The organism is Vibrio sp. S457-15 (genome assembly GCF_000960545.1).
Taxonomy (GTDB): Bacteria; Pseudomonadota; Gammaproteobacteria; order Enterobacterales; family Vibrionaceae; genus Vibrio; species Vibrio parahaemolyticus.
In genome coordinates this window covers 57,672-420,652 of the sequence record NZ_JYOQ01000114.1, presented here as the reverse complement: position 1 = coordinate 420,652, position 362,981 = coordinate 57,672, and the positions used below count along the sequence as shown (strand labels likewise).

At 44.8% G+C, this 362,981-nt stretch carries 320 protein-coding genes, 6 tRNA genes, 1 riboswitch and 1 other annotated feature (1 of these 328 only partly in view); of the genes, 139 read left to right on the top strand and 187 right to left on the bottom strand.

The genetic code is table 11. The annotated features are described in order from the left end of the window. Nucleotides 1-818 precede the first annotated feature (818 nt). From UF05_RS24550 to UF05_RS10850, 3 genes are all read right to left on the bottom strand, one after another. Nucleotides 819-1,076 carry a hypothetical protein gene (locus UF05_RS24550; RefSeq protein ID WP_082064006.1) on the bottom strand — a complete coding sequence of 86 codons (258 nt, stop codon included), beginning with the start codon at nt 1,074-1,076 and terminating at the stop codon, nt 819-821. A gap of 238 nt (nt 1,077-1,314) precedes the next feature. Beyond that, complete coding sequence (locus tag UF05_RS10855; protein ID WP_017420606.1) at nt 1,315-1,575, bottom strand: hypothetical protein; 261 nt, start codon at nt 1,573-1,575, stop codon at nt 1,315-1,317. Between the two features lie 192 nt (nt 1,576-1,767). Continuing rightward, nucleotides 1,768-2,364: a hypothetical protein gene (locus UF05_RS10850; protein WP_045545782.1), complete on the bottom strand. Its 597-nt coding sequence runs from the start codon at nt 2,362-2,364 to the stop codon at nt 1,768-1,770. A 301-nt stretch (nt 2,365-2,665) separates the two neighbouring features. On the opposite strand from UF05_RS10850, the gene UF05_RS10845 reads away from it, so the two are divergent. Next, a complete protein-coding gene (locus UF05_RS10845) occupies nt 2,666-3,628 on the top strand; it encodes an integron integrase (RefSeq protein ID WP_021448851.1) in 963 nt (320 codons plus the stop codon). A 50-nt stretch (nt 3,629-3,678) separates the two neighbouring features. On the opposite strand, the gene UF05_RS10840 is transcribed toward UF05_RS10845, so the two are convergent. The 8 genes from UF05_RS10840 to UF05_RS10805 form a co-directional block, all read right to left on the bottom strand. Continuing rightward, the gene (locus UF05_RS10840) at nt 3,679-4,152 is read right to left on the bottom strand and encodes a DUF2947 domain-containing protein (protein ID WP_005458833.1); all 474 of its coding nucleotides are present in this window, start codon (nt 4,150-4,152) and stop codon (nt 3,679-3,681) included. A gap of 13 nt (nt 4,153-4,165) precedes the next feature. Then, entirely contained in the window at nt 4,166-4,753 is a 588-nt protein-coding gene (locus tag UF05_RS10835; protein ID WP_020838800.1) for an HD domain-containing protein, read from the bottom strand. 1 nt (nt 4,754) lies between these two features. Continuing rightward, the gene (gene rimJ, locus UF05_RS10830) at nt 4,755-5,339 is read right to left on the bottom strand and encodes a ribosomal protein S5-alanine N-acetyltransferase (protein ID WP_005458831.1); all 585 of its coding nucleotides are present in this window, start codon (nt 5,337-5,339) and stop codon (nt 4,755-4,757) included. A 36-nt stretch (nt 5,340-5,375) separates the two neighbouring features. After that, nucleotides 5,376-6,920 carry a transcriptional regulator TyrR gene (gene tyrR, locus UF05_RS10825; protein ID WP_005494791.1) on the bottom strand — a complete coding sequence of 515 codons (1,545 nt, stop codon included), beginning with the start codon at nt 6,918-6,920 and terminating at the stop codon, nt 5,376-5,378. A gap of 100 nt (nt 6,921-7,020) precedes the next feature. After that, on the bottom strand, nt 7,021-8,061 hold the full coding sequence (locus tag UF05_RS10820) for a YcjF family protein (protein ID WP_045545781.1): 1,041 nt from the start codon (nt 8,059-8,061) through the stop codon (nt 7,021-7,023). Beyond that, nucleotides 8,058-9,434, bottom strand: a complete 1,377-nt coding sequence (locus UF05_RS10815) for a YcjX family protein (RefSeq protein WP_045545780.1) — start codon at nt 9,432-9,434, stop codon at nt 8,058-8,060. Before UF05_RS10815 ends, UF05_RS10820 begins: the two co-directional genes overlap by 4 nt. A gap of 211 nt (nt 9,435-9,645) precedes the next feature. Next, complete coding sequence (locus tag UF05_RS10810) at nt 9,646-9,831, bottom strand: hypothetical protein (protein ID WP_005458825.1); 186 nt, start codon at nt 9,829-9,831, stop codon at nt 9,646-9,648. 173 nt (nt 9,832-10,004) lie between these two features. Then, nucleotides 10,005-11,522 carry a fumarate hydratase gene (locus tag UF05_RS10805; protein WP_005376905.1) on the bottom strand — a complete coding sequence of 506 codons (1,518 nt, stop codon included), beginning with the start codon at nt 11,520-11,522 and terminating at the stop codon, nt 10,005-10,007. A gap of 271 nt (nt 11,523-11,793) precedes the next feature. Between UF05_RS10805 and pabB the strand changes: the two genes are divergently transcribed. Further along, nucleotides 11,794-13,158 carry an aminodeoxychorismate synthase component I gene (pabB, locus tag UF05_RS10800; RefSeq protein WP_025795029.1) on the top strand — a complete coding sequence of 455 codons (1,365 nt, stop codon included), beginning with the start codon at nt 11,794-11,796 and terminating at the stop codon, nt 13,156-13,158. 142 nt (nt 13,159-13,300) lie between these two features. Here the strand turns inward: pabB and UF05_RS10795 are convergent, their stop codons facing one another. Next, nucleotides 13,301-15,001: an ATP-binding protein gene (locus UF05_RS10795; RefSeq protein WP_005458818.1), complete on the bottom strand. Its 1,701-nt coding sequence runs from the start codon at nt 14,999-15,001 to the stop codon at nt 13,301-13,303. 7 nt (nt 15,002-15,008) lie between these two features. Continuing rightward, nucleotides 15,009-15,548, bottom strand: coding sequence for a heme NO-binding domain-containing protein (locus tag UF05_RS10790; RefSeq protein WP_005490721.1), 540 nt, complete (start codon nt 15,546-15,548; stop codon nt 15,009-15,011). Between the two features lie 284 nt (nt 15,549-15,832). Between UF05_RS10790 and UF05_RS10785 the strand changes: the two genes are divergently transcribed. From UF05_RS10785 to UF05_RS10765, 5 genes are all read left to right on the top strand, one after another. After that, nucleotides 15,833-16,432 carry a CoA pyrophosphatase gene (locus UF05_RS10785; RefSeq protein ID WP_045545779.1) on the top strand — a complete coding sequence of 200 codons (600 nt, stop codon included), beginning with the start codon at nt 15,833-15,835 and terminating at the stop codon, nt 16,430-16,432. A 354-nt stretch (nt 16,433-16,786) separates the two neighbouring features. Next, nucleotides 16,787-18,040, top strand: a complete 1,254-nt coding sequence (locus tag UF05_RS10780) for a serine transporter (protein WP_005458812.1) — start codon at nt 16,787-16,789, stop codon at nt 18,038-18,040. Between the two features lie 98 nt (nt 18,041-18,138). Further along, nucleotides 18,139-19,500, top strand: coding sequence for an L-serine ammonia-lyase (locus UF05_RS10775; RefSeq protein WP_005483216.1), 1,362 nt, complete (start codon nt 18,139-18,141; stop codon nt 19,498-19,500). 303 nt (nt 19,501-19,803) lie between these two features. Next, nucleotides 19,804-21,519, top strand: a complete 1,716-nt coding sequence (gene tpdA, locus UF05_RS10770; RefSeq protein ID WP_045545778.1) for a cyclic di-GMP phosphodiesterase TpdA — start codon at nt 19,804-19,806, stop codon at nt 21,517-21,519. A gap of 182 nt (nt 21,520-21,701) precedes the next feature. Continuing rightward, nucleotides 21,702-22,169, top strand: coding sequence for a GNAT family N-acetyltransferase (locus UF05_RS10765; RefSeq protein WP_021447722.1), 468 nt, complete (start codon nt 21,702-21,704; stop codon nt 22,167-22,169). 82 nt (nt 22,170-22,251) lie between these two features. On the opposite strand, the gene queD is transcribed toward UF05_RS10765, so the two are convergent. Then, nucleotides 22,252-22,614: a 6-carboxytetrahydropterin synthase QueD gene (queD, locus tag UF05_RS10760; protein WP_005494779.1), complete on the bottom strand. Its 363-nt coding sequence runs from the start codon at nt 22,612-22,614 to the stop codon at nt 22,252-22,254. 294 nt (nt 22,615-22,908) lie between these two features. On the opposite strand from queD, the gene UF05_RS10755 reads away from it, so the two are divergent. Both UF05_RS10755 and asnS read left to right on the top strand, forming a co-directional pair. Beyond that, the gene (locus UF05_RS10755) at nt 22,909-24,534 is read left to right on the top strand and encodes a methyl-accepting chemotaxis protein (protein ID WP_045545777.1); all 1,626 of its coding nucleotides are present in this window, start codon (nt 22,909-22,911) and stop codon (nt 24,532-24,534) included. 188 nt (nt 24,535-24,722) lie between these two features. After that, complete coding sequence (asnS, locus tag UF05_RS10750; protein ID WP_005458036.1) at nt 24,723-26,123, top strand: asparagine--tRNA ligase; 1,401 nt, start codon at nt 24,723-24,725, stop codon at nt 26,121-26,123. A gap of 91 nt (nt 26,124-26,214) precedes the next feature. Here the strand turns inward: asnS and UF05_RS10745 are convergent, their stop codons facing one another. Beyond that, on the bottom strand, nt 26,215-26,439 hold the full coding sequence (locus tag UF05_RS10745; protein WP_005458038.1) for a hypothetical protein: 225 nt from the start codon (nt 26,437-26,439) through the stop codon (nt 26,215-26,217). A gap of 99 nt (nt 26,440-26,538) precedes the next feature. Then, nucleotides 26,539-27,930, bottom strand: a complete 1,392-nt coding sequence (locus UF05_RS10740; protein WP_045545776.1) for an aminotransferase-like domain-containing protein — start codon at nt 27,928-27,930, stop codon at nt 26,539-26,541. A 178-nt stretch (nt 27,931-28,108) separates the two neighbouring features. On the opposite strand from UF05_RS10740, the gene UF05_RS10735 reads away from it, so the two are divergent. The 3 genes from UF05_RS10735 (at nt 28,109) to UF05_RS10725 (ending at nt 30,401) form a co-directional block, all read left to right on the top strand. Continuing rightward, on the top strand, nt 28,109-28,339 hold the full coding sequence (locus UF05_RS10735; protein WP_005483298.1) for a hypothetical protein: 231 nt from the start codon (nt 28,109-28,111) through the stop codon (nt 28,337-28,339). Between the two features lie 198 nt (nt 28,340-28,537). After that, on the top strand, nt 28,538-28,837 hold the full coding sequence (locus tag UF05_RS10730) for a hypothetical protein (protein ID WP_045545775.1): 300 nt from the start codon (nt 28,538-28,540) through the stop codon (nt 28,835-28,837). 373 nt (nt 28,838-29,210) lie between these two features. Continuing rightward, the gene (locus UF05_RS10725; RefSeq protein WP_025525741.1) at nt 29,211-30,401 is read left to right on the top strand and encodes an amino acid aminotransferase; all 1,191 of its coding nucleotides are present in this window, start codon (nt 29,211-29,213) and stop codon (nt 30,399-30,401) included. Between the two features lie 98 nt (nt 30,402-30,499). Here UF05_RS10725 and UF05_RS10720 read toward each other — a convergent pair whose 3' ends face one another. Next, nucleotides 30,500-31,141, bottom strand: coding sequence for an outer membrane beta-barrel protein (locus tag UF05_RS10720; RefSeq protein WP_005494765.1), 642 nt, complete (start codon nt 31,139-31,141; stop codon nt 30,500-30,502). A gap of 194 nt (nt 31,142-31,335) precedes the next feature. Here UF05_RS10720 and UF05_RS10715 point away from each other — a divergent pair, with 194 nt between their 5' ends. Both UF05_RS10715 and UF05_RS10710 read left to right on the top strand, forming a co-directional pair. Continuing rightward, a complete protein-coding gene (locus UF05_RS10715; protein ID WP_045545774.1) occupies nt 31,336-33,225 on the top strand; it encodes a putative nucleotidyltransferase substrate binding domain-containing protein in 1,890 nt (629 codons plus the stop codon). 8 nt (nt 33,226-33,233) lie between these two features. Next, entirely contained in the window at nt 33,234-33,953 is a 720-nt protein-coding gene (locus UF05_RS10710) for a 3'-5' exonuclease (protein WP_005494764.1), read from the top strand. Between the two features lie 118 nt (nt 33,954-34,071). On the opposite strand, the gene UF05_RS10705 is transcribed toward UF05_RS10710, so the two are convergent. Both UF05_RS10705 and UF05_RS10700 read right to left on the bottom strand, forming a co-directional pair. Next, nucleotides 34,072-35,955 (bottom strand): methyl-accepting chemotaxis protein, encoded by a 1,884-nt coding sequence (locus tag UF05_RS10705; RefSeq protein ID WP_045545773.1) that lies wholly within the window; start codon nt 35,953-35,955, stop codon nt 34,072-34,074. Nucleotides 35,956-36,181: 226 nt separating this feature from the next. Then, on the bottom strand, nt 36,182-37,753 hold the full coding sequence (locus UF05_RS10700; RefSeq protein ID WP_005458059.1) for a BCCT family transporter: 1,572 nt from the start codon (nt 37,751-37,753) through the stop codon (nt 36,182-36,184). A gap of 395 nt (nt 37,754-38,148) precedes the next feature. Between UF05_RS10700 and cosR the strand changes: the two genes are divergently transcribed. Next, nucleotides 38,149-38,625, top strand: a complete 477-nt coding sequence (gene cosR / locus UF05_RS10695) for a MarR family transcriptional regulator CosR (protein WP_005494763.1) — start codon at nt 38,149-38,151, stop codon at nt 38,623-38,625. A 37-nt stretch (nt 38,626-38,662) separates the two neighbouring features. Here the strand turns inward: cosR and UF05_RS10690 are convergent, their stop codons facing one another. The 6 genes from UF05_RS10690 to UF05_RS10665 all read right to left on the bottom strand — a co-directional run bounded on the left by UF05_RS10690 (nt 38,663) and on the right by UF05_RS10665 (nt 44,692). Continuing rightward, complete coding sequence (locus UF05_RS10690; protein ID WP_005458063.1) at nt 38,663-39,301, bottom strand: response regulator; 639 nt, start codon at nt 39,299-39,301, stop codon at nt 38,663-38,665. Next, nucleotides 39,285-40,649: a cache domain-containing protein gene (locus UF05_RS10685; RefSeq protein WP_020840950.1), complete on the bottom strand. Its 1,365-nt coding sequence runs from the start codon at nt 40,647-40,649 to the stop codon at nt 39,285-39,287. The genes UF05_RS10690 and UF05_RS10685 overlap by 17 nt, the downstream gene beginning before the upstream one ends. 114 nt (nt 40,650-40,763) lie before the next feature. After that, nucleotides 40,764-42,050: a TRAP transporter large permease gene (locus UF05_RS10680; RefSeq protein WP_017448441.1), complete on the bottom strand. Its 1,287-nt coding sequence runs from the start codon at nt 42,048-42,050 to the stop codon at nt 40,764-40,766. Between the two features lie 12 nt (nt 42,051-42,062). After that, nucleotides 42,063-42,602 (bottom strand): TRAP transporter small permease subunit, encoded by a 540-nt coding sequence (locus UF05_RS10675; protein WP_017448440.1) that lies wholly within the window; start codon nt 42,600-42,602, stop codon nt 42,063-42,065. A gap of 125 nt (nt 42,603-42,727) precedes the next feature. Next, nucleotides 42,728-43,816, bottom strand: coding sequence for a TRAP transporter substrate-binding protein (locus tag UF05_RS10670; RefSeq protein WP_005494757.1), 1,089 nt, complete (start codon nt 43,814-43,816; stop codon nt 42,728-42,730). Between the two features lie 486 nt (nt 43,817-44,302). Further along, entirely contained in the window at nt 44,303-44,692 is a 390-nt protein-coding gene (locus UF05_RS10665) for a hypothetical protein (protein ID WP_005490722.1), read from the bottom strand. A gap of 270 nt (nt 44,693-44,962) precedes the next feature. Here UF05_RS10665 and UF05_RS10660 point away from each other — a divergent pair, with 270 nt between their 5' ends. Continuing rightward, nucleotides 44,963-45,628 (top strand): DUF2982 domain-containing protein, encoded by a 666-nt coding sequence (locus tag UF05_RS10660; protein WP_005494755.1) that lies wholly within the window; start codon nt 44,963-44,965, stop codon nt 45,626-45,628. A 20-nt stretch (nt 45,629-45,648) separates the two neighbouring features. On the opposite strand, the gene UF05_RS10655 is transcribed toward UF05_RS10660, so the two are convergent. The 15 genes from UF05_RS10655 to nrfB all read right to left on the bottom strand — a co-directional run bounded on the left by UF05_RS10655 (nt 45,649) and on the right by nrfB (nt 60,130). Beyond that, entirely contained in the window at nt 45,649-46,305 is a 657-nt protein-coding gene (locus tag UF05_RS10655) for an MBL fold metallo-hydrolase (RefSeq protein WP_005457830.1), read from the bottom strand. Nucleotides 46,306-46,401: 96 nt separating this feature from the next. After that, the gene (locus UF05_RS10650; protein ID WP_045545772.1) at nt 46,402-46,950 is read right to left on the bottom strand and encodes a DUF882 domain-containing protein; all 549 of its coding nucleotides are present in this window, start codon (nt 46,948-46,950) and stop codon (nt 46,402-46,404) included. Nucleotides 46,951-47,132: 182 nt separating this feature from the next. After that, a complete protein-coding gene (locus UF05_RS10645; RefSeq protein WP_231640437.1) occupies nt 47,133-48,674 on the bottom strand; it encodes a L,D-transpeptidase family protein in 1,542 nt (513 codons plus the stop codon). 152 nt (nt 48,675-48,826) lie between these two features. Further along, nucleotides 48,827-49,909 carry a DUF1513 domain-containing protein gene (locus tag UF05_RS10640; protein WP_045545770.1) on the bottom strand — a complete coding sequence of 361 codons (1,083 nt, stop codon included), beginning with the start codon at nt 49,907-49,909 and terminating at the stop codon, nt 48,827-48,829. Then, nucleotides 49,890-50,927: an imelysin family protein gene (locus UF05_RS10635; RefSeq protein WP_045545769.1), complete on the bottom strand. Its 1,038-nt coding sequence runs from the start codon at nt 50,925-50,927 to the stop codon at nt 49,890-49,892. The genes UF05_RS10640 and UF05_RS10635 overlap by 20 nt, the downstream gene beginning before the upstream one ends. Nucleotides 50,928-50,937: 10 nt before the next feature. Beyond that, nucleotides 50,938-52,320, bottom strand: a complete 1,383-nt coding sequence (locus UF05_RS10630) for a di-heme oxidoreductase family protein (RefSeq protein WP_045545768.1) — start codon at nt 52,318-52,320, stop codon at nt 50,938-50,940. A gap of 84 nt (nt 52,321-52,404) precedes the next feature. Then, nucleotides 52,405-53,667 (bottom strand): imelysin family protein, encoded by a 1,263-nt coding sequence (locus tag UF05_RS10625; protein WP_031818594.1) that lies wholly within the window; start codon nt 53,665-53,667, stop codon nt 52,405-52,407. A 176-nt stretch (nt 53,668-53,843) separates the two neighbouring features. Beyond that, nucleotides 53,844-54,500: a GTP cyclohydrolase II gene (locus UF05_RS10620; protein ID WP_228070142.1), complete on the bottom strand. Its 657-nt coding sequence runs from the start codon at nt 54,498-54,500 to the stop codon at nt 53,844-53,846. Between the two features lie 221 nt (nt 54,501-54,721). Further along, complete coding sequence (locus tag UF05_RS10615; RefSeq protein WP_005483239.1) at nt 54,722-54,898, bottom strand: hypothetical protein; 177 nt, start codon at nt 54,896-54,898, stop codon at nt 54,722-54,724. 148 nt (nt 54,899-55,046) lie between these two features. Then, nucleotides 55,047-55,457 (bottom strand): heme lyase NrfEFG subunit NrfF, encoded by a 411-nt coding sequence (nrfF, locus tag UF05_RS10610; RefSeq protein WP_025631577.1) that lies wholly within the window; start codon nt 55,455-55,457, stop codon nt 55,047-55,049. Beyond that, on the bottom strand, nt 55,444-55,977 hold the full coding sequence (locus tag UF05_RS10605) for a DsbE family thiol:disulfide interchange protein (protein WP_025631576.1): 534 nt from the start codon (nt 55,975-55,977) through the stop codon (nt 55,444-55,446). The genes nrfF and UF05_RS10605 overlap by 14 nt, the downstream gene beginning before the upstream one ends. Then, the gene (locus tag UF05_RS10600) at nt 55,955-57,862 is read right to left on the bottom strand and encodes a heme lyase CcmF/NrfE family subunit (RefSeq protein ID WP_045545767.1); all 1,908 of its coding nucleotides are present in this window, start codon (nt 57,860-57,862) and stop codon (nt 55,955-55,957) included. Before UF05_RS10600 ends, UF05_RS10605 begins: the two co-directional genes overlap by 23 nt. 9 nt (nt 57,863-57,871) lie before the next feature. Next, nucleotides 57,872-58,843: a cytochrome c nitrite reductase subunit NrfD gene (gene nrfD, locus UF05_RS10595; RefSeq protein WP_025631574.1), complete on the bottom strand. Its 972-nt coding sequence runs from the start codon at nt 58,841-58,843 to the stop codon at nt 57,872-57,874. Then, nucleotides 58,840-59,526 (bottom strand): cytochrome c nitrite reductase Fe-S protein, encoded by a 687-nt coding sequence (gene nrfC / locus UF05_RS10590; RefSeq protein WP_045545766.1) that lies wholly within the window; start codon nt 59,524-59,526, stop codon nt 58,840-58,842. Before nrfC ends, nrfD (UF05_RS10595) begins: the two co-directional genes overlap by 4 nt. Before the next feature lies 1 nt (nt 59,527). Continuing rightward, nucleotides 59,528-60,130, bottom strand: a complete 603-nt coding sequence (nrfB, locus tag UF05_RS10585; protein ID WP_045545765.1) for a cytochrome c nitrite reductase pentaheme subunit — start codon at nt 60,128-60,130, stop codon at nt 59,528-59,530. Nucleotides 60,131-60,597: 467 nt separating this feature from the next. Here nrfB and nrfA point away from each other — a divergent pair, with 467 nt between their 5' ends. Next, the gene (nrfA, locus tag UF05_RS10580) at nt 60,598-62,007 is read left to right on the top strand and encodes an ammonia-forming nitrite reductase cytochrome c552 subunit (RefSeq protein WP_374011523.1); all 1,410 of its coding nucleotides are present in this window, start codon (nt 60,598-60,600) and stop codon (nt 62,005-62,007) included. Nucleotides 62,008-62,123: 116 nt separating this feature from the next. Here nrfA and UF05_RS10575 read toward each other — a convergent pair whose 3' ends face one another. The 3 genes from UF05_RS10575 to gyrA form a co-directional block, all read right to left on the bottom strand. Then, entirely contained in the window at nt 62,124-62,675 is a 552-nt protein-coding gene (locus UF05_RS10575; RefSeq protein ID WP_025507708.1) for a hypothetical protein, read from the bottom strand. A 32-nt stretch (nt 62,676-62,707) separates the two neighbouring features. Next, nucleotides 62,708-63,331 carry a TPR domain-containing protein gene (locus tag UF05_RS10570; RefSeq protein ID WP_045545789.1) on the bottom strand — a complete coding sequence of 208 codons (624 nt, stop codon included), beginning with the start codon at nt 63,329-63,331 and terminating at the stop codon, nt 62,708-62,710. Nucleotides 63,332-63,452: 121 nt separating this feature from the next. Continuing rightward, entirely contained in the window at nt 63,453-66,089 is a 2,637-nt protein-coding gene (gyrA, locus tag UF05_RS10565; RefSeq protein WP_005494728.1) for a DNA topoisomerase (ATP-hydrolyzing) subunit A, read from the bottom strand. Between the two features lie 309 nt (nt 66,090-66,398). Between gyrA and ubiG the strand changes: the two genes are divergently transcribed. The 4 genes from ubiG to yfaE all read left to right on the top strand — a co-directional run bounded on the left by ubiG (nt 66,399) and on the right by yfaE (nt 71,383). Beyond that, nucleotides 66,399-67,106, top strand: a complete 708-nt coding sequence (ubiG, locus tag UF05_RS10560; protein ID WP_005483291.1) for a bifunctional 2-polyprenyl-6-hydroxyphenol methylase/3-demethylubiquinol 3-O-methyltransferase UbiG — start codon at nt 66,399-66,401, stop codon at nt 67,104-67,106. A 501-nt stretch (nt 67,107-67,607) separates the two neighbouring features. Further along, a complete protein-coding gene (nrdA, locus tag UF05_RS10555) occupies nt 67,608-69,890 on the top strand; it encodes a class 1a ribonucleoside-diphosphate reductase subunit alpha (RefSeq protein WP_005457837.1) in 2,283 nt (760 codons plus the stop codon). Between the two features lie 81 nt (nt 69,891-69,971). After that, nucleotides 69,972-71,105 carry a class Ia ribonucleoside-diphosphate reductase subunit beta gene (gene nrdB, locus UF05_RS10550; RefSeq protein ID WP_023623868.1) on the top strand — a complete coding sequence of 378 codons (1,134 nt, stop codon included), beginning with the start codon at nt 69,972-69,974 and terminating at the stop codon, nt 71,103-71,105. Beyond that, nucleotides 71,105-71,383: a class I ribonucleotide reductase maintenance protein YfaE gene (gene yfaE, locus UF05_RS10545; RefSeq protein WP_005457859.1), complete on the top strand. Its 279-nt coding sequence runs from the start codon at nt 71,105-71,107 to the stop codon at nt 71,381-71,383. Before nrdB ends, yfaE begins: the two co-directional genes overlap by 1 nt. Before the next feature lie 72 nt (nt 71,384-71,455). On the opposite strand, the gene UF05_RS10540 is transcribed toward yfaE, so the two are convergent. Continuing rightward, nucleotides 71,456-72,688 carry a CinA family nicotinamide mononucleotide deamidase-related protein gene (locus UF05_RS10540; RefSeq protein ID WP_045545763.1) on the bottom strand — a complete coding sequence of 411 codons (1,233 nt, stop codon included), beginning with the start codon at nt 72,686-72,688 and terminating at the stop codon, nt 71,456-71,458. Nucleotides 72,689-72,885: 197 nt separating this feature from the next. Between UF05_RS10540 and UF05_RS10535 the strand changes: the two genes are divergently transcribed. Together UF05_RS10535 and UF05_RS10530 are read left to right on the top strand one after the other, a co-directional pair. After that, a complete protein-coding gene (locus UF05_RS10535; RefSeq protein ID WP_021448933.1) occupies nt 72,886-73,788 on the top strand; it encodes a DUF3943 domain-containing protein in 903 nt (300 codons plus the stop codon). Nucleotides 73,789-74,013: 225 nt separating this feature from the next. Further along, nucleotides 74,014-74,526 (top strand): glycine cleavage system protein R, encoded by a 513-nt coding sequence (locus tag UF05_RS10530; RefSeq protein ID WP_005483182.1) that lies wholly within the window; start codon nt 74,014-74,016, stop codon nt 74,524-74,526. A 77-nt stretch (nt 74,527-74,603) separates the two neighbouring features. Here the strand turns inward: UF05_RS10530 and nspC are convergent, their stop codons facing one another. The 10 genes from nspC to uvrY all read right to left on the bottom strand — a co-directional run bounded on the left by nspC (nt 74,604) and on the right by uvrY (nt 84,726). Then, nucleotides 74,604-75,737 carry a carboxynorspermidine decarboxylase gene (gene nspC / locus UF05_RS10525; protein ID WP_005483192.1) on the bottom strand — a complete coding sequence of 378 codons (1,134 nt, stop codon included), beginning with the start codon at nt 75,735-75,737 and terminating at the stop codon, nt 74,604-74,606. A 199-nt stretch (nt 75,738-75,936) separates the two neighbouring features. Then, entirely contained in the window at nt 75,937-77,187 is a 1,251-nt protein-coding gene (locus tag UF05_RS10520) for a carboxynorspermidine synthase (protein ID WP_025552798.1), read from the bottom strand. A gap of 18 nt (nt 77,188-77,205) precedes the next feature. Next, complete coding sequence (locus UF05_RS10515; RefSeq protein WP_045545762.1) at nt 77,206-80,082, bottom strand: pyridoxal phosphate-dependent class III aminotransferase; 2,877 nt, start codon at nt 80,080-80,082, stop codon at nt 77,206-77,208. A 736-nt stretch (nt 80,083-80,818) separates the two neighbouring features. After that, nucleotides 80,819-80,894 (bottom strand) — tRNA-Gly (locus UF05_RS10510). Nucleotides 80,895-80,904: 10 nt separating this feature from the next. Next, nucleotides 80,905-80,991 (bottom strand) — tRNA-Leu (locus UF05_RS10505). Nucleotides 80,992-81,067: 76 nt separating this feature from the next. Next, nucleotides 81,068-81,143: transfer RNA gene (locus tag UF05_RS10500), tRNA-Gly, on the bottom strand. Between the two features lie 37 nt (nt 81,144-81,180). Continuing rightward, nucleotides 81,181-81,254: transfer RNA gene (locus UF05_RS10495), tRNA-Cys, on the bottom strand. 389 nt (nt 81,255-81,643) lie between these two features. Next, nucleotides 81,644-82,201, bottom strand: a complete 558-nt coding sequence (pgsA, locus tag UF05_RS10490; RefSeq protein ID WP_005494716.1) for a CDP-diacylglycerol--glycerol-3-phosphate 3-phosphatidyltransferase — start codon at nt 82,199-82,201, stop codon at nt 81,644-81,646. 46 nt (nt 82,202-82,247) lie between these two features. Next, nucleotides 82,248-84,080, bottom strand: coding sequence for an excinuclease ABC subunit UvrC (uvrC, locus tag UF05_RS10485; RefSeq protein ID WP_024702982.1), 1,833 nt, complete (start codon nt 84,078-84,080; stop codon nt 82,248-82,250). 1 nt (nt 84,081) lies between these two features. After that, on the bottom strand, nt 84,082-84,726 hold the full coding sequence (uvrY, locus tag UF05_RS10480; RefSeq protein ID WP_005386783.1) for a UvrY/SirA/GacA family response regulator transcription factor: 645 nt from the start codon (nt 84,724-84,726) through the stop codon (nt 84,082-84,084). Between the two features lie 499 nt (nt 84,727-85,225). On the opposite strand from uvrY, the gene UF05_RS10475 reads away from it, so the two are divergent. Further along, on the top strand, nt 85,226-87,589 hold the full coding sequence (locus UF05_RS10475) for a DNA polymerase II (protein WP_045545760.1): 2,364 nt from the start codon (nt 85,226-85,228) through the stop codon (nt 87,587-87,589). Here UF05_RS10475 and UF05_RS10470 read toward each other — a convergent pair. Then, nucleotides 87,586-88,353: a nucleotidyltransferase domain-containing protein gene (locus UF05_RS10470; RefSeq protein ID WP_017448417.1), complete on the bottom strand. Its 768-nt coding sequence runs from the start codon at nt 88,351-88,353 to the stop codon at nt 87,586-87,588. The genes UF05_RS10475 and UF05_RS10470 overlap by 4 nt on opposite strands. A 186-nt stretch (nt 88,354-88,539) precedes the next feature. On the opposite strand from UF05_RS10470, the gene efpL reads away from it, so the two are divergent. Next, nucleotides 88,540-89,106 carry an elongation factor P-like protein EfpL gene (gene efpL, locus UF05_RS10465; RefSeq protein ID WP_005465079.1) on the top strand — a complete coding sequence of 189 codons (567 nt, stop codon included), beginning with the start codon at nt 88,540-88,542 and terminating at the stop codon, nt 89,104-89,106. 2 nt (nt 89,107-89,108) lie between these two features. Beyond that, the gene (locus UF05_RS10460) at nt 89,109-89,429 is read left to right on the top strand and encodes an HI1450 family dsDNA-mimic protein (protein ID WP_045545759.1); all 321 of its coding nucleotides are present in this window, start codon (nt 89,109-89,111) and stop codon (nt 89,427-89,429) included. 150 nt (nt 89,430-89,579) lie between these two features. On the opposite strand, the gene rluB is transcribed toward UF05_RS10460, so the two are convergent. After that, nucleotides 89,580-90,518 (bottom strand): 23S rRNA pseudouridine(2605) synthase RluB, encoded by a 939-nt coding sequence (gene rluB / locus UF05_RS10455; protein ID WP_005465081.1) that lies wholly within the window; start codon nt 90,516-90,518, stop codon nt 89,580-89,582. Nucleotides 90,519-90,862: 344 nt separating this feature from the next. On the opposite strand from rluB, the gene UF05_RS10450 reads away from it, so the two are divergent. Continuing rightward, complete coding sequence (locus tag UF05_RS10450) at nt 90,863-91,573, top strand: calcium-binding protein (RefSeq protein WP_005481620.1); 711 nt, start codon at nt 90,863-90,865, stop codon at nt 91,571-91,573. Nucleotides 91,574-91,662: 89 nt separating this feature from the next. On the opposite strand, the gene UF05_RS10445 is transcribed toward UF05_RS10450, so the two are convergent. Together UF05_RS10445 and rnm are read right to left on the bottom strand one after the other, a co-directional pair. After that, on the bottom strand, nt 91,663-92,283 hold the full coding sequence (locus UF05_RS10445) for an L-threonylcarbamoyladenylate synthase (RefSeq protein ID WP_017448415.1): 621 nt from the start codon (nt 92,281-92,283) through the stop codon (nt 91,663-91,665). A 109-nt stretch (nt 92,284-92,392) separates the two neighbouring features. Beyond that, the gene (gene rnm, locus UF05_RS10440; RefSeq protein ID WP_005465084.1) at nt 92,393-93,250 is read right to left on the bottom strand and encodes an RNase RNM; all 858 of its coding nucleotides are present in this window, start codon (nt 93,248-93,250) and stop codon (nt 92,393-92,395) included. A gap of 95 nt (nt 93,251-93,345) precedes the next feature. On the opposite strand from rnm, the gene UF05_RS10435 reads away from it, so the two are divergent. From UF05_RS10435 to UF05_RS10400, 8 genes are all read left to right on the top strand, one after another. Next, nucleotides 93,346-93,471 carry a trp operon leader peptide gene (locus tag UF05_RS10435; RefSeq protein ID WP_005465085.1) on the top strand — a complete coding sequence of 42 codons (126 nt, stop codon included), beginning with the start codon at nt 93,346-93,348 and terminating at the stop codon, nt 93,469-93,471. Then, nucleotides 93,418-93,521 (top strand) — a sequence feature (Trp leader region). It overlaps the preceding gene by 54 nt. Before the next feature lie 125 nt (nt 93,522-93,646). Then, nucleotides 93,647-95,224 carry an anthranilate synthase component 1 gene (locus UF05_RS10430; RefSeq protein ID WP_021453408.1) on the top strand — a complete coding sequence of 526 codons (1,578 nt, stop codon included), beginning with the start codon at nt 93,647-93,649 and terminating at the stop codon, nt 95,222-95,224. Nucleotides 95,225-95,229: 5 nt separating this feature from the next. After that, complete coding sequence (locus UF05_RS10425; protein ID WP_005465090.1) at nt 95,230-95,820, top strand: aminodeoxychorismate/anthranilate synthase component II; 591 nt, start codon at nt 95,230-95,232, stop codon at nt 95,818-95,820. 19 nt (nt 95,821-95,839) lie between these two features. Then, complete coding sequence (gene trpD / locus UF05_RS10420) at nt 95,840-96,838, top strand: anthranilate phosphoribosyltransferase (protein WP_023585312.1); 999 nt, start codon at nt 95,840-95,842, stop codon at nt 96,836-96,838. A gap of 13 nt (nt 96,839-96,851) precedes the next feature. Then, entirely contained in the window at nt 96,852-98,291 is a 1,440-nt protein-coding gene (gene trpCF, locus UF05_RS10415; protein WP_023585311.1) for a bifunctional indole-3-glycerol-phosphate synthase TrpC/phosphoribosylanthranilate isomerase TrpF, read from the top strand. Nucleotides 98,292-98,331: 40 nt separating this feature from the next. Next, complete coding sequence (gene trpB, locus UF05_RS10410) at nt 98,332-99,522, top strand: tryptophan synthase subunit beta (protein ID WP_005465096.1); 1,191 nt, start codon at nt 98,332-98,334, stop codon at nt 99,520-99,522. After that, on the top strand, nt 99,522-100,328 hold the full coding sequence (gene trpA, locus UF05_RS10405) for a tryptophan synthase subunit alpha (protein ID WP_015296978.1): 807 nt from the start codon (nt 99,522-99,524) through the stop codon (nt 100,326-100,328). The genes trpB and trpA overlap by 1 nt, the downstream gene beginning before the upstream one ends. Before the next feature lie 172 nt (nt 100,329-100,500). Next, a complete protein-coding gene (locus UF05_RS10400) occupies nt 100,501-101,193 on the top strand; it encodes a Crp/Fnr family transcriptional regulator (protein WP_005465100.1) in 693 nt (230 codons plus the stop codon). Nucleotides 101,194-101,311: 118 nt separating this feature from the next. On the opposite strand, the gene UF05_RS10395 is transcribed toward UF05_RS10400, so the two are convergent. Further along, a complete protein-coding gene (locus UF05_RS10395; protein WP_045545758.1) occupies nt 101,312-102,853 on the bottom strand; it encodes a long-chain-fatty-acid--CoA ligase in 1,542 nt (513 codons plus the stop codon). Nucleotides 102,854-103,394: 541 nt separating this feature from the next. Between UF05_RS10395 and UF05_RS10390 the strand changes: the two genes are divergently transcribed. The 8 genes from UF05_RS10390 (at nt 103,395) to UF05_RS10355 (ending at nt 111,020) form a co-directional block, all read left to right on the top strand. Next, nucleotides 103,395-104,654, top strand: coding sequence for a dicarboxylate/amino acid:cation symporter (locus UF05_RS10390; RefSeq protein ID WP_045545757.1), 1,260 nt, complete (start codon nt 103,395-103,397; stop codon nt 104,652-104,654). 155 nt (nt 104,655-104,809) lie between these two features. After that, a complete protein-coding gene (opaM, locus tag UF05_RS10385) occupies nt 104,810-105,991 on the top strand; it encodes an acyl-homoserine-lactone synthase OpaM (protein WP_031857020.1) in 1,182 nt (393 codons plus the stop codon). Further along, nucleotides 105,984-108,536, top strand: a complete 2,553-nt coding sequence (gene luxN, locus UF05_RS10380; RefSeq protein WP_045545756.1) for a quorum-sensing autoinducer 1 sensor kinase/phosphatase LuxN — start codon at nt 105,984-105,986, stop codon at nt 108,534-108,536. Before opaM ends, luxN begins: the two co-directional genes overlap by 8 nt. Nucleotides 108,537-108,631: 95 nt before the next feature. After that, nucleotides 108,632-108,874: a hypothetical protein gene (locus UF05_RS10375; protein WP_005481662.1), complete on the top strand. Its 243-nt coding sequence runs from the start codon at nt 108,632-108,634 to the stop codon at nt 108,872-108,874. A gap of 221 nt (nt 108,875-109,095) precedes the next feature. Beyond that, on the top strand, nt 109,096-109,659 hold the full coding sequence (locus tag UF05_RS10370; protein WP_005481614.1) for a septation protein A: 564 nt from the start codon (nt 109,096-109,098) through the stop codon (nt 109,657-109,659). A 157-nt stretch (nt 109,660-109,816) separates the two neighbouring features. Then, nucleotides 109,817-110,212: an acyl-CoA thioester hydrolase YciA gene (gene yciA, locus UF05_RS10365; RefSeq protein WP_005459205.1), complete on the top strand. Its 396-nt coding sequence runs from the start codon at nt 109,817-109,819 to the stop codon at nt 110,210-110,212. Nucleotides 110,213-110,327: 115 nt separating this feature from the next. Further along, a complete protein-coding gene (locus tag UF05_RS10360) occupies nt 110,328-110,624 on the top strand; it encodes a YciI family protein (protein WP_005481648.1) in 297 nt (98 codons plus the stop codon). A gap of 3 nt (nt 110,625-110,627) precedes the next feature. Further along, entirely contained in the window at nt 110,628-111,020 is a 393-nt protein-coding gene (locus UF05_RS10355; protein ID WP_015296982.1) for a GspS/AspS pilotin family protein, read from the top strand. Between the two features lie 144 nt (nt 111,021-111,164). Here UF05_RS10355 and metE read toward each other — a convergent pair whose 3' ends face one another. Then, nucleotides 111,165-113,447, bottom strand: coding sequence for a 5-methyltetrahydropteroyltriglutamate--homocysteine S-methyltransferase (metE, locus tag UF05_RS10350; protein WP_045545755.1), 2,283 nt, complete (start codon nt 113,445-113,447; stop codon nt 111,165-111,167). A gap of 445 nt (nt 113,448-113,892) precedes the next feature. Between metE and metR the strand changes: the two genes are divergently transcribed. Then, complete coding sequence (gene metR / locus UF05_RS10345) at nt 113,893-114,804, top strand: HTH-type transcriptional regulator MetR (RefSeq protein ID WP_005481610.1); 912 nt, start codon at nt 113,893-113,895, stop codon at nt 114,802-114,804. Nucleotides 114,805-114,824: 20 nt separating this feature from the next. On the opposite strand, the gene UF05_RS10340 is transcribed toward metR, so the two are convergent. From UF05_RS10340 to UF05_RS10330, 3 genes are all read right to left on the bottom strand, one after another. Further along, nucleotides 114,825-115,025, bottom strand: a complete 201-nt coding sequence (locus tag UF05_RS10340; RefSeq protein ID WP_005457961.1) for a DUF4250 domain-containing protein — start codon at nt 115,023-115,025, stop codon at nt 114,825-114,827. Between the two features lie 374 nt (nt 115,026-115,399). Continuing rightward, entirely contained in the window at nt 115,400-116,086 is a 687-nt protein-coding gene (locus UF05_RS10335) for a hypothetical protein (protein WP_021453098.1), read from the bottom strand. Nucleotides 116,087-116,250: 164 nt separating this feature from the next. Further along, nucleotides 116,251-118,707 carry an EAL domain-containing protein gene (locus UF05_RS10330; RefSeq protein ID WP_021453774.1) on the bottom strand — a complete coding sequence of 819 codons (2,457 nt, stop codon included), beginning with the start codon at nt 118,705-118,707 and terminating at the stop codon, nt 116,251-116,253. Between the two features lie 431 nt (nt 118,708-119,138). Here UF05_RS10330 and UF05_RS10325 point away from each other — a divergent pair, with 431 nt between their 5' ends. Beyond that, entirely contained in the window at nt 119,139-121,472 is a 2,334-nt protein-coding gene (locus UF05_RS10325; protein WP_005494690.1) for a YgiQ family radical SAM protein, read from the top strand. A gap of 130 nt (nt 121,473-121,602) precedes the next feature. Here the strand turns inward: UF05_RS10325 and UF05_RS10320 are convergent, their stop codons facing one another. Then, a complete protein-coding gene (locus UF05_RS10320) occupies nt 121,603-123,699 on the bottom strand; it encodes a methyl-accepting chemotaxis protein (RefSeq protein WP_045545754.1) in 2,097 nt (698 codons plus the stop codon). Nucleotides 123,700-124,259: 560 nt separating this feature from the next. On the opposite strand from UF05_RS10320, the gene UF05_RS10315 reads away from it, so the two are divergent. After that, on the top strand, nt 124,260-124,937 hold the full coding sequence (locus tag UF05_RS10315) for a response regulator transcription factor (protein ID WP_005457963.1): 678 nt from the start codon (nt 124,260-124,262) through the stop codon (nt 124,935-124,937). Further along, complete coding sequence (locus tag UF05_RS10310; RefSeq protein WP_045545753.1) at nt 124,934-126,238, top strand: sensor histidine kinase; 1,305 nt, start codon at nt 124,934-124,936, stop codon at nt 126,236-126,238. Before UF05_RS10315 ends, UF05_RS10310 begins: the two co-directional genes overlap by 4 nt. A gap of 80 nt (nt 126,239-126,318) precedes the next feature. On the opposite strand, the gene UF05_RS10305 is transcribed toward UF05_RS10310, so the two are convergent. Continuing rightward, complete coding sequence (locus UF05_RS10305) at nt 126,319-127,557, bottom strand: leucine-rich repeat-containing protein kinase family protein (RefSeq protein WP_045545752.1); 1,239 nt, start codon at nt 127,555-127,557, stop codon at nt 126,319-126,321. Nucleotides 127,558-127,837: 280 nt separating this feature from the next. Here UF05_RS10305 and UF05_RS10300 point away from each other — a divergent pair, with 280 nt between their 5' ends. Further along, on the top strand, nt 127,838-128,734 hold the full coding sequence (locus tag UF05_RS10300; protein ID WP_045545788.1) for a 1-aminocyclopropane-1-carboxylate deaminase/D-cysteine desulfhydrase: 897 nt from the start codon (nt 127,838-127,840) through the stop codon (nt 128,732-128,734). Nucleotides 128,735-128,773: 39 nt separating this feature from the next. On the opposite strand, the gene UF05_RS10295 is transcribed toward UF05_RS10300, so the two are convergent. Next, complete coding sequence (locus UF05_RS10295) at nt 128,774-129,316, bottom strand: hydrolase (RefSeq protein ID WP_005457944.1); 543 nt, start codon at nt 129,314-129,316, stop codon at nt 128,774-128,776. Between the two features lie 150 nt (nt 129,317-129,466). After that, nucleotides 129,467-130,327 carry a LysR family transcriptional regulator gene (locus UF05_RS10290; RefSeq protein ID WP_005494676.1) on the bottom strand — a complete coding sequence of 287 codons (861 nt, stop codon included), beginning with the start codon at nt 130,325-130,327 and terminating at the stop codon, nt 129,467-129,469. A gap of 99 nt (nt 130,328-130,426) precedes the next feature. Between UF05_RS10290 and UF05_RS10285 the strand changes: the two genes are divergently transcribed. After that, the gene (locus UF05_RS10285) at nt 130,427-131,491 is read left to right on the top strand and encodes an HlyD family secretion protein (RefSeq protein WP_005457950.1); all 1,065 of its coding nucleotides are present in this window, start codon (nt 130,427-130,429) and stop codon (nt 131,489-131,491) included. A 9-nt stretch (nt 131,492-131,500) separates the two neighbouring features. After that, the gene (locus tag UF05_RS10280; RefSeq protein WP_045545751.1) at nt 131,501-132,520 is read left to right on the top strand and encodes a DUF2955 domain-containing protein; all 1,020 of its coding nucleotides are present in this window, start codon (nt 131,501-131,503) and stop codon (nt 132,518-132,520) included. Between the two features lie 89 nt (nt 132,521-132,609). Here UF05_RS10280 and UF05_RS10275 read toward each other — a convergent pair whose 3' ends face one another. The 3 genes from UF05_RS10275 to UF05_RS10265 form a co-directional block, all read right to left on the bottom strand. After that, complete coding sequence (locus UF05_RS10275) at nt 132,610-133,638, bottom strand: methionine synthase (RefSeq protein ID WP_023623851.1); 1,029 nt, start codon at nt 133,636-133,638, stop codon at nt 132,610-132,612. Nucleotides 133,639-133,668: 30 nt separating this feature from the next. After that, the gene (locus UF05_RS10270) at nt 133,669-134,643 is read right to left on the bottom strand and encodes a DUF1852 domain-containing protein (protein ID WP_045545750.1); all 975 of its coding nucleotides are present in this window, start codon (nt 134,641-134,643) and stop codon (nt 133,669-133,671) included. A gap of 328 nt (nt 134,644-134,971) precedes the next feature. Then, the gene (locus UF05_RS10265) at nt 134,972-135,886 is read right to left on the bottom strand and encodes a GlxA family transcriptional regulator (protein ID WP_025524090.1); all 915 of its coding nucleotides are present in this window, start codon (nt 135,884-135,886) and stop codon (nt 134,972-134,974) included. A 110-nt stretch (nt 135,887-135,996) separates the two neighbouring features. On the opposite strand from UF05_RS10265, the gene UF05_RS10260 reads away from it, so the two are divergent. Further along, complete coding sequence (locus tag UF05_RS10260; RefSeq protein WP_045545749.1) at nt 135,997-136,521, top strand: cysteine hydrolase family protein; 525 nt, start codon at nt 135,997-135,999, stop codon at nt 136,519-136,521. Between the two features lie 120 nt (nt 136,522-136,641). On the opposite strand, the gene UF05_RS10255 is transcribed toward UF05_RS10260, so the two are convergent. The 9 genes from UF05_RS10255 to UF05_RS10215 all read right to left on the bottom strand — a co-directional run bounded on the left by UF05_RS10255 (nt 136,642) and on the right by UF05_RS10215 (nt 144,918). Next, nucleotides 136,642-137,361 (bottom strand): ABC transporter ATP-binding protein, encoded by a 720-nt coding sequence (locus UF05_RS10255; RefSeq protein ID WP_005457931.1) that lies wholly within the window; start codon nt 137,359-137,361, stop codon nt 136,642-136,644. Between the two features lie 22 nt (nt 137,362-137,383). After that, nucleotides 137,384-138,667, bottom strand: coding sequence for an ABC transporter permease (locus UF05_RS10250; protein ID WP_045545748.1), 1,284 nt, complete (start codon nt 138,665-138,667; stop codon nt 137,384-137,386). A gap of 2 nt (nt 138,668-138,669) precedes the next feature. Then, a complete protein-coding gene (locus tag UF05_RS10245; RefSeq protein WP_045545747.1) occupies nt 138,670-139,884 on the bottom strand; it encodes an ABC transporter permease in 1,215 nt (404 codons plus the stop codon). Further along, nucleotides 139,881-141,152, bottom strand: coding sequence for a TolC family protein (locus UF05_RS10240; protein WP_045545746.1), 1,272 nt, complete (start codon nt 141,150-141,152; stop codon nt 139,881-139,883). Before UF05_RS10240 ends, UF05_RS10245 begins: the two co-directional genes overlap by 4 nt. Then, the gene (locus UF05_RS10235) at nt 141,145-142,278 is read right to left on the bottom strand and encodes an efflux RND transporter periplasmic adaptor subunit (protein ID WP_045545745.1); all 1,134 of its coding nucleotides are present in this window, start codon (nt 142,276-142,278) and stop codon (nt 141,145-141,147) included. The genes UF05_RS10240 and UF05_RS10235 overlap by 8 nt, the downstream gene beginning before the upstream one ends. A 217-nt stretch (nt 142,279-142,495) precedes the next feature. Continuing rightward, entirely contained in the window at nt 142,496-143,056 is a 561-nt protein-coding gene (locus tag UF05_RS10230) for a GNAT family N-acetyltransferase (RefSeq protein WP_082064000.1), read from the bottom strand. A gap of 3 nt (nt 143,057-143,059) precedes the next feature. After that, nucleotides 143,060-143,485: a GNAT family N-acetyltransferase gene (locus tag UF05_RS10225; protein WP_045545744.1), complete on the bottom strand. Its 426-nt coding sequence runs from the start codon at nt 143,483-143,485 to the stop codon at nt 143,060-143,062. 19 nt (nt 143,486-143,504) lie between these two features. Next, a complete protein-coding gene (locus tag UF05_RS10220; RefSeq protein ID WP_045545743.1) occupies nt 143,505-144,260 on the bottom strand; it encodes a class I SAM-dependent methyltransferase in 756 nt (251 codons plus the stop codon). A gap of 25 nt (nt 144,261-144,285) precedes the next feature. Beyond that, on the bottom strand, nt 144,286-144,918 hold the full coding sequence (locus UF05_RS10215) for a class I SAM-dependent DNA methyltransferase (protein WP_023585293.1): 633 nt from the start codon (nt 144,916-144,918) through the stop codon (nt 144,286-144,288). A gap of 392 nt (nt 144,919-145,310) precedes the next feature. Here UF05_RS10215 and UF05_RS10210 point away from each other — a divergent pair, with 392 nt between their 5' ends. Further along, entirely contained in the window at nt 145,311-145,844 is a 534-nt protein-coding gene (locus UF05_RS10210; protein WP_045545742.1) for a hypothetical protein, read from the top strand. 49 nt (nt 145,845-145,893) lie between these two features. Here UF05_RS10210 and UF05_RS10205 read toward each other — a convergent pair whose 3' ends face one another. The 3 genes from UF05_RS10205 to UF05_RS10195 all read right to left on the bottom strand — a co-directional run bounded on the left by UF05_RS10205 (nt 145,894) and on the right by UF05_RS10195 (nt 148,977). Continuing rightward, complete coding sequence (locus tag UF05_RS10205) at nt 145,894-146,409, bottom strand: protein disulfide oxidoreductase (protein ID WP_045545741.1); 516 nt, start codon at nt 146,407-146,409, stop codon at nt 145,894-145,896. After that, entirely contained in the window at nt 146,406-148,517 is a 2,112-nt protein-coding gene (locus UF05_RS10200) for a protein-disulfide reductase DsbD family protein (RefSeq protein ID WP_045545740.1), read from the bottom strand. Before UF05_RS10200 ends, UF05_RS10205 begins: the two co-directional genes overlap by 4 nt. Nucleotides 148,518-148,578: 61 nt before the next feature. Beyond that, the gene (locus UF05_RS10195) at nt 148,579-148,977 is read right to left on the bottom strand and encodes a hypothetical protein (RefSeq protein ID WP_045545739.1); all 399 of its coding nucleotides are present in this window, start codon (nt 148,975-148,977) and stop codon (nt 148,579-148,581) included. Nucleotides 148,978-149,117: 140 nt separating this feature from the next. Here UF05_RS10195 and UF05_RS10190 point away from each other — a divergent pair, with 140 nt between their 5' ends. After that, complete coding sequence (locus UF05_RS10190; RefSeq protein ID WP_023585289.1) at nt 149,118-150,014, top strand: LysR family transcriptional regulator; 897 nt, start codon at nt 149,118-149,120, stop codon at nt 150,012-150,014. Nucleotides 150,015-150,033: 19 nt separating this feature from the next. Here UF05_RS10190 and UF05_RS10185 read toward each other — a convergent pair whose 3' ends face one another. Further along, nucleotides 150,034-150,645, bottom strand: a complete 612-nt coding sequence (locus UF05_RS10185; RefSeq protein ID WP_045545738.1) for a response regulator transcription factor — start codon at nt 150,643-150,645, stop codon at nt 150,034-150,036. Between the two features lie 20 nt (nt 150,646-150,665). Then, nucleotides 150,666-152,501 carry a sensor histidine kinase gene (locus UF05_RS10180; protein WP_045545737.1) on the bottom strand — a complete coding sequence of 612 codons (1,836 nt, stop codon included), beginning with the start codon at nt 152,499-152,501 and terminating at the stop codon, nt 150,666-150,668. 178 nt (nt 152,502-152,679) lie between these two features. Here UF05_RS10180 and dsrO point away from each other — a divergent pair, with 178 nt between their 5' ends. From dsrO to UF05_RS10140, 8 genes are all read left to right on the top strand, one after another. Continuing rightward, complete coding sequence (gene dsrO, locus UF05_RS10175) at nt 152,680-153,447, top strand: sulfate reduction electron transfer complex DsrMKJOP subunit DsrO (protein ID WP_045545736.1); 768 nt, start codon at nt 152,680-152,682, stop codon at nt 153,445-153,447. Then, a complete protein-coding gene (gene nrfD, locus UF05_RS10170) occupies nt 153,444-154,574 on the top strand; it encodes an NrfD/PsrC family molybdoenzyme membrane anchor subunit (RefSeq protein ID WP_045545735.1) in 1,131 nt (376 codons plus the stop codon). Before dsrO ends, nrfD (UF05_RS10170) begins: the two co-directional genes overlap by 4 nt. A 17-nt stretch (nt 154,575-154,591) precedes the next feature. After that, nucleotides 154,592-157,684, top strand: a complete 3,093-nt coding sequence (locus tag UF05_RS10165) for a tetrathionate reductase subunit A (RefSeq protein WP_045545734.1) — start codon at nt 154,592-154,594, stop codon at nt 157,682-157,684. 212 nt (nt 157,685-157,896) lie between these two features. Continuing rightward, complete coding sequence (locus UF05_RS10160; protein WP_374011522.1) at nt 157,897-158,460, top strand: c-type cytochrome; 564 nt, start codon at nt 157,897-157,899, stop codon at nt 158,458-158,460. Nucleotides 158,461-158,468: 8 nt separating this feature from the next. Beyond that, nucleotides 158,469-159,521, top strand: a complete 1,053-nt coding sequence (locus UF05_RS10155) for a c-type cytochrome (protein WP_052697646.1) — start codon at nt 158,469-158,471, stop codon at nt 159,519-159,521. A 313-nt stretch (nt 159,522-159,834) separates the two neighbouring features. Beyond that, nucleotides 159,835-161,166, top strand: a complete 1,332-nt coding sequence (locus UF05_RS10150; RefSeq protein ID WP_017448374.1) for a paraquat-inducible protein A — start codon at nt 159,835-159,837, stop codon at nt 161,164-161,166. Next, nucleotides 161,159-162,805 (top strand): intermembrane transport protein PqiB, encoded by a 1,647-nt coding sequence (pqiB, locus tag UF05_RS10145; RefSeq protein WP_025545886.1) that lies wholly within the window; start codon nt 161,159-161,161, stop codon nt 162,803-162,805. The genes UF05_RS10150 and pqiB overlap by 8 nt, the downstream gene beginning before the upstream one ends. Continuing rightward, nucleotides 162,805-163,383, top strand: a complete 579-nt coding sequence (locus UF05_RS10140; RefSeq protein ID WP_025500311.1) for a PqiC family protein — start codon at nt 162,805-162,807, stop codon at nt 163,381-163,383. Before pqiB ends, UF05_RS10140 begins: the two co-directional genes overlap by 1 nt. 91 nt (nt 163,384-163,474) lie before the next feature. On the opposite strand, the gene UF05_RS10135 is transcribed toward UF05_RS10140, so the two are convergent. From UF05_RS10135 to UF05_RS10120, 4 genes are read right to left on the bottom strand one after another with little or no spacing between them, the layout of a single operon-like run. After that, entirely contained in the window at nt 163,475-165,199 is a 1,725-nt protein-coding gene (locus UF05_RS10135) for an ArnT family glycosyltransferase (protein WP_045545733.1), read from the bottom strand. Then, nucleotides 165,196-165,864 carry a TVP38/TMEM64 family protein gene (locus tag UF05_RS10130; RefSeq protein ID WP_045545732.1) on the bottom strand — a complete coding sequence of 223 codons (669 nt, stop codon included), beginning with the start codon at nt 165,862-165,864 and terminating at the stop codon, nt 165,196-165,198. The genes UF05_RS10135 and UF05_RS10130 overlap by 4 nt, the downstream gene beginning before the upstream one ends. Continuing rightward, nucleotides 165,861-166,610: a glycosyltransferase family 2 protein gene (locus UF05_RS10125; protein ID WP_005457975.1), complete on the bottom strand. Its 750-nt coding sequence runs from the start codon at nt 166,608-166,610 to the stop codon at nt 165,861-165,863. Before UF05_RS10125 ends, UF05_RS10130 begins: the two co-directional genes overlap by 4 nt. Before the next feature lie 53 nt (nt 166,611-166,663). Beyond that, on the bottom strand, nt 166,664-167,668 hold the full coding sequence (locus UF05_RS10120) for an NAD-dependent epimerase (protein WP_017448371.1): 1,005 nt from the start codon (nt 167,666-167,668) through the stop codon (nt 166,664-166,666). A 490-nt stretch (nt 167,669-168,158) separates the two neighbouring features. Here UF05_RS10120 and UF05_RS10115 point away from each other — a divergent pair, with 490 nt between their 5' ends. Then, nucleotides 168,159-168,398, top strand: a complete 240-nt coding sequence (locus UF05_RS10115) for a hypothetical protein (RefSeq protein ID WP_015297020.1) — start codon at nt 168,159-168,161, stop codon at nt 168,396-168,398. A 71-nt stretch (nt 168,399-168,469) separates the two neighbouring features. Here UF05_RS10115 and UF05_RS10110 read toward each other — a convergent pair whose 3' ends face one another. The 8 genes from UF05_RS10110 to sohB all read right to left on the bottom strand — a co-directional run bounded on the left by UF05_RS10110 (nt 168,470) and on the right by sohB (nt 177,529). After that, a complete protein-coding gene (locus UF05_RS10110; RefSeq protein ID WP_015297021.1) occupies nt 168,470-170,308 on the bottom strand; it encodes an extracellular solute-binding protein in 1,839 nt (612 codons plus the stop codon). 434 nt (nt 170,309-170,742) lie between these two features. Next, the gene (pyrF, locus tag UF05_RS10105) at nt 170,743-171,444 is read right to left on the bottom strand and encodes an orotidine-5'-phosphate decarboxylase (RefSeq protein WP_005481650.1); all 702 of its coding nucleotides are present in this window, start codon (nt 171,442-171,444) and stop codon (nt 170,743-170,745) included. A 90-nt stretch (nt 171,445-171,534) separates the two neighbouring features. Next, nucleotides 171,535-172,710 carry a lipopolysaccharide assembly protein LapB gene (gene lapB, locus UF05_RS10100; protein ID WP_005481625.1) on the bottom strand — a complete coding sequence of 392 codons (1,176 nt, stop codon included), beginning with the start codon at nt 172,708-172,710 and terminating at the stop codon, nt 171,535-171,537. An 18-nt stretch (nt 172,711-172,728) separates the two neighbouring features. After that, nucleotides 172,729-173,022: a lipopolysaccharide assembly protein LapA domain-containing protein gene (locus UF05_RS10095; RefSeq protein ID WP_005457987.1), complete on the bottom strand. Its 294-nt coding sequence runs from the start codon at nt 173,020-173,022 to the stop codon at nt 172,729-172,731. 250 nt (nt 173,023-173,272) lie between these two features. Next, nucleotides 173,273-173,554, bottom strand: a complete 282-nt coding sequence (gene ihfB / locus UF05_RS10090) for an integration host factor subunit beta (RefSeq protein WP_005491075.1) — start codon at nt 173,552-173,554, stop codon at nt 173,273-173,275. A gap of 204 nt (nt 173,555-173,758) precedes the next feature. Continuing rightward, nucleotides 173,759-175,429 carry a 30S ribosomal protein S1 gene (rpsA, locus tag UF05_RS10085; protein ID WP_005494602.1) on the bottom strand — a complete coding sequence of 557 codons (1,671 nt, stop codon included), beginning with the start codon at nt 175,427-175,429 and terminating at the stop codon, nt 173,759-173,761. Between the two features lie 110 nt (nt 175,430-175,539). Continuing rightward, nucleotides 175,540-176,220, bottom strand: a complete 681-nt coding sequence (gene cmk, locus UF05_RS10080) for a (d)CMP kinase (protein WP_011106010.1) — start codon at nt 176,218-176,220, stop codon at nt 175,540-175,542. 247 nt (nt 176,221-176,467) lie between these two features. Next, nucleotides 176,468-177,529, bottom strand: coding sequence for a protease SohB (gene sohB, locus UF05_RS10075; RefSeq protein WP_029833088.1), 1,062 nt, complete (start codon nt 177,527-177,529; stop codon nt 176,468-176,470). A 254-nt stretch (nt 177,530-177,783) separates the two neighbouring features. Between sohB and UF05_RS10070 the strand changes: the two genes are divergently transcribed. The 4 genes from UF05_RS10070 (at nt 177,784) to UF05_RS10055 (ending at nt 183,843) form a co-directional block, all read left to right on the top strand. Continuing rightward, entirely contained in the window at nt 177,784-178,530 is a 747-nt protein-coding gene (locus UF05_RS10070) for a YciK family oxidoreductase (RefSeq protein WP_005453938.1), read from the top strand. A 131-nt stretch (nt 178,531-178,661) separates the two neighbouring features. Then, entirely contained in the window at nt 178,662-179,354 is a 693-nt protein-coding gene (imuA, locus tag UF05_RS10065) for a translesion DNA synthesis-associated protein ImuA (RefSeq protein WP_021448897.1), read from the top strand. 4 nt (nt 179,355-179,358) lie between these two features. Continuing rightward, nucleotides 179,359-180,762: a Y-family DNA polymerase gene (locus UF05_RS10060; protein WP_045545731.1), complete on the top strand. Its 1,404-nt coding sequence runs from the start codon at nt 179,359-179,361 to the stop codon at nt 180,760-180,762. 6 nt (nt 180,763-180,768) lie between these two features. Then, nucleotides 180,769-183,843: an error-prone DNA polymerase gene (locus tag UF05_RS10055; protein WP_029838882.1), complete on the top strand. Its 3,075-nt coding sequence runs from the start codon at nt 180,769-180,771 to the stop codon at nt 183,841-183,843. Nucleotides 183,844-183,900: 57 nt separating this feature from the next. Here the strand turns inward: UF05_RS10055 and UF05_RS10050 are convergent, their stop codons facing one another. Together UF05_RS10050 and mlc are read right to left on the bottom strand one after the other, a co-directional pair. Further along, complete coding sequence (locus tag UF05_RS10050; protein ID WP_005494587.1) at nt 183,901-184,854, bottom strand: chemotaxis protein CheV; 954 nt, start codon at nt 184,852-184,854, stop codon at nt 183,901-183,903. Between the two features lie 288 nt (nt 184,855-185,142). Further along, nucleotides 185,143-186,360: a sugar metabolism global transcriptional regulator Mlc gene (gene mlc / locus UF05_RS10045; RefSeq protein ID WP_021453636.1), complete on the bottom strand. Its 1,218-nt coding sequence runs from the start codon at nt 186,358-186,360 to the stop codon at nt 185,143-185,145. A gap of 421 nt (nt 186,361-186,781) precedes the next feature. Here mlc and pyk point away from each other — a divergent pair, with 421 nt between their 5' ends. Then, nucleotides 186,782-188,224, top strand: a complete 1,443-nt coding sequence (gene pyk / locus UF05_RS10040) for a pyruvate kinase (RefSeq protein WP_020841027.1) — start codon at nt 186,782-186,784, stop codon at nt 188,222-188,224. A 68-nt stretch (nt 188,225-188,292) separates the two neighbouring features. Here the strand turns inward: pyk and UF05_RS10035 are convergent, their stop codons facing one another. After that, nucleotides 188,293-189,444 (bottom strand): patatin-like phospholipase family protein, encoded by a 1,152-nt coding sequence (locus UF05_RS10035; RefSeq protein ID WP_005453952.1) that lies wholly within the window; start codon nt 189,442-189,444, stop codon nt 188,293-188,295. A 30-nt stretch (nt 189,445-189,474) separates the two neighbouring features. Further along, nucleotides 189,475-189,567, bottom strand: coding sequence for a cytochrome bd-I oxidase subunit CydH (gene cydH / locus UF05_RS24525; RefSeq protein WP_005494575.1), 93 nt, complete (start codon nt 189,565-189,567; stop codon nt 189,475-189,477). Between the two features lie 127 nt (nt 189,568-189,694). Here cydH and UF05_RS10025 point away from each other — a divergent pair, with 127 nt between their 5' ends. The 3 genes from UF05_RS10025 (at nt 189,695) to UF05_RS25700 (ending at nt 192,321) form a co-directional block, all read left to right on the top strand. After that, nucleotides 189,695-190,285: an outer membrane beta-barrel protein gene (locus tag UF05_RS10025; protein ID WP_045545730.1), complete on the top strand. Its 591-nt coding sequence runs from the start codon at nt 189,695-189,697 to the stop codon at nt 190,283-190,285. A 477-nt stretch (nt 190,286-190,762) separates the two neighbouring features. Next, nucleotides 190,763-192,229, top strand: a complete 1,467-nt coding sequence (locus UF05_RS10020) for a sodium-dependent transporter (RefSeq protein ID WP_045545729.1) — start codon at nt 190,763-190,765, stop codon at nt 192,227-192,229. Continuing rightward, complete coding sequence (locus tag UF05_RS25700) at nt 192,226-192,321, top strand: MetS family NSS transporter small subunit (protein WP_005494570.1); 96 nt, start codon at nt 192,226-192,228, stop codon at nt 192,319-192,321. The genes UF05_RS10020 and UF05_RS25700 overlap by 4 nt, the downstream gene beginning before the upstream one ends. A 66-nt stretch (nt 192,322-192,387) precedes the next feature. Here UF05_RS25700 and UF05_RS10015 read toward each other — a convergent pair whose 3' ends face one another. The 15 genes from UF05_RS10015 to yceD form a co-directional block, all read right to left on the bottom strand. Then, the gene (locus UF05_RS10015) at nt 192,388-192,789 is read right to left on the bottom strand and encodes a hypothetical protein (protein ID WP_031781943.1); all 402 of its coding nucleotides are present in this window, start codon (nt 192,787-192,789) and stop codon (nt 192,388-192,390) included. Between the two features lie 287 nt (nt 192,790-193,076). After that, nucleotides 193,077-194,507, bottom strand: coding sequence for a PTS glucose transporter subunit IIBC (gene ptsG, locus UF05_RS10010; protein WP_005453963.1), 1,431 nt, complete (start codon nt 194,505-194,507; stop codon nt 193,077-193,079). 445 nt (nt 194,508-194,952) lie between these two features. Beyond that, nucleotides 194,953-195,720, bottom strand: a complete 768-nt coding sequence (locus UF05_RS10005; protein WP_021823170.1) for a TatD family hydrolase — start codon at nt 195,718-195,720, stop codon at nt 194,953-194,955. Further along, complete coding sequence (locus UF05_RS10000; protein ID WP_025536892.1) at nt 195,711-196,673, bottom strand: DNA polymerase III subunit delta'; 963 nt, start codon at nt 196,671-196,673, stop codon at nt 195,711-195,713. Before UF05_RS10000 ends, UF05_RS10005 begins: the two co-directional genes overlap by 10 nt. 24 nt (nt 196,674-196,697) lie before the next feature. Continuing rightward, on the bottom strand, nt 196,698-197,330 hold the full coding sequence (gene tmk / locus UF05_RS09995; protein WP_005490472.1) for a dTMP kinase: 633 nt from the start codon (nt 197,328-197,330) through the stop codon (nt 196,698-196,700). Then, entirely contained in the window at nt 197,327-198,343 is a 1,017-nt protein-coding gene (gene mltG, locus UF05_RS09990) for an endolytic transglycosylase MltG (RefSeq protein ID WP_045545728.1), read from the bottom strand. The genes tmk and mltG overlap by 4 nt, the downstream gene beginning before the upstream one ends. After that, entirely contained in the window at nt 198,340-199,158 is an 819-nt protein-coding gene (gene pabC / locus UF05_RS09985; RefSeq protein ID WP_021453551.1) for an aminodeoxychorismate lyase, read from the bottom strand. Before pabC ends, mltG begins: the two co-directional genes overlap by 4 nt. 107 nt (nt 199,159-199,265) lie before the next feature. Further along, a complete protein-coding gene (fabF, locus tag UF05_RS09980; protein ID WP_005482767.1) occupies nt 199,266-200,516 on the bottom strand; it encodes a beta-ketoacyl-ACP synthase II in 1,251 nt (416 codons plus the stop codon). A 93-nt stretch (nt 200,517-200,609) separates the two neighbouring features. Continuing rightward, nucleotides 200,610-200,843, bottom strand: a complete 234-nt coding sequence (gene acpP / locus UF05_RS09975; protein ID WP_004406112.1) for an acyl carrier protein — start codon at nt 200,841-200,843, stop codon at nt 200,610-200,612. Between the two features lie 245 nt (nt 200,844-201,088). After that, entirely contained in the window at nt 201,089-201,823 is a 735-nt protein-coding gene (gene fabG / locus UF05_RS09970; protein WP_005494558.1) for a 3-oxoacyl-ACP reductase FabG, read from the bottom strand. Nucleotides 201,824-201,857: 34 nt separating this feature from the next. Beyond that, on the bottom strand, nt 201,858-202,781 hold the full coding sequence (gene fabD / locus UF05_RS09965; RefSeq protein ID WP_015297035.1) for an ACP S-malonyltransferase: 924 nt from the start codon (nt 202,779-202,781) through the stop codon (nt 201,858-201,860). A gap of 76 nt (nt 202,782-202,857) precedes the next feature. Continuing rightward, a complete protein-coding gene (locus tag UF05_RS09960; RefSeq protein WP_005490641.1) occupies nt 202,858-203,808 on the bottom strand; it encodes a beta-ketoacyl-ACP synthase III in 951 nt (316 codons plus the stop codon). Between the two features lie 5 nt (nt 203,809-203,813). Beyond that, nucleotides 203,814-204,839: a phosphate acyltransferase PlsX gene (plsX, locus tag UF05_RS09955; RefSeq protein ID WP_005490633.1), complete on the bottom strand. Its 1,026-nt coding sequence runs from the start codon at nt 204,837-204,839 to the stop codon at nt 203,814-203,816. A 10-nt stretch (nt 204,840-204,849) separates the two neighbouring features. Then, a complete protein-coding gene (gene rpmF, locus UF05_RS09950) occupies nt 204,850-205,020 on the bottom strand; it encodes a 50S ribosomal protein L32 (protein ID WP_005396978.1) in 171 nt (56 codons plus the stop codon). A 59-nt stretch (nt 205,021-205,079) separates the two neighbouring features. Next, the gene (gene yceD / locus UF05_RS09945; RefSeq protein WP_005461584.1) at nt 205,080-205,604 is read right to left on the bottom strand and encodes a 23S rRNA accumulation protein YceD; all 525 of its coding nucleotides are present in this window, start codon (nt 205,602-205,604) and stop codon (nt 205,080-205,082) included. Between the two features lie 149 nt (nt 205,605-205,753). Between yceD and UF05_RS09940 the strand changes: the two genes are divergently transcribed. Then, on the top strand, nt 205,754-206,335 hold the full coding sequence (locus tag UF05_RS09940; RefSeq protein ID WP_015297036.1) for a Maf family protein: 582 nt from the start codon (nt 205,754-205,756) through the stop codon (nt 206,333-206,335). 151 nt (nt 206,336-206,486) lie between these two features. On the opposite strand, the gene rluC is transcribed toward UF05_RS09940, so the two are convergent. Beyond that, entirely contained in the window at nt 206,487-207,434 is a 948-nt protein-coding gene (gene rluC, locus UF05_RS09935; protein WP_005461586.1) for a 23S rRNA pseudouridine(955/2504/2580) synthase RluC, read from the bottom strand. 639 nt (nt 207,435-208,073) lie between these two features. On the opposite strand from rluC, the gene rne reads away from it, so the two are divergent. Continuing rightward, nucleotides 208,074-211,145, top strand: coding sequence for a ribonuclease E (rne, locus tag UF05_RS09930; protein ID WP_045545727.1), 3,072 nt, complete (start codon nt 208,074-208,076; stop codon nt 211,143-211,145). 327 nt (nt 211,146-211,472) lie between these two features. Further along, the gene (locus UF05_RS09925; protein ID WP_045545726.1) at nt 211,473-213,032 is read left to right on the top strand and encodes a SulP family inorganic anion transporter; all 1,560 of its coding nucleotides are present in this window, start codon (nt 211,473-211,475) and stop codon (nt 213,030-213,032) included. Nucleotides 213,033-213,093: 61 nt separating this feature from the next. Here UF05_RS09925 and UF05_RS09920 read toward each other — a convergent pair whose 3' ends face one another. Further along, entirely contained in the window at nt 213,094-213,543 is a 450-nt protein-coding gene (locus tag UF05_RS09920) for a low molecular weight protein-tyrosine-phosphatase (protein WP_025633273.1), read from the bottom strand. 117 nt (nt 213,544-213,660) lie between these two features. Between UF05_RS09920 and cobO the strand changes: the two genes are divergently transcribed. Continuing rightward, nucleotides 213,661-214,266, top strand: coding sequence for a cob(I)yrinic acid a,c-diamide adenosyltransferase (cobO, locus tag UF05_RS09915; protein WP_005461596.1), 606 nt, complete (start codon nt 213,661-213,663; stop codon nt 214,264-214,266). A 63-nt stretch (nt 214,267-214,329) separates the two neighbouring features. Here cobO and UF05_RS09910 read toward each other — a convergent pair whose 3' ends face one another. From UF05_RS09910 to apbC, 3 genes are all read right to left on the bottom strand, one after another. Continuing rightward, entirely contained in the window at nt 214,330-216,417 is a 2,088-nt protein-coding gene (locus tag UF05_RS09910) for an AsmA family protein (protein WP_045545725.1), read from the bottom strand. A 188-nt stretch (nt 216,418-216,605) separates the two neighbouring features. Then, nucleotides 216,606-217,247, bottom strand: a complete 642-nt coding sequence (gene udk, locus UF05_RS09905; protein WP_005461598.1) for a uridine kinase — start codon at nt 217,245-217,247, stop codon at nt 216,606-216,608. Nucleotides 217,248-217,418: 171 nt separating this feature from the next. Continuing rightward, the gene (apbC, locus tag UF05_RS09900) at nt 217,419-218,495 is read right to left on the bottom strand and encodes an iron-sulfur cluster carrier protein ApbC (RefSeq protein WP_045545724.1); all 1,077 of its coding nucleotides are present in this window, start codon (nt 218,493-218,495) and stop codon (nt 217,419-217,421) included. 162 nt (nt 218,496-218,657) lie between these two features. Here apbC and metG point away from each other — a divergent pair, with 162 nt between their 5' ends. Next, the gene (metG, locus tag UF05_RS09895) at nt 218,658-220,724 is read left to right on the top strand and encodes a methionine--tRNA ligase (protein ID WP_029835280.1); all 2,067 of its coding nucleotides are present in this window, start codon (nt 218,658-218,660) and stop codon (nt 220,722-220,724) included. Nucleotides 220,725-220,936: 212 nt separating this feature from the next. Beyond that, complete coding sequence (locus UF05_RS09890) at nt 220,937-221,743, top strand: hypothetical protein (RefSeq protein WP_045545723.1); 807 nt, start codon at nt 220,937-220,939, stop codon at nt 221,741-221,743. A 115-nt stretch (nt 221,744-221,858) separates the two neighbouring features. Here UF05_RS09890 and fadR read toward each other — a convergent pair whose 3' ends face one another. Continuing rightward, nucleotides 221,859-222,698 (bottom strand): fatty acid metabolism transcriptional regulator FadR, encoded by an 840-nt coding sequence (gene fadR, locus UF05_RS09885; RefSeq protein ID WP_005461531.1) that lies wholly within the window; start codon nt 222,696-222,698, stop codon nt 221,859-221,861. Nucleotides 222,699-223,339: 641 nt separating this feature from the next. Between fadR and nhaB the strand changes: the two genes are divergently transcribed. After that, entirely contained in the window at nt 223,340-224,926 is a 1,587-nt protein-coding gene (nhaB, locus tag UF05_RS09880; RefSeq protein WP_005494537.1) for a Na(+)/H(+) antiporter NhaB, read from the top strand. An 84-nt stretch (nt 224,927-225,010) separates the two neighbouring features. Next, on the top strand, nt 225,011-225,547 hold the full coding sequence (gene dsbB / locus UF05_RS09875) for a disulfide bond formation protein DsbB (protein ID WP_017448352.1): 537 nt from the start codon (nt 225,011-225,013) through the stop codon (nt 225,545-225,547). Between the two features lie 84 nt (nt 225,548-225,631). Here the strand turns inward: dsbB and UF05_RS09870 are convergent, their stop codons facing one another. Further along, nucleotides 225,632-226,240: an SEC-C metal-binding domain-containing protein gene (locus UF05_RS09870; protein WP_029803508.1), complete on the bottom strand. Its 609-nt coding sequence runs from the start codon at nt 226,238-226,240 to the stop codon at nt 225,632-225,634. Between the two features lie 149 nt (nt 226,241-226,389). Here UF05_RS09870 and dusC point away from each other — a divergent pair, with 149 nt between their 5' ends. After that, nucleotides 226,390-227,358 carry a tRNA dihydrouridine(16) synthase DusC gene (dusC, locus tag UF05_RS09865; RefSeq protein ID WP_005461533.1) on the top strand — a complete coding sequence of 323 codons (969 nt, stop codon included), beginning with the start codon at nt 226,390-226,392 and terminating at the stop codon, nt 227,356-227,358. Nucleotides 227,359-227,471: 113 nt separating this feature from the next. On the opposite strand, the gene UF05_RS09860 is transcribed toward dusC, so the two are convergent. From UF05_RS09860 to yfbV, 6 genes are all read right to left on the bottom strand, one after another. Beyond that, nucleotides 227,472-228,932, bottom strand: coding sequence for a sensor domain-containing diguanylate cyclase (locus tag UF05_RS09860; protein ID WP_020841040.1), 1,461 nt, complete (start codon nt 228,930-228,932; stop codon nt 227,472-227,474). A 108-nt stretch (nt 228,933-229,040) separates the two neighbouring features. Beyond that, entirely contained in the window at nt 229,041-230,867 is a 1,827-nt protein-coding gene (gene malZ, locus UF05_RS09855) for a maltodextrin glucosidase (protein WP_045545722.1), read from the bottom strand. A 174-nt stretch (nt 230,868-231,041) separates the two neighbouring features. Beyond that, nucleotides 231,042-231,836, bottom strand: a complete 795-nt coding sequence (locus UF05_RS09850) for an ABC transporter ATP-binding protein (protein ID WP_005482418.1) — start codon at nt 231,834-231,836, stop codon at nt 231,042-231,044. Continuing rightward, nucleotides 231,833-232,768: an ABC transporter permease gene (locus UF05_RS09845; protein ID WP_005461508.1), complete on the bottom strand. Its 936-nt coding sequence runs from the start codon at nt 232,766-232,768 to the stop codon at nt 231,833-231,835. The genes UF05_RS09850 and UF05_RS09845 overlap by 4 nt, the downstream gene beginning before the upstream one ends. A 189-nt stretch (nt 232,769-232,957) precedes the next feature. After that, on the bottom strand, nt 232,958-233,923 hold the full coding sequence (locus tag UF05_RS09840; protein ID WP_015297048.1) for an ABC transporter substrate-binding protein: 966 nt from the start codon (nt 233,921-233,923) through the stop codon (nt 232,958-232,960). Between the two features lie 367 nt (nt 233,924-234,290). Continuing rightward, the gene (yfbV, locus tag UF05_RS09835; RefSeq protein WP_005461479.1) at nt 234,291-234,743 is read right to left on the bottom strand and encodes a terminus macrodomain insulation protein YfbV; all 453 of its coding nucleotides are present in this window, start codon (nt 234,741-234,743) and stop codon (nt 234,291-234,293) included. A 345-nt stretch (nt 234,744-235,088) separates the two neighbouring features. Here yfbV and UF05_RS09830 point away from each other — a divergent pair, with 345 nt between their 5' ends. Next, complete coding sequence (locus UF05_RS09830; RefSeq protein ID WP_005461478.1) at nt 235,089-236,285, top strand: acetate kinase; 1,197 nt, start codon at nt 235,089-235,091, stop codon at nt 236,283-236,285. A 135-nt stretch (nt 236,286-236,420) separates the two neighbouring features. Then, nucleotides 236,421-238,565: a phosphate acetyltransferase gene (pta, locus tag UF05_RS09825; RefSeq protein ID WP_005461502.1), complete on the top strand. Its 2,145-nt coding sequence runs from the start codon at nt 236,421-236,423 to the stop codon at nt 238,563-238,565. A 90-nt stretch (nt 238,566-238,655) separates the two neighbouring features. On the opposite strand, the gene UF05_RS09820 is transcribed toward pta, so the two are convergent. After that, nucleotides 238,656-239,930 (bottom strand): MgtC/SapB family protein, encoded by a 1,275-nt coding sequence (locus UF05_RS09820; protein WP_020838701.1) that lies wholly within the window; start codon nt 239,928-239,930, stop codon nt 238,656-238,658. A gap of 285 nt (nt 239,931-240,215) precedes the next feature. On the opposite strand from UF05_RS09820, the gene UF05_RS09815 reads away from it, so the two are divergent. Next, nucleotides 240,216-240,638, top strand: a complete 423-nt coding sequence (locus UF05_RS09815) for a DUF7282 domain-containing protein (protein ID WP_024700307.1) — start codon at nt 240,216-240,218, stop codon at nt 240,636-240,638. Nucleotides 240,639-240,752: 114 nt separating this feature from the next. On the opposite strand, the gene UF05_RS09810 is transcribed toward UF05_RS09815, so the two are convergent. The 11 genes from UF05_RS09810 to moaA form a co-directional block, all read right to left on the bottom strand. Then, on the bottom strand, nt 240,753-241,700 hold the full coding sequence (locus tag UF05_RS09810; protein ID WP_029829328.1) for a glutathione S-transferase family protein: 948 nt from the start codon (nt 241,698-241,700) through the stop codon (nt 240,753-240,755). A gap of 212 nt (nt 241,701-241,912) precedes the next feature. Then, nucleotides 241,913-242,905 carry a murein tripeptide/oligopeptide ABC transporter ATP binding protein OppF gene (oppF, locus tag UF05_RS09805; RefSeq protein WP_017447834.1) on the bottom strand — a complete coding sequence of 331 codons (993 nt, stop codon included), beginning with the start codon at nt 242,903-242,905 and terminating at the stop codon, nt 241,913-241,915. Next, nucleotides 242,902-243,873: an ABC transporter ATP-binding protein gene (locus UF05_RS09800; RefSeq protein ID WP_005482402.1), complete on the bottom strand. Its 972-nt coding sequence runs from the start codon at nt 243,871-243,873 to the stop codon at nt 242,902-242,904. The genes oppF and UF05_RS09800 overlap by 4 nt, the downstream gene beginning before the upstream one ends. Nucleotides 243,874-243,900: 27 nt before the next feature. Then, entirely contained in the window at nt 243,901-244,803 is a 903-nt protein-coding gene (oppC, locus tag UF05_RS09795) for an oligopeptide ABC transporter permease OppC (RefSeq protein WP_005482423.1), read from the bottom strand. 15 nt (nt 244,804-244,818) lie between these two features. Continuing rightward, on the bottom strand, nt 244,819-245,739 hold the full coding sequence (oppB, locus tag UF05_RS09790) for an oligopeptide ABC transporter permease OppB (RefSeq protein ID WP_005461536.1): 921 nt from the start codon (nt 245,737-245,739) through the stop codon (nt 244,819-244,821). A 132-nt stretch (nt 245,740-245,871) separates the two neighbouring features. Next, nucleotides 245,872-247,545, bottom strand: coding sequence for an ABC transporter substrate-binding protein (locus tag UF05_RS09785; protein WP_005461499.1), 1,674 nt, complete (start codon nt 247,543-247,545; stop codon nt 245,872-245,874). Between the two features lie 561 nt (nt 247,546-248,106). After that, nucleotides 248,107-248,562, bottom strand: coding sequence for a molybdopterin synthase catalytic subunit MoaE (gene moaE, locus UF05_RS09780; protein ID WP_045545721.1), 456 nt, complete (start codon nt 248,560-248,562; stop codon nt 248,107-248,109). A gap of 1 nt (nt 248,563) precedes the next feature. Further along, a complete protein-coding gene (gene moaD, locus UF05_RS09775) occupies nt 248,564-248,821 on the bottom strand; it encodes a molybdopterin synthase sulfur carrier subunit (RefSeq protein WP_021484877.1) in 258 nt (85 codons plus the stop codon). Beyond that, nucleotides 248,818-249,297, bottom strand: a complete 480-nt coding sequence (gene moaC, locus UF05_RS09770; RefSeq protein WP_005461493.1) for a cyclic pyranopterin monophosphate synthase MoaC — start codon at nt 249,295-249,297, stop codon at nt 248,818-248,820. Before moaC ends, moaD begins: the two co-directional genes overlap by 4 nt. 26 nt (nt 249,298-249,323) lie before the next feature. Next, nucleotides 249,324-249,836, bottom strand: coding sequence for a molybdenum cofactor biosynthesis protein B (moaB, locus tag UF05_RS09765; RefSeq protein WP_005461494.1), 513 nt, complete (start codon nt 249,834-249,836; stop codon nt 249,324-249,326). A gap of 101 nt (nt 249,837-249,937) precedes the next feature. Continuing rightward, nucleotides 249,938-250,927 carry a GTP 3',8-cyclase MoaA gene (gene moaA / locus UF05_RS09760; RefSeq protein ID WP_005461510.1) on the bottom strand — a complete coding sequence of 330 codons (990 nt, stop codon included), beginning with the start codon at nt 250,925-250,927 and terminating at the stop codon, nt 249,938-249,940. After that, nucleotides 250,916-251,049, bottom strand: a riboswitch (molybdenum cofactor riboswitch). Its footprint overlaps the gene before it by 12 nt. 173 nt (nt 251,050-251,222) lie before the next feature. Here moaA and UF05_RS09755 point away from each other — a divergent pair. Then, entirely contained in the window at nt 251,223-252,116 is an 894-nt protein-coding gene (locus tag UF05_RS09755) for a YvcK family protein (RefSeq protein ID WP_005494500.1), read from the top strand. A 76-nt stretch (nt 252,117-252,192) separates the two neighbouring features. On the opposite strand, the gene luxU is transcribed toward UF05_RS09755, so the two are convergent. The 3 genes from luxU to uvrB all read right to left on the bottom strand — a co-directional run bounded on the left by luxU (nt 252,193) and on the right by uvrB (nt 256,257). Continuing rightward, complete coding sequence (gene luxU, locus UF05_RS09750; RefSeq protein WP_005494498.1) at nt 252,193-252,531, bottom strand: quorum-sensing phosphorelay protein LuxU; 339 nt, start codon at nt 252,529-252,531, stop codon at nt 252,193-252,195. 2 nt (nt 252,532-252,533) lie between these two features. Continuing rightward, entirely contained in the window at nt 252,534-253,937 is a 1,404-nt protein-coding gene (gene luxO / locus UF05_RS09745) for a quorum-sensing sigma-54 dependent transcriptional regulator LuxO (RefSeq protein WP_045545720.1), read from the bottom strand. A 289-nt stretch (nt 253,938-254,226) separates the two neighbouring features. Next, nucleotides 254,227-256,257 (bottom strand): excinuclease ABC subunit UvrB, encoded by a 2,031-nt coding sequence (uvrB, locus tag UF05_RS09740; RefSeq protein WP_005494496.1) that lies wholly within the window; start codon nt 256,255-256,257, stop codon nt 254,227-254,229. Nucleotides 256,258-256,844: 587 nt separating this feature from the next. Between uvrB and UF05_RS09735 the strand changes: the two genes are divergently transcribed. From UF05_RS09735 to UF05_RS09690, 10 genes are all read left to right on the top strand, one after another. Continuing rightward, nucleotides 256,845-256,920 (top strand) — tRNA-Asn (locus UF05_RS09735). Nucleotides 256,921-257,247: 327 nt separating this feature from the next. Then, entirely contained in the window at nt 257,248-257,826 is a 579-nt protein-coding gene (gene rsxA, locus UF05_RS09730; protein WP_005380762.1) for an electron transport complex subunit RsxA, read from the top strand. A gap of 3 nt (nt 257,827-257,829) precedes the next feature. Further along, nucleotides 257,830-258,426 (top strand): electron transport complex subunit RsxB, encoded by a 597-nt coding sequence (gene rsxB, locus UF05_RS09725; protein WP_005480813.1) that lies wholly within the window; start codon nt 257,830-257,832, stop codon nt 258,424-258,426. An 8-nt stretch (nt 258,427-258,434) separates the two neighbouring features. Next, complete coding sequence (gene rsxC / locus UF05_RS09720) at nt 258,435-261,053, top strand: electron transport complex subunit RsxC (protein ID WP_045545719.1); 2,619 nt, start codon at nt 258,435-258,437, stop codon at nt 261,051-261,053. Continuing rightward, nucleotides 261,053-262,099 carry an electron transport complex subunit RsxD gene (gene rsxD / locus UF05_RS09715; protein ID WP_020841053.1) on the top strand — a complete coding sequence of 349 codons (1,047 nt, stop codon included), beginning with the start codon at nt 261,053-261,055 and terminating at the stop codon, nt 262,097-262,099. The genes rsxC and rsxD overlap by 1 nt, the downstream gene beginning before the upstream one ends. A gap of 7 nt (nt 262,100-262,106) precedes the next feature. Next, entirely contained in the window at nt 262,107-262,742 is a 636-nt protein-coding gene (rsxG, locus tag UF05_RS09710; RefSeq protein WP_005494487.1) for an electron transport complex subunit RsxG, read from the top strand. Next, nucleotides 262,739-263,431, top strand: a complete 693-nt coding sequence (locus UF05_RS09705; protein ID WP_005480817.1) for an electron transport complex subunit E — start codon at nt 262,739-262,741, stop codon at nt 263,429-263,431. The genes rsxG and UF05_RS09705 overlap by 4 nt, the downstream gene beginning before the upstream one ends. Nucleotides 263,432-263,510: 79 nt before the next feature. Next, nucleotides 263,511-264,152: an endonuclease III gene (gene nth, locus UF05_RS09700; RefSeq protein ID WP_005480814.1), complete on the top strand. Its 642-nt coding sequence runs from the start codon at nt 263,511-263,513 to the stop codon at nt 264,150-264,152. Between the two features lie 32 nt (nt 264,153-264,184). Next, nucleotides 264,185-264,601 carry a lactoylglutathione lyase gene (gene gloA / locus UF05_RS09695; RefSeq protein WP_005480812.1) on the top strand — a complete coding sequence of 139 codons (417 nt, stop codon included), beginning with the start codon at nt 264,185-264,187 and terminating at the stop codon, nt 264,599-264,601. A 143-nt stretch (nt 264,602-264,744) separates the two neighbouring features. After that, complete coding sequence (locus UF05_RS09690) at nt 264,745-265,179, top strand: DUF2753 domain-containing protein (RefSeq protein ID WP_005490627.1); 435 nt, start codon at nt 264,745-264,747, stop codon at nt 265,177-265,179. 211 nt (nt 265,180-265,390) lie between these two features. Here the strand turns inward: UF05_RS09690 and motY are convergent, their stop codons facing one another. After that, nucleotides 265,391-266,272, bottom strand: a complete 882-nt coding sequence (motY, locus tag UF05_RS09685) for a flagellar protein MotY (RefSeq protein WP_005494483.1) — start codon at nt 266,270-266,272, stop codon at nt 265,391-265,393. A 348-nt stretch (nt 266,273-266,620) separates the two neighbouring features. On the opposite strand from motY, the gene rnt reads away from it, so the two are divergent. After that, on the top strand, nt 266,621-267,265 hold the full coding sequence (rnt, locus tag UF05_RS09680) for a ribonuclease T (protein WP_005490636.1): 645 nt from the start codon (nt 266,621-266,623) through the stop codon (nt 267,263-267,265). Between the two features lie 28 nt (nt 267,266-267,293). Then, entirely contained in the window at nt 267,294-268,619 is a 1,326-nt protein-coding gene (locus UF05_RS09675; protein ID WP_005490613.1) for a Na+/H+ antiporter family protein, read from the top strand. Between the two features lie 93 nt (nt 268,620-268,712). Here UF05_RS09675 and UF05_RS09670 read toward each other — a convergent pair whose 3' ends face one another. Further along, nucleotides 268,713-269,342, bottom strand: coding sequence for a DsbA family protein (locus UF05_RS09670; RefSeq protein WP_005494474.1), 630 nt, complete (start codon nt 269,340-269,342; stop codon nt 268,713-268,715). 75 nt (nt 269,343-269,417) lie between these two features. Further along, nucleotides 269,418-269,753 carry a Grx4 family monothiol glutaredoxin gene (locus tag UF05_RS09665; protein WP_005494473.1) on the bottom strand — a complete coding sequence of 112 codons (336 nt, stop codon included), beginning with the start codon at nt 269,751-269,753 and terminating at the stop codon, nt 269,418-269,420. A 317-nt stretch (nt 269,754-270,070) separates the two neighbouring features. On the opposite strand from UF05_RS09665, the gene sodB reads away from it, so the two are divergent. From sodB to UF05_RS09650, 3 genes are all read left to right on the top strand, one after another. Next, nucleotides 270,071-270,655 carry a superoxide dismutase [Fe] gene (sodB, locus tag UF05_RS09660; RefSeq protein ID WP_005485383.1) on the top strand — a complete coding sequence of 195 codons (585 nt, stop codon included), beginning with the start codon at nt 270,071-270,073 and terminating at the stop codon, nt 270,653-270,655. A 154-nt stretch (nt 270,656-270,809) separates the two neighbouring features. Continuing rightward, nucleotides 270,810-271,313: a VC2046/SO_2500 family protein gene (locus UF05_RS09655; RefSeq protein WP_005494471.1), complete on the top strand. Its 504-nt coding sequence runs from the start codon at nt 270,810-270,812 to the stop codon at nt 271,311-271,313. A gap of 134 nt (nt 271,314-271,447) precedes the next feature. Then, entirely contained in the window at nt 271,448-272,191 is a 744-nt protein-coding gene (locus tag UF05_RS09650; protein WP_025501844.1) for an SDR family oxidoreductase, read from the top strand. A gap of 149 nt (nt 272,192-272,340) precedes the next feature. Here the strand turns inward: UF05_RS09650 and adhE are convergent, their stop codons facing one another. Continuing rightward, a complete protein-coding gene (gene adhE / locus UF05_RS09645; RefSeq protein ID WP_005461748.1) occupies nt 272,341-275,043 on the bottom strand; it encodes a bifunctional acetaldehyde-CoA/alcohol dehydrogenase in 2,703 nt (900 codons plus the stop codon). Nucleotides 275,044-275,846: 803 nt separating this feature from the next. On the opposite strand from adhE, the gene UF05_RS09640 reads away from it, so the two are divergent. Both UF05_RS09640 and UF05_RS09635 read left to right on the top strand, forming a co-directional pair. Next, nucleotides 275,847-276,485, top strand: a complete 639-nt coding sequence (locus UF05_RS09640) for a YchE family NAAT transporter (protein WP_005461786.1) — start codon at nt 275,847-275,849, stop codon at nt 276,483-276,485. A 35-nt stretch (nt 276,486-276,520) separates the two neighbouring features. Then, the gene (locus UF05_RS09635) at nt 276,521-277,378 is read left to right on the top strand and encodes an ion transporter (protein ID WP_005461750.1); all 858 of its coding nucleotides are present in this window, start codon (nt 276,521-276,523) and stop codon (nt 277,376-277,378) included. 61 nt (nt 277,379-277,439) lie between these two features. Here UF05_RS09635 and asd read toward each other — a convergent pair whose 3' ends face one another. After that, entirely contained in the window at nt 277,440-278,555 is a 1,116-nt protein-coding gene (asd, locus tag UF05_RS09630; protein WP_005479551.1) for an aspartate-semialdehyde dehydrogenase, read from the bottom strand. Between the two features lie 434 nt (nt 278,556-278,989). Here asd and nhaC point away from each other — a divergent pair, with 434 nt between their 5' ends. Next, complete coding sequence (gene nhaC / locus UF05_RS09625) at nt 278,990-280,423, top strand: Na+/H+ antiporter NhaC (protein WP_005494466.1); 1,434 nt, start codon at nt 278,990-278,992, stop codon at nt 280,421-280,423. 87 nt (nt 280,424-280,510) lie between these two features. Here nhaC and UF05_RS09620 read toward each other — a convergent pair whose 3' ends face one another. The 3 genes from UF05_RS09620 to yejK form a co-directional block, all read right to left on the bottom strand. Then, a complete protein-coding gene (locus UF05_RS09620; RefSeq protein ID WP_045545718.1) occupies nt 280,511-281,674 on the bottom strand; it encodes a hypothetical protein in 1,164 nt (387 codons plus the stop codon). Nucleotides 281,675-281,782: 108 nt separating this feature from the next. Then, nucleotides 281,783-282,973, bottom strand: coding sequence for an Hpt domain-containing protein (locus tag UF05_RS09615; protein WP_374011516.1), 1,191 nt, complete (start codon nt 282,971-282,973; stop codon nt 281,783-281,785). Between the two features lie 207 nt (nt 282,974-283,180). Beyond that, nucleotides 283,181-284,179, bottom strand: coding sequence for a nucleoid-associated protein YejK (gene yejK, locus UF05_RS09610; protein WP_020841077.1), 999 nt, complete (start codon nt 284,177-284,179; stop codon nt 283,181-283,183). Nucleotides 284,180-284,264: 85 nt separating this feature from the next. On the opposite strand from yejK, the gene UF05_RS09605 reads away from it, so the two are divergent. The 9 genes from UF05_RS09605 to dcm all read left to right on the top strand — a co-directional run bounded on the left by UF05_RS09605 (nt 284,265) and on the right by dcm (nt 292,680). Continuing rightward, nucleotides 284,265-284,492: a YejL family protein gene (locus UF05_RS09605; RefSeq protein ID WP_005461743.1), complete on the top strand. Its 228-nt coding sequence runs from the start codon at nt 284,265-284,267 to the stop codon at nt 284,490-284,492. A gap of 23 nt (nt 284,493-284,515) precedes the next feature. Further along, nucleotides 284,516-286,324 carry a DUF3413 domain-containing protein gene (locus UF05_RS09600; protein ID WP_005461736.1) on the top strand — a complete coding sequence of 603 codons (1,809 nt, stop codon included), beginning with the start codon at nt 284,516-284,518 and terminating at the stop codon, nt 286,322-286,324. Nucleotides 286,325-286,477: 153 nt separating this feature from the next. After that, nucleotides 286,478-286,568: transfer RNA gene (locus tag UF05_RS09595), tRNA-Ser, on the top strand. A 79-nt stretch (nt 286,569-286,647) separates the two neighbouring features. Next, complete coding sequence (locus UF05_RS09590; RefSeq protein ID WP_045545716.1) at nt 286,648-287,985, top strand: tyrosine-type recombinase/integrase; 1,338 nt, start codon at nt 286,648-286,650, stop codon at nt 287,983-287,985. Then, nucleotides 287,978-288,361, top strand: a complete 384-nt coding sequence (locus tag UF05_RS09585) for a hypothetical protein (RefSeq protein ID WP_045545715.1) — start codon at nt 287,978-287,980, stop codon at nt 288,359-288,361. Before UF05_RS09590 ends, UF05_RS09585 begins: the two co-directional genes overlap by 8 nt. Before the next feature lie 9 nt (nt 288,362-288,370). Next, the gene (locus UF05_RS09580) at nt 288,371-288,559 is read left to right on the top strand and encodes a hypothetical protein (RefSeq protein WP_045545714.1); all 189 of its coding nucleotides are present in this window, start codon (nt 288,371-288,373) and stop codon (nt 288,557-288,559) included. Between the two features lie 261 nt (nt 288,560-288,820). Continuing rightward, the gene (locus tag UF05_RS09575; protein WP_045545713.1) at nt 288,821-289,225 is read left to right on the top strand and encodes a DUF6088 family protein; all 405 of its coding nucleotides are present in this window, start codon (nt 288,821-288,823) and stop codon (nt 289,223-289,225) included. Between the two features lie 273 nt (nt 289,226-289,498). After that, nucleotides 289,499-290,947, top strand: coding sequence for an MvaI/BcnI family restriction endonuclease (locus tag UF05_RS09570; protein ID WP_045545712.1), 1,449 nt, complete (start codon nt 289,499-289,501; stop codon nt 290,945-290,947). Between the two features lie 74 nt (nt 290,948-291,021). Next, a complete protein-coding gene (gene dcm, locus UF05_RS09565) occupies nt 291,022-292,680 on the top strand; it encodes a DNA (cytosine-5-)-methyltransferase (RefSeq protein WP_048852462.1) in 1,659 nt (552 codons plus the stop codon). A gap of 302 nt (nt 292,681-292,982) precedes the next feature. Here dcm and UF05_RS09560 read toward each other — a convergent pair whose 3' ends face one another. Both UF05_RS09560 and UF05_RS09555 read right to left on the bottom strand, forming a co-directional pair. Continuing rightward, complete coding sequence (locus UF05_RS09560) at nt 292,983-293,276, bottom strand: hypothetical protein (protein ID WP_045545711.1); 294 nt, start codon at nt 293,274-293,276, stop codon at nt 292,983-292,985. A gap of 171 nt (nt 293,277-293,447) precedes the next feature. Further along, entirely contained in the window at nt 293,448-294,068 is a 621-nt protein-coding gene (locus UF05_RS09555; RefSeq protein WP_000417695.1) for a hypothetical protein, read from the bottom strand. A 224-nt stretch (nt 294,069-294,292) separates the two neighbouring features. Between UF05_RS09555 and UF05_RS09550 the strand changes: the two genes are divergently transcribed. From UF05_RS09550 to drt3b, 7 genes are all read left to right on the top strand, one after another. Continuing rightward, on the top strand, nt 294,293-294,532 hold the full coding sequence (locus tag UF05_RS09550) for a helix-turn-helix domain-containing protein (protein WP_001084862.1): 240 nt from the start codon (nt 294,293-294,295) through the stop codon (nt 294,530-294,532). A 308-nt stretch (nt 294,533-294,840) separates the two neighbouring features. Further along, a complete protein-coding gene (locus UF05_RS09545) occupies nt 294,841-295,920 on the top strand; it encodes a tyrosine-type recombinase/integrase (protein WP_045545710.1) in 1,080 nt (359 codons plus the stop codon). Between the two features lie 86 nt (nt 295,921-296,006). Next, nucleotides 296,007-297,533, top strand: coding sequence for a hypothetical protein (locus UF05_RS09540; RefSeq protein ID WP_045545709.1), 1,527 nt, complete (start codon nt 296,007-296,009; stop codon nt 297,531-297,533). 62 nt (nt 297,534-297,595) lie between these two features. Continuing rightward, nucleotides 297,596-298,597, top strand: coding sequence for a hypothetical protein (locus UF05_RS09535; protein ID WP_045545708.1), 1,002 nt, complete (start codon nt 297,596-297,598; stop codon nt 298,595-298,597). 46 nt (nt 298,598-298,643) lie between these two features. After that, nucleotides 298,644-299,171: a type IV toxin-antitoxin system AbiEi family antitoxin gene (abiEi, locus tag UF05_RS09530; protein ID WP_045545707.1), complete on the top strand. Its 528-nt coding sequence runs from the start codon at nt 298,644-298,646 to the stop codon at nt 299,169-299,171. A gap of 120 nt (nt 299,172-299,291) precedes the next feature. Then, entirely contained in the window at nt 299,292-300,524 is a 1,233-nt protein-coding gene (gene drt3a / locus UF05_RS09525; protein ID WP_048852460.1) for an antiviral reverse transcriptase Drt3a, read from the top strand. After that, a complete protein-coding gene (gene drt3b, locus UF05_RS09520; protein WP_045545706.1) occupies nt 300,525-302,555 on the top strand; it encodes an antiviral reverse transcriptase Drt3b in 2,031 nt (676 codons plus the stop codon). A 574-nt stretch (nt 302,556-303,129) separates the two neighbouring features. Here the strand turns inward: drt3b and UF05_RS09515 are convergent. Together UF05_RS09515 and UF05_RS09510 are read right to left on the bottom strand one after the other, a co-directional pair. Further along, entirely contained in the window at nt 303,130-303,384 is a 255-nt protein-coding gene (locus tag UF05_RS09515; RefSeq protein ID WP_045545705.1) for a helix-turn-helix domain-containing protein, read from the bottom strand. A 492-nt stretch (nt 303,385-303,876) separates the two neighbouring features. Further along, nucleotides 303,877-304,785 carry a histone deacetylase family protein gene (locus UF05_RS09510; RefSeq protein ID WP_031849988.1) on the bottom strand — a complete coding sequence of 303 codons (909 nt, stop codon included), beginning with the start codon at nt 304,783-304,785 and terminating at the stop codon, nt 303,877-303,879. A gap of 269 nt (nt 304,786-305,054) precedes the next feature. Between UF05_RS09510 and UF05_RS09505 the strand changes: the two genes are divergently transcribed. Then, nucleotides 305,055-305,744, top strand: a complete 690-nt coding sequence (locus UF05_RS09505; RefSeq protein ID WP_029830203.1) for an SDR family oxidoreductase — start codon at nt 305,055-305,057, stop codon at nt 305,742-305,744. Nucleotides 305,745-305,865: 121 nt separating this feature from the next. Next, the gene (locus tag UF05_RS09500; RefSeq protein ID WP_005461782.1) at nt 305,866-306,072 is read left to right on the top strand and encodes a hypothetical protein; all 207 of its coding nucleotides are present in this window, start codon (nt 305,866-305,868) and stop codon (nt 306,070-306,072) included. A 50-nt stretch (nt 306,073-306,122) separates the two neighbouring features. On the opposite strand, the gene UF05_RS09495 is transcribed toward UF05_RS09500, so the two are convergent. From UF05_RS09495 to UF05_RS09485, 3 genes are all read right to left on the bottom strand, one after another. Next, the gene (locus tag UF05_RS09495; RefSeq protein WP_045545704.1) at nt 306,123-308,087 is read right to left on the bottom strand and encodes a DNA topoisomerase III; all 1,965 of its coding nucleotides are present in this window, start codon (nt 308,085-308,087) and stop codon (nt 306,123-306,125) included. 105 nt (nt 308,088-308,192) lie between these two features. Beyond that, entirely contained in the window at nt 308,193-308,741 is a 549-nt protein-coding gene (locus UF05_RS09490; RefSeq protein WP_005461733.1) for an NAD(P)H nitroreductase, read from the bottom strand. Nucleotides 308,742-308,920: 179 nt separating this feature from the next. After that, nucleotides 308,921-310,933 carry an NADPH-dependent 2,4-dienoyl-CoA reductase gene (locus UF05_RS09485; RefSeq protein WP_025575706.1) on the bottom strand — a complete coding sequence of 671 codons (2,013 nt, stop codon included), beginning with the start codon at nt 310,931-310,933 and terminating at the stop codon, nt 308,921-308,923. Between the two features lie 225 nt (nt 310,934-311,158). On the opposite strand from UF05_RS09485, the gene sppA reads away from it, so the two are divergent. Continuing rightward, nucleotides 311,159-313,009, top strand: a complete 1,851-nt coding sequence (gene sppA, locus UF05_RS09480; RefSeq protein ID WP_025552793.1) for a signal peptide peptidase SppA — start codon at nt 311,159-311,161, stop codon at nt 313,007-313,009. A 164-nt stretch (nt 313,010-313,173) separates the two neighbouring features. Beyond that, nucleotides 313,174-314,187: an asparaginase gene (gene ansA / locus UF05_RS09475; RefSeq protein WP_005479567.1), complete on the top strand. Its 1,014-nt coding sequence runs from the start codon at nt 313,174-313,176 to the stop codon at nt 314,185-314,187. An 86-nt stretch (nt 314,188-314,273) separates the two neighbouring features. On the opposite strand, the gene UF05_RS09470 is transcribed toward ansA, so the two are convergent. Beyond that, the gene (locus UF05_RS09470; RefSeq protein ID WP_017447818.1) at nt 314,274-314,558 is read right to left on the bottom strand and encodes a YeaC family protein; all 285 of its coding nucleotides are present in this window, start codon (nt 314,556-314,558) and stop codon (nt 314,274-314,276) included. Between the two features lie 101 nt (nt 314,559-314,659). On the opposite strand from UF05_RS09470, the gene UF05_RS09465 reads away from it, so the two are divergent. Then, nucleotides 314,660-315,481, top strand: coding sequence for a DUF2989 domain-containing protein (locus UF05_RS09465; RefSeq protein ID WP_025516132.1), 822 nt, complete (start codon nt 314,660-314,662; stop codon nt 315,479-315,481). A 106-nt stretch (nt 315,482-315,587) separates the two neighbouring features. Here UF05_RS09465 and msrB read toward each other — a convergent pair whose 3' ends face one another. Further along, nucleotides 315,588-316,031 carry a peptide-methionine (R)-S-oxide reductase MsrB gene (gene msrB, locus UF05_RS09460; protein ID WP_079858808.1) on the bottom strand — a complete coding sequence of 148 codons (444 nt, stop codon included), beginning with the start codon at nt 316,029-316,031 and terminating at the stop codon, nt 315,588-315,590. 303 nt (nt 316,032-316,334) lie between these two features. Between msrB and gap the strand changes: the two genes are divergently transcribed. The 10 genes from gap (at nt 316,335) to UF05_RS09410 (ending at nt 326,489) form a co-directional block, all read left to right on the top strand. Beyond that, the gene (gap, locus tag UF05_RS09455; RefSeq protein WP_005479552.1) at nt 316,335-317,330 is read left to right on the top strand and encodes a type I glyceraldehyde-3-phosphate dehydrogenase; all 996 of its coding nucleotides are present in this window, start codon (nt 316,335-316,337) and stop codon (nt 317,328-317,330) included. Nucleotides 317,331-317,487: 157 nt separating this feature from the next. Further along, nucleotides 317,488-318,372 carry a D-hexose-6-phosphate mutarotase gene (locus UF05_RS09450; protein ID WP_045545703.1) on the top strand — a complete coding sequence of 295 codons (885 nt, stop codon included), beginning with the start codon at nt 317,488-317,490 and terminating at the stop codon, nt 318,370-318,372. Between the two features lie 194 nt (nt 318,373-318,566). Beyond that, the gene (locus UF05_RS09445; RefSeq protein ID WP_020838684.1) at nt 318,567-320,603 is read left to right on the top strand and encodes a methyl-accepting chemotaxis protein; all 2,037 of its coding nucleotides are present in this window, start codon (nt 318,567-318,569) and stop codon (nt 320,601-320,603) included. A 147-nt stretch (nt 320,604-320,750) separates the two neighbouring features. After that, a complete protein-coding gene (gene rlmA / locus UF05_RS09440; protein WP_045545702.1) occupies nt 320,751-321,587 on the top strand; it encodes a 23S rRNA (guanine(745)-N(1))-methyltransferase in 837 nt (278 codons plus the stop codon). An 87-nt stretch (nt 321,588-321,674) separates the two neighbouring features. Then, a complete protein-coding gene (locus tag UF05_RS09435; protein WP_045545701.1) occupies nt 321,675-322,622 on the top strand; it encodes a ChaN family lipoprotein in 948 nt (315 codons plus the stop codon). 242 nt (nt 322,623-322,864) lie between these two features. After that, complete coding sequence (locus UF05_RS09430) at nt 322,865-323,224, top strand: hypothetical protein (protein WP_017447812.1); 360 nt, start codon at nt 322,865-322,867, stop codon at nt 323,222-323,224. 386 nt (nt 323,225-323,610) lie between these two features. Further along, nucleotides 323,611-325,188 (top strand): alkaline phosphatase, encoded by a 1,578-nt coding sequence (locus tag UF05_RS09425; protein WP_025541071.1) that lies wholly within the window; start codon nt 323,611-323,613, stop codon nt 325,186-325,188. A gap of 136 nt (nt 325,189-325,324) precedes the next feature. Next, entirely contained in the window at nt 325,325-325,624 is a 300-nt protein-coding gene (locus UF05_RS09420; protein ID WP_025631270.1) for a ribbon-helix-helix domain-containing protein, read from the top strand. Nucleotides 325,625-325,776: 152 nt separating this feature from the next. Continuing rightward, nucleotides 325,777-326,172: a VOC family protein gene (locus tag UF05_RS09415; protein ID WP_045545700.1), complete on the top strand. Its 396-nt coding sequence runs from the start codon at nt 325,777-325,779 to the stop codon at nt 326,170-326,172. Between the two features lie 32 nt (nt 326,173-326,204). After that, entirely contained in the window at nt 326,205-326,489 is a 285-nt protein-coding gene (locus tag UF05_RS09410) for a putative quinol monooxygenase (protein WP_015297084.1), read from the top strand. Nucleotides 326,490-326,559: 70 nt separating this feature from the next. Here the strand turns inward: UF05_RS09410 and UF05_RS09405 are convergent, their stop codons facing one another. Beyond that, nucleotides 326,560-328,239, bottom strand: a complete 1,680-nt coding sequence (locus UF05_RS09405) for a mechanosensitive ion channel family protein (protein WP_005479510.1) — start codon at nt 328,237-328,239, stop codon at nt 326,560-326,562. A 238-nt stretch (nt 328,240-328,477) separates the two neighbouring features. After that, a complete protein-coding gene (locus UF05_RS09400) occupies nt 328,478-328,918 on the bottom strand; it encodes a YcgN family cysteine cluster protein (RefSeq protein ID WP_005460092.1) in 441 nt (146 codons plus the stop codon). A gap of 187 nt (nt 328,919-329,105) precedes the next feature. Between UF05_RS09400 and UF05_RS09395 the strand changes: the two genes are divergently transcribed. After that, a complete protein-coding gene (locus UF05_RS09395) occupies nt 329,106-329,354 on the top strand; it encodes a GlsB/YeaQ/YmgE family stress response membrane protein (protein ID WP_005397239.1) in 249 nt (82 codons plus the stop codon). 127 nt (nt 329,355-329,481) lie between these two features. Continuing rightward, on the top strand, nt 329,482-329,730 hold the full coding sequence (locus UF05_RS09390) for a YkgJ family cysteine cluster protein (RefSeq protein ID WP_005460076.1): 249 nt from the start codon (nt 329,482-329,484) through the stop codon (nt 329,728-329,730). 6 nt (nt 329,731-329,736) lie between these two features. Here the strand turns inward: UF05_RS09390 and UF05_RS09385 are convergent, their stop codons facing one another. The 3 genes from UF05_RS09385 to UF05_RS09375 are packed head-to-tail and all read right to left on the bottom strand — an operon-like array spanning nt 329,737 to nt 332,098. Further along, the gene (locus UF05_RS09385; RefSeq protein ID WP_005397228.1) at nt 329,737-330,396 is read right to left on the bottom strand and encodes a helix-turn-helix transcriptional regulator; all 660 of its coding nucleotides are present in this window, start codon (nt 330,394-330,396) and stop codon (nt 329,737-329,739) included. Between the two features lie 28 nt (nt 330,397-330,424). Further along, on the bottom strand, nt 330,425-331,702 hold the full coding sequence (locus tag UF05_RS09380; protein WP_025499567.1) for an L-cysteine desulfidase family protein: 1,278 nt from the start codon (nt 331,700-331,702) through the stop codon (nt 330,425-330,427). Nucleotides 331,703-331,717: 15 nt separating this feature from the next. Further along, complete coding sequence (locus UF05_RS09375; protein ID WP_005479566.1) at nt 331,718-332,098, bottom strand: RidA family protein; 381 nt, start codon at nt 332,096-332,098, stop codon at nt 331,718-331,720. A 317-nt stretch (nt 332,099-332,415) separates the two neighbouring features. Between UF05_RS09375 and UF05_RS09370 the strand changes: the two genes are divergently transcribed. After that, complete coding sequence (locus UF05_RS09370; protein ID WP_005494432.1) at nt 332,416-333,675, top strand: amino acid permease; 1,260 nt, start codon at nt 332,416-332,418, stop codon at nt 333,673-333,675. Nucleotides 333,676-333,881: 206 nt separating this feature from the next. Then, the gene (gene aqpZ / locus UF05_RS09365; protein WP_005460095.1) at nt 333,882-334,580 is read left to right on the top strand and encodes an aquaporin Z; all 699 of its coding nucleotides are present in this window, start codon (nt 333,882-333,884) and stop codon (nt 334,578-334,580) included. Between the two features lie 51 nt (nt 334,581-334,631). Here aqpZ and recR read toward each other — a convergent pair whose 3' ends face one another. The 7 genes from recR to UF05_RS09330 form a co-directional block, all read right to left on the bottom strand. Continuing rightward, entirely contained in the window at nt 334,632-335,231 is a 600-nt protein-coding gene (recR, locus tag UF05_RS09360) for a recombination mediator RecR (protein WP_005460088.1), read from the bottom strand. Nucleotides 335,232-335,260: 29 nt separating this feature from the next. Beyond that, nucleotides 335,261-335,590 carry a YbaB/EbfC family nucleoid-associated protein gene (locus UF05_RS09355; RefSeq protein WP_005460082.1) on the bottom strand — a complete coding sequence of 110 codons (330 nt, stop codon included), beginning with the start codon at nt 335,588-335,590 and terminating at the stop codon, nt 335,261-335,263. 82 nt (nt 335,591-335,672) lie between these two features. Further along, a complete protein-coding gene (gene dnaX / locus UF05_RS09350; protein WP_025631268.1) occupies nt 335,673-337,808 on the bottom strand; it encodes a DNA polymerase III subunit gamma/tau in 2,136 nt (711 codons plus the stop codon). An 8-nt stretch (nt 337,809-337,816) separates the two neighbouring features. Next, a complete protein-coding gene (apt, locus tag UF05_RS09345) occupies nt 337,817-338,362 on the bottom strand; it encodes an adenine phosphoribosyltransferase (RefSeq protein ID WP_005460112.1) in 546 nt (181 codons plus the stop codon). Between the two features lie 165 nt (nt 338,363-338,527). Further along, the gene (locus UF05_RS09340; protein WP_025631267.1) at nt 338,528-338,932 is read right to left on the bottom strand and encodes a YbaN family protein; all 405 of its coding nucleotides are present in this window, start codon (nt 338,930-338,932) and stop codon (nt 338,528-338,530) included. A 15-nt stretch (nt 338,933-338,947) separates the two neighbouring features. Further along, nucleotides 338,948-339,079, bottom strand: a complete 132-nt coding sequence (locus UF05_RS26655; protein WP_005380608.1) for a hypothetical protein — start codon at nt 339,077-339,079, stop codon at nt 338,948-338,950. A gap of 242 nt (nt 339,080-339,321) precedes the next feature. Next, on the bottom strand, nt 339,322-340,428 hold the full coding sequence (locus UF05_RS09330) for a response regulator (protein WP_005494426.1): 1,107 nt from the start codon (nt 340,426-340,428) through the stop codon (nt 339,322-339,324). 272 nt (nt 340,429-340,700) lie between these two features. On the opposite strand from UF05_RS09330, the gene UF05_RS09325 reads away from it, so the two are divergent. Continuing rightward, a complete protein-coding gene (locus UF05_RS09325; RefSeq protein ID WP_005460107.1) occupies nt 340,701-341,576 on the top strand; it encodes a LysR family transcriptional regulator in 876 nt (291 codons plus the stop codon). 67 nt (nt 341,577-341,643) lie between these two features. Here the strand turns inward: UF05_RS09325 and purF are convergent, their stop codons facing one another. The 10 genes from purF to fabB form a co-directional block, all read right to left on the bottom strand. Next, nucleotides 341,644-343,158, bottom strand: a complete 1,515-nt coding sequence (gene purF / locus UF05_RS09320) for an amidophosphoribosyltransferase (RefSeq protein ID WP_005484378.1) — start codon at nt 343,156-343,158, stop codon at nt 341,644-341,646. Nucleotides 343,159-343,194: 36 nt separating this feature from the next. Next, complete coding sequence (locus tag UF05_RS09315; protein ID WP_031854266.1) at nt 343,195-343,686, bottom strand: CvpA family protein; 492 nt, start codon at nt 343,684-343,686, stop codon at nt 343,195-343,197. 61 nt (nt 343,687-343,747) lie between these two features. After that, the gene (locus tag UF05_RS09310; protein ID WP_015297091.1) at nt 343,748-344,356 is read right to left on the bottom strand and encodes an SPOR domain-containing protein; all 609 of its coding nucleotides are present in this window, start codon (nt 344,354-344,356) and stop codon (nt 343,748-343,750) included. Nucleotides 344,357-344,370: 14 nt separating this feature from the next. Further along, nucleotides 344,371-345,633 (bottom strand): bifunctional tetrahydrofolate synthase/dihydrofolate synthase, encoded by a 1,263-nt coding sequence (gene folC, locus UF05_RS09305; RefSeq protein ID WP_045545699.1) that lies wholly within the window; start codon nt 345,631-345,633, stop codon nt 344,371-344,373. A gap of 45 nt (nt 345,634-345,678) precedes the next feature. Then, entirely contained in the window at nt 345,679-346,605 is a 927-nt protein-coding gene (accD, locus tag UF05_RS09300) for an acetyl-CoA carboxylase, carboxyltransferase subunit beta (protein WP_005460141.1), read from the bottom strand. A gap of 184 nt (nt 346,606-346,789) precedes the next feature. After that, nucleotides 346,790-347,584 (bottom strand): tRNA pseudouridine(38-40) synthase TruA, encoded by a 795-nt coding sequence (gene truA / locus UF05_RS09295; RefSeq protein ID WP_005479529.1) that lies wholly within the window; start codon nt 347,582-347,584, stop codon nt 346,790-346,792. A gap of 89 nt (nt 347,585-347,673) precedes the next feature. Then, nucleotides 347,674-351,954 carry a FimV/HubP family polar landmark protein gene (locus UF05_RS09290; protein ID WP_045545698.1) on the bottom strand — a complete coding sequence of 1,427 codons (4,281 nt, stop codon included), beginning with the start codon at nt 351,952-351,954 and terminating at the stop codon, nt 347,674-347,676. 198 nt (nt 351,955-352,152) lie between these two features. Continuing rightward, on the bottom strand, nt 352,153-353,166 hold the full coding sequence (locus UF05_RS09285) for an aspartate-semialdehyde dehydrogenase (protein WP_045545697.1): 1,014 nt from the start codon (nt 353,164-353,166) through the stop codon (nt 352,153-352,155). Then, a complete protein-coding gene (locus UF05_RS09280) occupies nt 353,163-354,296 on the bottom strand; it encodes a 4-phosphoerythronate dehydrogenase (protein ID WP_031816638.1) in 1,134 nt (377 codons plus the stop codon). Before UF05_RS09280 ends, UF05_RS09285 begins: the two co-directional genes overlap by 4 nt. Nucleotides 354,297-354,694: 398 nt before the next feature. Further along, nucleotides 354,695-355,906, bottom strand: coding sequence for a beta-ketoacyl-ACP synthase I (gene fabB, locus UF05_RS09275; RefSeq protein WP_005460738.1), 1,212 nt, complete (start codon nt 355,904-355,906; stop codon nt 354,695-354,697). A gap of 128 nt (nt 355,907-356,034) precedes the next feature. Between fabB and mnmC the strand changes: the two genes are divergently transcribed. Next, the gene (gene mnmC / locus UF05_RS09270; RefSeq protein ID WP_045545696.1) at nt 356,035-358,053 is read left to right on the top strand and encodes a bifunctional tRNA (5-methylaminomethyl-2-thiouridine)(34)-methyltransferase MnmD/FAD-dependent 5-carboxymethylaminomethyl-2-thiouridine(34) oxidoreductase MnmC; all 2,019 of its coding nucleotides are present in this window, start codon (nt 356,035-356,037) and stop codon (nt 358,051-358,053) included. A 103-nt stretch (nt 358,054-358,156) separates the two neighbouring features. On the opposite strand, the gene UF05_RS09265 is transcribed toward mnmC, so the two are convergent. The 3 genes from UF05_RS09265 to UF05_RS09255 all read right to left on the bottom strand — a co-directional run bounded on the left by UF05_RS09265 (nt 358,157) and on the right by UF05_RS09255 (nt 359,781). Continuing rightward, nucleotides 358,157-358,681 carry an NADPH-dependent FMN reductase gene (locus UF05_RS09265; protein WP_020841138.1) on the bottom strand — a complete coding sequence of 175 codons (525 nt, stop codon included), beginning with the start codon at nt 358,679-358,681 and terminating at the stop codon, nt 358,157-358,159. A gap of 281 nt (nt 358,682-358,962) precedes the next feature. Continuing rightward, nucleotides 358,963-359,226, bottom strand: coding sequence for a YfcL family protein (locus UF05_RS09260; protein ID WP_005479532.1), 264 nt, complete (start codon nt 359,224-359,226; stop codon nt 358,963-358,965). 24 nt (nt 359,227-359,250) lie between these two features. After that, nucleotides 359,251-359,781 carry an elongation factor P hydroxylase gene (locus UF05_RS09255; RefSeq protein WP_005457675.1) on the bottom strand — a complete coding sequence of 177 codons (531 nt, stop codon included), beginning with the start codon at nt 359,779-359,781 and terminating at the stop codon, nt 359,251-359,253. Between the two features lie 332 nt (nt 359,782-360,113). On the opposite strand from UF05_RS09255, the gene UF05_RS09250 reads away from it, so the two are divergent. Then, nucleotides 360,114-360,737 carry a trimeric intracellular cation channel family protein gene (locus UF05_RS09250; protein ID WP_005457667.1) on the top strand — a complete coding sequence of 208 codons (624 nt, stop codon included), beginning with the start codon at nt 360,114-360,116 and terminating at the stop codon, nt 360,735-360,737. A gap of 76 nt (nt 360,738-360,813) precedes the next feature. On the opposite strand, the gene aroC is transcribed toward UF05_RS09250, so the two are convergent. Together aroC and prmB are read right to left on the bottom strand one after the other, a co-directional pair. Beyond that, a complete protein-coding gene (aroC, locus tag UF05_RS09245) occupies nt 360,814-361,899 on the bottom strand; it encodes a chorismate synthase (RefSeq protein WP_025442149.1) in 1,086 nt (361 codons plus the stop codon). Between the two features lie 176 nt (nt 361,900-362,075). Next, nucleotides 362,076-362,981 carry the 3' portion of a 50S ribosomal protein L3 N(5)-glutamine methyltransferase gene (prmB, locus tag UF05_RS09240; protein WP_031778542.1) on the bottom strand. 27 nt of this gene lie beyond the right edge of the window, so only the last 906 of its 933 coding nucleotides appear in the window; its start codon lies beyond the right edge, outside the window; the stop codon is at nt 362,076-362,078.

The window sequence follows — 362,981 nt, the reverse complement described above, 5'->3', positions numbered from 1 at the left end:
CAAACACTCCGCATATAGTGCCACCGGAAAGAACGTGAAAGGCACTAACTGAAAGGTGTAAATGCGAGCACCAAAACAGATAAACACCAAAACTAATGACCTTTGATGTCAAACCCGTACTAACGCCCAATTAAGGTGTGAAGCACGCTACCACGATACTCAATTTGAACACCGTAATCACTGAAACTAATTCAAACCGAAAATGCCAAGCGTGCTGAATCACTCTTAAATTGTTTGTTATGTTTTACCACAAACGCATGATTTATTTGAGAAAGAACTGCAATTTATAACTAGTTTTCTGAACTAAAACACAACGCAAGAGCCAACTTGACCACCAAATGCGACCAGCCCAAAACAAGTATGAACACTTCCCTGCCCAATGAGGCAACCCGACAAAACGCCAACAAGCGCCCTATCTTTCCAATCACAGCGCAGAACAATGGCAAATTGCCGAGACTACTGCCAAGGCAGGATGTGACTTGGCAATGAACCTCAAAGCGCCTTTAAGCCACAGAAACTTGAATCTAGCCGACTCGACCTAACAATGAAGCAACCCGCGAACTTTGGCATGTTTTACGGGCTGAGAAATTCACGAATTTAGAGCGATAGTGCCGATTTGCTGAGTCTACTCGGAACAATCTGCATGAGGGACAAAGAACAGCTAAAAGGACTTTTAAACCACTGAATTTATAGTGAAACATAACGCCGCATTAAGGGGTGAACAACGCCACCACCTAACCTAAACCATTGTGCCGTAAACACTTAAGCTAATTCAAACCAAAACTGCCAAGCGTTGTGAATCCCTCTTGAATGCTTTGTTAGTTGCCAAACCTAAAGCTTTGATTTGAAGTCGATTGCCGTTTTGCCAACACTAGTTTTATGTGCTTTGAAAAACTCAAATCAGGCGCAGTATTAAAGCGCCTGTCACTGAAACCACTTGGAACACGCAACGCCGTAGAAAACGAACTGACAACACCAAAAAGACCTTTTGGAGAAACAGTGCCACAAAGCTGACTTTCAACAAGTAAATCGGCTTCTGAAACGGCAAACCAAACTAGGAAAAGATCGAAGCTCAATTTCCGCGAACCAAGATCCCGAAGTTCGAAGTGCAGAATCAAGCAAAGCACACGAACGATTAGACCTAAACACTCTGTTTTAGCTGCGATTTTCTCGTTGGCAACTAACGCCGCATTAAGGTGTGAGCAACGCCACCACGAAACTAAAACATACCACCTTAAACACAAAACCCAACGATTAGCACCAAAACTGCCAAGCGTTGGGAATCACTCTTAAATGCTTTGTTATGTTGTTGATTTAACGCAAATGCTCGTCAACTTGTGAATGTAAAGCTCCAAAGTCTTCCAACGACATTTCTTTAGACATACAAACTTCGTAAAGACCAGGTTTAACTCGAGATAAAACTAAGTCTTTCCATTTTTTATTGAAGTAGGTAGATACCGTACTTTCTTTCCAGCCAGCTGCTTCGGCTACTTGTTGAAGCTTTATTTGGTTTCCTTCATTTTCACGAAAAAACGAATAAGCGGCGCGAACGTTGTGGTAGTTTTCTGTTGGCATTTGCTAGATCCTCTTTGCAACTAAAGCATTACTTATATATGGGATCTTTGTTCAAAAACCAACCACTCCAATGAAATTAATTGCACTTGAACAACATAACGCTGCATTAAGGTGTGAGCAGCGCTTGGCTATACTTGAGCGAAGCGAAACTGCCAAGCGTTGCGAATCACTCTTAAATGCTTTGTTAGCCCACTAAGCGATTTCCCACTCATTACGAGCTAAGTTCCAGCGATACACTTGGGCAAGAACATACTCCTTACAGCCATTGAAGGTATATGAGTATGAAACTTCTAACGATACCTCATTACCTTGACCTGCTACTTGCAGCAAATTTAGCCCCAAGTTGTTTAGTTCTTGGATTGGATCAAATGTACGCTGGCGTTGATCATAGCCAATCATTGTCATGTTCGCTCTAAACAGCTCACTTAAACTATAAGTTCGATTTGCAGCTAAGACTTTGATATCAATTGTAAGATCGTTAAACCTATTTTGAGTAACATTGCGATACTCAAGAGTAGACATTGGCTGAGCCTGCGGAGTAAAACCATTGTGCATTAGTGCGAGTAGATGTGGACGCTGCGCTTCGACATATGCATTGCTTGTAGCGATGTAAGTAAATACTACAAAGGCAGCTGAAACTAGTGCGCCCAATGTTGCAACAATAGCTATATAAGCTGAAATTTTATCTTTCTGCGAAAGCACGTCACTTGAAGCACCTTGAACGTATAAGCCTCCCCAAACAGCTAATCCAATTAAAATGACAGAGATGATGATCGGATATCTTTTCATAGTTAAACATTTGAAGTTAAGGAAAAAGCATTTTAACTATACCAATTATATTGCGCAATCTGACTGTATTCCTGTATGTGGGCTAACGCTTTCTATACTGCAAATAGCGGCTTTTCTCGCACGCTACCGCATTCTTTCCTGACAAAAGAAAAACAAATCCTAGCACTTACCTTCATGAAACAAATAGAAAAGTAGTATGAATATGTGTGTTTGAACACGCAATTAGACGGCAAAAAGCATGATAACTAGGCCAGTATTGATAAATTACAACACCTGTATAAATAAACAGCATTATGATATTATGAAAAGTCAGTTTCTGATAAGTGTAAAAGAGCATATGCTTACTCGCCATTATGCCAACAAAACTATCGAGAGTTACCTATTCTGGATAAAGCGCTTTATCGTATTCCACCAGCTTGCTCATCCATCGAAGTTATCTGAAGACGACGTTATTCGATTTCTCAGCCACCTCGCTATCGATGAAAAAGTTGCAGTCAAAACTCAAGCATTGGCGCTGAATGCTATTTCGTTTTTATATCGAGACTTTTTTAAAACCCCGCTTTCACTGGATATGAGGTTCCAAAAATCACTGACGGAAAAGAAGCTCCCTGTTGTTTTGACTCGCGATGAAGTCCGCAGGTTTGTGCAACATATCGATCCGAGATATAAGCTTCACATCCAACTCCTATACGGTTCTGGGCTTCGAATTATGGAGTGCCTTAGACTAAGAATCCAAGACATAGATTATGACTATGGTGCAGTGAGAGTCTGGCAAGGGAAAGGTGGAAAAAACCGTACGGTCACATTGGCGAAAGAGCTCCATGAGCCGCTAAAATCGCAGATGAACTTAGCAAGAAACTACTACTTCAAGGACCGGCATGTACCCGGATACGCAGGTGTTTACATCTCTGAAGGTTTACGCCGTAAATATCCGAATGCAGAATTAGATTTCAATTGGCACTTTTTGTTTCCGTCTAACAAGTTAAGTGTCGACAAAGAGACAGGGCAACTGCGAAGACATCATATAAATGAAAGCGCAATTCAAAGAGCGGTAAAGCGCTCCGCGCTCGATGCAAGCATAGAAAAAACGGTTACCTGTCACACGTTAAGACATAGCTTTGCAACGCATTTATTGGAATCTGGTGCCGATATTAGAACAGTGCAAGAGCAGCTTGGCCACACCGATGTAAAGACCACGCAAATATATACCCACGTGATTGAGAGAGGTGCAGGCGGAGTCCTAAGCCCTTTATCAAGTCTTTAAAAAAACAAAAGCCACCTGGTTGGTGGCTAGTATCATAAGCTGGTGATGAGTTAGTGACGCTCACCAAGTTTGACCATTCCTTTTGAGTCAAACCACAATGCTTGCGAGCGGCGACGACCAATAAGAATTGGACCATCATCATAGAACAAAAAGTTCTTCCAATGCTTTTTAAAAATCGACCATTTTGTTTCTATGACATTGTACTTTTCGTAACAGAAATACACGGTCACATCATCTTGCCAATCGATATGTGCATCAACTTCTTGTGGCATTTCAGGCTCATCCGATTCCCATGCAGCCATCCAATCTACAGATTCTAACCAATTTGATTCACTCATAGGCCAATCTTGTGAGCTTAGGCGGTCCATATCAGGGCTTTGCGCGCTAATGTTCTCTTTCCAAAATTGCGCAGAACGAGCTTGGCTCATCGGCTTGATAAATGCCAAATCTTCTTCTGGCACTGGCATCGACTGATGCGTAAAAATCCATTTTCTTTGGTATTCATCCAAAGGCAAATAAGACATTCAGTCTCCTTTATTACGATTTCAGCCAACCTTTCTCTGTGGCTTCTTCAATCAACTCTTTCGCTTTGTCCCACAAGGTAACAGAGCCAAATTCAATTCGTTTATTAATGGTAAGCGCCTGTTCACGCGTTACACTATTCTCTTTCCAACTTTGACCATTGTTATGGTAGTTCAAGAGCATGGGTATTAAACGATCAAGCGCTTTTGCATATTTTGCATCATCACTCTGCGCGGCTTCAAATTCTTGCCAAAGCGCTAATAATTCTTGCCCTTGATCTGTAGGTAGCATACCAAATAAGCGTTCAGCGGCTTTTATTTCTTTTTCTGCTTGCTCTTTTGAAGCGGCAGTATCATAAACAAACGTGTCGCCTGCGTCGATCTCAACAACGTCATGTATCAATAGCATTTTCATCACTCGACAGATATCGACTGGTGCATTTGCGTGCTCTTCCATTAATACTGCCATCAATGCGACGTGCCAACTGTGCTCACCGCTGTTTTCAAGACGACCTTCGGCGCTTTTCACCCGAGTACGACGCAATACGCTTTTGAGCTTATCAAGCTCAATGAGCAATGCTAACTGCTTTTCTAATCGATCCATATTAGCGCCCTTCTTGCTGCCAATGAGGGTTAGTTAATGATGTCAGCACATGATCTTGCCATTCACCATTGATCAAAAGGTAATCTTTTGCGTAACCTTCTTTGCTAAACCCGACAAACTCTAGCACGGCTTCACTGCGTTTGTTATGAGGCATATAGCCGGCTTGGATACGATGCATTTTTTGCACGTTAAACATGTAGTCGCATGCCATTTTTAACCCACGACGCATATAGCCGTGACCTTGTGCCTCTTCCGCCAAGGAATAGCCAACGTTACAGCTATAAAATGGAAAACGACTCATACTGCTGAAAGAAATCGTTCCTAGCATGCGCCCTGTATCAACATGAATTAGCAAGCAATAGTAGCCAAGCCCCATGCGATGGAGCTCGTTCAACTTAATCAGTTTTTGGAGCCAACCATTAACAGAGAAAAACGCCTCTTCTCGCTTTGGTTCAAATGGCTTCAAATAATCGCGATTAGATTGAAAATACGCCGCGATCATATCGGCATCACCGATTTCAGCGGTTCGTAGAAGCAAGTCGCCGTCCAACTTGTGAACGGCGATTGATGAACTATGATCTTCCATTACAAACGACAACTTCCATTTTCTTGATTACCCGCGTTAATTCTTACGAATCCCATAGTCACGTAACTTATTCGCAATAGACGTATGCGATACGTTCAAACGCTTCGCTAACTTACGACTTGACGGGAACGACTGGTACAAACGCTCCAACACCTGGGATTCATAATCACGCATGATCTCGTCCAAAGAACCATCAATATTAAGCGTTGCACTGCCCCCGCCAACTGACTGCGGCTGTGGCAAATTAAAATGTTCGGCTTTCAGTAGGTGACCATCCATTTCTGTTAGCGCTCGCAACACCATATTATCTAGCTGACGCATGTTACCCGGCCATTGGTAGCTGGCCAGAGCATCAACCAGACCGTCATCCAGCTCCGGCTTATCGATACCCAGCTGCTGCGCGTGTTTTGTCACGAACAAATCCAGCAAAGGTGCCACATCATTCGAGCGCTTACGCAGTGGAGGAATGCTTAGCGTGAGTACATTGAGGCGATAATACAAATCTTCACGGAACATACCCGCTTCAGAAAGCTCAGCAAGGTTATGTTTTGTCGAAGCAATAATGCGAACATCTACATGCATTTCATCTTCTGCACCAACACGACGGAAGTTACCATCTTGTAGAAAACGAAGAAGTTTGATTTGCAGATGCGCACTCATCTCACCAATTTCATCAAGAAATACCGTACCGCCATTTGCCTGTTCAAAAATACCTTTGTGGCCTTGTTCGTGATTGAATGAACCCGGCGCATGGCCAAACAGCTCGGTTTCTGCAACGTCATCTGGCATGGATGCACAGCTCAACACAAGGAATGGTTTACTCGCACGGCTTGAACGACTATGACAGGCTTTTGCGAGCATTTCTTTGCCAGTACCTGTTTCACCTTCGATTAGTAGCGGTTGATCCAGAACAGAAAGCTTCTTAGCCTGATTAATCAAGGCTTTATGTCGGTTTGATATTCCTACGAAGTGCTCAAAACCCAATGGATTATGCAACGGTAGTCTTTCTTCGATTTGCGTGCCGTGCTGGCTTGTTCGAATCGTCATCAAAGTGCTTGCAAGCGTAGAATTCTGCGCTTCGTCTCTGATATAGACAGGCATGAGCTCTAAGATGTAATCCAACCCATCAATGACTAGGTTTTCACGAGTACGAGCGTTCACTCCTTCAGACCAACGAGAGAAACGGACGCTTGGTAATAACGCACCAATCTGAGTGCCAATGACTTCTTGTTTATGCAGGCCGAGTAGCGACAAAGCAGACATGTTCGCCATATCGACAGCACCTTTGAGGTCGATTGCAAAAACCGGGTCCGGCAAATTATCAACCAACGAAAGCAGCTCAGTGTTGTGGCGCTCCATTGGCATAAATTGGATTTTACGTACGTCTTTAACCCCCGGAATACGGCGGATTTCAGCCATCAACTCACTAAAAGTATCAAAATCAATATCTGGGCAATTTAAATAGATGATGCCACTGATATCGATTTCAATACCACGTAAGTCGATGCTTTTAGACGCTAAAATATCGAGCAGTTCTCGGGTAAGACCGAGTCTATCTTCACATAAGACTTCAAGACGCACTGAAAATATCCCAATTCACAACTGTCAGGAAAAGTTGACAGTAGTTTCTATCAAGCTTGTATTGGCGTCAAGCAATCCTATCGGTCAAAGGTGATATTCGTTATGGTTTCATCGTGATTGATGCAACTTTCGCCACCACGGCCTGGCGGATAGTCCCGAGTTTGACTTGGCGATCAGGATACCAAGGAAGCGGACGCAGTAAGGCCATCGCTTTCAATCCTAAACGCGCAGTAAGAATCCCCACGCCGAGTCCCTGCCCTGCACGTGCAGAAACTTTGCCAGCAAGATCCATCGACATCAAATCCATACCGGCGTCAATGGCTAACTCACTTGCGCCTGCCGCTGCCATATTGACGAATACCGCTCTCAATAGCTTGATGCGCGAAGCATAACCTAATTCAACGCCATACACTTTGGATAAGTTATCGATCATTTTGAAGTTTCGCCACGCCACCAGCAACATATCAGCGGCGGCGAGTGGACTTACCGCAACTAGCGCAGCAGACTCAGTCGCGTGCTGAGAAACCACTTTTGTAGCGAGCTTGTCTTGTTGACTAACGACCATAGAATCGTACATATCAAGGATTTCCGCATCACTGTGTGCTGGGTTAATGCTGTTCTGCCAGCGATCAAAGCCTGGGTTCTCTGCTAATACACCACTCTGTTCCGCCACCTTTTCGCAAAACACCTTGCCTTTACCCACACTGTCACTGTGAACGAGCAGTTCGGCTTCTTCTTGAATGCTGAAATGATTTCTTAATTTACGTAGTTTCCAGAGTTCTTTACCGATGGCACCTAGCCCCAATGATGCCACAGCAGTAATGAACCCCGCCCAACCGAATGCTAGCCAGTCAGCCGTTTGCACCGCAGTGACAACTGAGTCCACAGCCTGCCACCCGACCAATCCGGCAAAAGTAGCAAACACGCCGGTTGCGAGCCATTTTCTGCCTGGCCGAGGACGAATCACATGTTCAAGTTGCAGTTCTTGTTCGGTTTCAATTCGATCTTCTTCTATCTTTACTGGTATAAAAGTTTCTTTTTCACTGAATGTCTTTTGCGCCGTTAACTCTGGTGAATCCGATTGCTGCTCTTTCTCTAGTGCTTTTTCAGAGAAAATTTGTTTCTGCTTCAATTCGCTCATTTCAATTTGTCTCCTAGCAGATAATCCAGTGCTTTATCTAGACGTATGTGTTTCATCGGTTCATCACTTGCTGACGGCATAGGACGGAAGGAAGTAAAGTCGAAACCACTGTTTTGCCAATAGGCGGCATTGGGTAGCTTCTTCGGCACCTCTCCTGGGAACATCGTCATTTCCTCACCGTTTAAGGTCGTCCCTTGTAACGCAGAAATGGTTTTGTCGCCTGAGGTAATAAACCCTGAAGTGGTCGCTTGGATGGAAGCAATGCTCATACAACTCATTTCAATGTTCTCATAAGCAGCGGTTTGCCATGCTGGGTGCACCATTTGCTGTAATAGAGAGACAAGATGCGGATGCTGATCTGGTGTCACGTGATCGGCCTTGGTGGCGGCAAATAGCACTTTGTCTATTTTTGGCGAGAACAAACGACGCAAAAAGCTACTGCGACCATAACGAAAGCTGTGCATGATCTGCTCAAGAGCCTGACGCATATCATAAAACGCCTCGTCGCCAGCATTAAGTGGCTGTAAACAATCCACCAGCACAATTTGACGGTCAAATGTTGCAAAATGGTGCTTATAAAACGCTTTCACGACTTTTTGCTGATATTCATGAAAACGCGCTTCTAACATGGCTAAGTTACTGCCTTTAGGCGCTTTGCTTTCCGATTCAAATCGACAAGGAAAGAACTGCAACACTGGTGCACCAGCAAGCTCTCCTGGTAACACAAATCGTCCTGGCTGAACCCAGTGCAGCCCAGCATCTTTACAAGCATGGAGATAATCCGTGTAAGCGTGAGCCACTTTCTCTAGCTGTTTTTCATCTGCATCCGCATTGAGCTCGATCTGTTCGAGCTCAACAAGCCATGCTTGAGCTAACTCGTTGCGTTTGCCTTTCAGGGCGTCAAACTGCGTTTGAGACCAACTCGAAAAGTCCATATCTAGCAAAGGCAAGTCCAATAACCATTCACCCGGATAGTCAATGATGTCGACATTGAGAACCGCAGTTTTACTGAGCAGCTTCTTGGTCGTTTTCTTTGGCTTGTATTTTAAAGCTAGGCGAATTTCGCTCACATCACGCGTTGGCACGGGCCATTGTGGTGGGTTCGCATGAATCTGGCTCATCGCCTCGTCGTAAGCAAAGCGAGGCACCATCATATTGGTTTGAGGTTCACGCTTTGCACCAATAAGGCGTTTGTCTCTCGCGGCGGTCAATAAAGGTAGATTGTCGTGAGTGGCGGTGTGAAGCAACTGATTAACCAAAGACGTGATAAAGGCCGTTTTACCCGCTCGGGATAACCCAGTTACCGCAATTCTTACATTAGAATCCATACCACGGCTGATAAAGTCGTTCACTTCTTGCTTTATTCTTTTCATAGTTTTTATTTATCTCACCAGTTTTTATACCCAACGCTTCCATAGAAGTAACTTGAGTATCACGAGTCTAAGTTTACCAACCTTAATCAAAGATGAACAAAATCTGCAATCTAGTGCTGACCTCGATAAGTGTAAAATATTGCTGCCTATAAACGGAAAAGCCTCTGAATCACTTCAGAGGCTTATATATTCGAACTAGAGGCTTAATGTTCTAATCTTCTTCAATCAGCTTGTAGATAACAAAGAGTGCGATTTCAAGAACAAACCAAAGCACACAAGTGATGGTGACGTATTTCTCATCAAAAATACTGATACCGTGAAGAATCAAGTCGTAGCCAACAAAGCCACCAACCACTACAGCAAGAATAATTTGTAGAATCTGAATAAAACGAGGCATGCCGTCTCCTAATTATTGTTCGCATAACGTTTGATTGCTATACCCTAAGGTTTATATCTACATTATATAGACAAAAAGTGCAGTTTTCGCTGCACTTTTGTCAAATGTTTGCTAGGTAAATCAGCACCTTGTCACATTCTCTCTACTGAGACAATGTAAGATTACCGTTTACCTTACGCTTCCATCTCTTGAATTTTTACTTTCCAAGTGTCAGGACCGATTTGGTGCGCGTTAACGCCATTTGAGTCTACAGCCACTGTTACTGGCATATCTTCAACTTCAAATTCGTAAATCGCTTCCATACCTAAATCTTCAAATGCGACAACGCGAGCTTTCTTGATCGCTTTCGCTACCAAGTACGCAGCGCCACCGACAGCCATTAGGTAAACCGCTTTGTGATTCTTAATAGATTCAACCGTTGCAGGGCCACGCTCAGCTTTACCGATCATGCCCATGATGCCGGTTTTTTCTAACATCATATCGGTGAATTTATCCATACGCGTTGATGTTGTTGGGCCAGCAGGACCAACGACCTCATCACCAACTGCATCGACAGGACCTACGTAGTAAATGAACTTACCGTTTAGATCTACGCCTTCAGGTAGACCTTCACCGTTATCTAGCATGCCTTGAATACGTTTATGCGCCGCATCACGACCAGTCAGAATTTTACCTGATAGAAGAACGGTTTCGCCTGTCTTCCACTCTTGTACTTCTTCTTTAGTGATCGTGTCTAAGTTTACGCGACGCGTATTTTCGCCCGCTTCCCAAGTAATGTCTGGCCAATCTTCTAGTTTAGGTGGCGTTAGCTCTGCTGGGCCGCTGCCATCAAGCGTGAAGTGTACGTGACGAGTCGCCGCACAGTTCGGGATCAAACAAACAGGCTTAGAAGCCGCGTGCGTTGGCGCAGTTTTGATCTTAACGTCGACAACAGTCGTCAAACCGCCAAGGCCTTGCGCGCCGATACCAAGTTTGTTCACGCGATTGAAGATATCAAGACGAAGCTCTTCTTCTGCGTTTTGTGGACCACGGTCGATAAGCTCTTGAATATCGATGTGTTCCATTAGAGATTCTTTTGCCAATACCGCTGCTTTTTCAGCCGTACCGCCAATACCAATGCCAAGCATGCCTGGTGGACACCAGCCCGCGCCCATTGTTGGTAGCGTTTTCTCTACCCACTCAGCAATATCGTCAGATGGGTTTAGCATCACCATCTTAGTTTTGTTTTCACTACCGCCGCCCTTCGCTGCGATCTGAATTTCAACTTTATCGCCCGGTACCATGTTGATGTGTACGACAGCAGGCGTGTTGTCTTTGGTATTAATACGTTTACCGGCAGGATCCATAAGTACTGACGCACGCAACGGGTTATCTGGGTTCGTATACGCTTGTCGAACACCTTCATCTACCATCTGCTGAACCGTCATATCGGTTGAGTCCCATTGCACGCCCATACCGATGTTGACGAAACACGTCACGATGCCAGTATCCTGACAAATTGGTCGGTGACCTTCTGCTGACATTCGGGAGTTAATTAGGATCTGAGCAATCGCGTCTTTCGCGGCTTGACTCTCTTCGCGGTGATAGGCTTTTTCAAGAGCTTGAACAAAGTCTAGCGGGTGGTAGTAAGAAATATACTGTAGCGCATCAGCGACACTGCTGATTACATCCTGCTTGCGTATTACCGTCATTACATGCCTCGTTATAGTTATGCTTCCATTATTGGCTTGGCTTCAATCGTGTTTGTTGAGCTTATTGCTCTTTTGAGCTTCGTTTTTTTATAAACAATTGTCGAACGGCTGATATCGACACACGAAACGCTGAAGTCGCCTACTTGTAAACCATCTCAAAACCCTATGAATAGAGGGAGTTTGGCTATACAGAGGAATATGATACTCTTGCTGCCCATGACATGCCATGCAGTGAACGATCTCTTTGTCACAAATTACACAAATGAACAACATGGACAATCAATTCATTGATTTTAAAGCGCTGGAATACGCACCAGAGTTTGCTCTTCACCTCTTTTCTCGCATTCAACACCAGCCTTGGGCGATGTTGCTGCGTTCTGCATCAGAAACGCATATCGATAGTCGCTTTGATGTGTTGGTTGCCAACCCAATTGCAACGTTAGAAACCATTGCCGACAGCACACAAGTTGAAACGCCATCGAATGCCTATTCAACTCAAGATGACCCATTCACGCTGCTTCATCAGTTGCAAGAACAGTGGCTTCCTCACGTTGAGTTAAATAAAGAATTGGATTTGCCTTTTGTCGGCGGAGCGCTCGGTTACTTCAGTTACGATTTAGGTCGACGCGTAGAAACAATGCCAGAACAGGCCGAAAAGGATCTCAACACGCCTGATATGGCGGTAGGTCTGTATGAATGGGCCGTCGTTGTTGACCACAAGCTTAAAAAAGCATGCTTAGTCGGTCAGAATATCGAGCAAGCTTGGCAATGGTTAGACAAACAAGAAGCGGAGCAAAGTGTAGACTTCGCTCTGTCCGGCGATTGGCAGTCAAACATGACGAAAGAGAGCTACGCCACTCGCTTTGACAAGGTGCAAGAATACTTGTTGAGCGGTGACTGCTATCAGATCAATTTGGCGCAACGCTTTAACGCACCGTATCAAGGCAGCGAGTGGCAAGCGTATCTGAAATTGGAGTCCGCGAACCAAGCGCCATTCTCAGCGTTTATCCGTATGCCTGAGTCTTCGATTTTGAGTATCTCTCCAGAGCGATTTTTAGAACTCAAAGATCGCGTCATTGAAACGAAACCAATCAAAGGTACTCGCCCACGCAGCGAAGATCCAAGGCAAGATACCGCTAATGCCCATGACTTGCAGACAGCGGAAAAAGATCAGGCAGAAAACCTGATGATTGTCGATTTGCTGCGTAATGACATTGGTCGAGTTGCATCACCGGGTAGCGTTCACGTGCCAAAGCTGTTTGATATTGAAAGCTTCCCTGCCGTGCATCATTTGGTGAGCACCATTCGTGCTAATTTGGACGAGCAATATTCTCCTGCAGATTTGCTACGAGCGTGCTTCCCGGGCGGTTCAATTACCGGCGCACCTAAAGTTCGCGCAATGCAGATCATTGAAGAGTTAGAGCCACATCGACGCAGCGCGTATTGCGGCAGTATTGGCTACATTTCTCGCCATGGTCGTATGGATACCAGCATCACCATCCGTACTCTCGTCGCGGAAAATCACAAACTGTACGCTTGGGCTGGCGGCGGCGTCGTTGCAGATAGCGATTGTGCCTCTGAATATCAAGAAACATTGGATAAGCTTTCAAAGATTTTGCCAGCGCTGCAATCGTAGGTTTCGACAGATGACAACGTCTCTTGAATCCTGCTGACGAAAACAAGTCAAAACGTCTCCAGTACGGAGGCGTTTTTGTGAGCGTTGTTTGTATGCCCTTTAGCCGTTAGCCGTTAAGCATCCGTTTTTTAAGAGGCAGCGTCTACTGCTCGAGCCACTTACACATAATCTGTTCAATATCGGTTGCGGTGTACGGCTTAGTGAGGATATCGTCCATGCCTGAATCAATGCACTTTTGACGTTCTTCAATCGTTGTGCCTGCTGTTAAGGCGATGATTGGACGGTCGAAGCCTTTTTGTCGCAAGTGAGCCGTTGCTTCGTAACCATCCATTTCCGGCATTCGACAATCCATAAATATCAATTCGTAATCTTTGTTTTTAACCGCTTCTAGCGCTTCCAAACCATTGGCTTTTAAATCAGGAGTAATGTCGAGCTTTTTCAGCATCTGCGTCACAATGACTTGGTTCATTCGGATATCATCCACCACCAATATCGAGCGCCCAGCTAAGTCGCTTCGTTCGACAACAGCCAACTCACCCGACGCTGCACCTTGAGCTTGCCCCTCTTTTAAAGGGATGGAAACTTTAAAGGTTGTACCTTTGCGCTCTTCACTTTCGAAACTGATCTCACCTTGCATTAAATCCACGAGGTTCTTACAAATCGCTAAGCCCAAACCTGAGCCTTCAAAACTGCGTTTTGCCGAGCGGTCAACTTGTACAAAAGGGTCAAACAACGAACTTTGCGCCGCTAACGGTATCCCAATTCCGGTATCTTCCACCTCAAAAAACGCAGTGCCGTTTACCCACTCGACTCGCAAGACCACGCCGCCCAAATGGGTAAATTTGATCGCGTTCCCAATCAGATTGACTAAGATTTGGGTGATTCGTTCTAAATCGCCAATCAGAAACTCCGGAATGCCTAACTTCTTGTCGATAGAAAAATGAATGCGCTTCTCTGCCGCTTTCGCCGCAAATACGCCCGTAATGGCTTTTTCGAGATCATCCCACGCAAAAACCTTGTCGATAATTTCCATCATGCCAGCATTCATCTTGCTGAAATCGAGCAAGTCGTTGATGATGACGCGAAGTAAATCGCCCGACTGAATCAAATTACCGAGATATTGCCGTTGATCTTCTCCCAACTGAGTTTTGCTTAACAGCTCTGCGCTGCCGAGTACGCCATTAAGTGGCGTTCTTAACTCGTGGTTAATCATCGCGACAAACTCTTTCGTCGCTTTTTCTGACTCTTCCGCTCGCTTTCTTAGCTCGACTTCACGTTCAAGGCTGAGGTGACGGCTGATCACGCCGTGAACCAAATCAGAAACCAGCTCCATTTGTTTGGAGATAAAAGCTTGCTCAATTTGTTCCAGCGACACAGAAAATATCAATTCGCCAACGACTCGCTCATCAATGATGATGGGTAAATGTAGCGCCTCATTCTGCCAATTGGGTGTTCGAGCGATAGGTTTGTCACTTTTTAGATCCAAATGCCCGAAATGATGACGACGCAAAGAAGTGAGTTGGACAGGATCAAGGTATAAATACGAAGCGGTAATGACGGAATTGGACGTCAGTTGCTCAAGAAAACTGGCAATCATTGTCTCGTCGAAAGTGCTGGAAAGGAATGTCCGTCCAAACCGAATAAGCGTGGCATCAATTTTTTCTTCAAACTCAAACTTGCGCAGATCGCTTTCCGATCGAAGTTCTAGCTTCTTTAACGCGACACTCAATTTTTGCGTCGATTCGTAGAGCTCATAACTTTTTTGCTCTAAAAGCAGTTCTGCCGCCTTTCTTGAGGCGATTTCTCGTTTGAGTTTCCTTTCTAATGAGGAGTTACCCGTCATACTCTTCTTATTGTGCCTCCAGCCAAAATCGAACTTGGCTTCCGTCTTCGGTTTGGTTTTGATGCATAATATGAATGACCTGTCCAAAGTGCGCAGCACAGCCTTTGAGCAACCCTAAACAAACATGCGCCATACACCTTGCACTGTGGTAGTCGAACACCAGTTCTGACTGTGTTTCGCTGATAAAATCGAACTTAGGCGGATTGGCGTCTGGGTAAAGTTTTTTAACTTCTACATGAATAAAGCTTTCTACATGTCGAACAAATTGAAAGGTATTGTCGCACTGCTGCAAGCTTGCATGACTGGGAATGGAGCGTAGCAGGTTCAAAAATACGCTTTCACCAAACACTTCTTGTAACTGCTCTGGGGGAATATCAGAAACTTTGCTGAGATTGACGATCAGTTTGACTAAGTCTCGGTGATCATAACTGCCGACAGAGGTATATACCCCTTCGTCATCGGAAAGTTCGAGCACTTGGTCAAGCACTTCAAGTCCAAATTTGCTTTCCACTAACTCCATGAACTCGGTAAAGATTATCCCTTTCATTGGCAAACACCAACCTCATTGCAACGCCTTAAAAATAAGAATGGTGTATAACCCTATAAGTTTCAAATCAATATGCTTCGGCAGAGTGAGACACAAAGCACAAAGCAAAAGGTTGCCTAGATGTGAAGCGATTTTCCTTTAACATTTGAGCTTCCTGTTTTATCAACAATGAGGCGGAGCGCACTCACCACTCATTTTCTCACTCAAGCACGCTCGATTCCGGAGTTTAGGGTTATTATCTTGGGTGTATAATAATGAGTAAGCACGAAAATTAGGGGTTCGATTTGGTTATCGACAAAACAAAATTGCTGCAAAACTTTCAATTTCATCTTCCGACGGGTTATCACAAGGAGTCTCTTGCCCGCCTGAATTTTATGAAAGGTAAACCGCTTCGAGACGCCGCTGTGCTGATTGGTTTTGTAGATAGACCTGAAGGCCTACAAGTGATTTTGACCAAGCGAGCCGAACATCTTCGGCATCATCCAGGGCAAATCAGCTTTCCTGGCGGTAAGTTTGAACCCGAAGATATCCATCTGGTGAATACGGCGCTTCGTGAGACTCATGAAGAGGTCGGTATAGAAGATAAACACATTCATGTGTTCGGTCAGTTGCCAAAACTGCCAACGATTAGTCAATTTAATGTGACGCCATTTTTGGCCTTTATTTCTCCGGATTATAAAACGCATATTGACCCAAATGAGGTCGAGTCGGTTTTTGAGGTACCAGCCAACCATATTTTGAACCCAAATAAGCTCTACAGCAGTAAGTTTGAGTTAAAAAGAAGCAGTCATCGTGTATTTGCTATCCCATATCGTCAACATTTCATCTGGGGCATGACGGCACAGATCATTGAGTCGATGCAAAAGCACATCATTTCCGGCTAAATCTCTCCTCTTTCATTCGATAATGATCATACGACCAATGCGATCATTATGTGCATCAATATTAATAAAACGTTACTTCATAAACATTCATTCACATTAGATTAATTTGCCATTTTCACCGCAAACGCTTGCGGTGAAATAAATTTATACAAATCGCCCTATTGATAAGTTTTTCTAATTTTACTCATTAGCAATAATCACGAGTAGCACATCATTTTCGTGATAAAAAGCAGGTTTTTGACATATCATTCAATAAGCACGAGCAATACATGATTTAGATCTAATTTTCCTAGTGTAAAATCTTGCAAAATTGCCCGCGACTTATTTCCTGTTCCCAAAATGAGTAACTCAAAAATGAATACAACTACTTCTGCGGTTTCTACCGCACAATCGTCTAGTAAGTTTACTTACAAAGACTTCACCTGGTGTCTGTCTCTGTTCGGCACGGCAGTAGGTGCAGGTGTACTTTTCCTTCCTATTAAAGCTGGTGCGGGTGGTTTTTGGCCATTAGTAATCCTAGCTCTAATCGCGGCACCAATGACTTGGTTCGCACACAAATCTCTAGCTCGCTTCGTTCTTTCAGCTAAGAACCCAGAAGCAGACATCACTGACACAGTAGAAGAACACTTCGGTAAAACTGGCGCAAACCTTATTACGTTCGCATACTTCTTCGCTATTTACCCAATCGTACTTATCTACGGTGTTGGTATCACAAACACGGTTGACTCTTTCCTAGTTAACCAAATGGGCATGGAATCGATTCCTCGCTGGCTACTTTCTGGTGCGCTTATCGCAGCAATGACAGCAGGCGTAGTATTCGGTAAAGAACTGATGCTGAAAGCAACTTCAGCAATGGTTTACCCTCTAGTGTTCATCCTATTGGCGTTGTCTTTCTACCTAATCCCTGAGTGGAACACGTCTATGATTGAAGTGGCTCCAGACTGGGCTGCAATGCCAACTATCGTTTGGTTAGCAATTCCTATCATCGTATTCTCATTCAACCACAGCCCAATCATTTCTCAGTTCTCTAAAGAGCAACGCATGCAATACGGCGACGAAGCTTACAAGAAAACAGACATGATCACTGGCGGTGCAGCGATGATGCTAATGGGCTTTGTTATGTTCTTCGTATTCTCTGTAGTACTTTCTCTATCTCCAGAGCAACTAGCATCTGCGAAAGAACAAAACATCTCTGTACTTTCTTACCTAGCGAACATCCACGAATCTCCACTGATCTCATACATGGGTCCATTGGTTGCATTCGCGGCGATCACTTCTAGCTACTTCGGTCACTTCCTAGGTGCACACGAAGGTCTAGTAGGTCTAATCAAATCTCGCTCACAATCTCCAGTAAGCAAGATCGAAAAAGGCTCTCTACTGTTCATCGTTATCACTACTTGGATTGTGGCTATCGTTAACCCAAGCATCCTAGGCATGATCGAAACAATGGGCGCGCCAATGATTGCGGCAATCCTATTCTTGATGCCTGTATTCGCGATGCAAAAAGTTCCAGCAATGGCGAAGTACAAAACTTCAGCACCTGTGCAAATTTTCACAGCAATCTGTGGTCTTGCAGCAATTACTTCTGTAATCTACGGCGCTCTTTAATCATCCCTGTTTTTTAACAGAATGATTAATCCAAAAATATAACGATAAAATTAAGCCTCCCAACTCCCCTTGGGAGGCTTTCTTCTGAGGTAATCGATATGATTAGTGTTTTTGATATCTATAAAATCGGTGTTGGTCCTTCAAGCTCACACACTGTAGGCCCAATGAAAGCGGGTAAAGAGTTTATTGATGATCTTCGTGCAATGGGAAAACTGCGCGACATCACTAAAATCACCGTTGACGTTTATGGATCACTATCACTGACAGGGAAAGGTCACCACACAGATATTGCTATCATCATGGGTCTTGCGGGCAACTCCCCTGAGAAAGTTGATATCGATTCTATTCCGGGCTTCATCGCTCGCGTAGAAGAAACTGAGCGCCTTCCTGTTGGCATGCACTGTCATACAGTATCGTTCCCACGTGAAGGTGGAATGAACTTCCACAAAACGAACCTTGAGCTGCACGAAAACGGCATGCAAATCCACGCTTGGATTGATGACGAAAAAGTGTACTCAAAAACTTACTACTCTATCGGTGGTGGCTTCATCGTTGATGAAGAGAACTTCGGTAAAGAAGCTGAGAACCCAATCAAGGTTCCTTACGAATTCACAACAGCTGAAGAGCTGGTTAACCAGTGTAAAGAAAGCGGTCTTTCTATCAGCGCGCTAGTAATGAAGAACGAACAAGCACTTCACTCAGACGAAGAAACTCGTACTTACTTCGCGAACATCTGGCGCACGATGCGCGAATGTATGGATCGCGGTATGAACGAAGAAGGCATTCTGCCTGGTCCACTACGTGTACCTCGTCGTGCTGCAGCACTTCGTCAGCAACTGCTTACTTCTGAGAAAACAACAAACGACCCAATGTCTGTTGTTGACTGGGTAAACATGTTCGCTTTCGCAGTAAACGAAGAGAATGCAGCCGGTGGCCGTGTTGTTACCGCACCGACTAACGGCGCTTGTGGCATCATCCCAGCAGTATTGGCTTATTACGACAAGTTCATCCAAACTGTGACTGAAAAAGATTACATCCGTTACTTTGCCGCTTCTGGTGCAATCGGTGGTCTTTACAAGCGCAACGCATCAATCTCTGGTGCAGAAGTTGGCTGTCAGGGTGAAGTTGGTGTGGCATGTTCTATGGCGGCGGCTGGTCTTGCAGAGCTTATGGGTGGTAGCCCAGAGCAAGTATGTATGGCTGCAGAAATCGCGATGGAGCATAACCTAGGTCTAACTTGTGATCCAGTTGCAGGTCAGGTTCAAGTTCCATGTATCGAGCGTAACGGTATCGCAGCTGTAAAAGCGATCAACTCCACTCGTATGGCACTACGTCGTTCTTCTGCTCCTACTGTATCTCTAGATAAAGTTATCGAAACAATGCTAGAGACTGGTAAAGACATGAACGCGAAATACCGCGAAACTTCTCAAGGCGGTCTAGCGATCAAAGTGATTTGCTAATCGTCTCGTTATAAAAAACATATCGATAAGCCCGAGTGAATACTCGGGCTTTTTTTATCTAAAATACGATGAGGTACGCACATGCAGACGCATTTGAAGCATCACCCGTCATTGCCTTATTCCTGCCGATATTTCTGTTTGTCCCGGCTAAAAACCAGTCAGAGCCTACTCTCGCTGTAGCTCATAAAAAAAACTAAAACTGTTACTATATCCAAATGTTTAGGATATCCCCGTACAAAATCACACCCTTCACTTCTCATTATTGATAACGTAGCCAAAATTTAAATTGGAGCTTATCAACACATGATTAGGTTTGAACTTGGAAACCAAATCTGCGTTTGCTTGTCCGAAAACGACATTTCTTTAGAGATCAACAACACACTCCACCACGCCATCCCTGTTAGTTCAAATGAGTATGCCATTCTTTCAACTATTGCTACTTACGGCAGTTTAAATGCGCCGATCAGTCAGCGCGTTATTGAGAGAAAAATCACTCAACACTACAAGATGGCTTTGCCAGAAAATGGATTTAAAAACGCGGTGGCAGCATTGAGAAAGAAGTTTCGCAAGCTCACGGAAGATCACGTTTCTCCCACGAGAAACATCATAGAAAACGTTCACAGGACGGGATATTTCATCCCTTTTACCATGCTACATACTCATCAAAGCGGCATCTATCAACAGAAGAGAATCAACCAACACACGAAAAACAGCGTCAGAAAAGCCCTTCGTATTTGCTTGCGGAATAAAAGGATATACACCGACATCGCTTGGGTGCTGCTGGTTACTACAGCTATCTTTTTCTCGGTCTGCTATTACGCCATCAACAGCATTGTGAAACACAACTATTTAGATAGCGCATTGGACATTGCCGACAGCCTGTCTCAGATGAGTTGCTATGCTGATGAAGACCAACTAAAAGGGTTGTTTGATAACGTAAAGCTCGTTGAATCCAGCATGATGTTGGATCGCTTTAATATTCGCTGCTTGGTCACGCCAGAGGCGGTGGTTCCCGTCAGCCAAAAAGCGTTCAACGAGTGGAGCGATAACAGCAATTACACGACTCAATCCTTCGACATCAACAACGCCACCATTTTAGTTCGTGTGAAAAACATCAACTTACAGAATAACGTGGAGAGCCACATCTCGCGCTTTTTCCTTTCAGGGATGAAGCTTTACACCAACACAGGTACATCGTTCGAAATTGGTAATACCAACGGGCGATACTTTCACTATCAAATTAAAGATACAGGCTATAAAGAGGTGTATTACATCTCAGGACCTTTTAAGAGCATCATTTTGTTGAGCCTGTTCTTTTTAGTGATACTAAGGCATCGGTCGCTACAAGCGTTCATCACGTATCTGTTTGCTATTCGAGAATTTCATATCAAGCTCGAACCGATCTACAACACCTCAACGCAGCAAAATATTCACTACGAAGCTCTTTCTCGATTCAAAGTGAAGAATACCCAAAGGTTCATCGAAACACTCATCAGCAATGGACTGCTTTTGATCCACACGATCTTGGTGATCCGAGCAATTTACGCCAAACAGCCGACTTTGTTGGTGCCCATCAGCATCAATGTGTGCCCTTCTCTTCTACGAGGCAGAAACTTCTCGACTCTTTATCAAGAACTCGCGAGCAGAGACTGCCGTTTACTGACCATCGAAATCACGGAGAACGCGTCCATGTACTACACCTCCGAGATCTACGACAACGTCGCGAAACTAAAATTACTGAACTGCAAAATCAGCATTGATGACTTTGGTACCGGCAACAACAACGTGTCACTTATCAGCAAAATCAATCCAGATTATTTGAAAATAGATCGGGAGTTTGTGATTGGTTTAAAGTCGGACGATAAGAAAGTGGAAACGCTGCGTCAGTTGATTGCGATGGGAAACACTTACCGCTGCACAGTCATCGTCGAAGGCGTCGAAACCGCAGATAGTGCTCACTTACTCACAACGTTAGGAGCCTACATTCATCAAGGTTACTTCTATCCTCTGCATTTCTAGCTTTTCTTAATGCCGCGAGTTACTTAAACTAGCTGATACCCAAATGACTTCATAATGTATTCGCGCTAAGTGTGCGAAGTGATTTGGGTATCACTAGCGTCTATAACTGGATGAAAGTTAAAGACGTTCGTACATTTTTGTTAGGTGGTGAGACCATCCACCACCCACTCGTGATTGAAACCATGATTGCTATTAAACCAACCAAACTGAAAGATTTTTCGAGTTTGATGCAATTGGACGTGCAGGAAGAGCAAATAGGATTTGCCAAGCCGTTTGAACAGGCTTACCAAAAGCGAAACAAGTCAGAAGTATTTTTTACTATTTATTCGGACTACCTAACCGTTGGCTACCTGATCATTGATAAAGGGTTTGCTCAGCATGCTCCTTTTGCAATGCGGCATGAGTTGGGCCTTAATTATTTGATGATTGATCGCCGCTTTCAACGCCAAGGTATTGGTGCAGAGGCGCTGAAAAAACTGTTTGTGTACGCATATACCATCGACCCAGAGAGCACCTCGCTCTGCGTGACGGTACCAAATAGCCATCAAGGTGCACTCGACTTTTTCTTGGCTTGTGGCTTTACCAACACAGAAAAAGCCATTTATGGCGAGCAAGAAAAAGAGTGGTTGATGCGCCACCCGCTTGGTTAAACGCTCAATAACCAAACGCTAAATAAAACAAAGGCAAGCGATAGGCTTGCCTTTGTTATTGAACATGGGATTACTACGAAGGTTATTCACCCTTGTAGATACAACCTGCTGTACAAGTTTCTTTGATCTCTACTTTGCTTAGTAGCGGTAGGTTTGGTTTTAGTTGTTGCCAAATCCATTTTGCTAACACTTCGCTGGTCGGGTTTTCCAGACCTTCGATGTCGTTTAGGTAGTAGTGGTCTAAGCGATTGTAAATTGGTTTAAATGCAGCTTTTATCTCTGCAAAATCCACAACCCAACCTGTATGCGGATCAACTTCACCTTCTACATAAAGACGAACAAGGAAAGAGTGTCCGTGCAAACGACCACACTTGTGACCTTCTGGTACGTGTGGCAAATGGTGTGCCGCTTCGAACATAAACTCTTTGTACAATTCTGTTTTCATCTTGATTCTCAGGCTTTAAAAAAGACAGGCAATACTAAGGAATTCGCTGCCAAGAGACAAGCGTTACCCCATGCAAGCGTAGCAAAAACTGCCGCTTATTCCTGACCTCTTTGCCATCACGTACACCAAAGCGTCGCATTTTTGTCATGCGCCAAACATTTGATTACACAGTACTCACATCACAATTACATATCCCCAACATGTGTAGGGTCACAATCATTCATTTCGCTCATCGCGCAACCTATGCGAGAAGACTAATATTGTGCAGTTCGTTCCAATTACACTTATAAAAATATGCGCTCAACTATTACCTTTAAGCTCCTGCTCGCGTTAATTGTCGTTTTTAGCTGTGTTCTCGCCGCGTCGACGGCATACCAACACTATCAACAAAAAACGCTGATAAATGATGTTCTTAGTGAACAACTGCACGACAAAGCCAGCAACTACTTCGATAGTCTGAACATGATGATGCTCACTGGCACCATGTCTCAAAAGGAAACGCTGCGACAAAAAGCACTCGCTCAAGAAGGTATTGAGCAAGTTCGAGTGCTACGTGCCGATGCCGTTACAAAACTGTACGGTGCAGGGCAAGCCAATCAGCAACCTATTGATGAGATTGATCAGCGTGCACTAGCGGGCGAGCTAGTGATAGAACCAATTACTGCGGACTGGGGCAAAGGCATTGTTGTGGCGCTGCCAATGAAATCGAACCAAAACTATCGCGGCACCAATTGTGTTTCTTGCCATGTCGCACCAGAGGGTGAAGTATTGGGTGCTATTCGCTTGGAATACAACATGAACCACGTGAGTTCGATGATCAATAAACAAGCGATGTACGCGATGGGCATCATGTCTGCCATTGCGTTGGTTGGTTTTCTCATCACCATGGGCTTGATTCGTAAGATCATCGTGCGACCAATTCAAAAAACCTCGCACTTTATGTCGAACGTTAGTGCCAGCAAAGATCTCTCCCAGAGACTTGTCCATAAACAAAATGACGAAGTTGGCCAACTTTCCCAATCTATTAATTCCTTTATGGATACCGTTTCGGAAAGTCTTGAGCGCGTGCAAGACACCTCCCATTCGTTAGCAGGGTCTGCAGGTCGTCTCACCGACGTTGCTCAATCCACTGATGAAGCAGCAAACAATCAGCAATTAGAAACCAATGAAGTGCAAAACAACATTATTGATATGTTGCAGCAGCAAGTCGTGGTTGAAGAGGCAACAATCAACGCAACGACGTTGGTAAACCACACCGTTGACGTAGCCGCAAACAGCGCCAGCCAAGCGCACAATGTCAGCGAAGACATCAAAAGCTTAGTCAGCAACATTGAACAAGTGCGTGAGAAGATTACGTCTCTAAATCAGAGAACCGAAGAAGTTTCCTCAATACTCGGGGTGATCAAAGGCATCGCCGAACAAACTAACCTACTCGCTCTAAACGCAGCAATCGAAGCGGCACGTGCCGGAGAGCAAGGTCGTGGCTTTGCAGTCGTTGCCGATGAAGTGAGAAACCTGGCCTCACGTACCGCCGAAGCCACCAGCAACATTGAAAGCATCATTTCCCAATTTCAGCAAGGCAGCGAAGAGTCTCTGTCGTCAGTCGATCATGTTTGTCAATTTGCTCATCAACGCTCACTGGATGTCGAAGCGCTGTCTGAAACCATGCACAATGTCGTAGATGAGATGCATCAAGTGCTGAAACACGCAGAAAACATCCAACTGCAAACTCAAACCACCTCGGATGTCAGCAAGCACATTCAATCGAAAATCGACGTGATTACTTTGCACGCGAACGACACGTCTCAATCTGCCTCTCATACACGGGATATCAGTGTCGATTTGGAAGAACTTTCTGAGCGTTTAGAGCAATTACTTAACCAATTCACCCTTTCTGAGCAACAAAGGGCGAATAAATAGGAAATTTCTCGCGTCCAAATTGAATATAAAGGTTGAAGCTGACGAATTGACGGGTAATATGTCCCATTGAATCTGTAAAATTCTATCCAACTCAATGCTTCGCTTGTTTTTTAAACAAAAATGTTTTGAGACAAGCACTTTGATAAGCGTTGCGTTGAATTTTTACCTCAATGGAGAATATTTAAAACATGACTTACGCGCCTGTATCAGACGTACTAAGCGGTAAGCTAGCAGTAGACAGTGAAGTAACTGTTCGCGGCTGGATCCGTTCACGTCGTGATTCCAAAGCTGGAATCTCTTTCCTTGCCATATATGACGGCTCTTGTTTCGACCCGATTCAGGCCGTGGTCCCTAATAATCTTAATAATTACGACAATGAAGTGCTTAAGCTAACGACTGGCTGCTCTGTTGAAGTAACTGGTAAGATTGTTGAGTCTCCTGCGCAAGGTCAGGACTTCGAACTGGCTGCAACTGACGTTAAAGTTGTAGGTTGGGTTGAAGATGCTGAAACTTACCCAATGGCAAAAACTCGTCACTCTATCGAGTACCTACGTGAAGTTGCGCACCTACGTCCGCGCACTAACGTAATCGGTGCGGTAGCACGTGTACGTAACTGCCTATCTCAAGCAATTCACCGTTTCTACCACGAGCAAGGCTACTTTTGGGTATCTGCGCCACTAATCACGGCTTCTGATGCAGAAGGTGCTGGTGAAATGTTCCGCGTTTCTACGCTAGACATGGAAAACCTACCTCGCACAGACGCAGGCAAAGTGGACTACAACGAAGACTTCTTCGGTAAAGAAACGTTCCTAACCGTATCTGGTCAGCTAAACGCGGAAGCTTACGCTTGTGCACTAAGCAAGGTTTACACTTTCGGTCCTACTTTCCGTGCTGAAAACTCAAACACAAGCCGCCACCTAGCAGAATTCTGGATGGTTGAGCCTGAAGTTGCGTTCGCAGAACTAGACGATGTAGCGAAACTGGCTGAAGACATGCTTAAGTACGTGTTCAAAGCAGTACTTGAAGAGCGTCGCGATGACCTTGAGTTCTTCGCTCAGCGTATCGACAAGCAAGCGATCACTCGTCTAGAGCAATTCGTTTCTTCTGACTTTGCACAAGTTGACTACACTGACGCGATCCAAATCCTTCTGGATTCTGGTCGCGAGTTCGAATTCCCAGTTGAATGGGGTATCGATATGTCTTCTGAGCACGAGCGTTTCCTAGCTGAAGAGCACTTTAAAGCGCCAGTAATCGTGAAAAACTACCCGAAAGACATCAAAGCGTTCTACATGCGTATGAACGACGATGGCAAGACTGTAGCTGCGATGGACGTTCTAGCACCTGGCATCGGTGAAATCATCGGTGGTTCTCAGCGTGAAGAGCGTCTAGACGTTCTAGATGCACGTATGCGTGAAATGGGCATCGACCCTGAACACATGAGCTGGTACCGTGACCTACGTCGCTACGGCACAGTGCCACACGCTGGCTTTGGTCTAGGCTTTGAGCGTCTAGTCTCTTACGTAACAGGCATGGGCAACGTTCGTGACGTGATCCCATTCCCACGTACACCTCGCTCTGCGAACTTCTAATCACTTTTTAGTGACTCAGAATTAGAAAGACCTCCCAAGTGGAGGTCTTTTATTTTGTACGAATAATTTTCTCGCAATCTGCGTGTACAATTTAGCTGTTGCTTTCGTCTTCAGCCTTATCTGCTCGCGCGGCGTATTTCACTCCAACAACACACAAACCAAACATGACGAATGGAATCACGGCGGCGGTGTATTCCGTCCAAACCATATGAGAAAAAGACTTCGCCAATATCAGGTGCGCAAACACCAACAAAAATGCGCTAAAGATAGCAACACCCATTAGCCTAAGTTCATGCTTTACCAACTGCTTTTTCATTATTGCTCCTAACCTAAAATGGTTGTCTGTTAATGATTGAAACACAGCTTCGGATTCGTTCACTGATACAGTTTGAGTAAAAAATAGGTAAACAGTTGGCTAGTGAAGTAATTCTCCGATCTTCTTCACGGCTTCTTCTAGTTCATCGTTGCAGGGTAACGAAGTATTAAGCCTTAGGTAGTTCTCATAATCTGGGCCGACAGAAAACAACTTACCGAATGCAACGGTGATGTTGTCTTCCAATAACTTCTGATAAATCGCTTTTCCGCATTTTGATTCCGGCAGTTCAACCCATAAAAAATAGCCGCCTTCTGGCTGTGTGTAATGAATCGATTTAGGAAAGTACTTATCGATCAGTTCAATGAACTTGGATTGTCGCTGCTCAAGATTCTTTCGAAGTTTTCTAAGGTGATTATCATAGCTGTCATTTTGCAAATAATGCGCGATACCTTGTTGGATAGGCGCACTACCTGACAAAGTCGAGATAAGTTGCAGTTTTTGCAGATGCTCATTAAAGCGCTTGTTGACCACCCACCCCAGCCGATAACCCGGGCAAAGACTTTTTGAAAATGATCCGCAATGCAACACGCGATCTTGGGTATCAAAAGTTTTAAGCGAACTTGGTTTCTTGTTAGAAAAATAGAGCTCTGAATACACATCGTCTTCAATCAAATACACATCGTGTTTATCAGCAAGCTCGACGATGCGCTGCTTCTGCTCATCACTTAATGACGTTCCGGTTGGGTTGTGAAAGTTCGTCATCAACCAACACGCGCGAATATCATGGTCAGTAAAAGCCGCTTCAATTTGTTGCAAAGAGTGCCCGATACGCTGGTCTACTAAGATTTCTATCGCCTTTAAGCCCAAACGTTCTATCGCTTGAAGCGCTCCGTAAAATGTTGGCGATTCAACCACGATAGTATCTCCCGGTTGTGTCACGGCCTGAAGGCTCAAATTCAACGCTTCTAACGCCCCTGAAGTAATGACAATGTCATCATGGGTTAACACCATGCCTTGTTGAATGTAACGTTGAGCAATCAAACGACGCAATGATTCAGAGCCTGGCGGTAAGTTATCCAATAACGTCTCTGGCCCCATCTTCCTACCAGAGCTGGCCAGATTTCGGTTCAGCGCATCCAATGGAAACAACGTAGGATCAGGAAAGGCAGAGCCGAACTTCATCGCATCCGGTGACGCTTGATTTTTGAGATAGTCGTAAAGCTCATCATTGATGTTAGAGCGATAAACAGAGGTCGCAGGAGGACTCGGTTCCAAACGGTCCAGCTCTGCGGTAACAAAGTAGCCAGACTGAGGTTTTGCCGCGACCCAGCCTTGCGCTTCGAGCAGCTGATAAGCTTGCAACACCGTTCCGGCACTGACGGAATGATTTCGGCTGGTAACACGCACTGACGGCAGCTTTTCTCCTGCTCTCCATGTGTTTTGCTGAATCTGCGTTTTGAACAGTTCAGCCAGTTGGCGGTATCGGTTCATGTTTCCCTCATTTATCACGACCGAGCGAACCTTAGCATACTTCGCGCCCGTATTCTGATAACGCGACTATCAATCTCGAAACGTAATTAATCAATCTTAGTGATATCAATTCGCGATACGAAGTGAGAATTTATGTTCCATACTTTCAAAGGTATGACTTTTATTTCGGGAGAAAATGATGAAAGTATTTACTATGGATGACCTCTCATACCGAGGTGCTCATAAAGGCGTACACAGTTGGGATCACCCAGCCAGCACAACGCCTTACTACTGGCACCCTGACTGGTTACATATTGCAGAAGACGCGCTAGGTGTGCACAAAACAGCGGATCTAGTCGTTCCAGAAGGTGAAACACCAACAGAAGAGCACGCAAAAGAGGCGATTGTTAAGCACATTAATGGTGAATAGCCAGAAGCGAACCTTCTGTTATGCAAGGTTGCGAGCCTTTTGGAACAAAACATGTCTGAATGAGAACTGTGCATCATCGTGAGCAATCTATCGACAGGATAAATAGATTACTATCACATTAATTTTCATGCCATCTGTTACATTTAGAGGCTAATGGTGATGCACACCTCAACTCATAGACTATGAGAGACGATTATAATGACGAAATACCACGAGAATGACATCAAATATAAAGGCGAGACCAATGGCGTACATACGTGGAGTGTGCCATCAGGACAGCCTTACTACTGGCATCCAGATTGGCTACACGTTGCCGAAGATGCGACAGGGTCACACCCAAAAGAAAAACTAGATGTTCAAGCTGGTGACACCCCAACGCAAAAGCATGCGCTTAAAGCAATCCTAAAACACATGAACGATTGGGCGACAGATAAGTTGTCTTCAAATCCTGACATCGAAACCAATGCGGTAGAGTCAGAAATTGAGCTAAAGAAATAGACCTCAACGTTCGATGTAAATTGAATATGCAAGCGCCCCTCGCCGTAGGGGCGTTTCTTTTCCTTCCCTACTTTTTCCTTCGCAACAGGCTCTGCTTACCTCGCAGGATTCACGTTTTAAACCGCCTAAAATCGCTCCTCAGTAGCCATCAGATTCATGAATTGTTCGATTGAATAAATTAGCACCGAATTGCTACAAAACTCCCCTTTACATCCGGATTTAACCAAGGTTTTCATAGCAAAAGCATCGGTTATGTTAGCATCCTGTTTCAAATCGAAATTTTTTTACGTTTTCTTATCAGTAAGTGTTGTAACGAATATTGCTGAAAGGTATAAATACGAGCAGACCCCTTCGATTAACATGGATGAAGATTATGTTTGAAAAAGTAGTTGCCGCTCCGGCCGACCCTATCCTTGGCCTTACTGAAGAATTTAAAAAAGATCCTCGCGCTGAAAAGATTAACCTTGGCGTTGGTATTTACAAAAACGAACAAGGCGAAACACCTGTTCTTGCTACCGTAAAGAAAGCCGAAGCAGCACTGATTGAAACGGAAAAAACCAAATCATACCTAACCATCGAAGGGACTGCTGAGTACGGTCTGGCGGTACAAAAACTACTTTTCGGTGCAGACGCTGAAATCGTAGCGGAAAAACGCGCGAAAACAGCTCAAGCGCCTGGTGGTACAGGTGCATTACGCGTGGCGGGTGAATTCATCAAACGCCAACTTGGTGACGTAAAAATCTGGATCAGCAACCCAACTTGGGCAAACCACAACGGCGTGTTTACCGCTGCAGGTCTAGAAACGGCTCAATACACTTACTACAACGCAGAAACTAAAGACAAAGACTTCGATGCAATGCTAAACGATCTTCAAGCTGCATCTGAAGGTGACATCGTTCTTCTACACGGCTGCTGCCACAACCCAACCGGCATCGATCCAACTGCTGAAGAATGGGAAACACTAGCGAAGCTGATTGCTGAGAAGAAACTGCTTCCTCTGTTCGACTTTGCATACCAAGGCTTTGCCAAGGGTGTAGAAGAAGACGCAGCTGGCCTACGTACTTTCGCGAAATACAACAAAGAAATTCTCGTTGCGAGCTCGTTCTCGAAAAACTTCGGCCTATACAATGAACGTGTAGGCGCATTCACGCTTGTAGCTGAATCTGAAGAAGTGGCAACAACAGCATTCTCTCAAGTAAAAGCGATCATCCGCTCTATCTACTCTAACCCACCAGCTCACGGTAGTGCTGTTGTTACTCATATTCTAAACAACGAAGAACTGCGTGCTGAATGGGAAGCGGAAGTACAAGAAATGCGTGACCGTATTCAAGAGATGCGCGAGCTGTTCGTAGCAACTCTGAAAGAAGAAGGTGTGGATGCAGATTTCAGCTTTATCGAACGTCAAAACGGCATGTTCTCGTTCTCTGGTCTATCTAAAGAGCAAGTTAATCGTCTGAAAGATGAGTTCGCAATTTACATCGTTGGTTCTGGCCGTATCAGCGTAGCTGGTATGACAAAATCAAACATGGGCCCGCTATGTAAAGGTATCGCAGCGGTTCTATAATCTGTCGGAAATAGACGAAATAAACGAAAGGTCAGCGTATGCTGACCTTTTTTGTTGTTCTTAAATCTGTTGATTACGGTTGATGTTACTAAATGGGATTAAAATACGAACTTCAAACTTAAGCCGACTTCGTTGATGTAATCCGAACTTTCACCACTGTAATCTGTATCACGGTATTGGTAATACAAGCCCGTGCCAATCACATCATGCCATTGGTAATTGAAGCCGATTCTGTACTTGTTCTCGTCAACCACATCACTTCGGTTGGCCTGAATCTGTGCTGACACCATCCATTGTTCATTCAAAAGATAGTTTGCACCAATGGTCACCGCTTGAAGAAACTCGGTGTCAGAAGAAATGGTGCTATCCGTTTTTTCATCCGTCGCTTTCGCTTTCAGCGCACCAAGCCCATAAGTACCATAAACGTCCAGTTGGTCGTTAATTCCATAACGATAACCACCACCAAACAACAATCGATCCACACGTAGTGTTAGATCGTCAGGATGGAAAAACTGCGCTGAGTAATCAACATTAAGCAACCAATTATCGGTGATGAGATAATTGCCACCCAATCCCAGCGTGGTCGCATTCGAGTTGTCTAGCCAATCTTTATTGGTCGTACCCGACCCCACATCCAAATAAATGTGCTCATACCCAAATTTTGCAGCTTGTTCCGCTTCCGAAGCGATACTAATTGCGGGCAAAACTACAAGAGGCACAAGCAATAACTGTCTCACCATCTTACTTCCTTTCATGAGAGTCACCTAAAAACTTAACTACAATTGGCAATTTCCATATTAGCCGAATTAACAAAACCTTGTCGCGGGAGATGTCCGAATCTTATGACTCAGCACGAAAAAGCGTGATCCAATAAGATTCTGTCTTAAAACTGCGTTAAGATTACTTTATTATTTGCGAAACAAAAGGCACCCGAATGGATGCAGAACTTCTCGAGATATATAACTTTCTCGCCAAGTACCCCCCTTTCAACGAACTTCCAGAAGAAACTCTGACCAAAGTGACAGAAAGCGTTGAAATCTCTTACTACCGACAAGATACCCCAATCATTCACTTCGGTGACCATATTCAAGATCTCTTCGTGGTAAGAAGTGGCGTGGTGGAAGTTTATCGCCGCAAGGGTGAGCTTTATAACCGTCTCGATGAAGGCGACTTATTCGGTCAAATGGGGCTGCTTACCAACAACAAAGTTCGTTTCCCGGTAAAAGCTATTGAAGACACCCTACTCTACTGCATTCCGGTCGAGGTGTTTCAAGAGATCTACGACAACTTCGACTCTTTCGCCGATTTTGTTGAAGTAGAAAACAGCGCCCGCTTGCGCCAAACCATTTCAGAAAACAAAGACGCAAACGACTTAACCACCTCTAAAGTCAAGACCCTACTTACTGGCGATGCCCCGACCATAAACCGCGGCCAAACAATCCAACAAGCAGCGCAGTTAATGGCTCAGGACAACATTTCATCACTCTTGATTGTCGACCCCGATTTTGTCCTTGACGAAGATGACCCGCAATCGCCCGTTTTAGGCATCATTACTGACCGAGATTTATGTACTCGAGTGCTTGCGGAAGGCTTGTCTCCTCAAGATGATGTTTCAACAGTCATGACGACGGAAGTGATCTCTCTCGACCATAATGCTTACATCTATGAAGCCATGCTAACGATGTTACGCTACAACGTGCATCATCTGCCGGTGGTCAAAAATCAACTACCGATAGGCATCATCGAAACTACCGATATTGTTCGTTATGAATCGCAAAACTCACTGCTTCTCGTAAGCAGCATTTTTCAGCAGCAAAGCATCGAAGATTTAGCAACAGTCGCAGAAGAAGTCAAAAGCAGCTTCGTACGTCTGGTTAACGAAGACGCCAATTCACACATGGTTGGCAGCGCGATGTCAGTAATTGGCCGAAGTTTCAAACAGCGTTTGTTGGAGTTGGCAGAAGAAGAACTCGGTGCGCCTCCGATTCCTTATTGCTTCCTCGCATTAGGTTCAATGGGACGCGACGAACAGTTGCTGGTTACCGACCAAGACAACGCCATTATTCTGGACGAATCCTATCAAGAAGAGAAACATGGCAAGTATTTTGACGATCTCGCCAAGTTTGTCAGTGACGGCCTTGACGCTTGTGGTTACAAATATTGTACCGGTGACATCATGGCCACAAACCCGATGTGGCGAATGACTCGCTCCGAATGGGAAGAATGTTTCGCTGACTGGATTGACGATCCCAACCCGAAAGCGTTACTAAATGCATCAATATTTTTCGATTTAGGTGGCGTGTATGGCCGCTTAAAATGGGCAGAACAGCTCACCAGCTTCATTGTGCGTCGAGCGCGTAAAAATAATCGCTTCTTAGCATGTTTGGCTCGAAATGCGCTAAACCGCACGCCGCCATTAGGCTTCTTCAAAGATTTTGTGATGGAAAAAGACGGCCAGCACAAAAACTCGATCAACCTAAAGCGTCGCGGCACCGCGCCGCTGGTTGATCTGATTCGTGTACATGCCTTGGCAGTTGGCTCTCGTGCACAAAACTCGTTTGAACGTCTCGACGACATTATTGACGCAGGCATCTTGCCAAAAGGTCGAGCACAGGATTTAAAAGACGCGTTAGAGTTCATCTCTATGGTACGAATTCGACATCAAGCAACCGATGTTGAGCTCGGAATAGAGCCAGATAACAACATCGAACCAGAAAATCTCTCCGATTTTGAACGCCGTAATTTGAAAGATGCCTTCCAAATTCTCAGCAATGGGCAGAACTTCCTTAAGTTCCGTTATCAAGCAAATAAGAGCTTTAAGTGAGGTTTGGCATGATCAAAAAGCTATTTCAAAAGCCTGCGATTCAATGGCCAACCAAGTTTCAGCAAAAGTTGGAGCTCGTCAGTGATGAAAATCTTGTCGCCTTTTACGGCAGCGAATTACCAGCGCCCAATACCCCCATTTCAGAGGTTGAATTTGTCGCGTTGGATTTCGAAACGACGGGGCTCAATCCCGAAAAACACGACATTATTACTATCGGTTTAGTACCTTTCAATCTAAGACGTATTTTTCTGCGCGATGCTCGACATTGGAAAGTAAGGCCTCAGAAAAAGTTGGATGAAGATTCCGTCATCATCCACGGTATCACTCACAGTGAATTGATTGATGCGCCAGATCTGAGCGATATTTTGGGTGAGTTGCTGCCTTGCTTAAGCGGCAAAATCATCGTTGTGCATTATCGTCGAATCGAGAGAGAATTCTTGGATCAAGCGCTGAAAGCGCGTATAGGGGAAGGGATTGAATTTCCCGTGTTAGACACGCTACAAATCGAAGAGAACATCCAAAAGAGAAGCGCTGGCGGCATTTGGAATCGCCTGAAAGGAAAGAGACCAGAGTCTCTACGTTTGGCGCAGTCTCGACGCCGCTATGGGTTACCAGACTACTCTCCGCATCACGCGTTAACTGATGCGATTGCTACTGCCGAGTTGCTTCAGGCGCAGATGGCGCATCACTACAATGATGACCAACCAATCAGTGATTTTTGGTTGTAGATAGATTTTTGGTTGTAGATAGATTTTTGTTGTAGCTATTTACCAACAATCATTCACCGAAAAACATGCATTAAAAAGGAGCCTATCGGCTCCTTTTGTTTTTTCGTCAAACTGAGAATTACAGTTTAAAACGTTTGATCTCTTGCTCAAGCTCGTGAGACAGCTCAGATAGGTGCGCTGCTTGCTCCGCTGCTGAGTGAGCTTCTACAGAAAGCTCGTTCGATACGTCGCGGATGCCTTCTGTGTTACGAGTGATTTCTGTTGTTACAGATGCTTGCTCTTCCGCCGCAGACGCAATTTGCGTTGCCATGTCGCTGATGCGCTCTACCGCACTGTGAATTTGCGTCAGGCTCGCTGCTGCAGAATTCGCGTCATCCACACTGGTATCAGCCAAACGACGACCATCTCCCATGATATCAACCGCTTTCTTGGTTGTACCTTGAAGCATTTCGATCGTTTCTTGGATTTCTTTGGTCGATGCGTGAGTACGTTGGCTCAATACGCGAACTTCGTCAGCAACGACCGCAAAACCACGACCTTGATCGCCTGCACGCGCCGCTTCGATCGCTGCGTTCAGTGCCAACAAGTTAGTTTGCTCTGCAATATCTTGAATCGTCGATAGAATCGTGTTGATGCTATTACCGTGCGCTTCAAGTTCTTGGATAACATTTGTCGCGACTTGAACTTCTTGCGCCAGATTCTGGATAGAGCCTTGCGTTTGATTCACTTGGCTAGAACCGTGAGCACATGCTTGCACCGCTTCTTCAGAGCTATGCGCTGTGCTGTCTGCGTTACCCGCAATCTCTTGCGTTGCTGCTGCCATTTCATTAACCGCAGTCGCAACCATGTTGATTTCGTCTTGCTGGTAAGAAATACGCTGGCTACGTTCTTCTGCTTGTTGTGCCGTTGTACGTGCTTGCTCAGAAAGTGAGGCAGAAACTTGGCTTAGCTTGGTAACCATCGTGTGCATGTTACCCACAAAGCGGTTGAAGTTTTCAGCCAGTTTGCCTACTTCATCGTCACTGCGAGGTTCTAGACGTTGAGTAAGGTCGCCCTCACCAGATGCAATTTCTTCCAACGCATCAGACACGCGGCCTAGGTCACGGAACAAGAAGCCAACCAACCAATATACCGCAAGAATCACAACGATGGTGATCATCACAGCGGTGATCAACAGGTCACGAAGCAGTACTGCATGGCCTGCTTCTTCTGTTGCGCGATCCATTTCAATCGCGAACATCCAATGCGTGCCAGGTACTTTCTTGAAGTAGTAAAGCTTCTCTTGGCCTTTCAGCATCGTGCTTTCAATCTTGCCTTCTGCTGCCGCACGCTCAATAGCCTCTTCTGAAAAGTCTTTTAGAAAACTGGTGATAGGCTTAAGCGTTAGGCTTTTATCTGGGTGAGCAAGGAACGTACCTTCGTTCATATCAATCAGCATTGCGTGCGCATTTTCACCCGCATCAAGATTGATTACGTCATCGATCAGCTGATCGATAAGTACGTCAGCACCCACTACACCGATAAACTTGCCGTTTTTCATTACTGGTTCAGCAATGGTCACTAGCAATGCGTTAGTGATAGCGTCTTGGTATGCTTCTGTGATGATCTGCTTACCTGCTGCATTAGCATCTTTATACCAAGGGCGAGTACGCGGATCGTAGTCAGCACGGTTACGCTCTGGGTGAGAACGGTACATATCGCCGTTTGGAGTACCCAAGAAGATGTCGTCAAAGCCACCAGCTTTGCGTGCTTGCTGTAGGAAAGGAACAACGTCTTGCTCTGTCGAGTAGTCGTTGAATGCGCTTGCAATATCCTTACGGATATTAACCCAGTCCGAAATACCTTCTGACGCTGTGGTACTTAGACTTTGTGCTCGTGAATAGACACCTGAACGAGTCTGATCAAATAATTGACCAGCCGACAACCAAGTAAGTGCTGTTGCCATCACAACAACAGCAGAAAGGCTTGCGCCTATTAGCTTTTGTTTTAATGATATTTTCATAATTATAATTGAGTTGGGAGAACAGTTAAGGTGGGTGAATATTACACACTTTTTCACGACTATTCACTAATTTTTAAAAAACAAAATAGCGTATTAACTCTTTGTAAAATATGGACTTTTACGTGTCATTTTTTTGTCTAGCGTCAGAAAAACCGCACAAAAAAAGCCAGCAGGGTGCTGGCTTCTTAATTACTTGTTATTTAAGCAAATTTATAAAATTAATGGATTATTGACGCTCTGTCTTCATCCCCATCAATAAACTTACACACATTGCTAGCAATATAAAGGTAAATGGCAGTGCTGTAGAAATGGCGCCCGCTTGTAACGCTTGTACCGCTTCTGAGCCACCAATCCAAAGCAATGCAACCGCAATCGCACCTTCCATAAATGCCCAGAAAACACGTTGCAATACAGGCGCATCGACTTTACCACCCGCCGTAATGCTGTCGATAACTAGCGAGCCAGAGTCTGAAGAGGTGATAAAGAATACCAATACCAGAACCACAGCAATGATCGACAATATGTTGCCAAATGGCAGCACATCAAACATTTGGAACATCGCCAGTGATACATCGGTCAGACCGTTTGCGCCTAACTCGCCTACTTTGTTGACGACTTGATCAATCGCCAGACCGCCAAACACCGACATCCAAACCACGGTGACTACCGTCGGAACAATCAGTACCGCTGTGATGAACTCACGTACTGTACGGCCACGTGAAACGCGAGCGATGAACATACCAACGAATGGTGACCAAGAGATCCACCAAGCCCAGTAGAATACCGTCCAGCCTTGGAACCAAGCTTCGTCGGTACGACCAAACGGGTTACTCAATGGAATGATGTTTTCTACGTACGCCATTAACGTTGTTGGGATCGAGCCTAAACTCGCCGCCCAGCCAATCAAACCAACAAGGATAAGCAGCAAAAACGCTACAACCATGTTGATGTTACTGATCACTTTTACGCCGCCGTCGATACCGCGAACAACAGAAACCACTGCGAGCAGAGTAACCACAGTGATAACGACAATTTGCAAACCTAAACCAGGTTCAACACCAAATACATGGTGAATACCACTTGCTGCCTGCTGAGCACCCAAACCAAGTGATGTCGCTAGACCAAATAGCGTGGCAAGTACTGCAAGAATATCAACGATATGGCCAGCCCAGCCCCAAGCGCGATCGCCCAATAATGGGTAAAAGATCGAACGCATTGATAGAGGCAACCCTTTGTTGTAGGTGAAAAATGCAAGTGAAAGTGCCACAACGCCGTAAATTGCCCAAGGGTGAAGACCCCAGTGGAACATCGTCGCGCCTAGCGCCAAACGTGCGGCTTCTGGTGAGTTTGCTTCTACGCCGAGTGGCGTTTCGTACCAACCAGTGAAGTAAGCCACTGGTTCTGCCACACTCCAGAACATCAAACCAATACCCATACCGGCTGCGAACAACATCGCGAGCCAAGACATGAATGAATAATCAGCGACGGCATCTTTACCGCCTAAGCGTATTTTCCCAAGCGGCGACACAATCAACGCTAAGCAGAAAATAACGAAAATGTTACCAGCGATAATAAACAGCCAGTCGAATGAACCAATGATCTTCCACTTAAGCCCATCCAATGCCGTCTTCGCGGTATGAGCATCTAGAACTAATGCTGCGACAAGAAACAGTGCAATAAAGCCTGCACTAATACCAAAAACTGGGTTATGAACGTCAAAGCCCCACTTTTGAACGTTGTCTTGACCTACCGTATAGTCGGTACTGTCAATACTGTACTTATCTATACCCTTTGTCATCGTTCCTCTCTATTTTTATATTATTTTTTCCGTACCAAACAAAAAATCGTTCGAACACGATACGTTTTACATTCCGTGAAAGCGGAAGATCCTATCATTTGAGGCGTTTTTGTCTATCTTTTGCTGTTAAAAAATCCAATAACTTACTTTTCAGTCGGTAATTTGCATTACAAAAAGCGCAAATCTCCACACCATTAATTAGACCACAAACAATTATTGCTATAATAATTTTAGGTCTTTCTGTTTCAGTTGCACGAGCGAATAAAAAGAAATCGCCAAAGACGAATAAATAGTTGCAAAATGTCGACCTAAATTTTGACTGCAGCCCTTTAAATAACAGCGCATTTGAGTTAGTGTCGCGTCGTTACATGTTCCCTACAGACTGGATGAAAAAATTGGAAAAGTACGAAGAAGTATTGGTCTCGATTCGTCAGATCATCCGCGCTATTGATTTACATTCTAAAAAGCTGAGCAAAGAGTCGGGATTGACCGCTCCGCAATTGATTTTGATGCGTGCTATCAATGAGTTAGATAACGTGACTATCAAGCAGTTGTCTAACCACACCAATATGAGTCAAGCAACTGCGACCACGATTTTGGACAGATTAGAACGCAATCAACTCGTTGAGCGTCGTCGTAGCGTTGAAGATAAACGTAAGGTACATGCGGTACTTACCGAGAAGGGCGAAGAAGCTCTGAGACAGGCGCCAACTCCGCTGCAAGAACACTTCATCAATCGATTCCAAAAATTGGAAGAGTGGGAACAAACATTGCTGCTTTCTTCTGTCCAGCGCATCTCCACCATGATGAACGCAGAAGACATCGATGTAGCGCCTCTTCTAGAAATCGGCAGCATCACCAAACCAGAATAATCACCTCTTTAAGTGCTCGTATTAAACGGGCACTTTTTTATTCCGTCAGCCCCGTTTCAAATGCGTATTTGGCTAATTCCGCTGTCGAATGCAGATCTAATTTATGTTTGATGTTGTGACGATGCGTTTCTACTGTTCGATAGCTGATATTGAGTAACGTCGCTATTTTCTTACTGCTATTGCCTTGTGCCACCAACCTCAAGACCGCCTCTTCTCGTCGACTAAGCGGGTTGGGTTTGTGATGGGCAGGTTTGATTTCTTGCGTAAAGAGTGTCTGAGTTACGGACTCGCAAAAATAGGTTGAACCTTGGTTCACGGTTTTGATGGCTTGCACCATTTTCTCGGCTGAAATTTCCTTGAGCATGTACCCCACCGCCCCTGCCTGCATCACTTTCATGATGTATTCGCGGTTATCATGCATCGTAAGCATGAGAATTTTACTCTCTGGTAATTCCTCTTTAATCACACCCGTTGCTTCGATGCCATTCATGATTGGCATGCTGATGTCCATAAGCACAACATCCGGACGCAAATGCTTAACGACCTCAATCGCTTCCAAGCCGTTGCTTGCCGTGCCAATCACATCAATGTCCGGCTCCAGCTCTAAACGCGCGATAAATCCATCTAACACCACTTGGTGATCATCGACGATCACCACACTAATCGGTTTGTCCATAAACTAATTCATCCAAATTCAAAAGCACGGTAATTTCCGTGCCTAAACCAAGCTCACTCATGAGTTCGAACTCGCCACCAATAAACTCCACACGTTCTTGCATGTTGCGCAAACCAATCCCTTGGCGATGCACAGCTTGGTTGACGACAAACCCTACGCCATCGTCTCTAATGAGTAATTGCAGCATATTGCCCATTTTTTGCAAAATAACCGTCACTTTTTTCGCTTTTGCATGCTTTTCAATGTTATTTAGCGACTCTTGCGCAACTCGGTACAGTGTTGTTGCGACTTCGGAGGTCAGCTTGTGCTGTTGAGTGTCAAAATGGCTGTCGATATCAATTTCAGAGTGTGAATGAAAATCTTGCAACAATGTCGTCAACGCAGCTTCCAAACCAATATCATCCAATGCGCTTGGGCGAAGTTGATGGGAAATGTGCCGCACTTCATTAATTGCGGTCACCAAAGAACGTTGTGATTTGTCGAGATGCGACTTGAGCTTTTCATCTTGCAATCGATGGCTCATTAAATCCAAATGACATTTACTCGATACCAGAAGCTGATTGATCCCATCGTGCAGTTCGCGCGCTAAATGTTTCTTCTCATCTTCTTGAAACATCACCGTTTTGTGAGCAAGTTCTTTGAGGTTTTTATCGGCAAGTCGATGCTCATGTAAATTGATGGCTAAAGTCAGCACAATGATCACCGCCACAGTGACCACCAAAATCACCACCACAGAAAAAAACGTGGTCTCGATGTTTTTGTTCACCGCAGCACGCATGTTCGCGACTTCTTGGCTGACATCTTCAATGTAAAGACCAGTGCCAATCATCCACTCCCATTTATCCAACCATGCGGCGTAACTGAGCTTGGGTACAATGTCGCCAGTCGAGGGTTTCTGCCACAAGTATTGGTGAAAGCCGCCTCCGGATTGCGCTTGGTAAAGCAACGCTTCTATAAGCCTGTCGCCATTTTCGTCTTCTAGGTGAAGTAAGTTCTCCCCAACCAATTCAGGAAGAACGGGATGTACGAGGTTAGTGCCGTGTTTATCGTAAGCAAAGAAGTACCCATCAGAGCCGTAAGTTAGGCGATTGAGAATGGCCTTCACTCGAGCTTTAGCGACACGCTCTTCAATCGTCGAATCGTTGTAAATGTGGGAAATGGCATCAAATGCGACATCAACGGTATCTTTGAGCGCCGCTTCTTTGGATTGAATGAGGTTTTGATGGAAGATCTCCACCTCTCGTTGACCCAATGTTTTGGCCTGATAAATGGAAATCCAACTGATGCTTGCCGACACTAAAACCACCGGAATCAGTGTCAGTAAAATTAACTTGGCTTTGAGAGGCATCCTTCCCTCCATGAAACGCTGCCCAAAGGGTCAATATGCCCCAAGAGCAGCTTAACAACTTGTCTCAAAAGGTGAAGACTCTCAGCTCACAAAATCTCTTTTATTCCTTACTCATTAACCCATGCCGTAGAAACTTGGGAAAAACAGTAAGGAGGCAAGGACGAGAATTTGAATCGCAATGAATGGCATCACGCCACGATAAATATCCCGTGTAGTCACGCCTGCAGGCGCAACCCCTTTCAAATAGAACAAGCTGAAGCCAAATGGCGGTGTTAAGAAGGAGGTTTGTAAGTTCATCGCGATGAGAATAGCAAACCATGTCATGTTGATGCCGAGTAGCTCAGCAACCGGTGCGATAATAGGAACGATGATGAAACAGATTTCAACGAAATCGATAAAGAAGCCCAGAATCAAAATCACAATCATCGTAATGATCAAGAAGCCCCATTTCTCACCCGGGATCTGCAACATCCATTCTTCGACCAGATAGTCACCACCTGTATACGTAAACGCCATCGAGAACGCCGTCGCACCCAGCAAAATCGCGAACACCATCGCGGTCACTTTAACCGTCTCTTTCGACGCATCGTAGACCATTGACCAACTAAATTGCTTGTACAGTACGGCGAGAACAATCGCCCCAGCCCCGCCCAATGCTGCCGATTCCGTTGGCGTTGCAACACCGGCAAAGATGGAGCCCAACACAACAATGATCAACGCCAATGGTGGTAATACAGCTTTCAGCGCCTTGATCACTTCTTCCCTGCGGCTGAGTGACTCATCACGTTCAATCGGCTGCGCAGCTTCAGGGTTAAGCTTGGCGTAAATAAGGATGTAAATAACGTATGCACCCACTAGCGCGATACCTGGCCACACGGCCGCTTGGAACAAATCTCCCACTGGCACGCCAAGCACATCGCCGAGCAAAATGAGTACGATGGAAGGAGGAATAATTTGCCCCAACGTACCTGAAGCACAAATGGTTCCGCACGCGAGGCCTTTGTCATAGTTGTATTTGAGCATCACAGGCAGCGAGATCAACCCCATGGCCACCACAGATGCTCCCACTACGCCAGTCGATGCCGCAAGTAGCGCGCCCACCAGCACCGTCGAAATTGCGATGCCGCCACGGACGCCACCAAACAGACGCCCCATCGATTCCAGCAGCTGCTCTGCTAGCTTCGTTTTTTGTAGCACGAGCCCCATGAAAACAAACAGCGGTACAGCCATCAGCACCGTGTTTTCCATGATGGATTGAATTCGATATGGCATGAAGGCAAACATGTCCATGCCCTCTGCCCAAACACCAAAAATAAGAGCAATACCGCCGAATGTGAACGCGACGGGAAACCCGAGCAGTAACGCAAAGAGCGCCACAAAAAACATCACTATACCGATCATAATGACTTCCTTTTACGACTTACCGTTGTTACCGGCATAGATAAGATGAGGGTTAACGATTTTATTGACTGAGTGCAGCAGCAAACCAACGCCACTCACCGCCATAAATAAGAAAGAAACCGGGATCATGCCTTTGATTATCCATCGATACGGCAAACCACCTGGGTCACCAGACGTCTCGCCCAAGGCATAACTCTCTTTCGCGAAATCAATACCAAACCATGCGACCAGCAAACAAAAAGGAAAGAGGAAAAACAGGGTGCCGATGATGTCGATGATGGATTGCGCTTTATATGACAGTCGCTCATAAAAAATGTCGACTCGAACGTGACCGCCGGATTTGATGGCATAAGGCACGCCAAGCAAAAAGACAGCAGAGAATAAGTGCCACTCCATTTCTTGAAACGCGATAGACACGTCGTTAAACACGTAACGCATCACAACGTCATACACCACGTTCAACAACAACAAAATGAAGAGGATGCTGGATAACCACCCCAGAAAATCACCAAAGCGGTTGAAGATTCGCTCAATATAGATAAGGCTTCTCATTCCGAACTCCATGGAACGTGTGGGTTGGCTCCGCAGTATCTACGGAGCGTTTTTATGATTTTTATTTGAAATTTTTCTTGGGCTTCCTCGTCGGCCAAATCATACGATTTGGCCAGACCGAGTTTTTATTGCGCTTGGCTATTCAAGTACGCTCGGTGCGAGATGTTCGACCATGGACGAACTTGCTTAATGTAGTTCGCTTGAGATTCTTGAATCTCTTTTGCCAACGCATCTTCCTCAGCATGCTGTTTAAGCAGCTTGTCATTGGCAGCACGCAGCGCGTCCATCACCTCAGGTGGGAAATCTTTTACTTCCACATTTGGGTACTCAGACTGAATAGATGCCCAGTTTTTGCCGCTTTCATGCTTCGATTGCGTGTACATGTCGTACGCAGCGGTTTTCATCGCGACTTGGAGAATTGCTTTCAGATCATCCGGTAGACGCTCCCAAGTTCGCTTATTGACGAGGAACTGAAGCTCAGTCGCAGGCTCATGCCAACCTGTGTAGTAGTAAGGCGCAATTTTGTGAAAGCCCATACGCAAGTCCAAAGACGGACCTACCCACTCCAACGCATCGATAGTACGACGCTCAAGTGAGGTATAAAGCTCACCCGGTGCAATGTTGGTTGGCTTCGCGCCTAATTCTGCCAAGATTTCACCCGCAAAACCCGGAATACGCATCTTCAACCCTTGCAGGTCATCGACCGACTTAATTTCTTTTTGGAACCAGCCGCCCATCTGAACATCGGTGTTACCACCAGGGAAAGACATCAAGTTGTGCGGAGAGTAAACCTTTTCCATCAACTCCATTCCGCCACCGTAGTAGAACCATGCGTATTGTTCTGTCGGCAACATTCCGAAAGGCATAGAAGTGAAGTAAAGCGTGTTTGGCACTTTGCCTTTCCAGTAATAAGACGCAGAGTGTCCCATGTCGTATTGGCCGGATTTCACCATGTCAAATACGCCAAATGGTGCTTTGTGTTTGTTCGCAGAGTCGATACGAATTTGTAGACGACCATTTGACATTTCCTCTGCCATTTTCGCCATATTTTTCGTCGTGTCGCCAAAGATTGGGAAGTTAGGCCCCCACGTTTCAGCCAGCTTGAGGCGATATACTTTTTCAGCAGCATTTGCAGAAGTTGCCACGAATGTCATCGCTGCCACTACGGCAGTCATTTTGAGCACTCGTTTCAAAGATTTTTGGATAAGACTCATCGTTCACGTCCTTTGTCACCAAGGTTATTGTTGTCATCCATTTCATGCGGATTTGAAGTACAACAAGCTGACCAGCACCATTCTCATGTCAAAACATGAGCCGACTAGCGACGCTTGAAGTAACTTGGGTATAAAGATGTAACAATGTTGTCCAATTCGAAATGGGCGTGAACACGCAAGTTATCTTAGTATCAATAACCTAATTAGCCCTTAGTATTACGTATTTATACGTAGGAGATTAGATGGTGGTAATGTTATAACGCCTTAAATCATTAAGTTATGAATCAGGCATGAAAGGCATTATTTAGAAAGCTACTTACGTATTAACTTGCCAAAAAATTTACACAGTATTTAAAAAAATGTGACAAACGCCATTTTTGTATCGCTAAAATACACGCTTGTTTAGAAAGGAAAGTAAGAAATTAGGGCAAAAAAATACCCCGGCGATCACCGAGGTATTGCATAAAAACAGAAAAATAGCGGTAATTAAACTGCTTTGTAGATAACTTTGTTACCTGCCAACTGCTCTTTTTGAACTAGGTTTTCTTCAAGAAGCTTCTTCAGTGCGCCAGTAGCCCATGATGCTGCTTTAGCGTCTTCTTGACCCGCTGCTAAACCGATGCCTTTAGGGTTGATACCTTCAGCATTCGCTACAACGATGTCTAGTACTTGTTGTTGCTTAGGAGTAAGTGCAACATCAACAGTTTTCGCTGCAGCTACTTTCTTCTCAGCTACTGCTTTCTCCACAACAGGTTTTACTGCTGCTTTTTCCGCAACAGGCTTTGCTGTTTTTGGTGCTGCAGCTAGGTTTGCTACTGTCGCTTTAATGCGTTTTTGCAGTTTCATCTGCACTTTACGCTTATGAGCAAGTCTCATTGAATATTTCTCCAGTTCACTGCATCTCAGCAGGGATGAAAATTTGAAGCGCGTTTTATACCAAAATTTACAATCGATTTGTAGGTTTTAGCGGCGAAACGCTACGAAAAATGCGCTCAAAGCTTAGAACGTCTACTATTTAAACAGATCATTTGTGAACGGATTTATTGAATACTGGGTATAAAAACAGAGGTTTCGTTTTGATTAAAAGCATCAAGCTGCATATCAAGAAATCTCGATTTTATTTAGAGTATTCATTGAGGTATGAGCATGGAAACGCTGCATCTAACAAATTCACACTTCAAGTCTGATTCGCCAATCAACAGATTGATTTTGTTGCTGGTAGCGCTCATTACACTATTTCTTGTCGTGATTTCTCCTGGTTGGAAACAAGCAATGCTTTCCGTCATTTTGATGGCAATCATCGTCGGTTTCGCCGTCCTGATGATTAAGAAAAGCCAAGTCACTTTCACACTGACCGCCTCGCACTTTCAGCAACACCTGTTTAAAGGCGGTTGGGTTGTCCGTTGGCGAAATATTGAGTCCATTGGTATATGTAGTTATCAACAAGACGGTTGGCATCAACCGCTCCCGTGGATAGGCATCCGCTTGAAGCACTATTCCCCTTACCTTGATGCAATTTGTCCGCGTATCGCGACGGAGATTTTACTTAGCCAACGCGCTTTGTTGTATTTGGGCGCAAGGCAGAACCATTGTGAAGAGAAATTTGAAGATATGGTGCTCGACCCACAACCGTACACTAGCAAAGCGGGAAAACAATACGACGGTTTGCAAGCCATGCTGGCGAATAGAATGAAGTATCAAAGAAAATTTTACGGCTATGATGTGTTTATTTCTGCCAGTGATTTAGACAGGGAAGCCGACGAATTTGTAGGGCTGACTCGGCGATACTTAGCGGCCGCCGAGCCAGAATAGTAACGAGTACAGACAAGGCGCTAGTATAGTGGCATCTCGTCAGCAACAAACGGGTTGGTTTTGCGCTCGTGACCGAAGGTAGATTGAGGACCATGACCCGGTACAAATGTAACATCGTTACCTAGAGGCCAAAGTTTCTCTTTAATTGAACTAATCAACGTATTGAAGTCGCCTTGAGGGAAGTCAGTACGACCAATGCTACCGTTAAACAGGACATCACCAACAAACGCTAAACGGGCTTCTTCACTATAAAGTACTACGTGACCTGGTGTATGACCCGGCGTATGGATAACGTTCAGCTTTTGATTACCAAAAGTGACAACGTCACCCTCATTCAACCATTGATTCGGCTCAAATGCCTCAGTTAGAGGGAAACCGAACATTTTGCTTTGCCCTTCCAAACCTTGTAGCCAGAAGTTATCCGCTTTGTGCGGCCCAACGATTTCTGTTCCGCCTAACAGCGCTGATAATGGCTCAGTACCGCCAACGTGATCTAAGTGACCATGGGTCAATACCAATTTCACCACATCAACACCCAGCTCTTTGATGAGCATTGCAAGCTGTTTTTCGTCACCGCCAGGATCAACAACGATGCCTTTCATCGTTTCGTCACACCACACGATAGAACAGTTTTGAGAAAAAGAAGTCACTGGGACAACTTGGTATTTCAGAGCCATAGATAACCTATTATCGAATAAATTTGCGTGAAAACTGCCGCAACTATGACACTAACCCTAGGCGACTTCAAGACTTACGCCAGCCCTAAAATAGGCTTACCAACTGCGCACTGCACCCGTATCAATGTGGACAAAGTTACTGCCCGGATAGTATCCAACACCACCAGCCTTCAAACTGATTGCCGCATCGCGTACCGTAGACAGCTTTACACCATCGAGACGAAAATCAATTGCCTTCCCTTCCATGTGTAGACTCTTCTTAGCAACACCAGTAGAACCGCTGCGCAGGGACGCATTGGTCACAGGAGAACGGTAGCCAGAAATCACGATAACTTCGGATTCAGTACCGATGAGCTTTTGAATTTGGCTGATTTGATCGAACAGACGTTTATCCATTGGATGCACTTCATTACGGCGATGATCACGGCAGAACTCATTCAAACGCTGCAATTCTTTGCCGACGTAGCGATTGCCATCGAAGTAGCACGTCTCGAGAAGCTCACCCGTATTCAAGTTATTCATGGCTAACTCGCGTGGTTCATCCGGAAGTGAAGCCCATGAAAGTGTAGGCATTGCAGACGCCAGTACGACACCACCAGCGGTCATTTTAAGGAAATCACGGCGAGAAAAATTACGACTTACCATAAACAAAAACACTGCTCAATTACTAAACAAAGAAAGCGGACGATACCGAAACCAATTTATCTCGTCAAATGCATAAATTGGTCCGGAATATCGAAGTCGCGCTGAATTTTTTGTTTACTTATTGAACAGAAAACGATTTTTTAGAATTGTAAATTTTCTTAAATTTACGAGCCATGGCAGGCTTAGCCTTGATGGTCGTATTTGTAGATGTCATCTCGGTAATACAGCGTACCTTCTTCCAACCAAGCTGTTTGGTAGATGATGTGTACCGGAATACGCTCCCCTAGTGGCACCGAAGTCGTTGATGAACGAGCGCTTTCCCGCTTTTTCTCTAAACGCTCTTCCAAACCTTGAGTTTTGAACAGAAGCTCTGCAAGTTGATCGGCGTTTTCTACTCGAACACAACCCGAGCTAAACGCCCTTCTATCTTGTTGGAACAAGTTTTTACTTGGAGTGTCGTGTAGATATATGGCTTGTGGGTTCGGCATGTTGAACTTGTACAAACCCAACGCATTGTGCGAACCAGAAGCCTGACGCATGCGGTACGGGAAGGTTCTTGGATTAACTGTTGCCCAGTTGATCGTGGTTGGATCGATGATTTCGCGCGAGGTCCAAGAACGGATGATTTGAATGTTATGTTCCATTAAATACATCGGATTGCGTTTCACTTTTGGAATAATGTCTTTCACCATGATTTTCCAAGGCACATTCCAAGTAGGATTTAAAATCACCGAATCTAGCGTTCCAGTCATGATTGGGGTTTTTCTTGAAGCTCGACCAACCACAACTTTTGATTCAAACAGTGGCTGACCATCATGCCAGTACGTAACTTCATAACCCGGCACGTTCACAAACACGACATTGTCTCGTTCTTTCGCCCAAATACGAGAACGCTCAGCATTCAATGCCAGCAAGTGCAAACGTTGTTGAGGAGAGAAGTTGATCCAACGAATGGTGTTCGGACCAATTACGCCATCTTGGTTCAAGCCATGAATACGCTGGAACTCTTTCACCGCCAGCTCCAAATTTTCATCGTATTGCGGTATTTCTGAATCGATGTAACTGACATCCACTCCGACGATCGCCATGCGTTCGACAAGGGTTGATTTGTTTTCTATCGGATCACCGACGCGCAACAGACCTTTTTGCTCATAGAAAGGATATTGATATTGCGAGAATTCAGAAAGCGAAGCAAATACCGTATTAAATGAGGCATCCATTTGCAAAGGCGAGCGCAAGCTGGCTAAAAACTGAGCCAACTTCCCTACCGTGATCTCATTGCTCAGTACCGATAGCGTATCCACACTAGGCGCAGGAAAGCTCACATGGGCTTTATTTGCAAACAACCAGTTAACGCCTTCTTGAGGAACCTGCTCAAGATAGCTGAGGTACATAAGGAGGGAATCGGTCATCACCAAATCGAAGTCAAGGTTGTCTCCTTTCCATCTTACTTGGTTAATACGATGCAATTGGTTGTCAAACTCTTTGGAGACGTCAGCAAGCGCGACCAGCTTCATCTGAAAAATGAACTGTTCAACATCGCTCTCATTTTCCCAATTCAAACGGTAATTCGTACTTTGATAAAGTTGATCAATCACCGTTGGATAATGGATCATTTTTTCGACAGACAACTGCTCTACGGCCCCTTCTTGCTCCGTTTGGGCAGAAGCATCGAGAGAAACCACGGTAGAAAAGCTGCAAAACGGCACCATAAGTGCCGTCATTATTAAAACCCTAGCAAACACTGAAACGATCCTTGCGCTACTTGCCATAAAAAAAGTATGGCAAATATCTCACAGCTTGCAGGTTTAAAATTAAGAATCTGGTGACGAAATCGACAACAAATCTCTCAATAAGAGATCATTTATTGAACTTTTTAAATAATTCGTGACCAATGATTGTCCCATTGAACACCGCTTGCGTATGCGTTTTTGAATTGCGAAGGTCTTTGTTCAACGACTTTTCCCGCTCCAGAACTGACGCGAAACTCATCGCCGTAAATCACCACACCAGACGCATCTGGCAGTGCATTCAGCTCCACCAGCTTGCCCGTTTCTTTAGACCAAATGCCATAACAACTGCCCGGAGGTGATGTTGCTAAAATCCAATCATTGGTTGCAGCAATACTGGCTATATAGTGATTAAAGCGTGCCCATTCTTCAGGTTCTGCTTGCAGTGTTTGCATCTCTCCTCCACGCGTATGCATGGCGAGCAAAGCAGGATATTCGTCAGGTTCTCCGCGATATTGCTGGCCGCACAACACCGTTTCTGAACCATCATGCGCAAGATGACGAATGCTCAGCTTATGATCCGACAACGCAACTTGATCAAGCAACTCGCCGTTTTGCGAAAGGTAGCTCAAGCTTGGCGTCATGCTGTCCAAATTCAAAGGCTCACGGCCATTAGTATGCACTCCACCCACACCAATCGCTAACGTGCCATCGGGCATCATGATCACTTCATGAGGCCCAATGCCGAATCCCGATAACTCAGCGATTTTTCGGTATTGGTTTTGAACATCGTAAACACCGATGATACCTCGGCTAGTGCCTCTTTCGCCTTCCGTAGCGAAGAGATAAAGACCATCGTGAGAATAAACGCCGTGGCCGTAAAAATGGCGCTCCGATTTTGCCAGTTCCAACTTGAGCATTTGTTCTGTTCGATAGTCGAACACCATAAAGAAAGTGCCAGGACGTCGACCAAAAACAACTGCGTGACCATGCTGATTGGTCGCCACGCCATGTCCACGTTCAGGGATAGGTAACGTCGAAATAGGCATACCATGTTCATCAGCCACCACGGCAGCAAACTTATCTCGCCCGACAATGGAACAGCCAATCAATGCGGGCTCTCGCTTTGTTGTCGCCGCACAACCAAACGGCAACACGGGAGTTGCCGCTCCAAATAGTGCCGCTTTTAGAAGTGTTCGGCGGGTTTGATCAGTCACCATCGGTTGCATTAAACCCTATAACGACACCAAGCTCGATAGCCACCTCTTCATGGATGAGGTATTTAAGTTGTTCTAGCTTGTTGTATTGCGCGAGAACCAAACGATATCCGTCCACACTTTGTAGTGCAGAGAACAGGCTTTTATCTTCAGGCCAAGTCTCTAGAGCCATGTCAAACTGATACGCGACGCGATCCGCCAATTGCGTTTTACCTTGCGCCCTTAACAGCGCATCTAAACCTTTACCGCTCGCAAAATACAACTGATGCAAGCTTTCTAGGTTAGCTTTTAAGTTAGAGAGCGAGGTTTCTGAGCGCCAAGACTCCGAGAAGTAAGGACGAGGATGCCCTATCTTGGCTAGCGGACGGCTGAGCTTTTTCATGCTGTATTCTAGCTGGTTTGAAAGCAGCGAAATGTACTCCGATTCCCACTCTGTCTTTTGCAAAGACTTCCACGGGTTTTGAGCCCAAGAATTAGCGATGATCTGTGCTTTATCGTGCAAGTTTTCGGCAATCGCAACACCTGAGGCACATACATTGCTATTGGTGTTAAGCGTGGATGCATCATCATAAAGTAACCATTCCAACGCCCCCAAACCTTGCACAGTCACGCTTTGTGTCGAGATCTCTTCCACTGTCCAAACTTTATCGGCTTTAGTCAGCGCCGACATTTTACGCCCGGTGGTATTTTTTTTATCGGGCCAGAATTGTACGTTCCAGCTTTGCTCCAGCGCGGTCGCTGGGCCACGCTCTTGTCCTTGAAGCGCCATCCAAGCCAGCATGGTTCTGTGCCACTGTTGTTGTACTGGTTCCGCGTCATTTTTCGGCGCCGAACAAAAATCAGCAAAGCTCTGCTCTAACTGCGAAGCTTGGTTTAAAAATGACTGTGCAGCATGAAACTCCACTTCGTAAACAGCTTGAGAAATATGGCTAGTTTGCTCTGGTTGTTCATCCGATGAGCTCGTTGTCGATTGGCAACCAACTAAGCTTAGCGTTGCAACAACAGCGCCCATTAATGTTGTTTTCTTCATGGTTGCATCCTTACAGAGAGTTCAGAAACGCAATCAATGCGTCACGTTCTTTTTGGTTAAGCGATAGCACGTTTTGTTTCGCTTGTTCCGCTTCACCACCATGCCAAAGCACCGCTTCCATCAAGTTACGAGCTCGACCATCATGTAAGAAATACGTGTGACCGTTCACTTCTTCTGTGTAACCAATCCCCCAAAGTGGTGGCGTACGCCATTCACGGCCATTGGCAAGATATTCAGGTCGATGATCAGCAAGGCCCTCTCCCATGTCATGCAACAGCAGATCGGTATACGGGTGGATAAGTTGCTCTGACAGCGCAGGCCGGTCTGCTCGTTTTGTCGTTTTTACACTGGTTTTATGGCAGCTTTCGCACCCCGAAGCAGCAAAGATCTTTTGGCCCAGCTGAACATCAGGATCATTCACATTTCGACGAATCGGCACGGCTAAGTGTTGGCTGTAAAACTCTACGAAGTCGAGTATGTTTTGGCTTACTTCTGGCTTGCCGCCATTTGGCAACTCCTCACAAAGGGATTGCTTCGCCGTGCAGTTTTCATTCGGGAACAAGTGACTTGTTAGACCAACATCACCATTAAACGCGGCCGCATTTTGCTGCATCAACGTTGGTTGTCCTGCTTTCCATCCAAAACGGCCAATCGAAAAGTCTCCTTTTTCGATGTCCCAAACTTTATTCACCTTGCCTGAGATGCCATCGCTATCACGGTCATTTTCGTCTGCCCACTTAAGCAACGTTTCATCAGGAATACTTTCTAGCAAACCTAAACCAATCATAGGTGGCGCGACACGAGCGGAAAACTGCGTATCAGGGTGCATGTCCCCATAACCTAAATCGGTAATTTTCAGCGTAGGCTTTCTCAACGTCACTTTTTTGCCATCTTTAAACTCAACGGGAACGTCCGTATAAGTAATAGCAATTTTGCCCTCCGGTGTTTGGTCTTGCAGAGCAAAATCTTGCAGTTGCCCACCATACGTAGGCTCCGGAATACCGCCATCCATGATGTAAGCTTTCTTCTGCTCTAGCGTCATCGCCGGGATACTCAAACGCACCAACATAGACACAGCATGAATGTCGTCTTTTTCAGGAGGATGCCCACGGCCATCTTTTATGTGGCAATTCTGACAACCATTGGTGTTGAAAAGCGGGCCAAGGCCGTCTCTTGCATCTGTAGTCGCTGGCGCTTGCACCCATGGGTTACGGAAAAAACTATTGCCCACACTAAAATCAAGTCGCTTACTCATTGGCAAGTTCGTCGCGGGTAATGAATAGGCATTAGCACCGTCTTTTTTGACACTGGTGTTGCCACCAGACTTAACATCGTAAGCCATGGCAGAAGTCGAAAGGATCGCGGCAAAGGCGGAAAGTAGGTATGGCTTCATATCACTGCTCTTATATGAATGGATAACAACGAGCTCTAACGGCAAAAGGGCTCACGATGAGCCCTTGTTTATTATTATGTGTTCTTAAAACTCGTGGTCTGCGGTGTCTGGGCTTAGGCTATCGATGCCGACAATACCCGCTGCGCGCTCAATAGCACCGGTTTGTGCAACCAACGCCATGATGGTGTCGTTAACCAGTGCGTTGCCTTGAGCATTACCCGCGGCAATAAGTTGGTCGAAATGCTGATTGTGTTTTTCAGCAGAAGTCACCAACTCGCCAACTTGACTGCGTGTTACGTCAAATTGCTTCTGGATTTCTTCAGCGGCTTTCTTATCTTCCTGAGCAACTAGGTTTGCGATACTTGGACCAGTAAGAACCGTGCCATCTTGGCGGCTGTATGTACCCGTATAAACGTTGTAGATACCTTGCTCGTTGTAGTAATGCGAGTTGTGCGTGTTATCCGAGAAGCAATCGTGCTCGTCTTCCGTAGAGTTCGCTTCTAGCGCAACTTTCATACGCTCACCAGCTAACTCACCCAAAGACAAAGAGCCCATACCAAACAGCATTTTACGTAAACCATTCTCTGCTGAACCTGTTAGTAGCTCTTGACGGTAGTTGCCTTTTTCATCAGCAGACCACTGTTTTTCCATCCATTCAAGATCTTGAACCAGTAGATCGGCCGCGGCTTTTAAGTACTCACCGCGACGATCGCAGTGACCATTTGTACAACCAGAACCAACAACAAAGTCCGTGTAAGCACGCTTACCTGCACCTGCATTGGTGCCGTTCAGATCTTGTCCCCATAGAAGGAATTCGATCGCGTGATAGCCCGTTGCTACGTTTGCTTCTGAGCCACCTACTTCGTTCAAGCTAGCAAGTAATTCAGGAGTAATTTTTGCAACGTCAAGCTTAGACGGGCCGATCGTTAGGCTTGTGTTGGCAATGATATTTGCCGCTGCACCTTCGTTACCAAGCTCATATTGGTAGTCAGCAGCTACATAATCGATAAGACCTTCGTCAAGTGGCCAGGCATTAAGTTGACCTTCCCAATCGTCGACTACTGCGTTGCCAAAACGGAAAACTTCAGACTGTTGGTATGGCACGCGGGACTCTAGCCAAGCTTGCTTAACGTCTTCAAGCTTTGCCTCAGATGGTGCTTTTAAAAATTCATCGATTTTCACTTCCAACGTTTTTGCCGTCGTCAGTGAGTCAGCAAATACGGCATGAGCCACATCTGCATAATGTTCAACAACTTGTTGTTTTGTTACTTGAGCAGCAACGGTAGTACCACTGGCAATGAGGAGTGAAGCAGCAATAGATTGGACTAATACTGTTTTTGCATTCATCTGAAGCATCCTTGTTGAGCAATTTATTTGTTATATTCGTAGTGCTAATTATTCTTATTTGCACTTTTAGTCACGAGATAATACAAATTTACAATTTATTTGCAACTCCAGATACAAAAAAAGCCTCATCACTGTGAGGCTTTTAACATTCATAATTGACAGTTTTCTCTTTAGGATTAAACCTTTAGGTTATGTTTGCCGTGAGAAACTTTCGCTCTAAGATAGTTTTCATTACCATCTTTAATGTGCGCCGAAGTGTTGACAACTTCGGCAATCTCAATTCCGTATTCCGCTAATTCACGGATTTTCTTAGGGTTATTGGTCACAAGACGAATTTTCTTGATACCTAACGCTTCTAACATTTGTGCCGCTTCGGTGAAGTCTCTTAAATCATCATCAAAGCCTAAATGGTTGTTTGCTTCGTAAGTGTTCATCCCCTGGCTTTGCAGACGATACGCATCAATCTTGTTGTACAAACCGATACCACGGCCCTCTTGGCGAAGGTAAAGGATCACGCCGCCAGATTCGCCCATACGTTGGATCGTTTCTTCTAACTGCTCACCGCAGTCACAGCGAGATGAGTGGAAAACATCGCCAGTCAGACACTCGGAATGCATACGCACTAGCGGCGTGTCTTGCGTTTGATCCGCTTGTTTAAAAATAACTGCCACATGCTCTTTATCTGTCTTAAGGCCACGGAAAGACAGGATCTCAGCATCGATATTACTTTTAGCCCCGACTTTAAAATCTACTCTGGCACGTACTTCCGCCATATCTATACTCACTCGATTTATTGCTTGATGCGCTTGATGCGTTTTTGTTATTGCATTCATGGGATTCACTTATTGCTCTTCAACTATGGGGATTGATACCGCATTTTTCAATGTTGAGATCACAATTGGGTTGATCTTATCCCCTTCCGCAAACAAAGACGATCACTTATCTTGCTGCGCTGATGAATTGTTATAGTATAACAATTTTATAAAACTACAATAAAAAACCCCAGACAAATTTTTGCCTGGGGTTGGTAAAGGTTAGAGCATGAAAAGGAATCTTAATGAGTTTGGCTACGTTTCCAAACCGCTAATTCTATCCATACCGCTTCGAGTTCTTGAATTTCTTCGTCTGTTAGGACGGCGAGAGTTGAAGTCACTTGTGGCAGCTTCGGTGTTTGAAACGCACGAATCTGCGAATAAAAGTCCTTCTTTAACTGCAATATAACTGAATCCACTGCGTACACCTACTGTTGTTCTTTTATTACTTCTCCAGCTCAAATTTTATCGTTAGCTTTATACTGGAGGCTTCATAAATTCCAAAAAATGATAACACTCTGCTTGTTATATGCACAATTTATTTTCCATACTGGAATAATGGTCACATTAATTTCGCTTGATTAGTCGGATCGAAAATAGAGCAAAAAAGATCAAAAATATAATAGGAAAGATCCACAATAGCGCAGTTGAATAATTAAATGGAGGTTGATACAGAACAATATTTCCATATCGTTCAACCAAATAATCTTTTACCTGCTGATCAGAGCTACCTTCATTGACCATGGTATAGACCTTTAACCGAAGATCTTTAGCCGCTGGCGCATTGGACTCAATCAAATTCTGGTTTTGGCATTGTGGGCAGCGCAATGTCTTAGCGAGCGACGTTGCTCGTTGTTGCACTTCTACAGATTGAAATTCAAAAAGATCAACGTTCTGCTTAATTTCAGTCCCATTGCTCACAGGAGAATATAATGCAAGTGCAAAAACGGTAATAAATATATATTTAAATAGCGCCATTAAAATACCTAGAAAATATTGAGTTCCATTTGTCGATCGTGATTGCTCCCCGATATTTGATCAAAACCTTGCCACTTTGATCAATAAGATAAGTTTCTGGTGTACCTATAACTCCCAGGTCAACCGCTAATTCGCCATTTGGGTCACTAATCACGTCTTGATAAGGATTGTTTTTAGAGCTCAAGTAGTTTTGAGCAGCAGAGTTACTATCTCGATAATTCAAACCAATGATCGGCACTCCCGCATCCGCTATCTGCAAAAGTGTTTCATGTTCTTTCTTACAGATCCCACACCATGACGCCCACACATTCAGCAACTTATAGCTATTGTCTTGAAACAACACCTGAGTGACCTCTTTTCCAGAGATAACCGATACAGCGCTGAAATTTGGAACCATTAGCGGGCTTTCCTTTGCTTGCTCAACGTGGGAGCGGTCAGATAACGCCGCAACGACCACGACCGCAAAGACGGCAACAGCAATAAATAACCCGAATAGTTTAGGCATAGTTTTCGGTGACATTCACGGCCCTCTTTCTTTTGCGATACACAGACGTCAGTGCGCCAAACACCGCTATTAAACCGCCTGACCATATCCACCAAATCCCCGCCCGGTACTGAACTTTTATTGCATAAGCGTTTGTGCCAACTTTATCCCCCAACGTCAGATAATAGTCTCCGTGCCATAAACTCAGAATCGCGGGCTCAGTCATGTTCATTACTCGCACAGGATAATGGCGTTTTTCAGGTTGTAATGCATAGCGAGTCTGATCATCAAAGCGCAAAATGATCCTTGCTTGTTCTGCGGTGTAATTTGGCCCTATTACCCAATCCATACCTTGAAAATCGATACCAATGTTTGCTCTTTGATGTGAAACACCAGGCTCTACTCGCAAGTTGTATTGGTACGAGTATTCACTGTTGAAGACAGCTCCCACAACGGCTAAAGAAAAACCGACGTGTGCTAATACCATCTTGATTAGTGGCCCTTTATTTTCGGTATTCAGCCATAACATAATGTGCGTAGCAATAACCCAAGCTGCTAAAAATACACTCATGATTGCCCCAATACGCACGGTATCAACCGACAAGATAAAGACGGCTACGACACCTAAAGCGATAGTACTTGCGAAGGCGAATTGCCCTTTCCAGTTCGCGCACACTCCTTTTGTCCACCGCAAAATTGGCGTCATGGCTAACGCCAACAAAGCGAAAATACTAAGAGGAAATATCAAGCTATTAAAATACGGTGCACCAACAGAGATGTTTCCCAACCCTAGCAATTGATAAATCATCGGGTAGAACGTACCTAAAAAGACGATCGCCGTGGATATGACCAAAAGTCCAATGGACACACACACCATATAAGAACGACTAATCAAGGAACGTAATCTAAATGGTTTGATGGCATCTCCACGCATAATCAGTACGCCAAACGTCATCAATACTAACGCACTAAGCACAGCAAGCAGGGCTAAACCTTTGGTAGGATCCACAGCAAAAGCATGCACCGATGTCAATACGCCAGAACGTACGATAAATGTCCCGAGAATGCTTAAACTAAAGGTCGCAAACGCCAACGCGTATGTGCTCCACAACGCTCCCTGATTTTTCTTTGCTAATACTCCGCTGTGCAGGAGTGCAGTGCCGGTTAACCACGGCAATAAAGAGGCATTTTCTACTGGGTCCCAAAACCACCAACCTCCCCAGCCAAGTTCATTGTATGCCCACCAAGAGCCGACGAGGATACCAACAGTCAGGGTTCCCCAGGCAAAATACGCGGCCTTTCGCGTACAGCGGTACCATTCATTGACAGGCCGTTTGCTTAATAACGCCGCAAGTGCAAACGCCAAAATGGCGGAATAACCAACGTAACCCAAATATAAAAGTGGCGGATGAATGATCAATCCAATGTCCTGCAGCATTGGATTCAAATCACGTCCTTCTACTGCGAATGTTTTTGCGAACTCAAAAGGGTTAGACGTTGTTAACGTAAACCAAGCAAAAACGGCAATCAGGACATTCATAATGCCAAGGCAATCTGCGGTGTAGCATTGGTTAATCGGAGAACTAAGAGCAATGTATGATGCCCATAAACTGAGCGTCACGACCCAAAACAGCATGGAGCCTTGGTGTCCACCCCATGCCGCTGCAACCTTGTAAGCGGTTGGCAATTGGCTGTTGGAATGAGTGACCACATATTCAAGAGCAAAATTGTCTTGGATAAAACAGACAATCAGCAGTAATAGACAAACTACAGAGGCCAAACTGATGAGATGTGAGGTCGCAAGTTGGTGTTCTAACATAATGGGCTTAGCCGCTGCACGGCGATACCAATGCAGTACAGCGGTACAACTCGCCCCCATTGCGACGAAAATCAGTAAGAAGAACCCTAGTTCAGCCTCCATTGTTCCTCCTTAAACAACGGTCATTTGACCAGCATAGAGTATGAATGTACGCAGCATCAGCACGCCGACCAAACTCAATGTCGTCACGACAAAGACGTAACTACCTTTATGGCGAACTTCAGAAGGCATTAACCAGTTCAATGTTAGCGGCATCAACATACCAATCAACACAACACCAACCCAGAACCACTGCGCCCAAAAGCCGTTGGATATTGCATTCCAAGCTGCGACTTCGTTTTGTCCCCCGCTGAAAATCAGGCCAGTAAAGAACGTTACTAAAACGAACAACTCGAATAATACAACCGGACGTTCAAAGCCATGCACCCATGAAACACTAGGGCTGGATGTCGGCTCTTTAAACACTAAGATTCCGAACATCAAACATGCCGCTGCGCCTGAAGAAAGGCTTGAGAATAGGAACAAAATCGGCAACACCGGATTGTTGAGCATCGGGTAGGTTTTAAGTGCCGATAGTAGGAAGCCAGTATATGCCGCCAGAACTATCGCCAAGAACCCCAAGAACAACTCGATGACATTACTCACCTTTCCAGCCTTGATCAAAAAGCCATCCACAAAGTCGAGTAACCCGCTCGGTAATTTGCCTTCACAAAAGCTGATGATTTGATGGCGAAAGATCACGCCAATCCAAACAAACAACACAACCATGTAGACTTGAAACAAGACAACACCCATCGACATCACCGACGTCGGGTTGTAGTAAATCATGATTTTCCAAAACTGGAGTGGCTTAGTTAAATGGAAAATCAAAATCACCAAACCGGAAATGATGCCAAATGGCGCGAGCCAAGCCATCGCTTTCATAATGCCATTGTTCGCCGGATCACCCTCAATGACTTTGCGTTTAAGATAGATAGAAATCATCACTGCGCCAGCAGACATCCCAGCTAAGAATAGGTAAATCGCGATGATCCAATCCCAAACTAATGAATCAAAGTGGAAAGCACTTTCAAAACCGTTCATGATGACACCTCCCCTTTGTTATGCGGAATTTTAAACAGCTTAGGTTGCGTTCCTAAATGTGACTTATCGCGATACACAAGATGGTTATCAATGACTTTGCTGACCTCGCTATGTGGATCATTCAAATCACCAAATATCAACGCGTTTGTCGGGCAAGATTCCACGCAAGCTGGCTGCTTACCTTGTACTAGTTTGGTATCACGGCAGAAGTTACATTTGTCTGCAGAATGGTCAACAGGGTTGAAAAAGCGCACTTGATAAGGACAAGCCGCCAAACAATAGCCACAGCCGACGCATCGCTCTTTGTGCACATCAACTATCCCCGTAGCTTCATCCTTGTACGCAGCACCCGTAGGGCAAACATACACACATGGTGGATTATCACAGTGCTGACAAGATTCACGCGTAAACTGGTACTCAACATCAGGAAATTCTCCAATGGGTTCACTGCGATGAATTTTTAGGCGGGTCACCCCTTCTGGCACTTTATTCACTTCGCGGCATGCTTCAGTACACGCAGTACATCCTATACACGCATTTTCATCATGCACCATGCCAAAACGTTTGGTTTGCTCGCTATCACTGGCATAAAGAGAAGCACTAACAACAGAGGTGCCAGCAACGCCAGTGGTCAAAATCAATGCGCCGCTACTGGCTAAAAAATTTCGTCTTGAACACTTCATGCTATCTCTCCTCGTCTTTTTCAAGTTCAGGTTCAGCAGCAAACTGAGAGTGGCAATCGACACATTGCTTGATGAGCTGTTTTCTGTCGTAAGAAAGCGCTTTCGTTTTGGCAGCGTGAACATCGTGACAATTTGAACAGGTCAAATTTTTAGCATGGACATCATGCGTCCAATTACTTTCTCTCAACTGAGTTGGAGCGTGGCAATCTACACACTGGCTATTCGCTTTGAGAATGGTGCTTGGATCAAGAAAAACCTTGTCATGCACTGCTTTTGATTGCGCAGCAGCAAACTTGATCACATCAGGAGCCCCTTCACGGTGATCAGGCCCGATATTGCTGTGACAGTTTGTGCAGTTAAGTGTTTTACCTTGGCTAAGCAGCGCTTCTGGCTCATGCGACAAATTCAGAGTTTCTTTGGCATCCTTATGACATTGAAGACATTTGTAGTCTCGGTCACGAATCAGCTCAACTTGATGGCGAGTGTTTTGTGCACCCTCAACAGGCTCTGATGAAATCGCATGGGCGGAGATAGAAAAACCATAGATGGCAAAGGCGAAGAGAAATTTCAGCATTGTCACTATGGTCAATTTTATATTGCCCATATTTTCTTTCCTTAGCTCTAAAATAATTGATAACTGTTCTCAACTATTTAATGGAGCGACAATTAATTTCTTCTGAAGATATTTTTATATCTTCAAATGACATCAATTCTTATTTTGGAAAGCCACAACGCTAAACCTATATTCATAATACCCCTATTATTCCTAAGAGGTAGAAGGTACTGTTCAAAAAGCGAACTTAATCACCTTATTTATAAAATGGTTATACCTCTAACCTACTGTCAATAAAAGGGATTAAATTCTACCACTTTAGAGGTATATGAAATTAAACATGATTAAGATCACTAGTGTAAATTGATCTAAAGCAAGACTCATCCCGCTCACTATTTCATCTCTTTATTTACACAATAATATTATTTGTAGATCTCCGATTCTTATTTGGAATAGCTTCTCACAACGCTGCTAATAAAAACGAATATGGAGATAACACCGTGAGCATAAAACACTGGATGAGCGCACCTATCGCGGTTGCGACCTTATTCGCTAGCCAATTATTGTTGGCCGGCTCTGTGTTGGCGGCAGAAAACAACGATCGACTTGATCCTCGTAATGACGCCTTCGAACAAAAACATCCTGACCAATATCATTCTTGGAAGGCAACATCAGAAAGTAAACATATTGAAGACGCTCTAAGTGAAGACCCAAATATGGTGATTCTTTGGGCTGGCTACGGATTTGCTAAAGATTACAACAAGGCTCGAGGTCACTTTTATGCGCTCGACGATGTAAGGCAAACCTTAAGGACAGGCGCACCAGCAGATGAAAACTCCGGGCCAATGCCAATGGCGTGTTGGAGTTGTAAAAGTCCTGATGTCGCTCGCGTGATAGAAGAGCGTGGCGAGGATGGCTACTTCTCTGGTAAATGGGCACGTCTAGGCTCAGAAATCGTCAATCCTATCGGATGTTCTGATTGTCACGACACTCGCTCAGAAAAATTCAACCAAGGCGAGCCAGAACTAGCACTAACCAGACCTTATGTTGAGCGAGCATTCGATGTAATTGGAAAAAACTTTGATGATCAGTCGCGCCTTGATAAACAAGCGTCTGTGTGTGCTCAGTGCCATGTCGAATACTACTTTACAGGACCAACGAAAGCGGTGAAGTTCCCTTGGGATATGGGTACGACTGTCGGTGACATGGAGAAGTATTACGATGCGTTGGACTTTAAAGATTGGACTCACGCCGTTTCTAAAGCACCGATGCTAAAAGCACAGCACCCTGGCTTCGAGACTTGGCGTGAAGGGATTCACGGCAAAAACAAAGTGGTTTGCGTCGACTGCCATATGCCGAAGGTGACAAAAGAAGATGGTACCGTTTATACCGATCATAAAGTAGGCAATCCTTTCGACCGCTTCGAAGACACATGTGCGCAGTGCCATACTCAAACCAAAGAGCAGCTACGTAACATCGTGTCTTCACGTAAAGCGCAGGTGTTGAACATGAAATTAACCGCCGAGAAGCAAATTGTCGCGGCGCATTTTGAAGCTGGAGAAGCATGGAAAGCAGGAGCAACGGAAGAAGAAATGAAGCCGATTCTCCAAGATATTCGCCATGCGCAATGGCGTTGGGATTATGCGATCGCCTCTCACGGTGTTCACATGCACGCACCAGAAGTGGCGCTGGAAGTTCTCGGTACCGCAGTTGATCGCGCCGCCGATGCTCGTACTAAATTGGTACGCTTACTGGCAACAAAAGGCATTACTAAACCTGTTCAAATTCCAGATATCTCGACCAAAGCAAAAGCCCAAGAAGCTTTAGGAATGGATATGGAAAAAATGAACGCGGATAAAAAGCACTTCTTAGACACCGTTGTGCCAGATTGGGATAAAGCAGCGGCCGAACGAGAAGCAACCTATTAGTCAAATCGAAAATAGGATTCAACACCTATGATGCAACAACAAAGGGCGCGTTCTGCGCCCTTTGTTTTCATCAGTTCATTCTAGTCGAGGTACATCATCAAAATGCAAGTAAACCATTAACGTCGACGAATTCTTGGCACCGGTTGGATGTTTGGTCGAGTCTGAGGTCTCTGAATATTTGGCTTGGTAATCGGACGCGGCACGTTATGCGCGGGTAATGGCTGTGTCTTCAATGTTGATTCTGGCAACGTCGTTTGTTTTGGTAACGTTTTTGTTTCTACACGTTGGGGACGCTCGTGCCATTTTGCTTGAATCGCTTGTTTTTGTTCATCCGGCAACGTTTGCCAGTGGTTATCCAGTTGTCGCTTCATGTTATCGAAGTTGGCGTTCATATCGCCATCTTTCCAATCTTCAACTTTGTCTTTGATTGACTGTTGTTGATCGTCGTCGAGACCATTCCACCATGCCTCGAGCTTTTCTCGATGGTCATGTCCGTTATCACAGCAACCCGGATAATAGTAAATCCAATAGTCATCGTGACCATACCACCAAGGGTCGTAATACCCACTCGAATAATAGACAGATGAAGAACCAGTTGAAGGAGACGAGCATCCCACCAGCACTGTACCGCACAACAATACCAACAAACCCGCTTCTAGCTTCTTCATGCCGACTCTCCTCTTTACTCTACATTGTATGCTTACATCAGCTTTTTCGCTTTGTTGATGGACTCGATGATCGTCACTCTGTCTAAATTAGGGTCATTGGAATCTAGGAGTAGCACCCAAGTATCGATGGCTTCTTGAAAGCGGAAAGAAATGAAGTGATCGTTCGCTATCAACGACAATGCGGCTTCATTATAAGGTTCAAGTTGCAACGCCTGTTCTAATAGTAAACTGACTTCATCAGTCATCGCTTGTTTATGCAGGTAGTATAATGTTGTCGCCTTAGCGGCAAGTTGCGTCGCGGTTACGTTGTCAGTGAGTTGGAGTGTGTAGTCGAAACAAATCAACGCGGCATCAAATTCTCCCACCAGCAGATAACCTTGACCTAACTGAAACCAAAGCTCATCGTTATTCGGCTCTTGTTTTAACTGTTGCTGTATTTCATCCATGATGTCTCGCGAGGTCATCATTCGAGCTATCTCCGCTTGGATAGGTTTCGGTGGGGTTTGCTTCAACAACAAGTAGCCAGCGCTAGTGAGTGCTAACACCATCAAACAAAAGCCAAACCACTGCGTAGGCTTAACTTTAGAAGCGCTAAGTGACAAAACGACGATAAAAAGCCCCATCAAAGTGATGGCAATGAAGAACCATAAAGACATAGCGATACCCGTGAGTAAACATAAGTTTAGTGTACTGGTTTGGTTGAAAGATTGCGTTGATGAAGATACAAAAAAGCCGAGCATCTTGCTCGGCTTTCATATTTAGCGATGAAGGAGAAGATTACTCTTCTTTGCCCTCTTCCGCGTCGTCTGCTGCTGGCGCTTCAGGAGCTTGCTGTTCTGCATTCGCTTCTGTTGTTTCTGCTTCTTCGCCTTCTGGCAATTCCACTTCTTCAACTTCATCGATACGTTGTAGACCAACAACTGACTCATCTTCTGCTGTACGGATCAGCGTTACACCTTGAGTGTTACGGCCTACTTGGCTAACTTCTGCTACACGTGTACGAACCAGAGTACCAGCGTCGGTGATCATCATCATCTCGTCGCCTTCTTCTACTTGCACTGCGCCAACTACTGGGCCATTACGCTCAGAAACCTTGATAGACACAACGCCCTGAGTTGCACGACCTTTCGTTGGGTATTCAGCCAGTTCGGTACGTTTACCGTAACCGTTTTGAGTAACCGTTAGGATGTCGCCTTCGTTAGACGGAACGATTAGTGAAACCACTTGGTCGTCGTCAGCCAGCTTCATACCACGGACACCTGCCGCTGTACGACCCATTGCACGTACTTTGTCCTCGCTAAAGCGAACAACTTTACCTGCTTTAGAGAACAACATGATGTCGCTTGAACCCGTTGTGATATCAACGCCGATTAGAGAATCGTCATCACGTAGGTTCACCGCAATTAGACCGTTTGAACGTACGTTCGCAAACTGGTCTAGAGAAGTCTTCTTAACGGTACCGTCGCCAGTTGCCATGAAGATGAACTTGTCTGCTGAGAACTCATCGACAGGAAGAATTGCAGTAATACGCTCGCCATCTTCTAGTGGAAGGATGTTCACGATCGGTTTACCACGTGCAGTACGGCTCGCCAATGGCAATTGGTAAACTTTCAGACGGTAAGTCTTACCGCGAGTAGAGAAACATAGAATGTTGTCGTGGGTATTCGCCACTAGAAGACGTTCAATGTAGTCTTCATCTTTCATTCGAGTTGCACTCTTACCTTTACCACCACGGCGCTGTGCTTCGTAGTCGCTTAGAATTTGGTACTTAACGTAACCTTCGTGAGATAGAGTTACGACTACGTCTTCACGAGCAATCAGCTCTTCCATGTCGATGTCATGGCTAGCTGCTGTGATTTCAGTACGGCGTGCATCAGCAAATCCGTCACGAACTGCTTCTAGTTCTTCACGGATCACTTCCATCAAACGCTCAGTGCTTGCAAGAATGTGCATTAACTCAGCGATTTCTTCTAGAAGCTCTTTGTATTCAGCAAGAATCTTCTCGTGTTCTAGACCGGTCAATTTATGTAGACGCAGATCTAGAATTGCTTGCGCTTGTTGTTCAGTCAGGAAGTATTGGCCGTCGCGGATACCGTATTGAGGCTCTAGCCATTCTGGGCGAGCCGCATCAGTACCAGCACGCTCAAGCATTGCTGCTACGTTACCTAGATCCCAACCACGAGCAATAAGACCAGCTTTTGCTTCAGCAGGAGTCGGCGCTTTACGAATTAGGTCGATGATTTCATCGATGTTCGCTAGAGCAAGTGCAAGACCTTCAAGAATGTGCGCACGCTCACGAGCTTTACGCAATTCGAAGATAGTACGGCGAGTCACGACTTCACGACGGTGATCCACAAAGCACTTCAACATATCTTTCAGGTTGAATAGCTGTGGCTGACCATTGTTCAACGCAACCATGTTGATACCGAAAGTCGTTTGTAGCTGAGTTTGAGCGTAAAGGTTGTTAAGAACCACTTCGCCTACTGCATCACGCTTACATTCAATAACGATACGCATACCATCTTTGTCAGATTCGTCACGTAGCGCACTGATGCCTTCAACTTTCTTATCTTTAACAAGTTCAGCAATCTTCTCGATCAGACGAGCTTTGTTCACTTGGTAAGGAATTTCGGTAACGATGATGGTTTCTTTACCGTTTTTCTCTGTTTCGATTTCCGCTTTTGAACGCATGTAGATCTTACCGCGACCTGTTTTGTACGCGTCTACAATGCCTTTACGACCGCTGATAAGCGCCGCAGTTGGGAAATCTGGACCAGGGATGTAATCCATTAGTTCATCAATAGTGATTTCTTCATTATTGATGTATGCAAGACAGCCATCGATCACTTCGCCAAGGTTATGTGGCGGGATGTTGGTTGCCATACCTACCGCGATACCAGAAGCACCGTTTACCAATAGGTTTGGAATTTTGGTTGGAAGAACCGCTGGAATCTGTTCTGTACCATCATAGTTAGGTACGTAGTCTACGGTTTCTTTGTCTAGGTCAGCCAAAAGTTCGTGGGCAATTTTTGCCATACGTACTTCGGTGTAACGCATTGCCGCAGCAGAGTCGCCATCGATTGAGCCAAAGTTACCTTGACCATCGACCAGCATGTAACGAAGTGAGAACGGCTGAGCCATACGTACGATTGTGTCGTACACAGCACTATCACCGTGTGGGTGATATTTACCGATTACGTCGCCGACAACACGGGCTGATTTTTTATATGGTTTGTTCCAATCGTTGCCTAGTACGTTCATCGCGAATAAAACGCGGCGGTGTACTGGTTTTAGGCCATCACGCACATCTGGAAGAGCACGACCCACGATAACTGACATCGCGTAGTCTAGGTATGAACCTCTAAGCTCATCTTCAATGTTTACGGGCGTGATCTCTTTAGCTAAATCGCTCATAGAGCCATTATCCCTCTATTTTCTGATCGTAATTACGATACGTGTAAGGTGCAAAAATATAACACACAATTCATCACTGGGGCATCACTTTCCCGCTCGTTTTATCAGGTTGTGAGCTTCGTTATGAGTTAAATGAAGAGAAATTGCACATTCATCCCATATCTTTCTGAAAACTGACTATATTTCCACCAACTGTCGCCAAAAAAGTCTCCTGTAACGATTGTGAGAAAAGAAGCAGTTTAAACGTATCGTACCATTAGAGTATAATCTCGCCTTCCAAAGGACTATTAGCGAAGCAAAATAACTATCATGACTAAAGCACAAAACGTCGACCCTAGTGAAATTAAGAAATTCGAAGAGATGGCTTCTCGTTGGTGGGATTTAGAAGGCGAGTTCAAACCTCTTCATCAAATTAATCCGCTTCGCTTGAACTATGTCCTAGAAAAAGCCGATGGCCTTTTCGGCAAGAAAGTTCTCGATGTTGGTTGTGGCGGCGGCATCTTAGCAGAAAGCATGGCAAAGGAAGGCGCCACCGTGACTGGTCTAGATATGGGTAAAGAGCCACTAGAAGTTGCTCGCCTACATGCATTGGAGACAGGGACTAAGCTGACCTACATCCAAAGCACCATCGAAGACCACGCTGCGGAAAATGCGGGGACTTACGATGTTGTGACCTGCATGGAAATGCTAGAACACGTGCCTGACCCACTCTCTGTAATTCGCTCATGTGCCGCGTTGGTTAAGCCTGGAGGACATGTGTTCTTCTCGACGTTAAACCGCAACATCAAGTCGTACTTGTTTGCGATTGTAGGCGCAGAAAAACTATTGAAGATTGTGCCAGAAGGCACGCACGATCATGAAAAGTTCATCAAACCTGCTGAAATGATGAAGATGATCGACCAAACAGATTTGACTGAAATGGGCATCACAGGCCTTCATTACAACCCGCTAAATGACAGCTATAAGCTAGGTCGTAATGTAGATGTAAACTACATCGTCCACACTAAAAAATACTGAACGGCGTTACATTAAAAACGCCTTCTTGTGATTGACATTTCAGTCATAAAATGAATCAAAAGCGGTAGCACAAAGTTGCCGCTTTTTTTGTCTTTTTATGTATGAAATTCGTGCTCTAGATTCCATTTTAACCAACCCATTTTTCGCAAATAAAAACAGGCAAAGATCAAGGAATTTTTTTTTGAGGGCGGTTATTTATAAACCGATCTTCAAAGCTTAGTTTTCCCCATTCAAGTCAGCCCTTTTCTCATCGGTTAGTGTTCACTTACTGAATTTTTTTATTTTATTACTTATCCACAAGTCATCCCAAATCTGTACCTTGATAAATCAGTGCAATAGCACTATCTTGTAACCCGCAAACAAATGAACCCCTATATGTTGTGTTTAAGCTACAATATATAGATAGACTTTGATCACAAAGCCGCCGCAAGCTTTACAAACTTTGCACATAAACAAACAAAAATACGGCTTTTATCAGTTTTCTTAGGGAAATAAAGCAGAATGAACCAACAACTTACCGTCACTAAGCGTGATGGCCGTAAAGAAAGTATTGATCTGGATAAAATCCATCGCGTTATCACTTGGGCTGCAGAAGGTCTAAATAACGTTTCAGTCTCTCAAGTAGAACTTCGCGCTCACATCCAGTTTTACGACGGTATCACAACGACAGATATCCACGAGACTATCATCAAGTCAGCGGCAGACCTGATCTCTGAAGAGACCCCGGATTACCAATACCTAGCTGCTCGCCTAGCGGTATTCCACCTACGTAAAAAAGCGTACGGCCAATATGAGCCGCCAACGCTGTTTGATCACGTGTCTCGTCTTGTAGATATGGGTAAGTACGACCAACATATCCTTGAAGACTACTCAAAAGCTGAACTGGACGAACTAGATTCTTACATCGACCACAAACGCGACCTTAACTTCTCTTATGCTGCGGTAAAACAGCTTGAAGGTAAGTACTTCGTGCAAAACCGTGTGTCTGGCGAGATCTACGAAAGTGCTCAGTTCCTTTACATTCTAGTGTCGGCTTGCCTGTTCGCTAACTACCCGAAAGAAACACGTCTTGACTACATCAAGCGTTTCTACGATGCGACGTCAACATTTAAAATCTCTCTACCTACACCAATTATGTCTGGTGTACGTACCCCTACTCGTCAGTTCAGCTCATGCGTACTGATTGAGTGTGGTGACAGCCTAGATTCTATCAACGCAACTGCAAGTTCTATTGTTCGTTACGTATCTCAACGTGCTGGTATCGGTATCAACGCGGGTCGCATTCGTGCGCTAGGTTCTGAGATCCGTGGCGGTGAAGCGTTCCACACAGGTTGTATCCCGTTCTACAAGTACTTCCAAACAGCCGTAAAATGTTGTTCTCAAGGTGGTGTACGTGGTGGTGCAGCAACGGTGTTCTACCCAATGTGGCACGGCGAAGCACGTTCACTAATGGTGCTTAAAAACAACCGTGGTGTTGAAGAGAACCGCGTTCGTCACATGGATTACGGCGTACAGCTAAATAAACTGATGTACCAGCGTCTGGTTGAGGGTGGCAACATCACTCTATTCTCACCTTCAGACGTACCGGGTCTATACGACGCATTCTTCGAGAACCAAGAAGAATTTGAACGTCTATACGTGAAATACGAGAACGATCCTTCAGTTAAGAAGGAAACGGTAAAAGCCATCGAAATGTTCTCGCTACTCATGCAAGAGCGTGCATCAACAGGTCGTATCTACATTCAGAACGTAGACCACTGCAACACTCACAGCCCATTCGACTCTGAAGTTGCACCAGTTCGTCAGTCTAACCTATGTCTGGAAATCGCACTTCCAACTAAACCACTGACTAACGTTGAAGATGATTCAGGTGAGATTGCACTATGTACGCTTTCCGCGTTCAACCTTGGCGCAATCAAATCTCTAGATGATTTCGAAGAGCTTTCTGATCTGGTTGTTCGCGCTCTAGACGCACTACTGGATTACCAAGATTACCCACTACCAGCGGCGTACAAGTCAACAATGAACCGTCGTACGCTAGGTGTTGGTGTTATCAACTTCGCTTACTACCTAGCGAAGCACGGAGTGAAATACTCTGATGGCAGCGCAAATGGCCTGACTCACCGCACGTTTGAAGCAATGCAATACTACTTGCTAAAAGCATCAGTAGCGCTAGCAAAAGAACAAGGCAAGTGTCCTTCGTTCCACGAAACAAACTACGCGAAAGGCTTACTTCCAATCGACACTTACAAGAAAGATATCGACCTAATTTGTGATGAAGAGCTGCACTACGATTGGGACAGCTTACGTCAAGAAATCATGGAACACGGTCTTCGTAACTCAACACTGACAGCGCTAATGCCTTCTGAGACCTCTTCTCAGATCTCGAACGCAACAAACGGTATTGAGCCACCACGCGGTTACGTATCTGTAAAAGCATCGAAAGATGGTATCTTGAAGCAAGTTGTTCCTGAGTTCACAGAACTGAAAAACAACTACGAACTGCTTTGGAATATCGGTTCTAACGACGGTTACCTTCACCTTGTTGGCATCATGCAGAAATTCGTTGACCAAGCGATCTCTGCAAACACAAACTACGACCCATCGCGTTACGAGACGGGCAAGGTTCCAATGAAGAAACTTCTTCAAGACCTACTTACAGCGTATAAGTTTGGTGTTAAGACGCTTTACTACCATAACACTCGTGATGGTGCGAAAGACGACCAGAAAGACGCGGTTCAACCACAAGATGACGATTGTGCAGGCGGCGGTTGTAAGATTTAATCTTCCCTACCCTAACAATCCGCAGTAACAGAATATCGAACACCTCCCCTTATGGGGAGGTCTAAAAGGAATTGAGGCATTATGGCTTACAGTACTTTTAACCAGAACAAAAATGACCAACTGAAAGAACCTATGTTCCTTGGTCAATCAGTAAACGTTGCTCGTTACGACCAACAAAAATTCGAAATTTTCGAAAAGCTTATCGAAAAGCAACTGTCTTTCTTCTGGCGTCCAGAAGAAGTTGACGTATCTAGCGATCGTATCGATTACAACAAACTGCCAGACCACGAGAAGCACATCTTCATCTCTAACTTGAAGTACCAAACGCTTCTAGACTCAATCCAAGGTCGTAGCCCAAACGTGGCACTACTTCCACTTGTTTCTCTTCCTGAGCTAGAAACATGGATTGAAACTTGGTCTTTCTCTGAAACGATTCACTCTCGTTCATACACACACATCATCCGTAACATCGTGAATGATCCAAGTGTGGTATTCGATGACATCGTTGAAAACGAGCACATCCTTAAGCGTGCGAAAGACATCGCACACTACTACGATGACCTGATCCAAGCGACAAATGACTACCACCGTTACGGTGAAGGTGAGCACGTTTTGAACGGCGAAACGGTTAAAGTGAGCCTGTACGATCTTAAGAAGAAACTGTACATCTGTCTGATGTCTGTAAACGCGCTAGAAGCAATCCGTTTCTACGTAAGTTTCGCGTGTTCATTCGCTTTCGCAGAGCGTGAGCTAATGGAAGGTAACGCGAAAATCATCAAGCTGATCGCTCGTGATGAAGCGCTTCACTTGAATGGCACGCAGCACATGATCAACCTGCTTCGTAACGGTCAAGATGACTTCTCATTCATGCAAATCGCAGAAGAAGCAAAACAAGACTGTTTTGACCTATTCAAAGAAGCGGCAGAGCAAGAGAAGGAATGGGCAGAGTACTTGTTCAAAGACGGTTCAATGATCGGATTGAACAAAGACATCCTGAGCCAATACGTTGAGTACATCACCAACATCCGTATGCAAGCGGTAGGCCTACCAGCAGCGTACCCAGAAGCAACAACCAACCCAATCCCATGGATTAACGCTTGGTTGTCTTCAGATAACGTTCAAGTAGCGCCTCAAGAAGCGGAAATTTCGTCTTACCTAGTCGGTCAGATTGACAACGAAGTTCGCGCAGACGACTTTGAAGGGTTTGAGCTGTAATGCCAACCATCAAAATCAACAAACTTGTTAGCATTGAATCCAACCCATCCAATACCATTTTGGAGACCATGGAACAGGCGGGGTTACTTCCAGAATACAACTGTCGCGACGGTCACTGCGGTGCTTGTCGTTGTAAGTTGGAATCTGGTGAAGTGGAGTATGTTGGTTTTGCCATGGCTTACACGCAAGGTGATGAGATTCTCCCTTGTATCTGTAAAGCCAAATCAAGCGTTTCGCTGACTGGTGTGAACTACGCGATGAAAGAAAAGCGCGCATAGTTCCAGACGAAGAAACACGAAAAAGCCAAGGCGATCGCCTTGGCTTTTTGTTATCTGTAGATGGTGAATAGCCTAAAGTGCGCTGTTAGGAATATGCATCTCTTTCACTTTCTCTAAAAACGCATAGTGGGCAAACATAGGTTTTCGCTCTAAGTAACGGCGTAATAAATCCAGCGCTGCGGTGCTGATCACTTTCACTTGGTCGTCACGCTGATACTTTTTCGCTAACTTATAAGACGCGCCCCATTCACCTGATGGTGTAGACAAGGCGACAGAAAATACCCCACCTTCAACTTGTCCGGTCACTAATGCTAAATCGGTAGCGCACTTTTCGCGAGTCGCTCCCGCTAACGCAAATGTCGCAGCCAATGGATCGCCCTCATGGTTTACAGTTTGGTTACGCCCTGCCAGCACCCAACCGTGGCCCAATTGCTTTTCTACATTTTCATCACTGTTTAACCAGTAGGTTAAATATCCGGCACTGCTTTTTTCAGACACAGAAAGTGTGAGATCTTTATCCGCCAGCAGTTGTCCTACATGCTCAACCATCGGAAGGTCGATGCTAACCGTATTGCTTTCGAGGTGCTTGTTGATCAACTGCATCAGCTTCAAACGTTGTTCAAGCTGATCTGCCGGGCCAAACAGCTTCACTTCAATAAAAGGCAGATAAGAGCGATACCCAAGCTCATAGCCTTGTGGCAGTTTTAGCTGATCCAACTTATCCGAGATCCCAGATTCAGAAAGACCAAAAGTGTAGATTCGACTACAGCATGAACCTTTTACATCAGGAAATACTCTTCGAAGATCAGGCAAAATTTGTGTTTCTGCCATCAATTTGAATTCGCTTGGTACACCAGGAGTAAAATAAAAAATCGCGTCATTGATCAGCATTTTAAAGCCACATGCCGTGCCAATAGGATTGTCTAAAATTTGTGCGATTTCAGGTAGCATGGCTTGTTTTAAATTGCTATCAGGCATAGGAATGCCACGCCGAGCATACATGCTCTCCAGCTGCTCTAGCCATTCTTTAAACAATACCAGTTTGCACTCAGCCGCTTTCGCTGCCGCTGCGGCGCTCATGTCGTCGGTCGTTGGCCCCAATCCACCGTTAACAATGACTACGTCATTGTTGAAGCTCAGCATTAAAAACTCTTCGATTAAGCTCGACTGCTTGTCTCCCACAGTGGATCGTTTGGTTAAACCAAACCCATGCTGATAAAACAAACTCGACAGCCACGCCGCGTTAGTATCAACAATATCTCCGTGAAGCACTTCCTCACCAGTACTTAGCATTGCAATTTTCACAACTGACTCCTGAACATAAGCACAATTCTATTTCTATACGGAGCACTTATATCGTTTTCTTTTTATCAGACTAATCGCTTAGTCAATTTGTTGGGATTAAATTAAGGTCAAGTATTTAAATGGGTTTTCTTTTAAGGGATAATTGTGAGCCCGATCATCAAACCATTAACTCGGAGACCTTTGTGTCAAAATCATCCATGTTCAAGAAGACTCTCGCAGGACTCTTACTGACGACGTCGGCCGTTGCTAACGCAAGCCAGTACGATATGAGCCGCCACTCAGAGTTTTCTTACACGCCTGATTGTATGTCAGGTTACTGCGAAACAACCAATCTGTACACCTTCGAATCTCAAAATCGCAGTCTTGCTTTTGAACAGAATAACGATGATTCTTTAAATCTTGACGCAGGCCTTCAGCCTAGACACCTTATCGTTCCTCAAGATAAGGACTGGGATTACCTAATGGGCCAGACGTACACCATCCTTGGCCTGAGTGTGGCTACTGTTGGTTTGATGACGTTTCTTCCTGAAAGCATTACTAAGTGGGACGAAGAAGACCGCGACATGAGCAAGCTGGGTAGCAAATGGAAAGATAACGTTTCTGATGGCCCGGTATGGGACCGTGACGAACACTTCCTAAACTACATCATGCACCCATACTTTGGCGGTGTTTACTACACAGCGGCAAGACATGCAGGTTACAACGAATTTGAATCATTCTTGTACTCTGCCACCATGTCTACTTTCTTCTGGGAATACGGTGTTGAAGCGTTTGCAGAAGTCCCTTCTTGGCAGGACATCTTTATCACGCCATTCTTTGGTGCGGTCGTGGGTGAAATGATGCTAACAGCAGAGCAAGACATCGTAGCAAATGGCGGCGAAGTGTTAGGTTCAGAAACTGCAGGCGACGTTTCTCTCTTCTTCCTAAACCCTGTTGGTCATATCCACCACTGGGTGACTGACGCATGGGGCGGCAGCGCTGAATTGAAATTCAACTCCTCACCTTGGTTCGGCAATCAAGATGTTGCGAAGTTTGCCATGGACGCAGGTGCAAGCTACGACAGTCAGTTTTACGGCGTAGAGCTGAAAGTAACGTTCTAAGCCAACCATATTGAACGACATTAATGAAGAGCAGCCAAACGGCTGCTCTTTTTTGTATCTAGTGCACTGTTTTGATTATTTGCTTCGCGAATTAGTGTGAAAAATTGACTTCTATCAAACATAACCCCTTCCTAGGACCTACACTGAAGAAAAGGACTTATTCCAATAACTTAAGCGATGCGTTCCACCGCACTGCGTCCAAACCTTATTCCAGGAGGGGACATCATGAACACTGTGTTTATCGTTAACTTTGTCGGTCAAGCATCACCGGCGACTATCAAACAACTGGCTGCTGTTACTCATGAAAACGGAGGCAAATGGTTAATCAGTAAAGTAAACTTTATTGAAGACCAAGTCGCTGGGGTGATAAAAGTTGAGTTACCTGAAGAAAACGCGGACACGGTGAAAGAAGCGTTTTCAGCCTGCCAGACTCTAGTAGTTAAATTTGTGGATTCAGAGCCTCACTCACACAAAGAAGATACCATTTTCCAACTTCGTCTCGATTCCAATGACCGTGCAGGTATCGTCAATGAAATCACTCACGTTCTGGATGCACAAGGTATCTCTATTTTAGATATGGATTGCCAACGCGTATTTATTGCCGGGGGTGGCGGTGTGAGTTCTAGCTTGTTCAGCGCCAAAATGGCTATCAAGCTGCCAAGCGAATTGGAAATCGAAGATGTGGCGAACGAGTTAGAAGCGCTCAGCGAAGACACCAGAGTGATAATTGAAAGCTAGTCGATTTAGCCTTTTATTCATAGAAAAAGAGCAGCTATAAATAGCTGCTCTTTGTCATTGTAAGCATGAGAAAAACATTACTTCACAGACCACTGTGACAGTGAGCGTTTGAAGTCTGAGTAGTCAAACTCATTCAGTTTTTGAATCTCGCCGCTTGAACGCTCACAGTAAACAGAAGGCATACGTAGACCATTGAACCAGTTTAGTTTCACCATCGTGTAACCAGCGCTGTCTAGAATGTGCAGACGTTGACCAATCTCTAGTGGCTGATCAAAATTCGCCACACAGAACTGATCACCGGCAAGACATGAACACGAACCAATCACGTACTCGTGCTCGCCGTTGTCAGATGCCTCTAGAATGGAAGCTGGTTCATTGTAAATCAGCGTATCAAGACGGTGTGCTTCAGTTGCAGAGTCAACAATTGCTGTCTTCTTCACGTTCTCAACGATATCGACCACAGTAACCACTAAGTCTGTCGTCTTAGTGATGATGGCTTCACCCGGCTCTAGGTACATTTGCACGCCGTGCTTCTCAGAGAATGCTTTTAACGCTAGACCTAGCTTCTCAATATCGTAACCCGGCCACGTGAAGAATACGCCGCCACCCATGCTCACCCAATCCAGCTTGTTTAGGTATTCGCCAAACTGCTCTGAAATCGCATCTAATAGGCCGATAAACGCGTCCACATCTTTGTTTTCACAATTCATATGGAACATCACGCCATCAATACCTTCAAATACTTCAGGTTTGATGTGATCAGCTTGTACACCTAAGCGAGAGAATTTGCGCGCAGGGTTTGCGAGGTCTTGACCCGCGTAGCTCACGCCCGGATTTAAACGTAAACCAATCGACGCTTTGCCTTCAACAATGTGGCGGTAAGCTGCAAGTTGAGATTGCGAGTTGAAAATCATTTTGTCACAGATGTCTGCGACTTCACGTACGTCATCTTCGCTGTAACCCACACTGTAGGCGTGCGTTTCGCCACCAAACGTTTCGTATCCAAGTTTTACTTCGAATGGGCCGGAGCTGGTTGTGCCGTCTAAGTAAGGCTTGATGATGTCAAACACACCCCAAGTAGAGAAACACTTCAGTGCTAGCACAAGCTTTACACCTGAGATTTCTTTTAGCTGTTTTGCTTTCTCTAGGTTCGCAATCAGCTTGTCTTCATTGATCATGAAGTACGGAGTTTTTAGTTCATTGTGTTGCATGTTAATACCTTGAGTGCTTTCGCCTGAACGAAGCCACTATAAAATCGAACAAAGCCGACGCTGTTGCATCGGCTTAGATTTTAATTATTTAACTTTGTTTGTAATTCGCCAAAATTTGTCTCTGTAGCGAGGAGAACGCGTGGAGTTTACGAATGTAAATGAGCACGTTCGACAAAGCCACAGAGGCAAATAACAAGAATTACTTCAAAGCGTGGATAACTGGTAGGCCTTGAGCCGGTTCCAACTCCTGAACATGCCAATCTAGACCGATTTCTGGCATTGTTTCTAGGAACGGATCTGGGTCTAGCTGCTCCATGTTGAACACGCCTTTGTCAGCCCACTTGCCACGGAAGAATTGAAGTGCGGCAGTGATCGCTGGTACACCTGTTGTGTAAGAGATCGCTTGATGCTCGACATCTTCGTATGCCACTTCGTGGTCAGCGTTGTTGTAGATGAATACGCTACGCTCTTTGCCGTCTTTCTTACCTTGAACCCAAGTACCGATACACGTTAAACCTTTGTAACCCGGCGCTAGAGACGTTGGATCTGGTAGTAGTGCTTTCAATACATGAAGAGGCTGTACTACTGTGCCATCGTGCAGCGTTAGCGGATCTGGACTTAGTAGGCCGATGTCGCGCATTACGTTGAAGTAATTAAGGTAACGATCACCGAAGCCCATCCAGAACTCAATACGTTTCGCAGGGATGAACTCTTTCATTGAACGCACTTCGTCGTGCGCCATTGAGTACACTTTGTGCGAGCCACAGTTCGGGAATTCGAACTCAAGCATACGTGAGTGACAAGGTACTTGCTTCCACTCGCCATTTTCCCAGTAGAAAGAGTCACCTTGGATCTCTAACATATTGGTTTCTGGGTCAAAGTTCGTTGCAAACTTCTTACCGTGATCACCCGCGTTTACATCCATCACGTCGATTGTGTCGATCTCGTCGAACAGATGTTTTACTGCGTATGCTGCAAACACAGAAACTACGCCAGGATCGAAACCAGCGCCTAAGATGCCAGTGATGCCCGCTTCTTCGAACTTCTCACGGTAGCCCCATTGCCAATCGTAAGCTTCAGGGACTTGTTGACCTTCTGAACATAGGTCAACCGCGACTGATGTATCTAGGTATGAAACTTTTGCTCGGTAACACGCTTCCATGATTGGCATGTTTACCCAAGGAGGACCCGCGTTGATGACTAGGTCCGGCTTCACTTCTTCAATCAAAGCAACAAGAGAATCTACGTCGTCAGCATTTACTGCACGAGCTTCTAGTTTCTTAGTTGAATCTTTCAGATTGTTTTTCTTCTGAATCGATTCGATGATTTTCTCACACTTACCTACGGTACGTGATGCGATTGTGATATCACCCAGAACGTCGTTGTTTTGTGCTGCTTTGTGTGCAACTACCCAGCCAACGCCGCCTGCACCAATCTGTAGAATTGCCATAGTTTTCCGTTACCTTTGTTAAACTAGCTCAACTGCTAGCATATTGATTTTAGAGAGCAAAGATTCAAAGTCCGCAGTCGTTAGACACGGGTTCAAAATCGTAAATTTAAGCGCGGTTTTACCGTCGACAATGGTTTCACCCAATACCGCGATACCGCGAGTCAACGCTTCTAAACGTAGCGCTTTGTTCAGTTCATCAAGATCTGCTGTTTCGTGTGTTGCACGGAACAATACCGTCGACAATGAAGGCTCAGCTAGTAGTTCAAACTGATCGTTTGTACGGATCATGTCAGCCACTTCAAGCGTTTGAGCGAGTAGATGATCGTACATGTCACCCAGTGCCTTCGGACCCACGTTTTGCATGGTCATAAAGACTTTCAATGCATCGAAACGTTTGGTTGTCGCGATAGATTTATCGACCAAGTTTGGTAGCTCATCGTGCTCACGATTCAAGTAATCTGCGTGATGAAGCAAGAACTTAAAGTTCGACTTGTCGTTCACCAAAAGTGCGCCACAGCTGATTGTTTGGTAGAACAATTTGTGGAAATCGACACTGATAGAGTGAGCGCGCTCAACGCCTTTCAGACGAGACTTATGACTGCTAAGGATCAGCGCACCACCGTAAGCACCATCCACATGCATCCACATGTCGTGCTTGACTGCCATGTCGGCGATGAAGTCTAGGTCATCAATTGCACCGTGATCCGTCGTACCCGCAGTACCAACAATCGCAAATGGAATTAACCCTTCAGCTTTCGCTTGCGCAATCACTTCATCTAGCTTCGTGATATCCATGGTGCCATCAGCGTTTGCATCCACAGTCATCACCGCTTTCTCACCAAGCCCCATCCAAGATGCAGACTTTTGAACTGTGAAGTGTGATTTCTTAGAACATACAATGCGAAGTTTGTCAGCGTAGTCAGGCAGACCTAACTTCTGGATTGAGTGACCACTTAGCTTATCTGCGATCCAATCACGTGCCAGCATCAAACCCATTTGGTTACTTTGCGTGCCACCGCTCGTGAAAATACCATCGGCTTTTTCGCTTAGGTCGTACTTGTCGCATAGCCAGTTCACCACTTTTTGCTCTACGTAAGTTGCAGAAGATGCTTGGTCCCATGAATCCATTGATTGGTTCAGAGCAGCAATCATAGCTTCTGCAGCAATCGCTGGCATCAGCGGTGGAGTGTGTAAATGTGCAATGCAGTCTGGGTGCTGAGTGAAGATAGCGTTCTTTGCCACCAGCTCTGCCGCATCATCGATTACGGATTTAAGTGGCGCATTTTTGTTGTCTAGGTCAACCGCGTTGATCGCATCTTCTAACACTTTAGGATCCATACCTGAGTATGGTGCGCTAACTTGTTCAAACACTGACTTCATTGCAGCAGTTGTGTGGTTCATTACTGATGCAAACTCAGCACTGCCTAGTTCACCGGTATGGATGAAGTGCTTTTTCCACTCTTCTTGTGGTGCAGCTTCAACGTGGCTACCGCCTGAGGCGATGATCGCTTCTTCAAGCACACGTAATGCGAAGTCAATCTGTTCGAATGAAATGATAAGTGGTGGAAGGAAGCGAATAACAGAACCTTCGCGGCCGCCTTTCTCAACCATCAAACCACGCTCAAGCGCAGCACGTTGAATCGCTAGGGTCAACTGACCGTCAGCAAGAGGCTCACCAAACTTGTTAAGCTCGCCGTTAGGATTCTTGATTTCAACGCCTAGCATCAAGCCTTTGCCACGAACTTCAGCAATACAGTTAACACGTTTTTGGATGCTTTCAAGACCAAAACGTAGGTATTGGCCCGCAACGTTCGCATGCTCAACAAGGTTGTCACGTTGGATAATTTCAAGCGCTTTAGCACCTGAAACCATTGCAAGTTGGTTACCACGGAATGTGCCCGTGTGCTCGCCTGGCTTCCACGTATCATGTTGCTTATTGATCACAAGCAGTGACATTGGCAAGCCGCCGCCAATCGCTTTAGAAAGACACAATACATCAGGCACGATACCCGCTTCTTCGAAAGCGAAGTTGTAACCAGATTTACCCACACCACACTGGATTTCATCAAAAATCAGCAGGATACCGTGCTCATCACAAATACGACGTAGTTCGCGCAACCAGAATGCTGGAGCAGGAATTACACCGCCCTCACCTTGAACTGGCTCTACGATGATCGCAGCAGGTTTCATGATACCCGCTTCATCATCGTTCAATAAACGCTCTATATAACGAATGCTTGCTTTCGCACCTTCGTCACCACCAAGACCAAATGGACAGCGTAGGTTGTATGGGAAAGGCATAAAGTGCACATCTGACATTAAGCCAGTACGACGCGCTTTTGTTCCTAAATTACCCATCATGCCCATCGTACCGTTTGTCATACCGTGGTATGCACCACGGAAAGCAAACATGGTATTACGACCTGTCGTTTGTTTCGCTAGCTTGATCGCAGCTTCAACCGCATCAGCACCCGATGGTCCACAGAACTGAATAACACAGTTATCGCCCAGCTCTTGAGGAAGAAAAGACTTCACAGACTTAATAAAGTGAGTTTTAGCAGAAGTGGCAATATCAAGAGTTTGATAAGGCAGACCAGAGTCTAACTGCTCTTTTAACGCTTGGTTAATTTCAGGATGGTTGTAACCCAACGCTAAAGTACCAGCACCAGCTAGACAATCTAGGAAGACTTGACCACGAGTATCTTCTACCAAACAGCCATATGCTTGCTTTATCGCAATCGGTAGACGACGTGGATAAGAACGAACCTCAGATTCATGCTCCGCCTGTTCTAATAGAACTTGATCCGGCGTTAAGTCATACGTTCCCTCAACAAAAGGAACCTGAGAAGAAAAAATGTTTGCGATAGTGTTATCGACTTCAAAGGCAGTGCTCATACTACTTAATCCCTTGAATTGTAATAATTCTCGAACCTGTATTTATTTTCGTTTGAATTTAATTACAGGAGATATAGGTAAACCTCCGCATTTGTCGCTACGTAAAAGACAAATACAGATAGTCAGTCACAACATCGGTGACTTTTATTTGTGCTGGGAATTAATCAAGGTTCCGTAATGCAACCGTTTTGTAAAACAGGACATTTCGGCAGTATGAAGCTGATTAGTGTGTGTTTATTCAAAGGTTTCAATGTTGGGTTTCCCATTAACATGCTGCATTTACAGCATTAGTATCCCGTCTATCGACAAATGGCTTTACCGATACCTACCCTACGTAGTGTCACAATCAGCTTGAATGGTCACTACGCGTATCCCCCAGAGAACTAGCGTCATAAATTACGCTCCGAGATTGCGCGCGAATTTATCACAAAATAAAATCTTCTGGCAACGACTTTTCACAATTCATAAGTTGACAGCGATCACAACAAAACCATTCTTATTCTGATCTCAATAACTTACCTGATAGAGGTGAATTTATCTTGTTCTGTCGATATGCATCTAACAAAGTCATAAATAAAACTGGTTGAATAGTATGGATGTGCATTTAAAAGAACTGGTTTCCCAGATAGCTTAGAATTTGCATTTATTTGTTTGGCGAGAGTCGGACTTACTTTTTGAAGTTGTTGAGAAACAACAAATACGAAAAAGCCCAGCTAAAAAGCTGGGCTTATCAATCTGGAGCGACACACGAGGTTCGAACTCGTGACCTCAACCTTGGCAAGGTTGCGCTCTACCAACTGAGCTAGTGTCGCAGATTTAAGATGGTGCCCCGGGCCGGACTTGAACCGGCACAACGCGAACGTCGAGGGATTTTAAATCCCTTGTGTCTACCAATTCCACCACCAGGGCACACAAATATTCTTTGTGATGCCTTTACAGAAAAGTAAAACACCATCTGATACCGCATAACGCCATATCTATAATTTGGAGCGACACACGAGGTTCGAACTCGTGACCTCAACCTTGGCAAGGTTGCGCTCTACCAACTGAGCTAGTGTCGCATTTATTCTCGAAAGTAATTCACTCTCAAAAGAATAATGGAGGCGCCTCCCGGAGTCGAACCGAGGTCCACGGATTTGCAATCCGCTGCATAGCCACTCTGCCAAGGCGCCTCATTTGTGAAGTAAGCATCGCTTTTTCACCACCCTTTCAAGCCGCGCTCTCTTGGGTACGGGATGCATTCTACGGATTCGAGCGATCGAGTCAACACTATTTTTATTTTTTTAAATCGTTTGGCCAGATTTTGTGCGAAAGACTGTAGATTGATTAGTTTTAATACGAAAACATGACCAATTACACTTGTTTATCTTGAGTTTATGGCTACTCAGCACCCGCTGCTACGGTAGGTTCTCGCCATTTCAAGTAGAGATAATTGGACAATTACAAATCTAACAAACACCGACTGAACAAAAAACAAGATTTAGATCACATTTCTATTTTTAGAAAGTCATTCGAAATGCACAAAAAAAGCAGGCATAGCGACCTGCTTTCTTAATCTCGTTTAGTGATGTTCTTCGTTCAGCAAATCATCTTTTGCTGCTGCAAGATACTGAACCATCGACCAATATGTTAGGAATGTAGCGACGTACAGAGCGGCAAAGCCTAGCCAAACCATCCATTCGTCATAGCGCCAAATCAGAACCCATAATGCAAACATCTGAGAAACTGTTTTTACTTTACCAACCCAGGATACAGCGACACTTGCGCGTTTACCGATTTCAGCCATCCATTCACGCAATGCAGAGATGATAATCTCTCGCGCAATCATGGTTACAGCAGGGATAGTGACCCAAATGGTGTGGTAGTGCTCTGTAATCAAAATCAACGCTGTCGCAACCAGTACTTTATCAGCGACTGGATCGATAAACGCACCAAACCTTGAAGTTTGGCCAAGTTTACGAGCTAGCATGCCATCTAACCAGTCGGTAAAACCTGCAACCCAGAACACCATTGCTGCCGCAAAGGGCGCCCAAGAATAAGGCAGATAGAAAACAACCACGAATACAGGGATTAAGAACAGTCTAAGAAGGGACAGAATGTTCGGGATATTCAAACGCATTTTATTATTCTCTTACACATTGCGTGTTTATGTTGCTGGATTTTCCTTATTGTTTCAATGCTTGGAAAATAATTTCTGCTAAAGAGTGACTAATTCCCGGTACTTTGGCGATTTCTTCAACACTTGCGCGCTTAAGTTCCTGCAATCCACCCATGTATTTCAATAAAGCTTGGCGTCGTTTTGGCCCAACACCTTCAATCCCCTCCAACGCGCTTGTACGTCGAGTTTTACCACGTTTCGCTCTGTGACCCGCAATCGCATGATTATGACTCTCATCGCGAATATGTTGAATCAAATGTAGCGCTGGAGCGTCACTAGGTAAGTTGAACTCTTCGCCATCGACCGTAATTAAGGTTTCAAGGCCAGGTTTACGTGTTACACCTTTGGCAATACCAATCATGATTGGTCGCTTAGGCCAATCTCCCCAATACTGGGCGATGATTTCATGCGCACGATTTAACTGACCTTTACCACCATCAATAAAGATGATGTCTGGGATTTTTTCTACATCCAACTGCTTTGAGTAGCGACGCTCTAACGCCTGCCCCATCGCTGCATAATCATCGCCCCCCGTGATTCCAGTAATGTTATAGCGTCGATATTCTTGCTTTACCGGACCTTCGTTGTTGAAGACCACACATGATGCGATAGTGCTCTCGCCCATCGTATGGGAAATATCAAAACACTCCATCCTCATAATAGACTCCATTCCCAGCGTCTCGCGAAGTGCTTTGAAACGTTGGTTGATCGTCATCTTATGGTTGATTTTTGTCGTGATGGCAGTAAGTGCATTGGTATTAGACAGCTTAAGATATCTCCCTCTCGCACCAGTCGGAGAAGTATGGAAATGAACCTTACGCCCTGCGACTTCACTCAGTGCTTTTTGAATGGATTCGAGATCGTCGGCCAACTCTTGGTTCAGTATTATTCGAGATGGGATTGTTCGCGCCTCATTGTGGCTCAGGTAGTACTGAGTCAAAAAGCTATCGAATACCTCTTGTTGGCTCGTGTTTTGAGGAATCTTAGGGAAATGACTGCGACTGCCTAACACTTTACCCTGACGAATCATCAATATGTGGATGCAAGCAATGCCGTTCTCTTGCGCAAAACCCAGCACATCCATATCGTCCATGCTGTCTTCCGATACATATTGCTGTTCTTGGACTCGTCTTATCGCTTGTATCTGATCACGAAACTTTGCCGCGTCTTCAAACCGAAGTTGCTGACTAGCAACCTCCATTTTCTCTATCAACTGCTTCAGTACTTGCTGATCTTTACCTTGCAGAAATAGACGAACAAAACCCACCAGCTCAGCATACTCTTCATCTGAGATAATCGAGCTAACACACGGGCCAGCGCAGCGACCAATTTGATACATCAAGCAAGGGCGCGTTCGATTGGAGTAAACCGTATCTTCACACTGTCTAACAGGAAATATTTTTTGCAGCAAGTGCAGCGTTTCTCGTACCGCCCCTGAGTCAGGGTAAGGACCAAAATACTCGCCTTTACGCTTCTTGGCCCCACGGTGCATCGACAATCTCGGATGTTTATGACCGCTAATGAATATATAAGGGTACGATTTGTCATCACGCAGAAGCACGTTGTATTTCGGTAAATACTGCTTGATGTAATTGTGTTCGAGAATCAGCGCTTCTGTCTCGGTATGCGTCACCGTGACATCTATTTTGGCAATATTGCTCACCAAAGCGCGTGTTTTTTCACTGTCGACTTTTTTGCGAAAGTAACTAGAAAGGCGTTTTTGAAGATCTTTGGCTTTACCGACGTAAATGACAACAGCATCGGCGTTGTACATGCGGTACACGCCGGGCTGATGAGTTACTGTCTTGAGAAAGGAAGCCGAATCGAAAGGAGGATTCACACTAAAGGGTCTCGGTGTCCAGCATTCCGTGGCGAATCGCTAAGTGTGTTAACTCAACGTCACCATTAATGTCCAGCTTGCTAAACAGTCGATAGCGGTAGCTGTTGACTGTCTTTGGACTTAAGTTAAGTTGCTCAGAAATATCCGTTACTTTCTGACCTTTCGTGATCATAAGCATGATTTGCAGTTCACGTTCGGACAAATCTTTAAATGGGTTTTCAGAGGCAGGTGAGAACTGGCTCAATGCCATTTGCTGCGCTATCTCTGGAGAGATGTAACGCTGCCCACTATTGACCACACGAATTGCATTTACCATTTCATCCGGCCCTGCACCTTTGGTTAAATAACCAGAAGCACCAGCCTGCATCACTTTGGTTGGAAACGGATTTTCCGTATGAACGGTTAGTACGATGATTTTCACATCTGGATTCACGCGAAGAATTTTCTTGGTGGCTTCCAAGCCGCCAATCCCAGGCATGTTCATGTCCATTAAAACGACGTCAGCATGATTACTGCGACACCATTTCACTGCATCTTCACCGCTGTCAGCTTCTCCTGCTACGTTCATTCCACGGACGTCTTCAATAATACGTCGTATCCCTGTGCGAACCAGCTCGTGATCATCTACAAGGAAAACATTAATCAAACTTGTATCTCCACACTTTTTATTGGCTCTGCACCCACATAATTTTACTAAATGTGGATATCAGTATGACTGCCTATATACTAACGTATTTGGCAAAAAATTGCTTTCTATGAATATGTGCTGAAACGCAAACTTTAGCAAGAACTTATTCATAAACCACTCTATTATTTCAGAGCGTGATGTGCAGAGCCGAAATCTAGGAAAAACTAATTAACAACATTACCCCCAACAAATCAAGTATCTATATCCATATAACCTCGATATATGAGAATCACTTAACTTGCAAACGAGAAAACAACTGGCAGATCTGGTGGTTTAATATACAGAGATCGTTAACTAGAAATCCTTTTTTAAGCCATTTGTAATTGCTAAAAACCTCCGATTAAACAAGCCAGAAGTAACTATGCTGAAGTATCTAATTCCATTTTCTATTACTGGTTATTTTTACAGTCCATAATGTTAGAATGGCGACTTGAAAAATTTATAAGGTTTCTCTCTTTTGAACATCCAACAAGGTTTCCTACTTACTCGCCAAGCACGAGACATCAAAGGCCAAACTCAGATAGAGTTGTGGCTCGCGACAGAAGCAGGTCCGACTCAACTATTGATCAATGGTGAGAAACCCGTGTTCTTCATCGCTCAAGAGTACATTGAGCAAACCCAAAACCTGGCGCTATCGAAAAGTATTCAAGTTGAAATTCGAACTCTTGAACTGAAAACGTTCGAGCATACCCCTCTCGCAGCTTGCTATACGAAAGTAACCAAAGAAGCACTCGTATTACAAGATCTGCTCTCACAGCAAGATATCGTGACTTACGAAGGCGATATACGACTCGCTGACCGCTATCTAATGGAGCGCTTTATTAAAGGGAGTGTGGAGTTTACAGGTCATCAGCAATCGCGAAATGGCTTTCATCGTATCCAGAATGCAAAGTGTCGAAGTGGTGACTATGAGCCTAAGTTGCATGTCGTTTCGCTAGACTTGGAGTGTTCAGAAAAAGGCATTCTATACTCCATCGGTTTGGATAGCCCTCATGACTCTCGAGTCATTATGATTGGAGAACCAGAACCAGCTGAAACAAATATTCAATGGGTTCAAAATGAAAAAGCACTACTCGAAGCATTGATTGCTTGGTTTAAGTCGTTCGATCCTGATGTTATTGTTGGTTGGAACGTTATCGACTTCGATTTTCGTCTCCTTCATAAACGTGCGGAATGGCACAACATGAAGTTGATGTTGGGTCGCGCCGATCAGCCAAGCTTCTTTCGTAGCTCATCCCAAAGCCAACAGGGGTTTATCTCAATACCTGGACGTGTAGTACTCGATGGCATCGATACACTAAAAACCGCAACTTATCACTTTCGGTCTTGGTCGTTAGAATCGGTGTCACAAGAACTACTCGGTGAAGGTAAAGAGATCCATAACGTGCATGACCGTATGGACGAAATCAATCGCATGTATCGCTCCGATAAGCCTTCACTTGCCAAATACAACCTGCAAGACTGCGTGCTGGTAAACAAAATCTTCGAGCACACTCATCTCCTCGCGTTTGCTATTGAACGGTCGAGGTTGACGGGAGTTGAGTTGGATCGCGTCGGAGGCTCAGTCGCGGCGTTCACCAATCTTTATTTGCCACAAATTCATCGAGCAGGTTACGTCGCACCCAATTTGCACCCTGAAAACTGGATTGCGAGTCCCGGCGGTTACGTAATGGACTCTATCCCTAGCCTTTATGACTCAGTTTTAGTGCTGGATTTTAAGAGTCTATATCCCTCTATTATTCGCTCTTTCCTGATCGACCCAATGGGTTTGGTCGAAGGTTTATTACTGGACATTGGTAAGGATGACGATCAAGCCGTGCCTGGTTTTCGTGGTGGTCAGTTTCATCGTTCGAAACACTTTTTGCCAGAGATGATCGAAAAGCTTTGGGCGGCACGAGATGTTGCGAAGAAAAACAACGAGAAAGCCTTTTCTCAAGCAATCAAAATCATCATGAACTCGTTTTATGGCGTATTGGGCTCATCGGGATGTCGTTTCTTTGATACTCGATTAGCTTCCAGTATTACCATGCGTGGGCATGAAATCATGAAGCAAACTAAAGTGCTGATTGAAAACAAAGGCTATCAAGTGATTTATGGAGACACAGACTCAACATTTGTCTCTTTGAATGGTTCATACAGCCAAGCGAAAGCGGATGAAGTCGGCAATCACTTGGTTGAATACATAAACTCTTGGTGGCAAGAGCATCTTCGCGCTGAGTACAACCTCACTTCAATGCTTGAAATTGAATATGAAACTCACTACCGCAAGTTTCTGATGCCAACTATTCGTGGCGCGGAAACGGGCTCGAAAAAACGTTATGCGGGTTTAATTGGTGAAGGAGAACAAGAGCGCATTGTATTCAAAGGGCTAGAAAGTGCGCGTACCGACTGGACGCCATTAGCGCAAAAATTCCAAAACACGCTCTATCGAATGGTATTTCACGGCGAAGACCCGAGTGACTATGTGCGTGAAGTAGTAGAAAAAACCAATAATGGGGAGTTTGATGACCAATTGGTTTATCAAAAGCGACTACGCCGAAAGCTGCATGAGTACCAAAAAAACATTCCACCTCAAGTGCGTGCAGCACGTTTAGCCGACGACATTAATGCCAAGCTTGGTCGACCTTTACAGTATCAAAATCGTGGGCGCATAGAGTATTTGATTACCCTAAATGGCCCTGAGCCTCATGAATACCGTAACAGTCCTATCGACTACCAGCACTACATCGACAAGCAGCTAAAGCCTGTTGCAGATGCGATTCTGCCATTTATCGGCACAGACTTTGAAACCCTCTCAGCACCACAGATGGGACTGTTCTAACCAATACGAAACTCAGTCTTTTGGTACTGCTTCACGAGCCAGCCACCGAAAGCATCAATTAGGCCAATGACCGAACGCTTGGGAATTGGCCTTCCAGATAACAATATGCAGAGGCGGTCAATCTCCAGTTTTTTCTCGGGATGATATTGCAAAAACACTTCACCACATTCTATTGGATCATCAAACCAGCGCTTATCGCGATACATCACCAAAGAGTAAGAAGCTCTTAATAACTTTTTAGCGATGACTACCTGCGCACGAACTTGCTCCTCAAGGCTTGTCGCCTGAACAATCTTAGCTCGATACACTGCTAGCCATTCTTCAACATCCATATTCCAGTGCTTAGCAATTTCCCAACTCGGCACATAGTCGCCAAAACAATCAGCCAAGTCATCGCCATGCACACAAACACAGCAGTGCTTGAGCATAAAGCCCCAAGTAAAAATGCTATCAAGATTGGCAACTTCGCTAACAAGTGCCGTTCTTATCGCCACTCCCTTGACTTGCGGGTGATCTTGCTGAGCTCGCCACTTTATAGTATTGAGCAGCGTCGCTCGGTTGTTCTCAAACGTCGACTTTGTCACCACAACTAAATCCAGGTTGGACTTTCCTGCTATTGCCGTTTTTCGCGCAACACTTCCGTACACATAAACGCTGTGAAGATTTTGCCCTAGACCGCCTGTTAGGCACATCAACACTTCTTTGATTAAAGGAGCAAACTCTGGTTGAAAAGGTTGTTTAGGATCGATAACTGGAAGAGACATGGATTAAAAAGCGCGCTCAAAGTTTGTCAGTAAGATTCGCTTATGATCCCCTAGCCCCTATTCGGAATCAACCCTAATCAAACGTTTAATCTTGATTCAACAATCACGATGAATTTTGGTGCCACACAACAAACTTAGCGCTATAATCAGCGAGTTTTGCTTAATAAGTATGAATAGGAATATACAATGCCAAAGGCAAGTGAAATCAAAAAAGGCTTCGCAATCGAGTCTAATGGTAAAACTCTTCTAGTTAAAGACATCGAAGTAACGACTCCTGGCGGTCGTGGCGGCGCTAAAATCTACAAAATGCGTTGTACAGATCTAACAACTGGCGCACGCGTAGACGAGCGTTACAAGTCTGATGACGTTGTAGAAACAGTTGAGATGAACAAACGTGCAGTTGTGTACTCATACGCTGACGGCGATGAGCATATCTTTATGGATAACGAAGACTACTCACAGTACACATTCAAACACAATGAAGTTGAAGACGACATGTTGTTCATCAACGAAGACACGCAAGGTATTCACATTATCCTTGTGGACGGTTCTGCTGTAGGTCTTGAACTGCCTTCTTCTGTTGAACTAGTCATCGAAGAAACTGACCCTTCAATCAAAGGTGCTTCAGCTTCTGCTCGTACTAAACCTGCGCGTTTTGCTTCAGGTCTAGTGGTTCAAGTTCCAGAATACATCGCAACTGGTGACCGTGTAGTTATCAACACTGCTGAACGTAAATACATGAGCCGAGCATAAGCATGTCTGATTTGATTTCTTACGACGACGTTATCGACGCAGCGTACGACATCTTCCTTGAAATGGCTCCAGACAATCTAGAGCCAGCTGATGTCATTCTGTTTACTGCTCAATTTGAAGATCGCGGTGCCGCAGAACTTGTTGAAACTGGTGAAGACTGGGTTGAACATGTGGGCTTTGAGGTCGACAAAGAAGCGTATGCAGAAGTTAGAATCGGCCTAGTAAACGAAGAAAATGACGTACTTGATGACGTATTCGCTCGTATGCTAATCAGCCGAGACCCAGAACATAAGTTCTGCCATATGCTTTGGAAGCGCGACTAACGCTCCTTCTCTTATGAATAAAAACACCAGCCTAGTGCTGGTGTTTTTTTATTTTCAAACATCACCGAAGATAGAAAACTGGCCTTTTTGTGTATAAGAAAAAGGCTTGCCAATTGGCAAGCCTTTCTGATTTTCGTTTTTCGCTCTCGATTAACGATGCTTGTTGCGTGCACCTTGTTCGCCAGCATTTTTCTTTGGCTTACGACGAGCAGGATTGTTGCTGCGACCTTTAGACGTGCTTACACGTTCTTCATGGCGCTTAACCGCGCGGCGGATTTTTTGGCTGCGAGCACGTTCACGCTTACGTGACGTATTATCCTTGCTCAAATCTAGCATGGTTTCTTTCTCTGGGCGAAGTTCTACAAGCTCACGCAGGTAGTTTACTTCTTTCAGATCCAGTTCCATCCAACCGCCACGAGGCAGTTTTTTGTCTAGGAAGATATCACCGTAACGAACACGTTTCAGACGGCTAACGGTACACTCTTGAGATTCCCATAGACGACGAACTTCGCGGTTACGACCTTCGTTGATCACTACGTAGAAAGTGTGGTTCATACCTTCACCACCTGCGTAGACAACGTCTTCAAAGCGAGCTAAACCGTCTTCCAGTTCAACCCCTTTTACTAGATTACGAACTTTTTGTTCGGTTACTTCACCAAACACACGCACTAGGTATTCACGCTCAACTTGGCGACTTGGGTGCATTAGACGGTTTGCTAATTCACCATCAGTAGTGAAAAGTAGCAGACCAGACGTGTTTGCATCCAAACGACCAACAGAGATCCAACGAGAGCCACGAATTTTTGGCAGACGGTCGAAAACCGTGCGACGGCCTTCTGGGTCATGACGAGTACACAGCTCACCCTCAGGCTTGTAGTACGCAAGTACACGACAGATCACTTCTTCTTGAACCTTTGCAGATACAATGTGACCATCGATACGAACTACACTGCTCTCATCTTCCAGTCTTTCACCAAGTTTAGCGACCACACCGTTCACGCTTACGCGTCCGGATTTAATTAACGATTCGATCTCACGACGAGAACCGTGTCCAGCACGTGCTAATACTTTTTGTAACTTTTCGCTCATTTATCTACCTATGTGTCGTCTTCACAGACGTCGAGACCAGAATTGGCCTTCATTGTGCAAGTTACCCATGTAGATGGGATTTTTTCGGTCGGTCATTATACGCGATTCTTGCATTTAATGTAAGTGAAATCCTGCCAATTCTCCGCCCACAATTTACCGTTCAAGACAAATTCTCGGCCCAACTTTTGTCCTACTAAGTATGAGATATTCCCATGCAGAATCGAACTATTATGGGTCGTTCCTATCCTCTTTCAAACGGTCTCAGCTGATAAAATTGTCAGGGTTATAACAACAATAACCCATTTAGCTTGCTGGCTATGGTAATCAGATAAAAGGAATAAAAAATGTCTAAGACAAATCTTGACCTAAATTGGATTTTTGGCACATCCGGAGATGACGATTTAACAGGAACAAAAGGATCTGAAACCACCGACATCTTTTTCGGATTTGGCGGTAACGATAAGTTTGTAGGCTACGGCGGCAATGATTATATTTTTGGCGGCTGGGGAGACGACACTCTGCTAGGCGGTCGTGGCAACGATTTTATTTCTGGCGGTTTTGGGAATGACTTCATCTCAGGCGGTCTAGGTAATGATTCATTGTTCGGTGGATGCGGTGATGATGTTATTTTCGACTATTCAGGCAACAACTTCCTCAGTGGGGGCTGGGGTAACGATACGCTTGTGGTCGGCGATGGCGAGTCAGTGTTGAGCGGGGGCTGTGGTGACGACACATTTGTCTTTACCAACCGTCTGGCGATTGGCGTTCCTGATCAACCGGTATCCTCCAATGACATTGAGATAGAAGCCGATGTTCTCGACTTTAATATCTTCCACGACAAACTGGTCTTTGATTTGGGTAAAGATACAGATGGTGATGGCATTCGCGATACTTTCCTAGATTCAGCGGATGATCTGACCCTTAGCTACAACGAATGTGGTTGGGCAGTATTCTCTAGCGAAGAATACAACGTAGAAGTCACGCTAAATGGCGTTAATTCAGCTTACATAAACTATGCTGAACACCACGGTATCGACATTTTCGAATTCGCATAAGCCATCTTTACTCGGCGTAAACACTGCTCAAGTATAAATAATGAAAAAGGAGGCTGATAGCCTCCTTTTGTTTATGTTGGTATTTCAACTTATTCGAATGGTGATGGATCGCCAGAACCAATTCGAACCACTTCTGGATCACCTTCGCTGAAGTCAATCACTGTAGTAGGTTGCTCACCTAAGTAACCACCATTCAGGATCACATCAACTGCATGTTCAAGTTTGTCGCGGATATCTTCCGGATCAGACTCTGTCACATCGCTACCAGGCAGAATCAATGACGTTGACATCAATGGCTCACCCAGTGCTTCGAGAAGATCCAATGCGATTTGGTTATTTGGCACACGGATACCGATAGTCTTACGTTTCGCATTCATCAAGCGACGAGGAACTTCCTTCGTACCTTTGAAGATGAACGTGTAAGGACCAGGAGTGTTGTTTTTCAGTAGTCGAAATGCTCCGTTGTCCACGCGCGCATACAGAGAAATTTCTGACAAATCGCGACACAACAACGTGAAGTTGTGCTTATCATCTAAGCGACGAATCTGACAAATGCGCTCTAGCGCTTGTTTGTTCTCCAATTGGCAACCAAGTGCATACCCTGAATCTGTCGGGTAAACCACGACACCGCCATTACGAATGATTGCTACTGCTTGATTGATCAAGCGAGCCTGTGGGTTTTCTGGATGAACGTAAAAAAACTGGCTCATTGTAATTCCTCATTATCGAGCCTCTCGGCTCTATATTTTTGTGGAGCTTGAATGCCGTCTTGTTGAGCATTATACCCAAGTCATTCTCGCTGAAACTAACGTCTTGACGTTACTTGGATACATCCAACGAAGGATCGATGCCCCAATCTTTCCAAACGGGTTCAACACCTGCAGGTAACCACAGGTTTCTGCCTAATTCCATCCAAGGAGATGGATAGTGAAAATCGCTGCCTTGAGAGGCTAATAGTTTGTATTGTATAGCATAATCAGCCAAGTTGCGTCTTTCTTGTTGTGCTTGCTGCGGTTGAGCAACTTCCATTGCATCTCCGTTAGCTTCAACAAACGCAGCTAGAAGACGCTTAATCCACTTTGCTGTCAACTGATATCTGCCCGGATGCGCCAATACCGCTTTACCACCAGCGGCATGGATAGCATCGACAGCCTCTTTCATTGAACACCAATTTGGCGGTACATAACCTGGGTTATTGCGAGTGAGATACTTTTTGAACACCATTTGCATGGTTTTCGCATAACCATTATCAACTAACCACTTAGCAAAGTGAGCTCGGGTAATCGGCGCGTCACCAGCCAGTTGCTGAACTTCTTCTAACACCCCTTCACGAGTGGCCTTTTGCAGACGAGAAGCGATCAGCTCAGAACGAGCCACACGATGTTGCTTTTGTTGCTCAATCAATGCCGCTAATGCAGGATTTTCAGGATCAATATTCAAACCAACGATATGGATATCTTTATTCTGCCAAACGGTTGATATTTCAATACCGTTAATGATTTTTATCGGCAAGTCGTTCTCTTCAACGTATTGTTTGGCACGCGCTAAACCGTCAACCGTGTCGTGATCTGTAATCGCCAAAACCTCGATATCAAAACCCAGTGCCCTATCCACTAAATCTTTCGGTTCTAATCGACCATCGGACGCCGTGGTGTGACTATGTAAATCAATTCTCATATTTTTGTCGTTTTAATGCTGTTTTGGGGTTGACTTTTTACTCTCGCACTAGTTAACTAGTACACAAATACAAAGCACGTAATTTAAGGCTCACTATGTTACAAGAATTTAACCAGAACCAAAAAGCGAAAGTTGCTGTTTGTCTTAATAAGACAAACTCAGCAGATCTTGCTTGGTGGCGCACTTGGACAAGTTCTTGGTGGGCTAACGTGTACTTCTAGTTTAGAAAAACAAACGTCATAAAGCCCGCTACTCAAGCGGGCTTTTTATTTTGTCGCCCAACTCACATTCAACTGCCTAAACATTAATCGGATATGACCAACTCTTGATTGGGAGAACGTTTGCTTTATGCGACTATGTACTGCAGGACGATTAAAACAGCTACAAGGAGGTCTTGTGAACAAGGCCATTGAAATTAAGAAACTTGGACAACTGGAAGTATTAAAAGCTTCTGTTCCTTACACTCAAGACCCAACCCGTCTGTTCCATACTATTTGTGAGAACAAAACGGATAGCTTGCTTTTAGAATCGGCTGAAATTGATTCTAAACAGAATCTCAAATCGCTGTTAATCGTCGATTCTGCGGTTCGCATCGTTTGTTATGGACATACCGTCAGCTTTCATGCTCTAACGGAGAACGGCAAAAACCTACTGACGCATTTGAATCAAAACGTACGTGGCGAAGTCGCAAGCCAATTTGACGGCGAAACACTGACTTTAGGATTCATCCAACCATGCGATACGATTGATGAAGATTCTCGTCTACGAGAAGCCTCTTCTTTTGATGCGCTTCGTTTGGTACAGCACAGTTTTGATCTTTCTTCGCAAGACAAACATGCCATTTTCCTTGGTGGCCTATTTGCGTATGACTTGGTGGCGAACTTCGAACCATTAGGAAACGCGGTAGCAACAAACCAGTGTCCGGATTACGTCTTCTATGTTGCGGAAACATTGCTGGTTGTAGATCACCAAACAGAATCCTGCCAACTGCAAGCAACATTGTTCGTTGACGGCTCGCAAAAAGCAGCGCTAGAAAGTCGAATCGAAGATATCCGAGCTCAATGCACATCGCCAAAGCGTCTTCCAGACGCAACGCAAGTGGCCAATATCACAGCTCAACCAAGCGTTTCGGATCAAGATTTCTGTCAAATCGTCCGTGATCTAAAAGAATTCGTGGTAAAAGGCGATATTTTCCAAGTGGTTCCTTCTCGTCGATTCACATTGCCTTGCCCTTCTCCGCTAGCAGCTTACAAAGAGCTAAAGCAAAGCAACCCAAGCCCTTACATGTTCTACATGCAAGATGAGCTGTTCACTTTGTTTGGTGCGTCGCCAGAAAGTGCCTTGAAGTATGAAACCGACACCAACCAAATAGAAATCTACCCAATTGCGGGGACTCGCCGTCGCGGTAAACGTCCAAATGGCGAAATCGACTTTGATTTAGATAGCCGTATTGAACTTGAACTACGTAGCGACAAAAAAGAGAACGCTGAACATATGATGTTGGTAGACCTAGCTCGTAATGATGTAGCGCGCATCTCGCAAGCTGGTACTCGTCATGTTGCCGATCTCCTAAAAGTCGACCGCTATAGCCATGTTATGCACTTGGTGTCCCGCGTGGTTGGCCAGTTGCGCGATGACCTTGATGCTTTGCACGCTTACCAAGCTTGTATGAACATGGGCACGTTAACTGGGGCGCCAAAAATTCGTGCAATGCAACTGATTCGCGATGTTGAAGGTGCTCGTCGTGGCAGCTATGGCGGAGCGGTAGGCTATCTGACCGGAGAAGGCACGCTCGACACTTGTATCGTGATTCGCTCGGCTTACGTGGAAAACGGCATTGCTCAAGTACAAGCAGGTGCAGGCGTGGTATTCGATTCTGACCCTCAAGCGGAAGCCGATGAAACACGCGGAAAAGCTCAAGCGGTTATCTCTGCTATTCAAGCAGCGCATTCTCAACCTGCGAACAAGGAGTAGCAGACATGGCGAACATCGTATTCATCGATAACTTTGACTCGTTCACCTATAACCTTGTGGACCAATTCCGCTCATTAGGTCACTCAGTCAAAATTTATCGTAACCACATTCCGGCAGAAACCATCGAACAAGCAATAAACGAGCTCGAAAACCCCGTCGTTCTGCTATCACCGGGGCCAGGTGCGCCATCAGAAGCAGGTTCGATGCCAGAGCTGATTCAACGAATGAAAGGCAAAGTGCCAATGATTGGTATTTGTCTTGGTCACCAAGCGATTGTTGAAGCGTACGGCGGTACTGTCGCTGGCGCTGGTGAAATCATTCACGGTAAGGTCTCTATGATGGAGCACCAAGACCACGCAATTTATCAAAATCTGCCATCGCCACTTGCAATTGCGCGTTACCACTCTTTAGTGGCGACAAAGGTACCAGACAGCCTGACCATCACTGCCGAAGTCGACAATTTGGTCATGTCTGTTGTGCACGAACAAGATAAAGTTTGCGGATTTCAGTTCCACCCAGAGTCAATAATGACGACTTACGGCGCAACCTTGTTGGGCAACGCGATTGAATGGGCGCTTGAGAAAAATAACGCATAAGGAAATGGGGAGAGAAACTATGGAAGCAATCATCAACAAACTGTACGAACAGCAATCACTGACTCAAGAAGAAAGCCAACAGCTATTCGACATTATTATTCGCGGCGAGCTTGATCCAATTTTAATGGCATCGGCATTAACTGCATTAAAGATCAAAGGCGAAACGCCTGATGAAATTGCCGGTGCAGCAAAAGCCCTACTGGCGAATGCGAACCCGTTCCCTCGCCCTGATTACGACTTTGCAGACATCGTAGGAACAGGGGGCGATGGTCACAATACTATCAATATCTCGACGACGGCCGCCTTTGTTGCCGCAGCGTGTGGCCTAAAGGTCGCGAAACACGGCAACCGCAGCGTATCAAGTAAATCGGGCTCTTCTGACTTACTGGACTCGTTTGGCATCAACCTAGCAATGAGTGCTGAAGACACCCGCAAAGCGGTTGACGACATTGGCGTTGCCTTCTTGTTCGCGCCTCAATATCACGGAGGCGTTCGCCACGCGATGCCTGTGCGCCAAACCATGAAAACGCGCACCATTTTCAACATTCTTGGCCCGTTGATTAACCCTGCACGTCCAAACATCGAACTAATGGGCGTCTACAGTGAAGAACTGGTTCGTCCTATCGCAGAAACCATGCTACAAATGGGTATGAAGCGCGCCGCTGTCGTACATGGTAGCGGATTGGATGAAGTGGCCATTCACGGTACAACAACGGTTGCCGAAATCAAAGATGGCAAGATCACTGAATACACCCTATCGCCAGAAGATTTTGGTCTAGAGTCTCACCCGCTAGAAGCCATTAAAGGCGGCGACCCGGAAGAAAACAAAGCAATAATCACCAACATTCTGACGGGTAAAGGTACAGACGCACAACTAGGCGCAGTCGCGGTTAACGTCGCACTTCTAATGCGTTTATTCGGCCACGAAGATTTAAAAGCCAACACGCAGCAAGCGATCGAGGCTATGAACTCAGGCAAAGCTTACCAATTGGTACAGCAACTTGCCGCGCACGCTTAAGGAACAGATGAAGATGACTGACTTCAACACCCAGCAAGCAAACAACTTATCAGAGCACGTCTCAAAAAAAGAAGCAGAAATGGCGGAAGTGCTTGCCAAAATTGTTCGCGATAAATACCAATGGGTAGCAGAGCGAAAAGCATCACAGCATTTGAGTACTTTTCAGTCGGATCTATTGCCGTCAGATCGCAGTTTTTATGATGCATTGAGTGGCGATAAAACCGTATTCATTACAGAATGCAAAAAGGCATCGCCATCAAAAGGCCTTATCCGCAACGACTTCGATTTGGACTACATCGCGTCGGTTTACAACAACTACGCAGACGCGATCTCGGTTCTGACCGATGAAAAATACTTCCAGGGTAGCTTCGATTTTCTGCCTCAAGTTCGCCGACAAGTGAAACAGCCAGTGTTGTGTAAGGACTTCATGGTCGATACCTACCAAGTTTACCTTGCTCGTCATTATGGCGCGGATGCGGTATTGCTCATGCTTTCGGTACTGAATGACGAAGAGTACAAAGCGTTAGAAGAAGCTGCGCACAGCCTAAACATGGGCATTTTAACGGAAGTCAGCAACGAAGAAGAGCTTCACCGCGCAGTTCAGCTTGGCGCTAAAGTTATCGGTATAAACAACCGCAACTTGCGCGACTTAACAACGGATTTAAACCGAACTAAAGAGCTTGCGCCAACCATTCGTAAGCTTGCACCAAACGCAACGGTTATTTCAGAGTCTGGCATTTACACTCATCAACAAGTTCGTGACTTAGCAGAATATGCAGACGGCTTTTTGATTGGCAGCTCGCTAATGGCGGAAGACAACTTAGAACTTGCGGTTCGTAAAGTAACGCTAGGTGAAAATAAGGTTTGCGGTCTGACTCACCCAGATGATGCGGCAAAAGCGTATCAAGCAGGCGCAGTATTTGGTGGTCTGATTTTCGTTGAGAAATCAAAACGAGCGGTCGATTTTGAAAGTGCTCGCCTAACCATGAGCGGCGCGCCACTTAATTATGTTGGCGTGTTCCAAAATCACGACGTTGATTATGTCGCCTCAATCGTAACGTCTTTGGGTTTAAAAGCCGTGCAGTTACATGGGCAAGAAGATCAAGAGTACGTAAACCAGCTCAAAACAGAACTACCCGTTGGCGTCGAGATTTGGAAAGCCTACGGCGTGGCGGATACAAAGCCATCCTTGCTATCGGACAACATTGACCGTCACCTGCTGGATGCTCAAGTTGGTACTCAAACTGGCGGCACAGGCCACGTGTTCGACTGGTCTTTGATCGGCGATCCAAGTCAAATCATGCTGGCAGGTGGACTGTCGCCTGAAAATGCACAGCAAGCAGCAAAATTAGGCTGCTTGGGATTAGATTTAAACTCTGGAGTAGAAAGCGCACCGGGGAAAAAAGATTCACAGAAGTTGCAAGCCGCATTTCACGCTATTCGCAACTACTAAAGTTATTCGCAGTTATAAAAATACGAGAAGGATTATCAAAATGGCAAAACTGAATGCCTACTTTGGCGAATATGGCGGTCAATACGTTCCGCAAATTCTAGTTCCAGCACTTGAGCAACTAGAGCAAGCGTTTATTGACGCGCAAGAAGATCCAGAATTCCGCAGCGAGTTCATGACGCTCCTTCAAGAGTACGCTGGTCGCCCAACGGCACTGACTCTGACTCGTAACCTAACCAAAGGCACAAAAACAAAATTGTACCTAAAACGTGAAGATCTGCTTCACGGCGGCGCACACAAAACCAACCAAGTACTTGGTCAGGCGCTACTTGCGAAGCGCATGGGTAAACACGAAATCATCGCAGAAACAGGCGCAGGTCAACACGGTGTAGCAACTGCACTTGCGTGTGCACTACTTGGCCTCAAGTGTCGAGTTTACATGGGTGCAAAAGACGTTGAACGTCAAAGCCCGAACGTGTTCCGCATGAAACTGATGGGTGCAGAAGTAATTCCTGTCCATTCAGGCTCAGCAACACTTAAAGATGCTTGTAATGAAGCGCTGCGTGATTGGTCAGGCAGCTACGAAGACGCACACTACCTTCTCGGTACAGCAGCAGGCCCTCACCCATTTCCAACTATTGTGCGTGAGTTCCAACGCATGATTGGTGAAGAGACTAAAAACCAAATTCTGGCGCGTGAAGGTCGCCTACCTGATGCTGTTATCGCCTGTGTGGGTGGTGGCTCAAACGCGATTGGTATGTTTGCAGATTTTATCGAAGAAGAAAGCGTTCGCCTGATTGGCGTGGAGCCAGCAGGTAAAGGCATCGATACGGATCAACACGGTGCGCCACTTAAGCATGGTAAAACAGGTATCTTCTTTGGTATGAAGGCACCATTAATGCAAGATGAGAATGGTCAGGTTGAAGAGTCTTACTCTGTTTCAGCCGGTCTAGACTTCCCTTCAGTTGGTCCACAGCACGCACACCTTAACGCTATCGGTCGCGCTGAATACGACAACGTAACGGATGATGAAGCATTAGAAGCATTCCAAGAACTAGCTCGCAGCGAAGGCATCATTCCTGCACTTGAATCCTCTCATGCTCTGGCACATGCACTGCGCATGGCTCGTGAGAATCCTGAAAAAGAGCAATTACTGGTTGTTAACCTATCTGGTCGTGGTGACAAAGACATCTTCACCGTACACGCCATCTTAGAAGAAAAAGGAGTAATCTAATGAGCCGTTATGAGAAGATGTTTGCACGCCTAAACGAGAAAAACCAAGGCGCATTTGTACCATTCGTGACGGTTTGTGATCCAAACGCCGAGCAATCGTACAAGATCATGGAAACACTGGTTGAATCTGGCGCTGATGCGCTTGAACTTGGTATTCCGTTCTCAGACCCATTGGCGGACGGCCCAACAATTCAAGGTGCCAACATTCGAGCGTTAGATTCGGGTGCAACTCCGGATATCTGTTTTGAGCAAATCGGAAAAATTCGAGCAAAGTACCCAGACCTGCCAATTGGTCTATTGATGTACGCCAATCTTGTATACTCACGCGGTATTGAGAGCTTCTACGAGCGCTGTGCAAAAGCGGGCATCGATTCCGTTCTCATTGCAGACGTTCCGACTAACGAAAGCGCAGAGTTCGTAGCCGCGGCAGAGAAATTTGGAATCCACCCAATCTTTATCGCACCACCAACGGCAAGTGACGAGACGCTAAAACAAGTTTCTGAATTAGGCGGCGGCTACACTTATCTGCTTTCACGCGCGGGTGTGACGGGTGCAGAAACCAAAGCTAACATGCCAGTTGACCATATGCTTGAAAAGCTAAACCAGTTTGATGCACCACCAGCGTTACTAGGTTTCGGCATTTCTGAACCAGCACAAGTAAAACAAGCCATTGAAGCGGGTGCTGCAGGTGCAATTTCGGGTTCAGCAGTCGTAAAAATCATCGAAGCACACGTAGAGCAACCGCAAATCATGCTCGATAAGCTTGGTGAATTTGTCTCAGCAATGAAAGCAGCAACTCAAAAGTAATCGACACCACAAGCTAAACACTGCAAACGCTCATTGATTCTCGTTAATGGGCGTTTTTTTATCAACTTGATTGCAAACCTCGCAATGCTCTCACTTCCAACCGTCTTTTAAAGAAGCGAATCCATAAAGTGATAAAATGCCATTGTTCAAACCTGTTTTGTAAGGTACTGACATGGAAGATATCAAATCGTTGTTGCTGCAATGCCCTGTTTTAGCCGGTTTGCCAGTGGAAGGAATAAACGAAGCAGTACAAATCGTTCGCGCACGACACTTCGACGAGAAGGCACTCATTTGCAGTAAAGGCGCGCAGCACTCTTCATTGATGGTGATCGCCAAAGGATCTGTACGCGTTAACTCGATAAGTTCCAAAGGAAAAGAAGTCACCTTGATGATTTTCGAAGCCGGAGGATGGTTTGGCGACAATGTATTTTCACCCGGCATGCCACGTATTTTCGGAGCAACAGCTCATACCGACGTAACCCTATTAGAGCTACCTGGCGATAAATTTCGGCAGTTGTTAGCCAAATATCCACAAAGCTACCCTGTGATTCTGGATTTGCTCAGCCGCAGATTATGGTCAGCTATTTCCGTTATCGAAGACGACGCCATTCGCGGTATAGAAGAGAGGATCGGCAGACGGTTATTACTTCTGGCAGAATATCAACATAACCGTCCTATAAGTGCCCAGTCTTGTGTAGTGAAAGTGACTCGTGAGCACATCGCCAACATGATGGGGCTAACACGACAAAGTGTTCATAAGGTACTAAAGAAATTGGAAAACTCGAACGTTCTTAGGCTGCAATACGGCAGTATTACCATATTGAATCCACTGAAAATGGAAGCGTATCTCAAACAGTTGGAATAGTTGTAGATGCAAACACGTCTTTGGTCTAACCGGCGTACTCAGCTAAAATGACCACCAACCGATACCATGTAGATCAAACAAAAAGCCAGCGAGAGCTTCGCTGGCTTTGACATCATACTTATGCGACTTCGAGTTCCGATTTTAGCTCTCTCTTTAAGATCTTACCCGTAGCACTCATCGGTAACTGTTCACGAATTTCGACAAACCTTGGGTATTTGAAATTGGCTAACTGCTCTCGCCCCCATAATTGCAGCTCATCGGCTTCGACAAATTGATTCGGTTTTAATACCACATAGGCTTTGATCTCTTCGCCATATTCTTGATGCGGAATACCTATCACAGCCACCATCGCTACCGCAGGGTGCGTCATGAATACTTCTTCAATCTCACGAGGATACACATTGAAGCCACCTCGAATGATCAAGTCTTTCATCCTGTCGACAATAAACAGATTACCCGACTCATCAAATCGCCCGACGTCACCGGTATGGAACCAACCACTTTGCAACACCGATTCCGTCACTTCTGGGCGATCAAGATAACCTTTCATGACGTTGTGCCCGCGCACAATAATTTCGCCTTCCTCACCGACAGGGAGAGCATGACCGTCAAGATCAACGACTTTCACCTCAACACCTTGAATCGGTTGCCCGACAGAGCCCGGTACTCGCTCTTGATCAAGGTGATTAAAACACGCTATCGGACTGGTTTCGGACAAGCCGTAACCTTCTAGAATTGGTACATTGAATCGTGCTTCAAAGGTCTTAAATACTTCTGTCGGTAGTGACGAGCCTCCACTAACGGCTACCCGTAGCGACGAAATATCGCAATTATGTTCAACATGCAGCAAACCAATGTACATCGTAGGGACACCGGCAAAGAGTGTCACTCGATGCTTTTCGATCAGCTCCAACACATGTTTCGGATCAAATCGAGGTACTAAAACCAAAGTTGCACCGCTTTGCACGCTAGCATTGAGATGCACGGTTTGACCGAATGTATGAAACAGTGGCAACGTTACTAGATGAACATCATCAGCCTGACTCGCCATGATGTTCTGAGCCACAAGCGCATTCATTACGATGTTTTGCTGCGTGAGCTCTGCTCCTTTGGGCAGTCCCGTTGTGCCTGATGTATACAAAATCACACAAGTGTCATCCGCATCGCGAGCAACGTAATCCGCCAAAGGTTCGATATCTTCTATAAAAGACGTCAGTGTCGGTAAACCTTGGTACTCTTTTTGAGTGTGATCTTGCGTCATTACGATCATCGTTTCACACGCATCCACCTCTTTAAACGCTTTCATGCCTTCTTTCGCCATTGGCAGTTCGAGCGTTCCTTCAAAACAGAAGTAAAACTTCGCTTTCGAATCTTCTAGGTGGTATTTGATTTCTCTAGATTTGAGCAACACGTTCAGCGGAACGGTAACAGCACCCGCCTTCTGAACCGCAAAGTAAACGAAAGGAAAGAAAGGCAAATTCGGGCACGATAACGCCACTCGGTCTCCCGGTTTGACGCCCGCTTTAATCATCGAAGTCGCGATCTTACCCGCAATCGCGTCAAATTCTGCGTATGTGAATTTTTTATCACCACATATCAAGGCCGTTTTATTCGGTTTACTTGCAGCATTTCTCTGCAAGGCAGCAGCAAGGTTCATCATAATGGCTTACCCTCTAAAACTTTGTCATTTTCATTGTTGTTCGTGAATTCCTTTAAGAGAGTCACGCATCATGGGCGACTAGGAGGCTTGGAAAAGCCACACCGCCTTTTGTTAACATTACATTTACAAGATTTAAAAACGCAAGAATGTAAAAAATTTAACATTCAGATGCCCGCACGAACCAAAATGTGAGCGTGTTAGCTAATTATTGTTATAAATATCAAACCAAAAAACCAAAGCCCTTCCTCAACTCCACCGTTGAACAAGCCATTAACATTAACTTAATTTCAACAAACGTGACTTATCACCCAAGAACACATCGAAATACAGAATCCATACATTAAGCAAATGGCAATCGTTTGCTATCGTGCAAAAAATTAGCACCCGTCAATGAAATATCGATTATTTCATCAATAAGCTTCTGCTGCATATTGCCAATTGTGAACGATAAGTGTAAAAAGCAAGGCGAGATAATTATCCATAAAACAATTACAGGCTGGTGGGTAATTTTAGGATTTTACATTTTATTAGCACAGAGGTTATGGAAGTGTTAAAACAAAAGAGTTTGCTAAACAACATTGGCGTGCAAGTCGTCATTGCAATGATCGTGGGTACTGCCGTTGGTGCTCTAATGGGTCATGATGCGACTGTATTCGCGCCATTAGGTGCTATCTTTATCAACCTAATCAAGATGCTGGTAATCCCATTGGTTGCTGTCGCTTTGATTTCTGGTGCTGCTGGTCTTGGTAACAGCCAGTCTGCGGGTAAAGTTGGCTTGGTAACATTGGGTTACTTCGGTTTAACTTCGGCTCTAGCAGTTGCATTGGCTCTGTTTATGGGTGAAGTATTCCAACCGGGCATGGGCATCGACGTTTCTGGCGTAGAAGGCATGTTCTCGGCAGAGTACGCTTCAAAAGGTGAACTACCTACTTTCTGGGCAACCATCACTGGTATGATCCCAACCAACGTTTTCCAATCACTGAATGAAGCGAACATCCTACAGATCCTAGTATTCTGTATGTTCTTTGGTATTGCGATTTCTAAGCAAGCGAAAGAGCGTCGTGAACCAATCATCAATGGGGTGAACTGCATTGTTGATGCAATGGTTTGGATGATCAATAAAGTGATGATCATTGCACCTATTGGTGTATTTGGTCTGATGGCAGAAGCCGTAGGTACGTTCGGTTTTGGCGCACTCATGGTTGTATTCAAACTGTTCGTTGTTTACGTTGCGGCAATCCTTGTGTTTGGCTTTATCGTATACCCTGCAATGGTGCATGTTTTCACGAAGACATCAGCGAAGAAATTCGTGTCTGCAATGAAAAAACCACAAGCAGTTGCACTATCAACAGCGTCGTCAATGGCGACACTGCCTGTCACTATGGATACGTGTGAAAAAGAACTTGGCGTGAAAAACTCAACTGCGTCATTCGTTCTGCCTCTAGGCGCGACCATCAACATGTCTGGTAATGCGATTTACTACGGCTTGGTGGCTATCTTCTTTGCACAGCTGTTCAACATCGACCTAGGCGTGGGCGCTTACATCGCGATCATCGTGACTTCGACTCTAGGTGCGGTTGGTCAAGCTGGTGTTCCGGGCCCTTCTTTCCTAGTGGTAGCAGTACTACTAGCGGCGGGTATTCCAATTGAAGGTCTGCCTCTACTCTTCGCTCTTGACCGTATCTTCGACATGATTCGTACGGCTCTAAACATTACTGGTGATGCAGCATGTGCGGTCATTGTTGATGCTTTAGTAGAAGAAACTGCCGCTGACGCGGAGTTACAGAAGCAAGAAGCTTAGTTTCCTAACAAATACTTAAAAGCCGCTCAAAAGAGCGGCTTTTTTTTCGATTCTTTGCATTACGTAACCATACAAATAGAAACTAATAGCATAATTTTTCTGAAGTGATATAACGCCCGTACTAACTATAAAAAACGTCAGATCTAGGTTGTATCATGAGTCTTAAGCTGTCTTTGGTTTCGCTTTCCAATACAGATTTGCCTATTGAAACAAAACAACAGGCACTGATCGATATTGTTCTTCGCTTCCTCACACCACAAGAGAGAGCCTCTCTCTTTGAGTCCATCACTCATCAACGAGAAACGAACTTGCTGGCACGCTATCCTGAGTACCAGTCCAAAAGTCTTTCTGTCTTGTTTGAGTTAATGGATTATCGAGATTTGGTTCGACTGCATCCGAACAACCTACATGACGACGTCTATCTACTTGAATTAACCGTAGCAGAGTGCTTCCCTCATTGGTTAGACTTTTGGTGCGCTTGCGAAATCGAAGCCATCAAACAGAAATACTCGCTTGAAAACCGCGAGCCAGCGACTGAACTCTCCTTCGAAGACGCCTCTTACTCAGCAATGCTCATTGATGATATTTCAAAGTCTTCAATGCGCGTTCAACTGCCCAGCTACCCAGTGGCAATGACCTTGAGTGACGCAGTTGCGCTGAGTAATTTGGAGCTCTTCGTTCAAGGAGAAAAGTGGTATGAGATTTTGCCCTTGTTGTCACTTTCTCAGAAAGGTAAGCACTTTATTCTGCTCCAAACTCAGACAACTCCGGTGTTGGTCGCATCAGCGCTAATCCAAGACTGGAACCAACGTAACACTTGGCTAAGTTATGCGCCGCAGTTTAACAGTGAAAAATGGCGATTCTGTCTACCTCTGCACGGCTATCAAGAGCTTAATCGTCTTGATATCTTGGCAAGTGACCTCGTTACAGACTATGGTTCTTTAACAGTGTTTGATCAGGCATTCCAAACACACATAACTAAAACAGAGATGGTATGCGAAGTGCTGCGTCTTACGGTGAGCGGCAGCGTTCAACACAAGCTCTACTTCTTATATCTTGCACAAAAAGAGCTGATGAATGTGCTGTTTCAGTCAGGCTACAAGGTTGGGTTCACCATTATAGAACAAGCGTTCATGTTAAATTTTTATCAATCTATTGATTCTAAAGCCTACTTTCATTCAGGATACTGCGACATTAACGGTGACGGTATTAATACGTACCGGGGTTTCTGGAATTTTGAATCGATGGTAGACACCTTTAAACGCACAGACTTTCGCGATTATAAACGCCGTATTCGAGTAATCAGACAAAATACGCAGGTGAATGAACATGCTTGATATAGGTCTTAGTGGCCTACTCTACCCGAAAGCCATCACACTGTTTGCGACAGTGGCCGTGGTTCTCGTGTGGCTGCTGTACTACTGCTATCGCCTTAAACAAAAGAACGAAGTGATCTTAGGTTCGTACCACGCGCCTTATATCGCCTATTCGACATGCATTATTATTTGGATTAGCAGTAACGCCTACTTCCATACCGATTTGCTACCTCTGCTTGGGTCAGAGGGCGGCATTTTCATGGCGAAATTAGCCAACTTAGCTTCCTTCTTCGCATTTGCTTTTGCTTTCTACTTTTCTTGCCAGCTCGCCGCCGAGCAGAAAAAAGGCAAAGTAAAACTGTGGCAACAAGGCATTTTTGTTGCGCTGACGGTTTATTCTCTGGTCATCAATTTACGCCCGAACCTAACCGTTGAGAATGTGCTGATTGATGGCCCTAGTCAATTTGTGATTGAGTTTGGCCCTCACACTTCTTATTTCTTCATGGGATTGGTGACCTTTGTCGTTATGACACTCACCAACCTCATTAGCATGCGCGCAAACAGCAGTAAGCTCTCTATAGCGAAGAACAATTACATGATCGCAGGGATCTTAGTATTCATGCTGTCTACGGCTGTCATACACCTAGGCATGACCTACTTCCTTGGGGATTTCTCACTAACGTGGCTGCCACCAGCGTTATCCATCAGTGAAATGCTGTTTGTTGGTTACGCGCTGCTTACATCGAGATTCTACAGCGCCAAATACCTTGCTTATCTGACGATCAGTGTGCTTTTTGTGTGCACCATTTTCGTCCTGCCATTAGGTGCGGTATTTATTCCAATGTCTGAAGACAATCAATGGCTCATCTCAATTCCGATTTGCGCCTTGATTGGCATCACCTGGCACTTGGTCTACAAACGCGTTAGCCGAATCGCATCGTTCTTTATATACGGCAATCGACAAACACCAGTTCAGCAGATCTTAGCGTTAGAAGAAGAGTTTAAGCGCTCAATCGACGATGCCGTGCATCAGTTGAGCACATTACTCAACATACCCAATGACAAGCTTCAACTCGTAACCAGTAACTACACCGAAACCTTCTACGAAGATTATTTACACAGCAATGATTCGGTTTTGGTGCTCGACGAACTCTCTGAAAGGCTCGACGAAAAACCGAATTCAAAAGGTTCAATCAAAGCTCTTTATGAACGCATGAGATCGAGTAACACGGCACTTGTTATGCCACTATTTGGCCGCGAAAAGTCGGTTTCACATTTGCTGATTTCTTCACACAAAAGCGATAACAAACTGTTTTCGAACGAAGAGATTTCAGCACTACAAACATTGTTGATCCGCGTACAAAATACGATTGAGTCTGATAGAAAGATTCGTCAAAGCCGCGCGTTGGCCAACTCGATCGCCCATGAAATGCGCAACCCATTGGCGCAAGTTCAGCTTCAATTTGAAGCGCTGAAACAGCACATTGATAGCAATGCATCCGATGACAAGATCAGAAGCGATATCGAAAAAGGCCAAGCAGCAATTCAGCGTGGACGCCAACTCATCGACATCATCTTGCGCGAAGTCAGCGATACTTCTGCTGTGCATGAACCCCTTTCGCTTACCTCGATTCATAAAGCGGTGGATCTTGCGGTGAGTCGATACGGTTTTGAAAACGAACACATCATCGAAAGGGTGAAACTTCCGACTCAAAACGACTTTGTCGCCAAAATCAACGAGACGCTGTTCAACTTTGTCATTTTCAATTTGATTCGCAATGCGATTTACTATTTTGATTCCTATCCCGATAGTCAAATTGAAATCAGAACCCTCGTCGGCCCTTATGAAAACACGCTTGTTTTCCGCGATACAGGGCCTGGGATTGATGACAGCATCGTACACAAAATCTTTGATGACTTTTTCTCATTCCAGAAAAGCGGCGGTAGCGGGCTTGGCTTGGGTTACTGTCAGCGCGTGATGCGTTCTTTTGGTGGTCGAATTGAGTGTAAATCGGTAACTAATGAATTTACCGAGTTTTATCTGCATTTTCCGGTTGTGCCAAATGCACCGAAAGTAGAAACGCTTCGAACGCCAAACTTTTACAACTGGAATCAGAAAGTCAAAACCAAACCAAGTCCAGAACCTGTCGTACAAATCAACAAAGATGCACCAACTGTGCTCATTGTCGATGATAAAGAGGTGCAACGTACTTTGGTTCAAATGTACCTAAATCGACTTGGCGTCAATAGTTTACAAGCCAATAACGGCGCAAATGCGGTGGAACTGTTTCAATTACATCAGGTCGATTTGGTGTTGATGGATGTTCAAATGCCCGTGATGAATGGGTTTGATGCCAGCGAAAAAATCAAGCAGTGCTCTCCAACTACGCCAATCATTGCCCTGTCTGGCGAGTCTGGAGAGAAAGAGCTCGAGATGATTGCTAAGTTGATGGATGGTCGTCTGGAAAAGCCAACCACACTCAACGCATTGCGTGATGTACTGGTGAGATGGCTTCATTTCGATAAAATAAGCGTAACGAACAGTTATCAAATTGCGAATGAATAGTTGGCATTAAAACTGCTTAACTGAAGTACAAACCGAATTATCCAGAGCGTTGAGCTTGCTGTTATGCAGTCAGGAAGCTTGATAAGGAGATGGCTATGTTACTTCACCGACACACATATTACGGCTTGATTCATCACGGAATAAAAGCACTATTGTTAGACAGAATCGGACGCTACACCGAGGAAGAATATCACCAATATTTGAGCCTAATGACAGGCAAATCAACTTGCTTCACCATGACGCATGAAGAGCTAGAAGCCACCGTCGATAACTTGTTGAGAGAAGGCTATTTGGAAGACGTAAAGTCTCTGATTTCTCAATACCAACGTGTGGCGTAGGAAAGAACCGTTTAGCACTCGAGCCATGAGTCAAGCCTACAGAAGCTCACCAAGCTATCTGTACTAACGAGCAAGATTTCGCCTTTTTAGGTGCCTTAAACATATCAATACATTGCCGCTCATTGAGCGGCAATTTTTTATCCAAATCCCTTGAGCTATTCACATTACGCCAGATTCCGCTAGACTGTCAGCAACTCAACAACTCGGTAGTTTTTGGCAACATGAAGCAAATCCTTGATTTTATTCCTCTCATTATCTTCTTCGCTCTATACAAGATGTACGACATCTATGTAGCGACTGGAGCACTCATCGTTGCAACAGCAGTTCAACTTATCGTGACCTACGCTCTGTATAAGAAAGTAGAGAAGATGCAACTGATCACGTTTGTCATCGTCACGATATTCGGCAGCATGACCATTTTCTTCCATGACGACAACTTCATAAAATGGAAAGTCACTATCATTTACGTGGTGCTTGCCGTTGGCTTAACCGCCAGCCACTTAATGGGAAAATCGGTCGTCAAAGGCATGTTGGGTAAAGAGATCACGCTACCTGACGCGATTTGGGCGAAGATAAACTGGGCATGGGTAGGCTTCTTCTCATTTTTTGCAGGCCTAAACATTTACATCGCTTACGAGCTACCTCTGGATGTTTGGGTTAACTTCAAAGTGTTTGGAATGCTGATTGCCACCTTCGCCTACATGATTGCTACTGGTGTCTACATTTACAAGCACATGCCAAAGGAAGAGAAAAATAACTCCTCCGATGTCTCGGTTGATGATTAAAAACTCAATTTTGCTATAATCCGCGCAAATGTATTATTCACAGCGACCTTCGGGTCGCTGTTTTGTTCAACGGACCAATAATTACTGCATTAGTATTCTTATTGGCACACCATATTTGCGCTTTTTTTGAGCGCCCTTGAAGATTTAGGATGTCACTATGAGCCAAGAATTTAACTCTCCGAAAGGCCAGCTTCTGCTTCGTACCCTTGCAATGCCCGCTGATACAAATGCAAACGGCGATATCTTTGGTGGTTGGATAATGTCTCAACTTGACTTGGCGGGTGCGATTCTGGCGAAAGAGATCTGTTCTGGTCGCGTCGTTACCGTTTCTGTTTCAAGCATTACATTTAAAAAACCAGTCAGCGTAGGTGACGTGGTTTGTTGTTACGGCGTGTGTAAGAAAATCGGCCGTACATCTATGAGCGTTGACCTAGAAGTCTGGGTGAAACCAGTGAAAGTCGACGGCATCGAAGATCGTTTCATGGTTTGTGAAGCAACCTTTAACTATGTAGCCATCGACAGTGAAGGCAAACCACGTCCAGTGCAAAGCTAAGTTGTCATAAAATCGAATTGCTAGGAAGAATCTCACATTTTCTATTGTTCACTTGTGAGAGGTTCAAAAAAGACGTTAAATTAACACTTTACCCCACCAATTAAGGAACTATGCTATGTGGTACGTCATCTTTTCTCAGGACGTCGAGAACTCATTGGAAAAGCGTATGGGCGTTCGTCCTCAACATTTAGAACGCTTGCAACAGCTTCAAGATGAAGGTCGTTTACTTACCGCAGGTCCAATGCCAGCGATCGACTCTGATAACCCAGGAGAAGCCGGCTTTACTGGTTCGACAGTCATTGCTGAATTTTCCTCTTTGGAAGATGCCAAAACATGGGCTGACGCCGATCCTTATGTGGCGGCGGGCGTTTACGAAAACGTGATCGTAAAACCGTTCAAAAAAGTGTTTTAAGTTATGAAAAAATTACTGTGTCTCTTCCTCGCCTTTGGTGCATTGGCGGGTTGTTCATCAAACAATGACAACCAACGCCAACTTGAATTAATGGCGTCTAACCGTGCTGGTGTCTTGTCTGCCGGACTGCCGTTGGAATACGGTCCGCTGCAAATCATGCGTGTTTCTTCTAACAAGAACGTGGTAGAAATGATGATGATTTACAACGACGATGCTTTAGGTGCGAAACCATTAAACCAAGTACTGAATACCAGTATTTATACATACTGCAATACGCCGTCGGTAAGAGAGCAAATTGATATGGGTTTGATGTACCGATTGAAAGTGCGTAACTCACGCGGTCAGTTAATTGCTGATGAATTGGTTTCAGAGCAAACCTGTAGCAAAATCAAATAGTCACAGTAATTTGCTTGTCGCTCAAGCCCGACGACAACGAGAGCCGTCGTTAGTGAGCTAGGCGGACATTAAATAAAAGATACAAAAGCGGAGACGATGGTCTCCGCTTTTTTATTGGCCACTTTAAATTGGTGAAGAGCTACCTTATGCAAGCTCTGCGCGAAGCTTCTTCGCAGCAGACACAAGGTTGGCAAGTGCAGCTTCCGTCTCTGCCCAGTTACGTGTTTTCAAACCACAGTCTGGGTTTACCCACAAACGTTGTACCGGAATCTTTTCTGCCGCTTTCTTGATTAAGCCTTCAATCCACTCTTCCGTCGGAATGTTTGGTGAGTGAATGTCATAAACACCTGGGCCGATTTCGTTCGGGTAATTGAACTCTTCAAACGCTTTAAGCAGTTCCATATTCGAGCGTGACGTTTCAATGGTAATCACATCCGCATCGAGCGCTGCAACAGAATCGATGATTTCATTGAACTCGCTGTAACACATGTGAGTGTGAATCTGAGTTTCTGGTTTTGCACTCGCTGCTGAGATCTTAAATGCATTCACCGCCCATTCTAAATACGCTTTGTGGTCGCGCTTTTTCAACGGCAAACCTTCACGAATCGCAGGCTCATCGATTTGAATGATATTGATGCCTGCATCTTGCAAATCAGAAACCTCATCACGCAGTGCTAAAGCCAGTTGTAGCGCGATTTCTTGACGTGTGATGTCTTCACGCGGGAACGTCCAACATAGAATCGTCACTGGGCCAGTTAACATGCCTTTCATCTGCTTGCTGGTTAGCGATTGTGCGTACGTCGACCATTCAACCGTAATCGGCTTTTCACGCTCAATGTCGGCAACCACAATGGCTGGTTTCACACAGCGCGAACCGTAACTCTGTACCCAACCAAACTTCGTCGTTTGGAAGCCCGCCAAATTCTCCGCGAAGTATTCCACCATGTCGTTACGTTCTGCTTCACCATGCACAAGTACATCTAGGTCGAGCGCTTCTTGGCGTTTTACGGCATCCGCAATGTGTCCTTTAAGTGCTTGGATATAGTCGGACTCAGATAACTGACCAGTACGATAAGCACTGCGCTGAACACGGATTTCACCTGTTTGAGGGAAAGAACCGATAGTCGTGGTTGGCAACAAAGGTAAACCCAACACTTCAGCTTGATGCGCAGCACGCTCCGCGTAAGGTGCGCTGCGCTCGGCAAGTGAAGCTGTAATATTGTTTAAACGAGCTTGCACTTGGGGCTTATTCACATGTGTTGCCGTTTTACGTGCTTTGATTGGCTGGCTATAGGTATCACAAGCGAGAATCGCATTTTGATCACCGTCGAGTGCTCGGCCAAGCAAAGCGACTTCTGTCACTTTTTGTTTTGCGAATGCAAACCAGCTTTTCACTTCTTCACTTAGCTCTGTTTCCAGTTCCAGATCAACTGGGCTATGTAATAGAGAACATGAACTCGCCACCCAAAGCTTGTCGCCCAATTTCTCTTTGACTGGCTGTAGACGTTCAAGTTGCGCACTCAAATCCGAGCGCCACACGTTACGGCCATTCACAACTCCGGCAGATAGCACCCAACCTTCTGGTAGTTTGGCAACCACGTCGTCAAGCTGCTGAGGCGCGGCAGACAAATCAACGTGCAAACCGTCCACTGGTAACTCAACAATTTTGTCTAGGGTATCGGTGACAGAATCGAAGTACGTCGTTAGCAGCACTTTCACATCGCTACGAATCACTTGGTATGCCAGCTTGAACGCGTCAGCCCACTGTTTTTCTAGCTCAAGCGACAAAATCGGCTCATCAATCTGAACCCACTCAACACCTTGGCTCGCCAGCTTAGCCAAAATAGCTTGGTAAGCCGTAAGCAATCGTGGCAGTAGCGTCAGGCGATCGAACCCTTCTTCTACCTCTTTACCTAAGTAAAGATAACTAACTGGGCCGAGCAATACCGGCTTCACTTTATGCCCAGCTTGGACTGCTTCGTTGATTTCTTCAAACAGTTGCGGCCAGCTCACTTCAAACGTATCGTCCTTGCTGAATTCAGGTACGATGTAGTGGTAGTTTGTGTTGAACCATTTAGTCATATCCGATGCTGCTGCACCCGCACAACCACAACCCGCTTGAGATTGACCACGACCCACTTTGAATAGCGTATCGAGATTAGGAAAACCACCTGCGTGACGTTTTGGCACGTGACCCAATAGCAACGTCGTCGTCAATACATGATCGTACCAAGCGAAGTCGCCAGCGGTAGTAAAACTTAAACCAGCCTCTGTTTGTGTTTGCCAGTTTTTAGCGCGCAGATCTGCACCGACTTTCTTAAGCTCTGTTTGATCGATGTCACCGCGCCAGTATTTTTCCTGAGCGAATTTTAATTCTCGTTTTTCACCGATGCGTGGGTAACCGAGTATGTGCGTTGTTGTAGCCATGTCCCTATTCCTTTTTCAATCTTGTTCAATTTGTTTAGGTCAGAGCATCTTTCTCTAAATTCACAAGATGTCTGGATGGCTAAACTATCTCTCTCCTCTGTCGTTTGGACAACGTCCATTTATTCAACTTGTTTATTAAAAAAATTCATCATGGGTCGATTTCATTCGCAAATAAATTACAACAATAGACGTCTAGACGTTTACATATCCGTTTTTTGTCGTTAAGTTAGTTATGTCTGTCGCAGTCAATCAATACGTTTTAACAGCAATAAAAAATTGCTTGCGAGTTAAGTGGATTTGTTTGATAAGTGTTTATTCTTAAATCAAAAATTCAAAGTAGCTATTGAGTATTTCAACAAGACAGAGCATTAAGAAACCATATTGAGCCGTTATTGACTGGGATAGGAATTCGTTCACGGCGAACCACAAAGGATGAAAGGGATTCATGATAGAGCTAAAACATTTGCGAACATTAACTTCGCTTCGAGACACTGGCTCGTTAACTGCTACGGCTACTGCCTTGCACTTAACGCAATCCGCTCTTTCTCACCAAATCAAAGATCTCGAATCTCGTATTGGCGGTCAGTTATTTTTACGCAAAACTCGCCCAGTGAAATTTACCTCTGAAGGTGAAATTCTCTTGCGCCTCGCGGAAGATATTTTGCCAAAGCTGGCAAGAGCAGAAAACGAACTGGCAAGTTTGAAAGAGGACGTCAACGGTCGATTACACATGGCGATCGAATGTCACTCATGCTTCCAATGGCTCATGCCTGCTCTAAGGGAATATCAATTGGCGTGGCCAAGCGTCACGTTGGATTTTTCGTCCGGCTTCGGGTTTGAGCCCCTACCCGCATTGTTGGCTGGCGAGTTAGATCTCGTTATCACGTCGGATATTCAACCCCGTTCTGAGGTACATTATGAACCGTTGTTTGACTTCGAAATGCGCCTGATTACTGCAACCAATCATCCATTAGCTGACAAAGAAATTATCGAACCACAAGATCTTGCCGATCAAACTATGCTCTCTTATCCGGTTCAAAAACAAAGATTGGACGTTGTTAAGCACTTCTTGCAGCCGGCCGGCGTCGAGCCTGCCAGATGGAAGCAAGCGGACAATACCTTAATGCTGGTGCAAATGGTTTCGGCAGGGTTGGGCGTTGCGGCGCTGCCAAACTGGGCGATATCCGAGTTTTCTCGTCAGGGGTTAATCACCAGTAAACCATTTGGCAAAGGTTTGTGGCGTCGTCTGTTCGCAGCAACGCGTAACTCTGAAAAAGATAAGCGTTATCTGCAAGCCTTCTTTGCGACGGCGAGACAACAATGCAAAAGCCATCTTGACGGCATCAAGATGGCTTAACAACAAGGAATCGATTAAGACTAGCGTTCGTACGCTTTGAATTGATTGGTGAGTGGGTCGTACTGATAACCAAGCATATCAAGTTTGCCCACCACCGACTCAACATCCATTTCGTAGACCGAAGCCAACTCGTCAAAACTGTCGCACTCTAAGCGTAGTTTTTCGTTGACGATCCCCAACAAAATGATGCTATCCAGATTGCCTACATTGCTTAAATCCATCGCGACACTCCTCTTCGACAACGTATCAAGGTATATACCCAAGTGACTTCAAGATGTAGAGTTCAGAGCGTTGTCACTAATTCAAGTTCAAGGAAAACAACGCTGCGGAATAGCCAGCTATTTCCAAGTTTTTTGACGATGAAATTGCTTTAGTGACACGCTCCCAAAGGGCGAGTTGTCTTGGTTCGCATGCTTTGTTAACAATTTTTGATTTAGAACCACTAGATCTTCAAATTGTTGCCTCGCCTTCAAACCAAGTCATTCTCGCTGAACCAAGCATCTCGAGGTTACTTGGGTATATACATACAGCGTAGACAGGATCTGGAGAATTTAAAGTGAGCTCACTCGAGATCGTGAACTCACTGTCAGACTTGTTAAACAGCCAGAGCAAACAAACCTTGTAGGCTTGTCATGGAAGCAAGAGCAAGCAGCAAAGCAATGCTCAGTTGCACTTTTTCTGGCGCCTTGTGTGTGAAGATATGCCAACACCAAACCACAATGGTAGAGATAAGCAGCGCTAAAGAGATCAAAATCGGCTGCGTTGCGCTCGCAAGCGTAGCTTCATCCAATTGGTACGATGAAAATAAAATCGCAAGCACCAATAGCATGCCAGAAACAATACCCGTTACAGGTAAAATACGGTGGAACGCCTGTAGTCGGCTACGGGCAATCGTAAGCAGCAATTGAGAGAACGACGCACCTAAGAAGAAGATCATCACTGCCATCGCTGCTGAAGCGGGCCAATTCGGCTGTTCAAACACTTGAATGCTCACGTAAGCAAACGCCAAACCATTCGCCAAATGCAGCGCCCACAACGGGCCCTTTTCACGCGTTTTCTTGGTTTGAACTTGAGAGTAGAAATAGAAAATCGCGAACACCACCATAAACGCTTCAATACGAAGTGATGCCACCGCAAGCCAAAGTACCCCTATCGCAGGCAACATTTTGTGGAGACGACCTCGCTGACCCGGACAAATATCGCCCTTGATCAAAAGCAAAGTCAGCAGCGCTTGTGCGCCAAATAACATTGGAGGGAAAGTAACCAGCAATTGTTGAATCATGTTGAATGCAAGCTCAAAAGTCGTTTTGGGGTGGCGATAATAGCAAATCACCTATCGCCAAACCACCTAAACTCTCCGTCTAACTTGCAATCCAAATAGCATCAAACAGGCTTAATGCTCATGCGTTCAATATAAAGCCTGTGCAGCAATACTTGACCTAGCCATTAGCATGAAGCCAGATACTGCAAGGCATCATCTTGAGTGAGTAGCCCACGATATTCTTCTTTGGCGTCGCACAAGATCCAAGGGAAGCCTATACCAGCTTTGATCAAATCTCGAATGGCTGCTACAGGCAAACAGGCGTCAACTTGCTCAAATGCGGTGCTCATCACCTGATTGACTGGCCGTTTCCAAAGTCGATGCTCGCGCTCGGTTTCTAAATCTGTCCCCATCGCTGGCGTCATGTGCAAGTTGACTTGCTCTTTGGTGATCAACCCAACGCAGCGGTTTTCATTGATAACCACCAAAGGTGCACTTGGGCTCAGATTCATGTATTCCACCGCCAAAGACAGCGGTTCACCTGGGTCGAGTCGGCGCACATCGTGATGACATAACGACTGCAGCATCGCATCTTGAGTCGGTTTAACCATCACACCATTAAAAAGTGTGTCATGAGCTTGAGCCGTATCGAGTAGTACGACTGGCAACGCCTGAGAAAAGAGAAAGCCCTGCATGTAATCAACACCAATACCAGCCAACACTTCGAGCTCGCGTTGTGACTCGACACCTTCGGCAACCACCTCGACGTTCAGCTTGTGTGCCAAATCGGTAATGGTTTTGACGATGTTATAACTTGTACTGCCCTCATGAATATTCTTGACGAACTTGCGGTCGATTTTTAGTACATCAAATTGCCCTTCTTCCAAATAAGAAAACGAAGAGTAGCCCGTACCAAAGTCGTCAATCGCAATTTGAATACCCTCTTGGCGAATCTGTTCTAACGCAAACGCGTGTTCTTCATCTTGCTCGAAATACGCGGTTTCTGTTAACTCAATAGTCACCAGTTTTGGGTTTACATCGCTGGCTTTAATCAAATCGAGCGATCGCTGGAGAACTTGCAATGAATCAAGCTTGGTATTCAACGAGCGATTAATGGAAAGTCCGATATTTTCGCCATAGATTTTTTGCAAATGTGGCCACTGCTTCAGCGCGGTTTGGCAAACAACGTCATCCAGCGCAGCGATCAACTCCAGGTCTTCAATGATGGAAATCATCTCTTGCGTGCTGTACTCGCTGTTTTCGTGATAGAAGCGCGCTAATGCCTCGAACTTCACCACATTGCCGGTTCGCGTTTCAATAATTGGCTGAAAATACACATCCACCAGCTCACTTTCAATTTGGGTTTTCAGGAACGTTTCCAAATGCTGACGTTTCACCAACTCGGCGTGAAGTTCACTGTTGTAAAAGTTGAAGTAGCCGTTTTCTCCAGCTTTCGAAGACACCATCGCTTGCGCCGCATGAGCAAGTGCCTGTTTGGGATTGTTGGTGTCATACCCAAGAACAGAAACCCCGGTTTGCCCTTCCACAATCGTAGCGTGCATTTTGTTCCCCATTTCACTTCTCAGCTCAGAAAAGAAGCCTTTCATGGCTATTTGAATCAAGCGCAAGGGGCTCAACCACTGACAATGTGGCGTTTGTAAACAGACCACAAAGACGTCTCGCGATAACTGCCCCGCAATGCTGGTGTAGCGACTACGCATGATAAAGTCCGCAAAACCTAGCTGTTGTTCTAACATGCATTTCTGGGCAAAGTTCGGTCTTAGCGTCATCACGATATTGAGGTCTTTGTGACCACTTTCGTTTGCGAGGTTATCCAATTGAAGTTCGAATTCATCTCTGGTTGGCAAAAATGCCGACCAGTCTTGCACTTGCTCACAACGATTTTTCATCCACAAAAGGGAAGCCGAGATATCCGTTGAAAAACCGAGAAAAAGCACACGCCCTGAATTGAATGTGAGGCGATAGATACACAAATGATGCGCTTGGTTGCTGCCATTGGCTGTGCGGCTAAGAAGATTGCCGCTCCAATACCCTTCTTCATCAATGTGTTTCCAAAGCTGATCGTAAAACGCTTGGCTATGGTGAGAAGTGCTGAAGATGTAGGTTTTTAACCCAACGAGATCGCGATTTTGATACCCCATCTGAAGCTCAAAGGCACGATTGCAACCAAGAATACGCGTGTCTTCATCGGCAACGAGTACGCCGACGTTTGGCAAATCGAAGATGGTTTCAAGAATCTTCGCCAGCTCTTCACACCCAGTGATGGTCAGCTGAGGAATGATTGTGCCTTGAACAATCCGCTCGTTGAGCTTTTCAAAACTCATGGTGACATGAATGAGCTTGGCGTCATTAGGCATTAAGCAGCAAGAAAAATGCCCTTGCCCACCCATAAATTCGACGTCCGCAATGCGTTGACGACAAGCCTCTTGCTGCCCCATCAACATATATTGAAGCAGCTCATCTAAACTGTTAATCGGACGTTTAAAGCCAAAAGCATTGGCCATGCTTGGTTGGTCGCATTCAAACTCACGAGTATAGATGTCATAAGACCATTCCACGACCTGAGTATGATTGGCTGCGTGTTGCACTTGTCCTTGTGCAATCGTTAGTGATTCGCTCATTTCCTAGCCCCCTTATTTTGGTCGGCCTTTTTGCTCTCCATTCAAAACCCAATGTCACAGTCGATGTTTGAGGAACCTTTAGGTTCTCTGTTATGACTCGAAAGTTAACAAGTTAAGCCTTGCGTTTTGAATGTTGCTTCGAGCATGCTCGGCACATGCACTTTTAACTATGCACTAATTTGATTATAGGCGAGTTTCAAATAAGCATTCCATTGCTTATCAAATGTATTAAAATTGCGACAAACAAATCTAAGCAGGCTAATAACCATAAGGCTTCAAAGGGGATATCAGATAAAAAATCGTCGATATAACAATGATATTTCTGCAAACCAAATAAAACTCGCTGAACTGGGCTTGAATAGATGAGTTTGTTATAGATACCTGATCATCAAATCGCTATAATTCGCGCTCCCTGGAACAGAGAGCAAAATATGACCAATAACATCACTCCTATTCATGAGTACAAAAAATACTGGGCAGAGTGTTTTGGTACGGCACCTTTCTTGCCGACCAGTCGCAAAGAAATGGATGCCCTAGGATGGGATAGCTGTGACATTATCATCGTAACCGGTGACGCTTACGTAGATCACCCGAGCTTTGGTATGGCTATCATTGGCCGTCTGCTAGAAGCGCAGGGTTTCCGTGTCGGTATCATTGCTCAACCAGAATGGCAAAACAAAGATGCGTTCATGCAGCTTGGTAAGCCAAATCTGTTCTTCGGGATCACTGCGGGTAACATGGACTCCATGATCAACCGTTACACTGCGGATAAAAAACTTCGTCACGATGACGCGTACACACCAAATAACGAAGGTGGCAAACGCCCAGACCGCGCGACTTTGGTTTACTCTCAGCGTTGTCGTGAAGCTTACAAAGAAGTACCTATTGTTTTAGGTGGTATCGAAGCCAGCCTACGCCGTGTTGCACACTACGATTACTGGTCAGATAAAGTTCGCCGTTCGGTACTATTTGATGCAAAAGCAGACATCCTACTTTTCGGTAACGCAGAACGCGCACTTGTAGAAGTAGCGCATCGCATCGCAAATGGCGAAGACATCAGCACCATGACCAATATTCGTGGTACCGCCGTGAACTTGCCAGCCGCGCCAGAAGGCTACACGGTTATCGATTCTTCTCGCATTGAAAAACCTCGTAAAGAAGCGTTCGTACCAAAGAACCCATACGAAGTAGAAACTCAGTGTGAAACTAAAAAAGATGAGCCAGTTGCACAACCAATCACGATTCGCCCATCACGCCACGATGCTGCGACAACTGCGGTTCGCTTACCTTCGTTTGAAAAACTAAGAAACGATCGCATTCTTTATGCCCACGCAAGTCGTGTATTGCATTTAGAAACGAACCCGTACTCAGGTCGAGCGTTACTTCAAAGCCATGGTGATCGTGAACTTTGGGTAAACCAAGCCCCAATCCCATTGACGACCGAAGAGATGGACTTTGTGTTTGGTTTGCCTTACGCGCGTGTTCCTCATCCTATGTACGGCAAAGCAAAAATTCCAGCGTATGACATGATCAAAACGTCTGTGAACATCATGCGTGGTTGTTTTGGTGGCTGTTCTTTCTGTTCAATTACCGAGCATGAAGGTCGAATCATTCAAAACCGCTCGAAAGAATCGATCATCAATGAGATTGAAGAAATTCGCGACAAAGTTCCGGGCTTTACCGGCACAATTTCCGATCTTGGTGGCCCGACTGCAAACATGTACCGCCTAGGTTGTAAAGATCCAAAAGCAGAAGCGAACTGTCGTCGTCCTTCTTGTGTATTCCCGGGCATCTGTAACAAGCTAAATACAGACCACAAACACACCATCGATCTATACCGCGAAGCGCGTAAAGTTGAAGGCGTGAAGAAAGTGATGGTCGCATCTGGCGTACGTTACGACCTTGCGATTGAATCACCAGAATACGTAAAAGAGCTCGTAACTCACCACGTAGGTGGTTACTTGAAGATTGCACCGGAACATACAGAGAAAGGCCCTCTTGATCTGATGATGAAACCGGGCATGGGCACGTACGATCGCTTTAAAGAAATGTTCGAGAAGTACAGTGCTGAAGCAGGCAAAAAGCAGTACTTAATCCCTTACTTTATCTCTGCGCACCCAGGCACAGAAGACGAAGACATGCTGAACCTTGCTCTGTGGCTGAAGAAAAACAACTTCGAGTGTGACCAAGTACAAAACTTCTACCCATCACCGATGTGTAACGCAACGTCAATGTACTACTCAGAGACTAACCCTCTGAAACGCGTGAAGTACAAACAGCGCGAAGACATTCCAGTCGCGAAAGGAGAACGTCAACGTCGTTTGCATAAAGCACTACTGCGTTACCACGATCCTGCTAACTGGCCATTAATTCGTGAAGCACTGATCAACATGGGCAAGAAGCATTTGATTGGTGACAAACCAACGTGTTTGGTTCCTGCAGAAGATATTGATGCTCAAACTCCAGCGCAACGTCGTAAGTCTGGCCGTCACGGTGCAAACCGCTTTGCAACCAAGCACACCAAAAACCAACCGGGTTTCGGTGGCCACTTGAACAAACGCTCTGAAGGCGGTTCAAAAGATGGTAAACCATCTGGCAACCGTAACGGTTCTGGTAAAGTACAAGGTGGTCAACGCCCTGCTAGCAACGGCCAGCGCCCTAGCGGCAACGGTGCAAACCGCCCAGCAGGTAGCAAGCCGCAAGGCCAAGGTCGTCCACAAGGCCAAGGTAAACCAGCCGGTCAACGTAAGCCAAAACGTCGTTAGTTCATTAGAACTTGAATACTAAAAAGGGCTCCAGAGGTAACTCTGGAGCCCTTTTGTTTTGTTCGATATTTCTCGCCAATCGTTTTGCCGGAAATGAACCGAGTGAGCTGGCTTGAACTCACTCGCTTGATTAAGACAACTTGAACTTACTCAACTCACCGTGAAGATCACTAGCTTTTACTGTCAGCTCGTTACTGATCGCTACAGAAGATGACATGGTATCCATCACTTCCATCGCCGTATCATTAATCACAACCACATTACGGTTGATCTCTTCCGACACCGAACTTTGCTCTTCTGCCGCTGAAGCGATCTGATTATTCATATCATTAATCACTTCAATAGCTTGGTTGATTTCGGCCAACGCCAACTGCGCTGCTTGTGTTTCTTCTTTGGTATCCACCGCTTGCTTCTGGCTTTGCTCCATCAACACGACGATTGATTGCGTTTCTTGCTCCAAACGAGCCAACATTGCACGAATTTCTTCTGTCGAGCCTTGTGTGCGCGTTGCAAGGTTGCGGACTTCATCGGCTACCACAGCAAAACCACGACCCGCTTCACCAGCACGCGCAGCTTCAATCGCAGCGTTTAGAGCCAACAAGTTGGTTTGATCGGCAATGCCACCAATCTCACTCAGAATACCCTGAATAGCCGTGCTTGAAGCCACCAAATTCTGCGTCTGGTGCTGTGCATCATTCACTTGCGAAGCGAGGTTATCCACCGCGCTTGCAGCATTGTCCATACGCGACATGCCATTCGCACTATTGCTTTGAACTTGGCTTGCCGCCGCTGCTGCTTGTACCGCAGAATTTGCCACTTCTTGTGCGGTTGCGCTCATCTCATTAATCGCCGTTGCTAGCGAGTTGACTTCGTTTACTTGAACGTTCAGTTGATCTCTCGAAGCCGCCGCACGAGCTTGGCCTTCACTTGCGTTTTTATCAACTTGGTCTGCCGTCGCCATTACGGTTAAAAGCATTTCCTGAATGCGAGCGAGGAAGGTATTAAACCAGTGCGCCAGTTGGGCGGTTTCGTCCTTACCTTTCACCTCAATGCGGTAAGTTAGGTCGCCCTCGCCTTGTGCTGCGTCTTTAAAACGCTCCACTAAGTTAGTTAACACTTTGCCCAACGAGGTCGCGATCATCGTCATCGCAACAATACCAATCAGAGCCGCAATAATCCCTGCCCACACTCCCTTTTCAAGAGCTTCTGCACTTTGTTCTTCACTCCATCGCTCGTAGTCATCCACGTTCTTTTTAAGGAAGCTACTGGGAACCGACACCATAACGATCCAAGGTGCATCGCTGGTGTCAATTGCAGTAATCGCATACTCATCCCCGCCAAACGTCACAAGGCCTGCGCCTTTTTGTTTCGCAATGGATTGAATACGAGCCCATTGAGACGCCAACTCATGAGAAACTTTCTTGCCCACTTGATCCGCTTGGCTGCTGTTCGCCAGTGTGATGCCTTTCCACGAAGAAATCAGAATACGGCCTTGTCCATCAAACAAGTCGCTCGCGTAATCTTCACTTTGGCTTTGTAACTCGTTCAATGACAAATCAAAACCAAGAGAGCCGATGATCTCGCCACGTAACTTGATTGGTTGGCTAATGGTCGTGATCAGTTCTTGTTTGCCGCGAACCGGATACATGTACGGTTCCATCACGAACGTTTTGCCCGTTTCGAAAGGCATCAAGTGCCAATCGTCTTTACGCTCACCGTTGTTGTTTAATTCAGTATTACTAAAGCTATCCATCGCCACAACATCAAAACTGTTGTGCGAATTTGGCGAAAAGAATGGCGCTAAGTAGCCTTCGCTATTAAAGCCAAGGCTTTTGTCTTGAATCGTTGGCTCAACCCACGATGGCTTTTCCCACACCATGTAACCAGCAAACACAGATTTGTTCTGAGCTTCTAGCGACGCAATAAACTGTTTAACAATAATGTCTGGCGTCGCGGCCGTCTCTGCGCTTAATTCGATAATTGAACGCGCTTGCTTTAGGTTCGCCAACACTGGCTCTAACTGGTTGGAAATATTCAGCCCTTGCTGAATCGCCGTATTGCTCAGGTCGGTCGTGGTGGCTTCGTTCAGTTGAGATTTTACTTTTGTAGTGATTTGTTCATTCACTTGCGTGAACGCATTGGTTGTCATACCCATTGCAATCAATAGAGTGAAGGCCATTGCCCCACCCGCACTGACAGCAATTCGAGTGCGTATACTGTTAAACATGATAGCCTCACAAATTGATTTTTATCTGGCATTAAGCATTGAAAGGATCATGGATTTTAAACAAGTAAAGTTAATGGGAGACTTTCGTTTATGAACAGCTTAAGAACAGAAAATGTAGCTTTATTAATAAAAATAAAATAATGCAGCGTTTCGCTTATGCATGAAACCATTGATTTGATTGAATTATCTCAAAAAAGAGAATCTAAGCGTTTGTATTTAAACGCAATAACCATATCTATAAAATGGTTTTATAAAAAGTAAGAACCTTTCCTATCAAGTGCACTTGTGAAGATTGGCAATTATTAATAATGTGCTCAGTGTCACATAAATAATTCAGTATCTTCATGTTTTATATGGAGTTAACAGAACCAACCAATCTATACCATTTATATTTCAATCAGTATTGATAGATATAAATAAACAGGTACAACTGTATTTAAGTTAGACATTGAAAACCGACACAAAGGTGAGAAAATCATTGTCGACAACTTTTTCACACCTATAGTGAATAATGTTCGTTAAGATCAACATTCGAATTTATCGAGATTGGATAAGAATAAATGAAACGTGTACTTTTGGTAGAAGATAATCGTGAAATAGCGGGAATGTTGTTCGATTATTTTGAATGTGCTGGCATGCAGCTGGATTACGCCGACAACGGTGAGCTAGGCTTAAAACTGGCGATGGATAATGCGTTTGACATCATTTTGCTCGACCTCATGCTGCCGCGCATGGATGGCCTAACACTGTGCAACAAGCTGCGCGATGCGGGTAATAACACTCCGGTGTTGATGCTGACTGCACTTGATAGCCGAGACGACATGCTCAAAGGCTTCCAACACGGCGCCGACGACTACCTCACCAAACCGTTTGATCTCGATATTCTTGAAGCACGCATGACTGCATTGATTAAACGCTACCGCGGTACGGTTGCATCAACCAAACTCCAGTATGGCGAAGTGTCTATCGATCAAAAAACGCATCAAGCCTACCGTCAAGATAAGCTGTTGGCGTTGAATCCAACCACGTACACGATTCTAGAAATGCTGGTCAAAAATGCCCCCGAAGTTGTGACGCGTGAAGAAATCGCATTCCGCCTATGGCAAGAAAATGAGCCAAACAATGATGTTTTGCGCAGCCACATTTATCAACTGCGCGGTCAACTCGATAAACCCTTTGAAGAACATTTATTGAAAACCATCCCTAAAGTCGGCTTCCGCTTGGAGCCGGGTGCATGATTCGCCGCTTATTTAACAACACACAAAGCTTAACTGGACGCCTCGAACTCTTCTTCCTATTGGTGTCGATTGTGATTGGTCTGCTGTGCTTCGCACTTGTTAGTGGCGCGTTGTTGTGGTCGGAAGATCGCGTCGGTGAACGACGTATTATGATCGACAAGAAAGAAGCGATTGAGCACTTTAGGCGTCATCCTGGCGACGGAATGATCAAGCTCGATCTGCTGACAACGGCGTACAACGACATCAATCTAATCCCACCTGTCTACCAGTCTTTTTTGCAAGACAAGCAGTACTTTCTCGGTGAAGTCGGTCAAGAGCCGAACACCAGAATGATTTACATGAGCACTTTTAACCAAAATGGCGAAGAGCACCCTATCATTCTGATTTCACTCATTGATGAAATCGAAATCACCTCAACCGAGTTTGTTTATGTCATCGTAATGGTACTAGCGGTGGTAACGGCGCTTATCCTAATTTTTGGCAGCCTTTTACTGCGCCTATCGCAACGTTTGATTGAGCCAGTCAGCGCACTCAAGGTGCAGCTAGACCAACACCAAGGCGATACATCCCAAAAATTCATCGTGCCTGAAGGTTCGGCTAAAGAGTTCCAAACGTTAGCCTCTCAGCTCAATGAATATCGTAGCCAAATCAATCAGGTGATCAAACGTGAGCAAGCTTTTGCGCGATATGCCAGTCATGAGCTGAGAACGCCACTAACGGTAATGAAAGGCTCGAGCAGCCTGCTAGCCAGAAGCCCAAGCACGCCGTTTCAAGAACGTCAGATTGGCCGTATTCAAGATGCTACTCAGCAGATGTCGACCATGGTTGATGCTTTGTTGGGTTTGGTTCGATATGAACGCAACACCGACGACAGCCCCGTTCGAACCATCTCAGAACAAGAGCTTCACAACATCATTGCTCTTAGCCAAGCGCAAGCCGATGAAAAGTCGTTGGAATTTAATGTACAGATATTGGGTCATCCGCAAACCAAAGCGACCACTGCAGTGCTTAACATTACGTTGAGTAACTTAATTCGCAACGGCATTGCAGCCACGTCAGCGGGAACGATTCATATCACCATGACCGATACCACACTGTCGGTGAGAGATGAAGGCGAAGGCTTCTCTTCCGTGCCAGATGCCGAAGGTCATGGTTTGGGGCTCATGATTGTGGACGACTTATGCCGACGCTATGGCTGGCAATTCACTATTGATACACATTCTGAGGGTGGATGTGAGGCAGTGATTGACCTTTCGTCAGAGCATCATGAGGCTTGCTCAGAGCAACTTCCTCAGCACTAGATTCAATCAAGAGGTATCTCATTTGCTCAGTATCAAAACGGGTAGTTCGATACCTCTTTCTGATTCGATTGAATGAAATCTTATGCCGCAAGCGCAACTAGTCGTTCGAATGCTTGCGATGCCGATTCCGACGCTTCACACACAGAAAACACATCTTCGATAAAGTACTTCAACGCTCTGGATTCAATGGCTCTGATTGCAGCTTGCTGCTCGTCCGATAAATAGCCGTAAATGCTCGCCGCGCCAAAGTCACCGAAGATCATCTTCCCTTGCTCGTTCACCAACGTATTGTGCGCATACAAATCACCATGACACACCTTGTTGTCGTGTAGGTGATTAAATACGTTCACCATCTGCTCAACAATAGAGTTCACTTGCTCGACTGTCAGCGTAAACCCTTGTGGGAACGTATCTCGGGTGCAGGTTTCCAACGTTGGCGGTAAACCCAAGTTGTAGTAACTGTTTGGAATCAGCTCCATCACCAACGCAAGCTCTTTACCGTCATCCACTTGCGCGATGGATTTCACTAAGTTGTTGTGATGTCCAGCTTGCAAACACGCTTCAAGTTCATCATGAGGGTAGCCATCACTGGTGACCTCGCCCTTGAACACTTTTACCGCAACTTCACTCGGGAAGTTGTATTGTGCATCAATCCAGTTAGCATGAGAAATCACGCCACTTGCCCCTTGGCCGAGAACATGGTTAAGCGAGTAACTGTTTGTGGTCACTTTCGGCACACTGTCTAGCGAAGATGGGTGTTTGCAGAATGGATTACCTGCAAAAGCAAACCATGCCAATTTAGGTAGCTTCATCAACACATCCGGAAAGTGCTCTAGCTGATTCGCAGAGAGACGAATCAATTCCAAATTAACTAAGTTTTCCATGCTACTTGGCAGTCGTTTGATGCGATTCCCCGCCAGTGCAAGCTTTCTTAAGCGCGGCCTTTCACCCAGACTGTTTGGTAGCGTTTCAATCTCGTTGTCAGTCAGGATCAGCCAACGCAACTGACTTGGTAGTGAGGCTTCACTCACCACTTTGATCTTGTTGGTTTTAAATCCAACCATCTCAAGGTTTGGCAGCTTGCCCAATACCTCTGGTAAATGGGTGAACTGATTATTGGAAGCAAAAATGATTTTTAGTTTGGTCAGCTGTTCCAGTTCTTGTGGCAAATCTGACAGTACGTTGCCGGATAAATCTAACACTTCAAGCGAGTCTGCAAGCTCTAAAATTTCCATAGGGAACTCAGTTAGCCCTTCCGCCAACTTCAGTTGTTTAAGTCCTACTAATTGTCCTGTTTTTAATTGTTCTAGAGTCTGCAAAACCAAGCCTTCTGATTGAATGGAAATAAGCGACGTAGTGTACGTGGCTTGAGGTAGAAAGGCGACTCATGGGATGGAATACCATGGAATCAAAACAACCAAAGGATAGAAGTGAAACCATTGAAATGGTATTACAGCAGCAGTGAGTGCGAGTCAAAACATCAGGAATAACCGAAATGGTTGTACTGAAACACAGACTTTTTATCTGGGTTTAATGGCGTTACACTACGCGCCCTTTTTAAATGGCAAAGGTGACACGGTTTATTCCGTCAGCATCGACATGAAACTCTTAGAAAGTCCTATCACCCAACATAGCTTTAATGGGCGCAAATTTTTCCTTAAACGTGACGACATGCTCCACTCCCACTTCTCTGGGAACAAAGCACGTAAGTTTATGACGTTAATGGAAGAGCAAAATCCCGACATCACCACGTTAATAAGCTTTGGCTCCGCTCAATCTAATGCCATGTACTCGCTAGCGGCTCTCGCCCAGATTAAAGGTTGGGCATTTGAGTTTTATGTTCATCACATTCCATCTTGGCTAAAAAGCTCCCCCATCGGAAACTATCGCGGCGCTCTCGATTTGGGTATGAAAATCACCGCCATGCAAGACATCGGTAGCGAACTCCACCCTAGTGAATACATCCACCAGGTACGAAGATTAGATGAGTCGACATTGCTGATTCCAGAGGGTGGACGTTCCCACCTCGCTGAAGCTGGCATCAAACAGTTAGCACGAGAAATTCTTGATTGGACGCGATTGAGAGGTAAAGAGCATTTTACCGTCGCCCTGCCATCAGGCACCGGCACGACGGCTTTATATCTTCATAAACATTTAAGCCCACACGGCATAGAAGTGCTAACTTGCCCTTGCGTAGGCAATGCAGATTACTTAACTGAGCAGTTCAACCAGCTTGGTGAAAACAGCCACCCAACCATTTTAACCGTGCGCAACAAACACCATTTTGGCCGCTTGTACGAAGAAGATTACATCACATGGAAAGCACTCTTTGAGCAAACCGACCTCGAATTTGACCTGTTATACGACCCGTATATGTGGCAATGCCTCACCCCTTGGTTGGAAGAGAACACTGATAAAACGGTGATTTACATTCACCAAGGCGGGTTACTTGGCAACGAGTCGATGTTGCCAAGATATCAACGAGAATTTGAATAGCGTGTTCAAATAAAGTTGTTGCTGATTACAATGATTACACTATTTGATGAGCGCCAGAATTTCTTTGAATTCAGGTGCTCGGCAATCTTCGACCATTTCATACAAACACATTTCTAGCCCAGTGAGCACCACACCGTTAGCGGTTAGCTTCGCTAGAGCGAGCGCTTTATTGGCAGCAGTTCGGGAAGATACACAATCCGTGACTAATTCAACGCGATAACCGGACTGGCGCAGAGAAACCGCGGTTTGATAGACGCAAATGTGGGATTCAATACCGCAAACCAACCAGGTATCAACTTTCGCGTTCTCCACCGCGACCTTAAACGTCGCCTCTTTGCAACCATCAAACGTGTACTTGGTAATAGGTAAATGCGTGCTTTCAAGCACTTCACGAATCGGCTCCGCGGTTGGGCCCAACCTTTCTGGATTCTGTTCTAGCCACAGAATAGGCAAATCTAGTGCTTTGGCACCCTTTACCAGTTTCGTGATATTTTCAATCAGTGCGTCGCTTTCATGCATTAATGTAGCGAGTTTGCCCTGAACATCCACCACAATCAGGCCCGTGTTTCCTTTCGATAACATTTCCATCTCCTATCTTGTGCGACCACAAATCATACTCAACAAGTTGAACAACAGTTAATGTATCAGAACCCTTTCATGTTAGAGCAATAAAACCTAGAAAGACGATCTTCGCTCACACATTTGCCCTTAGTTAAGGGTGGTTTGAACTGACTATTTAAATTTCTCTCGAATTAGTTCAATCAAGGCTTTGACTTTATTAGGCAGAAATAAGGCAGAGGGATAAATCAGAGTAAGATGCTGCTTCGGATGCGCAAATTGAGGCAGCACCTCGACCAACAAACCGTCTCTCAGTGCAGGCTTGGAATGAATTTGAGGAATAAACGCGATGCCGTTTCCTGCTATCGCCATCGAGCGCAGCAAGTTGAGGTCGTCCGAGCGCAACGCCACATGCAGATCTGAATCGAGCAAATCGGCATTGTAACGATTAGTTAAAAGGCGATGCTGCTTAAGATCTTCCACCGTTTTTACTGGCGGATGCGATTCTAGATAGGCTTTTGACGCAACAAAGTGACTACGATAAGGCAAAAGACTGAACTGCACATAGCTGTCATCGGTGACTTTGACCACGCTAGGAAGAAGCTGCAAATCAAACGATTGACGCTTGAGATCGACACTCTCTTGATGGTTTTCAATCTCGACCGAAATATCCGGATACCGCGTTGTGTACTCGGTGATGATCGCGTTAAACGCGGCAGAGCTCATCAATGCGGAAGGAATGGCTAAACGCACCTTGCCCGTCAGCTCTTGTTGATATTCATGCATGGCATTTAAACCTTGCTGAATATGGTCAATAGGCTGCCCCACCAACTCAAACAAGCGTTTCCCGTGCTCCGTCAACTCAATGCTGCGTGTTGTGCGGATCAAAAGCTGTACCCCGAGTGATTTCTCTAATTCTTGCAGGCGACGACTCACTTTTGAGCGTTGTAGTTGATTCGCCTCTGCCGCTGCACTTATACCGCCGTGAACCACCGTCTGAGTGAATAGATAAATATCATCAAAACTAACGTTCATTGTCCTACTTTTAGGTCATTTATGTTCGTATTATCATTCTACTGAATTGTGAGTGACTTCTCTATAATCCGCTATCCAATATGTTTAACGGAACTTGTAATGACGGCTGACCAAAAATTCAAACACTGGATGCGAACTTTGATTGTCCTGTTCATCGTACTATTTTTGTACATTATCATTGCTGACCGCCACGCCCCCTTAACGACCGAAGGACGAGTGCAAGGATACGTTGTCCAAGTCGCGCCCGAGGTATCTGGTAAAGTGACCGACGTTCTCATCGAGAATAACCAGTCCGTTCAAAAAGGCGATGTGTTGTTTACGATTGATGATCGTAAATACAAGATAGCGCTTGAACAGGCGGAGCTGTCTCTGCAATCCGCTTATGAAAAAGAAGCAACGCTGTATTCTCAACGCGAAGCCGCTCTTGCCAATATTGCCCGCGCCCAAGCGACATTTGATAATGCGCACCGCGAGTACACCCGCTTACTGACACTATCGAAGCAGAAAGTCATCTCTCAATCGACACTCGATAATGCCTTTGCCCAAAATCAGGTATCACGTGCAGCGCTTAAAGCGGAAAGACAAAACTTAAAAGTCATTGAAGCGCAATTAGGCGATCAAAAAGGTCAAAGCACCGCCGTTCGAATTGCCAAAAACGGCATCGAAAAGGCGCAACTTGATTTGGCAAATACCGCAGTACTCGCTCCCAGTGATGGTGTCGTGACCAACCTGCAACTAGAAGTTGGCACGATGGCAAACACCAACATGCCATTGCTGACATTTGTACCAACAGGATCACTCTGGGTAGCCGCTGATTTTCGTGAAAAGTCCGTCGCGAACGTAGACAAGACTTTCCACGCCTTGGTCACATTTGATGCCAACCCAGGTTCGGTGTACGACTTTGATTTAGCTAGCCGCGATTACGGTGTAGCAGCCGCACAACAAACGCCTAATGGCGCACTAACCAAAGTGGAAGTGAACAACCGCTGGGTACGTGATGCGCAGCGTACACGAGTGAACCTAACCAGCAGCGAAGAGTTACCACCAGCACTGTTTGTCGGCTCTCGCGCTACCATTGTTTTGTACCCAGACAACAGCATTTTCTGGCAGTTGATGGCGCAAGCACAGATTCACCTCGCAAGCTGGTTCCACTTCATTTACTAGGCGGCGACAATGAAAACCTTACGAATTTGGTTCGGCTGCTCTTTAGGGCTCGCGCTAAGCATGGTCTTCGGTTGGTCTTACGGATTTTTTGCCATCATGATGCCGCTGTTTATTTTGGGCAGAATGGACCACTTTAACCTAGCGGCTTTATTGATCGTGTTTTTCTCTGCGGTGTGGACAACCATACAAGCCACATTTTTGCTGGAATACTTGCAGTTTCATCCAACATTAATGACCATTGCCGTCGGAATCATGATGCTGTTCAAGTGCATTGCAATGATGAACCAGAAAACCTATTTGTTTGGTTACATGGGGCTGTTGGTGGGTTCAATTGTGTTGAATTTTGCCAGCTATAACTTCATGGATATTGAAGAGTTCAACGTCAACATGTGGGTGATGGCGTTCAGCAATATTTTTGTTTGCGCATTCGCGTATTGGTTGTTCCCGGAGCCAAAATCCCCCGCCGAGCACATTGAGATGTCGACCCCAGTAAAAAGCGATATTGACTACATCAGCCAAGTTGCTATGGGTTGGGTAGTGGCGATGGCTGCGTTTATCGTATTCCAAGTAGCAGACTTATATGACTCGCTATCCGCACAAGCTTCCATTTTGATCATCCTAACCCCAATGACTTTAGCGGGCTCGCTCGCCATGGCAAAAATTCGCATCATCGGCACCGCACTAGGCTGCATCGCAGGGATGGCTGTTCAGCTGATATTGGGCAGTTGGTATGGGCATGGGCTACTCTTTTGGCTCGCCTTTACCATTGCTATGGGGCCATTCTGCTCGTGGCTCACCAAAGGGCAAATTAAAGCGGCTATCGCGTTTTCTGCCATGTCTGCCCTATCGGTTCCGCTGACGACCTCATTGGTGCCAGAACAAAAAGACGCGTTCTTTTCGATCTTGTACCGTTTCAGCTCGATTTTCGTTGCGGTTCTGCTCACCGCGATGGTGATGTGGGTAGTGCATCACTGGATTCGTGTGATGTTGCTAAAGCATCCTGAAGTTCGACAGCTAGAAATGAACTAGCGCGAAGTTACGACGTCTGTTTTAAGAAAAAACCAAGAACCGAGCTCTTGGTTTTTTTGTTTATCTGAAGGGAAAATATTTTGAATAACTTAAGCGGACAGCTCTCTACGAACAATCTCCGCTCCCGCACTTAGCGCATTGAGCTTAGCGGTTGATACTTCACGAGACAAAGGCGCCATACCACAGTTGGTACATGGGTAAAGCTTGTCGGCATCAACGTATTTCAATGCCTCTCGCAGTGTGTTCGCCACTTCTTCTGCCGTTTCAATTTCGTTGGTTGCAACATCAATCGCACCAACCATCACTTTCTTACCGCGAATCAACTCAAGTAACTCAATAGGCACTCGTGAGTTATGACATTCGAGCGAGATAATATCGATATTCGACTGCTGCAATTTAGGGAATACTTCTTCGTATTGTCGCCATTCAGTGCCTAGCGTTTGCTTCCAATCCGTGTTCGCTTTGATGCCGTAGCCATAGCAGATATGCACCGCCGTTTCACATTTCAGCCCTTCAATCGCACGCTCTAAACATGCAATGCCCCACTCGTTCACATCATCGAAGAACACATTGAACGCAGGCTCATCAAACTGAATGATGTCGACACCTGCAGCTTCAAGCTCTTTCGCTTCTTGATTGAGGATCTTTGCAAATTCCCAAGCCAGCTTTTCACGGCTACCGTAATGATCATCATAAAGCGTGTCGATCATCGTCATAGGGCCTGGCAGCGCCCACTTGATAGGTTGCTTAGTTTGCTGACGCAAGAACTTGGCATCTTCGACAAACACGGGCTTTGTGCGGCTTACTGGGCCAACCACAGTCGGAACACTTGCTTCATAACGGTTGCGAATGGTCACCGTTTTGCGGTTTTCAAAATCTACGCCGCTTAAATGCTCAATAAAGGTCGTCACAAAATGTTGGCGAGTTTGCTCGCCATCACTGACGATATCAACGCCTGCCAGTTCTTGTTCTTGCAAAGCGACACGTAGCGCATCGCGTTTGCCATCAATCAGTTCTTCACCTTGCAGTTTCCACGGTGACCAAAGTTTTTCTGGTTCGGCCAGCCAAGAAGGTTTCGGTAAGCTGCCAGCCGTTGAAGTCGGTAATAGTGTTTTCATCGTCATTCCTTTCTAGGTTCTCGTTGTCGATTACGCGTAGTTTGCAGACCATTGTTCAAGCATAGATTGATAAGGTTTGATGAAATGCTCCTCGGCAAATTTCCCTTGTTCAATCGCCAGTTGGCTGCGCTCTTCTCGGTCGTAAACGATTTGAGTTAGCGAGTGGTCTAGGTTTTTTAGGTTTGGCTGGTAGCAATTACCGGCAACCGCGTTGGCATTGTAAATCTCAGGTCGGTAAATCTTCTGGAATGTCTCCATCGTGCTTATCGTGCTGATAAGCTCTAGGTTTGAATAGTCGTTCAGCAAGTCACCGAAGAAGTAGAATGCCAATGGTGCGACACTGTTTGGTGGCATAAAGTAGCGCACCTGTAAGCCCATCTTTTTGAAGTACTGCTCCGTCAACGAAGATTCGTTCGGCTGATATTCAAAGCCCAAAACAGGATGTTGGTTTTCGGTGCGTCGGTATACCTTGTTGTCCGATACGCTCAGACAAATCACCGGCAGCTTTTTGAAATGCTGTTTGTAAGACTCAGAATTAACGAAAGCTTTGAACAGTTTGCCATGCAAATCACCGAAGTTAGCTGGGATGCTGAAACGGGGCTGGTTTTTGTTGTGGTCCAACAGCAAAACGCTAAAGTCGTAATCACGAACGTATGAAGAGAAGTTGTTACCCACAATACCTTCGATGCGCTCGTTAGTGTTGTGGTCAACAATGTTAGTTTTGAGCACTTCAATCGAAGGGAAGGCTTCGCCACTGCCTTGGATATCCATATCAACAGAGATGATTTCAAGCTCAACTGAGTAGCGGTCACCTTGCGCATTATCCCAATGTGCCAACGCATTAAAACGATTGTCGATCATTCGGAGTGCGTTGCGCAGATTCTCTCGGCGGTAGTTTCCACGAGCCAGATTAGCAAAGTTGGTAGTGATTCGCGTATTGTCTGATGGTTGGTAATTCTCATCAAAACGAATGCTTTTGATAGCAAATGTGAAATCGTTATTCATCGTGAGTTGGTATCCTATTTCCTTAGATAAAGCAGACTTTTCCTAACTCTGTGCATGGGGATATTTTTGTTTTTTGGTTTTCCCAATCGTTAGGTTGCGCGGCGTTCACGACAAACAGTTCGTACTAAAAACGGTGGTCGCAGTGCCTAACACCAGAGCAGTACGTTTTTTATACTTGCTTCACGAGTTGAATAATATTGGTATTGTTTCACATTGAACATGAAAGAAATTCATGACTAGAGAAATGGACCTACGCATACTTCCATTCTTTGCGGTTTCACTTGAAACTCGCAACTTCACCGAGTTGCTCTACATATTCAAACAAGACTCAAGCAAATCGTTTTCTAAACTCTCGCGGAGTTAAACCAATGACGTTTATGAAAACCTTCCTACATGCGCTCGTATCCTCGTAACCAACTTGATGGCTTATAGAATCAAAGGAATGCTGTGTGCTTTCTAACAAATCACATGCGCTCTGAATTCTAAGACGCTGCAAGTATTGATTAGGGTTGTATCCTGTCGCTTTCAAAAATCGTCGTTGCATCGTGCGTTCTGTAAGGTTGGCTTGCTTTGCTAACTGCTTTATGGACAAAGGCTCTGCATAGCGCTGATGCATGATTTGTTGAATGGAAACAATCGCATAATCACCGTGAGAAAACGATGGATGAAACTGTTGGTAGTAGCTCTGCGCTCGCTGAGCGGTATCAATAACCAGCGTTTTTCCAAGCTGACGCACAACACCCGGCGAAGCGTATTTCGCGATCAGCTCAAAGCCAAGGTCTAACCATGACATCATCCCACCCGCCGTTACTATGTCGCCGTGATTGATCAATATCTTATTGCTATCCAGCGCAATGCTAGGAAAGGCTTGGGAGAATGTTTCCGCCAATGCCCAATGGGTTGTGACCTCTCTCGAATCGATCAAGTTGGTTGCGGCAAGAATGAATACTCCGGCACATGCAGAAGATAACACCGCCCCTTGTGAGTAGTGCGCTTTAAGCCATCGAATCAACGCATCATCAGGAGCTAAGTAGTAATTATCAAGTGACGCAGGTGGCAACAAAACAACCGTTAGTCTTTCTGCGGTTAGGTCTGTATGTGGAATTAAAATCGGCTCAAACACAACCTCAATGTTCTGTTCCTTACATATTCTGTTGGCCAGCAAAAACATCTCTTCAAAGCCATAAACTGCCGACTTCAATACTGAGGGATACTCGCAGATTCCAATCGTTATTTTGATCATCTTTAATTTGTCGTTTTTGACTTCTTTTATGTCATTTTAGACTCTAAAAATAATGCAGCAAGTTACTCATAATTTGGCAAGACGTGAACCAAAATCAGCAGGAATTGAACATGAGCAACAGCGCATTACTTGTAATCGATATACAAAACGACTATTTCCCGAATGGCCGATTTCCTTTGTGGAATACCGATACCACTTTGGACAACATTAAGCAGTTGATGGCGAAAGCCATAGCACAAGATATCCCGATATTCCTTGTTCAACATGTATCTTCGGCCCCTAAAGGGAAAGCGCCTTTCTTTGAGGAAGGCAGTGTTGGTGTGGAGATTCATCCCGACGTCATCTCAATATGTCCTGACGCCGAGATAATTCAAAAACAGCACGCTGACAGTTTTTATCAAACGGACCTCGAACAAGCGCTAGAAAGGAACTTCGTAGATGAATTGTTGATCTGTGGAATGATGACGCAAAATTGCGTGACACATACGGCAATTTCAAAAGCAGCGGAAAAATACAACGTTTCCATCATTGAAGATTGTTGTACGACGACCGATCAAATGATTCATAACATTGCTTTAAGTGCGGTATCTATTCGAGTACCTCTATTGGCTTCTTCCGACGTACTTTCAAAATAAACGCCCAACAAAAAATTAACCGGTATCATTCGCCCGTTAGCTCTCATACCAATCGAAATTGGGCAGTTATGGTGTCAGCATCCATAGCTGCCCAAATTCAAATCATCGATCTTATTTAGCTTAGCAGTGAGAAATTGCGTTCTCCTTCCCTATCGGCGCTCTATCCGAAATCACCTTACCATCTTTGATCGTGATGATGCGTTTGGTGCGTTCTGCGAGGGCGTTATCGTGCGTCACGATGATCAATGTTCTGCCTTCAGCGTGAAGTTGATTGAACAAGGCTTCAATCTCTGCGCCGGATTTTGAATCCAATGCACCCGTTGGTTCATCCGCTAAGATGATTTGCGGATCGTTGACCAAGGCTCTTGCAATCGCGACCCTCTGTTTTTGACCGCCAGAAAGCTGGTTTGGTTTGTGGTCTAAACGATCCCCTAACCCGACTTGCTCTAGCAATTTGGCAGCGCGCTGGCGACGTTCTTTGGCTTTGATACCAGAGTAAACCAACGGCAGTGCCACGTTATCAAGCGCCGTCGCGTATTCCAATAAGTTAAAGCTTTGGAAGACAAATCCGATCTTTTGGTTACGAATGCCAGCCAGCTCATTCGCACTTAAACTTGCGACGTTTTGGCCGCCAAGTTGGTACTCGCCATCGGTGGGCTTATCTAAACAGCCGAGCATGTTCATCAACGTTGATTTGCCTGAACCGGACGGGCCAAGAATCGAAAGAAACTCGCCTTGATTAATGGTTAAGTCAACGCCGTCTAACGCGCGAACTTCCGCCTCCCCGCTTGAGTAGTATTTACAGATGTTGGTCAGCTCAACAAGCGGCTTGTTCGACATGTTCTTTCCAGAGTTATTGTTGTTATTCACTTTGTAGCGCCTCCAACGGGCTGACTTTTGCGGCTCGGTTTGCAGGTAACCATGCAGATGCCACACCAATGATCACTAAGGTGAGGATGACAATCGCGACAACGACCCACGACAACTCAGGGACAGGTTTACCCAGTTGGTCATAAAAAGCATTGCCCTCTAAAGGAATGGAACTGATGGCAGACACCAGCGCGTACGTCACGCCTAAGCCAAGCGCGCCCCCCATCATCATTGTCAATAAAGACTGCACTAAATAGTGCATGCGAATAGCCGTTGGGGTTGCACCGACTGCCATGCGCACACCGATATCACGCGTAGATCGCTTTACGGTGGCATACATCACATTGGCAATGCCGACGCCAGCAACAGCTAACGTCACGAAGCCGATAATGCCAAGAAAACTCTGCAAACCTATCAGAAACTGCTGCATACTCTTTTGCTTAAGGAACATATCATCGACTTGGACGACCTGTTCATCACTGACACTTGCCCCGTGCTTACGGGCAATCACTTGCCTTATCGTCTTTGCTAAGGCTTCTCGGTCTACATCCGCTTCTGGCTGCACATTGATGCCACCAATTTCACCGTTGACATGAAATCGCTTCCACGTCGCTAACGGCACAAAGCTGGAATAGTTGATAAGATCCCCCAGTTCTATTTGGGCGCTGTTTTTCTCCAATACGCCCACAACGGTGAACTCCTCATTGCCGATTTTTACCTTTTTCCCCACAGGGTTGACTTGCAATGTGACTGTCGCAAACCAACTAAAGTCCTCATTCGGGTTGAATAAGTCGGCTGCCAGTTCATAACCCAGTACAACGACTTTGCGCGTCTCTTTTTGATCGAGTGGATTTAACCATCGTCCCCCCACCATCGGCACCAAATTGGTCATGGATTGAAACTCGCTCGTGACCGCTAAGGGCTCTTGCCACGAGCTTCTGTCACCAACGGTGATGCGCTCTTTCCACTTCGCAGTTGGCGCAACACTTTTTACATCGGGTAACGCTCGAACGACCTCTGAATCGTCCATTTTTAATGTCAGAAATTTACCTTGGTGAAAAGCACCATGGTCGACGGTGGCCATCCCTCCGGTCAAATAGATCAAGTTGCCGTTACCATTTTGTGCGGTTTTCAATACGCCCTGACGAATACCCTCACCTACCGCCAACATAGCAGCGATACAGAGGGTCGCCCACGCTACAGCCAGAATGGTCAAACCCAATCTCAGCTTTTCTGCGGCCATTTCTTGGAAAATTTGTCTCATCGGTAACAACATGACTAAGCCCTCGCACTCAAAGCAATGACTGGCGTGAGACGCGATGCTCGCCTTGCTGGGAAATACGACGCCATCAATGCCAAGATAAGCGTCACAAGTAAAGACCAAGCAATGGAATCTGGCGTGATCACAGGTAAACCAATCCATTCCGGTAATGCCATGCTGCTTAAGACAGATACCACTGCATACGAAAACATCAGACCTAATGCCGTGCCCACGGCTACCAAAATAAGCCCTTCAAGAATAAACTGACTGAGTATGGATTTTTGAGTCGCCCCGATCGCCAAACGCACACCGATTTCACGCGTGCGCTCCGTGACGGATAAAAACATGATGTTGGCAACGCCAAGCGCACCGACCGCCATGGTCATCGCGCCGCTCGCTCCGAGAAAAATCTGAATGCCACGCAAAATTCCACTGATGACCGCCGCACCTTCACTAAAATCGGGTAATTCGACCGCGTCTTTATCACTTGGGTCAAAATGAAGCTGCTTGGCGAAAAAGTTCACGATATTTTGTCGAAACGACGGTGCATCCATCCCGTCTCTCGGCTTCATCAATACCATCCAAGGTTTCGCATCCCACAAATCGCGGTACGTTGTTTGAGGAATGAAAACCGTGCGGCTATCGCCGAATGAAATGCCAGCGTCCTCACCGACGGTGACACCAATCACCAAAAACGGAATGCCGTCGACTTTGAGCCTATCCCCGATTTGGATTCCGCCCATTTGCGCAATTTGATCGCCTAACACCGCCACGCGAGTGTGGTTGTCCATATCACTTGGTGACAGGTTTCTCGAACCGGATTGCAGCTTGCGTTGTATTAAAGGAAAGTAAGACGTATCAATACCGCTGACCGTACTCGATAAGTTCTGTCCTTTGAGATTGGTGATATTCGCATCCCATTTGGCGTAAACGCTTGACGCCTGTTGCACGAAGCCTGACTGTTTGATCATCTCGACTTTTTCTTGTGGAATATCAATTTGTCGTCTTGAAGCTAACCCTTGCCACGGTTTACTGGTACTCGACGGAAACACCACTTGCACATTGTTGACCATAAATGAAAACGACTGGGTCTGATGGCGATAAAAGCCTTCGCCAAGTGCGATTAACACCACCACAGAGATCACGCCCCAAGCAATCGCGATAATGGCTAGCACGCTCTTCATACGGTGCGCCATCAACGTTTGCCAAGTTTGCTGCAACAGGCTGCTCATGAATGAAAAGCCCGAGAGATCAACGCCATGGTATCGTCATCGAGTTTCCCTGCGGTTTGCAGTAAGCCGATTCTCTTACGCCAATAGCTGTACAAGTTGGTTTGTAGACTGTTTTTAGCCTCAAACAAGCTGTTGTGTGCACTGATAACTTCCGACACTTCAAGCAGACCAGCGTCGTAAAGTTTCTCTTTGCTTTGCAACACTCTGGCGCGCGACTCAACCAGCTCGTTCGCTATTAAAACTTGATTCCAATTGATATCGACCTGCGTAAACTGCTGAATAACTCGTTTCTGAATATCAATTTCCACTCTACGCATATCTTGCTTGGCACTTAAAATGTTCAACGATGCTTCGTCCACTTTCGCTCGCACTGCACCATTGAGGTCAATCGGCAAACTCAAACTAATCCCAGCGTTAAACTCGCCGTTTGAACGATTGTCACCATCGCTGTAGCCCACACTGCCTTTGACGGTTGGGTAGTATCCACCTCTAGCTGAATCTTTCGCGAACTCGCTCGCTTTCACCATCTGCGCCGCCACCAACAGCTCTGGACTGCTGTCTTTAGCCAGCTTTAGCCATTGCTCCTGAGAGTCCACCAGCATCGGCGGCTGAATCAAAGAATCCGTTCGAATTTGGTCGACACTCTCCGGCATTTGATTAATTAACGCCGCAAGCTCTGCTTTTTTCACTTCGAGATCGGCTTTTGCATTGAGGATACTTGCTTGCTCAGAAACTTGATTCGCTCGCATCTCTTCAACATCAACCGACTTCACTTTGCCTGCTCGATAGCGTTTCTCGATGATGTTGAGAAGTTCCTTCCCCTCCTCCAGCTTGGACTGCGCCAATTTGAGGTCGCCCTGTGCGCTTGCCACATCTAGGTAAGCGGTGAGCAACTTCTGCGCAAGCTCGTTATGTGATTGAGATAGCTCTAACTGTGCTTTGAGATAATTGGCATTCGCTTGATCCAGTTCCGACCACAAACTGCTATCCCAAATAGTTTGAGATAAGGTAGCGCCGTAACTGTTGGAATGGCTTGAGGACTCATTCCAATCCGCTGACGCACTGGCGCTTAAACCCGGCAGTAACGCACTGCGGCTACTCTGTACGCCAACCTCGCCAAGCTGGACGCCGATTTTCGCTTTTTCGTAATTTGGATCGTTCTGCTTTGCTTGTTGCCAAGCTTGTTCAATAGAAATTGCGTAGGTCGGCAAACTGAGCGTGGCAGCCAACAATGCAAAGGCGATTGTTGATCGTTGCAGCTTAACCATGCGCCGCTCCCATCATGCTGTTGTCGATAACCTCTTCATCAAGCTCCACGCCGTCAAGCACTTCGACATTGATGCCATCTGACAGACCGAGTTTCACAGGTTGTTTATGAAACCCTTGTTCTGAGCTGTCGGGGATCAGAACATTCGGTGCGTCACCATCAAATTGCAGAGCGCGCTCCGGTAGAGTGAGCACGTTTTCAGACTTCTTCAGAATGATTTGAGCCGTCGATGAAAAACCAGAACGAAGCAACACATCTTGTGGGAGCTTGAGTTCTCCCACTTCAACCTCAAAACCGTTATCAAAACTTTTTGCAGAAGCATTGCCCTCTGGTGAGTTAAGGTTCTCAGATTGAATCGCCACTTTGGTTAGCACACCAGAAATCGCCACATCAGGATAAGGCGCAACCGTCAACATAACGGGCATTCCCGGAGACAACTGCGCAGCATCATGCTCACTGACGCTACCTTTAAAAATCAGACTGTTCATGTCGGCCAATGACATCATTTCAGTCGCGGCTTGGCTTGATTGAGTCGAGATGATCGGCTCTCCGACCTCAACTTTCTGGTTGAGTACCGTGCCATCAATTGGCGCGTAGATCGTCGACGTTAAACGCGCATCACCGATAGACGCTTCACCACTGCGGATGAGTTCGAGATTCTGGCGCTTTTGCAATACGTCCGCTTGCGCAGATTTGACTGCCGAGCGCGCACTTACGTATTCGTCGTAGTTACTTGGAATAATGTCCTGCTTGACCAAGCTTTCTAAGTTGGACAGTTTTTGTTTGGCGGATTCCAGATCGGCTTCGCTACGCATGAGTTCTGCCGATGCATCCGTTAATGCTTGGGGAGTTGGGTTTGGACGCACTTTGATCAGCGGTTGGCCTTGCTTCACCTTTTCACCAACTTTCGCGTAAATTTCACCGACGATACCGTCGATTTGCGACTTGATAGACACAGAGTGTGCAGGGACAATTTTACCAACAGCCACCGCTTGTTTTTCAATCGTGCCTTTTTCCACAATCAATGTAGGCAGTAATTCTGGTTGAGCGGCAGATTGGAGATAGAAATACGTACCACCGCCGAGCAGCGCAATGCTCACAGCGGAGACAAGCCAACGTTTCGTCATTATTTATTCCAACAATTATTGGGTAGTCTAATGACTACTCCTAAAACACAAAGTTGAAGGAATAATATCCTGCTTTAATAGCGGTTTGGTTGTCACAGTTGGTATGGTTTTGTCAGTCGTCTCTGACAATCAAAGACTAAAGAATCATTCAACAAAGACATTGTCTACGATGGTGACTGACAAGCTCTGTAACCGCTTGTTTCAACCGCCACCTATTTTATTCTGAACAATGTGCAAAATGGCGCAGTTCTGTATCCTCCAATCGCATATCCATACAGTCTTGCGCCTCACGTCCTAGAGCAGGAAAAACTGCATGCGCTTTTAAAATGCCTTGGCTGATAAAGCCACATTTCTCCAACACACGGATACTCGCGTGGTTGCCAATATGCGGGGCGGTGCGAATGCGCGGTATACCCAAGCTTTGCAGGTAGACAACGCCAAGTTTGCAGGCTTGGGTTGCATAGCCTTTTCCCCGATAGCGAGCAGAAATACCAAAATGGATTTCACTGCTGTCTTGCTCAGGTATCAGCACCAGACAGCCTATAGGAGTTTGAGAAGTAAGTTCTTCAATGGTGAAGACTAATAGATTGGGAGACTTTTGATCATATTGAGCACGCCATCTTTCGATGGCTTCAAGGGTTTGATTAACATTTTGGTGGGCTTGGCGATTGAGGAAGCGGCATGCTTGCTCATCGCCTAAATAGTTTTCAAATAGAGGAGCAGCGTCTGTTGTTTTGAGGTGTCTGATTGCCACTTGTTGAGATTCAACTCTCATCATGGTTTAGCTCTGATAAACATTCGGTTTCCAGATTTGCATGAAGTTTTCTACTGGAGCAATAGGAGTGAACCCAAACTGTTCGTACAATCCATGAGCATCACGGGTTGCAAGCATCATACGGCGTAAGCCTTGTAGTTCTGGATGAACAAGAATTTCTGAGATCAACCACTTACTGATGCCTTTACCACGGTGTGCCTCCACAACAAACACATCGGCAAGGTACGCAAACGTGGTGCGATCGGTAATTAACCGAGCAAAAGCGACGAGTTGATTTCTGTCATCCAAAACCGCGAAACAGAACGAATGGCGCAATGACTTCTCAAGGCGTTCTCTTGGAATGCCCTTTCCCCAATAACTGTTTGAAATGAACTGGTAGATAACGTCTAAATCCATGTCATCTAACGACGTGGTAATTCGAAACCCTTGCATTGTATCCCTCAACATTGATTTATATTTTCTCAGCCATACAGACAAGCGAGTTGGCATTCGCCTCAAATGCTTGCGCTGACCAAGACTGGTACTTCTCTATGATTCTGAATCCCGCTTGTTCAAGGAAAACGTCTATGTCTTCCAGCGGACGATATTTTAAATCAATGCTGGAATGCTCAATCGTTCCACTTTCAAAATGGCGCTCTTTGTTCAAATACATGATGGACGTTTGCAAGTCATACTCGGCCTTCATACCGAAATAATTCACTTCACCATAGGTTGGAGAAACATAGGTTTGCCACAGCGCCATCTCATGATCCAATTCTAGATTCTCTGGCGTTGGTAACCGCGTATCGAAGACAAATCGCCCACCTTTTTCTAGGTGCTTAGATATTGAGCTCAGTGCGCCTGCCAGCATGTCGTCACTTAAAAAGGCTTGGAATGCATTCCCTGTCATTATGGCTAGGTCAAACTTCTTACCTAACGAAAACTGGGTTGCGTCGAGATGAAGAAAACGTAAGTTACTCCTACTTTTGGCTTTGTCCTTTGCGTGTTTGAGCATCCCTTCAGAAATATCAATGCCAATGGCTTCGTTGAGTTGCTCAGAGACTGGAATCGTGACAATGCCGGAACCACAACAGACATCCAATACACTTCGAGCATTGGTTTCTTCGATTAACCTTGTGATGAAAGCAATATCGTGATGGTAATGCTGCTCGTATTGGGCATCGTATTCAATGCCCGACCCGAACTCGGTTAAATCTTGTGTTTTCAAAAACAGTCCTTGTTTGTTACTTATTTCAGCGGTGTGACTTTTTCAGCTCTAGCATCAAGTATCGACACACATAACCAACACCAGATACGTAACCAATCACATTTTCTAAGGAAACCACTTCCAACCCCGCCTGCTGACAGAGTTGTTCAACTTCACTTTCGGTATATGCCGTATGCACGACCGATCCACTATAAGTATTTCGAGGCAAATCTTGTCCATCCGGATCGTGGTATTGAAAGCTGATAAAACATCGTCCATTCACCGTTAGCTTACGCGAAATGCACTCCAGCAGTTGTTGAGGCTCGGCTAGAAACTCAGTAAAACCAAGTGCGGTGATAAGATCGAAGGTTTGCTCAAACAAAGGGGAAAATGGCTCATCGAGGTTATGAACCGCGACACTTTGATAGAGGTTAGTTTGGCGCGCTTTATCAACCATTTTGGACGAGATGTCTAAGCCATGGATGGTGAGATCTGGATAGTGATTTTTTACGACATGACCGATACTGCCTGTCGCACAGGCTAGGTCGAGAGCCGAGCCTTGCTCGATGGGAAAGGTTTTTAACTTCCCAGAAATCCAACGTGGGCCGACGTAATGGCTGTCATCCACCAACTTTTGATAGCGCTCCGACACATCATCATACATTTTTGCTACGTTCATCGTTTCCTCCTTGATAACCAGAACGATGCTCGAATGTAACACGCAATACGCACCTAAGCACTTATTAAATGGCTAATTTTTTATGAAACGTAACCGGCTGGTTATTCAGCGCTAACCAGTAGAAATAGATGAAATTTTGAAAAGTATTGGCCCGTAATTCCGATGGAATTTTTAAGTGCATAAAGAGAAAATATGTCCTGATAATCTGTCTTAGATTATTCAGCTAATCTTATTTCCATCATTCTATTCGCTGTATATAAAAACAATATTTAAATTAACATAACAAACCTATCACTTATTATTTTTCATTTAAATAATGATTCTTATTTTTAATATCACTCTATAATTAAAGTGCTCAAATTCTCATGTTGTATTAACTTGAGGTTTAATTTATGAAACTAACTCCTTATTTAACCGCTGTTGTTTCGGTCTGCTACGCTTTTGGCGCGTTCGCAGCCGATGATTCAAAAGCACTTTTAGAAGATGCACTGAGTGCAGCGCCACCGACTATTCGCGATAAAGTAACAGTGATGGACTGGAATAATAATGTTCTGCAAGAAGGTTCTAGCCAATACACTTGCTTCCCAACACCACCTCAGTTGGAAGGCATTGCTCCAATGTGTATGGATGGTCCTTGGATGGAATGGGCAGACGCTTGGATGAACAAAAAACCTTTCCAAGCCAAAGCATTAGGCATTTCTTACATGTTAGCGGGTGATGGCGGTGCCAGTAACACCGACCCATTTGCAGAAGGGATGACGGACGATAATCAATGGATTGTGGAAGGACCACACTTGATGATTATTACCCCAGACCAAACGTTGCTGGACTCTCTACCAACCGACCCAAGTTATGGTGGCCCATACGTGATGTGGAAAGGCACGCCATACGCACACATTATGATTCCCGTTGGAGCGAGAAAATAAAAAGAAAAAATCCGATATTCAGTATTTTGAATATCGGATTTTTATTTCGTTATCGAGCCAACCAAATTCTCGCCAATATTCCTATCGGCGTTGTGATGCCTGTCGTAATAGAGGTCACTTCACCATTTCTTAAAATATAAATGGTTGGAGTCACGCTAATTTTCCATTCACGCATAATATCGCTTGAAGGATCGTTTATGTTTTCAAAACGATATTCTTTTGCCCGCATAAACTGCGCCACGCGCTCATTCGGCCCCGATGAGCCAGAAACGCCAACTACGGCATAGTCATCACTCAGCCAGCTCACGCTTGGGCTTACAAATTTACAAGCGGGACACCAAGTCGCCCAAAAGTAAACAACGACAGGTTGTTCATGACTTTGCGCGATTGCATCGAAGTATTCACCATCGCTCAATACTGAGCTCAATGGTGGTGCCTCCTGTTTCGGAATATCTTTGGTGCGATACCAATCCATCGCGATAGAAATAGCGGTGACAATGAGCACCACCTGTACGATTTGAACGAGCCAATATCGGAATGTTCTACGCTGCTTTGTCGAACTCATTGAATGGTTCCCCCACTCGCTTGTTTCACCGCGCTTAAAACAACATCATCAGTCAGAATAACAGGTAACGGGATACCTTGTGGCGCCGCCGGGCCATAGACGATGTTAAACGGCACACCGTAACGCCCATGAGCTCGTAAAAAGTCCGTTACCGAGCCGTCCGGATGTGTCCAATCCCCTTTTAACGTCGCCACATTAGGGCTTTGCAGCAATGAGTAGACAGGATCTTGCCAGATCACGCCGATCTTGTTCGCTTTACACGTGACACACCAATCCGCAGTCACATCCACAAACACCACTCGCCCATTATTGACGTGCTGTTCGATCGCCGAGTTAGAAAGCTTCTGCCATGTTAAGTCCTCAGGAAGCGGTGTCGCCCATTGATTTGCGGTGACACTGCCAAGTAGCAGCCCGCCAGCAATTAAGATAAGCGATGCAGAACCGGATACCATGAGTGCTTTATCGCCATGAACGCGTTTAACGCGAATCATCAGAACAATAAACGCGACTAAACCGACGAGAATGACCCAAAACACTGGTAAGTGATTGGCCATCAAAGACAGTAGCCAAACGCTGGTGGCCAACATCATCACACCAAATACGTCTTTGACCACGTTCATCCACTGACCCGGCTTCGGCAATTTAAGCGCAATGCTTGGGAAAATTGCCACCATAATCCAAGGCAACGCCATCCCCAAAGCTAAGGCGGTGAAAATTGCAAACAGCGTAACCACATCGGCACCCAAAGCAAACGCCACGGCCGTTCCTAGGAAAGGCGCAGAACACGGCGTAGCAAGCAAGGTTGCAAACATCCCTTGCACATAGTGTCCAGCTAACGAGTTGTCGCCTTTCGACGCGAGCCATGTACTGGAGCCAGACGAAAGACGGATTTGAAACAGTCCTAGCATGTTGGCGCCAAACAAACCTGTGACCAGAACCATCAATCCTAAAAACCAAGGACTTTGGAACTGAACGCCCCAACCAATGGCATTACCTGTCAGTTTGAGCGCCAAAATAAAACCAGCAAGAATCCAAAACGACGTTAAGATGCCAAGTGAAGACGCAACAAACTGAGCGCGGATTTGACGACGCTCGATACCTTGAGCGGCAACAATACTACTGAGCTTCATCCCCAAAACCGGAAGAACGCAAGGCATGATGTTGAGAATCAAACCACCGAGCAAAGCGAACAGAAAAATACTCACTAAAGACGTGCTCGGCAGTGGGTCTACTATCGCCTCAGCTATTGCTTGAGTGGTTTCTTCTGCCAACAAGTTGGCGTCTTTGATGGTCACAAACAGCGACTGATCACTTAACTCCACATCGCCTAACCAAGTATCCACCAAATAGCTCGCGGTAACGGTATTTCCCTCTTGATGTATACCTTCAAGCTTGAAGCTATAGTCTCGCGTTGCCTCATCGACACCGTCCACCAACACTTGTGGTTGGTTCCAACCTTGAGTGTTCGTGAGCTTGATTTGCAACTTCGATTGGTTTGCATCCCAACTTGCTTGAGTGACATCAATAAACGGCGATGGCTGGGGCACATTGCTCACCGCTTGGGCGTAACTGAACATCACCTGCTCGTCGATTTTCAGCTCAGATGGCAGGAAGGTCAGTTGAATTTGATAGTCCGTCAACACACAGATGGTGGTGCAGGAAGAGAGCGTGAGTACTGCATCAATCGTGACGGGTTTCGACATATCGTCGATATGCAGCGTCATTGGGAACAAAGTGTCACCTTTGTAACCGAGAGTCTCAATGCCCAATAACTCGAACTTTTGCGGATATGGCCATTGCCAATCAACCTTGCTCAGGTTTTGCGAGTTTTGCCAATCTATCGATGGCGCGACACCACCCTCGCCCGGCGATCGCCAGTAAGTTTTCCAGTCTCCGCTCAACTTAACATCCAAATAACCTGTAAGTGTTTTGGCTTGCGGATCTTGCTGACCAGTCAAAACAAAACGCGTTTGCACAGGCGGATGCTGTGGATTGGTCATCCATCCCGTGTCGGTAGTTTGCGCCGAGAGATTAAGAGAGAACAAACCCAACACCAACGCCATAAAGAATATGGACGCGAGTTGAGTCGCTTTAGTAATGTGATTCATAGTGATTCCTAATTAATAACAAGTGTAGAAAATGGCTGGCGTTTTCGGCCAGAATCACTTGTCATTCTCGGAACACACAAAAGGTAAGATGAATTCGATGTTTGTCGTAGATGGGCTCAGTCCATTGCCTTGCGTTAACAAAGGCACTGCATCGCCAAACTGCGGCTAAAACAATGCCAATGAACAAAACGACAATGAAGGCTTCGAGCTGATGCTGGGTAAACTGAATCAACTTTTCAGACAGTTCACACTTACTCAGCTCTTTGACTTTATCAGCTTTAACAACATGAGCATCATCGCTAGATAAAGCAGAAACCAAGGTTTGGTCATCACTCATCGAGCATGCCGAAACCAAACCAGAATTTTGCATCAGACACACGACGATGACCCAGCCAATCATTGTTAGCAGCCATTTCGCGCGCTTTTGAGGCGTGCCTTGTCGTGAAATCAATAAGCTCATAAAAAGTCAGATAAAGATGGAAACGCAGAAAATAATACGCAAGTTGTCGTAAAGCTCAAGTCGTTCGACCTTGCTTGCCGATATGATTGGTAAATAATTGTGATAACCTTAAACCCATCGCTTTTTGCAACACGCTCATTATGCTCAATAAAGTTAATCTCGCCGACATTCGCTCGTTTGTTTTGATCGCCCAACTTGGCAACTTCACCAAAGCGGCGGAAGCTCTGTCCGTTTCTCGATCTCACGTTTCTCGCCAGATCAGCGGACTTGAAGCGCAAATGGGCGTAACACTACTCAACCGAACCACACGCACGCTGCGTTTGACTCATGCCGGCGAGCGCTTTTATCACGACTGTGAAAAAGCTTTGCGAGACATCGACCAAGCGTTAATTGCCGCCGTCGATGATACTCAAGAGATTCGCGGCGTGATTCGAGTGAACTGTGTGGGTGGCTACATCGGCGAAGACATCATCGCCAAATACGTGTGTGAGTTTATGCAACAGTACCCGAACGTCAGCATTGACTTGGACTTTTCTTCGCCTCGTATTGATTTGATTGAAGATCAGTTTGATGTCGCATTTCGTATGGGGGAATTGGATGATGCAGGGTTTGTCGCGCGCAAGCTGATGACGGTTGACATGGTCACGCTCGCAAGCCCGAGCTATGTGCAGCAATATGGCATGCCAAAACACCCAAAAGAGCTGGCCGAACATCGAACTCTGACTGGTTCGGTTACGCGTTGGAACTATCGTAAAGCAGAGAACCCAAATGACCACGCCGATGTGGTCGTAAAAGGCAACTTGCGCTGTAAAAATGGACGAGCGTTAGTCATGGGCGCGCTGCACGGCAACGGCATTATTCGTGTTCCACTGAGTTACTGTGCAGAAGAAGTGGAGCTAGGCCAACTGATAAAAGTGATGCCAGATTGGGAAATCCCGTCGGTGCCCTTTTCCGCCATATTCCATCGAGATCGCTATCAACCGAAACGACTGCGAACTTTTATCGATTTCATCAAACAGAAGTTTGAAGATTCCTAATCTTACAGCTCAGCTCTCGCTAGATGGGATTCTCCAACTTGCCATAAATATAGGCCAATTCTGCGACGGTTTTGGCTGAGAACTTTTTCAGTAAGCTGGCTCGATGAACTTCCACCGTTCTCATTGCAATGCACAGCTCATCCGCAATTCGAATATTGCGCTTACCAGCAATGATCAAACGTAAGATATCTTTTTCGCGCGGCGTTAGTGATTCATACGCCGCTCTTGCCGCCACCATATCGAGGCTCGCCGCGGACTGCATCTGACCATTTAATATTGCTTGAGCCAGTTCATCGCCTTTGACTGGTTTTTGGAAAAAGTTGACCGCCCCAGCTTGCAACGCATCGACCGCCATCGGTACATCACCATGACCGGTCAGATAAATCACCGCTAATGGGCTGTGCGCCTCATTTAAAAATTGATGAACTTGCTGACCACGAAGGTTAGGCATTCGGCTATCAAGGATCACGCATCCGGCCTGATGAATGTTCACTTCGTCGAGAAAAGATTGCCCATCAGCAAAAGTCGTCACGTTAAAGTCATGCTCCTCCAGCATAAAAGCCAGCGAATCACGTACCGATTCATCATCGTCAACCACATAAACAGGCAGCTGCTTTTCACTGCTGATCATTAACTGCTCCTAAATACCGATTAGTTTTGATAAGGAAACACAAGCTCAACCAAACAGCCGTGCGGCGTGGTTGAAGCAATGAGAAACTCGCCGCCGTGCATTTCCATTACGTCACGACAAATCGCCAGCCCCAGCCCAAGTCCTTCGGCTTTAGAGCTCACAAAAGCTTGGGTCGGATTATCTTGCTGTAACCCAGTGCCGTTATCCAATATGCGAATAGAAAGCTGGTTAGCTTGGTAGTCACAATGCAGGGCAATTTTACCTTGGTAGCCCGACGAGTGGTATTTCTCCTGAAACAAAGCACACGCATCAATGGCGTTGTTGATCACATTAACCAAAACCTGCTGAACGCCCACGGAGTCTGCCAGTAGAGGACGCATCTCTCCTTCAACGCTGGTCACAATGGCGACGTTCTGCTTTTGCATTCGAAAATGAAGCAGCTCAATGGTGTCTGCAATCAAGGCTTGAATATCGCATGGTGTCTTATCAACACTGCGTTTGCGTATCAACGTTCTTAAACGCTGAATGATGGCATCGGCTCGTTCCACTTGCCCCTGTATTTTCTCTAGCACAGGCACAATATCTTCATGCGGACGCTTCTTTGCAAGACGCAGCAACCCACCTTCACTGTAATTACGAATGGCTGCCAGCGGTTGATTTAATTCATGAGCCAGACTGCTGCCAATTTCTCCGACAATCGCCACTCTTTGTGAATGTTCTAACTGCTCGCTTTTCTCTTTCAGCCTTAGCGATGTCAGCTCTAATGCTTGTTTGCTTTTGCTAAAACGATACTCAAGCCAAAAGTGGTACGCGTTCAATACAATCACAAATATGAACAGTGCCCATGCCCATTCTTGATGACTGCGCAACCAGCGCAGCGCCTCACTCCACCAAGGTTGCTGCAATGGATGTAAATCCAACGCCTGATAGAGTTTATCAATGCTCAACAAGCTAACTGGCGATGTCCAGCCTGACGCGCCAGCGGCAATAATGGCGGGGTGCTCTGGCGGCATAGCAAGTAAGACTTGCGCGATTTTTTTCGCCAGAAGAGACGAGCCGCGTTCTGTTTTGGCAAACGACCAGTTTGGATATAACGGCGTAGAAACAGCGCACGAAGAATGTTCATTTGGCTGTTGGTTTAAGACTCGAAAATCACCGTGCTGTAACAGACCTTCATTTTGCATCTGTTCCAGTAGACAAGCAGGCACGACAGCGGCTTCAACATTGCCGTCACGTAATTGGTAGAGATTGGCATCAATTGGGAAACCGAGATAGCGAACATCCGCAAAAAAGTCATTCGGATCGAGTCCCATTTCCACGATTTGATAGCGCAGTGTCAGATAACCACCAAACGCTTTTTCGGACACTGCCGCGACAGGAAATCCAGAAACATCTTTTAATGTTTGGTATGGCGAATTTGCCCGAACCACCAGCGCAGAACCAATACTATAGTTCGAGTTTTGCGGTGCGCGCCCCGTCAATGTTGCCATCCATGACAACGCATATTGTCTGCCCAAGCGCACAGCCTGACCTGGGTTGGTTAAGATGAAGTCCATGGTCTGAAACTTCACCGCCTCCCCCATTTCGTCCAAATTGAGCGGGTGCAGTTCAAAGTACACATCCGAGATTTGCTGGTTGAGCCAATCTATGGTCGGTTGCCATCTCTGCTCGGCATAAAGGTGACCACGTATCGCTAACACGCCCACTTCGACTTTCTGCTTGGCCTCTGGCTGCACTGCCTTTTGCTCCTGCATTCCTTGCAGATATTCTTGTTCAGAAACAGCGCCCTGAGCTAAAGATGCAAAGACAACCAAGCACAGAATCCAAAACTGAAGCAACCGTGGCGTTTTGTTCATGATGAGTCGAATCGTTCCTTCGAAAATAATGAAGCAAGAATAACAGCTACCTTCCGTAAACCACATTTGTTTTAGATCAACTTTGATCTGGGTATGTGGAAATCCACTATATCGACGTCGCAGCGCATTTCTCACAATGGAATCAGTCAGTTCAAATTCAACTAACAGCAGGTGAGTTATGGATTCCACCAAACGTCGCTTTCTTAGCGCCATTACAGCGGGTGCCGCGTTGATCCCCATTGCAGGTATTGGCACCGCAACCGCGGGCAATGTTATTCGCAATAACCAATCCGCCGACCGAAAAGGACAAGTCGGAAAACGTTACGCCATGGTGATCGATTTACGTAAATGCGTCGGCTGCCAAGCGTGCACCGTAGGTTGCAGTATTGAAAACCAAGCGCCAATCGGTCAGTTCCGAACCACAGTGAAACAATACGAAGTCACGCTCGATGACGGTTCCACAACCACACAAGAAGCGAAGGCTTTTATGCTGCCTCGACTTTGTAATCATTGCGATAACCCGCCGTGCGTAGCCGTTTGTCCCGTTCAAGCAACCTTTCAGCGAGAAGATGGCATCGTCATGGTGGATAACAGTCGCTGCGTAGCGTGTGCGTATTGTGTACAAGCCTGCCCTTACGATGCGCGTTTTATCAATGAAGACACCCTCACAGCAGATAAATGTACCTTCTGTACTCACCGTCTAGAACAAGGTCTATTGCCTGCCTGCGTGGAAACTTGCGTGGGCGGCGCTCGCGTGATTGGTGATTTGAATGACCCATCAAGTGAAGTCCGCCGCTTAATTGCGAAGCACCAAGACGACATCAAAGTGCTGAAACCCAATGAAGGTACCAAGCCGCATGTGTTTTACATCGGCATGGATGAACGCTTCACCAGCCACATCGACGGGCAGCCAGCTATTTACGACCCACAAGGAGAGCGCGCATGAACATCACCGAAGTGTTAGTCCAACCTCAAGCAATGGCTTGGCTCCCGTGGGCGGTGCAGTACTTCTTTTACATCGGTTCTGCTTACGCTGCCGCTATTTTGTTCCTAATCGCACTGTTATTTGAGCAACACACCAGTCATCGGTTACGCGCCGCGCTGGTGCTAACGATGGCCATCGGCGCTATCGTAGGCCCGTTGGCGTTAACTGGCGACCTTCACCAGCCGGGACGAGCTTGGCATTTTTACGCGCACATCACGCCGTGGTCATGGATGTCTCTAGGCTCGCTGTTCCTGCCTGTTTTTTCTGCGCTGGCGGTTGCGACAGCATGGCTGTATCTCCGCGAGGATCTGATCAACTTACGTAATCAGCCAGGGAAAGTACTGCCTCTAATTTCAAAGCTGTCACTGGGTAACTGGGCGCTCTCTCGTAGAGCCATGCTTATGGTGTCTGCCATCCCTGTGCTATCAGGCATCACCATTGCAGTCTACACAGGCGCTGAAATTGCAGTCGTTCAATCGCGCCCTTTATGGCACCAACCCGCGTCACCAATTCTTTGGTTTGTCACTGCATTTATGGGCGCTGTCGGATTTTCTCTGCTGATTTGGTTACTGCTGCCTAGCCAATCGAAAACTCTCACTTCTGGTGATAACAATTTACTCAGAAAGTCACTGGTAACGAGCGGCGTTCTGACGCTGATTCTCCTACCCATTTGGGCATCCAACAACTCTACATTTTCGCTCTATTCTAGCGAACAATGGATGCACAACATTGCCTTGCTCACTTTTGTCGTTTTAGGTTGTGTTTTGCTCGCCTTCATCTTCTTGCGCGATACCCAAAAGTCCACATCAGCCAGATTTCGTCACGTCATAGGGCTCGGCTTTGTGTCTGCTGCCGCATTGGCAAGCGCGTGGCTGATTCGCTGGTTCACCATCATGGAAGTACAAACCATCGCCAAGTTCGATGCAGGGCTGTATCCATACCAACTCACTATGGATGGAAATGGCTGGATAGGCATTATCGGCATGCTCGGATTATGGCTTGCTCTGGCACTGCTCGGCTCAGAGCTGGTTCAGCCAAAACAAGATATCGAAGCAAACGCATCATCACTCACCTTAACTGAACGCTAATCAAAGAGGATTTCATTATGGATAACAAACGCCGTCAGTTTTTGAAATCAGGCCTTGTAGTCGGTGGGCTTGGTGCATTTGCTGCAGGTTACGCCACCACAACCAAGCACATGGTAGAAGGTGCGCTGGAAGGCACTGCTGGGCAAAAGACTCGCGATATTCACCACGGCAATTCCCTCGAACCAGAATACGCCGTCAATGACCAAGGTAATCTGATCCCAAATCCAAACCAACGTGTTGCGCCATCGATGTGTTTTGGTTGTTGGTCACTGTGCGGATTGCGTGTACGCATTGATAACCGCAACGACGAGATCTTGCGTATTAGTGGCAACCCATATCACCCACTGTCTCATCAACAACACATTCCTTTCGAAACGCCAGTCAAAGATGCTTATTTGAGTTTGGCAGGAGAAGCGGGCCTTGACGGCCGTTCCACCGCCTGTGCGAGAGGAAACGGGATGCTAGAAATTCGCAACAGTCCGTACCGCATTACTCAGCCGCTGAAACGAGTTGGCAAACGCGGCGAAGGAAAATGGATTCCGATCAGCTACGAGCAATTGATAGAAGAAGTCGTGGAAGGTGGTGATTTATTTGGTGAAGGCCATATTGATGGCTTACGCGACATTCGCGATTTAACAACGCCCGTTGATCCTGAAAACCCAGAATATGGCCCGAAAGCCAACCAATTGTTAATGACCAACGCCGGTAACGAAGGCCGAGACGACATATTCAAACGCTTCGCGTTCAACAGCTATGGTACGCGTAACTTTGGGCATCATGGCTCTTACTGCGGCTATGCATTTCGTGCTGGCAGCGGTGCATTTATGAACGATTTAGATAAGAACGCACACTTAAAGCCAGACTTTGATAATGCGGAATACATCATCTTCATCGGTATGTCGCCAGCTCAAGCTGGCAACCCTTTTAAACGTCAGGCGCGCCAACTCGCCAATGTGCGAACAGAAGGCAGCTTGGAATACACCATCATCACACCAAGTTTGCCGGCGGGTTCATCGAGCTTGGCAGCAGGTGACAATAACCGCTGGATACCAATCAAACCGGGCACCGACTCTGCCCTCGTGCTTGGCATGATCCAATGGATCATCGAAAACCAACGCTACAACAAAACCTTTTTGGCGCAGCCAGGGGCAAACGCGATGAAACGAGCAGGCACCGCGCACTGGTGTAATGCTACACATCTCGTGATAAGCGATGAGCAGCACCCGAGAAACGGCACGTTTTTACGCGCATCGGATCTGAATCTGCCATTCGAGGGCGAAGCGTTGTCTGATTCCGACCCGTACGTCATCGTGGATGACCAAAGCGGCGAATTTGGTGTGCATACCCAGACAGAAGAAGCGGCACTGTTTGTCGATAAAACGGTTTCGCTTGCATCAGGCGAAGTACGAGTAAAATCGTCTCTACAAAGGCTCAAAGAAGAGGCGTTCAAATACAGTCTTGAGTTCTACAGCAAACAATGTGAGATCCCTGTTGAGCAAATCGCAGAACTAGCGAAACGCTTCACCAGCTACGGCACAAAAGCGGTGGTCGATACCCACGGTGGCAACATGCACACCAATGGGTTCTATAACTCGTTTACCATCATGATGCTCAATGCATTGATTGGTAATATCAACATGAAAGGCGGCGCGATGGCCAAAGCGGGTGGCTACCCAACTTCCGCTGCGGGTCCTCGTTACGACTTCACCAAATTTGCGAGTAAGGTCGGCCCGAAAGGCGTCTTTCTATCGCGCAGTAAGTTCCCCTACCACAAAACCAGCGAATACAAGCGTCGCGTTGAGTCAGGAAAATCCCCTTACCCAACTCGCGCACCTTGGTATCCGTTTGCAGCGCCACTGCTGACGGAACACTTGTCTGCGGCTATTGATGGTTATCCATATCGCGTTAAAGCGTGGATCAACCACATGGCGAACCCGATGTATGGTGTACCCGGTTTGAAAACGCTGCTGGAAGACAAGCTTAAAGATCCAAAGCAGCTCGGTTTGATTGTGTCTATTGATGCGTTCATTAACGAAACCACCGCGTTGTCGGATTACATTGTGCCGGACACCGTCACCTACGAAAGCTGGGGCATGGCAACGCCTTGGCACGATGTTCCGGTGAAAACCGTCACCGCTCGTTGGCCGATAGTGGAAGCGCGAACAGAGAAAACCGCCGACGGTCGCTCGATTTGTTTAGAGAACTTCCTGATTGATGTTGCTAAGAAAATGCAGCTGGGCGGTTTTGGTGACAATGCAATTCAAGATGCACAAGGCAACTGGCACGCTCTCCATCGCGCCGAAGATTTCTATTTGCGAGCTGCGGCAAACTTGGCTTATGTGAAAGGTGGCGTGCCTGAAGTTTCGGCAGAAGACATTGCGTGGTCAGGCTTAGAGCGTTTAATGCCAGCGATGCAAAGCACGCTAACAGCGGATGAGATGAAACGAGTGGCGTTTATTTTTGCTCGCGGCGGACGCTTTGAAAATGCAACCGAAGCGTATCAAGGTGAGCAAATGAAGCACAAATGGACACGACCTGTTGCGATATGGAATGAACGTGTCGGCAGCGCAAGAAACACTATGACGGGGGATTTCTACATGGGTTGCCCAACATGGCATCCACAAAAACTGGCCGACGGCACACCAATGGAAGACCGGTTCCCAAGCTCAGAATGGCCTTTCAGCCTGACGAACTTTAAATCCAACATTCACAGTGCGGTATCCAACCTATCGCCAAGGTTGAACTCGATCAAAGGCGTAAACCCAGTGTACATCCATCCAATCGATGCCGAACGCGCGGGCATTAAAACGGGTGATGAGTTTTTTATCGAGACTCCATCTGCAAGCACCAAAGCACTTGCGATGATAGTCAGCGGAATTCGCCCTGGCACACTCGGATTTGAACATGGGTTTGGTCATACCGAGCTAGGACAACGATCGCACTGGATCGGCGATAAACAGCAACCAGTAAAAACTCGCAGCCAAGATGGCGTTAACATTAACGACATCGGATTAATTGACCCAACCCGAGAAGGGAAAGGCGTGTTGTTAGACTGGGTGGTAGGAGCCGCGGCTCGCCAATCATTACCAGCCAAAATCCGCAAAGCTTAGTAGACAACCAAACCTGAAGAGCTGCCATTTAGCGGCTCTTCACATCCTCTAAATATGTGGAAATCCACAATACCTTTAGTTATTGACAAAGCCGACAATACAGCACCCAAGTCACTATCACAGTAGACACTTGGAGATATTAATAACAATTAAAGTGAGTCAGCATGTCAAAAATACTACCTGTGGTGACGGCCTGTTTGCTGGCAACCACAATGGGCGCAAGCGCCTCGTCTATTCCTGAAAAAGCCAGCGTGTGCAGCGGTTGTCACGGCCAAGATGGCATGGGTCAACCAAACATTGCGCCTATGATTGCTGGTCTGAACGCGAATTATCTCAACACCCAAATAGAACTCTTCCTTAGTGGCGAACGACAAAACGTGGTCATGCAAGGCATGGCGAAAGAGCTTAGCAATCCTGCCGTTCGTAAAGAAGTCATGAATTACTTTGCTAATCTTCCAAGCTACGAGTTCACTAACCCAGAGCAACGCGGCGACCAAGCCGACATTCGTAACCCGTATCGTAAATTGATCTTCCAAGGTGATTGGAATAGAAACATTCCAGCTTGCGCGACTTGTCATGGAGCCAGCGGAATGGGCGTCGACAAATTCCCTCGCCTCGCAAGCCAACATGCTGATTACTTAAAAACGCAATTGATGGCATGGAAAAACGGCACTCGCAGTGGTGACCCGCTCAATATGATGGGTACTATCGCGAAAAATCTCACTGACGAAGAGATTGAAAACCTTTCCTACTACTTTGCCTCATTACGTTACTAGGAGCAGACATGAAACGTTTCTATTCTTTGTTCGCATTACCTCTCATCTCTGCTGCTACTTTGGCCAACGAGCCACTGCCGGATCGTCAAACTGAACTGCCCGCGGTAAAAAAAGAGAATCACGGTGAATATTTGCAGCCTCGCGATCTGAGTAAAATTCCAAACACCGCATTTGGTGAGCAAGTAAAACGTGGTTACTCGCTCTTTGTTAACTCGCAACAGATGCGCGGCAAATACGTTGGCAATGAGCAAAACTGTGTGAACTGCCATATGGAAGCAGGACGAAAAGCCAATGCAGCACCGCTGTGGGCGGCGTACATGGCCTACCCGGCTTATCGCAAGAAAAACGATCGCGTAAACAGCTACGCAGACCGTATTCAAGGTTGCTTCGAATACTCCATGAACGGCAAAGCCCCCGCTTACGACTCACCCGAAATTGTTGCCCTCAGCGCTTACGCTTATTGGCTGGCAATGGGTGGATTACTCGATAGTTATGGTATGAACGATGAAGCGGTGCCAGAACTAGACATTAAAGCTCTCCAAGTGGGTGGTAAAGCACAGGACTTCCCTTTGCCAGATGCTATCGCTCAAGCATTACCGGTTAAAGAGCGCGGCAACCTAGCAGGACGTGGCTACCCAAAAATCGCCGCACCGAAGCAAGAACCATCACCAGAGCGAGGGGCTTTAGTCTATGAAAAGAACTGCGAGACTTGTCATCGCGCCGACGGCTCGGGTATCAAAGGCACCGACGGCCATTCATACATTCCTCCGCTTTGGGGCGAATTTGCGTATAACTGGGGCGCAGGTATGCACCGCATTAACACAGCGGCCTATTTTATTTATGAGAACATGCCACTTGGAAAAAGTGTGCAGCTGACTGAGCAAGAAGCTTGGGACGTTGCTGCGTACATCAATAGTCACGAACGCCCACAAGATCCTCGATTTAAAGGCAGCGTCACCGCAAATGCTGAAAAATACCACCAGCACCAAGGTTACTACGGCAAAACACTAAACGGTAAGCAAATAGGTAAAAACGCATTTGCAAGCGGAACGGTTGAGTAGCAACGTTAGAGCTTGCCGTATAGCTACATCCTTATATACATTCCTGCCCTATGCTTGGGCAGGTTCTTTCTCTCCCTCATCCCAAAAATCACCATTTCATTTGCTTCACTCAAACCACTTCTATGCGGTAACGACTTCCCAATTTCAAACCCTAGCAGTAAAATGTTGCATACTTTTCAGCGTCGCTTGGCATGTTTTAGCAACACGCGCACGGCGATTGCAAAAGTAAGAAACTCGTAAACTCCTGAATCAACACAAGCGTGTCTAGTGAAAACAGAGTATTCTTAGGACAAATGAATTCAAAACCTACCCAATGAGTATTCAACCTAATTCACGTCAGTTAATTTCTTGCGAAGAATGTGGCCTTGTCGTCCGCATTCCGGAGATCGAGCAAGGGCAAAAAGCTCAATGCCCTCGATGTTCGCATTCACTTACAAAAATTAACGCCAAGCCTTATCAAAGCGTGATTGCGGTATCGTCTGCGTGTTTGATCATGCTGGTGCTCAGTATCTCTTTCCCATTCATGTCATTCAGCGTGCAAGGGTTGTCGCAAGAGATCACTCTGCTTCACGCAGCCAAAATGCTGGCTGAATTTCAAAACGCCCTTCTTGGTGCGCTTCTGCTCGCGACGGTCGTCGTTTTGCCAGCTATCTATGTGGGTTTGATCCTTTTTCTGCACCTTGAGGCGTTAAAAGTTCGCAACCATCCGCCGTCTAAAAAGCAGCAGCGTATGGCCAAAGTACTTTGCCGAATTCTGTTTCGAGTTGAACCGTGGTTAATGGTCGATGTGTTTTTAATTGGCGTATTGGTGAGCTTAATTAAAATTGCGTCTCTGGCCGACATCGGTATGGGCAGCTCGTTTTGGGCGTTTTGTGTATACACGATATTGGTGGTGAAATGCATTTCGATGGTCGATAAAAGCTGGCTGTGGGGGCACTTTATTCCGGCAATCGAGTTACCAAGCGTCAAAGAAGGTGACACTCACCACAACCACAATCACATCGGTTGCCACACTTGCCACCAACTCAATCCCATCGAGGATAAAAAACATCAGCGCTGTATTCGCTGTTACAGTCGACTTCACGAATACAACCCGAGCGAGAACCTACAAAAAGCGTGGGCATTGTTGTTTGCCTCGGTGATTTTTTATATCCCAGCAAACCTCTACCCTATGATGTATACCGTCAGTCTTGGGCACTCAGAAGGTTCAACCATAATGGAAGGCGTCATCTTGCTGTGGCATTTAGGCTCCTACCCTATCGCCATGGTGATTTTCTTCGCGAGTGTGTTTATCCCGATGGCGAAAATGTTGGCGTTGGCGTGGTTGTATTACAATGCGCAAAAGGCTCAATACCTTCCACCTGAAGAGAGCATTTCGCGCTTAAAGATATACCGATTAACCGAATTCATTGGCCGTTGGTCAATGATCGATATTTTTGTTGTCGCCATTTTGGTTGCACTGGTTCAGTTGCAAAACTTAATGGCAATTTACCCCGGCCCTGCTGCATTATCTTTTGCCGCAGTGGTCATTTTCACCATGCTCTCTGCGATGATTTTTGACTCCCGTTTGTTGTGGCAACTACCACAGAGCGAAGTGCAAGAGCCGATGACTAATAACCTAACTGAGAAAGCCAAATATGAGTGATGAGAACAACGCAACCGCTCAAATAAAACCGCAAAAGCAGATTTCTGCTATTTGGATTGTTCCGATCCTTGCGCTAGCCATGGGAGCGTGGATGCTGTTCCAATACATCAACAGTACTGGCCCACAAATTACTTTACAGCTGCCAACTGCGGATGGGATTGAAGTCGGCAAGACAGAAATCCGCGCACTGAATGTGAAAGTGGGACTGATCACTGAAGTCACACTCAGTGAGAACTACGATCACATCATCGCCAAAGCGCAGATGAATAAAGACGCAGAGCGCATGCTGCGAGATGACACCATGTTTTGGGTGGTGAAGCCGCGCATTGGCCGTGATGGCGTCTCTGGTTTGGAAACCCTTCTCTCCGGTGCTTACATTCAATTGCAACCGGGCAGTTCTGAGGTCGAAAAAGATCATTTCGCAGTTCTGGATGTGCCACCTGTCGCTTCGCCTGACGCAGAAGGTCTGCGCATTGTCTTGACTCACCGTGAAGCAGGTAAGCTTGGTGTGGGTGACCCGGTTATTTATAAAGGTTTTACGGTTGGGCGAGTAGAGAAAACCAGCTTTGACGTAGATACGCGCCGTGCTCTTTACCAACTTTTCATCTTTAAGCCTTACGACAGTTTAGTGCGCACTCGCACCAAATTCTGGCTCAATTCAGGCCTCGATCTACAGTTGAATGCGGAAGGGTTTGAAGTGAAATTTGGCTCGCTTGAAAGCCTTCTTACTGGTGGCGTCACCTTTGATAGCATTCCTGGAATGGAGTCGGGTGAACCACTTACCCAAGATATGACGAACTTCCGCTTGTACGACGATGTAAAACAACTGCGTGAAGGTATGTACGATGATTATATTGAATTCGTTATGCTTTTCGATGAATCAGTGCGAGGACTTAAGCGTAAGGCGCCCGTCGAATATCGTGGATTAAGAATAGGTACCGTAATGCGTGTACCAATGCGCCTTCCGACACCAGAAGAGAACTTTTCTGCTAAAAAAATCCCTGTCTTGGTACGTATCGAGTTAGGTCGCGTTTATGGCGACTTCCAATCTCAATCTTTGCCGATGTTAAAAGAGAAATTGAAAAGTGAGTTTGCAAAAGGTTTACGCGGTACTTTAAAAACGGGCAACTTATTAACAGGCGCACTGTATGTTGACGCTGACTTCTATCCCGATGACGAGCCTTACGTGCCGAGTACGTTTGCTGATTTGGATGTCTTCCCTACAATGCGAGGTGGCTTTGCACAGGTTCAGCGCCAAGTAAATGACTTCTTAAACAAACTCAATAACTTGCCAATGGAAGATACATTAACGTCTCTGAATGCAACGTTGAAAACGTCTGAGCGCACCTTGGCGTCCGCAGAAAAAGTGGCGAATAGCATTGATAAGCTCTTAAGCCAAAAAGACACACAAGAGATCCCTGCAGATATTCGCCAAAGCTTGCAGCAACTGCAAAAAACGCTGGATGGATACGGCCCTAACTCGACAATGTACAGTGAAATGGAATCGACATTGAAAGAGCTAGAAAAGGTGATGACGGAATTCAAACCTGTTTTAAAGCAGCTAAATGAAAAACCAAACTCATTAGTATTTGGAGAAGATGAAGTGAAGGATCCAATTCCTGTTAGAGGGCAACAATAATGAAACGTGTATTTTTATTAGCGACAGCACTTGTAACCGGATTGACAGGATGCAGCAGCGCACCAGAAGCAACGGGGGCGCTGTATCTCCTACCTAAAGCTGAGACAAAAACGTCTAACCAGATGAGCGTTGCAGAACGCCCTTTACTGGTGATTCGTCCGGCTCAACTCGCTAGCTACCTGAATGACAATAGTATTGTGTATCGCACATCAAATACTCAGATTGTTCAAGCCAAACGCCACCAGTGGGCTCAAAGTATTTCTGAGCAAATTACCCAACGTATTGTGGCTGAGCTACGCCAAAAACAAAGCGACTATTGGCCAGTTGAAATGAATAATCTTCTGGATCAAAGTGGAGAATCCAAGCTTCAACTTAGTTTGAACAAGTTTAATGGTAGCTACCAAGGTAATGCAGAGATTGAAGGTGAATGGTTACTCATCGATGCAAGCGGCAACGTCGTTCGCAGCTCGCAAATAAAAATATTGATGCCATTGCAAGATGAAGGCTACGACGCTCTGGTTGATGCACTGTCGGCAGGTTTGAACCAACTAACCGACGATATAGCTGCGCAGCTATAGTAAATAGACATCAGATACGAAAGTCATCAGATAATAGAGGGGAGCATCACGCTCCCCTTTCTTGTTTATGTATGTTTAGCGGCTCAAGAGATTAAGAATATGGCTTGTCGATATGTAGCTCATATCGTTTGATGCTTCTTGGCGGCTGACAGGATTCAAGTGCACTCTCGGCATCAAATAAAATCCAATCTCGGCGGTGGGCTTCCCCTAGTTTTTTCGCTTTGTTGGCATCGAAACATTCCATCTCATTCCCACCTTGGGTCAAGATATACCGATTCGGCTTCTCTTGTAGCCACAACCAAGCATTGCGCTCTTGCTCTTTGTGATCTGACAAATAGCTAAAATGTGTTACCGACACAGGTGAAAACAGCAAAAATTGCTCTTTAAATAGCGTCAGTCCTAACTCACCATCTTTACCAATTGCTTTTTGTGCTTCTGACATGATCTCTTTAGCCGGCGTGCGAACTGGGTTAAGCAATGTATATCCCGCAACGCTATACCAGACCCAAGTCAGCGCAAGAGCCACCCAAAAGGTATATCGAGCCTGTACCGTGCGCGTTTTGAAAAATGCGCCAACCCAAATCGCTGCGGCAACAAGAAAGAATACGACGTAAGGGAATATAGAATCGTACTCGCCTAAATGCTTCGTGACGGATTTAACCTCTAGACCTGCAACAACAGCGGCAGAAAACAAAACTACACCTAAAATCAACACGATAGCTTTAAGTAATTTGTCGGTCCATTTAGGCCAAGCTTGGTTCGTTAACGCATAACCCGCAATAACAGCAAGCATTGGAAGCGCTGGCAATATGTAAACACCTCGCTTACCCGGGCTCAGACTAAAGAAAGCGATAACAAGCACAACCCAAGCGAACAAACTTAATAACGCAGGTGATAATCGTAGTTGTTGCCAACACTTCTTATTGAAAAACACCAAGTACAGCGGGAACCACATAACGGGAATCACACTGACAATAAAGTAATACCATGGCTGAATGTGTCCCCAAGAGTTCGCATAACGCTCACCCGTTTGTTTAAACAAGATGTTGTCTCTGTAAGCAGCAAAATCAGGGTTATGACTGCTCTCTACGATCGAAACCATAGGCACAAACCAACATGCAATGGTCAAAAGCATGAACACTGGGCCCAGTAATAGCTTCCACGAAACCGCATCTTCAAAATGGTGTCTGCCAGAAAAATGCAAAAACAAAACGGGTATCAAAAACAACGCGGGAAGAAATCCAACACCTTTTGTAATAATGCCAAGCCCCATAAACACCCAAGCCAAGCAATACCAAACCCAGTTGGTCTTAATATAGAAGTGTCGCAACAGCCCATACATGGAGATGGTGATCCACGCGGCTACCATCGCATCAATTTGCGCCGCTTTTGCTTGAATAATAAATTGTGGAGCAAGCAATAGTAGAAAGCCCACATTTCGAGCAGTTTTGACATTCCACAGCTTTGCGGAAATATCGTAACAGCACACCAAAGCAATTAGGCTGACAATCGCATTAGGTAACATGAACGTTGCTTTTAGGCTGCCGGTCAACCAATAAAAAGCCGCCATTGACCACATAAATACTGGCGGTTTATCGGGATAGAGCTCTCCCCCTCTGGTAGGAAAAAACCAGTTTCCTGATTGCACCATCTCTCGAGCAACTTCGACAAAGCGTGGTTCATCGGCAGGCCACGGGTCCCGTAACCCTATCCCCGAAAAAATAATGATGAAGGCGAGGAACAACAAAAACCATAGGGTTTGATAATAGTCATCACTTTGCCAAACTTGTCGACACTTGGACGTCACTAAGCTCATACTTCCTCTTCCATATTCAATAATTCGACACGACTTTTAATATGATCTCGATAGAGAAACCCTGTGAGTACCGCGCTAACGATACCAAAGAAAATACTGAGATATATCATTGTATTACTCGATGAATGAATACCAGCGCCCATCAATGCGAAGATGATAATTTGAGGCAAGTATCCCAACAGACTGGCGGAGATAAAGGCAAAGAACGGCACTCGGACACTACCCGATAAAACATTGGTCACGACGTTATTCCCAATCGGAAACAAACGTAGCAAAAGGATTTTGTAAAACGGCTTACGACTCGCAAATGAATTAAAACGCGTCATTTTTTTCGGGAACCGTCGATATAGCCAATTTCCGATGAGAAAGCGCGCGCAGGCGTAGTTAAATGTCGCCCCCAAAACACAAGCAAATAAGGTGATAAGCACGCCTAATTGGACGTGGTATAAATAGCCGAATACCAATGCGATGGCTTGCTTTGGCCCACTCAACGACAAAAACACCACACTGAATGTGAAGATGACTACATGCCCTAAAGCCCCGTTTTTTTGAATGTAGCCAACCAGCCAGTTCTTATCTGTGAGGTGAGATAAAACGGGATTATCGAGCTGATTTGCTAACAAAACCCCAGCAAGTATAAGAAGTGCAAGCTTTAACCATTTCATTGTTTTGCATTTTCATTGGCAATGCTGACAGCTTTGATCATCGGATTTTTCGTGCGCTTTTGTAACCAGATCACACCAAACATATCAACAATCCCTACCCAAGCACGGTTCCATGCATTGTAATTGGAAGTGCCTGCTTCTCTGTCTCGGTGCGCGACTGGGTGAACGACGATTTCCCCGCCCATCGCTTTGATGAGTGCAGGCAAAAACCGATGCATATGATCAAAATACGGCAAGCGCAGATAAGTCGATTTAGGGATGACTTTAAGTCCACAACCAGAATCTGGAACACCATCACCTAGTAATGCATGGCGCACTTTGTTCGCCACCTTCGATTGAAACCTAACCCAAGCGGTATCCAACCTTTTCGCTCGATAACCCGCGATGCAAAAATTCGGATTGCTGACTTTAGCAGCAAGCTCAAGCATCTTAGGCATATCCGACGGATCGTTCTGCCCATCAGCATCGGAGGTAACAATCCACTCGCCTTTTGCATGTTTGACGGCAGTTAACACTGCTGTGCTTTGACCGCAACTATGTTCGTGGCTAACCACTTGCAGGTCACACCCACATTCTTTAGCAGCTTCAAGTGCCTCTTGCACCGTATCATCGGTACTACCGTCGTCCGTAATGACAATTTCGACGTTAGGGTATGCTTCTAAACTGGCATGAATTTCTTTCACTAACTTCCCGATATTTCCTTGTTCATTTTTTGCAGGAATAACGACTGATATACTCGGTAACATAGCTCTAACCTTATGTGAACTCTCGACCTTGAAAGTTCTGAATGACAAATCTTTTACTTGTTATAAAAATTCCGGTACCAAGCGACAAACTCGGCAATACCTTCTTCTACGGAAACTGACGGCCGGTAACCAGTGGCTTGATAGAAAGCTGTTGTATCAGCATAGGTTTGGTATACATCTCCTGGCTGCATCTCTCGATAATTTTTCTTTGCTTCTATTCCGAGTTCATTTTCTATTGCTTTGATAAAATCCATCAAACAAATCGGTGAACCATAACCAATATTGTAAATAGAATAAGGAGCAGAACTATCCGCTGGAGTACTATTTTCAAACTGCCATCGCTGATTAATTCTTGGTATGACATCAGAAATTCTGACTATCCCTTCGACAATGTCATTAATATGGGTAAAGTCCCTCCACATATCGCCATTATTATTAATATCAATAGACTGACCGTTAATTATTTTCTCAGTAAAGATAAAAGGCGCCATATCTGGACGTCCCCAAGAACCATACACAGTAAAAAAACGTAAGCCTGTTGTAGGAAGTTGATAGAGATGAGAATAACTATGCGCCATCAATTCATTAGATTTTTTAGTCGCTGCATATAAAGAAACGGGGTGATCAACATTATCCGATGTAGAGAAAGGCACTTTCTTGTTTAAGCCGTAAACGGAGCTGGAAGATGCATATATGAAATGCTTGATATGGCTTTTACGACAAGCTTCTAAGACGTTTAAAAATCCACTTAAATTCGATTCAGCGTAACAATGTGGGTTTACAAGTGAATATCTAACACCAGCCTGTGCGGCAAGATGGATAACTCTGTCAAACTTTTCTTTCTCAAATAAACGTTCTATTTCATTTTTATTTGATATATCCATATTAAAGAATCGAAATAATGGATTTTTTATAAAACTTAATCTTGCATACTTTAACTCAACATCATAATAGTCATTGATATTATCAATACCTACAACCTCATATCCTAATGAGTTTAGTTTTCTAATAGTTGCACTACCAATAAAACCTGCCGCACCTGTAACTAAGTACTTCATAAATTAACACCATAAGACGCATACAACAAAAATAGTAGTAATTTATTGATATGTAAAGCTAATTAACTAGCGCTACTTCTTGGTTATATTGAATTTAATGATGCTGTGATTTTGATCTAGATTATTATGAAAAACGAAGAAAAACATCAATATTAATAGTGAAGTTAACCAGCAAGAGTATTTTTATTACGTTATTTATATTTCATATTTATTTAATGAAAACTCAATTATTTCCATTCATAATCTACATTTGATAAAGAATAAAAATACTTACTTCGGTTTTACATTAAGCATAATATCGCCATCCAAGCATTAGATGCTTAGACTTTCTGCTAGCTCACCTCTACCTCAAAGCGTTTGATACTGGTACGAACTGCACAAATTGATCTCCATCAGTCTGTGCTCCACAGGTTAGTGATACTCTACCGCCAAATATAAAGCCCACGTCCTATGGCTCAGCAAAGCCTGTAGATAAGGTCATTAAGTAGCAATGTCGATTAATATTTCAGATCTAACGAATGCACTAACTAAAGTCGAAAACGTTCATAAAGTTCAGTTGGAAAATGTCCATCAGTTTTTCAAAACAAATGAAGCGTTATCAATCGAAACATTCAGTCAAATCATCGCCTGTGATTCTATTGATGAACGATTTAAAACGATCGACAAAGCGTTTTCGCCCCTAGGTGATGTAAAAACTTACCTATTAGAGGCGTCTTACTTAGTTAGCTAACGCAGCATAATCCACAAACAAAAAGCCCCACTCATATGGTGGGGCTTTCTTTCTATCTTAGTCAGTAACGATTACAGCTTGTAGCGATCATCAATCACGGTGACTTCTGGGAAGGCTTTACCGCTCTTCATGGCTTTTTCAGTCTCTTTCTTAACGGATTCATCAATCCAGAAGTTACCGATATCCATTGGGTGCAGAACCCATTCCGTTGCTTTAGTCATGCCATCTTTTGGAATTTTAACCCAACGCCAATGTGCTACACGTGAGTAAGGCACCATGTATCCAGGAACAATAATATTTGCTTCTTTTACGTATTCTTGAATCTGGTGCGACAGCTCATAACGTTTATTCTGATCAAACTCTGCATCATACGCTTCGATCAACTTATCGAGTTCTGGGCTACTGTAGTTGGTGTGAGCATTGGTTTGCGGCTTGTTCGCATTGTCAGAGTGCAAGTACTCCCAGTAAGCTGGAATCTCACCAGATCCCATGTTCAGGAATGCCAGCTGGTGCTTCTTCTCTAGAATGTACTTAAACGCAGATGAACCATCGACCAAGTTCAATGTGAACTCTAGACCTGCCAGCTTCGCTTGCTCTTTTAAGTATGCAATACGAGGTGTCCATGAGTTGTAACCGTACGTAATCGCAAAGCTTAAACGTTGGCCTTTGTCGTTTACGCGAATACCATCTGAACCTAAAGTATCAAAACCTGCTTTTTCGAAATGCTTAACCGCAGCATCGACATCAAACTTTGGCGGTGTGTTGTTTGGATCGTCATACTCACCATGACCAAAGCCCAAACCATGTGGCTTACGTGAGTAGTCACCACGCATGATGTTCTCTATCATGCCATCAAAATCTGTTGCAGCCATGATGCCTTTGCGCACTTCAAGATTATCCAACAAAGGCATTGCCGTATTCATCCATACGCCACCAGCGCCTTGTGGTGATTGGTTGAATCCCCAATACTTTTGGATATAACCTTTTTTGTAAACATCAGTGTTCGTTTTATCGTGCCAAAAACTTGGTAGCACCATTTCAAAGTAATCGAGATTGCCTTTTTCGAAGTGCTTCATCGCAATGTCAGGATCGCGAATAACTGTGATACGCACTTTCTCTACGTTATAACGGTTCTTGTAGTAACGATTGTTGTAGCCCCACCAATCTTCACCAACATGCTTAAAGGTAACACTTTTCCCTTTTTTAACCTTATCTAGGTAGTATGGTGCTGCCGTTGGTTCAGCTTTGAAGTTGAATTTACGTACAAAGTTATCCGGCATGCCATCGTTGTTTTCATCCTTCTCACCTTTGAAAAAGTGTTTTGGACGAGGTTGGAAGCCATTGCTTGGCATATTAATCATGACCATCAGAGAATCATGACTCTGTGCAACCGCTAAATTAACACGGATGGTGTAATCATCAATTTTTTCCACGCTAACAATGCTGTTGGTAAAAAAGTCATTGTACCAAGGGTCAATAATGTCTTTTGAGGTGTAGTACTGCATCATGAAGACATAATCATCGGCCGTGATCTTCTCACCATCAGACCATTTTGCGGTGTCATCAAGCTTAAAATAAACCGTTTTATTATCTTCACCAAATGCCCATGACTTAGCCAATTGAGGAATCCACTTACCCGTATTTGGGTGACGTTGAGCCATTTTGGGCGTGCCATCCATCAAATATTGACGCAATCCAGAGTTAGCATCCGGGCCAACACTGCGTAATGTCTGCGGAAAACTTTCGATGTAAGTGCGGTAAGTTCCACCATAAACGGCTTCTTCCGAAGCAAATAACGGCTCATTATTATTTGAAACCCACTCGATATCAGCAGGCAACTCAGCTGCATGCAGTTGAAAACTGACAGCAGTCAGTGCAGCCAAAACTGAAAATGGCATTTTTTTGGTCATATTTCTTCCTTGTTGTGTTTGCGCACTAAGGTCAGTACAAGGAAGACGAGTGTGAAGCTCACGATAGGCTGCGGACACGACAGTACGCAGATAGGAAATAATAGGAGCATAATATGAAAGCGACATCCTGCCGACTTCTATATTGATTTCAAAGAGTTTCACCAGGTCATCCTAGACCTTACAACGCAGTGAATGCATCTTCGACATAGTATTCGTTACCTATTTGTAACGCAAGCCATCTACAGCACATGGTTGCATTTTCGGCTTATCATTATCAATTATGTTATTAAAGTGTGATCGATATAGTGCATTCCCCTGAAGGACTAAGAATAATCCGTAGAACCTTTGTTCTCATCGGGTAATTCGTTGTTCTGAGAAAGAAAAAAGGTGAGGCATCCTAGCCTCACCTTTATCCATTTAATGCTCGAGAGTTATTACTTGCTAGCTAAGCTGTCGTTGATAGATTTCAATACGGCAGCAGGGTCCGTCGCCTGAGTGATCGGACGGCCAATAACAAGGTAGTCAGAACCCGCTTGAATAGCATCAACTGGCGTCATAATACGACGTTGGTCGCCTTGATCAGAACCAGCAGGACGAATTCCTGGAGTGATAAGTTTAAACTCTTTACCTAGCTCATTTTTAAGTAGTGAAGATTCTTGCGCAGAGCACACTACGCCATCGAGACCTGAGTTCTTAGTCAATGTCGCTAGACGAATCACTTGCTCTTGCGGTTCGACATTCAGACCAATACCTGCCAAGTCACTTTGTTCCATGCTAGTCAGTACCGTTACACCAATCAGAAGTGGACGATCTTTACCATATGGCTCAAGAATCTCACGTGATGCTGTCATCATACGCTCACCACCGCTTGCATGAACGTTCACCATCCATACACCTAACTCAGCAGCAGCGCGTACCGCTTTTGAACAGGTGTTCGGGATATCATGAAATTTCAAATCCAGGAATACAGAAAAACCACGTTTGTGGAGTTCACGTACGAAATCAGGACCAAATAGCGTAAACATTTCCTTGCCGACTTTTAGGCGACATGACGCAGGATCAATTCTATCTACAAACGCTAGCGCATCAGCTTGGTTATCATAATCCAGTGCGACAATAACTTTTTGGTCGATCATTTCATCTCCTAATTATTTTTGGTTCTTTTACTTGTTAGACATAAGGTTAAAAAAATGCAGCGGACAGAAACTCTGCCAGCTGCATTAAAACTATTCACCATCCAATCCGCGGATTGGCTTGATCGTCCCCCACCCTTTACAGGAAGGACAATGCCAATAAAGGGAATGAGTAGAGAAGCCACACTTCCTGCATCGGTAGTGAGGTTTTACTTTTAATTGTTCTCCAACCATCGCTTGTAATGTAGATAAACTGTCTTTTGCGCGACCATCTTCAGCCTCTGCAATGTGGTAGTCAATCAGGCGATAAAAGCCCTTCATGGTTGGATTTTTCAGTAGCTGTTTCGTCAGCAATTCTTGGGCAGCGCCGACGCTTTCATGGTGAGCGACTAACTGAGCCAGCATCAACTCCGCTGACACCCCTGCCTTTTTATCAATACAGGCGCGTAAAAACTCGACCAGTTCATCTTCTTGCCCGAGATGGTGATAGCACTCAGCAATTGTCGGCAAAACATCGCTCACAAAGTCTTTGTCTTGCTCCAATACACCAGTTAGATACTTAATGGTTTGTTTGTAGTCTTCTGACTCCAAGTAAATCCGGCCGAGCGAAATACTTGCTCGAACACATTTTGGATCTTCGGAAAGTGCTTTTTTGAAATGCTGGATAGCTTTATTCGAATTGCCGTCAGCTTGGTCTAACATGGCAATTTCACACCAAAAATGCGCAATATTTGTACGCATACGACTACGCTGATTACCCATTTTAGCTAGCTGATTGGCGTAATGAATCGCTTTTTCCCATTCACGCGTTTGCTGGTAAATAGTGACTAATTGTTGGAGCGCCGCCTCTTTGTAATCGGGCTCTTCAACTAATTGTTCGAAGATTTTTTCAGCTCGGTCTAAAAACCCCGACACCATATAGTCTTTCGCTAACTGCTGCAGGGCTAGGTTTTTCTGATCTAGAGTCAAGCCAGAACGAGAAATGAGATTTTGGTGGATACGAATAGCACGGTCGACTTCACCACGAGAACGGAAAAGATTACCCAGCGCTAAGTGGGTATCAATCGTTTCGTTGTCAACTTGGAGCAATTCAATAAAGTGGTCTACGGCTTTATCTGATTGATCAGAGAGCAGTAAGTTCAGACCCGCCATATACTGACGGGAAATTTGATGAGATTGCTTCTGCTTGTCTTGCTGAGCGCTGCGATGCCCCATGTACCAGCCATACGCAGCCGCTATCGGCAACAACAAGAAGAGTAGTTCAAGCATTAAAGTTAAGCCTTATCCTTATGCCTGTTTTTCAATGGCTGGCTTTGCAGTTTTTTCTGCTTCAGCCGGCTCGTACTTTTTCAGTTTCTTTTTAAGACGTCGAACTTGAAGCTGAGTTTTTAGTTGAATGCTAGCGAAGATAACCCAAGCTACAGCAAAACCAACCACAAATACCACGCCCAATAGCGTTGATAAATGGAATTCTCCTTTCGCTAAAAGGTAATTAAAGGTCACAAGTTCTTGGTTTTGTGAGCCTAAAGCCAGTGCAACTAAAAAGAGAACTAAAACAGCAACGATTTTTATAATTTTCATTTTACATCACCCTTCGAGGAGTAAGTAGGTAAGATTATGCAGGAAAATGCTTCTTCAGACTACGTATATTAGCAATAATCTATACCCAAGTAACCTCAAGATGCTGGGTTTGTAGACACACCCTAGAAGTTAAAGTTATTTGGGTATCACAACTTGCGTATGAAATGACCTAATTGAATTTTCGTAAGCGATATTACAAAAAAGCGGCATACACAAAAGTATGCCGCTTTTTTAATCCAATAAGAGTGCGTTAGCCTAGATTCACACGCTCACGAAGCTCTTTACCAGGTTTGAAATGTGGGACGTATTTACCTTCCAATTCCACTTTGTCGCCCGTTTTAGGGTTACGACCGACGCGAGGCTCACGGTAATGAAGAGAAAAACTACCAAAGCCACGGATCTCGATACGATCACCGCTCTCTAGTGTAGAGGCCATGTGCTCTAAAATATCTTTTACAGCATCCTCTACCTCTTTCGCTGATAAATGTGTTTGCTCAGCGCAGAGTCTTTCAATCAGTTCAGACTTAGTCATAGTTGCCCTCTTTGAGTATCTTTATCACTCATTATAGTAAGTAATACTAATTCCAACAAACACTTGCTAACAATTCTAGACAAAATTTACGCAAATTGCGTAATGATGAAATGCCTTTTATTAAGATAGATTACCAGCATTAGTATTACTACTTTGAACATGAAAAAGGAGCCTTGCGGCTCCTTTTTAGCTTAAGCGAGTATATTATTCGCCTTTAGCAGCTTTGAAAGCGTCAGCCATTGCATTACCAAAAGCAGCTTCGTCTTGCTTGTTGATAGATGCCATTGCTTCTTGCTCTTCAGCTTCGTCTTTAGCTTTGATAGATAGGTTGATTACGCGGTTCTTACGGTCTACACCTGTGAACTTAGCTTCAACAACATCACCAGCGCTTAGGATTAGAGAAGCATCTTCTACGCGATCGCGAGATACTTCAGAAGCACGGATGTAACCTTCAACGCCTTCTGCGATTTCAACAGTAGCACCTTTAGCGTCAACTGCAGTTACAGTAGCGTTAACTAGAGTACCTTTCTTGTTGTCAGCAACGTAAGCATTGAATGGGTCGTTTTCCATTTGCTTGATGCCTAGAGAGATACGCTCACGCTCAGCGTCTACTGCTAGAACAACTGCAGAGATCTCGTCGCCTTTCTTGTACTCACGTACAGCTTCTTCGCCAGCAACATTCCAAGAAATGTCAGATAGGTGAACTAGACCGTCGATGCCGCCTTCTAGACCGATGAAGATACCGAAGTCAGTGATTGACTTGATCTTACCAGTAACTTTGTCGCCTTTAGCTTGTGCTTCAGCGAATGACTGCCATGGGTTAGCTTTACACTGTTTCAGACCTAGAGAGATACGACGACGTTCTTCGTCGATTTCAAGAACCATAACCTCAACTTCGTCGCCAACATTAACAACTTTAGAAGGGTGGATGTTCTTGTTAGTCCAATCCATTTCAGAAACGTGTACTAGACCTTCAACGCCTTCTTCGATTTCAACGAAGCAGCCGTAGTCAGTTAGGTTAGTTACGCGACCAGTTAGTTTGTGACCTTCTGGGTAACGCTTAGCGATTGCTACCCATGGATCTTCGCCTAGTTGCTTAAGACCTAGTGATACGCGAGTACGCTCACGATCGAACTTAAGAACTTTAACTTGGATCTCGTCACCAACGTTAACGATTTCAGATGGGTGCTTAACGCGCTTCCAAGCCATATCTGTGATATGTAGAAGACCGTCAACGCCACCTAGGTCAACGAACGCACCGTAGTCAGTAAGGTTCTTAACGATACCTTTAACTTCAGAACCTTCTTGTAGAGTTTCTAGAAGCTCGTCACGCTCAACGCTGTTTTCAGATTCGATAACAGCACGACGTGAAACAACTACGTTGTTACGTTTTTGGTCAAGTTTGATAACTTTGAACTCTAGCTCTTTGTTTTCTAGGTGAGCAGTGTCGCGGATTGGACGTACGTCTACTAGAGAGCCAGGAAGGAAAGCACGGATACCGTTTAGTTCAACAGTGAAACCGCCTTTAACTTTACCGTTGATGATACCAACAACAGTTTCAGCTTCTTCGTAAGCTTTCTCAAGAACGATCCAAGCTTCGTGACGCTTAGCTTTCTCACGAGAAAGTTGAGTTTCACCGAAACCATCTTCAACAGCGTCTAGAGCTACGTCTACTTCAGCGCCAACTTCAACTTCAAGTTCGCCAGCAGCGTTCTTGAACTGTTCAGCAGGGATAGCAGATTCAGACTTAAGACCAGCGTCAACAAGAACGAAACCGTTCTCGATAGCTACTACAGTACCTTTAACGATGCTGCCTTGTTGGAATTCTGTTTCGTTTAGAAACTCTTCAAAGAGTTGAGCAAAAGATTCAGTCATTTATTTAATCTTCAATAAATTAAACGTCCACGGGTATCCTACCTCATGGGGTTATTAAATTCGCCGGTCATCATCCTTGCGACCAACGCTCTTAGCTTAGTCGAGTATCATTACTCAGCTAGCTTCGATTCGATATATTGTAGTGCCTTTTCTACTACTTCGTCGATAGTCATCGACGTAGAATCTAGCACAAGCGCATCCTCTGCAGGGCGTAGTGGCGCCACTGGGCGGTTACGATCTCGGTCGTCACGCTCTTGGATCTCGCTTAAAAGGTCAGCAAATCTAACATCTAACCCTTTATCTTGCAACTGTTTAAGGCGTCGATTTGCACGCTCTTCCGCGCTTGCATCAAGGAAAATTTTTGCTTGAGCACTTGGGAATACAACCGTACCCATATCACGACCATCAGCAACAAGGCCAGGAGCGGCTTCAAACGCACGCTGACGGCGCAATAATGCTTCGCGAACGCGCGGTAATGCAGCCACTTTAGACGCAGCCATACCCGTTTCTTCTTTACGAAGCTCACCTGAGACATCTTCACCTTCTAAGATAACCTTCACTAGGTCACCTTCGGCGATAAATTGGACGTCTAGGTGTGTCGCTAGCGGGACAAGAGCATCTTCAGACTCAGTATCAACACCGTGGTGAATCGCAGCGAGTGCAAGTACACGATAAATTGCGCCAGAGTCTAAGAGTTGGAAACCCAACTTTTTCGCCAGCAACATACATAAAGTGCCTTTACCTGCACCACTAGGTCCATCTACGGTTACAACCGGAGTTTGAGAGGACATGTTCTTCTCCACCTATAGTTTCTTTTTAGCAATTTGCTCGGTTTTCGAGGCGCGTATTATACGGGCAATCGCCTTCTGGAGCGAGGAAAAATGTCGTGTAAAGCATTACACCCAATGCTCACTTGGGTTCATCAGGACACATAAAAATAAGTTCTGGATATTGAGTCGTTTATAGACAAATTAGTTCCAATAAAAATGGCGAGAGCTTTCACTCTCGCCATGTTGAATGACCGAATTATCTCATTGATTAGACAATTGGTTTTTGACCACGCTCTGCAAGTTTAAGCACAACACTGTCAGCGACTTTACTTGCTACACCAGCAAGCTTGTCTGCCAATTTTTTCTTCTGCACGTAATGAACGGCTAACACTGTTTTTTCTTTGCACGCAGCAACAACAAGATCGTCAGAGGTGCTGATTTCATCCACTAGTCCCAACTCTTTAGCTTGACTACCAAACCAGTGCTCACCCGTCGCCACTTTTTCCAATTCTAAACTTGGACGACGCTCACGGATGAAGTCTTTGAACAATACGTGCGTTTCTTCTAGCTCTTGCTTGAATTTATCACGCGCTTTGTCGGTGTTTTCACCAAACATGGTTAGCGTGCGTTTGTATTCACCAGCCGTTAACTGCTCGTACTCGATGTCGTGCTTTTTCAGCAGCTTATTGAAGTTTGGAATTTGTGCGATGACACCAATCGAACCCACAATCGCAAATGGTGCAGAAACAATTTTGTCTGCTACACAAGCCATCATGTAACCGCCACTTGCTGCTACTTTATCAACCGAGATGGTCAGAGGAAGTCCGGCCGCTTTGATGCGATCAAGTTGAGAGGAAGCTAAGCCGTAACCATGAACCATGCCACCACCAGACTCTAGACGAAGTAATACTTCATCGCCTTCACGAGCAACAGCCAAAATGGCAGTGATTTCTTCACGTAGAGACGCGACTTCTTTTGCATCGATGCTACCGTTGAAATCAAGAACAAACAGGTGTGGTTCGCGTTTGCTGTCTAGCGAACCCTCTTTGCTCGCTTGTTTGATTTCTTTCTCGCGAGATTTATTCTTCTCTTTTTCTTCTTTCTTCACTGCTTTGTCACGAGCTTTGATAAAAGCATCGTCATGCAAATAGTGCTCAAGTTGCTCGATAGATTGCTTGTGCTGTTCAGAAAGATTCGTCACTTCGAGTTCGCCTTTTGCAGCGCCCGATTTGCTACCAACCGATTTAACAAGGATGAGAATGACAATAATCGCAGCAACAACTGTCACAATCTTGGCCAAGAATAAGCCGTAATCTAATAAAAATTCCAATGAGAGCTCCTTTATCTCATTCCAGCGAATAGTCGCTATGCTACATCGATAAATCAGAGAGAAGGCAACGTGGTTTGTAACCACTTGTTCTGATTGATAGCATACCTAACGAAAGTTCTGGAATTGGTATAACACATGAATTGGTGTATTGTAACCAACTTGTCACGATTACCAAGATTTTCCATTGAGAAACAGGCGTATTTTAGCGCTAACCCACTACATGGACCCTCTTACAATAATAAGGATTAAATACCGTGAACTACTCCGTTTCAAAAGATGCCCTAGAAGGTAAAGTCATTCTTGTTACTGGTGCTGGTAATGGCATTGGCCGCCAAGCGGCGCTTTCTTACGCCAAGCACGGTGCGACTGTGATTCTATTGGGCCGAAACGTTAAGAATCTTGAATCCATCTACGACGAAATTGAAGCCGCAGGTTACCCACAAGCCGCGATCATCCCTCTCGATTTAAAAGGCGCGACCAAGCAAAACTACATTGATATGGCGGAAACCATTGAAGGTCAATTTGGTCAACTAGATGGTTTATTACACAATGCTGGTGTTCTTAGCGCGTTATGTCCGTTCGAGCAGATCAACGAAGAGGACTTCGATGACATCATGCAGATTAACGTAAAAGCCGAGGTGCTGATGACTCAAGCGCTACTGCCTGTCATGCGTAAATCTGAAGCAGGTCGCATTATCTTTACCTCTTCTACCGTTGGCCATTCTGGCCGTGCTTTTTGGGGTCCATATGCGATATCTAAGTTCGCAGTGGAAGGTATGATGCAAGTATTGGCAGACGAGTTGAGTGACACGCCAATGCGCGTTAACGCAATTAACCCTGGTGCGACTCGAACTCGCATGCGTGAGAAAGCGTACCCTGGTGAAGATGCGAACACGCTGAAAACACCGCTAGACATTATGCCGCTGTATCTGCATTTGATGGATCCTGCAATGACAGACATACACGGCCAGTGTATTGACGCCCAACCTAAGCGTAAGTAATACATTATCACAATCTCACATAATCGATTAAAAAGGCAGCAAACGCTGCCTTTTTTCATTTTCTCACTTACAAAAATCTTGCGTGTTTTCATCATAGAAATATACTGTATGTATATACAGGCATTTTATTTATGCAAGACATCATACAACACTTAAAAAGCCAGCATCTTGTTTGGCAGGCCAATTTAACAAAAGCGGACGACCATCAATTCCTAAGCAGCTCCGGTTTTGCTGAGCTAGACGAATTGCTTGGTGGCGGCTTTCCTTCTCACGGTGTGGTAGAGATGGAATCCGTAGGCAGTATTGGTGAACTGCGTTTACTCGCTCCATATCTAAAAGCGTCTCTTTCGAGAGGGGTAACCGCATTCATTCAACCTCCAGCGTTAATGAATTCGCTTTTTCTACACAATATTGGCTTAGATATAAACCAAGTTTGGGTCGTAAATCCTACACATCATCGAGATGCTTTGTGGGCCGCAGAACAGTGTCTGAAAAGTGGTGTTTGTGCCAACGTATTGCTATGGCAAGACGAACTAGAAATCCACCAAGTAAAACGCTTACAGGTTGCCAGTGAACAAGGCGCTTGTCCGCTTTTTATGCTCAAACCGAGCATGGCAAATCGCTTGTCCCTACCTGTGTCATTGAGCTTAAAGCTGCAAGGTCATGAACAGGGCGTAAATGTGGAGGTATTGAAACGCAAAGGGGGCTGGAACAAAGGCAGTATCAATATCGACTTTCAACATGATTACCCGCAGTTGGTGATGCCAGTGATGACTCATATCCCATCGACTGTGGTGAACTTCCCATTGGCGAATCAAGGATAATCACATGGTTTTGTGGATCTACTTGCACTTCCCTCACCTACAGTTGGATGCGCTGTTTGGCAACAACCAAGAGCACCCGGTCGTCATTGTCGAAAGTCAACGCTGCCGGATTATTCAATACAACGAGACGGCCGAGCAGCAAGGCATTAAGCCAAATATGGGCTTAGGCAGTGCTGCGTCTTTGTGCCATGACTTGCAAGTACATCCTTACCACCCACAAACGGAGTGGAATAAGTTGCAAGAGGTGGCTCAATGGATGTATTTGGTCACTTCTGATGTCGTATTGATGCCAAACCAAGGTATTTTGCTGCGTGCGACGCCAATGCTTAATCTCTATGAAGGATTACAGAACTATTGGAATAAAATCCGAACTCATTTAGATGAACTAAAATTGAGCTTTCAGTTTGGTTGTGGCTTCTCACCTTTTTCCGCTAAATTGATGGCGTTATCTGGTGCGAATGTGCTTAGCGAAGATAAAACTTCTATCCAAAAAGCTTTATTTCCGTTGCCATTAACCCTAACCGATTTATCGCCCTCCAATGTTGAAAAACTCCAACGAGTGGGCGTAACAACGCTGCAAGGGTTACTGGAATTGCCATTGCAAGACATCGCTCGCCGTTTTGATATTGATTTAGTCAACTACGTCGGACGCCTTACTGGTCAGTTCAAACACCCTGTCGACTTTTACCATCCAACCGAGTCGTTCCAAGTGTATTTGGAGTTACTGTTTGAGATCGAAAACGTTCAATGGATTGAAAAACCGTTAGCAAAGCTCCTTCGCCAACTCGAAACCTTTCTAAAATTGCGAGACAAAGTCGCCTTTGAACTTCGCTTAACGCTCCATCAACGCGATAAACACGAGCAGCATCTTCAACTCACCTCTGCTCAAGGCGATTATCTATGCCATCGCTGGCAACAACTGGCGAGTTTGAGCTTAGAGTCGCTCACGCTTAATGGAGCGGTGGTCGGTTTGACACTCAAAGTTGTTCGTCAGGGTGAGCCTTTAAGTGCTGCGCGAGATCTTTTTTCTGGGCCAAAAGGACAGATGAATGCGTTAGAACTGCTCTCTTTACTCCAAGCCAAACTTGGGAAAAGTGCAGTGCTCAAGCCAGATATTGCCTGCGACCCAAGACCGGAGAAAGCCAGCCAATACCGACTAGCCGATGAGCCAGACGTATCAACTCATAACATCCCAGATTTGCTGCGCCCAGCAATGCAACTGCCTATCCCAATAGCTCTGCAAGAACAAGTATCGCTGGTGCATGGACCAGAACGAATCGTATCCGGATGGTGGGATGGCGACGAAATTATGCGCGATTACTACATTGCTCATACCAAACAAGGTCGCTGGTTATGGGTATTTCGCGATCAACATAAACATTGGTTTCTTCATGGCTATTTTTGTTAAGTCGTTATGAGTTACGCAGAATTATTTTGTCAGTCTAATTTCTCTTTCCTCACTGGCGCTTCTCATGCAGAAGAGCTTGTGTTGCAAGCGGCTTTTTATCGCTACCATGCCATCGCGATTACTGACGAGTGCTCGGTCGCTGGCGTGGTCAAAGCCCATGCAACGATTGAACAGCATAAACTTGATATCAAACAGATCGTCGGCAGCATGTTCTGGCTCAACGAAGAGTGCCAAATAGTCCTACTTTGCCCCTGCCGTAAAGCTTATGCTGAGATGTGCCGTATCATCACTAACGCGAGACGACGCAGCGAAAAAGGCAGCTATCAGCTTTCTGAGTGGGATCTGATGTCGATTCGTCACTGCTTAGTATTGTGGCTTCCTACCCATCAAGCGATTGATCATTACTGGGGGCGCTGGCTCAATCAACACCATAACAATCGACTATGGGTTGCGATTCAACGTCACCTTGGTGGCGACGATGATGCCTACACAAATCACTGCGAGAAGCTAGCTCACGAATTGCAACTGCCTATTACAGCTTGTGGCGGCGTACTCATGCACACGGCTGAGCGCCTGCCTTTACAACATATACTCACCGCCATTAAGCATGGTTGCAGTGTTGATAAGCTGGGCTTTGAACGTCTTTCTAATGCTGAACGCGCATTACGATCACTGAATAAGTTGATTCGTATCTACAAACCAGAGTGGCTAGAGGAAAGTAAGTACATCGCGGATTTGTGCAAATTCAAATTGTCTGATCTGAAATACGAATACCCTACAGAACTGATTCCTAATGGCTATACACCAAATTCTTACTTACGAATGTTGGTGGAACAAGGTAAAGAGCGTCGCTTTCCTGAAGGCGTGCCGGAGGACATCAACCAAACCATCGAAAACGAACTGAGGTTGATAGAAGACCTCAAGTACCATTATTACTTTTTAACCATTCATGACATCGTCATGTTTGCTAAACAGCAAGGCATTCTTTATCAAGGCCGAGGATCAGCGGCGAATTCCGTCGTGTGTTACTGCTTAGAAATCACCGCCGTCGATCCAAGACAAATCTCCGTCTTGTTCGAACGATTTATCAGTAAGGAACGCAAAGAGCCACCAGATATCGACGTTGACTTCGAACACGAGCGCCGTGAAGAAGTCATTCAATACATTTATAAAAAATACGGACGTGAACGTGCCGCTCTTGCCGCAACAGTGATCAGTTATCGCTTCAAAAGTGCGGTACGTGAGGTCGGAAAAGCGTTAGGTATTGAAGAGACCCAATTGGATTTTTTCATCAAAAATGTTAACCGCCGAGACCGTAGCCAAGGTTGGCAAGCACAAATTATTGAGCTTGGTTTGCAACCAGAATCGCTAAAAGGTCAGCAGTTTATCCAACTGGTGAATGAGATCATTGGTTTTCCTCGTCATCTTTCTCAGCATGTCGGCGGCTTCGTGATTTCATCTGGTCCATTATATGAATTGGTGCCCGTTGAAAATGCAGCAATGGAAGATCGAACTATCATTCAATGGGATAAGGACGATCTCGAAAGCTTAGAGCTTCTGAAAGTCGATGTATTGGCGCTCGGGATGCTCAATGCTATCCGTAAATGCTTTCAATTAATTGAGAAACACCACCAGCGATCACTTTCAATTGCTGAGATCACTCGCCGACAAGATGATCCTCATGTATATCGCATGCTCCAAAAAGCAGACACCGTTGGCGTTTTTCAAATCGAATCTCGCGCGCAAATGAGCATGCTGCCTCGCTTAAAACCAGCTTGTTATTACGACTTAGTTATTCAAATCGCGATCGTACGCCCAGGGCCGATTCAAGGCGACATGGTTCACCCGTTTTTGAAAAGGCGCAACGGCGAAGAGCCTGTCAGCTATCCATCAGAAGCAGTGAAAAGCGTTTTAGAAAGAACCATGGGCGTGCCTATCTTCCAAGAACAAGTCATCAAACTTGCCATGGTCGCTGCGGGGTTTAGTGGTGGCGAGGCCGATCAACTTCGTCGAGCCATGGCGTCATGGAAAAAGAATGGTGATTTAGCCAAGTTTAAGCCTAAGCTGCTCAATGGCATGCAAGAGCGAGGTTACGACTTAGCATTTGCGGAGCGCATTTTTGAACAAATTTGTGGCTTTGGTGAATACGGATTTCCAGAAAGTCATTCAGCGTCTTTCGCCGTTTTGGCGTATTGCTCGGCATGGCTAAAATACTACTATCCCGCAGAGTTTTATACGGCACTGTTAAACAGCCAGCCAATGGGGTTTTACAGCCCTTCTCAATTGGTGCAAGACGCTCGTCGTCACGGCGTCGAAGTTCTGCCAATCTGTGTCAATCATTCCTATTACCAGCATCATTTGATTCAACGCCCCAATGGCCGACTTGGTGTGCAACTGGGCTTTCGATTGGTTAAAGGCTTTAATGAGGAAAGCGCGACTCGCTTAGTCGAACGACGACCAAAAACGGGCTATCACTCAATACAAGAGGTCAAACAAATCCTGGGAAGTCGTCGTGATATCGAATTATTAGCTTCTGCAAATGCCTTTCAGATCTTATCGGGTAACCGTTATAACGCACGTTGGGCAGCAATGGATTCACTGTCTGATTTGCCTTTGTTTCATCATATCGAAGAGCCAAGCGTTAGCTATCAAGCACAGCCATCTGAATATGAAAGCCTTATTGAAGACTATGCCAGTACAGGTCTTTCGCTGAACCGGCACCCAATTACTCTGCTAGAAGAAGCGGGGATACTTCCTCGCTTTACGCGTATGAAACAATTGGTTGATAAAGAGCATAAATCGCTTGTGACTGTGGCAGGTGTCGTCACCGGAAGGCAGTCCCCAGGCACTGCAGCAGGCGTTACATTTTTCACCTTAGAAGATGACACTGGCAACATTAATGTTGTGGTATGGAGCGCGACGGCAAGAGCGCAAAAGCAAGCTTACCTCACCTCAAAAATATTGATGGTAAAAGGTATTTTGGAAAGAGAGGGAGAAGTCATCCACGTCATTGCGGGTAAATTGATTGACTGTACTCATTACTTATCCAACTTGCAGAGTAAGTCTCGTGACTTCCATTAGAATGAGCAGATACAACAAAGGGAGGTTGCCCTCCCTTTGTTTACATTTATTGATGAGTTAGGCGTTTGTAGAAAGCACCTGACGTAAACGATCTTGTGCTACTTCAACTAACAAATCTGGCTGGAATTTTGAGATAAAACGATCACAGCCTACCTTTTGCACCATCGCCTCGTTAAAGCTACCGCTGAGTGACGTGTTCAACGTGATGAACAACTTCGACATACGAGGATCGCTACGGACTTCGTGAGTCAATTTGTAACCATCCATCTCTGGCATTTCAGCGTCCGTAATCATCATTAACAGCTCTTTTTCAACGTCACGACCTTCATCACACCAACGCTTGAGCACCGTTAATGCCTCTAAACCATCTCGGCACTCGATGATGTTCATACCCAATTGAGAAAGGGTGTCACGTACTTGGTTTCTTGCTGTCGAAGAGTCGTCTACGATAAGAACGTTACGTCCAACCATCGACTGCGATAAGTCGTGATCTAAGATATCTTCTGAGATAGTGACATCATAATGAACGATTTCCGCCAACACTTTCTCAACGTCAATAATCTCAACGATTTGAGAAGTATCACCATCTTTCACTTGGGTGATAGCTGTGAGGTAGTTAGAGCGTCCAGAAGTCGATGGCGGCGGCTGAATTTCAGTCCATGCGGTATTGATGATGTTACGTACCGGACCAACAAGGAAACCCTGCACCGAACGGTTATATTCCGTCACGATCAAGTTTTCTTCTTCCGCTTCTCCACGAAGAGGAGGAAAACCAATCGAACAACGCAAATCAATCACAGGTACGGCTTCACCTCGAAGAGAAGCAACACCACGGATGTTGTAGTGTGAGCCAGGCAGCTTAGTCAACGGCGGAAGCTTTATCACCTCTTTCACTTTGAACACATTAATCGCAAATAACTGACGACTGTTTAACGTGAACAGCAAAAGTTCCAGTCGGTTTTCACCCACTAAGTTCGTACGCTGATCAACCGTATTTAAAACTCCGGACATACTACTACCTAAATTCTGAACGATTATTTTTCACTCTTTATTGGAAACCTTGCTGAGAATACAAGGCGACGTTTTTTAATGAGTATATAGATATCTAAGTAAACTCAATACGTTAGCTTGATACGTTTAACATCATGAGCCAAATTAGATATAAGTGCAAATTACATCAATGACGTGCACATAGCAATGCACTGCTGCTTAGATTCGTCATTTGATGGCTTTTTAAGATCAAAAAAGGGTGCGCTCTTGAGCCACACCCTAAATCAAATTAAAGATAGAAAGAAGTGATTAACCTTCCACCACCTTCATTAACAACTGCCCATCATACAGAGCTTGTTTTATCAGCGCAGCGCCCGGCATCGTCGCTTGTTTATAAAAGCGAGATTCCACCAGCTCAAGATCTTGGTGATAAACAGGCAAGCTTTGTTCTTCAATACAACGGCGAACGGCTGGATAAAGCACCTCTTTCGCTTGGTTAATTACCCCACCAATCAAAATCTTTTCTGGGTTAAACAAGTTGATCACGATAGCAATCGCAGAACCTAAATAGCGTCCCAATTTTTCAATCACATCAACCGCGAGAGGATCGCCATTTGCCGCGGCTTCACAGATACTTTCGATACTCATCTCTTCTTGATCCGCGAGAATAGAAGCTTCACCTTCAGAGATGCGTCTTACCACTTCTTCACGAATCGCTTGCGAGCTGGCAACCGTTTCTAAGCAACCAATGTTGCCACAGTGACATCGCTTCCCGTTGGGATCAATTTGAATATGTCCTAGTTCACCGATATTACCGTGGCGGCCTTGAAGAACTCGCCCATCAAGAATGATACCGGCACCTAAACCATGGTGAATCGAAATAAGAACAGAGTTGTCATTTTCTTGGGAATGACCAAAGAGCTTTTCAGCTAAAGCCCAAGCACGCGTATCGTTGGCAATAAAGACCGGCAAACCCGTCGCTTTGTAAATCTCTGGCCCTAAAGCGAGGTTTTCGACGTTATAGTGAGGCATTTGTAGCACCACGCCCTGCTCAGAGTTTACAAGGCCTGGAAGCGTAATCGCGATGCTAGTAACGCGATCGAGTTGATCGGCATACGTCTGAAAAAAATCGTCAATTTCGTAGAGAAGACGCTCAAGAACATCGTCTTGGTCACGTTCATGAATTTCGATTTTGGTATCGATCAAGACATCGCCACCCAACTCATGCAGAGCAATAGTCAGATAGCCACGACCTAAACGCATCGACAGAAACTGCCAACCTTCGTTGTTAACTTGTAGGCCTACGGCAGGACGACCACGACTTGTCGCCTCTTGTACGGTAGTTTCATGAATCAAGTGTGCTTCGATTAATTCTCGAGTGATTTTGGTGATACTCGCAGGCGCAAGCTCACTTTGCTTCGACAAATCAATTCGAGAAATTGGACCTTTTAGGTCAATAAGTTTATATACACGACCAGCATTGACCTGTTTGATATGATCAATATGGCCCGGTTGAGCCATGTACATCTTGCACTCCGAAATTCTATAACGAGACAATTTTTTTACTTTGCGAAGTAATTGTGAAGTGAATTAATAAATCCCCGTGACAAGCATCACGTATAAACATGTTTGTTTGTGTATTCAATCAAATAACGGGAAATCTACTCCTGTTAAATTGTTTGAAAAATAACTTATTTTATTCTTCAAATTAGGAGAGCAACATAAGCGACCACAGAGCATCCCTACAAAGAGGTTTTCGCTAACTCGTTAGTCCTCTATGTATTATCCGTCTGTTTTAGCGAGTGTCACTCTTCATGCAAACAATCTGTGCATATACTTATACCTAGCTGGCATCGAGCTTAGAAAATACTGACCTCGACAGTGGTTAGATTAAGTAAGAATAAAATTTGAGTTACCTTGTCCTACACCTGCATTCTTCGGAGAATTTATGACTTCCAAATTAAGAAGAACGAAAATTGTCACCACTCTTGGCCCTTCAACTGATAAAGACAATGTACTGGAGGAGATCATTAAAGCTGGTGCGAACGTCGTTCGTATGAACTTTTCTCACGGTACAAGTGAAGACCACATTCAACGCGCTAAAAAAGTACGCGCGATTGCCGCAAGATTAGGGCGTCAGGTTGCCATTCTTGGCGATTTACAGGGACCTAAAATTCGTGTTTCGACCTTTAAAGACGGTAAAATCACACTCAAAGTCGGCGATAAATTCACACTAGATAGCGACTTACCAAAAGGCGAAGGGAACCAAGAATCCGTTGGTTTGGATTACAAAGAACTGCCTCAAGATGTTTCACCGAACGACATTCTACTGCTTGATGATGGCAGAGTTCAATTGCAAGTCACCAGCGTAGAAGGAAATAAAGTCCATACCCGTGTGACCGTTGGTGGTCCATTATCCAACAACAAGGGCATCAACAAAAAAGGCGGTGGCTTATCAGCCGATGCACTCACGGAAAAAGACAAAGCTGACATCATCACAGCCGCAGAAATTAAGGTCGACTATTTGGCCATTTCTTTCCCACGCAATGGCGAGGACATGCACTATGCCAGACGCTTGGCCCGGGATGCCGGCTTAGAAGCAAAACTCGTCGCAAAAGTAGAACGTGCAGAAACCGTCGCCACGAGCGAGTCGATTGACGATATCATCCTAGCTTCTGACGTCGTGATGGTCGCTCGCGGCGATTTAGGCGTTGAGATTGGCGATCCTGAGCTGATCGGTGTTCAGAAAAAACTCATTCGTCGAGCTCGCAGTTTGAACCGCGTTGTCATTACTGCAACTCAAATGATGGAATCGATGATCAATAGCCCAATGCCAACTCGTGCAGAAGTCATGGACGTAGCAAACGCCGTTTTGGATGGCACCGATGCCGTGATGCTGTCGGGAGAGACCGCTGCCGGTCAATATCCGGTAGAGACCGTGAAATCAATGGCGGATGTCTGTATTGGCGCAGAAAAGATGTCTGAAGCAAGTCTATCGACCTACCGTCTCGACCGCACCTTTGAAACAGCAGAAGAGACCATTGCAATGGCAACCATGTACTCAGCGAACCACATGGAAGGCATCAAAGCGATGATTGCATTAACAGAGTCAGGAAGAACTGCTTTGATGATGTCACGCCTAAGCTCTGGTTTGCCGATTTTTGCTTTATCGCGTAACGAATCGACGCTCAACCGCGCAGCGTTATATCGTGGCGTGACGCCAGTGTACTTTGATGCGAAATGCGATGTAGGCTTACCAACTGCTCAAGCCGCAATTTCTAGCCTCAAAGAGCAAGGTTACTTACATGAAGGTGACTTAGTGATCATCACTCAAGGTGACGTGATGGACGTCGTTGGTTCAACCAACTGCATGCGTATTCTGCCAGTCTAACGTAATAGAAATGCTAAGGGCTCCAGTGGAGCCCTTTTTTGTTTATCGCTTAGGTGACTTACGCTAGCTTAAGCGCTTTCTCGACCTTCAAGATCCATATTCAGTTGATCGTATAACTGAACCAGATTAAACCCGGCTTGCAAGCCCAATTGATAATCATGCTCTAACGCTTCTGGTTCACTCAGGAGTGAAGAAGATTTCAAGCCCTCTTTGGGCGCAATTTGCAAAATAAACGTGTCGTCCGGTGGGTTTGATAAAAACGCCTGCGTTAGCTCAAAGGTCTGATAGTGAATCATCAGCATATCGGCCAAGCCAGAATCAAAATTCTCACCAATCAAATGGCTTAATCGATACAAATTATCAGCCCCAAATAACCAACGACCACCGTTGAGAAGCATTTTCCCAGTTAACTTAGACTGGTGCGCAGTATTAATTTTTTGTTGGAAGAAAGACGTCCAGTCAGACTTCCATTGGCTGACTTTTTGTTGCCAAGATTGCTGCACCGAGTTTATGGATTCGCGATACCATTCTACTGGCACGTCTCCGATTTCACTTTGCGCCCTCGCCTCTATCTCAGAGAAGGGTTCTGTGCGAATCACAATAATGTTGCGCGCATTTTGTCGCCACGCTTCTTGAACCGGAATCGAGGCGGAAACACCACCATCCACAAACTTTTGCCCATTTACATCGACAGGGCCATGGTACAACTTAGGAATCGCACAAGTGGCTAGCATGGTGTGGAACCAATCGTCCCCAAGAATCGGCAAATACTGATCGGATAAATTTTCCACGTTCGTAACGGCTGCAAACGCCCCTCTTCCAGCCAAGGTCTTACGCCCTAAATCGAGATCCAGTTTGTAAGGAAAATCTTGGATTCTTTCTAGCGCCCACTCAAGACTCAAGTATTGTTGCTTACGAATGTAGCGGAAAAGATTAAAAAACTCAGGAGAAGTAGTCAGTTCGGTAATGAACGCTTTACCCATGCCATGTTGACGACATAAATACGAGCAAAGGTTTAGAGCACCGGCAGAAGTGCCGTAAAACTCATCGAAAGGATCGAAATTAGAAAGGAGTAGTGCATCCAACACTCCAGCGGTAAAAATCCCTCGCTGCCCTCCTCCTTGTGTGACTAGAGCAGTTTTGCCATGTCTAAAGTGCTCATAAACTTCTATATCGAGCTCTGTATGGCTTTCGGTGATTATACCGCTGTTACGTATCATCGGCTCACGCCAGTTTTCTGATGCTTATTGTTAGGCCGTCGTAATCGCAATAATTCCGAACGACAAAAGCACTGCGAAAACACTGACGACAATGATTAGTGCGGATTTTAGATCGTGTTCCATAAACGCCTCCTTGACCTGTAACAAATTAATAACACCAGTGTGAAACATGTTCAAGATTTGGTTAATTTAGTCGCGCGATTTTGACTAAGCCATCACAATTAGCTTAGTCATAATAAGGAGATAGGACATGAAGAATAAACTCAGTTGGCTAGTTGGGGGCATGTTAATGAGCTGCGCATTGAGCGCACAAGCAAATGTTATCGTAACCCCATTTATTGGCTTTACTGGCGGCGGGCAAGTCGAAGATGAAAACAAAAACACCTATGACATAGACCCTGCCCTCAGTTACGCCTTATCAATAGAAACACCTTTTGAAATGGGAAAAATCGGCCTTTTCTATTCTGCACAACCGACAGAGCTCAAAGAGTTGTCGAACTCCGCCGATATCCATTATTTACAATTCCAAAGCAGTATTTACTATCCCCTCGCTGAAGGTTGGCAAAGCTATGTAGGGTTGGGGGTTGGCGGGTCTTACACCGACGTCGACTGGGCTGATAAAAAATACGGTTTTTCTGCCAGTGCTTTTGCTGGGTTAGAGTACGCATTTTCAAAAAACTTTGCTCTAACGGCACAAGTACGCTGGTTAGGTACGGTCGTAGATAATGACACATCTGGTGCATGTACGTTGCCATCTGATGGTTCAAGCTGCATCATCAAATTCAATACTGATTGGATGAACCAATTTCAGTCAAACGTAGGCTTTAGTTTTCGCTTTTAACTGAGGCAAATTAACCGGAACATTATCTATAGGGTGTGCAAAAGATAGTCGTACGCCCTAAATGATAAAAATAGTCCATAAGACCATTCAAATAGCAATATAGCAGTCATTTATTTCACTAAACCGCCTAACCAACCTTTCAGATCACCTACTTTCTCACTATTTAACAACATTAAAACCACACAAAACACTACTGTTAACATTTAGAATCTATTGCGCTCTGTATTATTAGAAGTTAGTCTGAATAACGAAAACAGATAAATATTTCAGTTTTATCAAACACACATCAACATAATAAGAGTTAATCTCTAACTTCTCTTACGTTAGGCAAAACATAACTCTGCAAATTAATGACAAGTTAGAATTTAGGATCATAAAACTGACGGATAACAGTTGTCCTTTCTTTTAACAATTTAGCAGGGATTGCAGATCAACTGAGAGAGCTTCATTCCTTAGGGAGTCGTATAGGAGTCAGATATGAAGCGAGAACAATGGGGATCCCGTGCAGGATTCATCTTAGCAGCAGTCGGGTCAGCCATCGGATTGGGTAACATTTGGCGTTTCCCATACATGGCTTACGAAAACGGTGGCGGCGCATTTTTTATTCCTTACCTTTTTGCCATGATCACTGCCGGTATCCCATTCATGATCCTTGAGTTCAGTATGGGACAAAAATACCGTGGTTCAGCACCGAAAACACTAGCAAAAATCCATTCGAAGTTTGAATGGCTTGGCTGGTTCCAAGTTGGCGTTGCTGCTGTTATTGCCGTTTACTATGTTGCGGTAATTGGTTGGTCTATCTCTTACTTTGGTATGTCGTTTACTCAAAGTTGGGGAACCGACACTAACGCGTTTTTCTTTAGCGAATACCTAAAGCTAGGTGATAACTCACCAACAAACTTAGGCGGTATTCAATGGAAAATTGTTATAGCGATGACCATTGCTTGGGCTGTCACTTACATTGCCATTGCAAGTGGCGTTAAGTCCGGCATCGAACGCGCATCAAAAATCATGATGCCAATTCTATTCTTGATGGTTCTATTTCTGATCGGTCGCATGGTATTCCTACCAGGTGCACTCGATGGTGTGAACTATATGTTCGAACCCGATTTCAGCAAGATTTGGGACGTAAAAGTGTGGGCTGCCGCGTATGGTCAAATCTTCTTTACCCTAAGTATCGGCTTTGCAATCATGTTGGCCTACTCAAGCTACTTGCCTGAGAAGTCTGACATCACAAACAACGCCTTTATGACCGTACTGATCAACTGTGGTTTCTCTATCCTTGCAGGTATCATGATCTTCTCTGTATTGGGTTACATGGCTCAAGAGCAAGGTAAACCACTAACAGAAGTTGTCTCTGCCGGCGTAGGCCTTGCCTTTGTGACGTTACCTGCGGCAATTAACCTATTGCCAGCGCCTTACATTCTTGGCCCGCTGTTCTTCTTTGCGCTTGTTGTGGCCGGTCTAAGTTCACACATTTCGATTATGGAAGCCGTGACGTCAGCCATTATTGATAAGTTAAAGTGGAGCCGTAAGAAAGCAGCAAATGTGGTAATCGGTACTGGCTTTGTTGTGTCAATGGCATTTGCGACCAACGGTGGCCTACTGCTACTAGACTTAGTCGACCACTTTGCAAACAATGTTGGTATTATGGTTGGTGGCTTGATTGAAATCGTATTGATGGCTTGGTTGCTAAATCGTGTACCAGAAGTACGCGGCTACGTGAATGAGCGTTCTGATTTCTCTATCGGTCAATGGTTTGAGATTTGTTTACGCTTTATCACACCGATCATGCTAGCAATCATCTTGGCAACTAAGCTTTATGCTCTATTTACAGAAGGCTATGGTGGCTACGATCTAACTCTAGGTTGGGCAATAATTGCCGCACTCTTTATCTTTGGCTTACTTATCAACGCAGCAAACCGCAAGGAGGCAGTAAAATGACCGTTAGCGCAATCATTATGATGGTTCTTGGTTTGGGCATCACTTGGGGCGGTGCAGCTATCTGCATTAAACGTGCGATGAACAAACAGTAAGATTGAAATTCCGTCTTAATCAGACACAAAATGCCGGCATCTATGCCGGCATTTTTTATTTGAGAGCTAGAAGCTGTATTTCACACCAACTGCCCCACCCAACTGTAAGTCAGGGCCTTTATAGAAATCGAGCTCAGGATGGATCTGCGCATAAACGTCCCACCCTTTCGATAGGTCCCAGTTCACGCCAAGTGGAACACGAATACCAAATTCGTCATCCCACTCATACCAGCCACCAACCCCGACATACCAAGTGATTGGCATATTCTGGTCAAACGCACCACGCTTCGCGATATAGTCGAACGCCATGCCATCGTTGCCAATGATACCTCGATACTTGTTATCAACTTCCACAACCACGCTCAATTGCTGGTCTACTGCCATACCGACAGACAGATTAGCAGGCTCGTTAGCCGCCATTGCCGAGCTAGAAATAAGACCCACAGCTAAGATAATTTTATTCTTCATACACGTTATCAATTCTTAAAAAACATCGTGCATAATTCAAACATGTTCAATATTTGTTATGTCATCAGTGAGTAAACGGTTTGTACGAAAAAGCCGACAAAAGTAAAGATGAGTTTGAGATCACAAGGTTCAATAAGGTGATCCTAGGTCGTACTTATGAAACCAATAGGTGAAAAATATAGGCAAGAAAGTCAGGTAGGCAAGCAATAGATAATAAGTTATTCAGCAATATACAAAATACAAAAAAGGAGGCCTTAGCCTCCTTTCAAAACAATGAATGTTGGGGATTAACCGTGGTTACGAATCCACTCATCCATTTCAGTTTTTAGGTTGTCAGACTTAGTACCGAAGATAGCCTGAACACCACCTGCAACAACTACAACACCAGCAGCGCCAAGTTGTTTTAGTTTGTCTTGGTCAACCGCAGCAGTATCTGCAACAGCAACACGTAGACGAGTGATACATGCGTCTAGACCAGTGATGTTTGCTTTGCCGCCGAATGCTGCAACAAGCTCACCTGCCATGTCTGAACTAGAAGTCGCCGCAGCTTCTTCAGTTTCATCTTCACGACCAGGAGTTTTTAGGTCAAGAGCTGTGATTACTGCACGGAACACTACGTAGTAGATTACTGCGTAAACTAGACCAACAGCGATCATCAGACCCATCTTCTGAGCGTTACCAGATAGAACTAGGAAGTCGATCAGACCGTGAGAGAAAGATGTACCGTGTACAAAGCCTAGAGTGTTAGCAACGATGTATGCAGAACCAGCTAGTAGAGCGTGGATACCGTATAGAACAGGAGCAACGAATAGGAATGAGAATTCGATTGGCTCAGTAATACCTGTTAGGAATGAAGTCAGAGCAGCTGACGCCATGATACCCATTACTTTCGCGCGGTTTTCAGGTTTAGCACAGTGAGCAATTGCGATTGCTGCAGCTGGTAGACCGAACATCTTGAACATGTAACCACCCGCTAGCTGACCGAAGCCATTACCAGCAGCACGAGATGCTTCATCAGCAACTAGGTAACAAGTTAGAACGCCGTGTTGAGTTTCGCCTGCTGCGTTAACACAAGTACCAGCTTCGAAGAAGAAAGGTACGTTCCAAACGTGGTGTAGACCGAATGGGATTAGTGAACGCTCAACAACACCGTAGATACCGAATGCTAGTTGTGGGTTTTGGTGCGCAGCCCAGTCAGAGAATGCAGAGATTGCACCGCCGATTGGTGGCCAAATTACAGAAAGAATTACACCAAGGATGATCGCTGCAAAACCAGTGATGATTGGCACTGCACGCTTACCTGCAAAGAAGCCAAGGTATTCTGGAAGTTGAATTTTGAAGAAACGGTTGAATGCCCAAGCAGCAACACCACCGACAAGGATACCACCTAGTACACCTGTATCGATTTTTTCAACGCCCATTACGCCAGCCATAACACCTAGTGTTGCTGTCATGATGCCGTAACCAACAATAGCAGCTAGACCAGCTACACCATCGTTGTTTGTGAAGCCTAGTGCAACACCTACAGCGAATAGAAGTGCCATTTGGCCGAATACTGAACCACCAGCTTGTTCCATAAGGTTAGAAACGATCTCTGGAATAAAGCTTAGGTGGGCAGCACCAACACCTAGTAAAATACCTGCAACTGGTAAAACTGATACTGGAAGCATCAGCGCCTTACCAACTTTTTGCAGGTTAGCAAAAAGGTTCTTAAACATGTTTATGCTCCTGATAAATTTATAAGTATTATTTGGGCACTAACGGCACACCCCCGTAGCCTAAAGGTTAGCACCCAATGAAAATGTAACCACAACTGCATTATATTTTCCGGCTCTAAATATATATTGATGACCCTCAAACTTTCCACACAGTTACGAAATTTAGTTTCAAAACAAGTCTTAGATCACACCCAAAAACGGTCAATGAAAAGGTTTGCATTTAACTTATATTACTGTTTTATAAAGATAATATTATTTATATTATTAATTTTAAGGCGTAAATAAAATACAGAACAATGTTATTTTTAGTAACAAAATTACATTTGTGAAATTTGAATGTTATTGAATCAACATTTTTCGTAAACATTAAAATGAAGAGTACATCTGACGTATTTGTAAACAAAAAAAGGAGCTTTCGCTCCTTTTTAATACCGGATGTCATTTTTTATCGCAAAAAAAGATTTCGGAAGTTTTCGGTGGTTTTATGCGCAACCTCAGACAGTGCACATGACTTAAGTTGCGCAATATACGCGGCAACCTCGACAACATAAGCCGGTTGGTTCTCTTTTCCTCGATGAGGAATTGGAGCCAAGTATGGTGAGTCGGTCTCAATCAGCAGTCGCTCTAATGGCAACGCTTTCACCACTTCTTTCAACTCGGTTGCTTGACGAAAAGTCACGATACCTGAAATCGAGATATAAAAACCCAAATCCATAGCAGCTTCGGCAAAGGGAAGATCTTCAGTAAAACAATGAATGACACCACCACATTTCTCCGCGCCACCATTACGTAAAATGTCCAATGTATCTTCACGCGCATTGCGGGTGTGAATAATAAGCGGCTTGTTCAGTTCAACCGCCAACTCAACCTGCTGTTCAAAACGCTCTTTTTGAAGTACCGCTGTTTCTGGTTTGTAATGGTAGTCCAATCCAGTTTCGCCAATAGCAACGACTCTTTCGTGGCTAGCATGGCGACGCAACGTCTCCATGGAAAACGCACTCTCAACATCCAATGGGTGAACACCACAAGAAGCGTACACATTCTCGTAAGGTTCGATCATCTCCAACATATTAGGAAATGAGTCTAACGTAACACCTACAGATAGCAGCTCTTTTACGTTAGCTTGCTTTGCTTTGTTAATAACGTCTTCAATATTGATATGAAGATCATCGTAATTCAATTTGTCTAAATGACAGTGCGAATCTACGAACATAATGCCTCTCGTGATTCAATTAACCAGTTCATTGATAGTAGCTCAAGGTTCAAACCCGGAAAGGTTTGCATTTGCGCTTTGAGCTCCATGAGTTTCTTTGTTGATGCATACAACCCATCGTAATGATGGGGCTTAAATTTCTCGGCACCAGGCAGTATGCCTTCGTCTACAACACCAAACTGCGACTTCTGAGCATCCGTCAATAACAACCATGCCCAATCCAGCGCTTGGTCTGGATTTTTTGCCATTAACGATGCACATTTGGAGACATCAGACGTCGGAGATAACAGTGTTTCAACCAAACAACGTTCGAAAGCCGAATACTCCTCTAGCTCACCATTTTTCAACGACTCAAGCGTTTTTAATGGAGAACCCATATTCAGTTTCAACGCGAAAGCCGGTACTTGAGACAAGCCTTGCTCCCCAATCCACTGCATAGCTTGATCGGTTGAAGGCGGCGTCACAACCCAATGCTGGCATCGGCTACGAATCGTCGGTAGCAATCTTTCTTGATTATGAGTGACCAGCAAAAACAAACATTTTTCGCCCGGTTCTTCCAGCGTTTTTAATAGCGCATTAGAAGCGGATTCATTCATCGCATCGGCTGGCTCAATCACAAACAAACGGTAACCATTCAACTGAGAAGATTCATGAGCTAGACGATTGCAAGCGCGAATTTGGTCAACCGTAATCGCCTTGCCTTCTTTCTCTGGCCTAATCCAGTGCAAATCTGGATGGCTTTGAGATTTCGTCAGTTGACAGCTATGGCAAAAACCGCAAGCTTCACTGCTGTAGTTTTGACAAAGAAGTGCATGACTAAAAAACTCAACAAGCTTTTCTACTGCCAAACCTTTATCACTTTGCAGCAATAAAGCTCCAGGGATTCGATCTGAATCCAACCCAGATTTGAGGTTCTCCCATGCTGGCTTTAACCAAGGAAAATCATTAAACATGCGTAACCTATATTCGCTTTTTACTTACTGGCGAGACAACCATTCGTTCAAGGCGTCTTGAATATCACGAGACACTTCTTCAATCGATTGTTCTGCATTGATCACAACAATTGACGGATCAGCATTAGCGATTTCCAAGTAACGCTCACGAGTGCGCTCAAAGAAGCTGATATCCATCTTTTCAATACGGTCTAGCTCGCCACGACCACGAGCACGCTCAAGACCGATACGAGGGTCGATGTCCATATAAAGTGTAAATGCGGGCTTAAAGTCACCCAACGTGGTGTCACGAAGGTTTTTCATGAGTGACGCATCAATTTGACGGCCACCACCTTGGTAAGCTTGTGATGACAAGTCATGGCGATCGCCAACAACCCATTGTCCGTTTGCAAGCGCTGGCTTAATCACATTCTCAACCAGTTGAACACGCGCGGCGTACAACAGAAGCAACTCTGTCATGTCTTTCAACTCTTCGCCTTCATGCTCTTCCTTGACTAAAGCGCGCATTTTCTCGGCAAGAGGTGTCCCACCAGGTTCACGCGTGTTAACGATGTTTTCGATTCCCGCTTGTTTGAGCGTGTCCAAAACCGTTTTAATCGCGGTGCTTTTCCCTGCGCCTTCAAGGCCCTCTACGACAATAAAGTTTGCTTTCATCATTTATTCTTTCTTAGTTCTCTTAAATAGGCTCGAACAGCACGATTGTGCTCAGCAAGTGATTTCGAGAAAACGTGTCCGCCCGTCCCACTTGCTACAAAATATAAGTAATCACTGCTTTCTGGGTTTAGTGCAGCTTCAATAGAGGCTTCTCCGGCCATTGCAATAGGTGTCGGCGGCAAACCATTAATAACGTAGGTATTGTATGGTGTTGGGGTGCGTAGGTCTTTCTTACGGATGTTACCATCGTAAGCATCCCCCATTCCGTAGATAACGGTCGGATCCGTTTGAAGTCGCATACGTTTATTCAAACGGTTAACAAACACAGAAGCAACACGTTCGCGTTCTGAATCAATCGCCGTTTCTTTTTCGATAATCGAGGCAAGGATCAGCGCTTCATACTTGTCTTTGAGAGGCAGCTTCTCCTGACGAGCGTTCCAGTTCGCATCCAGTATTTTATTTAACTTGGAATGTGCACGCTTTAGCAACTGACTTTCGCTCGCACCAGCGGTGTAGTGGTACGTTTCAGCCAAAAACAAGCCTTCAAGCTTATCACGTTCAATACCAAGCTTCTGTGCCATCTCTTTTTCTGACAGCCCTGAAAGGTCGTGTTGAACATACGGTGCGCTTTGAAGTTGCTCTAACCACTCAGAAAAACGACTACCTTCAACAAACGTGATGGCAAATTGATGTTCTTTGCCTGTATTGAGTAGCTCTAACGCCTCGTAAAGCGATACATTTGGCTCTAGTTGGTAAGTGCCGGCTCGCACTTGAAGAAGCTCTGGGTAAAGATGGGGCATTAAGCGATTGTAATCAGACGCTTTTACGATGTTCTCTTTCACCAAATCGCGCATTACACGATGAAAGCTTGTGCCGTTTTCGACAGTGAACAGTTGAGGTTGCTCAATTAAAATTGGCGAGTTAACGTATTGCTTTGTTTGTGAAACAACGTAAAAAAACCCTGCTGCGCTTATCACAGCGATCAGCACAACAAAAGCCAACAGTTTTTTAATCACGTATTTAAATTCCCTTGCAGTCGTTGAGTCAGTTTTCCTATCGGAAAGACAGTTTTGTGGTTATTGGAGGCTGTAATGCTCGTGACAGGTGCAACACCTAGTAGTGAGTTGCACATCCATACTTCATCCGCAGAAAGCAGTTCCATCAGAGAAAAGTCCCCTACTTCAACTTCGGTATTATTGGCCTCAAAAAATTCAAGCACCTTGCGACGCATCACGCCTGCGACGCCAGACAAATTTAAGCTAGGCGTATAAACCTTGTTATCTTTAACCCAAAAAAGGTTTGCCATTGTAGTTTCAATGACATGATTTTGCACATTTAACGTCACTGCATCGGCAAAGTTAGAGTGATCAATTTCAGCTTTCGCAAGCACTTGTTCTAAGCGATTGTTGTGTTTATGCCCTGCCAGCAAAGGCTGAATTCCGAGACGGGTTTCGCATACCCCCAGATTCACCCCATTTTGTTGCCAGTCGACATAATGGACAGGAAATGCAAAGTTCGAGATGGTCACCATTGGGCCCTCAATGCCCTTAGTGCCATACCCTCTTCCACCGATTCCGCGGCTAATGTGAATTTTGATTCCAGCGTGTTCATCTTTCAGGGTAGCCAAGTGAGCCCACTCGGAAACTATACTCCAGTCAGGTAAAGGAATATGAAGTGTTTTGAGACATGCTTCCAAACGTTCAACATGCGCTTGCCAATACTCTAGCTCGCCGTTTTTAGTCTGGATAGTAGTAAAGCAACCGTCTCCATATTGAAAAGAGCGGTCACCTAATGAAACCTGTGTTTGTGGAACTCCATTTACCCAAAACATTAGAACACCCTTAGGTTACAGACGACAAATAAAAGAAAACGGCTCAATGCTAAGCATCGAGCCGTTAGAATACAAGTTTCGCGGTCTTAAAACCTTATTAGAGATTTTTACTCAGCGAACTTTTTGAAGATCAAAGAACCGTTTGTACCACCAAAGCCAAACGAGTTACAGATTGCGTATTCCATACCTTCAACTTTGCGCGCAGTGTGTGGCACAAGGTCAATGTCTAGACCTTCTTCTGGATCATCAAGGTTAATCGTTGGTGGAACGATTTGGTCAACCAAAGACATAATCGTGATGATAGCTTCAACTGAACCAGCAGCACCCAATAGGTGACCAGTCATTGACTTAGTTGAAGAAACAAGAACTTGTTTTGCGCCTTCTTCACCAAGAGCACGTTTCACACCCTTGATTTCAGCAACGTCGCCAGCAGGAGTAGATGTACCGTGAGCATTCACGTAACCTACTTGAGTACCCGTGATGTTCGCATCACGCATTGCTGCTTCCATTGCTAACGCACCACCTGAACCATCTTCACTTGGTGAAGTCATGTGGTAAGCATCACCAGACATACCAAAGCCAACTAGCTCTGCGTAAATCTTAGCGCCACGTGCTTTCGCATGTTCGTATTCTTCAAGAACCATCACGCCAGCACCATCACCTAGAACGAAGCCGTCACGGCCTTTATCCCATGGGCGAGATGCCTTTTGAGGTTCGTCATTGCGAGTAGAAAGTGCTTTAGCAGCACCGAAGCCAGCCATACCAAGAGGCGTAGAAGCTTTCTCTGCACCACCAGCAACCATCGCGTCTGCATCACCGTATGCAATCATACGAGCAGCGTGGCCAATGTTATGTAGACCTGTAGTACATGCAGTAGAGATCGCGATGTTTGGACCACGAAGACCACGCATGATAGACAGGTTACCCGCAACCATGTTTACGATGGTCGAAGGAACAAAAAATGGGCTAACTTTGCGAGGACCTTTCTCAACCAGTGCTGAGTGACCAGTTTCAATGAGGTCTAGGCCGCCAATACCTGAGCCGATTGCAACACCAACTCGAGGCGCGTTTTCTTCGGTAATTTGTAAGCCAGAGTCATCTAGCGCTTGGATACCCGCTGCAATGCCGTACTGGATGAATAGATCCATTTTACGAGCATCTTTTTTAGACATGTACTCTGTGCAATCGAAATCTTTAACAAGACCTGCAAAACGAGTTGAGAAGTTCGTAGTATCGAAGTGTTCGATATTTACGATACCGCTTTTACCTTCAAGCAGGGCTTTCCAAGATGATTCTACTGTGTTGCCTACCGGTGACAACATACCCATGCCAGTGACAACTACACGACGCTTGGACACGATATAATTCTCCGGGAATTGAATATTTCTATGAGAGGATAGAAGAAGTTAGAAAGAACACAGGCGGTCTAGGAGACCGCCTGGGAGAGATAATTACTGAGCGCTGTTTACGTAGTCGATTGCAGCTTGAACAGTAGTGATCTTCTCAGCTTCTTCATCAGGAATCTCAGTGTCGAATTCCTCTTCTAGAGCCATAACTAGTTCTACAGTGTCTAGAGAATCAGCACCTAGATCATCAACGAAAGAAGCTTCGTTTTTAACTTCTGCTTCGTCTACACCTAGCTGTTCAACAATGATTTTCTTTACGCGTTCTTCGATGTTGCTCATTTTTCTTTTCCTTTACAGATTTCGCCTAATGCGATGATTCCGTAGTTTATTCGAACTATTGAAAGTTGCAAGGGGGTCCTTGCTGGTCAAACCACAAAATTAGCGAATTTAACCGAATTTCAATACATTTTTGACTTAAATCATGCACAAATCTTGCGCATAAGCATGACAAGTTCATGACAGTTAATTGCAACTATAGGCTATTTTTCACAATGTAAAATAGCTAAATTTGCACGAACTGTGCATTAAACCATGTACATGCCACCATTTACATGCAAAGTTTCACCAGTAATGTAAGCGGCTTCAGGTGAAGCTAGGAAAACTACTGCTGATGCAATTTCACGAGGATCACCCAAGCGACCAGCTGGCACGTTCGCCAACGTTGCTGCACGTTGGTCGTCATTTAGCGCCTTAGTCATGTCAGTTTCGATGAAACCAGGAGCAACTGTGTTAACAGTTACGCCACGAGAAGCCACTTCACGAGCCATTGATTTGGTAAAACCAATCACGCCCGCTTTTGCTGCTGCGTAGTTAGTTTGACCCGCATTACCCATAGTACCTACAACAGAACCTACGTTAATGATACGACCCGCGCGTTTTTTCATCATTCCACGCAGAACCGCTTTAGACATGCGGTAAATAGGCGTTAGGTTTGTGTTGATGATGTCGTTCCACTCATCGTCTTTCATGCGCATTAGTAGGTTATCGCGAGTGATACCTGCGTTATTCACTAGAATATCGATCGCACCAAACTCATCGTTAATGGTTTTTAGTGTTGCTTCAATAGACTCAACGTCAGTGACGTTAAGCGCTAAACCTTTACCATTTTCGCCTAGGTATTCGCTGATCGCAGCCGCGCCGCCTTCAGACGTTGCGGTACCAATAACGGTAGCACCGCGTTCAACAAGAAGCTCAGCAATCGCACGACCAATGCCACGGCTTGCGCCAGTCACTAGAGCGATTTTACCTTCTAGATTCATCATGTTGTGTTTTCCTTTTCTTATCGTGAAAGAATTATTTAGCGGCTTCTAACGACGCCACATCGTTAACTGCTGCTGCACTTAGTGTTTTCACGATACGTTTTGTTAGACCTGTCAGAACTTTGCCCGGGCCAAGTTCAAGAAGGTTTTCTACACCTTGTTCACTCATTAGCTGTACGCTTTCAGTCCAACGAACTGGGCTGTATAGCTGACGAACAAGCGCGTCTTTGATTTTTGCAGGGTCAGTTTCAGCTGCCACATCAACGTTATTGATAACTGGAAGTTGTGGTGTGTTGAATTCGATAGACTCTAGCGCTACTGCTAGTTTATCTGCTGCTGGTTTCATTAACGCGCAGTGTGAAGGCACTGACACAGGAAGAGGAAGAGCACGTTTCGCGCCAGCTTCTTTACACAGTGCGCCAGCGCGCTCTACTGCATCTTTACTACCTGCGATAACAACTTGACCAGGAGAATTGAAGTTTACTGGAGAAACGACATCGCCTTGCGCTGCTTCTTCACACGCCTTTGCAATCGCATCATCATCTAGACCGATGATTGCATACATTGCGCCAGTACCCGCAGGAACCGCTTCTTGCATTAGCTTGCCACGTAGTTCAACCAATTTGATTGCTTCTTTAAAGTCAATCACGCCAGCGCACACAAGCGCTGAGTATTCACCGAGACTGTGACCCGCTAGGTTTGCTGGTTGTTCTAGACCAAGCTCTTGCCATACGCGCCAAATAGCGACAGAAGAAGCAAGCAATGCAGGCTGAGTACGGAAAGTTTGGTTTAGATCTTCAGCAGGGCCATTTTGAACAAGCGCCCATAGATCGTAACCTAGTGCGTCAGATGCTTCTGCAAATGTTTGTTTTACTACGTCATATTGTTCGCCTAGATCAGCAAGCATACCTACAGCTTGAGAACCTTGACCTGGAAATACGATAGCAAACTTGCTCATGTTGTTTTCCTTTAAGCAATGTAAAAAGAAATAAGATGCACGTGAGTGCACCTTAAATTTTGAATTCTCGCGAAACTTAGAATTTCACCAGAGCAGAGCCCCATGTGAAACCGCCACCGAAAGCTTCAAGTAGCAACGTTTGTCCACGCTTAATACGGCCATCACGAACCGCTTCATCAAGCGCCGTCGGAACTGTCGCTGCCGACGTGTTACCGTGCCTGTCTAATGTGACAACAACTTGGTCTAGTGACATTGACAGTTTTTTCGCCGTCGCTGAAATAATACGGTAGTTCGCTTGGTGCGGCACTAGCCAGTCTAGCTCAGACTTGTGCATATCGTTTGCTTCAAGCGTATCTTTAACGAGTTTAGACAGTTGAGTTACCGCAACTTTGAATACTTCGTTACCAGCCATATGAAGCCATTTATCAACATCTTTACCACGCTCTGGTACAGGTAGACTTAATAAATCACCAAATTGGCCATCCGCGTAGATATGCGTAGAGATAATGCCAGGCTCTTGGCTTGCACCAACAACAACTGCACCCGCACCGTCACCAAACAAAATGATCGTTGAACGGTCAGTTGGATCACACGTTTTAGATAGTGCATCTGCACCAATCACCAATACGTTTTTACACATACCTGATTTGATATGTTGATCCGCAACAGACAATGCGTACACAAAACCAGAACAAGCAGCGGCTAAGTCGAAAGCCGGACAACCTTTAATGCCAAGCTTTGCCTGCACCTGACACGCAGATGAAGGGAAAGTATGGCTACTGCTCGTGGTAGCAACGATAATTAGGTCGATATCATTTTTATCAATGCCGGCCATATCGATAGCGTTTTCAGCTGCGTAGAATGCCATGTCCGCAACAGTTTCGTCTTCTGCTGCAATTCGACGCTCTTTAATACCAGTACGAGCTACGATCCACTCATCACTTGTATCTACCATTTTCTCTAGGTCTGCGTTAGTACGCACTTGAGATGGCAGGTAGCTGCCAGTACCTAAAATTTTGCTATACATGAAGACTAATAATGCCTCTCGAGTAAAACCGCTTCCAAACGATCGCTAATACGGCTTGGTACTTGTCGTTTGACCTCGTGTACTGCCTCGCCAAGTGCATTGACAATCGCAGATACATCCGCACTTCCATGGCTTTTTATGACAATGCCGCGCAATCCTAGCAAACTTGCGCCGTTATACTGGTCGGGGTTCAGTGTTTTTAGTTCATTAAATAGCCGAGAAAACAACTTTCTAGCAATCCAACCCTTTATCGTCGATGCCATCATGCTGGTTTTTAGTTTTTCGATAAAAAGTTGTGCTGTTCCCTCGCTGGCTTTTAAGCATACGTTGCCAACAAATCCATCACAAACGATGACATCGGCTACGTCATGCAAAATTTGATTACCTTCAATATAACCAACAAAATTGATAGCGTCGGTTTGAGAAAGCATTTCTGCACAGCGTTTAACTAAATCGTTCCCTTTAATTTCTTCTGCACCAATATTAAGTACAGCAACGCGAGGAGGACGACATAGGTGTTCTTCTGCTAATGCACTGCCCATCACGGCAAACTGAAATAGACTGTCTGCGTCACAAGACACATTCGCACCAAGATCTAACATCCAAGTACGTTTGCCACTGATGGTGGGTAAAGCTGAAACTAAAGCAGGCCGCTCTATACCGGGAAGCAACTTGAGGATAAATCGCGACAGCGCCATTAATGCGCCAGTATTGCCGCCACTTACACAAGCATCCGCTTCTTGGTCAGATACCAGATCAATTGCCATACGCATAGAACTGTTTTGGCTATTGCGTAATGCTAAAGACGGTTTTTCTGAGTTCGAGATAACTTTCTCGCTATGAAGAATAGTCAAGCGGGAACTGGTAGAGGTACCGAGTTGAGATAATTGAGATGTGATCAGGCTTTGATCACCTATAAGAATCACTTTTAGCTCTGGGAAATGAGACAGTGCCTGCACGGCGGCAGGCACTGTTACGCGTGGACCGAAATCCCCGCCCATTGCATCAAGTGCAACGGTAATACTTTGCAAAGGTTCAACCTTACTTGTTGATAACCTTTTGACCACGGTAGTAACCTTCAGCAGTTACGTTGTGGCGTAGGTGAGTTTCACCAGAAGTCGCGTCTACAGATAGTGCAGCTGTAGTTAGCGCATCGTGTGAACGACGCATACCGCGCTTAGAACGAGTTTTACGGTTTTTCTGTACGGCCATTGACCCTACTCCTATACTATTGGGTTAAAAACCTAAAGAAGAAGCGGCTACCACACCAGTTACTTTTTCAGATTTTTCAAAACGTCGAATGGATTCGGTTTCTTTTCCTCAATTTCTTCAGGAAGCTCACCAAAAACCATGTTATTTGAATCAACGCTACAATCCGCTTCATCGTGCATCGCAATTTGAGGTAATGCTAAGATGAACTCGTCTTCAACCAGTTGTATAAGGTCTAATTCACCGTACTCATTTAGATCTACCAAATCATAAATTTCTGGTGCTTCCTCTTCCGTCTTCTCACCGTAGTAAGGAGTGTAAAGGAATTCAACTTCACACGCGTGTGTGAATACCTCATTACAACGCTGACACTCTAATTCGACTTCGATGTTAGCTTTACCAGAGATAACAACAAGTCGCTGTTCATCTATCTCAAATGACAATGAGACTTCTGCGTCGCGTTTTACGCCTTCAGTTGCTTCCGCTAAGCGCTTGAAAAGACTAGCTTGGATGATGCCATCGTAATCTAATCGTTTCTGTGCGGACTTTGCTGGATCAACCGTTCGCGGTATTTTTACCTTTTGCATAGGGCGCGAATATTATCTTCCAAATCAAAATTAGTCAAAGAAAAAGGCAAAAAAGTTGTACTTTTTTACGCTTAACATACAGAGCATTAGCCATAATCAATTTTGATCGATTATCCTATTGGAAATGCTTGCGTGAATTGTAATTCAAAATGAAAAATTACCAACTGGTTTTAGCCTCAACCTCCCCTTTTCGTCAACAACTGCTTGAAAAGCTTTCAGTCCCGTTCATTTGTTTATCTCCTGACTGCGATGAAACGCCGTATGAGAGTGAAACTCCTCTGGATCTAGTGCAGCGCTTAGCCGTAAACAAAGCAACCTCTTGCTCTATTAAAAAACCAAGTTTGGTCATCGGCAGCGATCAAGTTTGCGTAATTGATGGAAAAATCGTTGGCAAACCTCTAAATCGTGAAAATGCTATCAATCAATTACTTGCTCAAAGTGGTAAAGCCATCACTTTCTATACCGGACTGGCGGTTTATAACTCGGTGACGAATCTGACTGAAGTTGGCTACGACACTTTTGAAGTGCATTTTAGAAACTTAAACCGTGAACAAATTGAACGTTACGTCGACAGAGAAGAACCGTTTTACTGTGCTGGCAGCTTCAAAAGCGAAGGGATGGGAATTTGTTTGTTCGAAAAGTTAGTCGGCAAAGATCCAAACACTCTCGTTGGCCTGCCTTTGATTGATTTGATTGATATGCTGCAAAAGCAAGGTTTCGAGATCTTGTAAGTTTAATCAACGCCTCTACTCATCATTTCATCATTTCATCATTTCATCATTTCATCATTTCATCATTTCATCATTTCATCATTTGAAACCTAATATATAAGTGGAATGCAAAAAGGGAGCTAAAGCTCCCTTTTTTTTATAGTAAATGCGTTCAGTTTGCCTTTCTTAATCCAACAAGCACTTTCTCTAGTTTGGATTCCATCGGAGCATTAATTTCCATCCATTCATCATTAGACGGATGTTGAAACTTAATGTTCGCGGCATGCAAAAACAAACGGTCCAATCCAAGTTGACCAGTATAGGCATCAAAACGTCTATCTCCGTAACGATCATCCCATGCGATAGGATGTCCGGTGTACTGAGTATGCACACGAATTTGGTGAGTACGCCCCGTAATTGGGCTGGCTTGAATCAACGTCGCTTGCTCAAATTTCTCAAGAATTTTGAAACGCGTTTCCGATGGCTTACCGTTTGGGTTCACTCGTACAATACTGTTCACTTCATTTTTAAGTAGAGGTGCGTTCACAACTTTACAGCTGCTTTTCCATTGCCCCATCACTAAGGCGAAGTAAAACTTCTTCACCGTTTTCTCACGGAACTGCGCTTGCAAATGGCGAAGCGCCGAGCGCTTTTTAGCAACCAGTAAAATACCTGAGGTATCTCTGTCAATACGGTGAACCAATTCGAGGAAGCGTGCCTGTGGACGCAATGCCCTTAATGCTTCAATTGCACCAAACTTCAAGCCACTACCACCATGTACTGCTGTACCAGACGGTTTGTTCAGAATCAGCATATGATCATCTTCATAAATGATCATATGTTCTAGTTCAGCAACCTTATTAAGTTTCGTGCTTGGTGCGACATCCTCTTCCTTTTTCTCAACCGTTACAGGTGGAATTCGGACTAGGTCGCCAGCTTTTAGTTTATATTCGGCTTTGATGCGCTTTTTGTTCACGCGCACTTCACCCTTACGCACGATTCGATAAATCATGCTCTTTGGAATGTCTTTTAATTGGTTACGCAAGAAGTTATCAATGCGTTGACCCGCCATGTCTTCGTCGATATCAACGAACTGGACTTGTGTTCTTATCTCGCTCATGCGCGCTATTGTAAACGTAAATCCGCGTGACTTCACATTATTCTTGCTGCAAAAGAAACACTTGTTGCGAGAATCTGCTCCGAAATACGCCAACCTTTTGTTTAGATTATTAAAACCCTTTCCCTTGTTCGGGTTTTGTTTTCTGTCTTTGGAAGTTTACGTGATTCAATCGCTTATTTAACAGCCAGTTATAAATTGGAAAGTTTGAGTTTAGCGGCAAATTTTCCATCGTTTGCGCTAAAGCAGATTGCTGATATCCACGCGCACTGCTATAGTTCACAGCTGCTAAGGAAGGTTTGGTTATATTTTATTCACTACCAATCATTTGTCCTCAAGCAATGTGAGTAGAAGGTTGAAGCTCAGGTGCTGCATTGGCGTAAGACACATTGGATTCAACACTCTTGCCACCCTACTCCTCGCATATTCACGTTGAGTACCTACCGCCCAAATAGCGGGTTACAAGTCTACGTTTCTAACAGAAACCAAAATAGATTTGTGATGACTGAAGTGCCCCAGAGCATCCCCTTCCAGCCGGGAGGCTGCAAAATATTAGCCATGGGATCAGGCACCGTGAAACAGCGAAAAAAACGTGGCAAGTCGACAAGAAAGATATAAAAGAAAAGACAACGAGAATTTTCAATGAAAAGAATGTTAATTAACGCAACTCAAAAAGAAGAGTTGCGTGTCGCTCTGGTTGATGGCCAGCGACTTTTCGATCTTGATATCGAGAGTCCAGGACATGAATCTAAAAAAGCGAATATCTACAAAGGACGTATCACACGTATCGAACCAAGCTTAGAAGCCGCATTTGTTGATTACGGTGCTGAGCGTCACGGTTTCCTCCCTCTAAAAGAAATTGCCCGCGAATACTTCCCTGAAGGTTATACCTACCAAGGCCGTCCAAGCATTAAAGAAGTGCTGACTGAGGGCCAAGAAGTAATCGTACAAGTAGAAAAAGAAGAACGTGGTAGCAAGGGCGCAGCTCTAACCACGTTTATTTCTCTTGCGGGTAGCTACCTTGTTCTTATGCCAAACAACCCTCGTGCAGGCGGTATTTCTCGCCGTATCGAAGGTGATGAGCGTACTCAACTAAAAGCAGCATTAAGCACTCTAGAACTGCCTCAAGGCATGGGTCTGATTGTTCGTACTGCTGGCGTTGGTAAGAGCGCAGAAGAACTTGAGTGGGACTTGAACGTACTGCTGAACCATTGGAGCGCGATTAAGGGCGCGGCAGACTCTAACCCTGCCCCATTCTTAATCCACCAAGAAAGTAACGTTATCGTTCGTGCAATTCGTGACTATTTGCGTCGTGATATTGGTGAAATTCTTATCGACAGCAACACCATTTATGAACGTGCGAAAGAGCACATTCAATTGGTTCGCCCAGATTTCATCAACCGCGTTAAGAAGTACGAAGGCGAAGTGCCGCTGTTTAGCCACTACCAAATCGAGAGCCAAATTGAATCGGCTTTCCAACGTGAAGTGCGCCTACCATCTGGTGGTTCTATCGTAATCGACCCAACGGAAGCTCTGACGTCTATCGATATCAACTCTGCTCGTGCAACTAAGGGTGGTGATATCGAGGAAACAGCACTTAATACCAACCTAGAAGCAGCAGACGAGATCGCTCGTCAATTGCGTCTACGCGACCTAGGTGGTCTAGTGGTTATCGACTTTATCGATATGACACCAGTACGCCACCAACGTGAAGTAGAAAACCGCCTACGTGAAGCAGTTCGGTTAGACCGTGCTCGCGTACAAATCGGTCGTATCTCACGCTTTGGTCTTCTAGAGATGTCTCGTCAACGATTGAGCCCTTCTCTTGCAGAAGCAAGCCACCACATCTGTCCTCGCTGTAGCGGCACAGGGGTTGTTCGTGACAACGAATCTCTAGCACTTTCTGTTCTTCGTTTGATTGAAGAAGAAGCACTAAAAGACAACACAGCTCAAGTATTGGCTGTAGTACCAGTGCCAATCGCATCTTACCTATTGAACGAAAAACGTCGCTCGGTTAACCATATCGAACGAATTCAAGAAGTGAAAATTACGGTTGTTCCTAACTCAGACATGGAAACACCGCACTTTGAAGTAATTCGCGTACGCGAAGGTGAAGAGTTTGATTTAATTTCTTACCTACTTCCTAAGAAGTTGGAAGCAATGAAAGAAGCAGAAGGTAAAGAACCTTCTGAAACAGACATCAAACCTAAGCGAATCGAAGAGCCAGTTCTTAAGGGCTTTGCAGCGCCAGCTCAAACCGCTCCAGCTCCTGTTTCTAAACCTGCGCCGGTAGCGAAGAAGAAAGAAGTAGAGCAAGAAGCAAAACCTGGCCTATTCAGCCGTTTGTTTAAAGCACTAGGTAGCTTCCTATTTGGTGGTTCTGAAGAAGTAAAAGAAGAACCAAAACAAGAAGAGAAGAAATCAAACCGCGACAACAAGCGCAACAAACGCGATCGCAACGACCGTCGTCGTAGCAACCAACGCGATAACCGCGAAGGTCGTGAAAACCGTGATAACCGTCGTCGCCGTAAGCCTCGTGAAGAGCAAGCAAATGAGCAAAACGAAGCTCAACAGCCTGCAAACAAACAGCAACCAAACCGTAGCCAGAAGCGTAAGCCAAAACCTCAACAAGCTGAAAAAGCTCAAGAGCCGAAAGCAAACGCGAAAGTAGCGGAAAAAGGCTTGCAACTTGCGGCTGAAGCTCGCTCAGAAGTGAAGCCTGAAGAGAATAAAGCGAAAGCAAACGCGAAAACAGAGAAAGTCAAAGAGCGCCGTCAACGTCGCAAACTGAACAAATCTGTTCGTGTTAAAGATCAACTTGCCGATGAGCAAGTAGAAGAAACAGCAGTAAAAGCAATTGAACCTGTTGAGTCTCAAGTAGATCAAGCCGTTGATACAGCAGCAGACGCACAGCAAGACAACAAGCAAGGTGAATCGAAACAACGTCGTAACCGTCGTTCTCCTCGTCACCTACGAGCAAGTGGTCAACGTCGTCGTCGTGGTCGTGATCGTCGTCCTAACCCATTCCGTCTGCGCAAAGGCGGTGTAGCATCTCCTGAGATGGCAATGGGTAAAGTGATGCCACGTTACATTCCAAAACCAGCGCCTAAGAAGGAAGAGCGAGTTCAGGAAGAAGCGGTTGTAGCAATTGCAACTGTACCTGCTATGCAAGGTGGTTTTGCTTGCCCTGAAATGGCAATGGGTAAAGTCATCATCCGTCGTGAGCAACCAGCGGTAGCTGAAGCACCTGTTGTTGAACCTAAAGTTCAAGAAACAGTAGAAGCTAAAGCTGAATCACCGATTGTTGAAGCTGTAGCGCCTGAAAAGGCAGAACCAGTAGCGGTTGATCAAGCTCCTGTTGAGCCGATCGTTGAAGTGGCTGAAGCACCTATTGCGGAAGTAACAACAGACACAGTTGTTGAAGAAGCTCCGGTTCAAGAGCCAGTCGTTGCAGAAACTGTGGAAGAAGCAGCAACAGAAGTTGCCGTTGAAACTCCAGTAGCAGCGCCAGAGATGAAAGCTGAAGTTATCAACGTTGTTGCTAAGCCACGAGCTAGCGCACCAATGACAAAAGCACCTGGTCCTCAAGAACTACGTGAAATCGAAGTAGCCGCAGCGCCGTTTAAAGCTGAACGCTACCAAGCTAAAGGTGCTGGTAGCCAAGTGGCAACAAACCGCGCCTCTGCAGCAATGACAAAGCCAAACTTCAACTAAGTTTGAATACATTGCGATAGCCTGAAAGCTAGAATCAAAAGGCCACCGAAAGGTGGCCTTTTTTGTTTGTTCTCGGTCTAGCGTAATTGGTCATATTAATATCAACGACGGATCACATTTGTGGTTCATTATCCGTATCATTCTTGAACTTAATCACACTTTTCGGTAGCATTCGCCAACTCAAGTTTTCGACACCATTCTACTGCTGCTCTTTTATTACTACGGTTTACACTAAGTACCTTGAATGTATTTTCATCACTTAGTGGTTAATGCAAATACGAATATGTGTCGGGATAAACTCATCTCAACGAGAACTTAAAGACAAACATGTTCGAATTCCCGCAATTTTCTAAGCACTCTATTAAAAATGACGTGCTATCAGGTTTGACGGTTGCCCTGGCACTTGTCCCTGAAGCCGTAGCATTTGCATTCGTTGCTGGTGTAGACCCAATGGTTGGTCTGTACGCAGCATTCATCGTTGGCCTTATCACCTCAATCTTTGGTGGTCGCCCAGGCATGATCTCTGGTGCTACAGGCGCAATGGCTGTAGTAATGGTCTCTCTTGTTGCAAGCCACGGTGTTCAGTACTTATTTGCTGCCATTATGTTGGCCGGTATTCTGCAAATTGCTGCCGGTTTATTTAAATTGGGCAAATTCATTCGAATCGTTCCACACCCTGTAATGATTGGTTTTGTTAACGGCCTAGCGATTGTTATCTTCCTCGCGCAATTAGGACAATTCAAGGCTCCAGACATGAATGGCGTGCTGACTTGGCTTCCACAAGATCAAATGATGTTAATGCTAGGTTTGGTTGCGCTGACCATGGCGATCATCTACTTCTTGCCGAAAATTACAACAGCAGTGCCATCTTCACTTGTTGCTATCGTAACCGTGACTGCACTAGTTGTTGGGTTAGATCTAGAGACACGTACAGTTGTCGACTTCCTACGTTCTATGTCAGGTAATGAAGCCGCTACACTAGCAGGCTCTTTGCCAACCTTCTCTATTCCATCAGTGCCATTTACGCTAGAGACTCTGCAAATCATCTTGCCTTATGCAGTGATCCTTGCGGCCATCGGCCTAATTGAATCTTTGCTAACGCTGACCGTTTTAGACGAAATGACGAATACTCGTGGCCAATCTAACCGTGAATGTATCGGTCAGGGTATGGCAAACATGACATGTTCTGTATTCGGCGCGATGGGTGGTTGTGCAATGATTGGGCAGTCAATGATCAACGTAAACTCCGGTGGCCGTGGCCGTCTGTCTGGCATCGTAGCGGCTGTAGCTCTGCTGATATTCATTTTGTTTGCGTCATCGTTGATTGAAATGATTCCACTAGCAGCCCTAGTTGGTGTGATGTTCATGGTTGTGATTGGCACATTCGAATGGGCAACATTTAAGTTGGCTCGCCGTGTACCAAAGCAAGATTTCTTCGTTATCGTACTAGTAACCGTCGTTACAGTACTGACTGACCTTGCTGTTGCGGTCGCGGTTGGTGTAATCGCTTCAGCGCTGATGTTTGCATGGCAACATGCGAAGCACATTTACGCAGATACTTGCTTGAACGCAGAAGGCTCAAAAGAGTACAAAATTCACGGTCCAATTTTCTTTGGTTCAGCAGCAAACTTCCTCGAGCTGTTTAATGCGCCAGAAGATCCTAAAGATGTGATTGTCGATTTCGCAGACTCTCGCGTCACAGACCACTCGGCAATTGAGGCAATTGAAACGCTAGCAGAGCGCTACGCTTCCATCGGCAAAACGCTTCACCTTCGTCACCTAAGTCCGGATTGTCGCAAACTACTCGACAAAGCTGGCAGTCTAGTCGAAATCAACGTGAAAGAAGACCCTAGCTACAAAGTCGCAACCGACATTTTAGCTGGCTAATCTATGCGTAAAGGGATGAGCAATGCTCATCCCTTTTATTATTTATCTGATATCGTGATAATTACAGCTTCTGCAAAACCGCTACCGACGCCTCTTCGATTAAGTCCAATACCAACTCAAATCCATCATCTCCACCATAGTAAGGATCTGGGATCTCGTCATAACTCGAATTAGAGTGGCTTAAAAATAGCGAGACTTTATGACGATGTTCGGCAGGACAAATATCGAGTAAGTCAGCCAAGTTTGCTTTATCCGCAGCCAGTACCAAATCGAAGTATTCGAAATCTTGCACTGACACTTGGCGTGCTCGCATTCCTTTAAACGAATAGCCACGTTGTTTCCCTGCCGCCATGGCTCTTGAGTCTGGCGTGTTTCCGGTGTGATAGCCAATTGTCCCAGCCGAATCAATGTCGACATCGACACCTAACTCTTCCGCTTTAGATCTCAGAACGGCCTCACCGGTTGGTGAACGGCAAATATTTCCCATACAAACAACGAGTATTCTCTTCATTTTATTCCCTGAATTATCGATGGTTTTTCTTCACGATATGTTGGTCTATCATAGCGAGATAATTCAATGAACCCAAGCTACCGCGGGCAAAGCACGAAACGGACTTAAGGAAGTATTATGTCTATCGAAGAAAATAAAGAAGCACGCCATAAGGCACGCCAACAAAAAGTAAAAGAACAGGTAGACGCAAAAATTGCGGCCGCTCAAGAAGAGAAAGGTCTACTGCTGATCATTACTGGTAATGGTAAAGGTAAATCGACATCGGGCTTTGGCACGATTGCTCGCGCCGTCGGTCACGGCCTTAAGTGTTCAGTGGCTCAATTTATCAAAGGTACTTGGGACAACGGCGAGCGCAACTTGCTAGAAAAATTGGGAGTAGAATTCCAAGTTATGGCGACTGGTTTTACTTGGGAGACGCAGAACAAAACCGCCGATACCGAAGCAGCGCAACTGGTCTGGAAAGAATGTAAGCGTATGCTGCAAGACGACTCTATTGATGTCATCTTATTCGATGAGCTAACTTACATGGTGAGTTACGGTTACATCGATTTGGACGAAGTGGTCGAAGCGTTAAACAATCGCCCAAAAATGCAGTCGGTTGTGATTACTGGTCGTGGTGCACATCGCACACTAATTGAAATGGCCGATACCGTTTCTGAAGTGAAGAATGTAAAGCACGCATTTGAATCTGGCGTAAAAGCGCTGAAAGGCGTCGACTGGTAGAGCTTGCAGCACAATGAAAAAAAGGGTTGGCACAATGCCAACCCTTTCACTTTCAACACGTGGTTAGTTGAAAAGATTCTTCAACAGACCATCGACCGCTTCTTTGGTTTTCTCATCTTTAATTTTGTCCGTTAGCTTCTCTACGCCACGGTCAATTTCTTTCTGAGCTTTCTGTTTAAGAACATCATCGAATACGAGTTTGAATTTAGGGTCCGCCCACTTACCAGACACATTGATTGGAATCGTGATGTCCTTCAGCTCATCGATGTTTTTACCACCTTGGCCTTCTAGCGTACCCACAATTGAAGTACTGATAGTAAAGTCGACCGTCTCATTGATGTAGTTTGCACTGCCTTTACCACGCACACGTAGTAACGGTGATTGAGCATGCAAGTTGTCCGTTGATACCACACCTTTGTTTAGTTTCAACGTCGCGGTCATCGCACTGAAGTCTGTTTTCTTCACTTCGTTGGTACTTTCAACTTTTTGCCCTTTGAATCGCGCGTAGTTTTCACGAATCAATTGAGCAACGTTGATGCCATTTACCGCACCATCAGCAAAGTTAATCGCTACAGTACCAGCAAGGTTCTGTTTGATACCTGTCGGCGTCAAACTGCTACCTTGGACATTCACGTCGATGTTACCCGTACCTTCTAGCTTGTCGTTGTTAGCAACATCAATCAGTAGCGGTTGAACTTTCACACCTTTGATTGATTTTTTCACGCTGTAAGTCGCTGGCGTCTTACGTGCATCTAGTCTTGCTGTTGCTGAAATTGTGCCTTGGTACAACTTCGAGCTAAATGATGTGAGGTCAAACACACCACGATTGACAGTGAAGCTCGCTTTTACCGCTTCCATTTTTGCGTTAGCCGCTTTGAACTTATCGATGGTGATATCACCTTTGACATCCAGCGCTTTCAGTGCTGAAAGATCCGGCTCAACTTCAGGCCCCGCGGATGCACTCTTACCACCAGATGCTGGCTTTTCGCTTGCTGGTGCTTGTGTATCCAAGCCTAAGAATTCATCTAAATCGATATTAGGGCTATGAAGGGCAAAACGTATTTTTGGAATGTCTCCCAATGTCACATCGGCTTTACCATCCAATGCAATCGCGTTTGCGGTTAACTTCTCTAGAATAAAGCTAAGGTGGCTTTTATTTAGGTCAAATGAAAGGTCAGAGACCATATCAACTTTCATTGGTGATTGTGGCAAAGCATCACCTTCAAAGCTTGATTTCAGCGTAAGCTTATTCAACAACACTTTGCTAATCGCTTGGTCAACCGTAAGCTGCCCACCGCCTTGCATGTCCAGCTTCATACCAGCAGCACTGCCTTTAAGCGCGTAGTTAAGATTGTTTACTTTATCGAATTCAAATGTATCTAAGCCAATTTTTGCCGATTCAATAGTGTTGTTTGGATCAGTGTACGTCGCATCAACATCGATGTTCTTCAACGCATAACTGGTAAGACCTTTCGCCAGTTTAAAGTCTGCCTTACCTTCTGCTGTAAACTTCTGGTCATTCATTTCGCCTTTCACACCAAAGTCAGCTGTCGTCCAGCTGTCAAAAGCAAATTCAGAAAGGTTCAACGATACATCATACAGCTTGGTGTAATTGCCGGCTTGCTTGTCTTGAATTTCTAGTGAGCCATTAGAAACCGTAACACCAGCCAGGTTGATACTCCAATCTGAGCCTTCAGACTGCGATTCGCCGCTTTGATCTGGTGCAGTATCATTCGGTTGCTCTGCTTGTTGAGTTTGCGCTTTCGTTAGAGCATCAATGTTCTTGCTGCCGTCTTTCTTCGTTTCAACGTAGAACTCCGCACCATCTAAAGTAATGTTACCGATTTCAAGTTGTTTGCTAAAAAGTGGTGTGACAGAAACATCAACACCGACAGTGTCGACTTTAAAAAGATTTGGCTGACTAAAACCTTGCGGGTTACGCAGTTCGGTTCTTCCCAATTCAAAACCAATTGATGGGAAGAATTGCCAACTGATATCCCCTTCAATCACTAATTCTAACCCTGTTTGTTTCTGAGCTTGCTCAACAATCAGTGGCTTAAATTGGTTTGGATTGACAAAAATAGTTAACGCTAAAATTGCAGCAACAAATACCACAACAGGTATCGCGAGAACTAAGAGCAGTTTCTTCATTTGTTTTTCCTTGCTCGTGTGTTTTTAAAATTATAAGCGCAGACTAGATTTACCGCCGAGAGTTCCACAAAAGCGTGAAAACCATCCGGTTTTGACATGCAACTGACTAATTTAAAAACAAAAAAAGAAGTGGCACCTAAAGTGCCACTTCTTATCATAAAAATAAAGCGATATAGCCGTCTAAAGACTTAAGCTTTCAAAAGTTTTGCAATGTGAGCTTTTAGTACATCGATCGCGATACGGTTCTTACCGCCACGAGGTACGATGATGTCCGCATATTGCTTAGAAGGTTCGATAAACTGCATGAACATCGGACGAACAGTTTGCTGATATTGCTTAAGAACGGATTCCATTGTACGGCCACGCTCTTCAACGTCACGCTTAACACGGCGAAGTAGGCAGATATCCAGAGGCGTATCCATAAATACAGTCGCGTGCATCAGGTCACGAAGACGAGGGTCAGTAAGAAGAAGGATACCTTCTAAAATGATTACCTTTTTAGGGGTCATTGTGGTGGTGTTACTTGTTCTTGTGTGCTCTGTGTAGCTGTACTCAGGCACTTCCACGGCCTCACCACGTACAAGCTTCTCTAGGTGCTCGCACAATAGGTCGTGGTCCAACGCACTCGGGTGATCGTAGTTCGTCTTTACTCGCTCTTCCATGCTTAGGTGGCTTTGGTCGTTGTAGTAGCAATCTTCCGTGATGACACCGATTTGATGATCGCCTACTTTCGCGCGAAGCTCATTGTAAATTGTGCTCGCGATCAGACTTTTTCCAGAAGCAGAAGCGCCAGCAATACCTACGATGACGCATTGATTATTATCAGACATTAGTTTGCACCCGATGATGATTTCTAGTCACATAAAAAGATAAACTGCCTGATTATAGGGAGTTCACCCCGTAGTTACTAGCTGGAATTAGAGTTTAGTCATAAGTTTCTGCCTGCCCAGAGGATTAACCTCCGGGCAAACGTTAAAATGTGCAACTTTCAACCACCAACCTCAGTTTACCATTGTAAAACTGATTGCATCTGGTTTCGCTTTGCCTTGCCAAAACATTGTGCTACACACTCGATCTGCAAGCTGTTTGTAGTAGCCTGAATGCTCACTGTCAGGTCGTCTCGCAACAGTTGGCACACCAGCATCAATGTCTTCTCGCATAGAAATATGCAACGGAATTTGGCCCAATAGCGCTAAGCCAAACTCTTGAGACATTTTCTCCGCGCCACCCATACCAAAGATGTGTTCAGTCGCGCCACATTGGCTACAAATGTGGTAACTCATATTTTCGACCACACCTACTACTGGCACATTGACTTTGTTAAACATTGCTGCACCTTTGCGCGCATCTGCCAACGCTAAATCTTGTGGCGTCGTCACCAAAACCGTGCCGGTAACAGGAATTTGTTGTGACAACGTCAACTGGATATCACCCGTGCCTGGTGGCATGTCTATCACTAGGTAATCCAGCTCTGGCCAATCGGTTTCATTCAATAGCTGAGCTAACGCTTTCGATGCCATAGGGCCACGCCAGATCGCTGCTTCAGATTTATTAACTAAATAGCCAATAGAATGAGTATAGATGCCGTGAGCAAAAATAGGCTCCATCCATTTGCCATCGCGAACTTCTGGTTTCGCATCTTCCTGGCCGAGCATCATCGGAACCGATGGACCGTATATATCGGCATCCAATAGGCCAACCTTCGCTCCCGACTGCGCGATAGCCAAGGCTAAGTTAACGGCTGTTGTGGATTTGCCCACCCCACCCTTTGCAGAGCTCACCGCAATGATATTCTTCACACCTTTCACCGCATTAGAAACCTGCGTTTCTAGTGCTTTTACGCCGAGTTCAATGCGAAACGGAAACGCGGCTACAGCTTTGGATGCTTGCTGTTGTTGAATCCATTCTTGCAATGTGCGCTGAAGCTCATTACTAGCAAATGGCAATGTAATCTTCACCTCACCTTGAGCGGTGATGGTGACAACGCCGTGAATATCGGCCCAGTTTTCCACTAACTGTGGATGTTGAAATTGATTAAACCAATGACAAAAATCTTGTTTTGAAGTGAACTGATGCATAAGTCCTCCTTTTGAGTACCATGCTACCACCGACCCGACATAACCAGAACCCTAAAAAAACTAAGGCATTCCGCGGTTTGACACCTTGGAGTTAGTGAGTTCATGGGGTAGTATTATCCATCAAAATTTTTTTATACCTATCAAGAAAAGCGAATATTAAGTATGGCAAACGATCCAAGACACCTTCCTTCAAGGAAACTGCTGGTAACTTGTGCCCTTCCGTACGCTAACGGTTCGATCCACCTTGGCCATATGCTTGAGCATATCCAAGCGGACATTTGGGTTCGTTACCAACGCCTACGCGGCAACACTGTAAACTTCATCTGTGCTGACGATGCTCACGGCACGCCAATCATGCTTAAAGCGCAACAGATGGGTATTACTCCAGAAGAGATGATTGCCGCTGTTAGCGAAGAGCACCAAAAAGACTTCGCTGGCTTTGATATCAGCTTTGATAACTACCACAGTACGCACTCAGAAGAGAACCGCGAACTGGCATCTCACATTTACCTAGAGCTAAAGAAAAATGGCTTTATCTCTAGCCGTACTATTTCTCAGCTTTTCGACCCTGAAAAAGAGATGTTCCTACCGGATCGTTTCGTAAAAGGTACATGTCCTAAGTGTAAGTCTGAAGATCAGTACGGTGATAACTGTGACAACTGTGGCGAGACTTACAGCCCGACAGAACTGATCAATCCTAAATCTGCAGTTTCTGGTGCGACGCCAGTAATGAAAGATTCTGAGCACTTTTTCTTTGACCTGCCTCAGTTTGAAAGCATGCTAAAAGAGTGGACTCGCTCTGGTTCTCTGCAATCAGAAACCGCGAACAAGATGCAAGAGTGGTTTGAATCTGGTCTGCAACAATGGGATATCTCGCGTGACGCACCTTACTTTGGCTTCGAAATCCCAGGCGAAAAAGACAAGTTCTTCTACGTATGGCTAGATGCACCTATTGGCTACATGGGCTCATTCAAAAACCTATGTAACAAACGTGACGATCTAGACTTCGATGAATACTGGAACAAAGACAGTAAAACTGAACTTTACCACTTCATCGGTAAAGACATCGTGTACTTCCACAGCTTATTCTGGCCTGCAATGCTTGAAGGTTCTGGCTTCCGTAAACCAAACAACGTGTTCGTACACGGCTACGTAACGGTAAACGGCGCGAAAATGTCTAAGTCGAAAGGTACATTCGTGAAAGCAAGCACGTACCTCGATCACCTAGACCCAGAATGTCTACGTTACTACTACGCAGCGAAACTAAACAGCCGTATTGACGATCTAGATCTTAACCTTGAAGACTTCACTCAGCGCGTTAACGCTGACGTAGTCAACAAGATCGTTAACCTAGCATCTCGTAACGCAGGCTTCATCGCTAAACGTTTCGAAGGCAAACTGTCTGACAGCTTCGCTGAACCAGAGCTTTACAACGAATTCGTGGCAGCGGCTGACCGTATCGCAGAGCTTTTTGAAGCTCGCGAATTTGGCCGTGCTATCCGTGAAATCACGGCACTTGCGGACAAAGCAAACCAATACGTTGACGAGAAAGCCCCTTGGGTTGTAGCGAAAGAAGAAGGCAAAGATCAGGAACTACAAGAAATCTGTTCTGTAGGTATCAACCTGTTCCGCGTACTAATGACTTACTTGAAACCAGTAATGCCAGCTCTTGCTGCACGTACTGAAGCATTCCTAAACCAAGAGCTAACTTGGGAAGGCATTGCTCAGCCACTCACTGGCCACGAAATCACTAAGTTCAAAGCGCTATTCAACCGTATCGATCCAAAGAACATCGAAGCGATGATCGAAGCATCGAAAGAAGACGCTGCAGCAGAAATGGCAGCGAAAGAGAAAGCAGAAGCGGCTAAAACAGAAACTGAGCTAAGCAAAGACCCAATCGCGGACGAGATTGAGTTTGATACTTTTGCTCAAGTGGATTTGCGCATCGCTCGCATCATCTCTTGTGAAGAAGTGCCTAAAGCAAACAAATTGCTTAAGTTCCAACTGGACATCGGTGGTGAAACTCGTCAAGTTTTCTCTGGCATCAAATCAGCCTACAAACCTGAAGAGCTAGAAGGCAAGCTAACCGTAATGGTAGCGAACCTAAAACCTCGTAAGATGAAATTCGGTATGTCTGAAGGCATGATCCTAGCGGCAGGCCCTGGTGGTAGCGACCTATGGATTCTTGAGCCACACGAAGGCGCTCAGCCTGGCATGCGTGTAATGTAATTCCCTTACGTTACGCTTGAAATGAGTTCAATCCCCGCCTCTCTCGGCGGGGATTTTTTTGATCAAATTCACATTATTGGGGAGCTTCTGCACCAATAACGCGCAAAACATTTAGGTTTAAATTTTAACCATTTGTTTTTAAAGTAATTTTAATTGGCATCAAAACTGCAAATTCCTTCTTGCTAGGTCCAAACACTAACAAGGAGTTGGTTATGTTTGTTTTGATTTCAACGTTATTATCCGTTGCCATATTAGCCGGCATTTACCACCTTTCCACAAAACGCGAACAGCAACATGCACGAAAGTATCAGTTGCTTACCCTACTTCGCGATGTCGTTAACTTGCTTAGACGTCATCGAGCAATCACACATTACTCCCTTCAATCCCAACAAAACTATGATCGAGAAATAGAAGAGATCCATCATGCTCTCAACAACAAGCTGCACCTTTTGTTGGAAACATCGCGCTTTGAAAATAAACCCATGTATCGTGTGTTACAGATAAAAGTCAGTAAGTTGCTCGAACAATGGCAGGAAAACAGCATCGCGAGAAATCAAATGGCGCACGGGAAGCTGATTCGACATTGTTTGTTTTTAATGGATGAAGTCACTATTGCGTGGCTAGCAGTTGAGCAACGAGATGAGTTGCATGATGAGTACCACATGAATTGGCAAACCATTATCGATAGCCTCGAAACCTTGACTCAACTTCGTATTAGCATTCAAGACTTAAACGAACAAGGAGGAAGCGTTCGAGTAAAGAACTACGCATCTGTAATGACACGTAAACTGAATCAGTTAGCGGTAATAGCACCGCTGACTATCGCAGCGCCGATCTCCGTACGTTCGACACAAGCGTTAAACGACTATGTCGAAGGAAAACACACAGGACTAACAGAAGAAGAACTTTATGGCATCACCTCAGATCTGTCACTGACGATTTTCAATACCTATGATCACGTGCTATCAGATATTGTCGAAACACTGTATTTGCCTTTGCCCAGACTCTCATTAGCCTGAAAGACTCATTTTTCGACATAATTGCATGAGGAACTAGATCAAAAGCCGTAAGTAACGAGCAATAAAAAACCGCAGGCATTGCCTGCGGTTTTTTCTAACTTTGCTCACTCAATGCTTAACTATCATCTTCAGTGAAGTTGGTTGGTAGTTGCTTTTTCATCTCGTTCCAGATTTGAGCACTTTCCATGCCGTAGTGGCGAATTACAACTGGCAATTGTTCACGCTGGCCCGTTTCACAAGTTTCTAGCAGTTGACGGTAGAATCTTAGCGCCAAATCACGTGAGGCCGGGTTAGAGAAGTAGTAACTGCCAACTCGGTCATACAGCTTCTTCAAGCCATTGAAAATCAAACCGTAGATTTGGTTACCAGAGTGGAATGCTAAGCGTTGGAACAACATGTAATCGTAAAAGTTAAATGTTTTCGCGATCAAGATTTCCTGACGCTTTGCTTCATCTTTTTCGTTGTCTTCTTTAACGCTTTGAAGCACCTTATCCGCATACGGAGAAGAGGCAATGAAATCATCCCAAGACGATGCATTCACAAGCGCTTCACAAGACTCAATTACGTTCTTGATTGTACGCTCAGAGTTTTCTTTGTTCGCCTTGAATGCATAACGCATAAAGATAGGGCTGATGTTGGTACGTGCCGCAAGCAAATCTTCTACAATATTTGTTGCATTATCGACGTCTAGCGTCATCAACGTATCCAAGATATGCAGACCAGATGTCTCCATAAATTGGTTAACTTTTGTTGGTTTACCGTGTTGGATAGTCAACCATCCATCACGTGCTAGTCGTTGAAGAACCTCTCGTAAAGTCGTTCGAGTAACACCAATCAGTTCGGACAGCTCGCGCTCAGCAGGTAAAATTGAGCCTGGAGGAAAACGGCCGTTCCAAATGCTCTCGATAATATATTTTTCTGCGAATCCCGCAGGGCTTTTCGCCTTAATGACCATTCTACTTTTTATCCAATATTGATTTCTGAGGGTCGATACTACTCATCATACCACTACTTAACGATTTGAGAAAATTTACGATCAATTATTGAAACGATCCCTCAATATAGAGTTAATACTCTACACGTTCGCTGAATTTAGGATACTTAGTGAAGCAGTTCAAAGCCGTAAAATTTGTATTTTATAAAAAAGAAACCGAACACAAATAGAGAAAAAATAACGACAAGTACGTCACATTTTTATGTTCATAATATGCAAAATAAATTTGTATTCTCTGGTTAATATTCCTTTTTAATTGATCTTTTCTCGTCACTTGGCGTCATTTAAAATCCAAGGGGATTTTTTCAAGCTTTCCATGATATAGTAACGCCGTTTTGATCGCGTTATTACACTTAAAAAGTAGTTTTAGTCGGAAGCATTACGTTTTGTTATTGACTAATAAAAGCCGGAGTGTAGAGTTTGCGATCGAAAGTGAGCGGTGCTTGAGTTCAGGGGAAGTAACTTGGCAAAACTACAATAAAACAAAGGATTGTTGTTTTACTAAGTTATTGTTTTAAAAGACTAGTTAATAAGTCTAACAAACAGATACTTGAGCGCTAATTGTAGTGTCTATTCATAATATTGTTATAAAGAGAATTATCATGCCGATATCGCTCGGAAACGCTTTTATCAAGAATTTCCTTGGTAAAGCGCCTGATTGGTACAAAGTTGCCATTATAGCCTTCCTTATTATTAACCCGATTGTTTTCTTCCTAATAAATCCATTTGTTGCTGGGTGGCTGCTTGTCGCGGAATTTATTTTCACGCTTGCAATGGCTTTAAAATGCTACCCATTACAACCTGGTGGTTTACTTGCAATTGAAGCTATTGCTATTGGCATGACCAGCCCAGCGCAAGTAAAACATGAGTTGGTTGCGAATATAGAAGTATTACTACTTTTAGTATTCATGGTTGCGGGTATCTACTTCATGAAACAGCTTCTGCTGTTCATCTTCACCAAAATCCTGCTTGGTATTCGTTCAAAAACTCTGCTTTCGCTTGCATTCTGTTTCGCAGCCGCGTTTTTGTCAGCATTCTTAGATGCGTTGACAGTAATCGCTGTTGTCATCAGCGTAGCAGTTGGTTTCTACTCGATTTACCACAAAGTTGCTTCAGGTAACCCAATTGGCGATCACGACCATACTCAAGACGACACCATCACAGAACTGACTCGTGATGACCTTGAAAACTATCGTGCATTCCTACGTTCGCTGCTTATGCACGCTGGTGTGGGTACCGCTCTGGGCGGCGTAACAACGATGGTTGGTGAACCTCAAAACCTTATCATTGCAGACCAAGCGGGTTGGTTATTTGGTGAATTCCTAATCCGTATGTCTCCTGTGACGTTACCAGTATTTATCTGTGGCCTTATTACCTGTGCATTGGTTGAGAAGCTAAAAGTATTTGGTTACGGCGCACAACTGCCTGATAACGTACGTAAAATCCTTGTGGACTTTGACCGCGAAGAACGTAAGACACGTACAAACCAAGACGTCGCAAAACTGTGGGTACAAGGTATTATCGCCGTTTGGCTGATTGTCGCGTTAGCGCTTCACTTAGCAGCCGTTGGCCTGATTGGTCTGTCTGTCATTATCCTAGCAACGTCATTTACTGGCGTCATTGAAGAGCACTCAATGGGCAAAGCATTTGAAGAGGCTCTGCCTTTCACAGCCCTACTCGCGGTTTTCTTCTCGATCGTTGCAGTAATCATTGACCAAGAGCTATTCAAACCTGTTATTGACGCCGTCTTAGCCGTTGAAGACAAAGGCACACAGCTTGCCCTCTTCTACGTTGCGAACGGTTTGTTATCGATGGTTTCGGACAACGTATTCGTAGGTACGGTATACATCAACGAAGTAAAATCAGCCCTTATGGAAGGCTTGATCACGCGTGAACAGTTCGACCTGCTAGCAGTTGCAATCAACACTGGTACAAACTTACCTTCTGTTGCAACGCCAAACGGTCAAGCCGCTTTCCTATTCCTACTAACGTCTGCGCTAGCACCGTTAATTCGTCTGTCTTACGGTCGAATGGTAGTGATGGCATTGCCATACACTGTCGTTTTGGCGATTGTAGGTCTGATGGGCATCATGTTCTTCCTAGAGCCAGCAACAGCGTCTTTCTACGATGCGGGCTGGATTGCACCTCATACCGGTGATCTGACTCCAGTTGTGTCTGGCGGACACTAAAATTTGAGTTGATTAGGAAACTTATACACGATAAAAAGCTCTGAGTATTCAGAGCTTTTTTCTATTTCAGACAGGATTGAAACCGTGACTATTTTTTCATCACTTAACCAGTTTTCGAAGGGACGCTTATCGTGGTTGCTTCTTCTTTTGTTCATCATATTTTTTGAAGCCTGCGCACTCTACTTCCAACACGTAATGATGCTTGCCCCGTGCGTAATGTGTATTTATGAGCGTGTGGCAATGATGGGTATTGGCGGTGCAGCTATCATCGGACTTATCGCACCGAACAACGCACTATTCCGCTGGTTAGGGCTTATTGGTTGGGGATTAAGCTCGTACAAAGGATTGATGCTTGCAATGCAGCATGTTGATTACCAGTTCAATCCATCACCATTTGCAACTTGTGATCTTTTTGTCACCTTCCCAAGTTGGGCTCCGTTAAACCAATGGGTTCCTTGGATGTTTGAAGCGTATGGCGATTGTTCAAAAATTGTTTGGCAGTTCTTCGACTTATCGATGCCACAATGGTTGGTAGTTATCTTCGCTGGTAACTTGGTTGCTTTGGCGTTGATCGTGATTGCACAGTTCTTTCCGGTGAAACGTAAGAATCCAATTCGTTAAGGCGTATAAAAATATAGATGAGAAAAAGCCGACCTTAGGGTCGGCTTTTTATTGGGTTCGATTCAGTAACTCGCTTTTATAGTGTTACTTACCACAACATTGCTTGAACTTTTTACCGCTCTCACAAGGGCATGGATCGTTACGCCCCACATTTTTAAATGGGTTTAAGCTTTGAGATTTATTGCCAACCATTAGTTCATCTGCACCCAATGCGACTTCAACTAACATCAAATCAAGTTGATCAACAAGGTCTATTAACGCTGGCGGCGTTTCAATGCCCGCGTCACGCATATGTTGCTGAGTAGACTCTTCATCAATGGCTAGCATCATTGTGGTAAGCAGCGCTTGCAACATACGTTGTAAACCATCATTTAACTCAACCTCTTGCCACTGCTCTTCAATCAAAGGCCAAACCGACATGAAACCTTCAGCAAAATCGGCTAACTGCTCAGGATCTTTTTCAGTTAGCTCTAGAGCTGAATACTCATTACGTAAAATACGGTTATGTTGCTTGTGAATTTGCTCTTCGACCGCTGGCTGAATCGATTTAAAACCTTCACCAAATAACGGCTCAAGCCAGGCCTCTGGCGCCAAAGGTTTTGTGGTTAGGTTTGCGGCAAGTACCGCACCTTCAATAAATAGCGAAGATTCATCAAGTTGAACTTCACCTTTTTCAATCAAAGTGTATTGCATGACATCTGGTTTCCCATGAATTTGGCGGCATTATACTCCAATACAAGTGAGATGCCAGTTGGCACCAGCGCCGAGTCTTTTAATGACAAACTTAGCCGACATCGCTACAATCGCCCTCCTTTTTATCACCAAACTGTATTAGGCAAACTATGCGAGTTGTATTAGGCCCAATGGAAGGCGTTTTAGACCATTTGATGCGCCAAATCCTGACCGAAATAAACGACTATGATCTGTGTGTGACGGAGTTCGTTCGAGTGATCGATCAAGTCCTGCCAGACCATGTCTTTCATCGCTTATGTCCGGAGCTTATGCAAGGCTCTCAGACCACTTCTGGTGTGCCTGTACATGTTCAACTACTAGGCCAAGAGCCTCACTGGATGGCGGAAAACGCAATCCGAGCAGCAGAGCTTGGCGCGCGCGGCATCGACCTAAATTTTGGTTGCCCAGCAAAAATGGTCAACAAAAGCAAAGGAGGTGCGGCGCTATTGCAGCATCCTGAGTTGATTCATAGCGTGGTAAAAGCATGCCGTGACGCAGTGCCTGCGAATATCCCTGTATCCGCAAAAATTCGTCTGGGCTGGGAAAACCCTGAAGACTGTTTTGAAATCGTGGATGCGATTCAATCTGCGGGAGCGAATGAACTGACCGTTCACGCTCGTACTAAGCAAGGCGGTTATAAAGCATCTGAAATCAAGTGGGAATACATCAATAAAATTCGCGAGCGATTCTCCATCCCTTTGATTGCCAATGGTGAAATCTGGAATTTCGAAGATGGTCAACGCTGCATTGAAACCACTGGTGTCGACTCTCTGATGGTGTGCCGTGGCGCGTTCAACATTCCTAACCTAGGTAACATGGTAAAACACAACCACACGCCAATGGTTTGGTCTGATGTGGTCGACCTGCTGATCTACTACTCAAAGTTTGAAATGAAGGGTGATAAAGGTTTGTACTATCCAAACCGCGTGAAGCAATGGTTCGCTTACCTGCGCCAATCTTACCCAGAAGCTAACGAATTATTCCGCGAAATCCGAACATTTAATAAAGCAGCACCGATTGTTGAGCACATCCAGCGCTACCGCGATGAACTCCAATCGCGTCAAAGCCAAGTGGCTTAAGCACTCCAAATGCACGAATTGTGCATGATGGTTGAACGACAAGTACAAAAAAGGGCGATATTATCGCCCTTTTAGCTATTTGTCAGACTGCTTTTTAGCAAGCGCGCCTCGAACTAATAACAAATCTTGTTCTTTCCGGTACTTTTCGCTTCATAGAGCTTCTCATCAGCCGCCTTGAACAGTTCATCAAAGCTTTCCGCTTTGCTTGCAGAGCTAAAGACCACACCACCCGATACGGTAAATCCATTCTTCGTAACTCGTCGTGATCGTTCATCAATCGCTTTTTTGACTCGTTCGAGAATGTGCTTCATCCCTTCAATATCTTCATCGTATATCGCGAGAATAAACTCTTCGCCACCAAAGCGAGATGCGACGTCACTGTGACGAATGTTGTCTCGGATGCACTTCGCGACCAGTTGAATCGCAGAGTCACCTACATCATGGCCGTAAGTGTCATTGATAGTCTTAAAGTTATCGATATCAAACACAGCCAATGCCACGTTCTTCTTCGTCATTTTATTACGCCAAACGGCCTGCATTCCTCTGCGGTTGAGCAACCCTGTCATTGGGTCTCTTGCAGCAAGATCTTTAAAGTAGCGACGTTCGGTGTGCATGTTCACATAAAACAGTACTACGGTACTCAATACGTAAATAAAGACCGCGACCATGATGCTGTACTTTTCAAAGAACGTTAAATTCTTAATCTCGCTCCATAAGTTATATTCGTAATAAATACTGTGATTGGCACTCAAGCGCTCTTTTTCAATGGGCTGAATCCGCACGGCATCTTCAGGAATCGTTTGAAAATTGGAAACTAAGTGCAGCTTCCCGACAAGGTTTTCAGAAGTCGTGAGCAGCGCATCGACATCAAAATCAATCGAGAGCACCCCTTGGTGGACACCTTTTTCGTAAATTGGCACTGTTAAACTGATGATTTGCCCTTCCATGGAATCAAGCGTCGGCCCAGGCCCAGCCAATGTAATGTTGACCTTATCTTGCGCGGTTTTTTGCCAGAATGGCCTCGCCTTTAACGTTGACCAAAGCTCTTTAGTAAAATTCTTAGCGTACTTATCGGGCGACGAAATCACATAACCACGTTTATCGATGTAATGGATACCAACAATGTGGGATTCAATATCATGAAGGAAGGACAAAGAAGGGGCAAAGCCTGCTTTTTGCTCTGCAAGTTTGTTGATTTTCGTCCCTGCCTGACACAAGCTTTTTTCGCCGACGATCATGTAATCAACATCAACCGCTGGCAGGCCATCGCTGTAAACGTTCTCCAATAGCAAAACATCAATCGGCCATATATAGCAGATGTCGCCTTTCACAATAGAGTTATGCTCTTCAGAAAGAGGGTTCGCGAAGTTTGAATAGTTGGTAAAGCTGTAGTCCAGTGCAGTTAAGACTTTGATACCACGAGTTAACGCTCTATCGATACGCGAATATTCAGTATCAATATAACGATTGACTGCATCGTAGTAGTTTTTTGTAGTAACGAGCATTACCACAATGAATAGAACTAAAGGAAAGAAAACAACAAATGAGAGGCTAAATCGCCTTTGGTTAACCATTGAGTACCATTGTTTAAGTGTTCGCCTCTCATATGCATCGGCTTAAAGAGGCTGTTTATAGTTATTAATGAACATATTCACAAATTTTAATAAATATAGAATGCGGTGTCACTTCACTTGCCACAAATTGATACTTAATGCTGCCATATTGACAGAAACATGACCTTCATAATCAATTATTTCACACTTATCTAATAATTGATGCAAGTGTTTCGCATTCAAGCCTAACTGCCACAATGGTAGGTCAATCGTGCTTTCTTGTAGACCAATATTGACTGCAACAATGATCGTCTCTTCACCAAGCTGTCTTGCATAAGCAAATGCCCTTTCGTCACAATAAAGCCATTGCATGCTGCCAGATTGTAGGGCTTTGAACTGTTTACGAATTTCAATCCACTGTTGGTACAGATGGAGCCAAGGAGAACCCTGAACTAAATGCCAAGGGAAACAACGTCTGTTATCTGGGTCAAAGCTTCCCTCAAGACCGACTTCACTACCATAATAAATGCATGGTGCGCCGACATAAGTCATGAGTAAGGCCAACGCGATTTGCATTTTTTTCTCATCCCCATTCACCAAGGTGAGAAAACGCGCCGTGTCATGGCTATCGAGTTGATTGAGTTGTGAGAGCTGATTGGCAAAAGGAACTTTTGCTCTGGCTTCATCCAACCACGCTTTGAACTCAAAACCATCTATATCGATTGGGTCGTACGTGATGTCTTGATGCGCAATAAACGCTCGAACAGGGTGGGCAAAACCGTAGTAGTTCATCGCGCCGTCTTCTTGCTCCCCTTGCAGCCATTGAGTCGCCTCAAAAAAATGCTCACCTAACACATAAGCATTCGGATTAACGGATTTGGTCGCTTGGCGAAATGCTTTCACGTAGTGAGCGTTGTTTTTCGCCCCCTCCCCTTCACCTAGCATATGAATGACATCAAAACGCCAGCCATCCACGGAATATGGCGGCTTCAGCCAATGTTTGATAACCGATGCCTCACCTTGGTAGATATATTCTCTGACTTCGTGATTCTCAAAATTCAATACCGGCAGATTGTCGATTCCTTTCCAGCCAATGTAGTGATTACTCTCCCCATCAAAAAAGTAATAGTCGCGAAAATCGGATTGAGGATTCCCGTATGCGCCTTTACCTTTCTGCTGAATATCAAACCAAGGGTGATGCACAGAAGTATGGTTAAAGACCGCATCCAATACGATCTTCATGTTTTTGCTGCGGATTTTTTCGCACAATGACGCAAAATGCTCGTTGGTGCTGAGCATAGGATCAACCGTGAAATAATCCGTGGTGTCGTACTTATGGTTACTTGGCGAGGAAAAAATCGGATTGAAGTACAGTGCGGTCACACCCAATTGTTCAAGGTATCCAAGCTTTTGCTCAACGCCTTTTAGATCACCACCGAAGAACTCACGTGCCCCAGAGTTTTGGTGATTCCCTACTGGTTCTCCCCACGTTTTAATCACAGCATCAGGATCGTACTCGCAGTACGCTTCACGAATCGCAGACTCACTTTGACTCGCGGCAAAACGATCAGGAAAAATCTGATAGAAAACTTGTTCTTGAACCCACCTTGGCGGTTGATGGTTTACATTCAATTTGAAATGAAATTCTTTGGGCGGAATACGTTTTTGCACGCCACGTGCGTCTAGCCAATATTGCTGACCGTTTCTAACGACTTTAAATACATAGTGGGTGATGTCTCGATCTCTATTCGGCTCGAACGATACTTCCCACAGCAGCAACTCTCCAGCTCTGCCGCATTGCACCATGGCGACAAGGTATTCTTCGTTGTCTGGCTCAATACGCACATAAACAGCATCAAATGTTAACGCTTCTGTTTTTAGACAGGCCTTCACGCGTTTACCATCGAAGGCTAAACCATCAACCGTCTGGCTATGAAAGAGAAATGGCAAAGACATAATAAGCACTCTTTAATAGGTGGATATGCCACTATTTTATTAAAGAATGAGAGACAAAAAATCCTCCTTGGAAATTCGGTGCTTTACCTATTTTCTCCAGGAGGATCACACTTGGTAGGCGTAGTCTTGGCTCTAACTATGTCGAAGAAATGCGTAACGAATCAGACAGGCTATTTAATTGAGCAATAAACTGTCATCCGAAAGTTCTTCGCCTCGAACTTTAGAGAACATGTCTAGTAAATCAGGCACTTGCATATTGGCGCGCTGCTCTCCAGCGACATCCAGAACGATTTCCCCTTGGTGGAGCATGACGGTTCTATCACCACAAGCGAGCGCGTCTTTCATCGAGTGCGTTACCATCATCACCGTCAGATCAAACTCATTGACGATACGCTTGGTTAAATCGATGACAAAAGCCGCCATACGCGGGTCAAGCGCGGCCGTATGTTCATCAAGCAGCAATAACTTACTCTCCGATAACGTCGCCATCACCAGGCTCACGGCTTGTCGTTGTCCACCAGACAACAAACCAATACTGTCACCCAATCGGTCTTCCAAACCTAAACCCAAAATACTGATGCGTTCTTGGAACAACTTGCGACGTTTGGCAGACAGCGCCAGCCCCCAGCCACGTTTTTTACCTCTCATGTACGCTAGAGCCATGTTTTCTTCAATGGTTAGCTCACCACACGTTCCTGCTAACGGGTCCTGAAACACTCGTGCACATTGAGTAGCGCGCTGGGCAACCGTCTGCTTGGTGACGTCTTTGCCATCAATGATCACTTGACCACCAATCATTGGTGTCTCACCCGTCACCGCTCCGAGCAATGTCGATTTACCCGCACCGTTAGACCCGATTACGGTTAGAAATTGGTGCTCTGGTACTTCTAACGATACCCCTTTCAACGCGCGATTTTCCAAAATCGTACCAGGGTTGAACGTCACTTGGATGTTGTTGAGTTCAATCATAACGCCTCCCCAGAACCATTTTTAGATGCCGCTTGTTTCGCAGTCGTTACGCGTTGCTTGGCTTTCATACTTTGCTTGAGCTTAGGTGCAATGAGCGCTACCGCAACCAATACTGCGGTCACGAGATTGAGATCCGAGGCCTGAAGGCCAAACATGCCAGAACTCAACGCAAAAGCGACGGCTAGTCGATACAACACCGAGCCCAAAATAACGGCGCAAACGGCAACCCAAATTTTGCGACCGGGAATGAGTGTTTGGCCCAAAATAACCGCCGCTAAGCCGACCACGATGGTACCAACGCCTGATGTTACGTCAGCAAAACTGTTGGTTTGCGCAAATAGCGCACCAGCGAAGCCAACAAACCCGTTCGACAGCGCCAAACAAAAATAGGTGTAGAACCCTGTGCTTGCGCCTTGCGCAGACACCATTCGGCCATTCACACCCGTCGCTCGAAGGCCCAAGCCGAAATCGCTATTTAGCAATCGCACCACCAAAAAGGCAGAGATGAGAACCAGTACGCCTACGACTAACGGACGAATAAACATCGCATCGCCCATCGATTCAAAAGGAGTGAGAATGGTGTCTTCACCCAAAAGAGCCATATTGGGTTTGCCCATGATACGAATGTTGATAGAAAACGCGGCAATCATAGTGAGGATGGACGCTAAGAGATGCAAAATTCCACAGCGTACAGCGAGAAATGCGGTGACCCAGCCTGTCATGCCACCAGCAATAATCGCCATACCGGTTGCAATCCAAGGGTTGATGCCTGCAACGATAGCTGTCGCAGCAACCGCGGCTCCCATAGGGAAACTACCATCAACACTTAAGTCAGGAAAATCAAGAACACGAAACGTAAGATAGACGCCCAAAGCAACCAAGCCATAAATCAAGCCGATCTCAAGCGCGCCAAAAAAAGCAAATGCAGACATAACTGCTCCTTTCTGCATGTTCAGATCGCTAGCAGCGATCTGACGTTACAACTTTCAACTTAGGTCGAGGTAAAGAGAGCAATCCACTCAGAAAAAACTTGCTCTCATAAACTTACGATTTACGAGCCCATTTTTCATGCTGAGACAAATGGGCCTGAGAGAAAGAGTCCTTACCTCAAGATAAGTGATTTACTGCATGCTAGTCGCACGTTGAACAACAGAACTCGGCAGTTGGATGCCCAACTTAGAAGCGGCGCTCTCATTGATGACCAAATCCGAACCCGTTGCGACTTTTACATCCAACTTTCCTGGCTCTTGACCATCAAGTATGGCTGCTACGTAATCTGCCGTTTGCACACCGACTTGGTAGTAGTCAAAACCAAGGCCAGCAATCGCACCTTTTTCAACATAAGATGTTGCACCGCCAAAGACTGGCTTTTTCGCTTGGTTCGCCGCGACAATCATGCCTTCGATCGCACTCGCTACAGTGTTATCCGTAGGCGCGTAAAGGATGTCTGATTTTGCTGCGATGGCTTGCGTAGCAGATTGAACATCGGCACTTTTCAAAGCAGTGGCTTCCACCACTGTAATGCCTTTCGCCTCTGCACTTTCTTTTAGAAGATTAACCAGCGTCACCGCATTCGCCTCGCCAGGGTTGAAGACGACACCAATGCTTTTGACTTGAGGAAGGATTTCTTGAATGAGCTCCACGTGCTGAGCCACTGGAGACAGGTCTGATAAACCTGTTACGTTTTTGCCCGGCTGCTTCATCGATTTAACCAACTTGGCTCCTACCGGATCAGTCACCGCAGTAAACACAACAGGAATAGTACGAGTCGCAGAAACCAGTGCCTGCGCTGACGGCGTTGCAATACCGACTAGCACGTCTGGGCTCTCTCCCACGTATTGACGCGCAATTTGCACCGCAATTGCAGGGTTACCTTGTGCTGTTTTGTAGTCGAATTCTAGGTTTTTACCCTCTTCATAGCCTTTTGCTTTTAATCCATCTAGCAAACCTTGGCGAGTGGCATCCAAAGCTGGATGCTCAACGATCTGAGAAACCGCAACTGTTGCGGTATTAGCAAATACATGGGTGGAAGAAAGAATAGCAGTAGCGGATAGAACGGCAGTGGCTAATAAACGTTTCGTTTTCATCATAACTCCTTGATGTGTCTTCGTCCTTGTTTCACGAGCTTCAGCAATATGTGGATACTCATGAGATCAAATGTGAGAAGGCGTGATATTGTGTTTGCGTATCTGTGCACTTCTTGTGCATCTTATTTTTATTATTACTACTAAGTCTTAGTAAAGAAAAGAAACATTTAACACTAAGGCAACATTTGTGATCGCAAGATCGCATTCTATTACGCAACAATGTAATGCACTCAAACGTAGCTAGAGGATGGTTGCGGGCTAAAGGCTTAGCCCCACTGCGCATACTGCGCGATGAGGAAATAGACAAAACAAAAAATGGAGTGGCAATTACACACTCCATTTAAAAATTGTTGAACGCTAAAATGAGTTAGAACCAGCGCTCTAGTGAAGACTTATCAAGCTGGCGGAAAGCACGATTCAAAATTATTGCGAGCTCTTTATAACGAGGTCGCGCTTTAACTGGCTCTAAGGCAAAGCCTGTTTCCACGATTTTTTGATGAAGTTCGCGATACCAAGAAGCCAATGATGGCGGTAATTTGGTGTTTGAGCGAGCACCGAGCCACCAGATACCTTGCAAAGGCAAGCTGATAGCAAACAGGGCTACGACGATAGATTGAGGTAACGCGTTGTAATTGTTGAACGCCATTTGAGTGAGAACACTGATAGCAGCGACAGCTGGCATGACTTTAATGCCAAAACGAGTCGCTTTGATAATACGTTGCTCAGGAAATATGGCACCCAGCTCTTTACGAACTGGCCAGATCTCCATGTAACTTTGGCCATCTTTCAGGCTATGGATCAATCCGACTTTATTACTCATACCGCTCTCTCACTAAAAAATAGTTGAACATTTCAACTGAAGGTGCAAAAAATTGATGAAAGTTAATATTCTTTCAAATTTTTTTTGTTATCATTGCCTATTATCGCTATCCTTTGCAGACCCTCAATCTCATTGTTGCTGTTATTTACAATTTAAGCAACTCCGAGATATCTATCTGCACGGATCGCATCATAGTGATGGATGGGTTCATCACTATTTCTTTATATGGAATTAGAACGATTTTTGACCAAGATTAGTACGCAGCATTGCTGGTATCGGCTATTCTTGTGATTAATTTTTCATCCTTTAACTGATTTTGATCAGACGAATAACAGGTAGTCACACATGTCTAAGCTAGTTTTAGTTTTAAACTGCGGTAGTTCTTCTCTTAAATTTGCTGTTGTTGATGCCGAGAACGGCGAAGAGCATCTATCAGGTCTTGCTGAATGTCTTCACCTTCCTGAAGCACGTATCAAGTGGAAACTTGATGGCAAACACGAAGCTCAACTTGGTAACGGTGCAGCACACGAAGAAGCACTAGCGTTCATGGTAGAAACTATTCTTGCTTCTAAGCCAGAGCTTTCTGAGAACCTAGCTGCTATCGGTCACCGTGTAGTACACGGCGGCGAGCAATTCACTCAGTCTGCACTTATCACTGACGACGTACTAAAAGGTATCGAAGACTGTGCAACTCTAGCACCACTTCACAACCCTGCACACATCATCGGTATCAAAGCAGCTCAAAAATCTTTCCCAGCTCTTAAAAACGTTGCTGTGTTCGATACTGCTTTCCACCAAACAATGCCTGAAGAGTCTTACCTATACGCTCTTCCATACAACCTATACAAAGAGCACGGTATCCGTCGTTACGGCATGCACGGTACTTCACACCTATTCATCACTCGTGAAGTTGCAGGCCTACTAAACAAACCAGTTGAAGAAGTAAACATCATCAACTGTCACCTAGGTAACGGTGCTTCTGTATGTGCAGTTAAGAACGGTCAATCTGTAGATACTTCAATGGGTCTAACGCCACTTGAAGGTCTAGTAATGGGTACTCGTTGTGGTGACATCGACCCTGCGATCATCTTCCACCTACACGACACTCTTGGTTACTCAGTTGAGAAAATCAACACAATGCTAACTAAAGAGTCTGGCCTTCAAGGTCTAACTGAAGTGACTTCTGACTGTCGTTTCGTTGAAGACAACTACGGTGAGAAAGAAGAAGCAACTCGTGCAATGGACGTGTTCTGTCACCGTCTAGCTAAGTACGTTGCTGGTTACACAGCAACTCTAGATGGTCGTCTAGACGCAATCACTTTCACTGGCGGCATCGGCGAAAACTCTGCACCTATCCGTGAAATGGTTCTAAACCGTCTAGGTATCTTCGGTATCGAAGTAGACAGCGAAGCTAACCTTAAAGCTCGTTTCGGCGGCGAAGGCGTTATCACTACTGAAAACAGCCGTATCCCTGCAATGGTTATCTCTACTAACGAAGAGTTAGTTATTGCTGAAGACACTGCACGTCTAGCAGGTCTTTAATTGAATTTTCTGGCTAGCCACTTGGCTAGCCAGATTTTCATCCAACGAATTTCTTAGGGGCTCAACTCCTATTCTTCGAGCGTCATGGAATAAGAGTTGAGCTTTTATCCCCCAATAGCTAAAGGTACTCTACGAATGTCTCGTACTATTATGCTTATCCCTGCAAGTGCTGGTGTTGGTCTAACTAGCGTAAGCATGGGTGTTCTTCGCGCAATGGAGCGCAAAGGCGTTAAGGTTTCTTTCTACAAACCAATTTCTCAACCACGTTCTGGTGGTGATCAACCTGACCTGACTTCTACTATCGTTGGCCACAACAGCGATATGAAGATCGGTGAACCTATGGCGATGTCTGTTGCTGAGAGCCTGATCGGTAACGACAACATGGACGAGCTACTAGAAACTGTTGTTGAGCGTTACAACCAAATCAATAAAGATGCGGATGTAACACTTATCGAAGGTCTAGTACCAACTCGTAAGCACCCATTCGCTAACCAAGTGAACGCTGAAATCGCAGCAACACTTGGCGCAGAAATTGTTCTAGTGGCTACTCCAGGCACTGATAACCCAGCTCAACTTAAAGAGCGCATCGAAGTAGCATGTTCTAACTTCGGCGGTACTAAGAACAAAAACATCTCTGGCGTTATCATCAACAAGCTAAACGCACCTGTTGACGAAGCTGGCCGTACTCGCCCTGACCTATCTGAAATCTTTGACGATGCAGACAGCGCGAAGCAAAACGAAATGAAAGTGATGGAAATCTTCAACACTTCTCCAATTCGTGTACTAGGTTGCGTGCCATGGAGCATCGATCTTATTGCTACTCGTGCAATCGACATGGCGAAGCACCTGAAAGCAGATATCATCAACGAAGGTGACATCAACACTCGTCGCATCAAGAGCATCACGTTCTGTGCACGTTCTCTGCCAAACATGATTGAGCACTTCAAACCAGGTTCTCTACTTGTTACTTCTGCAGACCGTCCAGACGTAATCGTTGCAGCTTCTCTAGCGGCAATGAACGGCGTTGATATCGGTGCTGTACTGCTAACTGGCGGTTACGACATCCCACGTGAGATCGAAGGTCTATGTAAGCCAGCATTCGAAACTGGTCTACCTATCTTCAAAGCACAAGGTAACACTTGGCAGACTTCTCTAAACCTACAGAGCTTCAGCATTGAAGTACCTGCAGACGACAAAGAGCGTATCGAGTTCATTAACGAGCACGTTGCTGGTCACATCGACGGTAACTGGATCGAGTCAATGACGGAAGGTACTCAAAAATCTCGTCGTCTAAGCCCACCAGCGTTCCGTTACCAGTTAACTGAACTTGCTCGTAAAGCAGGTAAGCGCATCGTTCTTCCTGAAGGTGATGAGCCACGTACAGTGAAAGCAGCGGCTATCTGTGCAGAGCGCGGCATTGCAGAATGTGTGCTTCTAGGTAACCCAGCAGAAATCAAACGCGTTGCAGCGCAGCAAGGTGTTGAGCTAGGTGCTGGCGTTCAAATCATCGACGCTGATGCTATTCGCGAAAACTACGTTGCTCGTCTAGTTGAGCTACGTGGCGCGAAAGGTATGACTGAAGTTGTAGCTCGTGAGAAACTACAAGATTCAGTATTCCTTGGCACAATGATGCTTGAGAACAACGAAGTTGACGGCCTAGTTTCTGGTGCTGTTCACACTACGGCGAACACTATCGTTCCTCCGTTCCAGATCATCAAGACTGCACCTAACGCGTCTATCGTATCTTCAGTATTCTTCATGCTTCTGCCTGATCAAGTACTGGTATACGGTGACTGTGCAATCAACCCAGATCCAACAGCTGAACAGCTTGCTGAAATCGCTATTCAATCTGCTGACTCTGCAGCAGCATTCGGTATCGAACCACGCGTTGCAATGATCTCTTACTCTACTGGTGAATCTGGTAAGGGTGCAGACGTTGATAAAGTACGTGAAGCAACAAAACTGGCTCAAGAGAAACGTCCTGATCTTATCATCGACGGTCCTCTACAGTACGACGCTGCGATCATGGAAAACGTTGCTGCTTCTAAAGCACCAAACTCTCCAGTTGCAGGTAAAGCGACAGTATTCGTATTCCCAGACCTAAACACTGGTAACACGACTTACAAAGCGGTACAACGTTCAGCAGACCTAGTATCTATCGGTCCAATGCTGCAAGGTATGCGCAAGCCAGTAAACGACTTGTCTCGTGGCGCGCTAGTAGACGATATCGTGTACACCATCGCTCTAACAGCAATCCAAGCAACTCAAGAACAGAAGTAATTCTTTTCTCTGCTTGAATGAATAGTCAAAGCCCTCGATTCGTCGAGGGCTTTTTTGTTGTTCAAGACACACGGTTTAGAAAACAGATACTCAATACAAGACAAAGAACATCAGTGCCCCAACGGCAACACATCCCACCATCACAGGCGCGACCCTAAGCCATAATTTTTTGTCTCCTATCGCGACAACCATACTCATCTTAACAATGGTATTGACCGATGCCGCAATTAAGATACCCAGTGCGGCGGTGGTTACGCTCAATATTTGGATGCTCTGACGACCGAGCGCCAAGGAAATCGCGTCTACATCCGTAATCCCTGAAAGGGCCGATAAAATTAAGACACCTGCATTACCGAACCACTCAGCTAGCGCATGTGACAGCAGCATAATCACCGCCAGCATCATCCCAAAAAACAGCGCCGATTGCAGTGCGAGTGGGTTGCTCTGTTTGTTCGATTGTTCGATCTGTTCCACTTCACTCCGCCGCCATATCCACCAAGCAGGCAAATACAGCGCCGCCATCATGGCCATCACAATCGGCCATAGTAACGAGACAAGTTGAGGATTAATCACAAACAGAATAATCAACAGCCGAGGAAACATGGTGCCGCAACTCAAGAGTATGCCACTAGCAAGCAATGGGCTGATATTGGCTTGCTCCCGAGAAAGATGGGAAAATTGCAGTGTTAACGCCGTCGAAGAACTTAAACCTGCAAAAATGGAGGTGAACAATATGCCACGTTTCGCCCCACCGATTTTGATTGCGAAATAGCCCACAAACGAAATACTGGCAATCAATACGACCATCCACCAAATCTCGTAAGGGTTAAGAGCGTTCCAAGGGCCATAGGATTGATTTGGAAGAAGCGGCAATAACACGATGGAGATAATCAGCAACCGGAGCGCTGCATCTAGCTCGTATTCCTGTAATTTTTGCAACGCTTGGTGAAGTTCTCGTTTGTTGTCGAGCACCACTGCGGTAATCACAGCAGCAGATGCCGCAAGCACCGCTTCTCCCGACACAGCTAAACTGCCCAACACAAACGTCACCAACAAGCTAACCACGCCAGTAATACTGATATCGCGACTCTTCTTCTGCTGCATGACAAACGCGATACACGCCAATATCACCAACGCAATCAAGGCAAAACCAAGCAATAAAGGAGAATAGAGATCCGCAAGAATCGCGACAAGACCACCAAGTAACCCGACAAGAGAGAACGTACGAATACCAGCAACACGACTACCTTCAACACTATTTCGCATCACCCAGCCGCGCTGTGTCCCGATAATCGCACCCAATAGCAAGGCAATAAGCAGATTCCAGATAAGATGCTCGCCAGTCGCAAACTCGTTGATATCCATGCATCACCCCGTTAAAAAGCGGTTGTCATATCATTAGTTTATTTGAATATTGGTAAGAAGCTGTGACGACAAGAAGATAATCTGAAACTGGCCACCGTTCCTGCCTTACCAGCGGGTCTTGTTCTAGCTTTTAACTATCACCAGAGCTCAATAATACGGAGCGATTTTCCCTCTCCCGTTCAATTTATCGGCATTATTTTCATATCATCTGAACTTTCTTACGAGAAACTACGTAACGAAGATGGAATGCAATTACGCAATCTCACACATAAGTAAGGAATACATATGAACAACTCCATCAACAACTCATTCCTAAAGTTTGGTTTAGCTGCATGTCTGTTCAGTTTTTCTGCGTTTAGTTTTTCCTCCCCAAGTATTGAAGGCGCAGATCAAGATATGTCCGCGGGCACGGTAACGGCAAAAATGGCTCATGCTAACGAAAACGGGTGGATGGTTGTACACCGAACAGACGAATCGATGAAGCCAGGCCCCGTGATCGGCTATGCTCCGCTTAAAATGGGACAAAATGAGAACGTGAATGCAATTTTGATGGAACCGGTTGAGTCTGGTGACATGCTGATGCTAATGGTCCACGGAGAAAAAGGTGGAATGAAGACGGGCGTATTTGAGTATTCACTCGGAGCCAAAGAAGATGGTCCAGTAAAAGTTGACGGTAAGTTGGTGATGGACATCGTCCGCGCTAAATAAGACGAGCATATATTTAAAAATTGCCCCTCTAGCTCCCAGTACTTAGCGTGAATAAAAGCCCTTAACAACGCAGTTCGTCGTTAAGGGCTTTTGTATTGGATGAACCGTTACAAACTAACCGATCATTTCTCTTTGGTGAGGAGAACTAAAGTCTAAATCAGGCCCTTTAGGCACCACTTGCGTTGGATTAATCCCTGTGTGACTGAAGTAATAATGGCGCTTAATATGATAGAAATCGGTGGTATCGGCGATACCATCAATCTGATACAACTCTTTCAGATAACCCTGAATATTGACGTAATCGGCAATGCGTTGTTTATTACACTTGAAGTGCCCAACGTACACTGCATCAAAACGCACTAACGTGGTGAACAAACGCCAATCGGCTTCCGTAATTTTATTGCCTGCTAGATAGCGATGGGTCGCCAGATGACCATCAATTTTATCTAAGGCCGAAAACAATGATTCAAAAGCCTCTTCATACGCTTCTTGCGAAGTAGCAAAACCGCAACGGTACACCCCATTATTCACGTTTGGATAAATGTAATCATTCCATTCATTAATCACACCGCGTAGTGGCTCGGGATAATAATCGTCATGATTGCCCGTGAGATCGTTAAATGCGGAGTTAAACATACGAATGATCTCTGACGATTCATTCGACACGATGGTGTTGGTCTTTTTGTCCCACAAAACTGGCACCGTAACACGCCCTGTGTAGTCGGGTTTCGCTTGAGTGTAGATTTGGTGCATACGTGTATGACCAAACAGTGGCTCGGGTAAACCCATTTGCCAACCTTGACTGAGCATATCAGGGCAAACAACCGTCACATCAATGTGTGGCTCTAGACCTTTCAACATACGGAAGATAAGCGTTCGATGTGCCCAAGGGCACGCGAGAGAAACATACAAATGGTAACGGCCAGATTCTGGTTGGAATACCGCCTCTGAATCATTTTTAATCCAGTCACGAAATCCAGCGTCTTCACGAACGAACTTCCCGCCATTCGCTTTTGTGTCATACCACACATCGTGCCATACGCCTTCGACCAACTTACCCATGATTGCTCTCCTATTTCTTATGTCTCCCTTTATATTAGAGATTCATAAGAAACAGAAAATCATCACGCTTAGGACATCTTGTTCAAGAAATTCGAATGAGCATTGCAATTCATGTTCAAAGAAAGTGAGCATAAAAAAAGCGCGACCCTATTAAAAGGAATCGCGCTTAAGCCCGTCACAGGCTGAATTTACTTAACCTAACATTTGGTTGGTTACACGCTCACGTGAATACAAGAGACTGCGTGAATGTCTGTACCTTCAATCGTAGGTTTGGTTTTTGCACACTCTTCTGTCGCTTGAGGGCAACGAGTACGGAACACACAACCTGAAGGAGGATTGATTGGTGATGGCAGATCCCCTTCCAACATTTGGATGGTTTTATTGCGTTCTAACTCTGGGTCTGGGATTGGAACCGCCGACATCAGCGCACGCGTATAAGGGTGCTTAGGGTCTGCAAATAGCGCATCCGCTTCGCCTAACTCTACCGCGTTACCCAAATACATCACGAGAACACGATCAGAGATATGTTTCACCACTGACAAATCGTGCGCAATAAACACCAAAGAAAGTCCTAGCTCTTTTTGCAACTCTTTCAGAAGGTTAACGACTTGAGCCTGAATAGAAACATCCAGTGCCGATACTGGTTCGTCACAGATGATCATCTTAGGCTTAAGAATAAGCGCACGCGCAATACCGATACGCTGACACTGACCGCCTGAGAATTCGTGCGGGTAACGGTTGATTACGTTTGGCAATAGACCAACTTTCGCCATCATCTCTTTAACGCGGTCTTTCACTTCTTGCTTAGACAGTTCTGGGTAGAACGTTTCTAGCGGCTCAGCGATGATGTCGCCAACCGTCATACGCGGGTTAAGAGAAGCCAAAGGATCTTGGAAAATCATCTGGATTTCTTTACGCGTTTCACGGCGCTGTACATCTTTCATTTTGGTGAGGTCTTGGCCCAACCAAACCACTTCGCCATCGGTCGCTTCAACAAGTCCAATGATGGCACGTGCGAAGGTCGATTTACCACAACCCGACTCACCTACTACGCCAAGCGTTTCCCCTTCGTAGAGGCGCACATTTACGCCATCTACCGCTTTTAGGCTGGAAGGTTTTGACCAAGGCCACGCTGATTTTGATGCGATGCTGAAGTGAACTTTCAGATCAGATACATCCAGAATTAACTTTTTATCTGCGCTCATTTGTTCCAAGCCTCCCATTCAGAAAAACATGCACGCTGACGACCATCACCAAATGGCGTCAAGATTGGTGCTTCACGCTTACAGCGGTCCATCACACGATGACAACGCTCTTGGTAAGGGCAGCCCGGTGGTAGACGCAGTAAGTTTGGTGGATTGCCAGGAATGGTTGGCAGAATTTCGCCTTCTGTATCCAGACGAGGGATCGCCTTTAACAGACCTTCCGCATAAGGGTGGCTTGGGTTGTAGAAAATTTCGTTTACGTTGCCGTACTCCATCGTACGACCTGCGTACATCACAAGCACTTTGTCACATGAACCAGCAACAACACCTAGGTCGTGGGTGATCATAATGATTGCCGTGTTGAACTCGGATTTCAGCTCGTTCAACAAGTCCATGATCTGTGCCTGAACGGTTACGTCCAACGCGGTTGTTGGTTCATCAGCAATAAGCAGTTTAGGACGGCACAATAGCGCCATCGCAATCATTACACGCTGACGCATACCGCCTGAAAATTCATGCGGATACATGGTGATACGTTTGCGAGCTTCAGGGATTTTTACCGCTTCAAGCATGCGAACAGATTCTTCAAACGCTTCTGACTTGCCCATGCCTTTATGCAGCATCAACACTTCCATCAGTTGATCGCTCACTTTCATGTATGGGTTTAGCGAGGTCATCGGATCTTGGAAGATCATCGCGATCTGTTCTGCACGAACTTTGTTCAGCTCTTTTTCTGGAAGGTTAAGAATTTCTCGACCTTCAAATTTCGCACTGCCTGAGATCTTGCCGTTTTTCGCCAGTAGACCCATGATTGCGAATACAGTTTGTGATTTACCTGAACCAGATTCACCCACGATACCGAGAGTTTCGCCCTGCTTCAGAGAGAAGTTCAAATCGTTTACTGCGGTTACGATACCATCTTGGGTGGTAAATTCGACACGCAGATCTTTGACATCTAATAAGCTCATCATTGCTTCCTTAATCTTATCTTTTAATTATCTGTCTTTTGGATCCAGCGCGTCGCGCAGGCCGTCACCAACGTAGTTGAAGCAGAATAGAGTCACAACCATGAACGCCGCTGGGAATGCCAACTGCCAAATTGCTACTTCCATTGTCTGTGCACCTTCTTGTAGAAGTGCGCCCCAACTTGTCATTGGTTCCTGAACACCAAGACCAAGGAATGATAGGAATGATTCGGTCAGAATCATGCTCGGAATTAGAAGCGTAGAGTAAACCGCTACAATACCTAATACGTTCGGTACAATATGGCGAGTAATGATCTTCCAATTACTTACACCACAAACATGCGCCGCTTCGATGAACTCTTTACTACGTAGGCTGAGTGTCTGACCACGTACGATACGCGCCATATCCAACCAGGCGATTGCACCAATCGCAACGAAGATAAGAATGATGTTACGGCCGAAGAAGGTAACAAGTACGATAACTAGGAACATGAACGGTACAGCGTACAAGATTTCTAGAATACGCATCATAATGCGGTCAACTTTACCGCCAATGAAGCCAGAAGCCGCACCGTAAAGTGTACCAATCAATACCGCTACGAATGCACCCATCACGCCAACCATTAGCGAGATACGGCCGCCGATTAGAGTACGCACGTACAAATCTCGACCAAGACTGTCGGTACCAAACCAGTGTTCAGAGTTTGGCGCAACGTGCATTGCATACCAGTCAGTATCGTCAAAAGCATAAGGAGCGATCATCGGCAGAACAATTACCGCCAACGTCATTAAAACAAGAATAAATAAGCTCACCATCGCCGCTTTGTTACGCATAAAGCGGATACGAGCATCTTGCCAAAGACTGCGACCTTCAATCTCTAAGTTCTCAGAGAATTTTTCAATCGCTTCTAGGTTTTCTTTTTTCGTCAACATAACCAAACTTCCCTGTTAGTAGCGAATTTTCGGGTCAATCATTGCAAGTAGAATATCTACAATCGCGTTGAATAAGATAAATAGGAAACCAATCAGAATGGTTACACCCATTACTAGCGAGTAGTCACGGTTAAATGCAGCGTTAACGAATAGCTTACCGATGCCCGGCAAACCAAAGATGGTTTCGATAACAACAGAACCCGTGATGATGCCTACGAAAGCAGGACCCATGTAAGAAACAACAGGAAGAAGTGCTGGTTTGAGAGCATGTTTGATGATGATGTAACGGTAACTCAGACCTTTAGCACGAGCGGTGCGGATAAAGTTACTGTTTAGTGTCTCAATCATTGAACCGCGAGTAATACGGGCAAACGTTGCAACGTAAAGTAATGACATACCAATAACCGGCAACACTAAAAACTGCCAGCTACCATCTTGCCAACCACCCGCAGGGAAAATGTGCCAATGTAGAGAGAATAGGTAAATCAGAGCTGGTGCCAATACGAACGACGGCATAACCACACCAAGCATCGCGGTCGACATTATGGTGTAGTCAACCCACGTATTCTGCTTGAGAGCCGCTATCGTCCCGACCGTCACGCCCATGATCAACGTAAAGATGAAGGCGATAAAACCCACTTTCGCTGACACTGGCAGAGCAACGGCGATCAACTCGTTTACGGTGTAATCTAGGTATTTAAACGATGGACCAAAATCACCTTGCAGAACGTTGGTCAAATACGTTGTGTATTGCTCGAATACTGGCTTATCAAGGCCGTATTTCGCTTCAATGTTCGCCATAACTTCTGGCGGTAGTGGACGTTCTGTCGAGAAAGGGTTTCCCGGTGCAAAACGCATAAGAAAGAAAGATACGGTGATCAAAACCAACATTGTTGGGATCGCCTCAAATATCCTTTTTGCGATGAATTTAAGCATAAACTCACTCTTTCAGTCTGTGACAATTTAAATGAAAAAGAATAGTCCGATTTATTTTGGACTGAACATAGGCGCTACATGCAATTTCTCACATGCAGAGCCTAATTTTTATAGTTCTATCTGATTGAAGATTTACTCAGTGATGTAGAGATCTTTAGAGTAGATCTTTTCTTCCGCGTTGTTTGATGGGAAGCCACCCACTTTCGTAGATAGTAGACGTGATTTCACGTACTGGTAGATAGGTGCAATTGGCATATCCTTCGCCATTAGCTTCTCAGCTTCTAGGTAAAGCGCCTGACGCTCTTCGTTTGACGTAGAGCTGAACGCTTTATTCATAATTGCATCATATTCTTTGCTGTCGTAGTGAATACCACCAGTGGTGTTGTTGCTCATCATTAGAGTCAAGAATGACGAAGCTTCGTTGTAGTCACCACACCAACCAGCACGAGCAACTTCGAAGTTACCTGAGTCTTTTGTTGATAGGTATGTTTTCCACTCTTGGTTTTCTAGCGTTACATCTAGACCAAGTGTTTTCTTCCACATAGAGCCTAGAGCAACCGCAATTTTCTTGTGGTTCTCAGACGTGTTGTAAAGAAGGTTAAACTTAAGTGGATTATCTGCGCCGTAGCCTGCTTCTTCCAATAAACGCGCCGCTTCTGCGTTACGCTCTTCTTGCGTCATTTTGCCGTAAGCAGGAATTTCTGGGTTGAAACCTGCTGTGATTTCTGGCGTTAGGAAGTAAGCTGGTTTTTGACCTTGAGCTAAAATCGCATCAGTTACGATGTTACGGTCAATCGCGTAAGAGATAGCTTGACGAACACGTACATCATCAAACGGAGCTTTCTTCGTGTTGAAGATGTAGTAGTAAGTACATAGGTTACCCGTCACAGATACTTCTTGTGGGTGCTCTTTCTTCAGACGCTTGAAGTGCTCTGTTGGCAGTTCGTTCGTGAAGTCGATTTCACCCGCTAGGAAGCGGTTCATTTCTGCAACTTGGTTTTCAATCGGTAGGAAAGTAACTTTCTCTAGTGTGGTGTTTTCGTTGTCCCAGTATTGCTCGTTACGCTTCAATACTAGACGCTCGTTCACAACCCAGTTGTCAACAACATAAGCACCGTTACCAACAAAGTTCTCTGGCTTCGTCCATTGATCGCCGAACTTCTCTACTGTCGCTTGGTGAACAGGCTTCACTGTTGTGTGGCCCATCATCATCACGAAGTAAGGTACAGCTGTATCTAGCTCTACCACTAGAGTGTGGTCATCCACAGCTTTAACACCCAGCTCGCTCTTGTCTTTTTTGCCAGCAACGATGTCTTTCGCATTCTTCATCTTGGTGTATTCCATGTACCAAGCGTATGGAGAAGCCGTTGCAGGGTCGACAGCACGTTGGAAACTGTAAACGAAGTCACCTGCTGTTACAGGATCGCCGTTTGACCATTTCGCGTCTTTGCGTAGGTGGAAAGTGTATGTTTTGTTGTCTTCAGTTTCCCAAGACTCTGCAACACCTGGGATAGTGTTACCGTCTGCGTCTTGGTTTACTAGGCCTTCAAGTAGATCGCGAATCACGTGAGATTCAGGAACACCTTGAGATTTGTGAGGGTCTATTGTCGCAACTTCTGTACCGTTACCACGCACCAATTCTTGAACTGCTGCTAGTTTCGGTTCTGAAGAATCAGTTTTTGCTTCTGGTGCAGGTGCCGGCTGAGCCGCCTGTTTTTCTTCTGGCTTATTGTCGCCACAACCCGCTAGGGCAAGAGAAAGACCAGCACCAATAAATAAAGCGCGCGTGATTTTATTCTTATACATGCGTAAAACTCCAAGTTTTTTCGTTAGCATCCATGACTTCTCTATAAGGGACTGGAACGGTCAGCGTTTTAGATTTTTTTAGTGCACTTTCTGAGCACAAAAGCCTAAAACCTTACAGAGACTGCGGCACACATTAGCAATCATTGAAGTAATTTGCCATAAAAATGTAGCAAAAAAACTAATAATTCTGTAATAACCGCACATATCTAGCAATAAACTCCAATACAAAAGCATTCACTAGTAAAATGAAGACTGTAACTGACATTTAGCAGCCAAAACTTTCGATTACTCTGAATTTAAACTATTTGATAGCATCTTATGCTAGATATTCGCATATCATTTAACATTTGTGACAAACGAAGTCTAACAAATAATCGTTTATATATTGCTCGATATTTTTTATTGTGAACAATATCACCGAGATAAAACACGGGTGTTTTCGAAGATAAGAATCGCAGTATTGAACCGTTTCAATATGGTTGAACAAATAGCGAAATACAAAAAAAGCTAAGTGCGATTAACACTTAGCTTTTTATTCTTTGTCAAAACGAGTAGCTGGTTCTATTTTTCCCAGCGCTGCGCTGCTTGATGATCGGTGTCGCGCGATTCAATCCAACGATCTTCGTTAGTTGTGCGCTCTTTTTTCCAAAACGGTGCTTTGGTTTTCAGGTAGTCCATAATGAACTCGCACGCATCAAATGCCGCGCCGCGGTGCGCACTGGAAACGCCCACAAATACAATTTGGTCGCCGCTGTCCATATCACCCACACGGTGAATCACACGCACGCCAAGCAGTGGCCAGCGAGCTTCCGCTTCATCACAAATATCGCTCAAGCTCTTTTCCGTCATCCCCGGATAATGCTCTAGGTGCAAGCCAATCACGTTGTCACCAAGGTTCATATCTCTGACTTTACCGATAAAGGTCACGACCGCACCAGCAGCAGTACCTTCCGACAAGCGTTGATATTCTTGATTAACAGAAAAGTCTTCAACTTGTACAGAAACACGAGGATCCATCTTAGCCTCCCGTTACTGGTGGAAAAAACGCGACTTCGTCACCCGCTTTTACTTGTGTATCCAGTGGGACGATCGATTGGTTCACTGCAGCAAGCAGCTTGCCTGGCTCAAGCGCCAAATCCCACTTGCCTGCTTTTTCTGCGCCCGCTTCGACAAGATGTGCGCGAACGGCTTCGACCGTATCAAACTGGTCGTCCAAATCAACGCTGTCGATACCCACTAGCTCGCGGGTTTGAGCAAAGAAAAGTACTTTAATCATGATTCCGCCTTGAAATGTCCAGATTTGCCACCCGTCTTCTCTAATAGACGAACTTGACCAATGACCATGTCTTTTTGTACTGCTTTACACATATCGTAAATCGTTAGTGCAGCAACAGAAGCTGCAGTGAGCGCTTCCATTTCGACACCAGTTTTACCCGCAAGTTTACATACAGACTCGATGCGAACTTTGTTTTCTGCTTCGATAGCTTCCAGTTGAACTTCAACTTTAGAAAGTAGTAGCGGATGACAAAGTGGAATCAAATCCCATGTTTTCTTCGCTGCTTGAATACCAGCAATACGAGCCGTTGCGAACACATCACCTTTGTGGTGCTGGCCAGAGACAATAAGTTGCAAGGTTTCTGGAGCCATGTGTACAAATGCTTCAGCGCGAGCTTCACGCACGGTTTCTGCTTTTGCAGACACATCGACCATGTTCGCTTCGCCAGATGCATTAATGTGTGTAAATTGGGTCATTGTTTTTCCTTCGCTTTTAGGAAAGGTTATACAGATAGGTGTGGCATGAAGTTACAAGGGCGATGACTTGCATCCAACTGCTGTTTAATAATTTTTGTCCAGCCTGTACGACACGCACCCGTTGAACCTGGCATTGCGAAGATCACGGTGTGGTTAGCAAAACCTGCAATCGCACGAGACTGAATAGTAGACGTACCGATCTCTTCATACGACACCATACGGAACAACTCACCAAAGCCTTCAACTTCTTTATCAAATAGAGGCTTAAGTGCTTCTGGCGTGCTATCGCGTGAGGTAAAACCTGTACCGCCAGTGATCATGATAGCTTGGACGTTTTCATCGGCAATCCATTGAGAAACGATCGCGCGGATCTTGTACATGTCATCAATAACGATTTGTTTGTCTACTACGTTGTGACCCGCTTCTTGAGCGTGTTCAACAAGGTAACGACCAGAGGTATCGTTTTCTTCAGTACGTGTGTCAGATACCGTTAGAACGGCAATATTTGCAGGTTGAAATTTGCTTTCAGCGTGACCCATTTGTTCACCTATTCTCTAAATTAGCTTTGATACGCTTGGTATCGATTCGGAAAAAGTTAGAGCCAGCTTAGCACCAAGCTCTCTCTAAAAATTGAATAAAGTTAGCCGCCGATAGACGCAAGATGCGGCGTCATACCAGTATTGCCATCGTGTAAGAAGTGGCTTACGGACTTTGTTTGCAGCTGCGATTGGATACGTTCAATCAACTCGTTTTCTTGGTCATCACGCTCCAACAAATCACGCAGTTCCACGCCATGTTCACCAAACAAACAAAGGTGCAGCTTACCCAGCGCAGAAACACGCAGACGGTTACAGCTTTCACAAAAGTCTTTTTCATACGGCATGATAAGACCAATTTCACCTTTGTAATCTGGGTGAACAAACACCTGAGCGGGGCCATCATTGTGCGAACGCACTTTCAGTAACCAGCCGTTCGCAATCAGTTGATTACGAATCGCAACACCAGAAACATGATGCTTTGAAAAGAGGTCATCCATCTCGCCCGTTTGCATTAGCTCAATAAAGCGCAATTGGATTGGACGGTCTTTGATCCAGTTAAGAAATGCGGGTAGCTCGTGATGGTTCAGATCTTTCATCAACACCACATTAACTTTGACCTGCTCATAACCGACTTCGAACGCACGCTCGATACCATTCATGACTTCGGTGAACTTATTTTCACCCGTAATCTGATGGAACATTCGAGGGTCGAGGCTATCTACACTCACGTTGATGTTTGTTAAACCGGCTTCACGCCAGTCTGCAACTTGCTTCGCCATTCTGTAGCCGTTGGTCGTCGTCGCCACCTTTTTGATGCCTGGCGTCGTTGCGACAGAATGAATGATGTCAGTGAAATCTTTGCGCAAGCTTGGCTCACCGCCAGTAATGCGCACTTTTGACGTGCCACAATCAGCAAACGCTTTTACGACCCGTTTGATTTCAGGAAGAGATAAAAAAGACGAGTTTTTGTTGCCCGATGGTTTATAACCATCAGGAAGGCAATAGGTACATTTGAAATTACATACGTCGGTCACAGACAGACGCAAGTAATAAAACTTACGATGAAATTTGTCTTCGAATTGTTGCGCCACGGAACACCTTTCCAAACACGGGAGGCATGGCCATTTCCAATCATGCCCTTGTGACAGTATGTCACTGGCTCAAAATGCTTATCCTCGGACTTAGCATAGTGAGCTCGGAGTTATGGCAACCAGAGGGATAACCCCTGATAGCTTTGCGGTGTAAAATACTTAATATTTGTAATGGAATCCAGACTTGAGTGATAAAAAACTCTCTAGAGACACAAATTACCGCTTAGTGAGTACCGTTAGGACACTCATTAAGTTAAATTGTAGCCGTTTTTTACAACATTATTAGAAGAACGTAATGAATATCTATACGGATAAGAAAGTGGTCGCTGTTGGCGGTGGTCATGGCTTAGGTCGAATGTTAGCCGCTTTAAAAGACTTTGGCAGCAATGCTACGGGCATTGTTGCCACAACCGACAATGGTGGTTCAACTGGGCGTATTCGTCACTGCCAAGGTGGCATCGCTTGGGGAGACACCAGAAACTGCATCAACCAGCTAATCACTGAACCATCTATCAGTTCGATGATGTTCGAATACCGCTTTAAAGGTACGGGAGAGCTAGACGGCCACAACCTTGGCAATTTGATGCTAACAGCATTGGATAACTTGTCGGTTCGACCGCTGGATGCAATCAATCTGATCCGAAACATGCTTAAGGTTGATGTCAATATTCTGCCAATGTCAGAGCACCCTTCGGATTTGTCTGCGCTTTCAGTGAACGGTCAATGGGTCACAGGTGAAACCAATGTGGATGAGATGGAAACCGACTTACGTCGCTTAGATCTTTCACCAGAAGTTCCAGCCACTAAAGAAGCCGTTACTGCTCTGGCAGAAGCCGATGCAATCATTCTTGGCCCAGGCAGTTTCCTCACCAGTATTATGCCGCCACTGTTATTGCCTGAGCTGGGCAAAGCCATTGCAGCAAACCGAAAAGCGAAGGTGATATTCGTTGCTAACCTCAGCCCTGAATACGGCCCAGCAGGTCGAATGTCGATGGCGCAAAAGCTGGAATGGTGTGAACGTGCGTGCCAAGGACGAAGAATCGATGTCGTCCTTGCCGAAGAAACGGACCAGAAAGTGTTGGAACAATGGAACGTCGTTACCGAATCATTAGCCTCAACCAACCGAGATTGGCGTCACGACCGAGATAAGTTGAAAGCAGCGATAGAAAACCAACTACTCACTAAGTAGCCACTTGAGACTGCCAACGTTGATACGACAAAGCCCTTCCAATATGGAAGGGCTTTGTGTTTAAAAAGTAAAGGCTTTATTGAGTCCAAGAGCGATACGCGTCGCGTGTTTCATTCAAGCGTTCAAGCATAGTGTGAACCTCACTACCCTGTTCAACTAACTCACCAGATTTGGCTTTTTTATCGATAGACATCGCTAACTCACACAAACTGTCGGCTCCGAAACTCGCAGCACTGCTTTTTAGCGCATGGCTGATCTCTTTCAAATACACTAAGCGCTCTGAACCTTCTAACTGCGACAAGTTGTCGATGTACGTATCCATCTCACCCAAAAAAATATCGAGCAAAACAGGCACGTTATCACTGCCGATTTCCATCGACAGTTCATCTATTTTTTGTTGATTCAATATCGTCATGCTTACACCTTCTGCCGCTCTTCTTTACCATTCCATGCTTGTAGTTTGCGGTAAATCGTTGACGGACTGACATCAAGATACCCAGCGGCTCTTGGAATATTACCGTCACACGCCTCAATCGCTTGTTCAATCGCCATTTTCTCTGTCATCCATAGCGGCATGATCTCTGAAACAGTCATCGCTTTTGGCTCAATCAGTTTAGATACAGATGGCCTATCTAACGGCTGATTCAGCGGCGGTGGCAACATATCTAACGTAATTTCTTTGCCGTTGTTGAGCACCACGATATTACGCAATACGTTTTGTAGTTGTCGGACGTTACCCGGCCACTCATAACTGTTAAAGCGATCAATCACTTCTTGAGAAAAGCGGACAAAGTTTTTGCCCTCTTCGTGGGACATGTAGCCTAACAGTGAGTACGCAATTTCAATCACATCTTCACCACGTTCGCGAAGAGGCGGAAGATGCAAAGGAATCACGTATAAACGGTAGTATAAGTCTTCGCGGAAACGTCCTTCTTTAACTTCTTTCCAAGGGTCTCGGTTGGTCGCGCAAACGAAACGCACGTCCACACTCTTCATTTTTGAAGAGCCCACTTTCTGGAACGTACCGGTTTGGATGAATCGCAATAATTTGGTTTGTAAGTCCAAATCCATTTCACACAATTCATCGAGGAACAACGTGCCACCATCGGCTAACTCAGCGGCACCTTGACGGTCATTTGCCGCACCAGTAAATGCCCCTTTTACGTGACCAAATAGTTCACTTTCAATTAAGTCTTTAGGTATGGCTGCACAGTTGATGGCAATAAACGGCTTATCACCACGTTTGCTTGCAGCGTGGATGGCTTCTGCGCATACCTCTTTACCCGTACCACTTTCACCAGTAATAAAGATACTCGCTTTACTGCTAGCGGCAGAGTCAATGGTGCGATAGACCTGCTGCATGGTTTGGCTGCTGCCGATAAAACCTTGGTAATTCTGATTACCCGGATTATCTGCTTCATTTTTTAGCTTAGTTGCTTTGCGAATTGCGTTGTTGACCGTAACACGCAGACGGTCTGCTTCACACGGTTTGATCAAAAAGTCTTGAGAGCCATGACGCATCGCTTCTACCGCTGTATCGATAGAGCCATGAGCCGTCATGAAAATGATCGGCACATCTGGATGACTCTTTTTAACGGCGTGCAAAACATCCATCCCCGTCATATCAGGCAGACGAAGATCGAGAAGAATAAGATCTGGAATTCGATGATTGAGACTTTCAATGGCATCTCTACCAGTACCGACAATATTAATGTCGATCCCTAACGGCGTGAGGTACGAGCGGTATAACGCCGCAACCGATGCTGTATCCTCAACCATCAGAAGGTAACGAGATTTTTGGCCTTCAGTTTTTTGTTGCATAACCTAGCTAATATTTTGTTGTGTTTTAAACAATAATCGCATTACGCTTTGCATTTTGCAAATAACATTAGCAAAGTTACGGTTAATGATAATAGAATCAAAAACGATATCAATAGGTTAAAAAGTGGCATAAAGCATGCTGATATATTAGCGACCCCTCGGGTCACCTAGCCAACTGACGTTGTTAGTGAACGATATGTTCACAAAACAAGCCAATAGACCCGACTGCCTATTGGCTTCTTTTTTTGCCTATTCCAAGTATCTCTTTAGAAACAGCTTTTCGTGTTAACTAGCTATTCGCGATGAATTGCGCACGCAGTTTTTCTATTTCATCACGCTTCTCAGCCGCAAGCTCGAATTCCAGATCCTGAGCATGTTGGTACATCGCCGCTTCTAGTCGACTGATTTCCTTCTCCAATTGTTGTGGAGACATCACTTCGTAAGTTTGAGATGGTTCAGCGACTTTAGACAGTGGCACTTGCTTAGTATTGCGTTGACGTTTGGACTTAGTAATGTCGCCCAACTCCATAATATCCTTGATATTACGTTTTAGCGCTTGCGGCGTAATGCCCATTTTCTCGTTGTACGCTTGCTGCTTCTCACGACGACGATTGGTTTCATCCATCGCTTTTTTCATCGATTTTGTAATGCTATCCGCATAGAGAATCGCTTTACCCTCAATGTTTCGCGCAGCACGACCTATCGTCTGAATGAGTGAACGTTCTGAACGCAAGAAACCTTCTTTGTCGGCATCCAAAATTGCCACCAGCGAGACTTCCGGCATATCCAAACCTTCTCGAAGCAAGTTGATACCCACTAAGACATCGAACTCACCTAAGCGCAAGTCTCGAATGATCTCGACGCGCTCTACCGTGTCGATGTCGGAGTGAAGATAACGAACACGAACATCATGCTCATGCAGATATTCCGTTAAATCTTCCGCCATTCGTTTGGTCAGAGTCGTAACAAGAACACGTTCCTCTTTGGCGGCACGAATACGAATTTCAGACAACAGATCATCGACCTGAGTCGCGACTGGTCGAACTTCGAGTATTGGATCCAGCAAACCGGTAGGACGCACGACTTGATCCGCAATTTCACCTGCCGATTTCTCTAGCTCATAATTGCCCGGCGTTGCCGAGACGAAAATAGTTTGCGGAGCAAGAGATTCAAATTCTTCAAATTTTAGAGGACGGTTGTCCAACGCCGATGGTAAGCGGAAACCAAACTCAACCAGAGTTTCTTTACGTGAACGGTCACCTTTATACATCGCACCAATCTGCGGTACAGTCACGTGGGACTCATCGATGATAAGTAAACCATCATGAGGCAAGTAATCGAACAAGGTTGGAGGCGGCTCGCCCTCAGAACGACCACTGAGATAACGTGAGTAGTTTTCGATACCAGAACAGAAACCAAGCTCATTCATCATCTCTATATCAAACTGTGTACGCTGGCTAATGCGCTGCTCTTCTATTAGCTTGTTGTTCTCTAGTAATTGTTTCTTGCGTACTTCGAGCTCTACTTTGATGCTTTCTATCGCTTCGAGAATACGGTCGCGGGGCGTCACGTAGTGCGTTTTCGGGTAAATCGTGTAACGCGGCAAATCTCTTTGTTTCACGACACCCGTCAATGGGTCGAACACACTGATGCAATCCACTTCATCATCAAACATTTCAACACGGACAGCATCTTGGTCAGACTCAGCTGGGAATATGTCGATCACTTCGCCGCGAACACGGAACTGACCGCGTTCAAAAGCGACATCATTACGCGAGTATTGGAGTTCCGCTAGGCGACGAAGCATGTCACGCTGATCGATCACGTCACCACGGCGTAAGTGCAGCATCATCTGTAAATACGACTCGGGATCACCCAAACCATAAATGGCCGAGACAGAAGCGACGATAATGGCATCTTTTCGTTCGAGTAAAGCTTTGGTGGCAGACAAACGCATTTGCTCAATGTGAGCGTTCACTGACGCATCTTTTTCAATAAAGGTGTCAGTTGTAGGCACGTACGCTTCTGGTTGATAATAGTCGTAGTAAGACACAAAATACTCGACCGCATTGTTAGGAAAGAACGATTTCATTTCCCCATACAACTGAGCCGCGAGGGTTTTATTTGGCGCCAGTAAAATTGCAGGACGCTGTGCTTGAGCAATCACATTCGCTAGCGTGAACGTTTTACCAGAACCCGTTACACCTAAAAGCGTCTGATGCGCCAACCCCGCATCTAAGCCTTCTAATAATTGCTTAATCGCGGTTGGCTGGTCACCTGATGGTTGATACTCAGAGACCAGTTCATAAACTTTACTCATACCCTTCCTCAATCTTTACTGCCTTTACTACGTTAGGCTGTGTTACCACTTCTGCGCTGTATATATATACACCTTAGTAAACGAAATCTATGCCTAAATGATTTTTCTCACTCATTGTTAATAATTTTTGTACTTTGTCTATATGGCTATAGCCTTATTCGAGTCGCTCTGATATAGTACTTCGCCCTAGTTGATAAACACTCCTCTAATATCAACTTATAGTTTCCACAACTTTTCCCCAAAACTTCTCTAAAAAGCTCGTTATCCCCAAAAGCTCATCTTTTATCCACTTTGAATATTTTACCCACTCACTCAATAAATCACTGTTTCATTTGCCTATTTTGCGCATAAAACTGACTAAAAATGCACACAAAACAAACCGCGTTGCATATGAGAGATCTTTACTCAGATCTCATCAACACACTTATCCACAATTTTAGTGGATAAGTAACTCTAGCCCTTTACTGGCAAGCACTACAAAAAAGTAAAGCGCTTTAAGTACAATTTTTTCAAAAAAATGTATTTTTTTACTGTTGACACTAGTTTTAGTGCTCGGTAAGATTCGTCCCGCTTTCAAGCAAAGCAATTCCCCCTTAGTTCAGTCGGTAGAACGGCGGACTGTTAATCCGTATGTCGCAAGTTCAAGTCTTGCAGGGGGAGCCAAATTCAAGAAAAAAGCTCAGTTGAAAAACTGAGCTTTTTTCGTTTTTAATCGTCAAAAAATCGGCTTAAAACTTCTATCCACTTGCTAAGTATCAGAGGCCAACCCAATCGTTCGTATGGGCCACTCAGGACTCGCGCACTTTTCGTTAGCTCTCATTCCCCCAACAAATTATTCACCAAACTATTAATTCAGATACAAATTCATCTATCTAACTCACATTGACGGTTATTTTTCAGCCGTGTGTATAAAACCACATCGTTCACTGGTTGTTATTGGTGTCACAAAACACGATAATATTGGGATCGGATTTTAAGAACGTAATAACTATGACCGAATATGTTTTGTTGTTGGTCGGCACTGTGCTGGTGAACAACTTTGTACTGGTGAAGTTTTTGGGCTTGTGTCCATTTATGGGCGTGTCTAAAAAACTGGAAACAGCAATAGGCATGGGGTTAGCAACCACTTTTGTGCTAACCCTCGCATCTGTGTGTGCGTACTTAGTGGAAAGCTATATCTTGCGACCGCTCGGTATCGAGTACTTAAGAACCATGAGCTTTATTTTGGTGATCGCTGTCGTGGTACAGTTCACCGAGATGGTTGTACACAAAACTAGCCCGACCCTTTATCGCTTGCTTGGTATCTTCTTACCACTAATCACGACCAACTGTGCCGTATTGGGTGTTGCACTTCTCAACATCAATGAGAATCATAACTTCATCGAATCTATCATTTATGGTTTTGGTGCAGCCGTCGGTTTTTCACTTGTATTGATCCTTTTTGCTTCTATGCGTGAGCGTATCGCTGCGGCTGACGTGCCTGTTCCATTTAAAGGTGCATCGATTGCAATGATCACAGCGGGTTTAATGTCGCTTGCTTTCATGGGCTTTACAGGTTTGGTGAAGTAAACAATGAGTACGATTTTAATTGCGATCATCGCACTCGCTGTGCTTGCTGCGATTTTTGGTGCCATTCTTGGTTTTGCTTCTATTCGTTTTAAAGTTGAAGCGGATCCTATCGTGGATCAAATCGACGCTATTCTTCCACAAACACAATGTGGCCAATGTGGTTATCCAGGCTGTCGACCATACGCAGAAGCGATTGCGAATGGAGACAACATCAATAAGTGTCCTCCCGGCGGTCAAGCAACCATCGAAAAACTCGCAGACTTAATGGGTGTGGAACCTGAAGAGTCGGCACACGATCTAGACAGCAAAGTACCGACCGTTGCCTTCATTCACGAAGATATGTGTATCGGTTGTACTAAGTGTATTCAAGCTTGTCCTGTTGATGCGATTGTTGGTGGGACAAAAGCCGTTCACACGGTCATCAAAGACGAATGTACAGGCTGCGACTTGTGTGTCGCGCCATGTCCAACCGATTGTATTGAAATGATTCCTGTGGAAACCACCACTGATAGCTGGAAGTGGCAACTTAACGCCATCCCAGTGGTTAACATTACGGATGCTGCCAGCGATGCAGCGAACGTGAAAGATTCAATTAAGTAAGGTTTCGTATGTTGTCTTTGATTGAACAAATTCGTACTGGCTCGCTTTGGGACTTCCCAGGCGGTGTGCATCCGGCAGAAAACAAAAAACAATCCAATAAAGCCGACTTAGTGCGAGCATCCATTCCCGCTGAAATCATTCTTCCGCTGAAACAGCACATTGGTAAAGCGGGTAACTTGTTGGTCTCTGTTGGTGAGCACGTTTTAAAAGGACAAGCTTTAACCCAATCAGAAACTGGGTTTACAGTACCTGTACATGCGCCAACTTCTGGCACTATTACTGCCATCGAGCCTCGAACGGTGGCTCACCCTTCTGGTTTGAGCGAATTGTGCGCCGTCATCACTCCTGACGGCCAAGATACTTGGTGTGAAAAGTCACCTATCGCTGACTACACTCAAGAATCCGCCGATGCACTCATCGACATTATTCGCCTTGCTGGCATTTCAGGGATGGGTGGTGCTGGCTTCCCTACCGCGAAAAAGATCCAATCAGGCATTGCTCGTACAGAAATCCTGATTGTAAATGCAGCAGAATGTGAACCGTACATCACGGCCGATGACAAACTGATGCAGGAGCATGCCGAAGAGCTTATTCAGGGTATCGAAATCGTCGAACATATCCTTAAGCCAAAACTGACGATCATTGGTGTCGAAGATAATAAGCCAGATGCCATTAAAGCGCTGGAAAGCGCCGCTCTGAACAAGGACATTGTTATTCGAGTAATCCCGACGAAATACCCATCGGGTGGTGAAAAGCAGCTGATAAAGATTCTGACCAACAAGGAAGTTCCTAGCGGCTCTATCCCTGCAGATATTGGCATCTTGGTTCAAAACGTCGGTTCTTTATACTCAATTAAGCGCGCTATCATCAATGGCGAGCCAATGATCGAACGTGTCGTTACGTTAACAGGTAAAACCTTTAAACAGCCTCGAAACGTATGGGCGCTCTTGGGTACCCCAGTTCAAGCACTGCTCGACGAATTCGGGTACAAAGCCGATAAAAAACTTCAGCGTTTGATCATGGGCGGACCAATGATGGGCTTTACCCTGCCCCACTCACAGGTTCCTATCACCAAAACGGCGAACTGTATTTTAGCTCCGACTCGTCACGAGATTTCAGCTCATCAATACGAGATGGAATGCATACGTTGTGGTCAATGTGCGGAAGCTTGTCCTGCATCTCTACTGCCACAGCAGCTTCAATGGCATGCTAAGGCCGAAGAATATGACAAGCTAGAAGAACTAAATCTAAAAGATTGTATCGAGTGTGGCGCTTGTGCGTTTGTTTGTCCAAGTGAAATTCCACTGGTGCAATATTACCGCCAAGCAAAAGCAGAAATTCGTACTCGAACTCAAGAAGCAGAAGCCGCAGAGCGTGCGAAACTGCGCTTCGAAGAGAAAAAAGCGCGTATGGAGCGCGAAAAAGCAGAACGTGAGAACCGCTTCAAGAAAGCCGCGGATGACCGTCGAAAAGAGATGAAGTCAACCGGTGGTGATGATGCGATCGCCGCAGCCATTGCTCGTGTTAAAGCACAAAAATCGAACGAAGATAATAAAGCTGAGCCAGCAGTTAAACCTGCTGTCGCGGCTGCCATTGCCAAAGCAAAAGCGAAGCAAGCCGCAGCAGCAAAAGTTGGTGCAATTGAGCCTGACAACTCCGAAATGGCAAAACTGCGTGAAGAGCGCAAGCGTCTTGCTCGTGAACGTAAAGCAGAAAAAGAACAAGGCGAAGCTCCTGCTAGCAATGTAGATAACAAAAAGTCTGCAGTTGCTGCTGCAATCGCACGTGCGAAAGCGAAAAAGGCTCAGCACGAAGAAAGCGCATCTGAAAAGCCTGAAGATAAAAAAGACGCAGTCGCCGCTGCTATTGCTCGCGCAAAAGCACGCAAGGCGCAACAAGAAACTGAATCGCAACCTGTTAAAGAAACTGCTTCTCAAGAGCTAGCCGAAGATCCGAAGAAAGCCGCAGTCGCTGCTGCTATTGCTCGTGCAAAAGCACGCAAGGCGCAACAAGAAACTGAATCTCAACCTGTTGAAGAAACCGCTTCTCAAGAGCCAACCGAAGATCCGAAGAAAGCCGCGGTCGCTGCTGCTATTGCTCGTGCAAAAGCGCGTAAAGCGCAACAAGAGACTGAATCTCAACCTGTTGCAGAAACAGCTTCTCAAGAGCCAACTGAAGATCCGAAGAAAGCCGCAGTTGCAGCCGCTATTGCTCGTGCAAAAGCGCGTAAAGCGCAACAAGAAACTGAATCTCAACCTGTTGAAGAAACAGCTTCTCAAAAGCCAGCCGAAGATCCAAAGAAAGCTGCAGTCGCTGCTGCTATTGCTCGTGCAAAAGCGCGTAAAGCGCGTAAAGCGCAACAAGAGACTGAATCTCAACCTGTTGAAGAAACCGCTTCTCAAAAGCCAGCCGAAGATCCGAAGAAAGCCGCAGTCGCTGCTGCTATTGCTCGTGCAAAAGCTCGTAAAGCGCAACAAGAGACTGAATCTCAACCTGTTGAAGAAACCGCTTCTCAAGAGCCAGCTGAAGATCCGAAGAAAGCCGCGGTCGCTGCTGCTATTGCTCGTGCAAAAGCACGAAAAGCTCAACAAGACGCGAATAAAAATAATACCGAGGAGAGCGAGTAATGTCGTTTTTTATTGCCAGTTCACCGCATGCGCATAGTCGTCGCAGCACGCCTGACTTAATGAAATGGGTAGCCTTATGTGCTATCCCTGGCTTGGCAGCGCAAACTTACTACTTTGGTTGGGGCACATTAATCCAGCTGATTTTTGCTATCGCCGTTGCAGTATCACTTGAAGCACTCGTGATGATCTTTCGTAAACGCTCGCCAATGAGAGCGTTACGAGACAACAGTGCAATTGTCACCGCATGGCTACTCGCCGTTGCCATTCCACCTTGGTCTCCGTGGTGGATCATAGTTATTGGTTTAATTTTTGCGATTGTGATTGCCAAACACCTTTATGGTGGCATTGGACAGAATCTCTTCAACCCAGCAATGGTCGCTTACGTTGTACTTTTGATTTCCTTCCCGGTTCAAATGACCAGTTGGAGTGCACCAACACTGTTGATTCCAGACCATGTGAATTTCGCAGATACCCTCTCTTTGATTTTCACTGGTTTTGATTATGACGGTCTTTCATTGCAACAAGTTCGCGCTGGTGTTGATGGTGTAACAATGGCAACTCCACTGGATGCCTTTAAAACAGGTATTCACACGGGAGCAACCCCTAGTGAAGTGCTTTCACAGCCGATCTTTGGTGGCTTGGCTGGCATCGGCTGGCAGTGGGTGAACATAGCCTATCTGATTGGCGGCTTAGTGATGATCAAAAAACGCATCATTCAGTGGTACATTCCAGCAGGCTTCCTCGCGAGTTTGACTCTGTTTAGCCTTATTTTCAGCGTTATCACGCCGGGAGAGACGGCTTCGCCAATCTTCCATCTGCTGTCAGGCGCAACCATGCTAGGTGCGTTCTTTATTGCGACAGATCCAGTATCGGCATCTACCACAGTAAAAGGCCGCCTTATTTTTGGTGCGCTAATCGGTGCTCTTGTCTTTATTATTCGTAGTTGGGGCGGCTTCCCTGATGGGGTCGCCTTTGCGGTTCTATTAGCCAACATGTGCGTTCCGCTTATCGACTACTACACCAAACCTAGAACTTACGGCCACTGAGGTAAACATGTTAACCGCAATTAGAAAAAATGGTCTGACACTGGCAATCTTTGCTTGCGCCACAACAGGTTTGGTCGCGTTGACTCAGTACTTAACCGAAGATCAAATCAAGCTTCAGGAACAAAAGCAGCTACTTTCAGTGCTTAATCAAGTGATTCCTGAAACGATGCACGACAACGCATTAACTCAATCATGCACGTTGGTGACGTCTCCAGAGCTTGGCACGATGCACGCGATGCCTACCTACATTGCAACCAAAAATGGCGAGCCAACAGCCATCGCCATTGAGTCGATTGCACCAGATGGCTATAACGGTGAAATCAAAGTCATCACAGGTATCGATAATCAAGGTAAGATTTTAGGTACGCGCGTACTTAGCCATCAAGAAACTCCGGGGCTAGGCGATAAAATAGATCTTCGCGTTACCAGTTGGATTCTTGGTTTCACGGGTAAGCAAGTCACCGAAGATAATTGGAATTCTTGGAAAGTTCGTAAAGATGGTGGAGACTTTGATCAGTTTACTGGCGCTACCATTACGCCTCGAGCTGTCGTCAAAGCAGTCAGAAACACCGTAAACTACGTAAATCAATCTCGTGATGAGATTCTCAGCCAGCCACTAAACTGCGCAGGAGACAATCAATGAGCGAAAACAAACAATTGATGAAGAACGGCATGTGGAGCAACAACCCAGCATTGGTTCAGCTGCTCGGTTTATGTCCTCTACTCGCCGTTTCATCGACGATCACCAACGCGCTGGGTCTTGGTATTGCCACATTACTGGTACTAGTGGGGTCTAACGTAACGGTTTCACTGATCCGTAACTATGTTCCTAAAGAGATCCGAATTCCGGTTTTCGTTATGATCATTGCGTCACTCGTAACCTGCGTCCAGCTACTAATGAATGCTTACGCTTACGGATTGTACCTATCACTGGGTATCTTTATCCCGTTGATCGTAACCAACTGTATCATCATCGGTCGCGCCGAAGCTTACGCTTCAAAAAATGATGTGCTTCCTGCCGCATTGGACGGCTTATGGATGGGACTGGGCATGACCAGTGTGCTAGTTGTGTTGGGCTCAATGCGCGAGCTTATCGGCAACGGCACATTGTTTGACGGCGCAGACTTGCTATTGGGTGACTGGGCTGCAGCGCTGCGCATTCAAGTATTCCAATTTGATAGCAGCTTCTTATTAGCACTATTACCACCAGGTGCTTTCATCGGTGTAGGACTTTTGATTGCGTTGAAAAATGTTATCGACAGCTCAATTCAGGCTCGTCAGCCGAAAGAAGAAAAACCGGCCATTGAGCGTGCTCGCGTAACTAACGCATAATATAAGAATTCTAAAATCAAGGCTCTACCACTCGTAGGGCCTTTTTCATAAACCGCAAAGACGGGTTTGGAAGTCAGCAATGAACAAAGAAAAAAGAATAGAAATTCTTGAACGATTAAGAGAAAACAACCCCAATCCTGAAACGGAACTGAACTGGAGCTCTCCATTTGAGTTACTCATCGCTGTGCTACTTTCAGCGCAAGCGACCGATGTCAGTGTCAACAAAGCCACTGACAAACTCTTCCCCGTTGCGAATACGCCACAAAGTATTCTCGATTTGGGTGTCGATGGTTTGAAGGAATACATCAAAACTATTGGCCTGTTTAACTCAAAAGCAGAAAACACCATCAAAACCTGTAAGATCTTATTAGAAAAACATAATGGCGAAGTGCCTGAAGATCGCGACGCTCTTGAAGCTCTTCCAGGAGTCGGACGTAAGACCGCCAATGTCGTGCTCAACACCGCATTTGGTTGGCCAACCATTGCCGTCGATACGCACATTTATCGCGTTTCGAATCGTACTAAGTTTGCGATGGGAAAAACGGTAGATGATGTCGAACAAAAACTATTAAAAGTGGTACCAAAAGAGTTCAAACTCGATGTACACCACTGGTTAATTCTTCATGGTCGCTACACTTGTTTAGCGAGAAAGCCTCGCTGTGGAAGCTGCATTATTGAAGATTTGTGCGAATATAAAGAGAAAGTATACCCAGATAGTTAACGCTATCTGAAAACAGAAGCTAGGAGCTAAAAATGTCAAACGGTCGAATTCTACACACTATGCTTCGCGTAGGTGATCTAGACAAATCAATCAAATTTTATACTGAAGTCATGGGCATGCAGTTGCTTCGTACCAACGAAAACAAAGAGTACGAATACACACTTGCCTTTGTTGGTTACGGTGATGAATCCCAAGGTGCCGTGATTGAACTGACTTACAACTGGGGTAAAACAGAATATGACCTAGGCACAGCATTTGGTCATATTGCAATTGGCGTAGACGACATCTACGCAACATGTGATGCAATCAAAGCTGCAGGCGGTAACGTTACTCGCGAAGCGGGCCCTGTGAAAGGTGGTACAACACACATCGCCTTTGTAAAAGATCCTGATGGTTACATGATTGAGCTTATCCAGAACAAACAAGCTTCTGCGGGTCTAGAAGGCTAGTTCATCTGATTCACTTGCATTGCAAGTCGAACCTCAATTACAGGCAGGTCTGCGATCTGCCTGTCCTTTTGTAAACAAACCACTTTACTTGATAATAATTATCGTTTAGATTCATCCCAAATTCGATACGTGGGACAACGATAATGATCAGTGAATGGGAAAAACACACACTCCTAGCCGATACTGCCCTGCAACTAGATGATCCTGTACGCAGCATTCTTCACTATCAACAAGCTTTAAGCTTAAGTGAAGACATTAGTGAATGCGTGGAAATTGAAGCAGACGAACGCCTTTTGATTTCTGTAATCTCTTGTCACAACCTCGCGCAATTTTGGCGCTGGGCTGGTGATACCGAATACGAACTCAAATATCTTCAGCTGGCATCTGAAAAAGTGCTCACACTTATTCCCCAATGCCCAAACCAGAATTGCGCGAGCTTTATTGACTCCATCGGCTGTTGCACAAAAGCACTTATCGATTTTATGAAGCGTCATCCAAACCCAGCAATTGCGAAACAAGTAGAAAAGATCGATACCGCAACCAATTGCGAAGTGATCGCTAAGTTTCGTTTAAATTAATGAGCAAAGGTCGAAAATAAGCTGACCTCATCACTTGGAAATGACTCAACGAAAGTTATTCGACAGTAAGTAGATACTCACTAACATATACAAAGTAAGACTTGAGCGTTTTCGATGCTCTTACTTAATTTACAAGCTAACAACGTCAATATACAAAAACGCCGGAGATTATTTCTCCGGCGTTTTTTATGTAAGCATGCTTTACTACGGCCTAAACTTGAGTTCGACCTAAAGAGATGACTACACGACGGTTCTTGTCTTTACCAATCGGCGTGCCATTATCAGCAATAGGTCGGCGCTTGCCATAACCTTGCACTTGAATACGATCCTCTGGCAAACCCAGTGATTCAAAGTAAGTACGTAGAGACTCTGCTCGTCGCTCCGATAGGCTCTGGCTTTCGCTCTTACCATCGGTTGAATCAGTGTATGTCGCCACCAGCACGAGGTCGATATCTTGATTGTGACGCACATAATCAGCAATCTGAGCAAGACGCTTTTTAGACGCTTTCGTCAGTTGGTCACCCTGACGTTCGTAATGCAAAATCGTAAACGCAATATCTTCGAAACTATACTTCAACAAATTAGCGATACAGTCACTAAACGCATTGTACTTACTTTGGAATAATACGGATGACAACGCGACTTCAATTCGTTGATCGCGACTTTGCCAATCTTGATAGCTGAATGTTGGGTAACGGCCTTTCTCTAATTCAGATAAAATACCCCAAGCAGTTTGCCCACCGACATACCCATCAAACTGTTTGAAAAACTTCAGATTCGTGATGCGGTCGGCATGCTCACCCGGTCGCCAAGGCGGTGGCATTGAGATCAAGCTAACATTGCGTGTTTCACCCATAGGGCGACGCATCTTAAGTTCAAAATCCAAATTGATTTTTTTACTCGCACGCGACGAAAACACCGCATCACCAAAGCTTGGAATTGGATGCACAAGCTGACATTCCAAAGGGGTATTTACCACCATTTCCCATTGTGATTGCTGCGGAGTAGCGACATAACGCTTGCCCATCACCGCGTAACTGTTTGCGCTAAGCAGTGAAAGCATGACACCACTGGTTATCAGCCATTTATTCATCTAGTACAATCTCTCAAACGGCAGTCTTTTGCCGTTAATTGGAATCATTAAAACTACAACGATTGTCATGCAAAAATCCCGCCAATGCTCTAACTTTCTTAGTGAGACTATCAAAATGAACGATTCTAGCTCTGATTTCTCCCACAAATGCCGCTAAATCGTATCTATTCCCGAGTTAAATATGCACCTGCGTGATACAAAAATCGGTACTTGTGCTCTTTATCTCAAGCGCCGCGCGAGCTTATTGATTAGATGGAAAATAGAATTCCGTTTTTCTCCGAAATTGCGGTTTTTCTCATCGATATAATCTGCAATAATGCAGCCTTCGTCACACAAAAATAAGCCAACATGACAATAGAAAATGAAGCCCTAACCCTGAAAAAGCGTTTTCGTGGTTATTTCCCAGTGGTTGTTGACGTTGAGACCGCTGGTTTCAATGCTCAAACCGATGCACTTTTAGAAATCTGCGCCGTCACCCTTCGTATGGATGAAGAAGGCGTTCTGCATCCAGCCTCCACTATTCATTTTCATATTGAACCTTTTGAAGGCGCGAATTTAGAGAAAGAAGCGCTTGAGTTTAATGGTATTCGTGACCCTTTCAGCCCGTTACGCGGTGCAGTTTCTGAACAAGAAGCATTAAAAGAAATTTATAAGCTGATTCGTAAAGAACAAAAAGCATCTGATTGCTCACGTGCAATAATGGTTGCACATAACGCCGCTTTCGACTTAAGTTTTGTTAATGCAGCAAACGAACGCTGCAAGTTAAAAAGAGTCCCTTTTCATCCCTTTGCTACTTTTGACACCGCCACATTAAGCGGCCTTGCTTATGGTCAAACTGTTCTCGCTAAAGCATGCAAAACGGCAGGGATGGAATTCGACAATCGTGAAGCGCACTCTGCCCTTTACGATACACAAAAAACTGCAGAGTTATTCTGTGGCATCGTGAACAAATGGAAGGCCCTCGGCGGTTGGCCGCTTGTTAACGAAGAATAATAAGTAAACACAACATATTGGGAATAGTATGAATCCTGTCGTTATCTCAGTTTGCGTCATGCTCGTGTTAGCATTGATGCGTGTAAACGTGGTGGTCGCCCTCACGTTTAGTGCCATTGTTGGTGGCCTTGTTGCGGGAATGAGCTTAGGCGATACCGTAGCGGCCTTCGAAAGTGGCTTAGGTGGCGGTGCAACGATTGCACTTAGCTACGCTATGCTTGGCACATTCGCCGTTGCCATTTCTAAATCTGGTATCACTGACCTGCTCGCAAAAAGCGTGATTAAACGCCTAAACGGCAAAGAAAGTGCGGCATCGACTACTGGCCTTAAATACGCTGTATTAGTGGCGTTAGTGCTCGTAACCATGTCTTCTCAGAACGTAATTCCTGTTCATATCGCCTTTATTCCAATTTTGATTCCACCTCTTTTGGGCGTATTTGCGAAGCTTAAACTGGATCGTCGCTTAATTGCGTGTGTGCTGACTTTTGGTCTGATTACACCTTACATGGTGCTTCCTGTTGGTTTTGGCGGCATCTTCTTAAACAACATCTTGCTAAAAAACCTGCATGACAACGGTTTAGAGAACGTTGTCGCAAGCCAAGTACCAACCGCAATGTTGCTTCCTGGCGCGGGTATGATTTTTGGTTTGCTACTGGCCATTTTTGTTAGCTACCGAAAACCTCGTGAGTACAAAGAAACAGAACTGACGGTGGTTCACGAAACCGACCACAGCATTAACAAACAGCACATCCTAGTGGCTGCACTTGGTATTATTGCCGCGCTTGGTGTTCAGCTTTACACCGGCTCAATGATCATCGGTGCTCTTGCTGGTTTTATGGTGTTCACGTTTGGTGGCGTTATCGCTTGGAAGGAAACCCACGACGTATTCACCAAAGGCGTTCACATGATGGCGATGATCGGCTTTATCATGATCGCAGCCGCGGGTTTTGCAGCGGTAATGAAACAAACGGGTGGCGTAGAAACCCTAGTTCAGTCACTATCTACAAGTATTGGTGACAACAAACCGCTTGCAGCGCTACTTATGCTGGTTGTTGGTCTATTGGTAACCATGGGTATTGGTTCTTCATTCTCGACGATTCCAATACTTGCAACCATCTACGTTCCGCTTTCTTTGGCGTTTGGTTTCTCACCAATGGCAACGATCGCATTAGTAGGTACAGCTGCAGCGCTAGGTGATGCTGGCTCTCCTGCATCCGACTCAACATTGGGCCCAACCTCTGGCCTAAATGCTGACGGCCAGCACGAACACATTTGGGAAACGGTTGTTCCAACCTTCATCCACTACAATATCCCACTGATCATCTTCGGTTGGATCGCTGCAATGGTGCTTTAGTATCAAGTTTTCGAACAGAAACGACTGATACCTTTGCTAACAAAAAAACCGCTCGATATGAGCGGTTTTTTAATTCAATCGAAAACGAAGCCACTATTGCGCTGGCATGTTTTCGATAATGCGTTCACGAATCAACTTAAGCGTTGGCTCGGTCGATAGGTAATCCACCTCAATTGGGAAATACGCATCGTTGATTTGCAGCACCAAACTAGGGTAAGAGTTAACACCCAAACTTTTCGCTAAACTCAGTTGGTCTTGGAATACTCCTTCCAATAACGTGCCATCCATATCATTTTTAAACTGCTGCACATTCAAGCCAATCTCTTTCGCTAATTGAAGATGCGTTGCTTCTTCATGAGGCGGCATTGCGCGTAGATAATAGGCGTGCTGAATCGCTTCGAGCATTTGCTCATACGAATCTTGGAATCCCGCGGCGATAACAGCGCGGCATGATTGATACGTACTTCTCACTGGTGTGCACAGTTTCCAGAAATCGTAGTTAAACTTGGTGCCTAGCTGAGTTTCGATTTGCTTCCAAATCCCTTCAAGCTTTTGTTGCATTTCTGGCGGCATTGGCAAATTAGTATCTGGTGCAAGCCCACCCACCACATACTCAAACTGAATCACACCTGGCAGTTGTTGTTTTAGTTTTTCGATGGTTGGTTTGTATCCCCAGCACCAACTGCACATAGGGTCATGTACGTAGTAAAGCTTTATGTTCATTCCACTAACCTAAAAAAGAAAAAGGAGCCAATGCGGCTCCCTCGTATTCTATCGCCAAATGTGAGTATTTACGAATTACTCAGCTTGACCTTCAGCGCGTGCTGCAGCTTCTTTGATTAGAGGCTGAAGTTCACCCTTCTGGAACATTTCCAGAATGATGTCACAACCACCAATTAGCTCACCTTCAACCCATAGTTGTGGGAACGTTGGCCATTGTGCGTATTTTGGTAGCTCAGCGCGGATGTCTGGGTTTTGTAGAATGTCTACGTAAGCGAACTTCTCGCCACATGCCATTAGCGCTTGTGATGCTTGAGAAGAGAAACCACAGCTTGGCAGTTTCGGTGAGCCTTTCATGTACAGCAGGATTGAGTTTTCAGAGATCTGCTGTTTGATTTTGTCGATAGTTTCCATCGCTTCCTCATTCATGGATGTGAACTTGTTTATTTGCCACATTCTACTCAATAACGACAGAATAAAAACCATATAATTGATACGGTTTATACTGAGATGATTTAAAAGCAAAAAGTTTGACCGCTTACTACCACTTCGTTGGTAAGTGGACGAGCATGAACAACACTTAGCATCTCAAAATATTTTCATATCGGGGTTTTAATAAAGTAAAAACTTGCTAAAATACCTAGCAAGTCAGCCGTAAAGGCTACATAGCTATAAAAAAACACTGGAAGCAATCGAAAGGTTAACCTTTCATATCAATGGAGAATCGAGTAATGGCATTTGAACTACCAGCTCTTCCTTACGCGAAAGACGCACTAGAACCACACATCTCAGCAGAGACTCTAGACTACCACCACGGTAAGCACCACAACACTTACGTTGTTAAGCTTAACGGTCTTATCCCTGGTACTGAGTTCGAAGGCAAAACTCTAGAAGAGATCATCAAGACTTCTACTGGTGGCGTATTCAACAACGCAGCGCAAATCTGGAACCACACGTTCTACTGGCACTGTCTTGCTCCAAACGCGGGCGGCGAACCAACTGGCGCAGTTGCAGACGCAATCAACGCAGCATTCGGTTCTTTCGAAGAATTCAAAGCGAAGTTCACTGACGCAGCAATCAACAACTTCGGTTCTTCATGGACTTGGCTAGTTAAGAAAGCTGACGGTTCTCTAGAAATCGTTAACACTTCTAACGCAGCAACGCCACTAACAGAAGAAGGTACTACTCCACTTCTAACTGTTGACCTATGGGAACACGCGTACTACATCGATTACCGCAACGTACGTCCTGATTACATGAACGGCTTCTGGGCTCTTGTAAACTGGGACTTCGTAGCTGAGAACCTAGCGAAGTAATTGACTTCCCCCTAGTTCAATTTAGTCTTATTTTAAAAGCTCGCTGAATCAGCGAGCTTTTTCTTTTCTCGCTTAAAAATACCCATTTAATCTCTTCTTTTTCCTAAAGTTCTTCTTTGATGCGCCGTTATAAAAGCATCTCAAGAGGAACATCATGCAAATTCATACGTTAGACAAAGCAGCAATTATCAACGAAATTCAGTTCGGCAACGGTATCAACCATGCTGTTCACGAAGGTCGTCGTGCCGATTTTTCGCTGATTTTGTCTATGTTCTCCAACGATGTTCGAGATGTCGTACCGGTTGAAGAAATTAAAGAAACGGCCACAAGCGACGAGATTCTTCGTCAACAGTTTGGGCTCTCTCAGCCTCAAGCTTTGCGCTCCGATAGCAGCAGCTACGAGCTCGCCGCATTACAAGCGAAACAATTCCATAATGCGGGTCTGCCATCTGCAAAGTTAAGCCACTACCTAAAACCAGACGCCCTAACCTACTTGCCAGAAGATACGTTCGATCTTCCTGAAGACGTTTATCATAATTTGTCAGGCCACGAGCGCCGCACTTTAGGTGAGCGCAACAAGAGCCTTATCCCTGATGCGGGCCTCTACAATCAGCTAGTGACGGCTCAACGTCAGTATCAGATCCAAGCTCAAGCATAGAGATCAGCTTTTCATCCAACAGCTTGCAGTATCAACACGTCAGAAATGTGACGCCTTACAAATTACCGCACAATAGTCCTTACTCGAAAGCGTTAGTTTGAAGCCTTTCACACTGAGCTCAACGAATTTCAACCATGCTGATAGCACAAACCACTGGTGTATTGTTTTTCACACATGGATACAGTGAAGGTGCTATGGATATTAAAGAATCAATCATTCTCGTCACATCTGCGGGTTCGGTCATCGGAAGAACGTGCTCCAGCCATTTCGCTCATCTCGGAGCGACGTTGATCCTGTGTGACCAAAATTCAAGCGCCCTAAAGGCGAGTTATGATCAGATCCGCGCATTTACCGACAAAGTCTATGCAATGAATGTGTGTAGTGATAACCCCACATCCATAAACCTATTGTTTGATCAGATCGAATCGCAGCTCAGAGCAACGCCAGATGTTATTGTTAATTGTTGGACGAGCTCACCGATGCCAAGCCTAATGGCGCCAGAACCAATGAGTATCTATATCGACCACCTTTCTTCCGCAGCACGTTTTCTCTATACCTACGGGCAAGTCGGCGCAGAACGATTTAGAGCGCGCAATAAAAAAGGCGTGATCGTGAATGTCATTTCGCATGATAACCACGAAGATCTGACTGGTGTTGAAAGCATGGCGGCTTTGGTGTCTGGCTTTACGCACAGCTGGGCAAAAGAGCTCACCCCTTTCAATATCCGCGTCGGCGGCGTGATTCCCTCTGTCAGTCATACACGAGAGGATCTTGACGAAAGGCACTGGGCAGAGATCCAAGACGAACTGGTCCGTAACACAGCGTACATCGTCGCGAATGAATACTTCAGTGGCCGAGTAGTTGCGACCGAAGTGTAAACATACACCATTGCTCTGTGTTTCCCGGCTCCGATGTAAGCAACCTCCGATACCTAAACAAAAAAAGCCCCAGTCATTTGACTGGGGCTTTAACCTTTTCCCGATTAAGGTTTCGTGCTAGCGAAAACCTTACTCAAAGCGACTCTTAATTACGCGTCAGCTTTTTCTTTTTTAGCTTTAGGAGCAGATTTTGCTGCTTCTTGGTCTGCTTTCTTCTTGATTACTGTAGTACCTTCGAAAGTTTCACCTTCAACGAAAGCTTTACCGTAGTAAGAAGCTAGTAGAACGTCTTTTAGCTCGCTAATTAGAGGGTAGCGTGGGTTCGCACCAGTACATTGGTCATCGAACGCTTCAACCGCTAGCTCGTCTAGTTTCGCTACGAAGTCAGCTTCAGCAACACCTGCCGCTTGGATAGACATTGGGATGTCTAGGTTAACTTTTAGTTCATCCAACCATGCTAGTAGACGTTCAATCTTCTGAGCAGTGCGGTCACCAGCTTGGCTTAGGCCTAGGTGGTCTGCAACTTCAGCGTAACGACGACGTGCTTGTGGACGGTCGTATTGAGAGAACGCAGTTTGTTTAGTTGGGTTGTCGTTCGCGTTGTAACGTACCACGTTAGAGATTAGTAGTGCGTTAGCTAGGCCGTGTGGCAAGTGGAACTCTGCACCTAGTTTGTGCGCCATTGAGTGACAAACACCTAGGAATGCGTTCGCAAATGCTACACCAGCGATAGTTGCTGCGTTGTGAACTTTCTCACGAGCGATTGGGTCATTTGCACCATTCGCGTAGCTTGATGGTAGGTATTCTTTTAGCATCTTAAGTGCTTGAAGAGCCTGACCGTCAGAGTATTCGTTCGCAAGAACAGATACGTAAGCTTCTAGAGCGTGAGTTACTGCATCGTAACCACCGAACGCTGTTAGAGACTTAGGCATGTTCATTACTAGGTTCGCATCAACGATAGCCATATTTGGCGTGATTTCGTAGTCAGCTAGTGGGTACTTGGCACCAGTCTTGTCGTCAGTAACAACTGCGAATGGAGTAACTTCTGAACCAGTACCTGAAGTTGTAGTGATACATACAAGCTCAGCTTTTTTACCCATTTTAGGGAACTTGTAGATACGTTTACGGATGTCCATAAAGCGCATTGCTAGTTCTTCAAAGTGAGTTTCTGGGTGCTCGTACATTACCCACATGATTTTCGCTGCATCCATTGGAGAACCACCGCCTAGCGCTAGGATAACGTCAGGTTGGTAGCTAGCCATTTGAGCCGCACCTTTTTCTACTACAGATAGTGTTGGGTCAGCTTCAACATCGAAGAATGTTTGAACTTCCATGCCTTGAGCTTTCAGTAGGCTTACTACATCATCTGCGTAACCGTTGTTGAATAGGAAACGGTCAGTTACTAGGAATGCGCGTTTCTTACCTTCTAGGTCGCCAAGTGCGATTGGAAGGCTGCCACGACGGAAGTAGATTGACTTAGGTAGTTTATGCCACAACATGTTTTCAGCTCGCTTCGCTACAGTTTTCTTGTTGATTAGGTGCTTAGGACCTACGTTCTCAGAGATAGAGTTACCACCCCATGAACCACAACCTAGAGTTAGAGAAGGTGCAACGTTGAAGTTGTACAAGTCACCGATACCACCGTGTGTAGTCGGGATGTTGATTAGGATACGAGCGGTCTTCATCTTGTCACCGAAGTAACGGATGCGGTCTGCATTCACGTCTTGGTTAGTGTATAGACCAGATGTGTGACCGATACCGCCGATCTCTACCATTGTTACGGCTTGAGCAACTGCATCTTCGAAGTTGTCTGCACGGAACATACCTAGAGTTGGAGATAGTTTCTCGTGAGCAAATGCGTCATCGTAAGATACTTTGCCTAGGCCTTCACCGATAAGCACTTTAGTATCTGCAGGAACTTTAACACCCGCCATTTCAGCGATAGCTGTAGCTGGTTGACCAACGATTTTCGCGTTTAGCGCACCGTCGATTAGAAGCACTTTACGTACTTTGTCAGCATCTGTTTTAGATAAAACGTGAGCTTTATGAGAAGCAAAACGCTCTTTCACTTCGTCGTAAACTTCATCAACTACGATTACAGCCTGCTCAGAAGCACATACTACGCCGTTATCGAAAGTTTTAGACATTAGTACAGAAGCAACTGCACGTTTGATGTCTGCTGTTTCATCGATAACTACAGGAACGTTACCAGCACCTACACCGATTGCTGGCTTACCAGAAGAGTAAGCTGCTTTAACCATGCCTGGACCACCAGTTGCAAGGATAAGCGCGATGTCATCGTGTTTCATTAGAGCGTTTGATAGCTCAACTGAAGGTTGGTCGATCCAACCGATGATGTCTTTTGGTGCACCTGCTGCTACTGCTGCATCTAGAACAAGTTTCGCTGCATCGTTAGTAGAGTTTTTCGCACGTGGGTGTGGTGAGAAGATGATACCGTTACGAGTCTTCAGAGAGATTAGAGATTTGAAGATCGCTGTAGATGTAGGGTTAGTTGTTGGTACGATACCGCAGATGATACCTACAGGTTCAGCGATAGTCATAGTACCTAGGTTGTCATCCTCTTCTAGGATGCCACACGTTTGTTCGTCTTTGTATTTGTTGTAGATAAACTCAGAAGCGAAGTGGTTCTTGATTACTTTATCTTCAACAATACCCATACCAGATTCTTCTACCGCTTGTTGCGCTAGAGGGATACGAGCTTGGTTAGCTGCAAGAGACGCTGCACGGAAGATTTTGTCTACTTGCTCTTGAGAGTAAGTAGCGAACTCTTCTTGCGCTTTCTTAACGCGAGCAATCATTGCATCTAGTTCAGCCATATTAGTTACAGGCATAGGGATTCTCCTAAAATTAACAAATATTAAAAACTTTTTATTAAGGCAATTGTCTTTCGTTTTTACTGTTTATCAGTCACTTAGAGAACAAACGTCTTAGTAAATTGCTTTCAGGACTGAGTATAATATTTCAGAGTGTGAAAAAAATTGACTTGGATCAGTTCTCACACTCGAAATACCACCAAAGTAGTGGTTAACCACAACAATTTAATGTAACTATTTGATAAACAAACAAATTAAACCAACTTATTTATTGCATAAAAAACAAGCAAACAGACAAAAAAATAAAAGAAACAACAACAACCTGTAAAAAAGTTTCATTTTTAGCCAACAAAATTACATGTAGGCCTAATTTTTTGTGCTACTGAGAGTATATCGAATCAAATACATCTCTCTACAAACCACCTTTGTTTTTATCAAAAATGTGCGAATGTTAACGTTTGTGTAAAACAGCACAATTTCACAGCAACATCCTATGTAACATTTCACTCTCAGATTAGATACATTTTATTAAAAAATTAGTTTTTCTCACAAATAGTGGGGTCAATACGTTAGTTTTTTTCATTTCTTCCTAATGCACTTTTGCCTTACATTTAGCGCCGAAAACCAATCTGGAATCTGGTAAGTAGATGTTCCAATAATTGCGCAGAAATTCGATAGGAACAAAGGTGCATATCGCAGTTATCCATCCCTTTCTAACTGTAGTCACCTCCCACGAATTTACTTAGCAACAAAACCCGATAGATTGGTGTAAATTTACCCTTTCCGTTTTTCACTAATGTGAACATTTACGAGTACGCAATATGCAGACTTTAGAGCTAGCCATTTTCCTGCAGTTTTTCTTGGGGTTGGTTGCCGCCGTTAACCCTGTAGGCATCATGCCTGTTTTCGTGTCTTTAAGCGGACATATGACACCAGAAGAAAAGATCAAAACCGCGACAACAGCCAATGTGGCAGTGGCCGTCATCCTGATCATTTCCCTGCTTGCAGGTCAGTTACTGTTGGATATGTTCAGTATTTCACTGGATTCATTCCGAGTGGCAGGTGGCTTGCTGCTGTTAAGCATCGCCTTTTCGATGATGAGCGGTAAGCTCGGTGAGGATAAGCAGAACAAACAAGAAAAATCTGAATACGTTAGCCGCGAACAGATCGGCGTTGTACCACTAGCGATGCCACTAATGGCTGGTCCTGGTGCAATCAGCTCAACAATCGTTTATGGCGCGCGTTACCCAAGTATGTTCGATACCGTGGGCATCGTTATTACGATTGGTCTGTTTTGCCTTTGTTCTTGGTTGCTATTTCGTTCGGCACCTTTGATCGTTCGTTTCTTGGGTCAAACAGGCATCAACGTGATCACACGTATCATGGGTTTGATTCTTGGTGCGCTAGGCATCGAGTTTATTGCAAACGGCTTACGTAACTTGTTCCCTGGATTAGCCTGATTTTATTAATAACGTTATGATAGAGCGATTCAACAATGGATCGCTTTGTCATGACGACTCACTCTCTAAAAAATACACTTTACGTCACTATATTTGGCACCCACACCAAAGCCGGCCGTGCTTTTGATATCGCGCTTATTATTGCCATCATCAGCTCGTTAGCCGTTCTCGTTCTAGATTCCATTCCCTCGGTACGTGCTGAGTGGGCAAAAGAACTGAAGTACCTTGAATACACCTTCACCGGCCTGTTTACCATTGAGTACTTGCTACGTCTGTATTGCTCGCCAAAACCGGTGGCGTACGCAAAAAGTTTCTACGGTATTGTCGATCTGTTGGCAATCATCCCAACTTACTTAGTATTGTTCTTCCCATCCGCCTCTTTCATGGGCGTGATCAGAGCACTGCGTGTGATGCGTATTTTCCGTATCTTGAAGTTGGTGAGATACCTGCAAGAGTCGAACATTTTGTTGCGCTCGTTACTGATGGCTCGCAGAAAGATCTTCATCTTCTTCACAACCGTCGCCATTTTGGTCACGATTTTCGGTTCATTGATTTTTATTGTTGAAGGGCCAGAAAACGGGTTTACCAGTATTCCGAAAAGCATTTATTGGGCTATTGTGACTATAACCACCGTAGGATATGGAGATTTGGTTCCGCAAACTAACTTAGGTAAAGCGCTGGCATCTATAACCATGCTCTTGGGTTACTCGATTCTCGCGGTTCCGACAGGGATATTTACAGCGGAGCTACATCAAGAGATGCAATCCCACAAAGTACTGGTGAAGTGCCCTAATTGCTCTCAAGCTGGACATGACTCGGACGCTATCTACTGTAAACATTGTGGAAGCGAGTTGGCCGACCCGGACAAACGAGTGGTTCGAGGTGAAGGTTAAAATAGAAGGTTAAAAAAAGAGCTCCTACTAAATAGGAGCTCTTTTTACGAAGTTTTGTCGATTACGCTTTTTCAGAAAGGATAATACGAAGCGTACGACGCAGTGGCTCGGCAGCACCCCAAAGTAATTGGTCACCAACAGTGAACGCGTTTAGGAAGTCATCGCCCATTGCCATCTTGCGCAGACGACCAACAGGAACTGACATAGTGCCGGTGACCTTCGCTGGCGTTAGCTCTTGAGCCGTGATGTCACGATCGTTTGGAATCACCTTCACCCAGTCATTGTGAGTTGCAATGATTTCTTCGATTTCATCCATCGGCACATTTTGCTTAAGCTTAATAGTCAATGCTTGAGAGTGACAACGCATCGCACCGATACGCACACATGTACCATCGATAGGAACTGGAGCGCCTTGAGAACCAAGGATCTTGTTCGCTTCAACACCCGCTTTCCACTCTTCTTTGCTCTGACCATTATCGCGCTTCACATCGATCCACGGGATCAACGAGCCAGCTAGTGGTACGCCGAACTTGTCTGTAGGGAATGACGCGCTGCGCATTGTGTCTGCAACTTTCTTGTCAATATCAAGAATTGAGCTTGCTGGATTTGCCAGTTCTGAACTTACTGCATCGTTGATAACGCCCATTTGAGAGATCAACTCACGCATGTTTTGCGCGCCAGCGCCAGAAGCGGCTTGGTAAGTCATCGCACTGGTCCATTCCACCAACCCTTTTTCAAACAGGCCACCAAGACCCATCAGCATCAGGCTAACGGTACAGTTACCACCTACAAAGGTGTTCGTGCCGCCATGAATACCATGTTGAATTTGTTTTAGGTTCACAGGGTCTAGCGTGATGATCGAATCTTCCGCCATACGCAGCGTTGAAGCTGCATCAATCCAGTAACCTTTCCAGCCTGCTTGACGAAGTGCTGGGTACACTTTTTCAGTGTAGCTGCCACCTTGACACGTAATGATCGCATCAAGCTGTTTTAAACTTTCGATATCAAAGGCATCTTGAAGCATACCTGCATCTTTTCCTAGATTAGGCGCAGGGATACCTACTTGAGAAGTGCTGTAGAAAACTGGTTCAATCAAGTCAAAGTCTTTTTCTTCGACCATACGCTGCATTAGAACCGAACCGACCATGCCGCGCCAACCAACTAAACCTACTCTCATCGCATAACTCTCCATGTAATAAATTAAACCTACTCCATAGTTCATTTTTCGCAGAAAAATCTCAAGCCCTAATTTGTAAATGAGGTCAATTTTTACCCTTTTACCGAGAAAATTCACGTTAGCCGTAATTTCGAACTATTTGTGCTGCCGTTACTCCTCGATTAACAAGTAGGGAAATCCCCTACTCCGAGCGTATTGGTCTTACCACTCCGTGAGAAAACAACAACTGAAGCACAATAAATTCACATCACACAACATTTAAATACATAGATTTTAAAATTAATTGGCAGTTAATTTTACAAGCAAACGTTTTAGCCGACGAACATCAAGATAAAACACCAAATATTCGAAATATAATTTTTGTTAATGTATGTTATGCGCCATTACAACAAGGAGCGCCTTCCTCTATTGCTCCAAGATTGACAGAGGCACATATGAAGCAAGTTACAACACGCCTTCCTAGCTTGATACAGGTATTTATCTCGCTAGGTTTATTTCTACTTCTGGCATTTTCCTTTACTGCCAAGCTAGACCTGCCAATTCAGCTCGCGCTGTACATCGGCTGGTTTATCATCATGCTATTGGGTCTTAAACTTGGTCATCAGTACAAAGACTTAGAAAAAGCCGCGCTAAACGGTATTTCTAATGGTCTGGGTGCAGTATTGATTCTCCTTGCCGTTGGTGCACTTGTCGGCACTTGGATTTCAGGCGGTATCGTACCAACCATCATCTACTACGGTCTTAAAGCCATCCACCCTTCTATCTTTTTGCTAGCAACAATGATCATCTGTTCATTGACTGCGTTGGCAACCGGCACATCTTGGGGTGCAGCAGGTACCGCAGGTATCGCAATGATGGGGATTGGCCAAGGTCTTGGCGTTCCTGCCCCAATTACAGCGGGTGCAGTACTTTCAGGTTGTTACTTCGGTGACAAGATGTCGCCTCTATCAGATTCAGTGATTCTTGCTTCATCAATGTCTAACGTTGAAGTGATGGAGCACATCAAAGGCATGCTGCCTATCGCGCTGATCAGCTACGTGATCACTGGCATTATGTTTACTGCTTTTGGTTTCCACTACGCAGGTCAAGTAGACATGAGCCAAGTGGACTCAGTGATTAAAGCGATGGAACAGCAGTTCTACATCACGCCTTACTCATTTGTTCCGGTGATCATCGTATTGTCACTTCTAGCAATGCGTATGCCTTCATTCCCAGTGATCAGTTTTGGTTCTCTGCTAGGTATTATTTGGGCAGTAATGATTCAAGATGTGGACTTCCTGACTGCGTTCAACACTGCTTGGGCTCCGTTTGCAATCTCATCTGGCGTAGATTTCATCGACTCGATTCTTAACCGTGGCGGCATGTCTTCAATGCTTGGTTCGGTAGCGGTTATCGTGTTCGGCCTTGGTTTTGGTGGCCTGCTAGACAAAGTGGGCGTGCTTGAAACTATCGCGAAACTGTTTGAAAAACGCGTTCAAAGCGCAGGTTCACTGGCAACAAGCACAATCGGTACGGCCTTTATGGGTAACGTATTTGGTTCGGCGATGTACGTTTCACTTATCCTGACACCAAAAATCTGTGCGAAGAATTACGACCGTCTAGGCTACAAACGTAAGAACTTATCTCGTAACGCAGAATTTGGTGGCACGCTAACATCAGGTATGGTTCCTTGGAGTGACAACGGTATCTACATGGCAAGTATTTTGGGTGTTGCTACGCTGTCTTACGCCCCATTCATGTGGCTAAGCTTTGTATGTATTATTGTGACTATCTTCACGTCTTACATGGGTTGGTTTGTTGATAAATGCGAACCAACAGCAGAAGCAGTTGAACAAGCTGAAGGCGAATTAAAGCAGCAAACGGCTTAACTTCGCAGAGTTAGGAAGAACCTCCCTTCCGAATGAAAGACAAAGAAAAGAGCGCATTCGCGCTCTTTTTTGTATCTAAACTACACGTTAGCTTTGTTTTACTTTTGTTTTCACCGCCGCTCGCTTGCCAAGCACATAACCTAAACCAAGCGGAGCGAAGAATATCGCAGCAATGAACAGAATAAAGTAGACAATTGTGCTCTTCACTAACTCTATCAACTTGGTCATGGCGAGATTCACAACCTCTTGAGACACTCTATCCATATCCTGAGCAAACTTCTCACGTTCATGAGTGATGATCAGAGCGATCTCTTGGCGCTCTCTTGCCACCATGTCTTCTAATGCTTGTCGCTCTTCACCTAATTGAGACAAACGCGCTTCGGTTTTTTGGTCAATGTCTTCCACTAAAGGCTGCAGTTCAACCGCCATTTGTTCAGCCAAATAACGCATATACTCAGGGTTGTTATCGATGAAATCTCTCATTGAGTCAGCAGTCACTTGCAGACTGTTCAAAGCGGCATTAACCTTCTCAATACTTGCCGAACTGTTCAACGCTAATAACTGCGCCTTCCAAGTCATGATCTTTGGCGTTTGTTCAGAGACCAAACTCAATCTATCGGATACATCTCCCAATGCTTCCGGCATCGTACCCAACGTTGTTACCGCGTCTTCCTCACTGATTTGATTGGCTTCTAACCAAGCACGGTAAGCGGGCGTTCTAATCATGCTTAAATCAGCAAACGGATACTGTTTAACAAAGTCAGCAACAAAGAGCTTCGTTTTATCGTAAACCTCTTTTTTCAACAGTGATTGAGCGAGCTGGTCCACCTCGTTGGCTAAGTGTGCCGAGACTTGTTTGGCTTCATCCGTAGCAAAAATGTCACGGCCAGCGCCCGTTGTATAAAACTGGTTCATTTGATGGGTGAACACCCACGTATCAATCAATGCAGCCATTGGTGAGACTTGATATGCTGCAGCTTGCAAGCCTTCTTCTGCATTGATCTTCCACAGCAGGACGTAAGACTGGTTCACTTTATCATTGGGATCATACCGCTCTTGAAGCACATCGGCGGCTTGCTCAACTTGAGCAAAAAATTGAAGTGCATATTCGCGCGTTAAAATGCGCATATTAAGCTCTTGCTTGGTGAGAGGAACGGTCTGGCTGTCAATTTTCACTTCTAACAGGGAACACCCTGAAAGAGTGGTAACCAACCACAAAACCATTAGTGACGATATTCGACGAATGGACATGAAGCTACCTTTATCAAATTGTATAGAACAGGAATTAAGCGGAACCCAAGTGTAGGTTCGAACGCGCCTTTAATACCTCAACCGCCAACATTTTAAGTCAGAGGAATATCAATCTGTTAGCACTTCTCGTATCTTTTCACTGTTAAGAACTTTCTCTGCGAAAAGTGTTGTTTGTTGTAATACATCCCGTAATTGACAGAGCTTATTATCCGGTACCTCTTTGCCCTGTTTTATCAATAATTCTATCTCACCTGAGATGTAATGCAGGGGCATTGCACCTAAACTTCCTGACACCCCTTTCAGGCTGTGCGCCGCGCGCTGTGCGTTGTCTATATCTTCGTTTAGAAGTTTATGTAATTTAGAACCATCTTCAGCATGATCTTGAATAAAGACCTCGAGCAACATTCGGACAGCGCCTTCATCGCCAGAAAGCGAATCCAGCATTCTGTTTATATCGATAAACGGTTCTTGCGGAGCCAGCAATTCTTGTCGCGAATCAGGGGTTAGCTCTTGCGTTTTATTCGCTTGAGCATCACTTGCCAACTCACGCGCTTTGTTCTCGTGTTCTAAAGAACTGGATGCGTTTTCAGTTTGAGAAACGGCAGGCTCTGATGAACTTGAATTCGCCACCGCATTTTTAGAGAAGACAGCCCATGAAACCACCGCCAACAGACAACCGCTCACGACAATGAGCCAAAAGATAAAAGAAACCAGTTTTTGTTCGAGCGTAGCCTTCATCGACACCAACTGATTAGGAAAATCTGGCTTTAATAACTGATTCGCCAAATAACTGCCCTGCGCATTCGCCGCAAGAACACTTGAGGTTTGTGCGAGTCGACGTTGAAATGCAGAACGCTCCCCTGTCGACAGTGAATCCGATTCGATGAACAGTAAATCCAGTTCGCGATAGGTATCCGTATTGGTGTTGGAGTCGCTAAAAATCGATTCAAGAACTAAGGCTCCCAAGCGGTAATACATGTTTTCAATTTGCTGCGAGTTGTTTTCCTCACCTCGGCTGGTGTGCAGTTGCTCCGCCAACGATACCAACTCACCATCACTACCAATAAAAGCGCGTGCACTTTCCAAAAATCGGTCGGTTGAATAAAGCAATTGCGTGACGTCTGGCCCATTCACATCAGAGACTTCACTTTCTAATTGAAGGCGAACCGCGTACACAAGTTGAAGTTTGAGTGAGACTTGATCGAAATGCTTAACTCGATACGGCAACTCAAAATTAAAGAAGTTACGTACTTCCTCAACTTTGCTGCCGAGTTCATTCAATGTGGAAAGCGTTTGCATCGTCTGCTTTGCCTGAAACCAAAGAGTTGCAGAAAATACACACCACAAAATGAATAAGAACCAAATAATCCGCTTAATCCCTGCTCTTAATTGATGCAACGCTCAGTCCTCATATAATCCATTAATTACAAGCATATACCATGTTCTGAGCTCTGGCAGTGCTTGCTTCACATAAAAAAAGAGAGCCTAGGGCTCTCTTCATAAGAATTAGTTACGACTTAACTGATCTTTCAAGTTTGGCGGTGTCCCTTTGATCGTCAGCGTATCTGTTTCTGGATCGTAGAAAATACGCTCGCCCAATAACAAGCTGTCAAAGCTGATATTTAAACCACCACCAGCACCCACATATTTAGTCAGCTTACGAACCGTTGAGCGATCACCAGGGAATGATTCTTCAAGCTCGTAACCTTGCTCTTTGGTGAAGTCCATAAAGCTCGTACCATCTTGGCTTGGCGGTAACTCACCAGAAAGTTCAGAAATTTGAACCTCTTCGCCAGATTTGATCTGCTCGTTACAGTAGTTATAAACCTGCTTTTTGTACTCGTTAACTTCTTGCTTTTCCAACTTAGAATCCGCACAGAAGTCATCCACCGCTTGCATCAACACAAGGTTTTGCTGTTTCGTGTCTAAGCCAATATCGGCTTGCAGAAAATCAAGGAAGAAGTCAGCGACTTTACGACCAACACGCCCTTTGATGTATTGTAGGTAACGGTTAGATTCTTTATCCGTCTCGTAACTCGAAAGGTCAATGCGCGCCGCGATGTCCATCTTCGTGATATCGAGGTAGTCCGTCGCGCTGATGTCCAAACCCTCAGTCACTTTAAGGCTTTGGTTCATCGGCAAGATACCAATGAAAAGATAATCTGTTGCTAAACTTTGGTACTCAGCAAAAACCAAAATGCCTTCATCCGCAAATGGGTACTTAATCAGTTCTTCTTTCAGGCGATTTGCACTAATTTGTGAGAAGTCGTAAAAATCTCGCTCTCCTTTGCGCATTTCTTGAAGCCAAAATTGAAATTCGCTGTCTGACTGGAAAGAGCCAAAACCTTTACCAGCTTTAGAATGGAATACTCGATGGAGCTCTGCGACGAGATTTTCAGTTGAAGCATCGTTTTCTAGTGATGCTGGACGAAGTTTAACAATCAGTTCGTCCTGATCGTTTTTGCACAGTTGATGCAGAATAACGTTTGAAAGATGAAGGCTCATAGTGATTTTATCTTGCTACAAGGTTTTAGTTGAAGGGCATTGTAGGTTATCATAAGCCGCTTTTACTATCATTATTAGAGTCTTTATGCCGATTACATCTAAATATACTGACGAACAAGTAGAGAAAATTCTTGCTGAAGTCGCTTTGGTTCTTGAAAAACATGCCGCTTCTCCTGAATTGACGCTAATGATTGCCGGAAATATCGCAACGAATGTCTTAAATCAACGTGTTGCAGCTTCACAACGCAAACTGATTGCTGAAAAATTTGCTCAGGCGCTGATGTCTTCATTAGAAACACCAAAAACACATTAATAACGGATAAATAGAACACATACATGGTAGACAGCGGAAACTCATACGGCGAACGTGTATCTCGACTGGTTGGTTGGGGTCATTGGTTTGCATTCTTCAACATCGTAGCTTCGATGTTGATAGGCACACGCTACATTGTTCAGTCGCCTTGGCCCGAGACGTTGCTGGGTCAGTTCTATCTTGCGGTTTCGTGGGTTGGCCATTTTGGCTTCCTTGTTTTCGCTCTCTACTTATTGGTTCTGTTCCCGTTGACGTTTGTCCTGCCATCACGGAAGTTATTCCGTTTGGTGGCAGTGATCTTTGCCACTGTTGGACAAACAATCTTATTGATTGATACCCAGGCGTACCAATCCATTAACCTGCACCTAACCCCTGTGGTTTGGGAGCTGTTATTCAGCGATGATAAAAGTGCGTTAAGCTCGGATCTACAACACCTGTTTGTTGTGATGCCGCTGATATTCCTTGTTCAGCTCGCCTTATCAGAATGGGTTTGGCGTAAACAACGCAAACTTTCTCACAAACACGTTGGTCGTCCACTGGCTGCCGTGTTCTTTTTGAGCTTTATGACCAGCCATTTGGTCTACATTTGGGCTGATGCCTATTTCTATAATCCGATCACGAGCCAACGCTCAAACTTCCCGCTTTCTTACCCAATGACGGCGAAAAGCTTTATGGAAAAACATGGTCTGCTTGACCGTGAAGAGTACCTAAAACGCTTAGCGGAGAATGAAAATAACGTTGAGCTGGTGAACTACCCACTAGAAAAACTTGAATTCAACCGCCGTGTAAACAAGTTGAACGTGTTGATGATCAGCGTAAATAACCTGCGTGCAGACGCGCTGAATCAAGAAGAAATGCCAAACCTCTACGAGTTTGCACAACAAAACCAAAACTTCCGTAAACACTACAGCTCAAGCAATGACACCTATGGTGCATTTGGCTTGTTCTATGGTTTACCAACGAGCTACGCCTCTAGCATCAAGGCACAAGGTGCCTCGCCTGTACTTCTTGATGTACTTAAAGATCAAGGCTACACCTTCGGTTTGTTTAGCGGCAGCGGTTTTGAAGATGACCTTTATTCAGAAATCGTCTTCCGAGGCGTAAACCTAGCTGAAAAACTGGATGGTACTCAAGCCCATACCGATAAACAATCTATCGCCGATTGGAACATGTGGCTAACGGAAAAAGCGAACCAGCCTTGGTTCAGCTACATCGAAGTTACTACGGTAGATAATTTTGAATCTATCCCATCGAACTCGAAAGAAGATATGTCGGCGAGTGAACGCTTCAAAAATGCTTATGAGTTTGCAGTGAAATCGGCGGATGACAAAGTCGGCGGTATTATCAAAACACTTGAAGACGCTCAATTACTGGCAAACACCGTTGTTATCGTCACTTCCAACCATGGCAGTGAGTTTAACGAAACCAATACCAATAGCTGGGGCGCAAACAGTAACTACAGTCGTTACCAATTGCAGGTGCCTATGGTAATCCATTGGCCTGGTATGATGGCTGGTGAGTTTAATCACAGCACGAGCCATTTAGACCTTTCAGTTACGCTACTGCAAGATATGCTTGGTGTATCGTCCAATCCATACGATTACAGCAGTGGTCGTAACTTATTTGACGAAAGCCGTCGCCGTTGGATTCTTGCTGGTGATACTCGAGAACTTGCTCTCATCACAAATAACCAAACTACCGTGATCGATAAGTTCGGGAACTACAAGCTATACGATGAGAACTACAAGCGCATGCGTGATGAAACGCCTAAACTGCCGGTTCTTATGCAAGGCTTAACCGAGTTACAGCGTTTTTACTCTAAAAGTGAATAGTTGAACACTCAAAGTTGATAGAAAAGCTCTCTAAACGGAGGGCTTTTTGTTTATTTAAGCAACAAATAACACAAAATCGAACAGGAAACACTCAAACGAATAATTTAGGGGTTTACAAGGTTTTCAAAGCCTTATATTATTCGCGTCAACAACGGAGAGATGGCTGAGTGGTTGAAAGCACCGGTCTTGAAAACCGGCATACGTTAATAGCGTATCTAGGGTTCAAATCCCTATCTCTCCGCCACATTCAAGCCCTTGATTTATCAAGGGCTTTTCTCGTTTTAAGACGATCAAATGTCACCGAATACAAATAGGTGATACATATGTATTTGATTAAATTGAGCAATAACGTGTTTTATACACGTATTTCCACTCCTGTTGCATTACAGACTTCTCTTGGCTATCCGAGAGAGGTTCGACTCTCACTTCTGACTAAGCAACGTAGGCTTGCTTCTAAGCGTAATTCTCAGCTTTCTGGTGTAATCCACACTTTGTACGAGCGAGCACTCACTGAGAGGATTCCTTACGCCAGTTTTAAAATGGACCTTGATGCTCAAGTAGCAAAGATTCGCCAGCAGTTTAGCTCTAACCTTCCCAATGAGGATAACCCACAATCACAATGTACAATAGTTAGCATTAATAATGAGGCAAGGATAAAGGTTCAACCTGCTCCTGCTCCTGCTCCTGCTCCTGAAGTAACCGTAAACCGTAATCTGGCTGACAGACAAGTACTCATCACCGAGTTAGGCAACTTTATCCATAGTAAACGCTTGGAAAAAGTGACACCACTGACTCTGACGCAGTTGAATCAGCGTTGTACCAATTTCTTGGATTATCTGACCAAGCAAAACGTCAGCTTATCTGCCAAAGCTGCCACCACCTACAGAGATCACTTGATTGAAAAAGGATTAAGCTGCAAAACGGTAAAAGAATACATTTCAGCTAACAAACAGTTCTTTGATTACTGCGAACGAATTGAACTCATTGATAAAAATGTCTTCAAAGCCATAAAAGCACCGAAGACTCGTGGTACAAAAGCATCACAACAACGTGACCGCTGGCAGTTGAAAGAGATCAAAAGGCTATTATCCAGCTCTGAATTTCGTAAAAAAGACGCTCAGTTTCAGTGGACAACTAAACTGCAAATTTACCAAGGATGCCGCCCTTCAGAGGTTTGTCAATTAACAACCCATAATATCCAAATGATTGATGGTGTCGCATGCATCTCGATTTCTGATTCCGAAGCGGATCAGAGGCTAAAAACGACCAATGCTTTCCGCATTGTCCCCTTGCACAATCAATTGATAAAAGGAGGGTTTCTTGAGTATGTGCAAGAGCGCCGAGAGCAAAAGCAGAAACAGTTGTTTAACTATAAACCACATGGCGAGAATAAAGATTGGTCATTTCGATACCGCACTAACTTAGGAAAATTACAAACAGCCATTGGAATGAAACCCAATGCTCGGCCAACTGCCTACTCGTTCCGACACACTTTTATCGATGAGTTAAAGATTGCTGATATACCAGAACATGTCGTTGCGGAGATCGTTGGTCATGCTCACCCTAACATCACGTATGGTCGCTATGGAAAACAAGCTCAAATACAGCAACTACATGATGCTGTTAACAAATTCCCATGTCTGGAGGTAAACGATGCGTAAACTAGCGAATTTTGAGCTTCAAGCCGTGACAGAAGCGTTGGAACATGCAGATTTCACTCAAGAATATGATTTTACGCATCTAGTCAGTTGTGGAATAAACATCGAACATATCCGCCGAGTTTATCGACTTAAGTTGTCTTTGAGGCGTAACCCAACCCGAACAATTTTCGATGAGCTAGACAGTGTCTATTCAATTTATTCCACTATAGAGTCATTTAGCCAGCTAAAACTAATATTGGGTTATGAATTGCAAGAAGATGAACAAGAACGTGAGGATAAGCTTCTGTTTCTAATGCACTTTCTAGAGAAGCATGGAATGCGACTTCAAACGAATGGAATCCAAGTACCATTCTCAGTTTTCGTCAATTTGATGTAGAGAGTTGTGATGGATGATAATCAACTAATAGACAATGCTCTGACTTTAGATACTTTTGCCATGGTTAGAATTGTGAACGATGGGGATGCTTGGGTTCAATATGGTGACAATATTAAAATCGTTACCAGAGCGAAAGCAGCAAATATCACGGCGGAATTACTTAAAGTCATTGCAAAAGAGCTGAATAGACAAGAGTAGTAACATCGAGACATGGCGGCTTCTGCCGCCTATTTAAAAATAATACAGAATCTAGCCGTTCAGAACCTAAATAAGGTGGCATAAACTATTTCGAGCAAGGTGATAGTTTAAGATCTTACAATAAATGGTTAAAATACAAATGGTTAAAAGCGATCTCCTTTATCTTTATGCCGCATTTCGTCTTGTTGAAATGCCGTATTTATTCCTATTGGCAACATGGTAAGTTATACTGAAGCCAATATGTAAGCGAAGGCGGTTCAAATGACAGCCGTTGAATGTATTTATCAAAAGATAAAACGCTCTAGACGTTACGTCTTTGAACGTAAAGACTTTGATGATGTAGCAAGCTACGACCAGGTTGGACGAGCGCTAAGACAACTAGTTAAACAAGGTGATTTGATTAAGATTGGCTACGGTCTGTATACCAAAGCCAAACTCAACAGCCTAACGGGTAAACCTATGCCCACACACCCTGGCGGTACTGATGCACTGATGCGTGAAATTTTGAAGATGAAAGGCGTCGATTTTGAAATGGATAGCCTCTCTTGGCAAAGCCTTTCAGGTCAGAGTACTCAAATCCCTTCATCCGTCCAGTACTCGTGGAACCCAAAGCAATTTAATCGCAAATTAGTCGTAGGTAACAGAGTGCTTAACCCACAAAATTGACGATGAAAAAACTAAAACAAGAATTCTTAGAGGTTTCCGATGCTTTGACTCTTTAAGTTGGATATAGTGATAATTTATCCTTCATAATTTAAAGCTTGTTGTTGTACAGATAGTTTGAATTTTATCAGCAGTTTAGCTAATAGCGGATGGTAAATGGCTCAATTATCTGCGTAGTTAATATCACAACCTTTCTAATACTCGATCTATCTCATTGAATATAAGAATAAATCTGAGTACTTTCGTAGCCAACAATAAGGTTACCGAGACATCATAGTGTACGAAATAAACCAATATGACCACATAAATATCAATGACTTAGATGATGTGCGTCGCCTATTAAAGAAGCACGAATGTAGTATTGCACTGATTAAATCATTACCCAAGAATGCCAACGATAAAAACCAAGTATATTTTCATTCAGATGCGAGTCTACTTAACTCTATTTTTGATTTGAGGTTTAGTGATAGAGGTGAAAGTTCAAGTGAAACAAAGCGATCCTCAGACCCTGGCAAGCTAATTCCACAGGCTGAATTCCACCATTTTTCATGGCTAGATACAGATGGTAACGCGGTAAGAGCTAAGCAGTGTAAAGCTATCGTATATGCTCAGTATCCAGAGGCTAGGCTCTCTGGCTTCCAAACAGTGAATCGAGAAATGCCTCGCTGTATGTCAATTGAATATACTAAACGGGCTGATTATTTACCTCGTTACTTAGTTTTAGGTGCGAATCGTTCAGGTCATGCTTTTGCCGTTTTAGTTGTGGATCCCAACCGACTATTCATTGAACAATTTAATCAGCTTGAAAACTACTTCGGCTCAAAAGTTTGCAAGGCGTTCACCATAGATCTCGGTGAAGATAGCGGCACAGAAAAGCTCAAAGAATTACTGAAAGCTAATGTAGCAGGTAAAACCTTGCTTGGTTGCCGACTCAAGCTAGGTGAAACAGTACCGTTCACTGGCACGCAGGTGCATGGTTATACACTTGAGCATGCTCTGGGAATTGAGCCAAATGCTGACAAAGAAGGTGATATTTTCGGTATTGAGTTGAAATGTTTTACTCGCAAGAAGCTTACCTTATTCACTCCTGAGCCAGATGGAGGACTGTATAAGGAGAGTTTTCCTGATTTTATGACGACTTATGGTTACAAGAAGAATGATGTGTATCGATTGACAGGGTTACATAGAGCATATCAAGAAAATGAAAAAACGCAGCTCACGTTAAAAATCCAGTGTTTTCACCCCATTGTAACTAAAGATGAAAACGGCAAAAAAACTACTCATTTTGAGCATGGTCTATATAACCCAAAGAAACCCATTACTAAGCAAATGACGGGAATGGAAGTTGTATTAGAAGATAGACAAGGAAAAATCGCAGCTAGTTGGTCCATCGAGCGCCTCTTAAACTGCTGGGGTGCTAAACACAACGAGGTCGTCTATATACCTGCAACCAAACTACCAAATGATGAACCCAACAGTTTAGCTGCTGGGTATACGTTTAAGATTGAGTTTCCAGATGAAGTTCTCTGGTGTCTTAATACTAATGCTGAGAGGCTTTTCCAAGCTATTCATAGTGGTACTGTGTATCTTGATCCTGCACCGAAATTTCATCCAACTGATGCTAAGCAAAGTAAGCGACGCTCACAGTGGCGTATCAATGACATATACAAGGCGTCCAGTGAACTCTATGAAGAGGTTCATTTTATTTCGCTCAATCCTAAATAAAACGTCACTCAAGTCTATAAAAAGGGATTAATGTGTGTTACTTTTGCACACAATATTCCCTTTTTGCCACCTATATGAATCAGTATACAACTTTAAAAGGCGATCAAGAGTTTGAGAGCTATATCGAGCATTGCCATCAAGAAACAAATAAGCTACTTAAACTATTGATTACAATATATGATCAAAAGAACTTAGCCATTAAGTTTCAAGAATTAGGTGGAGAGTTCTGCGAGATCAGCCGAGAGAAACTGAATCGTTGGAAAGCCGATCCTGTAGCTAATCCTATTTCACTTGGTGATAGTTCTCTAAAGAAATTGAGATCAACTTTACTCCCTAAAAAACCTGCTCATTGGGACAACCCAAACTTTACCTTTATTGACTTATTTGCTGGTATTGGAGGCTTACGCAAGGGATTCGAAAACGTTGGGGGAAAATGTGTTTTTACTAGTGAATGGGATGAAAAAGCCAGACGAACTTACTTAGCAAATCATTATGTAGATGAGTCAGAACTGCCATATTTCCTGAATAATGAGCAAGAAGATGGTGCGAAAAATACTAGCTTCATGGATATCACTCAAATCACTCTCAGTGGTGATCCTGAAGCAACAGAGCTACAACAACAGGCTAGCATTCTGAAACATATTCCTAAGCATGACGTACTTCTTGCTGGCTTTCCGTGTCAACCCTTTTCACTCGCGGGTGTTTCGAAAAAGAACTCATTAGGTAGAGCGCACGGTTTTGAGTGTGATACTCAAGGGACTCTGTTTTTTGATGTACAGAAAGTACTAGAAGCACGACAGCCAAAATACTTTGTCCTAGAGAATGTTAAGAACCTCAAGAGTCACGATAAAGGCAAAACGTTCGCGACAATCATACGCACGCTTGACCAAGTAGGTTATTGGGTGGCTGATATCACCGATGTTGATTCTGATATTGAAGAAGCCATCAAGGTTGTACGTAAACGTAAACCAGAGCCAACCATCATTGACGGTATGAACTTTACCCCACAGCATCGTGAACGTATTGTCCTCGTCGGAGTGCGTAAGGATCTCGTAGAAAAAAATCCAGAGTATAAAAAACTGTCTCTCAAAAACATTGAAGTTCCGCAAAAGCGCTTACGCGTTAGTGACATTCTGACCAATCTTTCTGTAGAAGAGACAAAGAAATACACGTTAACACCAAACTTGTGGAACTATCTGTATCACTATGCCCTGAAGCATCAAAGTAAAGGTAATGGGTTTGGGTTTGGACTAGTTGACCCTTCAAATCCTAATGCTGTGACAAGAACGCTTTCTGCGAGGTACTACAAAGATGGCTCTGAGATACTAATTAATCATCAAGGACTCTCTGAACAGTACCTTGCTGATAACCGTGAACATGGCTTTAGAAAGAACAAAGAGCGTCTTGAGTTCTCTACTAATTTCGCTGACCGATATGCTAAACAAAACCCAGAATGTACGGAAAAACAGTACAAAGAGATGATTAAAGAAGGCGAAGCTAAATATGACCAAGAACATGGTCGTTATGCCCCTGAGTTTGATCCTCTGTATAAAACTCCAAGGCGTTTAACGCCAAGAGAATGTGCAAGGCTAATGGGCTTTGAAGATGTGAATGATCCTTACAGTGAATTCCGTATTGTTTGTGCCGATGCGCCTGCATACAAGCAGTTTGGTAACTCTGTTGTTGTGCCTGTATTTAGTGCCGTGGCTAAATTGTTAACTAGTTATATGTAACAAGTAGTACACCCTGAAATCACTTTGTTTATCAGGGTGTACTACTTTTAGCTTTGAAATTCATAACATTAACCTAGAAATTAAGCCATTCAATAAAAGTCTCGTCGATAGAATTATAAATAATGTTTATAATTTCATCTGTGTTAATCTTGCAGAATAGCCTTTAACGATTATCTATCGGCATTAGTTGTTGATTATATTAATATAACCCTAGTTTAAAGCTGGGGTTTTATTTTTTCTTATAGTTTCCCCATAAACTAGAGGCTTAAATAATGAATTAACTATGGTGGTGAAACGTTAAATCATAAAATATTAAATACTTCTGGTTTCTTTGACTTATAGCGGTTGCAACCGTATAAACCTGGAACACGGTTCTCTTTCTTAACCTTCTCACTTCCTGAGTAATTATTTGCCACATGATATACAGGCTTATCTTTATGTTCAGAATGCATCTGATTCGCTCTACGCAGTGCTTCTTCATCAGAAATATTGCTGTACTTAAGTTGAAACTTTTCGTTTTTTTCTTTTAGAATTTCTTTTTCAATAACATAACTTGATTTACGACCATTTTTAAATTTAATCACTACATTTTTCATATTACATTTCCTTTAAATAAGCTTAACCACACTGGCTTGAATATATATTTATCAAGTAATAATTGATTTGTAAAGACATTATTTAAACTTTATTTAATGAGAAAGCTTAAATAATTAAACTCAAAAAAACAAAAGGCACGCTATTAATAGCAATACCTTTTAATTAAATTATTAAATAATTTTGTTTAGGTTACTTGTAACTTCTTTCTTAAACGAGTAGTAATCAAAGTCTAAAATAGTTTGAATTAATGCAATAAATAGAAACACCAAACCCGACACAAAAAAGACACCTGCAACATAGAAGAATCCGCCGACCAGCCATTCGGCGATGTTTAGATCATGCTTCCAGACCTCAGAGTGATAAAGGGCTGCGCTACCTACTAAACCAACGCTAGCGAGCAAAGTCATATTTTCTCTGTTTGGTTTAAATACTTTACGGAACTCTGTTCTACTAAAATATGGAATGTATTCACCTGCCGTATGGTTCGCGATACCAACCAAGCAAGTTGACTTCTTCCCTTCCAAATACAGTAAGCTTATTTTTTGACCTGTCAGAATATCTACATCACTATTGAGTACATACTTTCTTTCCTGTCCGTTATCAAATCTAAGCCAAAATACCGTTTTCTTTTTAGTTCTACTGGTTATGTACGATCTACCTGTTACGGTTGTATCAGAATAGGTATGTGTTGTGGATTCAAGATTAGACGAGATGACTTGGCCTGTACGGACAAAGTATTTCGCTTCTCCATTGCCTGATTTTACTTTCGAATGATTGATGGCGAGTTCCATTTAAACCTACTTACTATTTTTCAAAAATAAATGAGATAGATACGAACACCTTGCCCTATGAGTTCTCGTTGTTACACAACTATCTCAATCCATTGGTTGATTGATATCGAAGCGGATATCATTTTTATAAATGCTATTAAAACCAACTTGCACCCATTTGGGTGCACATAGGTATAGTACTATCTGAGATAGTTCAATGCACCCATATAGGTGCATTAACTACTATGAACTCGATCACAAAATCAAAGAACATCACGGGCGAAAATATAAAAAAAGCCCGCTTAGGCAAAGGGTTGTCTCAACAGGATGTAGAGCGTATTGCGACATTACGCGGAATCGATATGACTCGTAGTAAATTGGCAAAAATTGAGACGGGCATGATACGTGTGACGGATGAAATCTTACACAATCTGGCTGTGGTTCTTGATGTCAGCGTCAATGTTTTTTTTGATGACATTAGCTGATGAAATCACCTTTTAACTTCTCTGAACTATCAATCCCCAATTAGCTACCTTTGCGGAATTGGTTAAATTTTGTTCAAACAGTTCATTTTTACGAAAAAAATTTCGCTTCCGTAAATCCAGAAACTCCAACTCCTTATCCGCTTGATAAATTATCTTAAATTTAACATCGCTTGTTTTTTATTATATATAAACAAGGTCAGAGTAAATAATTTATTGTTATTTTTCAGCAACTTGTGTGTTTGACAAGTTTTTATCTTGGTCGTAATTTCCATTTCGAATCAATCAAAAATCGAAAAAGAGAAATAATTATGACAGTAAAAACAATGAGCAGCACTCAAAGCTTCAATCACTATCTAGACATTTTTATTGCGGACGGTGAGTATCGCAAAGTTAAATCCACAAAAAATGGGGAACAACCTCGGATCAACAGGTTACGTAAAATTTTTGGTAAAGATGACTTACGTTCTATCAAGCATAGTACTCTTCGAATGACGATTGCAGGTTGGCATTCACACTTAAAAAATAAAACTATTAATGAGCACTTAACTATCCTACGCTTTGTTTTTTCTACAGGTTTAGCGGATCAGATCATCGATCATAATCCCATGGAAAACATAAAGAACTTATTGGTAGAAAAAACAGAACCCGATCCCTTCACCAAGATAGAAATCGCTCGACTATCGAATTGCAACGATGTGTGCCCGCAAGTAAAAAATGCAACAGCATTGGATATACTAACAGGTCTTCGTATTAGCGAACTTATCGCCTTGTGCTGGGACGATGTCGATTGGAAAAACAAAAAGCTTTATGTTCGTCGTGCTTGTGTACTTGATGTTTATAAATGCCCGAAAACAACAGATTCGGTGCGCGATGTCGATCTAAACCCACTTGCTATTTCTATTTTAAAATCCCAGCTAAAACTGACGGGAAAACGTCGAAGAAAACCCGTGAATGTTTTGCAACGCGATAATAAAACATTAAAACAAGAATCTCTTAACTTCATCTTCGTGAATACTAAAACGAATCAACCGTTCACAGATGCTAAAGAGTTCACTGAGCGTTTTTTCAAAAACTATCTCATTGCTGCTAGTGTAAGGCATCGCGGAGTCGGTCAACTACGCCATACCTTTGCATCTCAATGCGTAACAGCTGGCATCAACAAGGAGTGGCTAGCCCAACAGATGGGACATAGTGACACTAAAATGATTGATCGTCACTACGGAAAGTGGATCCGTGAAGACTCCTCTGATTGTTCATTACAAGCTGCTCGGCATTTACAAGACTCTTTTGGGTTTCTCATACCAGACAGTGACATAAAGCTGCCTTCTAAGGTTGCATTGGATCTATCGAAAAAAACATCAGTTACTGAACAACCAATTGGAGAGTAACTAATGACTAAAATAAAAAGTGTAATGCAAGTACAACCAGTTGGCTTTAGATTACAGTTATCTACTCGACCTTGTGGAGGTCGAGTATGAAGACAACCCATCTTTATCATAGCAGGGTAAACTTTACATCAAGAAAAGATGACCGAAGAGCTTGTGAGGCATCATTAAGGCATTCACTTCGGATCACTCATCAGGTCACCAAGGGGGACATATTTGTCCCTTTAGAAACCAAATCATCTATACAGTGGTTACCTGAATTATTGGCCTATAACAAAATATACATAAACGGGAAAATCACCCGTTTAGACCAGTGGGGACATGAAGAAAAATGGGACTTACTATATCAAGTAGCACCCACTCCTAAACTTCATATGCATAAGAAGTTACAAAGTCAACGCTCCAGCTATAAACATAAAATAATGAAAACAATAGCGTCCCTGCTAAAAGCTGGGAATGATGACGTTGCTGAGTTTTTAAATGACATTCTCAATACAAAAGGTCGTTGCTCATACAGCAAAATTTCGCGATTTAAGCTTCTTCAGATGACATATAAAGCACAGCGCATCAAGATGCTAGAAAAATATCTTAACGCACATAATCAGCTGGTTTCATTTCCACATGCTAATAGTCTTTATGTACAGGAGGGTATATTTAAAATTCCAGCTCAATGGAATGTGAGCAATAAATTAATAACCACTGAAGAGTACATTCACTTTACTGAGTTTTTCTTGAAACATCATTTTCCAGAATATCCGATTCTTTTTGTTGTCGCACACGACGATGAAAGATCGGTAGATGAAGATACTGGAGCACACTCGCACTATTTTTTGTCAGGACGAAACTCAATAACAGATGAATTTGATTTACTTAAAGCTCAGGTTTCTGTCGTAAATAAATATATCCAACTGCAACATCCCGAGACAAAAATAGAATTAGCTTTTAATAAAAAAGGTAAGCTAAGCCGACTTCAAAACAAGCTATTTGGTGAGTACTTTCAACGATTAGTTTTCGACTTTGCCAACAAGTACTTGCTTCATGCTAAAGGTCTTCATGCGGAGTTAGCTCCTGAAAGTGAGCGCCGCTCTGAACAAAGAAAGCAGATGAATAGAGAGTCAAAACTCCCTAAGGAAGAAAGAACCTACAATTTTCAGAACCGCTTAATTGAAGCTCAACAAGCCAAACTGGCTGAGCTTGAGCAGCAGACACAAATACAAAAACAGTTATTGGACGAAACCGTCATGCAGCAAAGCATCGTGCTAGGCGAATTGATGATGCAAGAAGATCAAAAAGAGCAAAATGACCAAGAAATAACAATTCAGCAGAAAACCATAACTGAACTTCGAACTGAGAGACGCAAACTTGAACGAGTTTTAGACTCGTTGAAGGATGGAATTATTGAACCTCTTAGCCGATTCTGTCAGCAGGTATTCCTCGGGTTAAAAGCCCAGCAGTCAGGCCAGAAAAAGATGGTGGAATCCTTTTTAGATACGACAATGAAAGAAATGCTCATGCTCCCGCCACACATGCAAACAAGAGCCAAAATATTGTTGAAATCCGTCGATTTGGAACCAAACAAAATGGCTGATCGTGAAACACAGCAGCTCGATAAGTAAAGTTAGTTAGTTAGTTAGTAACTTAACAAACCTTGATAATAACAATAATAATGGTGATGATAATGGCTAGGCCTAAATCTTATACAGATCAAGATCTTATTCAAATAGTGCAAGAAATTTTAAGTCAAGGAGATGAAGTATCCACATGGCGTATCAAAGAACAGTTGGGGCGCGGAAAATTATCAACTATCAAGAGAGATTTGGAACGACTAATCGACTCTGGTGAAATTGATACGACGCGTAAAGAGCAAAATACTGCTGCTACAAAAAATCCTGTAATCGCTTCTTATGAATTACCCATTGAGGTTCAAAATCTACTAGCCCAGTCTGAGCAAGAAATTTGCAAGATAATTCAGCGCATTACCACATCCCTAAATTGCCAAGTTCATCAACATTATGAAAACTTGATGAATGCTCGTATTCACGAACTCGATACAAAAACTGACTTAGCAATCAAAGCTCAAGCTATGGCAGAAAATACGTGTGCTGAAATGGAAGTTCGACTATTAAAGCAAATCGAACTGAATGAATCACTCGAAGAAAAAATTGAACACATAGACGAATTGCTTATGGAGTCTAGGCATCAGCAATCTGATCTAATCAAGACGAACAACCAGCTTACAAACTCTCTAAAACATACAACGGAAAAGCTAGACAGTCATCATGAGACTATCAATGAGCTAAAGGTTAGCTTAGCAAAAATTGAGAAAGGTTTTGCTGCGCAAACGGTACAGCTTGAATATTCACGTAATGAAGCAAAAAAATATGAGTCGAAACTGTCAGAACAAGTAGAACGTTATGAACATACAGCCCAGAAACTGAACGAAACACTGGCTGATCTCAAGTCAACACAAACAGCACTTGCGGAATCAGACAAACTTATTCGAAAGGTACAAGCTGAGCATCAAGCGCTTTCAGTTAACAATAAATTATTGGAAAACAGTTTACGTCAGTCTCAAGAGACGATAACCGATCTGAACACCAGAAACCAAAAGCTTGAGCAGCAGCTTTCACAAAGGGGAGAGAAAAGTGATTCTCTCAATAAGCCATTAAGTGAACAATAAAGTATGCTATTGTTATCTTTAATGTTGATTTAATTGGATCGCTAGCATGGACATTAAGACCGCCTTACAAAGATTGTACAAGTTCGATTGGCAGGGAATTTATGTCTATACCAAAGGTAATCTACGCCGAGTGTTTTTTGATGACACCGCTGAAGCTTTTAAGCAAAGCTTGCCGCGTCTAATCAAGTTCGGAGTGCTAGAGCGAGCATGTAGAGGAGTGTATATTTTCGCGTTAAGCCGCCACAAAGGTGGTTACACGATTGAATATATTGCGAAAAGCCTTAGACGTGGTGAATATAACTACATCTCACTTGAATCCGCTCTTTCGGAGTACGGTGCCATTTCTCAGATCCCCATTGATCGCTTAACAGTGATGACAACGGGAAGAAAAGGAACTTTTAAAACGCCATATGGTGTGATTGAATTTACTCACACCGAACGTGATGACATCGACATCCTGAACAATACAATTCTGTATGACAGGCCATTGAGAATCGCTACAGAAACGGCGGCAATGCGAGACTTAAAACGCGTCGGTAGAAATACGCACATGCTATGCAATGAGTTAGACTGAATTACATTATCTATCGATTAATCAATAACTAGGACACCTAGGGTACAAAAAGTTGCATATAAGCAGTGGCCTTGTGATAAGATACCCTGCTTACTACAAGGATTAGAGCAGGATATATTAATGACTTCACAAGCGATCACTCCGAAAAGTCTTGGTAAGTGTATATACGATTGTGATATTTATAAACATAGCCACTTAATAAGTCCCATTAAAAAAAATGAAATAATTCATTCAGCTTTTGAAAAGTCTCAAGCTAGTCAGGCGTCATTTTCAATAAAGAAAATAAAGAGAAACGGCAAAGATTGTTATACGGTAACTGGCTTCGAAAATGTATTACTATCTCGTCACTTAGCAAATAATGTTAGGGCTGTTCTACCAAAATCCAAAAGCCGAAATCAGATATCTCGACAACTAGTACAGCATTTGAAAGAAGGTACTAGCTATAGAATATATCGGCTTGATATAAAGTCATTCTTTGAAAGCGTCAGTCATGTAACAATAGAAAAATCTCTAGAATCAAATTTAGTCAGCAGTCAGACTAAACTCTTAATAATGTCAATTCTAAAGAATTCAAACTTTATAAATCAATGTGGACTACCAAGAGGCTTAGAGTTTAGTCCTCCTTTAGCAGAGTTAATATTAAAGGATTTCGATAAAACTCTTGTTAAATCTGAAGACGTTTTTTATTACTGTAGGTATGTTGATGATATTATAATTATTACAACTGGATTCGAGAGCAGTAAGAATTTCATTAAATATATTAAAGGCCTTTTACCAAAGGAATTAAGTTTAAACTACAACAAGCAAAAAGTAATTCATGTAGATAAACGTCAAAGCTCAGCTATCACTGTAGCTAGTTTCGATTATCTTGGTTATAGCTACACTGTAAGAGATACGCAGATACCTGGAAAAACCAAATCGGCTAGGTTTAGAGAAGTTGATGTGTCTTTATCTAACTCTAGAGTAAAACGAATTAAAACGCGTATATCAAGAGCTTTATATTGCTACTCTAAAGATGGAGATTTTGAACTTCTTAAAAATAGAATTATATTTCTTACATCAAACCGTATAATGAAAGAAAAAAAGAGCGGTAGAATTATAGCAACGGGTGTTTACTATAATAATGTTAACATAACGGATAACGCTCTAAGTCTACAAGAACTTGATACTTTCTTAAAAAAAAGAGTATTAGGATTCTCATCAAACCGTTGGTCAGGATTTACTAATAGTTTAACTAATCAACAAAAGCGCCAGTTATTAAGCTACTCTTTCGTCAATGGATATAAAAATAGTAATTACAAAAGATTTTCTCCAAACAAACTTGGAGAAATAAAAAATGCCTGGAGATTTTAAATGAACAATATAAAATTAGACAAAAAAGATCATTCCAGAGCATTATTAACAGACACGTTCCCTGCTGATGTTCCAATTGTTTTTAGTAATGATGGACTGTATAAGAACGGACATATTGTAAGAAAAGGAAGTAATGATCTTAGAACTAAGGTTGTTAGTGATATTTACATAAGGTTAGTTAGTCCTGAATTAGACAAATTACTTAGCGATGAGGAAAAGGCAAAAAAACAACTACAACAAACTAAACCGTTCAAGTACAAAATAATAAAGAATGACGTTAGTTTAAGAACCCTGTCACTAATTCACCCAAGATCTCAGATAAATTACATCAACATCTATAGAGATCACGCAGACTATTTGCTTTCTTTATTTGATAAGAGTGTGTTTTCTATACGATGTCCAATGAGAGTTTGCAACTCGTTTTATTTGAAAATAGAAAAATCCGAAATAAAAAACAACGAATATAAAAAGATTGATATAGAGACAATAGATAAAGAACTATATAAAAAACATGCTTCATCTTATTTCTCTTACAAGGGATTTAATCGCATCCATAAATTATATTCTTCTCCTTTATACAAGGATTTGGAATCAAAATTCCCATTTATGTTTTTCTTGGATGTGGCGAATTGCTTCGATAGTATATATACACACACTATTTCCTGGGCGGCAAAAGAAAAAAATTATATCAAAGACCATTATGTAACCTGGAATAACCAAATTTCACAAAAACTAGATACAACGATACAGAGAAGCAATTCTAATGAAACAAATGGAATTCCTATCGGATCCGAGTTCAGCCGAATATTTGCAGAAGTGATCTTTCAAACGATTGACGTTAATATTGAAAATACACTAAAAAACACCCACTCATATATAAATAAAGTTGACTACCAAATATTAAGATATGTTGATGATTATATTGTTTTTGGTATGACTAGTGAAATTTGTGATGTTGTATCCAGTGTAATCAGTGATAGTCTTTCCGATTACAACTTATTCATTAACTCAGATAAAGTATTAAAGCTTGAAAGGCCATTCTGTACCGAAAAGTCTAAGATTATAATATCTTTATCTAATTGCTTAGAATACTTCGAAAGAACAATTTTTCAAAAAGATAAACTCTCAGAAAGGAAATATTTTCCTTCACAGATTTTTAAAAAGCACAATTTCATGAATAAGTTCATGAATGACGTTAGGCTCGTTGCTTTATCAAGTAACAAGAACGGATATTCAGAGATATCATCTTACTTGGTTTCATTTTTTGCTAAGAGAATTGACCTTTCGATAGAAAACTACAGTGGTTATATCAGTAATAATGGAAAGGATGGAATATTTGTTAGAAATATAGAAATCATGGTAGAACTTATGTTTTTCTATTATAAAGTTCATCCAACTATTAGCTCGTCAAATAAAATAGCCAAGAGTTTAATTTGTTTAATTGAGTTCATGGAAGAAAATAAATGTTTACTTGTTTACACACCAAAAATAAAAGACCTAGTAACTAAAACTATAAGAAATTTCACTTTCGACCAAAATAAAAATGGTAAGAGAAAAGGGTATATCTCTATCGAGCGTCTTAATGTTATCTTGTCTACAAGTGAGTTTGGATCATATTTCAGGCTACCACAGCAATATTTTGTGGAACTTATCGAGAATAACATTGAGCTTAACTATTTTGAGATTGTTTCATTACTATATTACTTCAAGAATCATGAAGAGTACTCTGATGTAAAAAGTAAGATCATATCAGAGACAATGGGGAGATTCTCTACTCTCGATTCACTCGAAAATGATTCAGAGCTTGTTCATCTAATACTAGATTTGTCCACATGCCCATACATATCTCTGGAACATAGAAAACAGGTTATGTCCATATTATATGATGGGATAAAAAACCATCCTAATCCCACCGAACAAGAGTTATCAGACTACATAGATGCAACCCAAGGGATTTATTGGTTCGTTAATTGGACTAACTTAAATATTAAGCAACTAATCGAGCGTAACGAATTGAAATCTCAGTATTAGTTTGATAGATTATTCCCGTGGCGGAGACCATGCCATATTACTTCTTCGCAAGTTACTCTTGTGACTACACTGATGAAGCTTTTGCTGATTCAGCAAGTTAACAAGTAAAGCTTGCGACATTCGGTTTTTGAAAACAGAGACGGTTGTTTGGAAACAAGGGATCGTTTTGGGCCTGCAAGCCCCTCATGAGCAAACTCCTGAGAGCACTTCGTGCCACACACCAGATGTTGAAGCATGGTCTTTTCCCGCCGTTCTAATTTTGTTCTTTATATCAAACAAGAGCCTGAAGACTGTCGGTAACCCATACCACCTCTCTAATGCCCTGAAACGTTTCTGTCCCATTGTGAGTTTCAGAAGCTGCAATTCATCTGTGATCACCAAGCGATTCGTCTGGACACATATTGAGATTTACAAGTTAGTCTATAACATTGAGCATGGATCATGATTCACTAGAACTTTCCGCTGAGGTCAACCTGGTAATCACCGACGATCTCATCCATCTCCCGCTTATGTGAGATGTTACTATTACAAGGTTCTGGCTGCTTTCTTCGATATTGGTTTCGTTTAAGACGATTTACCAATCGTCAGCATCACGAAACTTGGCTTTTTCTCTGCTTGCAGACTTATCTTCAATATGTAGCTCAAGGTCGAGAGATGACAAAAGACGCATTAAGCTCTCAATACTTGAAGAAGCAGGATCTCGTTCCAATTTGGATACGGTTGTTTGCTTTAAGCCCACAATATCGCCGACTTTGGTTTGGTTGCGCTTTTGATTTCGACGGATATCTCTCAGGTATATGCCTAACTGCTTGGGACCCGTAATCAACATTGTACTCTCCAGAACGTTTTAACCCCTGTAAAGGATAATATCATGCTTATCCCCTATGGGGGTTAAAACTAGCATTGTTTTATATTGTTTTATACAGTGGATACGGTTGCCCCCTCTGATACTCTTAGTAGGCAAATTCCTATAAAATTTTATCGAGTTATCTGCTTGATTCACTTGCTAAGTTAAGCTGTTTTTGTATACTGAATGTGATTCACAACTGTCAACGCGACATTTGATTGATAATCGAAGAAAGCTAATAAACTCAAGAGCTTGATAAATATAGGTTTTCAAAGAGATAGGGTTCAAATCCCTATCTCTCCGCCACATTTAGAAAAAGCCCGCTAAGAAATTAGTGGGCTTTTTCGTATATTCAGATTTGAAAGGACTTGGACAAATCCCTCCTTGAATACAAGCCCAACACTCCGCCACATTTAGCAAAAGACCACTAATACGTTAGTGATCTTTGTTCTGCCTAATTGCCTTCTTCAACTATCAAGAGGCAAAGACTTCTGTCGCCGCTTTTATTAACTGCATGTGAATAGGTACAAGGTCTGCGTGGTTTGTTCTATATCCACCCCCCACAACGGCGGCAACAGGAATCCCTCTGTTTTTCATCAGTTGAAAAAGAAAACGATCACGCTCAAAAATTGCTTGAGTCGATACGTCAAAGTAACCAAGCTCATCATCTTGATGAATATCTACCCCAGCGTCGTAAATCACCATATCTGGACGATGGAGATTCAACGCCATCTCTACCACCTCTTTAAACGTCATCAAAAATGTTTCATCGTCTGTTCCTTTTGCTAACGGAACATCCAAATCAGACTGTGGTTTTCTGGCCGGAAAGTTTTTATCGCAATGAAAAGAGAGCGTCACGATGTCAGGTTCTTCTTGGCACAAGGTGGCGGTTCCATCACCATGATGAACATCACTATCAATAATTAAAATCTTATCAACGTGCTCGTTATCCAACATGTGTTTAGCCGCAATCACTAAATCGTTGAACAAACAGAATCCGCTACCAAAATCTTTGTGAGCATGGTGATAACCACCACTTAAGTGCAGTGCGATACCGTGCTCAAGCGCTTTTTCGGCTGTCAGAAGTGTACCAGCCGCTGACGTCAGTGTTCGAGTGATCAGAGCTTCACTCCAAGGAAAGCCGATTCGACGCATTTTAGCGACTGGCATATTTCCTTGTACCAGTAAGTCAACATAGTCCGCATCATGCACGCGCTTGATCGCTTCAATTGACAGCGCTTGTGGTTCAAAAAACTGCACCCACTCAGCTTGCACACCGCGACGTACCTCTTCATAGAGATATTGATACTTCATGATTGGGTAACGATGCCCTACAGGCAATTCAAGTTTTGAGTATATAGGGTGGTATATCAGTGGCAACATGAGACATTCTTTTCATACAACGTTGTGAAATATTACCAACTACAAAGGTTGAATAGAAATTAATTTAATTGATAATGATTTTCATTAAAATTAAATTTCATACTCCAACGATGAAGAAAACGACATTTACGGTCCTAGGCGCTTTGTTTGGTTCCTTCTGTGCTATTTCTGTATTTATATCCATGTTGTTTAGTGCATGGTGGTTAGTTGATTTTGTCGCACTCAGCTAACACAATAGTTCGATAACGAGTCTTACCAGAGAGTTAAAAATGGCCCATAGTGTTTTTATCACAGGCGCAAATCGTGGTATTGGTTTGAGTCTGACAGAGCTTTATCTTGAACGCGGGTGGAACGTCCACGCTACTAGCCGTAACGTCACAGACAGTGACGAACTACAAGCTTTGAGCTCACGTTACTCCTCTTTGAGCTTGCATGAACTGGATGTTACTGATTACGCAAAAATCGCGTTACTTGCTCAGAGCCTGCCACCTATCGACCTTTTGATTAACAACGCTGGTTACTACGGCCCTAAAGGTTATGGATTTGGAAACACCGATGTGGATGAATGGCGTAAAGTACTTGAGATTAATACGATAGCGCCACTTAAACTGGTCGAAACGCTCTATCCACAACTGCAACAAGGACAGTTGAAAAAAATCGCCTGCATCTCTTCAAAAGTCGGGAGTATGACGGAGAATACATCGGGTGGCGGCTATATTTATCGCTCGTCAAAGGCGGCACTCAATTCCGTAGTCAAAAGCTTAAGCAATGACTTAACGCCTGACGGTTTTACTGTCCTTGCTTTGCACCCTGGTTGGGTACGCACCACAATGGGTGGGCCAAATGCACTTATAGATGCAGAGACATCAGCTCAAGGGCTGGCACAAGTTATTGACCAAAGCACCGTTGAACACTCTGGTCAATTCATCAATTACGACGGAACTTCGCTTCCTTGGTAAGTATTTTATAAAAAGATGAGAGGTAGGTTAGCTTTATGCTTTCTACTTCTCTGACAACCTTGAATTTCTGCGTTTCCTTTCCAGACTTAGTAAGGCTATCAAACAAATAAGGAGAGTGAGCATGGCTGCGGATAGAGATCTGGTGAATTTTAGTGAAGATCACGAACTCAACTACTGCTTAAGAAGCGCAGGGAAACGTCAAACACAAGCGAATCGCGATGCGTTGGTCGATTTAGGTAAGCAAGTCAAACAAGTCTCGGGCAAACGAGTTCTTACGCAAGATGATGTAAGAGGTGCCATTCAAAATCACGGAGATCTGTTTGAGTAACACCACCACAAACAACAAGCAAAAGCGGCGCTATCATGCGCCGCTTTTGTTTAAGAGCTCTTTCGCTTTGAGGCTCCCGTTTTCGATGCCCCACTCTTTGGGTAGTTTCGCTTTTTACGCTTGAACGCCGGACGTTCGACTTTAGGTAAGTGGCGCAGAGAATCCGGTATTGGCCCTGATTTTACTTGGCTCATCAACCCATCAATACGCTGTTCAAGTGCCTGCATGAAAGGTTGATAAGCTTGATTTCTTTCTGCCATCCCCTGAAGTTGGTGCTCCCAATGAGCGGTCATGTCAGGATACGTCGCATCTTGTGGTAATGCGTTGATTAACCCTCGTCCAGCTTGCGAGCTGAGTATGGATTTACCTTGCCTTGTCAATAACTGACGCTTAAAGAGCGTATCCAAAATACCCGCACGAGTCGCTTCCGTACCTAATCCATCTGTGTCGCGCAGAATTTTTTTCAACTCTTTATCGGCAACATAACGAGCAATTCCCGTCATCGCTTGCAGCAGAGTGGCTTCAGTAAAGTGTTTTGGTGGCTCAGTTTTTCGGTCTTTAATTTCACCTTCACGACATGTTAACACCGTGCCTTCACTTAACGGTGGCACCGCATCAATACCTTCGTCTTCTTTATCCGTTTTTCCCATCAGCGCTTTCCACCCCGACGAAACAAGTTGACGACCTTTAGCGATGAAAATGCCACCAGCGATGTCGAATACCAATTTCGCTTCGGCATAGACAGCCGCAGGATAAAACTGCATTAAATATTGGCGCGCAATGAGCTGATACACTTTCATTTCGTTGCCAGACAGCGCATTAACGTTGGCTTGCTTAGGCGTTGGAATGATGGCGTGGTGAGCATCGACTTTTTTGTCATTCCACGCTTTCGACTTAATCGATAAGTCGGCACCATTCACTGCGCTTTGCAGTTCTTTGGCGTTGTTTGCAATAGCGGATGTAACCGTTCCAGCTTGAGAATAATGCTCCAACGGCAAGTAGCGACAATCAGAACGCGGATAAGTGATCAGTTTGTGCTTTTCGTATAGTGCCTGACAAGTATCTAGCACCTGCTGCGCACTCATGCCATAACGCTTTGCTGCATCAATCTGCAAAGCAGACAATGAATATGGCAATGGTGCAGATTGCTTGGTTTGCTTCTGCTCTGATTCCTTCACTATCGCTGGCTGGTTCGCGATCCGATTAGCGACGTTTTCGACTAACTTGCGATTTAATACTCGCCCTTCTTCATCCTGCCATGGTTTGCAAGCCTCACTGGGTTTCCAGCGTGCGCGAATATCAAACGCCCCATTTTGGTCTTGATACGGGATCAATGCGTGCAGCGTGAAGTAATCTTTCGGAACAAAGTTTTCAATTTCTTCATCTCGACGGACGACAAGCCCTAGAACCGGAGTTTGCACACGCCCAACCGAGAGCACACCTTGGTAGCCAGCCTTTTGTCCCAGCAAGGTATAAGCGCGAGACATATTCATTCCATACAACCAATCCGCCCGTGAGCGCGCGAGAGCGGAAACAGACAGAGGAATAAAATCACGATTACTGCGCATTGAGTTTAGTGCGCGCTTCACCGCAGGTAAGTTCAAGTCAGAAATCAGCAAACGCTGTGTCGCTTCTTTCTTAGTTTTGGAAAGCTTGCAGTAGTCGAGAACCTCATCAACTAACAACTGCCCTTCACGGTCTGGGTCTCCCGCATGAATCACTTCAGTTGCTTCTTTGAGCAATTTACGAATCACGGTTAACTGCTTACTGGCACTTTTTCTCGGTCTAAGTTGCCATTGCTGAGGAACAATCGGCAGATCGGCCATGTTCCATTTTTTGTAGCGTTCATCGTAAGCGTCTGGCTCAACTTGCTCTAGCAAATGACCAATACACCACGTCACCACATCACCATTTCCACAACGGATAAAGCCTTGGTCTTTCTTTTGGGGATTAGGTAAAGCCGCCGCAATAGCACGACCTAGACTGGGTTTTTCAGCAATAAACAGACGAGACATAAGGATTTGGAAATCAAAATAATTAGGGCCACATTATCGAATGTAGCCCTAAGAAATCAAGGAAAAACTGTATAAATGAACAGTAAGCGTTATCTAGATATGTATTTATTGAAATTCAACAAACTTAGACAAATCGCGCTCTGGCACTTTCATTGGAGTACAACCTGGTGTGCCAAGGTATAGAAATCCAACAATTTCATCCTCACCTTCTAGGCCAAATGCTTGATGTACCTCAGGGTGGAACATCCATTTACCTGAACGCCAAAAACCTTGAAAACCTTGCGCAACCGCCGCCATCTGCATTGCTTGAACAGCGCAACCTGCAGAAAGATATTGTTCCAATGCAGGGACTTTTTCATGCTCGGTTACTTTCGCGATCACGGTAATGACCATTGGGGCACGAAACGGCGCATTTTTCACTTTTTCGATCACGGCTTCATCACTATGGTCTGCAATCGCAGCTTTCACCAAAATATCTGATAGCTTCTTCAAACCATCACCTTGAGCAATCACAAAACGCCAAGGGGTTAAGCCCGCATGGTCAGGAGCACGAAGACCTGCACGAATAATATTCTCCAACGCTTTGCCCTCTGGTGCTGGCGCAGATAATTTGGCGATAGAGCGACGGTTAAGCAAAAGATCGAGAGCTTCCATGAGCGAGTCCTTATTGAATCTAACTGTTATTTTCTTTGCTGCTCACTTTAGCATAATCCTCTCACTCGAATAACAATCTGTTTTTTAGGGATTATCGTGATGATTCACACAAACCGAGAGCAACAGAAACAAAAAAGCTGCGCATCACACGCAGCTTTTGAGTCATATAAAGCTTGATGTTATAGCTTCACAGCAAGTTTTACGCCTTGGCGAATTGCGCGCACTGCATCCAACTCACCGGCATGATCAGCGCCACCGATGATATGCAGTTTTTCACCAAGTTCAGACCACTTGTCTTCAAACGGACGTACTGATTCCTGTCCCGCACAAATAACGACTTTATCAGCCTCTAAAAGCTGCGCCTTACCATCTACATGAATGTGTAAACCGTTGTCATCAATTTTGTCATAAGACACGCCACCAAGCAGATGCACTCCGCGTTTTTCTAATGTGCGTTTATGGATCCACCCTGTCGTTTTACCCGGTCCTTTACCAACACGACCTTTGCGACGTTGAAGCACCCACACTTCTTTGTCACTCACCGCGTCTGGGTATGGGTACAGTCCACCTGGTTGCGACATTTCTTTATCAATGCCCCATTCATGCAGCCAATCATCCAACGTTTGCCCTGCTGGCTCGGTAATCATTGTTGCAACATCAACACCAATACCACCAGCACCAACAATGGCGACTTTTTCACCGACAGGCGTTTTGTCACGAATCAGCGTTTGGTAATCCACCACTTTTTCTGCATTATCAATACCTTCGATATTGACCTTACGCGGTTCAACACCGGAAGCCATCACAACCTCATCGTACTCTGTCAGCAAATCGTAGTTCGCTTCCGTAGACAAATGCAGATTTACACCCGTTTCATCAATTCGGTTGGCAAAGTATCGAATCGTTTCTCTGAATTCCTCTTTACCCGGGATTTGCATCGCTAAGCGGAATTGCCCACCAATTCGGTCGTTCTTTTCAAACAGATCAACTTTATGACCACGTTCAGCTAAAGTCGTCGCACAAGCTAAACCAGCAGGGCCTGCGCCTACAACGGCAATATTTTTCTTCTTGAACGTTGGTTCAACCACAATTTCTGTTTCGTAACAGGCAAGTGGATTGACGAGACAACTAGCGCGCTTACCTTTAAATACGTTGTCCAGACACGCTTGGTTGCAGCCGATACACGTATTAATAAACTGCGCTTTCTCTTGTTCTGCCTTCGCGACAAAGTATGGATCCGCCAAGAACGGGCGAGCCATTGACACCATATCCGCCTGACCAGAAGCAAGGATTCGCTCTGCTTCATCAGGAGTGTTAATTCGGTTACAGGTGACAATTGGCACAGAAACGTGCGGTTTCACCTTCTCGGTTACCCATGTAAATGCACCGCGAGGTACTTGCGTTGCAATGGTCGGAATACGTGCTTCATGCCAACCAATACCAGTGTTGATAATGGTGACGCCCGCGTCTTCCAATCCTTTGGCTAATGCAATCACATCTTCGAACGTGCTGCCCTGCTCGACGAGATCCAGCATCGAAAGACGGAAAATGATGATGAACTTCTCACCCACCGCTTTACGTACAGCTTTCACTATCTCTAACGGGAAGCGCATGCGTTTTTTGTAACTGCCGCCCCAATCGTCATACCGCATATTGGTGCGCTTACAAAGGAACTGATTGATCAAATAACCTTCTGAGCCCATCAATTCCACGCCGTCATAACCGGCAAGTTGAGCAAGTTCAGCACTGTTGGCAAATGCGTCGATGGTCTTTTTGATCTGACGCTCGCTCATTTCACTCGGCGCAAACTTCGCGATCGGCGCTTTAATGCCAGAGGCGCTCTGCGCAAACGGGTGCATCGCGTAACGCCCAGCATGTAAAATCTGTAGTGCAATTTTGCCACCATGCTTGTGCACGGCATCGGTAACTACTCGGTGCGCCTTTGCGTGTTTTGGCTTACTAAACTCCGCACTTAACGGGTGCAGACGACCGCGTAAATTCGGTGAAAAACCGCCGGTCACGATAAGCCCGACGCCACCTTTCGCGCGCTCTTCATAAAACGCGGCGAGCTTTTGCAATCCTTCCTTGTGCTCTTCTAGGCCTGTGTGCATTGATCCCATCAGGACTCGGTTTCGTAATTGTGTAAAACCTAGGTCCAGTGGTTTTAATAAATTAGGGTACATGGCAGACATCACTAAACATCCATTTTTATTATCATGGTCTGACCAGACTACGTCCGGAAAACCAAAAAATCAAACAAGCGTTTACATTTTTGTAACACCGATCAATCTCGCGCGAAAATATGCCAATTGTTGAGTGAGCGTGATAAGCTAAAAAAATGTTATCTTTTGAGATCTTAGAGATAAGAACCCATACTTTGTAAGATTAAGGAAAGACTATCTCGTTATGGAGACAAGATGAAAAAACTCTTCAAATTTATTGGTTTGATATTTAAGGGGATATGGAAAAGCATCACCTTTATCAGACTCGCGTTGGCAAACCTGATCTTCCTTTTGATGATTGCCGTGTTTTACTTTGCGTTTACCTACACTGGCGAAGGACGACCTGTTATCGAGAAAGAATCCGCTTTGGTTATGAACCTTTCTGGTCCCATCGTGGAACAGCGTCGTTATGTCAATCCAATGGACTCAGTCGCAGGTTCTCTTTTAGGTAACGAGATGCCAAAAGAGAACGTTTTGTTCGATATCGTGGACACCATTCGCTACGCAAAAGACGATGCCAAAGTCTCTGGCTTGGTATTAGCACTGCGCGATCTCCCAGAAACGAACTTAACGAAACTTCGTTACATTGCTAAAGCGTTAAACGAGTTTAAGGCATCAGGTAAGCCAGTTTACGCGGTGGGTGACTTTTACAATCAGAGCCAATATTACTTAGCAAGCTACGCCGATAAAGTGTACATGGCGCCTGATGGTGGCGTACTGATTAAGGGCTACAGCGCTTACTCTATGTACTACAAAACTCTGCTAGAGAAGTTAGACGTATCCACTCACGTTTTCCGAGTCGGTACTTACAAATCGGCTATCGAACCGTTTATTCGTGACGACATGTCGGATGCGGCAAAAGAGTCTGCCACGCGCTGGGTCACTCAGTTGTGGAGCGCGTTTGTCGATGACGTGACGACTAACCGCAACATCAACGCCAAAGTGCTAAACCCAACGATGGAAGAACTGCTTACCGAGATGAAATCTGTGGATGGTGATTTGGCGCAATTGGCAGTCAAAATGGGATTAGTTGATGAATTGGCGACACGCCAAGATATTCGTACCTTATTCGCCAAAGAATTTGGTAGCGATGGTAAAGACAGTTACAACGCCATCAGTTATTACGACTACCTAGCGACGATTCGCCCAGACTACACACTCGCAAACCATGATATTGCCGTTGTTGTTGCAAGTGGCGCCATCATGGATGGTCAGCAACCTCGTGGAACAGTAGGCGGTGACACGGTTGCAAGTCTACTGCGTCAAGCGCGTAACGATGAGAAGGTAAAAGCAGTCGTGCTTCGCGTAGACAGCCCTGGTGGCAGTGCGTTTGCGTCAGAAGTGATTCGCAACGAAGTGGAAGCGCTAAAAAAAGCAGGCAAACCTGTTGTAGTTTCGATGTCGAGCTTAGCGGCCTCTGGCGGTTACTGGATTTCAATGAGCGCAGACAAAATCGTCGCGCAACCAACAACACTGACGGGTTCTATTGGTATCTTCAGCGTTATTACGACGTTCGAAAAAGGCTTCAGCAAACTTGGTATCAACACCGACGGCGTTGGCACATCACCGTTTTCTGGCGACGGCATTACGACTGGCTTGTCTGAAGGCGCGTCTCAAGCGTTCCAACTAGGCATTGAGCATGGCTACAAACGCTTTATCTCCTTGGTTGGTTCAAACCGAGCTATGACGGTAGAAGAGGTAGACAAAGTCGCGCAAGGCCGAGTTTGGACAGGTCAAGATGCCTTATCATTCGGTCTTGTTGACCAAATGGGTGACTTCGATGATGCCGTTGAGTTAGCAGCGAAGCTGGCGAACGTGACAGATTACGGTATTTACTGGGTTGAAGAGCCATTGTCACCAACAGAACTATTCCTACAAGAATTCATGAATCAGGTGAAAGTATCCCTTGGTGTTGACGCAACAAGCCTTCTGCCAAAGAGCCTTCAACCTGTGGCTCAACAGTTCGAACAAGATGCAAGTCTGCTTCAAAGCTTTAACGATCCGAAAGGACAATACGCTTTCTGTTTGAACTGCCAAGTACAGTAGATTTTCAGTAAGAAACACAAAGGGCATCTCTACGTGAGATGCCCTTTTTTATTGAGCTCAACATCTCCTCAGATGACTTTCATATGCTGTGCGCCGAGCCTCGCATCTCAAGGTTATTTAGGTATATAATCCCGCCTCTGTTCCCCTACATGAAAGAAAAAACGATGACTAGAAAACACATCTACATCGCTTACACCGGTGGCACCATCGGTATGCTAAAATCGGATCACGGTTACGTTCCTATCGCTGGCTTTATGGAAAAACAGCTTGCCAGCATGCCGGAGTTTCACCGTCCAGAGATGCCGGAATACACTATCCACGAATATGATCCTCTTATCGACTCATCAGATATGACACCAGCAGACTGGCAACAAATCGCTGATGACATTCGTGACAACTACGACAAGTACGATGGTTTCGTTATTCTGCACGGCACTGACACGATGGCTTACACCGCGTCGGCTTTGTCTTTCATGCTAGAAAACCTAGGTAAGCCAGTTATCGTTACTGGTTCTCAAATTCCTTTGGCTGAACTGCGCTCTGATGGTCAAGCAAACTTACTAAATGCTCTGCATATCGCAGCAAACTACCCAATCAACGAAGTCACCTTATTCTTCAACAATCAGTTGATGCGTGGCAACCGCAGCACAAAATCTCATGCTGACGGCTTTAATGCATTTACGTCACCAAACTTGCCGCCATTGTTGGAAGCAGGTATCAATATTCAGATTAGCAACAGCATCAAGGTGAACGCGCAACCTGAAGGTGAATTCAAAGTTCACAACATTACTCCTCAACCAATCGGTGTGATCACAATGTATCCGGGTATTTCGCATGAAGTTATCCGCAATACCTTGCTTCAGCCAGTGAATGCGATGATTTTGCTGACTTTTGGTGTGGGTAACGCTCCGCAAAACCCAGAACTACTAGGCCATCTTAAAGAAGCCTCTGAGCGTGGTGTTATTGTGGTCAACCTGACTCAATGTTTGGCTGGTAAAGTCAACATGGGCGGTTATGCGACAGGCTGTGCGTTGGCAGATGCAGGCGTAATTAGCGGTTACGATATGACGCCAGAAGCGGCGCTCGCAAAACTGCACTTCTTATTGAGCCAAAACCTGTCTTACGAAGAAGTAAAAGAGAAAATGCAGGAAGTACTGCGTGGCGAAATGAGCCTGTAAGCGCTTCTTCGAATCTCTAACAATGCTTAGATATTAAAAAAGCCCAATATTGATTGGGCTTTTTACTTTGGCATGAAGTGACAGAATCAATCGAGATTCGGGTTTACACGAACAATGTCACTTTCATCGGTATTGAACTGTTTTTTCAGTTCCTGTTTAGACTTAAAACTGATTTCACCACCAGCCGCAACCGTCATATGTTGCGCCTCGGTATTGTGTTTTGATTGATACAACATCACAGCTTGCATACACGAATCTCGCTGCTCTTTAGAAAGTGTTGTACCCTCAGGCCATCTTCCCGTTTCTACTGCATAAACCAAACGATCATAAACTTCTGGAGTTATCGCTTTTAATAGTTGTTCTGCGTCCATAATGTACCTTCTTATTACATTCTATTTACAGAACATAACGGGTTAAGAAACTGAGTCAAGAACACGAAAATGAATTGGTGTAACGGATCACAAGCAAAACCATGAAAAAAACATACTGGTTACTCGCCAGCCTCACTACCCTTACTTTGACGGGCTGTTTTGAAGGCAACGTTACAACAGAAGAGTTGTGTCAAAAAACGCCAGAGCTCCGTTGTGAAAACCTCAATATGGATGACGGCCAATGTCGAATTCCTAGAACCAAGTTAATTTGGCACCGTTTTGAGCTACTGAAAAACCCATCAGAAGCAAACCAAATTACCGAATACAGCATCGTTGCTGATTATCGCAAATGTTTGGAGCTAGCGTCTCAGATCACCCCTATCGATCAAAGTGAGCTAAAAAGGCAACGCTTTAATGCCTTGGTACACAGCATAGATGAACTCAAGCGTATCGTCGAAGAACTGAAAGGTTCTCAACAACCAGAGACACTCTATTTTCTTTGGTCACAAACGGGCGATACACAAGCACGTCGCCAATTTTTACAAATGGAAGGCACACCCCAGTTAAATACTGCAGAAATGCAGTATGCCTTAGCCACTTTCTATACCAATAGAGACGCAAAAAAAACGCTAGTCTTGCTCAATAATGCTTTGGCTCTGTCAAACAAAGACAACCTAAACCCTGTGATACTTAAATCACTGGCAAGCATTAACCAAGGTTTAGGCGAGAAAAAGCAGGCTTACTTATGGGCGATGGTTGCCAAACGATTTGATGTGCCTTTAGCGGATGAAAAGCAGTTGCAGCGTATGTACCACTTCGAGGATCCGAACCAACACGAAAAGTTAGATGAGTTGGCCGATACGATTGCAAAGGCAATACGCAAAGGCAGTTACTCGCCCGATATGATCCCTAAAGACATGTAAACAAAAAACTCCCGCTTAGCCGGGAGTTTTTTTCCTATTGCTGGTAATTATGAGTGGTCTAACGGTACGATGAAAGGATAAAACACTCTTAACAGCAAAAATGTCATTATTCGTCAGATTTGGTGAAAATTAACGACACCGAATTTACACAATAACGCTCGCCAGTGGTCTTCGGACCGTCTTCAAAAACGTGACCCAAATGGCTATCACAGCTCGCACAACGAATCTCCGTACGAACCATTCCGTGACTTAGATCTTCCAAATAGCGTATTGCTTCATTATTAAGAGGTGCATCAAAACTCGGCCATCCACAACCAGAGTCGTACTTGTTATCCGAGATAAATAGAGGGGCATTACAGCACGTACAAGCGTAAACGCCAGTCTCTTTATTATGCAGTAACTTACCACTGAACGGCGGCTCTGTACCTTGCTCTCGACAGACACGGAACTCTTCGTCAGATAACTGCTCACGCCACTGTTCATCAGACTTCGTTACTTTTTTTCCGCTTTGTTCCACGAATTTCGGTTCCTTCTTTACTATTTTGGGCATTGACTTTTTTAGCAAAAAACTTGCTTCTCGTAACAGTTGTAGCACATACTTTCTCACCAGGACACCATGTGTAATGAATTTGATACGAGTACTTATCTCGCAAGTTATATTACGCCAACTGGACTACAGAAGATTCAGTAAAAGTTTAAAAAACGAACATTTGCGAAGAATTGTTAAAAAAAGCGTCGCTTTTTTTTGACTTTAAACAAGTTAAGTCCGATTATCTGTTGCAGATGTTTACTGGATTCTGTAATTTTACTACCAGTTATCTTTAATCAGAAATTAAGTTGTGGAGCAACTATAATGACTATCAAAGTAGGTATTAACGGTTTTGGCCGTATCGGTCGTTTCGTATTCCGTGCAGCGCAAGAGCGCGCAGACATCGAAGTTGTAGGTATTAACGACCTTATCGACGTAGAATACATGGCATACATGCTTAAGTACGACTCAACTCACGGCCGTTTCAACGGTACTGTTGAAGTTGAAGGCGGTAACCTAATCGTTAACGGTAAAACTGTACGTGTTACTGCAGAGCGCAACCCAGCTGACCTTAAATGGGACGAAATCGGTGTTGACGTTGTAGCAGAAGCAACTGGTCTTTTCCTAACTGACGAGACTGCACGTAAGCACATCGAAGCTGGTGCGAAGAAAGTTGTTCTAACTGGTCCTTCAAAAGACGCTACTCCAATGTTCGTAATGGGCGTTAACCACGCTACTTACGCTGGTCAAGACATCGTTTCTAACGCTTCTTGTACTACTAACTGTCTAGCGCCTATCGCTAAAGTTCTTAACGACAAGTTCGGTATCGAATCTGGTCTTATGACTACAGTTCACGCTACTACAGCAACTCAAAAAACTGTAGATGGTCCTTCTGCTAAAGACTGGCGCGGTGGTCGTGGTGCTTCTCAAAACATCATCCCATCTTCAACTGGTGCTGCTAAAGCTGTAGGCGTTGTTCTTCCAGAACTAAACGGCAAACTAACTGGTATGGCTTTCCGCGTACCAACAGCTAACGTTTCTGTAGTTGACCTAACAGTTAACCTAAAAGAAGGCGCATCTTACGAAGCGATCTGTGCAGCAATGAAAGAAGCTTCTGAAGGCGAACTAAAAGGCGTTCTAGGCTACACTGAAGACCAAGTTGTTTCTCAAGACTTCATCGGTGAAGTTCAAACTTCAGTATTCGATGCTAAAGCTGGTATCGCTCTAACTGATAACTTCGTTAAAGTTGTATCTTGGTACGACAACGAAATCGGTTACTCAAACAAAGTTCTAGACCTAATCGCACACATCTCTAAGTAATTAGAAATCGTGATTAGCTCTTAACTGAGTTGAAAAAGAGGCGGCTTGATAGTCGCCTTTTTTGTATCTGGAATTTGAGAAAAATCTCAGACGTACTTTCATAAATACTGAGAAGTGCGCCGAAATCTACCTCTTCCCCAGTGTAGGAAACAAGCACATGGATTTAAAAACTCTTCCTCCTCTAACTGTTCTTTCAGACAACGTAAATGTTGTCGAAATCGATAACGTAAAGATCGTTCGTATTATTCATGACAAAGCGACAGCTGGTATTGCTTTACACGGCGGTCATGTAGTCTCGTACGCACCACAAGGTCAAGAAGACTTGATCTGGATGAGCGAAAAAGCCATTTTTGATGGCAAAGCAGCATTACGTGGTGGCATTCCTGTTTGTTGGCCTTGGTTTGGCCGTATTGCTGCACCAGCTCATGGCTTTGCGCGTACATCCGAATGGGAATTGGTTGAGCACCGTGAAAATGAAAATGGTGTCATCGTCGAGTTGGCACTATTCCCAACCGAAGAAACACATCAAATTTGGCCACACATGTTTGATGCGCGTCTTCTTGTCGAAGTGGGTGACGAACTCAAAGTAACGCTGAAAGTTCTTAATATCGATGATGAAGCTTGGACGTTCTCAAGCGCATTACATACTTACTTAAACGTGGGCGATATCAAACAAGCGCAAACAACAGGTATGGGCAATGAGTACATCGACAGCTTGAAAAATAGCGAAGTGTGTCAGGGTGGTGAGGTTCTTCAACTGACTGACACCATCGATCGCGTATACACGCAACCAGAAGCTCAAATTTTAGTGAAAGACCCTGTTCTTAACCGCACGTTAAGCGTAGCGAACCGCGGCCATAACTCCGCAGTACTATGGAACCCGTGGGAGGAAGGTGCACAAGGGATGGGAGATATGGCTGACAATGGCTATGAAACCATGCTGTGTGTGGAATCTGCCCTTCATGCACCAAGTATTGAAGAAGGCAAGACTCTTGAGCCAGGCGAGAGCTACGAGCTCGTGACAGTGATTGCTGCACAATAATCTTCCTAGGCCGGCTCATCCGGCCTTTTTTTTTGAAATCATTTTCGTTCTTCCTCGGTCACTTTCTAACTAACTCATTGGTTATCTGAGTTTTTTGACAATTTAATTAATAGATATCAAAAAAATTATTCATATAAACCGATAGCATGCCGATACAAAACTCATAAGTTATAAATATATCAGGAAGACATTCCATGTTAGAAAAGTACAGAAATCAAAGTGTTGGCTTTCAACTAAAGCTAGTCATCACTTTGTGCCTAGTAATTGCCTTTTCCAGCATTGCTGCGCTCGTTTATCGAAACGCATCTGGCGTGCTGCTAGAAAGTACGTTGAGAGAACATCAATCCAAAGTCGAGTCGATGGCAAAAACCATTGCCGGTCAGTTCGATGCTTACCTTCATACTGCTCAAGTACTCGAATCAACTTTTCGCAATGGTTACCTTGCAGGCGTTTATGTAGAAAACTACACGGTAGACTTCATGGGCCATGAAGTACCAAATATCACGCAATACAGCGAAAGTTTGATTAACGACACAAAGCTGGTCGACAGCTTCACGCGTGATACCGGAGCAATCGCAACGTTATTTGCACCACTTGGTGATGACTTCATTCGCGTTTCAACATCATTAAAAGATCCGCAAGGTAAGCGTGCAGTAGGCACGACTCTTGGACGCAACCATCCTGGTTACCAACTCTTAAAGAGCGGAAAACCTTACTACGCGCAAATCAAACTATATGGCGAACGCTACATTACCTATTACGCGCCAATCAAAGACGCTAACGGTAACGTATCTGGCTTGTCATTTATCGGTTTGCCAGTAGACCAAGCCACACAAACTCTGTTTGATGCACTAGAAGAGATTAAGTGGGGTGACACAGGCTACACCATCATTGTCGATAACGACAAAAACAATCTTGGTAAGTACTTACTCCACCCGACTAAGAGCGCTACCGATCCTTCAATCGTAGAAGTTCGTGATTACGATGGTAACAAGCCTTTCCATAAGATTTTCGAACAAAAGAGTGGTCTGATCCGCTACCCATTCCAATACGGATCAACCGTCGGTGAAAAATACTTAGTGTTCACCGAAGTACCCGGCTGGAACTGGAAACTACTGGGCGGTACATTCATCAAAGAAGTGACCAAAGGCAGCGACACGCTACTTAAACTGATAGCTATCATTTCTTCGGTAGCAGCGAGCATCACTTTTGTTGTGCTCACTCTGTTCTTAAATCGCAGCTTACAGCCTCTAACGGTGTTGAACTCTTACATGACGCGCCTAGCTAATGGTGAAGTCAGCTTACAAATTCCGTCGTCTCGTAAACGTTCTAAAAATGAGATTGTGAATTTGAATAACGGCGTTGCAAGCATGGCAAATCAATTGAATGAGTTAGTTGGCCAGATCCGTTCTACTAGCGATTTAGTCGAAAGTAACTCGACCAGTGTAGCAAGCGATGCTCATAGCAACTTAACCCAAGCGGATCGTCAGCAAGAAGAAGTTGAGCAAGTCGTAACAGCGATCGAAGAGATGGCCTCTTCCGCTCAATCGGTGGCGCAGCAAGTAGAAAGCATTGCTGAAAATGTCCGCTCAGCGAACTTAGATAGCCAATCTGGTTTGACGATTGTTGAAGGCGTATGTGTCGACGTGGCGCAGTTGAATGATCAATTGGATCAATCAGCCGAAGCCATCGAACAAGTCAACCGTGACAGTGAAAGTATCCAAACCGTCACAAGAATGATCGACGAAATTGCCGAGCAGACCAACCTACTCGCTCTCAACGCAGCAATTGAAGCGGCACGAGCCGGTGAGCAAGGCCGTGGGTTTGCTGTGGTCGCGGATGAAGTTCGCACATTAGCGCACCGTACGCAAAGCTCAGTGCAAGACGTAGTTGGGATTATCGAGAAGCTAAAAGGCTCAACACAAAATGCCGTAACCATGATGACTGACAGCCAACGCAGTGCGAATCAGGTGCTAGATAAAGCGCAAGACGCAGGCACCGCACTCGAAGCGATTGCCGTTCAGGTACAATCTATCGCCTCTCAAGCTGATGCCATTGCCGCGACCTCGGAAGAACAAGCTCAAGTTTCACAAGAAATTGCAGCCAACGCGCATTCAATCAGTGAGCTAAACCGAGAGAGCCGTAACACCAGCGCGAAAACATCACAAAGTGCGATCGAGTTACAGCAACAAGCGAGAAATTTAAAAGAGCAAGTGGACTTCTTCCATTAATCCCTTGCCCTTCTCCTCTTATCATTGTTCAAAACGTGTAAGAGGTGCTCAAGAACCTAAAGAGCCGAAGATCTCGGCTCTTTTTGTTTCACTTAAAGCCACGCTTTTTGATAGAATTTGCCGCCCTACTTTCTGTTCGAGATCGTCATGAACTATCAATGCCCTCTATGTCACCAACCACTTTCGCTGACTGAAAAGACGTTTAAGTGTGAAAACAATCATCAGTTCGACCTAGCAAAAGAAGGTTATGTGAATCTGATGCCTGCGCACCACAAACGTTCGAAAGATCCAGGTGACAACAAAGAAATGATGCAAGCTCGCCGCCGTTTTCTCGAAGGAAACCACTACGATCCAATGCGTCAAGAAGTGGCTCGACTATGTGCGAAATACACAGAAAGTACGACACACCAATTACTGGATATCGGTTGTGGTGAAGGTTATTACACCGATCAAGTGCAGCAATCTCTCTTCGAACAAGATCCACAAGCCACTGTTTTTGGTTTGGATATTTCTAAAGTGGCCATTCGTTACGCTTCTAAGCGCTACCCAAACTGCCAATTTAGTGTAGCGTCTAGCCATCGCTTGCCGTTTGCAGACCAATCACTGGATGCGATTTTGCGTATTTACGCGCCATGCAAAGCAGAAGAGTTGCAACGCGTCATCAAAGACAACGGCGTGGTGATCACGGTAACGCCCGCAGGTCGTCACCTTTACCAGTTCCGCGAACGCATCTATCAAGAAGTTCGCTTACACAATGAAGAACTAGAGAACATTGAAGGCTTTGAGCTAGAGCACCAACAAAAGCTGAACTACACCATGGACTTAGAAAATGGTGTTGCATTTGATTTGTTGCAAATGACTCCATTTGCTTGGAAGGCGACGGATGAACTTCGTGAAGAGCTAAAGTCCGCTACACTTTTCCTGTGTGAGGCCGACTTCATGCTACGCGTTTACCGCAAGAAGCCAGTTCAACAAGAGAATTAACAGAGAATAACGAAAATCATTCTCATTTATATTGATTCATTGCTCAGCCTCCATTAATATCACTCGGACATTTTTGGAGGCTTTTCAATGCGCTTTTCTATTTTAGGCCTTGCATTTGCAAGCGTACTTTCAGGGTGTGTTTCTACCACGCCGACCACATCGGCCCTTTCTTCAACAGACGTCACCACCTTTTACGATTACCAACTGCACTCTCCTTCTGGCAACGCCCTTGCTTTGCAGAACCTGCCAGATGAGTTAAAAAACGCTGACGTGATCTTGGTTGGAGAGTGGCACACTCATGCTGGTATTCATCGCTTCCAAACCGATCTACTGAAGCAGCTTTCTTCTGGCGAACGCCGTATTGCCTTATCTATGGAGCAAGTCACGCGTGACAAGCAATCGGTGCTAGACGCTTATCTAAAAGGCGAAATCGGTGAACAATACTTCATGTCACAAAGCAATGCGTGGCCAAACTATGAAAGCGATTACCGCCCACTCGTTGAGTTCGCCAAGCAAGCCAACTTACCTGTTATCGCCGCAAATGCACCCAAATACATCGTCCGCTGTATTGGTCGTCAAGGTGTTGATTATCTGAATAAGTTAGATGATGACGAGCGCAACTTTGTGGCTGAAAACATCAATACCGCGAACAGTCCATATAAAGAAAAGTTCATGGCATCCATGCATCATGGCAAGCCAGAGCAAACTGAAAAGCAATACGCCGCACAAGTAACGTGGGACGAAACCATGGCGGAGTCGATTGTGAAATACCTCGCTCAAAACCCAAATGCTCAAGTTGTTCATGTCGCGGGGAAATTTCATACAGAAGCAGGTTTAGGTACCGCAGCATCCATTTTACAACGCAACCTTGAACTTAAAGTGGTGGTGGTTAATCCAACGTCTGAAATCAGTACAAACAGCCCAGATTATCAGTTAGAAGTACTCGAACCGCCGGTTCGCTTCGTTCAAGACGTGAACCGAATGGCCGCGTATAAGCACCTATCTACACGTAATGACGATCTTCAATGTAAATAACGCGGCCTATCCTACATTTTAATCTACTTGTACGGTCTGTTTTTTGCTTTGCTATTTAATAAACAATCTTGGCGGCAAAAACAGGCCCGTTTTCTCCTATCATGAGTTCCAACTTTTGATTCAGAATATCTGCGTCAAATGGGTACAAATTGATTCAAGAAATACCCTATGCCGTCGATATAGAGATAACTGCTTTTTACCCGCACTCAGTGAAAGAGTGTCGATGTTCCAAGGAGTATTCGATGAATCCAGTAGGAAGCAACCCAGTAAACTCTTATGCTAAGCAACCGGCAGTAGTGGCACAAAATCAAGACAATCAAGTTGATACGGTTGCCGCGCCACTCAAAGTTGAGCAAAACAAAGTGACACTTTCTACGGAAGGTAAGGCACTGCTAGCGGCGTTGCAGCAAATTGACCATGAGAGTAAAAAGGTAGAAGCAGAAAACAAAACAATGGGTGAAAAAGTAGAATCTTTCACTCACGGCGCCCTTGGCATGGATCATCCCGACAAGATTGAAGAAGAGGAAGACGGCTCATATTCTGCAGGGCAGTATCTTTCCGCGGCGCTCACTGTTGGTGGTATCATTTTAGCTCTCGTCTAGCCGCAAAATTCCTACTCGACACGATAACAAACCGTGTTTGAATCCGTACTGAAAAGCAGACCATAATTCCTTTCGCTTAAGAACAAGCCATCATACAACATGGATGAATCTTTCATCTATAAGGCATGGTTCTTACTGCATTCACTCGTTTATTGCTCCCTCAATCAGGTTTCTTATGAAGGCGCTAAATGGATGACTTTAGTCCATGCTTTCAACTCCTAAGCGTAATCCAAGCCCACTTCTGTGGGCTTTTTTATCCCCCAATATCTGTGACCGAGTTGGCTAGCAACCCTAAATGACAATGCCGTGAATCTTTTATTACCGCCACAAAAGCGTCATAAACCGCTGCTTTAATTTCTGCGCTTTCAATAAACAAGGAAAATATAATGAAGCGTTTAGTTTCTCCGATTATTACTGCAGTGGCTGCATCTACACTTTCATTCAATGCGCTATCCGCTGAAATCAAAAACGTTATTCTGATGATTGGTGATGGTATGGGTCCTCAGCAAGTCGGCTTGCTAGAAACCTACGCGAACCACGCACCAAACTCGATTTACAAAGGCCAAACCACCGCGCTCTACAAGTTAGCGCAAGAAGGTGTGATTGGCTCATCTTTAACGAACCCAGAAGATGCGATCGTTGTCGACTCTGCATGTTCGGCAACAATGCTCGCAACAGGTATCCCAACCGCATCAGAAGTGATTGGTATTGACAGCCAAGGCAATCACGTTGAGACCATTTTGGAAAAAGCCAAAAGCAAAGGCAAAGCAACGGGTCTTGTTTCAGATACGCGCATGACGCACGCAACACCAGCCGCGTTTGCTGCGCATCAGCCTCATCGCTCGCTAGAAAACAACATCGCTTCCGATATGCTAGAAAGCGGTGTCGACGTGTTGTTATCTGGTGGTCTTCGTCACTGGATTCCAAAATCGACTAACGACAAAGGTGAAACTTACCAAGCGCTAGAAAAGCTTACGCAAGGCAGTGTTTACCTGAAATCTAAGCGTAAAGACGAACGCAATCTGCTTACCGAAGCGCAAGACCAAGGCTACAGCCTAGCTTTCAGCCGAGACATGTTGGCACAAGCAAAAGGCGACAAACTACTTGGCCTGTTCGCTTACTCAGGTATGGATGATGGTATTGTTTATAGCAACAGCAAAAACGATCCAAAACGCACACAACCATCGTTGAAAGAGATGACGGTCAAAGCGCTTGATGTTCTTTCTAAAGACAAAGACGGCTTCTTCTTGATGGTTGAAGGTGGTCAAATCGACTGGGCTGGCCACAGTAACGATGCTGGTACCATGCTACATGAGTTGATTAAGTTCGACGAAGCGGTGAACTCTGTTTACGAGTGGGCGAAAGGCCGTGACGACACACTGATCATTGTTACCGCAGACCACGAAACAGGTTCTTTTGGCTTTAGCTACTCATCAGCAAATCTACCTAAACCAGAAAAACGCAAAGGTGAAGCCTTTGAAAAACGCGATTACGCGCCAAACTTCAACTTCGGTAAGTTTGAAATCCTAGATGGTTTATACAACCAGAAGAAAAGCTACTATGGCATGATCAGCGAGTTTGAAGCGCTAGATAAAGCACAACAAACACCAGAAAAGCTAGCTGAAGTGGTGAATGCCAACAGCGATTTTTCTATCACACCTGAGCAAGCCGCTCATGTACTAGCAAGCAAACCAAACCCATACCGAGTTGCTGGCCACTCGTACCTAGAAGTAGAAACGGTACCAACAATTAACGACTTTGATGCGTTCTTCCCATACAACGACCGCGGTAACTTGCTCGCTCGCGAACAAGCGACCAAACAAAACACGGTATGGGGAACAGGCACGCACACTCATACACCAGTGAACGTATTCGCTTGGGGGCCTGCAGAAACCATTCTTCCAGTTTCAAAAATCATGCACCACTCCGAGCTTGGTGAGTTCCTAAAGCAACAAATCAAATAATCATCTTGCACTTACTTCACGTCTTGTGATGTTCCAACGCTCTCTCACGAGAGCGTTTTTTTATCCGCAAAAACAGTTGACGTTTTAAGCAACAATACTCAATATTTGCACGTCTTAAATCATATCTACGAATACCATGTGCGAAATATTTGCTAAACAACCACAGGATAATTATCAGTTTATCACTCGTTCCATCCGCATTGACGGTCATGCCACCAGCGTAAAATTAGAGTCGAGTTTTTGGACGATTCTTGAAGAAATTGCCAGTGCGCAAGACATGACGGTTCCAAAGTTTATCAGCACGGTGTATCAAGAAGCACTGGAATACAATGGTGAAGTGAACAACTTTGCATCCTTACTGCGCTGCGCATGTCTCACGTATGCTCGACAACCGGAAAACACGCTCCAGCAAGCGCTTGCTCAACTTAACGCCTAACACCTAACTATTCTTACCAAAATATTCAATGGTATCGATGAGGCTTTACGCCTCAATCGTAAGCTATTGAGCGTATTCTTATTTGTCGTACTCTAGTACTACCCACACACCTTTTGTACTCGCTAACCTATGCGGACAATTAAGGAGTACTCATGACAAAAATGATACACACCATGATCCGAGTACGCGATCTGGACCGTTCCCTACAATTTTACCGCGACGCACTTGAGCTAGAGATCAAAGACCAATACGTTTTTGATGGTTTCTCCCTAACCTATCTAGCAAATGAAGAAACAGGCTTTGAATTAGAACTTACCCAAAACCACGACCAAAGCGAACCTTATACTCACGGCTCTGGTTACGGCCACCTTGCCGTTAGTGTGGACGACATCGAACAAGCTCACAAACGAATTAAATCTCTAGGTATTGAAGCAGGTGACATCAAAGCGTTTGACCACCAGCAAAAACACTTAGCGACCTTCTTTTTTGTCACCGATCCTGACGGTTACAAAATTGAGTTCCTGCAACGACAGGGACGCTACCTATAACTAAAACCGATAATTAAAAAAGAGTAAAAATTATGATTCACTTGACTGCTACCTTTCACGCACAACCGGGGAAAGAACAACAACTGAAAGAAGTGCTAACTCAAGCGCTTGAGCCAACTCGCAATGAAGACGGTTGTGTTCGTTATCAGTTGTTCCAAGATAAAGACAACGCGAGCCACTTCGTTTTTCAAGAGCAATTTAAAGACCAAGAAGCGTTCGAATTTCACGGTAAAACTGAGCACTTTGCACGTTTGATCAACCAGATTGAAAACTTGCTTGAATGCGAACCGAAGTTAGCGTTCTTTAACGAACTGTAAGACACAAAACTTACCGCAAATAAAAAGGCACTCTTTATCGAGTGCCTTTTCGTATTTGGATGACACGCGATTACGCGTCTTTTTTCTCCACCATGTGCAAATGCACATCTTGTTGTGGGAAAGGAATCGAAATGCCTTCGCGATCAAAGCGTAACTTCACTTCTTTCGTTACATCCCAATATACCTCCCAGTAGTCATCCGTTTTTACCCAAGGGCGAACGATGAAATCTACCGACGAAGTATTCAAAGTGTGCACTTTAATCATTGGCTCAGGCGCGCGAAGTACCGCAGGGTGTGAAGTCACGATATCCGTTAGTACCGATTCCGCTTTCAATAAATCGTCTGCGTAGCCAATACCAAACACCATATCTACTCGGCGAATACGCTCATGGGTTACGTTCTTGATCACATCTCCCCAAATCTTACTGTTCGGCACAATGATGATCTGGTTGTCGAAGGTGCGAATCGTGGTGTTCACTAAGCTCATGTGACTTACCTTGCCATCCACACCACCAGCGTAGACAAAATCACCCACATCAAACGGACGGTAAATCAAAAGCATCATACCCGCTGCGAAGTTCGACAACGTATCTTGCAACGCGAAACCAATGATCACACCGGCAATACCGAAACCAGTCAGAATTGGCGCTAAGTTCAAGCCAATCTGCGACAGGCCAACCATAATACCAATCACCCACACCACTTTACCGGACATGGAGATAAAGAAGTCCTGCATTAGGTGGGAAAGTTTCAAGTTCTTAGAAGACACCGCTTTGCTCACCACTTTGCGCGTGAGTTTAGCCAGTGCACGAGCAATCAATAAGATCAGCGCGAACACGAATAGCTGGAAGATATGCTGTGGTGCGTTTTCCGCAAACCAATCCACCGCGGAGTTTGACCAGTGACTGATGATGGACCACACCACTTTGGTGTCTAGCAAGTCGTGCGTGATGCTGCCTGTGATTTCAAAGATCTGACGCTTGTACTCCGACGTCTCAATACCCATTTTGTCGCCGATCGACATCAGGTTACGCAAACTTTCCGTTGCGATATTCAGTCTCTGCTTCACGATCAGTTGGCTAAGTTGCAAAGACGCTTTTTCTGATTCAGGGCTGGATGAAAGCTGCGTACCAATGATTTCTGCTTGTTGACGCAGATACGCCATCGATGCCGATAGCAAACGCATGCGTTTATCTAACTTATCTTGCAATTCCGCTTCTGCACGTTCATTTTGAACGCCTAATTGCTTGAGCCATGCCAAATTCTGCCAGCTCGAATCAAAGCTCACATCCAAGTAATGTTGAAGCTCGCGGTAATCGTTAATAAGCGCGAGCTTTTCTTCGTCTTTCGCTTTGTTTAACTCTTCAATGACTTCTTTGGTTTTGGTCGTCAGATAATCGGTCGCGTCTTTTGAGTACTTTTCTTGCGTTTTGACGAGCTTAATCAGCTTGTCACGAGGGATGGACTCACGCTCAATCGCGGACGCTAATTGATTTCTCAACTCTTCATTTTTTTGGAAAAGTTGTAGCTGAAGCGCATCACGCTCGTCACCTGCCGTTTGCGATAGGCTTTGCGATAAATCGACAATGTCGATGTTCAAGCTATCTATAGAAGCTTCTGCTTCAGAGATAATAGGAGGCTCTGTGCTTTCTGTGGCTTGCACAAAAATAGGGGTCATCATCGTGATGAATAAAGCGAATATCGCTACCCAAGGTGTCTGGCGATTTTTCAGGGGGAAATGAAACGTCATTTTTACCTCGTAGGAAACGAATCCCGATCGGAGCGATCAAGAATCGGAATGTAAAGCCTTGAAATGATATGCCCTAAGTTTACATCACTAAATTGCAAACCGAGCAGCATTTAGTTAATTAAGCGTCAGAGTTCAACAATGACCGTCGTTTTGTCATCACTTATGAGAATCCGGTCTTTTATTGACCCTAAAAGCAAACAAGCCTTTCACTGTTAGTAAAAGGCTTGTTTCAATTTGGCTATGGGCGATTTGGGTGATTCAAAATGTGGTCTTCCCAATCCACCACATCAATTTCGTACACCACTTTGTTGCGGACGCTTTCGCCCGCCGCGTGCATTGCGGATTTCGAGCCCGTAATCAACGGGTGCCATTCTGGTAATGGCTGATTTTCGGCTAACAGACGGTAAGCACACGTGTGCGGTAACCAAGTGAAATCGTCGATGTCTTCGCGTGTCAGCTTGGTGCACTCTTCGCCAGAGGTAAAGCGATTTGGGTAGTCCTTACATGAACATGTTTTGCTGTTCAGCCAGCTACACGCCACATTGGTGTAGTAGATTTCATCGGTATCTTCATCCATTAGCTTGTGCAGACAACACTTGCCACACCCATCACAAAGAGATTCCCATTCCTCTTCGCTCATGTGTTCTAACGATTTACTTTGCCAAAATGGAGTGCTCATACTTCAGGTCTCACCAAGGGAATTAGGGGCCGATTTATACTCTTCTCGCCGCAAAAGTTCAAGTTTTGAGACGATCTCCAATCGGCATCAAGTATCTAATACGATATTCAACCATTTTCAATTAACTGTTCTATCCTTATACGAGTTCGCATTATTTCATTGATCACGAAGGAATTAAGGAGTTTTCATGGGTATCATTTCTTGGATTATTTTGGGCTTGATCGCCGGGGCCTTAGCGAAATGGTTGATGCCAGGAAAAGATGGTGGAGGCTGGATCGCAACCATGTTGCTCGGGATTGCCGGTGCCTTTGTTGGTGGTTTCCTTGGCGGCATTCTTGGATTTGGTGGCGCGACAGGTGTAAACATCGGCAGTATCATTACCGCAACGCTGGGCGCGTTTATTCTGCTGTTTGTTTACAATCGCTTCTTGAGATGATCACAACGGTTTAAAAGCAAAAAGGAGCACTCTATTGAGTGCTCCTTTTTATTTTTTCTTAAGCGACTCTTCCAATCCACGTCAAAATGACCATAATTGCCCCCTCAATTTTTAAGAGGTTTACATTATGGATTGTCGATTAGGATGCGGAGCTTGCTGTATTGCGCCAAGTATCTCTTCACCGATACCTGGAATGCCCAAGGGCAAACCAGCAGGTGTTCGTTGCGTGCAACTCAACGATGACAATTTGTGTAAGCTGTTTGGTAAGCCTGAACGCCCTAAAGTTTGTCACGATTTTAAGCCGTGTCCGGTTGTGTGTGGCAAAACCAACCAAGAAGCGCTCGACAACATCACTGAGCTAGAGCAACTTACTTAAACCCGTTTAGTCGTTACCAAGCTCTCGCAAATACAAGTAGATGGTATCGCGCGATATACCAAGATGGTTTGCAACCATTAAAACAGCGTCTTTGTATTTAAAAATTCCTAGGCCATGCAGTCGTGTCACCAGTTCACGGTTGCGTTTAGAAGGCGCAATGGCTTCATTTTCCCACACTTCTGTTTGCACGGTTTCTATCGTACTGATGATGGTTTCATCAATATTACGCGCAAACGTTTCTGGTGAGCGAGCACCACCAACACAACACTCGGTGTGTTGCTGAGGCAGCATTGCCTTTAAAAATGCCTGCATCGGTGCATCCATATCCACGTTGATACACAGCAAACCAATCGGTTTGTTTTTTGGATTTCTGACAATTGTCGTAATGGAGTGCAAGGTCTTTCCGTTCGACGTTTTCGTCAGATACGAATCAGAAACGTCCTTGCCCTCTCTTAACTTCATTCTCGCTAAGTTGGTAATTGGGGCACCTTCACTGCGTTCCGTCACGTGCCCATTTGCGATTTTGATGATTTCCGGCGCTTCGGCATCTAAGCTGTGGAGAACCACTTCAGTGTGTTCACCATACATACGTGCAATGCCATCCACGACGTTTTTCATAGAGTTCAAAATATCGAGATCACTCTTGGTGAGTTTCTTTAGTAGCAATGTTACTTCCCTTAGCAAAAACTGGAGGTTAGGCCGACATAATATCGATAATAGATTTGTCAGTATACGGCATACCGAAACGAACCATTGAGCCAACATTTCTTATCGTTTGCTCAACTTCTTCGCCTACTATACCTTGATTCTTAACACTGTGGTTACCCATCGCCATCAAATATGAGCGCACCGCCGTTGTCGACGAAGTACACACTTTCATCGCACAAGAGGACTTCGCACCATCGCACACCATACCTGAACTGTCGCTGATGACGTTTTGAATGGCGTAGCATGATTGCTCGAATGTACCACCAGCTAAATATACCAGCGCCATAGATGCCGCCGCACTGGTTACAGTGTTGCCACAAAATGCGGATAACGGTGGGTAATAAGATTTGATGTAAATAGCCCCTAAATGACTCATGATCAACGCGCGAGCCAGCTGTTCTTCGTCGTTTTGGAATGCTTCAGCCGCAACTACGACTGGCATTGTGGCAGCGATACCTTGGTTCCCACTGCCGAAATTGCTCATGGCTGGCAACGTCGCCCCTCCCATGCGAGCATCAGACGCCGCGGATGTCATCATCTGTATACGACTCATTAAGTCGTTGCCCAATAAGCCTTGCTCGATGTTGCCTTTTAGCGTGCGTCCAATTTCTAGGCCGTAACCTCGGTCGATACCTTCTTGAGCCAGCAAGGTATTAAGCTCTGCAGCTTGGAGAATGAATTTGATCTCCTCAAAAGGCGCCTGAGTGGCAAACTCATAGATTTGTTTGATCGAAATATCCACACCTTCACAAACAGAAGCGGTTGCAACGCGTTGCTGCGGTGGAGCATCAAAAATCACGTCGCCATTGCGCATGATCTGGATAATGTTGGTGTGACCGCCACTGATCGTGACCGAAACAACATCGTCACCAGAGGTGAGCGTTACGCTGCAATAAATGAATTCTTGCGTATCCATGCGCGCTACAGTTACCCGCTCTTCATCTATCAATTGTTGCGCAGCAGCGACATCCTGCTCATTAATCCGAGCCAACACTTCCAGTTCTGCTGTTGGGTCACCAGCTAATGCACCAACTGAGGCGGCAATTTTGAGGCCTATCTTGCCCGTTCCGGGTACGAAAACACCCATCGAGTTTTTAAATAGGTTGTCTGAAACACGCACCTCTATCGCATCAATATCGGATGTGCCTAACTCTTTTCTAGCAACTGCTGCCGCGTACGCAGCAGCAATGGGTTCTGTACATCCTAATGCAGGTTTCACAACTTGCTTAATGATTTGGATATATTGTGTCCATTGCTGGTTCATGCTCTGTTCTCCGTATTACTTTTTATGAGCAATCGCTTCGACTTCAATTAACACGCCAAGAGGCAAATCTTTCACTGCGAAGCAACTGCGTGCCGGACAATCTTGTTGGAAAAACTCTGCGTAGACCTTGTTAAACTCGGCAAAGTCATTAATATTCGATAGGTAACACGTTGTTTTTAAAACAGTATCGACACTGCCACCACCAGCCTCTAAAACGTGCTTCAAGTTAGTAAGAGATTGATGACTTTGTGCACTGATGCCGCCTTCAACTACTTTTCCTGTTGCCTTATCAACGGGTAATTGACCAGAAGTAAAAATCAAATCGCCATAGCTAGTGCCATGTGAATAAGGTCCGATAGCAGCAGGCGCGTGTTCAGATGAAATCAATTCTTTCATTTTTAAATCCTCACATAAATTTTATTTTTTATTAAGAAGTTTCTAATTTTACTTCCGTATTAGCGTTATTTTTTCAATTAAATATGAATCAAACAACTAGAGCAGATCACAAAATTCGTTAAAAAATCCAATTTATTTGAACTTTTTCGCCAAGCTCTCAAATTTATCTGAATTTTCCACAAAAAAATTGGTGATATGTGTTTTCTCAATTAAATTTGAGAAAAATTCATACTAACAAGAGAAACAATAAAATGAGCGTGACAGCACCTACACAAACCTTACCTATCGGTAAAGAGCCACCGCACGTAAAAGCAGGCATGGCCCTAGACGAGTGGAAAGCCGCGACCAAGTTTGATAGCACAGACTGGGGATGGGTGATCATGAGTATCGGCATGGCAATCGGTGCCGGTATTGTCTTTTTACCAGTAAAAGTAGGCGTATTGGGCCTTTGGGTATTCTTGGCCTCTGCCGTGATCGGCTACCCAGCGATGTACTTGTTCCAACGCCTTTTCATCAACACTCTCTCAAGTTCACCAAAGTGCCAAGATTACGCTGGCGTCATTTCCGGTTACCTTGGTAACAAATGGGGGGCGTTATTAGGTGTGCTCTACTTCATCATGTTGGTGATTTGGGTCTTTGTTTACTCAACAGCCATCAACAATGACTCGGCATCTTTCCTACATAGTTTTGGCATCACGGAAGGTTTACTGTCTGAAAACCCGCTATATGGTCTGGCTTTAGTGTGCGCGCTGGTCGCTATTGCATCTCGTGGCGAAAAGATTTTGTTTAAGGTCAGTACTGGTCTTGTGCTGATTAAACTTTGTACCGTTGCATTACTTGGCGTCATGATGATCGAAAAATGGGATGTAGCGAATGTCGGTGCGATTCCAGAAACAGGCGCTGGTTTGAAAGATGCAATTGAACTACTGCCGTTTACTCTAACGTCTATTCTCTTTATTCAAAGCTTGAGCCCAATGGTGATCTCATACCGATCAAAAGAAAAATCGATTGAGGTAGCTCGCTTTAAAGCCATGCGCGCAATGAAAATTGCTTTCGGTATCTTGTTTGTGACGGTCTTCTTCTACGCGATTTCCTTTACGCTTGCGATGTCACATGAACAAGCGGTTAAAGCAGCAGAAGAGAACATCTCTGCTCTTGCAATGGTTGCGCAAGGTATGGACGGCACGACGCTAAAACTAATGAGTTTAATGCTGAATATTTTCTCAGTAATGACCGCGTTTTTTGGTGTGTACTTGGGTTTCCGCGATTCTTGTCAAGGTCTAGCGATGCTGGCTCTAAAAAAGGTCATGCCTGAAGAGAAGATCAATAAAGACTTGGTCACCAAGGGAATCATTCTCTTTGCGATTCTCATGGCGTGGGGGGCAATTGTATTGAATCTACCAGTCCTGAGCTTTACATCAGTATGTAGCCCTATCTTTGGCTTGATTGGCTGTTTGATTCCAGCTTACCTTGTCTACCAAGTGCCTTCTTTACACAAATACAAAGGCGCGTCGCTTTACTTGATTATTGCTACTGGTATTTTGCTGTGCGTATCGCCTTTCGTCGCATTTAGTTAAAACCTACGTTGCCTTGGCTGTTACTCAGGTAGTGATGGCCAAGGCAAACTGAAGATTCAACCTCTCTTCTCCCTGCTTTTATCTCATCCTTGAGAACTCTTGCCACATACCGTCCTATTCGCAGTTTTTACGCGATCTCCCTCACACTTTATTGACAATTCTCGACTATGTTCAGCGGGTCATTTAATTAGAAATTAGGAAATAACATGAACAAGTATTTGGCTGAGGCTTTTGGTACGTTCTGGCTAGTATTGGGCGGCTGCGGTAGCGCAGTGTTGGCTGCAGGTTTTCCAGACGTTGGTATTGGTCTGCTGGGTGTCGCTCTAGCCTTTGGTTTAACCGTTTTAACCATGGCATTTGCAATCGGTCATATTTCAGGTTGCCATTTGAACCCTGCAGTGACGGTTGGCCTTTGGGCTGGCGGTCGTTTTGATACAAAAGACGTTGCGCCTTACATCATCGCACAAGTGATCGGCGGGCTGATCGCTGGTGGCATTCTTTATGTCATCGCGACAGGACAAGCTGGATTTGATGTTGTTGGTTCTGGCTTTGCCGCCAACGGTTATGGTGAACACTCACCAGGTCAGTACTCAATGCTTGCTGCGCTAGTTTCTGAAATCGTGATGACGATGATGTTCCTTATCGTTATCATGGGGGCGACAGACAAACGTGCACCTCAAGGTTTTGCGCCTATTGCAATTGGTTTGTGTCTGACTCTTATTCACCTGATCAGCATTCCTGTGACTAATACCTCAGTAAACCCTGCTCGTAGTACAGCAGTCGCAATGTATGTAGGTGACTGGGCAGTTTCTCAGTTATGGCTGTTCTGGGTTGCACCTATTGTGGGTGGCGTACTTGGTGCGGTTATCTACAAAAACCTTCTTGGTAAAGAATCGAACGATTAATCGTTCCCAACTCCCAAGATCAAAAAAGCCGCTGAATTCAGCGGCTTTTTATTAAATCTTATGTCGACCCAATAATGAGTGTGACAAGGTCGTGCCATCTACGAGCTCAAGCTCCCCACCTACAGGCACACCGTGCGCGATACGGCTAGCTTCGACTTGGTGCTCTCTGCACAACTCCGCAATATAGTGAGCAGTAGCTTCTCCCTCAACCGTTGGGTTGGTTGCAAGGATCACTTCAGAAATATCACCTCGACGTAGACGATAATCAAGCACGTCTAAACCAATATCACTTGGACCGATGCCATCAAGCGGAGACAAATGCCCCATAAGCACAAAGTATCGACCGGAGTATTGACCCGTCGCTTCGACTGCCGCGATATCTGCCGGGCTTTCTACTACACAAATTTGGCCGTTTTCTTGGCGTTTTGGGTTAGTACAAATGTGGCAAACTTCTTCTTCAGTAAAAGTTCGACATTCAGCACAGTGACCAATTTCGGTCATTGACTGACTCAGCGCATCTGCCAGTTGCAGACCGCCTTTTCTATCACGCTGTAACAAATGAAAGGCCATACGTTGCGCCGACTTGGGACCTACCCCAGGTAGACAACGTAAGGCCTCCATCAATTGTTCCAGCATATGACTGGTACGCATGAAAATCCGCTTAATTAGATGTCAGCAGATTAGAATGGCATTTTCATACCTGGTGGTAGTTGCATACCGCCAGTTACAGAAGCCATTTTCTCTTTTTGAGTTTCTTCAACGCGACGTGCTGCATCGTTGAATGCCGCAGCGATAAGATCTTCAAGCATTTCTTTGTCGTCTTCCATCAAGCTTTCATCGATGTCAACACGACGCACACTGTGGCTACCAGTGATTGTTACTTTAACTAGACCAGCACCAGACTCGCCAGTTACTTCCATATTCGCGATTTCTTCTTGAAGCTTTTGCATGCGCTCTTGCATTTGCTGGGCTTGCTTCATTAGGTTGCCCATACCGCCTTTACCAAACATGTTTATCTCTCTGGTTTAATTGGGTGTTGCATCAGTTAATGGGGTTATCACTTGACGTTTTCAACCCCATTCCGTTTGTTAGTTAGATAGGGCGCACACTATCTTTATCAAGCTCTGCAGCAAAACGACGCTCGATAAAGTCGACATTCGGGTCGTTCTCCAAGCTGTTCAGCGCTTGTTGTAACTTCTCTTGATAGAGCCTGTCTCTCAGTTCAAGTGGTGTTTCGCCACTCTCTCCTACTTCGATACTCAAGTGACACTCTTCACCTAAAACCGTGTTTAGTGCGTTAAGCAGCTCACTTTGAGCTCTATCTGTATTTAAGTGTGCTTGGCTGCTTCTCAACTGTAAAGAAACGGTCGAGCCTTCTTTACTATAGTGAGAGTTTAGCGCAAGTTGTTCCACCAGCTTAGGCAGGTTCATCAAACTGATCATTTTCGCCCACTCGTTTTGTTCAAGTGACTCATCAATCAGCTTTTGTGCCATTTCTGGTGTTTTTTCATGCTCAAGCGCTTGCTTGAGCTGCGTAGGTGTCAGCTTAGTATTAACTTTCGTCTCAACAGGCTTACTTGGACGCCAGCGATACGCTTCTTCAACTTCTGGTTCAGTAGGCTTTGGCGTTGAGTTTGGCGACACCTGCGCGGAATTGCCATGCAATTGCGCTACTCGGTCGATGACCGATTCTGGTTTTGCAGGTGCCGCTTTAGGCTTTTTTGTGCCACCATTTTGCGTTGTGTTTTGCTGTAAGCCCTGCTTACGCTGTGAACGTAACTGATGGCGTAAGCCTGCCGCACCCATTCTTGATGGTGCAGGCGCGCTTTCTTGCTGAGGTTGAACCGCTGGCGCTGGGTTTTCGCTCATTGGCGGAGCCATGTCGTACTGAGGAGGCGACATATCATAACCACCAGTCTGATAATCTGGCTGATATTGTGGCTCTTCATTCATTGACGCAGGCTGATTCACTGACGGACGAACGGGCTGCGAAACAGATTGTTGTGCTTGCACTGGATTTGGGCGCGACTGCTGTTGTGCTACCGGAGCCTGCTGTGCTGGCGCTGAATTCGTTAGACTCGCATTTGGCGTCTGACTCAACTGAGGTTGAGATCCTGCGGTAACGATATTTGCCCCGTTATTCGCTGATGGACGAAAAGCCAACATACGCAAGACGATCATCTCCATACCAACACGGCCATTTGGAGACAGCGTCAGATCTTCACGACCTTTTAGCGCAATTTGATAGTAAAGCTGCACATCTTGTGGGCTGAGCGCTTTACTTAATAATTCGATTTTTTCTGCATCAGGCTGTGCTCGGTCTAGTGACGCAGGCAGTGCTTGATACATAGCGATGCGATGTAACTGCGTCGCTATTTGTTGCAATAAACCGTCCCACTCAACACCATTCGCCGCCAATTGGTGGATTTTATCCATGGCTTGTTGAGGTTGTTTACTGCTGATCGACTCAAGCAAGTGAATCGCTTGATCCGTATCGATGGTTCCCAGCATGTGGCTAACGATGTCGGTTTGCACCGCACCATTGCCTAAGGCAATCGCTTGGTCGGTCAAACTCAGCGCATCACGCATACTGCCATCAGCGGCATGGGAGATCATACCGAGCGCTTTGGACTCTGCTGAAACCTGCTCTTGACCCAAAATGTAGTCAAGTTGCTGATGAATATCATCAACACTGATTGGCTTGAGATGGAACTGCAGACAACGAGATAAAATGGTAACTGGCAGCTTCTGTGGATCGGTTGTTGCGAGCAAAAACTTCACATACTCTGGCGGCTCTTCCAAGGTTTTTAATAACGCATTGAAAGAGTGACGCGACAGCATGTGCACCTCATCGATGAGGTACACTTTAAAACGTCCACGAGCGGGTTTGTATTGAACGTTGTCTAGCAGTTCGCGAGTATCTTCAACTTTAGTACGTGATGCCGCGTCAATCTCAAGCAAGTCAACAAAGCGACCTTCATCAATCTCTCGGCAGGTAGCACATTCACCACATGGTGTGGCGGTGATACCAGTCTCACAGTTCAACCCTTTGGCAAACAAACGGCCGATACTGGTTTTACCCACACCACGCGTCCCACTGAATAGGTAAGCATGATGTAAACGGTTTTGCGCCAATGCGTTTTCCAGTGCCGTTAGGACATGTTTTTGCCCTACGACTTGGTCAAACTTATTGGGACGCCATTTTCGCGCTAAAGCTAAATAACTCATTGAATGTATTAATGTCCTTCAAAATCGCAAATGCTGAATACGTTTAGGCCTAATGCTTCTAAACGCTTATCACCACCGATTTCTGGTAGGTTGATAACGAACGCTGCGTGTTCAACTTCACCACCAAGTTGGCGAATTAACTTTGTCGTTGCCTCAATCGTGCCACCTGTCGCCAGCAAGTCATCCACAACCAATACTTTATCGCCTTCTACGATAGCGTCTGTGTGAATTTCTAGCGTATCAATGCCGTATTCTAGTTCATAAGATTGAGCAATGGTCGGGCGAGGTAGTTTGCCTGGCTTACGCACTGGAACAAAACCAACACCTAGCTCAAGCGCTAGCGGCGCACCAAATAGGAAACCGCGCGCTTCTGTGCCCACAACCTTTGTGAAGCCCATGTCTTTGTAGCGTTCAACCAACAGACCAATGGTTGCTTGATACGCTTTTGCGTCTTCTAATAGGCTTGTTACGTCGCGGAAAAGAATGCCTGGCTTTGGGTAATCTTGGATGCTTTTGATGCTAGATTTGATCAGCGAAATTGTTTCTGTAGTCATAATACCGATTTACTTAGATTGGCTCATCACCCTCTATTCTAATCACAGTATCACGAGGGCAACGAACAATAGGTTTTCACCGCTATGTGCCTATTTTCTTAAAAGTCACAGGCGCTGAAAATACAAACGCCCACTCGAAGAGCGGGCACACTATTCTCTACAATCTTAGTGATTTTCTTCTCTGTCAGCAACCAACTCAATCACAGGTAGGCGCATAAACCAACTGAGTAAAACGATTAGCATCACTAAAAGAGCAATTTTTACCCAGATGATGGGGGCTACGATGATAGAAACGATGAAACTAAGAATGATAAAAACCGCACCACGTTGTTTGACTTTAGGGCTCACCGCTCGATGACGATGCCAATTGTCTAAAATAGGGCCGAAGGTTTTGTGATTGTGTAACCAATGATGAAATGCAGGGCTGCCGCGCATAAAACAAGCGCTTGCTAGCAAGATAAAAGGGGTGGTCGGTAAGAGAGGAAGGGCGATGCCGGCAATGCCAAGCGCTATACAGAGTCCACCAACAATATTGAAGAAGTAACGCTTAATACGAATGGTGAACTCCAATACACAATAGCTAGATTAAAAGCCTGCGTAACCGTTCATTACACGAAGCCAGGTTAGCGTTGCAGGTAGAGTTGGGATCAAAAGTACTGCAATGAAACCTAAAAAGTAAAAAATATTATAAGGCTCTTTAAAATCTTTGTCTGCCATGATGTTTCTTCTCACTAGTTGACTTTGCTTCTCCCAACACGCAGCGTTAAATTAACGTTGCGTAAATGGGTCATTATTGTTTTAGGCGCTGACTATACCTTAAACAATCCCATCTAAACACCAACAAAAAGTAAGGTTATAAAATCATCAGTTATAGAACGACAGATTCAGGAAAGAAGAAAGCAGCACATTACATGCTGCTTTCGCCATATTAATTAAAGATAAGATCCGAGTTTGGCTTTCTAAACGAGTCGATTCACTCGAGTAATATTCAGGCTGAAACTGGATGCACCTAAACAACCTATCGACAACTGACCTGTTGTCTTCAGCGGTAAATCTCGGGTGATGAAGTTTTTCATGCTGCCATCGCCCAGTCGATTGCCTGCCGCAATATGTTGATTTTCATGTCCATCCGACCATTGGCTGTCCAAACCAGCAGGTAAAAGTGATACGGTTGAAGAAGCTAAATCCGCCACACCAAATACCGCCTTCACCGCACCAGCACAATCTGAACACTCAATGCCCTTCTCCATGATGTTTACCATGTCTTTCAGATCCGCACTGAAACTTTTTAAGTTTCTTAGGTAATCATCAAATAAAGCTCTCACCAGTAGCGTTGTCGCTACACCTCCATTTTCTTGGGAAGCAGAGTCCACTAAGTAGAAAGCAAACTGTCCATTCATCAACCAGCGATAATCAAACACCAAAGGCATCAAATCTGCCGACTGTAGTAACCGATAAGAACAACGCCAGTCACCTTGAGAGGCGTCTTTGTCTGGCAACAACGCATGCAGCAGATCTCTCGCTGCATTTGGGTTTTGTTGCAAGTACTCTAAATGCCAGTGCAGCTCTTGTTCATCTGGTATTTCTCCACCGTCATCTACGCGGAACCACTGGCTTGAAAAGTCACGCTGTTCGGCAAAATGACAATCTGAGTCCTCAAGCGTATTGTCAATCGCTTGCGACAAATGTTCATAATTCCCTATCGGTTTTGGAAGAAAGTCTTTAATACCAAAACGCAACGCTTTCGCGACATCAGACATTTCATCTGTGCCAGACACCACAATAAGCGGTAACGATGGATACTCAAGACTGACTTCTTCTACGAATTCTATGCCATCTAATACGGGCATAGACAAATCACACAAGACTAGATCGGGTTGGCATTCCCTGAGTTGATGAAGAGCCTCTAGGCCATTTTCAGCTTCTACTACTTTGAAACCCTGACTTTCTAAATAAGCATTGGTTACGTTACGAAATATCGGATCATCGTCCACTAACATGATCAGTTTCCGATTAACCACTTCCTGTGCCGAGACCATTGCCGTTTGACTGTGAGTCTTGAACATACCTTTACACCTCACAAAGCTTAGTCAAAAAAAAATTATTTAAGTTATTATTTTTGTTGTGTTTGCATAGGCAAAACGTTGCGCAGCAAGACTTGAAGCGGTTTCGCCTTGTTATAAAACGTAGCTTGAAAAAGTCATTTATACAAATTGTCAGTATTTACTCCAAGGCTCTTGCTGTGTTCAAATGATGCAACATGTTGACTTAAAGCAAGCTTTAATCACAAAGTTAATTATAAATTAGCCATAATTGGTAATTTAATGTGTCTGGAAATATGAAATTAGATGATTTGAACCTGTTTCGACTGGTTGTCGAAAATGGGAGCTATACCGCAACTTCGCGAAAAACCATGATCCCGGTGGCAACCATCACCCGACGCATTCAAGCGCTAGAAGACTCTGTCAATCTTCGACTATTGAACCGTCACGCACGTAAGCTTTCTCTGACTGAAGCCGGAGAACGCTTTTACCATGAATGCTCTCCCCTACTTCAAAGGCTGACATCAACTGCGGAAGAAATAACCGATGACTGCCGCGGAGCATCAGGCAAAATTAAAATTTCTGCGCCTTACAATCTGACCAAGCGCATGATGATGCCGATGTTTAATGACTTCATGAAGAAGTATCCGGATATCAATATCGAGCTGACGACAGAGAACAACGCTGATCAATTAGACCCAACGGAATGGGATGTTATTTTCCGTGTTGGTCCGCAACGAGATTCCAGCCTAATTGCTCGTAAAATTGGCGAAGTAAAAGATATTTTGGTTGCCAGCCAAGACTATCTAGCAGCCAACCCTGCGCCAAACCACGCAGAAGAGCTCTCAAACCACTCTTTGCTAAAAGGCTACCCACTTATCAAGTGGACACTGATCAACAGCAAAGGTGAGTCTGTGGTGAACGTAGAGCGTGGTCGTTTCCAAGCCAACGCACTCAATGTTGTTCGCAGTGCTTGTTCAGAAGGTCTAGGTATTACATTAATGCCTGATGTGATGATTAAGGAATACATCGAAAGTGGTGAATTGTTGCGAGTATTGCCAGATTGGAGCGCAAACCCGCGCGACATCTACATGCTGTACAACCACAAAGATCACTTGCCAGAGAAAGTGCGTCTGTTCATCGACTTTGTGATTGCCTACAACATTCACTAAAAATGATACAAAAATAAAAACCAGAGCCTAGGCTCTGGTTTTTTATCCCGATAATGATGACGCTGGTTTACGCGCCTTCGTTGTGCAGCTCTAGGTTCGCTAGATCTTGCTGAATTTCACGTTGCGTTTTTGCATCGTCATTACGCAAACCATCTAGGAAGTCGAGGTATTGTTGATCGATATCGCCAGTTACGTATTCACCATTAAATACTGATGTATCGAACTGCGTGATATCTTGGTTACCTAAGCCTACCGCTTCAACTAAGTCATCTAGACGTTGGTAAATAAGCGCATCCGCACCAATCTGTTTACAAATGGTTTCGTTGTCACGACCATGAGCAATCAGCTCTGTCGCGCTCGGCATATCGATACCGTAAACGTTAGGGAAGCGAACTTCTGGTGCAGCAGACACCATGTACACTTTCTTCGCGCCGGAGTCGCGAGCCATCTCAATGATCTGTTCTGATGTCGTACCGCGAACGATAGAGTCATCCACCAGCAACACGTTCTTATCTTTGAACTCAGAGCGGATAGCGTTTAGCTTGCGACGCACTGATTTCTTACGTTGTTGCTGACCAGGCATGATAAACGTGCGGCCAACGTAACGGTTTTTAACAAAGCCTTGGCGGTAAGGAATATCGATCGCTTGAGCAATTTGTAGTGCGATATCGCAAGAGGTTTCAGGAATCGGGATTACGACGTCGATATCAAGATCGGCGTAATCTTCACGAATTCGCTCACCCAGCTTTTTGCCCATTTCAACGCGAGCACTGTACACAGAGATTTTATCGATGAAAGAATCAGGACGCGCAAAGTAAACAAATTCAAAAATACAAGGATTTAGCTTTGGATTGTCTGCACATTGCTTAGTGAACAGCTCACCTTCAAATGTCGCATACACCGCTTCACCCGGCGCTACGTCACGTACAAAGTCAAAACCGACCGCATCCAACGCAACAGACTCTGATGCAACCATGTATTCCGTGCGACCAGCGACTTCACGCTTGCCTAAACAAAGAGGGCGAATACCATGCGGGTCACGAAACGCAATCATACCGTGGCCGATGATCATCGCAGTTACTGCATAAGCGCCGCGAATAGTACGGTGCACATTGGTAACAGCACGAAATACATCTTCAGCAGTCACATTGCCTTTTACTGTGTCAATTTCGTGTGCAAGTACGTTGAGCAGCACTTCTGAATCAGAAGTGGTGTTGATGTGGCGGCGATCTTTTTCAAACAGTTTCTGACGAACTTCGTGAGCGTTGGTCAAGTTACCGTTGTGGGCAAGTGTAATACCGAAAGGAGAGTTTACGTAGAAAGGCTGGGCTTCTGAGGCGCTTGAACTACCCGCAGTTGGGTAACGAACGTGGCCGATACCGACCTCACCTTGCAAGCGCTGCATGTGTCTTGCTTCGAATACATCCTTGACTAAACCGTTCGCCTTACGCAGACGAAAACGATTGCTTTCTATGGTACAAATACCAGCGGCATCTTGGCCACGATGCTGTAACACCGTTAACGCGTCATAAATAGACTGGTTTACAGGCGTTGTGCCCACGATTCCAACAATACCACACATGTCCTAATCCTCGATTTGCGACAGTAGCTGGCACTACTAGATAGTGCCAGACAGAAAACTTGATGTTGCTTGTAAATGCTCGAAGAATGGGGCGATGATACGGCTGAACTCAGGGATCAACTGTGACTCTTTCCACCAATCCGAGCTTGAGAATGCAGTAAACGCATCCATAAAAAACAGCACCGCAGAAACAATTAAGACTCCGCGTAAACCACCAAATACAATTCCTAGAATTCGGTCAGTACCTGATAGCCCTGTTTTTTGTACCAGTTGACCAATGACGTAATTCACCACTGCACCAACTACCAAGGTTGCGACGAATAACGCCGCAATTGCGGCTCCGTTGCGAAACATATCATCTTTGATATTGGTGAAGTACACCGCCAATTTGGCGTAGTAGTTACTGGAGATAAAAAACGCTCCGAACCAAATAACCAAAGACAAAGCTTCTTTAGCAAAACCGCGAACTAAACTGATCAGAGCTGAAAATCCGATCACACCCAAAATGATAAAATCTATCCAATTCATGTTTTCTTCATCTTAAGTTGGCGCGCATTTTAACAGAAAAAATGCTGACGCAAACGTTTTCTTATGGATTTAATGGCTTAAATTTGAGCAATTGACCTTTTGAGCCGGTAATTTTTTGTAATTCTTGAACTTGTCGTTCAAGTTTACTTTTTGACACATCAGGGCCAACAATTACTCGAGTAAAGTCGTTCTCTTTTTTCGTATGAGCCTGGTAACCACGCTTCTGCAAATCCGCAACGAGCGCCTCTGCATTTTCGTGATTCTTCAGCGCCATCAACTGAATGATCCACGCAGAATCTTCATATTGATTTTTTTCTTCAACTGGACGAACAGCAATTTCAACCTGCTCTGGCTGTTTTGGTTGCTTTACTTCGACGGGTTGTGGCGTAGGTTCAGGTTTCTGCTCCGGCTGAGAGGCGTTAACCTGACGCTCTTCTGACTCTTGCACGACCGCCTCTACTGGTGATTCTGGTAGCGCAATGTCATCTTCTACTGGCTCTAAGATCTCGAAGTTTTCCACATCACTATCAAGTTCAGGTTTGATAGGAATGCTGGCAAATTCTTCTTTGTAGTGCAGTTTTTTACCATCTAGAACATCAGGGAGAACAATGACTCCCACTGCGACTAGAATGATGGTGCCGACTAAACGACTTTGGAATTTACTTGCCATCAAGTTACCTTTGATTACTTATTCTTTGATTGCCAATGCTCCAATACCTCACCTACGGTATGGAATGAGCCCGCGACCAACACAACATCGTTTGAAGCAGCGTTGCTTAATGCACTCTCAAACGCTTCAACCGGTGTTTGGAATTGAACTTGCCCTTGCGGTAGGTATTGGCACAATTCATCCGCCGTTGCAGCCCGTGGCCCAGTCAACGATGCTGGATACCAATGCGTCGCGATGGGCTTAAGTGCGGCCAATGTCGCTTTGATGTCTTTATCATGCAGCATTGCAATTACAACGTGGATAGTTTTCCCTGCGTACTGAGTTTTTACCTTTTCAACTAAATACTCAGCAGAATGAGGGTTGTGCGCCACGTCCAACACAATTTCTGGCTCGTGTTGAAGTACCTGCATTCGACCCGCGAGTCGAGCATTATTCAAGCCATTCACGATGTTTATGTCAGTGATTTGCAATTCCGACGCGCCTAGAGCCATTAAAGCAGTGGCAGCATTTGGAAGAGGTAGCGAAGGCAGAGGAAGATCCTCAAGCGCAAAAGCACCACTACTCCACTTCCAACCTTTCTCAGTTAGAGCGTAGTCAAACTGGATGCCGACTTGGAAGAATTCAGCACAGATATCATCAGCATGGGCTGCAACCGTCGCTGGAGGCAGTGGTTGACCACAAATCGCGGGTTTACCTGCACGGTAGATGCCCGCTTTTTCAAAGCCGATAACATTGATGTCGTCACCAAGCCAATCTACATGGTCGATCGCCAGGCTGGTGATCACTGACACATCGTGATCAACGACGTTTGTTGCATCTAGTCGCCCACCTAAGCCAACTTCAAGAAGCACTACATCGACGTTTTCGACTTGGAAAATACGCAGCGCTGCAAGCGTGCCGAACTCGAACAGACTTAAACTGATGTCACCACGTTGTTTTTCTACATAGTCAAACGCTTCACACTGCTTAGCATCTTCCACGTCTACACCATTAATGCGCACACGCTCGTTATAACGAATCAGATGAGGAGAACTGTAAACGCCTACCGAATAGCCAGCGTCGAGTAAGATTGCTTCCATTAGCGCACACGTTGAGCCTTTGCCATTAGTTCCGGCAACAGTGATTACGGTAGGAGCAGGTTTGGTGAGATTGGCTTTTGTCGCTACCGCTTGAATGCGGTCTAAGCCTAAATCGATAGCTGAGGAATGAATATTTGATAAATAATCAAGCCACATCGCTAGAGGAGATGTGGCTTGAGGAATTGGGTTTTGGGTCATCTAACTTTAACCATTAATTTCTTTGGCTTTATGTTAGTTGTTACTTTACCCTTTTTCGTCCACTTCTGGTACAGAATATGGTTCTTCATTTGGAGATTCGTTAACCGAAACCACCAATGGAGACTTGTGGTTAGTCATCTTAGCGATAAGACCCCCCACACGTTGACGCATTTCACGACGGTCAACGATCATATCAATCGCACCGTGCTCAAGCAGGAATTCGCTACGTTGGAAACCTTCAGGAAGATCTTCACGTACCGTTTGCTCGATTACACGACGACCTGCAAAGCCGATCAACGCTTTAGGCTCACCAATGTTGATGTCGCCCAGCATCGCCAAACTTGCCGATACACCGCCCATGGTTGGGTCAGTAAGAACCGAAATAAATGGCAGGCCTTTTTCTGACAGACGCTCAAGTGCCGCACTGGTTTTCGCCATTTGCATTAGAGACATCAACGCCTCTTGCATGCGAGCGCCGCCACTTGCAGAGAAACACACAAGCGCGCAGTTGTTCTCGATTGCTGCTTCTACTGCTTTAACAAAGCGAGCACCAACCACAGAGCCCATTGAACCGCCCATGAAAGAGAATTCAAACGCACACGCTACTAGAGGCATGCCTAATAGCTCACCTTGCATAACGATCAGCGCATCTTTCTCGCCACTGCTCTTTTGTGCTGCAGAGATACGTTCTTTGTATCGCTTAGAATCTTTAAACTTCAGTTTGTCTTGAGGCTCAAGCTCAGTGCCTAGCTCAACACGGTTACCTTCGTCCAAGAATGTTTCCAAACGACGACGCGCTTTCATACGCATGTGATGGTTACACTTAGGACAAACTTCTAGGTTACGCTCAAGTTCAGCATGGTAAAGAACCTGCTCACAAGAGGTACATTTCGTCCACACACCTTCTGGGATAGAAGCTTTACGTGAACTAACTAGGTTACTTTTCTCTAAAATCTTTTCAAGCCAACTCATGGAAGACCTTTTCTCTCAACTCTTCCGCTTCATTGCGAAAGATATAAATTCGAAATAATACCGACGGATTAAACCATATCTTGCGACGAGTGTAGATAAAAAACTGGTTGTACCTATTTTCGATATCGTTAATTACTGATGTTATGCGGCTACACTACCGATATTTTGAAGCAAGTTTGTGAATTTAGTTCAAATTATCTGGCAAAAACAGCGGACCGATCGGCACGCAAGGCAATTCAAATTCTTCTGGATAATCGACATCGACTAAGTACAAACCTTCAGCCTTCGCTGTTGCACCTGCAAGTTTGCGATCTTTTGCCTCAAGCAACCACTTGATCCACTCTGGTTTTTCTTCACCACGACCAACTTTAATCAGGCTACCTGTGATGTTTCGAACCATGTGGTGAACGAACGCGTTCGCTTTAATGTCGATAACAACATAATCACCATGACGAGTGACGTTTAAATGCATCAAATTACGACACGGACTCAACGACTGACAATGCGCTGCACGGAATGATGAAAAGTCATTTTCACCTAACAAATATTGCCCGGCTTCATGCATTTTCTTTTCATCTAGCTCGCCGTGATAATGGCTCACACCCGAGTTCAAAATGCCTGGGCGCAATGCGTGATTAAAAATGATGTAGCGGTAACGACGCGCTGTTGCTGAGAATCGCGCGTGGAAGTCATCAGGAACTTCTTTTGCCCAGCGAACAGCGATGTCACTTGGCATGTTCGCATTTGCGCCCATCGTCCAAGCCACCATTTTTCGATTAACGTTGGTATCAAAGTGAACAACTTGTCCCGTACCATGTACACCCGCATCAGTACGACCTGCACACTGCACTTCGACAGGGTGGTTCGCAACGATGGACAACGCTTTCTCTAGTTCTTCTTGAACACTTTTCACTTCTCTTTGGCGTTGCCAACCAAAATAATTTGTACCGTTGTATTCGATACCTAATGCGATTCTCATCTTAACCTTCGAACTCTAAAATGGGGCGGGAAGTATATACTCAAGTCCCTTCAGATACAAAAAGGGCAGCTCTCGCTACCCTTTTTGATTTATCGACCGTTTATGGTATCGATGAGGTTTTTCGCTTCTCGGCGAATGTCATCTTCACCGTAAACTATCGCCTCTTCTAACAGTTTGATCGCACCTTGAGGATCGTTCATTTCAAGATAGATTTTAGCAAGGTCCAACTTACCTGCTGCTTCTGCATTGGTATCTACATCAACGTCACCGATATCACCAATCACATCAGGGAACTCATTCAAACCGACATCAAGCATCAGTTCTTGCTCTTCAAACTCACCACCTTCTTTGTCCACTTGAGCCATCAGTTCATCAATAGTCATAAACTGATTTTTCTTAGGGTCAAAGTCATCAAGATCTTCCTGCTCGGCCCAGTTCTCTTGCGCGATTTCAGGTTGAGTCAGCGCTTCGCTCGAACTCCACACTTCTTGCTGATCTTCAGGGACTTCTTCCGTAACCGATGGTTCAGGCATGTCTGATGCTGGCTTAAAACCATCCCAGTCATCACCGACATCCAACATGGTTTCGAAATCCATGCCTGCACTTGCAATGGTGTCGCTGTCGAGCTTGCCATCAAACGCTTCAGCACTTGGCTCATCTGCAAGCAAGTTAGCCATCGTTGATTCATCAAAATCGTCTAACTCAGATGGAGATTCAATAACAGTTGGCTGCGCTACCTCTTGATCAAAGCTGTTGTGAGCGAAGACTTCAAAAAGCGCATCATGGTCATTATCTGCCTGGAGAATTGGCTTAGGCGCAACTTCTGATTCTGATGAAGATGATGCTTCAGCCATAGCCGCTATAGCATCTTCTTCACTGAACTCTGGCAGTTCAGTATCATCGAAGTTGAACTCTTCTTCCGCTTCGGCTGCTGGTGCTGCCGCTTCACGTTCAGATTCTGGTAGCTCAGGTTCATCAGCCATCGATGCCAATGCATCTTCTTCGTCGAACTCTGGCAGTTCCAGTTCGTCGAAGTTGAATTCTTCTTCCGCTTCGGCCGTTGGTGCTGCGGCTTGAACTTCAGATTCTGGTAGCTCAGGCTCGGCAGCCATGGATGCCAATGCATCTTCTTCGTCGAACTCTGGCAGTTCCAATTCATCAAAGTTGAATTCTTCTTCCGCTTCAGCGGTCGGCTCTGCAGTTTGAACTTCAGCTTCTGGTAGCTCAGGCTCAGCCGTCATGGATGCCAATGCATCTTCTTCATCAAACTCTGGCAGTTCCAGATCGTCGAAGTTGAATTCTTCTTCCGCGTCAGCGGTCGGCTCTGCAGTTTGAACTTCAGCTTCTGGTAGCTCAGGCTCGGCCGCCATGGATGCCAATGCATCTTCTTCATCAAACTCTGGCAGTTCCAGTTCGTCAAAGTTGAACTCTTCTTCCGCTTCGGCGGTCGGCTCTGCAGTTTGAACTTCAGCTTCTGGTAGCTCAGGTTCAGCCGTCATGGATGCCAATGCATCTTCTTCATCAAACTCTGGCAGTTCCAGCTCGTCGAAGTTGAATTCTTCTTCCGCGTCAGCGGTCGGCTCTGCAGTTTGAACTTCAGCTTCTGGTAGCTCAGGCTCACCGGCCATTGAAGCTAATGCATCGTCTTCGTCAAACTCTGGCAGCTCCAGTTCGTCGAAGTTGAACTCGTCTTCATCAACGTCAGTGGACGTTGCCGCAACAGGTTCTTGTTCAAGTTTGTTTTCAGCTTCAGACTCAACGTCGTCTAGCAACCAGTCTTCTTCTTGAGGAACGCCAAATTCATTCTCAACGGTATTCGGCGTTGGCGTGAATGCAGGTTCTTCCTCTTTACTGGTAATTTCTGGTTCAGTCTGTTCGTCGCGAGGTTGATACTCACCATTTTCAGAGGGCAGCTCTTCAGCCGATGGCATCAAATTCTCTTTGACAGATGAGTTTTCTAACTCTTCAGCAAAACCGTCTTTGCCTTCCAGAAGTGCATCTAGCTCGGCGGCAAAGTCTGCACTTTCTTGCTCAGTTTCTTCAAGAACGGTGTTGTCAGATTCAAACAGTTCATCCAGCTCAGTCATCAGAGGATCATGCTCTGGTGACATTTCCTCAAGATCACCTAGGAAGTCATTGCTATTAAACGGGACGCTTTCTTCTTGGAACGATTTCGTTAGTTCTGGTTCTGATGCAGCCGGTGGTTGTGGCTGCGCCTCACTCAGCAGAGCGTCGATATCTAAGCCAGATTCAAATTCTAACTCTGAGGCTTCTTCTTCAACCTGCGCGGTTAGCTGCTTCTCTTCCTCTGGCTCAAGCGCTTTATTTTGTTCCGTTTGAGGCTCGATCTCTTCAAAACCAAAATCAGCCACCAAGTCATCGTCTAACTGACTCTCATCAGCAGTGACTGCCTCATCCTCACGAATCAAATCATCGAATGGGTCGAGCTCGGTCGTGCTCTCGTCTTCTAAAACGGGCTTTTCATCGTCGTCTTGCAGTAACTCATCGAGTAATTCAACGCTGTTTTCGTCGAGTTCCTCAATTGCTTCTTCAGCCTCAAAATCAGATAGCGCTTCCAATTCGTTGAGCGGATCGAACTCTTCCTCGGTTTCGTCTTCATCGAAATCGATCAATTCGTCGAGTAGCTCAGTGCTGTTTTCATCGATATCGGTGTCATCAGCCAAACCCGCCAGACTTTCGAGTTCCTCAAGTGGGTCAAGCTCACTTGATGTTTCTTCTGCTGGTTGATCGTATTGAGCTAATAGCTTATCAATATCGTCATCCGACGCCTCTCCTGCCGAGAAATCCTCGTCTGAGACTTGCGGCTCTGGCTTGGTATCTTCAACGTCAAGATCTAAATCATCGTCGCCAAGTTCTGCGAATAAGTCGTCCAGCATCGCTTGATCAACGCTGCCACTTGAAAGGTCTTCCGATGGTTCATCATCCGCAAGAAGTTTGGCAAATTCATCATCAGAAATAGCGTTGTCGTCGTCGGACAAGTCGAAGCCTGTTTCGTCTTCGTCGAGCACTTCAAGTTCTGGCGTCACTTCATCAAGCGCACGTTCCATCTCTTCAAGGCCCAGCGCTTTCTCGTCGCCATTAACTTGAATGCCGCTCGTTGAAGAATCAAACTCGTCAAATCCAACGTCTAAATCACCATCATCGCCGATACCGGCAAATGGATCTTCGCCGTCATCGCCTTCTAAGTTGAAGTCTAGTTCTTCGTCATCTAGGTTCGCGAAGACATCCTCTTCAAGCTCTGCTTTATCATCCTGATCTAATAGCGGTTCAGAGTCATCATCACCAAACAAGTCATCATCTAGGCTGAGCTCATCATCAAGTTGGTCTACGGCGGCTAAACCAATTGGAGCCGCAAGCGGATCGATATCTTGTGTCTGTTGCTGCGCGGCTTCCTCTTCTTTCGCTTTCGAACGACGACCAAGTAGCATGACAACCAACAACGCTAGCAGTGCCCCGGGAATCAGAGCTGCAAGTCCGACTAGCCAACCATTGGATAGAATCTTATCCATCGTACTTGGCTGCATGCGTTGCTGCTCAGCAACACGTTGGCGCTCTTCTGCCAACAGTTTTTCCACTTCCGAACGAATGCGCTCTTCGTCGTTAAGCTCGCTTTTGAGTGTTTCAACTTCGCTCTGAACTTGAGACAGCATGAGGCGCAGACGATGGTTTTTCTCTTCTAGTGATTCAAGCTCACTTTGCGAGCCCTGCAGCTTGTCTTTTAGATCACTAACCTGCTTTTCACCTTGTGGTGACGTCGAAACTGGTGGCACGTTTGCTGTCGTTTCAACAGGTTTAACTGGTTCAGGTTTTGGTGGAGTAACAACTGGCGTTTTTGGCGCAGTCGGCTCTGCAACAGGTTTAGGTTTAACCTCTATCTGTTTAACTGGAGCTGGCTTTTCTGGCTTGGGTTGTTTTAGTCGTAACTCGTGCGCCTTCATAATGGCAACAGCTTGCTCAGTCGTCGCACTGCGAACTTGCTCTAATGAAGGAACACGAAGACGGCTGCCTGGGATCAGCTCGTGGATGTTTTGATTGTCAAACGCTTGAGGGTTGATTCGATAAATGGCGAGAAGCGTTTGTTGTACCGAGACATTACGGGACGGTCTTAGCTCAGAAGCAATCGACCACAGTGTTTGGTTTTCACCTGTCGGGCCGAAAAAGCGCGAGGGCTGAGTATTCTCAGGTGGAGTAGGTAATGCTCGTTCGATCTCTTCAGCATAGCTCGGAGATGATTGCACTTCACCAGACGGCCCAACGAGACGAATTCCTTCGGCTTGAACCACTGACGATGTCTGAGTCGCGCTCATCAACACAAGGGCTGCTAACAAACGCTTATAATTTTGACGCATAGAAGGCTCAGTTTTGTGCTAGAAACAATTTGAAATGGTGATCGGTTAAATATATCGGATATACCACGCAAAACTATAGCTTTGGGGGTAAAAAATGTGTGGCTCTCGCCATATTCGTACTAATCTCACACAAATTTACATCGTTCGAACAAAAAAGCCTCGCTTAGTGCGAGGCTTTACGTTTCTTATACCACTAACTTAGTAGTAATCGCGGATCAGTACTTCGGCGATTTGTACAGCGTTCGTTGCTGCACCTTTGCGCACGTTGTCAGCCACAACCCATAGGTTTACGCCGCTGTGGTGGCTAATATCGTTGCGAATGCGGCCAACCATTACGTGATCTTTACCGCCCGCATCACGAACTTGTGTAGGGAAATCGTCACCGTGGAATACTTCTACACCTTCAGTTTGCTCAAGAAGGTTAATTACTTCTTGCGCGTCGATTGGTGAACGAGTTTCAACGTGAACCGCTTCTGCGTGGCCGTAGAACACCGGCACACGAACACACGTTGGGTTTACGGTGATTGAAGGATCGTTAAAGATTTTCTGAGTTTCCCACACCATTTTCATTTCTTCTTTGGTGTAGCCGTTTTCCATCATCTGATCGATTTGTGGAATACAGTTAAACGCGATCTGTTGAGAGAACTGCTTCTTGTCAGCTGGTAGACCATTTAGCAACTTAGCGGTTTGACCAGCCAACTCATCAATGCCCGCTTTGCCCGCACCTGATACCGATTGATAAGTTGAAACGTTGATACGCTCAATACCCACGGCATCGTGGATTGGTTTAAGTGCGACTAACATTTGGATAGTCGAACAGTTTGGGTTGGCAATGATGTTACGGTTACGGAACTCAGCAATCGCTTCAGGGTTTACTTCAGGCACAACAAGAGGAATGTCGTACTCGTAACGGAAGTGTGACGTGTTGTCGATAACAATCACACCTTCATCAGCTGCGATTGGCGCCCATTTTGCAGATAGATCGCCACCAGCCGAGAACAGAGCGATGTGCGCTTGAGCCCAATCAAACTCTTCTACGTTTTGTACGCGTACGGTTTTACCATTGAAACGGTAAGTCTTGCCTTCGCTACGCTCACTTGCCAATAGGAACAGTTCACCGACTGGGAACTTGCGCTCTTGAAGCACTTCTAAAATTGTTTCACCGACCGCACCGGTCGCACCCAAAATGGCAACATTGTATTGCTGGCTCATTGACTTACCTCAATCTGAAAACCTAGTTCTGCTAGCGGTGAAAGGTTGCATGTTTCATTTCCCACTAGCGTGACAGCGCTGTATTCGCGGCGATCCCAGTAGTTTTTACGCATCAGGTCAAACGCACCTGGCTTACTGATTTCACGACGGAAAAGAGCGTCATCTTTACGCACATCATAGATTAACTGTGTGATGTTATGCAGTGTTGCTTCATCCCATGCTCTGTCCAACATCATCGTTGGAACAGGCGCAGTTGGCAGTAAATCGCTGGCATGCGCACGTAATTCGTTATTTAAGAACTCGCAGTAGCGATTGAAAATCATTGTTGTACCGCGAGCTTTCCCTTCCAGACCATAGCCTGCAACGTGAGGGGTTGCGAATGCTAGCAGAGGCAGAAGCTCCATATCAACCTCTGGTTCAAATTCGAAGACATCCAATGCCGCAGTGAAACCATCTTGTTTCATTAAACGTTGCTTCAATGCTTGGTTATCAACCACAGGGCCACGCGCTGCATTGATAAGAATCTGATCACCACGAAGACCGTTCAGTACTTTCTCGTCAATCAAATGATGGGTTGGGTACGGCCCGTCTTTAGTGATTGGCGTGTGTAGTGTGATGATGTCTGATTGTTCGATAAGCTCAGCTAACGGAGTAAAGCTGCGAGGATCACCCGCCTCTTGCTTGAATGGGTCGTTGATAAGGACGTTGATGCCCATGCCTTTCAAGCACTTTTCAAGGTAGCTACCCACTTGGCCCGCACCAATAATACCTACGGTTTTATCAAAGACCGAAAAACCTTGTTGCTGCGCGAGTACCATCATGACGCTAAATGCGTACTCTGCAACGCCAACTTTGTTACAACCCGGTGCTGCAGTAAAGAAAATACCCTTTTCTTTCAAAAGAGCTTGGTCAACGTGATCCATACCCGCTGTCGCCGTACCAACAAACTTAAGCTTGTTCGCTTTGCTGATCAGTTCAGCGTTTACTTTGGTTACCGATCGAATCATCAGAGCATCGATATCAATAAGGTCATCAGCAGTCAGGGTACGACCCGGTTTTAGAATCACTTCACCAAGTTGGCTGAATAGCTCTTCAGCGTACGGCATGTTTTCATCAACAATAATTTTCATAGCGCCAGCGTTTTTAAGATCCATTTTATGAGTTTGTTTATTCGCAAAAAGCGAAGCTATGGCGATTGTGCCCTTTTCGGGAAAAATCTCAAGATATAAACCCAATAAACCTCAAGGTGGAGAATCGCTTGGTTTGTCGAGGTAGCAACAATCGGCATCACGGACTTCCCAACAGGGAAAGTACATGAGTAACACGAAAAAATGGAATGATGAAAAAAGAAAAAGCCCGGCTAAATTAGCCGGGCAAAGTTCCAGAACAAAAGGATCCTATCCCGCTCTCCTTGGGATAGAGTCTGCGTCTGTTCGATCAGTTTGACTGATCAAGCTCTGGAAACTGGTTTGTGGGCATTCAAATCACAATGAACAACACCAACAAATTCAGTTAGCTTTGGTGTTGATTACGCTTGGTATTTTTTGATAACCAATGTTGCGTTGGTACCACCGAAGCCAAAGCTGTTTGACATGACTGTCGTTAGCTCTGCGTCGCGAGCTTCTGTCACGATATCCAGACCTTTTGCCGCTTCATCCAAGTTTTCAATATTGATGCTTGGCGCGATGAAGTTGTTGTCTAGCATTAGAGTCGAGTAAATCGCTTCGTGAACACCAGCCGCACCTAGAGCGTGACCTGTCATCGCTTTTGTTGCAGAGATTGCTGGGCTGTTGTCGCCAAATAGCTCTTGGATTGCGCCTAGCTCTTTCACGTCGCCAACTGGAGTAGACGTACCGTGAGTGTTAACGTAATCAATGCTGTCAACGTCTTGCATTGCCATCTTCATACAACGCACTGCGCCTTCACCTGAAGGTGCTACCATGTCGTAGCCATCAGAAGTCGCACCGTAGCCTACGATTTCGCCGTAGATTTTCGCGCCACGTGCTAGAGCGTGCTCAAGTTCTTCGATAACCAGCATGCCGCCGCCGCCAGAGATAACAAAACCGTCACGGTCTGCATCGTAAGTACGAGACGCTTTTTCTGGCGTATCGTTGTATTTAGTTGATAGTGCGCCCATCGCATCAAACATCATCGTTTGAGACCAATCTAGCTCTTCACCACCACCTGCAAACACGATGTCTTGTTTGCCAAGTTGGATAAGCTCCATTGCGTGGCCGATACAGTGTGCAGATGTCGCACAAGCTGAACTCATTGAGTAGTTCACACCACGAATTTTAAATGGTGTCGCAAGACATGCTGATACGGTAGAAGACATAGTACGAGGAACCATGTAAGGACCTACGCGTTTTACGCCTTTCTCGCGCATAATATCGGTTGCTACTGTTTGGTTTAATGCAGAAGCACCACCAGAACCAGCAACGATACCTGTACGATCGTTTGAAACTTGTTCTTCAGTTAGACCAGCGTCTTCAATCGCCTGCTGCATTGATAGGTATGCATAAGCAGCCGCATCACCCATAAAGCGCATCTGTTTACGGTCAATATGCTCCGCAGGGTTGATCTTTAGATCACCCCAAACTTGCGAACGAAGACCGTGTTCTTTGAACTGCTCAGACGCAGTGATGCCAGATTTGCCCGCTTTAAGAGACGCTAGAACTTCTTCGACGTTGTTACCGATACTTGAAACAATACCCATACCGGTGATTACGACTCGTTTCATTATGACATTCCTATAATTCAAAAATCCGCTAGATGATAACTAAGATAGTCAACAAAAGTGGTCAGCTTTCCCATAAATTCGTACAATCGCCCCATTCTTACCGCGCCAAATCACAAATTTGCACCATTATGACTTCAATTAAAAATGCTGAACTTGGTTGGAACGAAGCTGGCACGCCGGTTTCTGACCAATTTGATGATGTTTACTTTTCTAACGTAAACGGTCTTGAAGAGACACGCTACGTTTTCCTCAAACAAAATCATCTCCCAGAAAGATGGCAGGAATTTGACCAAAGACGCTTTGTTATCGGTGAAACCGGATTTGGCACGGGACTGAACTTTCTTGCTGTATGGCAATGGTTTAATGAATTTCGTCGCAACCACCCAGATGCAACGCTAAAAGAGCTGCACTTCATTAGTTTTGAAAAATACCCGCTAAGCCTAGCGGATTTGAAAAAAGCACATGAAGCGTGGCCGGAGTTGGCTGAGTATGCAGAAAAGCTGCAAAAGCACTACCCTGCTGCCGTACCTGAGTGTCACCGCATTGTGCTTGAAGATGGCGCAATTACACTCGACCTTTGGTTTGGCGACATCAAAGACTGCATGCCGCAAGTCCCATACAACGAACAAGGTTTGATTGACGCTTGGTTTTTAGATGGATTCGCGCCAAGTAAAAACCCAGAAATGTGGAACCAAAATCTGTTCAACAACATGGCTAAGTTAGCCAAGCAAGACTGTACAGTTGCCACTTTTACCGCAGCGGGCTTTGTGCGTCGAGGATTGAACGAAGCTGGCTTTGCAATGAAAAAAGTCAAAGGCTTTGGCACCAAGCGTGAAATGATCGCAGGCTCGATGGAACAACGCGAAAAGCAATCGAACCATCTTGCGTGGTTCAATCGCACGGCGTCTAGCAATCTTGATTCGATTGCCATAGTCGGAGGTGGTATTGCCAGCGCGGCGTTAGCGAAAACGTTGGTTCGCCGTGGCCAAAACGTCACGCTTTACTGCAAAGACACTCAACCAGCCGAAGGGGCTTCTGGCAACCGTCAAGGTGCCGTTTATCCTCTGCTTAATGGCCCGCATACAGGTGTATCTCGTGTATTTGCGCCAGCATTTTTGTTCGCACGTCAATTTGTTGAGCAAGCAGCGCAAGAAATCGATTTTGACCATGATTGGTGTGGTGTAACTCAGCTGATGTGGGATGACAAATCCACAGACAAACTAGAGAAAATGCTGGAGGGAAACTTCACTCCAGAGCTCATTCGTAAATTGTCTGCGGAAGAAACGGCGGAAACAATCGGCTTACCCATCGATATGGCATCGGTTCATTACCCAATGGGCGGTTGGTTGTGCCCTGCGGAATTAACTCGCGGGCTGATTACTCAACTAGAAAAAACCGAACTTTTTGAAGCGAAGTTCGAGCATCAAGTCGAGTCACTAACTTGGGACGAAGCGCGTGAGCTTTGGACATTAAAGGCAAACGGCCAGAACTTTGAACATTCAACCGTTGTAGTTGCTAACGGCAACGAGTTCCAAACACTAAGCCAAACTGAAGCCTTGCCGATGGGGCAAGTAAAAGGACAAGTGAGCCACGCGCCAGCAACGAAAACCCTATCTAAACTCAAAACTGTACTGTGTTACGACGGTTACATGACGCCTGTTAACCCAAATAACCAACACCTTTGCATTGGTGCCAGTTACGATCGCAGTCATTTAGACTATGAGTTTGATGAAAACGCACAACGAGATAACGTAGAAAAGTTGATCAAATGCATTCCAAATCAGGAATGGACCAAAGAAGTGGATACATCGGGCAATTTATCACGCCAAGGTATTCGTTGCGTGAGTCGAGACCATCTGCCGTTTGTTGGGAACGTGGGTGATTTCGAAACAATCAAAACGCAATATGCAGATTTGCAAAATCAAGCAGAAGAAGAGGTTGAAGCGATTCACCAATTCCCTAACCTTTTCTGCTTCTTAGGTTTAGGCTCTCGCGGTCTAAGCTCCGCTCCTCTGTTGGCAGAAGTGTTGGCCTCGCAAATTTGTGGTGATCCACTGCCACTCCCTGTCGATGTGCTGACAGAACTTCACCCAAGCCGTATGTGGGTACGCAAATTACGCAAAGGCAAAGCGATTACCGAGCTTTAAATCGGCATCAAGCAGACAACAACATAGATAACTAAGTAGATAACGAATAAGAGATTCCCAAGCCTGCGAAATCACACATCGGGAATCTCTTTTTAATGGCGTATTATTTGAGCAATGCGACGGCTTGTTTCACTTGCTCTGCAATTTCTTGATTTACAATCTCACCCGACTCCAAGTCAAAGTTTTCGTAAAAACTTGGTACCGAAAGCGACGCTTTAACGTCCGCACCAAAAAATGGCGCTGAACCCGTTGCAGCCGCTAGCACACTTTTCGCACCACCAGGACCCGGTGACGTCGCAAGGTAAACTGCCGGTTTATTTTGGAACACATTGCGCTCAATGCGCGTTGCCCAATCGAACAAGTTTTTATAAGCCGCAGTGTAAGAGCCGTTGTGCTCTGCGAATGATACGATAATGGCATCAGCTTGCTCTAGCTCGCGTAAAAAAGCGATGGCGCCTTCCGCTTGGCCGATTTCTTTCTCTTTGTCTTCACTAAACATTGGAACGTTGTAGTTGTTCAAATCCAACACGTTCACTTGCGCACCTTCTACTTGTTGAGCAGCGTAAGTAGCAAGCATTTTGTTAATAGAGGTTGAGCTGGTAGAAGCACCGAATGCGATAATTTTCATAGTTATATTCCTTTGTTCACGTTTTATGCTTTGCAGAATAAAAGTTAAACAAACTGGCAACAACTACAAAAATCTTATGGAGAAATTCGAATATTTCGAAGGAGTTGATTTCGACTAAAAAGGCGGGATAGCGATAGAAGATATATGCTCAGAAATAGCCAAGAAGCACGCCTGAAATAAGGTGACGTTTGATATAACCCGTTGAAAAAAAATAGTCACAACAACGTTAACAGGCTTTCATTCAGCTACACTGAGCACTCATTTACTGCAATTCGTAGATATTATGCTTGTGATTGCAGTTCTTGCCATAGATCACTAACAATCACGCGATCCGCAGGCGTCAGTTCTGCACGTGCTTCTTCTAGGCTGTTCGCGATACGAGATTTTAGCTCTTCAACATCGTTGATGCCGTCTTCTTCACAAGATGCGGCAGACAGAGAGATGTGACCACGTAGATAACCACCAGCAAACAGTTCATCATCAGATGCGTTTTCAATACGAGCATCAATCAGTTCTAGTAGTTTTTCTTCAAATTCAATAATCATGGAGTTTCTCTGAGGTTATTTGGGTTACTTAACGCTAAAATCAGACGCTTCCAGCGGCTTAGTTTGGTAAAACGCACGTAAGGCGTCCGAAAGCATTTTCACTCGCGGTGGCAAACCTGCTTCCAAAATACCTAATACTTCTTTATGCACTTTTTGCATAAAGCCAAGCCTATCTGGTTCAAAATCGCCGTGTAGATTGTCACAACTGACCGTAAAAGGGAAGCCAGCACTCGTGGCAAGAATCCATTCGTAAGCTTGAGGGCGAATTTCTACTTTTTCGAACTCAGCTTGTACGGCTTCAGTGCGTCCATCCGGCTCATACCAGTAGCCAAAATCTTCCATTAAACGACGTTCAGGACCAGCGACACACCAGTGCGCGATTTCGTGCAGAGCAGAAGCGTAAAAACCTCGAGCAAAAATAATACGATGGTGAGGATGCTCATCATCAGCTGGCAGATAAATAGGCTCATCACCACCAAGCTCTAGCGTGGTGTTGAATTGCTCAAGAAAAGTGTCATTGAAAATGGTGATTAGATCTTGGTATTCGTGGGTCATCGTCGAGTCTGTACTTCAAATTGACATGCGCTGCGCATTGTCGCTGTTTTTGCAAATAAGGTAAAGGCATCCCACAGTTTTGGTTATTAGTTGAATTTATCTGAACCGACCTTTCTCAATACAATTTCTCATTCGTCAGCGTACTCATTTACTAATACACTCTCGCCTTATTTTGGTGCCACTCAAATTGCTGTTTTTCAAGCAGTTTGATTATGAGCATGTTGCTGGTTTTAATCACTTTTTAAGACTGATTAAGCCGTTTGTAAGTGTTGTTACTGCCCTAACCATTTTGTAATGGATAAACGGTAACTTTTTACTTTGAGTGTTCCCCTATGTTGCTAAGTGTGTTGTATATCATTGGTATCACGGCTGAAGCCATGACAGGTGCGTTAAGCGCTGGTAGAAGAAAAATGGACTGGTTTGGCGTTATGTTGGTAGCGAGTGCGACAGCCATTGGCGGCGGCACAGTGCGTGACATTTTATTGGGCCACTACCCTCTTGGTTGGGTCAAAAACCCTGAATTTCTGGCTATCACCTGTGTTGCTGGCGTACTAACGACTGGCCTCGCGAAATGGGTGATCAAACTAAAAGGCTTGTTCATTCGTCTTGATGCACTGGGTTTGATTGTATTTAGCATCATCGGTACCAAGATCGCGATGGGCATGGGCTTGCACCCAGGCATCTGTATGGTATCTGCATTGGTGACTGGCGTATTTGGTGGCTTACTTCGCGATTTGATCTGTCGCCAAACTCCGTTGGTACTGCATGAGGAGCTATACGCTTCTATCGCGTTGATTGCATCCGGCCTTTACCTTGCGTTACTGGAATTCAGCGTGCCAGACGTAACAGCAACCATTGTTACCCTTGTTGTGGGTTACGTACTTCGTATGGCAGCGGTTCGATTTAAGTGGCGTTTGCCTTCTTTCCAGTTAGAAACAGAAAGCTCGCTCCACTAAGTTAAGAAAAAGAACAAAAAAGAAAAGGTTGCTCCATGAGCAACCTTTTTTGTATTTGGAGCACCAAACTTAAATCTTAAATCTTTGGTGTTTCTGTCGTTACGCCGTGGTTTTGCCCACGATGACGCAGTAAGTGATCCATCACAACAATCGCCAGCATGGCTTCAGCAATAGGTACAGCACGAATGCCGACACATGGGTCGTGACGACCTTTCGTGATGAGCTGAGTGGCTTCACCTTCTTTAGTGATCGTGTCACCCGGAACCGTGATGCTTGATGTTGGCTTAAGTGCAATATTCGCAACAATGTCTTGACCTGTCGAGATTCCACCAAGGATGCCACCAGCATGATTGCTACCAAAACCTTGTGGAGAAAGTGGGTCACGGTGCTGACTGCCTTTTTGGTTTACGACATCAAAACCATCACCAATTTCAACACCCTTCACCGCGTTGATGCTCATTAGCGCGTGAGCAATGTCTGCATCCAAGCGGTCAAACACTGGTTCACCAAGGCCAACAGGTACGTTGGTTGCAACAACCTGAATTTTCGCACCAATTGAGTCGCCTTCTTTTTTTAGGTCGCGGATCAGCTGATCAAACGCTTCCACTTTGTCTGCATCTGGGCAGAAGAATGCGTTGTTTTCAATTTCGTCCCAGTCGACTTTATCAATAGAAACATCGCCCATTTGTGACAAGTAAGCGCGGATTTCTACGCCAAATTCATCTTTCAGATATTTCTTCGCGATTGCACCTGCAGCCACACGCATCGCAGTTTCACGGGCTGACGAACGGCCGCCGCCACGATAGTCACGAATGCCATATTTTTGGTGGTAAGTGTAATCAGCATGTCCCGGGCGGAACTTATCTTTGATGTCTGAATAATCTTTTGAACGTTGATCGGTATTTTCGATCAACAGGCCGATTGAAGTGCCTGTGGTTTTGCCTTCAAACACGCCAGAAAGAATTTTAACTTCGTCCGGTTCACGACGCTGTGTGGTGTAACGTGATGTGCCAGGACGACGACGGTCGAGATCCGTTTGCAGATCTGCTTCTGTAATTTCTAATCCCGGAGGACATCCGTCTACGATACATCCCAGTGCGATACCGTGACTTTCTCCGAATGTTGTCACTCGAAAATGTTGTCCGATACTGTTTCCTGCCATTACTTCCTCAAGTTATTGTCGCCACGCTCTCTGATTGAGCGCAACTGCTTTCCAATTCTTCGTGGATTCATAGTGGCTTTATTACGTTTTGATGTAAAGAGTTAATATCGATGAGTTATGCATAAAAAAACACCGAGCATCAGGCTCGGTGTTTTGAGGTTTTTTGGAAAAACGGATTAGTCTTTGTACAGTTTGAACTCTTCTGCACAATCAACCAGTTGCGCACGAGTCAGCATAAATACGCCGTGGCCACCGTTTTCAAATTCAATCCAAGTGAATGGAATTTGTGGGTACTGCTCCATCATATGGATCATTGAATTGCCCACTTCGCAGATCAAGACACCGTCATCAGTTAGGTAGTCTGGCGCGTTCGCAAGAATACGGCGAACCAATTTCAGGCCATCGGTACCCGCAGCCAAACCTAGCTCAGGTTCATGTGTGAACTCTTGTGGCAGGCTGTTCATGTCTTCTTCATCCACATAAGGTGGGTTAGACACGATGAGGTTGTATTTTTCTTTTGGCAGATCGCGGAACAGATCCGAACGGATTGGGAACACTTGTTGTTCCATGCCGTGATCTTGAATGTTTTGTTCTGCAACTTGAAGCGCGTCCGCTGAGATATCAATCGCGTCAACTTCTGCTTCAGGGAATGCGTGCGCACATGCAATCGCAATACAGCCACTGCCCGTACATAGATCCATGATTCGAGTTGGCTCTTCTACCAGCCAAGGTTGGAATTCCGCTTGAATCAATTCACCAATTGGAGAACGTGGCACAAGAACACGCTCATCAACGAAGAACTCAAGACCACAGAACCACGCTTTGTTGGTTAGGTAAGCCGTTGGCGTACGCTCGTTAATGCGTTTTACTACTCGCTCAACAATGCGTAGACGCTCACTTGTGGTTAGGCGAGAGTTCAATACATGCGGAGGCACGTCGATCGGCAAGTATAAGGTTGGCAGGATAAGCTGAACGGCTTCATCCCACGCGTTATCAGTACCATGACCGTAAAACAGGTTCGCTGCATTAAAGCGGCTAACCGTCCAACGAATCATATCTTGAAGGGTATGCAGTTCCGATAC

What these genes read in the sequence shown, in the direction of transcription:
- UF05_RS10855 (WP_017420606.1), bottom strand. Translation starts at nt 1,575, where the DNA reads ATGCCAACAGAAAACTACCACAACGTTCGCGCCGCTTATTCGTTTTTT.
- UF05_RS10850 (WP_045545782.1), bottom strand. Translation starts at nt 2,364, where the DNA reads ATGAAAAGATATCCGATCATCATCTCTGTCATTTTAATTGGATTAGCT.
- UF05_RS10845 (WP_021448851.1), top strand. Translation starts at nt 2,666, where the DNA reads ATGAAAAGTCAGTTTCTGATAAGTGTAAAAGAGCATATGCTTACTCGC.
- UF05_RS10840 (WP_005458833.1), bottom strand. Translation starts at nt 4,152, where the DNA reads ATGTCTTATTTGCCTTTGGATGAATACCAAAGAAAATGGATTTTTACG.
- UF05_RS10835 (WP_020838800.1), bottom strand. Translation starts at nt 4,753, where the DNA reads ATGGATCGATTAGAAAAGCAGTTAGCATTGCTCATTGAGCTTGATAAG.
- rimJ (WP_005458831.1), bottom strand. Translation starts at nt 5,339, where the DNA reads ATGGAAGATCATAGTTCATCAATCGCCGTTCACAAGTTGGACGGCGAC.
- UF05_RS10820 (WP_045545781.1), bottom strand. Translation starts at nt 8,061, where the DNA reads ATGAGCGAATTGAAGCAGAAACAAATTTTCTCTGAAAAAGCACTAGAG.
- UF05_RS10815 (WP_045545780.1), bottom strand. Translation starts at nt 9,434, where the DNA reads ATGAAAAGAATAAAGCAAGAAGTGAACGACTTTATCAGCCGTGGTATG.
- UF05_RS10810 (WP_005458825.1), bottom strand. Translation starts at nt 9,831, where the DNA reads ATGCCTCGTTTTATTCAGATTCTACAAATTATTCTTGCTGTAGTGGTT.
- UF05_RS10805 (WP_005376905.1), bottom strand. Translation starts at nt 11,522, where the DNA reads ATGACGGTAATACGCAAGCAGGATGTAATCAGCAGTGTCGCTGATGCG.
- pabB (WP_025795029.1), top strand. Translation starts at nt 11,794, where the DNA reads ATGGACAATCAATTCATTGATTTTAAAGCGCTGGAATACGCACCAGAG.
- UF05_RS10795 (WP_005458818.1), bottom strand. Translation starts at nt 15,001, where the DNA reads ATGACGGGTAACTCCTCATTAGAAAGGAAACTCAAACGAGAAATCGCC.
- UF05_RS10790 (WP_005490721.1), bottom strand. Translation starts at nt 15,548, where the DNA reads ATGAAAGGGATAATCTTTACCGAGTTCATGGAGTTAGTGGAAAGCAAA.
- UF05_RS10780 (WP_005458812.1), top strand. Translation starts at nt 16,787, where the DNA reads ATGAATACAACTACTTCTGCGGTTTCTACCGCACAATCGTCTAGTAAG.
- UF05_RS10775 (WP_005483216.1), top strand. Translation starts at nt 18,139, where the DNA reads ATGATTAGTGTTTTTGATATCTATAAAATCGGTGTTGGTCCTTCAAGC.
- tpdA (WP_045545778.1), top strand. Translation starts at nt 19,804, where the DNA reads ATGATTAGGTTTGAACTTGGAAACCAAATCTGCGTTTGCTTGTCCGAA.
- UF05_RS10765 (WP_021447722.1), top strand. Translation starts at nt 21,702, where the DNA reads ATGATTGCTATTAAACCAACCAAACTGAAAGATTTTTCGAGTTTGATG.
- queD (WP_005494779.1), bottom strand. Translation starts at nt 22,614, where the DNA reads ATGAAAACAGAATTGTACAAAGAGTTTATGTTCGAAGCGGCACACCAT.
- UF05_RS10755 (WP_045545777.1), top strand. Translation starts at nt 22,909, where the DNA reads ATGCGCTCAACTATTACCTTTAAGCTCCTGCTCGCGTTAATTGTCGTT.
- asnS (WP_005458036.1), top strand. Translation starts at nt 24,723, where the DNA reads ATGACTTACGCGCCTGTATCAGACGTACTAAGCGGTAAGCTAGCAGTA.
- UF05_RS10745 (WP_005458038.1), bottom strand. Translation starts at nt 26,439, where the DNA reads ATGAAAAAGCAGTTGGTAAAGCATGAACTTAGGCTAATGGGTGTTGCT.
- UF05_RS10740 (WP_045545776.1), bottom strand. Translation starts at nt 27,930, where the DNA reads ATGAACCGATACCGCCAACTGGCTGAACTGTTCAAAACGCAGATTCAG.
- UF05_RS10735 (WP_005483298.1), top strand. Translation starts at nt 28,109, where the DNA reads ATGAAAGTATTTACTATGGATGACCTCTCATACCGAGGTGCTCATAAA.
- UF05_RS10730 (WP_045545775.1), top strand. Translation starts at nt 28,538, where the DNA reads ATGACGAAATACCACGAGAATGACATCAAATATAAAGGCGAGACCAAT.
- UF05_RS10725 (WP_025525741.1), top strand. Translation starts at nt 29,211, where the DNA reads ATGTTTGAAAAAGTAGTTGCCGCTCCGGCCGACCCTATCCTTGGCCTT.
- UF05_RS10720 (WP_005494765.1), bottom strand. Translation starts at nt 31,141, where the DNA reads ATGGTGAGACAGTTATTGCTTGTGCCTCTTGTAGTTTTGCCCGCAATT.
- UF05_RS10715 (WP_045545774.1), top strand. Translation starts at nt 31,336, where the DNA reads ATGGATGCAGAACTTCTCGAGATATATAACTTTCTCGCCAAGTACCCC.
- UF05_RS10710 (WP_005494764.1), top strand. Translation starts at nt 33,234, where the DNA reads ATGATCAAAAAGCTATTTCAAAAGCCTGCGATTCAATGGCCAACCAAG.
- UF05_RS10705 (WP_045545773.1), bottom strand. Translation starts at nt 35,955, where the DNA reads ATGAAAATATCATTAAAACAAAAGCTAATAGGCGCAAGCCTTTCTGCT.
- UF05_RS10700 (WP_005458059.1), bottom strand. Translation starts at nt 37,753, where the DNA reads ATGACAAAGGGTATAGATAAGTACAGTATTGACAGTACCGACTATACG.
- UF05_RS10690 (WP_005458063.1), bottom strand. Translation starts at nt 39,301, where the DNA reads ATGGACAAACCGATTAGTGTGGTGATCGTCGATGATCACCAAGTGGTG.
- UF05_RS10685 (WP_020840950.1), bottom strand. Translation starts at nt 40,649, where the DNA reads ATGCCTCTCAAAGCCAAGTTAATTTTACTGACACTGATTCCGGTGGTT.
- UF05_RS10680 (WP_017448441.1), bottom strand. Translation starts at nt 42,050, where the DNA reads ATGATCGGTATAGTGATGTTTTTTGTGGCGCTCTTTGCGTTACTGCTC.
- UF05_RS10675 (WP_017448440.1), bottom strand. Translation starts at nt 42,602, where the DNA reads ATGAGAAGCCTTATCTATATTGAGCGAATCTTCAACCGCTTTGGTGAT.
- UF05_RS10670 (WP_005494757.1), bottom strand. Translation starts at nt 43,816, where the DNA reads ATGAGTCTTATCCAAAAATCTTTGAAACGAGTGCTCAAAATGACTGCC.
- UF05_RS10665 (WP_005490722.1), bottom strand. Translation starts at nt 44,692, where the DNA reads ATGAGACTTGCTCATAAGCGTAAAGTGCAGATGAAACTGCAAAAACGC.
- UF05_RS10660 (WP_005494755.1), top strand. Translation starts at nt 44,963, where the DNA reads ATGGAAACGCTGCATCTAACAAATTCACACTTCAAGTCTGATTCGCCA.
- UF05_RS10655 (WP_005457830.1), bottom strand. Translation starts at nt 46,305, where the DNA reads ATGGCTCTGAAATACCAAGTTGTCCCAGTGACTTCTTTTTCTCAAAAC.
- UF05_RS10650 (WP_045545772.1), bottom strand. Translation starts at nt 46,950, where the DNA reads ATGGTAAGTCGTAATTTTTCTCGCCGTGATTTCCTTAAAATGACCGCT.
- UF05_RS10645 (WP_231640437.1), bottom strand. Translation starts at nt 48,674, where the DNA reads ATGACGGCACTTATGGTGCCGTTTTGCAGCTTTTCTACCGTGGTTTCT.
- UF05_RS10640 (WP_045545770.1), bottom strand. Translation starts at nt 49,909, where the DNA reads ATGCAACCGATGGTGACTGATCAAACCCGCCGAACACTTCTAAAAGCG.
- UF05_RS10635 (WP_045545769.1), bottom strand. Translation starts at nt 50,927, where the DNA reads ATGAAGAAAACAACATTAATGGGCGCTGTTGTTGCAACGCTAAGCTTA.
- UF05_RS10630 (WP_045545768.1), bottom strand. Translation starts at nt 52,320, where the DNA reads ATGAAGCCATACCTACTTTCCGCCTTTGCCGCGATCCTTTCGACTTCT.
- UF05_RS10625 (WP_031818594.1), bottom strand. Translation starts at nt 53,667, where the DNA reads ATGAATGCAAAAACAGTATTAGTCCAATCTATTGCTGCTTCACTCCTC.
- UF05_RS10620 (WP_228070142.1), bottom strand. Translation starts at nt 54,500, where the DNA reads ATGAATGCAATAACAAAAACGCATCAAGCGCATCAAGCAATAAATCGA.
- nrfF (WP_025631577.1), bottom strand. Translation starts at nt 55,457, where the DNA reads ATGGCGCTATTTAAATATATATTTATTACCGTTTTTGCACTTGCATTA.
- UF05_RS10605 (WP_025631576.1), bottom strand. Translation starts at nt 55,977, where the DNA reads ATGTCACCGAAAACTATGCCTAAACTATTCGGGTTATTTATTGCTGTT.
- UF05_RS10600 (WP_045545767.1), bottom strand. Translation starts at nt 57,862, where the DNA reads ATGGAGGCTGAACTAGGGTTCTTCTTACTGATTTTCGTCGCAATGGGG.
- nrfD (WP_025631574.1), bottom strand. Translation starts at nt 58,843, where the DNA reads ATGAACGGTTTTGAAAGTGCTTTCCACTTTGATTCATTAGTTTGGGAT.
- nrfC (WP_045545766.1), bottom strand. Translation starts at nt 59,526, where the DNA reads ATGAAGTGTTCAAGACGAAATTTTTTAGCCAGTAGCGGCGCATTGATT.
- nrfB (WP_045545765.1), bottom strand. Translation starts at nt 60,130, where the DNA reads ATGGGCAATATAAAATTGACCATAGTGACAATGCTGAAATTTCTCTTC.
- nrfA (WP_374011523.1), top strand. Translation starts at nt 60,598, where the DNA reads ATGAGCGCACCTATCGCGGTTGCGACCTTATTCGCTAGCCAATTATTG.
- UF05_RS10575 (WP_025507708.1), bottom strand. Translation starts at nt 62,675, where the DNA reads ATGAAGAAGCTAGAAGCGGGTTTGTTGGTATTGTTGTGCGGTACAGTG.
- UF05_RS10570 (WP_045545789.1), bottom strand. Translation starts at nt 63,331, where the DNA reads ATGTCTTTATGGTTCTTCATTGCCATCACTTTGATGGGGCTTTTTATC.
- gyrA (WP_005494728.1), bottom strand. Translation starts at nt 66,089, where the DNA reads ATGAGCGATTTAGCTAAAGAGATCACGCCCGTAAACATTGAAGATGAG.
- ubiG (WP_005483291.1), top strand. Translation starts at nt 66,399, where the DNA reads ATGACTAAAGCACAAAACGTCGACCCTAGTGAAATTAAGAAATTCGAA.
- nrdA (WP_005457837.1), top strand. Translation starts at nt 67,608, where the DNA reads ATGAACCAACAACTTACCGTCACTAAGCGTGATGGCCGTAAAGAAAGT.
- nrdB (WP_023623868.1), top strand. Translation starts at nt 69,972, where the DNA reads ATGGCTTACAGTACTTTTAACCAGAACAAAAATGACCAACTGAAAGAA.
- yfaE (WP_005457859.1), top strand. Translation starts at nt 71,105, where the DNA reads ATGCCAACCATCAAAATCAACAAACTTGTTAGCATTGAATCCAACCCA.
- UF05_RS10535 (WP_021448933.1), top strand. Translation starts at nt 72,886, where the DNA reads ATGTTCAAGAAGACTCTCGCAGGACTCTTACTGACGACGTCGGCCGTT.
- UF05_RS10530 (WP_005483182.1), top strand. Translation starts at nt 74,014, where the DNA reads ATGAACACTGTGTTTATCGTTAACTTTGTCGGTCAAGCATCACCGGCG.
- nspC (WP_005483192.1), bottom strand. Translation starts at nt 75,737, where the DNA reads ATGCAACACAATGAACTAAAAACTCCGTACTTCATGATCAATGAAGAC.
- UF05_RS10520 (WP_025552798.1), bottom strand. Translation starts at nt 77,187, where the DNA reads ATGGCAATTCTACAGATTGGTGCAGGCGGCGTTGGCTGGGTAGTTGCA.
- UF05_RS10515 (WP_045545762.1), bottom strand. Translation starts at nt 80,082, where the DNA reads ATGAGCACTGCCTTTGAAGTCGATAACACTATCGCAAACATTTTTTCT.
- pgsA (WP_005494716.1), bottom strand. Translation starts at nt 82,201, where the DNA reads ATGCGTTTGAATATCCCGAACATTCTGTCCCTTCTTAGACTGTTCTTA.
- UF05_RS10470 (WP_017448417.1), bottom strand. Translation starts at nt 88,353, where the DNA reads ATGTCTCTTCCAGTTATCGATCCTAAACAACCTTTTCAACCAGAGTTT.
- efpL (WP_005465079.1), top strand. Translation starts at nt 88,540, where the DNA reads ATGCCAAAGGCAAGTGAAATCAAAAAAGGCTTCGCAATCGAGTCTAAT.
- UF05_RS10460 (WP_045545759.1), top strand. Translation starts at nt 89,109, where the DNA reads ATGTCTGATTTGATTTCTTACGACGACGTTATCGACGCAGCGTACGAC.
- rluB (WP_005465081.1), bottom strand. Translation starts at nt 90,518, where the DNA reads ATGAGCGAAAAGTTACAAAAAGTATTAGCACGTGCTGGACACGGTTCT.
- UF05_RS10450 (WP_005481620.1), top strand. Translation starts at nt 90,863, where the DNA reads ATGTCTAAGACAAATCTTGACCTAAATTGGATTTTTGGCACATCCGGA.
- UF05_RS10445 (WP_017448415.1), bottom strand. Translation starts at nt 92,283, where the DNA reads ATGAGCCAGTTTTTTTACGTTCATCCAGAAAACCCACAGGCTCGCTTG.
- rnm (WP_005465084.1), bottom strand. Translation starts at nt 93,250, where the DNA reads ATGAGAATTGATTTACATAGTCACACCACGGCGTCCGATGGTCGATTA.
- UF05_RS10435 (WP_005465085.1), top strand. Translation starts at nt 93,346, where the DNA reads ATGTTACAAGAATTTAACCAGAACCAAAAAGCGAAAGTTGCTGTTTGT.
- UF05_RS10425 (WP_005465090.1), top strand. Translation starts at nt 95,230, where the DNA reads ATGGCGAACATCGTATTCATCGATAACTTTGACTCGTTCACCTATAAC.
- trpD (WP_023585312.1), top strand. Translation starts at nt 95,840, where the DNA reads ATGGAAGCAATCATCAACAAACTGTACGAACAGCAATCACTGACTCAA.
- trpCF (WP_023585311.1), top strand. Translation starts at nt 96,852, where the DNA reads ATGACTGACTTCAACACCCAGCAAGCAAACAACTTATCAGAGCACGTC.
- trpB (WP_005465096.1), top strand. Translation starts at nt 98,332, where the DNA reads ATGGCAAAACTGAATGCCTACTTTGGCGAATATGGCGGTCAATACGTT.
- trpA (WP_015296978.1), top strand. Translation starts at nt 99,522, where the DNA reads ATGAGCCGTTATGAGAAGATGTTTGCACGCCTAAACGAGAAAAACCAA.
- UF05_RS10400 (WP_005465100.1), top strand. Translation starts at nt 100,501, where the DNA reads ATGGAAGATATCAAATCGTTGTTGCTGCAATGCCCTGTTTTAGCCGGT.
- UF05_RS10395 (WP_045545758.1), bottom strand. Translation starts at nt 102,853, where the DNA reads ATGATGAACCTTGCTGCTGCCTTGCAGAGAAATGCTGCAAGTAAACCG.
- UF05_RS10390 (WP_045545757.1), top strand. Translation starts at nt 103,395, where the DNA reads ATGGAAGTGTTAAAACAAAAGAGTTTGCTAAACAACATTGGCGTGCAA.
- opaM (WP_031857020.1), top strand. Translation starts at nt 104,810, where the DNA reads ATGAGTCTTAAGCTGTCTTTGGTTTCGCTTTCCAATACAGATTTGCCT.
- luxN (WP_045545756.1), top strand. Translation starts at nt 105,984, where the DNA reads ATGCTTGATATAGGTCTTAGTGGCCTACTCTACCCGAAAGCCATCACA.
- UF05_RS10375 (WP_005481662.1), top strand. Translation starts at nt 108,632, where the DNA reads ATGTTACTTCACCGACACACATATTACGGCTTGATTCATCACGGAATA.
- UF05_RS10370 (WP_005481614.1), top strand. Translation starts at nt 109,096, where the DNA reads ATGAAGCAAATCCTTGATTTTATTCCTCTCATTATCTTCTTCGCTCTA.
- yciA (WP_005459205.1), top strand. Translation starts at nt 109,817, where the DNA reads ATGAGCCAAGAATTTAACTCTCCGAAAGGCCAGCTTCTGCTTCGTACC.
- UF05_RS10360 (WP_005481648.1), top strand. Translation starts at nt 110,328, where the DNA reads ATGTGGTACGTCATCTTTTCTCAGGACGTCGAGAACTCATTGGAAAAG.
- UF05_RS10355 (WP_015296982.1), top strand. Translation starts at nt 110,628, where the DNA reads ATGAAAAAATTACTGTGTCTCTTCCTCGCCTTTGGTGCATTGGCGGGT.
- metE (WP_045545755.1), bottom strand. Translation starts at nt 113,447, where the DNA reads ATGGCTACAACAACGCACATACTCGGTTACCCACGCATCGGTGAAAAA.
- metR (WP_005481610.1), top strand. Translation starts at nt 113,893, where the DNA reads ATGATAGAGCTAAAACATTTGCGAACATTAACTTCGCTTCGAGACACT.
- UF05_RS10340 (WP_005457961.1), bottom strand. Translation starts at nt 115,025, where the DNA reads ATGGATTTAAGCAATGTAGGCAATCTGGATAGCATCATTTTGTTGGGG.
- UF05_RS10335 (WP_021453098.1), bottom strand. Translation starts at nt 116,086, where the DNA reads ATGATTCAACAATTGCTGGTTACTTTCCCTCCAATGTTATTTGGCGCA.
- UF05_RS10330 (WP_021453774.1), bottom strand. Translation starts at nt 118,707, where the DNA reads ATGAGCGAATCACTAACGATTGCACAAGGACAAGTGCAACACGCAGCC.
- UF05_RS10325 (WP_005494690.1), top strand. Translation starts at nt 119,139, where the DNA reads ATGACCAATAACATCACTCCTATTCATGAGTACAAAAAATACTGGGCA.
- UF05_RS10320 (WP_045545754.1), bottom strand. Translation starts at nt 123,699, where the DNA reads ATGTTTAACAGTATACGCACTCGAATTGCTGTCAGTGCGGGTGGGGCA.
- UF05_RS10315 (WP_005457963.1), top strand. Translation starts at nt 124,260, where the DNA reads ATGAAACGTGTACTTTTGGTAGAAGATAATCGTGAAATAGCGGGAATG.
- UF05_RS10310 (WP_045545753.1), top strand. Translation starts at nt 124,934, where the DNA reads ATGATTCGCCGCTTATTTAACAACACACAAAGCTTAACTGGACGCCTC.
- UF05_RS10300 (WP_045545788.1), top strand. Translation starts at nt 127,838, where the DNA reads ATGAAACTCTTAGAAAGTCCTATCACCCAACATAGCTTTAATGGGCGC.
- UF05_RS10295 (WP_005457944.1), bottom strand. Translation starts at nt 129,316, where the DNA reads ATGTTATCGAAAGGAAACACGGGCCTGATTGTGGTGGATGTTCAGGGC.
- UF05_RS10290 (WP_005494676.1), bottom strand. Translation starts at nt 130,327, where the DNA reads ATGAACGTTAGTTTTGATGATATTTATCTATTCACTCAGACGGTGGTT.
- UF05_RS10285 (WP_005457950.1), top strand. Translation starts at nt 130,427, where the DNA reads ATGACGGCTGACCAAAAATTCAAACACTGGATGCGAACTTTGATTGTC.
- UF05_RS10280 (WP_045545751.1), top strand. Translation starts at nt 131,501, where the DNA reads ATGAAAACCTTACGAATTTGGTTCGGCTGCTCTTTAGGGCTCGCGCTA.
- UF05_RS10275 (WP_023623851.1), bottom strand. Translation starts at nt 133,638, where the DNA reads ATGAAAACACTATTACCGACTTCAACGGCTGGCAGCTTACCGAAACCT.
- UF05_RS10270 (WP_045545750.1), bottom strand. Translation starts at nt 134,643, where the DNA reads ATGAATAACGATTTCACATTTGCTATCAAAAGCATTCGTTTTGATGAG.
- UF05_RS10265 (WP_025524090.1), bottom strand. Translation starts at nt 135,886, where the DNA reads ATGATCAAAATAACGATTGGAATCTGCGAGTATCCCTCAGTATTGAAG.
- UF05_RS10260 (WP_045545749.1), top strand. Translation starts at nt 135,997, where the DNA reads ATGAGCAACAGCGCATTACTTGTAATCGATATACAAAACGACTATTTC.
- UF05_RS10255 (WP_005457931.1), bottom strand. Translation starts at nt 137,361, where the DNA reads ATGTCGAACAAGCCGCTTGTTGAGCTGACCAACATCTGTAAATACTAC.
- UF05_RS10250 (WP_045545748.1), bottom strand. Translation starts at nt 138,667, where the DNA reads ATGTTGTTACCGATGAGACAAATTTTCCAAGAAATGGCCGCAGAAAAG.
- UF05_RS10245 (WP_045545747.1), bottom strand. Translation starts at nt 139,884, where the DNA reads ATGAGCAGCCTGTTGCAGCAAACTTGGCAAACGTTGATGGCGCACCGT.
- UF05_RS10240 (WP_045545746.1), bottom strand. Translation starts at nt 141,152, where the DNA reads ATGGTTAAGCTGCAACGATCAACAATCGCCTTTGCATTGTTGGCTGCC.
- UF05_RS10235 (WP_045545745.1), bottom strand. Translation starts at nt 142,278, where the DNA reads ATGACGAAACGTTGGCTTGTCTCCGCTGTGAGCATTGCGCTGCTCGGC.
- UF05_RS10230 (WP_082064000.1), bottom strand. Translation starts at nt 143,056, where the DNA reads ATGATGAGAGTTGAATCTCAACAAGTGGCAATCAGACACCTCAAAACA.
- UF05_RS10225 (WP_045545744.1), bottom strand. Translation starts at nt 143,485, where the DNA reads ATGCAAGGGTTTCGAATTACCACGTCGTTAGATGACATGGATTTAGAC.
- UF05_RS10215 (WP_023585293.1), bottom strand. Translation starts at nt 144,918, where the DNA reads ATGAACGTAGCAAAAATGTATGATGATGTGTCGGAGCGCTATCAAAAG.
- UF05_RS10210 (WP_045545742.1), top strand. Translation starts at nt 145,311, where the DNA reads ATGAAACTAACTCCTTATTTAACCGCTGTTGTTTCGGTCTGCTACGCT.
- UF05_RS10205 (WP_045545741.1), bottom strand. Translation starts at nt 146,409, where the DNA reads ATGAGTTCGACAAAGCAGCGTAGAACATTCCGATATTGGCTCGTTCAA.
- UF05_RS10200 (WP_045545740.1), bottom strand. Translation starts at nt 148,517, where the DNA reads ATGAATCACATTACTAAAGCGACTCAACTCGCGTCCATATTCTTTATG.
- UF05_RS10195 (WP_045545739.1), bottom strand. Translation starts at nt 148,977, where the DNA reads ATGAGCTTATTGATTTCACGACAAGGCACGCCTCAAAAGCGCGCGAAA.
- UF05_RS10190 (WP_023585289.1), top strand. Translation starts at nt 149,118, where the DNA reads ATGCTCAATAAAGTTAATCTCGCCGACATTCGCTCGTTTGTTTTGATC.
- UF05_RS10185 (WP_045545738.1), bottom strand. Translation starts at nt 150,645, where the DNA reads ATGATCAGCAGTGAAAAGCAGCTGCCTGTTTATGTGGTTGACGATGAT.
- UF05_RS10180 (WP_045545737.1), bottom strand. Translation starts at nt 152,501, where the DNA reads ATGAACAAAACGCCACGGTTGCTTCAGTTTTGGATTCTGTGCTTGGTT.
- dsrO (WP_045545736.1), top strand. Translation starts at nt 152,680, where the DNA reads ATGGATTCCACCAAACGTCGCTTTCTTAGCGCCATTACAGCGGGTGCC.
- nrfD (WP_045545735.1), top strand. Translation starts at nt 153,444, where the DNA reads ATGAACATCACCGAAGTGTTAGTCCAACCTCAAGCAATGGCTTGGCTC.
- UF05_RS10165 (WP_045545734.1), top strand. Translation starts at nt 154,592, where the DNA reads ATGGATAACAAACGCCGTCAGTTTTTGAAATCAGGCCTTGTAGTCGGT.
- UF05_RS10160 (WP_374011522.1), top strand. Translation starts at nt 157,897, where the DNA reads ATGGGCGCAAGCGCCTCGTCTATTCCTGAAAAAGCCAGCGTGTGCAGC.
- UF05_RS10155 (WP_052697646.1), top strand. Translation starts at nt 158,469, where the DNA reads ATGAAACGTTTCTATTCTTTGTTCGCATTACCTCTCATCTCTGCTGCT.
- UF05_RS10150 (WP_017448374.1), top strand. Translation starts at nt 159,835, where the DNA reads ATGAGTATTCAACCTAATTCACGTCAGTTAATTTCTTGCGAAGAATGT.
- pqiB (WP_025545886.1), top strand. Translation starts at nt 161,159, where the DNA reads ATGAGTGATGAGAACAACGCAACCGCTCAAATAAAACCGCAAAAGCAG.
- UF05_RS10140 (WP_025500311.1), top strand. Translation starts at nt 162,805, where the DNA reads ATGAAACGTGTATTTTTATTAGCGACAGCACTTGTAACCGGATTGACA.
- UF05_RS10135 (WP_045545733.1), bottom strand. Translation starts at nt 165,199, where the DNA reads ATGAGCTTAGTGACGTCCAAGTGTCGACAAGTTTGGCAAAGTGATGAC.
- UF05_RS10130 (WP_045545732.1), bottom strand. Translation starts at nt 165,864, where the DNA reads ATGAAATGGTTAAAGCTTGCACTTCTTATACTTGCTGGGGTTTTGTTA.
- UF05_RS10125 (WP_005457975.1), bottom strand. Translation starts at nt 166,610, where the DNA reads ATGTTACCGAGTATATCAGTCGTTATTCCTGCAAAAAATGAACAAGGA.
- UF05_RS10120 (WP_017448371.1), bottom strand. Translation starts at nt 167,668, where the DNA reads ATGAAGTACTTAGTTACAGGTGCGGCAGGTTTTATTGGTAGTGCAACT.
- UF05_RS10115 (WP_015297020.1), top strand. Translation starts at nt 168,159, where the DNA reads ATGTCGATTAATATTTCAGATCTAACGAATGCACTAACTAAAGTCGAA.
- UF05_RS10110 (WP_015297021.1), bottom strand. Translation starts at nt 170,308, where the DNA reads ATGACCAAAAAAATGCCATTTTCAGTTTTGGCTGCACTGACTGCTGTC.
- pyrF (WP_005481650.1), bottom strand. Translation starts at nt 171,444, where the DNA reads ATGATCGACCAAAAAGTTATTGTCGCACTGGATTATGATAACCAAGCT.
- lapB (WP_005481625.1), bottom strand. Translation starts at nt 172,710, where the DNA reads ATGCTTGAACTACTCTTCTTGTTGTTGCCGATAGCGGCTGCGTATGGC.
- UF05_RS10095 (WP_005457987.1), bottom strand. Translation starts at nt 173,022, where the DNA reads ATGAAAATTATAAAAATCGTTGCTGTTTTAGTTCTCTTTTTAGTTGCA.
- ihfB (WP_005491075.1), bottom strand. Translation starts at nt 173,554, where the DNA reads ATGACTAAGTCTGAACTGATTGAAAGACTCTGCGCTGAGCAAACACAT.
- rpsA (WP_005494602.1), bottom strand. Translation starts at nt 175,429, where the DNA reads ATGACTGAATCTTTTGCTCAACTCTTTGAAGAGTTTCTAAACGAAACA.
- cmk (WP_011106010.1), bottom strand. Translation starts at nt 176,220, where the DNA reads ATGTCCTCTCAAACTCCGGTTGTAACCGTAGATGGACCTAGTGGTGCA.
- imuA (WP_021448897.1), top strand. Translation starts at nt 178,662, where the DNA reads ATGCAAGACATCATACAACACTTAAAAAGCCAGCATCTTGTTTGGCAG.
- UF05_RS10060 (WP_045545731.1), top strand. Translation starts at nt 179,359, where the DNA reads ATGGTTTTGTGGATCTACTTGCACTTCCCTCACCTACAGTTGGATGCG.
- UF05_RS10055 (WP_029838882.1), top strand. Translation starts at nt 180,769, where the DNA reads ATGAGTTACGCAGAATTATTTTGTCAGTCTAATTTCTCTTTCCTCACT.
- UF05_RS10050 (WP_005494587.1), bottom strand. Translation starts at nt 184,854, where the DNA reads ATGTCCGGAGTTTTAAATACGGTTGATCAGCGTACGAACTTAGTGGGT.
- mlc (WP_021453636.1), bottom strand. Translation starts at nt 186,360, where the DNA reads ATGTACATGGCTCAACCGGGCCATATTGATCATATCAAACAGGTCAAT.
- pyk (WP_020841027.1), top strand. Translation starts at nt 186,782, where the DNA reads ATGACTTCCAAATTAAGAAGAACGAAAATTGTCACCACTCTTGGCCCT.
- UF05_RS10035 (WP_005453952.1), bottom strand. Translation starts at nt 189,444, where the DNA reads ATGATACGTAACAGCGGTATAATCACCGAAAGCCATACAGAGCTCGAT.
- cydH (WP_005494575.1), bottom strand. Translation starts at nt 189,567, where the DNA reads ATGGAACACGATCTAAAATCCGCACTAATCATTGTCGTCAGTGTTTTC.
- UF05_RS10025 (WP_045545730.1), top strand. Translation starts at nt 189,695, where the DNA reads ATGAAGAATAAACTCAGTTGGCTAGTTGGGGGCATGTTAATGAGCTGC.
- UF05_RS10020 (WP_045545729.1), top strand. Translation starts at nt 190,763, where the DNA reads ATGAAGCGAGAACAATGGGGATCCCGTGCAGGATTCATCTTAGCAGCA.
- UF05_RS25700 (WP_005494570.1), top strand. Translation starts at nt 192,226, where the DNA reads ATGACCGTTAGCGCAATCATTATGATGGTTCTTGGTTTGGGCATCACT.
- UF05_RS10015 (WP_031781943.1), bottom strand. Translation starts at nt 192,789, where the DNA reads ATGAAGAATAAAATTATCTTAGCTGTGGGTCTTATTTCTAGCTCGGCA.
- ptsG (WP_005453963.1), bottom strand. Translation starts at nt 194,507, where the DNA reads ATGTTTAAGAACCTTTTTGCTAACCTGCAAAAAGTTGGTAAGGCGCTG.
- UF05_RS10005 (WP_021823170.1), bottom strand. Translation starts at nt 195,720, where the DNA reads ATGTTCGTAGATTCGCACTGTCATTTAGACAAATTGAATTACGATGAT.
- UF05_RS10000 (WP_025536892.1), bottom strand. Translation starts at nt 196,673, where the DNA reads ATGTTTAATGATTTTCCTTGGTTAAAGCCAGCATGGGAGAACCTCAAA.
- tmk (WP_005490472.1), bottom strand. Translation starts at nt 197,330, where the DNA reads ATGATGAAAGCAAACTTTATTGTCGTAGAGGGCCTTGAAGGCGCAGGG.
- pabC (WP_021453551.1), bottom strand. Translation starts at nt 199,158, where the DNA reads ATGTTTTGGGTAAATGGAGTTCCACAAACACAGGTTTCATTAGGTGAC.
- acpP (WP_004406112.1), bottom strand. Translation starts at nt 200,843, where the DNA reads ATGAGCAACATCGAAGAACGCGTAAAGAAAATCATTGTTGAACAGCTA.
- fabG (WP_005494558.1), bottom strand. Translation starts at nt 201,823, where the DNA reads ATGAATCTAGAAGGTAAAATCGCTCTAGTGACTGGCGCAAGCCGTGGC.
- fabD (WP_015297035.1), bottom strand. Translation starts at nt 202,781, where the DNA reads ATGAGCAAGTTTGCTATCGTATTTCCAGGTCAAGGTTCTCAAGCTGTA.
- UF05_RS09960 (WP_005490641.1), bottom strand. Translation starts at nt 203,808, where the DNA reads ATGTATAGCAAAATTTTAGGTACTGGCAGCTACCTGCCATCTCAAGTG.
- rpmF (WP_005396978.1), bottom strand. Translation starts at nt 205,020, where the DNA reads ATGGCCGTACAGAAAAACCGTAAAACTCGTTCTAAGCGCGGTATGCGT.
- yceD (WP_005461584.1), bottom strand. Translation starts at nt 205,604, where the DNA reads ATGCAAAAGGTAAAAATACCGCGAACGGTTGATCCAGCAAAGTCCGCA.
- UF05_RS09940 (WP_015297036.1), top strand. Translation starts at nt 205,754, where the DNA reads ATGAAAAATTACCAACTGGTTTTAGCCTCAACCTCCCCTTTTCGTCAA.
- rluC (WP_005461586.1), bottom strand. Translation starts at nt 207,434, where the DNA reads ATGAGCGAGATAAGAACACAAGTCCAGTTCGTTGATATCGACGAAGAC.
- rne (WP_045545727.1), top strand. Translation starts at nt 208,074, where the DNA reads ATGAAAAGAATGTTAATTAACGCAACTCAAAAAGAAGAGTTGCGTGTC.
- UF05_RS09925 (WP_045545726.1), top strand. Translation starts at nt 211,473, where the DNA reads ATGTTCGAATTCCCGCAATTTTCTAAGCACTCTATTAAAAATGACGTG.
- UF05_RS09920 (WP_025633273.1), bottom strand. Translation starts at nt 213,543, where the DNA reads ATGAAGAGAATACTCGTTGTTTGTATGGGAAATATTTGCCGTTCACCA.
- cobO (WP_005461596.1), top strand. Translation starts at nt 213,661, where the DNA reads ATGTCTATCGAAGAAAATAAAGAAGCACGCCATAAGGCACGCCAACAA.
- UF05_RS09910 (WP_045545725.1), bottom strand. Translation starts at nt 216,417, where the DNA reads ATGAAGAAACTGCTCTTAGTTCTCGCGATACCTGTTGTGGTATTTGTT.
- udk (WP_005461598.1), bottom strand. Translation starts at nt 217,247, where the DNA reads ATGTCTGATAATAATCAATGCGTCATCGTAGGTATTGCTGGCGCTTCT.
- apbC (WP_045545724.1), bottom strand. Translation starts at nt 218,495, where the DNA reads ATGCATCAGTTCACTTCAAAACAAGATTTTTGTCATTGGTTTAATCAA.
- metG (WP_029835280.1), top strand. Translation starts at nt 218,658, where the DNA reads ATGGCAAACGATCCAAGACACCTTCCTTCAAGGAAACTGCTGGTAACT.
- UF05_RS09890 (WP_045545723.1), top strand. Translation starts at nt 220,937, where the DNA reads ATGTTTGTTTTGATTTCAACGTTATTATCCGTTGCCATATTAGCCGGC.
- fadR (WP_005461531.1), bottom strand. Translation starts at nt 222,698, where the DNA reads ATGGTCATTAAGGCGAAAAGCCCTGCGGGATTCGCAGAAAAATATATT.
- nhaB (WP_005494537.1), top strand. Translation starts at nt 223,340, where the DNA reads ATGCCGATATCGCTCGGAAACGCTTTTATCAAGAATTTCCTTGGTAAA.
- UF05_RS09870 (WP_029803508.1), bottom strand. Translation starts at nt 226,240, where the DNA reads ATGCAATACACTTTGATTGAAAAAGGTGAAGTTCAACTTGATGAATCT.
- dusC (WP_005461533.1), top strand. Translation starts at nt 226,390, where the DNA reads ATGCGAGTTGTATTAGGCCCAATGGAAGGCGTTTTAGACCATTTGATG.
- UF05_RS09860 (WP_020841040.1), bottom strand. Translation starts at nt 228,932, where the DNA reads ATGGTTAACCAAAGGCGATTTAGCCTCTCATTTGTTGTTTTCTTTCCT.
- malZ (WP_045545722.1), bottom strand. Translation starts at nt 230,867, where the DNA reads ATGTCTTTGCCATTTCTCTTTCATAGCCAGACGGTTGATGGTTTAGCC.
- UF05_RS09850 (WP_005482418.1), bottom strand. Translation starts at nt 231,836, where the DNA reads ATGATTGAACTCAACAACATCCAAGTGACGTTCAACCCTGGTACGATT.
- UF05_RS09845 (WP_005461508.1), bottom strand. Translation starts at nt 232,768, where the DNA reads ATGTCTGCATTTGCTTTTTTTGGCGCGCTTGAGATCGGCTTGATTTAT.
- UF05_RS09840 (WP_015297048.1), bottom strand. Translation starts at nt 233,923, where the DNA reads ATGAAAACGAAACGTTTATTAGCCACTGCCGTTCTATCCGCTACTGCT.
- yfbV (WP_005461479.1), bottom strand. Translation starts at nt 234,743, where the DNA reads ATGAGTAATAAAGTCGGATTGATCCATAGCCTGAAAGATGGCCAAAGT.
- UF05_RS09830 (WP_005461478.1), top strand. Translation starts at nt 235,089, where the DNA reads ATGTCTAAGCTAGTTTTAGTTTTAAACTGCGGTAGTTCTTCTCTTAAA.
- pta (WP_005461502.1), top strand. Translation starts at nt 236,421, where the DNA reads ATGTCTCGTACTATTATGCTTATCCCTGCAAGTGCTGGTGTTGGTCTA.
- UF05_RS09820 (WP_020838701.1), bottom strand. Translation starts at nt 239,930, where the DNA reads ATGGATATCAACGAGTTTGCGACTGGCGAGCATCTTATCTGGAATCTG.
- UF05_RS09815 (WP_024700307.1), top strand. Translation starts at nt 240,216, where the DNA reads ATGAACAACTCCATCAACAACTCATTCCTAAAGTTTGGTTTAGCTGCA.
- UF05_RS09810 (WP_029829328.1), bottom strand. Translation starts at nt 241,700, where the DNA reads ATGGGTAAGTTGGTCGAAGGCGTATGGCACGATGTGTGGTATGACACA.
- oppF (WP_017447834.1), bottom strand. Translation starts at nt 242,905, where the DNA reads ATGAGCGCAGATAAAAAGTTAATTCTGGATGTATCTGATCTGAAAGTT.
- UF05_RS09800 (WP_005482402.1), bottom strand. Translation starts at nt 243,873, where the DNA reads ATGAGCTTATTAGATGTCAAAGATCTGCGTGTCGAATTTACCACCCAA.
- oppC (WP_005482423.1), bottom strand. Translation starts at nt 244,803, where the DNA reads ATGTTGACGAAAAAAGAAAACCTAGAAGCGATTGAAAAATTCTCTGAG.
- oppB (WP_005461536.1), bottom strand. Translation starts at nt 245,739, where the DNA reads ATGCTTAAATTCATCGCAAAAAGGATATTTGAGGCGATCCCAACAATG.
- UF05_RS09785 (WP_005461499.1), bottom strand. Translation starts at nt 247,545, where the DNA reads ATGTATAAGAATAAAATCACGCGCGCTTTATTTATTGGTGCTGGTCTT.
- moaE (WP_045545721.1), bottom strand. Translation starts at nt 248,562, where the DNA reads ATGGATCCTCGTGTTTCTGTACAAGTTGAAGACTTTTCTGTTAATCAA.
- moaD (WP_021484877.1), bottom strand. Translation starts at nt 248,821, where the DNA reads ATGATTAAAGTACTTTTCTTTGCTCAAACCCGCGAGCTAGTGGGTATC.
- moaC (WP_005461493.1), bottom strand. Translation starts at nt 249,297, where the DNA reads ATGACCCAATTTACACACATTAATGCATCTGGCGAAGCGAACATGGTC.
- moaB (WP_005461494.1), bottom strand. Translation starts at nt 249,836, where the DNA reads ATGGGTCACGCTGAAAGCAAATTTCAACCTGCAAATATTGCCGTTCTA.
- UF05_RS09755 (WP_005494500.1), top strand. Translation starts at nt 251,223, where the DNA reads ATGAATATCTATACGGATAAGAAAGTGGTCGCTGTTGGCGGTGGTCAT.
- luxU (WP_005494498.1), bottom strand. Translation starts at nt 252,531, where the DNA reads ATGACGATATTGAATCAACAAAAAATAGATGAACTGTCGATGGAAATC.
- luxO (WP_045545720.1), bottom strand. Translation starts at nt 253,937, where the DNA reads ATGCAACAAAAAACTGAAGGCCAAAAATCTCGTTACCTTCTGATGGTT.
- uvrB (WP_005494496.1), bottom strand. Translation starts at nt 256,257, where the DNA reads ATGAGTAAAGTTTATGAACTGGTCTCTGAGTATCAACCATCAGGTGAC.
- rsxA (WP_005380762.1), top strand. Translation starts at nt 257,248, where the DNA reads ATGACCGAATATGTTTTGTTGTTGGTCGGCACTGTGCTGGTGAACAAC.
- rsxB (WP_005480813.1), top strand. Translation starts at nt 257,830, where the DNA reads ATGAGTACGATTTTAATTGCGATCATCGCACTCGCTGTGCTTGCTGCG.
- rsxC (WP_045545719.1), top strand. Translation starts at nt 258,435, where the DNA reads ATGTTGTCTTTGATTGAACAAATTCGTACTGGCTCGCTTTGGGACTTC.
- rsxD (WP_020841053.1), top strand. Translation starts at nt 261,053, where the DNA reads ATGTCGTTTTTTATTGCCAGTTCACCGCATGCGCATAGTCGTCGCAGC.
- rsxG (WP_005494487.1), top strand. Translation starts at nt 262,107, where the DNA reads ATGTTAACCGCAATTAGAAAAAATGGTCTGACACTGGCAATCTTTGCT.
- UF05_RS09705 (WP_005480817.1), top strand. Translation starts at nt 262,739, where the DNA reads ATGAGCGAAAACAAACAATTGATGAAGAACGGCATGTGGAGCAACAAC.
- nth (WP_005480814.1), top strand. Translation starts at nt 263,511, where the DNA reads ATGAACAAAGAAAAAAGAATAGAAATTCTTGAACGATTAAGAGAAAAC.
- gloA (WP_005480812.1), top strand. Translation starts at nt 264,185, where the DNA reads ATGTCAAACGGTCGAATTCTACACACTATGCTTCGCGTAGGTGATCTA.
- UF05_RS09690 (WP_005490627.1), top strand. Translation starts at nt 264,745, where the DNA reads ATGATCAGTGAATGGGAAAAACACACACTCCTAGCCGATACTGCCCTG.
- motY (WP_005494483.1), bottom strand. Translation starts at nt 266,272, where the DNA reads ATGAATAAATGGCTGATAACCAGTGGTGTCATGCTTTCACTGCTTAGC.
- rnt (WP_005490636.1), top strand. Translation starts at nt 266,621, where the DNA reads ATGACAATAGAAAATGAAGCCCTAACCCTGAAAAAGCGTTTTCGTGGT.
- UF05_RS09675 (WP_005490613.1), top strand. Translation starts at nt 267,294, where the DNA reads ATGAATCCTGTCGTTATCTCAGTTTGCGTCATGCTCGTGTTAGCATTG.
- UF05_RS09670 (WP_005494474.1), bottom strand. Translation starts at nt 269,342, where the DNA reads ATGAACATAAAGCTTTACTACGTACATGACCCTATGTGCAGTTGGTGC.
- UF05_RS09665 (WP_005494473.1), bottom strand. Translation starts at nt 269,753, where the DNA reads ATGGAAACTATCGACAAAATCAAACAGCAGATCTCTGAAAACTCAATC.
- sodB (WP_005485383.1), top strand. Translation starts at nt 270,071, where the DNA reads ATGGCATTTGAACTACCAGCTCTTCCTTACGCGAAAGACGCACTAGAA.
- UF05_RS09655 (WP_005494471.1), top strand. Translation starts at nt 270,810, where the DNA reads ATGCAAATTCATACGTTAGACAAAGCAGCAATTATCAACGAAATTCAG.
- UF05_RS09650 (WP_025501844.1), top strand. Translation starts at nt 271,448, where the DNA reads ATGCTGATAGCACAAACCACTGGTGTATTGTTTTTCACACATGGATAC.
- adhE (WP_005461748.1), bottom strand. Translation starts at nt 275,043, where the DNA reads ATGCCTGTAACTAATATGGCTGAACTAGATGCAATGATTGCTCGCGTT.
- UF05_RS09640 (WP_005461786.1), top strand. Translation starts at nt 275,847, where the DNA reads ATGCAGACTTTAGAGCTAGCCATTTTCCTGCAGTTTTTCTTGGGGTTG.
- UF05_RS09635 (WP_005461750.1), top strand. Translation starts at nt 276,521, where the DNA reads ATGGATCGCTTTGTCATGACGACTCACTCTCTAAAAAATACACTTTAC.
- asd (WP_005479551.1), bottom strand. Translation starts at nt 278,555, where the DNA reads ATGAGAGTAGGTTTAGTTGGTTGGCGCGGCATGGTCGGTTCGGTTCTA.
- nhaC (WP_005494466.1), top strand. Translation starts at nt 278,990, where the DNA reads ATGAAGCAAGTTACAACACGCCTTCCTAGCTTGATACAGGTATTTATC.
- UF05_RS09620 (WP_045545718.1), bottom strand. Translation starts at nt 281,674, where the DNA reads ATGTCCATTCGTCGAATATCGTCACTAATGGTTTTGTGGTTGGTTACC.
- UF05_RS09615 (WP_374011516.1), bottom strand. Translation starts at nt 282,973, where the DNA reads ATGCAAACGCTTTCCACATTGAATGAACTCGGCAGCAAAGTTGAGGAA.
- yejK (WP_020841077.1), bottom strand. Translation starts at nt 284,179, where the DNA reads ATGAGCCTTCATCTTTCAAACGTTATTCTGCATCAACTGTGCAAAAAC.
- UF05_RS09605 (WP_005461743.1), top strand. Translation starts at nt 284,265, where the DNA reads ATGCCGATTACATCTAAATATACTGACGAACAAGTAGAGAAAATTCTT.
- UF05_RS09600 (WP_005461736.1), top strand. Translation starts at nt 284,516, where the DNA reads ATGGTAGACAGCGGAAACTCATACGGCGAACGTGTATCTCGACTGGTT.
- UF05_RS09590 (WP_045545716.1), top strand. Translation starts at nt 286,648, where the DNA reads ATGTATTTGATTAAATTGAGCAATAACGTGTTTTATACACGTATTTCC.
- UF05_RS09585 (WP_045545715.1), top strand. Translation starts at nt 287,978, where the DNA reads ATGCGTAAACTAGCGAATTTTGAGCTTCAAGCCGTGACAGAAGCGTTG.
- UF05_RS09580 (WP_045545714.1), top strand. Translation starts at nt 288,371, where the DNA reads ATGGATGATAATCAACTAATAGACAATGCTCTGACTTTAGATACTTTT.
- UF05_RS09575 (WP_045545713.1), top strand. Translation starts at nt 288,821, where the DNA reads ATGACAGCCGTTGAATGTATTTATCAAAAGATAAAACGCTCTAGACGT.
- dcm (WP_048852462.1), top strand. Translation starts at nt 291,022, where the DNA reads ATGAATCAGTATACAACTTTAAAAGGCGATCAAGAGTTTGAGAGCTAT.
- UF05_RS09560 (WP_045545711.1), bottom strand. Translation starts at nt 293,276, where the DNA reads ATGAAAAATGTAGTGATTAAATTTAAAAATGGTCGTAAATCAAGTTAT.
- UF05_RS09555 (WP_000417695.1), bottom strand. Translation starts at nt 294,068, where the DNA reads ATGGAACTCGCCATCAATCATTCGAAAGTAAAATCAGGCAATGGAGAA.
- UF05_RS09550 (WP_001084862.1), top strand. Translation starts at nt 294,293, where the DNA reads ATGAACTCGATCACAAAATCAAAGAACATCACGGGCGAAAATATAAAA.
- UF05_RS09545 (WP_045545710.1), top strand. Translation starts at nt 294,841, where the DNA reads ATGACAGTAAAAACAATGAGCAGCACTCAAAGCTTCAATCACTATCTA.
- UF05_RS09540 (WP_045545709.1), top strand. Translation starts at nt 296,007, where the DNA reads ATGAAGACAACCCATCTTTATCATAGCAGGGTAAACTTTACATCAAGA.
- UF05_RS09535 (WP_045545708.1), top strand. Translation starts at nt 297,596, where the DNA reads ATGGCTAGGCCTAAATCTTATACAGATCAAGATCTTATTCAAATAGTG.
- abiEi (WP_045545707.1), top strand. Translation starts at nt 298,644, where the DNA reads ATGGACATTAAGACCGCCTTACAAAGATTGTACAAGTTCGATTGGCAG.
- drt3a (WP_048852460.1), top strand. Translation starts at nt 299,292, where the DNA reads ATGACTTCACAAGCGATCACTCCGAAAAGTCTTGGTAAGTGTATATAC.
- drt3b (WP_045545706.1), top strand. Translation starts at nt 300,525, where the DNA reads ATGAACAATATAAAATTAGACAAAAAAGATCATTCCAGAGCATTATTA.
- UF05_RS09515 (WP_045545705.1), bottom strand. Translation starts at nt 303,384, where the DNA reads ATGTTGATTACGGGTCCCAAGCAGTTAGGCATATACCTGAGAGATATC.
- UF05_RS09510 (WP_031849988.1), bottom strand. Translation starts at nt 304,785, where the DNA reads ATGTTGCCACTGATATACCACCCTATATACTCAAAACTTGAATTGCCT.
- UF05_RS09505 (WP_029830203.1), top strand. Translation starts at nt 305,055, where the DNA reads ATGGCCCATAGTGTTTTTATCACAGGCGCAAATCGTGGTATTGGTTTG.
- UF05_RS09500 (WP_005461782.1), top strand. Translation starts at nt 305,866, where the DNA reads ATGGCTGCGGATAGAGATCTGGTGAATTTTAGTGAAGATCACGAACTC.
- UF05_RS09495 (WP_045545704.1), bottom strand. Translation starts at nt 308,087, where the DNA reads ATGTCTCGTCTGTTTATTGCTGAAAAACCCAGTCTAGGTCGTGCTATT.
- UF05_RS09490 (WP_005461733.1), bottom strand. Translation starts at nt 308,741, where the DNA reads ATGGAAGCTCTCGATCTTTTGCTTAACCGTCGCTCTATCGCCAAATTA.
- UF05_RS09485 (WP_025575706.1), bottom strand. Translation starts at nt 310,933, where the DNA reads ATGTCTGCCATGTACCCTAATTTATTAAAACCACTGGACCTAGGTTTT.
- sppA (WP_025552793.1), top strand. Translation starts at nt 311,159, where the DNA reads ATGAAAAAACTCTTCAAATTTATTGGTTTGATATTTAAGGGGATATGG.
- ansA (WP_005479567.1), top strand. Translation starts at nt 313,174, where the DNA reads ATGACTAGAAAACACATCTACATCGCTTACACCGGTGGCACCATCGGT.
- UF05_RS09470 (WP_017447818.1), bottom strand. Translation starts at nt 314,558, where the DNA reads ATGGACGCAGAACAACTATTAAAAGCGATAACTCCAGAAGTTTATGAT.
- UF05_RS09465 (WP_025516132.1), top strand. Translation starts at nt 314,660, where the DNA reads ATGAAAAAAACATACTGGTTACTCGCCAGCCTCACTACCCTTACTTTG.
- msrB (WP_079858808.1), bottom strand. Translation starts at nt 316,031, where the DNA reads ATGCCCAAAATAGTAAAGAAGGAACCGAAATTCGTGGAACAAAGCGGA.
- gap (WP_005479552.1), top strand. Translation starts at nt 316,335, where the DNA reads ATGACTATCAAAGTAGGTATTAACGGTTTTGGCCGTATCGGTCGTTTC.
- UF05_RS09450 (WP_045545703.1), top strand. Translation starts at nt 317,488, where the DNA reads ATGGATTTAAAAACTCTTCCTCCTCTAACTGTTCTTTCAGACAACGTA.
- UF05_RS09445 (WP_020838684.1), top strand. Translation starts at nt 318,567, where the DNA reads ATGTTAGAAAAGTACAGAAATCAAAGTGTTGGCTTTCAACTAAAGCTA.
- rlmA (WP_045545702.1), top strand. Translation starts at nt 320,751, where the DNA reads ATGAACTATCAATGCCCTCTATGTCACCAACCACTTTCGCTGACTGAA.
- UF05_RS09435 (WP_045545701.1), top strand. Translation starts at nt 321,675, where the DNA reads ATGCGCTTTTCTATTTTAGGCCTTGCATTTGCAAGCGTACTTTCAGGG.
- UF05_RS09430 (WP_017447812.1), top strand. Translation starts at nt 322,865, where the DNA reads ATGAATCCAGTAGGAAGCAACCCAGTAAACTCTTATGCTAAGCAACCG.
- UF05_RS09425 (WP_025541071.1), top strand. Translation starts at nt 323,611, where the DNA reads ATGAAGCGTTTAGTTTCTCCGATTATTACTGCAGTGGCTGCATCTACA.
- UF05_RS09420 (WP_025631270.1), top strand. Translation starts at nt 325,325, where the DNA reads ATGTGCGAAATATTTGCTAAACAACCACAGGATAATTATCAGTTTATC.
- UF05_RS09415 (WP_045545700.1), top strand. Translation starts at nt 325,777, where the DNA reads ATGACAAAAATGATACACACCATGATCCGAGTACGCGATCTGGACCGT.
- UF05_RS09410 (WP_015297084.1), top strand. Translation starts at nt 326,205, where the DNA reads ATGATTCACTTGACTGCTACCTTTCACGCACAACCGGGGAAAGAACAA.
- UF05_RS09405 (WP_005479510.1), bottom strand. Translation starts at nt 328,239, where the DNA reads ATGACGTTTCATTTCCCCCTGAAAAATCGCCAGACACCTTGGGTAGCG.
- UF05_RS09400 (WP_005460092.1), bottom strand. Translation starts at nt 328,918, where the DNA reads ATGAGCACTCCATTTTGGCAAAGTAAATCGTTAGAACACATGAGCGAA.
- UF05_RS09395 (WP_005397239.1), top strand. Translation starts at nt 329,106, where the DNA reads ATGGGTATCATTTCTTGGATTATTTTGGGCTTGATCGCCGGGGCCTTA.
- UF05_RS09390 (WP_005460076.1), top strand. Translation starts at nt 329,482, where the DNA reads ATGGATTGTCGATTAGGATGCGGAGCTTGCTGTATTGCGCCAAGTATC.
- UF05_RS09380 (WP_025499567.1), bottom strand. Translation starts at nt 331,702, where the DNA reads ATGAACCAGCAATGGACACAATATATCCAAATCATTAAGCAAGTTGTG.
- UF05_RS09375 (WP_005479566.1), bottom strand. Translation starts at nt 332,098, where the DNA reads ATGAAAGAATTGATTTCATCTGAACACGCGCCTGCTGCTATCGGACCT.
- UF05_RS09370 (WP_005494432.1), top strand. Translation starts at nt 332,416, where the DNA reads ATGGCCCTAGACGAGTGGAAAGCCGCGACCAAGTTTGATAGCACAGAC.
- aqpZ (WP_005460095.1), top strand. Translation starts at nt 333,882, where the DNA reads ATGAACAAGTATTTGGCTGAGGCTTTTGGTACGTTCTGGCTAGTATTG.
- recR (WP_005460088.1), bottom strand. Translation starts at nt 335,231, where the DNA reads ATGCGTACCAGTCATATGCTGGAACAATTGATGGAGGCCTTACGTTGT.
- UF05_RS09355 (WP_005460082.1), bottom strand. Translation starts at nt 335,590, where the DNA reads ATGTTTGGTAAAGGCGGTATGGGCAACCTAATGAAGCAAGCCCAGCAA.
- dnaX (WP_025631268.1), bottom strand. Translation starts at nt 337,808, where the DNA reads ATGAGTTATTTAGCTTTAGCGCGAAAATGGCGTCCCAATAAGTTTGAC.
- apt (WP_005460112.1), bottom strand. Translation starts at nt 338,362, where the DNA reads ATGACTACAGAAACAATTTCGCTGATCAAATCTAGCATCAAAAGCATC.
- UF05_RS26655 (WP_005380608.1), bottom strand. Translation starts at nt 339,079, where the DNA reads ATGGCAGACAAAGATTTTAAAGAGCCTTATAATATTTTTTACTTTTTA.
- UF05_RS09330 (WP_005494426.1), bottom strand. Translation starts at nt 340,428, where the DNA reads ATGTTCAAGACTCACAGTCAAACGGCAATGGTCTCGGCACAGGAAGTG.
- UF05_RS09325 (WP_005460107.1), top strand. Translation starts at nt 340,701, where the DNA reads ATGAAATTAGATGATTTGAACCTGTTTCGACTGGTTGTCGAAAATGGG.
- purF (WP_005484378.1), bottom strand. Translation starts at nt 343,158, where the DNA reads ATGTGTGGTATTGTTGGAATCGTGGGCACAACGCCTGTAAACCAGTCT.
- UF05_RS09315 (WP_031854266.1), bottom strand. Translation starts at nt 343,686, where the DNA reads ATGAATTGGATAGATTTTATCATTTTGGGTGTGATCGGATTTTCAGCT.
- UF05_RS09310 (WP_015297091.1), bottom strand. Translation starts at nt 344,356, where the DNA reads ATGGCAAGTAAATTCCAAAGTCGTTTAGTCGGCACCATCATTCTAGTC.
- folC (WP_045545699.1), bottom strand. Translation starts at nt 345,633, where the DNA reads ATGACCCAAAACCCAATTCCTCAAGCCACATCTCCTCTAGCGATGTGG.
- accD (WP_005460141.1), bottom strand. Translation starts at nt 346,605, where the DNA reads ATGAGTTGGCTTGAAAAGATTTTAGAGAAAAGTAACCTAGTTAGTTCA.
- truA (WP_005479529.1), bottom strand. Translation starts at nt 347,584, where the DNA reads ATGAGAATCGCATTAGGTATCGAATACAACGGTACAAATTATTTTGGT.
- UF05_RS09290 (WP_045545698.1), bottom strand. Translation starts at nt 351,954, where the DNA reads ATGCGTCAAAATTATAAGCGTTTGTTAGCAGCCCTTGTGTTGATGAGC.
- UF05_RS09285 (WP_045545697.1), bottom strand. Translation starts at nt 353,166, where the DNA reads ATGAGCCAGCAATACAATGTTGCCATTTTGGGTGCGACCGGTGCGGTC.
- UF05_RS09280 (WP_031816638.1), bottom strand. Translation starts at nt 354,296, where the DNA reads ATGAAAATTATTGTTGATGAAAACATGCCGTACGCTGAAGAGCTATTC.
- fabB (WP_005460738.1), bottom strand. Translation starts at nt 355,906, where the DNA reads ATGAAACGAGTCGTAATCACCGGTATGGGTATTGTTTCAAGTATCGGT.
- mnmC (WP_045545696.1), top strand. Translation starts at nt 356,035, where the DNA reads ATGACTTCAATTAAAAATGCTGAACTTGGTTGGAACGAAGCTGGCACG.
- UF05_RS09265 (WP_020841138.1), bottom strand. Translation starts at nt 358,681, where the DNA reads ATGAAAATTATCGCATTCGGTGCTTCTACCAGCTCAACCTCTATTAAC.
- UF05_RS09260 (WP_005479532.1), bottom strand. Translation starts at nt 359,226, where the DNA reads ATGATTATTGAATTTGAAGAAAAACTACTAGAACTGATTGATGCTCGT.
- UF05_RS09255 (WP_005457675.1), bottom strand. Translation starts at nt 359,781, where the DNA reads ATGACCCACGAATACCAAGATCTAATCACCATTTTCAATGACACTTTT.
- UF05_RS09250 (WP_005457667.1), top strand. Translation starts at nt 360,114, where the DNA reads ATGTTGCTAAGTGTGTTGTATATCATTGGTATCACGGCTGAAGCCATG.
- aroC (WP_025442149.1), bottom strand. Translation starts at nt 361,899, where the DNA reads ATGGCAGGAAACAGTATCGGACAACATTTTCGAGTGACAACATTCGGA.